Raw genomic sequence first — 461373 nt, 5'->3', positions numbered from 1 at the left:
ATCAAAGCGTATTCAAATGTAATTCTATTACCGGTTTTTTGCTGGTAATAATCAAGCACCTTCCGCAATGAATCGAGTGGATACTTCTTGTTGATTGGCATCAAAGAACTCCGTGTCTCTTCACTTGCGCTATGAAGTGAAACTGAAAGGCGGACGTCCATTCCCGAATCGGCCAGTCTCTTTATGCCTTCGGGAATCCCAGCAGTTGAAATAGTGAAGTGACGAATCCCCAGGTTTCTACCTACGGGATCATGAAGAATCTTTATTGCCTTGTAGACGTTGGCCTCGTTAAGAAAAGGTTCTCCCATTCCCATAAATACAATATTATCGACTGGTCTGCCGATGCTATTCTCCATAAGAATTACCTGAGAAACTATCTCACTCGCAGAAAGGTCTCTTGTGAAGCCACTGGCTCCAGTTGCACAGAAGGAGCAGTTGAGAGCGCATCCAACCTGAGAAGAGATGCAAAAGGTGACGTGGCGGGGATGTTTCAAAACAACCGTCTCAATGTGGTTATCGTCTTCCAACTTAAGCAAGAATTTCTCTGTACCGTCAATCGAAATCTGCCTTTCTACTTCCTTCATCGTGGTAAATCGAAAAAGCGAACCGAGCTTGTTTCTAAGATTCATAGGAAGATCGGTCATCTCAGAAAAGTCAAGGACCCTCTTCGCATAAACCCACTTGAAAATCTGATTTGCCCTGTAGTCCTTTTCTCCGAATGAAATTATTTCCCTTCTCAGCTCGTCCAGATCTAAAGAAAGAATGTCCTTCAATTTGCACTCCTAACTCTTGCCAGATAACATGTGGCCGGTGCCTTCCATGGTTGTAGCCAGTATCCTTTGCCATCAAATCTCGCAGAGATCTTATGCTCAGCGAAGAAGTCCTCCATCATTACCGGTTCAAAACCTTCGAGAACGTCGAGGGCATGCTTGTTTTCCTCTACAGTAAAAGCCTGACTATAATATATGAACTCATTATGCTCTCTCGAGAAGTTGCCGAGCAATTCCACAGCCACTTTTGAGTAGCCGTCAATTTTCTCCGGAGTCAACGTGTGGAGAAGCCATGGTATTGAGTTGATTTTCCCTGTAAGACTTCCCTTATGAGTCAAAACCGGGATAGCTGTTTTTGAAAGCAAATATTCAATTTCGTCGATGATCTGAAGATTCTCTATACTACTACCTTTTTGAAAAACACAAGATAGATCCGAATACTCACTCTTGTCGAATAGAAAGCCGTTTTTGATCAACTCATTCTCTCTTCCGAAGGAAATAACTGTTTGAACAGGAGGAGTCTGATTGTACTCCAGAAGCTCTTCAAAGTCGTCTATCCAGGCAAATTCCCTCCAGTAATTTACAAGCCATTCCGGATGGGAATAGAGGATGTTAAGAGGTTTTCTTTCCGCAGGGCCTTCATTTATTAGCTTCCTGAGTACCGCATTCACAAGACCCTTAAACTCTTTCACCCCAATCATATCTACCGAAGACTTCAGTGCCGCGTATTCCGGGATACTTTTCATATAAAGAATCTGAAATGCGCCGATTCGCAACGCATTCAGCACAGCATGGGGCAATTTGCTTGGTTTTGTGAGAAAACGGGACAGTTCGAAGTCGATGCTAACTCTCTTTCTCAGACATCCGTAGATGATATTCATGCAAAACGAGCGATCTTGGGAAGAAAGCGTGGACAGTGCTATATCCAATTTTCTAAAGGAGATATAACCATTTGCATCGAAAAAAGATAGGGTCTGTAAAGCAATGGAACGAGCTCCCTGCATCAGTCTCTGCCAGCACCCGACAAGAAAAGCATCCTGAATAACTGAAGAATGGCGGTAGCCGCAGATGCAACGTAAGTCATTGCTGCAGCTCCAAGAACTGAACTTACGCCCTCAAGCTCTTTAGAAGGCATGCCCATTGACGAAAGAAGCTTTTTCGCTCTCGAACTTGCGTTGAACTCGACCGGCAGCGTCACTAGCGTGAAGAAGACAAAGGCAGAAAAGACCAGAATCCCTATTCTGATAAGGACAGGCGAAACCATAAGAAGTCCAATAATAAAGATTATCCACGAAAGAGAAGAACCGATCTGCGCAACAGGGACTACGGCGTTGCGAACAATCAAAGGTACATATTTCTCCTTATCTTGAATAGCATGACCGATTTCGTGAGCCACTACACCTAGAGCTGCTATAGAGGAGCTGTTGTGCGTTGTATCTGAAAGCCGAACGATTCTATTCTTCGGATCGTAATGATCTGTTAGATTTCCCCTTATTCGTTCAATTTTAATATCATAAAGTCCTGCATTGTCAAGAAGCTGCCTCGCAAGCTGAGTTCCATTAAGTCCAAAGGTCGATTTCACTTTGGAATAATGCGCAAATCTCGAACTAACAAGAAACTGGGCGTAAGCTGCCAGGATTATAGCAGGAATGAGAATAATAAAAGTTGGATCCCAAAACAACTTAACCACCTCCTAATTTTAATTATATAACCGTTGTGTTCAACAGTCAACGCAACACTAAGACGGGGCGTCCTCCCGGCTTCATTAGGTCCGAATCAATGCGGCAACTTCTCAAAACTTATAAACATTTCGACCAGGAGAATCTCGAAGTGATTTTCTCAGTTCCACACCCACCGGGCTCACTGAAAGAAACTGGATCAAAAATTGACCCACGAATTCTTGCTTCAACTACCTCAGTTCAAACCCTATTGCTTATTCCAGGAGAATAATTCGCAGGCTGTTTTAAGGCCGTGGCCCGTGAATACGGATGCAATCGTTTCGTTAGGATCGGTTTTCGAAATGTACTTCTTTAAACCCGCTATTGTTGCCGCGGAAGTTGGTTCAACGAAGTGACCTCTCTTTGACATTTCCTTCCAGGTTTCAATTATCTCCTGCTCAGAAACCCCCACAAAAGTGCCTCCACTGTCTCTGACCGCTTTCAATATTTGGGCACCTCTTACGGGCTTTTCAATCGCAATCCCTTCTGAAACAGTCGCTTCCGCGTTTACATCAGCGGAATCTTTTTGATTCATTTCGAAAGCACGAAGAAGCGGGGCACAGTTCTCTGCTTGCACGGCAATAATCTTTGGAAGATGATCAACAATTCCGGCTGAATACAATTCCCCAAATCCAATAGATGCTCCCAACAAAAGAGTCCCATTTCCTACTGGAACAACAATAGCTCCAGGACTCTTCCAGCCAAGCTGTTCACAGATCTCGAACGCAAGAGTCTTCGTTCCATGCAAAAAGAGTGGATTATAGACATGACTTGCATAAAAGTTTTCTTTCGTTTGCTCGAGAATCTTTCTTGATACATCTTCTCTCGAGCCTTCAACCAATCGGACTTTCGAACCATAAGCCTCTATCTGTCTGAGCTTCCCAACCGAAGTATGGTCGGGAACGAATATTTCACAGGAAATACCTGCTCGTGCAGAATATGCTGCAATAGAGCATCCTGCATTTCCCGAAGAATCCTCGACTAAAGATGAAACTTGGTGTTCTCTCGCATAGCTTACTAGAAGACTAGCGCCCCTGTCCTTGTAAGAACCAGTCGGAAGAAGGTGATCCATTTTAATAAACACATTCTTCCCACATATTTCCTCTTCAATCAATGGAGTATAACCTTCAGACATAGTTACGATGGACCGATCACTTTCGATCGGCAGTGCTTCGCGATAACGCCACATATTGTGCGGTCGCTGTTCAATATTGGCAATTGGGAAATGAGGCTCGAATTTCAGGTCAAAAAGACCTCCGCATGAGCATTTGAAGGCTTTTGATCCTAAAGGAAATTTCCGCCCGCATTTAGAACAGATGAAGGAAGTCACTTTTAGAAAGTGAAGTTAACGAGAAGATAAGGTCGCGCAAATGGAACCGTACTAGACGGCTCTAGTTGCCAGTACCCATCAAAACCCGCATCCAATTCGATGCTTGAAAAATTGCTTCCGAGACCGATTCTTGTGTAAAGAGGTGTGCCGGCGATTGTTCTCTCTCCTCCAATGAGAGAAGTGATGTGTTTTAAAGACCAGAAGATCTGTCCCTTCACATAAATACTTTTGTGGACTGTGACTTTGGTCTGGATTCCAAGATATGTGTGATCAGGCAAACTGAAGCCCTTGACAACAAGGCTGGACCAGTCGAAAGAAAAAACATACGCATGGATCGTCCCCTGAAGATAAGGGATACCTGCCGAAAACTGAATGAATACCGGTGTAACCAAGGCACCCGAACTCATGTCCAAATTGAACCCTATTCCGGCACTGACTGCCATAGAAAAGCCATACACTGAAAGAATGGTGATTATAGAGATCACTACCAATTTTCTCACTGAGACACCTCCTAAAGGAACCAGTTTTACTTTTCAGTGAAACTTGTAGTGTAGATCATCGGGAGATCAAAATCCCTCTTCGCTATTTTAATGTCCCATATCTGAGTATACGCCTTCTTCCCGAGGACAAGACCCCTTTCCATATCGGACTCTGGCCTTTTAATTCCCTCTTCAAACCTCTCTTCGGGTATCAATCTCAGGGACGAGTAGGCCTTGTTTCTGTACTGCTCAAAGTGCTGTTTCTTGAATTCAAAAGGGGTCTTCATCTTCGTCGTATATATTCCCTCGAAGCCTGCCTTCTTCATCGCAGAAATAATTGAAGAATTTCCAGGATATCTACCCCTATCTATATCAAGAGTCTCAGGGAAATAATTGGTTAAGGTTCTCTCAGAAATGTCCTTACAGGAGTCCGTCACTGTCAATATGCTCCCATCATTTTGCAGGACTCGAAAACTCTCCTTGAACAGATTTTCAAGATCAGAAATATAATGTACGAGGTTAATATTGAAGACGAAGTCAAATTCAGAATTTCCATATGGAAAAGGACCGTTTTTATCTGCAGTAGCGAGTTCAAGTTCAATTCTCTGATTCTTCTTTGAAGCCTCTGAAATCATTGAAGGGCTGGTGTCGAATCCGAAACCATGAGCATAGAGAAGCTCTGAGAGAATACTCAAATAGTCAGCTGTGCCACAACCTACTTCCAGAATTCTGTCGGCATATCTAATTCTATTAATAATGTGCTCCACCAACTTCTCGTTGGGATATCTTTATTTGGAATATACTAAGGCAAACTCATCAAAGTCAAAGCTCTTTTTGGGTTTCATATAACTTCTCCTCTTGAATAGAGTACCAAATGATTTTGACAAACACGCGTAAATATTTGCGGTGTTTTTCACTTCCGAGCTGTTATGTTGCATTTGTTGATGCTGAACCAACAAGCTCGTGTATAATTGAACCAAAAAGTGTTTGTCGGAGGTTGAAGGGTTTAAATGACTGCAAGGGACGTACTTACAATCCTTGGCGCATATGCACGAAGCTTTGGTGAGAGTTTAGTAGATAAACCGACCATAAACAAGTCCATTCTTTCAAACAATATCAAGTTCTACAAAACGCTTAAATGGATCAATATACTTGCCTCGTTTCTCCTGTTTGTGCCAGTTTTTGGATCTATTCGTGACTTTAACCTACCTCACATGGTTGGTTACCTCATTATGGCGTCTTTTGGTTATTCAACCTGGATATTCCAAGGTATTACCGGAGTTCCCATCTACGAGGAGACACGGTTTCTTACGCTGTTACACCTAACTCTCCACAGTTTCTTTGGAATATGGCTTGAATTTTACAACAACTTTCCCCTTTTCGATGGTTTCCTTCATTGTTTTGGTGGATTCTGGGGAGGTTTTTCGCTCTTTCCGTTCATTTTCGGTTCGGCAATCGCTTGGTCGAACCTTCCTCCAAAAGCTGTTGCGTGGAAGGTCTGGCTCTCAGGAATGTCAATTGTAAACATGATAGGCGTCTTTTGGGAAATCGGAGAGTTCATTTCCGACAAAATCTTTGGCGGCTATCCCGGCTACCGCATGGCCCAAGAGAGTCTTGACGACACAATGCTCGATCTCATATTCAACAATTTTGGTGCAACGATCGGAATATTGCTATTTTGGTGGTACCTAAAAAGGTCTAAAGACATTAACACATTTGTGAGGGATATGGGTAACAAGCTGGGTGAGTTCTTCGTAAAAGAGAAAGAACTTCTACGCCGCTAGAACGAGCCCTATTTCGATAGCAAGAACGTCGAATTCATAATTTGCTGTGCTGCGAAAAGACCAATCCGATTCTGTTCAACAATTTATCAATACTCTCACATATTCCTTCCTGATTAACGAATCAATCGCTTCGTCAAAAAAAAAAGATCTAATCAAGAAGTCAGAACTTCAGTCTATCCGCCAAGATTGCGGGAACAGACAATCTTCTTAAGAGATACTCTTTCTCTTATCATCGTTTAGTGTCAGTTCAATTCTCTTGGTAACACTTCTCACGAGCTAGAAAGGCTCTTTAAGCAACCTCATTAAGGTCTTCACAGATTCTTGCCATCGTGCCCAAACTCCTGAATCGTGGACGAGTATGTATTATACTATAGTAAACTGTTCTGATTATTTTCGCTGATTTGTGAGGTGCGCCGGTTTGAGGGAATCTTGGGAATACTATAGTGAAATTGCTAGCAGATATGACTACATGTATGAGGAACCTTACTGGAACTTATATCATCGTATTGTCGAAAGACTGCTGGAAGACCATGTGAAGACAATCGGAAGAACTCTTGACATTGGTACTGGTACGGGAAGATGGGCCCTCTATCTAGCAGAGAAAGCTCACGAGGTTGTGGGAGTCGACCTTTCGCAGGAAATGCTTAGTGTCGCCTCCATGAAAGCTGGCCTGGCCGATCTTAAGATTGATTTCGTTCATTCAAATGCCGAAAGGCTTCCTTTTGAAAAGGAATGCTTCGATTATGTGCTGGCAATGGGGGACCTCCTTTCATACGCAAAGAACACATCGGAAGTCTTGGCTGAGTGCCAAAGGGTTCTCAAAAGGGGTGGGCTACTTCTTGCCACGGTTGATAATGCGTGGGCCTTCTTGCATGATTTCCTTTCGCGGGGAGAGTACTCTATGGCAAAGAGATTGGTTGAAAAGGACAAAATTCCAATAGGAGACAGCTCAGTTAGTAGCATAGTCTTTGCCACAAAGCCCTTTTTTCCGGAGGAAATTGGGCATTTGCTTAACATGAATGGCTTTGACCTCATAGATATTTCATCGGTGGTTGCCTTCTATCCATATGACGAACAAGCGCTGGCAGCAAAAATCGACAGCGCAGTGGATTGGGAACTCAAATACTGCAGGAACCGCGAAACCTTGGCTCGTTCAGAGCATCTCTTCTTATGCGGTAAAAAGAGGTGAAGAATGACAAAGAGAAGAAGAACATCTCCTGCACTTTCAATTGGATTATTTTTGATAATGGCCGCCATAATCGGTTTCGTATTTTCGCTCATCTCCATTAACAGAGTTGGACAGATGAAGGCGGAGCTTTCACAGATGCGCAGGCAGTACGATGAAGATCTTAAAGCAATCGAGGATGATTTTGAAGCTAAACTAGCAAGTGTCGAAAGACTTCTCGGATCGGGCGGAACGCTCGAGCAGTATATCGTTGCGAAGAACTTTCTGTCTAACTATGCTATTGACTTGGAAACAATAATTACAGAAGCACAAAGTTCAAGCGACAGACCGTACTTCAGAATATTCGTGACTGGAACAAAAGAAGTCTGGGTCGGGGTGAAGAAAAACTCTGCAGATACAGCTTACTTCTTTCAGAAAAATCTCAAACCCGGACTTTCTCAAGAAAAGTTCTTCTATTTCAAGAATCCCGAAATTGAAACAAAATACACTGTAATGGTTGGAAGAGATGCATATGTTAGATCTGGAGCACCAGAAAACATATACCTTCTTTTTTTTGGATTTGGTTCCGGCAAGTTAGTTAAGATGCCTTCGGTAGAAATCACAAATATCTCTGAAGCTCTGGATCTCTATATCCCGGGATCCTGATCTTTGACTGAGGAAAGAATAACTGAGAACTTAGTTTCTTTGGTCGGATGGGTTGTCTTTACCAGAGAAGAGACTTCAGAGACAACAGAGCGAAAACCCCACAAAAAACAAGGAGCTGCTCTCTCTATTCAATTCTCAGAGCATCTACTGGGTTCTTTCTGGATGCCATTCTTGAAGGTATCAGGCCCCCCAAAACTGTTAATAGAATACTGGCCACCATTAAAGAGATCACGTAAAAAGGATTTATATAGGCCACGTTAGATAGACCGGTAAGTCTTTCGATAATTGAGTTAAGTGGCACGATCAATATCGAAGCAAACAATATTCCAAGGGCCCCGGAAAACGCTCCTATGATGAAATTCTCCGCGTTGAACACGGTACTGATGTCCTTCTTTCTTGCTCCAAGAGCCCTCAGTATCCCTATTTCTTTTGTTCTCTCAGTCACCGATATAAATGTAATAATTCCAATCATTATTAGCGAAACGACAAGCGAAATAGCAGCGAAAGACAACAACACGAATGTTGAGCCATTTAGTATCCCCGCGAGTAATCCCGTTATCGTTGACGCGAGATCAATGTAAAGAATCCTATTCTCAGCGGCTTTGCCTTCGTTCCAGGAGTCCAGGTATTTCAAGACCTCTTCTTTGGATTTGAAATCTTTGGGATAAAGCACGACGGAAACAGGAGTTTTGTATGCTCCGAGCTTCTGAAGAATATTTCTTTTCGTTATGGGTAGATTTACGCCGCCCACCAATCTTGCAGTAATATCGGGTGGTATCACTGAGAGGACATTGAACAAATCCGAAGCAAACTGTTCTCCGGACAGAACATTTACATAAAGATCCTTCTGGGCGAGGACAATCTCCGAATCTACGGCATTCTCAATGAATTTCTGGGCGAGACGATCGGAGTATGCTATTCCTTCGTCAAGAACTGAGAACTCAATCTGTGCTTTGGGTCTTAAAATGCCGACTATTTTCAGCATTATCCCGAGATCACCATAGTAAAGATCCATGAGGTCTCTTAGAGAAGTCTTCGGCGTAAAACTCATCCCTTTTCTCAAGTAGAAATCGTCATTGTAAATTGCCTTGATTTCTAATCCAATGATTTCTTCAAATCCAATCCTCTCTTTATCATGATCAAGACCCAACGCTTGAAGAATCACATTTGATATTCTGTTTCCTTTTCCAACGATCATTACAAGATCGGTGAATTCCTTAGGAAAGGATCCCGCAACTAAGTCGAAATTGTTCTCGAGATAACCCGGAGACTCCGGGTCGAGATCTTCCGGATACGCCGTGAATTTGATTGAAGTCTGATCAACAGTTTTCGCCATTTCTCCGTACTTTGCAACCAAATTCATGTTTATATGTCGCGTGTATGTGAAGCCCGAAAGAAGTTTGGGATCTATGCTCTCAACATAAGCCAAGTATTCATCAGATAGATCGTTGTTGTGAATTAGAATCTCATCACGGGGATCATATGGATAGACAAATTGCCCCAAGACATCACTATCATCTTCTTCAAACCGCTTTTCAGACTCAGCTTGGTGATACTGCTGCGACTCCAGATCAACTGTTGTCTGACTCACCATTATCGGAAACGTAGAGAGAGTCTGCGACTCGAATTCTGATAGTTGCCTTCCAAAACCGCTAGAAAGTGACAAGACTAGAAAGATTCCGACTATGCCAATGCTAGAAGCCAGTACCGTAAGCGCTGTACGCCATTTCTTTGTTAGGATATTGGTTGCAGAAAGCCTCAAGGCAGCTGGAAAACTCATACTTGTTTTTTTTATAATCAGTTCTGGTTGAGGATCGTCATCATCTGAAGGACGGGAGTCACTTACGATTTTGCCGTCCTTAAGTTTGATTATCCTATCTGCATAGCGATTAGCGATTTCTTCATTGTGAGTTACCATTATTATGAGTTTTCCCCTCGCAACCTCCTTTATCAACTTCACAGTTTCTTCACCTGTCTGAGTATCTAAAGAACCAGTAGGTTCATCAGCCAAGATGATATCGGGATCATTGGCAAGGGCTCTTGCAATAGCAACTCTCTGCATCTGACCATTCGATAGCTGACAGGGCCTCTTATGAGCTTGATCTGCTAAGCCCACTTTTTCTAGCAGCTCTATGGCTCTCTTTTCTTTTTCTGAAGAAGGCACACCGCCAAGTGTCATACCTATTTCAACGTTATCGAGAAGACTAAGATGTGGGATCAAATTGAAGCTCTGAAAAATGAATCCGATGCTCTTGTTTCTGTAAGCATCTAGCTCCCAGTCTTTGAAATCCCTTGTGGATCTGCCATTTATCACTAGATCACCCATGTCGCATCTATCGAGCCCACCAATAAGGTTCAAAAGCGTTGTTTTGCCTGAACCGCTTGGCCCAAGGATTGCAACAAATTCGTCGTTTGAAAAGCAAATGGAAACCTGATCCAGGGCTGTTTGTTCTAGTTCTCCCGTTCTATAGATTTTCGATGCTTCCTTCAGCTGAAGCATTTGTGCATCACCCTCTGAAAAAGAATTAGCAGGTCATAGACTGATTATATTACTCGTATACCTGAATCTAGAAATTCTATGAAAGATCATCTCTTGCTACTCCCCACAGTTGAAATCGCTGCTTCCTTATATTAGTTTGCAGGACGAGTCCTTACAAATCGTAGACTTTTTCTAAGGAGTGTCTGAAAACTAGATTAAGACCAAAATTCGGATAGTTAACTTCGTTTCGGGAGAAATAGAACACGCCTCAGTGATTGAGCAATACACATTACGTGCAGTTTTCACAAGGACTAGTTTAGAATCGAACAATTTTATGTTAAATGGAATTACTCAGAAGAAAAAGTATTGACTCATGAGGCTTTTAATGTGGATTCATTTGAACCACACGCATTTGCAAGAATAGGCGCTGGGAAATTCGTCGTTGTTGGAGCAAAATCGACAGACGAAAACGGAAGGCAGGCCTACTGGATTTTGGTTGATTTCCAAGAAAGTTTCTCGTGTTAGTACAAGAAGCCTTAAAATCCGATCCGATTTCAAGCTTATCAAAGAAAAATGAGGTTCTCTATGCCCTCGAACTAACGAAAACACAAAATTTCGTTATGCCTTTTCTTGAAGGAAAACGACCCAGTCATGTACTTCATTATGACCAAGTACACCAAAACCAAAACAAAAATTGCCTTTAAACTACGATTTTTTACTCACTGAGTGAGATTTTGGTGTGGCTTGAACATGAAACTTTCTTAACAGAGTTTTGGTGAATCTCAGCTATGATGGTTTTATAGGGAGTAAAAGATGAAAGTTTGATTCTGGAAGTGAAATTTCCAACTTCAAAGACAGATGGGTGAGACATGGGATGATTAGAGGGGTATTTTTCGCAATAGCAGCTGGGATTGTAATCGCTATGCAAAGTGTTTTTAGTGCAAGACTGGGGGAGAAAATTGGATTCTTCGGTTCAAACTTCTTCATACACGGAACGGGATTTCTCCTTGCCTCGGTACTTCTCTTTTTCTTCGGTAAGGGCGAAATGACCCTAGAGTCACTTAAAGGACTCAATCCACTCTACTACACCGCTGGATTCATAGGTGTCTTGATAATCCTAAGTATTTCTCAAGGTGTATCTTCTCTAGGTGCGAGCAGAGCGATCGTAATAATTGTAGTAACCCAGATAGTCTTTGCACTTATCATAAGTGTTGCAGGACTCTTTGGCGAGCTGCCTATCGATCTAACTCCCTCCAAAGTCATTGGATTGTTCCTAATGCTTTCGGGCGTTCTGATATATCAGCTGGCAAAATAATCTCAAAATTAGGATTACATCGCATTGTCAATGAATGATAGAACCGCGCTGACGGTCATTTCTTGTTGCTCGAGAAGGGTTATTAATGCATCTCCGTCCCCTCTCTGTGGTCCATAGTATCCGAATTGCGCATGATTCCCCCCACGCAGCGTCAAGTAAGTTGTTCCTTCAGGGAGTAGAGCTTTTCCGCTCTCCAGAGCTTCAATGTCAAGTACTTTATCGTTGCTACCATAAATCGACAGTACATGAATACCTGATTCAGATAGAGAAGTGTCTTTACCGGGATAGGCGGCAAGCAAAATGAGACCGTCGACTCTGCCCTGATTATCGTAAGCAAATTTCGCTGCCATTGAACCCCCAAGAGAATGCCCGGCCAAAATCCATCTCTTAATCTCTGGATTGTCTTTCAAGATATTTTCTGCTCTGTTTGGAGAAAGTACGGCAAGATTAAGGGGCATTTCCACAAGGAAACATGAAACACCGCTTGTGGCGATTCTCTTAAGAAGTGGAGCATATGATACTGGATCAACGAGGCCACCGGGATAGAACACTATTCCAATCTCACTTCCTTTCGCAGGAGTGAAGATGTGAGTTCCATCTTTGAAACAGTAGATAACTTCATCTGAACTCGAAAGAGAGTAATAGGCCTCTTTACTAGGTGGATAAGGTCTGAGAAAATTGAGCACGCTCAGGGTAAGAACTGCAGTCAGTGATATTGTTGCAATCAACAAGATGTAAGTATTACCCCTTTTCATAATTTTCACTCCCCAATTAAAACTTAGACTCTACCCAGAAATTCTCGGCACAGGCAGTATGGTACGACTTTTCTCAATCTATCCTCAGAAAAATGATCTAATCTACAAAAGCATTCAACCGCCAATGAAGATTCAACTTGAAAAATCCACCCATTCGGAATTGAAACGAATCGGGTGTCAAGGGCAAAGTCCTCAGTATTCCCGACAATCAGAAAAACTAAAACAGTAAAAGGACCTTCGAAAGAAGCCAAATAATCGCGAAAACAATCAGCCCAACAAAGGCAAGACCAAAAATTACCCGGAGTCCGAAGAAGGCGAGCTTCACCGCAAGACCCAAAAAAACCAGCCCTCCGAAAATCGCCAGAATAACTATAAATACGTTCATTCTCTACCTCCAACAATCTATAATCTGCCATCAGACCTATCATTCTTGAAACCCGAATCGATTACAGCTAGACAAGCGTCAACTACTTCTTCATCGTAAAGAACACCAGAGTTGCTCTTGATCTCTTGCACAGCTTCGCCCAATCCCCTAGATGCTCTACGGTCTGTGAGAGACCATTGCCTCCACCATATCGGCCACTGCCACGATTCTTGATTCTAAAGATAGTTCTGATACCGTAAGTCCTTCTGGATAACCTGATCCGTTTATCCTATCGTGATGGTTCTTGACAATCTCCGCTATTGGCCCACCAAGTTTTACATCGCGAAGGATTTCGTAGCCGACTATTGGATGGCGCTTGATCAAAGACCACTCAAGATCAGTAAGTCGAACCGGCTTTGAAAGTATCTCAACCGGAATCGAAACCTTGTCGACATCGTGCAGCAAGCCGGCAATTCTGACGGTTGTACTCCTATTATCATCCAGGCCGAGCCGCTCTGCAATGGCAGTAGCTAAACGACTCACGTTCTTCTGATGGCCTGCCGTGCATGGATCTCTCGCCTTTACTACCTTGCTAACAAGGTTTACAGCTCCTTCAAGAGCAGTGTGCAATCTCCCCAAAGCTTCCGAAAGTTTATTTTTTGCGGCAAGGACTTCCGTTATGTCGACAACTATCAGGCTAACCAGATCCATATTTTCAGTGCTAAAAGGAGCAGCAAAAATCTCGACGTCGACTACTTTTTCAGAGGACTTTTTCTGCCTGGAGACTACACTAGAAGATCTTCCAGCAGCTAGGTTACATATCTCAACCAGGGATTCATTATTTGCAGCCAAATCCTCTATGGACAACCCTTTTAGCGTACCGAGATCATATTCGTAGAATTTGCATGCAGCTTCGTTAGAATCTACGATTGAACCCGTTGCCGAATCTATGAGAAGCATTGTCGCACCGTTCATTTTGAAGAAGCTCTTGTAGCGATGCTCACTATTAACAGGCTCATCTTCTTCAAGAGCAAGCGTCAGAACATCACCTACGGACGCGGCAAAGTTCATTTCATCTGAAGACCATTGCCTTGCTGTGTTCATGTCGCAAAATAGTGATCCCACGATGATCCCTCTGATCCTCAAGGGGATATCTAGAATCGCTTCTACTCCAACCTCTTGCAAACTGGCGATGAAGTTGCTTTTTTCTGCCTGGTTCACGTCGGAAATGCTGAAGAATCTCTTTGCTTGAATCAAGTGAAGATATTCGGAAGCGAGATCTCGATCCATAGCTCTCGACTTATCTTCTCTTGCCTCTCCATCAACCAGGTCAAAGCTAATAATCAGATCCATCTCACCAATTCTGTTTAGCATATAGATCCCGGCACGATAAACACAAAGAGAAGAGCCTACTATTCTTACGGCGCTCTTCATAAACTCATCCAGTGAGAAACCACTGCCAGCAGCCATTTTTGTCAGTGTGAGAAGGCCATCGTTCGTTTTCTTTTTGAATTCTTGAATTCTGAGTGATTCAGACACATCGTAGCAGAGGCTGTCAACCTCACCAGAAGGAAGTTTATACACATAATTTGTCCACCAACCTTCTTGATCTCCGCAAACATATTTCTCGGCCTCTACTTTCTCAGGGGTCCCGGTCTTCCACACCTTTCTCACTGCTTCGAAGAGACCACTCTTCTCGACACCGGTAAAAACATCCCTTAACTCCTTGCCAAAGGTCCCGAGTCCAGTTCTATCAAGATTTTCGAGAGGCGCCTTGAATTCCTTCAGAATAAATCGTTCTCCATCTCCACTGTCCAGAATTAACAGGCCTCCATTCGTATTTTCTATCAACTCTTGGAATCGGGCCTCACTTTGTATGATTCTCCCTTCTTTTTTTCTCTCTTCGGTCAGATCTTTGAAGACAAGAATAACACCAGTTGTTTCACCGTCTTCTCTAGATATCGGAGCTGCAGAATCGGCAATTGAGTAGATTTTTCCGTTCTTTGATCTGAGCGCAGTATGATTTGCCAGTCCAACCTTTTTGCCGGTTTCTAGCACATGCTCTACTGGAATAATTGCAGGTTCATCTGAATCTTCACTAAAGATCTCCATAACTTCAGAAACTCTCTTGCCGATGGTGCTGCTTTCGCTAAGACCAATAAGACTGCAGGCAACTTCGTTAACAAAAGTGACTATTCCAAAAGCATCCATCGAAAGAACTGCATCACCAATACTTGAGAGGTTAGCGCGGTACTGCTCTTTGTTTTCAATGAGCATCCTTGACACCTCGATGATTGAATTATTTTCCCGAGTCTCTCTGTTACCGAGAGAACCATTTGAGACTACTCATAGAGGAAGGCGATTTTCCCGTCTCAATAATAATAGACCGTTACGCTCCCGACCTCATTGCCTCTTACTATCATTGGTTACGTATAAAGCGATCACTTCTTGAAGACTCTTCTCGATTCATACACTCTGGCACTGTAGACGATCACGGCACACGCGCTCTCAGGTTCTGAAAAGCATCGGAAAGGATTCTCAGGAGACCCATCAGAATGTCGTCAATAGATTTCTCTGCTTTGTCAACTAATCTTGAGAAATCATATAGAAGTTTAAGTTCTTTATTTCTTTCCCTTAGCTGCGCTTCAAGGCCTAAACGTTCACTTCTTATCTGCCATTCTCTCTTAGCCATAGTTTCGTCCCCCGGTAACTTTGTTGCCCCCGGATCTTTTGGAGACATACAGATTTCTGTCTGCCCTCCTGATCATGTCTTCAAGTTCATCTTCATGTCCTTCAAAATTGGCAATTCCGAAGCTGGCACGAACCTTTATTGGGATTCTCTTATATATTATTCTTGAATCTTCAAGAGAACGACAAATCCTTGTGGCAGCTTCTTCGGTGTTCGTGATATCAGTCATCGGCAATAGTATTATGAATTCATCGCCACCATATCTCGCAAAAATATCTGCGGCTCGTAGAATCTTGGTACATATGTTTGCAACCCTTTTTAAGACAAAGTCTCCGGCTAGATGTCCAAGCATGTCATTCATATTCTTAAAATTATCTATGTCGAACATTATCAATCCCATTTTTGTGTCATATCGTTTTGCCTTCTCGATTTCCCGTTCTCCATGCTCAAACAGACCTCGCCGGTTGTAAGCACCAGTAAGATAGTCCCTCACCGAGAGATCTCTCACCTCCTCATGAAGACGGGCGTTGTTTATGCCAATCGCAGCAATATCTGCAAATGCCTTGAGGGCGTCAAGATGACGATTCTTAAACTTTCCGCCCTCCTCGCTATCGACGGCGATCATTCCAATCGTTTCATCTCCAATAACCAAAGGCACGCCCATCCAAGATTTTATAAATTTGAAGTCTGGCCTGTTGAATTGTTGGTATGCTCTCTGAGCATCTTCTGCTAGAATGATTTTCTTGTTTCTTACTACATCGAAACCGGGACTTCCTTCTTCCATCGTGAATTTGGTCCCGACAAAGGAATTTTTTCCAGGCCAGCTCCCACCGACAATGATTAAATGATCCCCTTCAACTAACTCAACTGCAGCGCTGTAGAACGGTATTACTTGTCTCAGACCCCGAACAATAGATTCTATTACCGTTCTCATATTCAGATCTTTAGTTATCGCTTCGGTTGCCTTTATCAATGACTGTGATGTGATGTGATTTCTCCTCGTTGCAACAAGATTTTTGATTTTTGTGAGAGAAAGAGAGACCGTAGTCCCAACTAGTCTGTACAGATTTATGCTTTCTTCGGAAAGACCAGTCACGCGTTCTGTAAGGGTTTCAAAGTAACCAGCAATCTCGTTGTTCGATTCAAGCGCTATGCATATGTATCTCAGTTCCTTTCCTTCGATGGCTGTATTTTGAACGATTATTCGATTTTCTCTGAGGGTTTCCTGAGCCTTTGAGTCCTTCATGAGATTCAGCGGAAATGCCTCGGTGTCGCCTCTCGAAACCTCAAGATCAAGATATTCATCCTCACTAAATGTGATCTTGCAACCGACCATTCCCTTCTCTTCGTATGCGCGATTCACAATCTTGGAGGCCGCTTCATGAAGATTATCACCGCTCAGAATCAGAACGTAAAGATCGTTCATGAAGACCATCATACTATCTCTGGCTTTCAATTCGGCCTGCAGCTTCATCTCACCGGTGACATCCCGTGACGACATCGTCCAACCCTCGACTTCTTTCCCATTAAACAAAGGACTTACAGCTGTCTCCATCCACAATATTCCGCCGCTCTTAGTTCTTGCTCTATATCTGAAGCAACCGTGTTTCTTTTCTCTCAGAAGAACCTTGGACTCTTCAACAACTCTCTTGCGATCCCTTGAGTCAATGAGATCCAGAGCATTTTTCCCAACCAGGTCTTCAGGCATAAACTCCAATGTGTTGACCACCGAGGGGGAAACATAGGTGAAAACCAGTCCTCCGTCAACTACGGCAAGAATGTCCAAGACGTTGCCTTCGAAATTCTTCAGCAGTTCATCGCTTCTTAGTAGTCTTTCCTGAAGAAGTGACTTTTCGTTATTTCCAGTCTCTTCGCTGAACTCTTCTCCAGTCATGAGCGCCAACAATTGAATCGCACATTTCACAAAGTCCTTTTCCTCCACAGACAGATTTCTCTCATGCAATTCGATCTCTAAGACCAGAACACACTCCGGCAATCCAGGAGGGCTCTTGATTAACAAGACGCCTTTTCCAGCTTCCGAAACTGTATTTGCTCTGCTTTTTCTTATTAAATTCTCAAGTTTTGATTTTCTACTATCTCCACTTCTCGAACTCGAGACGCAAATTACGGAGTCTGATTCTTTTCTCCAATCGCAAACCATCTTGATATAAGAAGAACTATGATGAGCGCTTTCAACTGTGCAAAAAGTAAGACTATTGACAGAAAGAGAATCACCGATAATTGAAAGAGCCTTTTTGATCTTTTGCAAGCTCTTTTCATTGCCAACAAGAACCGAGATTATTCTTCTCACTGAACTGAACAGATTTCTCCTGTCGGATTCCATTCGACCCTCCGGGGAATGATGAGGCGCTGTAATGTCCTCAGTTGATTATAGCATTGCCATTTCGTGCCAAAAATCAAACGCAGAGATAATGTCCTTGTAAACACGGAAGAAGCCGCGGTTTAGCTGTGATCTATTTTCTGTTTGACCTCTAAGATATCTTAGAGTAGTTCTTTTGGTGCGATCTGATTGCTCCTCTGCATCCTTCAGGGACATTAACGTACTCTCTAATCAAAACTGTTTGTATCACCCTGCAAATGACCAAGTGACACCTTCCTGTTAATGACATTTATTACTTAGAGTCACACGCATTCCATTGACCTATCTGTTCTCTGAGACACTGAAGGCTAACTCTCCATCGTCATCGGTTGTGGCGCTCATCAATGCCTGCTGATACTTCAAACCAATGATTCAACTTAGCAATGAGAAGCCTAAAAGAATTTTTTATACCCATCTTCGACCCCGTTACTGAGTAAAGAATCCTCAAATCTCATCTTCCAATTCAGTGCCAATTGAACTATTAATTTTGCCGAGAAACATCTCCGACCAAAATCTCTTTCTCGCCGATGAAGGATACTGACTTTTGAATGCTTATCATCTGTGTGTGCATAGTGTTAAAGTTTAGTCGAGATATGTTTATCCGCCAGCTGGGTTCCCTGCGAGATGGTTCTCGAAAACCATAATCATATGTGGGATTGACTTGACTCATACAGATTGCAAGTTTCTCATCACTTACAGGAAGTGGTACGGATGTCTCGAAAGTTTGCTATGGGGTTTGCTCTGGCTCTTTTCCTAATGACACATGGCCTTGTTTTTTCCTTCCCCGTTGTTTGTGGCGATCTTGGCCGATTCACTTTTACAGATGCCATTTTCTACCTGCGGAAGCTGATCTTCGGTACGATTTCGAGACCTTACGAAGAAAACTATCAGGCAGAGCTTCCTGATTTGGCTTGCGCAATAACTCTAACCGCATTTGGCGATCTAATGTACAGTAAGGGACTTGTAATCGCGGGCGATCCTTACTCAAGTGTGGAGAAGAGTCTTTTTAAAAGTGAAATTGTGTTCGCCAATCTCGAATTCCCAATAGACACTCGGTTCCCCGAATCGGCATTCCCAAAATTCAACGGTTCTTCCGAATACTTTGAGAAAGTAGTGACGCCCTTGGGAATTAATGTTATGAATATCGCAAACAATCACTCTCTTGACAGGGGTAACGAGGGACTGAGATCGACCCGTACTTTTCTTAATGACCGTGGAATCCATTGTGTTGGATTTGGAGAAGAAAGTCGATTCTCAATAATTCCATTCGATAAAGTTAGAATCGCTGTCTCAGGTTTCACGTTCGGCACCAATGGAGCTACCGTTGATAGTGAATCCAGTCTGAATGTTGCCAACCTAAACACATTTGAGGATGCAGAGACTGCGCTGTCTAAGATCATTCCTATCGTTGAATCTATGTCGGAAGAAGCATCCGTTATCGTGCTTAGTCTTCACTGGGGACTTGAGTTTGAGAACAAACCTACTGAAATGCAGGTGGAAGTCGCAAGAAAGCTCTGCGATGAAGGAGTTGACTTGATTATCGGTCATCATCCTCATGTTCTTCAGCCACTGGAGGTGTACTTAAATGCGAGAGGATCAACTTCGCTAATCATCTATTCTCTGGGCAACTGGATTTCTTCTATGAAAGCTAAGGATTGCAGAATCACGGCATCGCTAAAAATCGAGCTTTCCGAAGACGGGAGTGTTTGTGGAATCAAGGTTTTCCCTTATTTCTTTAATCTAAGCAAGATGCAGCTTGTGCCTCTGTCAAATCCTGCCCTTATCCCCGAATCATTTGCATACTATTTGGATAGTAGCCCAAATTGTTCACACTAAGGATTCCAGTACCGACTAGTTATCCTCACCTGACTGATTTATGGTCTTTTCTGATAACAATCTTCCGTCATTGCCTTTCTCAGTCAGTATTTCAGCGAATAAAGGGATTCTAACACAATCCAATAATTGTCAAATTTGTCCTTCCAGATTGTTTGCTGCAGAATATAAGTACCGGTAATTGCAGTGAGTGATTCCCTGCAATTGCAGGGAAAATTCCCTGTTAATGCAAAGAGCCATTGCAACTTCCCCCGGAATTACCTACCCTTGTAGTTACGACACTATAAAGGGGAGGAACAAAGGAGGATGGTTGCAATGGCTAAGATCAATTCTATCAGAAGCAAATATTTTAATGAAGGAAAGCGAATTGTAGAGATTGCAAGAGAAACAAAGACGGATGTGAAGACAGTGAAGAAGTACATTCTGAAGGATGATTTCAATATACAGCCACCACAGACAAAGAAAACAGTTAAGTCGAAGCTCGATCCTTTCAAAGAAGAGATTGACTGTTGGCTTGAGCAAGACAAACTTGAAAGAAGGAAACAGCGACATACGGCTTTAAGAGTATTCAAGAGGCTTCAGGAAAAACACGGTGGTTCCTTTGACTGTTCGTATCGTCTTGTAGCAACATACGTGGCACAGAAGAGGAAAGAACTTTATGGCCAGAACAAAGAGTTTTACTTCGCTTTGGAACACAAACCCGGTGAAGCACAGGTAGACTTTGGAGAAGCTGACTTTCTGGAAAACGGGGTTCGCTGTCACGGATATACTCTGAATGTCTCCTTTCCCTACAGCAACGGGGGATATCTTCAGCTCTTCAAGGGAGAGAACCAACAATGCCTAATGGAAGGGCTCATGAATGTCTTCAACCACATAGGGGGTGTTCCCAACCGAATATGGTTTGACAACGCCTCATCCATGGTCAGCAAAATACTGAAGGAAGTAGACCGGATCCTTTCCGAACACTTTCTCAGATTCAAGAATCACTATGGATTCGAAGCAGTCTTTTGTAATCCCCAGAGCGGGAATGAGAAAGGCAGCGTCGAAAGTAAAGTGGGATACCATAGGAGAAACCTGCTAGTTCCTGTTCCAGAGATAAATGACTTAATGGCCTTCAACAAAGAGCTCCTCGCTCGATGTGATCATGATATGGAAAGACCGCACTATTCGAAGCCAGGCATGATAAGAGAGCGATTTGAAGAAGACAGGACAAAGCTTCTAACACTTGCGCCAAATAAGTACGATGAATCGATCCTCCTGGCCGTTCGCACAGATGCTCACGCGAAGTTCACCCTTGAGAAAGGAAGGCATACATATTCAAGCGCTCCACAATATGCAAAGACCGAGATATGGGCAAGACTGACCGCACATGAAGTTATCGTAATGGACAGGGACTACAAAGAGATAATCACTCACCCCAGACTGTATGGACAGATGAAGAGAGAATCAATGAACTGGATCCCTTATCTCACCCAATTATCCAGGAGACCCGCAGCGCTGAAATACACGGGAATATACGGACTGTTTCCTTCTCCACTACAAGAGTTTCTTGAGCAGAGTGATCGCTCAAGCAAGAAAGAGACTCTCAAGATCCTTGCAGAGCTGAGCGAAGATAAAGGCTTTTTGAGTGCAGTAGAAGCCTTCCTTGCAGCTCTAGAGAGAGGAGCAAAAGACAGCGATAGTGTCCTTGCTATATTCCGGCGTCTCAACACGGAAAGCTTCGAGTTCAGTCCTGTTTTACTCCCAAATGACGTACCAGAACTCCCACCTCTTAAGAACAAAACACTTGACTATGATCTATTCCTGGGAAGGAGTAGCCAATCATGAAAGAGCAGATTGCGTACTGCTGCAAGAAATTACGCCTTGGAAGGAAGATAGTGGATGTATTTGAAGAGGTGGAAGCAGACAACAACCAGGAATACCTTATGAAAATACTACAGATTGCTCTGGATAACCGTGAGACTTCAAGGAAGAACCGCCTGGTAAAACAGGCGGGCTTCTATGCCATGAAGACATTCGAAGATTTCTCATTCGAAGAGATACGACTACCCCAGGACTTAAGTCCAGAAGAACTGAAGAAAGCATCTTTCGTAGACGAGAAGAAGAATTTGATTCTGTACGGAAACGTTGGTACTGGAAAGACTCACCTTGCTCAGGCAATCGGTTTAGAAGCGTGCAAACAGAACAAGGTGGTTCGTTTCTTCAGAACAGCTGCGCTGGTAAATCGCCTTTCTGAAGCACAGAAGAAGTCAGAACTAAACGCCTTCATGAAAACTCTAATGAAGGCCGATCTGATTATCTGTGATGAGTGGGGCTATGTGCCTCTTGATCGTGATGGATCGAAGTTGTTGTTTCAAGTTATCTCAGAATGCTATGAACAAAGGAGCGTGATAATCACAACAAATCTGGAGTTCAGCAAATGGGTCCATATCTTCTACGATGAACAGATGACTTCGGCAATGATTGATCGCCTTGTTCACCACAGTCATTTGTTGTTGTTCGAAGGTCAGAGTTTTAGAATTAGAAATTCGCTAATGAAAACTCATTAACAAAATTTCCCGGGTGGAAAGTTGTTTGGAATTCTTGCAAAAACAGGGAATTTGCTCTTGCAAAAAACACTTCCAGATTTTTTATGTAACATCAAAGGAGATTGAAGTGACTATCAGGAACACTGCTTTAGCCCTCTTGGAAGAGTTTAATTCAGTATGAGACATGACCGATTCTAGATAAAGAACTCTGGAAAGTTCGTCTTTCTCTTTAAAACGAGAAAAGAAATCCTTCCCAGAGATGATTTTCCAGCTTCACAATAATGAGCATACTTTCAGTTCCAAGTGGAAGAGGCAGTTAAGAGCTCATACTTGGTTCAAAACAATAGTCATCAATGAATTACATGATACACTGTCAGTGATAAACTAAGTTATCGGGCATTGGAGGTGGAAGATGCGTTTTCTTGAACAATACCTTGAAAGAGAAGTTAGACCTGCACTTGGGTGTACGGAACCTGGAGCGATCGCGTTTTGTGTTGCTCTTGCAGCAAGCAAACTTGAGGGAAAAACAGAAAAAGTGCATGTAACTACCAGCGTCAACGTATACAAGAACGGAATGTACGTGGGAATTCCAGGTACGAATGAAAAGGGTAATGAGTTTGCTGGCGCTTTGGGCGCTATATGTGGAGATCCGGACCTCCAGCTGGAGGCGCTTAGACCTTGCCGAATCGAATCAGTTGATCTTGCAAGAGAGATGATAGACAAGGGTCTGGTCAGTGTGGTCTGTGATCAAGATCTATCTGGAGTATTTATAGAAGCCACAGTGTCTAATCATAATCATTCTGTTCTTTGCAGGATAATTGGCAGTCACACGAATGTAGTTTCATTAGAGATAGACGGAGAAAAGGTCCGTTCAAGTGAGAGATTCGTCCCTTCCGATGAATTAGACTTTACTCCTGAAGAGATATTTGAGTCAATTCGAGAAATCACTGAACTGGAAATCGAGAAGATCTTCGAAGGAATAGAAATGAATCTCGAGATTGCCAGATTTGGCCTTAAGAAAATGTTGCCTTCAAAAGAGACCTTCAGCTACCACGAAAACGTAAGCCTCGGATACAAGATTCGTAACTATTGTTTCGCGGCTTCGGCCGCCAGGATGTCTGGTGTTCCCCTTCCTGTGATGAGCAGTAGCGGAAGCGGTAACCAGGGAATTGTCGCCACACTTCCAGTGGCTCTAACCGGCGAGTACTTCCAGAAGAGCCGAAAAGACATTGCAAAAGCAGTAGCTTTGAGCCACCTTTTCTCTGGTTACATAAAGAACAAGCTCGGCAGAGTTGCCCCGATCTGTGGATGCGTTACAGCCGCCGGAACGGGAGCCGCTGCAGGAATTACCTATCTTCTTGGAGGAGCAAGGGAGACAATCGAACAGGCAATGCTGACTATACTATCGAGCACGACAGGCATCATGTGCGATGGTGCAAAAGAGAGCTGTTCATTGAAGGCGGGCCTTGGAGGCCAGGAAGCATATAGCTGTGCATTACTAGCAATGGACAATCTTGGAGTCAACTCAGAGCAGGGATTTATCTCCAACACTTTAGACAGGTCAATAGAAAATATCCAGGTCCTTCTTTCAAAAGGCATGTCAAAGATCGACTCCGCAATAGTTGAGGTACTTGAAAACAGAAAAAGGAAAACGAAATCCCCTGAGTGAAAGGGATGGACTATATGTCGATCCTTGAAGAAAACTCTACTTATGCAAGGCCGAAGATCAAGGAACTCTTGACGTTCTAAATGTCAATAAGAGAAATCTCCACATAGTCACACATAAAAAAGGATTACCCTATACATGAAACGTTCTGTTCTTCGCGTTCTATACTTTGATCACTAAAGAGAAAGGGCCTTACTGGATGCAACCAGTGGGTTCCAGTATTTGAGGTGCAGAACACACTATTCTTTATCCTTCTAAAATGCTCTTCAGATCCAAAATGTTCTTTCCAATCGTCCTATGTATTTCAAGAAGCTTGGTAAATGATAAGATGACCTTTAGTCCTGTCCCCGTAACAAGCGCAACAACTGATTCTTCCTTACTTAGTCAACTTTGACAGCAACGAATCTGAAAACAGCTAAACAAGGGAAAAAATGAAAAGAAAGATAGACGTACCACCACAGTGGTCTATTATGTAATCTCTTTGAGTAGATTTGGCGGTCTTATTTTGAGTGCTTTGAAAGCGTCGTAAGCATTGCCCATCGTTTCAGTCCTTGCAAGAAAGCGTTTACCTTCCACCGTTATCTCAACTGCTCTTATCTCTGTCAAGTCTTCGAGTATTTCTGCGTAAGAGAAAGTACTTCCAATCTCTTTCAGCTTTCTGCATAAGGCAGTCTCCATTACAAGTGCAAGGAAACAGATCATTATGTGTCCCTTCACCCTCGTGTCTGTGTAATGGTATATGGGACGAAGATCGAGTCCGCTCTTCAGTTCCCTGAAGGTCCTCTCTACTTTCCACAGTAGCTTGTATGATTGAGCAACCTCTCTATTGGTTAGTTTTGTGTTCGTTCTTAGAACGTATTTGCCATTGTATTTAACTTCTGAGGCCATCTTTTCCTGGTCTATCTTCACATCTGTTTTCTGGATATTTAGATATCTCCTGTATCCTCTGTTTCCTACAAGACTCTTAGGTCCCTCTTTAAGTTTCTTCGAAAGGTTCTTCACTATCTCTTCGCTTTTTATTCTGTCTCTTTCTGCTTGAAATGGATTGAAACAGATTACGTATCTCTCCCCCTCATGCAGAACTTCCTTTACCTTCAGATTCTCTTCCACTTCTTCGTAATCACCGGGCTGATTCAATACCGCTTCAACTCTCTTGCTTCTTCTCATCTTCACCCCGAATATGTATGAAAGCCCGGCCTTATCTATCTCCTCAATGAGTCCGTTGCTTATCATTCCTCTATCGGCTACCACTATAACCCTGTCTATGTTGAATCTCCTTCGTATATCCTCAAGAGCTATCCTGAAGGTATCTATGTCTGCTGTGTTTCCGGGAAAGATTTGGTGAGCAACGGGGAAACCATCCTTCGTCATTAGTACCCCTATCATCACTTGCTTGCAATCAGACCTGTGATCCTTGGAACGACCATACATTGAAAGTTCAGGTCCTTCTCCCTGGAAGTACGTACTCGTTGTATCCCAGAATACTAGATCGAGATTCAAGTTGAAGAGAGTCTTCACATTACTGAATAGCTCTTCCTCCACTTCTTCCTTGAACTTCTCGAGATAATCCAGTCCACGGTAGTAATGCTGAAGACTCAACTGCTCGAACTCAGGTCTGTAAACCTTGCTTACCCACCTGTCTACTCCCCTCTTCGATCTCGGTTCGACAAGTCTGTTAAGTACCATAGCGAATATAGCCTCAACGTAATCGCTAACGACATCCGTATCTCCCAGCAGTCTCTTCAATACTCTTTCGATACCCAGTTCCTTCCATAACTGCTCGAAGATAATTACAGGTCCCCACAGATAGGTTTGATTCACATTAAGGGCTTCTTTCCTAATCCATTCTTTCGTTGAGAAGTTCCTCAGACTTTCAATAAGCCTATCTATCTGGCCACTGTTCTGAAGATCATCTACTCTCCCCAGATTAACCAGAACTTTCTGTCTAGTCTTATTCCCCACTCGTATATTCTCTACGAGCTGCAGGTAACTCCTGGTGGAACCGTCCTTGTTTTTGAAGTGTTTCAGTCTGAGAAACATGGCACCTATATTATATTACTATAACTAAATACAAGTCAAGTACTAACAAAGTGACAAGCAAACACACATGGCACCGCATTTCAAAAACGATTCAAGTATCTACCACGAACTTATGCACCTTTCAGAACTTATTCCTACTATTTATTCTCTTTTGCTGTCAAAGTTGAGACTTACGATTCCCTCTTCAAGGGCTTTCGCCAAACCTGCTATAGAAGCCGCGCCAGTTGGTTCTGCAAAAATACCCTCGTGTCTTGCCGTGACACGGGTAGCGTTAACCATCTCACTGTCTGACACGGAGATAGCCGACCCACCGGAATCCCTTATTGCTCGAAGAGCAAGTTCACCGTCAAGCGGGTAAGGCACGCTAATTGCTTTCGCCAGAGTACTGGGCTTTTCCCATCTCTCGATCTTGGTATCGTGCTCCTTAAAGGCCTTTACCAGAGGCGCACAACCCTCAGCCTGAACAACTAGGAGTCTTGGGAGTTTGGCTATCATACCAGCTTCGCTCAACTCCAAAAAGCCCTTCCAAATAGCAGCTGATAGTCCGGCCCCTCCCTCGGGCATCATAACCCAATCGGGAGTATTCCATCCAAGATCTTCAGCAATCTCGAAAGCTATGGTCTTCGTACCTTCAAAGTGATAAGGATTGACTGATGAGGCAGTTGTAAGGTGAGTCCAGCTAGAAGATTCAGATAGATCCATTATCATGTCTATACAATCACTCACAGTGCTTTTTTCCACAAGAATTAGTTCAGCACCATATAAGATCGTTTGCACATTTCTTTCAACAGGCGTATCGGCGGGCATCTGTACGAAATAATGGAGTCCAGCTTTCGCACAATAAGCGGCTGTTGCAGGTCCAGCGTTTCCATCAGAAGCGATGATTACTTTTCCTGAACCGATTTCCTTAGCCTTACTGACACCCATAGCTGCAGGGCGATCTTTGTAAGTGCCGGTAGGATTCTGAGTTTCGTCCTTCAGCATTATTCTCCCGGTGTTTCCCAACTCAGCCTGAAGTCTAACGCCAGCAGTTAAAGGAGTTGCACCCTCTCCCAGCGTTACACAATGGCGAATATCATCGATTGGTAGTAGTCTATGGTACTTTCACAAGCCGAAACGATATTTGTCCGGAAAATCATCCAGATCCATTCCGCCAATTTGATTGTATCTGTAATTCAGAGTGCTGCCACACTTAGGGCATTTTGGGATACCAACTGAATTGCTGCACTGGAAACCGCATACGTCACAACTTTGCACATAATGGCGGGATGTCACATTCCTACCTCACAACTCTTCCTGAAGCGTTTCCACCAAGTAGCTTTTCGACCTCGTCTCTAGATACGATGTTGAAGTCTCCCTTTATTGTGTGTTTTAGGCATGAGGCTGCGACTCCGAACTCAAGTGACTTCAATGGTTCCCATGAATTGTCCAGTCCAAAAATCAATCCCGCAGCAAATGCATCTCCTCCGCCTACACGATCGATTATGTTTATGTCGTATTTCGTAGATACAATAAATTCTCCTCCAGTGAGCAACGCAGCCGACCATTTATTGAAATTGGCATTTATGCTTTCTCTTAGGGAAATTGCAACTGCCTTCAGATCAAAAGTGTCCCTAAGCTTTGTTGCCACATCTCTGTATCCCTCGACACTTAACCTGCCATCACTCACATTAGTGCCCTCAGCCTTTATTCCAAAGACAGATTCACTATCCTCCTCATTTGCAAAAAGGACATCTATGTTATTCATAAGAGAAGTCATAACCTTTCTCGCCTTTTCTTTGCTCCATAGTCTCGACCTGTAATTTAGATCGCAAGAAACAGTTATTCCTCGCTTCTTGGCCTCTCTTAGAGCTACTTCACATGTTTCAATCAACCCGTCGCTAAGCGCAGGAGTAATACCTGTGAAGTGGAACCAGGTGGCATCTGAGAAAACCTCTTCCCAATCGAAATCTCCGGGCTTTGAATTAGCGAAGACCGAGTTGTCACGGTCATAAATTACCTTTGACGGTCTCTGAGAATAGCCATATTCATAGAAGTATTTACCTAGCCTGCCAATGTCTTTCAAAACATAATTCGTATCCACCCCGTGAACACCAATATTCCCAATTGCCGCGTCTCCAAACTGATCGGCAGATACTTTGGATACGAATCTACTTTTTCCGCCGTACTTCGCAATCGCAACAGCAACATTGGCTTCCGCTCCCCCGTAAACAACTTCGAAATTCTTGGTCTGCTCAAATCTCTCTCCCAAAGGAGATGCGAGACGCATCATTATTTCTCCGAAGGTAACTACTCTAGACATAAAAATCCTCCTCCTACTTCATAAACTGATAGCCAAAATCTATGAACACTCCTGCTGCAACTTCTGGAAAGTAATAGAACTTCCAATTCATAATTACTAGATGATAGCACGGCAGATCAAAACCTCCGGTGAAGTTGAAGATCTGACAAGACTTTTCCCCCAGTCGGGATTCAATTCTACTTTCTTAAACGAAATAATCAAGTTTGTTGTGTCTACTCAATTTCTAATATCAATAATTTAAGGTAGATCTTGATGTTTTGACGTTAAACGTGATAATATTAAACCAGCATATGCAAAAATTGAGGTGGTTCGATGAAAGGGTTGGGAAGAAATTTCTGGCTTTTCACTCTTGGAAGACTAGTGTCACTTATTGGAAGCGGTGTTCAAGCGCTTGCGATACCACTCTACATTTTGGATCTAACTGGCTCCGGGGTGATGATGGGCACATTCTCTGTAGTAACGATGCTGCCCAGAATCCTCTTTGGCCCAATCGCCGGTGTTTTGGGTGATAGATTCAATCGGAAATATATTATGATATATATGGATTTTGCTAGAGGAGCAGCAATTATTCTTATGGCATACCTCTCAGATGTTGGTGTCTTGAATCTAGCGCTTCTCTTTGTCTTCCAGCTAGTTATATCGACTTTCGACATTTCATTCGACCCGGCAACTTCTGCAATGCTACCAGATATCATTGAAGAGCACAAACTTCTGAAGGCAAACTCTATTCTTGGCGCGGTTAACTCCGTTTCCTACATAGTCGGTCCTGCTCTCGGCGGAGTTCTATATGGACTTTTCGGAATTGAAATAGTCTTCATTATAAATGGAACATCGTTTATTCTTTCTGCGATTAGTGAAATCTTCATAGTTTATCAGCAGACTACTAAAAAAACGCGGGTCTCGGTAAAGAGCGTTTTTGTCGATATAGTTGAAGGAATTGGCTATTTAAAGAAGATAGATGGCTTGATGATGGTTCTGATGTTTGCAATGGTTTCCAATTTTTTGTCAACTCCGATTTTCACCGTTGTTTTTCCTTTTTTCGCCCGCACATTGGTTGGTTTCTCTAGCGAACAATACGGTTTTCTCCAGTCGGGTTGGGTATTGGGAGTCCTTTTTGGAAACATTCTAATTGGTACGATTCTCGTGAATAAGAAACAGGGCAAACTGTTTGCGGAGGGATTAGTAACAGAGACAGTCTTAAATTTCCTTCTAGCCGCTCTCTTCTTTCCTTACTTCACAAGTCTTTTCGGTGGACCGTCTTGGTTGTTCTTTGCCGCACTGGGAATACCGATAGTTGTAATGGGTGTGTTCAACGCATTTGTGAATACTCCTCTTCAAACACTTTTTCATCGAGTACTTCCTACCAGCCACAGATCTAGGGTCTTTTCCGTAATTTCGATTCTAGCGCAAATTGCAACACCTCTCGGTTCAGCGGTCTTTGGCTTCGCAGTTGACAGGCTTCCAGTTCACTATCTTGTGTTGATATCGTGTATTGCAAATGCCATTCTCACCATTGTCTTCTTGGCAAAAGGAATGTCGAGACTCTTTGAAGTGAGGCCGGGAAAACACGGAGGAGACTCTTATGGTAATGCGGAGGAAATTGCCTGAGAAAACGACGGGATAGAAGTATCCGCATGGCGCAAAAACTGAAAAGATGAAAGTCTGCCACAATCAAAAAAAGAACCGGGGCAACTTCCCCGGCTCTCCTATTTAAAAAGCCAAGCTCATTCTGTTGCTGCAGGAGTCTCAGCCTCAGCTTCGATTTGCTCCAGTTCGGAGATTATAGATTCTATCTCCGTCTGAGCAGCTTCAGATGGCTCAACTTGTATCAAAGCTTCTAAGTAACCGAGTCTTTGATTGAGCTTCTCCTTCCTCCAGTCGGGACTGTAATCGAGCTCAAGGGAAAGGGAGTTATTTCTTATGAGAATGTATAGAACGTCTGCTCTAAGTCCATCGGAAATCTCTTTTTCAAGAACGCTGGTTAGACCGGATTCAATCTCTCCAATTGTGTTGAATACGTAATCTACAAAGCTCTGTCCATAGCTGCTTAACTGTTGCTGAAGAAGATCCTGGTTCATGAACGTGTTTTCAAGTTCCTCCAGCAATGCATTGTAGTATGCTGCAGCAACCTCGGGGTTTTCACTATCCAGATCATACATCTTCTGCACGATCATACCGCGCTTCTCACCGGCTTCAAAGAGATTTCGTATCGCTGTCTCGTAGTCCGGACTGTCAGTAAATCCAAGCATTTCCGATAGTTCAATAAATGCTGCATATTCCATCAAGGATGCTTCGGACGAGGTTCCATCGCCAAATATGCCCGACGCTATCTCAACGAAGAATTCGTTCGCAGTCTCTTCTGTCGCTTTTGCTTTGGCATATTCATTGTAGAAAAGGAGCTCATTATCCAAGATCTCATAGTCGAACTCGTTTTCTTCTATATAGCTCTCTATCCACCTGTTATAAGTATCGTTTTGATAGCCTGACACGAAATCGTTGTAGCTGGCCGAGTTGACAACATCTTCAAGGCTGTTTATCTCATTTCTCTCTTCTACAATTATCAAATGATAACCAAATTCGCTTTGAACGGGACCATACAACTCGCCGATAGGAGCAGCAAGGATAGCTTCCTCGAATTCAGGTACGGTCTGACCTCTGACTATTGACCCCAGCTCGCCTCCATTCGCAGCCGTTGAAGAGTCTATCGAAAACTGGAGTGCAGCTTCTGCGAAGGTGATTTCGCCGCTGTTGATTCTGTCCATTAATTCAGTTGCTGTAGCCTCTTCTGTAACCAGAATATGTCTAGCTCTTATCGTCTCAAACTGATTCTTTATCTCCGTCTTGAACTCTTCGAAATAAGCCGCCAGAGCGTCATCATTTAAAGGAGCCACCGATTCTTGAACGAGCTCAGCTTTAAGGGCATCGGAAACATAGTTTCTGATTTCCGATCTGAAAGCGTCCATGGAACCATAGATCGCCTCTATCTGCTCAACCATGTCGGGACTCGAGGTGTACATTTCCATCATCGAATCGGTTTCCGCATCAATTTCCTCTTCAGATGGAATCAAATTGCTCTCCCAAGCAAAGTAGTCTATTAGCTTCTCATCAACGATGTATGGTATTATCATGGTTTTCAACCCAAGCTCGCTTGGTGTAAAGTAACTGTCAAAATACGGATCAAGAATGATCCCTTGGCTCGCCGCATTTGCCACTGTCGCGCTAAATGCCTGCTCAATTTCCTCTCTTGTTATCCAGAACTCGTTAGAAACTGCTTCTCCACCTTTTGTTATCCTGACTGCATACTCTGCCCCGATAAGGGTGAGCGAAAAAAACGCTGCCAGGAGTATTAGTAGAAACTTCTTCAAAATCATTCCCCCTCGTGTATTAGGTACATTCATGATAACATTTCATTTGAAAAGGTGTGTCACGAGAGGTGAATATTTTGAAGAAAACTGACCTTGATCTGGAAAGACTTAGCTCGACGTCATGGAAGTGGTTGAACTCTGAGGAGGCCGAGGTGTCTGGTGGTGAGAACTCCAGGCAACCGCAAGCCATGTACTTCTTCACAGACGAAAAGAACAGGTCCTTCTGCCGAAGATACAATAGGGAAGTTAATTTCAAAAGGGATGTTGAGGATATTGGTCTTTGTGATAAATGTGGAATGAGATTCCGAACTTACAGGGCAGCTCAGATATGTGTATTTGCACCTGCTGAAGCTTACTATACAATCGACACACGTGATGAAGCGAAAGAAATCGAGGAGTTTCCTGACAAGGACTTTGCGGAAAGAGGAGTAAGTGACTTCGAGAGCAAGAGTTGGCAATAAAAAGCTTTCTAGTAGGCACATTATGGTTGTCTTCATCCTCAAAGAGTTTAGAGAAGATCACAAATGTATGGTAGCATTGGATCGAATGTCTGGATCAAACCTTTGTTTTTAACTCTCGAAGGATTGGTTCGTCAGACAGTTTAGTTATTCTGTTTTTCGCAACAAAGGTTTTCCATCATTTCTCCCTTTCTTGGAGGAGGACAATGAAGAACTTTTTTAGATTGCTTTTGCTGTTTTCTGCAACTGTAACTGTTATCTTTTCTCTTTCTTCTTGCATTGTAGTTGATAATCCAGTTGTTTTTAGGGTGCCCTTTGAAGAACTTAAGGGCGGTGCTTATTATGGAGGGAGTCTCCTCTTTTCGCCTTCAGATATGTTGATTTCGCATTTGGGAGAGGGAACCCCGATTGCATTCCAGGATCTTAGAATGGAGTGGGCACCTGAAGAAGGTTCTTCTATTGCGGAGAGAAACTATGGTTATCTCTAAATCAAATCCATAGATGGTACTGGTATCGAATATGAATACCTCATTTACGATTCGGAAGGTGCAATTCTCAAGCGCGTTGACTCAGCCTTTCAGCCGGTTTCTGCAGGTTCTCAAGATCTCTCGAGCTCATCCGATGCTGATTTCTTCTCTGGAGTCTCATACCATTCTGCCGCCAGTATGCAGGATCCGTATAAAGGCAATGGGTACCTTCTAACCTTCAGGCACGAGATACCCGATGCAGAGAGTTCCGGCCCGGTTTCCTTTAGAAAAGTCCTTTTCAGAGTTCAGCAACCTCCAATGGTTTCCTCAACCAGATTTCCCAGTGGCGTAATTGCAGTGAGCAATTTTAAACCTAGATCGCTTATGATAAACTCTTCTCTTCTTGTCCAGGAACCCTCTGCAATCGAAAATCAAATCGAATTTTCCAAGACATCTTCTTTGCCTAATTTCTCAACTGGTGATTATATTTTTGACACAATGAAAGACTCTTTGAGAAGAGTTGTTTCCGTGAATAATTCTGACCCTTCAAAAGTTACACTTGAAACGGAAGAAGCATTTGTTGAAGAGGCTCTGGGCACTTTGATTCTTAACAGTGAAGGTGATGTATCAGAAATCATTGAGAGATTCGGAACCGAAAGTGATCGTTCCTTTGCAGAGAGTGTAACAACTAACCTGATTACAAAAGAATGGGAAGTATCTATGGTTGATGAGGATGAGATTAAGGTTGCAATCAAGAACAAACTGGTCCTCGACGCGAATATTAGTCTTGATTTTCATCTTTCGTATGACAAATTCAGCTCAAATGGAACTCCTCGATTTCCGACAAAAGTCTCTTCTATACTCGAAATTGTTGGAAAGGAAGGGTTCGAGACTGAAAAAACGAAGAAGGTAGCTGAACCAGAGGTAAGCATCAGTGTATGCGGAATCCCCGTAAAAGTCAGTATACCGATTGAGATATTCTATGGATTGGAGACGCAAATCGCAGGCATTGATCTTCAATTTGGTCCCGAAATAGAGGTATATCCGAAGTTCCATTATGAAGTCGAAGCGAAGATAGACTTCCACGGGCCCCATGGAAAAAGCTATACAAGGGGTTCTATAGACCACAATTCAACCTTTGTACATAAGGTCGATTTCGACGGATCTCCTGAAATTGAAGGAAAGTTTGGCTTCAAGTTCTATCCGGGAGTAACTATCGCTTGTGTCCTTCGTCCGGAGATGGAAATTCCCGTGGGTTTCTCTGCAAAAGTAAATGAATCGAAGGCTGAGCTTGATTTTGAGACCGAGGGTCATATAATGATTAAGCTAAATCTGTTATTCTATAAGCATACTTTTGCAAAGACAAAGGTCTTCAGCTAGACGAGAAATATATATTCAAAAGAGTTCTAACGGATATTCAGAAAGCTTTATTTGTAGTCATCAAGTTAGTACGACAAAATTCGATGAAACCTTGCAAAAAGAACGGAAAGATATTTTCAAGGAATCGAGGTTTTACAGAAAAGCATAATATGATTTCGGACATCAGAAAATAAACATGGGCATCCCGAAGCATTGACTGCAAAAGGATGCCCTCTATTAAAAGAATATCTTAAATATGAATGCTCATTCCATTTACTCCTTCAAGCGCCCCAAGAACTGTCTCTGATAGTGTTGGATGAGGGTGTATCGAGTTCTCAAGCTCTTCAACCGTTAACCCATTCCTGACTGCTATTACTCCTTCCATTATGAGCTCCGTCGCAGATGGAGAAACTATGCTCATTCCTAGAACCTTTCCGTTTTCCTTATCTGCGATTACCTTCACGAACCCAGTATTTTCTAGTACAGTCCTTGCTCTACCATTGGCACTCAAGGGGAATTTAGCGATAATTACTCTCTCCATATCTTCAACATCGTCTTCTTTTATGCCGGTAGATCCTACCTCCGGATTGGAGAAGATGATTGAAGGAACTGCGGAGTAATCCATTTCCATTACTTCTCCGGCAATGTTGTGAGCCGCTACTATACCCTCATAGCTGGCAACGTGGGCAAGCATCATTCCTGCTCTTATATCGCCTATGGCGTAAATACCTTTAATGTTTGTCTGCATTCGGCTGTTCGTGACGACCCCCCTTTCAATTTCCAGACCAAGCTTTCTCACATCTTCGGTTATATAGGGTCTCCTACCAACTGCAACAAGAACTTTCTCAGCCTGAACTGAGAGCTCCTGTTCACCTTCGGCATTTAGAACGAAGATACATTCATCCTTTTCCACCTCAGTCACCTTCGTTCTTTCAATTATTTCAACCCCCTGTCGAGTCAATGACTTTCGAATGTCATCGGCAACATCTCTATCTTCGTATGGAAGAATGTGGTCCGCAAGCTCAATGATTGTAGTCTTCACTCCGAATGAGCTAAAAAATGTTGCAAATTCAACACCGATAACTCCTCCACCAACGATTACAAGGCTTTCTGGCATCTCTTCCATTTGAAAGACATCGTTGCTGGTCCAAATACCTTCGATTTCACTGAACGGCTTGAATATGGAGGGTTCAGAACCCGCGGCAATGACTATATTTCTGGTCTCTAGGGTTTTACCATGGTTCTTTAGCAGAACGTGTCCTGCATCCTTAATTTCTGCAACGTCGTTGTAGAAATCAACACCATTTTTCTTCAGCAGGTGTTCGATTCCCTTTCTTGACATTGTAATCGTCCTATTCATGTGGGACATTATTCTCTTTAAATCGTAGCCTAGTCCTGATGTATCAATTCCAAGCCTCTTGGATTTCTCGTCTATCTCCGTATACAAATGAGCAGAGGTCAACATGGCCTTCGTTGGAATACAGCCCCAGTTGGTACATGTACCTCCGAGATTCTCTTTTTCTACGAGTGCAACGCTCTTACCAAGTTGAGCTATTCTTATTGCGCATACATAACCGCCTGGTCCACCACCAATCACAACGGCATCAACCATTTTCTCTCCTCCTTATGTAGATCTTTATATCGCCGTAATTATCCGCCACTTTTTTCAAAAACTCATGCCCTTCTTTCTGAACTGATGCAGGAATTCTTTCCCCGGAAAGTGGATAATCCACTATAACAAGCAAGATCTCGCCAGGATTCATTTTTCTTAGTGTCTTCCTAGCTTGAATATCTGGCACTGGGCAGGATTCGCCTCTCATGTCAAGAAGCTGGTCAGGTTCAATTTCATCCAACTCTCCTCCAAGATAATAGCTGCAAATGCCCTCCGAGCAAACAATCGGGCTGAATCCCTTCAGTTCACTCATGAAGGTAATTGCTTCATCCAGCATTCTAAAAATGTGCGGAGAACTGAAGTCAAATCTCTCCACTCCGTGTAGATGAGTCGAAGTTAGAATTCCAAGTTTTTTCATCTGCTGCAGATGTCTGTAAACAGTTGACAGATCTATTTGAAGCAACGTCGCAATTTCCGTAGCAGTAAGGTAATTGTCCATCAACATTGTAAGGATTTCTAATCTCGTTTGATTTGAGAGAGTTCTAAAAAGATCCGGAAGCTTAAGAGGCATCCTTGTATTCCTCCTACAGAAAGAGGTGCACCTCTGTGTGAAGTGCACCTCAAGTATCACACATTCAGAGCTTAACCGATTGACTTATCACACTTTTCGATTATATCTATGAAGCCATCATAACTTATAAGAGGCACAGTAACGTCATCGGCTGTGTAACCTCTTGCCTCCACATCGTCCTTGATGGCAAAGCATTTTGCTTCAGTTTCTATGTCATTCAGTGCCCAGAAAATCCCGTCTTGAATGAGGACAACACTGTCCCCCTCTTTGGATGCACTTATCTTTACTCTTTCAGCAGAATTATTGGGTCCGTTCTTCACAACTATTAAATACATACCAGACACCTCACATAAATACTACGTTGTCAAAATCGTGGAAGAAGTCTCCAAGATCAGCTTCTCCAATCAGCTTTGCATTGAAGCTTTCTTCGATCTCCTTAACTTTGAATCTCTCCACATGTTCTCTGACACCGTATACCGCAGTCTCGTATCTCTTGATAAACCTAAAACACATGGAAATCGAGAGTAGGCCAAGACATTCAGGCTTAGTTTTCTTTGAAAGAGCAACAGTTGCCTCTTCCATTAGGAGAACGGATGGTTCAATATCCTCGCCATACATTCCGAACGCAGTTCTAAATGCTTCGTTCACCCATATAGAGCCTGCTGGCGCCTGATATACAACGAAAAGTATCTTCTTATCCATAAAGCACCTCACGCCATCAGGTTAACAAACCTGTCACTGTTGAAAATCAGTGAAGCCAGTTCGGGAAGACCACTGGGATTCGAACCTTCGATAATCATATCTTTGGTTACACCTCTGTAGTCCATGCATATTCCACAGATCTCAACTTTCAAACCTTTTTCTTTTATCATAGATTCCAATTTTCTGGGGATATCTCTGTCTACTCTTATAGGCTTGACCTTACTGTTTATAGAAAGGATTGAGTCTGCAAATAGAAATATCGTAACTTCATGTCCCTTGTTAAGGCCGGCTTCAGCAATCTTTATTGCTGAATCAAGATCCTCATATGAGTAAGGTGGTGCGAAAACTTGAATTGTTATTCTCAAAAGAGACGCCTCACTTTCTGTATAGTATATAGGCCATTGTCCAGTTGCCAAGTATCAAGAACACACTAGCGATTATAGAAGAGATTGCGAGAGTTGGAAGACCGGCAAGAAAATGACCTATATTACAACCGCCTGCCAGACTGGCTCCAGCTCCCATCATCGTGCCGCCGATCATCACAACAAGATAAGTCTTGGGATTCTTGGGCATTCTCAGTTTGAACTCTTTGGCAAGAAGTGAAGCGATGAGAGCGCCAATAATGATACCGATTATTTCAAATCCGTCCCACCTAAGAGGCTGATTACTGATGTAAGAATCAAATATTGAGACCCAGCCACCGGTGATGCCGAATCCGTAGTTTCTTCCCGCGGCCTCACTTGTTATCCAAGCAATGGGGGAGAGAATAGCCAGAGAAACCGCGGCAACCTTCCAGTTGAACTTAGTTTTTCTTTCTGTTGTCTTTGTCCCTAATGTATACCATAGAAGCACAGCAGCCAGTATCACCGCAGGGATCCATGGATTGATATTGAGAACCGTCGCAAGAGTTGGACCAACCTTGTCAAGGTAGACAGAGGAATTGGCATCGACGGAAACGTTAAATTGAGAGGCCCAGGTTCTTATGGGCGAAAACACTCCGCCCCGCATTGCCATTGCACCAATTCCGTAGAAAACCGCAGCGATCATTGCAGTCGTCATTCCTTCTCCCGATCTGTAGGTTACACCAGATGCACAGCCACCGGCTAGAACCATACCCAGACCAAATACGTAAGCCCCTACAATGTTGCCGAAGAGATTCAGAGTTGGTGGAGCAATCTTTATCCAACCCATTTGTGCCACAAAGAGAACGGTGATCATTTGCAGGCCAACAGCAAGAAAACCTAATTTCCAAAGGTAGTTATCCTTGAATAGCAAAACATCTCTAAAAGCTGAGTTGAAACACACTCTTCCTCTCTGAAGAATGATTCCAAAAGCGAGACCAACTAAGAGACCCGTCCAGGCCATGTCATCTCACCCCTTTTTTCACTTTACCTTGATGTATATCTTCCACTCGCTGTTCCCAACTTCCTCGATTTCGAGAACTTCGTGTCCCATACTTTTAACCGCTTCCGGAATTCTTTCCTTTGACATTGCGTAGTCAATCCAAACCTCCAGGATTTCTCCTGATTTCATCTTCTTTAACGCTCTTTTTGTTTCAACATCAGGAACCGGGCAGACTTCTCCTCTTACATCAACTGATTTTGTTACTTCATACTTTGCCATCTTGGCACCTCCTTAATGTGATTTAGTTCACAATCTTCCTATAAATAAAACCGCTGCTTTTTCGGGATCAGACCTGACAACCGACTGTAAATCGAAGAAGGGTCTTCTCCAAAATGATAAATGTACGAAGTTATCACATAGTTGCGGCCTTATTCCAACTTGGTAACTCTAGCAGGATGAAGAATATTCATATTCTTTCAATGAAGTACAATAGAATACTGAAGCTAAAGGAGGCAGAAATGAACACGGGCTTTGTGCAAATTTACACAGGTAACGGAAAAGGGAAGACTACGGCGGCAATTGGACTTGCAGTAAGAGCTGCTCTTGCAGGTGAGAGAGTCTTCATAGGCCAGTTCATAAAGGGAATGAGATACAGTGAGCTATCCTTGCCTAACTACATTGAAAATATCGTCATCGAGCAGTTCGGAAGGGAATGTTTTATCATTAGAGATCCAGAAACCAAGGATCTTGAGGTTGCAAGAAAAGGTCTTGCCAGATCTAGAGAAGTAATCTCCAGCAGAGAATTCGGGGTCGTTATACTCGATGAGATTTTTATTGCTTTTCATTACAGGTTGGTATCTTCAATGGACATCCGAAGACTCATGCTTTCGAAACCGAAAGAGGTTGAACTAGTATTGACCGGCAGGAATGCCCCAGCCGAGATAATTAGAGAAGCGGATCTTGTTACTGAGATGAGAGAAATCAAGCACTATTATTCTAAAGGAGTTTTGGCAAGGGAGGGAATTGAGTATTGAGAAGATCTGGTCACACTGAAATCGATGCAAGTAAACTGAAAGCTCTGATTCTTGATCTAGACGGGACGTTACTTGACAATTCCAAGAGAATTCCCGCATCAGCCTTGAATGCAATCGAGAGGCTTCAGGAAAAAGGAATAAAGCTAGCGATCTTTACCGGACGTGACTACTTAATGGCTCGTGAATATCTGGACGTTCTAAACATTGAGGGTCCTCACGCTCTTCAGAATGGAGCCTTTCTTGCAAAGGGAAAGGGAGAAATCTTCCTCATGCGATGCATAGAAAGAAAGATAACGGAATACTCAGTTTCTCTTGCATCAATACTGAACTGTCATCTCCTCCTTAGAACGGATTCCTCTGAAATTCCTGACTGGTATCATGTGGGCGACTTTGCTCTTAGTCCTTACTTGCCATTCCTAGAAAGCAACATAAACAGAATAGTGAGACTGGACGATCTTACGGAAGTAGTTAAGAGTGCGAACCTTCTTCAACTCGACATCACTGGCGATCTTGAATCTTTGAAAGAGATCTTAGGCAGGCTAACGTCTAAATACACTGGCGACTTCAACTTCTCGTTCATATCAGCGTCGGATGATGCAGGCTTTTTGGATGTGTATTGGTCGCAAATGGAGGACACAGCTGTTCGTCTAGAAATAGCGTCAAAGGTTGACAGCTGGGGACTTCTTTCTCTTTTTAATGCCTCAGTCTCTAAAGGGCTGTCACTCGATGACTTCCTGAATTATCATGGTCTTGCCAGTCAGCAAGTTGCATTTATCGGCGATCACTATGCCGATATTCCCCTTCTAAAGAGAGTCGGGCTTTCTGTAGCTGTAGAGAATGCTCTTCCAGAAGTGAAGGCCGTCTGCGATTATGTGACTCAATCAAACAATGATGATGGTGTTGCTTTAGCCATAGAAGAGATCTTCTTCTCTGGAAAAAGATGACCAAGAAAGGCCTAAATTTATTTATCGAACGTGCGATGGTTTACTCAAACGAGAAAGTCATTAACAAACAGTTGATTATTCTTTCCAAAAAACGCTGGAATAGTGTTAGAATTAGATGAATACTGGTTATTATTAGAGGCGAGAAGATTTTTTGAACCAACGTTTGTTATTATTTTTCTTTAGAATGAGAGATGAATGAGTTTTGTCTTTGGAGGATTCAGCCCAATTTTGTCTCGATCTTATCGATGAAGCGGTCGTAGTTGTTAACAAGAATGGTAGAGTAGTCTTCCAAAACTCGGTTTCACAAAAGCACTTTGGGGACTTGATCGGCAAACTATACAAAGCCTTCTTCGACTGCGAGGATATTTTCGTTGACGACGAAGGAGTAGTTTGGAGAGTCTCTTCTTCTTCAGACAAATCCGACTCCAATGAAATCAAGATATTCAGAAGGACCAATAGTCTAAGTATTGGTTCATCGTTCACGAAACGAGAGAAAACCTCAGCGTCTTCGTTCTTCCAGGGAATAGATGACCATTCAACGCTTCATTCAATGCATTCGAACACGTCATTCAGTATCCTCTCGGAAATCGATCATTTCAGGGTTTACAAAAAAGCTTTTGAAGAGAATACTTCTGGAATGGCTATTTTCACTGTTGATATGTCTCGCGAAAAGATCATCCCGGCGGCAAAAAACCTCGCATTTGAGATCAATCGTCTGGCGCGACTTCCAGTAATAGAGGGCATACCCCTGGATAGACCAATGAGCAAGGCCGACCACCTATTCTTGAAGGCACTCATAAGAGTAGCCCGAACCGGGAGACAGGAAGCGCTTTTTCTTTCTGAAGAAGGCTTCTATGAAGAGGTGTTGATAAAGCCACTTTCTGATCGAGATTTGATAAGTGTACATAAAGAAGTCTCCGCCGAAATGAATCTTCGAATGGAACTGTTGTCGGCAAGGTACTTGGCAGGCACTATCGATCAAGCGGTGATTTCGGTTGATGAAAACGGAAAAATCGTGTTTGTCAACAAGGCGGCTGAAATTCTGTTAGGAAGAGAAAGAGGCGGCCTGATAGGAAAGAATATCAACTACTTTCTTGAAAACCAGTCTGACTCGAGGAGCGAGAAACCATCCGCGGGTCAAGAAATTGGTGAAAGACACCTCTTCTCTATAAACAAAAGCAATGGACAATCTGTTTTGGTCGAGGCCGCAGTAAAGAGGATCGAAGATTCATCACTAGCAGGAAAGGTGACGGCCACCGTATACTGCCTAAGTGGCCTCAAGTTCGAAGATGTGATTCAGGAATCCGCTCAAAAAACTATTAGAGGTCTTATAGAAACTCTTTCTACAGTTGTTGAAGTAAGAGACCCTTTCACGGCAGGTCATCAAAGAAGGGTGAGCAAACTTGCAACAGCCATTGCTACCGAGATGGGTCTAGGTCCGGAACAAATAGACACGGTGCGAGAAGGCGCTTTGCTTCATGATATTGGAAAGATTTCTGTCCCAACTGAAATTCTTAGTAAGCCGGGCCGGCTCACCGAAAACGAGTGGTTCCTTATTCAGAGCCATAGCGAAGCCGGTTTCAAAATGCTAGAAAGAATTGATCTGCCCTGGCCAATATCAAGCATTGTCAGGAAGCACCATGAGAGATTAGACGGCTCGGGTTATCCCCATGGCTTGAAAGGCAAAGACATTCCCTTTGAAACCAGGATTGTCACCGTTGCCGATGTATTTGAAGCCATCGTTTCTCACAGACCTTACAGACCTGCTCACGAAACATCAACAGCAATTACTGAACTTACAGAGGGAGCCGGAAGGCTGTACGATGGCGATGTTGTAGATTGTTGCCTTTCTCTCGTTGGAAAGGGCTTTTCTCTTGACTGAATGAACGCCGTGCCAGAGATCTTCGCATAACATTGTGAACCAATGGCTCAAAGGCAAAATGAAGTATCTAGTTTTTTGCTTAATCGGAAATGATACAGGTTCTTTGTTAAGATCTAAATTATACTCAAGCTACCTGAAAATATCTTAGATTAATAAATAAGCGCTAGCCCTTGCGCAAGAAGGGTATATCTCTCTTTGAAATCCGTCCCAAGATGATCCAACAAAACCTCTCGTGATAGAAAGCGTTCTCTCCATATCATATAAGCGAACTTTTCTCCCTTTCCGGAAGACCTGCCAATAGTTTGCCCACAAAGATAACTACAAGTGGGGAATCATTTCCTGAACCATCCCTTTCTGCGTATGAACAAGAGCATTATGAAAACCACTACACCCATGACAATAAGAACAACGGGATATCCCCACTTTAAGGAAAGCTCTGGCATGTAAACGAAATTCATCCCATAGATTCCGACGATAAAGGATAGTGGTATGAAGATAGTGGAGATAATTGTCAGCACTTTCATTATTTCATTCAATCTGTTACTTGTGGAAGAGAGGTATAAGTTCATGAGCTCTGACGAGAGCTCTCTGCTGATATCAAGCATATCCAGTGACTGAATTATGTGATCGTAAACATCTCTAAGATAAAGAACAGTCTGATCTTTGAAGTACTCGCTTTCTTCTCTGGAGATTCGCCCTATAACATCTTTGGTAGGCCACACAAGCCTTCTCAATTGGGCTAATTTTTGCTTCATTAGATATAGATCCTTAAGCTTTTCTCTGGAGATGCTCTCAACTAACTCTTCTTCAAGTTTTTCAAGTTCACTGCCGATACTTTGCAAGACTGGAAAGTAGTTATCCACGATTGTGTCCAATATTGCATATGCAGTGTAATCGTTGTCCATACTTCTTATTCTTGAGTTCCTCCGCATTCTGTTTCTAACGGGGTCGAGAACGTCCCCGTACCTCTCCTGGAACGTAAGTACAAAAGTCTCGCCCAAGAAGAGACTCATCTGTTCATAAACAACTGAATCTTCTTCCATTCGCATCATGGGAAGACAAACAAACAAGCAATTGTCATACTCCTCAACCTTTGCAACCTGCGGAACATTTGTGATATCTTCGAGAGCCAGCGGGTGGAGAGAAAAGACTTCACCCAGCTTTCGGATTGTCGCTTCGTCTCCTAATCCCTGCACATCAATCCAGTGGACTCTGTCGGTAGCGGAGATGACCGACGCCAGATTCTCTACGTTTCGAATTATTTCTTCTTTCAAGTAATCTCTGTCAAATTCAATGAGACTGATCTTTGGAAATGGTGATTCTTCATCTATACTAAGAGTCCCAGGAACGGAACCGAGCGGCGGTTTTCTCTTCCTGAAAATTCCCTTTCGATCCATTAAGTGCCTCCCTAAACAAAAATCAAAGTGATTTGACTTTCAATATAGCTCAAATATACTATCACCGGTCGAATTTTAGTAACACTTTCTAAGAGAGTGCGGAGCAAAGAAAAAGAATCAATTTTTCCTTTGGATTTCGAACCTGCGGGAGTATATTAGTATCAAAGTCACAAGAATCAGTCGTGAGCACGGAGAATCGCTCAGAGATCTTTGATTCACTCCCTTTTGTTCCATCGATTTCGCAATTCTCTGTTCAGTCGAATCAAAACAGATTTGAAACATCCGAGATTTGAGAATGCCTTCGATTTATGGTCTTGATTTAGTATTGTTGTGTAGATTTCAAAAACCTGGTTCGGAATCATCTTCAAAAAACGATTATGTTTGGTTTGCCCCTTCTCCCATTAGGAAGAAGCAGTTTGGAAAGACTCACAGCCGACACAGAAATGTAGTCGATCGGTTCGAAGATGCTTTGATTCATCAGCCGAATTTTCGTCTTCTCCACCAATGATGAGCTTGAGATTAGAGACTCACATAGATTATTCCTGAAGATTATTCTATCTGGAATAGTCTCCATTTTTCTTAAGAGAGAAGAGGTGAGGTGCCGTGAAAGTTCTGGGAAAATGTTTTCTTGTTCTTCTTTTAGTTTCTGTGAGTAGTTCAATGGCCTGTACGACTTTGATTGTAACGAAAGGTGCTAGTGCAGATGGATCGATGATTGTCGCTCATTCAGACGATAACGATCTGGCCGATCAGAGAATAGTATATGTACCAGCTCAGGATCATGAACCTGGCTCATTCAGACCTGTGTACTGCTCCGCAGTCGCGATGGGTGAATTTCACCAGTACAACAGCTTCATTTATCCGAGAATCGTGTCTGATAGAGCTCCGGCATATGATACTCCAGGGTATCCCCTTTCAATTCCCATCGGAATGATCCCTCAAGTAGATCATACTTTCGCTTATTTTGATGGGTCTTATGGGATTATGAATGAACATCAGTTGATGTTTGGTGAATGTACCGACGGTGCTAAGATTCAGATCGGTCCAGAACCTGGCAAAAGAATTTTCTACTCATCCGAGCTTTCTCGAGTAGCCCTTGAGAGATGCAAGACAGCTCGTGAAGCTGTTGAGTTGATTGGCTACTTGATTGAGAAATATGGATACTACGGAACGGGAGAGACTCTGCCCGTTGCAGACCCTAATGAAGCTTGGGTTATCGAAATGGCTCCCTCTCCCGAGGGAACCGGAGGTCTTTGGGTCGCAAGGAGAGTACCCGATGGAGAGGTCTTCGTTGCGGCAAATCAGTTTAGAATAAGGGAAATCGATACTGAAAATCCCGATTTTCTTTATGGAGAAACCCTTCATGAAGTCGCTGAGAAATTCGGATGGTGGGATCCGAAAGACGGCCCTCTAGACTGGTTGAGAACCGTTAGCCTGGGTGAGTACAACCATCCATACTACTCGCTTAGAAGAGTGTGGCGCCTTTTTTCGTCCATGGCACCAAGCATGAATCTGTCTCCATGGGTAGAAGACGGGTTCACTCGAGAGTATCCATTTTCGCTGAAGCCTGACAACAAGGTCTCAGCCAGTGATGTGATGAATCTATACAGGGATCACTACGAAGGAACAGAGTTTGATCTCACAAAGGGCGTCGCGGCCGGGCCGTTCGGTTATCCAGATAGATATTACGGTCCTTATGACGGACAGGGCGACGTGGGGGATCCTTCCCGCCAACTTGGAGGTGCATGGGAAAGACCAATTTCGGTTACGTACTGTGGTTATGCTTTTGTCTGTCAAGCGAGAAATTGGCTTCCAGATCCGGTTGGTGGAATCATGTGGCTCGGGCTCGACAAACCGGCCGATACTTGTTTCATTCCTTTCTTCGTAGGAGTAAGCGATCTTCCTGAGTCGATTCAAGTCTGCGACACTTCGGAGTTCAATAAAGACAGCGCCTGGTGGGCATTCAACTTCGTTTCTAATTGGGCGGCATTGAAATATAGCTATATGCACGAGGATATTAAACTTATGCAAGAGAAGTATGAAGCACTATCACTCAGTCGTCTTCCGGAAATCGAAGCCCATATAACAAAAATTCTTCTCACAAAGCCCGAAGAAGCGGGCAGATATCTAGCGAGATTCTGCTCTAGAAACTCCCAGGAAATAGTTGAAGCATGGTGGAAACTGTCCGAGTATCTCATTGTGAGATATAATGATGGGTTCATAAATGAAAAAGGGAACATGGCTCAACCAACCGGTTACCCCAAAGAATGGTTGGACGAAACTGGCTGGGCCGATGGGCCAACATCATACGAAAAGAAGTAGAGCTCAAGACCCCTCCTTCGAAGGATCTAATCCGTGCCTTCTTTTGGAGGGGTGTATTTTATTCCAATATTCCATGCCTTCCCAAGGTGCATACCAATGGACCAATAAGAATTGTCATAAACGGAGAAGGTTACCGGACTTATCTTCTTGATATTTGGAAGTCCATCAACAAGACACGATTCAGAACAATATGTTTGAACAACCTCTCCAACAAATGCAATGTGTGCTCCACCGAACTCAAATTTACTAACCAGCTCACATTCCATATTCAAAGGTGCCTCTTCAATCATAGGCACATTTCCCTTTTCACCTAGAAAGGTTCTAAAGAGTTCTGATTTGTCAGTGGTCTTCCCAGAATGAATTCCCATGTAGTCTACCCCTCTTAACATGTCAAGGGAAGGAACATTCACACTGAAATACCCGGTATCCTCTATATTCTTGCAACTCAGTCTGCTCTTTGCCAGAGAGATCTGAATCATGGGCGGCTGCACCTCCACAACTCCACAAAGCGCGATCGTGGTGTAATTAGGCCTCTCTTCATTCATCGTTCCTATAACCACCACAGGCATTGGGTAGAGGTATATTCCTGGTCCAATTCTGTCCTTCAAACTTCTTCACCAATCTTTCCTGCATCATTGATAATATAGAATATCTTCTTCATCTATCCTACATCAATTAATTCTACTCGATTCTGCCTTTGAAAAGCAAGCTGTACACTCGTTTGACGATTTATAAGAAGCGATCGCGTTTCATGTAAATATCTCAACGGATTCTGCTTCTCTTGATTTACGGAGATTCGATGCTTCAGGAAAACAAAAAAAAAGAAGATGTCTTTCACAGATTGTATAATGTCAGAAGGAGGAGAAAAGGGAGGTAATCTTGTGAACGAAATCTACAAAGATGTAGTTTGGGTCGATTTTGATACTCTGGAAGCTTTCATGAAGGATGTATTTGTTGGAATCGGGGTTCCAGAAGAAGACGCGAAAATCTGCGCAAATGTTCTCATCACCTCAGATAAACGGGGAATTGATTCACATGGTATTGGCAGATTGAAACCTATCTATGTGGATCGAATCCGCGCTGGCATTCAAAATCCCATCACTGAGTTCGAAATCGTCAGAGAAAGTGCTACGACAGCAGTAATTGACGGCCACAATGGAATGGGTCATGTGATAGCGTTCAAATCAATGAAACTTGCTATTGAAAAAGCAAAGAGATATGGAATGGGAATGGTTGCCGTAAGAAATTCAACACATTATGGAATAGCGGGTTACTACCCAATTATGGCAGTTGAAAACGGAATGATAGGCATTACAGGCACTAATGCTCGTCCGTCAATTGCCCCGACATTTGGTGTGGAAAATATGTTGGGAACGAACCCCCTGACTTTTGGAATCCCTACAGATGAGAAGTTTCCTTTTGTTCTCGACTGCGCTACTTCTGTGGCACAAAGAGGAAAGATCGAGGTGTACGCTCGAGCGGGAAAAGAGTTACCAGAGGGATGGGTCATCGGTCTAGATGGGAGACCCAGGACCGACACTCAAAAAATACTGATTGATTTGACAAAGGGTGAAGCCGCTCTAACTCCCCTGGGCGGCATAGGCGAGGAGACAGCCGGGTATAAGGGATACGGCTACGCAACTGTTGTTGAGATTCTGTCGGCCGCGCTGCAAACGGGAAGCTATCTGAAGATGTTAACAGGAATTGCCGATAACAACGAAAAAAAGCCGATTCCAATAGGCCATTTCTTCATCGCGATAGACATAGAACCGTTCACACAACTAGATGACTTTAAGAAGCTTGCGGGAGACATTCTCAGAGAACTCAGGAAATCCAAAAAGGCACCGGGTCAAGAAAGAATCTACACCGCAGGTGAAAAGGAATATGAAGCCTGGCAATTTAGGAAAAACAGAGGTGCCCCTTTAAACGAGGTTTTAAGAAAGCAACTTGTGCAACTACGGGACGAACTGCGGCTTCATAGGTACAAGTTCAGCTGGGAATAATATCTATCCCTGAAGACAAACTTTCTCTTTTAGGAGCAAAACAATGAAAATCGGAGTTGTGGGATTTGGAGCAGCATCGATAGGTTTCATAAGTGAAATTTTAGATGAGGATCATGAAATTCATGTTCTGGAGCGTTCAAAAGATATTTTCAGTTCCAGTATAAGCGGAATACGGTCCGATGGAAAGATCTTCGTGTCGGAAACAATGGGAGGAGACATGGAGATTCCTCTCGCGATCCAGAATGAAGTCGTTGACTTCTACCTGGAAAAACTCAATCCAGATGATAGGCGCGAGGTGAAAAGAGGTGTCTCTTTTGATAGAAGATCGCGTTTCTTCGATCTCTTTTATTCAAAAGGCTTCGAGCCTGTTAATTCTACCTTCTGGCATATAGGTACAGATAAACTAAGTTCGGTGCTTACAAAGATATTTGAGGAATTCTCGACTAGAAATAATCTTAAATTTCACTTTGGTTCTAGAGTGGATGACATAGACATCGAAGACGAGAAAATAATCCTTCGCGGCGAGGGATTCGAGGCTGTATTTGACTATGTCGTGGTAGCTGTTGGAAGGAGCGGCCATTCACTAATAAAGAAAGTGACAGACCGCTATCCTGAAATCGTGGCTTCTAGCAACACAGTCGATATTGGAGTTAGATTTGAAATCCCAGATCATGTGGTGGAAGAAATCAACGAAGAGATGTACGAGTTTAAAGTGAGACTCAAAACCAAGACAGGATATACAGTAAGAACCTTCTGCAATAACCCTTCAGGAAAGGTAGTTCTAGAGAACTACGATGATTTTGTGACAGTGAATGGTCACTCGAACTCGGGTGGGAGTTCTGAAAACACCAATTTTGCGATACTTTGTACTACGCGATTTACTGAGCCCTTTCGTGATCCAATAGGATATGGCTCATATATTAGCAGGCTAAGTAATATTCTGGCTGGTGGCAGGAAAGTGATCCTTCAGACTTACGAGGACTTCATACAAACCAAGAGAACTAAGAGGTTAGGGAGAGTTAAGCCCACGCTACCTGAAGGAGATTATATTCTTGGAGATATTAATCTTGTGCTGCCAAGGAGAATATCCGTTTCCATTACAGAATTTGTTGAGAAACTAAGTGAAGTAATCCCGGGAATCTCTTATCCAGACAATCTCATGTATGCCGTGGAAGTCAAATTTTACTCAAACAAGATCAACAACAGTCGCTATAAGAATCTGAAATTCATTGGCGATTGCAGCGGCCATACGAGATCAATTACCTACGCAACTGGACACGGAAGGCTTACCGGTTATTCTCTGAAATGAAATCCAAAAATGACCGGGTTTAGGATGCGAAACTGTCGTTACCAAGGAGATTGCCTTCGAGAGAGTTTTGATGTTACTAAGAAAAATTTCCATCGAAGTGAAGAGGATTTGCTTCGCTGTTTAACCAAAGAGCTTCTCCATTAGTTAAGCCTTTGGAGGTCGCTTTTGCTAAGAGTGCTTTTGAAATGTTCTTTTTAAAGTTGCTCTAGGGGTCTTTCATGAACATCAATAAGCTTGTGTAACTTACATTTAAATTTGACTAAACTCAAACTACACAATTCTCATGAACTTTAGACACCGTTCAAAGGTCTCAATTCAGAAAAGCCGAGATGAAAGACACATCGACTAAGAAAGAGTTGTAGGACCGGCGCAAAGCACACCAACACCCTTTTAAGTGCGACTTCTCCTCAAGGCACCAAAGTAACGTATGAAAGATCAACCGGAAGGGTCCGATCGCTGATCGGACCTTTACTTTGAAGGGAGGAACAGTTAGTGAATATTGAGAATTCTATCGTCTTCTTCGGAACTGAAGATCTAGGTTTAACAAACTCGTTTTATGTAAGCCTTCTTGGCCTTAAACTATATAAAGATCAGAATAGCTGTCAAATATTCCTAACTCAAGGCGGTGGAATGATAGGCTTCTGCAATCATCTCAATCTTGACTCTCAAAGAAATAACTCTATCATTACCTTGTTGACCAATGAGGTTGATGAATTCTACCGCAAATTGAAAGATGCTGGCGTGACGTGTTCCGAACCAACCGTAAGCCAGGAATTCAAGATCTATCATTTCTTTACAAAGGATCCAAATGGTTATCGGTTGGAGATACAGAAATTTCTATGAGAATTGTTGTTCAGTTCTTTAGTATTCTTGAATGGTAGAATTGATTGAAAACTTCAATCAGGGTGATAAAATTGAAAAAAATAGCTCTACTGGCTAGTTTGCTTTTCTCAGTGGTACTGTTCAGTATAGAGTATTCACCGGACAGCAAGGCATTCAGCGCTACTTCAGTGGCAGTAAGTTTAGACGGAGAGAAACTTGTCGCAGGTTATATTGATAACACAATCAAAGTCTGGAGCCTTTTGGATGGTAAACTACTGAACAACCTTTCTTTCAATAGTTCATGGGTAACCGCCGTCGCTGTTTCGCCCGATGGTAAGAAGGGTATCGCCGGGTACGACGATGGGATGATTATCGTGTGGGATCTTGCCACGGGAAGAAAAATCAAATCGCTTAGCAGTCATACAAGCACGGTAAACGATCTAATTGTGACGAAAGACAGCAAGACGTTGTTTTCCTGTAGCTCAGATGCTACCGTGAAGATCTGGTCGCTCGCTGACCTGGCTTTTATTAGAACGCTTAGAGGCCATTCCGGATCGGTCTTTTCAATTGTGGATTGGCCTGAACAGAGTCGACTGTACTCTGCTTCAGAAGATGGAACCCTTAGAATCTGGGATTCTTCCACGGGTCAGCAGGTAAAGGTAATCAGAGCGGAAATAGGGGCCCTCACAGCAGTCTCCATGGATGAAGGAAGGTCGATCCTAATTCTTGGATCTGAGGCGGGACAACTGAAATCCTACGATGTCAAGACCTGGTCGTCACTTAAGACCACAAGAGCTCACAATGCACAGATAACAAAAATCTTGATTGACAATGAAGTTGTTTATACTGCGTCCAGTGACAGGACAATAAAACTTCTCTCTCTGCCTTCGTTTAGCCTTATAAAAATGATAACTGGGCACACCTGGGACGTTACTGAGATAGCTCTTTCAATGGATGGTCATGTCCTCTATTCTTCCTCGACAGATGGCAAATTGAAGGTATGGGACATTGAAAAGGCTTCAGCAATAGGAACATTGATTGGTTTTGGTGATGGGGAGTATTTTTCATATAATTCCCAGGGAAACTGGGTCTCTTCATCATTGGCAAAGGAGAGAGTAACCTGTGAAAATGGATCTAGCCCTGCTGAGGTCGGTAAGGAATTGAGTTCCATTCTTCTTCAACTTGATAAGTTGCCAAGAATCTACACTACAAGTGAACAAGAAATAAATTTAGAAAAGAGCACCGTAAGTTTCGCGGTTTCCCAGCCCGTAATAAGAGTAACTGTGGATGAAGAAGAGGTAGCGATTGGAGAAGATGGTGGCGTAGTTTTCTCCCCTGATGGTGAAGGAACTTACACACTTAGAGCCTATGACAGCTCCGGTTCCTACGACGAAAGAATCCTCACTGTTCACTTCGAAGAGACGGTCATGTATGTGGTGAAGGAAATCAGCTCATATCAAAGAGGGGATAAAGTATTAGTGGACAATTACCGAAACAATGAATTTCTAGTTAATGGGGAATGGGTTGATGAAACCTTCTTATCGATATCACCTCCAGATCTTGAACCTCCTATCATAATCGGCGAGAGAACTCAAAAAGTCTCCATTGGGAAAGATAAGTACTTGACATTTTCTGTTTCAGATAACGGAACTTTGACAGCTGCAGAAGTAATAGCGCCCGATCTTACCGTTTCGCGTCGCACTCTCAATTCAACATCAACGGAAGTTGTTATTGAAGTTAACGGAACTGGTGTTTACACTGTCAACGCCTACGATTCCGATGGGAATAAGACAGTTGCTACCTTTTATCTAGAGGGAGAAGAGGAACCCTTCTGGGTCTCCAAGGATTATGGCAGCCTGAGGAAAGGTCAGCAAGTTAAGGTTGCTGAAGAAGGCGAGAGCTGCTACTACGTTTCAGATTATGGCTGGGTTGAAAAGGACTGTCTCTCAAGAAGCCCTGTCACAACGGGGGAGCCGATAATTGATGGAATTCCTGTTCAGTATGCGTCTTCTGCAGGCGAAAAGATTTTAAGCTTCAAAGTCAGTGACGACGTAAACGTAAAAGAGGTTGTGGTTTCCGGGAAGGCCTATCCAGTAAATGAAAGGGAAAGGGAAATGCACATTATTGTGAACGAATATGGTGAACACCTTGTTGTTGCAAAAGATGTCGAGGGAAATTCCTCGGAAGCGATTTTTACTCTGTCGGCCCCTGATAAAAATGAAAAGAGCAATAGGAGTCTGTTTTTGTTGCTAATCCCGATTTTGACACTTGCAGTACTGATTTACATTTGGGTTGTGAGATCGTCGAGGAAAAAGAACCGAAAGGTAAGGCTTTGAAAGAACAAATGAGAAAAATCGTTTTCCTCGTTATAATATGTATTGCGTTTGTAGCGGTTTTCTCTGGATTTGGAATGTTGAAAAGACACAATTCAGATTTCGAGTTAACTGAGTCCGAATTAGTAACAATAGAATATGGAGAAATTGTTTCACTACCACTGTCTAATTTTGTCAAGGCAAATGGGGCAACCGTTGAGTTTTCATTGGTTGGGGAAAACGGAAAGATAGATGGTGACTTCCTCGTAATTGATTCGAGTACGCTTAGCTTACCTGAAGAAACAATCGATATCATTGTTAAGTCTGAAAAGTCGGAAGCTGTGCTTCACATTACATTCTCAGTAAAGAACTTGCCACCACCCCCGGTTCTAAGTATTGCAAACCAGAAAGTCTTTGAAGGCGACAGACTAGAGATCGATCTCTCAGAACTCACCTTTTCTGAAATGAACGAGATAAGTTACGAAATTGTCGGTGGGCCGGGGTTAATTGAAGGAGATATCTACCGTTACAGTTCTCCGGTACGCGAGGCGCCTGTCGCCCACAGGGTAACTATAAAAGCTATAGACAGTTTGCGGCAGTGGCACTGTGAAACTTTCAGCATAATTGTTATCGACAAAAATCACTGGCCCGAAGAGCCCCATGGTCCTTATCCCGGTGATGGGATTGAAGACTTCTTTAATGACCTAGTTCTATCTTGGGAGTGTAGTGACCCCGACGGTGATATTTTGTCTTATGACCTCTATTTTGGCACCGAGAACCTTGGTTTACTTGCAAAAGGCATTAACAAGAATACGTACGAGCTGCCACCTCTAGAACACGGAGAAACTTACAGCTGGCAGGTTGTTGCAGATGATGGGAACGGGGGATTGGTAAAGGGTCCCGTCTGGTCTTTTTCGACAGAAGAAATACCTGTTTTGACATGGAAGAGAATTGTCGGTTTTGAAGGAAGAGACTCCTTTAACACAGTAAAGTCTCTGTCCAGTGGTGGATACATCCTTTGCGGTTCCTCAGATCCGGTTTCGGAATCCGAATCATTGAAAGACTCGATTCCAAGGGTTGGATGGATCGTAAAGATCGACAATAACGGTTTCATGGAGTGGGAGAAGAGATTTAATCTTGGTTGGGTAGAGCTTAATGACATCATAGCCACCTCGGATGATGGATTCCTGGTAGTGGGTAAAGCAATCGATAAAACCGCTGTTGGATTCGACGCGGATTCTTCACTGCTTGTAATAAAGCTTGATAAGTTTGCGAATGAAAAGTGGAGATTCAAGAGTGAGGGTATCTTCAATGAGGCGACCTCAGTAATTGAGGTAGAGGATGGATACTTGATTCTAGGAACAAAGACGGAGTCAAAAGAAGATCGTTCGATCCTGTTAGTAAAACTAGGCAAATCAGGTTCCCTAGAATGGCAAAAATCCTATGGAGGAAGCTCTTTTGATCGAGGAGTTGCATTTGATGTCGACGGTGATGGCAACGTTGTGATTGTCGCCGAGACAACTTCGAAAGACGGTGAAGCAAAGGGAAATCCCGGCAACCGCTTTCAGGTAAATGGAATCTACATTGAATTATCTTCTGTTCTTACAATCAAGGTCAATAGAGACGGAGAAGTTATATGGTCGAAAGTGCTTGGAGGAAAGAGCGAGGATTCGCCTTCTTCTGTCAGAATAAATGACGAAGGAGAAATAATTATCACAGGCTCCACAAATTCCAGGGAAGAAACTTTCCAGCGAGATTCTTCCGACTACGACGGATTTGCAGCAAAACTATCTGAAGAAGGTGATTTATTGTGGGCAAGAGTCTATGGGGGATCTGGTAACGATATAATCGAAGACTTCTTCATCACGCAAGCGGGTGGCATTCAAGCGATTGGCTTTTCTGAATCAAATCGATCAATCAACCAGCCCGTAGACGAGGCCATGAAGAGATCTGGTATAACTTACAGTGATTTCTGGGTGCTGCAAACTGATGCTGAAGGAGAGCTCTTATGGCAAAAGTATCTTGGAGGCAGTAAAGACGATGTAGGACTATCAATCGCTTATGTTTGTGATGGATTCGTTGTTGCTGGCTATTCAGCTTCAATTGACGGAGACGTTGGCTCTAACAAGGGTGATTTTGATGCAGCGGTTTTTTATCTTAGATAATCAGTTGTAAAATTCCCACTTCAAGCCTTTTCTCTGAGCTGTAAAAATCGCTGTGAGGCAATTGCTGAGAAGTGATTCAGATCTTTCTCCATCAATGGGGAACTGGCAAATTCCACTCACGACAGAAGGTGATACATCAGTATCTGAAACGGCAACTGGTTTCTCCAAATCTGATGTGAGAACCGACATAGTTCTAGAAACGCAACTTCTATCGCTGCAATCCAGTACAGTTACATACACATCATCCATGATTCTAAACGACTTGCCTTCTTCTATCTGAAGTGTGATTCTCTTTCCAAGCCTTTGCAATACGGTATCTAGTATCCTCTTTCCAAACATTGCAGCTATCTCTTTGGAATTGGACAACATAGTGCAAACAATCGAAAAACAAGCTCCATTTTCCTTCGAGGAGGAGATTTTCTTTGAGAGAAATCTATTTAAAGATCTTTCGTTTCCGAATCCCGATAATGGATCGATGTAAATAATATCTCTTAAAATGTTTCTAAGAACAGTAGATTCACTGTTATCCCTCAAGGAAATGAAGTAACAAAGCCTTTCCGAAATCTCGACACTGTAAATCACTATCGTAAATGGTAAACCCTTTGAATTCTCAAAATCATTAAGAGCGAAAGATACTTGCTTAGTCTTACCAGACAGAAACTCCTTTAGCCTCAGCGCACAAACCTCGTCGAGCATGTCAGAAAATCGTTTCATATCGAATTCTTCACTCAAGAAACTGAGTTCATCGAAGCAAGCTGCGGCAAGCCTTTCCCATGTTGAATTTGCAACTACGATCTTCCCTTCTGAAGAGACAATTGCGCACGCTTCGACGTTTCCTTCGAGAAGAGCTCGAGCAATGTACAAACCTTCGTCAATTCCTCTCTTTGCAGCTCTCATGACGCACCTCGCATATTGTATGTCTGACAATTCATATGCAAATACATGCCAACTATGATTTTGAATAATCGTTTTTTAGAGTATAGAATTTACCCGTGAAGAAGGAAAAGATTGAATACAGACAATCCGAGTCGAGCGACTTGCAATTTGTAGCGCATCTGGTCTTCAATACTGACCCATCCCATTTCAAGCGTGCACTGGGAACAAAAGCTCAGGCAGGCATATCAAGGCTTCTGATTATGGGCAGCGCGATAAATCTCGAATTCATTACTGTTTGCGAAATTGGCAATCGGCCAATCGCAATATATGCATTTTACACGCATGAGGAGATGAACAGACTGTCGCATTTACACGTTGACATGATCAACTTTTCTTTTAGTATCTTTGGGTTTAGACTCTTGCATGAATTTCGAACTCTTCAAAGATCAATGGAGATGGGCATTTTCCCCGAGCAAAAATACCTCGGTCTAATCTCAGTTCACGAAGATTTCAGAAACAAGGGATATGGACGGAGGATCCTTAATCATCTACTCGAAATGGATGCAGAAATCGTTTTGGACGTCTCTCGATGGAACAGAAAGGCACTATCTCTATACTCCGAATGCGGTTTCGAATTTGAAACCAATCTTCCTTCCAACTATCCAACAAAGGACAGCATACGAATGAAATCCACTCGCGATCATCACTGACTGAGGTGTTGCTAAGCTCTCATCACCACCCTTAAGAGTCTGTCAGAGAAGAAAGAGCAACTTCCTAAGAACTTCGTAATAATCTTGATCTCTGAAAGTGAGAACACGATCGTCCTTCTTGGTCACCCCAGGGAAAAAAGATAACTTATGAGCTAAAGTGTGTTCTATGTAGGCAATTTCAACCTCAAATTCAGCCGGAATTGATACCGGTTGAACTCCGATGTTCTTCACAGCATTGTAAACACCTTCCTCGATCAACTTCACTGCCTTAGCGGGATGAATTGAATCTACTGAAGCACCACTGCCAATGTTGGTTGACACGGTTTGTATGCCAGGTACGTTTTGCTTAGCGATTTGTACAATTCCCTCATCCCCGCTGATGAAAACGACCGGTACCCCATGATAAGAGGCCGACATCGCGTTTAGCTCAAATTCGCTAATAAGCTTGTTGTTGATCTTGAGGTAGTATATGTCCCCCGTCATAGTATGAGAAAGAGGATTTCGAGCCTTTCCAGAGGGTGAATGGTATCCTGTGAACACCACGGCTCCAAAACTAGAATCAATTCCTTGCATCATCATGAAAGGATCTCTAGCCCACCCACGGAGAACTCGAACTCCTTCCGGCAGAAGAGAGGGATCGATGTTTCTTGCGCTCCCGTGGGCATCCCTCACAGTTATTTCCGAGGCTCCAGCCTCAAGAGCACCCTGAACAGCTGCCTTTACTTCTGCAGTCATCTGTTTCTTGAAATACTCGTAGTCCTGATTACCCTTTTTTGCTTCATTCCAGTCCGCAATTCCTGCAGTTCCCTCAATGTCTGCACTAATGAAAACTTTCAAAGATATCCCTCCTGTTTAGTTTTCTATAAAATGCAAGAAGTTTTCGGTAAAAGTAGAAAACCCTGAAACACCACTGGCTGGTTTACTGAATGACCAAATATTGGCATTAAGGAAATAAACAATGAAGGATCGAGAGCATTTTTCTATTTATTCCTCCAAGTTGACCAAGTTGCCAGAAAAAATCGATCAGCATTCCATCCTCAAAAGATTCTATCCACAATCTTCAACTGCTTTTTTTGCAAGTTTATCCGCAATCTCGTTGAATGTCTCTCCAATATGTGATCTTGCTTTTACCCATTCAATATCGATCTGGGAGGAGAACTGCTTGAGCCGTTCAACGTACTTTCTCGTTAATTTGTTCTTCGCTTTCCACTCCCCCTCCGCCCAACTTCTTAGTCCCATGTAGTCATAGTGAATAGTAGCTTTTCTATATCCCTTTCGCATACAGTATTCCAGCGCCCTAATCACGCCTTCGATTTCACCTGTAACGTTTTTCATTTCGAGATTCTCTCTTAAACACCCGTTGATTCTTTTCTCAATTTGATTTTCTGTGATTACCAATACTCCATATCCTACCTTATTGTCCATGAAACTACCATCTACGAAGAGGTGAACTCCATCATAATTTCTTCCGTTGAATTCCTCCCATCTAAACAGGAGCCATTCGCTCTTCTCTTCGGAGAGAAATGAAGGCAAAACCATTCTCTTGTTTCCTTTACGGTTCGTATAAAGCCTGAGCACTACACTGTTTGAAAGTTCAACGCAGTACTCACTGATGACAGTGACAGAACAGCAAAGGCCTCTTTTCTTGAGGAATCTCGCGAATTCGTAACCGGTTTCTTTCAAAGCAAGCGTCCAGTCATTCAAAGTCATACTCTATACAGCGCCTCGATAAAATCCAGAAAAAGGATTGTCGTATACCCGCCGACTGCAATGAAAGGGCCGAAAGGAAGCTGAGCTCGTCGATCAAATTTTCTGCCTTTTGCGGCAGCATTTATTGCATAGACAATTAGCGCTGCAAAAGAAGCTACCATGATCGTATATAAAGAACCTATAATGCCAGATGCCAGAGAAAGTGCTGCAAGCAATTCTACGTCGCCAAAACCAAAACTGTCTTTCCTTACAAGGTTTGCTATGAAGAAAAATGCAACCATCGCCCCAGTAACGAGAAGAGCATGAAGTAAATTTGCAGGGAATCGACCCTCAACAGTTGACCAGGCGAAGCCGCCAGCAGCCACAAGAATCACGCCGAAGTCTGGAATCATGTAGTGCTCAAGATCGATAAAAGAAGAGACAATCAATCCCATAGTCAAAACTGACATTGAAATTGCTCCAAACAGAGAAAAGACAACTGAATTCAATGAGAACAACAGTGCAGTAAGTAACTCAACGACGGGATACCTTGCAGCAATGGGTTCCCCACAATATCTACATTTGCCTCCCAGAAAGATGTAGCTTATCAAAGGAATATTGTCCTTCCATGATAGCTGGTGTTTGCATTTTGGACAAATACTTCTTCGAGGTCTGGTCATTGAGTATTCTTTTGAAGGAATACGAAATATCAAAGCATTTGAAAAGCTTCCAAATATCAGCCCAAAAATGAAGAAGAGAGAGACTCTAAGAACTATGTAATCCCACACTGTTTTCTCTCTTCTTCAGTGAGGTATTCATCGAATAGCTCTTTCTTCCCATAGAAGTACCAAACCTGCTCATTTTCGAATTCTTTAAGGAGTCTCTTTGCCTCATCGCACTGCCCTTTCTTCATATGAGAAACGACTAGCAGCATCTTAAGCTCTGGCCTATCGGGGTTTTCCTTGAGAAAATTTGTCGCCACTTCTTCCACAACGTCGTAATTTGAGTGCTTAAACTGGATTTTTGCCCAAGGTTCCACATCATTTATGTAAACCGGTTTTGTTTTAAGCACCTCATCTTCAACAATTCTCCGCATCTCTATGTTTCCCATCTTTTCGTAAAGTTCGGCCATTTCCACCTTTGTAAGAATACTGTCTGGATCTCTTTTCGAAAGGTCTTTGAGAACATTCAGAGCTTCATCCATTCGACCGGCATTAATATAGGCATCAGTTAACATGAAGTAGGTGACAAGGTGATCGGGAGAAGCTGCAATCTCCCTTTGCCAACAATCTGCCGCACTATCAAAATCACCTCTGTTATAGAATGTCTGACCAAGAAATGAATACGCTGTAACAAGTGAAGAATCTATCTTTAGAGCATTTTGAAGCCATTTAATTCCCTCTTCTTCATCACCTGACTCTAGAAAAATAGAGCCTTTCAGCTCACAAACCGTCGCTTTGTCAACATTTGCATCCATGAGCAAATCAAGAAACTTCTGGGCGCTTTCATAGTCACCCCGATCAGCTATAGAGAGTATTTTGTCCTGAAACCCCGAAAATGTACCTCTAGTAAAAGAAGCCACAGAGAGACCTGTCTCTTTCAAGTAATCATTGAATTCCTCGTATTCTATGGGAGCGTAGTTTTCGGGAGTTACAACATTGTCGAAAGTTTCCGCTAAACCACCTATTGTCAGAAGATCCTTCCCAATTTTAGTAGACTTCAAATCATGTATCGCAACGTTTATATCACCATCGTAAACCTCATCGAGGATTGCGATCGCAAATGGTAGTGTGTCCGTGATATCAAAGCTCTTCTTGTCTTTCTTGAGGCGAATAATCTCCATATAGCACCTCTTCTCAGAGTGACTTGTAAAAAATATACCATGTTTGCTCGCCGAAGAAGTAATTTTACCTAAGATTGGTGAATCTTTCTATTCTTGTTTCACCATGAATGAGGTCTGCCGAGATCAGAATGAACAGAGACCATTCCAGGTAGAAAACCAAAATCACTTTACCATGAAGGACTTCAAAATACCGGTGCACTGCGCTTCTTACATAAGGCAACTAATTATTAAGAGCTTGATAGCTTGTCAACGTGATTTCTTATGGCTCCTTGAGTTTTTTCCCTTCGACTTATCGGGAGAGGAGCGCTTACTTCTCCTGGTCGTCTTTCCGTTATCATTGACAATAATGAAATCGATTTCCATGGTTGTCTTGTCTGCTCTTACAACCTTCACCTCAAGCTGATCTCCGATCCTAAATACCCGCTTGCTCCTTCTTCCCACAAGAATATTCTGGTCCTCAATGAAGTCATAATAGTCATCCAGTGTTGAAATGTGGACTAGACCAGAAATCATTTTTTCGGTCAACTCCACAAAGATTCCAAATTTTGTTACACCCGTGATAACACCTTCAAAAGAATCACCCACATGGTTGGAGATGTACTCCACCTTTTTCATGTCCACAAGATCCCACTCCGCTTCGTTTGCAATTCTCTCTCTCTTCGATGCCCACGAGGCAATTTTGGAAAGACTTTCCTCCAGATTCTTTGAATGGTTCTTAAGATCAGCCCCGGCATTCTTGATCAAATCTTTTAACAGCCTGTGAACAACAAGATCCGGGTACCTTCTGATTGGAGAAGTGAAGTGAGTGTATGCTTCAGATGCCAGTCCAAAGTGACCGATATTTCTGTCAGAATAGACAGCTCGCTTCATTCCTCTCACTAGAACTCTTTCTATGGAGGAGTGGAGGGGGTGATCTTTAGACTTCTCAAGTATTTGCTGAAGAGCCTTAGGATGAACGTTTCTCGGAATCTTGACTTTCAATCCAAGTGCTTCCAGATAATTTTTTAGTTGCATCATTGATTCTGGATCTGGTTTATCGTGAATTCTGTACACAAACGGTAACCCCTGATTGTTAAATATCTCAGCAACAGTCTCATTTGCAAGTATCATGAACTCCTCGATTATCCATTCGGATATTCCTCTACTCTGTGGCAGAATATCAGTTACCCTGCCTTTCTCGTCAAAGATGATCTTAACCTCTCTAGATGAAATATCCATAACTGATCCCCGCTTCTTACGGATGTCCCGTATCTTCTGAGCCAATTCGTGCGACAATTTGAGACTCTCAGAAACTGGTCTCAATTTCTCCGAAATATCTGAAGATGCTTCACCATTTAGGAAATCGTTAACCTCTGAATATGTTAGTCTCTTCTTAGAGTTAATAACGGAATTCTTCACTGACGAGGAAACCACACGTCCAACAGGGTCAATCTCCAGCAGCAGCGAAAGAGTAAGTCTGTCCTCTTCAGGTTTAAGAGAACATATATCATTTGAAAGTTCAAATGGCAGCATCGGAATAACCGTATCGAGCAAATAAACAGAAGTCCCTCTAGAATAAGCTTCCAGGTCTAGCTGAGTCCCCTCTCGTACATAATGCGACACATCCGCAATGTGTACACCAAGAATGTAATTTCCTTCTCTGCTCTTTCTTATCGATATTGCATCATCGAAATCTTTTGCATCATCACCGTCTATTGTGAAAACCAATTCATTTCGAAGGTCTTCTCTTTTTCTAACTTCTTGAAGATCAATGCTCTTTGCAACCCTGGCTGCTTGTTTTCTCACCTGCTCAGGAAAGTAACCCGGTTCTGGAAGGTCTTGTCTGTAAATAACTGTCATCAAATCTGCTTCGGGACTGAACACGTCACCAATAACCTTTTCTACGACACCTTCAGGATTCCTCCCCGGGGAAGGATATCTGGTGATCTTGATTAGAACCTTTTCGTCGGGTTTGGCTCCATTGAATCCTTCGGGAGGGATATAGAAGTCAGTCTTTATCCTCATATCATCAGCGACGACAAAAGCCATGATGCCCCTGGTCTTGAATGTACCGACTACTTTCTTTTTATTCCTACTGATTACTTTGATGACCTTCCCCTTTCTAATTTCTCGATATCTTCCCGTTATTTCCACAAGAACAGTATCTCCATGAATGGAAAAACCACTGTCTTCGGGAGCGACAAAAACATCCTCTTCGTCTTCAACGCTTATATAAGCTCCCGTCCCTCTTCTTGCGAATTCAATAGTACCAACTATAGTCTTTTCACCAGGAACAATGTACCTTCCTTTTAAATCCTTTATAATCTCGCCAGAATCGGTCAATTCTTCGAGATACTTCTTGAGCAACGCCCTATCCTCCCGATCAGTTAGGCCGAGCTTCACTATGAGACCTCTCATTGTCGTAGGTGAATAATCCTTGGAGGTCATTTCTTCTTTCAATGCTTTCAAACTTAGCTTCATAAGCCTCTTTCCTCTCTGTCATCAGACAATTTTAGGACTCTTCATGTTATAATTATACAGTGTATGTATTATAACCATTTATGGCTTACAGGAGGTCGGTAATGCGAATTGGAATATTGACGGGCGGCGGGGACTGTCCTGGTTTGAATGCAGTTATTAGAGGCATCGTGAAATCTGCTCCGGAAAACGTGGAAATTATCGGTTTGATGCACGGTTGGAAGGGATTGGTTGTTGGTGAGAGTATGAAACTCACCGATAACGATGTTGAAGGTATTCACATTCTCGGAGGTACAATCCTTGGAACATCTAGAACAAATCCTTTTAAATCGGAAGATATGAGAATAAAAATGGAGGAAAACATCAAGAAACTCGGTCTTGATGTGATTATAGGAATCGGAGGCGACGATACTTTGACCGTGGCTGCAAGACTCTCATCCATGGGATACAAAGCAATTGGAGTCCCAAAGACCATTGACAACGATGTTGCCAACACCGATTATACTTTTGGTTATCAAACTGCGGTAAATGTTGGGGCGGACGCGATTGACAGATTGCACTCTACTGCAAAGTCACATGGACGGATCATTATCGTTGAATTAATGGGGAGAGAAGCTGGTTGGGTGACTTTGGAAGCTGGCATGGCTGCCGGCGCACATCTAATCCTTATTCCTGAATACCCAATGACAATAGATGAAATCCTAACCTATGTCAAGAAGCGAATGGATAGATTCGGATACATGATTATCGCAGTTGCAGAGGGCTTCAAACCAACTGAATTGGAAAATGTTGTTGGCGATGAAAGCAAGATCGACGCCTTTGGTCATATAAAACTGGGAGGGATTGCCCATTATATGGCGAATATTATCTCTGAGAGAACGGGTTATGATACTAGATCCGTTGTTCTGGGGCACCTTCTGAGAGGTGGAACCCCCACGGCATTTGACAGAATTCTGGGCACAAGATACGGAGTTCACGCAATGGAGCTTGTCATGAAAGGCGATTTTGGCAGAATGGTTGCACTTAAAGGCAATGATATCATCTCTATTCCCCTTGAATATGGAATAGCTACAAAGAAGTTAGTTCCCTTTGAGTATTACAAACTGTCCCAGATCTTCTTCGATTGAGGCGTTAAGTTGTATTATTCTGAGCCGGTGAGGATTGCAAGATGCGCTATGGAGGAGTTTATTCGCCATGGTGTTTTAATTGGAACCCCTGACTGGGTTTCTGAAGAGTTCCTGTCTAAGAGAGCAGGTTGTTTCGTTTCTCTCCATACATCAAACGGCTCGCTTAGAGGTTGCATAGGAACGATATACCCTTTGCAGGAAAATGTTGCTCTTGAAATAATCCAGAATGCTATCTCCGCATCTACAAAAGACCCTCGATTCCCTCCTGTAGAGGCGAGCGAACTAGCTGACATAGATGTTTCCGTCGATATTCTTAGCCCTCCAGAAAGAACCACACTTTCTGGACTTGATCCTAAGAAATATGGCGTCATTGTTTCTCTGGGTTACAGAAAAGGAGTCCTGCTTCCCGATCTTGAAGGTGTAGACACGATTCAAAAGCAGCTATCGATAGCCTTACGGAAAGCCGGCATAAGGGAATCGGAAGATTACAGTATTTTCAGGTTTTCAGTTGAAAGGTATCGCTGAAACCGGTAAGAGGTGAATTCATGAAACCGGCCGTTTACTTTGATGAGTATGGCGAGGAAAAGGTACTGCAGTGTCTTCTTTGCCCCTTGCATTGTATAATCAAGCCCGATCAGGTTGGCTTTTGTGGCGTAAGAAAGAATGTTGACGGAATGCTATATTCTCTTAATTACGGTCAGCTCACTTCAATTGCTATAGATCCGATTGAAAAGAAGCCTCTCTATCATCTTTTCCCTGGCGAGAAGATACTTTCAGTTGGTTCATGGGGCTGTAATTTGAGATGCAACTTCTGTCAGAACTGGGAGATTTCGAAGCAACGCCCAAAGACGGTAATGCGTGTTATGCCCCAGCAGCTTATTCAAATTGCTCTGGAGAGAGAATCGCGAGGTATAGCTTTCACTTATAACGAGCCGATTGTCTCTTTCGAATTCATACTTGATACCTCTCGAGCAGCAGCCAAAGAAGGTATATATAGCATACTTGTTACAAACGGAGTGATTGACGAGGAACCCATGGATCTTCTTTCGCAGTCGGTAAGAGGTATGAACATCGATCTTAAGGGTTGGAATGACGAGTTTTACGTGAAAGACATCGGCACAGAAAAACGAGTTGTTCTTCGATCAATAGAGACAGCCAGGAAAGCGGGAACGCACATTGAGTTGACTACGCTCATTATTCCCGGCAAGAACGATTCGCCTGAAGAAATGAGGGAGGAAGCTAAATGGATCTCAGGGCTGTCTAAGGATATCCCACTTCATATTAACAGATACTTTCCTAACTACAAGAGCACAATACCCCCAACTTCGCCTGATTCTCTAATACAACTTGCCGAAGTAGCAAAGGAGTACTTGCGATACGTTTATGTTGGGAATATCGATCTTCCAGGTCTATCGGACACAACATGTCCGTATTGCGGAAACCTCCTGGTCGAGAGAAGAGGTATGCGAAGTTCTGTGGTTGGCATAGATGAAAAAGGAAGGTGCAACAATTGCCAAAAAGAAATCCCAATAGTCTTCTGAGAAACCGAATTTTCCTGTATGGACTCCTCTTTGTTTCCGCAATAATTTTGCTGACAATTGTTTTCTTTCGACAGAAGCCATTGGAGTACTATGACAAAACCGAGTATCATCTGGGAACTTATGTGACAATAAGAGTCTCCTCTTCCACAATGTCCCCAGTTACACTCGCAGAGGCTGCTATGACCGAGATCAAGAGGATAGATGACAAATTTGGGAGCAGAAACAATGGCGTAATCGCTGAGCTGAACAGAACCGGAGAGCTTCATGACATAGATAAGGAAACAAGTTTTCTAATTAGGTCAGCACTGGAAATAGCTCGGAACACGTCCGGTGCATTCGATCCGACCCTCTATTCTCTAACAAGACTGTGGGGATTCGATGATGCATCTTCTAAAAAAAGGATTCCCAGCGATAAGGAGATCGAAGATGCTTTGGGCTCAACGGGTTTTTCAAGAGTTACCTACGATGAAGAGCTGGGATACGTTTCTCTGGTTGATGGAGCGATGATTGATCTTGGAGGGATAGCAAAAGGTTATGCAGTCGATATGGCAATTGCAAAGATCAAATCGCTTGATCCGGAAGCAACAGGTTTCATCGATGCCGGGGGTGACATTGGGGTAATCGGTCCCAAGTATGGGAATAGACCATGGATAGTTGGAGTGAGAAATCCTAGAGGAGAAAGTGTTCAAGATGTTCTTGAATACATCTACCTTTACGACGGTGCTGTAGCTACTTCTGGAGATTATGAGCGATTTTTTATTGAGAACAATGTACGTTACCACCACATTTTTGACCCCGAAACGGGGTTCCCTTCCCGTAGCGGAGTTATAAGTGCAACTGTAATAGGAAAGAGCACCATGCTCGCAGATGCCTATGCAACGGCCGCTTTTGTTATAGGAATGGAACCAGGTGTTACTTTCCTGCCTAGATTTGGAGCCCTTGTATTACTTGTAATGGAAGATATGAGTATCTTTAGGTCTCCAGGTTTTGAAGTGTATCAGGAGAAATGAAATTTACCACGAGAAATGACGTCTTGATTGTAATCGTAGCGTTTGCTCTGGTGATCCTTTTTGCATTTCCGCGTGGAAATGGCTCTTCTTTCGCAGAAGTGTACTGCAATGGAAGACTGGTAAGAACTATAGATCTGAGCTCAGATTCTGAGATTTTTCTTGATGTAGGAATGGTTGTTAAAGTCCAGGGAGGAAAGATTTCCGTGATCGATTCAGACTGTCCAGAGAAGCTTTGTGTTGCCCAAGGAGCAGTAAACATGCCCAATATCCCAATTGTATGTGTACCAAACAGAACTTTGATAAAGATAGTCTCGGATCGGTCTGAAGTTGACGCGATAACTCAATAGGGACTTAGGAAAATCAAGTGAACCACAAACATTCGTCAAGTGAACCACAAACAGCAGGCGAGAAATTTCGTGAAGAATTGGGATCAAAAAAGAAATCGAGTCAATGATTTTGTCTCAAAACTCTGGTTAAACGAGTGACTGTGGAGAAATGATGGAAGCAAAGAGAGTTACTACACTATCGATGTTAATGGCGATAGGGTCTGTTCTTTATCTTCTGGAAAGCCTAATACCGTTTCCACTTCCAATCCCGGGAGGAAGATGGGGCTTTTCCAATCTTGTCTTAATCATAGCGCTGGCCGGCTTGCCTTTCGGCGACATCCTGACTCTTTCAATAGGCAAGAGTATCATCGGAAGTTTGCTGGCAGGCAGACTCGCTACTCCAGGTTTTCTAATGGGAGTTGCAGGCGCAGTTTCGTCCGCAGCAACCATGTGGCTTATGAACAAAACCGGAAAGTTTGGTCTATTTGGAATAAGTGTAGCAGGCGCAGCGATTAGTAATTTCTCACAGCTAATGGTAGCTTCTTCGCTTATTATTAAGAATATAGAGATCATCTTTCTTTACCCCTATATGTTGGTACTTGGATCGATTTCCGCTTCAATTAATGCTTATGTAGCATTTGAAGTCATAAGAAGGATGGGTGATTCACTTTGGCAAGACTAATACTCGGTTCCTCTTCTCCAAGAAGAAGGGAGCTTCTGCATCTACTGAGGGTCTCTTTTGAAGTCATACCTCCAAAGGGAGTAGAGGAGAATCTTTCAGAAAGATTCTGCGAAAAGGAATTGTGCGAACTTTCTCACTTGAAGGCCAAAAATGTCATGCTTAGAAATCCTTTTTCCACTGTAATTGCAGCAGACACGGTAGTCGTTCTTGATGGACTTGTTCTTGGAAAACCATCTTCAGTGGAAGAAGCCTATGAAATGCTGCTTGTCCTCTCGGGTAGGACTCATTCTGTCTTCACCTCAGTTTCCGTAATGTACGAAGAAAGCGAATTCAGCTTTGTGGAGAAAACTGACGTAACATTTAGAGAGGTTCCATCGGAAGTCCTCAAAGAATATGCTGAAAGCGGTCTATCACTTGACAAGGCTGGAGCTTATGGAATTCAGGATTATGGTGCTCTTTTCGTGAAGAGCATAGCAGGTGACTTCTATAATGTGATGGGACTTCCAATAGGAAGATTGTGGCATGAGCTACACGCGCGGGGGGTAATCTGAATTGGAAGGCCAGATAATGCCTAGAGAGAAACTGCTGGATAAGGGCGCTGGCGCGCTGTCGAACAGCGAATTAATCGCGATTCTTCTTAGAACAGGAATCAAAGGAAAAGATGTACTTCAGCTTAGTGAAGAACTTCTTGGCTACTATGGCTCTCTAACGGCTCTTCTTTCTGCAGAAGTTAACGAACTACTGAATACAAAAGGCCTTGGAAAAGCAAAGGCAGTTTGCTTGAAGGCCGCTCTTGAGCTGGGACAGAGGATCTTCAGAGAAATGACTGAGAAAACGAAAGTTCGGCTGGATGAACCTGAAGGTGTCTACCATCTTTGCCACGATATGGCCTTTATGGATAGAGAAACCGTAAGAGTAATTTCCCTAGACAGCAAACTCAACTACAGAGGATTGAATACGGTTAGTGTGGGATTACTGGATTCCTCACTTCTTCATCCGCGAGAGGTCTACAAACCTGCAATAAGCAGGATGGCCGCTGCAATAATCCTGGTTCATAACCACCCTTCCGGTGATCCATCTCCTAGCAAAGAAGATGAAGGTGTTACTTCAAAGATAAGGGAAGCCGGAGAGACGCTAGGAATCAAAATGCTTGATCACGTTATAATAGGAAGCGGTACATTCTATAGTTTTGCAGCAGGAAGAACATTTAAAGCGGAGGTGGCAGAAAAATGATTTCAAGAGATCACGCAATGCAGTTAATAATGAACAACATACAATCTAAGAATCTTATTAAGCACGTGCTGGCCACCGAGGCGGTAATGAGAGCCCTCGCAGAACGACTCGGCGAGAATGAAGATGTTTGGGCAATGGCAGGTCTTCTCCACGATCTTGATTACGAATTCACTAAAGACAACTTCGATCAACATGGTCTTAAGACTGTTTCAATGCTTCAAAACGAAGACTTGCCCGATGAGGTCAACGATGCGATTCTTGCTCACTGTGAAAAGAAAGATCGGGTCAAGCTAATCGAGAAAGCAATATATGCTGCCGATCCGGTTACAGGATTCATAGTGGCCGCAGTTCTCATTAGAAAGGGTAGCAAACTCTCCGACATTGATGTGGATTTTCTAAAAAACAGGTTCAAAGAAAAGTCATTTGCAAGAGGTGCCAGCAGAGAGCAAATGGCCAGTTGTTCGGAATTTGGAATGTCTCTCGAAGATTTCCTTTCTCTTTCTCTGAAAGCAATGCAAGAAATATCTGTTGATTTAGGTCTGTAGTCTAGAGAATATTCTGGTATAGAGAGGTGATGCCATGCTTAAGGCGATAATCGAAAGAGAAGTTAGAAGGTACAAAGAGGAGTATTCTCCTATCAAGAGAGAATTACCGGAGAACCTTAATATTGCCAAATTCATTGATCATACACTCTTGAAAGCAGATGCCACTCCAAAGATGGTGGAGAAATTGTGTGAAGAGGCAATTAGGTTTGAGTTCTGGAGTGTTTGTGTGAACACTGGGTATCTTCCTCTGGTTAACAGGTCTCTCAGCGGTAGTACAATAAGAAAAACTGTGGTTATAGGGTTTCCGTTAGGCCAGATGTCAAGAGAAGTGAAGGGATTTGAGACATCCTGGGCATGTGACAATGGGGCGGACGAATTCGATATGGTAATTAATGTTGGTTTGCTGAAATCTGGAGAGTACGAAAGCGTATTTGATGACATAGCTAAAGTGGTAGAATCGGCTTGTGGAAAGACTGTTAAGGTAATTATTGAAACATCGCTCCTCACAGAAGAAGAAAAGATCGTTGCTTGCGTTATTTCGAGAGAAGCAGGTGCCGCCTTTGTGAAGACCTCGACCGGTTTCTCCGGCGGAGGGGCAACGGTAGATGATGTATCGTTAATGAAATTCGTCGTGGGAGACGCTTGCAAAGTTAAGGCTTCCGGAGGGGTTAAATCGAGAGAGGAAGCTCTCGCAATGATTTCTGCCGGAGCAAGCAGGATTGGTACTAGTTCAGGGATCAATATTGTGTCAGAAGGATCAAAAGAGAATTGGGGGGGTTATTGAGATGGATTTCTGCACATTATCGTTAAAGGACTTCTTGAAGAAAGTCGCTGAAAAATCCGCAACTCCTGGTGGGGGAGCAGTCGGAGCAGTTGTGGCAGCGCTCGCAGCCTCTCTTGGCTCCATGGTTGCAAATCTCACTATTGGAAAAAAGGGTTATGAAGACGTAGAAGGTCACATGGAATCTTGTTTAGAGGTATTCGAATCGGAAAGCAATTATCTGTGTGACTTGATGAACCGAGATATTCAGGCTTTTGATCAGGTGTTATCTGCGTATAAGTTACCAAAGGCTACCGATGATGAAAAGAATGCAAGAGAAATGAAAATTCAGCAAGCCTTAAAGACAGCTATCGAGGTCCCTTTTGACCTTGCCAGGAGATGTAAAAACATTATCGTAAATGTTGAACGTCTCGCGAAATGGGGCAACTCCAGTGTTCTTTCAGATGCGGAGAGTGCTGCCCATCTTCTTCTTGCAGTTCATAGAATCGCCAAGGCAAATGTCATGATTAATATGAAATCCCTAAAGGACCCTGATTACGGTGCATGGATAAACGAAGAGATGAAACAACTTGAAAAACAGATTGATTTCTCATACAACAAGATAATTGAGATAATCGGGAAACGTAATGGTTGAACTGAAACTCAAGGCAAAGAGTACGGAATCAAAAGCTAGAACCGGGGTAATCGTCACGCCTCACGGTGAATTCGAAACTCCGGTTTTTATGCCTGTTGGCACAAACGGAACAGTTAAGGGATTATGGCAAGATCAGTTGGAGGAGCTTGACGCGAGGATCATACTTGGAAACGCGTTTCACCTTTTCTTACGTCCCGGGCTGAATGTTCTCAGGAACTTTGGTGGGCTTCATAAATTTATGTCGTGGAAACATTCGATTCTGACTGACAGCGGTGGATTCCAGGTCTTCTCTCTAAAAGAAAAAAAGATTACCGACGATGGGGTAAAGTTTCGGTCGCCTCTTGATGGTAGAGCACTCTTCTTTACTCCTGAGCTTTCTTCAGAGATTCAGGAGGCGATTGGATCGGATATTGCCATGGCCTTCGATGAGTGTGTTGAACCAAGCGCAAACAAAGACTATGTAAGACAGTCAGTAAAGAGAACTACGGTTTGGGCGGAGAGATTTCTGCTTTCTCACAAAGGGCAAAGTATGCAGTCTCTCTTTGGTATAGTCCAAGGGGGCTTTTTTGGTGACCTGAGGGAAGAAAGTGCCGCTAGAATTACTTCACTTGATTTTGAAGGTTTCGCTCTTGGCGGACTGAGCGTTGGAGAGGATTTCCAAACGACGGAAAGAATTTTGTCGGGATCTGTAAATTTATTACCTGAAGAAAGACCAAGGTATTTGATGGGGATAGGTTCTCCAGAACTCATAATGGCCGCCGTTGAAAACGGCATAGATATGTTCGACTGTGTTCTTCCGACCAGGTTAGGAAGGCATGGAGCGGCTTTGACATCGAATGGAAGAATCAATCTTAAGTCCTCAACAAACAAGGAAGACAAGAGACCCGTTGATCCCGATTGCAGTTGCAAGGTTTGCTCGACATACAGCCGAGCATACATACACCATCTTTTCATAAGGGATGAGATTCTTGGAAAGATCCTGTTAAGCTATCACAATATTAGTTTTCTTATGCAGTTTGTGAAAAGGATCCGACAAGCTATACTTGACGATAGACTGGCCGAATTCAAAGAACATTGTATTGAGACTGGCCTAATTCAAACAGAGAACCTTAAGACTTCTGAAGAACGTATGGGGTGATAAGATGAAGAAGCTCCTGATTCTGATCGTTGTGTTTTTTTGTGTTGTTACTGTGGCAATGAATCCCTTCCAGCTTCAAACGGGTGGAAATGGTATCCTTGCAGTAGAGTATGATTCGGGATTTGGCAGTCCTTCTGATTTGTATGGGATAACTAATTCAGCTTTCTCAACGCACTTCGTTGAACTGACTACGGTTGCCTCTCCCTCTTCAAATCAACGTGCTCTCTACCTGCATCTCTTTGAGGATTCAGATGATGGAATGGCAGGGATGCTTCAATACTACATGGACACTGAAAATGCATCGAATGTTAGATCACTTAGCTACACAATATCGGGTGCGCTTGGCCCCTTTACGGCTTACGGGGCGGATTTTGAATTAAACATGACGACCGCCACGGCAACAACCTACGGTGTCTCAGTCAGGGGAGGTATCACAGGTAAGGCATATGAACTGATTGAATACATAGTTTCCTTCAGCAGCGATTTGTGGAACAGTGGTTCCTCCGTAAGTTCAGTCGATCTGCTCGCTGGGATAAGATTTGTTCCTGACCCTTTTATGATTGGACTTGAATTAGGCACAAGAGAGGGGATGGCAATAAAATATCTGGGTCTTTCGACTCAGTATACATACAACAATCTCTTTTCTGCTCGTGCTGGAGTATCTATGAACGCTGATCTTTTAAGTAACATAGATTTCATTGTTGGCGGAGGCATGGAAGTAAGGGTTGGAGATATGCTGATAACAGCAGGGATTGGCACTAACCTTACCAATAAGATTGAATCTTTTAGCTTCAGCAGGAACTGGAGTGTCGGCCTGCTTGGCCGATGGTGATAATGCCTGCGTCGCCAGACGTGTCGCGTTTGCCTTGAGATTCCTCAAGAGAACTATTCGGCTGATTTTCCTGATCTAGTCGATGGTTCATGGTAAATATGCTGAACCTTTTCTGCTGGAACTACTTTAGGATTTATTTGGCTCTTTTTTGGGAGGCCGTATGGATAGAATAGCTGTTATAGACTACGGATCGCAGTACACACTTCTTCTTGCAAGAAGGATTCGGGAGATGGGCGTCTTTTGTACAGTTGCAAGTCCAGAGGAATTCAAAGTCGAAAGCGAAATTAAGGGAGTAGTTCTTTCAGGGGGACCTCAGAGTGTCTACGAGGAAGGCGCGCTCGGTTTTCCTAAACAACTAGAAGGTTTTCCAGTTCCAATAATGGGCATTTGCTACGGGATGCATCTCCTTGCGAAAAAGCTTGGAGGCGAAGTCCGAAGCGGTGCACTTGGCGAGTACGGACTTACAAATGTGTCTATGGACAACGAACGTTTTCGTGACATACCAGAAGAAATAGTAACGTGGATGAGTCATGGAGACGAGGTTACGTCGCTTCCAGCTGAATGTAAGGTAATAGCTAGAAGCAAGAACGGCATAACTGCAGGTTTCTCCAACGGAAGAGACATCGCTTTTCAGTTTCATCCAGAGGTTAATCACACTCAGTTTGGAACAAATCTAATCGAAGATTTCGTATTTAATGTCTGTAATGCCTCTCGAAACTGGAAACTTAGCGCTTTTGCTGAGCGCAAAGTTGAAGAGATCAAGAGGATCGTTGGCAGCTCGAAAGTAGTTGGAGGCCTTTCTGGCGGCGTCGATTCAACCGTTGCAGCGGTCTTGACCTCTAAGGCAGTGGGTGATGCGTTTACTGGGATTTTTGTAAATCATGGACTTATGAGAAAGAATGAAGATATAGAAGTCTGTGAAGCTCTTAGAAGCCTTGGTATAAAACTGATAAACGTTGATGCTTCGGAAGAGTTTTTTCGAGAGTTAAAGGGAATTGACAATCCCGAAGAAAAGAGAAAGATCATTGGAAAAACATTCATAAAAGTCTTCGAAAGAGAAGCAAACAAACTGAATGCGAGCTTTCTTCTTCAGGGTACAATCTATTCCGACGTAATAGAATCAGGAGCCGCTTCGAAAAACTCCGCAAAGATCAAGAGCCATCACAACGTTGGTGGCCTTCCTGACAAGATGAATCTGAAGCTTCTGGAACCTATAAGAGAGCTTTTCAAAGACGAGGTCAGAAATTTAGGATATTCTCTAGGAATTGAACCGTCTTTACTGACCAGGCAGCCATTCCCCGGTCCAGGTCTAGGCGTGAGAATAATAGGCGAGGTTGATTCTGAGAAAGCGAGAATCCTGAAGGAAGTTGATTCGATATTCATGGATGTTCTCAGGAAATCAGGTGAATCAGAAAAGATCTGGCAATCATTCGCTGTTCTGCTTCCCGTCTTCAGTGTTGGTGTTAAAGGCGACAAGCGGTCATACGGTTATGTTGTAGCACTGAGAGCGGTGAATAGCTCAGAAGGTATGACTGCGTCTTGGCACGAACTGCCTCATGAGATCCTCAGAGAAGCCTCTTCGCGAATAACCTCAGGAGTAAGGGAAGTCGGAAGGGTTGTCTTCGACATAACAGACAAGCCGCCTGCAACAATAGAATGGGAGTAGAATATGCGAAGCTCACTAAAGAGAAAACAGTGGCTGCTCACTCTCAAAATGAAACTGCTCTCAAAAAACGAAAGACAATCGTTATAGAAACTCTGGGCAAGAGTCAAATGTGTTCTCTTGCTTCCTGTAGAGGCAACAAGTGCGCTCAAAAAATAAAGACGCCGTTCGGCGTCTTTCTGGAGCGGAAGACGGGGTTCGAACCCGCGACCCCCTGCTTGGCAAGCAGGTGCTCTACCACTGAGCTACATCCGCAAATGAAAACTAGTCTCTCTGGTGCGAGAGGAGGGACTTGAACCCTCACAGGTCTCCCCACTGGATCCTAAGTCCAGCGCGTCTGCCAATTTCGCCACTCTCGCTGGTGACTCGCGCGGGATTCGAACCCGCGACCCCCTGATTAAAAGTCAGGTGCTCTACCTGCTGAGCTAGCGAGTCGCTCCCACTTTCAGTCTCCAGCCTGCGCTGGCAGAAAGATTATATCATCACATCATCTGCCTATCAAGTGGAGAGAATTATTAAGAAACTGTGAAAGAACAAGCGCTTCTTGAAGCCTCCACAAGTAGCAAGAGTTGAAGACTGATGATACTATCTACTTAGGAGGTCATAACATGGTTTTACTTGCTGACATTGGTAATACAACAACGGTTCTAGGACTTACCGGCGAGAAGAGCATTGAGGAAGTCTGGAGACTCCCCTCATCAAGAATAGAGACTGAAGATGAACTCTTTGTTATCCTTGATGGGCTTCTTAGGATTAAGGGTTACTCTGTCGGAGAAATAGATGGCCTGTGTGTTGCAAGTGTTGTTCCTAGGTTGAACAGAACAATTAACTACTTCACAAGAAAGTATCTTCCGAAACCTGCAGTCTTCTTGAGGCCGGATAGATTTTTCCCTTTAGGGCTGAATACGGATAACCCAGCCGAGATTGGGGCTGACCGACTTGCCGATGTCTTAGGGGCAAAGGAATGCTATGGAAACAATGTGATAGTTGTCGATGCGGGGACAGCAATTACCATAGACATCGTCAAAGACGGTAATTTTGTGGGAGGAGCAATCCTTCCGGGGCCTGGGACAGCAATGTCCGCACTTTTCTCGCATACCGCAAAACTACCGGAAGTGGAGCTCTTCTTCGAAGACCACTACTTTGGAACTAATACAGAAGACAACTTGAGAATCGGTATTGTAAACGGAACATACTTCGCAATTCAAGGGATTATTGACAATATTATCGAGAAATTCGAAGAAAAGCCAACAGTTGTGGGTACAGGCGGGAATATCGATCTCTTCTTAATTGAGGGAGGTTTGATAGAAATCGCTGATCCGAATCTCACACTCAAAGGCTTAAGTTTCTACTATAACAGCGTGAAACCATTTGAAGAAGATACTACTTGTTAACCCGTGGATAGAAGATGTGTCGGCCTATGACTATTGGCTAAAACCATTAGGTCTGCTGTACATTTCTTCACTCCTGAAGCATATCGGGATCCAATCAATTCTAATAGATTGTCTCGATAGATATGATGATGAATTGATCACCTTTTCTCCGAAATTCGGAGAGAAATATTACGGAACGGGGAAATTCCTTGAAAGCGAGATACCAAAACCCCGGTCTATTGCCTCGATACCCAGGAGATTCAAGAGGTTTGGATTTCCCGAGGAAGTATTGAGAAAGAAAATAAGACAGGTAAAGAACGTTGATTGTGTCTTTGTCACTTCAATGATGACTTACTGGCATTATGGAGTACACGATACTATTAGAATTATTAAGGATGAAATGCCCTCGGTTCCAGTGGTACTTGGAGGAGTTTATGCGACACTCCTTCCCGAACATGCCCGGCGGTATTCCGGAGCAGACAAGGTTTGCCCCGGAACTGGAACGGAACCACTCAAAAAGGCTCTTGGTTTCCTGGGAATCAATGAAACACTCGATTTTGACTGGTTCGACGAACTTGATCCAGACTATTCAGTTTATAAATCTGCAAGATATGCCGTGTTGATTTCGAGCCTTGGCTGTCCGTTCAAATGCACATATTGTGCCAGCAGCCTCCTCTGGAACAGCTTCGTGAGAAGAGACCCGGTGAAGACTGCCAGGTTCGTCAAGCATCTTACTGCATCAAAGGGGCTCTCAGATATCGTCTTCTTTGACGATGCAATTCTTGTAGGTAGTGGTTTCAAGAGACTTATGGAGGAGTTCGAGCGTGTTGGAATCAAGGCGAGATTTCATCTGCCAAACGGCGTTCATGCCAGGTTTGTCGATAGAGAAACCGCCGATCTCATGTACATGAACAATTTCAAGACGATAAGAATCGGTTTAGAGACTTCCGATCCGGCTATGCAGAATTCCACAGGCGGAAAAGTCAATCTGGACGATATATTCGTAGCGATTGAGAATCTTTCGGCGGCTGGATTCACTTCTCGAGAGATCAGCGCCTATATTATGGTTAACCTTCCAGGCCAGAGCGAAGAAGACGTTCTGACTTCTCTTAGAATCTGCGAAGAACTAAGAATTAGCCCCAGTCTCAACGAATTCACGCCCATTCCTGGAACGGTGCAGTGGAAAGAACTAACCAGTGGAGGCGTATTCGACGAGGATATCGACCCACTCCTTTTGGACAACTCGATCCTTCCATATTGGTGGAAGGAGGGCTTTTCTCCTGAGGCTGTTCAAAGGCTGAAAGAGAAAGCGTGGTCATTAAGGAGAAGGTTAAATGACTAAGGATCTTTTCTTAGGCTTTGGGAGTAACATGGGAGAAAGACTGAATCTCATAATTAAAGCCTTTTCAATGCTAATAGAAAGGGGAATCACGCTGCAATCAGTATCATCGCTCTACTTGACAGAACCATTAGGCATTATCGAGCAAAATGAATTCTTGAACTGTGTGGGAAAATTCGAATTCAAAGGTGATCCACACTTCTTGCTTGAAGAGATTAAGGCAATCGAGAGGTCTATTGGAAGAGTTGAAAGGTTCAGGTGGGGTCCGCGAGAAATCGACATCGATATTCTGCTCTTTGGAGAGATGATTCTGACAACTGATAAGCTTTCTATACCCCACAAAGATATAATAAGAAGGAAATTCGTTTTGGTCCCTTTACTCGAAATAGACGAAGAACTCAGAGACCCAAGAGACAACAGTCTCTTTTCGGATCATCTTGAAAGCCTTGGTAAAGAGGGATGGCCTGAGCTCTTCTTAGAAGCAGTTCTTTTTGAAAAACTAATAGAATTAGAGGTGAAGAGATGAAAATACGAAAGTTCAGCATAATTGTAATAGTGGTTCTAATTACGACCTTGTTTTCCTCCTGTAGTGCCTCAAAATCAGAACTCGTACCCGGAAAGTTTGCGGGATTCGCGCTAAGCGACTATATGGATATCTCTACTTCGGTTAGTGTTGGCGGCATGATCTTAGGGATAGAACTGAATGAAGATACTCTGCTTCTCCATAAAGAGTTTGCTAAAGGCACAAAGGAATTCAATGTTTACGTAGCAAAATTTGAGAATGCTTCAAGAGCCACGGGTTTCTGGTATGACTTTGTTAGGGAAGTTTCAAATGAAATCAGATCAGTCATAAGCGCGATTCCATGGATCTACGGAGAATTCTCCGGTGAAGTCGGCGAGAGCTTCATGAAGTCGTGGTTTTCCGGTAGATGGCTGTACGTTTTTCTGGGAGACAATAGCGAGGAAGTAGACTCTGCGGTAAGAGCCTTCAAAGAGTTTGAGAAGAGTCTGGTGAGATCAGTTGAGTCATAAACCATACAATGACCTCAAGACTCATTTGAAATCACGGTATGGAGAACCCGTTCAAAGAGTTCCCCTTGATGCAGGCTTCTCATGTCCCCACAAAGTAAATGGAAAAGGTGGCTGCATATACTGTGATTCCTCGGGAAGTGGTTTCACAGTAGATTCGACTCTCTCGTTAAGAGAGCAGCTCGAAAGTAGGATGGAATTCCTTAGAAAGAAAGGTATCAGGAAATTCATGGCATATTTCCAGGCCAACTCAAATACCTTTGCCCCTGTCAAGAAATTACGACAGCTTTACAGAGAGGTTATTGTTGATGACGTTGTCATCCTCGACATTTCTACCAGACCCGATCTTGTCTCTGACGAGGTTCTAGATCTACTTGAAGAATTCACTTCTGACGTTGATGTGATTCTTGAACTCGGTCTTCAGAGTATCAATCCCAACACTATCAAAACCATTAACAGAGGTCACACTCTGTCGCATTTTATCGATTCGGCACTGAGAATTAAGAAAAGAAGAATCGATTTGGTTGTACATATGATATCGAATCTTCCCTGGGATACTGAAGAGGATGTGGCGGAGGCTGCAAGACTGATCTCTGTACTCGGCATAGATGGCGTCAAACTCCATTCTCTATACGTAGTCGAGGGCACTGAACTTGCAAGAATGTATGAAGCAGGTGAAGTTAAGATAGGAAGTGTAGATGAATTTCTGGAAAGAGTAGTGGTATTTCTGGAGCATCTAGACTGGAGAGTCGTTGTACACAGACTTGTCTCAGACCCTCCTAACGAAGGAACAATGTTTGGAAATTGGGGAATGTCAAAAATCAAGCTATTGAATATGTTAGAAAGAAAGATGATAATTGAAGGTAGATACCAGGGAAGCAAGGCTCTATTTTATAGATCGGGAAGCGAAAAGAGTGACCGCGGAAAATCCGAGGAAAGTCCGGACTCCATGGGCAGGGGCGCTGGGTAACACCCAGGGAGAGTGATCTCCGGAAAGGGCCATAGAAAATTAGACCGCCTTCGGGCAAGGATGGAAAGGTGAGGTAAGAGCTCACCGGCTGTCGGGTGACCGGCAGGTCAGGTAACCCCCGTCTGGAGCAAGTCCAAGCAGAAAGGGTCTGAGGATGCCCACCGATTCCCTTTCGGGTAGGATGCTTGAGGGTCATGGTAACATAACTCCGAGATAGATGGTCACGAGAACAGGATCCGGCTTACGTTTTCGCTTCCCGGTTTTTTTGGAGTGCCTAATGAATATTCCGATGACTAGGAGCGATATGGTCGAGAGAGGACGGGAATATCTCGATGTTATTCTAATAACGGGCGATGCATTTGTTGACCATCCTTCTTTTGGAACGGCGATGATTGCAAGAGTGCTGGAATCACACGGCTGGAAAGTAGGTGTCATTTCGCAGCCCGACTGGCGAACAAACGAAGACATCTCAGTGTTGGGTAAACCTGCTCTGTTCTTCGGTGTCACCTCTGGTAACGTTGATTCAATGGTTGCAAATTACACATCGACTGGAAAGAAGAGAAGGAGCGACGATTACACTCCTGGAGGTTTTGGTGGAAAGAGGCCGGATCGGGCAACGATTGTTTACTCAAATTTGATTCGGCAGGTCTTCAAAGAAACTCTTATCATTCTCGGTGGAATAGAGGCCAGTCTTAGAAGGTTTTCTCATTTTGACTGGTGGAGCAACAGAATAAGAAAATCGATCTTGCTTGATTCCAAAGCAGACTTGCTGGTATATGGAATGGGTGAAAAGCCTATCTTGGAAATTGCAGACAAGATCTCGAAAAAGAGAGAAGTCCCAACAGATGTTGAAGGAACGGTTTTTTGGTCCAGCTCTAAACCCGCAGGAATTGAATTGCCATCTCATGAAGAAGTATCTCAGGACAAGAGGAAATACTTTGAAATGACAAAAGTAATGCATGAAGAGACAGACCCGGTAAGGGGACGCCAGTTGTTCCAGCTTCAAGACAACCGATACGTAGTCCAGAACAAACCGCCCAAAGTCGCGTCAGAAGAATTAGATGCTTACTATTCCTTGCCGTTTACCAGAAGAGTTCATCCGGTTTCGCTTTCAAGGGGAAGGGTGAAAGCATTAGAGACTGTACGTTATTCTGTGACAAGTCATAGGGGTTGTTATGGACAATGCAACTTCTGTGCAATCGCTTTTCATCAAGGTAGAACCGTTGTTTCCAGGAGTGAAGATTCAATAATTCAGGAGATATCTGCATTCACCAGAGACGTCGGATTCAGGGGAACTGTTACTGACGTGGGTGGCCCTACTGCGAACATGTACGGTTACGAATGTTCTATAAAGGAAAAAGTCGGTGCATGTGCAAAAAAGAGATGCCTCTTTCCAGAGGTGTGTAGTTCTCTAAAGCTAGATCATTCTAGATATCTTAATTTACTCAAGAGAATAAGAAAGATACCTGGTGTGAAACATGTTTTCGTATCATCTGGAATCAGATATGACCTCATTCTAAAAGATAAAAGATCCGGAAGGGATTTTCTCAGAGAGCTGTTGCAGAAAAACGTTTCCGGTCAGTTGAAAATTGCGCCAGAGCACACAGCGCAGAAAGTCCTTGAATACATGGGCAAACCCTCTAAAGATGTTCTCTTAGATTTTCTCAAAGAGGTTAGGCTTGTTTCTAGCGGGAAGTGCCACATTATAGGCTACTTCATAGCGGCTCACCCGGGATGCACAAAGGAAGACATGATGGAACTGAAGAGGTTTGTCAAGAGAGAAATGCACTATAACCCCGAGCAGGTGCAGTTGTTCACACCGACACCGGGAACCATCTCCACAGCAATGTACTTCACCGAAATGGCTTCAGAGAATGGCGACCCAGTTTTCATTGAACGATCGACAGGCGGAAGAAACAGACAGAAGGAAATTCTGGTACGAAAAGAGATTCTAGATAGAAAACCTGACAAGAATGTAGAGGGTACCGGCAACAAGCGTAATAAGCGTGATAGGCATTGAGAACCTAAGAAAATCGCCATAAGTGAGTCTTTCCTTTGAATGCTTTTCTATTAACCCAACTCCTACCATATTGGCTGCAGAACCAGCTATTGAAAAGCTCCCACCCAGACAGGCCGAAATGGAGATCACCCACCAAATATCTGCAGGAACGCCGAACTTAGTTGTCATTTCCTGAATCACTGGTATCATGAAAGTTACCGCAGGAACTGCTCCTATAAAGCCGCTCATTATAGCCGACAGCCAATAAAGCGTCAAGAACAACACTATTTTGTTGCCAGAAAGGGAGCCTAGCAAATCGGAAATCACAGAGGTGATACCGACCTCCTTGAGTGCAAATGCAAGGACAAACAGGCCCATGAAGAAAAATATCGTATCCCATTCTATATCTTCGGAAAGATGCGAAAAGCTCTTTCCGTTAAGAATCATAGCCGCTGCTGCACCTGCAAGAGCAATAAGAGAGGGCTCCACTCCGATCAAACCGTGGAGAAGAAATCCCACAATTATTGCAAAGAACACAGCTAGTGACTTGTAGAGTGCTGACTTTGAAATTATCGCTTTCTTCGGATCCATATTTGCTATACGCTGAAGCTTTCCGCCCATTTCTCTGTAATCTTTGAAAACGCGTCGATCAAGGTAGATTAGCGCAATTATCAACGCAAATAGTGTAATCGGCCCATCAATTCTCATGAAATCCATGAATCCGAACCCACTTGCCGAGCCAACAAGTATGTTTGGTGGATCACCAATCAAAGTTGCCATCCCACCGATATTTGCCGCGAGAACTCCTGCAAGGATGAAAGTGCGAGGAGAAACCTCCAAAGCATCTGCTACAAGAAAGATTATCGGTGCAAAAAGAAGAATTGTAGTGACATTATCTAGAAAAGCAGAAAAAAGTGCAATTGTAACGACAAAGAATATCAACAAAGCTCTCACATTACCCTTAGAAAACCTTACTACGTGAACAGCCACAAATTCGAAGAAACCAGTCGTCCTCAAAGTGCCAACAACTATCATCATTCCAATTAGAATACTGATAGTATTGAAATCAATAAGATAGCCGAGTTCCTTCATATCGAAGTCAGGTATAACTTTAGACAAAAGTATTAGAATTCCAGCAGCGAATGCAACTGTTGATCTATTAAACTTACCAGAGATTATCAGATAATAAGCGCTTATGAAAACCACTAGAACAAACAACCACTGCAATTAGCTCACCTCTGGAAGACATAACTTTATCAGTATATCACCTTCTCATTTTTTGAACAACGAATTCCTCTGCTCAGTCAAATTCATACCGGAGTAGCCAAAATAATGAAGGAGGTCAGAGTTTATGAGAAAAGTTCTTGCAGTTCTTGTTGTAGTAATTCTGTCAGTGGCTTCTCTGGCCCTGGTCAACGAAGGCTACGAGAGCCCAATAACCAACGTAGTCCAAGCAGCAGGACCAGCAGTTGTCAAAGTCGATGTAGAGGCCACTAGAAAATATTCAATCCCCGATCCTTACGGTTTCGAGGATTTCTTCAGGCGATTTTTCGGAGAGATCCCCGGTCAGAAGGTAACCGGGGTTGGCTCGGGTTTCATCTTCAACAAGGATGGGTATATTTTCACCAATGAGCACGTGGTTTCAGGCGCGGAAAAAATCACGGTTTCTCTACTTGATGGAAACACCTACCCGGCCAAATACATTGGCGGAGACGAGGAGTTGGACATTGCGGTGATCAAGATCGATCCCGATGGGGTTGATCTCCCCACTGTTGAACTTGGTGACTCAGACGCACTGAGAATCGGCGAGTGGGCAATTGCTATAGGGAATCCTCTTGGTCTTAAGCACACAGTTACTCTCGGAGTGATAAGTGCGGTAGGAAGGCAGCTGCCAAAACCAGATGGCAACGGAGTATATTCTAATCTAATTCAGACAGATGCCGCGATTAATCCCGGTAACAGCGGGGGGCCTTTGCTGAATATTCATGGCCAAGTTGTCGGAATAAACACTGCCATAATCGCTCCTGAAGTTGGAACCACCCTTGGATTCGCAATTCCCATAAACGTAGCTCTTAGATTTGTCGATTCAATTATCGAGACCGGATCTGTGCAGAGAGCATATCTTGGGGTCTATATGGATACGGTCACTGAGGAGGTTTCTAGATCCCTTGGACTAAAGGTTGACAGCGGAGCATTAATTACAGATGTGGTTCCCGGTTCAGCGGCAGAGAAGGCCGGAATAAGGCCACAGGACGTTATTATTGGCTTTGAGAGTCTCGAGATCACAAACTCAGCGGAGCTTAGGGCGGCAGTATTGAACTACCCTGCAGGCTCCGAGGTGAAGATTACAATAGACAGATTCGGAGATAGAATCGTACTTACCGCTGTTCTAGGATCGCTTGCTCAAGAAAGCGCGTCTTCAGCAACAGAAGACATCGGAGCAAGACAGGCTTTTGTGAGCTCACTCGGTATATCGGTTTCTGACATAACTCCCGGCGATAGGGAACGTCTAGGAATATCTCAGGAATTTAGAGGCGTGATAGTGAGAGATGTAGATCCAGAAGGAGTAGTCTACAGGTTGGGAATAGGCCCGGACGATATAATTACTCGTCTGAGCATAAATGGCAATCAAGAATCGATCGAGAGCGTCAGCGATTTCGAGAAGTATACTGAAAACATCAAGAAAGGGGACTACGTAGCGTTCTTTGTTTACAGAAACGGTGTAAGATTCGTAGCTTCTTTCCAGCTCTAAAACGAAAATGCCGCCACGCTTTGACTGGTGGCGGCTTACCCCCTTAATCCCCTGTGCAGGATTAACGCCTAGATTATAGCACAGGGGTTTTTTCTTTCCAAAACCACAATACATTATATTGATGAAACAAGCAGAATAGCTTTCGCAGCTAGTTTTCCTTCAGCATATGCAGATGTTTCCAGCTTAGCGACGTTCATCCTACTGTCGATCAATTTGACAGAGTACTCAATTCTGCACGGCGGACGTACTATGGTCTTGAAACGAGCTCTTTCTATTCCTGCAAACAACGGTGTTTCATTTGGTTTCAGCAAAAGAATTCCTGCAGTCTGAGCAAGGCCTTCAAGAATCAGCACACCTGGATAAATCGGATAACCAGGAAAATGACCCTCAAAAACAGGATCGTTTTCTAGCAAATCTCTGAAAGCAAGTATTTCGGAATCGGTCATCGAAATCACGCCATCGACAAGAAGAAAGGGCTCCCTGTGGGGTATTCTTTCCTTTACAAACTCCTTGTCTCTCACAAATCACCTCCGTTTGATTTTCGAACTGTTCACTCTCCAGCAGTCCTAGATTCAGACAAAAATGCTGCAAAAGGTCCTGGTATGTTGTTGCTTTTCTTAAACCAGCATACTTGTGCCAGGAGGATCAACTTTGAATCAGCAAAGACAGTCGCTAACCGAAATGCTTGGAATCAAATACCCCATTCTTCAAGGAGGAATGGCATGGATCTCGGAACATAACTTGGCTGCAGCAGTTTCCAATGCCGGTTGCCTAGGCATAATTGCCGGAGGGAATCTTTCTCCAGAGGATCTACTTTATGAGATTCGCGAGACCAGAAAATTAACTTCAAGGCCCTTCGGAGTCAACGTAATGCTGCTTTCTCCATATGCGCAGGAACAGATAGAGATAATCTGTAGAGAAAGAGTTCCCGTTGTAACTACTGGGGCAGGCAGTCCATCCAGCTTTATTGAAAAGTTGAAGACGGCGGGAACTAAAGTGATTCCCGTGGTCGCCTCTTCCGGGCTCGCTAGAAGGCTAGAGAGACAGGGAGTCGATGCAGTGATTGCCGAAGGAATGGAAGCGGGCGGCCACATCGGAAAGGTTTCAACAATGGTATTGGTTCCAGCAGTTGTTTCAGCAACGAGAATCCCAGTTATTGCAGCAGGCGGAATTGCTGACGGAAGAGGATTAGCAGCATCCCTAGCACTTGGAGCTAGTGGTGTTCAGATGGGAACAAGATTCATCTGCACGACTGAATGTAGGGCACATTCTAGATACAAAGAACGGATTCTGTTATCAAATGAACTAGACACCGTCGTTACGGGCAATTCAAATGGTCATCCTGTAAGAGGATTTAGGAACAGGCTAACAAGACACATTGAAGAACTAGAAAAGCAAGGCTCTGGATTCGAGGAAATTGAAAAAATAGCTGTCGGAGCTCTCAAGAGAGCTGTCGAAAATGGTGACATAAATGATGGTTCCATGATGGCCGGTCAATCCTGCGGGCTTATTGGAGAAATCCTTGATGTTTCACAATTAGTTCAGTCAATAATTGATGAGGCGGAAGAAACAATTCGATTCCTGGGAGGCATAAAGAAATGGTAGCATGGATATTTCCCGGACAGGGAAGCCAATACGTTGGCATGGGTAAGAGTTTTTGCGATGAAAGCCCTTTGTTCAGAGAGTTTCTTGAACTATCCGGACAGTTGCTGGGTTTTGACATGTTAACAATGATGCTCGAGGGGCAGGAAGACGAACTAAAGCTCACGCATAATGCCCAACCGGCTATTCTTTCGCTAAGTATAGCCATTTCCGATGCTCTTATTGAGAGGTGGGGAAAACCCGACATTTGCGCCGGATTATCGCTGGGTGAATTCTCTGCTCTAGTTGTAGCGGGCACACTTAGATATGCCGACGCACTTCGTCTTGTAAGGTTGAGGGGGACAGCTATGCAACAAATGATGTCTTCAGAAGATGGAACGATGGCAGCGATAATTGGTCTTCCAGAAAAAGTAGTCGAAGAGATCTGCCTTGAGATTTCTTCGAGCGAAGAGGTTATTGTAGCCAATTACAACTGCCCAGGTCAAGTTGTAATTTCAGGGTTATCAGAAAAAGTTCGAAGTGCTATGAACAAGGCAATGGAAAAGGGAGCGAAAAAATGTGTGGAGCTTTCAGTGAGTGCTCCTTTCCATAGCCGATACTTGCGTCCAGTTGGAGAAGTTTTGAGAGAGTTCTTGAATGGCATTGATGTCAAGCCTCCGGAAATCCCAGTTATCTCAAATGTTACCGGAGGGCTTTTTCCTAAAGATCCAAACGCGATAAGAGAGTTGCTAATTGAACAGGCTTACAGCCCTGTCAAATGGGAACAATCCATTAGAAAGATGATCGAACTAGGTGCAGATCGGTTCGTTGAAGTGGGGCCTGGAAAAGTGCTTAGTGGGTTTATGAAGAAGATAGACAGGAGTGTCTCTGTAGAAAGCACAGAAAACGAAGGCCTTGGAATACTTAAAGAACTACAGGAAATCAAGAACTGAAAACTAAACTTTGAGAGGTGAGCACAGTGGAAAAAACATCAACAATTCAGGAAAAAGTGATCTCAGTCGTTGCAGATTGTCTGGGAATGGAAGCTGGTGAAATCAGCGGTAATTCGAGATTTATTGAAGACCTCGGTGCAGATTCACTAGACTTGGTAGATCTTGTCATGGAGCTTGAAGACAAATTCGAAGTTCAAATCAGTGATAGCCAGGCGTCTAGCTTCAGGACCATTGATGATGTTGTCAAATTCATAAGCACGCTCGATGAAAAATAGGATGAAAAGAGTCGTAGTTACTGGAATGGGGGTTATTAGCTCGATCGGAACTAATCTGACAGAATTCTGGGAATCGCTTAAATCTGGTACCTCGGGAATAGACTGGATAAGTACATTTGACGTGTCCGAATATGGGGCAAAGGTTGCCGGTCAGGTTAAGAATTTCGATCCAACTAAATACATGGATAGAAAAGACGCAAAGAGAAATGCAAGGTTTGTCCAGATGGCAATCGCGAGCGCAAGTGAAGCGTACGATGATTCCGGACTGGGGAATAGCCGAATAAACTCAGAAAGAGCGGGGGTAATTTATGGCGTGGGACTTGGCGGAATGGATGTGATAGAAGATCAACATTCTGTTCTAATGAACAAAGGTCCGTCAAGAATCAGTCCCTTCCTTATCCCTATGACGATAGCAAACATGGCACCCGGACTTTTGGCGATTCGCTTCAATTTCAGAGGCACGAACTTCACCCTTTCCACAGCATGTGCCTCGGCAACCAATGCAATAGGTGAAGCTACAAGGCTTATTAGAGCCGGAATTCTCGATATTGCCATGACGGGGGGTTCGGAAGCCACAGTAACACCTCTTGCTCTAGCCGGATTTTCGAATATGAACGCTCTTTCACGTGGAACTCCTAAAACTGCTTCCAGACCGTTCGATCGTGATCGTGATGGATTTGTTATGGCTGAAGGATCGGCAACATTGATCATAGAAGAGTATGAACATGCCATGAAACGTGGTGCTATGATCTACGGAGAGGTCGTTGGTTACGGCTCAACCGACGACGCATTTCACATTACTTCACCGGAAGAGTCCGGAGACGGAGCGTACAGAGCGATGAAAATGGCTTTAGAAGAAGCCGGAGTTGATCCCTCAGAAGTTGACTACATCAATGCTCATGGTACTTCGACTCCATTAAACGACCTAATGGAAACCCGAGCAATTAAGCGTCTATTTGGAAATCGACAAGACTTGAACATTAGTTCGACGAAGTCGATGGCCGGTCACGCACTAGGTGCAGCAGGAGCCATAGAAGCTGTCGCAACTCTACTCTCAATGAAAAATTCCTTTATTCCACCCACTATAAACTATTCGAGTCCTGACCCAGAGTGCGATCTGAACTATACTCCGAACTTCGGAGTTGAAAAAGAATTACATTTCGTACAGAAGAATTCCTTTGGATTTGGAGGTCATAACGCTTCCCTTCTCTTCAAGAAGCTGTAGGTTGCCTGTTCCGGGTGGGGTGCTGAAGCGCCCCACTTTTTCATAGCTTGGAAACTGTTTCTTTGTAGAATGAGCTTTCGTTTTCTATTTGACCAATAACAATATAGGCAATAACTGAGAGATCTAATGATTTTGGTCTCCACCAGGATCTTTCTTCGCGATTTTCTCTGACAATACTCTCAGAGCAAACTTTACAGCCTTAGTCCTGAACGGTCTTGCTTGGCTATCCAGTTTGATGAGCCAACGATTCCCTCTCCTTGATAGGTTTACGTAGAATCGCTGGGAGAAGTCCCTATCGACTGTTAGCGTTTCAATCAAGAAGGTATTGCGGTCCATATTTCTGTACAGCCCCATGAATTTCACAAAAATCTCATTTTTCGAAAAACTCTTCCCGTCGACTTTCTGAAGAGATTTCTCGTCAATGTCATCGATCCACAAGTTCGACACACGAACCACGTCCTCTTCACCATTTATTTCGCATTTGATTCTTACGCATTTCATCCTAAAGATCTCTTTACTCATATCCAGCCATTTCTTCTCGTATCTTGTTCCTACTCCGACCGTAGGATTCACTTCAAGGACTGGATCATCGAAACAGTTCGTCTTTCCAACTTCTCCAAACATTTCATGAACAAACTCTTCTGAATCCGAATACAGCTGGAAAAAACCGCCCTTTTTTAGCACTTTGGCAATCTTCTCAATGAAACTAACTGTATTGAGCCTCCGTTCTGAATGTCTCTTTTTTGGCCACGGACAAGGAAAATTCATGTATACTCCCGACATTGAATCTTTAGGAAGTATGTTTCGCAGAGCAAAAGATGCATCTACAAGCAGTGCGCGAACATTTCCAACATGATTCCTTGAGATTGATTTCAAAAGCTTTTTGGCACTTATCATTGATAGCTCAACACCAAGATAATCGGCATTGGGGTTCTCAATTGCCTTCTGAAGTATGAATTCTCCGCTTCCAAAACCAATTTCTAAGAAAGTCTCTCTCTTTCTTCCAAAGATATTCTGGAGATCAAGAGGAAGTTTATATTCCGTACAATCCACATAGTTAAGGAGATAGTGTTCACTCATGCTTTCGCCCCGCCCACAAATCAGACATTTATTTCAACCAAATTTTCTTGCTTGACAAAAAGCATTCTAACGCAACTGTGCATCAATTTCTACATTCAGCTTTTTGCGATTGGATCGCATCATCATCCTCCGATGGTATAATTATCGTGACTCCCGGAGGTGAAGGAAATGCTCTTTGATCCTGCAAGAATCGAAGTCCTTTATTCAGAAGAGGAACTGAAGAAAATCGTCAATGGACTGGCAGAGAAGATTAATGAATACTATTCACCGATTACTGATGAAATTACTGCAGTATGTATCTTGAAGGGGTCGGTTCATTTTTACAGTGACTTACTTAAGCGGCTGAATTTGAAGGTCCGATACAACTTTGTTCATGTTTCCAGTTATTCTGGAGCATCAACTACCGGTAGGATTCGCGTTAAAACCTGGGTAGATGAATCGGTTACCAATCGCTACGTCTTGCTTGTTGAAGACATAGTTGACACAGGAGGAACTCTCAGGTACATTATCAACTATATCTGGAAGCAAAAACCAGCGGATGTAAAACTAGTATCGCTTTTCGAAAAGACCATTCACGATCATGGAGTCAAAATTGATTTTACAGGTGAAAAGATTGGGGATCAGTTCATAGTCGGTTATGGACTTGACTACGAGGAGGTTTGTCGCAATCTTCCTTACGTAGGTTATTTGAAAGGAGAATAATGAAAAAAGGCAATGTTGTTACACTAGTTCTGGCTGTACTGCTTCTAAGCATTTGCACCATAACTTCCCTTTTTGCATTGAACGTTGTCAGTTCCAACAGGAAAAACACCCAGCTGATGCTAGAAGCTTCAATAATGAGAGGAGTAAGAGTCTCAGCAGAAAAGCTTCTTCTGTTCAGTATGGAACATGGAAAAAAGCTGGCTGTTGAGATCAACGGTTATCACTTGGAAACGGATGAGATTAATGGGAGTTGGTGTGTGCGATTAGATAATGGAGATGAAGAAGAAATAATATTCGCCGAAGGCAGGTGAGCGATTTGATAGCAATATCCGTTGATTCCGGTTGTGCACCTAGCAGGGATTTTGTTCGGGAGCATAAGCTATTTTTCATGGGGATGAAGGTGATAATTGACGATAAGGAATACACCGATGACTTTGACTTCATGGAGAATGTGTTTTATAGAATCGTTGAAAACTCAAAGGAATTTCATACGGCGCAGCCACCGTTGGGTCAGGTACTTGAATATTATAACGATATTAGGTCAAGAGGATATACAGAGCTTCTTGATATTCACTTTTCATCAAAGATGTCAGGGGTGTACGAAACTTGCGTAATGGCTTCCAAAATGGTCGAAGGAATAGATGTTCGGGTGGTCGATACCAGAAAAGTGTCTATTGGTGCTAATCTTGTGGCCAGAAAGCTTATCAAGCTCGTTGAAACTGGATGTAGTCTAGACGAGGTTTTTGAAAGCGTACCCCGTGTCATTGATAATACTTTTATGGAGTTTAGTGTTCCCACTTTGAAGTATCTCATTAAGAATGGAAGAATAGGAAAGGCACAGGGGCTCGCAGGAACCTTGCTAAACATAAAACCAATTCTTTCTGTTGATGAAGAAGGATTTATAAGCCCAATAGCAAAACTCAGAGGTATGAAGAAGCTTCAGGAACAGATGGTTCAGAACATCGTGGAATTTCTTCAAAACAGGAGAAAATCAATCACGCTTTACTCGATTTATGGAAGCGAAGAGTATTTGACCGTTATGCATGAGACAACTGAATGGCTTATAGAATCGATCGAGTCGAGACTTGGAATATCTAGAAGTGACATTGAGCTGGTCAGCGGTAGAATATGGCCTACGATAGCTTGTCACAGCGGTCCTGCGGTTTTTGGACTTGCTTGCTACGGGGAGAGAGAAGCAGAATAATGCTCTTGGAGCAATTCCTTGAAGAATGTGAAAGACTTCTCGAAGCTCACCTCAGCGGTAAAAGGGAAGATAATGTATTACCCGAGCTCAAGCGTTTCCTATCTTTGCTCGATAGGTCCGAGTTGTCTCATTTCTCCTCGCTTGGCGAATACTTGTCTAAGTTTATTTCTTACCTCTCCAGAATTGACGAGTTTCCTCATGATCGAAAGGTCAAAAGATTGAAAAACGGCCTCGAAATGATAGCCAAGCTAAGGAATTTTTTTCTACTTCACAATTCAGAAGAAATTGAATCTCTTCTTGGTAGACCGGTTTCACCTTCGACACCCATTAAGTACGCATATTCGGTAGGTGAAGCGAGATCAAAGATACTGAAGAGAATGGATATCGAAACAATTGGCGACCTAATACAATATTTCCCGAGAGATTACGAAGATCGAAGGATAATTATGCCCATTTCCTCGATAGTTCCTGACCGAAAGGTAAGTGTAAAAGGCCGTCTTCTGAACTTCTCTGCAAAGAAGGCATCGGGTTATACAATTATCTCAGCAGTAGTCAGCGATGGTTTTGGTCAGTTGCTTCTTAAGTGGTTTAATCAGGACTATATTATTCAGAAGCTTAGGAGGGACCGAGAGTACTTGATTCACGGTTTGGCAAAGGAAACTCCATTTGGCCCCATGGAGATGAACTCTCCAGAAATAGAGGAGATCCAAGGCGAAGTGCCAAGAGAAATCCTTCCTGTTTATTCGCTAACTTCGGGCATTTCTATGAAGATGATGAGAAAGATCGTCAAACGAAATCTCGGCTTGGTAAGATCGTTGGACGATCTAGTACCTTCCTCAATAACCACTGAAAGGGGATTACTTCCCAGAAAACATGCGTTTACCGCTATTCACTTTCCAAAGAGCCTTTATGAAATTAGGAAGGCTAGAGAATCGCTGGCTTATGAGGAGTTCTTTCTGTTTGAGACTACAATCTTATTCAGAAAACGCCAGATTAGGAAAGAGTATCAGGGTCTCCAAAAGGAAATCAGCGGCGTCTTGTCGAAGAGACTGATCGAATCCTTGCCATTTGAACTAACTAAAGATCAGGTTACTGCTTTCGAAGAAATCAGAGATGACATGAGGGCCGCTTCGCCTATGAATAGACTACTTCAAGGTGATGTTGGCTCCGGGAAGACTCTGGTCGCTGAACTGGCAATGGTCGATAATTACGAAGCTGGCTATCAGAGCGCCTTGATGGTACCTACTTCTGTACTTGCAATGCAGCACTATGAGAAGATCAAGAGAGAACTTTCGCCTATTGGGATTGAAACCGGTCTGTTGACGGGATCATTGAAAAAAAACGAACAGGATTTTGTGAGGATGAGGTTGAAGAAGGGAGAAATAGATGTGGTTGTCGGTACTCACGCACTCATCCAGGATGGTGTTGAATTTAAAAATCTTGGCCTTGTGGTTGTCGATGAACAACATAGATTTGGGGTCAAGCAACGAGAAACATTGACAACAAAAGGCAAGCTTCTCGACAGTCTCGTCATGACCGCCACTCCAATTCCCAGGACTCTTGCTTTAACGGTTTATGGAGACCTCGATATTTCGACAATTCTTACATTGCCAAAAGGAAGATCCCCAGTCAGAACAATTATACTCGCAAGAAAAAGACTTAAAGATCTTTACTCATACATCTCAGATGAACTGAAGATGGGTCATCAGGCATTTTTCATATACCCGCTCATCGAAGAATCAGAACAGGTCGATCTGAAAAATGCTACCGATGAAGCAACGAAACTTAGAGAAGAAGTATTCCCAGGGGTAGGTGTTGAATTGCTTCACGGCAGGTTAAACGATAACGAGAAACAAGAGATAATGCAGAGATTCAGATCAAGGCAAAGCATGATTCTCGTTTCAACAACCGTTGTCGAAGTTGGGATAGATATACCCACCGCCACTGTTATGGTTATTGAACACCCCGAAAGATTCGGAATGGCTCAGCTACATCAACTTAGAGGGCGTGTCGGTAGAAGCAATCTTAAATCTATCTGTGTAATGGTTATGAATAAAGCTATTTCAGATGATGCTCTGTCAAGGCTCAGAGAATTCGCTTCTACTTCGAGCGGATTCGACGTCGCCGAGCTTGATCTAAGACTTCGAGGACCGGGCGAGTTTCTTGGCTTAAGGCAGCATGGTATGCCTCAGTTCCTTATTGGTGACATTGTAAACGATCGAGATCTTCTCTTCAAGGCAAGAGAAGACGCAAAACAACTGATGGAAGAAGACCCCGAACTCCTTGAGCACGGTGCTCTACGAATCGAAATGGAAAGGGTATATTCAGAGAGAGCTAGACTGATTGAGGTAGGATAGCATGTTGACAATAACCGGCGGAAAATTCGCCAGGAGAATGATTAACCCAACAACAGCGAAGAAAACCAGGCACACTCCCCAATTAGCTCGTAAGGCCCTCTTCGACGTTATAGATATAAACTCAAAGTCCCTTTTAGATCTTTTTTCGGGGAGTGGGATAATATCTTTTGAAGCCATTAGCAGGGGTGCAGCCAACGTCTTGGCAGTTGAGATTTCAAGAAGGGCCTGCAATTCAATTCTTGGAAACAAACGGGGAATTGATCCCTCTATGGATCTGGAGATTCTCTGCTCAGATTTTCGTAGGGCAATTCCATCATTCGTAAAAAGCGGAATCGCATTTGACGTCGTATTTGCGGACCCTCCCTTCGATGAGGAATACATCCAGCCTCTTATGGCAGTTCTTGAAAGAAATACTGAGCTTCTAAACCTTGCCGGAATGCTTATAGTCGAATCTTCTGTAAGAGAGAAGGGTTTTGTCTTGCAAGGTGCAGGATCCTTCGATCTTGTTGACCAGAGAAACTATGCAGGAGTAGTGTTCTCTTTTATGGTGAAGAAATGAGATTTTTGGTTGAAGAGCCCTTAACCAAACTAGCGAGGAAGCTCAGACTGATGGGTTTTGACACGGAAATATGCTCTAGAAATGAGATAGGCAAGTCATTTGAGAATCGGGATGTGTTTTTGACTAAGAGTAAGAAAGCGATGGAGATCGCGATTAAATTTGGGATCAGATCTTATTTAATCAAGTCGGAGAACTGGCGCTCGCAGCTCAAATCTGTAATTCAAAGATTCCAGATAGGTTTGGACGATGTTCACTTTCTTAGCAGATGCTCGAAATGCAACGGTCTGCTTGAAGAGGCTTCCCTAAAAGATGTTGCAATGGTTCCAGATTATGTGGTGCTTACGGCAGAAAGGCTTTACAAATGCACCAGGTGTGGTCAGCTTTACTGGAATGGGAGTCATGTTCAACACATGAAATGGATGAACGAAATTGCAGGAAAGAGTGGTGGTAATGCTGAAGAAAACAAATTTTGAGAAATCATCCGATGAAGTAATCCAGAGGATTTTGAAGAAGATTTCTTCTGAACCCTCTTCAAAAGCATCGCTGTTCATACTGGAGAAATATCGAAACGTTTTCAAAGAAGTCAACCCAGATGAAGCCTTCACTCGCACTGGTAGAGAGATAAGGTTAAGCCTAAATCCCTCTCTGAAGGAGCTTTCTGAGGATTTTTCGGGAGAGATGAACGTTGTTGTTTCCTCTCATGGCAAAGAATTCAGAGAAAAAGTATTTCTCGTCAGTCTTTCTTACGATGGAGAACCTCATGGGCTACTGATTATGCCTGCAGGCGCAGAATCGAATAAATCACTCAAGGACTGGATAAAGGAAATTGAGCTTGCTTTGCATTATTCGCTGAAAAGATCAGCCGAAGAGGAAGCTTTCAGACGATTGAAACTGGTTTCAAAGCTTACTTCGGTACTGGAAACCGAAACTCAAGTTGAAGAATTGATACGTAAATCATTGGAGATAGCAAGAGAAATGTTGAGAGTTAGATGGATCTTCTATCTCGAAGGGCAGGGAAAGAGTCTTCACCTGAAGGCGGCTGTGGGAAACGGTAATAACCCTCTCAAGGGAATCGAAATAGAGATTTCTGATGATCAGTTGAGTGAACTGGCAAGTGAGAAGCTTTTCGTTTCTGCGAGAAAATCAGATCTCTCATCTGCAATCTTTAAAGAAGATGTTTCTGTGGGCTCCTTCATGGCTATTCCTCTAGCAGTAGAAGGAACACTAAACGGACTGATCGTCGCTGCAGACAGGGAAGATATTGAAGGAGAATTCAGAGCATATAAACATCTCGACAAAGAAGATCTTAAAATTCTTGATGATATAAGCAGAAGAATGGCCGTTGCTATTAGCAGAATAAGACTTACAAAGAGGTTGGAGCTAGAAGTAAGGAAGCTAAGACAGCTTGGGAAGAAACATGAAGAACTCATAAATGATCAAAAAGATCAGCTTTTCAAGCTTGGAGTTCTCCACAAAATTACCGAGGCCATGAAAAGAAGCATGGACAGAGAGAGAATAGTTAGAATTCTTCTAATAGGCGCGACTGATTCCTCAGGACTGAGATTCGATCGCGCCACATACTTCCGTGTAGATAGCGGTCGTTCCCTTCTCATTTTGGAAACCCAAGTAAATTCTACGAGGGGCAATAGTTTCAAGGATAGATCCGCATACAGTGATCTTACAAGGTATCTTCAAGATGTTTCGCTTGAGGCGGCACAAAGTACCACTAATAATGAGCCTTCGGCATCAATTTCATATCCTGGGAATATCATTCTAGAAAGGGTCATCCTCAGGAAAAAAATGGTTCACGTTTCTCCGGAAATGCTCAGGCTCAGGGGAGAAGAGCTGAGCTTGATGAACAGAATTATCGGCACTGACGAGTATCTCATTGCTCCCGTGTCAGGGGAAGAAGAAGTACAAGGTGTACTGGTGGTTGACAATGCTTATTCCCGGAAGAAAATCAGCAGTGGTGACATAGAGATTCTCGGATTGCTGGCCGACAGTACAGGAGTAGCTCTTGAACTTACGGAGAACTATAAGAGAATCGTACAGATGGCAGAGAGTCTCGAAAAAGAGAGAAATCTTTCCAATTATTATCGAAGATTCGTTTCAAGTATACTTCAGTCTCTAGAATCAGCAATCATAGTTTGTTCTGTTGACGGTGAAATAACGGAAATCAACAGAACTGCTGGATTTCTTTTGAACATTGAAAGAGAAGAATTGATTGGAAAGAAGATTCAATCAATGAAACCACAACTTGGAAGCATTATCGACCTTTTGTCGGATGCGATGAGAATTGGCGAGACTATTACCCTAACGGATCAATACTTTGAAGCCTTTGGAGAAAGATACTTCGACGTTCGCATAACACCGCTGAGAGAAGAGAAAAGGAAAGGTCTAACTGGCGTGATTCTCTCCTTAGATGACATAACTAGGAGGAGAAATCTTGAGCAGGAACTGAAGGGTAGGGAAAAACTTGCGGCTCTGGGGGAAATGTCTGCAAGAGTCGCTCATGAGATTAGAAATCCAATAACAATAATCGGCGGCTTCGTGAAAAGGATTCTGGCTTCCTCAGACAGGAAGAAAACCGAAGAATATGCGAAAATTCTCATGGATGAGCTTCAAAGACTGGACAGAATAGTTGGCGAAGTACTTGAGGTTTCTAGAAGAAAGGCCAAACCATCTAAGGAAGCGTTTGACCTGGTTTCTATGACACGTGAAATACTGGCTGGATTCGAAGAAAAAGCCGCGTCGGAAAATGTTAAACTTGTTCTATATACGAAAGAAGAAAGAATTGAATATTACGGAAATAGAGATAAAATCAAACAGGTAATAATCAATCTTGTTCAGAATGCTATTGAGGCCTCCGAATCTGGAGATGAGGTTCATGTAACTCTTGAGAAAGATAGCGAGGAGATCCGTTTTTCAGCCTGGAACGGTGGGAAAACTATACCAGAAGAGACTTTGAAGCGAATTTTTGAACCATTCTTCACTACAAAGACTCTCGGTACTGGTCTAGGACTTTCTATTTGCAAAAAGATTGTAGAAGAGCATGGAGGAAGCATTCATGCTTCAAGCGGAAGTGAAGGAACCGTCTTTACTTTCAGGTTGCCGACTAAGGAATTTGGGAGGTTTGATCTTGAAAAGAGTACTGATAGTTGAAGATGAAAAGAATCTGAGGCTACTAATCGAAGAAGAACTTACGGAATCTGGCTTTGAAGTCAAGAGTACTGGCACAGCTGAGGAAGCTCTTGAAATTCTCAGCACAAATAACTCGTTTGACCTCATGACCATTGACATTGAAATGAAAGGAATGAACGGGCTCGAGCTTGCCGGTGTTGTGCGAAAGCGGTTTCCTAATATGAAAATTGTGCTTTTAACCGCTTATACTCATTACAAGCACGATCTTTCTTCTTGGGCCGCCGATGCATATGTTGTCAAGTCACCGGATTTCTCAGAACTTAAGAAAGTTATAGAAAGCCTTCTGAGAGAAGACCTTGACTAGTAAAGAAGGAGGAAGGAAGATGCACAAGAAAATCATATCTCTTTCAATAGTGCTTTTGATTACAATGTCACTTCTAGGATATTCAGTAAGACCGGGTGACCTTCTATCGATTTCCGTATATGGGTCCAGCGACCTTTCGAGTGAAACCCTTGTGGGACCGGATGGAACTGTTTCCGTTCCTCCGCTTGGAAGCATTATGCTTCTGGGAAAGACACTAGAGGAGATTCAATCCTTTCTGTCTTCACAATTTCTTAGCAAGGGCATTCTTACATCAGAGCCCCAGGTAACTGTATCTGTGAAGTCGTTTGCTCCATTCATGTTCTACGTTCTGGGAGAAGTTAACAAACCCGGAGCAATTGAGTGGCGCGACGAAACTATTGGGATCTCTCAACTGCTTGCTCTTGCGGGCGGCCTCAAAGACGGGGCAGATCTTTCCTCATCTTTCATAGTGGATAGCGAAGGAACAAGAAATTACATAGATCTATCCTCAATTCTCTCCGGTGGATCCGCTCTAAAAGAGAAAATCTCTGAGGGCTCAACATTATTCGTTCCAACAGGTCCTCGTGCGTGGATAATGACGATGGGCGAGTTCAATTCTCCTTCACTAGTCAAATACAGCCCTGGAATTACTTTGACTCAGGTGATCGCCAAATCTGGAGGACTAAAGGAAACCGCCGATGATAACGAAATCATGATTCTCAGCGAAGCTAAAGAGAATTCTTCGATCGTTAGTCTGAACAGCGTCTTATCCGGCATAAAAAGTGACCCTGTGCTATCTGCTGGAAGCATCGTCATAGCAAACGATGCCTCATCAAAATCAGTCAAACTTCTTGGAGAGTTTGGCAATCCTTCATCAATACCATACCGTGAAAAGCTGACTTTGCTTCAGGCTATTGGAGAGGCCGGAGGAGTAAATCAGGCCGCTTCGGACCAGCTTTACATTCTGAGGAAAGACCTAGATGAACCGGAATCCGTTGAAATCAGCAAACTCCTCAGCGGTCAGATCAAAGATATAGACCTCTACCCAGGTGAAACAGTATTCGTTCCACGCCAGCCTGAAAGATATGTATATATAGCCTCCGCATCGTTTGGAGGAAAAGTTGAATTCAGTATAGATGAAGAAATTACGCTAATCAATGCCTTAGTAAAGGTAGATCTCTTTGATCCAGTAAGCCAGGACCCATTAGTTGTTGTAACCACATCAGGCGAACGTCGTGAGTTTCATCAAGGGGAAGATGCCGTTCTCGATGCAGGATCGATGATAATACTTCCAAGCGGTGAAAAGAGTATCTTCGTCACCGGTGAAGTAAAAAACCCGGGCATCCTTTCCTTCTCGAATCTCGAAGAAATCACTCTTGGAAAAGCAATTGCAAAATCAGGTGGAGTAACGGAGTTTGCTGGCTCTGTAGAACTTCTGGAAAATGGGGAGGCAAAAAAGTTTTCAATCGAAGATGCTGTTAAGAGCACTTTGGTTCTTTCAGCTCAATCTATCGTAAATGTAGCAGAGAAAGAGCATCGTTTTGTATACGTCGTTTCTTCGGCAGAAGGCGGAAGAATCGATTTTGAAGAAAGAGAACCATTCACTCTTAGAAACCTGCTGGCAAAGATGAATTTACTAAACTTCAATTCGAAGAAGGAAATATCGATTATTGACACCGCTGGAATGAGCAAATTTCTTTCTGTTTCTACCCTATCAAAGGAAGACTATCAGCTTGAGACCGGTTCAATCGTGTTAATTCCTGATATAAGTACATGGATATATGTATTTGGGGAAGTGGAAAGACCCGGAAAGATCAAGCTCGATGAAGACGATCTTCTTCTGACGCGTGCTATCAGTGCGAGTGGAGGATTCACTCAAAACGCAGACATTTCGTCCGTTCAGGTGCTTTCTGGATCGGAAATCAGTGAAATAGATCTTGATGAAGTTCTGAAGGGAATATCCAGTGATCGGGAAATTTCTTACGACGATCTCATATATGTCCCAAGAATCGACAGTCGATTCGTCTACGTTGTTTCTGAGGAAAATGGTGGAAGAGTTGATTTCTCTTCTGGCGAAAACATTACCCTCAGAAATGCCCTTGCCAAACTAAATCTTGTGGAGATCGCTTCACAGAAGGAAATTTCGGTGATTTCACCGTCTGGTAAGGAGATAAGAGTTTCAATTAGTTCTCTTGAAAGATCTGACCTCGAACTGGAAAGCGGAAGTGTAATCTTTTATCCTCAGGCGGATAACGTGGCAAATGTTATTGGACAGGTAAGAAATTCCGGTACTGTGAATCTTAAACCCGGTATTCCCTTCAATCTGAGCACCGTAATAGCAGCAGCTGGTGGCATAACCGACCTGGGCGACGAATTCAATATTACAGTAATAGATTCTAAGTCTGCTTCTACAGCTGTTTATAGCCTCGAAGATCTAACAAGAGACCCGATTCCGGTAATTCCAGATGGAGCTACTGTGTTTATTCCCGAACTCGAGGCGAGATTCGTTTATGTTTTGGGGGGCGTACGAGAGCCTGGAATAAAGGAAATAGGCAAAGAAGAGCCAAATCCAACTCTGACAAAACTAATAGCAATTTCTGGTGGATTAAGCGACCCACTTTCGAAGGAAGTTGAGATAATTGAGGATAATCAGAGAAGAAAGCTTGACCTACAGTCAGTAATGATGGGTCGTATTCAAGATCCACAGGTATCGAATCATTCGATAATATATATTTCTGAAACTCCCGATCGATTCGTGTATGTAATCTCTAAAGAGAAGGGCGGAAGAGTCGACTTTGGAAGCAATGAGGAAATCACCCTAAGGACTGCACTGGCAAAACAGAATCAACTTGATTTTGATTCGGATGGCAGGGTTACCATTATCCTTCCAGACGGGACAAAGAGAGAGAGACAGATTTCAGATCTTGGGGAGAGCGATATGAACTTATCCCCTGGATCAATAGTAATTTACCCAGATGTTCTACGTCAGGTGTTTGTGGTGGGTGCAGTTAACAAACCGGGACTCGTGGAATTCGAACCTGGAGAAAAAGTCTCCCTAACAACTGTTCTCGCAAGGGCAGGTGGAATGACCCCGCTTGCGCTGAGTAGCAAGATACAGATAACGGATCCTTTTGGCAGGACCTCAACTGTAAGTGTAGACTCAATACTTCTTGGTAAGGCTCTTGACATGAATCTTGAAGATGGTTCTTTCGTTTACGTACCCATATATGAACCAGTCAGGGTAAATGTAATAGGAGAAGTCAAGTATCCAGGAACGATTGAGTTTTCTAAGACCGAATTGCCATCTCTTCTACTCGCTATTTCTAGAGCCGGTGGTTTGACTGAAAAAGCTGCACAAAACGTGAAGATCACGGGCGAAGAGAAAGGAGTACTGTGGCTAGATCTTGTCGATGGAAAAGATGTGATGTTAGTCTCGGGTCAAACCGTCTACGTTCCGGGTGACGATCGATACATCTACGTTGGCGGTGAAGTAAACTCTCCCGGAAAATTCGAGTTCGCAGCTCAGGAGGAGATTACGGTTCTGAGAGCTCTCGCAAGGGCTGGCGGTGAAAAGGCCACCGCCTCAGACCTGGTCAAGGTATTGCTGCCCTCAGGGGAGATTCTACCAGTGAGTCTTTCGAATATCAGGAACGAAGGCAAGGATGCGGTTATTGAACCTGGAAGCACACTCATAGTACCAAAACAAGTGCTAAGAATAACCGTTCTTGGGGCAGTTAAGAATCCCGGTCTTTTCACTTTCAATCCAGATGAGGATCACTCACTTTCCGATGTTATAGCTAGGGCCGGAGGTCTCATAGATGAAAGTCTTGTTGATGCGATAATTGTTCATGACGACAAACGATACAATGAATATACTCCAGAAGTTTTGCAGAAAAGAGGAAATCAACTGTCTGATAACACTTATATCTATGTGTCCAGTAGATCACCCGTCTCTGTGACTGTCCTGGGTGACGTCGCTAGACCTGGAGAGTATGAAATCAGCGTCAGGAACCCTTCCATTGCAACGGCAATCGCAGTTGCCGGCGGAGTTGAAAAGGCCGTAACAACGCTAAGCCTAATCGGAATAGATGGCAGGGTGCAATTGTTTGATGCCTTGAGGACCGAGGAACTCGCAAGAAGCTATCTAGAAGATGGAGATACCATCGTCGCATTAAGAAACTACGATTCTTTTGTCGCGGTGGTCGGTGATGTGGAATCGCCGGGAGTATTTCCAGTCTCGGACTATGGTGAGCTGACTCTGGCTGAACTCATAAGTCTTGCTGGAGGAATTACAAATTTCGAAAGCGGCGGAAGAGTCTTCATATCTTCAGGCGGCAAGACGGAAGAGATCATTATTTCACCTGACGATTTCATCGCTCTCACCAGAAAAGTAGTTCCCGCTGGATCCACTGTATATGTACCTTACACGGAACCGGCCAGAGTTTATGTTTTCGGTGAGGTTCAGAAACCCGGTATCGTTAGATACTATGACGGCATGACAGCCATTGAAGCACTTGTAGAGGCCGGGGGACCGACAAGCTATGCTGTGCTCGGAAATGCATTGCTCTTCCAGGATCTTGAAGAGGAGCCAATGGTAATCGACCTGGATCAGCAGAAAGGAAAACCTGCGAAGGGGAATATCCCGCTGATACCGGGAAATATAATCTTCGTTCCGCAGTCCCCAATAGTGAATATTAAAGATATTATGTCGATTGTTGCGTCATCGCTAAGCATAGTGAATTCAGCAGTTGGCATATTTAAGTGAGGTTTGAGGAACTTGAATATTGACTCTCATTGCCATTTGCTTCCCGCAGTGGATGATGGTGTGGAGGAAATCGAGGAATCATTAGCAATCCTGGAAGAAATGAAACTTAAGGGGCTGCAAAGGCTTTATTTGACGCCCCATTTGTTCTCTCCCATAAGTCCTTCAGATCCTGCGGAAATAATGAGGCGATGGCATGAATTCAGATTCGAACTGAATAATCATTCGGTCGAAGTTCTGCTTGGTTCGGAAATCTTTCTTAGGCCTGAGGTGTTAGAATCTGATTTGATCACAATGGGTGAGTCCAATTTTCTGCTAGTAGAGCTCTCGACTCAGCAGAAACCACATTACCTTTTTGAAGTCATAGGAAAGCTTCAAAGTACGGGGTTTAGAATCATACTCGCTCATTTGGAAAGATATCATTATCTTTTCAAAAAGGTAGGATTAATCTTTGGGAAGGTAGAACCAACAGACGAAATACACAGGCTAAGAGACATGGGAGTTCTATTTCAGGTTAACTGGAACAGCCTTGATAAGGATTCAAAGGCAAGAGTTCTTGTTGATCGGAGGATTGCGGATATTACTGGAAGCGATAAGCACAAACAAGGCGATAACAGACTGCTTATCGACTTCGATGATGATCGATACAGACTTTTTCTGAACGATTCTTTTCTCTAGATGGAGGTGCTTTAGTGAGCGAGTTCGAGGGTAGTGATTACAGAGAACTGACTCTTGAAGATATTCTTAGAATGTTTAAGAAACGGATGATCCTTTTCGTTTCTATAGTGCTCGCAGTTGTTGTTGTGACGGGAATCTACCTCATTTTCGCTACTCCTATTTACGAAGCCAGCGTTACAATAAAGGTCGACCCCACATCACAATCTTCAGTAAGTGATCTCTTCAGTAGTTCCCTGACCGGTAGTTCGGGATCGAACATCTCCACTGAAGTTGAACTGATTAAGAGCCGGACAAATATTGAAGAGATTATTGAAGTGCTTGATTTGGTGGACAGAATCTATTCAGAAGAGACAAAGAACCGACTTCTTGCGGAAGGATATTCACAGAAAGATCTTGTGACATCACTAACACGCACGATTTCTTCAATGATAACGGTCTCTCCAGTCAAGGATACAAGAATTGTCAGAGTCTCGGTTCAGAACAAGGACCCAATTCTCGCAAGAGATATCGCCAATACACTAGCCGATGTTTATAATACAAAGCTCGCAGAGTTATCCAAAAGAGATTTGACAAGAAAACGAGAATTCATCGAGGCGCAGATTCCTCTACTAGAAAGTGATCTGAATGAGGCTACAGATAGGATAAAGGATTTCAAAGAGGAGACCGGAATTTACGTTCTCGACAAGCATGCCGATCTTCTTTTTCAGATGCTTAGTAGTTATGACAAGCAGTACAACGAACTTATGATATCCGCTGAAGAGAAGAAAGCGGAAATCGAGACCTATCAAAGTATGCTCGATGATTTCGACAGCAATGATTCTAAAAGCATAAAGGCTTTGTGGGTGCAAACCTCCGAGAGCTTCTCTGTTAACCCAGTTCTGACGAGTCTGAGGCAAAGTCTCGCAACTTTGCAGGTGGAGCTTGCTTCTCTAGAGGAACAGTATCCGAAAACCGATCCAAGAGTTAGGTCGAAGATAACAGAGATCTCAAAGACCGAGAGCTTGATCGAGGAACAGATACAGAATGAGTTCATAACCTCCGGTCAAGGTATGACTTTAAATCCAGCTTATCAGCAGATTATGACAGGAGTCATCAGTTCGGAAGCCGGGTTCCAAATACTTCAAGCTTCAATTCAGGCGGTGGGTCTCCTGAGAGATCAATATCAATCTGAACTCAGAAGCCTACCTGCAAAGGAACAGCAGCTACTTGATCTTGAAAGACAGATTGCTGTGAAAGAGAGCCTCTATACACTACTTCTAGAAAGGCTCGAAGAAGCGAAGATCAGTGAAGCTGCCGTAGTTGGAAACGCAGCAATAGTTGATCCTGCAACTGTACCCCAGTCTGCGGTAAAGCCGAACAAAAAACTTTCTCTCGCAATTGGAGGTGTGCTTGGAATCTTTCTCGGAATGCTCATGGTCTTCCTTGCTGAGTACCTCGACAAGACTTTGAAGACGGAAGAAGAGATAGAACGGTTTAGCAGACAGCCTATCATTGGTAGAATTCCGAATATTGAGGGGGCAAGCGAGGAAATGTACGTTGAGAAGAATCCCACCGCTCCTTCCTCAGAATCAATCAAGTTGGCCGCAAGCAACCTTTCCTTCACGATGGGTGAGGGAAAGTCTGTTGCCGTTACTTCCGTTCTGCCTACCGAGGGAAAGAGTTTTGTGATAGCGAACCTGGCCTACTCAATGGCAAACAGCGGTCAGAAAGTCATTCTCTTAGATCTCGATTTGCGTCGTCCGAGGGTAGAGAAGATCCTCAAGGCAGAAAAGATAACTAAGGGCGCAGTAGATGTGATTATGGGAAACACAACAATTGATGAAGTTATACAACACTACGCGGTTAACATGGACTTCATAGCGGTTGGAACTATTCCTCCCAATCCAACAATAGTGCTTTCATCGAAAAACATCGATGCCCTCCTTTCAGAACTCAAGCAGAGATACGATAAAGTTCTTATAGATATGCCTCCGGCTGTGGTTACCTCAGATGTATCTCTCATCGGTAACAAGCTTGATGGGATAGTACTGGTCGTGAGGCCTGGAAGGGCGATTAAGGATGGCTTGAGAATAGTTGTTGAGAATCTAAAAACAGTGGGAATCAAGATCCTTGGAGTAATTGTGAATGGTGTTGATGAGAAGAATTCAAGCTATTACTATCACTACTACTACTATTACAATGAAGAGGGAAAGAGGCAAAAAAGAAGAAAGCGTACAAAGAAATAATCAAAATAGCTAATACCGAAAATTCGAAAAGTTCGCTACTGAATGCTGACGAAACTAATAATGGCAATTCTCTGCGTTTTTAGTCCTGAACTCTTTGCTTTGACGAGGTGGTTTGGATGTCCGTAAAGAAGCACGTTATAGACTTCGAGACAATTGTCTATCTGTTTTTAACGCTGTTCATCCCTTTGTTTGTCACAAAGGGATTCACACATGAGCCTTCAACTGGAAAACATCTTTTCTACGTTATTGGATTCACAATTATCTTTCTTTCTGTGTTAATAAGGAAAAAAGAGATTTCAGTAGAATTTGGAGACGTTCATCTGGTATTTTTCGGAATAGGCATAGCGGCTCTTTTGTCATTGATCGTGGTCTCTATGGACAATCCACAGTACCTGAGATATTCTTTAGAAATCGCTCTCTATGTAGTTTTTCTCTCTTTCACAGCGGTCTATATTTCGAACAAATGGAACACCATCGAGAAGCTAGAAATTGTAATGATCTTTTTTGTAATTGGAGCTGCGGTAGTTGCTTTTGACGCTCTCCTGAACTTCTATCTAGGTGTGGACATCTTTCTTGGTAAGGTCGGCGAGCCGTTTGCAAGAGCTTCTGCAAGATCAACGATTGGGAACCCGAATTTCGTGTCTGATTATATGGGAATGACCATTCCAATGATATTCTACTTCCTTATATCGAGAAAACCGCTAGGCTTTCTTCTCAAAAGACATTTTGGCCAGCTAGTTTTCAAGATTACTTTGCTCATTTTTCTGATACCCATGGTCTCTTCCGTATTCGTGTCACAAACAAGAACGGTGATAACAGCAATATTCGTCGGAAACCTGCTTTTTCTTGTTCTTTATTTCTTTCTGAAAAAGAGAAAGAAGAAGGAAGCCCTAGAAGACTCTGAGAGCAGAAAACTGGGCAGAGTGTCTCTCGTTTTCTTTGTCTTAGCTCTGATAATCATCGCAGTACTCTCTTATCTATACCTCACCCCTTCGCCACTGTCCGGTGATGGAAGAATCAACATAACCGCAAGACTGGAATATGCTATCACTTCTTCGGGTTCCTGGAATGAAAGGTTTTCTGCTTGGTACAATTCGATTTTTCAGTGGCTGGAAAGTGAGAACAAGTTGAGAATTCCATTTGGCTCGGGCATTGGCACTTTTCAACTCTATCATTTGCTGTACAGTCCAGATGTTCTTCAGCATAGTCCTTACTTTATGCCAGTTTGGAATAATTTCAAAAGGACGCACAACGACTACGTACAGGGCCTGGGAGAAATGGGTCTAATTGGATTTCTATTTATCGTTCTTCTCGTTGGATTGCTCGTTTTTAGATATTTGAAGAATCTACTTAAGATCGACAATAGAAGGGACTTACTGCTTTACGGATCGCTGGGGGCAGGAATATTCTCTCTGGCAGTTCACAGTTTCTTTGAGTTCCCCCTACACATGCAACCAAATCTCATGCTGGCAATCTTTTTGGGATCAGTTGTTGTTGGAAAATACTTCAATCCAGATCTAAAAAACAAGAAAATCAGTAGACTCCCGTTTGCAGTAGTCATTATGGTTCTTGCAGGGGTCCTGATATTTCTGAAAACCTCAGCCTTTATAGGGGAAGGCTTTTTTAGGATCGGCCAGACTAATCAGCAGTATTATCTCGCTTACTACAACCAGGCTCAAAGCCTCAATATTAAGGCTCTCGAACAAGCAAAGAATGAAATCAATAGTTACGCTGGCAATTATGCTTATCTTAAAGACGTTACCAGCTACATGAGCGCCAAAGGAAGTGAGATTCGTTCGAAGTATCCTGGAGCGAGCCAAATAGACCTTCTTGAGTTGGCCGAGAAAGATCGGCAGAGTGAGGTGCGCAAATTACTCGACGAAATAGATAATCGAATTAACCAATATAACTTCTACTTGGCGAGATCAGGGGAGTATTATGAAAAGGCCATTGAGAATTTCAAGTTCTCAAACAGAGTTTATCCGGTCTTCGGAAAGCCATTATGGTACATCGCCGGGCTAGGTACAAAAACACAGAGACTTGAAACTGCCAAAGACAACCCGGAACTCATGAAGTCTATTCTCACAGGCAAGGATGAATACTCATCCGATATAATCCCGGAGTTCAAGGGCAACCCCAAAATAATCCCCGTTCACAGGACGACGATTCGGACTCTTCCTTTCCGCGATTTCTTCGAGAAAAACATTTCGGTCTTTGACAATCCCGAATACGTTTCGGGATTGCAGCTGTATTTCATTACTCAGATTCAGATGATTCTGGACGCGGCCGATTATTACGAATCGTCAGTAATACTTTTCAGCGAACGACAAACACCTAGAATTCTTGGGAGGTTGTATACTAGCATAAACAGCGAGTTAAAAAAATACTACAGTTTCATCAGTTCTAGAGAGACCATGATGACCTCCGCCTTTGGAGAGAGCGGTGAATTCAGACAGTTACTCATTGATCTGGTATACGAAAGTGCTGATAGAGCAATATACTGGTTTGATCTGGCAATTTCGCTTCTTCCGGGCACATGGAATAGATACCCAGACTGGGAGGATATTTATATTGAATACATGAACTCGATTCCCTCTGTTCTCGATTCCAATGAAGAGAGAAAGCTAAAGATTCTTGAAGTTGCCGAGAAACATGTTTGGGCCTGCGAGAACATGGGCCCAGAGGCTCCAGTAGAAACGCTGCAGTTTGCAATCCAATGGGGCAAATCCAACCTGTCCAATGGCGAATTGATAGACTTCGAACAATCTTTGAAAAAGATCTATGAAGAGGTCGTTTCTCTAAACACTGACTTGCTGGAGAAGTCACCAAATATTCCTCAGGATACAGCCGAAAGAATAAGGACTCTTATCTCGCTTTACGAAGCGCTTTGAATTGTTTCGTTTGGTATACATTTAGCTAAGTAAATGATATAATATTTCTGGAGGTGTCCTGTGGAGAAGTTCTACGTCACTACGCCAATATACTACATCAACAGCGAACCGCATATAGGGTCCGCGTATTCGACAATAGTTGCAGATGTTATCGCAAGATATAGGAGACTCTCCGGATACGATGTGTTTTTCCTAACTGGAACCGATGAACATGGACAGAAGGTGCTTAACGAAGCCATAGAAAGAAATGTTGAAGCCCAGAAATACTGCGATGAGATGGCTGAAAAATTCAAGGCACTTTGGAAAGAACTTGAGCTTACAAACGACGCTTTTGTAAGAACGACTGATGAATACCACATGAAGACTGTTCAGACGTTCGTCTCCAAGCTAAAGGAAAATGGCGACGTATATAAGGGAAAGTATGAGGGCTGGTATTGCATACCGGACGAAACTTTCTGGAACGAAGAAGATCTTAAGGAAGGAAGAACTTGCCCGGAGTGTGGGCGAGAAGTTAAGTGGGTAAGCGAAGAAAACTACTTCTTCCGCCTTTCAAAGTATAATGATATTCTTCTGAGGTTTTACAAAGAGAATCCCCAGTTCGTTCAACCTGACTTCAGAAGAAACGAGATGCTAAGGATTTTGGAATCCGGATTGAAAGACTTGAGTATTACCAGGACTTCATTTGACTGGGGCGTTCCAATGCCAGATGATCCAGAACATGTCATATATGTTTGGGTTGACGCGCTGATAAACTACTTGAGCGCTATTGGGTACCCTCATAACATTGATCATTTCGAAAGATACTGGCCTGCCGATGTTCATCTGATCGGCAAGGAGATAAATCGTTTTCATTCGATAATTTGGCCCGCCATGCTTCTCTCTGCGGGTCTTCCTCTGCCAAAACAGATCTATGCCCATGGATGGTTGACCGTGAATGGCCAGAAAATTTCAAAGTCACTCGGAAATGCAATCAGTCCTGTGGCCTTCGTTAGAACCTACGGCAACGATGCTTTGAGGTACTACCTCCTAAGGGACATACAGTTTGGGAGAGACGGTGACTTCTCTGAAACCAACTTGATTAGCAGAATCAATGCCGATCTTGCGAATGATCTCGGTAACCTTCTGCATCGAACTGTCGTCATGATTCAGAAATTCAACGATGGTGCTGTTCCTGAAAGGAGCATCACAGAAACGATAGACGAAGACCTTGTGGAGCTTGGGGAGAAGACATTCTCTGCCTACACTGAGTCAATGGATAATATGAGGTTCACCCAGGCTCTTGAATCAGTTTGGGAGCTAATCAGATTCGGAAACAAATATATCGATCTTACTGAGCCCTGGAAAATGGGGAAAAAACCGGAAATGAAGGGCAGACTAGATACGGTTCTGCACAATCTTGTCTGCACTTTGAAAAATGTTTCCATAATGATTGAGCCTGTAATGTTTAGAACAGCGAGAGAGATTCGAAAGAGGTTAGGTTTTGGTGGAACCATGACCCTCGAAAACGTAAGCTGGTCGGATATAGTGGCAGGAAAAAGAGTTAGTCACGGAGAGCCGATTTTTCCTAGAATCGAAATCGAAAAGCACAGGAAGGTGACTGAGATGGAAAACAAGGAGACGGGCCCGGAGATCAAAGACAATCTTTTAATAAGCATTGATGACTTCTCAAAAGTCGAATTGAGGGTCGCATCTGTAACTGAAGCCGAAATCGTCCCAAAATCGAGAAAACTCGTAAAATTACAACTCGACCTAGGTGATCTAGGAAGGCGACAGGTAGTAGCTGGAATTGCTCAGTTCTATAACCCTGAAGAACTTGTCGGTCTTAAAGTTGTCATCGTTGCGAATCTTCAACCGGCAAAACTTATGGGAATTGAATCAAACGGCATGATCCTGGCTGCAAAGATCGGTGATTCTCTTTCACTGCTCACGGTACACAAGGATGTGCAACCAGGCGCAAAAGTTTCTTGACAACCAAGGAGGAAAAAGTCTTTGCCCGAAGAGATAATACACAAGAATATAGATGATGAACTGATTAATTCATATATGCTCTACTCGATGAGCGTCATTGTGGGAAGGGCCATTCCAGATTTGCGTGACGGTCTAAAACCTGTACAACGCAGGATACTATTTGGAATGTCGGAGCTAGGTCTTCATCATAACCAAGGGTTCAAGAAAAGCGCTCGAATAGTTGGTGAGGTCATGGGGAAGTTTCATCCACACGGCGATGCTGCGATATACGACGCGCTTGTCAGAATGGCTCAACCCTTCTCAATGCGCTATCCTCTCGTTGAAGGCCAGGGTAACTTTGGTTCGATAGACAGGGATCCGCCCGCGGCAATGAGGTATACCGAGGCGAGAATGGAAACGCTTGCCGAGGAACTACTACAAGATATCGATAAGAACACTGTTCCCATGATGCCCAATTTCGACGGATCGCTATCGGAACCTGACGTACTCCCTACAAAGATTCCCAACCTCCTTCTCAATGGCACATCCGGGATTGCAGTGGGTATGATGACCAGTATTCCACCCCACAATCTTGTGGAAATTATCGATGCTATCAGTTTGTTGATAAAAGATCCCGAATGTTCTGTATCGGATTTGCTAAGACACATAAAGGGTCCGGACTTCCCCACTGGCGGTATGATTATGGATGCCGCTTCCATTCCCTCAATCTATCAAGAAGGGAAGGGAAGGATAACCGTCAGGGCAATCGCAGAGATTGAGGAATCGGGAGGAAGCTCACAAATAGTTGTCAGTGAAATACCCTACAATACATCGAAGGCGGATATTATAGAACAGATTGTGAATGCAACTCAGAACCATCGTGATCTGCAAATCAGAAATATCAGGGATGAATCGGATCAAAAAGGCCTCAGAGTGGTCATTGAACTTAAACGTGGAGCAGATCCAAATGTAGTTCTGAATCTGCTTTTTAAACACACGCAATTACAAACAACCTTTAGCGTCAATATGCTGGTTATAGACGAAAAAAAGCGACCGAGAGTAATGAACTTAAAACAGATCCTTCAGGGATTTCTTTCCCACAGGTTCAACGTAATCAGATCGAAAACGGAGTACGATTTAGAACAAGCATCGAAGAGAGCACATATCGTTGAGGGATTGACAAAGGCCACGAGATCGATAGATACTGTTGTGGATATAATAAGAAATTCCGCCAATAGCGAAGAGGCTTCCAAAAACCTTATGGAGACGCTGGAAGTCACCCAGGAGCAGAGCTCGGCGATTCTCGATATGAGAATGGGAAAGCTTACAGGAATGGAAATTGAAAAGCTTCTCAACGAGTACAAAGACCTTGTTGCAAAAATAAACGAGTACAGAATGATTCTCGCAAGCGATGAGAAGGTTTATGGGATAATTCTAGATGAATTGAATGAAATAAAAGCGAAGTACGGAGATGCTAGGCGTACAAGGATTGATTTGGGAAATGGAACTGATTTCAATATAGAAGATGTGATACCGGACGAGGATATAGTCCTGATGGTTACGAAGAAGGGCTACATAAAATCGACTCCTCTTGAAAGCTACAGAAAACAGGGTAGAGGCGGCAAGGGCGTGATAGGAGTAAGAACCGGAGACGAAGACTTCGTTGTCAATATACTTACCACCACTAGACTCAGCAAAACGGTCATAATAACATCAAAAGGAAAGGCCTACGTGTTGAGCAATCACATCATCGATCACTCGTCTAGAGATTCTAAGGGAAAGCTTCTTGCAAACTACATCAAGATCGATCCAGATGAAAACGTGCAAGCCGTTCTTTCGACGAGAAAGGAAGAAGTTCAAGGAAAGCAACTTGTCATCACGACAAGATCAGGGAAGATAAAAAAGACTGAGTTCGAAGCATTTTTGAATGTACGAATCTCCGGCATAAAGGCTATTAGCCTCAACGAGGGTGACAGAGTTATCGATGCATCGCTTACATCTAGAGAAGATGACACCATAATCATCTCAACAAAGAACGGAATGGTAATAAGATTCCCGCTGGATCAGGTACGTTCCATGGGAAGAAGCGCAGCAGGAGTTATGGGAATCAGGCTGAAGAAGAACGATGAAGTTGTTGGCGCCAACATCGTTGCTTCCGAAGATACGAGATTCCTACTCACAGCCACCGAAAAAGGTGGTGGGAAAAGGACCTGCTTATCTGAGTACAGGAGTCAGAATCGTGGAGGTTTAGGAGTAAAAAACATTTACGGGCTGGAGAAGATCGGGAAAGTTATTGGAACGCTAGTAGTTAACAGTGACGATGAAGTTATACTTGCTACTAAGTTGGGTATGTCTATCAGAATCCCCGTATCTCAGGTAAGGCCCACTGGCAGAGTAACAAAGGGAGTCAGAATAGTTGATCTGAAGGATAACGATATTGCTGCATCGATGGCGGTTGTTGTTGACTAAAAATCCCAGTCAAACATAGGGGGGTGTCATGAATTGACTCTGACGGAGAAACAAAAGAAGATTCTTGAGTACATCGAGAACTTCATTAAGCTCTATGGTTACCCGCCAAGCATAAGGGATATCTGCAGGGATTTCGAGATATCCTCTCCAAGGGGGGTGGCGAAACATCTCGAGTCTCTTGAAAAAAAGGGTTACATCGAAAGGACCGGCGTTTCTCGAGGAATTCGAGTCTTGAGAAGCCCAGATGGTTCGTCGCTTGAACCCGGTGAAGATGTTGTGATGCTCCCAGTTATTGGCAATGTTGCGGCAGGTGAAGCTATTCAAGCGGTTCAAACTGAAGACGAGAAGATTCCCGTGCCGCTTTGGATGATCAGAAGGGGATTCGAATACTACATGCTCAAGGTAACTGGTAACAGCATGATTGAATCTCACATAGTCAACGGAGATTTCGTTATCATAAGGAAGCAGGAGTGGGCAAACAACGGTGAAATAGTGGTAGCACTGATAGATGATGAATACGCCACTCTGAAGAAGTACGAAAACGAAGGGCCGAAAATCCGGCTCGTTCCCTCAAATCCAGAAATGCTTCCAATTGTCGTTGAAGCTAACAGAGTTAAGATACAAGGCAGACTTTCCGGAGTGCTGCGTTGGTATAAATAGTAGAACGCTTTTTCAAGGAGTTGAAACATGAAGATTGCAATTGGTTCCGATCATGCAGCTTATGAACTCAAATCTTTTCTCGTGCAATATGTCGAGAGTAAGGGCCATTCAGTAATTGATCATGGTCCAGAATCGGGCAGTCTTTCGGTAGACTATCCTGATTTTGCAGACAAGGTTTGTAAATCAGTAACTGACAATGATGCCGATTATGGTATTCTGCTTTGCGGAACTGGAATTGGAATGTCCATAGCGGCCAACAAGCACAGAGGCATTCGTGCTGCTCTCTGCCTTTTCCCCGAGATGGCGGCTCTTTCCAGGAGACATAATCATGCAAACGTTCTAGTGCTTGGAGGACGGCTGATCGGAAGTGAGCTGGCGGGCTGGATAGTCGATGCTTTTCTTAATTCGTCTGAAGAAGGTGGTCGGCACCAAACCAGAGTTGACAAACTTGAAACGGATACTTTCGAGAATCGGGTGAATGAGCCTTGATAGTTTTCTACGACAGAAGGCATCTCTTCCATCTCCCGATGAAGGAGCTTGATAACGGTAACTGGATTGAAAACCCGGACAGACCAGAAAGAATCGAATCTGTCCGTAGCGCTCTAGAATCTGCCGGGTTTCAAATAAAAGAACCAAGAGATTACCACTGTTCCCATCTTTTTCAGGTTCATACGCCAGAATACGTAGAATGGCTCAAGGCGAAAAGTAATTCGGTTTCCAGAGACAGAGAATATTTTCCAGAGGTTTTCGGCTATGATAAGCTCTTCGATACTGGTACACCGGTCACTTCGGGATGCTATGTGAGTGCTCTCGCATCAGTGTCAACAGCGCTGAATGCAGTTGACTCTATTCTTGAAAGTGAACCCGTTTCCTATGCCTTATGCAGACCACCAGGACATCATGCAGGCAAATCGACTGGTGGAGGTTACTGCTACTTCAACAACGCAGCAATAGCAGCCAAGTACTACCAGAAACACACCAGGGGTTATGTAGCAATTCTCGATTTAGACTTTCACCATGGGAACGGTACTCAAGAAATCTTCTACTACGATGATACTGTTTTCTATGTCTCTATACATGGTGATCCTAAGAATTTCTATCCCTGGATTAGCGGGAACTCCTGGGAGATAGGTTCTGACACAGGAGAGGGATTTAACATGAATTTTCCTCTTGCCGGAGGTATAGAAGGCCCAGAGTACATGAGAACTCTGTCGAAGGCTCTACAAGAGATCGAAGACTTTTCTCCTGATCTCATGATCATCTCCCTGGGTACAGACGGTCACAAAGATGATGGCATAGGCCATTTCAATCTCAGCAGCGAGGATTATTCAATGATGGGAAAGTTGATCGGGGAAATAGAAGTTCAGAAGCTTATAGTTCAAGAAGGCGGATATAATCCCAATGCCAATTCTGCCTCCGTTTTGAACTTCCTTACGTCAATCAGATGAAAATCTAAAGAAAGCGCGGCCAGGCCGCGCTTTCTTTATTTCATCAAAATGCTGCTCCAAAGCCAAAGAACGGCGTCCCATAATACGGTTCCCCTGCTCCAGAGTTTTGCTCAGCAAGAAAAGTGTTGTAACCGTAGCCAAGTCGGACCAAACCTATCATCGGTATCGATATGTCTATGCACAGGCCAAAGTCAGCAAGGAAATTCCCTCCTATTAAGTCTCCGCCTGGTGTCTTTCTATAGAAAAGCAAGTCTCCAAATCCCACAATATCTAAGGGTATTGAAGAGGCCTCAGGTGTTAGGGGATACCTTAACTGCGCAGAGCCTACGGTAACTCCGTACGCGTTCTGGCCTATACTTTGCGAACCCCTGACTCGAACAAATGTGTCCGGAGTCAACAAATAACTTCTGAAAACACCGTTTGGCGAAAGCGGGAATAGCTGCTGAGTTCTCACTCTGAAACCAAGTACCGGGTCCCCTATCGACATGAAGTTTCTGTACTCCGCATAACCCGAAATAAATGGCTCGTTATCCTTTCCAAATAAACCTCTGACTGTCAGTCCGGCTAGGTACTCACTTCCCATAGTAGGCCTGTAAAGATCGTCTCGGGTAGACAGCTCATAGCTCAATCCAGTGAAGATACCATCAAAATTTTCTGAGAGACTACCCGTGTCGACTTCCGTAGCAGTTTTAGTTTCCGTTGAGACCTGGCTTTCAGACATTATGTATTCGTAACCGGCGGTAAAACCGACTTTCTGGCCAGGGGAAATATTATAAATGGGAGTCAAAGAGAACAAGAACTCCGTTTCCTGGGAGGATTTCGTGACTATAGTGTCAGTCGAATCATTTGTTGTCGTGAATCCTGAGAATTTAAACTTGAATGCCGTATCGAGATCAAGTTTTGTTCCTCCTACCTTTGGGACAGAATAGCCTATAGTTGCATCAAAGGCTGGCCTTCTTGTCGTAGTCTCTGTAGCTCCGTCAGTCACGATAACTTCCTTATTGTTCGGCATGGGAAGCGTAACACTGAGTGTCGTTGAGATGTTCTGCCCGTAGCCCCAAACATTGAGAAGTCCGAGATCGAGATACAGATTCAACCCATTCTGCCAGCCTCCTCCTCCGCCGATCTTATTATTCTTATCAGTCTCCTGAAGCGTAATGCTTACGTCGAGCGCATCCTCACCAACAGGAACAGGAGCGATATCAACTTTTGAAAAGTAGCCGGTATTGTTCAAGAAAGCGTATGTATTTCTAAGCTCATCAAGCGACAATACATTGCCTTTCTGAATGACTATCTTGTCGACTATCAAATAATCCTGTGTCTTCTTAGGACCGTCAAATTCAACGGTTATGTCTCTTACTAAAGGCTCCGTAATCTTGATACTGAAGAAGCCGATCTTCTCATCAATAACTGGTTCTATCCTGATAAAAGGATACCCTCTCTCAGTATATAAGTCCTGAACTGCTTGAATAGATCTCATCGCTACCTCGTTGTCAACTCTTTGACCTTCCGTGAGTCCCGTCTCTCTTAGGATTTCACCTTTCTGTAGATTGACGTTTCCCTCTATGAAAACGCTTCTGAGATCGAACTCTTCTTTCACATATTCAACCGGCGCAAAAGCAATGCTCATTGATAACGCTCTGCTTTCTTTAACTTCCTCGGGAAGTGTTACCTGTCTTGCGTTTCTCAACGCGTTATTCAACGTAAGAATCATTGCCTGATAAGTCTCGTCATCAAATCCCCATTGACCACTGGAATTCGCATAATATGTGCTGTAGACTGTCTGAACCATCATATTTATGTCGTCTAGCTTGGGCACGTACTTCTTCTTAGAATTTATCCATCTAACCAAAAATGATGTGTCATAGTACTTCTTCAGGCAATCAATCTGCAATTTGCTCGACAGAAATGCCTTGGACTCATCGGATAGGGGTGCTTCAATCGATACTTCCCACAGAAAGGATACTTTGACTGTAAATGTCACTTTTACTCTATCTTTTATGTTGCCAGAAAAAACGTCTTCTCGGCTTTTATCGGTTTCCCACTCTACCTCAACAAAAGGTTCAATGTAGCCGTTTTCTACGAGTTTGCTCATCATAGCTTCCTGAGTGAGGGGAATATCATAGATCAGTGTCGAGGGATCCGCCGGTTTACCGCTCTCTATCACTGAAACCGATTCAAGAACGTCAGGTTCAACGATTTTTGGACCGTCAAAAACAACTTCAACATCGACAACAGGATATTCCACAACCTGAATCTTCAAAAGACCGGAAGATTCATCAAAACTATAGTAAACATCTGAAAAGTAACCGCTGTTTCTAACTCTTTCCAGTGCCTCACTCAGTTCTGAATCGCTAATCTCTTTTCCCCGCTGAATATCGAGTATCTCAAGCACCTCTCCATCCGAGATCACTCTGTTGTCAAGAACGGTAATTCTCGAAGGAACAATAACTGCAAAAACAGATCCTGAGACCAGGACCAACACAAGAATCAAGAACAATCGTCTAACGGACATCTGACAAACCTCCCAGGGATATTTCTGCCTCTTGAAGAATGGTCAAGACCATCTTCATTTTGACTGGTGAAGTGAAGCAGTCGTTCCCGAAAGCTTCTCGAAACTGCGACGACGAAAATGCATACCCCTCGTCATCCAGTAACCTCTCTATAGACCAGTCTACACGGCCACTCAATGTAATAACAACAAATAGAGTCGAAGGGACATCTCCTACAGGCTGACAATCTATACTCGAGAGCAAGAACCTCGCACTCACTTCAGTTCCAGATCCTTCGACCGAACGAATCCTAAATTCCCCACCGGTGGACTCCGCAGCAAACTTAAGTATAGGAAGCCCCAATCCGAATTTCACTTTCTTTCTCTTTTCAGTATAGAAGGGATCTAAAACGGATTCAAGTGATTCACTCGAAATTCCTTTTCCCCTGTCAACAACCGAAAAGTAAAAACTCTCTTCTCTCTTCTCGACGATTCTCAATGTAGCTTCTTCCGTTCCAGAGTCGACTGCGTTCTGAGCGATATCAATAATGTGGTCACATATGGTCCTCAATCCCATATTATTCTCAGCGACCTTCCATTTGAATAGAGAGCGCTTCTAAACTCCTCGAAGCTTCTTGCCTTTGACTCGATCGAAACGGTGGGGGTGATCATACTTAAACTGTGTGCATCACTTGAATGAATGATGTTCTCCACAGGAAGTCCCTTTTCAAGGGTTCTCTTGAACGAAATCTCCATCGGTACTTCCCTGCAGGTCTCAGGTATGAAACCTAGCTGAGTCAAAAGTCCCATCTTTCTTTCAATGTGAGCCATTACAGAGACCCCGCCATACTCCTCTACGGTTGACAGAGTTTGCGAAATGCTCAAGAGAGCTGGTTGACCTAGCCAGATCTCTTCAAATCCAGTGAAGGTATCATCTTCATCAACGATTAACTGATAGCCTGAGATCTCTGGATCGACCGATAATCGCGAAAACTTTTCCCCTTTCAGCCACTCAGAGTAATCCTCAGCTATCTCAACCTCGGGAAAATAAGCGAGTATATGAACATCTTCCAAAGTGTGTACTTCTATGCCAGGTATCACAACAACACCAAACCTGTTTAGTACTTTACTGAAAACCCTGACATTCCTCGCACTATTGTGATCGGTTATTGCAATCCAATCTATTCCCTTTGAAACGCATGTTAAAGCTATTGCATTGGGAGTCATTGTGATATCTGCGCAGGGGGAAAGACAACTGTGAATATGGAAGTCACAAAGAAACGACAAAGCCCTCTAGCCTCTCAGTCCACTCTTGATAAGCTTGAGCGCAGTATCGAAGGTAGTATAATCGCTTTCAAGAAGGACAATACCAGTTTCTTCTGCCTTTCTTACAGTTGATTCCTCGAAGTGAAGGCCATTACATAACACGATCGCTCGCACTCCAACTATGGAGGCCACCGCAAGTATATTTACATGAGACTGAACGGTTAACCAGATTGAATTTGAGGGGGCATTACCCATCACATCGCTAAGTAAATCACCAATATATGCATCGGAAATTTCAATGTCTAAAGGCAGGGTAGTAATTACTCTCATTTCACATTTCTCAATCAGATCGTTCAGTTTCATTTTATTTCCTCCCATTCCGATAGAAATGCATTTCCAAGACGACTCCCTTTCCGGCTTCGGATACAACAACCATTTTGTCGGAATACCTTCTCATGTTTGAAAGACCCATTCCCGCCCCAAATCCCAGTTCCCTGACATGGTCTGAAGCGGTGGAAAACCCCTCCTTCATTGCTTGTTCCACGTTCTCTATGCCTCTTCCATAATCCTCCACTCTCACTCTGGTTACGTTTTCATCGTACCAGGCGAAAATGTAACCTTCACTTCCACTGTGAATAACTACGTTGACTTCAGCTTCGTAACAGGCAATAGAAACTCTTCTTATTAGCCTGTCATCATCCGTTAGAGTTTTAAGAAAACTCTTGAGTTTTGCAGATCCAACTCCCGCAGTATCGATATCTGTGTAATCAATATGATAAACAAAATCGGCACTAGTCTTCTCAACATAATCTCCCGTGATTAGGGACTTGTCAAACCAGTCAACGCTCTGTTCCAAGACCTCTTTTCGTCGTTTATCATGAACATAAATCAATCTAAATTTGTCAAGAATAGCACTAATTATGTCCTTCTTGGAGATAATCCCTACAAGTCTTCCGTCGGAATCAACAACCGGAAATCTGCCATACCGATATCTGTTGAACATTTCTATTACCGACTCAAGTTTCATCTCCGGAGAGAAAGTGACTATATTCCGTGTCATGTGTTTTTCGATCGGATCAGTGATGTAGTTCCCCTCCAGAGCATCAATGATGTCTTCTATACTTACTATCCCTTCGAGCTGATTGTTACCGTCGGTAACGGGAATACCGGATATCTTGCAAATCCTCATCAGCTCTTTCGCCTGCCACATTGTTCTATCCTTGGTCAATGTTACAACACTCTTTATCATTATGTCCTTAGCTGTGATATCTGCGAATAACCCCCTTAGTTTATCTAGAAGGTCGTCAACATTTCTTTCAGTCAAAGTGTTTCCCTTCCTCAAGAGAATCTCCCAAGTTCTCATTGAAGAGAATTCCGCAGGCTCTATACATTGACATTCTCGCGTGAACTAGCGGCATATCCAGCTCTTTTGCCAACTCTATAGTTGTCTCCGGCACATTTCTCTTTCTAATTATGACAACGGCTGTTGCACCGACTACAGAAGCCGTCCTGACACACTGTGGGGAGTTGAGTCCAGTTACTAAAATCATTCCGGGACCTCCGAAAGCCAGCACGTCGCTCATCAAATCGGCAGCACCTACCGACTCTACTTCAGGATCTCCATCACCGCAGTACAGTATTTCACACCCGAGAATCTCGATGATTCGTGATAGAGTCATCATCACTGAGCCTCCCTGTTGAGAAGATCGCCTGTGTAGCTATGCCGAATGAAAGCATCAAATGTTACTGGACAGCCAGTTTTAAAGATCTCGGCTATGGCGATGGCATACTCCTGAATTTCTGCTTGAGCATGTGAATCGGCCCTTTGATTAAGAAAATTCATAACTGATCTGGCGTTTACTGTCCAGTAAGCCTCAGTGTACATTGAGGTCGGCAGAACTATTCTTGCCATCTCCTTGGCTACTCCCATTTCAATTAACCTTTTATATGCTGCATATGCGTTTTCATAGGCTTCACTGATAATCGATATTGCTCTTTCGTTCATTTCCTTGTCTTTGCAGACAATCGATCCTTGTCTGTTGTCTTTGTCAGGTATTCTGATGACGCTAGGTAAATACCACTCTTCGGAAAACTCAGTGTATCTTCCACTGCGTTCATTAATAGACGCAATTCTGTGTCTTACCAGTTGCCTCATTACAAATATGGGAAGCTTCAGGTGAAACTTGAAAATGATGTGTTCAAAGGGAGATTGGTGACCGTTTTTCATCAGATAATCTATAAGCCGATCATCTCTCTCCTTATTTGTCAGACCCTTGCCATAGCTTGTCCTTGCAGCTTGAACTGCAGAATAGTCATCACCCATCTTATCTACCAGCTCTACAAATCCTCTATCCAGAACATCAATCTTCATTGTTTCCTCCGTCTTCTTTCATTGCCTTCCTTTCTTGTGAAGTCTTTCTCTTTTTACTAAAGTATTCTAACAGAAAGAGCCCAACAACAACTATCGCGGCAAGCGGAACTATTGTAACAAGCGCGAGCTCGAAAATCGCTCTTCTTCTTAGCTCCTTCAATGCCGAACTCACTTCATCGTCAAAACTCTCGTATCCGCTCAGCTGCAGATAGAACCTAGCGAGATCATAGTAGTCTCGATCTTTCGTCAGATAGTATGCCATTCCAAGATTCCTGACTGCCATTGAGTTCTCCGGCCAAAATCTCAAAGAATCTTGATAGTTCTTTACCGCCTCTTCAAAATCACCGTTTCCAAGGTAATAATTTCCAACGACCATTGAGGCATTTGAGGCGAACCTAGGTGGGATTCGGTGCAAGTCTATGGAATTTAGGATTTCCAGAGCGTCAAAGGATTCACCCATTTTCATGTAAGCCATAGCCGCATAATACATCGAAACAGGTTCACCTGTACCCAATCGAGAATAATCTTCAAGCACAAGCTCTTCGAGCCCCGAAACGAACTCACTTTCAATTAGATCATCTCCGAGCAAGTCTTGAAGACCTTCGGAAAATATTCTTTCTCTTATCTCCATAAGCCTATCTTTATCAATCGAACTGCCACTTGAGTATACTTCCAGAAGAGCTTTATAGGGGAAATACTGATTAGGTAATAACTCAATCAACTCATACGCAGTTTTTACAATCTCTTCTGATGATCTTGGATCTCTCGTGTCCACCCAGTCATAGAAGAAAGCCCTCAAAGAAATCGCCTTTATTAGATTATCGCTGTTTTGAGTAGAATAGAGCATATTCAAAGCCGACACTGTAGATACGGAAACCAGTTCATTGACAATCTTAATCCCTTCCTCAATCTCGGATGGAAGGGCTTTATCCTTCAGTTCCTCGTAGAGGTTTGAGAACCAGACCTTGTAGTTGGGCTGAATTGTCTCCCTGTATTTCAGACCAACCGCGATTGCTAGAATGGCTTTCGTTTCGACACTTTGAGTCTCCAGCGACTGTAGTTCAATCAGATACTCTTTGGACAGAAGGAGCTCGGCATTGTCAAGCGCAAAAATCAAAGAAACAGACACTAGAAAGATCGCGACGGCAAATGCTGACTTCATGGAATCTCACTCCAAAATTCGCCAAGAGTGATTGCGAGAAATGGTTTAGCTGATTCTATAACGTCGTCAATTACTAGATAAAGACTTGGTTTCTCTTCAATCGTTACGCAAACCCCAGTACCAGAAAAACGACTGGTCTCCCTGACCGAGAAATACTCCCAGTCAAATCTTTTGACACTCTCGTAGTGACCAGGCATCAATGAGGGGTTCACAGCCTTCGAAGCCTTTTCTATATGGAGCTCCCTCCCTCTGTCCCAATCGTAAAGTCTGTAAGTAACATCGCTGTTCTGCTGAATCTCTATTAACTCCGAACCCGGACCTATCGCATGAACAATTCCTGCAGGCAATGTAAGAAGATCTCCACGCTTCAGGAGGATGTGATTAAGATCGTCTTCCCTTACGCTGTCAACGGGTTTGGTTTTATTCTTCATTCCAGCAAGAACCTGCCCTTCGTTTAAGAAATACCAGCATTCACTCTTTCCCCAGGGCTCTCCTTCATAGAGACGGGCAAACTTGTCATCAGGATGAACTTGAACTGAGAGCCATTCGTTGGCGCAGATGTGTTTCACCATGATTGGGAATCTTGGCAAAGATCTTCCCGATAACTTGTCTATAACTTCGTTCGGTGATAGTCTTGTTGATCCCGATTCAAGCCATGTTCTCATTCCTTCAATATCTGAAAGAAGCCATACTTCTCCAATTGGCTCCTCCGAATCAACTCCGTATATTCTATTTAGCTTCCGGTCACCCCAGGGCCTCGGTGAAAAGACAGGGCAACTTCTAAGTATCATCAGATGATCACCTCCAGGAAACGTTGAATTTTTTCCTGAGCAACAACCACTTTTTTTCTATTCTTCTCTCTCCTGTTTTTCATTCTGATTTCCGGCAGTAAACCGAAATTCGCATATACTGGTTTCAGAGGACTCCGACCCGATACCGTAATGTGGTTTATCAATCCTCCTATCATAGTTCCCACTGGAGGAATCACAGTCTGTTTACCTCTAACATATCGATCAGCATTGATCGCGGCGAGTCTTCCAGAGACTATCGCTTCAACATAACCTTCGAGACCACTTATTTGCCCAGCAAAGAACAATCCCTTGTGATTCCTGGATTGCAAATCGGGATTCAGAAGCCTTGGCGAGTCCAAAAAGGTGTTTCGGTGCATTACTCCGTACCTAATTATGTCAACATTTCTCAAAGCAGGTATTAGCGAAAGAATTCTCTTCTGTTCCCGCCATTTGAGTCTTGTCTGAAAGCCAACTATTCCCAACAGCGAACCCGACAAGTTCTCCTTTCTAAGCTGTACAACTGCGTACGGCTCCTTCCCGGTAATCGGGTCAATCAGTCCCACAGGCTTCATCGGTCCGAAGCGAAGGGCATCAATTCCACTACGAGCTATCTCTTCAAAAGGCTGGCACCGTTCAAATAGAAAGCGATCCGAGAAGTTCTCGACCTCTAACACTTCTGCATGCACCAGTTCATTCCAGAAAAGCTCGTACTCCTCCCTGGAAAGCGAGCAGTTCACGTAGTCGCCATTGTCGGAGTATCTATCAGCTATAAATGCTCTTTCAAGATCAACTGAATCTGCAGCTACTATTGGTGCAACTGCATCAAAGAAAAACAGGGCACCTCCGAAGAGTTCACCGAGGAAGGCTTCAAAACAGCCAGAAGTCAACGGACCGGTACACACAACATTCACTGCTCCATCAAAATCAAGTGAGCACACCTCTTCTCTTCTGACATTTATCAGTGGATGCGTCTCCAACTTCATTGAAACCTCTTCAGAAAACGCCTTACGGTCAACGGCAAGGGCTTTACCGGCTGGCACTCTGTTATGATAGGCAATTTCAAGGAGCCTGGATCCTAGTCTCAAACCCTCTTCTTTCAGCAAACCGGAAGCGTTATCCAGCGACTCAGACTTAAAGGAATTGCTGCAAACGAGTTCTGCAAAGTCACCACTTTGATGGACATCGGTTTTCACATTTGGTCTCATCTCAAACAGGTTAACTTCCTGCCCAAAATCGGCGAGACTGAGTGCGGCTTCAGATCCGGCAAGTCCTCCACCAATAATGTTGATAATCAATTCAGAATTCTCCCCAACTTGTGAGTTCTGTAATATCTAAACAGTGCTTCCTGATAGTATCCACCGTAAGGAAAAAAAGAGTTCATTCCAAACTGCATGATCTTCTTTGTCGAGCCTTCAATACCATATATGTCCTTCATGACTCTGCTGATCCAAATATCAACGGGGAATGCGTTAAGTTCGCCGTAAGCAAATAAGACAACGCAACTTCCCACTTTGTAGCCTATACCATCATGCCTTATAAGCTCCTCCAGCTTTTCTTCAACAGTCAGTGGTATGAGCTGCGAAAAATAAGACTCCTGATCAATTCTTGAGAAAAGTTTCATTAGCCATGGCACTCTGAACCCAATTTTGAGATTAGTCAGCAATTCTTCCGAAATAAGCTTTGCTTGACCTAGAGAAGGGAACTTGTAAAACGTCTCTCCACAGAAGTCGACCCTGTTCTCGGGGAACGCGGCAGACAGACTATCGCTCATCCAGCGGATCATCGGGATGCTATTTCTAGTTGAAAGAATGTATTCTACTATCATTTCGAATGGGTCCTGTCTGAGTATGCGAAGACCACTGGCTTCAGATAATGCCCTTTCCGAAATGTCTCTGGCACTCCTGTTGAATCTACTAAGCCTTCTCCTGAGAGTCGAATGAATTTCGTCAAGATCGTCTTCAAGACCAAGATAGTGAATTATACCCGTAGAAATGTCCATTCCAAGAAGAGAACTGGAAGATGACTTTACCGTGATCTCGTTCAGACTTTCCTTCATAAAGAGGACAGTATCTCGGACTACACCCTTCCACCATTCCCCATCTTTAACCCATCTAAATGTTTGGCCACAATCCAGTGTTGAATCCAGATCTATGGGCTTTTCAGGTCTGAAAGAGAATTCAATCATAGTTCTACCTCATAAGACTCTACAATCGTTTTCAAGAGCCTGTAAGAATTGTCCTCAAGAAACTCTCCGACTACTATTAGATAGCACTTTTCTCTGAGATTATCCATGTGCAAAGCAGTAATCTGAACCCCTTCAACCACTGTAGAGCTTCTTGAACCGGTCGCTCTTGATAGTGCAAGAATCAATGAAGGAATTTCAAAGTCAATATCCCCATCATAAGGGATCCCATTTTCGTCTACCAAACGAAAGGTCATTCCACACTCTTCGCCCAGTTCTTTTATTCTTTTAGCTAAGGCAATCATTGATCCTTCTCCTTAAGTATCCTGCAATTGTAGGTACCTGTCTTCAGCCATCTTTTGTTCTTCAGCTCGGCGTCTTCTAAATCGTCAAATAGAGTTGCTGGCTTTATGATTCCAATCAGTTTTTTCAACTCGGAAATATCGTTTACAGGAATTTCGCTTCGAAGAACAACCTCTCCTCTGAATCTCCAAAGGTCGACCAAATCGCCAAAGTCTCGCTCGAGCCTCTCTCTGTCCCTAGCGTCTCTTATCTCTCTCTCTTTCTCTTTCTCGCTCAGACTGGCTTGACAACCGCAGTAGTCTTGTTTGTAAATGCCCCTGATCAAGGTATTCAGTTTCCCTCTGTCCACTCTGAAATTCCCGGAGATGAACTCAATACTTAGATCATTCGCAATCTTATCCCCGATAAGGGTTATGAGCTTAACAGACTTCCTTGGGCTCGCTAAAAGAGTAGTGCTAAAACTCTCAGCGCCAATTGACTTGGCCATTTCCGCAGTTTTCTTAAGCCTCAGCTCGATACATTTAGAGCACCTAATTCCACCTTCCTTCTCATCAACATAAGAATCGAGAATTTTCGAAAAGTCTTCTGGGTGGTAACTTGGCTCGGGACACACAACTGACAAACTCTCACAGACCTCTTTAAAAGCTTTATATCTTCTGAAAAACTCCTCTTCAGGAAATATGTTCGGGTTGTAGAAGAAAAACTTTGAGTCTCTGAGCTCTTCCATCTTAAAAACTGTGCTTACCAGATCCGGCGCACAACAGACATGTAGCACATTCAAAACTCTATCAGCTCCTTCAGGTTCGCGATGGTTTTTTCCCCAATCCCGCTTACTCTCTCCAAATCCTCATATGAACGAAAGGGGCCGAAACTGGCTCGGAATTCGACTATTCTTTTGGCAATAACCGGTCCTACGCCCGGAAGCCCACAAAGAACCTCCTCATCAGCAGTATTAACGTTCACCTTCAAGGAACCTGATTGCTTCTCGCTTCCAACAAGAGGAACAATGCTAGCGAGAATCTCTGAGAGAATTGAGGGGCCGATACCCGGTACTTTCAGAAGGTCGTCCGAGGTCCTGAACGATCCGTTTTTTTCTCTAAACTCGACTATTGCCTTTGCTTTCGCCTCCCCAATACCCGGAATATCTTGCAGTGACAATACGTCTGCCTTGTTTATGTCGATTAGGGTGTTTACATCTGCAAGAGTGGTAGCGGAACCCGCAACAGTCACCATTTTCCTGAAATTGCTTAACGTCTTCTCTCCGATACCCCTAACCTGGAGAATATCTTCGACAGAACCGAACTGACCCACCGAGGTTCTGTAATCGATAATAGCTCTTGCTTTTGCCGGACCAATTCCTGGGAGTAGCTCAAGCTCCCTCTCTGTACACGAATTCAAGTCGATCGGAAAACTAACAGACTCCGTCTGATCGAAATTTTGTTCGGTGCTTTCCGTCCCGGTGTGCCCCATGACTGCCACAAAACCCATCAAGACAAGAATTACAACCGAACCAATTATCTGAAGCTCTTTGACAGTTAACTTCCTCATCTAAGCTGCCTCGGAAATCTGTCCGTGATATTCCATCCCGTTATCCTCTGTAAAGACTGGACATCAACTTCTGAGGAATAATTCCGAGCCGCATTGGCATCCGGAAATACTCCCAGTATAGCTGCGTAGAAGGTTCTTCCATCAGTTGTTATTGATTTGTATACAAAGGCAGGATAACCGGCACTTCTGAGATCCATGACCTGAGGCGCAATGCCGTCAGATACTGTATGAGAAACAAGCTGAATTCCATAAGCGGTTTTTGAGTCATAAAGACCGGTAAGTGGGTTTTCACCAAGAAACATAACACCAAATTGATCACCCACACGGGTGATAAAATACTTACCTAATCCCTTTTCTACACAAAGTTTGAACGCCGTTCCTTCTTCCACAACCACATAGCCGAACTCAGAGCCTTCAGCCAAGAAATCGAAGGAATTTGTTATTAGCCTTCGGTAATCGAAAGTCTCAAGGAAGAAGTTTTGAGTCTCGGGAACTGAGATCGCCTCCCTAATTATCTGTGTACCTGTCGGAATTTCAACGGGATTTTCTGATACTTCTGGTTGATCGGTTGAAGGGGTAAAAACCGAGCTTCGAATCTCTTCTATTACGAGCTTCGCTCTACGGTTTTCCTCTCGAAGCAGAATTGCATAGCCTCCTAAGATAAAAACAATGGCAGATAGTCCGAGAACAACTACAATCAATGTCTTCAAGACATAGTCATGTGATTCTTCGCTCATGCAAAACTCTCCAATCCTCTCCACGTTTTCTCTCTAATGAACCTTTCAAATGATGAATACCCGACAAAATAAGTTCCGTCTAGACTACCGTCGGGCGTACTGATTTTCAGACCACCCTTTTGTTCAATCAGATCGACCAAGGACGATAAATCAATTCTCAAGGGCCAGTTTCTGTTCCACAGCTGCCTCACTAAACCGAAAAAACCTCCGAGCTTTTAACGTCATTGTTACTGAATTCCCTGGCGAGCCGCAGTTCTACCATTGCGCCGAGAATCACTGCTGCCCTATTTCCGGCTCTGAGTCTCGAAGCAGTTTCGATGAGTCCTGCAGTTTCCGCTCCAACAAATGGTTTCTTGAGCTCAATTCCCTTCAAATAGGCTTTTACAGAAGAGAAAACAATATCATCCCATTGCTCTTCAGTAATCTCTTTTCCAGAAGCCACAAGGTTTGAAATGTATTTGAACAATCTCATATCGAAAGAAAGGGCAACTAGTAAAGGAAAGAGTAGATCACTTCTCGATGAATCAAGATATTCTTTATAGCTTATCGAAGAATCAATAAACACTCTGTCGGGAATGCCATTTGCGCAGAGAAGATCCTTGACAAACTCAAAATTCAACTTGAATCCGTTAATAGCGGGCATAATCTGACCAACGGTGGTCGTTGGAAAAAGGAAGAGTTTTTCCACTTCTGTATGGCCTGCACACGCGTATCCTACCAGATCTATAATTGAACCTCCACCAATTGCAGTAACGGCTTTACATCTTGACACTCTAACCAGCTGATAAATCTCGAACACCCTGTCGATAGACTTAATATGCTCTCCGCCAGGCATTAAGTATTCAGACTTCAAATTTCCCGCAAAAGACTTCTTGAACCCTGAGTCAACTACTCTAATTGACTCAGGGAGCTTCTCAATCATATTCTTACCAAAGATGAGCTGACATCTTTCGGTCGATTCGCTCGTAAATGTAATTCTCTTCATTCCACTCCTTCTTCTGCAAGACCCTTAAGAAGACGAACCGCATTCAAGACATCGTCATAGTCGACCATTTCGTGAGGAGAGTGCACATATCTGCATGGAATCGAGACGGTCCCCGATGCTATTCCTCTCCCAGTTGTCTGATAACCTCTTGCATCAGTACCTCCAAAAATCAGTACCTCATACTGAGTTGGAATTTCCTTCTTTTCAGCAACCTCTTTCAGTCTTGAGACAACCCTTGCAGAACTTACGCTTCCTCGATCCTTGATTTTTATCGTTGGACCTCCTCCAAGTTTGAAGCCCATTCTCTTAAAGGATTTGGGAGTGTCAGGGCCAGCTGTAACATCTATCGCAACAGCCATATCGGGCATAATATCGAATGCAGCGACACTGGCACCAACAATTCCGACTTCCTCCTGTACGGCAAAGACAAAATATACGTCATCTTTTGGTTTATCGAGCTCTTTCAATACCTGAATCATTATTGCGCAAGCAATTCTATCATCCATCGATTTGGAGACAATTCTCTTTCCAAGATCGACAAAGGTTGAATCATAGGTTCCGAAAGTACCAATCGGTGCCTTATTCTCTGCGTCCTTCTTGTCAATTGCACCAATATCTACAAAAACATGATCGTAGTCCAGGTTCTTTATAGTCTCTCCTAGTTCCTTTGCCGTCTCGCCTTCAACATCCACTACTCCCGAAGCGCCTGTCTCAAAGATCAATCTCGAACCTAGAAGCATGTACGGAGACAGTCCTCCAACTGAATCGACTCTCAAGAACCCGTTTGAGTCAATGTGAGTGACTACAACCCCAATTTCATCCATGTGTCCGTCAAGCAAAAGCTTTTTCCCACTACTTCCTTTTTTCATTCCAATAAGATTTCCTAAAGGATCTATCTTCATATCGTCAACATAAGGCTTAATCTCTTCGACTATCGCTTCTCTAATAGCGGATTCTCTGCCGCTTGGAGAACTAACAGTGACAACCTTTTCGATCAGTTTCTTCATCTAGACAGCACCTTCCCTTCCTTAACCAGTATAGTTGCAAGTTCTACTACTTTAAGAAAATCGTTGACATTTATTACAGAAGTTGGTGAATGAATGTATCTTGAAGGCGTGGAAATGACTCCAGAAGGCACACCGGCCATTACTTTCGCAAGCCTTGCTGCGTCAGTTCCTCCCGCTATTCTGCTCTTATATTGAAACTCTATCGAATTGTTTTTTGCGGTTTCGACAATCGTGTCAAGGATCTTCTTGTCAAGAACCAAACCGCTATGAGCAAAAGTCAAAACGGGACCTTTTCCTAGACTTGTGGCCCATCTGTACTCGGGCAGCTCTGGGTTATCACCGGCTGTCGTATTCTCAAAGACAAGCGCAACATCGGGCTTGATTTGTTTGGCGGCGACTCCGCTTCCTCTTAAACCCACCTCTTCTTGAACGACCCATGCGAAATAAACATCGAAATCTACCGCTTTTTCGTCAAGGCTTTCAAGAACCCTCATCAATACTTCACAACCGGTTCTGTCGTCGAAAGACTTCGCGACTGCATAGTCCCCTATCTCTTTGTACGGAGTATCGAAAGAAACTGGATCTCCTATTCTGTGTTTTTCTGAAGCCTCTTCCTTCCTTGAATAGCCTAAGTAGATTTTCAGCTTGTTCATGTTAGGGGTTTTCAAAAGAGAAGAAGGGTCTTGAGTATGAATTGCCTCAAATCCTATGACTCCAGGTGTCAAATTCTCACCAACCAACACCTTTTTCCCAATCAGTACTCGAGGATCGACTCCCCCGATGTTAGTAAAAGATAGCGTACCATCTTCATTAATTTTTTTGACCATGAGACCAACTTCATCTGTGTGGGCTAGGAGCATAAGCCGTTTTGAGCTTTTTCCATTACCTTTTCTGACAGCGATCAGATTTCCAACCGTATCTGTCCAGACAGAGTCCACCTTTTCTTTGACAACTTCCATAATATATGAAGAAACCCTCTCCTCGAAACCGGAGATTCCCGGGAGTTCGCACAGTTCTTTCAACCGTTTGAGCTTCATATGTCCTCATCTCCTTTCAGCGAGACGAAGAAACCGGCAAGTAATCTTGCCGTACTTGCAATGTCACTAATCTGAACAACCTCAACTGGGGTATGCATATGCATTTCAGGAAGTGAAAGCAGAAGAGTCGGAATGCCGGTACCGGCTATCTGCACATTGTCAGCATCCGTCCCAGTTCGCCCAGACCCGAACTCATACTGAACCTTTATTTCGTTGTCCTTCGCGTAGTTGTTCAGTAACTCAAAATACTTCTTGTGGATGTTCGGACCTCCAACCGTCAAGGCCGGCCCCTTGCCAAGCTCTACATCATTCTCTTTATTATGATGAGTTACATCCATAGCAACTCCAAGATCTAATTCCAGAGCTTCTGCAGCTCCCTTTGCTCCAATAGCACCTACCTCTTCCCTCGTGGTAAAAACGAAGTAAACCGTGGGCGTTAAACTATACTTTGAAAGTTCTCTAGCAGTCTCTATACTTATAGCGGCACAAGCTCTATCATCCAACGCTTTGCCTGAAACCTTGCCATTCATCTCAAATGCAGAAAAATCTACTACCGCAAGATCTCCGACATCAATCTTCTCAAAATCTGGATTAATCGAAGCATCAATAAACAACTCGTCAAAAGAAGGGACCTCTCCTCTTGTCTCTTTCTTCTGAAGATGTGGAGCTAACATTCCAATTACTCCTGCCCTTTCTTCTCCGTCTCTGCATTTAATCTTGACCTTCTGAGATATAAGAACTTTCGGATCTATTCCCCCCAGTTCTTCAAATCTCGCGAACCCTCTTTCGTCGATCTTTGAAATGACCAAAGACACCTCATCGACATGAGTGAATACTCCAATCCGCTTCTTGTCACCTTTCTTAACTGCGATTAGATTTCCAATCTCGTCAGTGTAGGTCTCATCTACAAAGGGATCTATCGCCTCTTTAATTACTGAATGCACTTCACTTTCGTAGCCGACAGGTCCGAACGCATTGGAGAGATCTACTAACAATCTGGCTAGATTCAATTCGCCTCCCCCTTTACTTCAAACTTTACATTGTCTGCCTCTTCCACTATGATTCTTCCCGTTCTAACATGGGCAACGGCTGGACCATCAAAATGATCATATTCTTGAGTGATGAAGTTGCCTATTTGGATGAGCGACGGTTGTAAATCGATAGCCGCAATTACTCCAGTCTCGCCCTGGGAATAACCGGCTCTCAGAACTCCTTTCGCACTTCCGAATATCACTACGCTCCCTCCAGCTATTATTTCGGCGCCCGGATGAACGTTGCCAATAACAACTACATCAAAATTATGCACAACGATTTGACCAGATCTCAAATTTCGCCTAATAATCTGAGCTCCCCGAACTTCTGTGATCTTCTCTCTTACGAGATCATACTTCTGACCGACTTTGACGTCCTTTTGCTCCATGCTGCCAACCAGGATGTCTTTAACATGAACGCCGAGATCACTGAGCAATGAGACGATTTTTACTATATCGTCGGGCTTACTTGTCTCTTGAGTAAGCATCAAAGAGATCTCATCTCCTTCAGAAAAAAAATCCTTTGCATCGGCGAACTTCTTCATGATGTCTTGCCTGAGTTCGTCAACGCTTCTGTAAGAATCAATTAGAAGTATCAGGCCCTTCTTAGTCATTCTGAAATCAATCGGCACAGTGATCACCCCTTTCTTCAAGATTCTATCACGAAAAAATCCTGTCCAAGGCGCACTGGAATTGAAAAAGTTGGCTGAATGAACTGTCAGAAATGCATATCGACCTCTTGACCGCCGACGGATTATAGTGTAATATAAAATACGTGCTTCGGCCCTCATCGTCTAGTGGCCTAGGACACTGGCCTTTCACGCCGGCGACCGGGGTTCAAATCCCCGTGAGGGCGCCAGTGGTGGAAGCGTAGCTCAGAGGAAGAGCGTCTGCCTTACAAGCAGAAGGCCACAGGTTCGATCCCTGTCGCTTCCACCAGATTGATGGCGAGGTAGCTCAGCAGGTAGAGCAGCGGACTGAAAATCCGTGTGTCGACGGTTCGATTCCGTCCCTTGCCACCAGGTAGTTTTATTCTTACGGATGTTTTTATGCTTGATATGTCCTCCGGGGCATATTTTTTTGAAGGTGTTTACTGTAAAGTAGCTGCTATAATGTAATTGTTTCCGGGGGTGAGAATGATAGAGAAGGTCGAGAGGCACAAATACATTATGAATCTACTTGAAGGTTCTTCTGTCCCTGTTAAGGGACAGTTTCTCGCCGACGAAACTGGTGTCAGCAGACAGATGATCGTGAAGGACATAGACGAACTGAGAAAAAATGGGTCGAGTATTGTCGCGACAACAAGGGGATACCTTCTCAGCAAAAGAAGGACCTTTAGAATGGTTGTATCGGTGAAACATGATGAAGAAGATATCTATGATGAACTCTCAGAAATCATTACCGCCGGCGGGCATGTAATCGATGTAAGCGTTATCCATGCAGTTTACGGGGAGCTAAAGGGCAAACTAGACCTTTCGACGATAGACGACCTTAACAGGTTCATAGCTGCTCTAAAAGCATCAAATGCAGTTCCTCTTCTCAGTCTTTCCAAAGATGGAGTTCATCTCCATACAATCGAGGCTGACTCTCAAGAGTCTTTAGAAAGAATTAGAAGCATTCTAAAAAGAAAGGGTTACTTGCTTACCTGAAGGAGGCTCTGATGAACATTGATGAAGTGATCCAAAAGTATATAACTAAGGGCAGGAGAACGCGCATGCTTCTACTGACTTCGCTGGAGTGGATGTTAGTAGCCGGAGGAGTTATGATTACCTCTTTGACACTTCCTTCAATCGTGGAAGATCTTGCCGGTACTACAGGCAGTCAGAGTATGATGGCAAGTTCGGTATTCGTGGGAATGCTGCTCGGTGCGTTGTTTTCCGGAATGATCTCCGATAGGTTCGGTAGGAAGTGGACAAATCTCATCTTGTTGCTAATTGCAGGTCTTTCAACCGGGTTTACCGGCGCATCGGTTTCAATGAGAACTTTCTCAGTTGGGAGATTTGTGGCTGGAATCGGTTATGGTGGTCTGCTTCCCGTAGTCAACGCATACCTTACTGAATTCTCATCGATAAGGATCCGTGGTTTATATCTCGCTCTTCTTGAATCGAGCTGGGCGGTTGGAAGCATAATCACTGGTGGATTTACCATGTTGACTTTGAACAGCCTTGGATGGCGGTGGTCCTTCTACTTTCTTGCATTATTCAGTGTACCACTCTTGCTAATTTCCTTCTTTCTTCCTGAAAGCCCCAAGTATCAGTTCATGAAAAAGGGCAAAGTCGCACTGGAGAAAATACTGGGAAAAGAAATTGATGAAGAGATAGAGATGCATAAACAGTCTAAGCAACCAATTCTCGGATTGTTCAAAGGTGATCTGGCTAGAAGGACAATAATGATCTGGATCAGCTGGTTTTCCGTAAGTTTTGTCTATTATGGAATCTACACGTGGGCGCCAAAGATCTTCATGTCCAAGGGACTGACGCCCGTTTCTTCCCTGTGGTATACCTTTTTCATGTTGATCATGCAACTGCCTGGCTATCTGACCGCAGTGATCCTCATTGAAAGAATTGGGAGAAAACCATCACTAACATTCTTTTTTGGAGGAATGGCGGTTTCGTCAATCGTCATGGCACTGGTGAATAGTTCAGCTCTTCTTCTCGTTGCGAGCGTTTTGATTTCGCTCTTTGTGCTTGGAGCATGGGGAATGGTATACGCATATACACCCGAATTATATCCAACTGAAATGCGTGCGCTTGGAAACGGTGCATCTGGAGTGATGGCAAGAGCAGCTGGAATTGTCGCTCCCTTCTTCACGAATTTGGTTATGGGAGGTACAGGCAGCGTGTTTGTAGTGATGATATTCATGGCTGCCCTGAGTTTGTTTGCTGCGATAATCGTATCCAAAATGGGCGTTGAAACAAAACAGGCGATCATCGAGTGATGGGCAAGGAGCTAATCGACAGGATCATCATTGTTGGGGAGTGAACCAATAGTTGTCTTCTCGAGAAGAAGAATCTGTCTCAAATAGTCAGGATTACTGCTATTTATGATTTCTGAGCACTCGCGGCAGTTCTCTCTACTCCGAAGCAACCTGCCCATCTTTCGACATCGAAAACTTGTAATGAAGTAAATAAGGATGGACAAGATTCATCCAATTACTGAAATCTGTATCCACTCTAGTTATTGTCGAGTTGAATTTATAGCATCAATAATTGATTTCATCAAACCACTGAGATTGGTCATGTTGGCTTGTCACTTCGTTTACTGCTTTTATTCTTTTCATTATCGCAGTTTATGATCTGTTGGAGGGGTTCCAAATGAAGAAACGACTCGACAAATGTCCAAGCTGCGGTACAGACTTGCAGATAACTGAGTATGCCTATCAGAACTGCAAGGCAAAGATAATCGGATCATTTTCGCAGGGAGAACTTTCATCTTTGCCAGAAGAGCTTCTTGCGTTTTTGAAGGCCTTCATCAAGAACAGAAGGAATCTCTCAGAGTTTCGAAAAGAGTTAAATATTCCGTACTCTACAGCTAGAAGCAAAACTGGAATAACTGGTAACCGGTCCCGGATCCGAAGTTGCCAACCGTCAAGTTCGCAAAGCATCCAAAATAATCAAGAAGCTCGAAGAGTTGAACTAACAATGAAGAGGTCGCTCAGCTTCTGAACAACATGAAAAAGGGAAGATAATAGCAGATGGATTCATGCCAACAGAATTTGTTGTCAAGATACTTCACATAGCACCGGCAGATGATAATTCTTCTCAAATTTTAGACCATAAGAGAGTTTGAAGATCATTATGCGAAAAATGGTATATTATTGTTGCTCGACAACTTCTGTAAAGGGGTGTCGCGAATGAAAATAGTTAGGACGCTCTTTCTGGTTCTGCTTATTGTCATTGCGGTTGCAGTTGTCAACGGAATTTTCAGTGTGACAATGGCGAGGATTTTTTTGAACAGGATTGAAAGAGAAGGTAGGTACTTGAAGGTCGGTGAGGAAGAGCTTTTTCTGAAGGTTCTCGGCGAAGGAAAACCGATGCTTATGATTCACGGATTTCCCGGATCGCATCTTGATTTTTCAGAACTGGCCAAGCTTCTCTCTTCAAATAGAAAAGTCTACCTAGTAGACCTCCCTGGATCAGGCTTATCTGAAGCGTCAAGCAAAGGAGACTACTCAAGAAAAGGATACGCAGAGCTTCTTGTAGATTTGATGAATCTTCTGAACATTGAAAAAGCAGATATAATAGGGCACTCCCTCGGAGGAGAGATCGCGCTCAACATCGGCTACTACTATTCAGAAAGAGTAGAGAATCTCATCCTTATAGATTCTTATGCATTCACCGAACAGAAACTCGTGCCTGATTTCATTTCTAGTAGCAAAGTGTTGACATGGATTGCAATGCGATTCTATTATCAGACCTATCCTGTTCAGAGGTATCTCTATACTAAAAGACTGGGAGACAAAAGTTACTTCGTCCATGAGGAGTTCGGAAAGTATTTTGCTCTCGTAGATCGTATGTCTATACAATTCCTTAGTGAGTTCATTAAGGACAGTGATGGCGGTTCTCTTTCAGGAATGCTTGGAGAAATCGATCTGAATGTATTAATAATCTGGGGAGAAAGGGATGAAATACTTCCTTTAGATTATGCAAAAAAGATTTCTGAAGAGATTCCTGGAAGTACTCTCAAGATAATTGAGGGAAGAGGGCACGCTCCCTTCATCGACAAACCCGAAAGGGTGGCTGAAGAAATTCTCTCTTTCCTCGAATAAAGAGGAGGACACGACTTTGATACACTCTAGACCGCAAGTCGTGGTCAGTAGATGTCTCGGATTCGATACCTGCAGATACAACGGCCAGATGATTCCAAGCAAATTCGTCAAAAGGCTGAAGAAATACGTCCAGTACTTTACCGTGTGTCCCGAATTCGACATCGGACTTGGGGCACCGCGAGCCCCTGTAAGAATGGTAAGAAAGTCAGATGAAATAAGGTTAATTCAACCTTTGACAGGTAACGATGTTACAGAGCGTCTTACAGATTACTCTCACAGGTTTCTCGATGGTTTGAGCGGAGTTGACGGTTTCATTCTCAAATCTGCATCGCCAACCTGTGGCATAAAAGATGTGAAAGTGTATCCCGGGGAAGGTAAGGTAATGTCATCCGGTAGAGACTCTGGTTTTTTTGGAGGAATCGTTATTGAGAGGTTCAACTTCCTCCCAGTTGAAGACGATGGAAGGCTATCAAACTTCATAATAAGAGAACACTTCTTGACCAAACTTTTTACGGTCTCCCGATTCAGAGAACTCTCAAATAATCTTACCAGGAAAGGGCTGGTGGATTTTCAATCTGACAACAAGCTGTTATTCATGTCGTACAATCAAAAAGAAATGAGGATTATGGGTGCAATTGTGGGGAAGATGGATTCCAGAGATATTAGAGAAGTCTATGACGAGTATTCCTCTCATTTCTACAAAACGATGTCAACCCCACCAAGACACACCTCTCATATCAATGTCTTGATGCATGGACTGGGTTACTTTTCAAAGTACATATCGTCTTCGGAAAAGAGATTCTTTCTCGATACACTCGAAAGATATAGGGAGGGAAAGATTCCGCTGAGCGTCCCTCTATATATTTTACGTTCTTACGTCGTTGCATTTGAAAGCGAATATCTCGCGCGGCAGACTTTCTTCGAGCCTTATCCAGAAGACCTCGTCGAAATAACGGATTCTGGAAAGGGCAGATCAGGAAAATGAGAGCAGATAGGGCTCACAAGTTGAATAAGAGCAATGATCGACGCGGGAATTTTGTTTTATACTGGATGCAAGCTTCACAGAGAACTGAAGAGAATCATGCTCTTGAACTTGCTAAACAAGAAGCGAAAGAACTTGATGTTCCACTTGCTGTGCTTTTCGTTCTGAACGCTAATTACCCCTCTGGAAACCTGCGGAGTTTTTCCTTCATGTTCGACGGTTTGAGAGATGTGAAATCGGAGCTCGAAGAACAGGGAATCCGCTTCGTGATTTTTAAGGGAGATCCGGTCGATATAGTCCCCAAAGTATCTAAACGTTGTGCTCTGGTGGTAACAGACGTAGGTTATCTACGACACCAGATAGACTGGAGGAAGAGGATCGCTGAAAAACTAGAATGTCCGTTTCTTTCTGTTGAAAGTAACGTGGTAGTTCCTGTAAGAACGGCAAGCTGTAAAGAAGAATACAGCGCAGCGACTTTCAGGAAGAAGGTTATGAAGCATTTTGCTGAATTCGTAAATGATTTCGAAGCTGTGGAACTAAGATCCAGAGCTTCGCTTGCTGAATTTGAAGGCGCTACGGGTATTGAAGACGTTGATCTTTCCGACCTTGACCAGAGCGTTTCCGTTGTCTCCGATTTCCATGGGGGGCAGAAAGAAGCCAAGAGAAGACTTGAAGTATTTCTCTCGAAGAATTTAGACCGGTTTGAAGAAGAGAGAAATGATCCGAATTCCGGTTGCCTGTCAGAAATGAGCCCCTTTCTTCACTTTGGACACATTTCACCTTCTTACATCGCACGAAGAGTAATTGATTCCTGTTCAAAGGGGAAAAATGCGTATATCGAAGAACTGGTGGTCAGGAGAGAACTGGGCGTTAACTTCGTCTTCTATAATTCCAAATACGATTCCTTTGAAGCACTGCCTCAGTGGGCTCAGAAGACTCTCAATGAACACCGGAAGGACAAGAGAGTTCGATCCTTCTCACTTTCCGAACTTGAAAGCGGTAAGACCGATGATCCTTACTGGAATGCAGCTCAAAAGGAAATGTCTCTTACCGGGAAAATGCATGGTTATATGAGAATGTACTGGGGAAAGAAGCTCCTTGAATGGAGCTCCGATCCCGAAAGCGCTATTTGCTCGGCAATATACCTTAACGACAAGTATGAACTGGACGGACGGGACCCAAACGGATACGCCGGTATCCTTTGGTGCTTTGGAAAACACGACAGAGCGTGGTCTGAACGCGAGATCTATGGTAAGGTCAGATATATGAACTCAAACGGTCTCAAAAGGAAATTCGATATCGATTCCTACGTCAAAAGAATCGATAATCTGTCATTCGACAGAAAGTGACGAACTGAAAACTTCAGTATCAGTTACTCTTTCATCTTTCATTACTTCCAGTTCAACTATTAAGTCATAAGTGCCTGGGACAAGGCCAAGAATCTTGATCGCCTTTCTTGGGTATGTGAAGGCCTGAGTAACAAATTCCCCGCTACCCGGTGAGTGGAGCGTGGCGTATACTTTTATGGTTCTAGTCTCAATAAGGAGAACGCTTGTCACTTCTATCTCATATCCTCCTGTAGGTTTTTCTCCAGCTTGTATTACCAGGACCGGTTCGCCTGATATTACTGAGGTTTCTCTGAACCCTTTTTCTTCCACAACACCAATCAAAATTCCTGCTTCAATGCTCCTCTCTATCTCCACTGCAAGGCATTCATACTCAAGCTTTTTCACCGCATCCTCCAAAACCGATTCATAGTCAAGTACTAATTCCATTACGGACAACGAATACCCTCTTTCAAATGATAACAAAAACGGCTTCATTACAAAATAAAGCCCCTGTCTAGCCAAGGAAACTATCTTCTCATAGCATTCACCATTTACTTTCAGCTGAATTGATGCCTCCCGTTCCTGCTCTTCGCTTTCAGGATCGAAGAGCCAACCTGAAGCAATAATCACAACTTTATTGGAATCGCTTGCAGAAAGAACGGAGAAATCAACGCTCTTTTTTCTACTTCCTGTGCTTTCATCGAGTACGAGCGGCTCGTAACTTGAAAGCTCCGTGTAGTCTACCTGAAAAGCGACCAGAAAAGGGGAAAGAAGAACAATGGCAATGAACACAATAATCAACTTCTTCATATTTCACCTCCTTCTTGTAAGACATGCAATTTCGCAGATTTGTTTGCACAGGTTAATTCTGAGCCGCTATAATTCAAAGAATCGTCTTCAACGCCTCAAATAAGCCATGAGTATCCTTCTGTATTTACCTTCAGAGATGTATCTTTTTAATAGGAGCAATCGCTCCAATTAAATGGGGAGGTGTTTAGATGAACAGGCGTTTAGTTTTTGTTCTTTTAATGGTCCTTCTTTCCCTTTCGATTCTTGTTGCCAACACGATTGAATTGGAGTTCTGGACTCACGAAGACCCAAACAGAACTCCGCTTGAGGAACGTTTCATTGAGGAATTCCAGAAAATGTACCCAAACGTAGTTATCAAAAGGGTTACACAGTCTTCCTCCAAGATACAAGAGCTCATACTGACGGCTTTCGCCGCTAATCAGGGTCCGGATATCTTCAACATGTCAATTGAAGACGAATTTGCATACATTGCTAATGGAAGAGTCGCTCCCGTTGATTATGAAGCCGCAGGTTACAAAGACATGGAGGATTTACTGGCATCATTCCTTCCCGGAACTCTAGATCCTGTGAAGTATGAAGGCGAGATTTATGGGCTTCCTCTCGAAATTACCAACTGGTGCATCTTGCTTAATAAGAAAGTATTCAGAGATGCCGGTCTAGATCCGGAAATCGACTACCCAAAAACATGGGAAGAGATGATGGAAGTATCTGAAAAGCTCACAATAAGAGAGGGTGAGATAATTACCCGTAGGGGCTTTGATTTCAGGTACCCGTACTATCTCGTAGCATTCATGCCATTGGTCGAGCAAATGGGCGGAAAACTCGTAAGTGACGACGGAAAGACCGCGATTATAAATGACGAAGCTTGGCTAAACTTCCTTGACTATATGGCAGAATGGGGACCGAATGGAAGAAATCTCGGTTCTCCAACTTACAAGAATGCCCGCAGTTTGTTCAATATGGACAACAACGACATTGGTATGTGTACAACCGGTCTATATCAACTCGCGAGAATAAAGGCCGACAATCCGGAATTTTATGACAGTGGAGAATTCATGGTCGTTCCCTTCCCTCAGTTCGAAGATGCTGTAAATTACGTGCCAGCCCATTATTATGGACACTACTACATGGTGAACTCCCAGAAACCAAAGGAGAATCAGGAAATGGCCTGGAAGTTCATCTCTTACATGCTGAGTCATGCAGAGGAGTATCTTGAAAAGGTTGCAATCATAATACCGACAAACGAACTACTGGAGTCAGAGACGTTCAAGAATTATCCATATTCAGACGTCTTTATCTCCGATCTTGAAAAATCGACGGTTGTGTATTTCTCTGAAAGCTCAGCAAAGATTCAGTCTCTAATAAAGGAAGCTGTAGAATCTGTTATGCTTAGCGGAACAAGCTCTCGTGATGCACTCGATACACTGAGAAGAAAGGTTCAAGAGGTTTTGGACGATCAGTATTGATTAATTTGCCCGCCACGCGGCGGGCAAATTCCTTTCAGAAAGGAGTGAGCCTTACCTTTGAGACGTGTTTTTAACAGGGGCATAGAACACAAAAAAGCAAGGTGGGGCTGGTTATTTGTGATCCCATCGCTTGCCTTTTTTGCCGTCTTTTCTTTCTATCCAATAATTAATGCTTTTTACACCAGCCTTTTCAGAAAAAGACTCCTAGATCTGCGGCCCCCAAAGTTTATAGGCTTTGCAAACTATGAGTATCTTCTCAAATCGCCCGATTTCTGGAATTCAGTCAAGGCAACCTCTATCTTCACACTGGGAACGTTCATTCCAATTGTGGTATTCAGCCTTCTGCTCGCGGTCTTCATCATGTCAAGGCGAAGGTTCCAAAAGTTCTTCCAGATGGTGTACTACTCACCAGCCGTTCTCTCTTCAGTAGTTGCTGCAGCCATCTGGTTGTTGATATTCGATCCGCGAGGTCTGGCGAATACCACCATGAACACTTTGCTCGGAACCGTCGGCAAAGATTATAAGTGGTTGGCAACGGCGGGAATGGTAAGGTTGTCGACAATCCTGGTATATTTCTGGAAGTACATAGGCTACTTCACGATTATTTATATTACAGGATTGGCATCCATACCTCAGAGCCTACACGAAGCGGCACAAATCGATGGTGCAAACGGCTGGAAGGACTTTTGGCACATCACCCTCCCTTTGCTGAAACCGACAACCGTTCTGGTGTCGATCATGTCTATGCTTCAGTGTCTGAAAACATTCAGCACCCAGTATCTCTTCACGCAATCGGGAGCTCCCACCCAGCCAATAAACGTAATAACCCTTAACATATACAACACGGCGATCAGAGACCATGACATTGGCAGAGCAAGCGCCATGAGTATTATCCTCTTCGGCATAATGCTCTTCTTTACCTGGCTTCAATTCAGAGTAAGCAAATCAGGTGGAGAAGTCGACTATTAGGAGGTGTCTTGTGAAGACAATTCGAAAACAATCCGTGGTTGTTGATGTCTTGATATGGGCCTTCCTTATAGTGACAGCCATCGTGATTCTTGCACCCATAGTCTTTATGTTCACGGCCTCGCTTATGCCCTCGAAAGATATCCTGAAGATGCCGTATTCCTGGATCCCGAAGGATCTCTACATAGATAATTACTGGCAGGCAATAAGGGGGAATGATGGCAGTTTCATCTACCCCAGGAACATACTCAACTCATTCATAGTTGCGGGAGCTGTTTCACTTTCTACCGTATTCCTTTCCGCGTTAACGGGATATGGTCTGGCTAAGTTTCCCTTTAAAGGGAGAAATCTGGTGTTCCTTTTGATCATGGCTACCATGATGATCCCCTTCGAAGCCATTATGATTCCTCTGTATCTCGTTGCAACATCACTCAAGATCCAGGACTCATATGTCGGACTGATACTCCCCTTTATGGTTAATGCTTTTGGAATATTCCTGATGAGGCAGTATTTGATAACGTTTCCCGATGAAATAATTGATGCCGCCAGAATAGATGGTTCAGGCGAGTTTAGCATCTTCTGGAAGATAATACTGCCAAATAGTGCTCCGGCAGTTGCTACACTTGCTATCCTTACATTTCGAAGTCAGTGGGACAACCTGCTTTGGCCTCTCTTGATTTCACAGAGTGAAGAAATGAAGACAATCCCACTGTACATTGTGAAGTTTGCCATGGAGAAACACACTAACGAGGGAGCGATGATGGCGGCTGCAGCAATAGCGAGCATTCCCATGCTGATTCTCTTTCTTGCGCTCTCTAAGTATTTCGTCAGTGGAGCGTCTCTTCATTCATCGAGAAAGGGGTGACCTAGGAAGTACCTAGCCTCAACAAGTCCAAAAAAGCTGCCTTTAAGGGAAAAAATCTCCTGAGAGGTGTTTCTGTCAATTACGGCGACCGAATCATCAAGCCGACATACGAGGAGCTTATTGTGGTTTTGCCAGTCAACTATCGGCACTGCCTCTCTTAATTTGCCGTTTACGACGTGTCTTTCTTTAAGAGATAAGTCGTCTGTGTCAAAAACCAGTATTTCATCAACCCTCGAGTCGACCACAAACAAATCCCCATCACTAACTGAAACATCCATTGCGTAGCCAACCTTAATTTCGGCTTTCTTGACGAACGCAGAGTCACCAATTTCAAAAGTTATTACTCCTCTTTCTCCTGCTGCAACATAAAACGAGTCTTCCCAGGCTGCAATGGCGTTTACTATTACTCCCTCTTCCAGATCACTCACATACCTGGGATAAATGTGATCGATTAGCTCGAATCCATTCTCCCCTCTCCGAATCACGAAAAGCCCATCAAGCTCGCTTCCAACCAACAAGTAGTCATCCAGGTACGCTAGGGAGTTTACCCAGCCTTTCAATGGCATTGTCTGAATGTGTTTATAAAAGGACGATCCATAGAACTTAAAGACTTCTACCCCGTGTGTCCCGTCGGCTACAAAGACTTCCAGTCTCTCAATATTAACTTCGATTGCTTCGCAATGAAAAGTATCAACCACCCTATAACCCTCCGGTTGAAGAGCGGGAATCACCGCAAAGCCTTTGTCTCTAAGGACATTGAAGATCAGTTTACCGGCAACTATTCCTCCACTCGATAACGAGGTGACAGGTATGACTCTCATATTCCACTCCTGATTCCCGGCAATGACTTCGACTAGACCGTTAAATCCAGATCCAATGTAGAACCCACTAGCGAGTGAAATAGAAGAGAAAAAGGAAACGATCCCTAAGAGAATCACTCTTCTCATTTTTCCACCCCCAAGACTATTCTAATACACCATCAAATAAACAAGGCTCCTGTCTAACGACACAAGACTGACTTTTTGGTGGTTTCAAGATTGGAAATTAGATTTTTCCCCAGAAGAAACAAGTAATATAATTGAATAGAGAGGTGATCTTATGAGTAAGAAGGAGTTCCTTAAAAGGATTCTTTCAGAAGGGCGAAGTGCAGACGAGATAGCCGATCTCTTTGGAATTACCGCAGAAAGGTTAGAGAATTATCTCGAAGACCCTTCACGGTCGAAGCTTGCCGTCGCAGAGATCAAGACTGAGCTAAGAAGGCTGGAAAGCTTGCCTCTGGAAACAAAGGAAGACATTCTTCTCTTCTCTTTCAGAGTTATACTGGAATCGATAAACTTTCTGTTCTCCGATATTGAAAGAGCTGCTTCAGATAAAAGAGAAGAGAGACTGCCGTGCCTGATAAGGAAGCTCATCGATGGAGCATACCTCCTTCTCGCGATTTCCAGACTCGAGAAGGTCGGTAAGAACCTCTCATCGATGAAATTCGACGAGAGATTCTTGCGAGCATGCCAGAATAAGGCACTAGTAGTCGATAGACTAATGGATCTTGCCGAGCTGATAGATCGGGAAATTGAGCGTTAGCCTTTCCTTTTGCGATCCTCCAATCGGTTTCAACAAGTGTAGTATAATCTTCTTGGAAGTCACTTTAAGTGAGGGATATGTTTTGTCTGATTCTCGTCAACGGGAATTCATTTCATTTTTATCGGCCGAAGATGTTATCGAAAAAGCCAATGAGAGTCTTGAGGGTAAGAACTGGAAACCGCTAGCTGAGACCTCAAATGCTGCATTGATTTCTTTGAAGACTCCACTGGTCGCAAGTTTCTTCAAGAAGTTCTTTGAAACCAAGTACGCTTTCATTTACAGAAGTGTAGAGGATGAATTGATCTCCTCGAGTTCAGAGAAGCTCTCTGATCTTGTCGACACTCTGTTTCAAGCGGCAACTGAGCGACAGACTCTAGATGATAGTTTCTTCGTTTTTTTGGACTACTTCAAGGAGGCTCCTCAAATTCTAGAAAAGATCGTACTTCACTATTCCTCTTTGATCGCGGATAAATCCGACTCTCTCTTAACGAGTCTAAGAGAACTCAAGAATTTGCACGAAAGGGTGCGGAGAAGGGCCGATCAATTTGGACTGAATCTCGCTTTGAATGAAATTGTTTCGAGGTTGTTTAGCCTCGAATGCCCATTACTCCCTATGCTTGAATCAGATCTTGTTGATTTCCTTTCAAAATTCCCTCCCGATGAAGAGGGGGCTTCTAAATTCCTGGACAATCAGATTGGGCTTGCTGTAGGTGAATACGATGAAAGTAGTGTGGAGGTTCAGCTTTCGAGATTGGAGACTATAATCAAAGAAATAAAGAGATATTCTTTAACCTTCATGAAATGGCTTACCGTTCCCGATAACCTCTTCGTTTCATATCTCGAAAAGGGTTTTAGAAGATACGGGACAATTGCAACATGGCTTGAAGGTATAAAGGAAGCGAGGACCGAGTATGGACTTGGTCAGAGTCATTGGGAACAAGCAAGAAGGTGGTATTTCGAAAAGATATCTAGCAGAATTCTACCCTCTTTTCAGAAGGCAATGGCCGGCTGGGCTTGCTGGACGATTATTGAAGAACGACAGATAAAGGACCCTTTAGCCCATGCGGGCGAAACTATGCGTTACTCTGCTAGAAGGAGCGAGTTTAGGATTATTAAATGTGAAGAAAGCAGCGGCGTTTTTGATCTATGTTCTGTCGACGAATTGATGATAACTTCGTCGGGTCTCAAGAAGGGTGAAAGAAGCTTTCCGTTCAACTCTATAAGAACTCAGCTAGAGGAGTTGAGGCTCTCTCGCGAAGCCTTTTTGGACAGCAAAGATGCGATTTTTGTCGGATATACTTGGAAGTACTTACTTCCCGGTGGGGGGCCAGACAAGGAGGCCAAAAACAACGAGCGAATAGAGTGCTTCAACTATTACTGTGTAACAGTTTCGGCAACGGGTTTCGGTGTCCCTTTGATAAAGCTGTTTTTTGCAAGAGAGGAAAGCGCAAGAACTTTCATTGAGTTCTTGAAAGAAGCGCGGATAATGTCTTCGTGGAAAGAGTATCCGCAGAATGGGCTCCCCGCTCCGCTAAAAGCAAAAACAAAGAATCGATCTGAGTCTGAAGACCAGATTAATCCTGGAGAGGCTAACCATAAAACAGTCGGGGAACTCATAATACGAAATATGGTCGAAGAGAGTGACGAATCGGAAATCGAAGAGACAAAAGAGGTTTCAGCGGTCCCTATATCTGCAGAATTGCTTGAAAAGATCAACTCTCTTCATTACGAACTTGAATGGTCAACCAAAAGGATGAATGAGGTAGAGTGGACATATTTCTTTCCGGAGAGGGAAAAAAAGGAAGAAGAAATAAAAACTGAAAATCCTGTACAAGAAGAGATTACTGGATTCAGAGAGCTTGAAGTAAAAATAGAAGCCCTGTCGGGGAAAACAAAAAGAACTGTCTGTAAAATCCTTTCATGTGAACCCGAAAGAGAGTATTCGCTTCAAGAACTTGGGCTAACATTCTGGAGTGTCTTTGTAGTGGCACCCAAAGTGACAAGTGGCGGTAAACCCCTTATAGAAGTTATTAGTGGTGATGTACCCAGGCTTGTCTGGGGAAACAATTTCGATGAAGAAACTAGGGAACTGCTGAAAGCGAGGTTCGCATCAGATGATTGACACAAAGCTGAAAGGAGTTTTCCGTGGATTACCATCCGATGTTTGAGGCCATAAGAGCCGGAACTGCCGTCCCGGTTGATTTCGTCACCGAGATACTCACAGGCCGAGAAAAATACGTTCAAGAGATTGAGAACGATATCAACTACATTCTGACTGGGAGAAGCAAGGTGAGAGTCTTTCTGGGAGAATACGGACTGGGAAAGACAACTCTTGCCAGATACGCGGAATACGTGTCCAGGGAAAAAGGAATGATGATATCCTGCCTTTCCGAAAAGGATTACGACACACTACACAAACAGGACGAATTCTTTAGATCAATAATGAAGAACATGACAATGGTGGGAATAAACGGGAATCCTTTGAAGATATTCCTCAGGGCCTGGGCCGAAAAGACGCTCGGCGAGCTTGAGGAACTGAGAATTCCGTCTGACGATGTGAACTCAGTGAGAGAATACCTATCAACGAGAGACAATTATGACCCCGATGGCATGTTTTCTCATTTCTGCGCCGCATATGTGGCAAGCGCTGGACAGGGAGCCCCGGGTGAAGAGTTTTATGCGTATCTCGTTGGAGATAGTGTTGACAAAAGAACGATGAAAAAACACGGCATATACCATTTTCTCCAGGATGATGGTTGGAACTTCCTGAAGTCTTTCACTTCTTTGATGGATACTTTACAGGTCCCAGGGCTGGTAATAATAATGGATGAGCTCGAATCCACAATGAACAGAAGAAGAGATGTAAGGGATAGGACCTTCAATCAACTAAGGGAAATCATCGACAAGATGTCTGCGGGGTTCCTCCAAAAGACTTACTTTTTGTGGCTTGGAACAGATGTTTGGTTCGAAAACAAACACAGAGGAATCGCATCCTACCATGCGCTTTACGACAGGATGAAAAACATCTCCGGGGATAATAGTGGAAAGACCATTATCCTGAATCTAGAACCGTTGGGAAAAGAAGATTTGAGACAGCTGATCAGGCGGTTAAAGACGCTTTACGCCAGCTGCTATTCATACACTGCAGACTCGTCCTTCGAAGAGACCACACTGCAGTCCCTGGTTAAGCAGTACACAGGAATTGATGGAAAACTCAGACCCTCCGTTAGAGAAGTTGCCAAGCTCACCGTAGAGTTCCTCGATTCTCTCAGGCAAGGCAAAGGACAAGAAGGAAATGGAGACGCAGATTCAGTTAAAGCTGCTGATCAACTTTGGTGATTGATCCCAGACTAAATCAGAAGCTTGTGGATCTCTTCTCTTATAGATATCGCTGGCAGAGCTTGAGAGAGATTCAGAGCAAAACTATTCCCCCTGTGCTGGATGGAAAGAACTTGTTGCTGATTGCGGGTACGGCTTCAGGAAAAACGGAAGCAGTAATGATACCCGTAGTTAATAGACTACTTGAGCTTTCGGCTGGTCTGAAATGCATTTACTTCGCTCCACTGAAATCTTTGATCAACGACGTGGCTTCTCGACTTGAACTCATTCTGAGACCTTTTGGTATGGTAGTGGGGAAGTGGCACGGTGATCTCACAAAATCAGAGAAGTTCTCTACTGCGAAGGAGGCCTCCATACTCGTAACGACACCTGAATCAGTTGAAGGTATCTTTTTGAGTGAGAATATAGATTTGCTTTCAAAGATAGAATTCGTGATAATAGATGAGGTGCATGCTTTCATCGATTCTCCAAGAGGCGCTCAGCTTGCTTCTTTAATGGAGAGAATTAAGATTCTCTCTGGTATTGATCAACAGAGAATTGCAATGTCCGCAACTGTTGGAAACCCCGAACTCCTTATGGAATGGCTTAGTGGGAGCTCAAACAGAGAATCCGAAATAGTAACTGACGACAGCAAGAGCAAGAGAACCATTGAGGTTCTCACGGAAGGAGAGATCTCTCCAGCCGAATACCTCGCAAGGCTCCTTGAGGAGACTGACGACAAGATTCTACTCTTTTCTTACTCGCGAGCGAAAGCCGAGGATTTTGCAGCTTCTGCAAAAGCGTTAGGACTGGCTATTCCGGTTCACCACAGTTCCGTATCAAAGAGCTTAAGGGTAGAGATTGAGGAGGAGTTTAAGAGGGACAAGAAACTGAGGGCTATTGTAGCCACTTCGACGCTGGAAATGGGCATAGACATAGGCGATATAGATAGGGTGATCTTTCTTGAGATACCTCCATCAGCGGCTTCATTCCTTCAAAGAGCTGGCCGTGCCGGAAGAAAGAAGAACAAATCCACAATATCCGTTTTCATAGAGGATCCTCAAAGTCTCTATAATCTTCTGGGAATACTCGATATGCTAGAAGAAGGATCCGTTGAGCTACTCAAGCCTAGCAGTTTTCATCTTCCTTTGCTGGGCCATCAGTTGATCGGCCTAACCAAGACTGCCGGTTCTTTGTGCAAGGAAGATCTTACAGTGCTCAAGAGAGCCTTCCCTTTCCGACAAATCGGCAGCGCGGATTTCGAAATCGTTTTGGATCACCTCGTTAAGGAATCCTTCCTGGCAAGAAGAGGAAATGCGATAACTTCGGGGGCTGCTACCGCCGAGATGATCGGAAGCGGAAAGGAAAAGATGGACTTTGTTGTCCTCTTTCCCGGGGGATTTGATTACTCCGTTATTTTCAACGGACACGAAATTGGAAAGATTCACCCTGCAGTTCTTAGCACTTCCTCTGACGATGAAGTCAGTTTTCTTCTGGGGGGAAGATCATTCCTTGTAAAAGAAGTCAGTCCTGCCAGGAAGACAGTTCATGTTGTTTTAGGTGACAGCGGCAAACCGCCTTCTTGGTTTGGAAGCAGTTCGTTGATGACAAAGGAGTTCGCAAGGGCCATAAAGTCTTCTCTGGCAGAGATAAAGATTCCTGATGGAGTAGTTCTCTCACAGGACGCTTCACAAACGCTTCTTGACTTCATCGATAATCACAGGGCATCATCTATTTCAATTTCCCTTCGAAACTCAAGAAAAAGTGTAATAATCGAAACCTTCGCGGGCGATATGTCAAACATCTTTCTCTCTCTGTGCATAAAGGCAGTTTCCGGTATCAAGAAGATTAGCTCTAGCTGGCACAGCGTAATAGTAAAGGACGGAATCGATATCGATGAGCTACACGAAATGTTGCTCGCGATTTCAAGAATGGAAGAAAATGAAATCAAAGGGATTCTCTCAACCTATCTCAGAGAAAACCCGAATGAGCTAAAGAAACTGTACGAACTCTTAGGCGAAAAACTCGATAGATTCGTTCCTCAACAACTCCTTGTAAAGTATGTAATACACAGATTCTTCGACTCCCTCTTACTGAAGGAACTGTCTGAAGCCGTAATGGTAACAGATGCTGACTCCTAAACCCCCTACGAGCAAAACACCCATTATGTAAAAGAGAAAAGGGGGCAATTGAACCCCCCAAAAATGAATCTAATTCAGTCCTCCTCGAAATCCTCTTCCATCTCCACAACTGAATCGTTGAGCCTTTCAAGATCACCTTTCAGTTCGAGGATCGATGCTTGAAGCTCGGGTAGACGTGCAATGATCTCGTCAAGTCCATCAACCCAGTCTTCAATGCTTGATCTTAATTCCGTCACTTCATCCTGTTCCATATCCGGCAGAGCCTCGGTAAGCTCCTGGACATCAACATTCTCAAGTTCATCGAAAAGCTCTTCAACTAGATCGATGATCTTCTCTATGTTCTGCACCTTTGCCACTCCTTTCGGGTTTGACTTCTATACTGACAGATGTTATCACAACTTAGTGGAGTTTTGTATAGTGAAAGGAGCATGCTTTCGATCCTGAAGACTCTAGAATTACGCCTTCGTGATCAACCGATTTTTCCGTCGCTTCAGTCTTGCTCAAAAGCAACGAAAGAAATACTGATGATTTGGGAGATCTGAAACACAAAAAAAAGAAGCGGCCGAAACGGCCGCCTCTGAACTCAGAGAAATACAACTATCTCTCTGGGAAGCCATAACCGATTGCTTCGTTCCACCAATCGGGATATGGTGAGGATTTGAAATTGACATATCCGAGTGCGTAGTTTCCAAGAAGCCTGTCACCAAGAAGTTTCCATTCTTCGTGCCATGCAACCGCGTTCATGAAAGCATAGTTGGAGACGAAATCTATGGCAGCTTCTGGATCCGTCTCATACATATCAGTAGCTATCTTCTGAACTTCCGGTGTAACCTTGTAGAGAACTTCCAGTTTAGGATCCCTGTAGTTCCTGATATCCTGGATAGCGAGGTTATAGTGAAGTTCGGCCATCTGCTGCACATAAGAGTTGACCCACCAACCAGAGTCTCTTCTGAACTCTTCGTATCTGCTACCGGTCTCGTAGAACTTGGGAAGCTCTCTCATTATCGGCCACAATGGAACTATGTAGCTTGTATCAGGCGCGCCGTAACCAAACCAGCTGATTCCCTTGAACGGTTCTGCATAGGCAGAGTTTGTCTCGCCTATGTGGACATAGCAGGTTCTGTGCATATTGATACTTCTCTCCCAAGAACCCGTCTTACCAGTATTGGCATATCTTAGAGGATCTCCCCAGGGGCCCGCAGCCAGTCCAACTGTCAGGTCGTAATCCGTTCCCTGATAGTAATCACCCTTGATCGCAAAGATATCATGTACGGTGAGAAGTCTGTCGGGCTTAACAGAAAGCGGGAATCTCAAGTCGTGTGGGCTGAGTCCCAGAGAAGGAGCTACGAGGTCGAATGCTCTCCACTCTCTTCTTGTTGCGTAAAGGCTGTCGTTCGGAGCGTAAATCTCGGCTATGTTGAATGGCTTGCCTGAACTGGGATCATACCATCCCTGTTCCACGGCAAAGGACACTATGTTCGGGGAAGCCATAACGTTTTCTGTATCCTCGAGATCAACTTCCATGATTCTTGCTCTATTTGCTGCAACTGTGAAGTGGTCACTTGGAATCCTTACACCAGCCCAAATATCTCTTCCGTAGAACTCAACGATCCAGGTCTCTTCGCCGTCGGCAACGGTCATTGTCTCTCCGCCGCCACCAACCGTGCTCCATCCATACTGCTCGACGAGATCACCCATGATCCTTACAGCTTCTCTCGCGGTCGCGGCTCTCTCGAGAGCAATATCCTGTGCCGTCCAGCAGTCAATGATTCCCTTAGAGTCCGTCCAGAGAACCTTTCTTACTTCCTTGCCATAATCGGTACTGGTGTCGATACCAAATGTTGATTCGCTTACGGCAACTCCTTTCTCGTTCATGAAGGAGTATCTTGAGTGGAAGTACTGATAGGTGTGAGGAACCTGAGGAATCTGTCCTATGAGAGTCCCCTTCGAACCAATGTTCACTTCGGGATAGTTGCCGTAATCGATGTAGTTGTGAGAATCGAGCACGATATCTCTCATTGAACCTTCCGGCCAATCCATCGCAGGGATAATCCACAGACGGAAATCCGCACTGGTTGAATCATCGTTGTGCGTAATGATAGTTGAACCATTAACCATTGCATCCTTGCCGACTCCAAGGATAGTACATGCAACGGCTGCACTTGCGAAACTTATCAATGCCACAATCAGAATTATTAAAACTTTCTTCATAAGAGTACATCACCCCATCTAGATTAGATTTGTTGTTGCTTTTGAAACATTACTACTACGTTGTCTGACTGATCCCACCTCCCGTATAGATTCACTGAACAAGAAAGGGTTTTTGGATTCTAGTTGTTCAAAGAGTCCAGAAGTTCGCCCCATTCTTTAGGCAGACCTGTTCCAAAGTTAATCCTGTCTGCACAGTATTTGCCCACCAAGTAATCTCCAAACTTTAGCCAGTCGGCCTGCCATGCAACCGCCGTATTGTAAGCATAATCACTTATGATAGCAAGCGCGGCATCCTTATCGGTCTCGTATAGTTCTGTGGCAAGTTCTTGAATCTTTGGCACCGTCTGATACACTGCCTGCATCTTTGGATCCCTGAAGTTTCTTAGATCAACAATGGCATCTTTGAATCTCAGTCTAGTCATTTCCTGTACATATGTACTTGTCCACCATCCAGAATCTCTTCTGAAGTCTTCATATCTCGAGCCAACCTGATAGAACTCTGGCAGCTCAGACATTGCCGGCCAAAGAGGAGTATGGTACTGTGTGCCGCCTCCACCATATCCAAACCATACTACTGATCCAATTACAGGCGGCAACCAGTTCTTGATCTGACTGATCTGAACATAACAACTCAAGTAGATACCTATGGGTCTCTGCCTTCCTCCGACTCTGTAGCTTGCAAATGGATCGCCAAAAGGCCCGGCACCAATTCCTTTAGTCAGGTCGAATTCCGTTCCTTCGTACCAATCTCCAGAAATTGTGAAAATGTCCCAAACGGAAAGTTTCTTATCGGGTTTTATCCAGAGAGGGTAGTGGACATCTAGGTACTCGTACCCCATGGATGGAGCCATCAAGCTGAATGCTCTCCATTCGCGAATGTTTCCGCTGCTCCTCGGGGCATACACATCTGCCGGTCTGAAGGGTTCTCCGGAATTTGGATCGTACCATCCCTGTTCAACCGCATAAGAAATAAGATTCGGGGAGTACATCACATTTTCAGTGTCTTCAAAATCGACATCTCGAATTCTCATCGTGTTTGCACCGACGAAAACACAGTCGTCCGGCATCCTCACTGCAACCCAGAGATCACGTCCGTAGAATTCGGCTATCCAGACCTCATCTCCATCAGTTACGTTCATTATCTCGCCTGAACCGTACCAACCGTACTGCTCGACAAGATCCCCCATGATTCTGACCGCTTCTCTTGCCGTGGAGGCCCTCTCGAGAGCGATATCCTGAGCCGTCCAGCAGTCGATCCAACCTCTGGCCTCTCTCAGTTCCCTTCTAACTCCGGCAGTGGACTCACCCATTGCAACTCCCATTTCTTTGATAAACGAGTATCTGGAGTGGAAATACTGGTAGGTGTGCTCCACCTGAGGAATCTGTCCCACAACTACTCCCTTGTCACCAACATCAACGAAGGGAAAGTCACCGTAATCAATGTAGTTGTGAGAATCGATCACGATATCTCTCATCGAACCTTCCGGCCAGTCTATAGCCGGGATTATCCACAGCCTGAAGTCGGCCGAACTGGAATCGTCGTTGTGGGTAACAATTGTCGAACCATCCACCGATGCATCCTTGCCAACGGCAAGTATGGTACAGGTAAGCGCGGTACTACTCAAGAAGACCAGCAAAATCACAAGTACCAGGAACGCTTTCAGCTTCAATTTCACGTTTTGCCCCCTAGAAAAAGGATTGTGGTGCCTTCCTGTATCAGTTGATCTTCAGACTTTCAGTTCTGGAAGACTCTGGATGGGTCGGCTTTGCTTGGATCATGTAGATAGTACCCCGACCCATTACTCATAACATCGACGTAGTTCGGAAAAGTCACGCTAATTGCCTTGTCAGGGAAGAACTGATTCATCCAGTTCAAGGCCTCTAGCGTTCCTGATAGGTGCCTACCGACTCTGTAATCCATCGGTGTACCAATAATCATGTTTCCAAGAGCATCCGGAAAACCTTCGTATATGTCGTAATCGCAGTAAACTAGACCCTTTTCTGCAGCTGTCTGAAGGAATTCATCTTTACCCTCTAGCATAAGTTCCTCTGACATGCGCCCAACGACTCTGTCGATAAAGGCTTCGGGCGTCTCCATCAATATTGCCAACGTATTGCTGAAGTCGCCCACTTCTCTATGTGTCAGACCTCTCAAGTTTTTTGGCGAGGCCTCGCACTTCATCGGGAACTGAGTGGCGCTTAGCATCATTGCGGCCATCATGGCAATATCCATTGACCTGTCGTGTGCCACGTAAGTACTTACCACCGGGTACATCAGTGATGCCTCGTGAAAATCGAAGAAAATGTCAATGTCCTCATTCCGAATCAACTCCATAATCGCATAGGATATTCTCTCCGTAAGCGTTCCATCCGGTCTTCCAGGAAAAGTCCTGTTCAAATTCCTGATGTCCTGGTAAGCCAAATTCTGGGTTGATGGGTAGTGAACGTAGGTGAAAGGGTCTGGCCACTGATCTAGTGGATTAGTTCCTCGGTCACCGACTCTATACTTCTTCTGACCCCATGGAGTCTCTATATGGTAGTACTTTATGTATGCGTTGCCAAGCATTCCCAATGTAGAGGCACTCATATTTGCATGAGGAATTATATAGACTTTCCCCGATGTCACGTCGATGTTTTCCATCATAACGTAGGTCGCGAGTGTCGTCGCCGGCTCATATGGATGGGTTCCACCGAGAACAAGCATCGAGCCTCCCGGTACTCCGGAGTCATAGATATAAATAGGTGTATCTCCCCAAGTATTCTTGAGACTTGGAAGATACTGGCTAAGCATAATCTTTTCAGAGAAGTCTTCTGAAACGACGACCGTTTCTTTGTAATGCCGGAGTTCCCAGAACTCTATTCCAGCTAAAAGGCCGAGTACGCCCGAAAGAACCAGGAATAGGATTTTTAGATACAGTGGATTCTTCATCTCACACCTCACTTAATCCCGATTACTCTTAGTATGAAGACCATGATAACGTAGGAATAGACTATGTCATAGACAAGGCCTTTTCGCCTTTCTCTTTTGAAAAGATTCTTTAGCAGAAGGATTGCAAAGAACCCAGTCATTACGAAGTAAAAATAGTGAATAATCGTATCCATTAAGACCAACATGTCCTCACCTCCATCAATAGACTACAAGGAAATCTAACTGGTTGGGGAAAATAAGCATCAGCAGCCCGATAGCACCCATGAAAAGCCACGGTATAGCTATCGCTTTGAGGAAAGACATGTAGCTGCCTTCATATCCTACCGTCTCAACAGTAAGCCTTCCCACTATTCTCGATGGAGGCAGACAGTCGCCCAATGGGAAAAGGAGACTGAGGGCAGCAGCAGTAACTGTGACATTCAGTCCAACCGAATTGAATAGGAAGATTATTGGCGTACCGAGGATAATTGCACTTCCGTAGCTGAGCGCTCCTTGGGCGAAAGGTGCAAAAAGCAGCGCGGTAATGTAGATGAAAACCATCGGTAGAGTAATGAAAGTGATAGCAAGCAAGCCTCTGACACCAGTTGCCGTCATGATATTTACAAGGGCACCTACGCTTATAACCGTTGCTAGTAGCGGAAACACCTGATCCATAGTCTTTACCATCACATCGAACCATTTGCGAACATCCCACCTCTTCCTGTCCATCATGGCAGAGGCAAAAGCACATATCACAAATGTAAGCGGAAGGCCAAGAACGGGAATAGAAAATGCCGCGAATTTAGATAGTAGAATCAACACAAGCAGAACAGCAAAAGGAGTTATGATCTTGAACCAATTCATCCCTTCAGGTGGAAGTGGAAGTTCGGAAAGGATGTGTTCTTTGCTCTTTCTCTCCGGCGTCTTGCTAGTGCCAGTATAGACTATTGTAAACAAGGCAATAATTACTATTGGTACAAGCAGTACCACATTGAAACCAACATATGGCATGTTAGCCTGAGCTGCCATCAACATTGCCCATAGGTTTATAGGAGGTGAAACGGCAGCAAGCATTGCAAACAAGTATATGAAGGCCGCCACACGCCTCTTCGAAAACCCCATGTAGCTCATGACTGAAGCTACTAGGCCTCCTACGACAAATATCGATACGCTCCCCGCTCCAGTCAAAGCACCAGGAATGATCATCAATATTCCCAGTAGCACTAACATTAGCCACTTTCTGTCGTAAAACTGCTTCACAATCCATCGAACCAGGGCATTCATAGCCCCTGTCTCAGAGTAAATATTGATAAAAATCGATGCGGTTAGAAAAATCATTCCAACATCAAAATATGTAAACATACCCTCCACTAGAAGCCTCGAGGGAAATCCAAACCCACCCACTAACGCACCAACAATGGCGGTAATTACCATGGATATCTCCGGCGATTTCAACTTCCAGCTTGCAAGAGCAAAAGTAGCAACCATAATTATTGCGATAATCGTTGTCTGAAGATACATTTTTACTCCTCCAAAGAAGCGGCGATCTGGCTAGAACGCCATCATTCGGCCGGGAACATCAATTTAATTACCTGCATGAAATCAATCGTGTTGTCGATGAGAGTGAGGGGGATATCTTTCTCTTCAGCTATCCTAGTGAATTTACCATCTAAGTTTCCCTCTTTCATCACAATTAGGTAGTCTGCATATGGTGCAATCGCATCAATTGACCGTTCGTCTGCACTTCCGGGATTTCCCCTTCTTGCCTTTCCTTCAATGTGAGCGGCAATAATAAACATGTTGAGTCTCTTGGCTTCTTCTATCATCTTGTTGAGTCTCACTATCTCTTCATCAATAGTTATACCCGATGCGCCAAGGCCCTTTGCAGAAGAACCGATGATAACGAAAAGCATCTTGTATTCTCTCGCAGTAAGATCGTTCGGATTTTCTTTAAGTGGTTCTGCATTGTAATCGAAATCCGTGTCTTCAATTGCTCCGCTCTGCCATATTAGAAGCCTTGCCATTTTGCCGCCGGGACCCTGCCCCGCGTTGGTGAGAAGAAACGGTAGTTGACCCTCAACTACTGGGTCTCCAGATACAACCGCAAATAGACCAGTTGTGAATAGAACCATGCTTAGTAAGACCACAATCAATACCTTTCTCATGATTTTGCCTCCCGAATTATGAAAGTGAAGATCAAATACAATGAAAAGAAAATCACCTTCCAAAAGTGCCTTACGGTGAATATACATTCTAGGAGAATATACCACACTAACATCTCTTTAACGCTGCTTTCTGTAGCCGAATAGGAACCAAAGATAGGCAATTAATCTCGAAAATCGCTGCGAGACTCAGACTTTCGTGCGAAATCTACTTCGCAATACGAACAAACTAAAAGCGACAATGAACCGTAATCTTAGGAACTGTACTGCATTTCCTTCTGAGCGAACCGGGACCTTTTTAAGAAGACGCACCTACAGATTTGCTCTACTCTCTGCAGTACAGCCAGTGAATCGGTTGTTACTATTTCCTTCAAGCTCCACGAAATTCTTCATAGAAAAATCATTCGAACAAAACATCACTGTAGATCTAAGACAACGAATAGTAATGATACATCATTTCATCTTCAGAGAATGGACATTTCTGGCCGCTCGAGACTCCAAAATTACCTCTAGATCATGTCCTTAAGATCCTCAGCGACAAATAGCCGAGCCTCTGTTAGAGACTGTACCTCGTCAACTGTCACCTCACTTGCCTTCTCTTTCAACAGAAGTCCTCCGGCAAAGGGTTCGATTACCGCTAACTCTGTAACAATAAGGTCTACTCGTCTGTTTGAAGTTATGGGAAGAGTGCATTGTTTCACGATTTTCGGATTTCCCCTAGATGTATGTGTCATGGCGACAATAACACGTTTAGCTCCAGTCACTAGGTCCATTGCACCGCCCATACCTGGCACCATCTTGCCAGGGACCATCCAGTTAGCCAGAATCCCACGCTCATCGACCTGAAGACCTCCTAGGACAGTGACGTCGAGATGTCCACCTCTGATTATTGAAAAAGACATGGCACTGTCGAAAACTGCCGAACCCGGTAGAGCCGTTACATATTGACCCCCGGCATTTGTAAGATCTCTATTCTCCATTCCTTCTTCCGGTAATGGTCCCATGCCGATGATGCCATTTTCTGATTGAAAAAACACCCTTATACCCGCTGGTATATAGTTTGAGACCAGGGTGGGAATTCCAATCCCCAGATTTACCAGATCTCCGTCACCCAGTTCCCGTCCAATTCTTCTTGCTATTCTCTCTTTTGGGTCCATCATTGCACTCTACCTCCGACAACAATGTAATGAACGAAAACTCCAGGAATATGAATTTCATCCGGCGACAGGGAACCAATTGGAACGATTTCTTCAACCTCTACAAGCACCGTATCACATGCTAGGACCATCAGAGGGTTGAAATTCCTTGCAGTCAAAGAGAATACCAGATTTCCGAAGTAATCGGCTTTCTTGGCCTTCACCAAAGCAAAATCGGCTCTTAGAGGAAGTTCCATCAGGTAATCTCTGCCATCCACTGTTAAAACCTTTTTTCCATCCTGAACCACAGTCCCGACACCTGTTGGCGTCAGAACGCCTCCTAAGCCTACACCACCGGCTCTAATTCTCTCGGCCAGAGTACCCTGCGGAACAAGCTCTACCTCCAGCTCTCCGTCAATCATCTGACGTTGTGTCTCAGGATTTGTTCCTATATGAGAGACAACAATCTTGGAAGCACACTTGTTGACAATGAGTTTTCCTATCCCCGTTTCTGGAAAGGCAGTATCGTTTGCTACAAGAGTCAAACCAGAGATTTCGTTCTTAACGATCTCATCGATAATTGAGTCTGGAGAACCACAACCTAGAAACCCTCCTATCATCACAGATGAACCTTTTTCAATCAGTGAGACGATCTTTTTCATTCCCACGACTTTCAAAGAAATACCTCCTTCGGAGTATTAGTAAGTCTTTCGAATTATGCCTGATAAAGGCATATGATTATCTTACCAAAAGCTCCAATTAGGAACAAAGATATCGCCACTTCTGATAAAAAGAACCTTTGAGATTGTAAGCCCGTGCATATAGATTTTTTACGAATAACTTTCTTTTGTACAAGAGATCTCAGCCGGAACGCGCCTGTATTGAATCGGCCGTGCTTTCCCATTTCCCAGAGTAGAACCTGATAAACTTCAGTGTTGTCCTGAAGGCCATATCGGCCATAATTCCTATCCAAGCACCAAATAGACCGAGACCGAAATATCTTACAAGCACGTAGCCAATGGGAAGTCTCAAGAACCACATTGCCACAAGCGAGGTCTTCATTGGAAAAGAAGTGTCACCCATGCCTCTCAAAGCCCCGGTGACCACGTAATCGGTCCCCATCACTACCTGAAAGAGCCCGATAATTCTCACTGGCAGTCGTCCCTCTTCTATGAGCGACGGCTCATTTGTGAAAAGAGAGATGAAAAGGTCCGGAAACAACGTAATGGTTAATCCAATCGCAGAGGAGATTGCGAGGGCAATGAACCAACCCTGTCTAACTACACCAATCGACATTCTTCTTTGCCTGCCACCATTGTAGATTCCGACTAAGGCGGTTATAGCAACTCCCATACCCCAAGCAGGCATGAAGGAGAGAGATTCTACCTGAATACCGATTCTGTGGGCAGCATACGCCTGTGGACCGGAAATAAAGAGGATATTTGCGAAGACAAGAACTCCAAGAGAGAATCTAAAGTTTTCGATGGAAGCTGGAAGACCTAGAACAAAGATCTCTTTGAAGAGCCACTTAGAGAATCTCCGGGGCTTCCTTGACATCGAAATTCTTCGATTTCGAAACAGCAAAACAATAATTATCACTGAACCTACGACTCTCGACAAGACTGTTGCAAGTGCGGCCCCAAAGGCACCCATCTCGGGGAACCCAAACTTTCCAAAGATCATTGAGTAATCAAGAAAGACATTCAGTACATTTGCAACAGCGGCTACTATCAGCGGCGATTTCGTGTCTCCCGCTCCTCTCAAAGCCGCACCAAGAACAATCATTATGCTCATTGCAGGGAAACCTGCCATGATGATTTGGAGATATTTGCTTCCGTTCATCTGCATCAACGAGTCGCTAGAAGGAAAGAGAACTGACAACAAGCTATCAGAGAAAAAAGACCCAAAAGAAAGAATCAAACCAGCAGCAATGCTAAGATAGATCGCATGCCATGCAATCAAATCTACTCTTCTGTGATTGTTTGCACCATAACTGTTAGAAAGCAACACCATCGAACCTGTTGAAATCGCTACTAGGACTGCCTGAAATATGAAGACAACCTGATTTGCGGTACCGACAGCGGTCATAATTCTCCAGTCATAATGGCCGAGGAAAGCGGTATCTGAAATTCCAAGCAGCATCTGGAGTACGTTTTCTGCCATAGCAGGAATGGCCATCACAAGAAGGGAACCTCGAATCTCCTTTGCTTCTTCATCGTTTAGATAAGACTTGAATAGGCTGTAAGACATCAACGCCTCCACAGTAAGGAATCCGTACTATATAGTCTACCATGCAGTTCAATAGTTTAAAAGACCTGGCGAACAATAAGAACCAACTCTCTTTGAAAACCCGGGAAGCAAAGTAAAATTATACTTGTGAAATAACTCAATTACATATTGATTTTATTTGATTTCCATGCTATATTATTCAATGTTTATTTTGTAATTTGTGATTAAGAATGATATATAATTAATTTGAATCGCTGTTATTCAAGTAGATAAACCCTTTGTTTAGAGATGTGGACGTTTAGTGGCGCAAAGCGCCACATTTTTTTGCTTATATTTCATTTTATGTTTGTTTTCTGGACGTGGTATAATTTCTCGAAACCCGATGCTATCAGTTCAATATTGTTGGAGGACACTTATGAAACCTGAAGATATCGAGAGTTTTCTGAATTCGGTTCTACATCCGGAAGAATTCGACGATTATTGCTTCAATGGAATTCAAATAGAAGGAAGCAAGGAGATAAACAAGGTGGTTACTGGTGTCTCTTTCAGCGATGCTTTGGTTGAAAAAGCGGTCACAGCCGGAGCGGACGCTATTCTTGTTCACCACGGAATCTTCGGAAAGGAATTCTTCAGACTTTCAGGGTATCTAAAGAAAAGGGTTGAGAGAGTATTGAGTTTGGGCATCACACTGTTCGGATATCACCTGCCGCTCGACGCCAATGAGCCATATGGCAACAACTATTCAATTGCTGAAGAGATAGGACTCGTCAACCTCGAGAGATATGATGTAGGCTTTATAGGAACTCATCCGGAAAACATTCTCGTGTCTGAGTTGAGGAATTCCTTATGTAGGATTTTCCCACGTCAAGAGGTTGGCCTATTCAAGAACTCCGATTTCGCTGGAAGAGTATGCATAATATCCGGCGGTTCTTCATCAAATCTGAGGGAGCTTGAAGGCACAGCAGACACCTTCATTTCAGGGGAAGTTGGTGAACCGACTCGGGAGATTGCAAGAGAGACAGGTATCAACTTCTTCTGGGTAGGGCACTACGCAAGCGAAAGATTCGGTGTGATTAATCTCGGAGAGCTGCTTAGAGAGAGATTCTCGCTTGAAGTGGAATTCGTCGAGATTTACAACGAAGTTTGATCGTTTCTTCCAAACTCGTCCTTCAAAATACCCATAATGATCTCGTCATGGAATGATCCATCCCGGAAAATTTCCTGTCTCAAGGTTCCTTCGATTCTGAATCCACATTTTTGATATGACCTGATCGCTCTCCTGTTGAATGAATAGACATTTAATTTTGCTCTATTGATGTTCATCTGTTCAAAGACGAATCTTAGAAGGATTCTCATTGCATCGGTTCCATAACCTTCGTTCCAGAACTTCTTTGCGATGAATATTCCAAGCGTTACTACACTATTCTTCCAGTCGACTTCGTTGATGCCGCACCCTCCGATATATTCATTGTCTTCTATCTTTGCAATGGCAAAGCTATAAGTGTCTTTAGAAGAGCTTTGGGAATCGTACCACTTTTCCTCCTCTTCCAGTCTCAACGGAAAAGGAATCCCTGGCACCAGCATTCTTTTGACTTCATAGTCGTTTATATATTCATGAGCCAGTACAATGTCCTCCTTCCGGTATTCTCTAAGATAGACCTTTCGCCCCTTCAACACTTTCATCACCCCCATTTGGGATAGTATAACAAAAAGGGCGGCGCCTAGTAGCAGGCACCCCCCCTGCAAATTGCCGCTCTTTTTATTCCTCAGGAGCCTTTGTCATTACGAAAATGCCGTTAAGAAGTAGTCCGACTAGAGCAGCCAGACCTATGCCTTCGAACCTTACAGGGCCTATTCCAATGGCCGCGCCTCCAATTCCCACAACTAGCATCACAGAGACAATTATTAGATTCTTGCCATCTACCTTAACTCTGTTCTCAATAAGCGTTTTCATTCCTATTGCAGCAATCATACCGAACAAGAGTATTTCGATTCCACCCATTACTGCCGTAGGAATCGACTGTATAAGAGCGCCGACTTTGGGAACAAATGACAGAATGATTGCGAATACAGCAGCAATCCTCATCACTATGGGATTGAAAACTTTGGTGATAGCAAGGACTCCCGTGTTTTCACTATAGGTTGTATTCGCCGGACCTCCGAAAAAACCCGCGACTGCCGTCGCAATTCCATCCCCGGCAAGTGTTCTGTGAATGCCTGGATCTTCATAGTACTTCTTCCCGACAACAGCTGATACTGCGAAAATATCCCCGAAGTGCTCAATCGTGGGTGCTAGAGCAACAGGGACAAGCACTGTCAAAGAGTAGAATGAGAACTTCGGAAGAACAAACTGAGGCAGGCCGACCCAGCTCGCCTGACTGACTGCATCGAGTGTTACATTGCCTGTTATTGCAGCCACGACGTACCCCACAACAATGCCACACATAACAGGGATTAATCTCGTAAAACCCTTTGCGTAAAGCCTGACAAGAACAGCCGTTCCCAGAGATACGATTGCAATCCACCAGTTCGAACTTGCCATGCTTATCGCAGTCGGAGCGAGATTTAGACCGATGACTGCAATGATCGTTCCCGCAACGGCAGGTGGAAAGATCTTTTCAAACATGCTAACTCCAAGTCTCTTGATGAGCATCGCAATTGCTACCTGAACAAGGCCAGCAATCAGTATTCCACCTGTGGCATACGCTATCATGTCCGGAGTTATGGAGAATCCGGCTGCAATAGCTTCAGGAACAGATTCATAGATTTCCGGTGCATTTGCATGATAGAGAATTACTGCATTGATTGGCGCAATGTAGGCAAAGCTTGAACCTAGAAAGACCGGCACCTTCCACTTCGTAAGCAGATGGAAAAGAAGTGTGCCTATACCTGCCGTGAATAAGGCAACATTCACAGGAACGCCTGTCAGATAAGGAACAAGAACAGTTGCTCCGAACATTGTGAATGCGTGTTGCAGGCCGAGTACTAAAAGTCCTCCTCTACCCAGATTCTTGCTTCTGTCTTCCTGTTCCCTTACCTCCTGGTAAGCTGAATTCTCACTACTCACAAAATCCCTCCTCAAGATATAAATTTGTCCACATAGCAAAAAAAAACCTCACGATATCTCGTGAGGTGTAACTGCAGAATCTATGTCTTTTGTGATTTTGATCATCACCCTTTGAACTGTACGGAAAGAAGACAAAGGGCTTTTACGGGGGGAAAAAAGAGCTCTGTGTCGATTAAAAAGAGAGATCTTCCACTCTTCATACAAAGCCAGGCACATATAGCTCACTCTCCCAAGAATTTATCCAAAGATCATTTTATCACAAAGAACACAGATTTCTCCTCAGATGCCCAATTGTTTCATTCAGTAAATCTTTTCGTATAGATTACTCAGCAAATCGCTGAGCGGAAAAACGGAGAAAAAACATAGCACGACTTTAAATCAACGGAAATCCCCCTTATGAAGGACAGATAATCGAAATTAAGCAATATTCCTGACGACCACCCGAATCTTGAAACATCCCATTAGTTATATAGAACCATACAACTTCACTAGATCATGAAGATGTCTTCGTTCCTCCTCGATAATATCCTTCAGTTCCTTGCAGTCAGGTATGAAAGAAGAAAGATCTGAATAGAATATTATACTGTCTTTTTCTACTTCCACTGCACTGCTAATTGCTTTGTTAATGTTGTCTGGAACATCAATCGATTCAGTTCGTGGAAATATAGATATCTCTGCATAGGACTTCAAATAACCAACATTATCTTCCCAATCTTTAGCTATTAGAGAGTTGTCGGCGTCTTTCAACATCTTCCTGAATACTGCTGCATGCTCTCTTTCCTGCGTGGCAAGTTTTACAAACAACGATTTCACTTCGCCCGAAGTTTTCTCGCTGAGTTTCTGATAATAACTATAACCGACACTCTCAATTCTCAGAGCTATGTCTAACATGTCACCTACTGTGATCACATGCAACCTCCTTGTCAAAGCTGATTTCGATTATTCGAGACTCTCAAAATGAAAAAGGAAGAGATCAATGACCTCCCCCCACTTTCAGAGATTACCGAACCCCAATTATTTGATTTCGTCTTTCTCCGAAACGATCTTAATGGTAATTCCCGTTCTCATCTCTTCTCCAATCTGAATCTCCACAAATCCAGGGACCATGTACACTTTCGTACCCTGTTCTCTGAGGAATCTAGAAGCGATGGCAACTGCTTTCACAGCCTGATTCACAGCACCAGCGCCAATGGCCTGAAGCTCTACTTGCTCGTTCTTTGAGATAACTCCGGCTATGGCACCTGCTACCTTGTTCGGATTCGATTTCGAACTGACCTTCAGGATTTCCATTGAGATTTCCTCCTTTTGCAGGTAATTTCGCTGTAATTCTACCACAGAGGCCGCTTAATTAGCAAAAGTTTTAACACATCGTTTGCAAAAAGAAGGAAGGATCGTTACTGATTGAGGTTCTACAGATCCATTATTTCAGACTTGACTTTTGATATTGCATCAAGAACTTCTTGTGGAGTAATCAACTCGCCACTGACCTTGCTCACATGCTCGATCTTTGCGCCTCGTTTGTTCAGTCTAGAAACTTCATAGAGAATTTGCCCAAGATTCATCTCAGCAACAATCACGGCGCTCACCTTTTTTAGCAGCTGTCTTAGCCTCGTACTGGGAAACGGCCAAATTGTAACCGGCTTGAAAAGACCCACATTGATCTTATCCTCTCTTGCCATTTTCACAGCCTTAATGGCGCTCCTGGCAACGGAACCATATGCGAGGACCAGTATCTCTGCATCTTCAGTCATATATTCATCATATATTACTATCTCGTCGCTGTGCAATCTTATCTTGTTGTCAAGTCTTCTCAAAAGCCTTTCCGAATCGGAAGGAGAACCAACCGGGAAACCCGATTCATCGTGGACCAGACCCGAGACATGAAACCTCGACTTACCCATCCTAACAAGTGGAGTTGCCATCATCTGATCGTCACCTTCAAATGGATGGAAGATATCTTCTTCTGCAATTTCGGCCTCACCGACTCTTTGTACTTCCATTATCTCCGAATCGTACGGGAGGTAAACACTCTCGCGCATATGGCCAAGGATCTCGTCCATTAGAAATATCACTGGTGTTCTATACAGTTCAGCATAATTGAACGCAGTTATAATGTACTTATAGACTTCTTCAACATTTGAGGGGTAGATTGCGATGATCTGGTGATCTCCATGGGTTCCCCATCTTGCCTGCATAATATCCCCCTGCGCCGGTTTTGTGGGCATACCGGTGGAGGGGCCTCCTCGTTGAACATTCACTATTACTGTTGGAGCCTCAGTCATCGCCGCATAGCCAATCGCTTCCTGCATTAGCGAAAAACCAGGTCCACTCGTTGCAGTCATCGATTTTTCGCCTGCAAGAGAGGCACCGATTATTGCAGCAGCACTTCCAATCTCATCCTCCATCTGAATAAAGGTTCCACCAACTTTTGGGAGCTCCCTCGCCATGGTTTCGGCAATCTCAGTAGCCGGAGTAATTGGATAACCTGCGAAGAACCTGCACCCGGCCTTGATTGCTCCAAGCGCACATGCCTCGTCACCCTGAAGAAGAACGAACTCACGCATCCTCTTTCACCGCCTCCACTTCCCGCACATCAATCGCAAAGTCAGGGCATGCGTTCTCGCACATCAGACAACCTATGCATGTCTTGTGATCAACCACTTTTGGCCTGCCAAGCTCCCCTTTAGTAATCGTTTTCGTCGGGCAGATCCAGTAGCATATTCCACAACTCTTGCACAGAGCCAAATTGATATTTACTTTGTACTGCTTTCTTACAGCCATTACACCCTCCCGTTCCAGGCTATCATATTATTGAAAGGAATACTCCGGCCGCAACTGCAGAACCAATTACACCTGCTATGTTCGGTCCCATTGCATGCATTAAGACAAAATTAGTCGGATCTTCCTCCGAGGCAATTTTCTGGGCAACTCTTGCGGCAGTAGGGACCGCCGAAACCCCGGCCGCACCTATTAACGGATTTACTTTGTTTGCGGAGAACAGATTCATCAACTTTGCAAATAGAATTCCCGAAGCTGTTGCAACAACAAAGGCGGCGCAGCCCAATGCCAAAACCATTATACTCTCAATCGTGAGAAATATCTTACCGTCCGCTTTTGCGCCAACGGAGACGCAGAGCAAAATAATCACGGTGTCCGAAATGTATTTTCCAGAAGCCTCGACGAGCCGCTTTGTCTTCCCATTCTCTCTCAAAAGATTGCCCAACATGAGCATTCCCACTAGTGGGAGCGCTTGAGGAACTATCAACGAGATCGCAATCGTCGCAACTACTGGAAAAACAATCCTTTCGAGCTTCGAGACTCTTCTCAGCTTCTTGCCCATTGTTATTGCTCTCTCCTTGTGAGTAGTTAGAAGCTTCATAATGGGAGGTTGAAGAACCGGAATCAGAGCAATATAGGAGTAAGAAGCTATAGCAATGATCGGTAGAAACTGAGACTTGAGAATACTTGCAACGTATATTGAAGTCGGTCCATCTGCTCCGCCAATTATCGATATGGCGGCTGCATCTGAAAGGGAGAAACCCATCAAATTAGCTGCGAGGAATGTTATAAAAATGCCAATTTGAGCAGCTGCCCCCAAAAAAAGCGTCTTGGGATTTGCAAGAACAAAAGAAAAATCCGTCACCGCTCCTATCCCCAGAAATATTAGAGGTGGATAAATTCCCAACATCAATCCCTGTTGTAAGATCCACATTATACCCGTACCAGGAGTGAAGACACCCGTAGCCTCGGGCGGAATATTGGCGATAACCATACCAAACGCTATGGGTACAAGAAGAAGTGGTTCAGCATCTTTTGCAACCGCTAGATAAACCAGGAGACCTGCAATTGCAAACATAACCCAGTTTTCCCAGCTTACCGTGGCTAATCCTGTCTGTGCCATATATCCCGAGATCAACGTTGACATGAAAGGCTTACCTCCAAAAGAATAAAGGCCGCACCAACAGGCGCGGCCCAAAATGAAGACTATCTATTCTTTACTACTGCTTGAGCTGCGGACAATCTCGCTACTGGAACCCTGTAGGGCGAACAACTGACATAGTTCAGACCCACGATGTGACAAAACTCAACTGACGAAGGTTCGCCGCCGTGTTCACCACATATTCCTACCTTCAGATCTGGCCTGCTGGAGCGGCCCTTTTCAGTTCCCATCTTCACGAGCTGGCCAACACCCACTCTATCAAGCTTCTGGAATGGATCGTTTTCCAGAATACCTTTTTCCATATAGTGTCCAACGAACTTTCCATAGTCATCTCTACTGAAACCGTAAGTCATCTGCGTAAGATCATTCGTTCCAAAGCTGAAGAATTCAGCTTCTTTTGCAATTTCATCGGCAGTAAGGGCAGCTCTTGGAACTTCTATCATCGTACCTACTTTGTAATCCAGCTTCAATCCAGATTTTGAAATGAGTTCGTCTGCCGCTTTTACTATCACCGATTTTACAAACTTAAGCTCTTCCAGCTCAACGATTAGCGGAATCATGATCTCTGGAACCACTGACTTTCCTTCCTCAACCAACTTTAGAGCAGCTCCAATTATCGCTTTCGTTTGCATCTCGGCAATTTCGGGGTATACAACTGCAAGTCTGCAACCCCTGAACCCCATCATGGGATTGAACTCATGAAGATCTTCAACTGTTGTCTTCAATTCCTCATAGGTCATTCCCATCTCCTCAGCCAGTTCTTTGACATCTTCGTCTTCTTTGGGAAGGAATTCATGAAGTGGAGGATCCAGGAGCCTAATGGTGACGGGCAGACCTTCCATAGCTTTGAATATTCCGTAGAAATCCTCTTCTTGCATTGGAAGAAGCTTATTGAGAGCTTTTTCTCTCTGCTCTCTGGTACTGGAAGTAATCATCTGACGAACCGCAAAAATCCTGTCTTCCTGGAAGAACATATGTTCCGTTCTGGTGAGACCAATTCCTTCAGCCCCGAACTCCCTGGCAATCTTGGCATCTCTAGGAGTATCGGCATTCGTTCTTATACCGAGCTTCCTGATTTCATCGGCCCAGCCAAGCAGTTTCGCAAGCGGTCCTTCGAGACCCTGAGGCTTAACTGAATCGAGTTTACCCATGAATACTTCGCCTGAAGTACCGTCAATGCTAATCCATTCGCCCTCATTTATGGTCTTTCCATTTACTCTCATTGTCCTTGTCTTCTGATCTACCTCTACGGCTTCGCAACCTACTATACAGGTTTTGCCCATACCTCTCGCAACCACCGCCGCATGTGAGGTCTTACCTCCCGTAGAAGTCAGAATTCCCTGAGCGGCTGCCATTCCGGCAATATCCTCAGGCGAAGTCTCAGGTCTGACAAGGATAACCGCCTTACCTTCTTCTCTAGCCATCTTTTCAGCCGTTTCTGGGTCAAAAGCAACTGCACCTGAAGCGGCTCCGGGAGAAGCAGCAATTCCCTTAGCTAGAAGCTCTGCACTCTCCATAGTCTCTTTGGTGAAATAGGGGTGAAGAAGAGTCTCAATATGTTCGGGAGTGACTCTCATAACTGCTTCTTCTTTGGAAATTCTCTTTTCATCAGCGAGATCAACCGCGATCTTGACGCTTGCGTAAGGAGTCCGCTTTCCATTACGAGTCTGAAGCAAATACAGAACCCCGTGTTCAACAGTAAATTCAATGTCCTGCATGTCTCGATAATGATTCTCCAGTTTGCTGAAGATATCTAGCAACTGATCGTAAACTGCCGGATTAATATCCTGGAGTTTTGTTAGAGGGAATGGTGTACGCGTTCCGGCAACAACGTCCTCTCCCTGAGCGTTAGGCAAATACTCTCCATAAAATTGCTTCTCGCCGGTATTAGGATCTCTCGTGAATGCAACTCCCGTTCCACTATCTTCTCCCGTGTTGCCAAAAACCATTGCCACAACGTTAACCGCAGTTCCCAGGAGTTCTCCCTCTCTTATTCCATTGAGGGCACGATACTTTATCGCCCTTTCATTCATCCAACTTCCAAATACTGCGTCGGTAGCCATCCACAATTGTTTCCAAGGATCCTGTGGGAACTCTTTTCCAGCCTTGCTATAGACCTCAAGATATCTCTTCACCACTTCCTTCATATCATCTGCATCGAGTTCAGTATCAAGTTTGACGCCCTTCTCTTTCTTTATACTAGAAAGCGCACCTTCAAATTCTGAATGCTCGATCTTGAGAACGACATCCCCAAACATCTGAAGAAATCTTCTGTAGGCATCGTAACAGAACCTAGGATTACCTGATTCTTTGATCATTCCATCTACCGTCTCGTCATTGAGACCAAGATTTAGAATAGTATCCATCATGCCAGGCATCGAAATTGCTGCTCCTGACCTCACAGAAACGAGCAATGGTCTCTCATTAGAACCAAATCCCTTTCCGGTTTCTTCTTCCAAAAGTCTTACAGCCTCTTTCACTTCATTCTCAAGGCTTTCCGGATATTTATTACCATGCTCATAGTAGTACTTGCAGACTTCAGCAGAGATAGTGAACCCTGGGGGGACGGGAATTCCTATTTTAACCATTTCAGCTAGATTGGCTCCCTTTCCACCGAGAAGGTTTTTCATCTTCGCATCGCCTTCGGCCTTTTTCTTTCCAAAATAGTACACAAATTTCTCTGACACTTTCTTTCCTCCCTTCCTGAAAGCATATTCGACTGATTATATCATAGCTAAACATACGGGGTGTTTAGCTGTCTCTCTAATGGTGAACGTCTCTTGAACCATACCTTTCTCTTTCCATAGGGCAGAAAATCATGGATTTGATTCTTTCAGTACCCTCCTAAAGAACAGAGCCGCCTTTTGGCGGCTCTTAATTCTTAACGAAAAACAACTCAATCTATAAGGCCCAATCCTTTTAGGAATCCTTCAGCAACTTCATCAGGCTCATAACCTGCAGCGTCAACCAGATAATTAAGCCTTGTCATTATTGGTTCAGTAAGATAGACAGAGATTGGCCTCAAGATCTCCTCAATTTCGGGATTGTTTTCTAATATTTCCTTCCGTACTGTAACAGCTAGGTTGTATGATGGGAAGAAACTCTTAGTATCTTCAAGCACTAGAAGATTGTACTTCTCCAATTTTCCATCAGTAGAAAAGACCATTGCAACATCGATTTGGTTCTTGTCTAGTGCCTCATATGTCAGTCCGATTTCCATTGTCTTGACTTGTCTCTTCTCCACGGCAAAACCATATGCCTCACTCATAGGCCAAAATCCATCGTCTCTTTCAAGGAACTCGTATACAATTCCAAAGAGAAGATCCGGATCTTCATGAGTCAGCTCAGCCAGATCTTCGAGTGTTGTGAGCCCATGCTCAGCAGCGAAATCTCTTCTAACGGCAAGGGCATAAGTGTTGTTGAAATTTGCCATGTCGAGCCATACAATACCATTTTCGAGATCTTCGGCCTTTACTGCCTCGTAAAGTTCATGAGGATCTCTAATCATCTTTTCGTGGCCCAAATATGTTGGCCAGGCCGTACCTGTGTAGTCAGCATAAAGGTCAATCTGCCCGGTTTCGAGTGCACTTCTTGCAACAAATGAGCTCATCCCAAAATTCTCGGTCACTCTGAACCCGGCATCTTCCAGAAGCTGCGAAATCATGCTACTGACAATGTACTGCTCTGTAAAGTTCTTTGCTCCAACATTCAGTCTTGTCTGACCGAATGACATAACCGTTGCCATCAATACTACCAACGTAATAAGAAATAGTCTTTTCAAAACTAAACACCTCCATGTTTCCTAAATTTTGAGGCCTTTCGAAGTCAGAGCCTTCTCCGAAAAACCTAGGATTATGTCTACTGCTATCGCCAAAATCGTTACAGGAATGGCTCCTGCAATTATCATTGGACCCCTTGTCATACGAAGGCCAGTAAAGATGATCTCTCCCAGACCACCCGCTCCAATTGATGCGGCAATCGCAGCAGTACCAATATTTATCGTCGCCGAACTCCTAATTCCAGATAACATTGTCGGAACCGTTACAGGCATTTCTACCTTCCACAATATCTGCCTGTTAGTCATTCCCATTCCCTTAGCCGCCTCTTTCATCATCATCGAGACATTCATCAAGCCGGATGCAGTATTGAAGACTACCGGTACTAGACTATAAAGGAAGAGAGCAACTACGGCTGGAGCGGCTCCAATTCCCATGAACAGGAAAACAAGAGCGATCACTGCGATACTGGGAACGGCCTGAGTTGCTCCGGTGATCGACAGAACCAGTTTGCCCGCTTTTCTGTGCCCTGGCCTGGTAACAAAAATCGCAATTGCAACCCCTGCCACTACTGCCATGCTCCAGGAAGTAAGGAAGATGAAAATGTGCTCAAGAAGCCTTTCCATAATGTAGCCAGAATTCTCGAACATATATTCTAAGACTTCCATGATCTCACTCCTCATCAGACGACTCATAAGAGCCTACGAGGTTTACAAGATCCTTGAACCTCAAGATTCCAAGTAGCCTCTCCTTATCGTCGACGACCGGCAGCGAGGAAAGCCCGGTATTCATGATCAATGACATCGCCTCCATCAAATTCGAAAGAGGTTGTATGGTCTCGATAGATCTCAAGTACTTCTTTAGGGGCTCTTCATCAGACGCCTTGCTTAGCTGTTTCAACATAACATACCCCTTGAGTCTTTTGCTTCCATCAACAACGTAGGCGAATTTTCTTCCCTCGTTAACGAGAAAATCCTTTGCCTTTTTTACCTTGCAATCACCTGTGTCTTCGATCCACTTTCCGCCAGGAACGTAAGTCTCCCTTACTCGCACGAGTTCAAGACCCTTCAACGCTCTATCTGCGCCAAGAAGATCTTCAACAAACTCATTAGCCGGTTCCTGAACCACCGTCATTGTATCGGCATATTGCACCAGTTTTCCGTCGTCTAGAATCGCTATCTTGTCACCCAGCTTGATTGCTTCCCTGATATCGTGAGTTACGAAGATAATTGTCTTCTCTATCTTCGACTGAATTTCGAGAAACCCGTCCTGAAGCTTTTCACGGTTAATCGGATCTATTGCTCCGAAAGGTTCGTCCATAAGAACTATTTTTGGATCGGAAGCTAGACCTCTTGCTACTCCTACTCTTTGACGTTGTCCTCCCGAAAGTTGGGCTGGGTATTTCTCTGCATAGTCGGAAGGTTCGAGGTTTACAAGGTCCAGCAATTCAAAAACATGTTTCTTGATTCTTGATTCATCCCACTTCATCAGTCTTGGAGTGACAGCAATATTATCGAAAACTGTCATGTGAGGAAAAAGACCAATCTCTTGGATTACGTATCCGATGCTTCTTCTCAGTCTAATCGGATCGATTTCATCAAGCGATGTCCCGTCAACGACAATTTCTCCATCGGTTTTCTCAATTAACCTATTTATCATCTTCAAAGTGGTTGTCTTCCCACAGCCGGAGGGACCTATTAGTATTGTCAACTTCTTGTCCTCAAAGGTAATACTGAGGTTGTCGACTGCTTTGAATCCTTCTTCGTATTCTTTAACGACATTTTTGAATTCTATAGACATCTATGTTCCACCTCACTTTTCCCTCTCGATTTTCAGTCCTCTGGGAGTGATGATCTCTTCTAGAGCGAGCAAACCATAGTTTGTTCCTATTCCCAGTATGGAAACTATCAGAGCTCCCAGAAGAACCATATTGAAATTTGACCTGCCTAGCCCTGAGAAGATGAAGTACCCAAGTCCTCTTGCGCCGATAAGGTACGCGATAGTGGCTACACTTACACCCATAACAGCAGCGTTTCTTACGCCTGCCATTATAATCGGTATAGTGAGCGGAAGTCTTACCCTGAAGAGGATCTGCCAGTTGGTCATCCCCATTCCTCTGGCTGCTTCAATCATTCTGGGATCCACTGAATTCACAGCAACAACCGTGTTCCTTATTACGGGAAGAAATGAGTAAATTACTAAAGCAATCACAGCTGGCGTAACACCTATTCCAGCCTTAAGTGGCGCTAAGAGGACTACCATATAACCGAACAGCGCAAGACTGGGAATTGTCATAAGAATTCCGGCTCCATATAGGGCAATAGAAGAAGCCCTTTTGCTCCTCGAAACCACAATCCCGATGGGAACACCAATCCCAATCGCGATCGGGATAGCTATAGCAATTATCTTTATGTGATTGAGTAACTCAATAAGAACCAAATCGTAATTCCGTCCCAGATACTCAAAGAAACCCATAAATCTCTCCTTCCATAATCGGCCAAAAAAATGGAGTACGGTTAAGACCCTTTCTTATGAACGAGTATTAAGTTTCTGACTAAAGATTTTTCTTTGCTCAAGTAGATAGAGATGGTTGTGTCAAGATCCTAACCAGAATTATTCAAACACAAGACTACCATAACTAGTATACTATACCACATACTGGAAAGCTATTTCTCACAACGCAAGGTTGGTTCGTGAAGATTGACTTAACTTAAGAACTTGATTTGAAGACAATTATAATTTGCGACAACCACTTATTGAAGTTCACTGCCGCTTAACATTATTCTTAAACAAGAAGGTCATTTGACTGATAATAATTACCGTTATCAAACCTATCGACATTAGACCTACGCTCTTCAAAGAGGGCCATAACTGGAGAAAATACCCTCCCAATAGCGGTCCGACACCGAAAATAATACCTACCATAGACTCGTGAATGCCTCCCTGCTTACCATGATCGTCTTCCTTCGAGGTAAGGCCGTAGAAGATTGCAAATATGTAGGGAACCGCATAGGTTGCACCTGAAAACAGAGTGGCAAGGAAGAACGTGACTGGACTCTCTGGAAGGAAAAATGTGGCAACGGCCGCTCCAAAGACAGTTATCATGGTAATGAAGGATAATTCAGGACTACCAACCCAAAAACGAAAGAGGCTCAGGAAGACAAAAGAAAGGAAGACCCCGACGTTTGCACCTACTGTCAAGAAACCCACATTCTGGAGCTGTATGCCTGTTGAAGATATTAGCTTAGGGAAAAGTGCCATTCCACTTGTATAGATTATACCTGCGAGCAAGAAAGTAAATCTGTAAACTTTTCTGTACTCCTCTAGCCTTGGGAGATCAATCTCACTGAATGACGAACTGAATGTTTCGGCAAAAGAACCGGGAAGGGATTCGCCGTGTCTTTTGAGATGTGATCTCACATGTATGCTACCGAGTCCACAGAGAGCAATTCCGTAAGAAAAGATAGCTGCCGGGAACCTCTGGATAAGAAATGGCCCAAAAGCCATTCCAACAATGTTACCTGCACTCCACGAGAGGACAAAACGAACAACGGTCGAAGCCGAATCAATTCCAATACTCTTTTCCGACTTCGAAAGCAACCCTTCTAGTGACGGGAAAAAGAATCCAAAAAAGAGATTCACCCCAATGGCTGCTATCACTATATCTACAGGTCGGCTCCAGAAGAAACCAAGAAAAAGAGCGATTGTCATGATAAACATGCCAATTGACAAACTTCGCTTAAAACCGGTTCTGTCCCCCATTCTTCCGAATACCAGGGCAGAGATTACGTAAAAAACACAGCCAATGAAGTTGATCAAACCAATTACCATATATGACAGACCCCATTCGGCCGCTTTAGTGTTGATCGATGAATTTAGTAAGTAAAGTAGTATTGAGAACGAAAACGCGTAGAAGTTGAATACATGAAAGTACTTTTTCATTTACTCCCGCCTCTCAAAGATGGTACCCCGGAAATTGAAAACATTCGAGACAATTCTACCTTAAGAGGGTAGAACTCCACATACAGCCGATGAAAATAATCTCCGAACCGAAATGAAATTCTGTCTGTTCTTGTTCATGAGTTCAAGAACTGATTATTCCAAACTAGATCCTGAACCTCTGCTTTCATTCTTCTGAATTCAACAAAAAAGGGAGGCCATAGGCCTCCCTACTCAATGCTTTGTTTATTGTTGCTCAGCAACTTTCAAGAGAATTTCCTGCTCTGCCCATGCCAGCCCTTCTTCCACGGTTCTCTTCTGGTTGATTACATCTCCTACCATTGTTCCAAGAATGTTTCTTACGTCATCCCAAAGAGCAACATTAGGATCAACCGAACCGTAAGGGATCTGACTAATAGGAACCATTACAGTCGGGTTCTGTTCCTCGTAGGCCTTCCATTGAGGGGTTGTCAAAGCAATTTCGGTAACAGGCATATATCCTGTCTTAACCGACCAATAAGCCTGTATTTCCGGGCTTATGAGATACTTCATGAATTTCCAAGCAGCAGCCTTCTGTTCAGGAGAAATCCCTTTGAACATCACTACATCTGTTCCGGCAAAAGGAGGAGCCTGGACTTTCCACATTGGAACGGGAGCCCATGCCCAGCCGTGCTTTCCTCTGGAACCTGAATCAACGTAAGAAGCCGACGCAATAGTCTCTACAAACATTGCTATCTGGCCGTCCCCGAATGGTGCGTCCAGGTAACCACCCTGGAAAAGGGCGACGTTGTAGGTATGAGCCATATCGTACATCAACTGAAGAGCCTCTTTTGCTTCAGGAGAATTGATAGTTACTTCAACCGAGCCATCGGGCTTTATATCGATTGCTTCTCCACCATTGGCTCTCAGGAATATCATGAAATGATCGATCGTGGTTCTGAAACCAAAGCCATATTGATCAATCTGACCGTCGTTGTTCTTGTCCTCAGTAAGCATCATCGCTGCAAACAGAAGATCGTCCATTGTCTTAGGAACCTCAAGCCCATATTGCTCAAAGAGGTCAGTGTTGTAATAAAGGACGTAAGTACTTTTGTTGAAAGGAAGGGCATATACTGTATCACCCCAGGTGACCATTTTCTTGAAAGGATTCCAAATGGCATCCCATTCCTCATCCGTCAAGCCAACTTCGGGATCGGAAATCAAGGAATTCAGTTCTTGAACAGCATCTCGAGGTATAAGTCTGGCAGTCCAGTTCCCGTAAGCCTGAGAAAGAGCAGGTAATGTCTTGCTTTCCGCACTTACCAGGAGTTTCTGCTGCAAAGCACTGTAGTTACCAACATAGATTGCCTTCACCAAGATATCAGGGTTGGCCTCGTTGAAGGATGCTACAATTTCATTGACTGTTGTTCCCTGCGCGCCGCCCATCGCGTGCCAGAATTCGATCTCCGTCACAGCAAAGGTAAAAACAGCAAAAGATACAATCAACAAAGCGAGAATCAGTCTCTTGCGCATTTCCCTACCTCCTTATAAAGGATTTCTAAGTAACCCAATTATACCACTATGCCCCACTCAAAAAGAATCGATCTCAGTTTCTCGAAAGTCTCTTCACTACTGCCTAATGTAGTAACTACAGCATCTACAGACTCTTTTATCGAATCGAGGTATTGCTGTGAGGCCAGAATCGATTCTGCACGTGATTTGCTCATTCCTCTCTTCATAAGTCTCTCGATCGCTATCTCGTTCGGGCATTCAAACCATATGATTTTGTCGCAATACTCAGCGAGTCCAATTTCATGGATAAGGGCTCCGTCAAAGATATAGTGATCTGAAAAATCCTTACCGACGATCTCCAGGGCTTTTCGCTTTATCACAGGATGGACTATCTTATTCAGCTTTGTAAGAAGATCGGAGTTTTCGAAGACTATTCTGGACAGCTTCTTTCTATCAACGTTACCGCACGTCAAAATGCCTCTCCCAAAGGAGTTGACCAGGCTTTCTTGTTCTTCTCTCAGCGCGTCGTGTCCGAGCTTATCGAGGGAGATTAACTCCATTTTTGATTTGGCCAGACGCTCTGCAGCCGTTGACTTGCCACTCCCCGCTTTTCCCACAAGACCAACAATCATTACAGAAGCTTTTCTCCCGACTCGATAACATTCAGCACGACTCTTGACAACTCACTGCTTGCATTCTTCAGCTCTTTCTTCTCTTCAGGGCTTATCACTATGATGTCTGCCTCGATTTCCTCCATTTCTCCAATCTTCTTCAAAAGATCCTCAGATTCCATCGAAACTATCACAAAGGTAGGTATTGGTTCTCCCGAAGTGTAGAAGACTTCCTCAACTGAAAAACCCTCAAGAACTCTTAATAGCTCTGACTTCATAGTTCAAACCTCCATGAGGTTTTCTCCTCATATCTATCCCTTATTTCCTCGTAACCCTTTCTTCCCATAAGAGCGTATGTAAGTTTCTTTCCCAGTTCCACTCCTGGCTGGTCATATGGATTTACTTTCAGCAAAAACCCCATGATAGCCGTCTGTATCTCATAAGATATAATAAACTCGCCTACATGAACTTCGTCTATCTGAGGGAAGATAATCGTCATGTTCGGCACACCGTTTGCAACGAGAGCAATAGAAGTTGCCCTGAGTTCTGCATTTAAAAGCTCCCCAACCCCGATTCCATTAAGATACGATAGAGCTTCGATATCGGAATGGATGAAAGGTATTGTAAGTTGATTCACGAAGTCTTCAACCTTCACCAGTGTAACAACCTTATCTTTTGGCCCCTCATTATAAAGCTGAACTTGAGAGTGCTGGTCGATCGCGCCCAAAGATTTCACAGGGGTTTGACCAGTATGGACAATTCTTCCGGAAAGATCGAATTTCTTTCCCAAAGATTCTGCCCACAATTGCCTGTACCAATCAGCGAGAGTGTATAACCTATTTGAATAAGGCATCATTACTGAGATATTGTGCCCCTTTTTCAAGTACGCGTAATGAATAAGAGCACAAACAGCGGCTGGGTTTGATTTCAAATCATCCCTCAGATACCTTTCCTTGCCAAACCTTGCACCCTCGTAGATTTGCTCAATATCTATTCCCTCAGCGACTGCAGAAAGCAATCCAACGGGGGTAAGAACGCTGAAACGCCCACCTACATCATCTGGAATCGTCAGAGATCTTACCCCTTCATTGTCTGCGATTTGTCTTAAAACACCATTATCCTTGTCGGTCGTAAATATGAAATGCTCTTTGACAGGAAGGTCTAGTTTTTCGAGTAAACCCCTGACAACCAGATAGTTGGCCATACTTTCGGCAGTTGTTCCCGACTTTGATATTACGTTGAACACCGTGTGAGCAAGATCAAGTTCTCCAAGAACAGAGGCTATCAGGTCTGGATCTACGTTGTCCAGAAGGAAAATCCGAGCCTTTCCTCCCCTCTTTTCATTACTAAGAGAGTTCCAGTTGATTGGTTTGAGCGAGGAATGAAGGGCTTGATTTCCCAAGGCCGATCCTCCTATTCCTATGACGACAAAGTTCTCGAACCTCTGAAGCCAAGACTTGAGAGCCCCAACTTCTTCAAGGATCTCGTCATCGTCAAGAATCCTAAGAAAACCAGGAAGTGGCTGAAAAACCTTTTCAAAGTTGGCAGATAAAGCTTTCCCAATATCAAATATCTCATCAAAGGACAACCCGCTCTCAAGAGTTTCCTTAAACGCAAATGAGAAGTCATATTTAAGCATTCTTCAAACCTCCACTAGTAAGTAATAAGAGTCTCCACACTGTACCTGGATAGCCTCTTTCTAGGTTCAAGAAATCCAAGTTCTGCCAGGCAAAGAATTTCAACGACTTCTCCTCCGCTTTCCTCGATCATTTCAGCAATCGCCTGCATGGTTCCACCTGTGGCCAGGATATCGTCTACAATAAGAACTCTGTCTCCTCTGTTGATTGCATCTACGTGCATTTGAAGAGTGGCTCTACCATACTCTAATTCATACTCGATTTCCTTTGTTTTATATGGAAGCTTCCCCGGTTTTCTAACCGGTACAAGGGCCTTTCCTATCTCAAAAGCAAGAGGAGCCGCAAAAATGAAACCTCTTGCTTCCGGAGCCACCATTATATTGAAATCAACTTTCATCGCTTTTTCCGACAACCTCAATATACACTCTCTAAAAGCCAACGGATCCTTTAACAATGGAGTGACGTCTTTGAAAACTACACCTTCCTTAGGAAAGTTTGGAACATCACGGACAAAGGATTCTAGATCCATCTAATCTCCTCCTCATAAGGCTCCTTGAACATGGGTTATTTTAACACAGGAATCAGCCCATTTCTCTAGGTGCATGTTATAATGCATGTGTGAAATAAATAACATTCTTTCCTCAAAGGAGGTGCATGGTTTGTCTCTTGTTAATTGCCCGGAATGCCAGCAGCTCTATAAAGAGCTTGACGAGTACATAGACTCGGTGAAAGGCAACACGGGGGTATTAATTAATGTACTCCACAAAGCACAGGAGATCTTCGGGTACTTGTCCGAAGAACTCCAGCAACACGTGTCAGAGAAACTAGATATTCCTTTGAGTCAGGTATATGGAGTCGTTACTTTTTATAACTTCTTCAGCATGAAACCAAAGGGGAAAAATCAAATAAAAGTCTGCCTGGGAACTGCCTGCTATGTTAAGGGTGCAGATAAAATTCTCGAAAGACTTCAAGACGAACTGAATGTTGAAATGAACGAACCAACCTCCGATGGGCTTTTTTCGATTCATGCTGTCAGATGTCTGGGTGCTTGCAGTATGGCCCCGGTTGTCTTGATTGGCGAAGATGATTACTACGGAAGAGTCAGCCCAGACGAGGTTTCCAAGATTCTGGACAAATACAGGAGGGCCGAGTAATGGCGAAGATTAAGAGCCTTGAGGAACTTATGAAAATCAAAGAGAACGCAATGAAGGGCCTTAAGATGCGTAACTCAGGCAAAAGAGGAAAAGTGATAGTGGCAATGGGTACGTGTGGAATTGCTGCGGGTGCAAAGGATACGCTTAGGGCAATAGTTGATTCACTTGAAGAAAAGGGAATCGACGATGTCTCCGTCGTTCAGTCAGGTTGTTTTGGTCTCTGCGATGCTGAACCAACAATAGAGGTTCATCTTGAAGGATCCGATCCAATAATATATGGACATGTTACCCCGGCTCAGGCAAAAAGAGTGGTCGAACAACACATAGTCGGGGGAAAAGTTGTCGGAGATCTTATAGTGAAAAGAGGAGAACTATAACGAAGAGGTGATTACGGGTGCCCGCAGTTGAAAACACGGTGCTGATCTGTGCTGGAGGGGCCTGCATTTCGGCAGGCGAGAAGAGTGTCAAAGGCATTTTTGAGGAAACCCTGAGAAAGTATTCGCTAGATAACGTTGTCAGAGTTGTAGAAACTGGATGCATGGGCGCTTGCGACCTCGGCCCAATGCTTGTGATTTACCCTGAAGGTGTCTTCTATCAGAAGATCACTCCAGAAAACGCGTCTCGAATTGTAGAAGAGCATATTCTAAAGGGTAGAGTAGTTGAAGATCTACTTTACAGAGGAGATGCGGGGGATCTAAGAGAGAGACCTCAGGAGGAACTGCCCTTTTTCACAGAGCAGGTGAGAATTGCGACCAGAAACCTGGGAGTAATCGATCCTCTTTCCATAGATGAGTACATTGCTAGAGATGGATACTTCGCGCTGCATAAAGTCCTTTTTGAAATTGGTATTGACGATGTAATCGAAATACTCAGGAAGAGTGAACTTAAGGGCAGGGGCGGAGCAGGATTTCCAACCTGGATGAAGTGGGACTTCACTAAAAAGGCGGAAGGTGACACAAAATACGTTATTTGTAACGCGGATGAAGGTGACCCTGGCGCATTCATGGATAGAGCGGTCCTTGAGGGTGACCCCCACTCGATAGTTGAAGCCATGACTATTGCTGCACGAGTTGTTGGTGCTCAGAAGGGTTTCGTGTATGTACGAGCTGAATATCCGCTGGCAATCGAAAGGCTTACTCACGCTATGAAAATGGCTAGAGAATATGGTTTCCTGGGCGAAAACATTCTTGGTACTGACTTTTCATTCGACCTCGAGATCAGAATCGGAGCAGGCGCATTTGTTTGCGGCGAGGAAACTGCACTGATCAATTCGATTGAAGGGAAGAGGGGAATACCAAGAGTTAAACCTCCCTTTCCCGCAAATAAAGGACTCTGGCAAAAACCTACCCTTCTGAACAACGTAGAGACTTTTGCCAATATACCACCCATAATCAATAATGGCGGCGAATGGTTCAGCCAGTTTGGGGTAGAAGGGTCGAGAGGAACCAAGGTCTTCGCCCTTGCCGGGAATGTTAAAAACACGGGCCTGGTCGAAGTACCTATGGGAATCACTTTGAGAAAGCTGATATTCGAAATAGGCGGGGGCGTGCCCGGTGGGAAGAAACTGAAAGCAATCCAGACCGGAGGACCAAGCGGAGGATGCATTCCTTTAGAACTGATCGATACCCCAATAACATACGACAACATGAAGAAACTGGGAACTATAATCGGTTCCGGTGGAATGATTGTAATGGATGAAGACAGCTGTATGGTCGATGTTGCAAAATACTTCCTTGAGTTCACGGTCGAAGAGTCATGCGGTCAGTGTACGCCTTGTCGAGATGGAACGAGAAGGATGCTTGAAATCCTTGAAAGAATTACTAGTGGGGAAGGTACTATGGAAGATCTCCAACTTCTGAAAGATCTTGGCGAGAACATCATGGCAACTTCTCTTTGTGGACTTGGCCAGACGGCTCCACAGCCGGTAATATCGACGATGCGTTATTTCTGGAACGAATACGAAGCACATGTGAAGGACGGAAGATGCCCCGCCAAGAAGTGCAAATCTCTGACACGTGTAGTGATAGACAAAGAAAAATGCGTGGGTTGTACCGCTTGCTCAAGAGTTTGCCCTGTGGAAGCGATAAGCGGTTCGGTAAGAAAACCCCATGAAATAGATCCGGAAATCTGCACTAGATGCGGTAGTTGTCTTGCAGTCTGCAGATTTGGAGCGATCAGCAAAGTATCTCCGTGAACTTTTTGGAACCCCCTTCATCGGGGGTTTCTTTGCTACTTCGAAGAGGATTGAAGGGAGGAACTTATATGTCTGCTGAAGATGTCCGTTTGACTGTAACAAGAATCTATGAAGATATAAGTGGTCAGAGCCTTGAGAAGGGAGACGTACTAATAAATACTCTTCACGCAATTCAAGATCATTACGGCAACTTTATTCCAATCGAAGCGGCAGAAGTGTTGAAGGAATTGACTGGGACACCTCTTTCCAGGATTTATGAGGTTCTTACATTTTACACGATGTTCTCAACTCACAAGAGAGGCAAGTACGTCGTCAGGGTTTGCAAGAGCCTTCCTTGCCATGTAACAGGTGGGCAGGCGGTGATAGATTCTTTGAAAAATACGCTTGAGATAGGCTTCGGTGAGACTACTGAAGATGGCTTGTTTACGCTGGAAGAAACTAGTTGTCTCGGTCTCTGCGGAGTCTCCCCCGTTATGATGATAAATGATGAGGCATATGGAAACCTTACCCCAAAAAGAGTCTCCGAAATAATACGCGAGATCGTCTCAAGGGAAAGGAGTGAGTAATCATGAGCAAACCAATCACGGTTCTCGTATCTATAGATTCGAACAGCTTGCTCCTAGGTGCCAGGCACTTAAAGAACTATCTCAATACTCTGGTCGAGAATTACAACCTGAGTTCCATGGTAGAGATTCTTGAAACTGGCTCTTTCGGTGAGTATGGAAGAGGGGTTCTCTTTCTTGTACTCCCCGATGATGTAATGTATTCTGCAAAGTCCGAAGTAGACATTGAGAAAATTGTCCTGGAACACCTTCTAAAGGGTCGAAAAGTAAGAGATCTGGTCGTTGCGGATTTCGATTCTGGAGGAAGTGTTGAAGCTACCAAATCAACGAGTGAAGTGAGAATCGTCCTGAGAAACGCCGGTTCTATCGATCCGCGAAATCTTGAAGAGTACATTGCGCTAGATGGATATCAGGGCCTCGCAAAGGCATTGAGAATGACTCCTGAGGAAGTCATAGAAGAGCTGAAGAAGAGCAACCTCAGAGGAAGAGGAGGGGCCGGCTTTCCAACGGGACTGAAATGGGAGTTTACTCAGAAAGTCAGATCCGATGAGAAGTTCGTGATCTGTAACGCTGACGAAGGCGAACCGGGGACATTTAAGGATCGGTTAATCATGGAGGGTGATCCCCATTCAGTTATAGAAGGCATGGTTATTGCTGGATACGCTGTAGGTGCAAGTAAGGGATACATTTATATCAGGGGAGAATACTTCGAATCTGTATCTAGTCTAAGGGACGCGATAAGCAAGGCGTATGAATACGGGCTTTTGGGACAGTCAGTTCTCGGAACGGAGTTTTCATTCGATCTTTCTGTCAGACTGGGTGCAGGAGCATACGTTTGTGGCGAAGAGACTGCTCTTATAGAGTCTATAGAAGGCAAGTCGGGAAGACCTAGGCTGAAACCCCCTTATCCTCCAGTTAGCGGTCTATACGGCAAGCCAACAGTAGTCAATAATGTCGAGACTTTTGCCTGTGTTCCACCAATAATAGATAAGGGAGCAGGTTGGTTCCGGTCGATAGGGACACAATCATCACCGGGAACAAAGGTATTTTCTTTGTGCGGGGATCTTGTTAAGAGAGGAATAGTTGAAGTGCCCATGGGAACTTCCGTGAGAGATCTTGTTCACAAATTTGGGGGAGGCATCCCCAAGGGCAGAACCCTAAAAATGGTACAAACAGGCGGCGCTGCGGGAACCTTCATTAAACCAGAAGAGATGGATGCTGAGCTGGATTTTGATTCCTTCAAGAAATCTGGTGCATCCCTGGGATCCGGAGTAATCCTCGCGATCGATGAAACTCATTGCGCAGTTGATATCGCAAAGAATCTCATGGAGTTCTTCGCTCACGAATCCTGCGGAAAGTGTTCTCCTTGCAGGGAAGGAACCCGTGTAATCGTGTACATTCTTGATGAGTTCTCAAAGGGAAGAGGAACTGTGGAGATGTTCAACCAGTTATATGACATATCTGAGACAATGGAAGAATCATCTTTCTGCGGCCTCGGCCAGTCTGTCCCAATTCCATTGCGATCTATACTCGACAGGTTTAAGGACGAGTTTCTCTCTCATCTAAACTCTCCGGGATGTCCGGTTGGTGTTTGTGAGTTCGATAAACCCGAGAAGAAAAAGAGGTAGAGTCAATAATCAAGAGGCCGGGGCAACCCGGCTTTTTCTCTGCTATAATTGCCGCGAGGTGGAATATGGACAAGGGTAAGAAAATTGACATGATCGTGCTTTCGATTCTCCTTGCATCGATCATCATTTTTTCATTGATACTTACTTCCCTTAGCGCAAAGAACAGACTTGACAGAGTTGCAGCTCTCTCCGTGCTTTATAATGCAGGCCTTGGAGCCGATTATAAGTCCATTCTTGAAAGCCCATCTTACCAGTACGATGACCGTGTGGTTGAAGCATACAGATATTTCACTGACAAGAGCGGCTCACTGAATTATAGATTGAGCAGTTCAGTAAAGATGCACAATGTTTCGGAGAACGATCTTTTCGTTTGCAACCAAACAATATCAGATCTTTCACAGCAAAATGCAAAGAGGAAATGTCCCTACTTAGAAACTAAGATAGCTTCGTTAATTGAGTCCAGCAGTTTACTTTCTGACAGATCCGCAATCTTTAAGAATCGCCTATCAGAGGAGATTTACAATGCCTTAATGGAATTTGCAAATGTGAAAGTTGATATTATAGTTGGAGGCGAAATTAAGACTCTAGATTTGTCTAGACTGGACCCGGAAGTTGTACTATCAATCATGGTAGTTGAATCCTCTTTGAATCCCTTTGCTTTGATGGAAGAAAGAAGTATTGATGAATCATTTTCTGACTATGTGCATTCAAGGGGGCTGATGCAAATCTACGAGATGACGCTTTGGACTTTGAATTCTTGGTTGAAGCAATCCAGGATAAATATTAAACCCCAAGAGCTCTGGTCCATCAGAAACAACATTTTCCTTGGAATGGTCTATCTTGCTTATGCCAATGAATTCCTGGAGGAGAAAAGATGAAAGACTGGCAAAGAGATTCTATCGTCTATCAGATATTCCCAGATAGATTCAAGATTGGCTATGGAAAGAACGTATTTCAAAAACGCGAACAAGGTCATTATCAGCTTCCAAAGCAAGACGTTAGAGATTGGGGAGAAAAACCCGTTGCTTCCGTAGACGGTAGTCATCAATATGATTTCTGGGGAGGTGATCTTGCGGGAATAACCGAAGAGCTAGATTACATAAGAGACCTTGGCGCGAACACTCTTTATTTGAATCCAATATTCTGGGGACACACGAATCATAAGTATGACACTGTTGATTATTTTAAGATAGATCCTGACTTTGGTACGGAAGAAGAATTCCTTCTACTTGTCGAGACTGCTCATTCGAAGGGGCTCAGTATAATACTGGACGGAGTTTTCAATCACGTTGGAGCTTCGGGAAAATGGGCCAACTCTCTTGAGCTATTCGAGGAACCAGGTGCCCTCCAGGGAAATGAGGAATTCAGAAAGTACTTCTTCGAAGGAAAAAAGGGTTTAAGAGGCTGGATGGACTCATGTAATCTTCTTGAACTCAATCTTGAGAATCCGATCCTTTCAAACATGGTTTTTAGAGGCACTGACTCAGTTGTAGCTCACTGGCTTAAGAAGGGCATAGATGGCTGGAGGTTAGATGTTGCCTATGATCTTGGACCACGAATCTTGAAAGAAATAGTTGCGACCACCAAATCGGTCAGAAGTGACGCGGTTGTTATCGGGGAAATCTGGAACTATCCCGGTGGTTGGCCCGAGCAATCGCATCTGGACGGGCTGATGAATTACTACTTTCGACTGGTAATCTGGGAGACTCTCAACGGTTATCTTTCCGGACATGACGCACTGAAAATCATCGATGAGGCTATTAAAGAGGCCGGCTTGACTTTCATTTCTAATTCCTGGACTATTCTCTCTTCACACGACGTACCCAGGCTTAAGAACGAGCTCGGATCCTTCCAGAGGGTAAAAGCAGCGCTTGTTCTTCAGTATTGTCTTCCCGGGATTCCCTTGATCTATTATGGCGAGGAAATAGAAATGGATGGAGGCAATGATCCTGAGAACAGGGCTCCGATGGATTGGCAAAGTGTTTCGAAGGAAACAGAGACGCGGATCCTTTTTAAGAAGCTGAACGCAATTCGAGAAACAAAAGCATCACTTCGAGCGGGTAATTTCAAACCCTTGATTTCTTCCGATAGTTCACTCATATCCTTCAAGAGAACTGGCGAAATTGTGGAAGATATGGTTCTTTGCGTAGTCAACCCTACTGCAAACAACATAAAATCGAGAGTTTTTTTGCAGGAGGGTTTCCTTATGAACGGGACAGAAATGAAGGATCTGTTGACTGGAAGAGCATTTAAAGTGTCGTTCGGAACGGTATCTGTTGATCTCGGACCGTTTGAGGCGCTGATTATGGAGCCTTTGATTATCAGATCAGATCTTCATTATTCACCGTATAAAAGATTATGAAAGAGACTGATAGAAGATCCCTAGGTCTTGTTATTCTGGCAACAACGGCAGTGATTTGGGGTGGATCATATATTTTTACCAAGGTGGCCGTCAGTTCACTTCCTCCAATGCTGCTAGCTTTTCTTCGTTTTGCAATTGCAGTCGTTATTCTGTTTCCCATATCCTTAAATAAGAGGGGTTCTTTCAATACCGTAGATCACAAGAATGCGGCTTTAGCAGGTCTCTCAGGAATCACATTTTATTTTTTCTTTGAAAATTATGGTTTGACAATGACGAATGCCGCTGACGCTTCTTTGATTGTATCCACGGCTCCCATACTCACAATACTTCTTTATGACCTAATAAGAAAAAAGTACGATCTCTTCGAATACTTGGGGGGTCTCGTAGCTTTCTCGGGACTCTCAGTGATTATTTATTCGGGAAGATTTGCCGATGGCTCTAGCGTAACAGGAAATCTCTTCTCTTTCGGTGCAGCAGTCTCCTGGACGGCATACACTTACTTTTATGAGAAGATTCACAACAGCTCGATATGGACAACTCTAGAAATAATGCTCTGGGGACTTCTCTTTTCCGCGCCCTTTGCTCTTTCAGAAATCCTTCTTTTCAAAAGACCCGTCGTCTTTTCTTTCGGTGCGGTCTCAGGCATTTTGTTCTTAGGGATTTTTGCATCGGCTCTGGGATACATAATGTGGAACAAGGGAATAGATCTTTGGGGAGGAAAGGCGGCTACTCTATGGGTCTACACAATCCCCGTTTTCACCGTAATCGCCGACATTGTTTTTCTCGGGAATTCACCTTCCATGTTGTTTTTTACAGGCTCTGCACTGGTCGGAGCAGGAATGTTATTGGTTATAGGAAGGGAATACAGGCGGCTAGTTTCACACGACAACACTAACCGATAACTGTCTCAACCGACTGCAGTTCGACAGGGATTACTCTTGAAAGACCGTCTGTCATTGTCACTCCATGAAGAACATTTGCAACCTCCATAACAAGTTTGTTATGGGTAACAACAAGAAACTGCGTGTCGGCGGCATGTTTCCTAAGCAACACTCTGAACCTTTCGGCATTGAAATCATCCAGTGGAGCGTCAACTTCATCTAAAACGTAAAAAGGACTGGGTTTTATACTCAGTAACGAGAAAACAAGGGCTATTCCAACAAGTGCCTTTTCCCCACCGGATAGGAGTTGAAGCTTCTGAATCTTTCTTCCAGGTCTCCTGACTGTGATCTCCAAACCGGTCTCAAGTAAGTCTTCACCAGGGATTATCTTTATCTCGCCTTCTCCTCCGTCGAAAATCTCCTCAATGTACCGATTGAAGTTCTCGTTCACACTGTTGAAGGTTTCCATGAAGATATTCTTCGCCTTAGCATCTGTCTTATCAATCAGTTCGATAAGTTTTACTTTAGCTTCTTCTAGATCCTTCCTCTGCTCATCGAGTTCTTGATACTCCCTATCTACAACACCATACTCATCAATAGCCTCAAGATCAACGCTTCCAAGAAACTTTAGTTTGTTCTCGTAATCGTCAAGTTCCACCTTGATGTCTTGAAGTTTCTCTTCGGAAAGAATCTCGACCTCTTCTTCGACTTCATCTAATTCTTCTCTCACTCTTGACAGTTTCATCTCGCTCTCTTGAATGTGCATCTCAAGTTTGTGAGATTTGTCCCGAAGTTTTTCTCTCTCCGCTTTCATTTCATTTATCTCTTCTTCGGCCTCTTGAAGGGCAGAAAACCTTTGCTCTTTCCCTTCCCTTTGATTTCTTATGCTCGAAAAGAGGTTTTCCGTTTCTTTCTTGACTGAGGTTAGCTCTCTTTCCTGATCCGCCACCTGTCTTCTCAGCCGTTCCGTCTCCGATTCGACTTCTGAGACTTCTCGAGAAAGAAGATCGATGTTCTCCTGATCAGCTTTGCTCTTTTGAATTAAGGAACTGTGTTCCTTTGTGTACTGTTCCTGCTTCTCGTATAGAGTGGATAGCCTAAGCCTGGTATCGACAATCTTTTCTTGAAGCTGTTCAAGGGCTTTCTTCTGTTTCTTAAGCTCTTCAGATTCCTCTTCAACTTTGCGTTGTAGTTCAGAGCGCTCTTCTTTGAGAGCAGATTGTTCTCCAACAAGAACTTCCTTCTTTCTAAAATTTTCTTCCATCCTTCTAGTATATTCGTTTTCAAGTTTCTGGAGCTCAGCTATCTCTTCCTCGACTTCCTGAGCAGATTTCAGCAATTCCGCTATCATTCTGTTTATTGCCGCCCCCTTTGAAGCCAATTCATTGAGCTCTTCTTGCAGCGCCTTCAGATATCCACGGACCTCTGTCATCTCGTCCCTAAGTCTTTCAATCTGCTTATTACCGAGCTGTATTTGCTTCTCCAGTTCGTCTTCTCTTTCAACAAGTTCTTGGATCCGTCTCTTCCTGGAGAGTAGATCGGTTCGAGTTTCTTCTCCAATAAACCCTCCGGTAATGGATCCACCGCTACTCAACAACTGGCCATCGACGGATACAATTCTACCAATGAAACCTTCTGATCTCCTCATTTCAATCGCATCATCAAGGGTTCTTGCTACAATTGAGTTTCCGAAAAGGTAAACCGGTAGTTTCTCGAAACCATCCGGGATTTCTACAAGCCTGGCAGCGTAGTTGATGAAGCCTGGATGCGACTCAACCCTTGAGAAATTTCTGAAACTGCCTTCAATCATGTCAATGGGAAGCAAGGTTACCCGACCTATCTTATACGATTTGAGGAATTCGATTATTCTCTTTGCGGTTATTGAGTCGTCAACCACTATATCCTGCATACGGTATCCTAGAAGAACTGTTATAGCGGTTTCAAAGGATTCTGGTACCTGTATGATGTTTGCAACAACATCTCTGAGTCCCGCAAAGCTCTCCTTTCTCGAGAAGACTTCTCTGACTGCTTTGGAGAATCCCTGATATTCTTCTTGCTGCCTTTGGAGTAAGCCCCTTTCCATTTGAGATCTTCTAAACTCGCTTTCATTGCTTGAAAGACGATCCCTAGCTTTCTCTAATTCTGCATCCAGCTCAACGAGTCTTTCTTTCGAGGCGCTTACTTCCGCTTCAACTTTTCGTTGTTTATCTGAACTTTCCTTGCCCTGTTTTGCTAGAGACTCGGTTTCTTCCTTGAGGGTTTCGAACCTATCTCTTTTCGTTTCCAGTTGGTTTTCGATTAGGCGCAATCTCTTACTTGTGTCTTCCCTGCTATTTTCAAGTCTCTCGAGCTCATTCTCAATCTTTGAAAGCCTCTTCGAAATAGACTCAAAGGTCTCTTGATGCTTGAGCCATTCTCGTTCTCTCGCGCTGTAATTTTTTAAAAGGGAGTCCCGTTCCTCTTCAGACAAAGAGAGGGCAGTTTCTTCATCTGAAACCTGTTGCTCGAGGCTCTCGATAATTAACTTAATCTCATCCTTTCTCTTATCGAGATCCTCGATTTCCGATCTGAAATTGTCAATCCGGGTTGAGATTTCTATCAATCTATTCTCTTTTTCGTTCAGTCTTCTTGAGTACATCTCTTTGAGCTCCAACAAGTCGTTTTGCCGTTTCTTATACTCTTCGAGAAGTTTCGTGAACCCTTCGATTTCTTTGTCAACTTCTGAGAACTCTGCCCTTAAAGCTGACCATTTAGACTCGCCTTCAATTAACTTCTTCTGAAGATCTTTTAACTCGTTACGAACCTCTCCTAGATCTCCATTAAGAGTCCCAAGTTTCTCCTCTTCGAGTCTTGCGATATTGCCGAAGAAGAGATTCTTCAGCTCCTTCTGTTTCGCAGAATACTCAACGAACTTCTCAGCCCTTTTTGCTTTTAGATAAAGAGACTTACGTTGTTTGCCAAGCTCAAAAATTATGTCTTCAAGTCTGCTTAGATTTTCTTCCGTTGCCGCCAACTTTCCCAGCGCTTCTTTCTTCCTCTCTTTGTACACCGCAGTACCGGCAGCCTCTTCAATGAGAGCCCTCAGCTCGTATGGCGAGGCCGTCACTACCTTATCGACCTGTCCCTGCCCAACTATAGAGTATATATCCATTCCAACACCGGTTCCCTGGAATAGCTCCTTTATATCCTTCAGTCTGGACTGTTTGTCATTGACTTTGTAAGACGACTGTCCATCTCTAGATATCTCCCGCGCAATTGAAAAGATTCCTTCCTCTGATTCGAATACAAGTTTGACTTCAGCGGAGTTTGAAGGTGGAAATCTCTCTGAACCGTTGAAGATGACATCTTCCCTGCTGTCGGCCCTGATGTTTTTCATAGACTGCTCGCCAAATATCCATCTTATCGCGTCAACAACATTCGATTTTCCACTGCCATTGGGTCCGACTACCGCAGTCATGCCCGATGAGACCTCGAATCTAGTTGGCATGGCGAAGCTCTTGAATCCTTTTATGTAAACTGAATTAAGCCTCAGCATAAACTCCCTCCAGAACCCTTTCTTTGATCCGTCTCATATAAAGAGAAACATCGATTTCCTCACCATCGTGAGCGAAGTCTATAAGAATCCCCTCCTTACGGGCTTCCTCGACAATTCCCTTCTTATGACCTGTGAAAAATGGTTTGAATTTATTATGAAGTCTTAGCTCGTTTCTCTTCATTTCCCCGGAAAATGCCCTGACGATTTCAAGGAAAAGTCTATCACGCACGAGTTCTCCAATCGCAGGGTGAAATGGACCGGCCACCACGTTGTCTATCTGCTTTCCATACAGACAGATACCAATCCTGTTTATCTTCACATTCGATGTCGAGAGCAGAAGGTACATTTTCCAGAGAATCTCAATAGACTCCTGGAGGTCAAGAGGCGAAAATCTACGAAGTTTGTATTCATTCTCAAGAAGAGAACCCTTCAAAATCACCAGAGGATGAAGCCTAACGGAAGAGGCACCTACTCTGATAGCCTCTCTGGTCGAGTGAATGTCCTTACTCTCTGAGTCTTCGGGTAGCCCGGTCATCAAGTGAATGCCAAATTTGATTCCGTTGCTATTCAACAAGTGAGTTGCTTTATAAACATCGCTGGTGTTGTGGTCTCTGTTAGATTTCTCCAGAACAGTATCATCAAAAGACTGGACTCCAAGCTCGATAAAGTTTACCGGATAAGGTTTCAAATACTCTACTAACCTCTCGGATATGAGCCCCGGAGAGGTGGAGAATCTGATCCCCTTTATCTGACCTGCTTTGAAGAACTCAGTTGCAACCTCCAGGTACTTCTGCTGATTACCAAACCCGGTAAATGTGCCACCATAAAATGCAAGCTCCACATCCTCTGGATGTCTAAAGAATGAAAGATACTTCTCTACAGTGGAAACGATCTCTTTCTCATCGGGAACTCCAGTGACTCCAGTGGCGGAGTATTCATTACAGAATATGCATCGCGTTCTGCAACCCTCATGTGGAACGAAAATTGGAATAATATTCATACTAGTATTATAAACCGATTGAGCACTATTTAACAAAGATACTTCAACAAATCTTAAACGAAATGCTTTCTGTGTTACTTTGCAGATGGTAGAATGAATCATTCAGGAGGAAGGAATATGGAAAGATTGATTTTAGTTTCATACAGTATAGCACTTTCTAATAATAACTGGCCGGGATCGGTCAGTTAATCTTTGCGTTTCAACAAAAAAGATTAGAAGGCCGATGGTTATCCATCGGCCTTAATTTTTGAAGGGGTGAGAAAATGGAAAGCATCGGGAGACTCAGTTCTAGAGTGTTGGAGCACCTTAGTGATCCGGTTGTGAAGTCGGCAGTTAAAGTAAAATCTGCAATTCTGGGAGAAGCAAGCAGTTTTCTTAGGGGAAAGAACTTTGTCGAGCTACTTCCTACTATTGTATCTCCGATCACCGATCCACTTAATCACGAAGTTCACACCACAAGGTTCACTTACTACGATCAGGAGTATCGCCTTACGCAGTCAATGATATTTCACAAGCAACTAGCGTGTAAATCATTCGAAAGGATCTTCATTGTTTCTCCGAATGTAAGACTTGAAACATCGGAAAAGGCACTTTCAGGAAGACATCTCTTTGAGTTCAGTCAAATTGATCTTGAAATCCGGAACGCAAAGAGAGAGCAAATAATGTCTCTCATCGAAGACCTCATAATTACAGTAATGCTTTCAGTAAAGAGAAATTGCAGCGAAGAAATGGATTTTCTTTCCTCGGATCCTTCGATTCCTTCAAAACCCTTTGCTACGGTGAAATTCATGGACGCTTATGAACAGTATGGAAAAGACTTTGAAACGATACTATCCGCCAGTTTTAGCGAGCCGTTTTGGTTAATTGATTTCCCAATATGGGAGAGGGAATTCTATGACTTGTTGTCGGAAGATAAGAGAACACTCAAGGATATGGATCTAATACTTCCTCATGGATTTGGTGAAACTCTGTCCGGAGGAGAACGAGAATGGGAGCATCAGAGAATCCTTGAAAGAATGGGTTTCAAAGGCAACGACCCTGAAGAACTCTCATGGTACATGGATATCGCAGAAGGAGGAGAGCTTGTTCCGACTGCAGGTTGTGGAATTGGTGTCGAAAGACTGACAAGATATGTCTGTTCTCTAGACAACGTTTCAAGAACAAGACTCTTTCCCAAGGTCCCAGGACAGAGCTGGATATAAAAAACTCCCCCAACAGGGGGAGTTCTGGCTCCAGCGGAGGGACTCGAACCCCCAACCGTCCGGTTAACAGCCGGATGCTCTGCCATTGAGCCACGCTGGAACACAATGATTATTTTAACCCGAATCAAACGTTATTTCAAGTAGTAGGATTAAGGAAGAAAAGTTTGAATTCTCTTCACAGGACGCGTGGCAATGAGCGCAGTCCCCTGGCCATCGATATCATCCATAAGGACGTCTCCAATCTGTACAGGAGCTTCAACTGAAATTTTTCTGACCAAATCCATTTTCTCCTTTATAATCGACCTGTCAATTGCGCCAGATGTCTTCACGGAAACTAGGGGAATCTCCCCGTTGATGACTTTTACGCTTGTTGTAAGTATTCTCTTCGGCATGATTAATTCATTTAAAGCATATTCTTTTCCTCTGGGACATCTGTTACCCCTTATCTCATACTCGCTTCCGCTTTTTCTAACTGAAATTTTGCAACTAACCGGGCAAATTACACAAGTTATGTGTCTCTCCATTAGTGCACCTCCACCGTTAACCGTTTTGCGTCAATAAGAGGCATCAGCTTCTCTTTTTTAATAACCATCTGGATCATCTCACTGGGAACCCCATAAGAGAAACTCTTCTCGAGCCCTAGTTCCTTTAGAACTAGAGTGCCCTTGTCCATAGGGTTTTTCAATCTTACATACAGGCGTACGTGCTCATCCATATCCACTATGCCAGGCACAACAACTCCCACATTATCTCCCCTAACAACGGGAACCCTGTCCCCAGAAGTATTCTTGCCGAGCGCATAGAGAGCAGCATGACGGCCGGCTATCCAGCCCTCGGCGGCTACATAATCCACGAGATCGAATACCGCAACATTGTTTCCCGCCGCAAAAACACCCTCTACGGAGCTTTCACCTGTGTTTGAAACAACAAAACCTCTATTGATAGGATCGATAGTCAAATCATCATCGAAATCCTCAACCTGTGGAAGCAACCCGGCAGAAAGTATTAAAGTGTCAACTTTCAGCCGGCTGGAAGTGCCCGGTATCGGAACGAATCTCTCATCGACCTTAGTTATTTCAACTTCTTCAAGCCTTCCCTTTCCGAAGACTTTGGTCACAGTTGTCGAAAGGAGAAGGGGAATATCATAATCTTCAAGGCACTGAACAATGTTTCTTGTAAGACCTCCGGGATATGGCATCCGTTCTATTACAGCGACTACTTCCACACCTTCAAGTGTCAGTCTTCTTGCCATTATCAACCCGATATCCCCTGATCCTAGTACAACCGCTCTTTTTCCTGGTAGATAATTCTCTAGATTCACATATCTTTGAGCCAAACCTGCCGGCAATATTCCTGACGGTCTATAACCCTGTATCAACAGCGAGCCGAACGGTCTTTCTCTGGCTCCGCTCGATATGACAAGGGCCTTCGCAGAAATTTCAAATGCTCCCTTAGGAGAAAGCACAACTGCTTTTTTCTCCCTCACGTCTATGTGCCGGACATAAGATTCACCAATCATGCTCACCCCTTCTTCACTCATCTCACGTTGAAGGCGAGAGGCAAATTCCGGACCTGTCAATTCCTCATGGTAGAACTGAAGGCCGAACCCATTATGAATACACTGATTTAGGACACCTCCTGCAATCGGTTCTCTTTCTAGGAGAGTAACGTCAGCTCCAGTTTTTGCAGCACTGAGAGCTGATGACATACCTGCTGCTCCGCCACCTATGATAAGAACGTCTGTGGTGAGTCTGTTCATTGTCTCACCTTCCCATCAACTATCCAGCTTCCCTCGCTGTTCTGTCTAACTTCGGATAGATCCTTCTTGAGCTCTCTAGCCAGAATCTTCGCAATGTTCCAGCTGCAGAACCCGCCCTGACATCTTCCAAAACCCGCTCTAGTTCTAAATTTAATACCGTCAATTGTTCTTGCTCCATCGCGAATGGCCTGGACTATCTCGGCTTCAGAAACCTCATTGCATTGACAGACGATTCGCCCATACGCAGGGTTTTCATCAATCATCTCAGAGACTTTCCCAGCTGGAAGTTCCTTTATCTTTACTCTCTCTTCAAGACACGGAACAAAATCGTCTCTTCTAACCAGATCGATTCCAGTTTCTGGAACGATCATACTAACTACGAATTCCGCAATTGCGGGGGCTGCAGTCAAACCTGGAGATCTCATAGCCCCCACTGTGATGAAGTTTGCAAGTTCTTCGGCTCTCTTTATGTAGAAATCCTTTTGGACGGTTTCAGGTCTCAGCCCGGCAAATGACTTTATGAACCACTTTGCATTGTCTATTCCCGGGATAAGATATTCTCCAGATTCTCTAACTGAAGTCAGCCCAGAATCAGTAGTGCTAACATCTTCCGGCGAAAACTCGGGTAGTTCAACTGAAGTCGGCCCTAGAAGAACTCCTCCATCAACCGTTGGGACAACTAATTTTCCCTTTCCTGCAGCGGTTGGAAGCGGAAATATTATCATATTTACTAATTCACTTGCCTTTTTATCCAAAAGGATATACTCACCCTTTCTCAAATGAACCGGGGGCACATTCACGTTAAAGGCTGAAGCAACCTTTTCGTAGAAGAGACCGGCTGCGTTTATTACCAAGTCGGCTTCAATCTTCCTGCCAGAACTTAGAAATACTTCGGTGACCCTTCCTTCATTGATCTTCCCGCCTATGACTTCTTCACCTGTGACAACCTCGCCCCCGTTTGCGGCAACATTCATAGCCGAAGCAATCGCCACCATCCAGGGCTCAGTGATTCCAGCAGTACCACAAAATAGGGCATAATTAAATTCATCTGAAATGTGAGGTTCCAGCTCTCTAAGCTCATTTTTGCCAACGATTCTGAGATCTTTTACTCCATTGTTGATACCATTTTGAAGTAGCTCCTCAAGTTTTGGAAGCTCGTTTCTGTCCTTTGCTACGACAATCGATCCGGTCCTTTTTACAGGGAATTTCAATTCTTCAGCGAGCTTATCAAACATTAGATTTCCGGGAGCGCAGAACCTAGCTCTTAATGTTCCTGGCGGATCGTCATAGCCACCGTGAAGAATAGCAGAGTTTGCTTTAGTAACTCCCTGTCCTATATCCTCTAATTTCTCAACGAGAACAACCTTAATTCTAAATCTGCTGAGTTCTCGAGCGATTAGACACCCGACAACTCCACCTCCAATGACTACCGCTTGCATCCAGCACCTCCAAAAAGAAAACCACGCCATACAAAAATGGCGTGGTTCTCTCATAAACTCTACCACGTGTAAAGAATTATATCATATTCCATACACTCAGCCGGAAAAAAAGTGACCCTTCAGAGAACAGGAGGGTTCCTTCTTTCGAAATCAGCGCTTAGTGTATTATTCTACTTAGGAGGGGTTTTATGCTAAAAGGAATTATTGCGGCTTTATGGAACAGAAAAGAGAGACCAGAATCAGTTGTTCCGGAAACGGTTTTCTTCCTAAATGGTGGGCTCTTTGAAATACAGGAGAGGATCGATCGATTCAAAGCTGCTGGAAAGAAGGTCTTCGTGGATATTGATTTTGTTTCTGGGCTTTCTGGCGACGAGGATAGCGTTCTTTATCTTAAGAAGAGCGGAGTCGATGGAATAATCACTGCTAAGCTTAGAATATTCAAACAAGCAGTAAATGCCGGGATGCATCAGAGCCTTTTGAGGTTTTTCGTACTTGACTCGAGGGCCGTTGAAAAGGGAATTCAAACGATCGTATCCAATGGAGTGAGAAACATTGAGATACTGCCCGGAATAGTCGCAGCGAAGGTAGCCCCAAAAATCAGAGTTCATGCACCTGAGACTACCATAGTTGCTGCAGGTCTTATAGACAGCGTTGAGGAAATCGAAATGTTGAAGAACCATGTTGATGGGGTTTCCACTAGTTCCACGGCCTTGTGGACCTATAGATGGTGATTATCTGTTTATTCTAGGATCGAGCACATCTCTCAGCCCATCCCCCAGGATGTTGAGACTCAAAACGATTATAGCTATCATCATTCCAGGAAACAGGACTATCCATGGTGCGCTCAACAAATAGGAGGTTCCCTGGCCAACCATTCCTCCTAGAGTAGGCTCTGGAGGAGGAACTCCTAGACCGAGAAAACCAAGGGAAGCCTCGGTTAGAAGCGCTGTTGAAACATTTGTGGTGAAGGTTACAATCAGGATCGAAGAGATGTTTGGAAGAATGTCTTTAAGCATTATAGAGATATTCTTTTTTCCAAGCGCCTTAGAAGCCTTCACAAAAAGAGTATCCTTTAGAGAAAGCGTTGCTCCCCTTACGGTCCTTGCAAATATCGGCACATAGACAAGGCCGATTGCAAAGATTAGGTTGGACATGCTTGAACCGAAAAGAGCAATTATGAATAGTGCCAAAATAAGCGATGGGAAAGCGAAGAAACTATCCATAATCCTCATGATTATCAGGTCGGTCAGTCCGCCAATATAGCCCGACAACAGCCCCAACATAGTACCGATTATCGCCGAAATAGCAATCGCACTGGAAGCGATTATTACGCTTTTCTGTATTCCATACATCGACCTTGAGAATACGTCTCTTCCGAACTGGTCTCCACCAAACAAATGATCTATAGAAGGCCTGCTCATAAAGGCATCCATATTCATCTTGTACGGGTCATATGGTGCAAATAAACCAGGGAATAGTGTGATCAGAACAATGACAAAGATCATGATCATGCTAATCGTGTAGATCGGATTACTCACAAGTCTCCGCATTACTCTAAGCATAGTCGCTCACCCTAACGTAGCTCGACACGAGGATCAATTAGTGTATATATAACGTCAACCAAGATATTCAACATTACTATTATTATCCCGATAAAAAGAACAATTCCCTGAACAACGGGATAATCTCTTTCATTGACAACCTGAAGAAGAAGTCTTCCCATTCCGGGAAGGGCAAACATATTCTCTATTACTATGGTTCCACCAAGCAGATAGCCTAGCTGAATACCCGAGAGCGTTACAACAGGAATTAGAGCATTTCTCAAAGAATGCTTGAGAATTACATTTCGGGCACTCACTCCTTTTGCTCTGGCAGTTCTAACGTAATCTTGATTTAGTACATCCAGCATCGATGTTCTGGTAATTCTCAAAATCTGCGCTGCTACCATCAAGCCCATTGTAAGTGAAGGAAGAAACATCACCTGTAGATTAGAAAACGGATCGACTACCGGACTCACATATCCAAATAGGTTGAAATTATCGAAGGCACCAGAAACCAGCACAATTAAGATCGCCCCCACCCAGAAGGATGGGGACGAAAGACCAATTAGACCGATCACTCTCACAAAGTTATCGAGAAAACCATTTCTCTTTATTGCAGAGATTATTCCCATGGGGATTCCAAATAAAAGTGCAAATCCTAATGAGAAAGCGGCCAGTTCAAGAGTAACCGGGAATCTTTCCTTTATCAGTTCGGTTACGGGTCGGCCCGTTCTTAGTGAAGTGCCCAGGTTGAATGAAAGCAGATTCTTAACCCATATTCCATACTGAACAATCAGGGGCTTGTCAAGCCCATATTCGGAATACAGATCCTCTATCTGACTTTCAGTCAGATAATTCTGGGTTCCCAGCATTATATCTATCACATCGCCAGGAACTATGTGAATCGCAATGAACACCATGAACGTGACTAAAAGAACTGTGGGAACTGCAGATAGCAGCCTCCTGATTACGTAACCGAACTCCATATTCTACTCTGAAACTAATCTTTGCTTGTTTCTCTCAAAAACACAAGGCTTTCATTCGCCAATGATCTAAATCCCTTAACGGAATTATTAGAGGCAAATAACGTGTTTGGCGAATAGAGAAAAAGTATTGGTGATTCTTCCACGAGTTTTCTCTGGACTTCTTCATAGATCAGTTTTCTGGCGTTCATATCGGACTCGCTTCTACCCCTATCAAGTAGATCATCGACCTCAGGGTTACTATAGAGAAAGACATTAGTCGATCCTCCAGTTCGGAAAGTCCTGTTGAACTGGATGTCTGGATCTATCGATCCGCTATTCATAGAAATGAAAGAATCGAAATCACTCTCTCTCCACTTGCTGATGAAAATTCCCCACTCAACCAAGTTTATCTTTGCAATGACACCGATTTCTGCCAGCTGAGCCTGGATTACTTGTGCAACCTTATCGAAATTGTATCTCTGCGCAGCAACTATCTCAAATTCGAAGCCATTTGGATAACCGGCTTCTGCAAGTAGCTGCTTCGCCTTTGAAGGATTGTAACTATACTCCTCGAACTGATTGGGTTGCAAAGCCCAGAAATCCAGCTCGGGGTTCAACGGACCCGTAACTGTTGCCTCGTCAAAGGCCACAGCCTTCACTATCATTTCCCTGCTAACGGCGTAACTGAGGGCGTTTCTAACTTCCGGTTTGCTTAGAGGTCCTCTTGTCGTGTTGAAACCGAGCAAATAATAGCTTAGCACTGGCGTCCTGTAAATTACGAACTTGTCTGAGGCTAACTGGTTAAGACTTAGTGGCTCGCTGATCTTTGCAATATCGACGTCCCCATTTCTTAAAGCGGAAACTCTTGTTACCTCTTCGGGCATTATCATCATTTTTATTTCATCGAGATAAGGAAGCCCGGCAACAAAATAGTCTGCATTCTTTCTCAGCCTTATGTAGTTGCCTGCGACAAACTCAGCAATGTAGAAAGGCCCCGTACCATTTGTCTCTAGCTGAAGATTTGCGCCTGACTCGACAAAACTCTTGGAAAGTATAGCGCTGTTAACTCCCGCAAAATTGGGAAGAAGCGAAGAAGCCATCGGGATTTTCAGCTTGAACTCAACCTTGTTTCCGTCTAAAGATCTTATTGTTTCTACCTCGCCGTAATAACTGGCTGCTGGAGCCTTTACTTCGGGATCCCTTATTCTTTCAAAAGTAAAGAGAACATCCTCAACAGTCAAAGTCTCGCCATTGTGGAATTTTACGCCTTCTCGTATTTTGAACACTATTGTGTAGGGATCCACCACTTCGAAATCTTCGGCTAGATTAGGAACGAGATTCATATTTTCATCATACTTCAGAAGACCATCGTAAACGTTCTCAAGAACTCTGTGAGATGCAAATGCGGTAACCAGCGTCGGATCGAATCCTACCGGCTCAGTTTCAATTGCCATAACCAGTACGCTGTCACTTACGCCAAACACTGCTACTGAAAGAAATGTAACTAATACTGCCAAGAGTAATTTCTTCACGCTAACACCTCCAAAATGGAATTCTATTCCTTTCTGCTCTCGAGCAAGACTGGATCATTAGGTTTCTCTACATCATAAACTAACATGCTGTTTCCCGATCTAACTATCAAAAGGCTCCCCTCAACTGAAATCTCATCGACCTGGGTGAGCTCCAAATCCCGAAGAATTACAGGAGAATCTGGAGTACTAATGTCTACAATCGACACTCCCTTATCGGTAGACGCGTAAAGAACACTGCCCGACACCTCTATTTCAAGAACAATGTAGTACCTTCCTACATTAGCCTTTCTCGATCTTGCTATATCAATGACCTTCAAACCACCGTCTATTCCTGCCTCTCCAGAATAAACAACACCGTTACTTTCAGCAACTGCTCTGGAATAACCATCCAAGGGAACTTCAAAACTTGAAGAACGATCGTTGTAAGTTTCCCCTCCTCTCTCGAGGATTTTTATTCCCGACAAAGCATCTGCCAGATAAATTCTCGAGAGATCTTGCGTGACGAATAAATCAACCGGTGTCGTCCAGTCCCTGTAAACAGTTTCCATTCTTTCGGGAATGCCACTTTCGCTGAGAACTACTCTAATGACCATTCCTGCACTCTTGGTGTCTAGAATCCAGAGATATCCGCCCTCCATAATCAACTTCTCTGGAACCGTGTTAGTAACTAGAGTGTCGATAACTTCGGCCTCACCGGTCCGGTAGTTGATTGTGGACAGTTTTCCACTTTTGTCTATCACATAAAGTAGATCACCGTTTAGAATTGCGGAGTTCTTTCCATCATACTGATAAGGGATCTCAACGATTTCCAGGCCAGCGCTGCTCAGTGAAACTATATTCAAAACGTCGTTGAAGTAGAAAGCTAACATATCGGCACTCTCAGAAGCAGTAGGTTTATCGGACGACATTGTCTTGAATCTATTTGGACCGGTTGAGGATATCATCTTTCCTTCCTGCCAGAGCTCAACTGACCAATAGTAGGTCTTGCCGTTATCCAATCGATTCTGCAATCGCATAGAAGTGGCATCAGTTATACCGATCAGTGACATTTCCGACTCTGACTCACCAATAAACACTCTGAACTCCCCACTTCCCACTTCAGAAGATTGCCAGGAGAAAACGGGGGTAAGATCTACTTCCGAATCCACTACCGGGGACAGGATGTCAATCTTGAATTCTGATGCAGTAACATTGAATGTTCTCGTTTCGGATTTAACAACATTTTGACCGTCTGAAGCTGTAATGTACCAGCTATATGTCTTGTTCATCAAAAGGCCGGATATTCTAATCTGATTTGACTGCATGGAATCTCTGTAAAGCTCTAGATCCTCGTCGGTTCCAAAATACACCGAGTATCTCAGATGATCTCCGTCAGGATCATAGCCTGACCATGTTAAATCAACATACGTTTCACCAACCGCCCTTCCATTAACGGGACTGATTAAAGAAAGTTCTGGAGGCCTGTTTTCAACCGAGAATCGGAAGGTCTCGCTTCTTATTGTGGCTCCACTATTGTCTGTCAACTGAACGAACCATTCATATGTTCGTCCCGCAAGAAGCCTTCCTGTCTGATAACTGTTGCTCGAAACAGTGTAACGTGAAAGGCTACCCAGTTCTCCAAAATAGACTTCCTTCTGCCTTATCGCTTCTGTATCACCGTCTAAAACCCATTTCAATGTTACTCCCGAAGCCGGCACCTTTTCTCCGTTCCTAGGCGCTTCAAGCAACACTCCAAACGACTGTCCAGAAATGAAACTGACCGGTTCACCTGCATACTCTACATTGTCCCTCAAAACAGATACAGCCCAGAAGTACTGCCTACCGTCCTCAAAAGATAGTTCGGGTCTGTATGTGTTGTCCTGAATAACTCTTCTGACAATGGGGTTATGATCTGAATCATAAAGTCGGAAGACGTATCCAGAATTCTGTTGTGAATAAGACCAAGAGAACTCTCTGCCGTTCTCGAATACTCCACCGGAAGGATAGATGTAGTCTAGTCCCGAAACATGGCTTTTTATAGGTATTTCGAGAGTCCCTATTTCACCTCCGGGGTCCTCTGCCACGATTGTCAACAAGTAATCTCTGCCGGAAATGAGGTTGGTTATGACATATCTCTCAAGGTTATCTCCGATAGCTACTGGCCGCCCTAACGACTCTTCGGCAAGGTTAACATATACTCCCACCTCAAGGTCTTCTCCTTCAGGATCGTCCAGCTCCCATTCAACAACAAGAGGAGTCGTTGCCCCCTCCAGGAACATTCTAGGAGGATGAGTTAAAGTTATAACCGGCCTTTGGTTTCCAGTAACAAAGGATGCGTATTTGCTGACAGAACTTTTTCCCCCGTCATCGGTAACCTTTACGGCCCATTCGTAACGGTGACCGGGATCAAGCTCTTCGATAGTCAGTGAATTCCCGAGAGCTTCGTACTCCTCTTCATTTCCAGCAGAATCTCGCAGATGTACCTTTGTCGACACAATTTCTCCATCGGGATCACTGGAAACCCAACTTAGAGTCAAATCATTGGTCGATACTTCCGAAGCTCCATCCACAGGGAATCTGAGCTCTGGTAACGCCGGAGGTAGATTTTCGCTGGTGAAGCTCCAGACTTCTCCCTCAGTTTCAGAACCGTTCTTGATAACATCGACTCTCCAAAAGTACTTCCTGTTACTAAATAGGTCCAAGGTCAATTCAATCGAAGTTTCCTTCGTTTCGTTTTCAAAGATTATGTCATTCAACCTGTCGTCATTTCCAAGAACGAATCTATAAGAAAGATCTTCGCTCTCATCATCGATTTCCCAGCTAAAAGTAGTGTCAGATAAGCTTACTTCAACTTCACCAGGCTGAGGCGTCAACGGGACAGCTACTTCCAGAGCCTTCTGCCCTGTAGTGAAAACAGCGTCTTCACTTCTAGCGAAGGCACCTCTAGAGTCTTCTACCGTAATAAACCAGCTGTAATTCTCGTTTTCTTCCAGGTCTCTCACAATATATTCTTGAGATTCGATTGGACCTAGGATTCTTGAGTCATTCTTCGATTTCAAATGGAGCATGTAGTTAAGAGAATCACCATCGGGGTCTTCTCCAAACCAGTTGAATGATACAACCGAGGGTTCGACAAACTCCGTCGACACCGGCCGAGAAAGATAGATCGAGGGAGGCCTATTACCCGGGGTAATAGAAATATCTCTTATGGTTTCTCCTCCTTGACCATCGCTAGCTCTTATAGAGAGTGTGTAGTTCGTTTCTTCATCAAGTGCTGAGAGAAAAATCGATGTCATTCTACCTGAAGCGATTCTGGCAGGCTCATCACCATCCGGTCCAAAGAATACTTCGCTTGTAACACTATCTCCATCGGGGTCTACTACTTCCCATTTTACCGGCACAGAATCCTGCCCTGGAGAAATATTCGGATACTCCATCTCGATTATGGGTGCTCTGTTAGAAGTCCGGAAGATCCACTCTTCGCTCTTCTTTTCTTTTCCAGATGCATCTCTAACAACGACATACCAACTATAAGTTGTATGGCCTTTGAGAGAAGGAACAGCAATCTCGGTTGAATTTGTTGTTCCAATTAGTGAATATCTTGACTGCCCCTCGGAAAGGTAGACATCAAAATCTAGCTCGTCAAGATAGTATTCGAGAGGCAAAGAAGTCTTCCACGAAAGAAATCCTCTTCCCGCATCAAAATCGCTAGCTCCGCTTCTTGGATTTTCCGGCGTAACTGCAGGAAGATCAACCCTCATCTGAGTTGTGAAGCTCTCAGTATAAGAAGTAGATTCGCCTCCATACGAGTCCTTCGCAACGACTTTCCAGTAGTACTTCGTCGAGTAATCAAGTCTCTTAAGTAACGAAACGTCAACCATTGTTTCGTTCGTTCCTCTAATGAGAATGTCCTTCTCATCTAATCTTGGCTCTCTACCAAAATACACGTCGTATACTAACTCATCTCCATCAGGATCATTGGAACTCCAGTTAAGTGTCAGATCTTTTAGAGGGACGTTTCCCAGGTTGCTGCCTGGTGGAACTACCTCTGGCCTTCTAGGATAAGTATTCATGAGTACGAATGTCCAGATTTCACTTTCTGCGGATTTTCCACCTTCTGTGTAAACCCTTACTTTCCACCAGTACTGAGAGTGAGGATCAACCTCAAACTCGTGAGAAAAGGAAAATATTCCTTCGGTAGGGGAGGTCAGATCACCCTGAAGGTCAAGTGCCAATCTGGTCAAACTGTTTCGGTCCTTGCCAGCAAAGACTTCTGCTAAGAGGCCGTGCCTGGGACGTTCATATACAGCTTCCCACCTTAATTCTACCTTTTCAGCATACTGGATTCTCTCTGCATTTTTCGGAATTGGTGAGACATTCGAGATAAGTATTTTCGGTTCTGGAACGGGCCAGAGGAAAAAGGCCGCTACTACGGCCGCAACAATTACTAAGAGCAAGGTGATTATTATCGGCACTATCGAAGAACCTCTATAATAGTGCAATTTACATCCCTCCTCAGACTCGCATTCCAATCTCGCGCACAGAATTCCACTCGGTTTTCTTATCCAGTGTATCTTCAGAAAACCGAAGGCCACTAAGCTTCTTTATATGCTTTGACTCAACTAGAAACTCGTTAGAAACAATCTCTATAGTAATATACCCCAGTTCCACTCTTCTGGCAAAACCGTTCCTTGGATCGTCATCAATCATTTCGACAACCGGTTTCCATGTCCCAGTATTGGCATAAAATTTCTCTTCTCCGTTGCTCGAAATCATTCTAAGGACATGACGGTGATTATGACCCATTATCACGCCCTTCAGCTCACCGGGAACAATTGCGGGAGCTTTATCTCCGTACATCAGAAAGAATTCGTTGTTCATAGCTTTACGAAAGCCCTTCTTACCTTCGGCTCCAAGCAATCTTCTGCCCTGTTTGTAAAGGTTATCGGTCTTCTTCAGCTTTCTAAATGCCATAACCATTCTAACCATAAGACTACCGAGTTTCATTCCACCGTGTTTGTTGATGAATAGTCCTTCAATAACCTTCAACATTGGCCAACTGGCGTCTATCCAACGCTGTGCCGCATCACTTTTCAGCATCAGAAGGAACTGTCTGGCCCATTCATCCTGAAGATCTGAATCAACATCATATACTCTTCTAATAAAATCGAACCACTGAAAGACGTCGAGAGTAGGATGAATGTTCTGATAATCCCTAACTGCCTGTTCAGGAAGCTCTTTTCTCAAGAGGCATTTATCAAAATTTTTCATCATGAAGCGCGCCATGTAGTCACCGAATGGCTGCATTAACTCGCCGCTTCTCCTGTCCTTGAAAAACCTGTTCACAATGTCATACTGGTTTCCGTGCAAAGCAAGAGTCTTGAACTCTCTGTCGAGATAGTATGGTTGTATCTGTACACTTTCACTGTCACCCAGGAATTCAGTGAGCCTCTTTCTAAGACCTTCATTGAAAAGAAGAAATGAGTCGTGGTTTCCAACAACATATATCAGTCTACCACTCTTGGTGAACTCCCGAAATGCTCTGAATACCTCCCTGTGTCTGTTCTCAATAACATCTATTAACGACACATCCAGTTGATCGATGAGTTGATCGAACGGCAAGAGTCCTCTTTTCTTAACAAACTCTGAAGTCAAAAGCTCGAGTCCATCGCCAACAATGATTATTTCTCTGAATGCTTTTTCCTTTGAGCTCAATATCAGCTCTACAAGATCGGAATCGAATTTGAAGTCATCCTTTAACGTCCCGTCGCCAATATGAAGATCACTAAGGTATAGTTTTTTCAATCCCTTCCTCCCAAGTTCCATGATACCCCAAAAACAGAGTCAATACTCTGCACCGTGAGAAATTGCCAGTTCAAATATCTACACAAAGATGAGAGAATATAATGATGAACAGCCTTTTCTATTTGATTGACCTATTACTGGCTTTGCCGCTCTTAATGAACGGTCTTGGTGCATTCATTGCAGCCTGTTGTACGAGTGTTCTGATCAGTTTTTCAATGCGCGGTTACGAGGGAATCACGATCTCTGATAAAGAAAAGCAAATGGCTTCTACCCTTGGATCTGCTGTCATGTCTTGCTTTGTTTTTCCAGTCTTCCTTCCTGTATCACCGTTTGTTGCCCTTCCTGCGCTAGGAGCAACGGTCGTCAGAAATTTCATACTCTACAAACGTGTGAAATCGCAATTCAAGGAAGAAAGCTTTATGCTGACCTCTAATGACCCGATTGAACCAAAGGTGGTATATGATAGCTTCAAAAGACTCTTGGATGTTGGTATTGGAGTAATAATGTTAGTTCTGTTCAGCCCGATTATCGTTATAGTTTCTCTAATTTCTCTGCTCATGGAAGGTAGACCCATCTTCATCTGCCAAACAAGGATCGGCAAGGACTGTAAGCAATTCGGAATGTACAAGTTCAGGACTTTCGACACGAAGGGAAACAAGGAAACGATAACAAAGCTTGGCAAATTCTTGAGACCACTCAGACTGGATGAACTTCCGCAAATCATAAACATTATCAAAGGAGATATGAGTCTTGTAGGACCAAGACCCGAGCTTCCATCATTTCACAAGCTTGGAATGGACAACATCGTAGACTATTCGTCTAGACTTCTCGTAAAACCGGGTCTAACGGGCTGGGCTCAGATAAACTACAAATACACTACAACGCTGGAAGAATACCGGATTAAAACCGCCTTTGACCTCTATTACGTGAAGAATAGATCATTTATTCTCGATATCAAGTGCCTCTTCAAGACACCATTTGCCGTATTTCTCACTTTGCTAAAGAAGGAGGACTGAGCCAAAAACGAAAGGAGCCATAAGGCCCCTTCAAAACTCATACAGCTTTGAGAACCTACCCTTTGGCTATTTCCTCAAGTTCTTTCTTTCTCTCGATCACACTCTTTTTGTTGTCTTTGTAATGGGTATGGAGTAGTTCGTGAGAGAGATGTCCTAAAGGCTTTCCGAGATACTCTTCATAAAGCTTAGCAATCGCCGGGTTTTCGTGAGATTTTCTGATTACCGAAGATTTGTCAATATTATAGATAGCTTCCATCCTCTTCTGAAGATAACCGGGCTGACTCGATTTGGGTTGGCCACCGCCTCCGATACATCCGCCCGGACAAGCCATGACTTCGACAAAATGGTAGAATGCTTCTCCTGAACGAATTTTGTCCATCAACTTGACAACGTTGCTTCCCCCGTGAACTACGGCTACTCTTACCTTGGTACCCTTCATATCGATTTCAGCTTCCTTCACCCCGTCAAATCCGCGGGCAAAATCGAAATCAAGTCTTGGGAGCTCTTCTCCTGTATGAAGCTCGTACGCAGTTCTCAAAGCGGCTTCCATAACACCGCCTGTCGCACCAAAGATTACCGCAGCGCCGGTAGAGATTCCGAGTGGACTGTCAAATTCTTCCTCTTCAAGCGACTCGAAAGGAATCTTGTGCATCTTAATCAGCTTCCCAAGTTCTCTTGTTACAAGCACCGCATCGGTAGATCTTGTCCCCCTGACTGTCAAAGTATCTCTGCCCTTTTCGTCCTTCTTAGCTGTACACGGCATTATCGACACAAGATAAATGTCTTCCGGCCTCTTCCCTATCTTTTCTGCAAAGTACGTTTTGACCAGGGCGCTCATCATCTCCTGGGGAGATTTCGCCGTTGAAAGGTTCTCGGTGAATTCCGGGTACAACTTCTCCATCATGTTTACCCAGCCCGGGCAACATGAAGTGAACATCGGAAACTTTCCGCCTTCCTTTACCCTTTCAAGAAGCTCAGACCCTTCTTCCATAATTGTGAGGTCGGCAGTGAAATTCGTATCAAATACATAGTCGAATCCAAGCTTTCTAAGCGCGGCAACCATCTTACCGGTGCTGACCGTGCCGGGAAGCTCTCCAAACTCTTCAGAAAGGGCCACCCTAACTGATGGAGCGGTTTGTGCTATCAAAACCTTATCATGTTTTCTCAGCTCGGCGACTACCTCCCTGAATTCCATTCTCTCAGTAATTGCCCCAACAGGACAGACAGCCGAGCACTGACCACAGTTTATGCAATCGGTGGCCGCGATGGGCGCACCTAAAGCTGGCAGAGGAAGAACATGATACCCTCTGTTCACCGAAGAGAGTATCGAAAGACCCTGTAGCTCATCGCAGGCTCTCACACATCTCCCACAATCAATACACTTGTTCATGTCTCTAAAAAGCGATGGACTGGAGGTATCATATGGAACATTTCTCAGCGTCTTTGGGAACATATCTTCAACGTCGTACTGATATATTAGATCTTGAAACTCGCATCTACCATTTACATCACAGGTCATACAATCATTAGGATGATTGGAAAGGAGAAGACCTAGGTTAAACCTTATTGCTCTAGTAACCCTTTCAGAATTTGTCTTGATTCTCATCCCATCAGCAACTTGAGTTGCACACGCTGGCGAGAGGTTACGAGCTCCCTCTACTTCTACAACACAAACCCTGCATGAACCTACCACCGAAAGCGCAGGGTGATAACAAAGAGTCGGAATAGTTATTCCTACTTCACGGCAGGCTTCCAGTATACTCTGGTTTTCATCAACAGTAAAATCCTTGCCGTTCACGGTAATTGTCACGGGCACCTGACAGCACCTCCATTCAAAATCTACATTAAATGAGCTGAAGAAACTAGATTGTGATTTTTCTATCAAATAGATTCTAGCATATTGATTGCCCCTTATGCCAGATATTAGGTTAAAAATTCACCCACGTAGAAACAAAGTATAATCTAATTTGTTTAGCGACAATAAAGAACTGATTTAGCCGACTATTCGGATACTCGAGTTTATTTTCCCGCAAATGAATTCGTTTGGCCATGGAACAGGAATAAACTATAATGGAACTGATAATTATTATGTTTTTCATGGAGGTTATGCGGTATGAGAAAATGGTTCTTCTGGGCTTTGTTGATGGTCGTTGTGGTTGTTGTTTTTGCAATACGACTCCTGCCTGACATGCTTAACAAACCCCCAATAATAAGCATCCCCGATATGATTATCGATGAGGGCAGTACGCTTTCGATAGATCTTCACGACTATTCAAGCGATGAGAAGATGACATCTCTGAGTTACACGAAAATTTCGGGTCCCGGAGAGGTCAAAGAGAACTTCTACATTTTTTCACCGAGTTTCCAACAGTCGGGAAGTCACTCTGTAACAATTTCAGTAGTAGATTCGAAGGAACAAATGGCGGAGTCTTCATTCGAAATCGCTGTGAGAGAGGTCAACCGTCCACCCGAGCTTTCTATCCCAGACCAGGTGGTTGCCGAAGGGGAGACGATTTCAATAAACCTTGACGAGTATGCAAATGATCCTGACCTTGACGCCTTGAATTATTCATTAACCGAGGGCAATGGGCAAATAATTGGAAGCAACTATACTTATGAACCTGATTTCACAAGTGCAAATTATGAGAGGGTGACTATTTCCGTTTCAGATGGAAGAGGAGAGAAGGCAGCTTCAACGTTCATGATATCTAATAAAGCCTTTGCTACATCCTCAACAGAGCTGACCGCAGACTCCACATCTTCTGTGCCATCGGAAACTGCCGCTACGAGTCTAGACAGTCCAGTCACATCTTCGGAAACAGAAGTGGCCGATGCACAGAATCTCCCACCTACTGCTGATGTCCCGGATCAGGCACTCGAGCAAGGAAACACTTTGGTTCTGGACCTGAGAGGTTTTGTGAACGATCCAGAGGATGAACCACTTTCAATTAACTTAAAATCGGGACCGGGTGAGGTTCAAAGAACTCTTTACTCCTATGTGAGCCCTCCCGGGGATGCCGGTTCCAAGACAGTAGTCTTGGAAATATCGGATGGAAAGAACGTCGTCGAAGAAAGCTTTCAGATAAACATTGAGTCCGCGAACAAAGCTCCGGTAGCTTCAAGTATTCCGGAAGGCGTCGTTTTTCAGAGTGAACAATACAGATTGAACCTCGAGAATTATTTTACTGATCCTGACGGGGATTCGCTTTCATTCCAACTTCTCAGTGGCCCGGGAAGAATCGAAGGGTCGACGTACATATTCCAATCGGACGAACCAGGAAGATACTCGGCAACTATTCGAGCTTCCGATGGAAAGGGAGAATTCATTGAAAGAACGGCGAATCTCACTGTAGTTCGGACGAACAATCCGCCGACAATTTCAATTCTACCTAGAAGAATCGCGGAGGGTGATGTACTAACGATTGACCTTTCAGAATACGCTTCAGATCCTGATAACGATTTACTCAGCTTCTCACTGGTCTCCGGCCCTGGAACTATCCAGGGAGAAACCTACACCTTCGACGCAGACTATGGCACCGCAGGAACTTATGAAGCAATTGTCTCTGTAGGAGATGGAAAAGGCGGGTCTGCAAGGGCGACTCTCAGAATTGATGTTAGGGAGAGCAACAGGCCACCAGAATTAAATATACCTGGATTTACAATAGCAGAAGGTTCCAGACTTGTTGTTGATCTCAGTGAATACTCATCTGATCCAAACAATGACAATCTATCATTTGAGATCGTTCAGGGAATGGGAACGATCGAAGGAAGCAGGCTGATAATTGAACCAGGTTTCGAAGATTACGGTTTTTATACAATTGTAGTAAGCGCTTCTGATGGAAGGGGAGGCCAGACCAGTGCCACCTTCGATCTGCTGATTACCGACACCAATCGCCCACCCGAGTTTAATGTGCCTGATCAAACAACCATTGCGACTAGAACCTTGCGGCTTGACCTCAGACAGTTTAGCATCGACCCAGACGGAGACTATCTAAGGTATGAGCTGGTCTATGGACCTGGAGTTCTTACGGGAAGCATTTACTCCTTCATTCCAGAAGAGCTGGGATCGAACACAGTTATGCTAACCGCTAATGATCTAAAAGGCGGGGAGGCATCGACTACTTTTACGATCACTGTGAGATGATAGACTCCTTGTTAGCCAAATTACGCTGGTTTATACGACGTGATTGTAAAGACAGGCATTTAATATCAATTATGAACCATTATCTCCTTATTACTCTCTCTTTCTATTGTTTAGGGCTGAACTACTATGCTATAATCTAAGTACAAACAGCGGGGGAAGAAGAAGAAAATGAATACAGGAGGTATGGATATGATTGAGAAAGAACTCAAGAAAGTCGAATCAGACAAGCAGAATGTGCTTGAACTTGAGACAGATAGAACCCTTAATCTGCTTGAGGTGACTTTCGAGGACAGAGGAAATTGAGTCACGTGCTATTTCCCTGGAAGTAAGCTTCTTTACTACTATCGTGAAGGCTGCGCACGCAGCCTTTTTTTGTCGGACTATGAGACCAGCACATCAACTTAACACCTTAAAATGGCCTAACTCTGCCCTTCATACCAACAAATAGTTATTGTATAATAACAATGAAAAGTTATCATTTTAGGAGGTAAAACATGAAAATATCGCAACGCGGGATTTTTATGCCATCTTCTCCAATACGGAAATTAGTGCCTTTTGCACAGAAGGCTAAGGATAGAGGTGTGAAGGTATATCATCTCAATATTGGACAGCCTGATATTCAAACTCCAAAAGTATTCTTTGATTATGTAAACAAGCTTTCCGATTCCGTGGTCTCTTACTCGCCATCAGATGGAATAAAAGAGCTTAAGGAGGCTTTTTCAAAGTATTTTAGATCTTGGGAAATCGATGTTTCCGCGGATGAGCTTCTTGTAACTTCGGGCGGCAGCGAGGCAATTCTCTTCGCTCTAGCGGCTGTAGCTGATCCTGGCGATGAGATTATGTTGATCGAACCTTTCTACGCCAATTACATAGGCTTCGCCAACATGCTGGGACTCAAAGTTAGGGCCGCTACCTCGAGAATATCAAACGGTTATAGATTACCCGATGACGAAGAATTATCCAAAGCTTTGACCGCAAGAACTAAAGCAATTCTCTTTTCAAATCCTTCTAATCCCACAGGAGTAGTTTACACAGAGGACGAGTTACGGAGACTCATAGAGTTCGCAAGAAGAAATGATCTATACGTTATCTGTGATGAAGTGTATCGAGAAATGGTTTTTGACGGCATAAAACCTTCCTCAATCATGACGATAGATTCAGGACAAGACATAATTATCGTTGACAGCATTTCAAAGAGATTCAGTAGCTGTGGCGCAAGAATTGGGTGTGTGGCAACAAAGAACAACGAGGTTTACAGAACGATGATGAAATTTGCCCAGGCGAGGCTATCTCCTCCGACTATTGCTCAGCTCGGAACCATTGGTCTCCTTACATTGGGCAAGGAATACACAGATTCAGTGAGAAGGGAGTATGAGCTCAGAAGAGATGTAGTCTTTGAAGAGCTTAGCAAAATCGATGGAATAGAAATGCAGAAACCCTCCGGTGCTTTCTATATCTCGGTTAAGCTTCCCGTTGAAAACGCCGAAGAATTCGTAACATGGATGCTTACAGACTTTTCCTACGATGGGAGCACAGTAATGGTTGCTCCACTAGAGGGATTTTACTCAAGTGAAGGTGTAGGTAGGAAGGAAGTTCGAATCGCCTATGTTCTTTCTTCAGAAAAGATGAAGATTGCTATTGAAGTACTGGCTCTTGGTCTCAAGGAATTTAACCGCTCATTTGCCACAGTCTAATAGAACACCTCAAATCCAAATTTAATGGTCTCTTCCGAAGATACAAAGAGGCAGGGTGAGTTGTGGAACGCTTCTCCTTGAGGTTTATTACTGACCCAAGACAATTGTTCATTGCTGATTGCGAAAATCATCATTGAGGTAGACATCGGAAGTGAAGTTTCCCGTTCTAAACATCTGATACAAGAACTCGGCACGGTCTCTTCTATCGGAACCTTCAAGCTGAGATTGCTGCTAGAGAGTCAGTTCCTTCACTCAGATTTCACTGTCTGATATCATTTATGTAAGTGAGGGAGGTGAACCACTATAATGAAGAATGCTGTTTACGCTCAATCCGGGGGCGTTACATCTGTAATCAACGCATCTGCTTATGGAACACTGGTTGCGGCTCTTGAAAGCAAAGAAATCGATAGAGTCTTCGCCGGAATAAATGGAGTAAAGGGGATTCTAAATGAGGATCTTTACGACTTAACTGAAGAAGCAAGAAGTGAGATAGACAGAATTCCTTACACTCCAGGTGCAGTCTTCGGTTCTTGTAGAACGAAGATTGACAGTGATGAAGATTTCGAGAAGCTATTTAAAGTCTTCGATGCGCACTCGATCCGATACTTCTTCTATAACGGTGGCAATGACTCAATGGATACTGCTCACAAAATAAGCAAAAAGGCTAAAGAGATCGGTTATGAACTGCAAGTCGTTGGAATTCCAAAAACAGTGGACAACGATCTTCTTGAAACTGACCACTGCCCCGGTTATGGATCGGCCGCAAGATTCACCGCAATATCGATAATGGAGGCGACCAGAGACCTGAAATCAATGTACAGTGATTCAACAAAGGTCTTTATTATGGAATCCATGGGACGTAATTCGGGATGGCTTGCCGCATCTGGTTCACTTGCAAGCACAGACAGGTTTCACGGTCCTCAAATCATCCTCCTTCCTGAGGTTCCCTTTATGGAGGACTCTTTTATCGCAAAAGTCGAAGAAGTTGTGAAGAAGGAAGGATACTGCTCAATAGTTGCCTCAGAGGCTCTCAAAAGGCCTGATGGTTCATTCATATCAACTGCTGGCTACTACGATTCATTTGGAAATGTCCAGTTAGGAAAGATAGGTCAGTACCTTGAGAAGATAATTAGAGACGCTTTGAAGTGCAAAGTTCACGTGGCTTTACCTGATTACCTTCAGAGATCATCGAGGCACGTTGCAAGCTTGATCGATTGGCAAGAAGCAGTTGAAGTAGGAGCACTTGCCGTTAGAGAGGCCATAAGAGGGGAAAGCGAGGTCATGATTTCCATAAATAGATTGAGAAGCAAACCCTATCTTAAAGAATACACTACGGTCGCTCTTGAGCTCATTGCAAATGGTACAAAAGATCTCCCGGTCGAATTCATCTCCGAAGACGGATTTTATGTTACTGACGAGTTCAGGTCTTATGCACTTCCACTGATACAGGGTGAGGCACCTAATCTCTACCTGAACGGTCTTCCAATGTATGAAAACCTCCAGAAAATAAGAGCTAGAAAACTCTTATAGAAATCGGAAACCCCGTCCCTTAACACAAGGACGGGAATTCCTCTATCTCGTCAAATCGCGGAAAAGCTCGAGATACTGTAGTAGGTGCCTGGTACAGAGAAAATGTTTCTTAACTATTTCATATCCATTTCTACCCAGCTCTTTAGCTAGATCAGGATTCTCAAGAATCCTTTCTGTGTATTCAACGGTTTCGTCCACACTCTCAACAAGATATCCATTTACACCGTGATGGACCTGAAGGGGTATTCCGCCCACATTCCCACCAATCACCGGTGTCTTTTTCCACATTGCTTCACTCATAGTCAAAGCAAAACCCTCTCGAAGTGATTTCTGAAGAACTACCTTACTAATCCTTTGAGCAGCATTTACTTCAATATCGCCAATGCCATGAAAGTTTGAAAGAACCTTTACGTCATAGTCCATTCCAATGTATCTCAGGAGATCCTCGTAAATCTTCCATCCCTCAGGGTCATCTGAAGCCATAGATCCAATTAAGAGAAGCTGAAGATCCGGGAATTTCCTCTTCAGCTGTCTATAGGCATCGACAACTCCCATTGGGTCCTTCCATGGATCGAATCTCGAGACTTGAGCTATAACCGGCCTACCAGAAACAAGGCCGAGCTTCGTCATAGCTTTCTTCATTTCCTCTTCAGATAGCATTCTGTTCTTGTTGCTCAAAGGATCGATTGATGGTGGAATGTCATAAATTTTTTCGATGGCAATTCCATCTTTGGCATAACTTTTTAAAGTGAAGATCCCCGCATCGTAGTAAGACAAAAATGTATTCAAGTAATTCCAAAAAACCTCGTTGGGTGAAGAAGTATCTATGTGACATCTCCAAACAAGCTTGCAATTTCCAAAGTTTGCAAAAGCAGGAAGCCCAACCGGTTGAGGATCATGCAACACCGCAACATCGTATTCATCGATCCCGATGTAAGCCGCATTGTCTTTCGCTACCTTTTCAAAGAGTCTTTTATCTTCTTCTGACAAGAAATCTTCCTTTCCTTGAAGAGCGTTATGCATTCTTTTCGTAAGGTCGAAGAACTGTGGGGGAGCATCGATCACTTTCCAGTCAACCTCCAGTCCGCAATCCTTCATTAACGGAACCAGTGTATGAAGGATTTCCGCAACTCCGCCACCGAAGGAAGTGGCGTTTACATGCAGAACCCTGAGACCCTTGAGCTCTCTTGAAAGCTCGATGATACTTTCAATGACTTCTTCCTCAACGAAGGGCTGATAATCCTTCAGTAGCTTCTTATTTACCTGTGTACTCCTCATCTCTCCACCTTCTTCCGCTTAGAACTGAAGATATGCTGGCTCCATATGGAGCCAGCGAATAATCGTAACTTGGTTTTAGAATCCCCAAACAACCTCAAATCCTGTCATATCTTCGAGATCGAGAGCAAGCTCTTCAAGAGCATTCCTGGCGTCAGCAGTACCAGAGAGAATACTGTGAACTGCCTTGAAGAACAGGGTAGATACTTCATTATACCGCGGAGCGGTTGCCGTTGATGGTCTTGCTACAGCATTTACAAACACGTCATACAGAGATCCGAAGAACGGATTTGCCTTTAGTACTTCGTAATCAGCGTAAAGAGCCTGGATAGTTGGATTGAATGAACCTTCTACAGCTCTCATCTTCTGCACTTCGTAACCGGCCATGAAGAGTGCAAAATCAGCTGCGACTTCCGGATTTTTGCTATACTTGCTAACCGAAAGTTGCCATCCACCGAGTGTAGCCGCTCCATTACCGCTCTTGCCTGCCGGAAGAGGCGAAACGTCAAACTTTCCCGCAACGGCACTGTCTTCACCTTTGCTAAGGCTGTAAGCGTATGGCCAATTTCTCATAAATGCAGCGTTTCCTGCCTGCCACACTGCTCTGGCATCCTCCTCAGCAAATGTAAGAACCCCACTCGGAGAGATAGTCCCAACCCAGCCTGCTACCTTCTCGAGGATCTCGACTGCATTTGAGTTGGCAATTGTGATTTTTTTGTCGGAACTGATGATTGTTCCTGCATCATTTGAAGCCAACCACTCAAGTGCATCACATGTTAAACCTTCGTACGCATTACCCTGCCAGACAAATCCCCAGAAGTCCGGGTTCGTCTTTCTTTCACCCTCCTGAATTATCCTGGCCGCTTCTTCAAGTTCGTCCCACGTGGCCGGTGGATTAAGCCCGTACTTCTCGAGAAGATCTGTCCTGTAATAGAGAAGCCCTGCATCTGTAAACCACGGAATAGCTACCAATTTTCCGTCAACGGTGTTATTTTCGATAATCGCCGGGAAGTGCATAGATACTACTTTATCTGCATTGTGCTCATATAGATCCACGAAATGCTGTGCAAGATCGCCCGGCCAGATTACATCCACCTGGTATACATCGATTTCCGGGCTTTTCGCCTCAAGAAACTGCAAGTACAGTCCCAGTCTATCCTGGACCATATCAGGTGTGTCAAGCACCTTAACCGTGACATCCGGATGAATCTCCATGTACATCTCCGCTGCCTTCTTGGTCAATTCAAGCTCTTGACCAACAGCGCCCGCGGCGACTGTAATAACTGTTTCGGAAACAGCTACCAACGCAAACAACGCTACCATAAGTGTCAATAGAACTTTCTTCATAAAAAACCCTCCTTCTGTAATGATCTCGTAGAAAACGACTCTTCATAGAACCTTTCAGTTAAAAGACCTTTTGGATCACCTCCCACTTTTTCAGACCACGTTCTCCTAGAATTCGGAAACTCGTCAGCCTTTAACTGCTCCCGCAGTCAATCCTTGAACTATCCTTCGCTGGAAAATGAAGACAAGAACCACTACAGGAATCGTTACAATCACTGCGCCAGCCATGATCTCCCCAAACGGGACTTGCCTCGAAACGGATCCAGTGAACAAGGAAATCGCTACCGGAATGGTTCTTGCCTCCGGAGCGATAGTCGTGAAAGTCAGGGCGAATATATACTCGTTCCAGGCAGCAATGAAGGCAAGAAGACCGGCTGTGACAAGAGCAGGGGCTGTAAGAGGCAACAAAATCTTATAGAAAGTCTGGAAAGGCGTTGCACCGTCTACCCATGCAGACTGCATTATCTCAGTGGGGAGTTCCTTGAAAAATGCAGTCAGGACCCAGGTTGTGAATGGCAAGGTAAATATCATATAAGAAAGAATCAGACTTACTCTTGCTCCCAGATTGAGGGTATTAATAACGGCATACAAACCTGAAAGGACAGTTATTTGAGGAAACATCGTGAGAGAAAGAATGAGATAAAGAGTGAGCTTCTTGCCTTTGAAACGAAGTTTACCCATCGCATAGGCTGCAAAGGAACCGACTCCCAAAGCAAGAAGCGTTGTCAAACCAGCTACTATTGTACTATTCCACAACGCTCTAACAAACGTACCGTCGTTGAAAACGGCAACATAGTTCTGAAGCGTCGGAGCAAATCTTCCATCACTATCGACTGGAATAAAGGTCGCTGGAGTCATTTGAAGTTGAGCTTCGGATTTTAGCGACGAGTTAACCGCCCAGTAAAATGGGAAAAGCATATAGAAGAATATGAATATCACCAGTATCCAGAAAGCGATCTTCCCGGTGAGCCAGATCAGTTTGTTTTTCCTCATTCTTTATCAACTCCCATAAGCCTCATGTAGATAACCGCAAAGATTCCTATGAGAAAGAAGATGATGACACCGATAGCCGAGGCAAGACCCATGTTCCTGTTTCCAATAAGCTGATAATAGTTGTAGGAGGCCATAGAGTACATCCGGTTTCCCATAAGAACCTGAAAAACGTCAAAGACTCTTAAAGCATCGAGAGTTCTAAAAATCAGTGCTACAGCCAGCGTGGGTTTCAATAAAGGCAAAGTGACAGATAAGAACTGCTTCAACCTTCCAGCCCCATCTACTCTTGCTGCCTCGTAAAGCTCTCTAGGAATGAGCTGGAGACCTGCAAGAATCAAGAGCGCCATGAATGGTGTCGTCTTCCATACGTCAACAGCAATGAGAGTAGGCATCTGCAGAGCCGGCATACTTAGAAATGAAAGGTCTCCGTCTCCCCAGCCCAACTTACTCAGTACAGCGTTGAAGAGACCGGCTCTGGTCGGCTGGAGCATCCATTCCCAAATCCTTGCAGATACAACAGTGATTACCGCCCATGGAACAAGCATTGTTGCTCTCATTATACCTTTACCTTTGAAGTTGCTATTGACAACAAGCGCAACCCCTAGACCAAGAACTGTCTCGAGAAAGACCGAGATTACTGCAAAGACAAGAGTGTTCGAGATTGCCTTCATAAACTCCGGATCTCTCGCGCCCACTACATAACGACGCCCAAAAAGAGAGAACTGAAACCATTCTCTGTACCTTACTGGACTTCTAGGCAAGACTCTAATTGCCCTTTCGTAAACTGGTTTCCCAGTCTCCTCATCAATTGAAGCTTCGCCCGTTGTTTCATCAACGACTTTCGGCAGCTCCATAACAGTCAAGCCCAGTAGGCTCTTGTAGTTTTCAAATCCGATTAATTTTGGTGCTTCATCTGTTCCAGACGCAAAAACCTTATCTGTGAAGCTCGTATAGAAGACCTGAAACAACGGGTAGAACGCCACCAATGCTAAGATCAGCAAAGCGGGAATGAGCAATTTGTAAGCGGTTCTCTGTTCCTTCTGCGCTAATGATAGCTTATCTTTCCTGGCCATAACTCCTCCTCGAAAATAGATTCAGGTCAAGCCGTCTTCCTTCGTTTCAAACTCGGTAAAAACTTTACTGGTTGAACATACTGACCCGGATTCTCAATCTTCTGAATAATCAGCTCAGCCGTTTTTCTACCCATATCTTCCATTGGCTGCTCGATTGTAGTCAACCCAGCCCTTTCAGTCCAGCTCTGATTGTCATAACCTACAAGAAAGAAGTCCTTTCCCGGAATTTTCTTCATTGCAGATGCCATCTGCAAAACTTCAAGGGCAAAATTATCTGCTAATGCAAAGATCCCCGGTCTATCGTACTCAGAAAGAATCGAGGCGATTCTCTCATGCGCAGTCTCAAAAAAGAAGGATGTGTAGACAAGTTTCTCCTCATTGAACTCATAACCTTTTTCTTTTAGATAACTCGTAAACCCCAGTATTCTCTTTTCGAAATTTTCAGTTGCCAAAATGGTGTTTTCCTCATCGAAAGAGATGACGAACAAATCCGTGGAACCACATTCAATAAGTAACTCAGCGGCCATTCTTCCACCCAAAACATTATCTAGATAGACGCAGTCAAACTCATCGGATTGTGATTCAAATAGAACAACATTGGTTCCGAAATCTATATACTTTCTAGATAAAAACTCAATATTCATCGTACAAATAACAGCACCATCTATATTCTGAATAAGGGACGGATCGCTTCTAAGTTTCTTCAGCCTTTTATCGGAAAAAACAGGGTAAATCACCATCTCATAATTCATCTTGTCCAGATACTCATCAAACGACTTCATGACTCTCCAGTGAAATTCCGTCCTGATCTCGGGCATGAGAAAGAGAATCCTTTTGGTCTTACCCCCTGCAAGTGTTCTCGCCACCTGATTTGGCTGGTACCCAAGCTTATCGATCGCTTTCATTACTTTAATTCTTGTCGTTTCTTTAACGGAACCGCCATTAAGCACTCTTGAAACGGTACCGGTTCCAACGCCCGAAAGAGATGCTACATCTTTTATTGTGGGCTTTTTCAAGAGAATACACCCTCCAGTTATCAACGATTTGGAATCGTTTCCATTATAACAAAATCGTTAATGACACCGAAGTCTATGTACACTGAGTCTGATTCTTTGAGAAGTGATTATTGAAGATTATTACTGATGAAGACGCTGTTGCTCCTGATTCATGCTTTTACGTTCTGTTTACTCGGTATTACTTGTCATAAATCAACTGTTCCAGTTCTGGCTATTATTTACCTATCTTGTTCTAACAGGCCTCTCGAAACGACCGTTGTGTTGGAACGCTTTTCAAGCAATCAGCGCACCAACGCCTATGATCCCTCTACCACCATGGACCAGTATTGCCGAAGACAGCTCTCCGGTAAGAAGTGTTTCAGATAGAGAAATGATTTTTCTCTTAGCCCATTCAACGAGCGCGAGAGTATCGCTATCGTTTCCAGAATGATAAAGAGCTAGGCATAGAACTCTTTTCCCTTTAACAGCAACAATCAAGCGATCCACCATCTTTTCCACTGCTTTTTTCATGCCTCGTGCCCTACCTGAAAGAATAAAAATCCCACCACTGTTAATTGTCCCTATCGGCTTTACATCGAGAATTTCCCCAACCGATCCTTGAAGTTTACCAATTCTACCGCTTTGTTTCAGATACTTCAGTGTCGGTAAAACGAAATAGACGATGTTTTTTATTCCAGCTCTGCTTCTAAGGTCTGAGGCAATCACCCTAAGTGAATCCCCTCTTTCCTTCATTCTTATCGCCTTGTGAACCAGCATCGCAATGCCACCTGAAAGGGAGAGAGAATCAATTGACTCAACTTTAACCGAGTGATGTTCGCTGACAAACTGTTCACCAATCGTCTTGAAAAGGTTATAAGTACCACTCAGACCGCTGGAGAGGTTCACCACAAGCAGCTCATCATAACCTTTTGAATACATTGTTTCGAAGGCTTCCGTTACGTCTGCCGGGCTTGGCAGTGAAGTCCTGGCAAAGTTGTAGTCCAGATAATCGGCGATTTCCGATTTGCTTATCTCGACACCTTCACGGTAGGATTTTTCACCGAGGACTACCATAATAGGGACGACGTAAACATCATCTCTTTCAGCCAATTCCACAGGAAGATCTACTACTGAGTCACAGATAATTCCTATCATGATCATTTCCCTCCTCATAAACAACTCTGTTTCTTTGAACACCGAGGTCTATCCTGCCATCTGAAGAGAATATCCTGGATTCTATTACGTCTCCATTTGCCAGGTATCTTCCACTTTTCTCCTGTTCTCTGATGAAAATCTCCCATCTTTTTGATTCGCCAAGTAATCTTCTGAGCCAAGTACGCAAGCCTTTTTTTTGACTAAGAGCCGTTCCCTTTGGTGTACCCGTAAGTATAACGTCTCCGGCCTCGAGATCGGAAAATTCGCTCAGTTCCGACAGTGTTTCCCATGGTTTGTAGATCATGTTCGAAGTTGAAGCTCTCTGTTTTGTCACTCCATTTACTTTAAGCTCAACCGTTAAACTCTCCAGATACTTCATTTCATCTCTGCCAATTAGAAAGATAAAGGGTCCAAGCGGGCAGAATGATCGATAGCTTTTGCCCTTGAAGAACTGAGATTGAGGTAACTGAATGTCTCTCGCCGAAATATCGTTGCCTATTACAATTCCTCCGATGTACTCATGCATATGAGAAAACTCAACATTGATAGGCCGATCTATAGACGCCTTCATAACCAAACCGAGCTCAACTTCATAGTCGAGGAGGCGGACTCCCTTTGGCCTCACAATTGGTGAGTTTGGACCGGTAACAGAAGCCGATGATTTGTTGAAGAACATATTGTACTTCTTATCCTCTTTTCTTATTCCTGTATCAAGGAGATGGTCGAGATAATTCTTTCCTTGACAAATGATTCTACAAGGGCTAGTAATCGGAGAGAGAACCTATAAGTCAGAGAGATTTATCCGCTCAGTCAAGCCAAAGCTTTGTATAACATTCGGAATCCCTTCTAAAGTTTGGAAAAAGTCTCCCGTGGATTCCGCTTTGATATCGAGAGGGGTCACAAGATCCCTTTCCACAACTCCCCAGAATACTCTCATGCTGACGTCTCTAAATCTTCCAATATGCATTATCTTATCTGCCCTCCCCCTTAATTATAACCTGTTGTAGCAACCGTTGCCTCCCCAATTCCCATCCCTATGATTTCGTTGTCAGTGTCGATCTCAATGCTAATTCGTCTTTTGGGGAAAAAGACTTGCCTGCCGATTATTGGCTTAGCGTTGATAACGCTATGCTAAAATTGTGTTGAGGTGATTGAATGAGTGAAGCAGGACACAAACGTTCGATTCTCCTTTATTGTGATAGGTCAGCTTTTGAAAGACTCCTAGACTTATTCGCCGACGTCTCGTTAATCGACTGCAAGGGGCAAGAAAACGAGATAATCGGAGAGATACTGGAAAATGGGGAAGGGGTTCGGAAAGAGAAGACAGGCAACGGAGAAGATGGCTTATGCTATGCAGTATTTGATGGCTTTAGCGATGAGTCTTTGGGAAACGCGATCGATACAATCCGTCATTATACTGGAAGAGAGTGGGTCTTTGCCACCACAACTGAATCAAATCTCAGTTGGAGAATGAATGAACTCCTCATTGAACTGACTGAAGAACATAATTACTTTAGGAAAGCGAGGCAGAAGAAAGTTGAATAACAACTCTTTCCAAAGAATCCAGGAGCTTTCAAGGGTCGATGTCGTCAATATTCTGAACTTAGTCTTTTCCGACTACGTGCTCAGGATGCACTGGACTCTTGAAAGCTTTGAAAGAGACGTTAGGGAGAATAACATTTCTCTTTCGGAATCATTTGTCATGAACGTAGAGGGCATCCATACAGGAATTGTCTTGCTCAGTTTCAGAGAAAAAAGAGCCAGGATAGATCTTATGGGCGTCATTCCCGGTTTTAGAAGAGAAGGCGTAGGGTTCAAAATGGTTGACGAGGCAATTAGAATTGCTAAATGGAAAGGCTGTGATCGAATTGTCCTGGAAGTTCCCGAAAAAGACAAAAGAGCGATCGCTTTCTATGAGAAGTTTGGATTCAGACATAGACGTGAACTTATCACTTTCTTCATAAGAAGGCCGGGAATTGGCGATTTTTCGACTAAAGAATCTGATTCAGGAAAGGTAGTTGAATGCGCACTGTATGTAATGGACAAATACAAGCGAAATCCAGAATGGGAAAGAGAGCCCGCATCGTTTCATCACCTTGAGAGATACAACTTCGATACAGTAATAGATGAGCAGGGTCGAGAAATTGCTTATTGCGTATGGCAGGAGAGGGATTCAGTTTTTTATGTTAAGGACTGTGGCCCAACAAGAGCCGCTTCCTTCAAAGAGGCAATAGGCGCAATCTGCAGTATTGCGAAAAGCAAGAACCTCACACCGCTATTTCCAACAGTACCCGATAACGACCCTCTATTCGCCGAAGCGCAGGAATTCGAACCGGAGATTCTCCTTAAGCAGAGCGAGATGATTTTTAAAATCCATTGAGAAGCCTTAAGTAACACTCGTTTGTCTAATGTATCCAAGAAGGTACTCAACCATCCTAAATCCGTCTTGGGGAGACTTGTGTATCAAATACTGAACAAGTTTGTCTCTATCGATTAGGATGTATTCCGAATTACTCTTGATTTTCAATGTAGTATCCCATTTGCTTCTTGAAAGAACCTGGATCTCGCCAATGGAGCTTGGCGATTTGATCGTAAACAGTACCGAGTTCTTGTCTCCTCTCTTTTTCAGAAGGGCTATCTCACCCTTGAGAAGAAAGAGCACGCTTCCAGCCTTTCTACCTTCTTCAAAGACGATTCTGTCTGAGTCAGCCTTTCTTATCCTACGATAATCCGCTTTTAGAATCCGGAAAAGATCCGAGCTATATCTCGGACCTTTATAAAGAAACTTGAAGCCGGATTCAAATAGACCCATGTGGCAAACGAAAAATCTCGCGATCCTTGAGATTTCATCTTCTGCGGATTCCAAAATATCCATTATTGAAGCTAGGGCATCTTCCAAAAAATCGTTAAGAAAGCAACTAAAAGCATAGAACAGCTTAACAGGTCTTGACAAAGGGGAATTCTGATACTGATCAAGGTAGCTTCTCAGAACCTCTTGAGCAGAGGGATACTCTTTTCGCTCAATCAGTCTGATACCCTTTCGGTAGAGCGATTTCTCTCCGAAAAGCAAAGGAGGATACTCTTCTAGCCAACACTGCTTTTTGGCGACAAGAGATGCAGTAAACTCATCGAGATCAAAAGGCCCTTTTCCACTGCACAAACTCAGGTCTTTTTCAACATCAACAAACAGCTTCTCCAGCCTTTCCGGTCTGGAGACCAGATACTCTTTCAACTCGTCCCTGTCACCAACAAGAATTGCAGAATCACCAACGCAAAGAAGATCTCCGCTGTGCTCCCCACCAACTACCGATAGTGGGTCAGCAAGATCTCCTTCCAGATAGACCTTGTCTTCAGAATCGAATCCTTTGAGGATGAGCCCGCCCGACGATACCACATAGTAGTAATCTGCTTTCTCACCCCGCCCGGCAAGTTTGGTATCACCCTCCAGAACGATTTCCTTAATGTCTCGTCATCACCTTTCACTCTTCCCACAGTTTCAATTCCTTCAAACCATTCTTAACTATCCTACTGGTATCTCTAGAGATAACAAGTTCCTCATTAGTTGGGATAACGAAGACTTTTACCTTCGAATCAGTTGTGGAAATCATGGTCTCTTTTCCTCTGATTTTATTTTTCTCTACATCAATCGATATGCCAAGATAGCCGAGGTACTTGTCGATCACATTGGCTCTCAAGTAGGGACTATTCTCTCCTACGCCTGCGGTGAACACTATCGCATCGACTCCGTTCATTGCCGCCGCATAAGCGCCAATATATTTCGCCAGTCTGTATTCATATATATCATGTGCCCTTTTGCAAGTCGGCTCGTTTTTCATTGCACGTTCCTCTATATCCCTCATATCACTGAACCGCCCTTCAGTAAGCCCATACATACCGCTTTCTTTGTTCAGCAGGTCGTTTACTTCCCCAGCCGATAATCCTTCTTGCTCCTGCAAGAAAGGAACGATAGCCGGATCAATGTCGCCGGATCGCGTCCCCATGACGAGCCCCTCAAGCGGTGTGAATCCCATTGAGGTATCAACAGACCTCCCGTTCTTGACTGCCGCAACAGATGCACCGTTCCCAATATGAGCAGTTATAATTTTCAGTTCTTTGAGAGGTCTTTCCATCATGACAGCTGCTCTCTCCGCAACATATCTATGGCTAGTGCCGTGAAAACCATATTTTCTTATCTTATATTTTCTGTATAGGTCGTAAGGTATGGCGTAGAGATAAGATGATTCTGGCATCGATTGGTGGAATGCCGTATCGAAAACCCCGATGTGAGGAACAGATGGAAGAATCTTCTTCGCTGCAACAATACCCTCAATGTTGGCCGGATTGTGAAGAGGTGCAAGGAAATTGTTCGCTTCTATCTCACTTACAACTTCATCGTCTATTAAAACGGAAGATGCGAATCTCTCTCCACCGTGAACCACTCTGTGACCGACGGCCTCAATTTCGTTGATGTTTTTCACAACTCCAGTCTCTTCTGACTGAAGAACCTCAATTATTAGTTCAAGGCCTTCAGTGTGATCAGCAATGTCCTTTTCGAACTCGTATTTCTTCTCGCCTTTCCTATGAGAGAGTTTTGATCCGGAAATACCTATCCTTTCAAGCAACCCTTTTGCCAACACGTTTTCACTTGCGGCATCAAGAAGCTGGTACTTAATTGAAGACGAGCCGCAATTAATTACAAGGATCTTCATTCGACACCTCCGTCTATGCTTTATTAGAACAACCTAGAAGTCTCAGCCTTTCTCTGATTACATTCTTAACCAATTCCTTGGGTGTCTTGAAGTATTTCCTCGGATCGAACTCCCCGGGATTCTTCGAAAGGAACTCTCTCAACGAAGCAATAAAAGCCATTCTTAGATCAGTATCGGTATTCACTTTGTTTATTCCAAACTTCACCGATTCAGCAAGGATTTCCCCAGGAACTCCTTTAGCTCCCTTGAAATCGGCTCCATAGGTTTCGGCAAGCTTTTTAATGTCCTCCGGAACACTTGAAGCTCCATGCAAAACGAGCGGTAGGCCTGTCAGATCCTTAACCTTCTTGAGTCTTGCAAAATCCAGTCTCGCTTCTCCCTTGAATTTGAAGGCCCCATGGCTAGTTCCAATTGCAGGCGCCAGAAAATCTACTCCCGTCTCTTCTGCAAACAGCTTTGCCTCATCCGGGTCAACCAGTGCCGCTTCATGAGATTCGACAGCAACGTTATCCTCTATTCCAACGAGTCTACCCAACTCGGCTTCGACTGATACGCCAAGACTATGGGCTATCTCCACAATTTTTTTCGTCTCTGCAACGTTTTTTTCAAACGGGAATTCGGACGCATCAATCATTACTGATGAATAGCCAGCCTGAATTGCCGCCATGATTATCTTGAAGTTTTTTCCGTGGTCAACATGCAATGAAACGGGAATATCGACATTCCTCGCATAGCTTTCGACCATCGATACGAAAAGCTTTGCTCCCAGTTTAATGTCACCATTTCCTGCATACTTAATCGCACCTTCGGAAGTTTCGATAATTACCGGAGAGTGTTCTTCCACTCCAGCATCGATGATTGCCTGCAGAAATTCAAGATTGTTGATATTCAGTGCCGGTACTGCATAGAACTCTTTATTTGCTCTTTCGAGTATTTCTTTCGTGTTTACGTAAGGCATTTTTCTCCCTCCATTCTAATTCCTACTTCTACATTTCATCAAGATTATACCAGCTCAAATACACTAAGTTCTATTCCATCGCCCGTTTTCTTCGAAGATGTAGCCTCCCAGCTGCAGATTTGTGAGTTCAACGATCAGATCTTTGCTGGAAAAGTCCGTCATCAATAGTAGTTCTCCAAAAGTGAGGGGACCATTGCCTAGAAGATCAAGGACTCTTGACTGCAAGTTCCCAGACTGAGGTTCCTCGAATGAGATTTCAGGAAACTCATCGATAATGTCTATGCACTCGGAAATCAGTTTTGCCCCATTCTTAATTAACCAATTCGTGCCTTCAGAGTTTCTTCTGTTGATGTCTCCAGGCACAGCAAAAACATCTCTTCCGTTTTCAAGCGCGAGTCTTGCAGTAATTAGCGAGCCGCTTCTCATAGTAGCCTGCACTACAAAGACTGCCCTGGCCAAGCCTGAAATTATTCTGTTCCTCTTCGGGAAATTCTGCTTTAGGGGCGGCGTTCCGGGGAGAAATTCAGAAATCACACACCCCTTTTGCTTAACCGACTTTATGAGCGTTCTGTTGCTCGCTGGATAGGCTACATCGATACCCGTCCCCAGTACTCCTATTGTAGAGCCTCTACCCTCAAGAGCCCCAATATGAGCCTGAGCATCAATACCGACCGCAAGACCGCTTACGATGGTTATCCCTTTCTCAGAGAGCGACTTCGCATATTCTTTGGCAATCGATGCTCCATATCCATCCGCTTTCCTCGAACCCACTATGGCGAGAATGTTTCTTGAATTTAGAAGTCCAGGGTCACCCTCAAAAAATATTACTGAAGGCGGTTCAAAGGTATTCCTGAGAGCTTCGGGATATTGAACATCCTTGAATGTTATGAATTTCGTAAACCTGGAGAGAATCTTCGCCACATCGGGAAAACTCTTTTGAAACCTCTTCAGTTTAACTTTGTTTAGATCGGTCCGACATCTGAAAAGATGAGTGTCTGAAATTCCCGAATTTTCGATCTCTTCCATCTCTGATGGAGAAAAATCTCCAGAAAGTGCTATTGCGGCGTACTCTGCTCTTTCCATTACAAGATAAATGCACTCAGGTCTTCATCGGCGGCAATTTCGCCGATCCTCTCATTAACATAGTTGACGTCAACTACAATTTCTTGAGGAACTTCAGGAGCATTGAATGAAACTTCTTCGAGTACTTTCTCAACAACTGTGTAGAGTCTTCTAGCTCCAATGTTCTCGATTTTCTCGTTCAGGCTGTGTGAAACCCGCGCGATTTCTCTTAAACCGTCTTCAGTGAACGTAACTTTTACTCCTTCAGTCTCCAGCAAAGCCATGTATTGCTTTGTTATTGCATTCTTCGGCTCGACAAGGATTCTCAGAAACTCCTTTTGAGAAAGCGCATCAAGCTCGACCCTGATCGGAAACCTTCCCTGGAACTCCGGAATCAAATCTGAAGGCTTGGCAGTGTGAAAGGCCCCCGCGGCAACGAAGAGAATGTAATCGGTCCTTATCTGACCGTACTTTGTCGTTACGGTGGTCCCTTCGATGATCGGTAGAAGATCTCTTTGAACTCCCTCTCTTGAAACATCGGGGCCATGGGAACCACTTCTGAAAGTAATCTTATCAATCTCATCAATAAAGACCATACCGCGGTTCTGCACCCTTTCGATCGCTTCGGCTACAACTTTGTCCATATCCAAAAGCTTTTCAGCCTCAATCGGTAGAAGCGTCTTACGAGCATCAGCAATTCTCATTTTTCTTCTCTTGGTCTTCTTCGGTACCATTCCGCCCAGAACGCCTGACATATCGATTCCCATATCTTCCATTCCCGGAATCATTATCATCTGCTGACTGTGATCTTCAACTTCGACCTCGATATCGAGATCCTCAAGATCGCCGCTTCTCAATCTATCTCTGTAGTCTTCCCTGCGATTCCTTATTCTTTCGGCCTCTTCTTGACTCGGCTTCGGTTGTTGCTGGCCTTGAAACAACTCAATGATATTCCTGGGACCCGCTGCTTTCGTCTGAGGTCCGGGGACGAGAGCCTCCAGAATTCTCTCTTCAACCTGATAGGATGCCTTCCCCTCTACTTCGCCCATCTTTTCCTGCTTGACCATGTTGACGCCTACGTCTACCAGCTCTCGGATTATTGATTCGACATTCTTCCCGACATACCCCACTTCGGTGAACCTGGTGGCCTCAACCTTTGTGAAGGGTGAACCCGTGAGCTCGGCCAATCTTCTAGCGATCTCCGTCTTTCCAACTCCAGTAGGCCCCATCATCAAAATGTTCTTTGGTATTACGTCTCTTCTTATCTCTTCAGGGAGTTTTTGTCTTCTGATCCTGTTTCTCATCGCAACAGCGACTGCCCTCTTAGCTTTATCCTGTCCTACTATATATTTGTCAAGCTCCTCCACTATTCTCTTTGGAGTCAACTCGTCAAGTTCTTCTCTATTCATTGTTTCTCTCCTCCGAGTGTTTCCATGGTGAAATTTGTGTTTGTGTATATGCAAATTTCGCTAGCTATCTCCATAGACTTAACCGCAATTTCCTCGGCTTCCAGTTGGCTATTTCTCAAAAGAGCCCTCGCAGCGGCCAATGCATAGGAACCTCCAGAACCGATAGCCAGAACCTCTTCATCGGGTTCTATAACTTCACCGTTCCCAGATATCAGTAGGATACTCTCTCTGTCCGCTACCAGGAGAAGTGCCTGAAGATTCTTAAGGATCTTGTTTGTCCTCCAATCCTTGGCCAAATTCACGGCAGCCCTCTTCAAATTAGAGTTGGATTCATGCAGTTTTTCTTCAAACTTCTCAAAAAGAGTCATCGCATCAGCTACAGAGCCCGCAAAGCCTGCAAGAACTGAACCATCGCCAAGTTTCCTAACCTTTCTCGCCGTACCTTTCATTACGGTGTCTCCAATAGTTATCTGACCATCTCCGACTATAACCGTCTTTCCCTTCTTTCTGAGAACGAGTATTGTAGTACCATGAAAAGTCTTCATGATTCCCTCCTGTTTCTTTTATCGGCCGCCTCAATTATATCTAGAACGACATCATCAAAGGTCATCCCGGCCGCTCTCGCCGACATCGGTAGGTCGCTCAGGTCAGTCATACCCGGAATGGTATTTACCTCAAGAAAGTAAAACACTCCTCCCTTTAGTATCCCATCCACCCTCGCAAAATCCCTGCAGCCAAGAAGCTTGTAAACCGCGACCGACTTTTCGATTATCGATTCAAGTGTACTTCTTTCTATCGGGGCGGGAACGACAAATTCAGTTAAGCCAGGAGTATATTTGGCTTCGTAATCATAAAAACGTCTTTTTGGTTTTATTTCAAGCACCGGTAGAACTTTAATGCCTTCCCTTGAATCAATGATCGAAACGGTTATCTCTCTTCCATCGATATACTCTTCAAGCAAAAGGGAGTCGTACACGTCTAGCAGTAACCTGGTTCTATTGATGAGAGTTGAAGCATCGTCACAAATAAACACTCCAATGCTCGATCCTTCTCTAGTGGGCTTTATTACACACGGAAATATCTTCCAGCCCTCGAGATCCTTCTCGCTAATCACTTTCTTCCATAGAGGCAGATCGACTTCCGCTTTCACAAGCCTGTATGTAATCTCTTTGTCGAAGCAAACCGCGCTTGTCCTGGAATCAGAAGAAGTGTAGGGTAATCCCGCAAGTTCCATCAACCCCTGCACTGTCCCATCTTCGCCAAATTTGCCGTGGAGGGCTAGAAAGAAGAGATCGGCCTTTAGACTGAGTAGACTCGCGATTCTATCCCTTTTGAGATCAAAACCGATCACTTCGGCGCCGAGCCTCTCGAGAGATTTCGAAATGTTACTTCCACTCTTAACAGAGACGTCTCTCTCGCTGGAAAACCCTCCATAAACAACGGCAATCCTTCTAGACATTAATCTCCTCCAATTTCAAATTCCTTCTTGCATTTCTCACAGTACAGAACCTTCTTTCCTCCTCGCTTAACCTTGAGAAAGAGATAAGAGCCGCAGATTTCGCACTTTTCATTTGTCGGTTCATTCCAGAAGAGTTCTCCACAACTTGAGCATTTGAAGTAATTCTTTCCTTTCTTGCTTCGGAGTTTTTCAACCACCCCTCCGCACTTAGGGCAGGGAGCGTCGATCCTAACATTCCTAGTGTACTTGCATTTCGGATAGGCCGAACAGGCAATGAACTCTCCGTATCTTCCCTTCCTTATGACGAGTGGAGAACCACATTCGGGACACTTTTCTTCTATCTCTATCTCTATTTTTTGATTCGCAGCAACATCTTTCAGCATTACCTTCCCATCGATTACACAAGTGAAGGATGTCATATCGACTGATTCATTCTTGCCGCAAGATTCACATTTCAAGTACCCGCCATATCTTCCAAAGACGACTTTGAAGTACCCACCGCATGAACACTCCTTATCTGTCGGGAACTCAATTCTCAACTCTCCCTTTTTGATTCTCTTATCTATCTCATCAAGATCAGTTTTGAACCCGCTATAAAAGCCCATCACTACGTCTCGCCACTTCTTTGCACCGTTTTCAACATCGTCAAGCTCTTCTTCCATATTTGCCGTGAAATTCATATCAACAACATCGGGAAAATATTCATTCAGAAACTCGTTAACGATCGCACCAAGAAGTGTTGGTCTAAGTTCTCTCGATTGTCGAAGTACATACTTCCTGTCGAGAAGAGTGGTGATTATAGTTGCATAAGTTGAGGGGCGGCCGATTCCTTTCTTTTCAAGCTCTTTTACAAGAGAGGCTTCGCTGAACCTCGAGGGTGGTTTAGTTGTATCTTCCTCCCATTCGATCATGGAAGGCTTTATCTTTTCGCCTATCTTATAGTCCCGATCTATCTCACTCTTAGATGATCTCGAGACAATTTTCTCATAACCGTCAAAGAGTCTTCTCTCCCCGGTCAAGCTAAGAATGTACTTGTCGTTTTCATCCTCTAATTCAACTTCGGTCACAGAGTATTCCGCACTAGCCATTTGAGAAGCTATGAATCTATTCCAGATAAGAGCATATAGCCTTAGATTGTCTCCTGATAAAAGTTGCCTCGCCTTCTCTGGATCGTTCTCAGGATAAGTTGGTCTTATAGCTTCGTGAGCATCTTGAATCTTCTTACCCTTTTTGCCCGGTCTGATGGGACCAACGTACTCCTTTCCAAATTTACTTTCGATTATTTCGACGGCCTTGTCTCTTGCCTGGTTGGATATTCTCGTCGAATCGGTTCTCATGTATGTAATGAAAGCAATCTGACCTTGATCGGTTTCAATTCCTTCGTAGAGCTGCTGAGCGATCTTCATCGTTTTACTCGCACTCCAGCCCAACTCACTTATTGCACTTTGCTGAAGTGTTGAAGTAATGAATGGCATCGGCGCGTTTCTCTTGGAGGTGCGTTCCTTTACGTTTTTGACGTGAAAAATTGTATTGGAAAGCTCGCTTATTATTTCATCTCTCTTCTCTTCAGTGATTACAGACTTGTTTGTGAACTTTTTCCCTTCGATTCGAGAAAGAGAGAATCGATCCTCGCCAACCTTCGCAAAGATCTTGAAGAAACGGTGCGGTTCAAATACTACTATCTTCTTCTCAAGTTCTACCATGAACTTTAGAGCTACGGACTGGACCCTTCCGGCACTGAGCCCTCTCTTCATAGTTCTCCACAAAATTGGACTGATTTTGTAGCCCACAATTCTATCGAGAACCCTTCTAGCTACTTGAGCCTCGACTTTAGACATGTCTATCTCTCTTGGATGAAGTATTGCTTCCTTTATTGCCGATTCCGTTATCTCATTGAAGACTATTCTATTCTTTTCATTTTGTGGAAGACCCAAAAGTTCGGAAATGTGCCATGCAATGGCTTCTCCCTCACGATCCAGGTCTGAAGCGAGAAGCACCTGTTTTCCCTTTGACTTCTTGGAAAGCTCTTGTACGACCTTTTCCTTCCCCTTAAGAATCTCATAAGTCGGTTCCAAAGTTTCAGGATGAAGTCCGATGTTAGATTCTGGGAGATCTCTAACATGCCCTTTGGAAGCGGTGACTTCATAGTTCTTCCCTAAATATCTACTGATCGTTTTCGCCTTTGCCGGCGATTCAACGATTACAAGCTTGTCTGGCAAAGTATCACTCCTAACTATTTGAGTCGCCGGATCTTCTGTTTTTCATGAACACTCTTCTGTTAAGAAAACGATCGTAATTGCTCCAGGAAGCAGTTGAGCCATTGAATTCCCTTTCTTCAATCTCTCTGAACTGAGCAACCTTCGAATCCAAATCGTCGGCCATATGAAGAACAATTGCTTCCGTCGTCTTTGGAATTACGGGTGAGCCCCATTCCATTTCCCCGTGATGAGACAAGAGGAGATGTTTTATCTCAGTCTGAAGATAGCGGGGGAAGCCCTGAATTTTAGATATAGCCTTGCTGACCATCTCTATGCCCATAGCGATGTGTCCCACTAATTCGCCGTCATTTGTTCTCTCAATTCCATTCGGAGTAATCGTGTACTCATACACTTTACCGATATCATGTAACAAGGCCCCCGCAACTAGAAGATCTCCATCAACGGAGTCTCCGTACTTCGTCGCGAAGAATTCGCATAGCTCGGCGACAGACATTGTGTGCTCCAGAAGGCCACCCTTATAAGCGTGGTGAACCTTAGAAGCGGCCGGAGAAACAATGAACTTCTCGATGAACTTCTTGTCGTTCTCGAAAATATCTTTGAGCAGAGCTCTAATATAGTCATCCCTCATTCTTCCAACGAGACTAAGAAGATCATCGTACATCCGAGGAATATCTTTCGTTGTGACAGCCATAAATCTCTCATAATCGTACTGTCCAACCTGAAGGATCTGAATCCCTTCCGAATCAAGATTAAGCTGGATTCTATCTTCATAGACAGCTACTCGACCGGAGATTCTTACTACCATACCCTGTTCCAGAGTGGAATCATTGCGTTCTGCATTAAACCAATCGATTGCTCGTATAGCTCCTGTCTTATCGGAAAGTGTTAATAGAAGAAACTTCTTTCCGTCTCGGGCCTCTTGAATTCTCTTAGAATGGACCTTGAAAACAGATAGCACAGTACTTCCCGGGCGTAGATCGGAAACAAAAGGAAAACCATCCCTGTTTGTCTTATCCTGATCGGCATTTATTTGACTCAATATCTCATTTCCAATGATGTCGCGGAGTTTCATCAGTTTACTCCTTTCTTATAGACCCGTGGAACTCTGGAAGAGATAGAACAAACTACTTCATAGTTAATGGTACCGCACAGATCAGCTATCTCCTCGGCGCTTATCGACTCTCCTTCTTGAGTACCAACTATCACAACTTCATCACCAATCGAGACAGGCTTCTCAATGTGAGATATGTCGACAACGAATTGATCCATACAAACCCTGCCCAGCACTTTGCATCTCTTGCCCGAAATGATAACATATCCTCTATTAGAGAGCAGTCTATTGTATCCATCGGCATAGCCTACGGGAATTGTAGCTACAAGCATGTCACGATCGGCAACAAAAGTCCTGCCATAACTAACCGAATAGCCGGTACGTATCCTCTTTACAAAGGATACACAGCTAACCCACGACAAAACCGGTTTCAGGTTTTCATCAGTTTCCTTCGAAGGTTGTAGGCCATATGTGGCAATTCCCGCTCTAACATAACTGAAATCAGAATTGTCGAAATAGATGGTGCCTGCACTATTAGATATATGAGTTTCGAAATGTCTGTTTCGTCTTTGTCCCAAGCCATGAAGAAATCTTCCAAAAGCTTCTCTCTGCTCAAGAACGAAGCCACTGCCTTTCTCATCTGCTGTAGCGAAGTGCGTATAAGCACCTGTTATATTGATTCCCTTTCTGACAGCCGAATTATACAACTCAATCGACTCTTCCCATTCCAATCCCAGACGCCTCATTCCAGTATCTACAACCAACTGGAAATCAGGTAACTGCTTATTTAAGCCAATAATGTTTTCAAGTTGAGCAAATGAAGAAAGAGATAGCGTTAAAGAAAACTCCTTTGCAGTGGGGATCTCCTTTTTCTCCACATAGTTAAGCACAAGAATCGGCAAAGAGATTCCGCTTTGGCGGATCTTAATTCCCTCTTCGAGAAAAGCAACTGCTAAACGATCGACTCCCGATTCCTGAGCAACTTTCGAAAGCTCCACGGCACCATGACCGTACGCATCTGCTTTGACAACAACCATCAGTTTCGCCGGAGACGCCTTTCCGGACAGATAAACAAGATTTTGTCTATATGCAGATAGATCGATCAAAGCGAAGGTTTTTCTGCTATTCATTTCATACCTTCTCAGTAAGAAAGCGCGAATAGCGCGTTATGGCTAGATGGCTCTTGTAACTTTTCCAGCTTTGAGACACTTCGCACAAACTCTGATTCTCTTTACCTCGCCATCAACGACTGCGCGGACTTTATGAACATTGGGCTTCCACCAGCGCTTGGCCTTTTTATTTGAGTGCGAGACCATATTCCCTGTAGTAGGTGACTTACCGCATATTTCACAAACCTTGGACATGAATTGTGTCCTCCTCTCGATTTACAATACACTTCATTATAGTAAAGAAATAGAAGCTTTTCAACTCAAGACTCAAAGGGATTTGCGGTGCGCGTCATTGACATTAGTGCGCATGGCTAGCATAATTCTTATTGATGAGAAGATTGATAATGGCTCTTGCTGCAGCAATTTACATGGTTTTCACCGTCTACTTCTACCTGAAACCGGTAGTTCCGGCAATCGAAGTGGGAAGCGACAAGTTTCTTCATTTTGTGGGTTTCTTTGCAGGAGGGTTCCTTTTTGTTATTCTTTCAAGAGAAGAATTCAGCAAGGCGTTTAGGAAAACCTTCTTTTCATTTCTCATTGTAGGACCTGTCATTCTCGAATTTCTTCAGGTTCTATCTCCCAACAGGCAGTTCGATATTCTAGATATGGTTTTCAATTATTTGGGTTGGACGGTTCCCGTTGTTATCTTCACCTTTATAGTCAGGCTTAGAACGCTTTCTAAAGGTTGAGTTCCTCCAGCAAAACCAAACGATTTGAACGGCATACAGCATTTGCTCAAACCATAGAGTATTGAAAGTCGGGTGATAATGTTATACTTTTTTTGAGTTCCGCCTGGAGGTGTGCTACTTGGAAGAAAACAAGCCTTTGAGGTCTCTGTATCTCTCAATGGTAATAGTCTTCATAGCTCTCCCGCACTCTGAAATCACATTTGCTAACTCCCAGATTATGGAAGAATTTTATTATGTCACGCCCGAAGCATCGGTTTCAGGGTTTACCGGAATAATCGTGGGGACAGAAAACAATTATGATCTCTTGATCATTGCCAATGGCCATCTCAAAAGATATTCGCTGTCAGGAGCAGAGATTCCTCAATATGAGTCTACAGACTCTAACAGCAAGAAGTGCTTGAATCTAATAAGAAACACCATAGGACTTGAAGCGATTGTTCATGAAGTGACCACATCTGAGGAAGCTTCAGCTTACGTCTGGATCCTTCTGGATGGTGAGGTTTATCTTATTCAATCTATAATCGTATCTAGCGGTCTATCTAAAGCAGTTGACGGAGGAGAAATCGAACTTGTTCCGGCCGAAGAATATGCCCGCGAAAGAAGTCTTGGAATCTGGGCTGAAGAGTCGGAAGTTCTTGAATCGGCAGTAGAAGGAATACCTGAAACAGAAGAGGTACAGGAAGTTGTAGAGGAAGATTCAAGAGGTGCAGCAAGACTAACGATTTCTAAGATTGATATTTTCGATAACGGTGAGCACGCTCTTCTGACTCTTGCTGCCGATAAGGGCGGATATCTTGAAGGTTCAGAGGTTTCAATCTTATCTCGAGCTGATCGAACTACCGACGAAGATGTTTTTTCGTTGGATTCTCAAGAACCTATTGAAACTGCTGAAGAGCTTAGAATACTTATCACACTGGATAGATCAAGAACCACTTCGTTTGAATATGATTTTTTTGGGAAAGTTATTTGGATCCCAGAGGCGGTTATCTGAAGATTAAGGATGAAAATGGAAGTGAGAGGTTATTCGAATATGAATATGACAGGAGAATTAGTGGCTTCACTGTAACCCCACTTGATTGAGGGAGGCTTTATAATGAAAAGAGTGTTGTTCTTCCTTTTGCTAATCTTCGGAACAACGATTTTTGCTTTTACGGGAGAAAGTATGGGAAAAAGTGCAGAAGATTATGACGCAGCGACCGTAATTATAATCCATTATCACAGGTACGATGACAACTACGATGGCTGGAACCTATGGGTCTGGCCTGACAAACCGAAAAGTATGGATGGTAAGTCTTACTCTTTTGATAGGAGAGACGAATTCGGAGTAGTTACAACTGTAAAGTTCTCTGAAAAACATTCTAGACTGGGATTCATAGTAAGGCTAAGAGAATGGGAAAAGAAGGATATTACAGCAGATAGGTTCGTAGATATTCCCGATTCTGGAGTCGCTGAAATATGGGTGATCGAAGGGGAAGAGGATTTTTTGACGAGCCCGGACAGAATTGATCTAACTCCCAGAGTTAAGATGGCCTTTCTTGATTCTTTGAGTGAGATCTACGCTTCACTTTCAGCACCGGTTGATACTAAGACAGTCTTACCTGAAGTCCTTCTAGACGGTTCGCCGGTTAAGGTTCAGAGCTTCGAAAAGGCAGATCCCACTGATGTATCGGTAACTAACTACGTTAAGATAACACTGACCGAACCACTTGCGCCCAAGTCAGTTAGCAAAAGGCTATCTCTGGAGATCGAAGGTTTTCTTCCAGGCAACATAATTGTCAGAAAAGCGCTAGATAATTCTGAATTCTTCTACCAGGGCGAACTTGGTTCGATTTACTCGGAGAAGGAGACAGTCTTCAGAGTCTGGTCTCCCGTATCCTCTTCAGCAACGCTAATTCTCTTTGACGATCTCTACTCTGACAGCTTTATTGAAGTCCCCATGAAAAGAATAGAAGCAGGTGTTTGGGAAGCAATCGTTCAAGGCAATCTTCATCTGCGGGCTTACAAATACAGATTCGTCTCTTATGGCAAGGAAAGAGAAACAGTTGACATCTATTCCCGTGCGGTTACAAAAAACAGTGAGAGATCAGTTGTCGTTGATCCCGCTAAAACCATTATTGAAGGCTGGGCCCAACAAAAAGTGCCGATATTTAACAAACCGGAGGACGCAATAATATACGAAATCCACATTGGAGACATGACTTCCGACCCAAATACCAATGTTGAGAATAAGGGTAAGTACTTAGGTCTAACCGAGACCGGAAGAACGGGACCTGATGGAGTTACGGTCGGAATTGACCACATTGTTGAGCTCGGTGTAACACACGTTCACATAATGCCTTTCAACGATATTCACTACCTAAATGAAGGTGAGGAAGGCGAATACGGCTGGGGCTATGACCCTTATCTGTACATGGTTCCGGAAGGACATTACAGCACTGACCCTTACAGTCCTCTCAGTAGAATTCTCGAATCTAAGGCAATGGTCATGGCATTTCATGAAATAGGAATAAGGGTAATTCTCGACACTGTGTACAATCATACGGCTACAACAGGTTCTTCTTCTCCCTTCGATCAGACAGTCCCATATTATTACTATAGAACAGACGCCACAGGTGCATATTTGAACGGAACTGGAGTCGGTAATGAGATAGCTTCAGAAAGGCCAATGATGAGAAAGCATATTCTTGATTCTCTTAAGATGTGGGTCAACGAATACGGAATTGATGGCTTCAGATTCGATTTGATGGGTCTTATAGACAAAGAAACCGTTCTGGCCATCGACCGAGAACTTCATGCAATAGACAAGACGATTCTGCTTTATGGCGAGCCGTGGGGAGGTTGGGGGGCAACCGTTACATTTGGGAAAGGCGATCAACGCGGAACCGGTGTAGCTGTTTTTAACGACAATCTCAGAGATGCAATAAGAGGAAGCGTTTTCGATGAGAAAGTGAAGGGCTTTTCTCTTGGGAGCAGGGCCAAAGAAAGAAGGATTATGCGTGGTATTGTGGGAAGTATCGAATACAGCAGTGACATTAAGGACTTTGCGGATGACCCTTCTGAGACTATAAACTATGTTTCTGCTCACGATAATCAGACTCTGTGGGACAAGAATAGCGCAGCAATGCCAGATGCTTCAAGAGAGTTGTTGACAAGCGCTCAGAAGCTATCAAATGCCATAGTGATTCTTTCTCAGGGAATTCCATTTCTTCATGGTGGAGTTGACTTTGCTCGAACGAAGTTCGGCAATGATAACAGCTACAATGCCGGTGTAGATTTGAACAAGATGGACTATTCAAGGAAGGCAGAATTCATTGACCTCTTCACCTATTATAAGGGACTGATAGAACTTAGAAAGAACCATCCATCATTCAGGATGAGTACGGCCGAAGAGATAAGAAAGAATCTAAAATTTCTTGATGCTCCCAGAAATATCGTTGCTTACGTGATAGACGGCAAGTCAGCTGGTGACTCATGGGAAGAAATACTTGTGATATTCAATGGGAACCTTGAACCAGCCGAGATAACTCTACCTGATGAAAGCTGGAACCTCGTCGTGGATAGAGATAGAATCTCTGAGAAGCCCCTCGAAAGACTCTCAGGTAAGGTCAAGCTCGAACCAATTTCTACTTATGTCTTCTTCAAGTAGTTCGGAGGTGTTCAGTGTACAGCTGCAAAATAATAAGGGTTCTTGAATCTGGTTTTTTTGATGAGATAGCGCAATCCATAGAGATTTCTAAGAAGATCCTCGAGAGTCATGGCATCACGTATACTGGATCCACAGACGTTGACCCTGTAATGAGCGACCTGAAAGAGGCTATATACTCAGATTCATGCTCAAACGACATCGTTCTTGTTCTTGGAGGAACGGGGCTATACAAAGAGGACATAGGTCCGGAGGTCGTTTTATCTCTCGTGGACAAAAGAGCAACGGGAATTGAAACTGCGATGCTTAGAAACGCAATAGTCGCCGATCCCTCGTTGTGTCTTTACAGAGTTGGAGCCGGAACAATCGGTGATTCGATAGTACTCTCTGTTCCGGGTTACCATGAAACTGTACATTACTATCTTGAACCCGTCATCGATTATCTTAAGCCCTTTTTCGATGGGCTTAGGTCATCTTAGGAATAACTGAGTCATGGAATGTCAACTGTTTTTCCAATGGTCTTCCTTTTGAAAAGGCATCGCGGACATGTTAATCAGGTGGTCGAGAGTATTGGTCATGTTTTGAGAAACGGGGGAAGAAACTCTTATGATGTTTTCTAAAGCAAGCGGGAAGTATATTTCCGTAGAGGGTGTAATTGGAGTAGGTAAGACGACTCTGGTGAAATTGTTGTCTCAAAAGTATACAATGCCGGTAGTGCTCGAAGTTGTTGAAGAAAACCCATTTCTTGCTCACTTCTATGAAGACATCGAAAGGTGGGCTTTTCAAACTCAGCTTTTCTTTTTGATAAGCCGGTTCGATCAGCAATCGAATGTTAAAAAAGCCGCTTCGCAGGGACAGGGGGTTATCTCAGACTATGCATTCATGAAAGATCATCTTTTTGCGTCTCTAACTTTGAAAGGAGAACAGTTGAAACTATACGAGAAGATCTTTTCCGTTCTCAAAGATCAGGTGCTTTATCCAGATCTGATAATCTATCTTTACGCGGATATCGACACCCTGATGAAAAGAATAGCTCTCAGAGATAGACCGTTTGAGAGGAGAATGGATAGAACGTATATTGCTATGCTAAGCGACACATATGAGAAATACATGGCAGCGTTTTCCGAGAGCAGAGTCCTGAGGATAGATACTTCAAGCATAGACTTTGTGCGAAACGTTGATGATCTCAACATGGTTTTCAGCAGAATCGAGGCGAACTTATGATTTTGGGAATATGCGGAAACATTGGAGCAGGAAAATCATCTCTGACTTCATTGCTTGAGGAAACACTGGGCTTTAGAGGTGTCTACGAGGCCGTGGATGAAAATCCATTTTTGGAGGATTTCTATTCAAATATGGAGCGGTGGGCCTTTCACTCGCAGTTGTTCTTTCTAATAAAGCGTTTTGACTTTCTGAAGAGAGTCGTAACTGAAGGTGCTGTCATACTTCAGGACAGGACTATTTACGAGGACGTGGAGATATTTGCCCGCAATCTCAAACTGATGGGCTACATAGATGAACGCGACTGGAGACTTTATCTGGACACTTATGAAACGCTCTCAGAACACTTAACAGCGCCCGATGGCATTGTCTACATAAAATGCACTAAGAACGTCTTGTTGAAAAGGATAAAAAAGAGGGGCCGGGGTTTTGAAAGTGGCGTAAGCGAGGATTATATCGAAAGACTCAACGGACTATACGAAGAATGGATCGGCAGAGTCACGTTTTGTCGGAAGTTGATAATCGATGGTGATAAATATGATTTCGTTGAAAATGCCCAGGACAGAGAAGATGTTCTGCGTTTGATCTCGAGATTTACGGCTGAACTTATGGCGGGAGTGCAGTCTAAGTTGTTCTCCAGATAGATTGAATCGAACTCACATCGACATATTCAATCCCCGCAGACGTGCAAGCACCATCCATTTTGTAATCGTTCCCGATCATTACGCAGTACTTTGCATCGAGTGAGTTATTCTCCAGAATTTCCAGGTAATATTCTGTACTAGGCTTTACATAATGAGAGTTCTCCATAGTGGTCACGTAGTTGGTTAGCTTTTCATCCACTCCCACCCATTGAAGTCTTTTTCTTATTGCCTTGTGTGGAAAGATTGGGTTCGTTGCAATAATTATCTTTCTACCCGAGCCGTAAAGCTTTTTCAGGGCCTCCACCACATTCTCTCTAGGGCTCACAATTTTCTCAAGTTCTTCATACTCGTTCTCGTAAAACTCATCGAAGAAATCCTCGTACCATTTTACCGTGTGATCTCCCACAAAATGGACAAAGCTTTCCATAAAGAGTTCGTAATTGCTCTTTATGCCGTCTCTTCTATCAAATAGCACTTCGAGTGCGCTTTTCAAAGAGACCATCAGTTTTTCAAAGTCTACTTTTCCATTGGCAAAGAGCGAGATGAGCTGAAAATACCGCCGTGCAAAATCTTCATCGGAAACAGAGCTAAGCGTTCCATCAAGATCAAATAAATAAGTGATGTCATTACTCATGAGATACTCCAATCATTCGCGACTAATCTTTGCTGAACCCTCAACAACCAGAACGAAAAAGGGCAAAAGACAATGCGCCAAACTATATATTAGCATATCACGCATCTGAGGATACTTTTAGATCCCAACCATTGAGCACACAAAATTCAGATCTCTTGAAGAAAAGGCGAAATGTCATGATCAAACGCAAACGCCTCAACAACCAGCCTTCCCAAGCTGATAGACGTCTCCGTTTTAATTAGGAACACTGCACGGCAGATGATTTTTGGTCAGAGCCGAAGAATTGTGTAACAAATGTTACCGCTTAAAGCCGGTAATCTTGGTAGAGTATTGATGTATTTAAGGAGGTATCGAAATGGGCAGGAAAATAACCGATAGCGTAACATGGGTAGGAAAGGTTGACTGGGAACTGAAGAAATTTCATGGAGAAGACTATTCAACCCACAGAGGATCCAGCTACAACGCATATTTGATTAGAGATGAAAAGACAGCTTTGATCGATACTGTCTGGGCACCTTTTGCAGAGGAATTCGTGGAGAACCTGAAAAAAGAAATTGATCTATCCGAGATCGACTACGTAATCGCCAACCACGGGGAGATTGATCACAGCGGTGGACTGGTTGCGTTGATGAAAGAGATTCCCGGCACGCCGATCTATTGTACTGCAAACGCAGTCAAGTCCCTCAAAGGGCAGTTCCACAAGGACTGGAATTTCGTCACAGTAAGAACCGGCGACACTCTAAATCTCGGCAGTAAGGCGCTCACCTTTATTGAAGCACCTATGCTGCACTGGCCCGACTCGATGTTTTCATATCTCGATGGTGACGCAATTCTCTTCAGCAACGATGCGTTTGGTCAGCATTATGCAACTGAACTTCTCTACAACGACCTCGTAGATCAGGCGGAACTATTTCAAGAAGCAGTGAAGTACTACGCAAATATCCTCACTCCATTTAGCAGACTGGTCATAAAGAAGATCAAGGAGGTCTTGTCATTCAATCTTCCATTGAATATGATTTGCCCCAGTCATGGAGTCATCTGGCGGGAGGATCCCGCACAGATTGTCAAGAAGTATCTTGAGTGGGCAGACAACTACCAGGAAGATCAGGTGACAATTGTGTATGACACGATGTGGGAGGGGACTAGAAAAATGGCCGAAGCCATCGCAGAAGGCATTGCCAGCGCTAGTGGTAGTACCGCAGTCAAACTCTTCAATGCGGGAAAAATAGACAAGAACGATATTGTGACGGAGTTGTTTAAGGCCAAGGCAGCTCTCTTTGGTTCTCCTACAGTGAACAAAGGAATCTTGGCACCGCTTTCCGGTATGCTTCATGAAGTAAAAGGTCTGTCCTTCAAGAGTAAAAAGGCAGCCGTATTTGGTACTTATGGATGGAGTGGAGAGTCTGTGGATGTTCTGACAAAAATGGTAGAAGATGCCGGCTTCGAAATCGTTCAGCCAGGATTAAAAAAGCTTTGGTCACCAGACGAAGACAGCCTTGATGACTGCAGAGAATTCGGCTCAGGTTTCGCAGCAAAGATTTGATAGGCTACGCTTTGAGAAGTTGACCCAGCTTAATAAACGTTTCATCTTCCAGGAGGTAGTAGGACTTTTTCAGAGCTACCTCCTGATAGGATTTAAGGAATCCAACGGTGTCTCCGACAGTTTCGATGAGTCTGTCCTTCCCTAACTCATTTTCGATCTCCAAAGCCATTCTCATTCCCACGGGGGCAAGGCTCCCGACACTAAACCAGCTTCTTTCCATAATCGACCTTGCTTCGTCGTCGGAGATGTTCTTAAAGGAGAGATTCAGGAACACTTCTTGAAGCAGTTCGAGATGCTTTTCGAACTCTCCCATCATTTTCGTTCGCTGCAGCGCAATTCTCTTCATTGATGGTATTCTCGACGCATCGCTAACCATATTTGCGATTCCTTCACATTCTATGCCCACAAATCTGTAGACCAACTGATCAAGTGGAGAATCACCGAACTCAAGTCTTTCTTTTGTTATCGAATTCCTTGCTACATGATGTGCCTCATGAGCCATTACTTCTTCAATAGCTTCAAGACCCATATCAAGAGCAAAAAGCGGATCGAAATACACACCTCTATGATCGGCATTTGCATTATAAGGCATAGGAATGAAAAAGACCTTCAGGCCATCAAAAGTTACTCCCTTAGGAAGATACTCTTGTGCTTTGGATATTGCCTTAGATCTAATTCCTGCTTCATTCTCAATAATCAAATCGAAGAAAGCTCTCAGTTCAAGCTTTCTTTCCCTGATTTTATCCATGTACGCCATGAGCTCCGTGCAGTCCTTTGAAAGACCGGAAAGATCTTCTCTACGCGAAAAGGCCGCCACTAGGCATTCCCTTGCCTCTGAATCGCGTATATGGAATTGTTTAAACATACTGGCGAGAGGAGTGGCTAAAACTCTCTTGAATCTCTCTTCATATGAATCGTTACTGGAATCAATCAAATCTATGAGGGCGAAAATCTCTTCTGTATTAAGCCAGCTCATAAAAACCCCCCATTAATCTCCTACAAGTTAAGAGTTATTATATCATCAATTCTTCAGTGTATCCTGGAACACTCAATTGCATCGGAGAACTTCAGAATATCTGAAGCAACCCACCAGATGATCGTTCACTATACCTGTTGCCTCCATCAGTGCATATACTATCTTTGGCCCAACAAAAGTGAATCCCTTCTCTCTAAGGGATCGCGAGATTTCAACAGACTTCTCAGTAACAGAGGGAATCTCGGAAAGGCTCTTCCATGTGTTTATGATCGGCTTATTGTTGACGAAGCTCCACACATAGCTGTCAAACGTTCCGTACTCCTCTTGAATCTGGATAAATCTCTTTGCGTTGTTAATTGCCGAATGAATCTTCTTTCTATTTCTGATTATTCCCGGATTTTCGACTAGCTTAGTTATTTCATTCTCTCCATATTTTGAAACGACTCGAGGATCAAACCCAGAGAAGGCTTTTCTATATTCTTCTCTCTTCTTCAGGACAGTATGCCAACTGAGGCCGGCCTGTGCTCCTTCTAGAATCAGAAACTCGAACCATATGTTGTCATCGTGCAGGGGAACACCCCATTCAGTATCGTGGTACTCAATATACAATTTGTCAACTTCAGCCCAGGGACAACGGAAGACCTCATTCAATTCGACCACCCCGTCAGCTTAGCAACCATCGAATCTGGAAGCCTCGGTACATTCCTACGCCTTTACCTTGTGAGAACAAACAGAAGAGATTAATTTAACTTCGATTTACCCATGAAGTATCGGTTCTTTGAACCTATTCACTTAGCCCTTCCGTCTCAAAGATTTCCCTTACCACTGCTTTCGCCTGCTCATATGACTTTGTCCTTGGATCCTTCAAAAGAATTTCAACAATTAGATCGGAATCCCTTTCAATGAACGCTTCGAGAGCCCACTCCATTCTTAGTACCCTTGGCTTCAAATACCATTTAACGATTCTTTCGGGGAGAGGGGGATCTATGGCTTCTGTATGGATTCCCTCTCTGTCAACCAAAGCGGGCACTTCGACGGCAACGTTATCTTCGATCCCGGGAATTGCTCCCTCGTTTAGCGTGTTTAAGACAAATCTCGCTGAACTGTCGTTTATTATTGCGTCTATAAAGGGTATGTGTTGCTCACCGCTGAGAGAATTCTTGTTGTAAAGCTGAGCCGCTTGTCTGGCGAAGTCTCCTGAAAGACCTCTTGAACCTTCGACTATCAATTTTTCGAGACTTGCCTCGGGGAACTGCTCGATTGCCTTGGCAAGTGCCACAGTAGCACCTGTCACCTGTCCAAGCTGTTCTTTGTACCATTGCCAGCCAGGTTCGGAATCAGGACTGCCCCATGGAGCCCCATACCATTTTACGAGAGTCTCTTGATTGTAGTGGTGTTTCCAGCCGCTGTTACGAACCGTATCTCCTATTGGAACCAGTCCATAGAATCTGTACATGTCAATTGTCGCCGGAGACATCTGAACATTGAAAGGGTTGATAGGTTTGAATCTCCTTGGATCATAGTTAGCTGCATACTTTTGAATCAAAGCGTAGAGATCCTCACCGTTTCTTTTGAATCTGTTAAGCCAGATTCCATGGTTCACACCGGCAACCTGCCAGTCTACTTCCTCTATTGGTATGCCTAAGGTTTCTGCTACTTCACGGACATCATAATGTCCGTGACAAAAGCCAACCATCTTAATACTAGAATATCTTCTGATTAGCGTAGTTCCTTCGAAGACAGGATTTGCAGCCTGAAGCAACCAGGCGTCAGGTGCATGTCTTTCCATAAGCTTCGCGATTTTCAGGAAAAACGAGAGTTGATTCCAGTTTGTAAGAGTATAGTAATCGGATACCATGTTGAATTCCTGTGAATCTATGCCTCTGAAATAACCGTGCTTTTCGCCGATCGCTCTAACTCTATCCAGAAAATCATGTCCTCCAATCAAAGCGCTGTTTACAACGAAGTCTCTCCCTTTGATTGCTTCTTCCAGCACAGTAGTCTTTGAAAACTCGAGATTGGCATTCATCTCTTCTGCAAACCTCGATGCAAGAATGTAAACGGCATCAAGTCTATCTTGGTTTATATCCATCAATGTGACCTTACTGCCATAAAGACCCTCCGTTTTACAAAGATCGCTCACCAATCTGAGAGAAAACACAGCACTTCCTGCACCGATAATGGAAATATTCACTGATGACAAAGTAATCCCTCCTCGTCTCTATTCACTAAATAATACCATTATAAGTGTTGGCTGAGAAAACCTCCGATTCAAAAATTCTGTTCCAGGTTCCAAAATGTGATCAATCTTCGTTGTGTTGAACTCAGTCAGATGTTCGAGCAATTATTTAGGAGGAACAGTTCAATCTGTAATCTTTACTCCCCTTTTTTCAAGTTGCTTATTATATTGTTAACGGTAGTATAATCTCAAGTAGAGGCTAGTTTGGTCTGAAGGGCGAAGAAGATAACCGTACGGCTGTATGCCGAATAACAGGGGGTGTTTAAATGAGAAAAAGTTTGCTGGCAGTTCTTCTTTTGTCCGTGAGTCTGCTCTTTGCTTCAGGAAGTGTGGAGATCTTTAGCTGGTGGACGGGTGGAGGCGAAGAAGAAGGACTCGCTGCCATTTATGAGGTCTTCAAAGCAAAGTACCCCGACGTGGAGATAATCAACGCAACGGTCGCAGGAGGCGCAGGCACAAACGCAAAAGCAGTTTTGAAGACACGAATGCTTGGCGGCAATCCTCCTGACTCATTCCAGGTCCACGGAGGAATGGAACTAATCGACACCTACGTAATTACGGGAATGATGGAGCCACTGACTGACATCTTAGAGAGCTGGGGAATACTTGATAAATTCCCGAAGGATATTATGACTATCTGCAGTTACGAAGGTGAAGTTTACTCAATTCCCGTGAATGTGCACAGGGGAAATGTTGTCTTTATTAACAACGAGATTCTTGAGAAGGTCGGAATCGATGAGGTTCCAAGCGACGGACCGGGTTTTCTCGAAGTTTGTGCAAAAATCAAGGAGGCAGGCTTCATACCACTTTCTTTAGGCGATAAAGACAAGTGGGAGGCCGGTCATCTTTTTGAGACCGTGTTGCTTTCGGCTCTGGGACCAGATAAGTACAATGGCTTATGGGATGGAACAACAAGTTTCGAAGATCCAGGAATTGAAAGGGCCATAGTAATTTTCGAAGAACTGATTAAGTATGTAAACGAAGACCATGCTGCTCTCACCTGGCAGGATGCAACAAGGATGGTCTTCGATGGAAAGGCTGCCTTCAACGTCATGGGAGACTGGGCCGAAGGATATTTGAAGACTCTAGGATGGACTCCGGGCGTGGAGTTCAGCTGGATGGCAGTTCCAGGAACCGAAGGCTCCTTTATGGTGGTAACGGATACATTTGGCTTGCCAAAGGGCGCACCAAACAGAGAAAACGCTCTTAAATGGCTCGAAATAGTTGCCTCAGTCGAAGGTCAAGATGCCTTCAACCCGATAAAGGGTTCGATTCCTGCAAGACTGGATGCAGACAAATCACTCTACGATCCTTACCTGACGTGGTCTATGGAGGACTTTTCTACAAACGCTCTTTGTCCTTCTATAGCACATGGATCTGCTGCGCCTGAAGGCTTTATAACGGAGCTGAACGATGCAGTAAACATCTTCATTACTACAAAAGACAGAGCAGCTTTCCTGAGTGCCATAGAAAGCGCTGCTGAAGATTACATCTATTAATCCTTGCAAAGTGGGGCCTGCATCTGCAGGCCCCATTCTTGGGGGTGTTCCATATCAAAAGGAAGACAAAACGAGGGATCATTTCCTTTCTCATTCTCTCTCCGACCTTTGCGGCAATAGGAGTTTTCGTTTATTTCTTCATTGGTTGGACCGGTAGAACTTCTGTTTCCAACTGGAATAGCTTTGCTAGGCTTCTTAAAGGCGAATTCGAATTTGTTGGATTGAGGAATTATTTCAGACTTTTCGAAGATCCGAGGTTTCAGACCGATTTGTGGAACACTCTGTATTTCACCCTTTTTTTTATTCTCGGTTGTCTTCTGCTTGGGATTGTTTTGGCGGTACTGATTGATCGTAACCTCAAGGGATCAGGCATTTTTAGAAATATATACCTGTTTCCCATGGCGCTTTCATTTGTTGTGACAGGCGCAGTCTGGAGATGGATCTTCGCTCCGGGAATCTTACCAAGCAATCCTCAGGGTATGAACCTTCTATTCAGTCTGGTGGGGCTGGATTTTCTTCAATGGAGGTGGTTCACCAGCACTGAGAGTTTCCTCAATTTCAACTTTGCACTGATTCCGGTGATAATCGCAGCCGTATGGCAGATGTCAGGTTACACAATGGCCATGTACCTTGCGGGGCTTCGTGGAATATCCCAGGATCTGGTAGAGGCTGCCGAAGTTGATGGCGCGACCGGCTGGCAGATCTTCTGGAAGATCAAGTTTCCGATTCTGAGACCGATAACTTTAAGCGCAATGATTATTCTAGGCCACATCTCACTGAAGATCTTTGATCTTGTTTACGCTATGACCGGCAGTGGTCCAAACAACGTGACCGACGTGCCTGCCATCTACATGTTCGAAACCACTTTCAGAGCGAACAAATATGCTACTGGCTCAGCAATAGCGATAATCATGCTTCTGATGGTTGCTGTGGTCATAATTCCTTACCTTGCTTCTGCCTTCAGAAAGGAGAAGAGAATATGATCAAGAGGATTCTAATCTATGCCCTTCTGACGGTTTTTGCGTTATTCTTTCTGATGCCGATCTATGTGTTATTGGCAACAAGTCTCAAACCCCTGAAAGAAGTGGGTCTTGAGCGAATGTGGTTTCCTCCGAACGACCTTTCCTTCGATGGTTTTGCCAAGGCCTTCAGTCGCCTTGCACCCAACTTAAGAAACTCGTTTCTGCTGGTCATCCCTGCGACGCTTCTTTCGGCAATCGTTGGATCGATAAACGGATATGTTTTGTCTAAACTGAAGTTCAGGGGCTCAGATCTTCTCTTTGCACTCGTTCTTTTCGGAATGTTTATTCCTTATCAGAGTGTTCTTTTTCCTCTGATTCGCTTCCTCCAGGATATTGGACTTTACGGTTCAATTTGGGGATTGGTATTGGTTCACGTGGTCTACGGTCTGCCGATAACCACTTTGATTTTCAGGAACTATTACAGCGAAGTGCCTACGGAATTAATCGAAGCGGCCAACATAGATGGAGCAGGCATATTCAAGACATATCTGAAGGTTCTCTTTCCTATATCCCTCCCTGGTTTTGTAGTAGTAGTCATTTGGCAATTCACGAATATCTGGAATGAGTTTCTTTTCGCTGTGACCGTTACCAGCGACCCCACAAAACAGCCGATTACCGTTGCCCTTGTGAATCTAGCGGGGAGTCAGGTTGTCGAGTGGAATGTCCAGATGGCCGGCGCGCTGCTGGCCGCTCTCCCAACATTGATAGTCTACATATTACTCGGAAAGTACTTTCTGAGAGGGCTTCTTGCTGGTTCTGTCAAAGGTTGATCTGATTTCCGATACGATCTTCTGCCTTAAGCCATAATACAACCCCAGGTAATCACAAAGTCTTTCGTGTTAGACTGCCGAGGATCTCGATAGGCCGATTCTCAAGTACAAATCCGCTCTGATTTCTTGAGACTATGACTCAACGAAGGAAACCCAATCGGCTCTAGACCCGGCCAAGAGTGACTTAGAATGTAAGAGAAAAGGAAATAGGGAGGTACTTAGTTTCTTAGTAGTCTCTCGAGCTCACAAAAACGCAGTCTCTTGCTTCGGACAAAGTCCCCAAGTATAGGGAGGTGTCTTTCATGTTTTTTCACTTTGCACTAACTCAGAAGACACACGGGCAGGGCAATGAACCGAATTCGCTTGTCACTCTCAACTTTCCTGTCCGCCTTTACAAAGAATGCAGTTCCTCTTTCTGAGGTGCACAATCGTATCGATGAAGGTTAAAGGGAAATTATACGAGAGATGACTATGAATTCTCAATTGTGCCTGCCTCACATCCATGTAATGTCCTTCCAAATTAGTGATTCATAACCTTTGAACTTCACGATTTAGACAAGAAATTCGGATCATAGCCAAGAGTTCATTTGCATAGAACTGTCGTTAATCATCTCTTGTTTGCGTAATGCTTAATATAGAGACATCGATGTGTAGGAGCGACCGACGTAGATATATTAGAATCAAGAGTAATACCGACCAACGGATTCATTCAAGCCATTTCTGCTGGGAGTCAAATCTCAAGAACCGAGCTGTCCGCAAAATAAAGGAAGACATCCCTTACTCTTTCGAAAGGTTTGAATCCATTGTACAAGAAAGGCTCCAAATCGAGGTCCTCCCTCACCATTGTATGGACCCGTTCAAACCCTTTCGACTGTGCATAGCACTTCAGCCCATGCACGAAGGACCTGGCTTTCCGTTCTTCCACTATTGAGATGTAATTGATGTCCACGCAGCTTTCAGATTTCGAATTTTTGGAAAGAACTGCCCAGTTATCCCCATCGTGAATCCTAGTTGGCTGAATTAGGAATCTCGCTTTGTCTGGAATTTCCTTAGGGAGAAAAGCCCAGTCTTCACTTACATGATCGAGAATTTCAGGAATCTCTGAATCCACATTAAAAGCGAAGGAAGAATCTGAGATATCTCCTACCTCACTTTCAAGGTTTGTGAAAACACCTATGCGGTTGAAACCGAAGGCTTCATTCATTCTGATCGAGGCAGTATTGTCGAAATAGGTCGCAAAGTAAAGCCTTTCGAGCCCGATTCTCTTCGCAATGGCCAGGGTTTGTTTTCCGAGTTCCTTGCCAAACCCTTTGCCCTGAAGAGCAGGATCTATTCTCATTCCTTCCATCCAGCCCACTTTATCGCTTAAGAGTCTGAGATTATCTATTCCTACTAATGTCCCGTCTTTCCAGAGTCCCATGAAGTGGCATGAAGGGTCTTCAACCCATTTTTCGAAGACATGAGGAATGTAGTCATCACCCTCCCAGATCGTCTTTACGATCTCTCTTACTCTTTCTCCATCACACTTTTGAAGGCGCCTTATCATTCGTAAACCTTCCTTATATACGGTGAGGTCATCACTCTTAGCAGCGCACCGTACGACATTCTGAAGCCAATCGAATCCCCTACAGAAAAAGACTTTTCGGACTCGGTCACGTCGACTATCAGGTGATCACTCGAAGCGTGTAGCACTTCACATCCCCCGACAAGTGGCGTCAATCCTGAGGGAAGAACATCCTGTTCTCCAAGATCCAGTATCGCCTTTATTCTCTTCCCCTTGTCTTCAAAATGGGGGATTCTTCCAAAAGCATCACGACCTATTTCGCCTATCGGTACGGATGGCTTTTCCGCTATTTCGATTACTTCCCCATACAGTGTAAACGTATCCTGCAGTGTTCCAGGAACCTCTCTGTTGTTCGTAACATCGGTCCCACAAAGAATCGACTCTCCCAATCTGAAATGGTTTATACCTTTCGGAACTATCCCTTTTTCGAGAAGAGGCAGTGACGCAGTATTCCCGGCAGAGTATCTTCTCAATGAATAGCCAGTCTTTTTTCTAAGGAACTCACCTAAAGAAAGAAGAATCTCGAATTTCTTTGGAGTTGCAATTACGCCCCCAAAGCATCCAAGATTGGTTCCAATTCCTTCAAGGTTTTCACCGGCAATTTCGAATGCTTTCTCCAAAACCGATTCCGCCTCGTAATACATAACTCCCTCTCTAAGGTCTCCCGTATCGATCATGTATATGAAATTCACTTCTTGCCCTGTTTCAGATGAGAGTTCATAAAGCTTGCTCAATGAATCAAGATCTCCAATGAGCACGGTGTCTACATTATCCAACACTTCTCTGAATTTTGATCTCTCGGGAAGTCTTAACAAAAGAAAATCAGAATCAATTCCAGCATTCGTAATTCTGGAAATGTTTTCCAACCTGGATTCGCCGATTTCCTTTACTCCACTATTCAACAGTATAGATGCTATCGTCGGGTCTCCACACACAACTTTCGTAACCGCTGCGATTTCTACCCCATTAACTTCGGCCAGTTCTCTAACTCTTTTCGCATTGGCCCCTATGCTCACGGTATTAACCACAACTTTTGCCAAGGAAATCACCTCAACAAATTATACATTGTACACCTTTTCATTTCAGAGCAAATGGTTCTTGGCAGGTTTGCTGTCGTATAATATCTACATTATGGATTACAATAAGGGTGATTACATTGTCTTGCTTTTTCTCAGAGAAGCGGCAGAGGTATCTTCGAGCAAAAAAAAGTGGCATCTTGAATCGGGATACTACTTATATGTTGGATCGGCAATGAACTCACTGACGGAAAGGGTTAAGAGGCACCTCTTAGAAGAAAAGAAGAAGCACTGGCATATAGATTTCCTTAGAGAGAAGGCTGAAGTTCTTGCGGTTCTGCTTCTTCCGGCAAAGACAAGTAACGAAGAGGAACTTTCAAATCTGATCTCAAACTACTGTATTGCTGTTCCTGGCTTCGGTGCTTCTGACTGTAAAACAGATTCGAATCTATACAGGGTCGGATTCGGTTGTATCGAAAAAGTGTTTTCTTCAATTGTTGGCAAATGGAGGGATTAGAATGATTGCTTTTCTTACTGACTGGGGATCAAACAGCTACTATGTCGGCGTGACTAAAGTCGTGATGAGAGAAATAAATAGAATGGTGGAAATAATAGATATATGTCATGATATTAGACCTTACAGCATAAGACACGGTGCTTATGTCTTGCAAAGGGCAATAAAGGATCTTCCGGCAGATGCAGTCTTTCTAGCAGTCGTTGATCCTGGGGTAGGGACATCAAGAAAGCCAATAATGATGGTTTTGAAAGATGGAAGACGCCTTGTTGGACCGGACAATGGTTTGTTCACACTTGCTGCCGAAGAGTACGGAATCCACGAAATACGAGAGCTGGAAAATAGAGAGTACCACAGGGGAAATTCCCGGAGCTTCCATGGAAGAGACATTTTCGCGCCCGTTGCAGCCCATGTCGATGCAGGCGTAGAACCGGCTAAACTCGGTTCTAGACTAATGAGCTTCGAATATCTTAAATACAAGAAACCTGCCAGAGAAGGAAATGTACTCTCTGGGGAGGTTGCCTTCTACGATAATTTCGGTAACCTGGAAACGAATGTTCCAGAGGCTCTCGCTAATGATTTTGAAGAAGGAGAAATTCTTGAAATTGGAAAGGGCAGAAAACCTTTCAAAGCTACATTCGGAAATACTTATTACGATGTGAATCCCGGAAATTTGCTTGCCCATTTCGATTCAAGCGGCTTCCTAGAAATCACCGTGAACAAGGGAAGTGCCCGGGAGCTCCTCGCCATTGAGGAAGGGGAACCCATAACAATTGTCAAAACTTGACGGAGGCCTTTTCAAACCCGGCTACCATTACATTGTTGGTGGTGTGGTGCTGGGAACTGGGCTTATCTATTCTTTCATTGAAGGGTTCAGTCTTGATCGAGTGGTTTTGATTGCTCTTCTTTCTCTTGCGGCGTTAGCATCCGTCTATTTTGCTCTGGTAAGACAGTTGGAGAGGCTAGTTAGGCTTGTACAAACAGGCGAGAGAAAATCAATCGGTGAACTTGAAGGGCAGTTCAATCAGATTTACGGCTTCTACAGAAGTCTTTCATTTCAAATTGAAGAGGAAAGAAATTATTACGAAAGACTGTACAGGGATTATTCAGAGCTTCTGAACACCCTGGAGATTTCCGTTGCTTCAGTGGACGAGAACGGAAATTTTGATCTCGTCAACGACGCGTTCACAAAGAGCTTCTCTTACGGTAGTCAGCAAGGAAGATATCTCCGGATAGATAGATTTGCAAGAAGGACAGGTTTGATTTTTCCGCTTCAAGAAGGTCAGTATGAAGTCTATAGCAAGAAACTCGGCAAGCGATACCTTGTGTCGGTTGTCCATAAGCAGAAAAGCGGTTATCTGCTAACCCTTACCGATATGACCAGTCAGTGGAAGACAAAACAGCTTCTGGAAAAAACGAGAAGATATGCTGTCGATGCGCAAACAGTAGCCGATCTCGCGCATGGTCTCAAGCAACCGCTGGCAAATGTTAGGCTTGCGCTTGATCTTTACAGGAGAACGGGAAAACCAGAGTACATTGATACACTTGAAAAGGAGCTAAATGCCTTTCAAGGTAGGGTAGGTGGAATCCTACAGATTTTCAGGTATGGAGAGGAATTCGACGTGGTCGATCTTTCTGAGCAGGTTATGAAAGTCGCGACCTTCATGTCCTCGATCTTTCAGGAAAGAAAGATAGATTTTAGAATAATCTCGCTCGAAAAAGGGCTGGTCTTGGCGCAGCGCGGAAGGCTTGAGAATGTTATCAAGAACCTCTTCATGAATGCCGTCGAAGCCGGTCTGCCTTCAGAAACCTCCATTATCGCAAAAGTTAGAGCCTCAAAAGAATACTTGACACTGATCGTTGCCGATACGGGAAAGGGAATCGACCCGACCAATTTGCAGAAAGTATTCAAGCCCTTCTTTTCAACTAAGACCGAGGGATCGGGACTTGGACTGTACCTAGTCCACAATTTCTGCGAGGAAAACGATGTAAGATTGAAAATGAGAAGTGTAAAAGGGAAAGGAACAGTATTTGTATTAACCTTCAGGAGGCAATTAGATGAAGCGCAAAGTCCTTGTGGTTGATGATGATCTGGCCTTTAACGGTCTCCTGGGCGCTGCGCTAGAAGAAGAGGGATACGAAGTAGTTCAGGTCTACAATCTCGAGCAGACGCTGAAGCAGATCTCTGAAGAGGTCTTCGATTGTTTGATACTGGACGTCAGACTTCCCGATGGATCGGGGTTAGACATAATTTCCGAAGCCGCACTCAGTTCGCCGGTGATAGTTGTCTCCGCTCATGGAGACATAAACACTGCAATAGATGCAGTCAAAAAAGGCGCTTTCAATTTTCTAGAGAAGCCCTTTGATCTAAACCATGCGCTTCTCGAAGTTAAGAGGGCAATTGAGTTCTCGGAGGTTTCAAGGGAAAGGGATAGTCTGGCCGACTTGGTGACTACTGAACCCTCCGTAGAGATAATCGGAAAGAGCAAAAATATTCTCGAGCTGAAGCAAATGATCGCAGCAATCGCACCAAAGAAAGTCACGGTGCTTCTTGAGGGAGAAAGCGGCACTGGAAAGGAAGTGGTTGCGAGATCTATACACCAGAAAAGTGGACGAGGAAAGTTTGTCCCCATAAACTGTGGTGCAATACCGGAAAATCTTTTTGAGAGTGAGCTTTTCGGCTACGAAAAGGGCTCCTTCACGGGTGCCATGAATTCAAAACCGGGTTTGATAGAAGAGTCCCACCGCGGAACACTTTTCCTTGACGAAATATCCGAGATGCCCCTTCCAATGCAGGTGAAACTTCTGAGGGTCCTCGAGACATCCTCCAGCCAGAGGCTTGGGGGCACCACATCCCGAAAGCTTGACCTAAGAGTAATCGCAGCCACAAATAGAGATCTTGAGGTAGAAGTTTCGAAAGGAAACTTCAGGAGTGATCTCTACTACAGATTGAACGTCGTGAAGATTAAGATAGATCCGCTAAGAGAAAAACGTGAGGATATCCCGATTCTGATCCATCACTTTTTGCCGAGGCTCTGTGAGGAGCTTGGAATGAAGAAACCACCGACGATTCCAGAGGATTTCATGAATAAGATGAAAGCATATGACTGGCCCGGAAACATTCGAGAGCTTCGAAACAGACTTTTATCAATTCTCGCAGTCAACGGAAGCTTTGAAGGTGTTTCCAGCTTTGCCTTTCCTGAAGTGGAGCAAGCAGATGACCAGGATTTCAGATTCAGAGAGGTCTCCCTAGATGAGCTGGAAAGACGCTACATCAGTTGGTTGATAGACCGACAGAACGGAAACAAAACAAAGGCGGCTTCGATACTCCAGATAAGTAAGAGTACGCTTTACGAGAAACTGAAGAGGTGGAGCAATCTTGAAGGTAATAACGACACATCGTAATCCCGATTTCGATGCATTTGCATCCGCTGTTGCTGCGCAGAAGATATATCCCGACCACATGATTGTGTTTGGGGGACAGCTGGTTCCCGCATTGAAACGTTTTCTGTCATCTAAAAGCCTGTTGCTTTCATTTTATTACGTAAATGAGATACGGATTTCCAATCTCTCCTCTTTGATAATCGTTGATACATCTGATCTAAAAAGAATTCCCGCTTCTCTACAACAGTCTATTCAAAGAAATACCGACGTGAAGTTTTACGACCATCACAGGACAAGCTTGAGTGAAACACAAAAAGGAATTTTCAAGGATCTTGGAGCTTGTACCACTCTCATGTGCAATCAACTGAGGAAAAAGAAGAAGGAAATATCCAGAAATGAGGCAACCCTATTTGCGACAGCAATCTACAGGGAAACCGGAAATTTCACTCATGCCTCTACCAGAGCACAAGATCTGAGTACTGCCGCATGGCTTATCGATCTAGGCGCACGGCCGGACGATCTTGGAATCTACTCGGGCTACAAGCTGAGCGCTTCACAACAGAGGCTCATAGAATCACTGATACTGGGTTTGAGAAGGACATCGATCAGAGGGGTAGAGATCAACATCGCATCTGCAAGAAGAGACTTTCTGCCGGGAGGGCTTAGCCTCGTGGTAGAAAAACTCTGGTCCTTTCTTGGCGTAGAGAATCTAGTTGTCCTTCTCGAAACCAACAATCGAGTATATTACACTCTAAGATCGAAATACATGAATCTCGACACTGCCGAGCTCGATGGTGTGCAAAGAAACAGCGGCGGATCATACACACTTGGTTACTTTGAAAACTGCACGTCAGCAGAAGCCGAAGAAAAAATCATAAAAAACTTCGAAAACAACATTGAACGCCTCATTAAAGTAAGAGATATTATGTCTTCACCGGTCAGAACCGCTCTTGCAGAGATGAAGGTTGAAGATGTCTTCAAAATCATGCAGAGAACGGGTCATCACACTCTGCCGGTAGTTGATCAGGAAAAGCTTGTAGGTATAGCCAAATACAGGAATACCGAAAAAGCCATTAGACACGGACTGGCAGCGAGAAGAATAATTGAAGTGATGGACCGTTTCTTTGTGACGGCATCGGTAGACGATTCGGTTCAGGCGGTAACCGATAAGATGATAGAAAACGATACAACTGCAATTCTAATCCTCGACGGTGGTATCCTGAGTGGAATAGTGACACGGACTGATCTCCTGAAGAGCACTTTTGGAAGAAGAAGGATAATCGATCCCGGAGAAAAGATAGGTGATCAGAACTATGCCAAATTCCCCGTAGAAGATTTGATAGAGGAACGCGTCGAAAAACGCATAGTAACCATGCTAAGATTTCTCGGTGCAGTTGGGAGCGAGCTCAACATGCCGACTTACATAGTTGGAGGTTTTGTGAGGGATCTTCTCTTGAACAAAAAAAATCTCGATCTAGACATAGTGGTCGAAGGCAATGCCAATCTCTTTGCAGAGACCTTCAAAAAGTACTTTAACATTAAGATTGTCGAGCACAGGGAATTTCTCGCCAGTTCCATGTTCTTCAACGATGGTCTGAGAATTGACGTTGCAACGGCGAGAACTGAATACTACAAGAAACCAGCGATTCTTCCTGAGGTCGAAATGAGCACGATAAAGAAAGATCTTTACAGGAGAGATTTCTCCATAAATGCCATGGCTATAAAACTGAACCAGGAGGATTTTGGAATTCTGATCGATTTCTTTGGATCGAGAAAGGACCTTTCAAAAGGGATTATAAGAGCACTCCACCCTCTAAGCTTCATCGAGGACCCGACAAGAATCCTCAGAGCCGTAAGATTTGAACAGCGCTTTGGGTTCGAGATAGAAGTGAGAACCGCCGAGCTGCTCAAGCAATGTGCAGCTGAAGGATATCTCGATAGGGTAACAGGGCAGAGACTGAGAGACGAATTGAGCAAGGCAATTGAAGAGCCGCTTCCACTCAAGGCCTTGAGAAGACTTGCCAGCCTTGGTGTTATGGAGAAGCTCTTCCCCGAAACAGAATTTGATAGAGAGACAGACATCAGACTCCAGCGCTATTTCCTTCGAAGAGAGAGAAACGCTTTGTTAATTGGAGAAGATAGGATGTTCTACACACTCTTAATGATAATCCTAAGAAAGAGTGACTCGAAATCCGTTGAATGGTGCATAGCACGTTATGGATTGCCGAAAAACTATCTTGAAAGGCTTAATGATGCGATAGCCACTGCAGGTATAATAGTTAATGAGAAGCCAGAGACTCCTTCTCAATTCTACAGATCTCTGAAGACGAACAAGCCCGAAATACTTAACTTCGTCAACAGTTATCTGGATGAACAGGAGGATTTGTTATTCCTTGCCTATCTGAAGAAACTGAATGACACGAAATTATCAATCAATGGAAATGTACTTAAGACCAGATACGGCATGAGGGAAGGCCCCGAGATAAGAGATGTTCTAGACGAGCTGTTCTGTGCAAGGCTGGACGGTCTTACAAAAGATAAGGAAGATGAGTTTGTCAGGGAATACCTGAAAGGGAGGGGATGGAAATGAAAAGAGCAAAGTTGTTTGTGATGCTGGGTCTGTTCGTAATGCTTATTTTAACATTTTCTTCGTGCATTCCTAAGCTTCCGATACCCGTTTTGTTTATTCAAGAAAGTAACAGAGAACCTGGAAAACCAATCCTCATTAAGGTCGAAAATATTGGTACTGTAGACGTGACCAGCTACGATTGGAAACTAGAGAATAAGGACGGGGATATCATTACCACTGATAATCTCAAAAAGAAAAGCTTCGACACTGCAGTAGTATATCTTCCAAGTGCCCCCGAAAACAGCGAAGTAAAAGTCACTGTATATGCGAATTTCAGTGGTGGTTACGTATCAAGAAGCGAGAATATCGCCTACAATGTAAAGGAATCCGTTCTGGTTGAGGTTTTTGAAAAGATCGGAGCTTCATTTAATGAACCCTCCAGTTGGTTTAGTGGAATGAGCTTTCCATCAGTAAGAGTTCCAACTTTCGTAAGGTACAGAGAGGATTATCTAGAATCCGCTGTAGGATTTGATCCATTCGCCCAGAGGCTGTTGTTGGGAATACTACCAATGTCTGCGAGCGACATATTCAGTCAAGGGGAGGTCTTCTTTCAGAACTGGCAAAGTCTCACGAAAAGTGCATACTCATCAAGCCAGATGACAACACTCTTCAACAGCGCACCAGTCTCCGATAATTGGAGTATTCGAATCAAACCAGTCACGTTTAGTGGTTGGAGACCAACCGGTTGGAAGATTTCTGTTGAGAACATCGATCGTACTAAGGATGAGTTGTGGCTCTTCAGGGCCAGGAAGATTGATAATCTGGCCACCCATTTAGTCAAGATTAACAGTTATTACACCCAAGTTCTGGTGAATTCGAAGAGGCAGTCGCAATATACACAGACTTCACCATTTACGAATCTGTTCTAATGCCCGAAAGATCTCTTTGGGACGACGAACACTATTTTGGGGTTATAGCAGTAGAGAAGACCTTGCCTTCAAGCGACTTCAATGAAGAAGCAATTGCGTTTAGCGTTCTGAGAGGCTCTTCTATGGTGCTGTTCCCGGATCATAGCTGGTAGTAAAGGAGAAAGTTTTGGAAGAAAGAGTTCTCGTAGTCGATGTCGACTGTCTGGGAGAGCTGGCAACCCGCAACGGGTTGCTGGCTCTTCCTTTAGATGAGATAAAGAAAAAAGTTGAGAGATTCGGAAGATTTGTACGTCGCTCTGAAGCAGAAAACGATGAATCGATGAGGCAGATCATACCGTACGCGGTTTTCAGGAATCGCGACGAGTATCTTCTCATGAAGAGGACAAAAAAGCAGGGCGAAGCTCGCCTTCATGAACTATATTCGATTGGAGTGGGTGGACACATAAATCCAGAGGATGGAAGGCTTCCATGGGAGGCCTTTGAGAACGGGTTCCAGCGCGAAATCCGCGAAGAAGTATCTGTGAAAATCCACAGCATGGGTTATTTGGGAATCCTAAATGATCTACAGACTGAGGTCAGCAGAGTCCACATTGGTGTAGTTTATATAGCTGAAGTGGATTTCGGCGGCTTCAACGAAAAGGAAAAATTCACTGGTGCAATGGCTGAAATTAAAGTTCTTTCAGAATACAGGGAGAGTATGGAAACATGGTCTCAAATAGTTCTAGATTATCTTCTGTTAAACTGAGATGCCCGGCAAAAATAAACCTTTACCTTGCGGTAGGTAAGAGCAGAAGCGACGGATTCCACGAGATTAGCACTGTCTTCCAGACAATCGATTTCTACGACGATTTGTTCGTAAAGCATGATACAAGGAAGTTATACTTCAAATGCAATACATCTCTCCGCTGGGACAAGGAGAACACTCTTTATAAAGTCATTGAGCAAATAGAGAGTGAGATAGACCGGAGAATAGAAATAGGTCTGGAATTGAAGAAGAGAATCCCCTCGGGCGCAGGACTGGGTGGGGGAAGTTCAGATGCCGCAGCACTCCTGAAGTATTTAGCGGGGCTTTTCAAGATTGATGAAGAGCGAGTCTTGAGAATCGCCTCAAATGTTGGCAGCGACGTACCTTTCTTTCTCAAAGGAGGAACGGCGATAGCTTCAGGAAGGGGAGAGATCTTGAGTTTTCCCGGTGATGTCTCTGGATATTCAGTCGAACTTTCCTTCCCCGGCATTGAGGTCTCAACTCCCCTTGCTTACGAGTTCATAGATGAAGATAACCCCGAACTGCATCTCGATTGTGAAATGGCTGAGAAATACTACCTTGCCCTTAAAAGTCATGACATTGAAGCTGTAAGGCGTATGTCTTACAATACGTTCGAAAAGTCCATCTTTGATCGCTTTCCCATGATAAGAGATTGCCACTCAATGCTCTCTAATAAGAATGGCGGTGCCATTAAGACAATGATGACTGGTTCGGGCTCAGCGATCTTTTCCCTTTTTGAGGGTTGCAAGGGAAGATACAGTTTTGTTACTTCAGAGGAGCTGAATGAGAAATGGTGTTCGATGGTCTGATTCTCCAGAGAGTCCTGGCTGAAATATCTGATGTCTCTGGTCAGCAACTGAGACAGGTATACCAAATAGGAAGAAGCGAGTTCTTCTTCAAATTCTCGAAAAGGGGAATTGAAATCTCTCTCAATCCATCATCGCCTTATATAATTGAGAGCAACAGAAATCAGAATTCTCCATCGATCGAGACCCCTTTCAGTCTCTTTTTGAGAAGACACATCAACGGCTTCTTTCTGACAAAAATCGCTCAGTTAGACATGGATAGAATAACAAGAATGGATTTTGAAGGTAGAGATGCCTTTGGAGAAAGAAACAAATACTCGGTAATCGCAGAATTCATTGGGCCAGGGTCTAACATCATGGTACTTGACGAGGAGGAAAGAATACTACAGGTATTTAGAGAGATGATCAGCTCAAAGAGAACTCTCGCCAGAAATGTGAAGTATTATCCGCCAGATAGTCCAGGAAAATCTCTTAGAAACCTGTCTAAAGAAAATATTACTCTAACGCTCCTTCACTCAGGAGATACCCTTTCAAGAGCAATAATGAAGTCGTTTACAGGCTTTTCGAGAGCAACCGCAGAGAATATCGTGGGCTTCTTGCAGATTGAAGATGTTGTTCCATCCAGTCTTCGGGAAGAACGTCTTGATGAAGTTGCAGAATTCCTAATGAGCCTTTCTCTGGACACCAACGGAAGATCGCTTTTTGTGATTGACGGGACAAAGGGAGCTGAAATCTCACCCATACCTCTCGATCATAAAGGCCGTTGCGAAAAGGTTGGGGCGTCGGAAGCTATTAGACGCGCAATAAAATCTTCAGGAGCAGAAACAGAGGTTGACAGGAGAAAGCAGTCAATAATAAGGAAGATTGACAAATCGTTCAAACGTCTTTTCAAGTTGATCGATAAGTTAGAAACGGAACTGTCAGAAGTTGAGAATTACAGGGATTTCAAAAAATACGGAGAACTTATTACCGCAAATCTATATAGGCTAAGAGAAAGAAGGGAAACGGTGGAGCTTGAAGACTGGGAGACAGGTGAAACAGTCGAAATCTCTCTGGACAGTAGGCTAACGCCATCGGAAAACGCGCAGCTTTTTTTCAAATATTACAGCAAATCTCTGCGCAAGGAGATTCAACTAAAGAAAAGGTTAAGAGTTTTGCGTGACGAAGTAAACTACCTTGATCAGCTAAAGGAAATGGTCTCACAGGCAGAATCGCTGGAAGACGTTCGGGAGTTCTCTTCTGAACTGGAAGAAGCTGGCATAAAAAGAAAAGAAAAGATAGATAAAAAGAGAAAGAAGAGGTCACAGAAGTCTGGCCCGAGAGTCTTCGAAAGAAACGGGTTTAAATTTCTCGTTGGAAGGAACAACATTGAGAATGATGAAATAACGAAGAACGCCTCAAGGGACGATATCTGGTTCCATGCAAGAGGCATTCCCGGAGCACATGTTATACTTAAAAAAGCTGGAAAAGAGATCACTCCAGAGGCGATTCTTTATGGTTCTCTTCTAGCAGCAAAGTATTCCAGGGGAAGGCAGTCTGGAAAGGTAGAGGTAGCACATACTGAAGTGAAAAACGTAAAAAAGCCAAAAGGAGCTAAACCGGGAATGGTCACATACAGAAAGTTCGAATCGATTACAGTTGATCTTACGAAAGAGATGGTGGGAAGGAATTGATCAGACTTTCACCTTATATTTTCTTTGTGGGCGGCTTCTTAACTTACGCCTCGATTTTTTTCTCAAGCGCCACGGTATCAATGACAATGTCGGTAATCGGAATGACGATAAGTCTTTACATATGGTACATTCTTGCGTGGAACCGCGATCGTCATCTTGCCACCATGAAGAAAAAAGGTTACGTCAAACCGCAGAATTGTGCGGAGCAGAAGATCGCGGGCAATTCTAGAATATGGGTAATTCTTTACTCGGCTTCATACTTAACAATGAATTTTGCCGGTTTATACATCATTAGGGCAATTATTGAAAACATTGATATGAGTCTTGATACTATGAGCATGGAAGAGCTGATCACCTTGCTGGGTAGTGGATATGTTCTTTCAAGCTGGCTGTTCTTCATAACCGGCATAGCTTCGATTTTTCTTTATGGGAAGCTGATAACAATGCTGTACAACGATGAGATGAAGATTCAGTCACTCGAGAGTAAACAGAGAAATATACCAGTCTTGATACTTAAGCCACTTTCTGTAGTAATTATGGTGATCTTCACTCTGATCACTTATGGTCTATTCAGCTGGTTCATGAGATACAGGTTGGCCGCGATACAGAGGTTCCATAATCAGATCGAGAAGAAGCTGGATGAGCTCGAAGAGTCATTCAAAGACAAAGCGAAGAACATTAAGAAGGAAAAGGAAGAACAACCATCGAAATCCATAAGTGAAGAGATTCTTGAGAAGTATTCAAGAAGTCTGGCTTCTTCTGAAGAAAGCGATGATAGAAAGCTGATTATCGCTTCTCTCTTCAAGGATCTTGGCAACTTAAAATCCGATCAGGCGAGATCACTTCTCAATGATCTTCTCTCAAAGCAATTACTGACGGAAAATGAATTCAACAGACTAACAAGACTCTTAGTTTAGCGGGAGGAAGAAAATTGATTCGATTTAGAAGTGCAACAATAACCCTGATAATCATAAACGTAATCGTGTATCTTCTTGTCGCGTTTATGGGACTATTCAGAGGTCCGCAAGGAATAAGCTACCGTGATCTTATAACAGTCTATGGAGGCGTAAGCAGATTTGCTCTTTCAAACGGTTTGATATATACTCCTCTAACTGCTCTCTTTCTTCACGGCAATTTAATGCACATTCTTTTCAATATGTGGGCACTTTTCCAGCTCGGTCATGTAGTCGAAGGAGTCTATGGATCAAAGTGGTATCTTCTCTTCTATTTCGTTACTGGAATAAGCGGAAGTCTTAGCGCAGCAGCCTTTTCTACTGCATTCACAATTGGCTCGAGTAGCGCGATTTTTGGCCTGGTTGGAATCCTGTTCACTCTTGGACTGAAAAAAGACACTCCGGTAGTTCTGCGTTCTATCACTGGATACTCTCTGCTACCGATTATCCTGATTAACCTCTTTCTTGGTTTCAGCATTCCCGGAATCAGTAACGCTGCCCACATAGGAGGTCTTGTTGTCGGAGCTATAATAGGCTGGTTTGCCAAGCCGGCATATGCAAGGTCTGCTAGATCTAGAAGAGTCTACACAAGGGTAAAGGAAAAGACTCCAGAAGAAGCCTCGCGAGATATCTTAGTCAAGTATATACCAGTCCTTAACGGCATGAAAGACAATAGATCTGAGGAGAGGACTATTAGAATTGCTCAGCTCAGGAGCGAACTGAGTAGTCTCAAGGACCAGGAGATAGGATCCAAAGTTCTCTGGGAGCTGTATAAAAGGGATCTTCTCTCTCAAGAGGAGTTCGAAAGACTTAGAAGGTTCCTGTGAATTAAAAAGAGCCCCTATTCGGGGCTCTTTTTATTCCATGAAGTCTCGTTCTATAGGCATTTCAGCATCTATGAAGTCTTCCACGAACAGAACTCTCGGAGCATCAATACCATTGAAATTCGTAGCATACTCAGTTGTGTAGGCACCTGCATTAATGAAGTACAATATGTCTCCGTAGCCTATGTTTTTCGGTAGGTCTATCTCGTGGTAAATAGTATCTACCGAATCACATGTGGGTCCTGCTAGATGAAAGGAAATCTTAGTATCGTCAACTTTTCCTTCGGTCAGAACTTCATACCTGAAACCTTCTATTGTCTCTGTTAGACCGTGAAAGACACCGGCGTCGATATATACCCAGTCTTCACTGCCCTTCTTGCTGCGAAGAATCACCTGACTGACGAGAATTGCCGAATTTCCAACCATGGACCTGCCTGGTTCAATGAAGAGCTCAAGATCAGGAACAAAAGACATGTATTTGTCCAGTGCTCTGTTTATTATGTCGCCATAAGACTTTACAGACTTGATCTCTCTTACATGCTTTACGGGCATTCCTCCGCCAAGATTTAACATGCGCAGGTTAATATTCTTGGCACGAAGAGTCTTGAAAACCTCCGAAGCATCCCTTATTGCATCGTCCCAGCTATTTACGTTGTAGTTTTGAGAACCAACATGGAAGCTAACACCGTAAGCGTCGAGGCCAAGCTGATCGGCATATTCCATGATAGAGATCACATGACCGACATCCGTTCCAAACTTTCTCGAAAGCGGCCAATCACAATCTCCACCGCTGGTTGCGATTCTCCCGTAGACTTTACTTCCGGGGGCGTGAGCCGCTATTTTTTCTACTTCCATTTCCGAGTCGACAGCATAATAGTCTATTCCTACGGAATAAGCGTATGCGATGTCTTCGACTTTCTTGATGGTGTTTCCAAAACTCATTCTTTCGGGGCTTATACCCAATGCCAGAAGCTTCTCAATCTCACCGCGTGAAGCTACATCGAAATTGCTGCCGAGATCCCGAAGAGTCTCGATAATCCTGGGGTGTGAATTCGCTTTAACCGCGTAAAACACCTGGACATTTCTAACATGGCTTACAATGTCGAAATAATTGTTTCTAACGTAATCCATATCCATTATCAAGAACGGTGTCTTTATTTCTCTTGCGGCCTTCCTAACCTCAGGGGTAATGTGCACTACGGCATCCCTCCTATAAAATAATCAAGTTATTGTAGCATCGAAACTATGAAGGAATGCCAAAGATACAATGTCATTTATAGTTTAATAAAGTTACAATACTATGCACCCCAATATTAGCCATTTTCAGCTTGCAATCAGGAGTCCACATACTTTTTCGAGAAATTCCTCATCTAGGCGGTCGAAACTATTCTGAAAATGACTGTCAATATCCAGTTCACCTATTACCTTTCCGTCAACTATTAAAGGTAGCACGATCTCGGCTTTCGTCTTTGAACTGCAAGAGAGATAGTTGTTCTCCTTTGATACATCCGGCACCAGGAAAACCTTCTTAGTTTCTGCGGCTTGTCCGCAAATTCCACTTCCAAAGGCGATTTTCACATGTTCCGTGGGTTCTCCGACGTAAGGCCCTAAAACAAGGGATCTCTCTTCATTGACGAGATAAAAGCCAGTCCAGTTGTAGTAATCAACATACTTGTCCAGGAGCTTAGAGATCATTGCCATCTTTTCTTTGAAAGAACGGCCTTTGATTTCTCTCTCAATCACATCAAGTATCAAGTCAAATCTTTCGGATCGTTTCCCGCTGTCCATAGTATGACGCACGTTTACCCTTGAATACTCAAGGAAATCCTTCAGGGCCGCCAATATGACGCTTGAGAAGTCTTTGATGCTCCCTTCTTTCCAGCAAAACAGGAGATCTATCATCACTACATTTCCTCTGGATGTTGGGACTATGAGATGTTGCTGTCTTCCAAGGGCACCCAGTATGTGGATCACAAAATCCTCTCTTTCAAGATGAAGCTGGGGAGACATCTTGCCGAGCTCTTTCAGAACTCTCGATTTCTCAATAGGTCCCTGAATCTCCCAGTAGTGAGACAGCCTGTCAATCTCTCTCCTTTCGAGTTTGTCTAGTGACAGAGAGAGTTCTTCTTCGTCAAGGTTGTTCTTGAACATGTACTCCTCTAGAACTCTAGGATGCTTCTCTCTATAACTTGTCCAGAAATCGAACCATCTCTCCTTTGGATAGCTCAAAATGCCGAAGTAATCATAAGTGAAATCCCTGAAAATGCTCCTCATCTACTACCTTCCCCCTACTCCAAGCAACACATAAGCATCATACTTAGCTGGATAGAATCTATTCTTTGACAGGGAATCTATCAACGCATAATAATAATCAAGCCCTCCGAAGCTGGAAGTCAACATAACAAAGGGTCTGTGATAGACGTGCGCCTTTGAGAAGAGCTCTCTAATTTCTGAGTCTTTCGAATTTATGAACAGATATGTATCGCGCTTTTCAATGCCTGAAATATTCGGTACAAAACCCGTGGCATCTACTTTCACTCCTGCCTGAGCAAGCCACTGACTTTTTATTGTTTCCGCGAAATCTCCAAATCTTTCCTCATAGTCGGGAATATTGTTTATCACCAGAATCTTCGGCGATTTGCTTTCGATTTCGACTGCTTTCGGTTCATCGCTGCCGGGACCGGTTGGAACTATCTGACCCTCATCATCGATGTAGTAATCTATCTGTGTGAAACTTACAGACCTCTTGCCTGTGAAGAAAGCAACGGCGAAGTCAGTGAGAGTCTTCTTGTCTATGCTGATATCTGTCTTTTCAAGCACGAAATCTATCATTTCTATCATCTTCGACGGCCCGGCACTTACAAGATTTCGGATGAGCTGTTCCAACACTCTCTTCTGTCTATCGATCCGACCAAGATCACCCGAATCAGAGCTTCTGTAGCGAAGGAACTTCAGCAGGTCCTCACCTTCGAGAAAATAAATGCCAGGTTCGAAATGGATGTGAAGTCCCTGCTGGAAATCGTCATGATGCATCGGCGTCGTAACTTCAACACGAATAGGACCGGTAAAGGTCGTTATTTCGGTCACAGTATTGAAATCAACAACAACGGAGCCCGTTATCGTTCTCCCGGTAAGCTTTTCCACTTCCTCGATAAGCGCCTCTATCCCAAAGGAGTTGTACAGGGAGTTGATCTTTCTCTTTTCAGATCTGTAAGTAACTACAGTATCTCTGGGGATGCTCTTTAACACGAGACCTCCGGAATTCCGAAAATACACAATAGAGATATAATCTGTTCTTCCACCAACTGCGTCACTTGAGTTTCCACCGGAATCTACTCCTACGACCAGGAAGCTCTCTGCCGCAAGATCTTTTGCCGAGAAAGAGTAAAAAGCATCCCTGAAAATGAGAAAAATCAGAAAGAAAAAGAGAAAAACTTGCAGCACCGTCAACGCCACAAGAAATTGATGAACAGATTTCATTAGTCTGCTAATGCCTTTTTTACTGTCTCCAGTGAATCGGGTTTAAGATACATTCGTGAAACCGTTTCGCCTCCAACTCCTACTGATATCTTCATCGGAAACTCAGTTAAGGTTTCGAGCTTATAGGTCATCCTCGATGAATTTCCCAGGCGACGAAGTAGAACAGCGATCCCTTCAGAAGTCAATATGGAAGCGACGTCGTACTCCTTAACGGTTTGAACGAAATCATTTATCTTCCAGTAATCAAATAACTTAAACCCTCGCAGAGCCATGGCATCGATGAGTTCGACAGGATTCGAAGCATTGACCCCGAGTTTTGAAGAAAGAGCATCTATCAAGTCGGGGGTGAAATTGACGAAATAAGAGAAATCACCTGAAGTACCAAGCCAACTCTGAACTGCTTCAACGGCATCTGCTCCTAGTTGCGGATCAAGAACCTCTTTGGAGTTCTGAATAGTGGCGAAAATTGGGAAGATTACAAGCGATGTTCTGCCCACCGTCGTAGTCCTTACATAGTAATAGAGAGGATTATCCGCAGACTGCCAGTAGAAGAGATAATCTACATACTCTGCCTTCATCTCATCGCTGCTGTTGACCCCATTTACTATGAAATACACATAGCCTGCACCTGCTACAACGACAAGTACAATCACCAAAATCAACCACAATAGTTTTGGACCACGTCGTCTCTTGGGCTTAATTAAAGACATGACTGGCACCTCCATGTAATTCATTCCACGTCCACACGGTCTCGGGAAGCAAGAGACTGTCCGACTCAACGGCCCATGTTATTTTCAATCTTATCACGTCAACAAATGTTTTTTCCAGATCTACTTCTGCAGTTTCACGAATATGAAGGGCTTCGGAAAAGTCTCTTCCTTCTTCAGCAATATCCGAAATCATCAAAATCTTTCCCGTAGTACTCATGCCCGGAATCCCGCTTACATGCCAGTAGACAGCCTGAAAGACATCACCGTCAACTCCGTATTCCTCTTTGAGATAAAGGGCGGCAACTTTTCCGTGAAGAAGAACAGGTGCAACCCTCTCCATTTCAGTCATATCAATCCCGAAGGAAATAGCTAGTCTCATTAGTTCGTCTTCCGCCTGGTCTCTAAACATATCATGTGAAACGGCAGCGAGACCAACTCCTGAGGAATCGATACCATGAATGCTGCTTAATCTCTTTGCGAGTCTTTCCACTCTCAAAATATGCTCGAATCTTTCCGGAGAGCACATCGACTTTGCCTTGGCGCGAACTTCTCTAGTTACCGTATCGTACTCTGTAATCAACTTTAACCTCTGCAATTTGATCGGGTTCAACCGTTATAACTGCCGACCATTTTCCTTCAGCTTTTACGTATTCGAATTTTTCGTTATTTTCCATATTGATTTGGTCTACATTTTGTCCAAGATAGTCCTCGATCACTACCGCTGACGTTTCTTCAGACAGATTTCTCACGTAATATGTATTTCTAATGTATCTGTACGTACTATCAGTCTTCATTGTCTCCGAAATCTTCTTTCCGGCAATTTCAATAGATTTTGCAACGCTTTCCAGTGAAATGTTCTCTCCTTCAGCTATGTTCCCAATTCCCGCCGAGCCCAAGTAAACCGAATCGCTCCAGATATCTATAATACCAGATGGAAGATCTAGCGGGACCTCTTTGAGGCGAACATCAATATCGACACCCGTATAGTTGCTCGCTCCCCAGTTGGCCCTGAACACTAGCCTCTTTTCTCCTTCAACAAACCTCGATAGAAATGATATGTAATTGATCCCACGGCTCAGCGGGACAGAAATCTCGTAAAGCCTTGTTTCAGCGCCAGAAGTAGTTGGGGATATTGAGTAGGATGCATTAGCCATTTTGCTTGAACTCTCTCTAGCAGAGTAGCCAAATTCAGGATTCGAAGATACAAGTGTAATTGTTGACGGTGGCTCAACGCCTAAGTCAACAATCATCAGACCAGTCATTGAAAAATCGTCCACCGATAGGGAGTACCTTGCTGTCCAGTTGTTATTCGTCGTTTGGTAGGCAAACCTCGCGTGCCCGTTGTAGTTTTCTTGAGTCTCTAGCAAGAATTGTCCTGCTGGAGTGTACTCACCAGTGAAAACAGGTGAGCCCTTTGGATTGACAAGTATTTCTCCATATGAATTTCTGAATACGGGAAAGTCAGAAATAACTTCTAGCATTTCCGATCTTCCATCGTCAAAGAGGAATTTGATCCATCTCCCTATTTGTTTCTCATATAGGGACTTTAGGCTATCGGCAGGAAGATATCTTATATGTGTTCTCTCAGGAGCACCGAACACTGAAAGGCTTTCGGGTACGATATCAGCTCCATACGGCAATTCTATGATTGCGGTCCCATTCTCGAATACGACTTCTCCGGAATAGATAGAAAACCCGCTGAAGATATACAACTGCTGAGAAATAGAAATAGATGCTAAAAACACCAGCATTAACGAGACTAGAATTTTCTTCATTCTTCACCTCCATTTATTACCAGATCTCTCCGTCCTCTCCTGAGACTTCGAGACCGTTCCAGATTATTCGCTGCCAAACCGATTGAAAGAGCGAATCGAGTTCGCCCCTTTCGTTTGCCACCATGCAGACAGTGATTTCGCTCTCTTGTTTTGAATCATGTTTCCCCGTCTCAACGACTGAAGCATTGAATTTCCTTCGAAGGTCATTTAGGACAGGCTTGATTACGGCTCGTTTCTCCTTTAAGGAACTTATTCCATACAATCTCAAAAGATAAGTCATATAGCCCACGTGCATTTTTTCTCGGCTCCTCCTAACTCTCAATCCTATGACATCCACTGGTCAACTAACGTTCAAAGAAAAGCGGGGGATTTCCCCCGCTCAAGTATCGTTTATAATCTCACTTCTGCTGCTCTTCCAGTTCTCTCTGCCTTTCAAGAATGATCTTCTGCTGGACATCGGGCGGAGTCTCCTGATAACCACTGAATTTCATGGTAAAGTATCCACGACCACTCGTAATTGAGCTGAGCTTATTCGCAAAGTCTAGCATCTCTGCGAGAGGAACTTGGGCGACTACCTTTGAAGTACCCTTGCCCTGAGGTTCCATTCCCATTGGTCTACCTCTTCTAGAAGTTATTTCACCCATTATGTCTCCCGTGGACTCCTCAGGAACAAAGACCTCGACGTCCATCAAAGGTTCAAGAATGACAGGGTTTGCTTCTGCCATCCCGTTTTTAAAAGCCTGTCTTGCAGCTATTTGAAATGACATATCTGAAGAGTCAACGTCGTGGTATGATCCATAGAAAAGGGTTACTTTTGCGTCGACAACGGGATATGAAGCGAGAACACCTTTCTTCATAGCTTCCACAATGCCCTTCTCGACAGCTGGGATATAGTTCTTTGGAACAACACCTCCAACGATTTTGTCTATAAACTCAAAACCTGCGCCGCGTTCATTGGGCTCAATCTTTATCTGAACGTGCCCATACTGGCCATGCCCACCAGTTTGTTTTTTGTGCTTGTACTCGGCCTCAACAGTCTTCCTTACTGTTTCTCTGTAAGCGATCTTCGGCTTTCCAACTTCTACATCAACAGAGAATAGCTTCTTAAGCCTCTCGATCATAATGTCCAGATGGACTGAACCAAGACCGCTGATAACTGTCTCGTTGGTCTCAGGATCATTTTCCCACTTGAATGTGGGATCGGATTCTGCCAGTCTGGCAAGACCTCCACTTATCTTATCTATGTCTCCCTTTGACTTCGGCTGGATAGACTTTGATATCATTGGTTCGGGCATAACCGGTAGGTCCAGCTTCAGCTGCCTATCCTTGTGTGCAACAGTGTTACCGGCAGCGCTCTTCTTAAGTTTGCTAAGCTTCACTATGTCTCCGACCGTCGCCTCATCTACTTCAATTTCCTTTGTACCCTCCGGAAGCATAACGTGACCTACCTTTTCGGAGGAATCCTGATCAACAACATAGAAAGAGTCTCCCTGCTTCAAAGTTCCTGAAAGCAGTTTCATAAAAGTGAGCTTACCAACAAAGGGATCGACAACAGATTTGAAAATGTAGGCAACAAGTGGTTCTTCCTCAGCAGGAACTACATCAATCTTTTCTCCGGAGAGGAGCGTTGCCGCTTTCGGAGAAGCTTCTGAAGGCCCCTTGCCAACTGCACTCACAAAGTCCAGGAGCTGTGAAATTCCAATGTTCTTTCCAGCTGATCCAAGAAGGACCGGAATTACTTCGTTCGCAAGGTAGGCTTTCCTGAGGGCAGTGATCAGTTCCTCTGTCGAGAGTTCTTCTCCTTCCAGATACTTCATCATCAGTTCCTCGTCGTTCTGAACAATATCCTCGATCATTTTCGTTCTAGACTCTTCGGCCGCTGACTTTAGATCAGCAGGAATATCCTCTTCCTTGAAAGCGCCTTCGTTCTCGTAAATATAGGCTTTCATCTTCACCAAATCTACAATTCCCCGGAAGTCCGCTTCTCTCCCGATTGGAAGCTGTACAAGGACCGGGGTTCTCTCAAATGTATCCGCCAGATCCGAGAGGGTTTCTTCGTAACCGGCTCTCTCCTTATCAAGCATATTGAAGAACGCAATAATCCCCTTCTTGAGCTCCTTGGCAATCGAACCGAACCTTTCTGTCTGTATCTCAAGCCCGGCAGTTGAATTTATTACCGCAACAACATTCTCCGATGCAAAAATACCATTTGCTGTCTCGGCATAAAAATCCGACATACCGGGAGTATCGATCACATAGATTCTCTTATCATTGTGGGGTAAGCTGGTGACTCCCATTGAGAAACTTGCTTTCTTCTCTTTTTCGACTTCTTCTGAATCAGTCGCCAGGATGCCTATTCGATCAATAAGCTTTGCGTTGAAAAGCATCGCATCAACAATTTGAGTTTTACCTGACCCGTGGTGCCCAATGAGTACAATATCTCTTTTGGCATCGACCGGAATCTTGTCCATATCTGACCACCTCCAAATCTATTTCTATCTATTTACGCGACCCGGTTATTATTACGGGAAGAGAGGGAACTCCCGAGGATGGAGAATTGATTATTTCGCCATTCACAGACATCACCGATGATTTGCCGCCATCAAGACACATTAGAGATTCAAATCCCTTGTCTTTAAAGAATTCTATCATCTCTTTGAAAGTTAAGCCATAGCTACTGTGCTGGTATCCATCGATAACAATGAATACTACTTCTCCGGTTTCTTTGATGCCAACAAGCGTTCTCGGTGCTCTGACATCCAGAAGAGATGCCGAGTAGTAGTTCTGCTCATAATTAGTGACCGGTCTCCCATTATGAATTATCATGGGTCCACCCTCAACTGCTCCGGTGATCTTCACGCCAAATGAATTCATTAGTTCAAAGGAAACCGATCTGCCTACAAAAGCAGTATCTCCAATTTTCTGCAAAGACGATGGTGAAAGAACCAGCAAATCAGTATCCCTCTCCACCTTTGATGAAAATCCTTCCTTTACTATCCTTCCATCCTTTACCGACAGATAAGTGAAGTCATCGAACTCTGGAATACTGTTACGGTATTCATCGGTGTACAGCACTGCTTCGCCTCTGTACGGAGAATTAACACCCGTAATCTGAACGAACCGATCATCGAATTTTGCGAGGTACAATATGTCCATCCTTGTAACATATGTTTTTCCATCTTCAGTGAAATATATCGCCGGTCTTCCCAGGCTTGGGAGACCTAAGACTTTTCCGTTTTGAACAAGAAGACCAATGGGGAGGTTTTGATTCTGGTCGAAGTAGCCGCCGTTTATCATAATCTCTGAACCACTCTCTCTCAGAATATCAGTTGCCTTTTCGAGGCCACCAATCCCATTGTTCGCAAGTTGAACGCCAAAAGAGAAGCTGGAGCCGTTCATTTCAAGGTAAGACATAGTAAATTTCTGGCCACCTGAATAAGATTCAAAAATATTCAAGCTGAAATCCGTACTCGTTTCCTGCTCTATCGTTCTCCCTATGCCGCTTTTTCCCATGAGAGTGAGGGTTCTCCCTTTAATCTCATATTCTACGTCTGGCCAGGGTTTCTCCACGGATATCTTTACAAACCCCCTTCCAGTGGCCACTGTCACTCCTTCTGCATCCAGAAAAGGATCGATTTTCGCCGGCTTCAAGGTTAAGGCTAGAGAACCGCTTCCAGTCCACCAGACAGTGAAAAAATCCGGGAGAACGTCTCTATCCAGAGTAATTGAAACAGATTCAGGCCTGTTCACAATGCTTTTTATCGTTACAGGCTGCGCATAGAGTATCAGTGCCTCAGTCTCGCTGAAGAAAGACTTGTCGGTAATTGCGGCAAGTAGCTCGGCATTAATGTAGACCATGCCATCCTTAAAGATCATCGAGTTGTCAAATTCACTTCCAAATTCCACGGTTGCCCTTTTTGTCTCGTGAGATAGAGAAACAATTATTCCCGAAGGGAGAATCATTATTGTCTCTTCCTGTCGAAGTGATTGAGAGACAACTACTCCTCTTATCAGCTCACCGATAATATCAAGTTTTACAAAGTCCATAGATCGGTCAGTTACAACGGAGTTGGTAAAGACCCTCGTCTGCCCTCTTTCATCAAGGTATATCAGATTCTTTGCTGATGAGACCAATGAAATGAGAAGAAAACAAATAAAGATAATGCGTTTCATATAATGCACTCCTTAGATCACTTCGTAAACTATTGGAGGAGGGGATGTTTTCTGCTCTGAAATGACAAAGCTATCAACAAGCTTCTTAGCCTCATTATCGGCATTTCTTTTGTCGTTTGCATAAATAACTGCGATAACTTCATCTTTCTCGACCCTATCACCAATTCTCTTCAAGATTCTTATTCCAACCGATGGGTCAATAACGTCTTCCTTACGTTCTCTTCCAGCACCCAGCCTCATGCAGATTAGTCCAATAGACTCCGCATCAACTGATTGTACGTACCCGCTTACACTTGTCCTGACTTCCTCAACAATTTCGGCCTCTTTGAAATGAACTGCATAACTTGCGGAAAATCCTTCTGGACCTCCTTGAGCGTAGACAAATTCATCGAATTTCCTCAGTGCCTCGCCGGAGAGTATCAGTCTATCGACAGTCCTCAATGCGTCTGCCTCGCTTTTCATCCCGCCCGCTACGAGCATCTGACCCGCAATTATTCTACACAGAGAGCTAAAATCCTGTGGACCGCGTCCTTTAAGGGTATCGATGGCTTCAACAACCTCAAGGGAATTTCCCACTGAAACGCCCAGCGGCTGGTTCATATCGCTAATTACAGCCTTCGTGGCTCTTCCGTTCTTTCTTCCTAAATCAATCATAGCTCTTGCAAGCGTTTTGGCACCATCCAGATCTTTCATGAAGGCTCCTGTACCAATCTTGACATCAAGGAGAATTCCATCCGAGTCTACTGCGAGTTTCTTGCTCATTATGCTTGACGCAATTAGCGAGATCTCATCAACAGTTGCTGTAAGATCTCGAAGAGCATAAAGTTTCTTGTCCGCAACTGCAACTTGCGCTGTCTGACCTGCGAGGGCTATACCAATGCGCTCGGCTTGCCTTTTGAATTGTTCTATGTCCAGTGAAGTCACAAAACCCGGAATCGATTCAAGTTTGTCGATTGTCCCACCAGTATGACCAAGCCCTCTTCCAGACAATTTAGCAAAAACTAGGCCGGCGGCTGCTACAATAGGTCCAACAACAAGAGTAACCTTGTCGCCAACCCCACCGGTAGAGTGTTTATCGATTTTTCGACCTTTGATAGACGAAAGATCAATCCGATCACCAGACTCTATCATAATTTCAGTGAGATGGAACCTCTCTTCTGCATTAAGGTGATTGAAGTAAACAGCCATTAACCATGCCGCCATTTGATAATCAGGCACAATTCCTTCAACGAAACCCATTATCAGTGAATCCAGCTCTTCTCTGGTGTTGGGAAAACCATTTCTCTTCTTCATTATTATGTCGTATATTCTCATTCAAACACCTTCTTAAGCGGTAGCTTGACTTTCAAGATCGTTCCTGTACCGTACTCGCTCTCAAGGGAAATCGTGCCTCCGTGCTTCTCAACAATAAACCTTGTAATCGCCAGTCCGAGGCCGGTCCCACCCATTTTTCTCGATCGAGCTTTGTCTACTCTATAGAAGCGCTCAAAAATGTGTTTCAAAGAGTCTTCCGGTATTCCAACTCCAGTATCTTCTACTTCTATCATTGCGGAGTTATTCTGGGCATAGGCTCTGAGCCAGATTTCTTTTGGCCCGTGTTCCTTGGCAAAGGTGTATTTCACGGCGTTGTCTACAAGGTTCAATAGAAGCTGTACAAGTCTGTCAAAATCACCCTCCACAAAAATCCCTTCATCTACGTCGACATTTATGGAGACATTCTTCTCACTCGCGAGAGGCTCAACAATTCTCATTACGTAGTTGACCACCTCTCCTAACTCCACATCCTCTTTGCTGAATGATGCTTCACCGGATTCAAGTTTTTCCAGATCGAGCAAGTCGTTAATTAATCTCGTCATTCTGGCAGATTCGTTTTCAATTATAGAAAGGAATCTGTAGACAGTCTCTTTATCCTCAAGATCGTCCTCGGCAAGTGTTTCAGCGTATCCGTGGATTGATGTTAGCGGTGTCCTAAGCTCGTGGGAGACATTTGCGACGAAATCTCTTCTCATTGCCTCAACTTCCTTCTCCTTCGTGATATCGCGGAGAAGGATGAGATATCTAACTTCACTTTTAAGAGTGACTCTCATTATCTTGCAATTTCTTACCGATCTTCTGGGATAGTATATAGTTATCTCGGACTCTTGACTCTCCTGAGTTCTAACCGAATCTTCAAAGAGATCGCCAATGTAGTAACTGTCTATCCCTTCACTGATTCTTAGACCTACGAGCTGCTTGCTAGAAAGTTCTTGCGCAGCTTTGTTGGCGTATTCGATCTTTCCGTCCTCCGACGCTATCAAGAAGGCATCGCTTAAGTTGTCGAAGATCATGACAAGGTTTTCGATCCTGGTATCTAGAAGAGCAATCTCTTCTTTCATACTTGAGATCAGCTGTTGAACCTTCTTATATATAAAGATAAACTCGGCGCTTCTCGGAACTTCGACGAGATCCGCAAAGCGCCTTTTAGCGGCTTCTAATCTCTTATTCTTTTGATTCTCATGTCTAAACAGAATCATGAAGAGAAAAGCTATCACCGCAACAGCAGCGAGGACAGCATAAAGCAATTAATCAATCTTCCTTTCCGGGATCTCTGAACTTATAGCCTTTTCCTCTGACTGTGATTATATACTTCGGAGTAGAAGCGTCTTCTTCGATTTTCGTTCTAAGTCTTCTGATATGAACATCAACAGTTCTTGTGTCACCATAGTAATCGTATCCCCAGAGTTTATCAAGAAGCACATCCCTGCTGAAAACCTTTCCTTCGTTCTCTGCAAGGAATCTTAGTAGTTCAAACTCAAGAGGGGTAAGGTTAACCATTCTGTTCCTCACTCTTACCTCGTACTTTTCTGTATCGATTTCGAGATCTCTTGCGAGTATCTTCTTTGGCCTTTCCTCTTTTGCCTGCGCACTCTGCTGAATTCTTCTAAATACCGCTCTTATTCTAGCCAGCACTTCTCGAACACTGAACGGTTTGGTGATGTAGTCGTCTGCACCAAGCTCTAACCCCAACACCTTGTCAAATTCTTCACTCTTCGCACTCAGGAAAATTACGGGTGTCTGTCTAAACTTCTCTGTCGCTCTAAGGTTTCTTACAAGTTCGAATCCATCCATTCCTGGAAGCATAATGTCGACGATAAACATGTCTGTTTCGTTGTCTTCGGCAATCTTCAACGCTTCTTCTGCATCATAAGCTTTCAGGACTTCGTAGCCCTCCTTTTTTAAATTGAAAGTAAGGAGCTCCACGATCGAAGGTTCATCATCAACGACCAGAATACTCTTCTTTGCCATGCTCTTTCCACTCCTTCCGTTCCGAATTCACATCCTCTGCGTATTTGTTCAGAATAGGTGTTGGATCAATTCCACGCTCGACAAGTTCAAGTAATTCTCTTCCTTTTTCTCTATCGATGCTGGCAAGGGCAAACTGCAACCGCGATTCTTTAAGGCTCTCAAAATCGAGTTTGACTCCCTCCATCATCAGTTCCGATCTTATTTCCCTCTCTAACTTTCTGAGAACGCCGACCGACTCCATTGGCATATTCTCAAACGGCGTGCCGGGTTTCGGAATCAGCGGGTTCAGACTAAGTACTACACTTGAATAACCCATCTTTAGAGCTTGATGCACTGTTTTCGATATTTCTGTCCTGTCATCCTGGGTCTCAAAAACAGCTCCATATATGTAATACATCTTCACCCTGTGAAAATCATTATTCCTTCCTAACTCCAGTGCCTCAGTGATATCTTCCTCGCTTATCCCCTTTGCAAAGGCATTCCTTATCTTCTGGCTTCCCCCCTCCGGAGCAATTGTGAAAAAGCTTTGTCCGGAAAGCTTCAGAGACCTCATCAATGTATCCGATAGAGAATCAAGTCTGAGAGACGAAACTGACAGCTCATAACCCTTTTCAATACAGTGTTCTGCTATCTCATCAATATCTGGATAATCTGTAACCGTCGCAGCAATCAGTCCAAATCTCTTTGTGAATCCCGCGACTGAATCCATGAGATCAATCGTGTCTTTCAATTCTCTGAACCTTGGCCTTCCAAATTTGTATCCCGCGACACAGAACTTACATTTTCGAAAGCATCCTCTACCAATCTCTATGAGATACCTGTCTCCGAAGACCGAATCCGGACTGATAAAAGCGCTTTCACCCAGGCAATTAGAAAAAATCGTTTCCTGGTGTTCTGTCTCGAGAGTAGAAACCATCTCCTCTTTACTCATGCGATGATCAATGGCAGAGAGTTGCTCGAGGAATTTCTCACCAAGATCTCCCCTATAAACCACATCTGCAATTTCAGATACAAGAGAGTCATTGAAGTAGGTTAAGGCTCCACCAATAAGGATCAACGGATGAAACCTGTTCCTTTTTTCCTTCCTAAGGGGTATCGAGAACTTATTCAATATTTCAAAGACGTTGAGCAGATCGAGTTCAAAATGCACAGAAAAAGACCAAATCACAAATTCATCTAGCGGCGTTAATGAATCAAAAGAATAATACTTCGAAAAACCCTCATGAAAAAAGAATCTCTCCGCCCTTATACTACCCAGCTCGTTGAACTTAGTCATCAAAACATGAGTCGATAGACTTGCGCTTCCCACTTTATATGAGTTCGGGTAGATAATTGCTACCTTCACATCTCCAAAACCACGTATTTCTTTAACAAATCGCTCTCTTGATCTGAGTCTGGAAACTATCTCATACTCGCTCCAGCTTTTTCTGTCTCTCGGTTTACGCACCAAATGCTCTCCTAAAGAAGTCAACAGAGATGAACTTCCTGGAGAATTCAAAAGCACCCGCTTCGGTTCCTAGCTGTACAACCGACCCGGAAAAGTGCACTTCCGCACTATCTGAAACGGATACTATCCTGATGTTTATAACGAGCTCCTCTTCCATCAATATGGGAGAGTAGTGTTTTACAGATGTTTCAGAAACCACAGAAACCAGTAAATCCGATTCGAAGTCAGATATCAGATTGTGGCCACAACTGTGGACAATCTTCATCAGTCCACTGGTAGACAGGAGATTTAGCAGTTCAACATCGTACCGTTCCGACCATCTCAAAGAAACGTCGGTAGGAATAACAGTTTGGGTAAATTCACTGTTTTCCAGCGATCTTAACCGCTCTAAATCCAGCATTTTTCGCCACCTTTAATCCTTTGCAATATCTGGCTCTTCTGCAGATGCTCCTGGAGCAATGTCTATGGTCTCAAGATCATCCTTGTAATAGTTACCGCCTTCGAGTCCAAGAATATCGGCCAGTTCCTTCCCCGAAATAGTCTCTTTCTGAAGAAGGTACTCTGCCGCATCATCAAGCTTTTTTCTATGGTCAGAAAGGACTCTCTTAGCTTTTTCATAACAAGTGAGAACAATAGTCTTGACTTCGGAGTCAATTTCGCTAGCGATCTCCTCCGAGTAATTCTTCATCCGTGTGAGTTCTCTGCCCAGGAATACTTCTTCTTCCTCTTTGCCCCAGGCAATGGGTCCCAGTCTTTCACTCATTCCAAACTGTGTTACCATACTTCTCGCCATCGCGCTGGCTCTTTCCAGATCACTAGCAGCTCCTGTGGTTATTTCTCCAAAGACAAGATCCTCGGCTGCCCTTCCTCCAAGCGCCTGCGCCATATTATCCAGAAGCTCAGACTTGGTTATGAGATACCTATCCTCCAGCGGTAGACTCTCCGTAAAACCCAGGGTAGAAGTCCCACGAGGAATTATTGTTACTTTGTGAACCGGGAACGCCTTTGGAAGAATTAAGCCGACAACCGCATGGCCCAGTTCGTGATAGGCAAGTATTTTTTTCTCTCTATCGTTTATGATTCTCGATCTCTTTGCAGGACCGGCCAGGACCCTATCAATGGCTTCCTCAAGTTCTGCCATTCCAATCATCTTTTTCTTTTTTCTGGCTGAGAGAATTGCCGCCTCATTGATCAGGTTCTCAAGATCTGCACCGACAAATCCAGGTGTCCTCCTTGCCAAGAGCTGAACATCGACTTCGGGATCTATCGGTTTTCCGCGCATATGTATCTTGAGAATCTCTGATCTCCCTTTCAAATCAGGAGGATCAACAGATATTTTCTTGTCGAATCTCCCAGGTCTTAGCAAAGCTTTATCGAGAATGTCTGGACGGTTTGTTGCGGCTATTACTATGACACCTGTTTTAGCATCAAATCCATCCATCTCTACTAGAATCTGGTTTAGAGTCTGTTCCCGCTCGTCATGCCCTCCGCCAAGCCCTGCTCCTCTATGTCTTCCAACCGCATCGATTTCATCGATGAAAAGAATCGAAGGCGCTGAAGACTTCGCCTGAGTGAACAGATCTCTCACTCTTGCCGCACCGACTCCCACGAAGAGCTCGACGAAGTCCGACCCGCTAATGAAGAAAAACGGAACTCCTGCTTCACCAGCTACGGCTCTTGCAAGCAATGTCTTTCCCGTTCCGGGAGGCCCCACAAGCAGAAGACCCTTTGGCATTCTTGCGCCAGTGTCTGCAAATATCGACGGATCCTTGAGATAGCTGACAATGTCTGCAAGTTCTTGCTGCGCCTCATCAACTCCTGCCACATCTTTGAAAGTCACCCTCTTATCAGTGTTAACGTACTTCTTTGCGGGGCTCTTCGTAAAAGTGAAGGCTTGAGAATTCCTACCGGACATTGATCTCATTAGGAAGAACCATATGAATATGATTATCCCCAGAGGGATCAAAGTACCGAGGAGATTCACCCAGAAAAGAGAATCGCTTCCTCGCTCGAACGTTATGTTTGCGCCTCTTTCAGCAAGCAAGTCAATGTGATTCTGGAAGGTTTGTGTTACAAGCGTCTGAGATGGAACATAAGTCTCAAGAGACCTTCTTGGGTTGTCTCCCGTTATGTAGACAACTTTTCCGCTGTCGTAAACAACTATATCGATTATGTTATTGAAGTCATCCAGAAATTTTGTGTAAGGAACTACAATGCTTGTCTCAGTTGGATACAGGCCCCTGAGAGCAATCAGCAGGAATAAACCTAAAACAACGTAAAATACAATCATTCCAATCCTGGGCTTTTGATCCACAGAACTACCTCCTTTCAAGGCTAAAAACTACATTGTTACGACTGGAGGGGCCAACTCTACACAACTCGCTCGTGACAACACCTGGAATCCAGAGGATCTCTCCAAAAGCGTTTTCAAGAACCATTATCATACTCGAGAAGCCCTTAAGACCTTTGTCTGACAAAATATCTACCACTTTCTTCTCTCTCTTCATTCCAAAGGGTATAATCTTATCCTTGTTGTTCATCCCTCTAATACTCAACGGAAAGATAATTCGGGAATCTGAACATATACTTTTGAAAGCACCATCAAATTCACCGTAATTCTCACTTGAAATTCCCGCCTTGGATTCGACTTTAATTTGCCAGCCTTCAGCCTCACAGACAAAAGGAATGGACTCTATAAAACTTTTTTCATGCCCATGAAACTCAAGGGTTCCTCTGTAAAAAAACACATATTTGCCAATCCTGGAAGCTTTCAAATTCTCTTTGAACTCGACTGTCCACCGACCTTCGTCTTTAGAGAAGAGATCAAAAAAGGCTAACGCACGCTGCCGAGAAGGAGGGTAGTTGTCAAAACTCATCATAGACACTATCTTTCTAACCAGCTCAAGAATGAGAGGTTTCTCTATCTCTCTCAGTTCAGAGAGCTTAGCGAAATATATCCCATCTGCCTTCCCAAATCTAGACATTAGCGTTTCAACCCTCGAATCAATTAACGAGTATCCATCATAGATATTTTCAAAGAACCTCCAAATTGCTTTGTTAAGCGCCGGGTTTATCTTTCTTAGTTCTGGTATGACCCGCAAACGCAGGAAATTGCGCTCAAAACCATCCTCAGCGTTGGTTTCATCCTCCATAAATGTAACCTTGTTAATTGTAACATAATCTATAATACGTTGCATATCGCTGAACAGCAGTGGCCTTATCAAATCGCCGTTCGATGGGCGCAACCCAATTACGCCTTTCATGCCTGTCCCCTTCACCAATCTCAATAAGGTATTCTCCACAAGATCATCTCGATTGTGGCCAAGAGCAATGCGGTCGGCTCCTATCATAGACTTCACGTCTCTCAAAAAACCGTATCTTACTTCCCTTGCAGCCGATTCAATTGATTCTCCCTTCTTCGTTCTCATGTATTCCCTCACATCGCGCTTTTCATGGAAAAAATCTATAAAGCGATCTTCACAGAACTGCTCAATCATTCTTGCCTCTTCTTGGGGTCCCTCTTCGCGAAGGCCATGGTTTAGGTTAGCCGCGAAGAGCTCTATCTTCAGTGTTGATTTCAAGTTGTTTAGAACATTTAAGAGAGCCATTGAATCCTTTCCACCGGAAACGGCAACAAGAATTCTCTGCCCTTCGCGTACGAGATCCCATTCTTTTACAAATCGAAGAACCTCTAACTCGAAGTTATCCATTTTTCCCACCACCAATAGTAATGCGCCCGTAAAGGGCGCATCTGGAGCCAACGAAGGGACTTGAACCCCCAACCTGCTCATTACGAATGAGCCGCTCTACCGGTTGAGCTACGTTGGCACCTGGTTTCAATTTTATATCACTGCTTTTCCTATGTCAATCTTTCAGGAAGCATAAGAGACGCTTCTTCGCTCTCTTATTACAGTAACCTTTATAACACCGGGATATTCCAGTTCTTCTTCAATCTTCTTTGCTATATCAATGGCCATCTTTTCAGCAAGAAGATCGTCAACCTTTTCAGGTTCAACGATGACTCGAATTTCCCTCCCGGCTTGAATAGCGTAAGCCTTCTCTATGTGTTTGAACCCGGTGGCAATATTTTCGAGATTCTCCAGCCTCTTTATGTACATATCTAGCGACTCTCTTCTTGCTCCGGGCCTGGATGCCGAGACTGCGTCTGCCGCGGCTACCAGAACTGCCTCAGGAGTTAAAGCTTCGGTCTCACCATGGTGATACTGAATCATATTCACCACGTGACTCTTTTCGCCGTATCTCTTTGCGATTTCTCCGCCGATTATTGCGTGGGATCCCTCAACTTCGTGATCAATCGCCTTCCCGATATCATGAAGAATTGCACCTCTCTTCACCTTATCGACGTTCAGTCCAAGTTCCGAGGCCATCAACGCCGCCAAATGCGCTACCTCGATCGAATGCTGTAAGACGTTCTGCCCGTAACTGGTCCTGAACTTCAGTCTACCGAGAAGTTTGACAAGCTCCGGATGCATAGAAGGAATTCCCACTTTCATTAACGCTTCCTGACCGGCTTCCTTTATTTCATTGTAAATCTCTTTCTTGGATTTCTCGTACATTTCCTCGATTCTTGCCGGGTGAATTCTGCCATCTTCCACAAGTCTATCTAGAGTCATCTTGGCTATTGCTCTTCTCAGAGGATTGAAACAAGATACGACTACGACTTCAGGTGTGTCATCGATTACAAGATCTGAACCTGTTAGCTTTTCGAAGGCCCTGATATTTCTACCCTCTCTTCCAATAATCCTACCTTTCATTTCATCTGAAGGGAGGCTAACAGCGCTTACCGTCACATCTCCTGTGTAGTCTGCAGCGTAACGCTGCACAGAATTCACGATTACCCATTTTGCGTAACGGTTTCCCTCTTCATCGTAGTGATCTTTCAATTCCTTCAGCTTTTGGGCAAGATCATGTTCATATATCTCTTCAGCTCTCTTCAGAACCATATTCCTGGCTTCCTCCATCGAAAGCTCGGCCAAACTGAAGAGCTTCTTTTCAGCTTCTTCTTTCATTTCTTCAACCCGAGCGCGCTCTAAATCTAGTTGCATTCTCGTCTTTTCAATAGCTTCTTCCTTTTTGTCGATGTTGTCTTCTCTTCTCGAAATCCTGTCTTCCCATTGCTTCAGTTCCTCTCGATCTCTCTTGAAGTCCTTCTCCTGCTCTTCCCTAAGTCGATGGAGTTCTTCGCGCCCTTCAATGAGAGCCTTTTTCTTCAGATGATCTGCCTCTTCCTGAGCCCTTTTTATGATCGATTCTGAATCTTGCTTCGCCGATTTCAGCTGGAGTTGCAGCTCCTCCTTCGCCTTCTTCACGGCAGAGGGGGTGAATATAAAATAAGCCAGCGCTATCCCTGCTGCGAGGCCGGCTATTATACCAATCAAAAACATCATAGTTTCTCAACGCTGGTCCTTTCAATTTCAGTCGAGGAAACCAGCTCCCTCCCTTCATGATTTCTCATCAATTTCGTCAATTACTTCGTCTATTAACGAAGACGAAAATCCTTTTCTATAAAGTTTTCTTCGTATTTTATCAGCATCTGTCCTTTCTGCACTACCAATCGCAATTTTCGCAATCTCTTTCAAGTCGCAGTTTTCCAATTCCTTCTCAATTGAATCAGAGATAATCTCTTCCAAGATGCCCAGTTTGAAAAGCTCCTGTCTGATTCTGAATGGGCCCTTATGATGAACGTTCAGTCCATCGCTTACATAGAGTCTGGCAAAGACTCTGTCGTCTACTAGCTTTTGCTCTTCAAGTTTTTCAATGACCTCATCGACTTCTTCCTGAGAATAACCCTTTTTCAGTAGTTGGTCTTCTATCTCCTTTCTGGATCTCATCCTATACCTTATGTATCTAACTGCATCCTTCATTGGATCGGAAAGCACTATCCTTCCTCTTCCTTCTCCTCTTTTTTAGCTTCTAAGAGTGGCAAATTGTATTTTGCTCTAAGCCTGTTTTCTATTTCAAGAATCAATTCGGGATTCTCTTTCATGAATTCCACACCGTTTGACTTTCCCTGACCAAGACTTACCTCATTATTATCTTCCGAGATGTAGGTATACCAGGCGCCTTTCCTCTCTATCATGTTTTCTGAGAGCGCAAGATTGAAGAGCTCGTTTGCATGTTCAATACCCTGTCCATAGATTATGTCAACCTTCGCTTCTCGGAATGGAGGCGCAACTTTGTTCTTCACGACTTTTATCGTTGTCTCGTTTCCAAGGACCGTATTTCCTTCTCTTATCGCGCTCCCTCTTTTTATCTCAAGCCTTACTGAAGAGTAAAACTTAAGAGCTACTCCTCCAGTGGTGGTTTCAGGGTTCCCGTAAACTACCCCAATTTTCATTCTCGTCTGGTTAATGAAAATGACTATGCATTTGGACTTACTAACATTTCCGGAAATCTTTCTCAATGCCTGAGACATAAGACGGGCTTGGAGTCCGACTTGAAGTTCACCCATAGCCCCCTCAATCTCAGTTCTAGGGACCAGGGCAGCGACAGAATCTACTACAATTAGATCAACGGCATTTGATCTTATAAGACCATCGACGATATCGAGGGCCTGTTCCCCGTAGTCTGGCTGAGAAATAAGAAGATTGTCAACATCTACGCCGAGGTTCTGGGCATAGTGAATATCCAGCGCATGTTCGGCGTCGATAAAAGCAGCTATTCCACCGCGCTTCTGAACTTCTGCAATAGCATGCAAGGCAATGGTCGTCTTGCCACTTGACTCCGCACCATAGATCTCAACAACTCTACCTCTCGGGTATCCTCCAACCGTCAAAGCGATATCAACTGCAAGCGATCCAGTAGGGATAACTTCTATGCTTTTGTGTTCTTCCTTATCACCCATCAACATTACTGAACCCTTACCAAACTGTTTTTCAATGTCCTTTATTGCCCTTTCAAGTGCGTTCTTCTTATCCTTAGACAGCATGTTCAATCAGTCCTCCTTCAAAACTGCATGTGAAGACCTTCCTGTATGTTGCACCTTCCCTCGAAAGGATAGATTCGAATATTGTAACTTCTCCAACGGGGAAGATTATGCGCTCATTTTCAAGAGTGCTTAGAAACTTGCGCCACATGGGTGGACTAAACTTCATTCTTCCAACTGTTAGATGGGGTCTGAAATTCTCGTCGACAGGAAGACTTAACGCCTCAAGCACTACTCTTGTTTCTCTCTGGAGATTGACAAGATTTTGGTTCCGCTCGATTGCAACCCAGATTACTTTCGGCAGATCCTTGTGCTTGAAATAACCTATTCTACCCGTCTCCAAAGTAAAAGAAGGAAAGCCTCTTAATCTGCGAGAAAGCATCGACGCGAGCAAAGCAAGTTTCTCCAACTCAATGTTGTCAAGAAATGCGAGCGTGACATGAGCGTTTGCTCCAGGCACCCAGGATGCTTTGAATCCCATTCTTCTAAGCTTTTCCGATATACCGTCTATCATGGCCGGGACTCTCTCGCCGGTGTCAACTGCAATAAAAGAGCGCAATTTACTTTCCTCCCTTAAAGATATCAAGATTCTTAAGTAGGTAATTGCCCCCACTTAACGCCGTTATGATAGCAACAAGGATCTCGAACCAAACCATCACACTCGGAGCGGGAAATCCCCAGAGCAAATTAGAGTAAAGAAGTATCAAGAGCGTAATTTGCGCCACGGTCTTGGCTTTGCCAAATATGTCCGCGGCAATCACTTTTCCCTTACTTGAAGCAACCATTCGAATCCCTGACACAAGTGTATCCCTGAATATGAGGATAAAGAGGAACCACAGACTGATCCTGGACAGTCCCATAAACCCTAAGAAAACTGAAGTAACCAGTATCTTATCGGAGATCTGGTCAAGGAATTTTCCTAAATCCGTAACCAGTCCACGTTTTCGCGCTATTCTGCCATCGAAGAAATCTGTCAAAGCAGCGACAACGAAAACAATAAACGAAAAATAGTGACCCACAACACTCCCGCTCATTAGCATCAGCAATGCAGGTATAGTAAGCAACATTCTGGATAAAGTTAAAATATTAGGCAAGTTCATCCAAGATAACACCTTCCATGTCATGTTCATAAGAATCAGTAATTCTCGCTTTAACAAAAACCCCATCCTCATTATGACCTTTAAGTACCACCACTCCGTCAACGTCTGGCGCACTGTTATAGGCTCTTCCAAGTGAATAACTTGAACCGCTTTCTTCAACAAGAACAGTCATTATCTGTCCTTTGAACTGGGAAAGCCTTCCGGCTGAAATCGTGTCCTGTTCTTCAAGCAACGAATTGAGCATTTCCTTAGCCGCCTTTCTGCCGATCGTCCTCTTCTGGCCGAATGCCTGAGTCCCTTCTTCGTTGGAATAAACGAAGCCTCCAAGTCTATCGAATTTTACACTTCTCACAAAATCAAGGGTTTCATTGAATGTTGCTTCACTTTCACCGGGAAAACCAATCAACAAGGTTGTTCTCAGAATAGCGTGAGGAGCCTTTTGCCTTATTCCAAACAGCAGCTCGCGCAACCGATCTGAATCCTTTATCCTCCCCATCTTCTTCAAGATTCTTGTAGAACCGCTTTGAACTGGAATATCAAAATAATCTACGACTTTTGACAGTGAGAGAATCGAATCGACAAGCTCGTTGTCAACGTGATCAGGATGAAGATAAAGAACTCTTATCCAGAAATCCCCATCAATATTGTTGAGCCTCTCAAGAAGGCTCTTGAGATCCGTTTTCTCATTCAAGTCTTTTCCATATTGTGTACAATCCTGAGAAACGAGATCGATCTCCTTTACTCCTTTTCTTATGAGAGAAAGTGTCTCTTTAACTATACTATCTGGATTTCGACTCACCGACTTCCCCTTGAAATTAGGAATAGAACAAAAGGCGCAGTTTCTGTTACAGCCATCTCCTATCTTCACATAAGCAGAATACTTACTGCTGACCACTCTACTGGAAAAGTCGTATACTCCATCTGGCTCCTTCAAATAGAAGAACTCCCCATTTTCAATTAGATCTGCAAGAGTAAATGGACTTGTAACTCCTATAAGTCCATCTATCTCAGAAATTTCCGATTTTAGTTCATCAAAATATCGCTGCACAAGACACCCTACAGCTACTACCTTCAATCCAGGATTCTCTTGCTTAAGAGAAATGAATTTGAAGATTTCCTCCACACTCTCCTTTTTTGCATCGTCAATAAAGCCGCAGGTATCTATAATTATCAAATCCGCAACTGAAGCATCTTCAACTATCTCGTGTCCTCTATTAGCCATTATCCCCATGAAGTTGTCCATGTCAGCGATATTCTTTGAGCATCCCAGAGAAAGAACTCCGAGCTTCATAGCCTTTCCTTTCTCTTGAGAAGATACAACTCCCTGATTTTCATAAGCTCTTCTATGTATTCACGATCTTTGTAATTGGGATAAGTGTATGGAAGAGGTTTCAAAGAGCCATCGATGTACATAAGCGTAATTTCTGCATAAATGCCGTCTCCAACATAAACACGATTTGCCCAGTGCTTCGTAGAGGCCAGCACGAACTGCGCATGATGAATGTAACCCGGATCCAGATTTACCTTTCGATTGCCTTCCAACGTGAAATGATCTTCTATCGCATTCGTCAATCTTTTTATCAGAGAAATCTGTTGTGGGTGAATAAGCCTTTTGAAGGAGATCAATTTTCCCCTCAAGCCATATCCCATTTCATCATTGTAATAAGATGTGTACCTATCAAAATCCAGAGCCTTTGAAATGTAGTCTGCTGGCCCAAATCTTTTCTCAAGAACAGGTTGAATCTCCTGCAATCTGTAATCTATATATGAACCGAAAACAAAGATTACGAGATTGACCATCTCCGTCTTTCGATAATTCCCCATCACTTTACACTCACTTTCACACGCGGAATACTCACATTGACTATCTTTCCGCCACCTCTTACTGTGTATCTTCCGGCTACTTCTTGCTCGACAATTACTTCGTCATTTCGCCCAATACTTAGCATCAAACTCTCCCCAGGCTGAAGAACGTATCCTTCATCATCCAGGAGAATCCTGATCGGTGTAGTATTATCATAAAAAATTACCTCAAATTCAGCCGACCGCGATTCCTTCACATATCTGATAATGTACAAAGTTTCAACAAAAAGGAAAAGAGATATGATCAGCATTAGTACTAATACAAATTGGCTTTTCAAAACAACTCTCTTTTCCATAGAATGTGCTCCAGTCTACATTATGAACATTCTAAAGGTAATTATAGCACGTAGCTGTCTCACATTTTTGAGTGGCTCAATCAAAGATGAACCGACGGTAACCATGATATAATTTTCGCAAAGGAACTCCTGGAGGAAGATAAATAATGGACAGTAGGAAGATTCCCAAGCCCACGATCAAGAGACTTGCAATTTTTCACAGATGCCTAGAAAATCTGGTGATCTCTGGGGTGTCAAGCATATCTTCAAAAGACTTTGCCGACAGGCTAGGCATCAAAGCCAGTCAAGTCAGAAAAGACCTTTCATATTTTGGCGAGTTTGGCAAAAGGGGTGTAGGTTACAACACCGAGCTTCTTCTTGACAGCATAAGCGAGATACTGGGAATCAGAAAGAGGTGGAATACCTGTATAGTTGGAATGGGAAATCTGGGGATGGCGCTGGCCAACTATCCAGGCCTTTCCAAATCGGGATTCGTTGCAAAGGCACTGTTCGACAACAATCCTAACAAGATAGGAATGCCCATGCCAAATAACCTCATGATTGAGTCCACGGCCAAATTGAAAGAAATAGTCAAAAGTAGGAATGTTGAAATCGGTGTGATTACTGTTCCGGCAAGCGCGGCGCAGAGCACCGCCGATTTGCTAACGGAGGCAGGTATAAAGGGCATAGTGAATTTTGCGCCAATAAGACTTTCTTTACCTCAGGAGATCATAAACGAAGAGATAGATATTTCGGCTTCTTTCCGGTCACTTGCTTTTAGCATGACTTATGGATCTTCAAAGAAAGGAAGAAAGCATTAATGGTCCTCGTTTCAATAACTGGTGGCAGCGGGGCAGGAAAGACGTCGGTGACAAATATGATCTTCAACCACTTCATGGAACGAGCTGCGGTCCTTTCTATGGATGACTATTATAAGAATCTCGATCCAGGCACCGATCCAAGACAATTCAACTTTGACTCCCCTAAGGCCTTTGATTTTGAGCTTTTCGAAGAGCATCTCAGATCCGTTAAAGAGAACAAAAGCATTATGGTTCCTGTCTATAGTATGGTGACCTATAGGCGTGAGTCTGGAATATGTAGAAAGTTCATACCTAAACCGTTGATTATTGTCGAAGGACTTTTGGTAATGTTCAAGAAAGAAATGAGGGATCTCTTCGATTTTTCGATCTACATAGATGCACCGGCTGATGAAAGGCTAATTAGAAGAATTGAACGGGATACAAAGGAACGAGGGAGATCAATAGAGAGCATAATCGAACAATACAGAAAATTTGTCGCCCCCTCTTTCGAAAGTTTCATAGAACCGCAAAAATACTTTTGTGATATAGTTTTACCTGACGGGGCCGCAAATACTACCGGTCTCAATGTGATAATCAATGCTATTGAGAATATGTTAAACAAGTGATCGGGCTGGAGGTGTGAAGTGCCAAAGAGATTACTCTCGGTCATTGTGTTTCTGGCGATCGTCATTCTTTCCTTTTCTTTTAGCCAGAAAGTTATTATCGAAGATTTCAAGGCCTACGTAGAAGACTACAATAAGGAAGAGCCAAGTCTTCCAAAAGTTCTGAAGCTGATTGAAGATCTCGATTATTTGTCTGTCTACAGACTTTACAAACTTCAAATGGTTGGTAGCATAGAAAAGAAGGAAAGTTCGACAACTATTGCCGGACTTCTTACCAGGCATATTGAAGCATTCGATGAAAGTGAGTTTCGTGACATCGACGACAGAATCGCCTACAGTGCCTTTCTCGCCTGGGTCCTTACTGATATTTCTGGAAAGCCTTTTGAAATACATACCCTCAATGAAATGCCGGCTTACCTTGAGGTCTTCAATACATATTCCTCAAGAGTACGTGAAATGGCCGGAGAAGTCTACAAAGAATGGATCGCCTATTCTCTAGGCCTAATAGAAACCAAGCCCGGTTTATTTCCTGACGAACTTCTGGTAACGGATTCCTTTTCTTCCTACAGTATTGAAGCTGATGCGCCATATGATTCAGAAAAAGAAATACTAAGCCTTTCAAACAGAAGTGTAATTGATGCGCTTAATTCAGCAATTTCGACCATAAGCAACAGAGAATATAGTGTTAGCTCGCTCGTCGATGAGGAAGTCAACAGATTAGCTGTTCAAACTGCGATGGATCTTTCACAGGTAGGCAATGCAGAAATTATGTCTTCGGGAAGAGAGCTTTTCAGACTTTGGCTTCTTAGATCAATTGGATTGATTGATAAAGCCCCATTTTATCCTGAATCCGTTGAGGTAAGAGTTAAGGACATCCCGGGATTTGAGATTGATTCCATACCTGAAGACTCCTACTTTCAGGATTTGATGGACATTCTTGAGGAGAATCAAGAATTAAGATCTCAAATAGTAGAGAAGATCCAGATGGGAGCCCAGCTTTTATCTCTAAAACAGTTTACTCCTACAAGTCTAATAGAAAGCGACATCGAAAGCGAAGTAAGGAAGATCGTTCCGATTCAGGCAAACATAATGGGAGGAATAAGGAACGAGCTTTCCAAGAGCCTAGTTTCAAGTATTGATAAACGTATCGATCTCTGGTGGTTAAGAGTATTGGCCTATGCACTGATTGCCATTTTGGGATTCACAGTTGTTCCTGCTATGAGAAAATATGTTATTGGAATAATAATAATTCTGGAAACGCTTTATATCTTCTTCATCGGAGAGATAACCACGGGCATATTTGATTTGTCGCTTCATTCAGTTGTTGCTCTGCCAGCGTTTGCTTTCGTGTTCATACTTGCTGTTGCAGCCGCATTCAACAGAAGAAAAAGGAGCAGGATACTTATTCTGAAACTCCTTCTCCTTTTCTTGATAGCATTACTGCCATTCATGAACCTTCTCAACGAACAGCCTGAACTCCTGATGGACAACTTTGAAGGATTCTATGATTCCGTTTATTATTCAACTTTGAAAAATGATGTCTTTCTTGCGCCGGAATCGATGATCAGCCTTCAAACAAGAGACTTGAACTCACTTGTTTCAAGTGAATTGAATAGCTTCAAGAGAGTCTTGAGAGTCATTATCCCGAACAAGATGAACTCTTTCTCAACGGCTGCTGAAATGAGTTTTAGTGTCGACTCAAACGGAAGGCTAAGAGTGGCTGCACCGGCATTCAGTGAATACATGTCAATTGAAAATCAGAATACTTATGTCTCTGAATTAGAAGGCCTTACAAAAGATATAGAAGGTTTCATTCGCGACAGCGAAAGAAATCGTAAAGGTTACGAAGCTGCCTTATCAACCCTAATAGATACTTCAGAAAGAATTGTTAGTTTTGCAGGTAGTAGAATGAGAGAAGATTTTTCTAATTCACTGGAAACGGAGCTTCAGTCGAAGCCGGAACTTGAAGTCGCCCTTGATGATTACCGTGAAAAGATGGCCCCTCTTCTGAATGACGCCCCTTCTTCAGTTCCAGTTAAGGTTTACAGAGTTCCCGAATTTGCATCGCTTGTCGTGGCTCTGCTCTTGCTCTCAATAACATTGTTCGTTGTGCGAAAACCGGTTATCTCCTTCATCAATCTTGCAGTGATCACAGCTTATTTTTTAATCGTTCTGCCGGGTATCGATACGCTAAATCTCTTTGTTCAAGGCGGATCTCCGATGCTAAGAATATCTATTGAACCCTCAGTAAACGCTTTGTTTTTGATAGTTTTTGCGGGTATAATTGCATTATCAGTTCTTTGGATCTTACTATCTCATAAGAAAGGGAGTGTTGTTGAATGAAACTAAAACTTTTGTTGGTGTTCTCACTTATTCTAATGTTTGCTCTCCCGGTACTGGCTATGAAGGTAATCATGGTTACAGACGTCGGAGGACTTGGTGACAAGTCTTTTAACGACGGCACGTGGGAAGGAATAGTAAAGGCCTCTGATTTTCTCGGACTGGAGAGAGAAGTAGTCCAGTCGAAAGAGCAGGCCGACTACATTCCGAATCTGTCTAATGCCGCCAAGGAAGCAGACATCGTTTTTGGAGTAGGCTTCATGATGGCTGACGCACTTTACAAGGTTGCCCCTCAGTTCCCGGATACTTACTTCATTGGGATCGACATCGATCCGATCGAGAACATGCCCAACAACGTGGCAACTTATCTTTTCAAAGAACAGGAAGGAGCTTTCCTAGTTGGTTACGTTGTTGCAGCTATGACGAAAACAAACATGGTAGGTTTTGTCGGTGGTCTCCCAATTCCTCCGGTCGAAAGGTTCCGCTATGGCTATGAAGCTGGAATCAGAGTTTACGAAGAACTCCATGGAAAGACCATAAGCATACTTCAGGGATATACGATGGACTTCAACGATCCGAAGAAGGGAAAGGACCTTGCCATCGCTCAGTTCGCAGAAGGCGCGGATATAGTCTTCCATGCCGCAGGGGCCTGTGGAAATGGAGTCATCGAGGCCGCAGCTGAGAAGGGTGAGGGCTTCTTCGCAGTTGGTGTCGATGTCGATCAGGATTACATGGCTCCTGGAAGAGTTCTTACAAGCTCAGTTAAGAGAGTCGACATGGCTTCTTATCAGGCCGTCATGAGTATTGCTCTGGGAACATTCGAACCTGGAGCAAAGACACTGGGTATAAAGGATGAAGGCGTGGGAATAAGCCCTATGACCTATACCAAGGATATAGTAGGACCGACTATCCTTTCTCAAGTCGAGTTCCTGAAGGGCCTAATAAAAGCCGGAACGCTAGTTGTTCCTGATACTCAGGAAAAACTTGACGCTTTCGTTGTCCCAGAAATAACCCTTCCTTAATGGAAGCTCTTCACACAACCGTGTGATATCAAAGATCGGGAGAGTAAGCTCTCCCGATCTTTCGTATCATGTACGATGGAGGTGGGCGTGTGGACCTGAATTACGTTGAAAACCTCGATCTCTCTGGTATTGCAGTAGCCATGAAAGGCATAGTGAAGCAATTCCCTTCTGTTTTGGCCAATGATCATGTGAATTTTGAAGTCAGGAAGGGCGAAATTCACGCACTTGTCGGTGAAAACGGTGCCGGGAAAACCACCCTGATGAACCAGCTTTATGGACTTTATACCCCTGATGAAGGGGAGGTTTTTATTAACGGTAGAAAGACAATAATCAACGGGCCGAAAGATGCCATAGATATGGGAATAGGAATGGTTCACCAGCATTTCATGCTTGTAGACAATCAAACGGTAGCCGAAAATGTCGTCTTAGGATCTGAACCTAGGCGAGGACCCTTGAAGCTATTCATGGACTCCGGCAGGGCAAGAAAGATAGTAATAGAGCTCTCAAAAAAATACGGCTTGGCCGTTGATGTCGATGCATATATCGAAGACATTCCAGTTGGCATGCAACAAAGAGTTGAGATCCTTAAGATCCTTTATAGGGGCGCAGAGATCTTGATTTTCGATGAACCAACTGCGGTTCTTACCCCTCAAGAAACAGAGGAACTTTTCAAAATACTCCTTGTTCTTAAGGAAAACGGCAAGACAATAGTCTTCATTACTCACAAATTGAATGAGGTAATGGCTATTACTGACAGAGTTACGGTCATGAGATTGGGAAAGGTAACCGGTCAAGTCAATACTAAAGACACTAATCCAAGACAACTCGCCAATATGATGGTCGGCAGGGAGGTCCTCCTCAGAGTCGAAAAAGAAGAGAAAAAGGCAGGGGAGACCGTTTTGGAGATAAAAGATCTCCACGTAAAGGATAACAGAAATCTCGACACCGTAAATGGCGTATCCTTCGTAGTTCGTCGGGGCGAGATAGTTGGTATCGCCGGCGTCGCGGGAAATGGCCAGACGGAACTAGTTGAAGCAATTACTGGACTTAGAAAGGTTGAAAAGGGAAGAATCTTCCTCAATGGAGAAGATCTGACAAATCATACAGCTCTTGAGATTAGAGAGGCCGGAATGACACACATCCCAGAAGATCGACACAAAAGGGGCATGATAATGCAATATCCCGTCTATTATAACCTCATACTGGGGAAGCAGGATGAAGAACCATTTTCCCAAGAGGGGTTCATAAATTTGAAAGCTGTCAAGACCTTCGCAAGTGATGTTGTTGAGACTTTTGACATAAGGCCAAAGAATATAAACATGATTGCTGGAAATCTCTCCGGAGGGAATCAACAGAAGGTTGTAGTGGGCCGCGAGATCAGCATAGTACCCATTGAACCCAAAGTGGTTGTAGTCTCTCAGCCAACAAGAGGGCTTGATATTGGTGCGATAGAGTTCATTCATAAGACGCTGATATCTATGCGGGATAAGGGAATCGCATTGCTGCTGATTTCGATGGAACTCGATGAGATCTTTTCTCTTTCAGACAGAATACTTGTCTTCTACGAAGGTCAGATAATGGGAGAAGTGGCTCCGCATGAAGTTAATAGAGAGGAGATTGGCCTTATGATGGCGGGCCACAAGAAGACCGAAGTCGTCAGGGAACGGAGTGATGAATCATGAACACGGGCAAAATATATGCTTTACTAGTTCCTATCGTCTCCGTTTTGATAGCTCTCCTAATCGCCTCCATAATTATCATCATGATCGGAAAGAATCCAGTGACAGCTTACGCGATAATGCTTGATGGAGCCTTTGGCAGCCAGGAAGCTATCGCAGACACAATAATGAAGATGACGCCTCTGATCCTTACCGGTCTCGCCGTAGGTTTTGGATTCAGAGCAGGTGTCTTTAACATAGGTGCTGAAGGTCAGATGACAATGGGTGCTCTTATAGGCGCAGTGGTCGCTATGAACATCGGTGGAATTCCGTCAGTTATAGCGATCCCTCTTTCTATTCTCGCGGGAATGCTTGCAGGAGCTTTTTGGGCTTCAATTGCCGGATTTCTCAAAGCCTTCACTGGTGCCCACGAAGTAATCTCAACGATTATGCTGAACTGGATTGCTTCTAACTTGGCATCTTATATGGTAACTGGGCCTCTCGCCGTGGGCTCCGGAACTCCAAAGAGTCCTGAGATTGCGGAGGCGTCGAAACTTCCTGTGATCTTGAAGGTTCAAGCGACTGAACTCAGCATCGGAATTTTCATTGCTGTTGCTGTTGCAATAATCATGTATATCTTGATTGAAAAGACTACAACAGGCTATAAGCTGAAGGCAGTCGGATTCAACCCTCATGCTGCAGAGTATGGAGGTATAAGCATCAGGAAGAGCATAATTCTTACTATGGCGATAAGTGGCGCTCTGGCTGGAATGGCAGGAATTGTCGACCTTATTGGTGTTCCACCTCATCGATTCGTTGGAGAACTCACTGGGGGAAGAGGCTTTGATGGAATAACGATTGCGCTTATAGGAAGAAACAACCCGATTGGAATAATCTTCGCTGCTCTTCTTATAGCTGCCCTAAGAACCGGTTCAAATGCGATGCAAATTCGAGCTCAGATTCCAAACGACATTGTTTCGATAATTCAAGGCATAGTGATATTCCTCGTGGCAGCCGAAAGAATAGTATCAACGCTGATTTCCTGGAAGCGAAAGAAAGGAGTGACTGCAATATGAGCTGGATCGAAGCGATCTTTGCAATTCTGGTCAACCCCTTGTTCTATAAACTAACGCTGCTCTCTGCGACTCCTTTAATCTTTGCTGCTCTCGGAGGAACTTATAGTGAAATCACGGGAGTTACAAACATTGCGCTCGAAGGCATCATGCTAATGGGAGCCTTTACTTCGATAGTTTTCACTCTAATAACCGGAAATGCCTGGCTCGGGGTTCTGATGGCAGTAATTATCGGTACTGGCTTTACTTGGTTTCATGCGTGGGCAAGTATAAGGTGGTCTGCAAACCAGATTGTAAGTGCTACCGCTCTTGTAATAATTGCACAAGGCACAACTTCATTCTTGATGATTCCTATCTTTGGTAACGAGGGTCAAACAGACTTCATTGGCCGCGTGCCATATCTTGATGCTGGCTGGCTAAGTGAGATTCCCTTTATCGGAGATATTTTTGGTTCTATGAGTCCCTTTACTTACCTAGCCATTATCGCTGTAATCGCCAGCTGGTTCTTGATGTACAAGACTCCCCTTGGGCTTAGAATGAGAGCTGTCGGAGAAAACCCCGAAGCTGCCGATACTCTTGGAATAAATGTTTTCAAGATCAGATATTTCGGTGTTCTTATGAGTGGCGTTTTTGCAAGCCTAGCCGGAGCTTTTCTTTCAGTCGGAGAGCTTGGAAGATTCGTCGAAAATATGATTCACGGAAGAGGGTTTATTGCGCTTGCCGCGATGATACTGGGTAACTGGAATCCCGTTGGAGCCATGTGGGCCGCAATTCTCTTTGGCGCTGCGGAAGCAATGAATCTTCAGCTACAGAGCAGCTCTATAGTCTCTGTTTCGTCCAGCGTAAAACCTCTTTTCAATATGCTTCCGTTTGTGGTTACGCTGATAGTAGTCGGAGGATTCATTGGGAAGACACGGTCTCCTGCAGCTTCCGGTACACCTTATGAAAAGGATTCATGACAAATAAAAAGAGGCCTTGATTGGCCTCTTTGTCTATATAGAGTTGATTGCTCGCTGGAGCCTGTTGAGAGTCTTGTTCCTTCCCAGGAGAAAAATAATATCTACTAATTCGGGCCCCTCTTCGACAGATGTGAGTATTTTTCTCAGGGTCATATAGAAAGCCTTTCTGTCCGGTTTCAGATCTTTGAGAATGCCTCTTATTGTACCAATTATTTCATCGTTGTTCCATGAATCAAGATACTCGACTCGTTCTTTGAAAGCTTCCAAAGCTTTATAAACACCCTTTTCAACATCGTTGGAAGGAGTGAAAAAAGTCACCTGAGGATCTTCGAAATATAGCCTCATCTTATCCGGTATTTCGGAGAGTGTTTCCACACCCTTTCGAACGGAATCAACTGCTCTTTTCAGCCATTTTCTATTGGCAACGGCATCTTCTGCAGTCATCAATTTCGATTGAATGATAAAGGGGACTGCCAAATCGGTTATTCTTTCAAGATCAGATTCGCGAATGTAAACCCCGTTCATCCACTTGGCTTTCGCCTCATCAAATATTGCAGCGCTTGTGTTGACCCTTTCAATGGAGAAACTCTCTACAATCTCTTCGTGATTCAGAATCTCTTTACCGTCCGGGTGTGACCAGCCAAGCAGTGTAAGGAAATTGAAGAAGGCCTCAGGCAAAAAGCCCCTTTCTCTGAACTGCTCAACCGAAGTGTCGCCATGTCTTTTACTTAGTTTCTTTCCATCAGGTCCAAGGATCATCGAAACATGGGCAAAGGAGGGTATTGGAGCTCCAAAGGCTTCATAGAGTGCAAGTTGCCTTAGAGTATTGGAAAGGTGGTCGTCTCCCCGTATCACGTGCGAGATCTCCATTGTGATGTCGTCCGCCACTACAGCGAAGTTATAGATAGGTTGACCGTTGGAGCGCATAATCACAAAATCTCCAATTGCTCCCTCCTTAAAGACTACTTCACCCTTTATCAAATCTGGAAGTCTGTACTCTTTCCGAGGCATCTTGAAAAAAACGACAGGTCTCAACCCTTTGGATTCGAACTCAGAGATTCTTTCATCAGTGTTGAAGGCCTCAAGCATCTCTTGATCATAGTGTGGCGCCTTCCCTTCTGATAGCAATTTGTCATGCAGTTCCTCTATCTCTTCAGGATAGGCATGGACTTCATAAGCCTGTCCCCTTTGGAGCAGATCCCCGATCATTTCCCTGTAAATAGGGCCTCTCTCACTTTGTCTGTATGGGCCAAAAGCGCCACCGACATCTGGACCCTCATCCCATGTTATACCAAGCCACAGAAGCGACTCCATTAGCTGATCCTCATATTCCTTGGTGGATCTGGAAATATCGGTGTCCTCTACACGGAGAACAAGCTTTCCACCGTAGTGCCTTGCAAACAAGTAGTTGAACAGCGCAGTTCTAGCTCCTCCAACATGGAGGTATCCGGTTGGGCTTGGAGCAAATCTAACTCTAATCATACTTATCACTTTCCCTTCCAGCAAAAGCGAGCAAAATACCAGAAACCGTCTTGCTATCGGTAATTTGACCACCAATTATCATCTTTACAACCTCTTTAGAATCAACCAGAACCGGCTCAACAAATTCCCCCTCATCGGGACACGGCTCCTGAGACTTCTCTACTTCACCAACATATATGTGAATTATCTCATCGGAAAAGCCCGGAGAGGTTTCTATTGTAATCAATTTGTGCAGAAATCTTGGTACGTAGCCAGTTTCCTCAAGCAACTCTCTTCTAGCACAATCTTCAGGTCTCTCGCCCGCATCAAGCTTTCCAGCCGGTATTTCAAGCATGTACTTCTGAACCGGAAATCGGAACTGCCTTACAAGAAGCAACTGCTCACTGACAAATGCGACAATCGCGACGGCCCCGGGATGCCTAACCACCTCTCTGAGAGCTAGACTTCCATCCTGCAAAATTACTGTATGTCTTTCAAGCCCCAGAATTCTTCCTGAAAAAATCCTCTCTTCTCCAACTGAACGCTCCATTTCACTTCTCCATCTCAAAATGCATCGGCAGCAACTCAAATGTAGTTGTTCTCTTAATATTCTCTTCTCCTACTAATATCACTTCAAAGTTCCCAAATTCCACCATAAACTGCCTGCAGGCTCCACAAGGAGAAGTCGGCTCCTTCCTGTCACTTACTATGGCTATACTTCTGAACTTCCTGTACCCATTTGAAACAGCCGAGACGATGGCCGACCTCTCTGCGCACATAGATAGTCCGTACGAACTATTTTCAACATTGGTTCCTACGAAAACTCGGCCTTCTTCGGTAAGTAGAGCCGCACCAACGGGAAATTTCGAGTAAGGGGAGTATGATCGCTCCTTAGCCTCAATAGCTTTCTGTATTAGTGCCTTCTCCTCCAATCTGTCTATCATCAACGCTCCTCCTGTCTACAATTAGCCTGATTTTCTCAACTTTGTTCTTTCCCGCAGCAAGAACTTCGAAAGTGAATCCGTCTACGATAATCTTTTCTCCCACTTCCGGAAATCTCTCAAGAACTTCTAGCAGGTAACCGCCAATTGTCTCGAACTCCGTTTCAGGAAATGGCTGTTCCAGTTCTCTCTCAATATCGTTTATCGGAGTCATTCCATCAACTATGTATTCTCTCTCTCCCAATCTCTCTATCATTATCTCTTCTGACTCTTCATCATATTCGTCCAGTATTTCACCCGTAAGCTCTTCGATGACATCTTCCATGGTAATGATACCGGCAGTTCCTCCATACTCATCTATAACAACTGCGAGATGATTCTTCTTCTCTTTGAACTCCCTAAGAAGATCGTCAACCTTCTTCGTCTCAGGAACAAAATATGGATACCTCATAATCTCTTCGACACGGATCGTCTGGAGGACATCGTTGTCCTTTCTGTCGAGAATGAAGTTCAGAAGATCTTTAGCATAGCAAACACCCACAATCCTATCGATATTCTCCCTGTAAATCGGATATCTAGAGTATCCTTCGGATTGCACGAGTTCCATCAGATCTATCAGCGGTTGTTCTTCCTCAAGAGCAACGATTTCGACTCTGGGCGTCATGATCTCCTTCACCGATATATCTTTCAGCTCCAGAGTTCTCTTCATAATCATTCTCTCTTCCGACTGAAGAACCCCTTCCTTATGCCCCGCATCTACTGCAGATTTTATTTCGTCTTCAGTTATGAAAGGTGCGAATTCGGCCTTTTTCCCACCGATAATTACTATAAAGAAACTCGAAATCCGCAATAATAACCACAATATTGGTTTCAAGACAATCGTGATTGCCGATATAAAGGTGATTGTTCTTCTGAATAAACGCTCGGAATTCTCACGCGCATAGATTTTGGGTGTAATTTCTCCAAAGATGAGAATGAGAAAGGTCATAATGCCCGTCACTAAAGCTGCGGCAACTCCGGCCGAGTTATCTGGAAGAACCTGCAATGCAAGCAAGGTTGCAAGTGACGAAGACAGTATGTTGACAACATTGTTCATCACGAGAATTGCTGTGAGAACTGAATTCGGGTTTTGAACAAAAAACTTCACCGACTTGCTGAATCGCTTTTCTTTGCTATCGACAAGGTCACGGAGTTTTAATTTACCCATTGACATAAGAGCAGTTTCTGTTCCAGAGAAGACACCCGAAAGATAAAGAAGAAAGCCAAGCAATAACAGATTCAATAAAATCGATACAGGATCCCCGCTACTAGTAGGGTCTTCCACTTCTGATTTGCACCTCCAGATCAATAATGATACGGTCTGTTGCCCAGGATCGCAAATGCCCGAAAAAGCTGCTCCAATAGGATAAGAACAGCCATTTCGTGAGTAAAGGTCATCCTTGACAAAGACAGTTTCTGCCAGCCCTTAGAAAGGACCTCATTACTAAATCCTAAAGGTCCTCCTACAAAGAAAGACAGATTGCTTACACCTATATTTTGCCATTTTTCAAGCATTCGTGCAAACTCCTGCGAGGAGTACTGTTCCCCTTGGGCATCAAGAAGCAGAATCTTGTCCTGCGAATCTGCAGCTTTCAAGTATCTTCTGCCCTCTCTCTCCTTCACTTGCTCTCTTTCTCTGGCGGTCGTCCCACCAAGCGGGAAATATTCTAGATCAACTCTTCCAAAAGCACCAAGCCACTTTCTGTATTGTTCTACACCTTCAACAATGAAATTTGACTTTGGTTTTCCTGTACCAACAATCCTAATATTCATCTTACCCTTTTTCCGCTCTTTATTACTCCGCTTACAATGTTCCTGGAAAAGTTGTATACTATTTCGCTGTAATCACCGGCCTTTATCAGAACAAGGTCGGCATCGAATCCTGCCTCGATCCTCCCTTTTCTATCCTCAAGGCACAAGGCTTTAGCGCCGTTCACAGTATACGCGATTATTGCCTCTTCTACAGACAAACCGCAACGGGAAACAGCTAGAAAGATTATGAAAAAGGGATCATAAATATTGCATGAACCTGGATTGAAGTCCGATGCCAGTGCAACTATGGCGCCACGGTCAACGAGCTCCCTCCCCTTTGCAAAGGCCTCGTTAAGAAAGAAGGAAGTTCCCGGCAGGATCGTTGCAACCGTATTGCTATTCGATAAGAGCTCCAAGGTCCCATCGTCGGCAGAAATCAAATGGTCTGCCGAAAGCGCCCCCAACTCAACTGCCAGTCTTCCGCCTCCAGACGCAGAAAGCTCATCGGCGTGAAGCTTCAACTTGAATCCCTTTTCCTTTGCTCGCTTTAAATACCACCTAGACTGATTCTCACTAAAGACACCATTTTCACAGAAGATGTCGACTGTATCGGTATACTCTGACACGTCATCGAGCATTTCTGCCATCGAGTAGAGAAAACTGTCCGACGATTCATACTCCTCGGCTACAGCATGCGCACCAAGAAAAGTCGGGACAAGATCAACTGGATGAATAGAATCAAGTGTTTTCAAAACCTTCAGCTGCTTCAATTCATTTTCTTTGTCGAGACCGTAGCCGCTTTTTCCTTCGATAGTAGTGACTCCGAGGGAAAGCATGCGATCGAGATGTCTAAGTGACTCTGCAACCAATTCAGAAGCCGAAGCCTTCCTCACCTCTTTAACTGTTGATCTTATACCCCCGCCGGTCTTCATTATTTCCATGTAGCTCTTACCGGACAGTCGCATCAAAAACTCTTTGCTTCTGCTACCTACGAAGGGAATATGAGTGTGACTATCTACAAATCCAGGAATGGCCACGAGTCCAGTTCCATCTATGTACTCACGCGCCTCCACGTTTTCCCTACCAACATAGGATATCTTCCCTCCCTCGATTGCGATATGCATATTGTGTCGTGTTTCAAGAGAGGACATCTCCTTGCCTCTTATTGGGCCGGCCTTTTTCGGAGAAGCTATCTGCCCAATATTCAAGATTGCAAGGTCAGCTTTTACCATTACCTTTCCTTGTCCGCAATGAAGTCCAGGACTTTTTTCTCGAGGATCGAAGAGCTTGTGAACTTTTCTAATCTCAAATAATGATCTGCAACATCCACAAGCGCCTGAAGTGGCGTTAATCCAACTATCTCCGATCCGACTATGGGAACTCCATGTCTTTCAGCCTCTGATTTTATCACCTCAAAGACCCTGAAAAGTGGAGTCTTTCTATAGTTAGTCATATTCATTGAAATCTGCACTATATCCCTATCCTCCAGCTTGAAGCCGAGAGCCTTCACATAGCGAAATCCTCCGCTTATATGCCTTACAGACTTCGCAATCTTGTTTGCAATTTCTATCTTATTCGTGCCAAGATTCACGTTGAAGGCAATCAAGTATTCCCTACAACCAACAGCCGTTACTCCAGCAGACGGGTGAATCTCTGAGGGGCCGAAATCTGGCTTCCATTGGTCGGAAGCAATCTTTGAAGCGAAGTTCTCGAATTCTCCCTTCCTTATGTTTGAAAGGCTAATTCGTTCGGGCGTTGATGCAGAATCCTCATACAGGTAGACAGGAATTCGAAGTTCCTCTCCTATTCTTTTCCCAAGTTTCTTTGAAAGCGCAATGCATTCTTCTTTTGTAACATTCATTACAGGAACAAGAGGAATAACATCAGTGGCGCCCATTCTTGGATGTTCACCTGAGTGATTATTAAGATCAATCAGTTCTTTTGCTTTAAGAGTCATGTTAAACAAAGCAGCTTCTACAGCTTCCGGTTCACCGGTAATAGTGATTACAGAACGATTGTGATCTGGATCGCTTGAGTAATCAAGAATCCAGACGCCTTCAATCTTCTTGGCCTCTTCTACAATCCGTTCAACAACGTCAAGTCTTCTTCCTTCACTGAAATTTGGGACTGATTCAATAAGTCTCATTTGTACCCCCTCGCAATAAACTACTCTCTCTGCTCTTTATCATATTCGATCTCTTTCACAGAATAACTATGTACAATCCCTAACTGAAGCGCAAATAACATAGACGACGACCCGCCATAACTAACAAATGGCAAAGGGATTCCAGTAACAGGCAGGAGTCCAAGATTCATTCCAACATTTTCAACGACGTGAAATGCAAAAACTGCAAATATCCCGCTAAGAACTATTCTACCAAACTCACTGCCAGTTTTTCTTGTGATGGACCAAACCCTCCATAAAAGGAGCAGGTACAGAACAAGCAGAGACACAGCTCCGATGAAACCCAACTCCTCACCAAGAACCGAAAAGATGAAATCCGTGTGATCTGCGGGAACATATCCCAGTCTGTTCATTGTACCCTGAAGATATCCTGTCCCTTTAAGGCCGCCCGAACCTATTGCTCTTATTGCCTGAATCGTATTGTATGCAGCTCCTGAAGCGTATTCTTCAGGATGAAGGAAGCTTAACAACCTGTCTCTTTGGTAGGGTTTTAGACCATACATGAAAACAATAGGAGCCAAAAAGGCAATTAGAACAGTTATTGCGATCATAAGCCTGTCATATCTCTTGCTAATCAACGTCATGAAATACCATATGATCAATACAATGATTGTCGTGCCCAGATCGGGTTCTAGATATATAAGACCCACAAAAACAAGAGTGAAAAATATACCCAGCGAAAACAATCCAAACCTGTGCTTAGCGTCTCTTGAATAAACATTCCCAAGGAAAATTATCAAAGAGAATTTCGCTAGCTCTGACGGTTGAAAACTTGCAATTCCTAGGTCTATCCACCTTCTTGAAGCTTCACCAGAATCTAGATAGAGAACTGCCGCGAGTGAAACTGTCGAAAGGATGATAAATGGAAAAGATAAGCTTTTCCATAGCTCTTTCTTTACAACATACGCGGTAAAGACGAACACTGCGCAAGAAAGCAGGACCCAGACCAATTGTCTTCCAAACAGGTACGCCTCACTTTCGCCGAAAGTAGCGCTGTACAGAACGACAAGTCCAAATATCATCAAAGAAACCATGATTATCGGAAGTAAGAACTCAACTCTTCGCTTCATTACACTCTCCTCAGAGGAATAATCAATTATATAACTTTTCTTTATTCTCGGGCTTGAGGTCTTTGATTATCGATCTAAGAGAACCCGTCTCTTCCCCACATGGACTTTCTTGGCGATGGACTAAAATGTATAATCTAAATGAAGATACTAACTTGCCCCATTGATTCTTTGAAGAAGGTGCAAAGTCCTGGTAGCATCATTTCTAAAGGAGATGTGAGATTAGAATGAATGTGAGAGAAATCGTCCAAATGAAGGGTCAAAGTAAACTGTCTGTGATCTCTGCTTACAGCTATTTTGAAGCGAAGTTTGCTGAAGAGGCAGGACTGGACATGATCATAGTAGGGGATTCTCTCGGAACGCTTGTGATGGGGAAAAGGGATACTCTCTCGGTAACAATGGACGAAATGATATGGTCCTTAAAGTCAGTCAGAAGGGGAGCGGAAAATAGTTTTATAGTTGCCGATATGCCCTTTGGCTCTTATCAATGTTCCAGGGAAAAAGCCGTTGAAAACGTGGTCTCCTTTTTGAGACATGGAGCCAGCGCTGTCAAAATCGAAGGCGGTTTCGAGACTGCAAACCTTATAAAACATTTGGTTGATAGTGGTTTTCCTGTAATGGGTCATATCGGGATAACTCCACATCACGCCAGTTTGGTCGGAGAATATCCTGTACAGGGAAGAGACGAAAAAAGCATAAAGAGACTAATTGAGTCTGTCAACGAATTAGAGGAGGCGGGCGTCTTTGCAATACTTCTTGAAATGGTTGTCGAAGATGTAGCGAAAAGGCTTACGGAAGATAGTTCTGTCCCCACAATTGGTCTGGGTTCTGGTCGATATTGTGACGGGCAGTTTCTTCGATGGCATGATCTACTTGGCATCAACGACGAATCTAGTCCAAGATACATTAAGAGATTTGCCGATCTTAAATCCAATATCATATCAGCACTTCGAAGATTTGATGAAGAGGTGAAGTCTGGCGTCTTTCCCGAGGAGAAAAATGCTTTTGAAGGGACAGAGGAGATTTGACGTTTTTCGCCAGATTCACTCGGATTTTGAGGATGAAATCCCGACCATGATGGTAGGCGAAAACATTGTATCATTCTCCGAAATAGACTCAACAAATGTGTACGCCAAGAATAACCTGGACAAACTTCCCTCCGGAACCGTCGTCTGGGCTCTCTCGCAAACTTCGGGTTATGGAAGGCACAATAGTTTCTGGTACTCCAATAAGGGCGGATTGTGGTTCTCTATAGTCTTCAAACCGTCGTTGATAAGGGAACCCAATGAGTACACAAAAGTAGTTTCGGTAGCTGTCGCAGAAACGATGATCAAGATGGGTATTAATTCAGTTGGCATAAAGTGGCCAAACGACGTGCTCATTGGAAAAAGGAAAGTGGCAGGTATTTTGACCGAAGCGATCTTCTCGGGGATATCGGTAAACGCTATTGTGGTAGGCGTCGGGATAAATGTAAACAACGAACTCCCTGAAGAGATTAGGCAGATCGCCATAAGTCTGGGAATGGTTATTAACAAACACATATCACTGGAAATGCTTCTCGATAAAGTTCTTAAGAGAGTAGAGTTCCTTCGAAAAAACTATCTAATTCGAGGGAAAAACAGATATCTAACACGCAGATGGAAAAAATATCTAGCTTTTGCGGAAAAAGATGAAATAACTGTATCCCTACCCAATGGTGAAAAAATCACTGGTATAATTAATAGCATCACTCCCTCATCTTTATGCCTTGAAAGAGAAGACGGAGTGATCCTCGAGATCAACTCCGGGGAGATTCTACTCTAGTTTCCTCCACGATCTCTGACTCGAATCCCTCTTTTACTCTTACTACAAGTACTCTGTTGAAAAATCTTACTGAAACAAGATCTCCGGGCTCAACTTCCGAAGAAGGCTTTGCTCTGATCTTGTTTCTGAATACGTAGCCCTTTTCAATTGCCTGCTTGGCTACTACTCTTCGTTTGATAATTCCGTTCATTTTCAAGAATTTGTCGATGCGCAAAACTGATCTCCCATGAGTATACACTTGACTAACGATAAGAAAATAGGTATAATTATGTTATCGAGATGTTCTTGCCCCCGTCACTCCGCTTGGCGCAGGGGCTTCTTTTTTTACTTGATCACAATTGTGCTTCTAATACCACCTATCTCTCTTACATACTGGCTGTTCACTAGAACACCACTCTCTATTTCCACTCCCATTAATCCAGTAAGTATGTAACCGGAATCCAAAAAAAGCCTGGCAAAACCTTCAGAACCAGAGAACTTCAACAGCTCATTATAAACTTCTAGATCAGATACTATCGCGCCTTCCTGAAGTTCTTTCGTGATCTTCACCTGGTTACTTGAAGAAACGTAAAGCCACCCGTCGCTAACCCAAATATACTGATCTTCTATAGATAAACCATTCTCAATGACGAGAATCTTGAGATCCGGATCGGCTTTTTCAAGGCGAAATTTAAGATCATCTAAGGTTCCACTGTAGCCTGCTCTCAGGACATAGGAATATCCTACCGAGTCTGTTGCTCCTGAAGTAGTTCCCTCAGAGCCCATGAGACTTGCGAATATATCGTCAACTGAGATGTTGGCATCTACCATGATTTCTCCCGTCATCTCTTCGGAAAACTCTGTGATATCCTGAGTGCCTATTTTGAGTTCTCCCAACTCTAAAGGAAGAAGTCCGAGCTGTTCGATATTTAGGTCTGAGAGAAAAGAAAGATCATTTATCTTTGCAAAGCCGGAGACGAGCGGAAGGTGGTAACCGGCTTCCAGTTCAACCACCGAAGCACCTTCAAGTGCGGAAGAGAACCTCTCTCTGGTCTCTTCAGAAAGGGGGACCGAAAGAGCCTCAGCAATCAGAATCCCCTCCTCATTCCACAACGAACCCTTCTGAACAACATCTCCCACCGAAGAGTAGAAGTAAGCAAACCCAGGCGTTAGACCTTCAGTGACCAGAGAAAGATTAAATCCCTTTTCTGTAACTGCATACTGCTCAATATCACCAATGAAGAGGTACTCCTGATCAACGGCGATATTTAGTTCAATCTCTGAGGGTAGAAGCTGCGGAAGTATCTTTTCGATAGCCGCCTTCAACGCCTTTGGATTCTCAGTTGGTCCAAGTACAATTACAAGACGATCCGTACCTTCTGAATCTACCCAGACAGCAAGTCCGAGATCTCCATCAAAAGCCTTATATATGTCTTTCGGATCTAGGCCATTATTGTAAGCCAACATTTCGACGTACTGCGCTATCAGTTGCTCTATGGCAAGCTGATTCAATACCATATCCATGAGAACGGCTTTTTTGGAAACGTTGTAATTGTTTTCTAGATCTTCAACTATTAGTACCGTATGCGATTGAGCTGGAAGACGTCCCGACATAGTGCCGACGCTTGCAACTGATAAAGCTCCAATAACCAGGAGTGCAAGTACCATAAATCTCCTCATTTATTCACCTCCAAGATCGTACTCTGAAATTTGACGAAAAAACCAAAGGAACAGTTCTTATTGCGATTCTACCATCTGACCGCTTAAACAAGCACAACAACGATAACGGTTCTTTCTCAAGAAGAGCAACAGCCGCAGATCCTACTTGAAGACGGCGTTGACATTTTGTATTTATTGATAGAGTATAATAAAAAAAGGCTCTATAGATAATCACAGAAAGTCAATAGTGAAGAGAGGGACGTTACTTGAGATTCCTTAGACTTGTTAAGAACGATCTTCTTCTAATAGTTAAATCGAGGGCTTTTCTTTTTGTGCTTATCCTTTTGCCAGTTATTTTGGCGGCCATATCTTCTATAACCTCCGAAACGGGAGGTTATTCCGACCTAAGAATAGGAATAATAAATGAAGACAAGACTTTCATAGGTCTCTTTTTTGTGCAGTACGCGACCTCTATGCTGAAAGGAGAGAACATACTTCAGCTATCGAACAGAGAGGAGATAGACTCGGTGATCGACAAACTCGACGGGGTCTTCATAATTCCCAGAGGATTTGCGAACAAGCTTCTCTTTCAGGAACCCTCTGAACTGGTTTTCATTCCAAACCCAGGATCAATGCAAACTGCAGTTGCCGTCTATCAGGTTTTGAGCAATGTTCTGAGAGAGTTCAAAGCCCTTCCGGTTGTAGCAGATCCCGAATTCATGAAGACCGTGGAGATCGACCCGAACTACGTAGCGCCCTCTCTCACAGTTGAAGGTATCTCCGAGTCTAAGCTAAGCTTCTCTTCACTTCTCTTTCCTATAGTTCTGGTTACAACGATTATGTTCATAACATCAATAGGAGCTGCTACGGGTATCTATGAAGACAGAAGGAACGGTGTGATAGATCTTCTCCGACTATCAGATGTGGGATCAGTGAAATATATAATTGCCAAGACGGTCAGTTTTTTGATTTTTTCAACTGCGCAGGTTTTGATCTTCATTACGGCCGGAAGATTGTTTGGGCTTGAAATTGCGTCGAATCTGATTCTTTATGTGGTGGTGTTAGAAGTCTACATTCTCCTGTTTACATCTATAGGACTTCTCATAGGGACAATACTGAATTCTTCAAGGAGTGCTCAATTAACGTCAATAACGCTTGTCACAGCGGTATTGATTCTGAGCGGAATTCTGATACCTCATTCAATGTTCCCCGATTGGCTCGAATCGTTCAGTCGAAGTCTCCCAACCACCTCCCTCCTTGTCGTACTCCAGGGAATATCAATGCTTGACTTCACTTTTCCCATGGTCGTTTTGCCCACTGCAATTAATCTTCTGATAGCAATCGCAATAATAATCCTAACCGGGTTTGTCGCATCTAGGGAGGACATCTCGCTAGCAGACTAAATCACGGTTAACGTTGACTGACCGAGTCAAAAGAGTTATAATGATTGTAGTTGAAATACTCCCAAAGGGAGAGGGCTTGTTTTGCCCTCTATTTTTTATTATGGTGGTGTTGTTTGTGGAGGACCTGAAGAAAGAGCTTTTCGAGCTGGCAAATGAAGTCGCAAGCAACCTGGGCTATTCGATCTATGATCTCGGGCTAGGAAGAAGAGGTAAGAAAAGACTTGTTAAGATCACGATCGATAAGCTCGATGGATATGTTTCTATAAGCGACTGTGAATCATTCTCGGCCGATTTTGGTAGAGCGCTTGATTCAGCGGACCTCGTCCCATTTTCTTACGATCTTGTTGTAGAGTCTCCCGGACTGGAACGCGCTCTAAGGGATTTGAAGGATTACGTAAGATTCACAGGTGAGAAGGCAAAGGTGATTCTCAAGGAACCCATTGAAGGGGTTTCGGTTTTGATTGGGAAGATCATCTCATGCGAAAACGACGTTGTCACTGTTGAGAGTTCCGAGAACGGTAAAGAGATAGCATTCCACTTTTCAAATGTTAAGCGCGCAAACTTAAAACTATAATTTGGACGGTGAGGTGTTCACATGAATCTCAATCTCTTGGAAGCCCTTGATCAACTGCAAGATGAGAAGAATATAGAAAAGGAAGAGGTTATAGACATACTGGAAAAAGCTCTCCAGAGTGCTTATAAGAAAAACTTCGCGTCCGAGAGCGATGTCGATGTCAGGATCGACAGGCTTACAGGCGACATAGAAGTCTTTGAAAAACTACTGGTGGTCGAGGCTGTGGAAAACCCCTCTTTAGAAGTCAAGCTGGAAGAAGCTTTAAAACTCGATTCTTCGGCGGAGATTGGCTCAACAGTTGAGAGAAAACTCAACATTAAGAAATTCAAGAGGATCGCCGCTCAAACGGCTCGACAGGTTCTTATTCAAAAGATACGTGAAAAAGAAAAAGAGAACCTCTTTGATAAGTACGTCGATATGAAGGGAACGGTGACAACTTCTGAGGTTCTTAGAGTCACTGACGAGTGGATCGATTTGAGGATAGGGAAACTCGAAACGAGGATCCCAACTAAGGAACTCATTCCCGGGGAACAGCCAAGACTGAATTCACTTATGAAAGTCTACGTTGTCGATGTCACAAAATCTGTTAGAGGACCTCGCTTACTCGTTACAAGACGAACCCCGGACTTCGTTATAGAACTCTTGAAACTTCAGGTTCCAGAAATAGCAAGTGGTGACGTAACCGTAAAGGCCATAGCCAGAGAAGAGGGTATTCGTACTAAGGTAGCCGTATTCAGTCAGAACACAAAAGTCGATCCTGTAGGGGCTTGCATTGGAGAAAGCGGGACAAGAATAGCCGAAGTCCTCAGGGAGATAAAACCCGAAAAAGTTGATATATTAAGGTGGAGCGACAATCCTGCGGAGTTTGTTGGAAACTCAATCGCACCTGCTTCAGCTCTTGAAGTGAAGGTTGCAAATATCGAAAACCACGAGGCCACCGTCTTTGTCTCGCCAACTCAACTTTCCCTAGCAATAGGAAAAGGTGGCCAAAATGCAAGACTTGCCGCAAAGTTGACTGGCTGGAAGATAGACATTAAGCCGATTATGTAACGTAGTTCGGCTTTTTGGAGGCTGTCATGAGAAATGATCAGCTCAAGGCAGAACTGAAAAAAAGAAATCAAAGAATGACGGCTCAAAGGGAATTAATTCTAAGACTTTTCCTTGAAGCTGGCACAGAGCACTTGAGTGCGGATGAGATCTACCATAAGGTTCAGGGGAAGAACTTCAGAATAAGCAAGGCAACCGTTTACAGGACGATTGAGCTACTCGCCGATATAAGGCTTCTCAGAAAGATCGTTTTTGAAGATGGAGTAGTGAGGTATGAACTCGTTGAAAAGGGTGAGCACCACCATCATCACGTAATTTGCAGCAATTGTGGTGCCGTCGTCGAATTTCATCTTGATAACCTCGAAGAACTTGAAGAGCTTGTGAAGTCGAGGACCGGTTACACCATAGAGGACCATCAACTGAAATTTTACGGCTTGTGCCCTAAATGCCAGAATGCAATGAAAGACAAGAAAAGTACAAGCAACGAAATAAAATAAGCCGGGAAGGCTTCGAATCGCATTGCCGGAATCGCTTCTCCGATAGATGCTGTAACCTTTCCCATTATGTTCGACATTGTTCTGAGGCTTCCCGAAATAAAGGAACTTACCACTTCGATTCCCAGAAAATCTGATACCAATATGGCTATCATCCCTATGTAAGACGGCATTACGAACATCGGAACCATTAGAATAGTCAAAGGAATTCCGACAAGAGACAACGTACCAAATGCGGTCAAAGAAAGAGGAACAATTGCCGCCTGGGCAATTGCACCAACTAGAAAAGCTTGGTATATAAGGCTCTTCTTTTCGATTCCTGGCAGGAATATCAGCAGCGCAGCCGTAGCAAAGAAGCTCAGCTGAAATGAGATCGATGCAACAATTGATGGTTGAACCATTACAATTATCATTCCAGAAAGTCCAAGGATATTCAGTGGATGCTGACGATAATCGATAATCCTGAATATCGAATAGCATAAAAGCATGAGAAATGTTCTCAAGGCGGAGATAGCAGGTCCTGTAGACAATGTGTATAAGAAAAGCAGAGAAATCGAAGCTATTATTCTGGAATTCCTTCCGACCATTAGGAAAGAAAGTGCGCTGTGAACTAGAAGATACATCAGTCCTACATGCAAGCCTGAAACAGCGAACAAATGGGCGATTCCAAGATCAGATATCGTTCTCCTCAATTCATATTCTATGTGCTTTCTGTCACCAGTAAAGACTGCAGCGGCAATGGTATTGTCAAGTTCGTATTTTGAAAGCAGACCAGCAATATGTTTCCCGGGAAGAGAGATTATCTCAAACCTATCAATGCAGCCTTCTACTTCCGATTCGATTGTCAACAAAGGATACGTGTCGCTCCTCTTAAGCCTGCCAGCAGACCACACGATCTGCCCGGGAAAGGCAACGGCTTTTCTGTCTGACAAATCGATATTTACGGCCGAGGGAAGATAAATCCATTCGCCATCCCGGAGAAGTCTACCATTACTTGCTTCGATCCTTCCCGTTCCACCTTTCGAAACATAGCCGACATACTCAACTTTTCCAGGATCGAGCATTTTCAAAGTGAAGGTTTGTACAAGGCAGCCCATCACAAAGAACAAGACCCAGGCAAACGGGCTGACTTGTTTCGAAGAGATAAGCATTACGGAAAGCGCGAGAAGGGCTAAAGAAAGCCAACCGCTATCCATCCAGATTGAAGAAAATATGATTAGCTCTCCCAGCATGGTCGCCAGAAGATAGAACAAAAAAGGAAAAGGTGTACTTCTTCGCCGGAGCGCATCGTGCATAACTAGATTCTACATCCCTTGCAGTGCTTTGTGAACAACGTGTTCGATGATTCACATGTGTTAGAATATTAGCGTTGAATGTTCCTGGAGGTTTTGAGGTGAGACAGTTTTCTTTTGGCGGGCTGACGCTGGTGGGTTACTATGGATATGATAACCTTGGCGACGATCTTCTGTTGCTTTCATCACTATCCCTGATCGAAGAGATAGAATTTGAAGGACCGATTTATCTGCCCGCCTCACCGAGCATAAACCACATAGCCCACAGATTTCCGTCAAAACTGGATGTAAGGATAATTAAGCGCTTCAGCATAAGAGAGCTCCAAACCTCCATCAAGAACTCGATTCTAACCGTATTTGGAGGGGGAAATCTCCTTCAGGATCAGACAAGCTGGAGGAGTTTTTTGTACTATTACGAGATTGCAAAGTACACTCTCAAGAAAGACAAACCCCTGCTCTTTCTTTCCCAAGGGTTTGGCCCATTAAGTAAAACCGCAAACAGGAAGGCACTGAACAAGTTGCTCAGTGATCCGCTTACTTACGGAGTCATGAGAGACGCCGTAAGTTACAAACATTTTGCATCAATATCGAATAAAGCAATCCTCGGAACAGACTATGGACCGTACTACCTTCGAAAAAAAAGGATAATACCCGAGAAGCGTGAAACGATTGCTGGCTTAGCGGTAATAGTTCTGAAAAACGGAACCAGTGTAGACGATGTACTCCATTCTCTCAGATTGAATAATCTATCACAAGTTTGCGCCGTAGGGTTTCATAATCACCACGATGAGCAAAAGAGAAGCGAACTTGAATCCAAGGCGCGTTCAAACGGATTCAAAGTAAGAAAACCTCCAGAGAATCTTGAGGGAATGATTGAGGTTTTTAACAATGCAGAGTTAATAATCACAGAGCGTCTTCATGGAGTGATTCTGGCGATCTCATTGGGCGTTCCTTTCGTGTGGAAGAAGAATACTAAGCTTGATAGATTTGTGAGGTCTCTGGACAAAAACTGCAATCTCTATTTTGAAGAAAGTTGCGAGAGCTTGAGCCTATCAATCAACAGTTCTTTGAATAAGCCGGTGAATCTTAAGGAAGACTACTGGTCTCGTCTTGAAAACACGGTGAATGAATCAAAAGAGTTGCTCAAGAAACTCCTAGCAAGAAGGTGATTGAATGTGGAAATATTTCTTGCCGACAAGGGTCTTTGCAGGTAGACAAGTAATCGGCCAAAACGGTGAGTTGCTTAAGGAATTCGGCACAAAAGCGTTCATAGTTACTGGAAAATCCTCAGCAAAGAAAAGCGGAGCACTCGACGAAGTACTAAGGATGCTAGAAGCTTTAGATATTCCGAGTTCAATATTCGATGAGGTAGAAGAGAATCCTTCATTCTTTACAGTCGAAAAAGGAGGAAGGCTTCTTTCAGAAAATGAATGTGATTTTGTAATCGCAATTGGCGGAGGAAGCCCTCTCGATGCAGGTAAAGCGATCTCTGCAGTCGGAATGAACGGATGCAGTTGCGAGGACCTATACAGAGGAAAGAACCTTCCGTCTCACCCAATAGTCGCCATACCTACTACCTCGGGTACGGGTAGTGAAGTTACTCAGTACTCGGTTCTTACAAATGCCGATGGACAGAAAAAAGGCTTTGGGATGCCATCGATCTTTCCAGCGATATCCTTTCTCGATCCGAGATACACTGTGACAATGCCTTTAGATGTAACCATTGCTACCGCACTTGACGCATTATCCCATTCTTTGGAAGGCGAAGTAGTTAACAAGGGACAAAATCCCCTGCTAAAAACTCTTTCAAGAGAAGCAAACAGGCTCATTAAAGATTCGCTCGACAGAATACTGCTGGATGAGGATGATATTGATTTGCGTGAAAGGATGCAGTTTGCCGCAACACTCGCCGGAATAGTAATCGCTCATACGGGAACAACTGCAGTTCATGCAGCTGGTTATCCACTCTCTTCATTCAAGAATGTAAAACACGGTATGGCAAATGCTCTAATTCTGGTCGAGATCTTCAAGAAGATTGCGGAGGCCGACAAAGATAGAATAAGTGCTGCAATCGATCCTTTTGAGAGTCTCGATGAACTCCAGATTTTTATACAGAGGTTTATCTCTGGACGAATCTCCTTGAGAATCTCAGATGAAGAAATAAACGAATGGTCAGATTACACTTCAAAAGCATCGCACCTGAAGAAGACTCCAGGTAATTTCGACAAAGAGTTCTTCATGGATCTATACAGGAGGATCAATAACATTTGAGTGCAAGAGTTGTCTTGAAGCGGTCGATAAAAAGGAGGATCGCATTTGGCCATCCATGGATCTATGACAATGAAATCGAAAAAGCCGACTCTGTTGAAGGTGGTTGCATAGTAGATGTATTGACCAATTCCGGACAGTTTCTGGGAAGAGGATACTATAATCCGGACTCTTCCATCAGAGTGAGACTCCTAACAAGAAGAAACTGCAGTATCGATACTGATTTCTTCGCCCAAAAGCTAAAAAGATCATTGGCGATGAAATCTTCTTTGCTTAGATATGGCAATGCCTTGAGAGTTACGTTCGGCGAAGCCGATGGACTACCGGGATTGATAGTGGATAAATTTTCTGACTGGCTTGTCGTTCAGTTTAACACTCTAGGAATTGGAGTTCTCAAAAACGAGATCATTGAAGCTTTGATAGCCACACTGAAGCCAAAGGGGATATTTGAAAAGAGCGAGGGAATCTCCCTTACAAAAGAAGGGTTAGAATCAAAAGAAGGATGGCTTTTTGGTAACGGGCCAGAGTTGCTGCCCTTTTCATTGAATGGGGTTACTTTCTTTGCAGACACAAAAGGGCAAAAGACCGGTTTCTTCCTAGATCAAAGGGACAACGCAGAGAAACTGTCAAAATATGCGAACGGAAGAAATGTGCTTGATGTTTTCTCATATACCGGCAACTTCTCATTTCATTGTTTGAGCCAAGGGGCCAGTAGGGCGACGTTGGTTGACTCTTCGGAACGCGCACTTTCAGTTGCAAGAGAGACGGCTGAAATAAATGGATTCATCAGTAGATGCGAGTTTGTCAGGGCAAATGCATTCGACTATTTGAGAGAAGAATCACTCGCCGGTCACAGTCTTGTGATAGTTGACCCTCCAGCAATGGCAAAATCACCGTCTTCGAAAAAAAGTGCTTTGAGAGGGTACAAGGAACTCAACCTTAGAGTGATAAAAAAGGCTGTAAGCGGATCTCTTCTGGCATCTTCCTCATGTACACAAATCATTTCTGAAGATGACTGGATGAGAACTATCAACGATGCCTTTCACGACAGCAAAAAGGTCGGAATAGTCTCATTTAGAGGGGGCCAACCGCTTGACCATCCGGAGGTTAGCTCTATATTCGAGACAAGATATCTTAAGTTCTGCTTATTTCGTGTCTTTGAACTGTGTGATTTCTAAATGCAGCGCCAGATACTGTTGAAGTACCATTGTAATGCTATAATTCAGAAAAGTCTAACGGCTGGAGGTAGATAGATATGGCCAAAGTATACGTTGTGACTTCCGGAAAAGGGGGGGTCGGCAAGACTACAATTACAGCCAACATAGGTTGTGCTCTTGCAAATAAAGGGGCTAAGGTCTGTCTTATCGATGCAGACATTGGTCTCAAAAACCTAGATATTACACTTGGCCTCGAGAATAGGGTTGTGCACACGATTCTAGATGTCGCCAATGGCAAGGTAACGGCTTCAGAGGCGCTTGTTAGGCACAAGCAGATTAAAGGGCTCTATCTACTTGCGGCCTCGCAGATAGCAACAAAGGAAATGCTGTCACCCGAGGACATGAAAAAGATGGTTGCAGAACTGTATCCCAAGTTTGACTATATCATCGTCGACTCACCTGCAGGAATAGAGAGAGGGTTTAGAAATGCAATAGCTGCAGCTGAAAAGGCGCTGATAGTGACTACTCCTGAACTGCCGGCTATCACAGATGCCGACAGAGTTATTGGACTTCTCGAAAACTCGGGAATGCAGGAGACAAATATAAGGCTCCTGATAAACCGCTTCAAAATCCAGATGGTCAAACGTGGTGACATGCTCACCAGAGAGGATATCCAGGGTAATCTCGCTATTGATCTAATAGGAATCATACCGGACAGTGACGAGGTTATCATTGCAACAAATAAGGGTGTACCGGTTATTCTAAACGGAAATGGTGAAGGAATCGGAAAGGTCTTCGAGAACATTGCTTTGAGGATGCAGGGAGAACCAATTCCTGTTGAGCATGACATTCTTGAGCACGGATCAAAAGGATTCCTTGAATTCCTGAAGCGCATCTTCAGAAGAAATTAAGAGGGAGTTGAAGCGTATGTTCTTTGGACTTTTCAGGAAGAAGAAAAAAACTGAGGGAAGTAGAAAGGAAGCAAAAGATAGACTTGATTCAATTACCGGAGGAAGGAGATACTCTGTTCCTGTAAGGGAGGTTATTCCCCAGGATATTCTCCAGAATAGCGGAAAAGATATGGTACACCAGATAAAAACCTATGTCGCCGACAAGTACAAAGTCAAAGAAGAAAACGTTAAGGTTCAGCTTGAGGAACACAACGGATATGTGGTAATAATCACAAACGTTGTCTTTCACTGATGCACCATGCGATACAGCGTAAAAACGGAACGCAAAAGTCAGTTCATAGACATTACGAAGCTTGTTATCCAGTCTGTAAAGGAATCCACGGCTTCTTACGGGCTTGTGAATGTATTCGTACCGCATACGACTGCTGCAGTAACGATCAATGAAAACTCCGATCCAGATGTCGTGCGTGACATTCTCTTTTGGATGGACGAGAGCATACCCGAGAACAGAGAATTCAAGCACATGGAAGGGAATTCCGATGCGCATATAAAGGCGTCTCTAGTGGGTTCTTCAGTTACTGTTCCCTTCAGAGACAATTCATTGATGCTAGGAATCTGGCAGTGCGTCTATTTCTGTGAATTTGACGGACCTAGAAACCGGGAGGTAATAGTTACTGTGGTTGGGTGATGCTTCTTTTGCCATTGTTAATAGTAAATCCAGGCATTCATTAGGGGGACGGTGGGAGGCACTATGTGTAAGGGAAGATACTTCTTTTATACCATCTTTGTTCTTGGATCTTCGCTGTTCGCTATTAAAGGTTTTACGTGGGACATGGGCCTACCAAAGTTCTATTTCGCATCGGTCGCCATATCTGTTTTTATCGTCTTTGTTTCTCTAAGGGCGGTTAGGGGATCCTACAAGCTGAGTATTTCATTTCCTCAGGTTCTTGCTTTGTTGTTTGGCATTTACGCATGTTTGACGACTTTCCAGCTGCTGGATACTCTACCCAATGTCTTTCTGACATCTCTCGGTTTTGCGATGAATTTGCTGTTGTTCCTCCTCTTCTCGTTACTGATATCTGGAGAAAAACCCGATAGACTGATGTTCATCCTTCAAGTTTTCGTTCTTGCGGGGCTTGTCATAGCAGTCGATGCACTTTTCTCCTTTTATACTGGCCACGGTCTGCTGTGGGGAACGGAGAACAACCCATTTACAAGAGGAAACCTATCTTCAGTCATCGGCAATGTGAATTTCACAACGGACCTCATGGCAATGTTGCTATTCCCCACTGCCTTTCTTACTATCTCAAGTAGAGTTCTGTGGAAGCGTGAAAAGCTCAGACACATTTTTTACCTGGGTGTTTTCTCCATTTTCCTGATAGTGATCTTGATAGGTCAAACTAGAGCCGTATATTACTCGGTAATAGGATCATTTACCTTTCTAGCGGTTTTCTTGATAATCTCACTTCTGAAGTTTAGGTTGAGGCCCTTTGCCACAGTTTTCAATAAATTGTTCCTAATCTTGCTAATATTCGCGGCCATAATTATAATGATTGTATATTCTGGAGACAATTTTCTGACGGGTGGGCGGTTCAGTTTCTCTGAGAGACTAACCTATACAACTGAAGACAACGTCTCAGTGGACGTAAGAGTTCTTCAGTGGAAGGCAGCAATTAAACAGTGGAAAGGCTCGACTATCTTCGGTACTGGTTTTGGTTCTTACAAGTACCTTTCTACAGAGAACATGGGAAGGGTTCTTCTGGAAGAACCTGATTACATGTATGTTGCTGGCCTGAACAGTATCCGAACTCATAATGAATACCTTCAGCAACTGGGTGAAACGGGAATGGTAGGAATGGCTATTGTTGCCTGGTTTATTCTCTCAATGTTTCTGTACACAATCAGGGTTGTAAGGCGAACCCCCTCAATCGATAAGATTGTCCAGTACATTTTTCTCACGGCCGGTCTCCTTGTAATTTTCGCGCATTCAATACTCTCTTTCCCGGGTCATCTGATGCCCAATGCTTTATTTGCAGTCTTTCTCTTTGGTTTCCTCATGAGCCCCGATTTTAATGAAGAAAAAAGAATTACTTTCAATGTTGGAAAACTTGTCCCGCTTATTTTGGTGATCTTCGCTTTGACCACCACTGTCTTGATGAGCCGCACTTTCTTTTCAGAAGGTTTTTTCACCAAGGGCTACATAGATTATAGAAGGATTGAGGCCATAAATCCTCAAGTGCCACAGCTGATAAGCTCCATAGAAAGCATCAAAAAAGAAATCGAGGCTCTGGAGAACGTTGAAGATAAGTATGCGAATCTTCAAGAAGGACAGTATATCTCTGAAAGGCTAAAAACTCTTCAGGAGATGTATCCAAGCGCACCGACCGAACTGCTCGAATCAATAGCTTCCGAGGACCGTGAAGAAGCATATGAATCTACCCTGTCGGGGCTGAATTCTAAACTGAGATCTGCTTCTTCGGCTCTTCTTAATGCGAGGAGGGATTCAACAGACAGTTTTTACTCGGCCTTGAGAAATCTATCAACTGCAAGAGAGATTTCCGGTAGTCAGTATCTTGCAGAAGCATACCTGGGGTACGTGTACTTGACACCTCAGAGAAAGGAAGACTTTCGACTTAAGCTCAACATGTCAGGCAACAATATTGGCAATGCCTTCGGAGAGATATTTTCGAGAAAAGACATCTTCTCTTCCTGGCTTACCAACGACGTATTACCTTGCGGAATGCTGCCTGGACTGGAAATCGACCACGCTTATCTCAAAGAACTGCAAAGTCTGCTAAAGCCGGATCTTGCTGCGACAGATGTTTCCGACCTTTTGAAAGAAGTCAACACAGAACTATTGATCGATTATCAAGTAACTCTTGATGCTATTGATGCGCTTTTGCGATCTATAAAGACATCACCCGATCTGCAGGTTGTAAGAAATGCAGCAAGTCTGCTCTTTCGAGTAATTGTCTCATCAGAGAGAATTTCCGTTGAACTCGAGAAGCTCGAACCTTACGTAACTGATACCGTTGGTTTGAATAATCTTGTGCATAAGATACAAGAGATCCCTGTTTCAGAGAAAGACAATCTGAATCTGCTTTATGACGTAGCAATAGCCTATAATCCTGGAGGATGGTTAAAAGGGAATGACAGCATATATGGAGAGTACGCAAGAAATCTTCTTCTAGCTTACGGTCTAAATGCTCTTGACAAGATACTGGAGCTGGCAGAAAAGGAAGTTTTCGCCTGGAACGTGATGAGAACTACTGACCAGGTTGTTCCTCTTGGAGCGATCGGTGAGCTAACTCCGCTAAAAGAGTACGTTCCCAGAGAGTGGTTCAATAACCTGTACGATGGGGTGTATGAATGGTGTCTGGATAAGTCCTCGGAGATTTCAAGGAATATTGAAGAAGAAAGGTTTGCCGGAGAAAACCTGAAGAAGGCAGAAACAGTTTTGAATGAAATGGAGAGATTCAAAGAACTCTATTCAACCTGGTAAGGACCAAAAGTCACATGGGTGTTACACAGGTAATATTCAAGGCATTGCGGACTTTATTAATCGGACTTATGATAGTGGTAATCGTAATGGAGGTATGTGGATGCTAGAAGTTAAAGGAATAAAGTTGGTTCGAGATGAGCGAGAGATTCTAAACACCCTTACGGCCACCTTTGAATCGGGGCGTGTCTACGCGATACTCGGCAATAATGGTGTTGGAAAATCAACATTATCATATGTTCTAATGGGTCTTGAATCTCACAGAGACTACGAAGGAAATGTTGTCTTTGATGGAGAAGAGATAGATCTTCTTTCTGTATCTGAGAGAGCAAGGAAGGGTATTACTCTTGGCTGGCAGGAACCGGTTAGATTTCAAGGATTAACAGTAAAGGAGTATCTGACTTTGGGTGGAAAACTCAAGCTTTCAAAGGAAGAACTCAATGAGACCCTGTCAGTTGTAGGACTAAATAATGAATATCTGGATAGATTCGTCGATGAATCCCTTAGCGGCGGGGAGAGGAAGAGAGTAGAATTAGCCTCGATAATTCTCATTAGTCCAAAGGTAACAATTCTTGACGAACCGGATTCCGGTATAGATATTATGTCAATGGAAATGATAGAAAGAGTGCTGGAAAGACTCAGTGACAAAGGCTCAATAGTGATAATCATTACTCACAGAGAAGAAATCGCAAGGATGGCCGATGAGGCCTTCCTTCTTTGTGGAGGAAGAATTCTGGCTTCCGGAGAGCCTGAGGAAATAGTGAATTTCTACAGAAAGCTATGTGATAACTGTCAACACATAAATGAACCTATAACAGAAGGCGGACAGATAGATGATTAACTCAAACTTCGAAAGAGAATTCACCGCCATTGCCAAAGAGTACGAGAGAGCCGGTGGAAATGTTTCAGATTTCTTGAGAAAGGACATTGTGTCTATAATTGTAAGCGGTAATAAGGTTATTGGCAGAAACACGGTTGACGGAGTCCACGTAAGAGCAAAGGAACTAACCAACGGAGTGGAAATCTGGCTTGAAATTGATGGTGGAACGGTTATTGAAAACCCCATTCATCTCTGTACAGGTTATCTCAAACCAGAAGGTACCCAAGAGGTTCTTATTCATAACCGTCTTGGAGACCACACCAAGGCAAAATTCATATCGCACTGTGTTTTCCCCAGCGGTGTGAATTTTACTCATTCCATGATTGCAGATACCGATGTGGGGAATTACTCCGAAATGCTTTACGAAGACACTCACATGCACAGCAAAGACGGTGGAGTAACCGTGAAGGCAACCTACAATACGGTAGTTAGAGAAGGCGGGAGATTCCAGAATCTCTTTTATCTAACTAAGACCAGGGTAGGCAAGCTCTTCGTAAAGATGAATGTTGATCTTGAAAAAGACGCGTCGGCCCACATAGAATCCAAGGTTTACGAGAGAGATGACGATTATCTCGAAATAGACGAGCAGCTGTATCTTAACGGTGAAGGCTCTTCGGGAATAGCAAAGACCACGGTTTTTGCAACAGACAGGAGTAGGGCGAAGATCATCAATAAAGCTTATGGAAATGCGGCCTATTCAAAGGGACACATAGAATGCAACGAGATAATTAAAGGCGACTCTGTTGAGGTTGGAACAGTTCCCGAATTGTACGTGAGAAATGAAAAGGCCGAGCTTACCCACGAAGCCTCGATAGGGAGAGTAAATGTCAAGCAGATGGAGACCCTTATGTCCAAGGGACTGACTGAAGAAGAGGCAACCGATATGATTGTTAGAGGAATGCTCAGATAAAATCGGAGGGAGTCTTTGTGAACTACAGTGAATTGTATATAGTGAAAGAGCTTGTCGATCTTGTTAATATTCCCAGTCCATCTGGATTTACAGATTCAATCATCGGTTATCTCGACTCCGAGTTAAAAAGGCTTGGATTCAGTCCTCGAAGAACCAGAAAGGGAGCTCTTGTAGTTGAAATAGGTGGAAGGGGAAACCCAATAGTACTTGCCGCTCATGTCGATACGCTTGGAGCGATGGTGAAGTCTTTGAAGCCTAACGGACGCCTGGAAATAACGAACGTCGGTGGTTTCACAATGAACAGCATAGAAAATGAAAACTGCATCATACACTCAAAGACGGGAAAGACTTTCAGCGGGACTATTCAATCGATCTCACCTTCAGTTCATGTCTTCGAAAATGCCAGATCTCTTGAAAGAAAAATCGCAAACATGGAGATACGTGTCGACGAAGAACTCAAGAACGCCGAAGATCTACAGAAGCTGGGAATCGAGGCAGGTGATTTTGTCTCTTTCGATCCTAGAGCAACTGTGACAAAGAATGGCTTCGTGAAGTCAAGACACCTCGACGATAAAGCCAGTGTTGCCGTTCTGCTTGATTTTGCAAGAAGAGTTTCGGAAGGCAAGGTAACCTGTTCCAGGAAGACTTACCTATTCTTCTCAAATTACGAAGAAGTGGGTCACGGCGCATCGGCCGCAATGCCGGATGACAGCGAAGAAATCATCTCAGTCGATATGGGTGCCGTTGGCGATACTCTTAGAACCGACGAGTATGTCGTTTCAATATGTGCCAAAGATTCGGGAGGTCCTTATGATAGCACAGTTGTCAGAAGCCTTATTGAATCGGCAAAAAGAGTTGGCGCCGACTATTCTGTTGACATTTATCCATTCTACGGTTCAGACGTAGAAGCTTCTTTGAGAGCGGGATACGATGTTAGGTTCGGTCTTATTGGACCAGGAGTAGAAGCGTCTCACGGATATGAAAGGACACATTACAAAGCACTTGAAAACACTTTGAAGCTTATTGAGGGATATGTAGGAAACTGAGGCGCTATGCGCCTCAGTTCATCTTCTAAAACAGGAGCTTTCCCTTTTTTTGACCCTTTTCCTGGCCAAGCTGATTCACAAAACCCGCAGGAGCGACATCGATTACTCTGTTCTTTTCGGCTTCCATAGCTTCTTGTAGTTTTTTTCTGTAGGCATCCATTTTTTCTCTCAGTTCAGCTACATCACCCTGCAGCCATTCAAAGATGCTGTCTGTCAATCTTGAAGAAATCTCCTCAATCTCATCGCTTTCTTCCATCATACCGGCGTTCTTTGTGATTTCAAGCTCTTCACTAACTGCCTTCTCAACATCGTCTCTAGTAAGTTCCGGAACGACCGACTTAACCAAACGCATGGCGATATTTGTTCTCAGTCTTAAATCGTCTATAGTTGCCTCCAGATTATCTACTCTCGACATGATTGCTCCCAAAAACTGATCAAGTGATACTTGCATTTGTTTTTCAACTCCCTTCAATGATTTCGCTTAGATTGTACTACGCATTGAGTTTTCTATAGTTAAGGCTTTGTTTGGGATCGTAATCTACGTATTCTTGTCTAATCTATGCCTCATTCTAAAAAGCCATATAGACAATACTGATACCATTAGGAAGCCGACGAGATCGCCTTCCGATATTTTGAAGATCCAAAAGGATGGAAGGAACTTACCGCTGAAGAATGGAGCGGAGAGAAAATCGGAAAATAGCCATCCCGAGATAATTGAAGCAACGGTAATGAAAATGGCCAGGACATTCTCTCTTATCCTTCTGAGTTCTTTGAAGATAAGAAAGGAGACCGATGCAAGAGAAGTAACTAAACAAATGGAAGAAATGATCGCAAGAATCGAGTAAGCACCTGGATTACGCAATACTATTATCGCAACTATTAGAACCATTGTTAATGGTCTCTTCAGTACTCCCCTGACCATTTCCAGTAAACTGTCCTTCGAAACGATTTTATTCTCCAGCTCCGGTCTGTAAACAAGCAATCCAAGTACAATCGCAATTAGCAAAACAGCACTTGAGAGAGAGGCGCTCCAAAAAAACATCGACACAGCCAGCATTCCTATTAGAGACTCCTGAACAAGAAGAAGTCGCATCTTCAAGCTTCCCCTTCGAAACCTTCAATAGATAGTTTGGTTTCTCCGTCGCCTGTTATATCAAGAAAGAGTTCCTCTAGACTTGATTCAGCTCTTCCAAAACTCTCTTTCAAATCTGAAAGAGTACCTTCAGCGATCAGCCTTCCGCTATCGATTATCCCGATTCGATCACACATCTTTTCGGCCACTTCAAGAACGTGAGTAGTCATAAACACAGTTGTTCCATTATCGGCCATATTTCTGAGCAAGATTCTCAGCTTTCCCGCGCTCGAGGCGTCTAGACCAACTGTAGGTTCGTCAAGAAAGACCACTGATGGTTCTCTCATCAGAGCAATTGCAACCATCAGCTTCTGTTTCATTCCATGCGAATAATCACCTATGTATTTCCCAAGATAATCGATCTTGAAGGCTTCAGCCAGATTATTGAGCTTTTTAAGAGTTTCCTTCACTGGGAGACGATAGACGTCAATAATGAATTTGACGAATTCCAGCCCCTTTAGATTCTCGTACATCTTTGGTTCATCAGGGACAACTGAAATCAACCTCTTGATCTCCATTAGGTCCTTTTGCATGTCAAGACCGTCGATAAATATCTCTCCCAGACTAGGAGAGATAATTCCTGTGAGCATCTTTATGGTAGTTGTCTTTCCCGCTCCGTTTGGTCCAAGAAAGCCATATATTTCACCGGAAGCAATGTTAAGATTCAATCTATCTACAGCTACGAGAGTCCCAAACTTTCTCGTAAGGTTTCGGGCTTCAATCATTTTTCAGCCTCAAAGGCTTTATCATAGAAAGTTGCGGTCTTTGGATGGAACACTAGTTCTACAGTACCGACTGGACCATTTCTCTGTTTCCCGATGATGACTTTTGTTACTTGTGGTGAATCACTGACCTCACTCTTGTCTTTGTAGTAGTCCTCTCTGTAAAGAAACATAACGGTATCGGCATCCTGTTCTATGGCTCCCGATTCACGAAGATCACTTAGACGCGGCATTTTATCTTCTCTTTGCTCCACTGCCCTTGAAAGCTGCGAAAGAGCAACAACAGTGATGTTCAATTCCCTTGCGAGGAGCTTCATAGATCTCGAAATCTCCGAGATTTCCTGCTGCCTGTTGTCCGATCTGCTTTTAGTATGCATTAGTTGAAGGTAATCGACAAATAGAACCTGAATGTTGTGTTCCATCTTTATCCGTCTTGCCTTGGCTCTCAAGGTTCTAGGATCAAGTGATGGCTCATCGTCAATGATTATTGGCGCGGTCTGGAGAGTACTGGCTCCATTTGTTAGCCTTTTCCACTCCTCGCTTCCGATATCTCCGGCGCGAAGCCGAGACAGCTCAAAATTCGTCACATTACACAACAACCGCTGTGCAAGCTGTTCTTTGGACATTTCTAGGCAAAAAACAGCTACCGGTAGCTGAAACTTCAGCGCCATGTTGCTTGCCAGGCTCAAAGCAAAGGCAGTTTTACCCATAGAAGGTCGAGATGCAACAATGACGAGATCGGATGGTCGAAATCCTGTAGTGACTTGGTCGAGTCTTCTGTACCCAGATGCTATTCCGGTAATTCTTCCTGTAAGGGCGTTTTCTTTCAACCTTTCCAGATTGTGAAACAGTTCATGCATTATCTTTCCAATGTGCTGATAGGTTTTGGATATCTGGGCTTCGGTGATTTGAAAAATAGCTTTCTCAGCGTTGTCCAGGATCTCGTCCGTGTCTTCTCCTTCGTATGCGTTTTCGACAATCGAACTTGCCGCCGCTATGAGCGATCGAAGTAATGACTTCTCCTTTACTGTCTTACCATAATAAAAGAAATTCGCAGAGGTTGGAACGACATCGGCTAGCTTTGCCAGCTCGACTTCACCCCCAACTTCCTCAAGGACTCCGCCGGTCCTCAGTCTTTCCGTCACCGAAACTATGTCTACAGGGCTTCCTTCATCGAAAAGCTTCTCCATCGTGGAAAAAATCAGCTGATTCTTTCGTGAGTAAAAATCCCTGCCTGTGAGGAGTTCCATGACATCCGGAACAACATCTGGATCTATCAAGATACTTCCAATTACCGCCTCTTCCGATTCAATGCTGTTTGGGGGTACTCTTGTCTTCAAATCGCTCACCAACTTCTTCTAGATAATCAATAGCTATTCTCAATCAGCTCCTTTATTGAGGCAAACTCACCGTCGAAAACAAATTGGCCTCTCTCTTTGCCGGATCCCCCCTTGACGTCGAACTCCTTTTTTATCCTGGTGAGAACCTCTCGGCAATCGTATCCTTTACAGAAAAGAAGGATTCTATCATCAGACTTTCCAATGATAAGATACTCCTCAAGTGTGACAAATCTTGGAATCGAAGCGAGTATACTCTCTTCATCCTCAAGAAAGATAACTCGTGACTTTGATCCGTTTATCTCTCTTGCAACATAACCCGCCAGTCTTTCAGAAAAGCTCCTGATTTTCGAATTGTCTTGTCTGATTTCATCAATTAGAGACGCAATTCTATCCGTCAGATCCAAATAACTGCACGTTAGTAAGAGGGAGGAATTTGTGATCAATTTATGTTTAGTGAAATAATCATTCAAAGCCCTTTTCCCTGCAACAAAATAGACTCTGGTGAGCGACCCTTTCACTTTCTCGTGTTTCAAAATCTTCAATAAACCAATCTGGCCAGTACGTTCCACATGAAGACCCGAGCAGGCACTTAGGTCTATCCCGTCTATTTCGACAAGTCTTATCTCTCTTTCGCTTTCAGTGATCTCTCTCTTGATCTCTTTTCTAAGATGGTATTTTTGGATTTCAGACCTATCGACAACAAATTTCCTTACCGCACGATCCTCACCGATAAAATTGTTGCAAAGCCTCTCTACATAATCGATCATATCATCCTTAAGAATTCCAAGTGAGAGATCAATAGTTGTGTACTCCTCGCCCATCTGAAATCCTACGGTTTCGGCATCCATTTCGCTTAGAAAGACAGCAGAAAGAAGGTGTTGAGCTGTGTGTTGCTGTGAGATATCTATTCTTCTTTCCTCATCGATCCTAATATCTACCATTTCGCCCTTATTCTTTTCAATCTTTCCATCGATTTCTAAGACAACCTCGTCTCCAATTTTCTTCACAGATTTTATTTTGAAAGAATCTACCTCTCCACGGTCTCCAAGTTGTCCCGCTTCACCATCAACAAAAACATTTCCGTAACATATTTTGATGTAGGTAGTACCTTCTACAAACCATATTTCCCTTACTGCTTCTAACATACACCGCCCCCGGCCACTTGATATTATGTGCAAATATATGTAATAATTATACAGTAGCATTCATTAACTCCGTGGGTGATAACGCGAAAAATGAATATGAGGTGATTTGGTTGCAGGAAAGGCCAATCCTTTCGGTGAAGAATCTCTCTACACACTTCAATATGGCCGAGGGAGTTGTTAAGGCCGTTCAAGATGTGTCTTTCGATCTTCATAGGGACGATGTCTTGGGAATAGTTGGGGAGACTGGCTCGGGGAAAAGTGTTACAGTCAAGTCCGTAGCTGGAATGACTGACAGTCCCGGTTTTATAGCCGGGGGTGAAATTCTATTTTTCACGGATGAGTTCAGTAAGACTGGAGAAAAGGAGTATATTGATCTGGTCAAGCTCCCTAAAGAAAGCTTTTCCAAGGTAAGGGGAAAACACATCGGAATGATTTTTCAAGATCCCATGACTTCTCTTGACCCGATGTACACAATTGGGAACCAGATGATAGAAACGATTGTCCATCACAAAAAGGTTACCGAAGAAGAAGCTAGGGAACGCTCAATAAGATTGCTTGAGCAAGTAGGAATTCCCAAACCTTCGGAGAGGATTAATGACTACCCCTTTCAGTTGTCCGGAGGCCAGCGTCAAAGAGTAGTGATAGCAATAGCGCTTTCGTGCGATCCAGAGATTCTGGTAGCGGACGAACCCTCTACTGCTCTGGATGTTACGGTTCAGGCTCAGATTCTTGAACTGATGAAGGACCTTCAAGAGCAGTTCAATAGTAGCATGATTTTTATCACGCACGATTTGGCTGTGATCGCCGAAATAGCTACTAAGATCAGTGTCATGTATGGAAGCTATCAAATGGAAATGGCAGATTCAATGGAGATTTTCGAAAATCCAATGAACCCCTACACCTTTGCTCTTCTTGAATGCATTCCTAGACTTGATATAAAGCAAGATCAGCTTCTTCCGATTCCTGGCCAGCCGCCAATAATGCTTAATCCTCCAAACCTTTGTCCCTTCCTTCCAAGGTGTTCAAGGGCAACTGATCGGTGTTATAAGGAATTACCAAGGCTTGAACAACTTAAGGATAATCATTTTGTCAGGTGCTGGAACCCAATCACCAATAGAGTGTTGCTGGTCAAGGAGGCTCAAGAATGAAGCTTCTTGAAGTTAGAAATCTGAAGAAGTACTTTCCAATAAAACAAGGTTTCCTGGTTGAAAGAGTGGTTGGTTTCGTAAAGGCAGTTGATGACGTATCGTTTTCCGTCGATCGTGGCAAGACCATTGGTATCGTTGGAGAATCCGGCTGTGGCAAGACGACAATAGGGAAATCGATAGTCCGCCTGCTTGAAGTAACCGACGGAGAAATGCTCATTGACGAAGAAGACACAACTTTTTATTTCATGAAGAAGCGTCGTGCAAAGCAATACCTTAAGGCGAAATACTTTGATACTTCGAGATTCAACAATGGTGATAATTCAGAATTTGAACCATACGAGAAGAAGATGTACGACGTTTACAATAGAGCGAACAGAGATGCATCGAAGGCCATTGATTATCTCTTTGAAAAGGCGGATCAAAAGAAGAGACTTCTTAGAAGAAAGGCGCAGATAGTCTTTCAGGATCCAATGTCCTCTTTGAATCCAAGAATGACGGTAGGACAGATGCTCACCGAACCGCTTCTCTTTCACGAACTTGTAAAGAATCTCGATGAAGCCATCGAAAAGGTAAAGGAATTGCTCGTTCAGGTGGGCCTGAAACCATATCACGTTGATAGATATCCTCATCAGTTCAGTGGTGGCCAACGCCAAAGAATTGCCGTAGCAAGGGCGATAAGCGTCAACCCCGATCTAATTGTCCTCGATGAGCCGACTTCCGCATTAGACGTATCCGTTCAGGCACAGATTGTAAATCTGTTCCAGAAACTTCAGGAACAGCTTAACGCAGGTTATGTTTTCATTTCTCACAACCTTTCTTTAGTGAGGTTCATATCTCAAGAAGTATCTGTCATGTATCTAGGAAGGATCGTAGAGCAGGGTAATAGTGAGTCGATCTTTAAGAATCCGTTGCATCCCTATACCAAGGCTCTTCTTGCCGCCGCTCCTATACCAGATCCGAAGAAGAAACGAAATCGTAAAGACCTTGTCGGCGGACAGGTACCGAGTCCGATAAACAGACCTACGGGTTGTTTCTTCAATCCAAGATGCAAATACAGGATGGATATTTGTACTAAGGAGTATCCACCCATGGTCAGGGTGGATGAGAATCATTTTGTTGCGTGCCATCTTTATTCCACATCTCAAGAACAAGGAGGGGAAAGTAAATGAAGAAACTTTCAGTGCTTCTAGTGGTTCTCATTGCAGCAGGATTTCTTTTTGCCGCTACTGAGTACCACGTAGAAGAGACATGGAACGGCAAGCCCGGAGGCACTTTCTATTATTGGGGCTTGGGAGATCCAAAGACATTTAACTATGACTGGGCACAGGAAACCAGTTCAACCGATCCTCTTGGATTCATACTGGCAACTCTAATCGAATCCGATGAGGGCGGCATGCCTACACTTCCTGGCTTGGCCAAAAAATGGTGGTTCTCTGAAGACGGACTGACATTCTTCGTTCAGATCAGAGAAGGTCTCCAGTGGTCTGACGGTGAGCCTTTTACTATCGATGACGTCTACTGGACATTTGTCGATGTGTCTTTCATTCCCGAGAACACGGCAAATGGGAACGGCTCTTATCTGGACTCGAACGATCAGCTGCCAGTGGTCGAGATCGTCGATGACACAACGATTTCTTTCACATGGACTGTCCCTATGGTTACCGCATTGAGGCAGATCGGCTTCCGCCCGATAATGCCAAAGCACGTTCTCGAGGAAGTCGTTGCCAACGGGACTTACCCAGAATTCTGGACAATTGCAGACTTTGACAAACTTGTTGGAATGGGACCATTCGTAATAACAGACTATATCGAAGGTGTAAGAATAGTCTTCGAAAGAAACCCATATTACTGGAAAGTCGATGGCAACGGAGTTAAGCTGCCCTACTTCGACAAGCTAAATTATGAGCTCCTTGCAGACCAGAATACTTCTCTTCTTAGATTCGAAGCAGGCGAACTTGACCTTTACGGACCAACTGCTGAGCAGTTCCCAAGGCTAGCAGAAATGGCCGCAGAAAAGGGTTGGATAACGGGTGTTGGTGGCCCTGCACTTGGATCCCAATTCGTGACTTTTAATTTCAACGCCACAGATCCGGTCAAGAGAGAATGGTTCAGAAACGACGGATTCAGAAGGGCCTTTGTATATGCAATGGATAGAGATGCCATCATTGAATCCCTATACAACGGACTCGGTTCTCCACTGTACGGACCCGTATCACCGTCCAGCGGCTTCTACAATCCCGAAATCGAGAAGTTCGCTTACAAGTATTCAATCACAAGGGCTAGACTTGAATTAAAGAGAGGCGGCTTCGACTGGCTCGCAGACGGAACCTGTGTCGACGCAAATGGAAACCCAGTTGAATTTGAACTTCTTACGAACGCTGGAAACGTTGTTAGAGAAGCGATTAGCAACATCATAGTAGATGGTGCTGCGAAGCTCGGAATCAAGGTCAATTTTAGACCCATTGACTTCAATACCGTTGTTTCAAGACTGACTGATGCAACCTATGAAGCTGTAGTAATTGGTTTAACCGGCAGTGTAGACCCCGGAACAGGTTGGAACGTTTACAGGCTCGATGGCGGTTTGCACTTCTGGAACTACCCTCCAGACTACAATCCTGATGACCACATAACGGAAGACATGTACATTCTTCCCGACTGGGAGAAGAGAGTAGACGAAATCTACAGACTCCAGACGTCCGCAGTTGACGATCAGGACAGATATGATTTGTTTGCGGAGTTCCAGATGATTTTTGCAGAGTATCAGCCAGTGGTCTTTACAATGGCTCAGAATTTCCTTTATGTTTACAAGAACAACATAAAGATGCCGGTGGAAAAGCTTACACCTGCCACTGGTCTTCTTTACCAGCTTGAAGGTTGGTGGAAAGAGTAATTTAGCGCGTTTCCTTAAGCGGGAGGGCTTTCCTCCCGCTTTTACTAATATTGGTCGAAATCATTCGCAAAACAGCTAAAGTGTTGAGGAGGGAATGAGGTGCTGAAATATATAGTTAGAAGGCTGATTCTTGCAATTCCCGTCTTGCTTGGGGTCTCGATACTGGCCTTCATGATTATATCCGCTGCCCCTGGAGATTTTTTGGATGCATACAGATTGAACCCTTCAATTTCGAGGGAGCAAATCGCCGTTCTCGAAAGTCAGTTTGGGCTTGATCAGAATGTATTTGTACAATATTTCAAATGGTTGGGTAATGTTCTTACAGGTAATTTCGGGTACTCTTTCAGCTATAGAATTCCAGTTTTCGAACTGGTATGGAGAAGACTAGGGGCAACTCTTTTGTTGAGCATCAGCACTTTGATTTTCACGTGGGGAATCGGTATTCCTCTGGGTATCTATTCTGCGCTTCATCAGTATTCTCCCAGCGATCAGGCCTTTTCTTTTCTTGCGTTTATTGGCATCTCAATTCCAAACTTCTTCTTTGCACTGCTGTGGCTTTTTATGGCGGCCAAAACCGGTTGGTTCCCAATAGGTGGGATAATATCTCAGAACTTCGGCGACCTGAGTTTCTTTGGAAAGATTGGAGACTACCTTTGGCATGTTGCCGGTCCGATGGTCACTCTTGGCACATCCGGGTTGGCCGGTCTGATGAGACAGATGAGAGGTCAGCTTCTAGATCAACTCAGGCAGGATTATGTTCTCTTCGCAAGAGCAAAGGGAATGCCCGAGAAGAATGTCATATATAAACACGCATTGAGAAATGCAATAAATCCTATCGTTACTATGTTTGGATATGCACTTTCCGGCTTGCTTGGGGGGGCTGTCCTGACGGAGACGGTTTTTGGTTGGCCTGGAATGGGAAGACTTGTTATAGAGGCCTTAAACGCTCAGGATTTGTTTCTTGTTATGGCAACATTACTCCTTTCTGCTGTACTTCTGGTAATCGGCAATTTGCTTGCTGATCTTTTGCTCGCCTGGGTCGATCCCAGAATACGTTATAGGCTGAGCTGAGGGGTGTGAAATGAAGAAGAAAGATATTGTCGATAATAATACATTGCAGAGCACGGAGATCAGCAAAGAGGATCTCTTTGAAGTAAAATACATGAGCCGCTGGCAGCTCGTTTGGAGAGCCTTGAGAAAGCACAAGTTGGGTTTGCTTTCCCTCTGGATACTGATTATAATGTACCTAATTGCGTTATTCGCAGAGTTCCTTGCGCCAAACAGCCCTTACGAGCAGACTCAGGGTCTATCGTTTGCCCCGCCATCTAAAGTTCACTGGACAGATGAAGAAGGGAAGCTCACCGCTCCTTACATTTATGCCTGGGTCATGGAACGGGATCCAGAAACATACAGGACGACTTTTGCTGAAGGTGTTTCCGTAGGAGCGCTGACAGCAATCGACAAGTCCACAGGCGAGGAAATCACATTTAGGAAGGGTGAGAACGGAGTAAAAGATATCTTTCTCACAATAAAGACCGAAAGATACGCTTTAGACGCAGATGGAAATCGAGCTAACATTGGGCAACCAGATTATTCCATTATCCAGAACATCAAACTGAATGAACTGGAGCTTTTCGAGAGGACACAGGTTAGCGAAACCACGAACAAAACCACAATAGACTCTTTGAGCCCTAGCAGGTTTAGAGAGCTTCAAAAAATTGGACCGCCTGTGAAGGTGGTGACTGAAAGGACACTTCACAGAGTCTTCGCTCAGAAAGAGGATGAAATTGACGATGTTGTTCTTGAAGCCATAAGTCTTTACAACGAAATAATCGATCTTGACGGAGGAGATGTGGAGCTTGCTCAAGAGTTTCTTGCCGAGCTTGAAATCTCTCCAACTCTTCTTGGGGTAATCGTTGAACCTGAAGTCAAGACTTACGAAACCGTGAAGTACCCTGTTAAATTCTTCGTGAAGTCTTGGGAATACAAGCTCTTCTGGTTGATCCCAACAAACATTCATCTTTTCGGTACCGACCAGCCTTCGAAGCTGCTTTTATTCGGAGCAGACAGATACGGAAGAGATGTCTATTCAAGAATTCTGGCAGGGTCAAGAATCTCCATGAGTATTGGTTTACTTGCTATAATGATAACTTTTTCTCTTGGCCTATCAATTGGAGGTGCTGCTGGTTACTTTGGTGGAATTACTGACGAGATACTAATGAGAGTAACAGAAGTTTTGATGTCTATCCCGAGTTTCTACTTGCTAATCTCATTGCGGGCAATACTGCCCACCAGCATTCCATCACATTTGACCTATCTGCTAATAGTGGTAATACTTAGCTTCATCGGCTGGCCTGGAATGGCAAGGGTCATTCGTGGTATGGTTCTCGGTCTAAAGGAGACGGAATTCGTCCAGGCTGCTGTTGCTATGGGCTATCCTTCTTCTCGAGTGATACTAAGGCATATTATTCCAAACACGGCAACCTACATTATTGTAGCCGCTACTCTGTCTATACCAGGCTATATACTGGGCGAGGCCGGGTTAAGCTTCCTGGGCCTCGGAATCACAGAACCTTCTGCAAGCTGGGGGTTGATGCTTTCACAGGCGCAAAGCATTAAAGCAATGACTGAAGCTCCATGGCTTCTTATACCGGGTATCTTCATATTCATTGTGGTCATGGGATTCAACCTTCTAGGCGACGCCTTGAGAGATGCTCTTGACCCAAGATCCCTAGGGTACTAAACCTAAGAACCTAATAGATTGATTGTATAGAGCGGGTCGGATGACCCGCTTTCTTTGTTTGGCTCAACTTTGACAGCAAGAAATCTGAAAACAGCTAAACATGGGGAAAAATGAAAAGAAAAACAGACGTACCACCACAGTGGTCTATTATGCAATCTCTTTGAGTAGATCCGGCGGTCTTATTTTGAGAGCTTTGAAAGCGTCGTAAGCATTGCCCATCGTTTCAGTCCTTGCAAGAAAGCGTTTCTTTCTACCGTTAGCTCAACTGCCCTTATCTCTGTCAAGTCTTCGAGTATTTCTGCGTAAGAGAAAGTACTTCCAATCTCTTTCAGCTTTCTGCATAAGGCAGTCTCCATTACTAGTGCAAGGAAACAGATCATTATGTGTCCATTCACCCTTGTTTGCTGCAGAATATAAGTACCCTCGTGTCTGTGTAATGGTATATGGGGCGAAGATCGAGTCCGCTCTTCAGTTCCCTGAAGGCCCTCTCTACTTTCCACAGTAGCTTGTGTGATTGAGCAACCTCTCTATTGGTCAGTTTTGTGTTCGTTCTTAAAACGTATTTGCCATCGTATTTGATTTCCGAGGCCATCTTTTCCTGGTCTATCTTTACATCTGTTTTCTGGATATTAACATATCGCTTTCTTTTTCTTCCGAAAAACACCAGAAGAGTCAGCATTTTGAGAGTAGACCTGAACCTATGGAGCAGAACAACTGTTTTTCAACTAGGAAACATTTGCCTGAAACACACAATCTCGTCTAGATTCTGAATGAAAGGAGGTGCGTTCAACATCAACATAATGAAAATTTCTTCAGGGAACATTCGCGACTCTTTCGGAGAAATCTCGCACAATCGGACAGGTTATCTTAATCCGGAAAGCGCACCAACGTCTAGCAGATTGCTTGCTCTCTCTTACCGTTAATCTCTTACAAAGAGTAGACGACACGCAATTTGAATGATCAGTTTGAAGTGAAAATTGTAAACTGATCTTTTGGCAAAGTTCAATCAGAACTGATCTGTGTTAGACTCTTCCCGAAAAACTGTATATACTGGTTTGTTCAGTTCGACCCTTCAGTGAGGTTCCGTCTAGCAGATTGGGAATAAATAATCACTAATGGAAGGGCTGAAGAGAGTATCTCAACCAGAAACAACTAAGGCTGGATGACCTGTGGTAAAGTTCCTGAAGATACAGAAGATATTTTCAGATTGACTATAATGAAGACTTCCTGTGTAATCTCTTTTTCCTCCCCTAGTCTAACACTCTTGAGATGTCTTGCTAAAGACGTTCTTTAGTATAGATTCCTCTGTCCTTTCTTCCATAATCCCCTTTGTACGCCACTTTTCGAATGTCTTTCAGCAAATCTATTTTGCGGAGCTTCTTGTACTTCAAACGCTCTTTAACTATTCTTCTCCGTCTGTTGACTGATCATTTCACACTTAGCGCTGTAGAAAAGGAATTCAAGCGGTTTTCTGTTTTTTGCTGAAGATTTGAACTTCGAAATGAGGCCGCCTACATACCTAAAAAAGAGCTATCATAAGACCGACTGACGCTTCCTTCCCCCTTATGCAGTATCTCTAAAACTCTTTGCTTCAAGACTCTAAAATCCAGCGTAACGTACCCTCAGGGGAAAACTTTCGGTTAAGTTGACTAGTCTTTCCCAAAACCGAACTTTTCGGGGATTCCTATGCAGAGGGAAGCAAGCTGGCCAAAACTTTTGTATCTCTGAGCAGTGAAGTAGTTTCGATCGTACTATATATATTTGCTGGGATAGCTCCTAGCAACCAAAGATTGGGACCACGAAAGGTCTGACAAGGTCCATGATGCGCTAAACCTTCTTACTTGTTTCTCCTAACTAACTACAGCGAACAGCTGATCTCGTGAAAGCAGTCTATTTCTCTTCCTTTTCACCGGAGATCATTATCATTAATACTATCAGTGCAGCCATAGTGAACACGACTATTCCCGGCAACAAATAACCTATGATGGTAAACAACAAAGAAGAAGGTATGTAGTCTCTCAACGGAAGAAGCCACCAGGTAAACCCTCCCGCAAGGCTCTCCCTTATATAGAGTACTAGAGTAGCGGCAAGAAGAAGCTCTTCTAAAACCGGCAGTGCTATTCTCTTGGCTAGAGAGCAATACTGAAGGAAAAAACCCGTCACGAAAAGTGTAATCGGAAACAAAAAGTCCATGATGCCAATATCAATGCTCTTCCCTTCGAGCACAGAGTTTACGATCTGACCACCACCAAAGAGAAGAGCAATAACAACTGCAACAAACATAAGAAGATTACCGAGAAATATGTAAATGCCCCTCATATGATCACCTCAAAAAAAACCGGCCCGTGTTGGGCCGGCATTTACTCTAATTAAATCAGAAGTACTTATCGAAATACAGTCCGAGTGACCAGTCAACTGCTGGAAGAATGTCAACACTGGCACTGAAAGTAACTAGATCAAGAACAGGGAAGCTAACGTTTACATTAAGAGCAGATGCAGAGTCCTTGATGTAGTATCCGCCACTTGCACCGATTGTCGGCTTGAAACTCCCCATTTCAAGCGAAAGAGCACTCTTTACATAAGCGGAAATATTTGTCCAGTCGGCAAGGACGTCTGTAAGAATTTCATAACCAAAACCCACTAAGTCAACATCATCCCTGGTTCTGAAATCGCCGGAACCTACGAAAACGTCGAGACTAACAGGACCCGCTGTCCATCCGAGAGACTTAACCAGGAAGCCAAGCTCCATGGTCTGTGCCGGAGTTACGAAGTCGTAATTATACACAAACTTGACTCCCGCATAGCCGATTCCATCCTTGGAAATAACCGGCTGTATCCATGCACCGAGGGCATTGGCTGCAATGTCATACTGCACGTTTGCATCGATTGTTAGAACACCAATACCGTATCCAACATTCAGTCCTACCCACTGGCCAAGTGCATCAGAATACCTTGCATAAGGATTGAGGGTCAGTAGACCTACTTCAAGAACATAGCCAACATCTACAACATAATTGAACACAGGTGTTCCAGTAAGGTCACTTGCATCCACGCCACCCGTAACGGTAAGACCCTTGAAAGGAGTCAAGCTTGCTTCAAGAATAACATCGCCGCTCCACTTGAGATCCTTTAGGCCTGTCTGGGCAGAGAACGAAAAGATGTCCCATGCTCCTCTCAGAGCTATCCTGTCGCTTGCTCCAAGCAGATCAGGTTCCTGAGTAGCGGCCTGAAGGCCAAGTTCCTTAAGATTTAAAACGAACGTGGTTCCCTTTGTGGTGCCGTAATACGAGAACCAGCTGAGACCGTATCCGTCGTCATAACCAAATGACTTTGCAGCGTACCAGCTGGCAGATGCCTTCTCGTTTTCCACTGTGAAAGAGTCGAGCGTTACACTAGGCGCAACGAGATCAATAGCAAGGCTGAACGTGAGCCCGTCAACATCGGCCGCGGCTCCAAAACCGATTGAATAAACATCGAAACCTAGGTCTGTAGTCAATCCTGTCTTGTCTAACTCAACTTTACCCCAAAGATTACCTTCCAAGTAGGGATTCAGAGTCACTGCTGTAACCGAGAAAGCAACCGAGATGGCCAGAAGTACCACTAAGATTCCAACAAGCTTCTTCATGCACACTTACCCCCTTTATAAGAGTGTTTTTGGTTTTTGGTGATGCGCATAACGCAAATATACCACATTTCATGTAACAAAAGCAAACCCACTTGTTGCTAACTTGCACAGAAAGATCATTTCAGGATTAACCCTACCGCTCCAAAAGCAAGTGCTACAAAAGAAAGGATAATCGCTGCATTTGTATTGATTACATTCTGCTTCTGAGTCTCTTCGAGAGCAGAAATCTTACCTTCGATAACCACATCGTTTTCTTCGAGGGCGGCTATTCTAGTTTCGGCTGCCTCAAGCGCAGACTTGTCTGCCTTGTTCCTGTCGAGCTTGAACATCTGAATTGCCATTGTGTTAGTGATGCTCTCCAGGCTGTCTACTGCTCCTTCCAAAACTCCAACCTTACCCTCAAGAGTGCCTGTTCTATCTTCGAGGGAAGCAATCGAATCGGCATGATCATCAAGAACTGCGATGTTAGCATCGATTTGGTCAAAAGCAACTTCAAGCATTTCGTAGTTATCTGTCACTTCATCTCTCAGGAGATCGAGCTCCCCGTTGAGATTGCCAAGCTCTGCTTTCAGATTCTCTTCTGCGAGGCCTAGCTTCCTGTAGAGGAAATTCATCTTTGCCGTTAGCTGCTCGGGCGTCACGTAGTCGAGCTCCGAAATCCTCTTGTTAGCAGCAATAACCGCATTACTAAGCATCTTCGTTGTGACTTCGAGATCCGTGACCCTTCCCTCTACTGCTTCCACATCGCTGGCTGAAGCCTTTGTGGAAAGCTCGGATTTGAGTTCCGCCAGTTTTCCGTCCAGATCGTCAAGTCTGGAAATGTTTAGGTCGACCTGATCAAAAAGGACTTCAAGGGTTTCATCAGCATTCTCCATTGCTGCATGAATCTCTTCGATTTCGGCATCGTAGTACTTAACTTCGGGCATCTTGGCAATGCTGTCCTGAATCTTGAGGATCCTCGTGTACATGAGCGAAAGCTTGTCATTTAAGTCCTCATTGGTTACATAAGGCTCGAGATCTGGCATTTCGCCTGCTAGTTTCGACTCGAGAGTCGAAAGATCGTCCTTCGTAGCCATACTTCTCCTCATGGCAAAAAGATCTGACGTCACACTGTTAAGAACGTTTTCAGTAGCCTCAAATCTGGAAGTTAAATCAGCAACCGCCTCTGCCTGCTCGCTATTGTCGTTCTTCAAATTGGCAATAGCTTGACCGAGAAGCTTAACTGTAACTTCGAGATCAGTTGCTCTGTTCTTAAGAGCCTCAACATCCGAAGGAACGCTACTCATCGAATCAAGTCTTTCGCTGATTAGCACGATTCCTTCATTTGCAGTGACTGCTTCCATGGAGAGTCTGTCGATCTCATCGTAAAGGAAAGCGACCGTATCGTCAAAGGTTTTCAACGACACAAAGTCTCCAGTCATTCCACTTTGTTTCAACGATGCGACCGTTGCCTCAAGTGCCCTCAGTTCCGCTGTTAAATCGACCAAATTCTTCTTGTTGTCAGAGATCTCCAGGGAAAGCCCCGCGACTTTCTTCGTAAGAGAGAAAACCACTTCCTGGAGTTTAGCATCCCCGGCATCAGAATAGTCCATAAACCTGGCAAGAGTCATTGCCAGCTGGTAACGCGTAGCAAACTCACTACCTCTGAATGTGCCATCAGGGAAACCAATGAACAATCCACCGGCTGTCGTCTTAATAACGCTGTCGTAGGCCCAGTGATTTTCTGACAAATCGCTGTACTCGACACCCAAAGATAAGGATGCAAAAGCAACAACGATCAGTGTCAGTATAGAAAGCTTCTTCATGGATCCTACCCCCTTTCAAAATGTTGTCATTTTCTACAGCAAACTACGAACTAATTATACAGTAAAGATACGTCCATATTCAAGAGTAATTAGCACTTGACAAGGCGATAGAAACGCTTTTTTCCGATTCTCAGAACATCTCCATCGGAAATTTCGATAACGGAATGAATATCATTCAAGACTTCATCGTTGACTTTCACTCCGCCCTGGTCTATAAGTCTTCTCGCTTCGCTTCTTGATGAAATATTAGCATGAGAAACCAGAAGATCAACAACTGAAACACTCTCTGTCGAGATTTTTATTTCCGGTATCTCTCCGGGCAGCTCTTTGTTTCTGAAGATTTTTATGAACTCGTCTCTTGCATTGAGCGCCGTCTCTTCCCCATAGAACTGAGATGTTATCTCCACCCCAAGCTCGAGCTTTAAATCCCGTGGGTTTACCGACTTGCTCTTGATCTTTGTCTCGATTTCGGAAAGTTCTACTTCGCTCTTGTCGGTCAGCAATCTGAAATATTTCAGTGTGAGGGTGTCGGGAATTGACATGAGCTTTCCGAACATGTCCCTTGGGGTATCGTCAAAAGCTATGTAATTATCGTAGCTCTTTGACATCTTGAGCTTTCCGTCCGTCCCTTCAATAAGAGGAACAGTGAGAATCGCCTGGGCCTCAAGGCCATGCTCCTCCTGAATCTTTCTTCCGACGACGAGGTTGAAGAACTGATCATCTCCGCCAATCTCGACATCGGCTTTCACAACAACAGAATCGTAGGCCTGAGCGAGAGGATAAAGAAACTCGGAAATTCCAATTGGTTCGTTCTCCTCGTATCTCCTGGCGAAGTCATGTCTTTCCATCATTCTGGCAACCGTGTATTTTGAGGAAAGCCGAATAACATCTTCGAAACTCATCGCATCCAGCCATTCGGAATTGAATCTGATTTCTGTAAGCTCTCTGTCGAGTATCTTGAAGGCCTGAGTGCTGTAAGATTCAGCATTGATCTTCGCTTCCTCTCTGGAAAGCATTGGTCTCGTCTTTGACCTTCCGGAAGGGTCACCGATCCTAGCCGTAAAATCTCCAATGATCAATACAACTTGATGACCGAACTTCTGAAAGTGACGCAGCTTTCTCAAGACCACAGCATGACCCAGGTGAAGATCCGGTCTGGACGGATCTACACCAAGCTTAACCCTCAACGACCGTTTACTTTTAAGCTTTCTAAGAAGCTCCTCCTCTGAGATCAACGATACGTGATTCCTGGATAGCTCCTTAAGTTGTTCCTCAGGGGTCAACAACTCTACCACCTTATGCGCCAAATGCTCTCGAAATTACAAATGCAATCAAAATACTGTTCACCATGAATCCGATAGCAAGGCCAAGCGTGATTTTACCCATAGTGTCCAGCCCCTTCTTTCTGCCAAACATGGTATGAGACGCACCGCCTCCAAAAGCCCCGCCCAGCTCCGCGGACTTGGACATTTGCATCATTACGGCAATTCCTAATCCCACACTTATCGCAATGTGCAGGGAAATCAGTACATATGCAAGAACAACCATCAAAGAATACCTCCTGTATCTTCTAACGCTCTTCTGGTATTATACAATATGTGCGGATTTGTAGCAAACGAGAAGCCTGAGTTGGCGGGTGGTATTTTGAATGACAAAACGGTAATTGTTTACCTTCCTTTGAAGCCAGAAATGGCTAAGGCCAATAATCTCCCGATAAAGCTCCCGATCCTCGTCCAGGACATGGGGAATGTTCTTGACCTGGACAGAATAGACCTTGACATAATCATAAGGGGTCTTGAGGCTCAATGCCTTTTGGAGAGCGACGATTATTATGAGTCATACCTAATTTATTACTACTATGAAGCCTTCAAAAGATCGTTGAATTCCGGCAATTTCGATGAATCGAAGAAGTTCCTGGAAAGGGCAGGAAAAATCAAAAAGGACTATAGGTATCATTTCTATCTTGGATTGTTGCTTAGGGAGGAAGGAAAGATTGAGTTGTCGGAAATTGAGCTGAGACAAGCGATAGAAATGAATCGGGAATTTTACATTGGTTATTATGAGCTTGGCAGATTGTTTCAGCTTCAAGAGGAATACGACGAAGCGGTCTCTTCATATGTGAAGTCCGTTGAGAAGTCTGGAGGACAGTTTCCTCTACCTTTTGTCGCCACGATTGACTGTTTCATTTCAAAGGGAGATTACAGTGCCGCAATGGAAGTTATTGACAACGTGAATGAACAGTTTCCTCTTTATTCGGAAATCCTTCTCAGGAAGGGGGTTATCTTGAACGAAACCCAAAAGTATTCCTTAGCCGAGGCGACTTTTTCCGAAAATATTGGACTCGGGGAAGACTGGAAGAGTTTCTACAACCGCTCCTTTTCAAGGGCTAGACAGGGGAAGTTGTTTGAGGCTTATGATGATTTGAAGACTGCATTCAAGATCAGTGGAAATTCCGAAGTGCTTTACGAACTAGCCATCTCAGAGAAGAATATGGGAATGCTTGAGGACTCTCTTTCTCACTGTGAGAGATACTATAATGAGACCCTAGACGAAAAGGCTCTGGTCCTGAAAGCACGAATACTTGATATGATGGGTGATTATGATAGCGCGATCGAGGCAACAGAGGAAAGATATGTGGAGCTCAAGAATGTGCTTCTGATTCACAAATATCTTGCCGAAGGTAAGATAAAGAGAGATCTTCCCTTTGAAGAACCACTGAACGAGTTTTACTATAGATCATTGCAGAACAAAATTGCTAGAGATGGATTCTCTGATTGCAGATTGATCGAATCCGGAAGGATAAATATCGAGAGGCTTACAGAGCTTCTTACTGAACTGGGGATCGATGATTTGACTGAGAGAATCTCTCTGCTATCTGAAGGGCTTCTTCCAGGCAAAACGAGAGAGGTCACTTTACCCGAAGTTGGACTGTTCACCACACTTATTTTTGAGATGCAGTTTTTCCCTTCACAGCAGGAGTATCTTTCGTATCTGATGTCTTTCCTCGTTTCCGGCAAGGGTAAGACGACTGCGATTTTCAAGACTCTGTTGTATCTTGAAAGATGGTCTCTCTCCGGTCTGCCTTTCACAATCGAAGCGTTCGTGGACGAGTATATAGAAGAAATCAAGGATCTCAGCTTTGACTTTGGGCTGAACATTGCCAGGATAATTGAATACGGAGGATCGGATATCGACACTTTTGAAGAGGAACAGGATGTAGATCCTGAAGAGGCGGTGCTTACTATCATATATTCACTTGAAAAGGGAACAATAAGCGAGTTGAGGACTCCCGATTACTCGCTAAACAACTATATTTCCAGGCTTTCTGGGGCAGGAGGATAAATTATGAATAACGTTGACGAGTTACTCGAAAGATTCTTCAACGCACTTGAGAATGATACGAGCGACCTAACCGATGAAGACAAAATCTCCAGTATTCTGAGTTCGGAGTTTAATCAGAAGGAGAGAGAAACGCTTACAGGTGTCCTTGATTCTCTCTTCGGCGAAGTCACAAAAATGGTTGAAAACCCAAAAGAATACTTTTTTAGCAACGAGCAGGAGAAGCTGGACGAATATTTGAAAGAAAAGAACAAAAAAGTTGATAATCCTGACTGAAAAGGTGTATAATCATTTCGTAGGGTTACTTCAGCGCAAAGTATTACCGGTGTTATGCACCGGTCTTTTTTTGTTGTTTGGAAACCAAAACCTTTGCAGCTGTTTTCCAGGGAAGGATTACGCACTTCGCTCTCATAGGATGTTCCTTCAACCCCTCAAAAAAAGCGGCATCACCTATTTTTGACCCATCATAATCCTCACCACGTATCATTTTCTCAAAATTCACAATTGTCGCAGCTGCTTCATCAAGTGACTTACCTTCAAGAATCTCTGTCATGACTGCAGCTGACGCCTGACTTATCGCACAGCCTTCACCCTCAAATCCAATAGTATCTACAACTCCTCTTCCAATAATCAGATAAAGAGTGATCGAATCTCCACAAGAAGTGTTCGAACCTTCGACTGTGTAAGTGCAATCCTCTATCCGTCCTCGGTGGCTATTGTTCTTGAAGTGATACATTATGAAGTCGGAATATAATTGCTCGAAGTTCATAAGAACCACCTCTCTGCCTTACTAATCCCTTCGATAAGTCTTTCCACATCTTCAACCGTATTGTAAAAGTAGAATGATGCTCGACAAGCAGAAGTAATGCCAAGAGCCTCCATCTGAAGTTGGGCACAGTGATGACCGCTCCTGATCGCAACTTCCTGAGTTCTTCCAAGGAATTCGGCCAGATCGTGAGAGTGTATATTCTTGTGAGAAAAGAGCAAGATCGCATGACTATCTGGCGGACTGTAAACAGTAACATTAGAGATCTGTTTTAGCATCTCTCTAGCGGTTTCTGTAAGATATGAAACGTGCTTATGTATCGCGGACATACCGATCTTGTTCAGGTATCTGCAGGCCGATGCAAGTGAAACGGCACCGGAAATGTTCTGTGTTCCGCCTTCCAGTCTGGAAGTTCTCTCCTTTGCGTAGCTCGAAGTCTCAATACTTACCCGATCTACCATACCGCCTCCGAATACAAATGGTGTGAGATCATCCAGGAGTTCTGCCCTACCAACAAGACAGCCAATTCCAGTTTCTGCAAGCATTTTGTGACCGGAGAAGACCAGAAAGTCCGAGTTGACCTTCTTGAAATCAAAGATCTCATGCGGAACCAGTTGAGCTCCGTCGATTACTATCAAACCGCCAAAAGAGTGGACAAGCTCAGTCAAATCTTCAAAAGGAGTTCTGTAGCCTGTGGCATTAATCAGTCCCCCAATAGAAAAGACAAACGGCGCCTCTACCCCAGTTAGGTTCTCTTCAACCTCTGTCATAGTCAACTCCGCCCCCATGATGGGCAAAGCCACGAACTTAATTTCATTCTTCAGGCTGTGATACTGCCACGGAAGGAAGTTACTGTGATGCTCGAACGTTGGGACTACAAAAGTTTTGTACCGACCGGAAGTAGCCAGTGCATTTGCAATGATGTTCAGACTCTCTGTGGAGCCCTTTGTGAATATTAATTCGTCTCTTTCTGCTCCGATGAACCTGGCAACTTCGCTTCGACTTGATTCATAAAGAGCTGTCGATTTCTCCGCAAGTGGGTAGACAGCTCTGTGCACATTTGCATTTTCACGCTCGTAAAACCCCTTGACCGCATCAATTACACTTTGCGGCTTTTGAGCGGTCGCCGCGCTATCCAAATAGGCTAGTGACGGATAGTGTCGAAAGACAGGGAAATCCCTTCTGACTTCCTTGATGCTAATATCGGATGTCTCTTTCAAACTCATCTCTTACCACCCCCGAGTGGTCTGGGAAGATCTCATCGATTTCTCTTAAAGTCGGCTCAAACTTACCTTGAACGATGATGCTCATAGACTGGTCCCTTGTAAGTCCTCTCGACATAAGATAGAAGAGCTTCTGCGCGTCAATGGATCCCACAGTTGCTGCATGAAAAGCGTCGACTTGATTCTCTCCCACAAGAAGTGAAGGTATTGTATCAGCCCTTGCAGACTCGGATAGCATTAAGATGTTGCTGTATTCGCTTCCCTTAACTCCTTTTGCTCCTCTCTTAATGTCTATTGTCCCTCTGAAAACACTCCTGCTGTTGTCAAGTAGTACACCCGACCCTGAAATTCTTCCCTCTGACCAATTTGCTCTGTGTCTAACAACATATTGCATATCAAGAACAGTATCACCTCTCGCCACAAAAAGAGGCATAAAAGATGCAAGAGCCCTCTCTCCTTCTAAAAGAGCCAAGTGAAAAGCCGCAGTTGACGCGTTGCCACAATTCACCTCAAATACCCTAAGCTTAGCGTTTTTCTCAAGAAGATACAGGTTATTGATGAAAACATGTCCCCTTTCAGTCACTCTATTTAGGACTAAAAGCTCTAAAGATGAGCCTTCCTTTATCAAGAACCTGTTGTTCTGAAGCAGCCAGTTTCCAAAACGTCCGCTATCGATTACTACTTTAAGACTCGAATTTTCTCCTAAGACAAACATATTGCTCGAAATCCTTGAATCACGGTTAAATGCAACTGAGTAAGACTTTTCCGCTGATTTGTTCGGAGGTATAGAAATCATTGATCCTTCGCTGAAGAAGATATCTCCTAGCAGAAGGATCTTTCTGTCAAGACCTTCAAAATCCAGTTTATCGAGAAGCTCTACCTCGTCGCTCTTCATCGAAATAAGCGGTCTGACAAAAGGATCTGAGTAAGACAAACTACGCCTTGGAGAGATTTCCGGCAATTTCATCCCGGTAAGCTTCAATCTTTTCCATGAGGGGAAGGCCAGCGTTCTATACTCTGAATACCTGTTACTCATGAAAGCCAACATCGCAGGCGAAGATGCCTCAGCCGAAATCAGAAAATCTCGGTTGTCGTAGTCCTTAATTGACAGTTCCTCTCTTCTTGTTGGTTTAACCATTTCGAAGTTTTTGTGAACCAATTCCGTAGTCATTTCCATTGTTTCCACCTCATCCTATGCTGCTTTCCATTTCCGTGTCTATCAGTCTGTTCAGCTCAACTGCATATTCAACAGGTAGCTGATGTGAAACAGGTTCCATGAAACCTCTTACTATGATCGCTTTGGCTTCCGATTCACTTAAGCCACGACTCATAAGGTAGAAAATCTCTTCTTCTCCTAATCTTCCAATTCTGGCCTCATGACCGACTTCTGCAGCATTATTCATCACTTGGATTATTGGAACAGTATCGGCCCTTGATTCATTATCGATCATTAGAGCAGTACACTTAACCGACGACCTTGAGTTCATTGCACTTCGAGAAATGTCCAAAAAACCTCGATAAAAGGCCCAGCCTCCACCCACGCTGATGCTTCTGGCATCAACCAGTGAACTTGTGTCTGGAGCCAGGTGAATCACCTTCGATCCTGTATCCATATGCTGACCGGGACCGGCATAGGTAATTCCAAGATGCTCAGCTCTGGCACCCCTGCCTCTTAGAACAGATGATGGATAGAGCATGGTCTTCATGCTTCCCAGTGAACCAGATATCCATTCCATCGTTCCGCCTTCTTCGACAATTGCCCTCTTGGTATTCAAGTTGTACGTGTTCTTGGACCAGTTCTGAATCGTAGAGTACCTGACCTTAGCATCCTTTAGAACAAAGATTTCTACCATGCCAACATGAAGATTGAGATCGTTGAATCTCGGAGCTGAACAGCCTTCTATGAACTGGAGATCGGAACCTTCATCTGCAATGATCAACGTGTGCTCAAACTGGCCACTGCTTTCCACGTTCATTCTAAAATATGCCTGAAGAGGAAGTGGGACTTTGACTCCTTTGGGTACATAAACGAATGAACCGCCACTCCAGACAGCTCCATGCAGTGCCGCAAATCTGTGATCTGTCGGAGGAACAGCCTTCATGAAAAATCTCCTTACCAGTTCAGGATACTTTTTGACAGCCGTCTCCATGTCGAGGAAGACAATACCAAGCTCTTCGAGCTCCTTCCTTATGTTCTGATACACAATTTCCGAGTCAAACTGAGCACCGACTCCAGCAAGAGATTCTCTCTCCGCCTCGGGAATGCCAAGCTTCTCAAAGGTCTCCCTAATTTCTTGTGGAACATCGTCCCAGGATCTATGCTTGTCGGAATCCGGACCGAGATAGGAGATTATTCTGCTCAGATCAAGACTCTCAGTGCTTACTCCGAATCCTGGTTTGCTCGAGAGACTGAAAGCCTTGAAAGACTGAAGCCGCTTCTTAAGCATCCATTCGGGCTCATTCTTCCTTTTCGATATATCGATTACTTGGCTCTCTCCGAATCCCCTTTCGCTCATAAAACGGTACTTTGTATTTGAAAGAAAATCAAACCTTGAACTGTCTAGGAAGACCTTTTCTCGCATGATCAGACCCCCTTGAGTGAGTCAAAGATCGCTTCATATCCATTCTCTTCGACTTCTCTGACAAGTTCTTTTCCTCCACTCATTGCTATCAATCCATCGATCAAGATGTGGACACGGTCGGGTTCAACATACTCAAGAAGTCTCTGATAGTGTGTGATTAGTAAAACTGAGTTTTCTGGATTTCTGAACCTGTTTATTGACAACGCTATGCTTTTCATAGCGTCAACATCCAACCCGGAATCTATTTCGTCAAGAATCGAAAACCTTGGCTTCATGAAGTTCATCTGAACTATCTCGGCTTTTTTCTTTTCTCCTCCGGAAAAACCTACGTTCAAATATCTGTCTATTAATTCACTTTCTAGACCAAGTTCAAGAGATAGTTCGTCGATTTCCTTGCTCATTTTCAGCAATGGCACCCTGCTGCCCGTACTTTGAGAGACTGACATAAGAAAGCTCCTGAGTCTGATCCCTGGAATTTCCTGAGGATGCTGAAAGGTCATGAACATTCCCATTCGAGCTCTTTCATCTACGGTTAATCTAGATATATTCTTATTCATGAATTTCACAGTACCACCAGTAACTCTGTATTTGGGGTTCCCCATCAGCACATTCGCAAGCGTTGATTTACCGCTACCATTGGGTCCCATAATAACGTGTAGCTCCCCGTTTCCTATTGTGAGACTCAACCCTTTCAATATCTTTACGTCATCTTCCGCCAATACTACGTGCAAGTTCTTAGCTTCTAAAAGAGTCATTCCATTCCCTCCAAACCCGGTAATTATTATCTGGATTATAACATAATGCCGACAATTATTGCCGATAATCAACACCAATAAGTACGATACCGTTTCAAGGATATATAATTGGAGAAATTAAGGTATGGAGGTGCTTGATGCTCTATGTAGTCTTTATAGGTGTCCTCATGGGTCTTGCCAATCTTATTCCAGGAGTGAGCGGAGGCACTATTGCACTCCTTGGAGGCTTATATGAACGTTTCGTGGGCTCGATTTCCTCAGTGTCCGCTTTTAAGATTCGCAAAGAAGATGTCGTTTTCCTCATCGAAATTGTTGCGGGGATTGTTATAGGAATCCTCGGCTTTTCAACCCTAATAGATGTTTCTCTTTCGAGAGTTCCTTCTTTGATGTACGGCATCTTTTCGGGACTTGTCATAGGAGGAACTCCCGTTGTATTCAAGAGAATCGAGAAATTCGATTCCAGCTCATTTTCTTTCCTTGTAATAGGGGGTTTGCTCGTCTATCTTGTTTCCATTCTTGCTTCAGGGCCGGGAAAAGAAGCTGTTCTAAATCACAATACAGCGAGCCTTTTGTATGATGTTTTTGCTGGATTCTTCGGTGCAGCTGCGATGGTTCTGCCAGGTCTCAGCGGTGCCTTCATTTTGTTGATTATGGGTGAATACACTAGGGCTATAGCTGCATTAAGACACTTCGATTTCATAATCATAGTGTTCATAGGAGTTGGAGTTATCCTTGGAATTGTATTCGTGAGCAGATTAATGAAATTTCTGATGAAGAGATTCCGGAGTCAGACATTCGCTTTTCTCCTAGGTCTAATGATAGGTTCACTTCCTGATTTATTTACGAGACCCGGAAGCAATTCAAATGTTCTTCAGATTATTATCGGATTGGTTTCTGGACTGGCGATTTCGTATCTTTTAAGCATGTTCGAAAAAAAGACAGAATAGAACCCTGACTACTTACTGTGATTGATCGCGACTCTATGAAGGCGCTTGTCACAATCGAGCAACTCACCTATACCTTTTACGACACAGGTTCTCGGATCCTCTGCAACAACTGTCTTTATTCCAGTCTCTTGAATAATCAAGTCTGGAAGTCCCCTAATTAGGGAACCACCACCTGTAAGAACCACACCGGTATCCATTATGTCCGCAGCGATCTCAGGAGGCGTATCTTCCAAAATCTGGCGCAGATTCAATACGATCTCCTGAAGAATCTGAGAAATGGCTTCGTGAACATCATCGGAAGTGATTCTTATGTTCCCGGGAAGGCCATTCAGTGCGTCTCTTCCACGTACTTCTAGTTCAAAACTCTCCAGCGTTGGAAAGGCCTTTCCTATTTTGGTTTTTACGTCCTCTGCGGTTGAGCTGCCTATGAGAAACTTGTACTTGCGTTTTACGAATTTGATTATTGCATCGTCCATAGCATCTCCAGCAGTTCTTAGGGAGCGCGAAACAACTATCCCGCCAAGGCTGATCACCGCGATATCGGAGGTCCCCCCTCCAATATCGACAACCATGTTTCCTACCGAATCAAAAATGTGAAGACCGGCTCCGATGGCAGCAGCGATGGGTTCAAGAACGAGGTAAACCTTACTTGCACCTGCGGCGGTGGTGGCTTCAATAACGGCTCTTCTCTCAACACTAGTTACCTTCGCCGGAACCCCGACAACAACGGCCGGCCTCGAGAAAGAGAACTTCGTACGGGTCCTCTTAACAAGATCTTTCAGGGCCTGTTCTATTATCTGATAATCGGCGATCACTCCGTCTCGAATTGGCCTTACCGCCTTGATATCCTTTGGCGTCTTCCCGATCATTTCCTTAGCATCGGATCCTATCGCTATAATTTTTCCGGTCTTGGCTTCAACAGCTATAACAGACGGTTCGTCTATGACGATGCCCTTGCCCTTCTGGAAGACCAAGAGAGAAGCGGTACCCAAATCGATTCCTAAATCGCCTTTTTTCATACAAGACCTCCCGCGTTGCCTATATGGCGTGCTCGGTGGGATTTGAACCCACAATCTCTGGATCCGGAGTCCAGCGCTCTATCCGTTGAGCCACGAGCACTCAATAACCTGCGGACCTTCCGAGTTCAGATCGACCATCCCATCGAGCTCTTCTCCACAAGCGATTACTATTATATCGTAAGATGAAAAGTCAATATCGTCAACAATATTGACGGGTTTCATCCCTCTTCTTACGAAAGAAAGGAAGACTTGAGGATCCTCGACAAGGACACCCGGCTCAGTTTCAAGACAATCAAGACCTTCAATCATTGCAGATCGCGGCCTATAAAACAACACTCTACTTTCTGAAGCCAGCCTGGGTAGGTCTCTGCAAACGCCTCTTTCTTCTTTTACCTCCCATTTTTTCGACATTCCGGACGAATAGTTCCGCAGGATCTGGATAGCACTGAAAACATCCCTCGCTTTAGAGAAGTCTTGTCCGGCCTCACTCGAAAGACGCCTGGCAGTTTCGGTTGTAAGGGTCTCATCGACCAGGAATACTCGTCCAGGGAAGATACTCTTGACTTTCTCTGCAAATGAAACGGCCTTCAGAGTGGACTCACTGAATCTACCGGACATTGATATGGGGAGGCCGATTACAATCTCCTCAATTCCCTTCTCCTCAATAATCCTCAGAAGATTTTTTTTGTAGCCGGTGTGATCTATTGCGAATAGAGGAATTTCGATGTTCTCAACCTGTAATGCCAGTCCTATTCTGGATGTTCCGAAATCAATCCCCAGTCTAATCATAGAATGACTTCACGGGATTCTCATCGCACAAAGCGGAATACATAACTTCTACGTTATGTTGCTTGAGAAGCACCAGAACTGAATCGACAACATTTGAAGAAACTGCGATGGAAAGCGAACATCCGGGGAATAGACCGGGTGGTGTGGGGAAAACCTTTGTCTGGAAACCATGATTCCTCAGTAATGATAGAACTTTGATTATATCTCCTTGGGAGACTACTATCAGAGCATCCAGCTTACGGGTATCAACCAACCTTCAGCACCTCTTCGGCATTGGTTAGACTCCTTAATAGCCCCCTTGTAGTCATAGTAGATAACTTTGTAGCGAACCATCTCGTCATTCTCTTCTCTGCCACACCTTCTCTGTATCTCAGGGTCTTCTTCACCTGTGTCGTGTCGAGGGCTGCTTCCGAGTTACTGTACCAGACACCGTTGTCCGCACTCAACAACTCCATTTCCTCAAGCATTGAGAGGAAGACCTTAGAGATACCGTCTTCAAAGCTCAGAGCCTTCTTTATGTCTCTCTCCGACGCAGGGAGTACCTCTTTCAAGTCCTGATAAACGGCTTCCAACTCCTCAACAGTGGGAAACAAACGGTCCATTTCGCTTGTGTTTGAAACGAGGTCCGCCTTGTTGAAGGAGAGATTCAAGAAAAGTTCGGAATCTTCACCGGGCCTTGTAGCAACGGCATCGATTACTTCCAGGAAGTTTCTCGGAGCACTGTAAAAGACAATATTTGAATTGCCCAGTGTAACCCCGAGACCATCACTTGAAGGAGTCGTTATAAGGACCCGAATCTTCTGTCTTTCGACAAGAGAGTAGATAACCGATCTCTGGAAATCCTTGAGAAGATAGTTGTAGAAAATCAGTTCACCGTTTTGCAGAGCGTGAGACAACCTTGAACCCATAGATTTTGCAAGAGAAACCGTCTTGTGAGGAGAGTCAACAATTACTGCCACATTTTCCCCGTGGCCTACTATTGACATCACCTGCTCCACTTTCTTTCTCGAGCCGCGGTTGTCTATAATGCCAACTCTCTTTATTGGACTTGGTTTATACACGTGCGAGATTCTCTTGTCCAGGAAGAACTCTTTGAGGTCATCACAGAAAATGCTTCCAGAAAAACCGGAAATGCCGAGAACTTTATCGATGTTATTGAAGAAACCTTCAAGGTCTGGATGATCCTTAAATATGCCGGAAAGAATATAAGACGGTTCGTCAAAGATTATCTCGCCGGCTGAATCCGAAATTTCGTTGAATCTTTCAACGAAGAAGGGTAATGTAACGAAGACAACTGGCTCGTCCAGTTTGCCTCTGTAAAGTGAATTGGCAAAGATTGGCTTTATCGAATCCAGATAATGCTGCAAAGAATAATATGTGTGGGCAAGTGTGCCATTGATGGCAGAAACAATGAAAGTTCTCTTGCCCTTCTGATAATTCTTCAGAATCTTGAGCGCAAGGAACGGATTCTTCAGCCTTATGTTACCGAAGATTCCCCAGGGATTCTTCGCACTTACGTCCATGAATTCCGGACACTTATGTGACACCTTCTTCTCCAGTTCAGCTATTAGCGCCGAGACGTCCGACTTAATCTGCAAGCCCGGTTGTTGGTTCTTCCAGTCTCTTATGAACTCAAAGACAAAGTTCTTGTCTCTAACTTCCTCTTCGAATACGGGATCAATGTACAACCTCGCGTCAGACAAGGAAAGTTTTACACTCTGCAGTCCATAAAGATTATCATTCTTTATAGAGGCAATGGCGTCTACCTTGAGAAGGTTTGGCTTGACATACTTGAAATCATCGAACATGGTGCCCATGTTGTAACCTATTGCAAGAGTCTTTCGGTCTCCAGAGCGCAGTATGAGTTTCACATGGTCGCTTCCGCTACCAAACATCTTTGCCTTTTCAATGTTCAAGCCTTTGATCAAGAATTTCGGCTCGGGATTGGAATGCCCAAAAGGTCTCAACAATTCAAGCTTATCGAGTATCGAGGGGGTAATAGAATCAAGAGTAAGAACATCGTCAACGTCAATCTTGAAAACCGGCTGCTTCAAACCGTATAGCTTTATGTAAGCATCGTTAATTGCAGACCTGAATTCCGATATTTTTTCTTTGTCAATACTGAAACCGGCCGCCATCTCATGCCCGCCGAACTCCCTCAACAGACCCGAGACCTCGTTAAGCAGGCTTATTATGCTTACACCGGCAGGGCTTCTTGCGGAACCCTTTCCATCGGAGCCGTTTGTAGCTATCAAGAACACCGGCTTGTTGTGAATCGACACGAGTCTTGACGCGACAATCCCAAGCACTCCCAGATGCCAGTTGTCGCCATCTATAACCAGCGCGAAATCGTCTTTGAAACTCGCAGTATTCTCAAGATCCCTTTCCGTTTGTTCAAAGATTTTCGCCTCGATAGTCTGTCTGTTCTGATTGTGCTTCAATAGACGGCTAGCAGTGTTCATTGCCGAATCCATATCTTCGCTAATCAATAGTTCAAGTGCCACAATTGCTGAATCCATTCTTCCCGCAGCGTTGAGTTTTGGGGCAATCTTGAATGCAATGTCCTGTGCAGTAAGGTTTTCCGAAGGAATTCTCAGGTAAGAAAGAAGCGCTTTTAATCCGAGTAGCGGACTGCTCTGAATCTTTGCCGTTCCTTCTTTAACAATGTAGCGATTCTCATCTCTTAGAGGTACTATATCCGCAATCGTACCGAGCGCCACAATATCCAGGTACTCCTCGGGATCTATAGGACAGTGAAGGGTTTCGTTCAAAGCGACAAGCAACTTGAAGGCCACACCAACCCCGGCCAATCCTTTGAAAGGATAATCGTCGTCGGGCCTCTTTGGGTTGACAACTGCGTCGGCAGGCGGGAGGAGATCTTTCACTTCGTGATGGTCCGTAACAACAACGTTGAATCCGATCTCCTTTGCGAACTTGATTTCGTCAAAGGAAGTGACTCCGCAATCTACGGTTATGAGGAGGCTGTGCCCCTGATCCCTCAAATCTTTGATTGCGTCCTTGCTCAATCCGTAACCTTCTTCGAGTCTCAGAGGAATGTAATAGCTAACATTGAATCCCATCCTCTTCATTGCGAGGTATAGGAGTGCGGTGCTCGTCACACCGTCGACATCGTAATCGCCAAAGACGACTATGCTTTCGTTTCTATCGCGGGTCTCGATGATCGTACGAACCGCCAAAGGCATGTCTTCAAGAAGGAAAGGATCGTGGAGAATCGTCTTGTCGGGATTCAGGAACTTCATCGCTTCAACTTCGTTATCTATTCCACGCGTTACCAGTAATCTCGCCAAAAAAGCGTCAATGCCCATGAATTCGACCAATCTGTTTACGGCCTCATCATCGGGCTTTAGGAGAAGCCACTCCTTTCTCATAAAGATCCACCCTCTCTTTTTTTCTTTTGAGAAGATTATACCATTCTGACCAATAGCCCGGAGAAGTTGACGACTTGTATCCCAAGAAATGGTGTTGTACAATCTATGTATGAGACTAGACGCCTTTGTGTCGAGATTTGGGCGCTTCAGCCGAAGTGAAAGCAGGAGAATAATTAGAAGCAATGGAGTGAGTCTAAACGGAGTCCTCACGAACAATCCTTCTGAAGTAGTTGATGAAACAGACACTGTCATTGTTGACGGAAGACCTCTAGAGGCTTTTTGGAATGTTTATATTGCCCTTAACAAGCCTGAAGGTTACGTTTGCTCAAGAGAAAGAAGCGAAGGCAGAAGCGTATTCGAACTCATCGACGCGAACTTCTCGGCAGATCTGTCAACTGGAGGAAGGTTGGACAAGGACGCAACGGGACTTTTGATACTCTCTAACGACGGCAAGTTCATTCACGAAGTGATTTCGCCCAGAAAGCTTGTTGAAAAGGAATACCTTGTGGAAACAGCCAAAGAGATAACCAAGAAAGAGATTTCCATGATTTCACAAGGGCTCTTCATTGGAAACAATGAGTTTTCGAAGCCGACTCATGTCGAGCAAATCGATCACTTTCATATGAGGATCGTTCTAACGGAAGGCCGATACCATGAGGTAAAGCGACTTGTTTCTGCATCAGGAAACAAAGTAATCCAGCTGCATAGAAGGCGGATTGGATCTTACTGTCTATCTGAGGAGCTACGACCAGGAGACTGGCAGCTTCTCTCAGAGAACGACAGGAAAAAGATAACCGGGACTTGAGTCCCGGTTATCTTCGAAGCAACGAACGAATGTCAGTCTATCCTTGAAAGATTGAACGAGAGATTGTGATCTCCCTTTCCAAAGTAACGGTATGTCACCGACACGCGATACCCGTCTAGCACCAGGACTACCTCGTAGTATCCGGGATCTAGTTCTACAACTCTGTTGGTTCTGCCATAGTCTCTCCCGTTTATGAATATTCTTGCGTTAGAAGGATCTGAAGAAATGGTGATTCTTGCGACTGGCCTTTCCTCAACAAGTATTATCTTCGTTGAAGAACTCGTTCCAGCGGCAAGATTTACTTCCTTACTATCGGTGATATAACCTGATTTCTCTACTCTTATAGTATGTCTTCCGGCATCCACATCGATTGAGAGCGGTGATCTGCCGACATAAACGTTGTCAACAAAGACGGACGCATTGGTTGGCTCTGTCTCAACGGTTAACCTTGCCTTCTTTGCGTACAGGGTAGCGCTGACCTGCCTATCTCTATCAAGCGAAACGCTTGTGGAGAAGTCATCATATCCATTCGCAGTAACTCTAACCGTGTAGGTTCCTTCTCTCAAGTTAAGGTTCAGCGGTGTTCTCCCCTGATAGCTACCATTGATGTACACCAGAGCGTTCGAAGGCGAACTTGTAACGCTCAATCTGTACTCTCTCACTAGAGGCGACAGAGTAATCGACTTGGATATCGAACGGTCGAGCATAAAGCTTTCGGAATAAGTCTCATAACCAGACCTCTCTATTCTGAGGTTCTTCGTTCCAGCTTCGAGAGTTACGTTCAAAGGAGTGCGACCAATATAGGCATTGTTTACATAGACATCTGCCCCGGAGGGACTAGTAATTACTGAGAGCTGATAGTTCTGGACGATCGGGGTCAATGTAATTGATTTGGATATGTTCCGGTTTAGAACCAGTGTTTCCGTGTAAGTCACATAACCGGACTTCGAAACACTGAGATTCTTGGTCCCTTCTTCCAGAGTTACATTCAAAGGTGTCCGACCTATCAGACTTCCATCGATATAGACAACAGCATCACTCGGGTTCGTGACGATCGAGAGCTGATATTCGCTGACGAACTTCTTAAGGTCTAGCTGAACATCAACGGTTCTCCCGCTTATCACTGAGAACTGTCTGGTTTCGCTCCTGAAACCACTCTTATAAGCCGTAACAATGTGGTTTCCATCATCTAGATCCATGCTGAGCGGGCTTGTGCCAACCATCTTGCCGTCAATATATATCGTTGCGCCTGACGGGGTCGTAGTTATTCTTGCGCGTCCCGTGCTCGGCATTATGTCCAGGTAGAACCAGGTTGTGGAGACTGCATACTCCTGTTTGTCGATTACGGGTATTACTTTTGACACGACAAAGTCCTCGGCCTTAGAACTTGCTTTTGGAAAAATGTCTCCCGCTTCGGCCTTGGCCATCAGGGCATCCAGAAATCCAAGAGGCATCGTAGATGCCACTATTTGGAATATCTCCTTACCGCCACCGGTTTCGCTTGTCAACTGAAGCCTGTATCTCGTATTGGCGTTTTCCGTTGGAAGCGTGTACGTTACTCCAGCTTTCAGGAAATTGTTGCGGTCAAAACCATTTGGAAATATCAGCTGAATCTCGCCGTTGGGAGTGATATCGTAAATTGCCACATAGGCATCCTTATTGACTTTGAAATAAGTCTTTACCTCCTCGCCGGAGTAATATAGAGAGCCTATGTCTCTGTCCAGCCAAATTGAAACTTCAAGACCTCCTTGTGGTTCTTCAGGCACGATAATGACCTTCTGAAGATCGTAAGAAACTATACCAAACAAAGATATCGCCAGAAACAAACTGAGAAAAACAAGAATTATCTTCTTCACAATCCATCCCTCCTATCATCAGATATTAATTAGACTCGTCTTCGTCACTCTCGTTCAACAGTACTTCAACATCCTTACAGCTTCTACTATACTTCTTGACAAATGTAATCAATATCATTGAAACAACTGTCCCGAATAATAGACCGTACAAGCTTCTCAGCAGTCCCGTCCAAAGTGGGACGGTGGCATGACAGAAGGTATTGACGATCGACACTATCACAAGAGATCCTCCCGATGCAATGACTGGAGCGAGTTTTCCCTTGATGTTGAAAGAGAAGTGAATCAGGATGGCTAGCAAAGGATATGCAAGTAGCTCTTTGAAACGTGGACGAACCAGCAGGAGATTGTCTAGATAGTCCCTTACCATTCTTTCGGAGTCAAGAACAAAGGAAAAGTTTCCACTTCTAAGAATGTAGTAACCGGCCGCTATTCCGGCAAACACAAATACCAACAGGTCGCCCTTAGATATTTTTCTGGAGACACTCTTCATAAAACCGGTTACGAATAACCAACCGGGGAGGGCAACAAGAGATACTTTCACACCCCTGAAGAGCTCTAGACCATTCTGGAATTCGACTCCGACCATGGATGCATTGATAGAGATTCCCAGAAAAACAGAAAGCGAAAAGAATAGTAGTAACCCTCTGAAAACCCCGGTATCTAGAGAAGACAACCTTCTGTAAATCGCAAACTCCCCTGCAATTGCTGCCAGAGGCAGACCGATAGTCGGGAAAAGTAGAAACACAACTGTGATTCCAACGGCGCCAAGCGGACTAACTGATAGGATCAACACAAATATGAACAACGCTGAAAGCAATTTGAATCTTGATGAGCCAGTCCTCGGAGATGTTATTTCGTCAGAGATTAAGTCCTGTTCGTTTAGTTCCTCGTAGGATTTGTGAACTAGCTCATCATAGTCGAAATCAACCGGAGGAGTTAAGAAAAGCAATGCGTCGACACTTCGCTCCCTAACTGATCTAATGTACCTCGTTACAGCTCTATCGATATCGTAATTTGGGTACTCTTTCTTCTTCAGATTGTGGACGCGGAAAACCAGAGACTTGTTATCTCGGGCCTTTAAGACGTCAAGAACGTACTGCCCTCTTTCGTCAAACTCCATGTAGCCAGTATAAGCGCAATGACTATCCAGAATAGAAGCTAGTTCCGAAACAGGGTACGGAGAAACCCCCGTAAGTATCACAGGAACCTGCAAATCTAGAATTTCCTCCAGTCTATTCCAGTCATCTCTGAGATCCATAAAGACAACCGCAGAGCCGAGTTCTGAAATTTCCGTCAGATTATCTACGTAAATCAGCTGCTTTGATGGAACGCCGTCAACCTTCTTCTCGGTAACAAGAGCTGCACGGTTGTAATTAGAATCCAGGGAGACTCTCCAAGGAATATATAGAAGAGACATAAGCAGACCCACAACAAAAACAACGATAACTATGCCGTTCCCAAGACTGATTACATTCTTCTGTTTTTCGTTTCTTCGTCTTCTTCGAGGCTTCTTAGGTCTAACGGGAACTTCCGCCAATACTTATCTCTCCTCCCGATCAGAAGATAAAGAAATAATACTACACCGACAACAAACGGGGAATATGGAAGCAAAAAAACAATCCTCCATTTTAAAAGCATTGAACGAACAGTGGATCCAAACACATTCAAAAAAGCGGTGTCTATTTCTCTTTCAGTAGAGAACTCATTGACAACTTCTAGTAGTTTGTTGTACGAATTCCTCTTGAGAATGTAATCGGCAAAGCTTGCCACTGCCCCGTAGAAGACACTTTGATCATCCTTAACCGGGTATTTCTCCTCGTATTCTGTGAAGTCAAAAAACGCTACTCTTAAAGCCGACCTCCTAGTCCCAGTGTGAAGGTTCTGAAATCCCTCGGCAATCACCTCATGATACCACAGCGGAATTTCGTCAGGATTAATATCCCTGATTCTCAGGTACTCAAAGAAATAAACATGGGCGAGTTCATGCCTCGCAACTCCCGGTTTATATGAAGAGGTGTAAAGAAAGATTTGATATATTCCATTATTGTCTATTGCCGCAGGCTGCTCGTGACCTTCACCCTTTAAAATCGTAAGACTGTATTTTACCGAGAAACCATAGATTTCTGAAAGCTCTGCATTCGCTTCCTCAATCTCACTTCTGATCTCCGCCTGACCTGCCACCGCGAGTGAAGAGAAAACAACCACAATAATGAGAAATACAAATCTTATTCGAGGCAACCCAGCACCCTCTTAAGGTCGCCGGGGAGTTCAGAGATGATCTCTATTTCTTTTCCGTCATTTCTAGCGAAGGAAAGCCTTGAACAGTGAAGAAAATATCGCCTGAGCCCCGTTTCTTTCTTGAAGTCTCTATTGAACAGTCTGTCTCCATACACATCGTCTCCGACAACTGGATAACCCGCTTCACTTAACTGTCGACGGATCTGGTGCTTCTTTCCAGTAAATAGATCGATCCACAACAAAGACGTCGTAGCATAGCTCTTCTCAACTGTGAAAGCCAGGGATTCGACGAATTTCTCTCTCTGCGAAACAAGTTTTCCTCTCTTTTCAGGAAATCCCTTCACAAGAGTGAAGTAACCTTTTTCGACTCCCCGTTCTCTGAATAGCTTTGAAAGCTCTCTAGCAGCCTCCGGGGATTTCGCGAAGAGGATTACGCCAGAAGTGTGTTTATCAAGCCTGTGAACGGGGCGAGGAACAAAACCTTTCGAATTCCCGTACGCCATCAATCCTTCAACCAGGGTGATTATCTGGATTCCCTTACCAGGATGAACGGAGATTCCTGAAGGTTTGTCAACTGCAACAATAAGATCATCTTCGAACAAAATGTCGAGTGGAATGTGCTTAGGCGTCAGTTCGCGCGATTCTTCAAGACGCTTCAGTTTCGAAGGATCTCCCGAGAAGACTACCTGAACCTTATCGCCTATTTCCATTTTCCATGAGCCGTCTCTGATTTTATTCCCATTGACCCTAACATTGCCCCTTCTCAGCAATTTGTATATTGAGGAGAGCTTCAAATCGGAAAGCTCTTTCCTCAAAACCCGGTCCAATCTCTCGTAAAAATTTTCTTTTGTTACTTTGAACTCCTTTTCGATCGAAATCACTCCACTCAAATTAAAGGGGGCATTAAGCCCCCTTAGAAAATTCAATCCTCAACGCCTAGACCTTTGCCGATACTCTCCACAATATCCCCAACTGTGGAGATGTTCTCGATCTGCTCGTCTTCAACCTTGAAATCAAATTCGTCCTCAAGTGCCATTACCAGGTCGACCAAATCGAGTGAATCTGCTCCGAGATCCTCGGTCAAATCTGAATCCATGGCGATTTCATCTTCCTCGACTCCAAGCTTCTCAGAAATTATTGTTTTTACTCTGTCGAATACTTCATCAACTGTCAAAGGACATCCTCCCTTCGAGATCTTTCTCAAATTGCAATAATTATAGTGATACCAGGCTCCAAAGTCAAATTCTGGATTCCTAGAAGCTTTCATTATTATATAATAATTTGAAGGTCTTTACTTCTGGAGGTTTGCTATGAGACTCTATACAGAGATGAAAGAAACAGTTGTCAGGCGCCTAACGACTTTTCCGAAAGTTGCGATGATACTTGGGTCGGGACTGGGTTACCTTACTGAGCAATTTGAAGAACCCTTGGCAATAGATTACAGAGAAATTCCGGGATTTCCCACAGCTACCGTTGAAGGTCATTCGGGCAGGCTAGTCTTCGGGACATTCCAAGGACTCCCGGTGGTGGCAATGGAAGGACGTTTTCACTTCTACGAAGGTCATAGAATTGAAGACGTTTCCTCACCAATATATCTCTTTAAAGAACTTGGCGTAAGCAACTTGCTCATTACAAATGCTTCTGGCGGAATAAACAGAAGCTTCTCTCCCGGAGATATAGTTGCAGTGACAGATATCATAAACTTTGGATTTCGCAACCCTCTGAGGGGAGAAAATGACCGCCGTTACGGCCCGAGATTTCCCGACATGTCGGAGATAATTGATTTTGCCTGGCTAAAAGTTTTGAAATCAAGGCTCGAGAAAGCAAAGATAGATTTGAAGGAAGGAACCTACTGCTGGACTCTGGGACCGAGTTATGAAACGCCTGCAGAGATAAGGGCTTTTGAATTCTTCGGGGCAGATCTCGTGGGGATGTCGACGGTCCCCGAAGTAATCGCCGCAAGACATTGTGGCATAAAGCTTCTGGTTTTATCGTGCGTGACAAATATGGCATCTGGGATCCTCAAGGAGAAGCTCACTCATGCCGATGTGGTGAAAACGGCAAACAGAATAAGACCCAAATTCACTGCAGTTGTCCAGCACGCGGTTGAGTCGATTAAGGAGACTGAACAATGATAAGGAAGATCACCAGCATTGTATCATGCATACAGAAGGCCAACGACATTCTCGTTGTGGGTCATATAATGCCAGATGGTGATTGTATCTCGTCAGTGGTGTCACTTTCGATGGGACTCGAGAAGTTTGGCAAGAAGGTTACACCGGCAATTGACTGGAAGATTCCGGCGAATTTTACAGTCTTTCCCTGGATAGATAGAATTAAGGATTTCAGTAATGATGTTGTGGAGCCCAATCTAATAATCATTGTAGACGCTTCATCTCCAGATAGAATCGGTAGATTTGAACAGCTTTTGCGAAAAGGAATCCCTTCAGTGGTTATTGATCACCACGCAACCAACACCTATTTTGCAGACGACTGTTGGGTAGATCCATCATATTCTTCGGCTGCTCAAATGGTTCTTGACCTTCTAAAACTCATGGATGTTGAATATGACGCCGATCTCGCACTGATGAACTACATAGGCATTGCAACAGATACTGGTTTCTTCAGATATTCGAATGTAGATAGCTCGGTTTTCGAGGCCGCTGCGGAGCTTGTGAGATTAGGAGCAGATCCCACCTTCGTGGCAACGTCAATCCTTGAAACAAGAAAGATCGAAGAACTTTTCCTTGAGAGGGATGCGATCGACAATATAAAGATGCTATCAAACGGCAGGTTTGCATATTCCTACCTTGAGTTGGAGGATTTTGAAAAGTACTCACTCACAGAAGATGATTTTGTGGGTTTCGTCGGCGATCTGAGATCGATAAAGAGCGTTGAAGTTGCTCTGTTTGCCTCAGAAGCGAGTAAAGGAGAAGCTCATGTCTCGCTGAGATCGAAGAGCTACTTCGACGTTAGCAAAATCGCCGTTGCGTTTGGAGGGGGAGGACATCAAAAGGCTTCCGGTTTCACTCTGAGATACGACGGCAATCTAGAGGATGCTCTTGCCGAAACGATTGAAATGATAGATTCTCAACTTCAACAAAAAGAAAAACATTAGGCTATTAATCTAGCCAGAAGCTGTATGAACTGGGTTATAGGCCACATAATAAGCTGGATTATCCCCATGAGTGACAGCACGAGAAGTGTCAGTATTCCATATAGTTCATATTTGACAAGCCAGTTCACTTGGCTCTCCGGAACAAGCATTGTAACAATGTTTGCCCCGTCAAGAGGGGGTATAGGGATCAAGTTGAAAAGCGCAGTGTTAAGATTTATCACCATTGTCCAGTAAACAACGTCTGCTAAATAACTTGCGGGAAAAGAGCTGACCGTTTCTGGCATGAAGGTGGAGAACCTGTGAAGACCGGAGAGATAGAAGATCAGACCTGTGATAACTCCAAGCGAGAAGTTCGCAATAGATCCGGAAAGTGCCGTCAGTATTGCCTTGAAATACTTGGCTTTTCTGAGCTTCCAGTAGTTGACGGGAAACGGTCTCGACCAGCCGAACTTGAAGAAATAGAACATTAATAAACCGACAGGGTCAATTCTTCTGATGAAGCCGGGTCCTCCCCATTCCGGCTTGGTGGCTTCGAAACGTCTCGCGGTTATAAAGCGAGCATACTCATGGGAGAGTATTGCCGCAGCAATGGCGGGAGTTAGACAAAAGAAATTCCTCATCATCTCAAACATCTTCCTCATCCCTTCCTGATAGAACGACCGTTATCTCTCCCTTCACTTCGGAAAACGCGAACTTCTGGATAGCGTCAGAAACGCATCCGAAAAAAGACTCCTGGAAGAGCTTGGTCAGCTCTCTTCCGATGAATATCTCTCTGTCGCCAATAATTTCAAGGATTTCGCGCAATGTCTCCATTAGTCTGAATGGTGACTCGAAGAATACAATGAGGCTTTCGCCGTAACTACCCCGAGAAATCTTTCTCAACAGTCTTCTCCGATTCTTGCCTCTAGGCAGAAAGCCGAGAAATGTGAAATGACTTCCTGGAAAACCGCTGATAGCAATTGCCGATGTAACGGCACTTGGACCTGGCGAAACGTCAACTTCAAAACCTCTATCGCGGCAAACCCTGATGATTTTGGCCCCTGGATCAGAGATGACGGGCATTCCTGCGTCACTGGAAAGTGCGATCTCTGCTCCTTCGTCAAGCTTTCGAATTATGAAAGACAGTCTTTCTTCCTGGTTATGCATATTGAGGGATACCACATCTTTGTTTTCTATCCCTAGAGAGGAGAGAAGTGACCTCATTCTCCTCGTATCTTCTGCAAGGATCAAATCGGCTTCCTCAAACACTCTCTTCCCTCTAATCGTCATGTCATCGAGATTTCCAATGGGAGTGCCTACGATCCAGAGTTTCCCCTTTTTCTCAGTCACTTTCGACCTCCAAGAGGAAGCTTCGACGCAACTCCTGATCTTCTTGGAAACTCACTCGGAGTAGCTCTTTCCTTCTCGTAAACTACCATAAACCTCTTCGAACCGTCAGAAAGTCTGTACTCTTTTTCACACGAGAGCCGTAATCCAAGAACTCTTTCTGCTGCATCAGAAAACACCTTCTCATCAAGCCACCCGGGACCCTTGTAAAGGTAGATGTATCCCCCAACCTTAACAAGAGGAGCCGCGAGTTCCAGCGAAATATCGCATCTGCCAACTGCCCTCAAGAAGGCTGAGTCGAAAGTCTCTCCTGCTTCTTTTGCGAATTCTTCTGCTCTTGCTGTCTTTACGGCAACATTTGTCAGGTCTAAATCCCGGGCAAATCTTTCGATCTCCCTGGTTTTCTTTGCGATTGATTCAAGAAGTGTCCAGTTTGACTTAGGAAAAGAAATCGCCAAAACAAGACCTGGGATCCCGCCTCCACTTCCAATGTCTATGCAGCGGCCCGATAGAGAAGAACCTTCAAACGGAATAATGGTGTCTTCGATGTGAACTGTCATTGCTCTTTCAAATTCCTTAATTGAGCTTAGATTGTGGGGAGAAGAGAGCATGAGCTCTATAAGTTTTTCATATTTCGCGAAAAACGACGGCTCAAGAAATTCACTCGAGAAAACCATTTTTCATTCCTTTTCTATACATGCGTATGCTTCGTGATTGTGAATTGACTCCTGACTGATCGCTTCGACTCTGTACCAGTTGATCCGACTATCATCTTGAAGAAGTAAGACGACTTCTCGCGAAAGATCTTCCACAAATCTGGGGTTGTCGAAAGAGTGCTCGGTGATGAACTTCTCGTCTTCTCTTTTGAGCAAAGAAAAGATTGGAGCACTTGCGGATTTCTCGACATACTCGATGATCTCTTCAATCCAAACAAGCGAATTCATTCTTACGGAAACAAAAACCTCTGCCCTTTGATTGTGAGCACCTCTGTCACTAATCTCTTTTGAGCAAGGACAGACGGTCATGACCGGAACCTTGACTCCAAGAACAAAATCAAACGTCCCATCCTTCATTGCAATGAAGGAACACTTGAATGAGCTGAAACTCTCACTCCCGCTTATTGGAGCTTTCTTTCTTATAAAGTAAGGAAACTCAACCTTGATATGAGCCACATCGGCTTTTAAAGAGTCTCTCATGTCATTCAAGATTGACTCCATGCTTCTGGGAGTGATTTTCTTGTGGTGTCTCTCAAGGACCTCTACGAATCTTGACATGTGAGTACCACGAAAATCCTTAGGAAGATCCACAAACAGATCGAATTTCCCCACAGTATTCTGTGTTCCGAATTTTCTGTCTAGTACTACTATGGGATACTCAATTGACTTTATCCCGACCATGTTGATTTTGATGTTTCTCTTGTCCTTCTCATTCTGAACGTCTCTCAAGATCAAACACCCCTTGAATCTGTGGTCTCAAAGAGGTATAATCAGCTAAGTGGAGGCGTATCCTAACTGGCTAAGGAGCCGGTCTTGAAAATCGGTGGGGTTGACGCCCCTTGTGGGTTCGAGTCCCACCGCCTCCGCCAAAACCGGGGGTTTCCCCGGTTATTTCTTTAGCGGGCCGAAATCGGAAAAAGGCCATATAGTCAACATCGGACTACCGATTATTGCCTCCTCTGGAACGAATCCAAAATACCTGCTATCGAAGCTATTTGCTGAGTTATCGCCCATCATAAACTGGAACCCTTCCGGCACGGTAACTCTTACCACTCCCGTTGACGGATCCTGAGTGATGTACTTCTCCAGACCGAGGGGCTCCAACTCTGTTTCGAAGAACTCAGTATATTCGATCAGCCCCTTATAGGCCTGATAAAGCCTGTAATAAGGGGAGAATCTCACCGAAGGATCGTCGGGGTGAGCCAAGCCTAAATAGAAGCTGGGATCGTAAAACACTCCCTCTCTAACATAACGCCTTTCTTCAAGTGCAGGTGGAATCTCTCCATTTACGTAGAGCTGGTATACGGGATTCGCCGCAGTATAATCAGGCGCTCTTCTGAGTTCAAGAACGTCTCCAGCCTTTCCCACCAATCGCTTTACATATTTGACATGACCCCTGTACTTGGCTGGAGAAAAAAGATCCATGAATTTATCAAACCCTCTGAGATACTTCTGAGACTCAATATCCACATAAGGCGTCCAGAACACCACTATGTCCCCGTAATCAGGCTCTCTGTATTCGTAAGTGATCTTCTCCACAAACAATCTGGCGGGAGGATTTATGGTTGGTATCATTGAACCTGTCGGAACCAGCATTGTCTCAAAAACAAACAAACGAATAATCGTACCAAATACGACAGCATAAAGAATCGCCTTTCCCCACTCCTTAACTTCGTGGAGAAAGCGCGATTCCTTCTTGTCAGAACCCTTTTTCGACTTTTTGGCAGACACTTAGCCTCAGTCCCTTTTCTCTTTTATCTTTACCTTACCCTTCACGTCTCTAATGTAGTAGATCTTCGCTCTTCTGACCTTTCCCCTTCTAAGAACTTCAATCTTCTCGAGAGAAGGGCTTGTGAACGGGAATATCCTTTCTACACCAACACCCGCGGCTCCTACTCTTCTAACTGTAAAGGACTTACCCGTCCCGCTCCCTCTTATTCCCATTACAATTCCCTCAAAGGCCTGAATTCTTTCTTTGTTGCCCTCTTTGATTCTAACGCTTACTCTGACGGTATCGCCCGGGCCCATCTTTGGCAGGTCGTCCCTCAAATGCTCATTTTCCAGAGATCTTATGTACTGATCCATCTTTATCCCTCCTAACTTCTACTGTATCTTCATGAATTAATCTATCTAAAACTATTGCAACTGCTGCTCTCACAGAGAGGTGGTTAAAATCCGAATTCGCTCTAAGCGGTTCAAGAGCATAGTCGCAAATCTTCTCAATTTCACCGGGTAAGCCCCAGCTTGTTCCAAAGAGGAGAAGATGGGGTTTTTCACTTTTGACGATTATCCTTCGCATGGCATCGAAAGTGATTCTGTCTTTCCCCCTCTTTGCCGAAGTAAAAACGAGGTCGGGCCTCTGTCCTTCGATTTCTTCTATTTGCTCTAGAACATCTTCCATGTATGATGCCCTCTCAACTACTTTAAGCGCTTCACTTCTGCTGGGGTTGTATTCCCTTCCAAACTCCTCAAGCCAGTAATTTAGAACGTTATCTACTATCTCTCTCTGAGCCGGGAGATTACTTACCACGAAGTAACCCTTGACATTGTATGTTCTGCATGTTCGGGAAATATCGTGAACATCCAGATTCGTGACTGCGCTGGAAACGATATTTCCGTGTCTGCCCAAAACAGGGTAATGAATCAAAGCGAGATATATGTTATTCAGCATCCTTTTTCAGCTCCTTGAAGAGCAACAACAGTGCTTTCTTGTCAGTCAGGTCAAAATCATGCTTGAGAAAGATATCCGGCCTTCTTTCGATAGTTCTGAGCAAACTCTCCATTCTTCTGTGAATCTCTATCATTTCATGGTTCCCACTGAGCAATACTTCGGGTACTTCCATGCCGTTTACTTCTCTGGGCCTCGTATAATGAGCATAATCAAGAAGATCGGAAAAGAAAGAATCGTTAATTACCGACTCCATATCACCGACAACTCCTGGAACAAACCTTGAAATGACCTCTATCATCAACAGTGCCGGGATTTCTCCACCGCTGAGCACGAAATCACCGATCGAAATCTCCTCGTCAATGGAACTCATTGCCCTTTCATCTATTCCCTCATAACGCCCGCAAACAAAAACAATGTGGCTAAGCTTACTCAGTTCAAGAGCTTTCTTGTTGTCAAAGAGCTTGCCCTGCGGAGACGGATAGACAACGTGGGGCTTGCTGTCATCCGAAAAGCGACTTGCAACTGCTTTGATTATTGGCTCGGCCTTCATTACGAGGCCGCTCCCCCCTCCGAATGGGTAGTCATCGGTTGTTCTGTGACGATCATCGGTGAAATCTCTTATATCGACCGATTCAAAAGCAATTATGCCGTTTTTAATAGCCCTTGATATTACCCCCCAGTTGAAGACCGTTTCAAACAGCTGAGGAAAGATCGTCAATACCTCTATCTTCATTCGGGCTTGACCTCTTCGAATTCCATAGATCTGGCAACAATCGTCTTATCTTCAAAATTGAGCTCGAGAATGTAGTCTCTAATTATTGGAATAAGCTCTTCACGAACAGTCAAGTCCTCTTCACGAACGACCACCATAACATCATTTGCTCCAGTTTCGATGATGTCATTTACAGTTCCTATGAAACGCCGGTTCTCATCGAATACACTACTCCCAAGAATCTGAAAGTAATAATACTCTCCCTGTTTCAACTCAGGCAAGACACGTTCTTCAACGTATATATGGAAGCCTACAAGCCTTTCTGCTTGACCCATAGAGTCTATTCCCTCGAAATGCAAGATCCAACCTTTGGTGGCTCTCCTGGCTCCATCGATTGAAGTTACAAACCGCGAACGGGTCTTTTCATCATAAAGCAGAACCTCCTGGATCTCTTTGAAAGCTGTTTCATCTTCAAGAGCGACTTTTACCTTCATCTCGCCACGAAGTCCGTGAGGCTTCACTATTCTCCCGATTGGAACCATTTCCTCCAAAGACTTGTCTTTCAGTTCGCTCATCTTACCACCTTTAGGATAAAACTCTCCTTTGATGATCCGGCGAGTGCGTTGAGGAGAACATTGATTGACTTGATAGTTCTACCGTCTTTTCCAATTATTTGGCCGACATCTTCCTCTGCAGCGCTGATTTCAAAGACCATGTTTCCGTTTTCGTCTACTGCTTCAGTAACAGTTATCCGATCGGGCTCCCTCACTATTCCCTTCAGAATATGTTCTAGCACTTCCTTCATTACTCTGCTTTCTCTCCCGATTCCTTGACATACTTCAGCTCGTGGACCTTCTTCATAACTCCGAACCTTGCAAGAATCGATCTTGCGGTCTCAGTCGGCTGAGCACCTTTCATTATCCAGCTTACTGCCTTGTCTACATCGACACTCATAATGCCGGGATCTCTTATCGGATCATAGAATCCCAGAGAGTCAATATAGGCCCCGTCTCTACGCTTTTGTGAATCCACTACGACAAGCCTGAAAAACGGCCTGTTCCTCCTACCCATCCTTGTAAGCCTAATCTTTACCATTCTTTTCGTGCACCTCCTGATTCTCTACTATCTAAAATGAAAATCCTTTCATACCTTTAAGTAGTTTCCCTTTTCTTCCGAACTGCTTCATCATACTCCTCATCTGATCGTACGACTTAAGGAGTTTGTTGACATCCTGAATAGTTGTTCCGCTACCTCTCGCTACTCTTTGCTTTCTAGAATAGTTCAGAAGCTTTGGATTCCTTCTCTCTTTAGATGTCATGGAGTGGATGATCGCCTCTGTTCTCTTCATGCTCTTTTCGCTTCCTGCAAGATCAACGTCTTTAGGGGCGCCAGGTATCATCTCCATGATGTCTGCAATCGACCCCAGCTTTTTTACTTCTTTCAGTTGATCAAGGAAGTCCTCAAGATCAAATTTGTTCTTGAGAAATTTCTCTTCCATTTCTTTGGCCTTTTCTTCGTCAATGTTATACTGTAGCTTATCGATGAGCGACAAAACATCGCCCATTCCCAGTATTCTTCCTGCAACTCTGTCTGGATGAAAGGCCTCAATACCGTCGGGCTTTTCCGAGATTCCAATGAACTTGACGGGTTTTCCCGTTACATGCCTTATTGAAAGAATTACTCCGCCTCTCGCGTCGCCATCGAGTTTTGTGACAACAAACCCGGAAAGCTCGAGCGCTTCGTTAAATGCCTTCGCTGAGTTCACGGCGTCCTGTCCAGTCATGGCATCAACAACCATTAGTATCTCATCGGGCTTAACAGCGGAAACGATTTCCTTCAACTCTCTCATCATCGCATCGTCTATGTGAAGTCTACCCGCGGTGTCTAGAATCACCACATCATTTATGTTCCTAACCGCCTGCTGCATTGCTTCCTGAACTATCTTTACGGGATTCTTTCTGTCGCCCGTGAAAACAGGCATATCAATCTGTTTTCCAAGTTGCATCAGCTGATCAATTGCCGCTGGTCTGTACACGTCCGCAGCTACGAGAAGAGGTTTTCGGCCTTCCTTTCTCAACAATGTACCCAGCTTGGCCGTAGTAGTCGTTTTCCCACTTCCCTGAAGACCCACCATCATTATCTTCGAAGGCTGGCTAGAAAGCTTCAACGGAACCGACTTCTCGCCAAGCATCTTGATCAGTTCGTCTCTGACAATCTTTATAAACTGCTGATCAGGCGTGAACGATTTCAGTACCTCTTCTCCAAGCGCCTTCTCAGTGATGCCGCCTATAAACTCCTTGACAACCTTATAGTTGACGTCCGCCTCCAGAAGCGACAACTTGACCTGCTTTACAGCATCTTCTATATTCTTCTCAGAGATTCTTCCCTTTCCACTTAGCAGCTTGAAAGCTCTGCCCAGCTTTTCCTGGAGATTCTCAAACATCTGAACACCTCCGCAGCTTGAAAAGTATACAACGGGCCAGCGTTTGTATGTTGAACTTATCTGAACAACAACAGCGATTATCAAGCAAGTATATTAATTTTTAGTTACCGTGAAGGTATCAATATACTTAATTAATCTATGAATCTTCGAAGAAAGTGTTTCTAAGGATTAATGTCAGTCATCCATCCTGGCATCGGAGAATTCTATAAAAAAGACCAAAAGAGGAAAATAGCTTCTTAGCCCCAGTCTTTCGCATTCAGTTTTTTGTAACAATCTCTACAAACCGCGATGTATTTTTCCATACCACCTATATCTATTTCACTGTCAGTTGGACCTGAAATTCTGTGAGTAACGGTGGCATTGTACTCACCGCATATGTGACAGACAGCCTTCTTCTTTATCACCTCGTCTGCCGCAGCCATCAGATTCGCGGTTACGGCAAAAGGCCTGTGCTTGTAACTTAAATCGAGACCAACACAGAATACATCTACACCACTGAAGATTATCTCTTCTACAATGCGAAGGAGGTTTTCGTCAAAAAAGTTGATTTCATCAATAAAAATCGCGTCGAGTTTCCCCTTTTCCTTGGACACGATTTCCTTGATTTCGGAGGAATCGTAAACATTTATCGCTTCCGCCATCTGACCGGAGTGACTTACAACATGATCAGAAGAGTATCTGTCGTCTATTACTGGTTTAAAAACCTTTATTCGCTTCTTTCCAAGTGTGTAAATTTCAATCATGGAAAGAAGCGTCGAGGTCTTTCCCGAATACATTGGTCCCACTACGACCGTGAGCTTACCGGACATATCCTCAACCCCTTATCACGTAATTAAGACTGCTCCTTATCCCAAGCATAAACTGCTCGACCGACCTGGTCTGTGAGCAAAACTCTCCGCTTACCTTTACTGCTTCTCCAATAGCTTCTTCTGGAGATGCTCCATTCATGAGAAGCAGCGAAAAAACCGATCCAAATATATCCCCGCTTCCGAAACGATTCTTCCCAACCACGGGTGGCAAAAAATCCTTACCAGCAAAGTAAACGCCCTTTTCTGAAGCCTTTATAATCAGGCGCCTGTCGCTTTTTTCAAATGACATGTACTCATTTGCCAGAATAAAATCATACTTCCCCAGTCCATCGAGACCTTTGAACTCATGAAAGGGAGATGGATCAACAACTTTGATCCTCGACTTCACCGAACTAATAACTGATGCAGCTTGCTGACCAATTTCCAGAGTACTGTAGAGCAGATCATACTCTTCATCGATCAGAATTCCTACCAGCTCTTGATTTACGTCGACAGGCTGAGGTTTCTGCACGGCAATGACATCAGAACCGCTGAAGAGAAAAATACCGTGTGCACAATCAGGCATAACGGGGATTGATCTGAAAGACCACCGATCAGAATCGCAAACACCAAAACAACTCAAAAATAGGACTTCAGCACCGAGTAACGAAAGACAGGTTGCCACATTGAATGCCGATCCTCCATCTGTCTTGACTATACTGGCTTTGTGACCGCTGCCCGATACTTCAACATCCTCTAGGTAACCTCCAAGAACCAGGGCCCTAAACTTACTTCGTTCTGTAAAGTCTGTCACCGGCATCTCCTAGACCCGGAATTATATAGGCATGGTCGTTGAGTCTTTCGTCGAGAGCCGCCGTAAAGATCTTCACGTCGGGATGATTCTTCTCAATGAATCTTACACCCTCCGGAGCAGCGATGAGACACATTAGCGAGATTTGTTTCGCCCCGGCTTTCTTCACTACTTTCAGAGCCCACGATGAGGACACTCCCGTTGCCAGCATAGGGTCTAGAACGAATAGCTGAGTATTTTCATCAACACTCGGAAGCTTTGAATAGTACTCCACCGGCTGTATTGTGTCGGGATCTCTATATATTCCGATGTATCCGACCGAAGCGTTGGGCATCAATGAAAGAACTCCTTCCACCATTCCCAGGCCGGCCCTGAGGATGGGAACGACCGTCACTTTCTTATCCTCTATACACTGGCCTACCATCTTCACCAGCGGTGTCTTGATTTCCTTATCGTACGTCGGTATATGTCTCGTCGCCTCGTAAGTAAGGAGTAATGTGATTTCTTTTAAGAGCTCCCTGAATTCCTTCGGACCGGTCTGATCATCTCTCATTATTCCAAGCTTATGTTGAATAAGCGGATGGTTGACTACCGTAAGCTGGTCAAACACCTGCATCACTCCTGTGAATCAGATCTGAATAGAGTGGGAATTTGCTTGTTAGCGTCTTGACTTCCTCACTGATCTCTCTCACTTTTGTCTGTGAGATCTCTCCCTTTTCTCCCTCTATGTTCTCTAGAACTCGAATAATTAAATCGGCAATCAAGGGCATTTCTTTCTCAGTCATGCCCCTTGTAGTAATCGCAGGAGTTCCGATCCTTATTCCACTGGTGACAAAAGGTGACCTGGTTTCTTTTGGGATAGTATTTTTGTTGACCGTAATGTCCGCTTTTTCCAGGGCCTTTTCCGCAGCTTTTCCAGTAACATTCATAGGATTCAGATCAACGAGGAACAGATGTGTGTCTGTACCCCCAGATACTATCCTAAGACCTTTTTCCTCAAGCGACTTCGCCAGTCTGCGAGTGTTGTAGATGATGTTCTGCTGATAAGCCTTGAATTCGTCTCTTAGAGCCTCGCCAAACGAAACTGCTTTTGATGCGATCACATGCATGAGCGGGCCACCTTGAGTACCCGGAAACACCATCTTGTCAACCGACTTTGCGATCTCCTCGTTATTTGTGAGAATCATTCCCCCTCGTGGCCCTCTCAGGGTCTTGTGCGTCGTAGTCGTCACAACATGTGCAAAATCTAGGGGGTTAGGGTAAAGTCCTGCGGCTACAAGGCCGGCAAAGTGGGCCATATCTACCATCAGAACGGCGTGTACCTCGTCGGCAATATCTCTGAATTTTTTGAAATCGATTATTCGGGAATAAGCGCTTCCGCCGGCAACAATTACAGAAGGTTTAGCATCAAGAGCAACTTTCCTCACTTCATCATAGTCGATTACCTCGGTTTCCTCATTGACTCCATAAGAGACTGCATTGAAGAGTTTCCCGGAGAAATTGACCGGAGATCCATGAGTTAGATGGCCCCCGTGGCTCAAAGACATACCCATAATCGTATCACCTGGCTTGGCAACTGCCAGATAAGCAGCCATGTTTGCCTGAGAACCCGAATGGGGCTGGACGTTGACAAACCCTGCATCAAAAAGTTTCTTGGCTCTCTCACGCGCCAGATCTTCAACTTCGTCAACGAAGACACATCCTCCGTAATACCTTCTGGAAGGATAACCCTCTGCGTATTTGTTCGTCATGACCGATCCCATTGCTTCCATTACAGCCCTGGAAACAAAATTCTCTGAAGCGATCAACTCAAGCCCGTTTCTCTGTCTTTCAAGCTCTTTGAACATTATGTCGAAGACTTGTTTATCAGTTTTCTCTAGAGATTCCCACATCCAAATAACCTCCTCCAGATTCTATTCAAACATTCCTCTCAGCGATACGTCATATGGCGGCCTCGCAATTCCCTTTTCCGTGATTATTCCTGTTATCAAACTCGATGGGGTTACATCAAATGCTGGATTCAAACACCTCACGCCTTCCGGCGCAATTTGTTGATTGCCTATGTGAGTTATCTCTCTATGGCTCCTCTCTTCTATCGGTATTTCTTCTCCAGAAGCGGTTGTGAGATCCACAGTGCTCAGTGGGGCAGCTATGTAGAAAGGAATCCCATGCCTCTGGGCAAGTATTGCAACGGAATACGTCCCAATTTTATTCGCGGCATCGCCATTAGCTGCAATTCTATCTGCTCCGACTAGAACCAGGTCAATGAATCCCTTCTTCATTACCCATCCTGCCATGTTGTCACATATTAGTGTCACGTCGATCCCTGATTTAATGAGTTCCCAGGCCGTCAACCGCGCTCCCTGAAGATAAGGGCGAGTTTCATCGGCGAAGATTTTGATTCTCTTACCCTGTTCCACAGCAGCTCGCATTACTCCGAGAGCCGTGCCGTAATCGACTGTTGCAAGAGCTCCGGCATTACAGTGAGTTAGAATTCCATCTCCATCTCTCACAACCGTTGCTCCATTTCTTCCTAACGATTTATTGATTTCTATATCCTCTTTTGCAATACTCAGGGCCGCTCGCTCGAGCGACTCGATGAGTTTCTTCCTTTCCAAACCCCAGTTAGAATTAAGAGCGTTTTCCATTCTGTCCAGGGCCCAAAAGAGGTTCACGGCAGTGGGCCTACTCTCGGAAAGCCTTTTCTTAACAGTTGTCATGTGATCCAACAAGACTTCATCGGAAGCATCCAGTACTTCCTTTGCACCTAGCAGATAACCGAAGGCTGCAGTGGCGCCTATTGCTGGAGCACCTCTGACTATCATTTCTCTTATCGCAACATATACTTCTTCATGGTTCCTGCATTCTACATACTCTTCTGCCGTAGGAAGCTTCCTCTGATCAATCATTTTCAGGCGGTCTTCGCTCCACTCAAGTGTCAAACTTTTGAAATGACTCACTGAACTTTCACCCTTTTCACTATCTCCCTCACTGTTTCGCGGTAAGCGGTTTCCAGCTCAGATCCTCTCATGTTAGTCACAATGCTTTTCCCGGTGTCTGAAAAACCTACGAGTGCGGGATCAAATGGAAGAGAACCGATTAGCGGAATGTTGAAGAGATTTTCAAGTTCCTTTCCTCCGCCCTCGCCAAAGAGTCTTATCACTTCTCCGCAGTGTGGGCACCTCAAATAAGACATATTCTCGACAATTCCAAGAATATCTCTGTGCATGGTCTTGACAAGATTAATCGCCCTCTTCACGTCCTGAACGGCAACTGCCTGGGGAGTAGTGACTACAACGGCCACAAGATCGGTTAGAGTCTGCAGAACGGTGAGCGGCTCGTCTCCCGTCCCTGGAGGAGAATCGATTACGAGAAAGTCTAGTTCACCCCACATAACATCCCCGAGAAACTGGTAGATCGCTGTCGTCTTCATCGGCCCACGCCAAATCACCGGAGCATCCTCTTCAACGAAACTTGAGATGCTAATAACCTTCAAGTTAGGCAGAGCCTCGGGAGGGAAAATCTGTCCTTCTACAACTTCGGGCTGCTTTTTCAGACCGACCATCCTCGCTACGTTGGGTCCATGGAGATCTATATCCATCAGACCGGTCTTGAAGCCTTCATCTGCCAAAGCTAGCGCTAGATTGACCGCGACCGTCGTCTTGCCAACTCCCCCCTTTCCAGACATAACGAGTATCTTATTCTTTATTGACTTAACGTTGTCTCTTATGGTTTCCATTCTCTCTGCCATTTCTTTTGGATTCACTTTTCTTCACCTTCATATTCAATTCTCATTGACATATCAGCCGTTTTGCCAAGCATAGCCGAGACAGAACAGTATCTTTCCTGAGAGAGGGTAACCGCCTTTTCTATCTTATCCTTCGGTAGATTCTTACCCGAGAAGTGATATACGAGTTCGATGCTCGTGAATACTTTCGGATGTTCCTTTGCATGCTCATAATTTGCAGAAATCCAGTACTCGTAGTCCGTAACCTTCATCTTGGAGAGAATCGAAACTACATCCATTGAAGTGCAACCCATCAGCGCGGCCATTACCATCTCCATTGGAGCTGGCGCCGATCCATCGCCTCCAGAACTTTCATTTGCATCCATATGTATATCATGGCCAGAAGGAGTCTTTGCATAGAAGGCCATCTTTCCTATTCTCCTTGCAGAGTATTCCATCGTCCTTCATCTCCCTTCAAAAAAAAAGGGCCTGAGCCCCTTTTAATTTCCATTCAACGCCGATTTGGCGATTTCACAATACTCCTTGAACGTTCCAAAATCGTTGACTGCAAGATCGGCAAGCATTTTTCTGTTTATGTTTACTCCTGCAATCTTCAAACCATGAATCAGATCGTTGTACTTAGTTCCTGCGATTCTTGCGCCAGCATTTATTCTAGTAATCCAGAGCTTCCTGAAATCTCTCTTTCTTACTTTCCTTCCTGCGTACGCGTACACTCCGGATCTTATGTAGTACTGCTTTGCAAGTCTGTACCTTCTACTGAGAGCACCTCTGTATCCTTTAGCGGCCTTCAAATATCTCAGCTTTTTCTTCTTAGTGTTTACTCCACCTTTTACACGCATCTAAATCTCACCTCACAACAGGGTCAAATGCCCAGGCTTTTCTTAACTTTCTTCTCATATCCGCCCTCGACCAGTTTCCACTTTCTGGCCTCACGACGGCTGCTTTCGCTCTTCTTACCGGTATTATGGCCAGTTCCAGACTGATTTCTCATGATCTTTCCACTACCGGTCACCTTATACCTTTTGGCACTTGCCTTATGAGTCTTCATTTTTACTTTGTTGCCCATTATCTTTACCTCCTTGAGGAGTTGTTTTTGGCTTAAGGATCATCCACATATCTCTCCCCTCCAGCTTTGGAGGCCGATCGATATCGGAAATCTGCTGAAGCTGATCTGCAACTCGTTCGAGAATCTCTCTCCCTTTATCTGAAAAGACAATTTCCCTTCCTCTGAACATGATTACTACTCTTACTTTGCTTCCCTTTTCAAGAAACTCTTTGATCCTGTTCGTCTTGGTCTGGAAATCGTGTTCATCGATTCTAATCCTGAACTTCATCTCTTTAAGCTGGGACTGCTTAGTTTTCTTCTTCGCTTCCTTCTTGCGCTTGTCTTTTTCGTACTTGTACTTCCCGTAATCCATGATCCTTGCAACTGGCGGATTCGCCGCAGGTGCTACAAGAACAAGATCCAGTCCCTTTTCTCTGGCAATTCTCAAAGCTTCTGACGTCTGGACTACCCCAAGCTGTTCGCCGTTCATGTCAACAAGTCTAACCGTCTTCGTCATTATTTCGTTGTTCTTCGGAGTTGAGTCACCTCTTGCGATACTACATCACCTCTCAAAAAAAATGGCGGAAAATCCCGCCATGTCAATAACCCTTCTTTCAGGTATTGACCCCTCAACCTTAGGGCGGGGGTGGGAGAACTTCTCCACTTAATCTTCTCACTCTGGTGAGCCGTGCAGGGATCGAACCTGCAACCTATTGATTAAGAATCAATCGCTCTGCCTGCTGAGCTAACGGCCCACTAACGGTATTTATTCTATCTCATGCGAATGAACCTGTCAACCGGGTTTCAACGGTAAAGATCGTCTCTAAAGTTGGAGAAATAACCGTGTGAATCACGGCTCTCTCCGAATCGATACTTCTTGACCAGCCTAATGTCGATCTCGGCAGAAGCAAAACCTTCGGCTCCTCCGCAATCTACAATAATCTCGCCTGAAGGTGAGATTATTCTGCTTCCTCCAACAAAGTTCATTGTCTTATTTGTACCGCACTGGCTAGAGGCGACCAGGAAGCATCCATTCTCTATTGAGCGGGCTCTGGTTGCTGTCTCAAAGATCAATTTCCTTTCCCTTCCAAAGGCAAATGGAACCAGGAGAACCTCTGCCCCCTGTTTACATAGCTTTCTTGAGATCTCTGGAAACCCTATTTCGTAACACATAAGCACTCCGAACTGGATTCCAGAGAACTCGAAAGTCTTGAATTCACTACCGGGAGTGAAGACTTTCTTTTCATCGCGGAAAAGGTGGGTTTTGTTGTAGTAAATCGGTTCTAGATAAGGCAACATTATGACAGTAGAGTTGAAAAAACCTCCGTTCGTTTTGTTTACGATTCCACCTACAACTGCAATATCATTGTAGTCTGCAAGAGCAGAGAGAACCTCCACGGTCTCTTCTTGCATTTCAGAGGCATTGCTTATAGTCGCCTCATCTGTGCCGTACCCGCTGTTGAACATCTCGGGGAGAAGAACAAGATCTACATTTTCTTCAACGAGACTCTCTATGTAACTGGTAATCTTCTCCAGATTCTCCCCAGGGGCATCATTATCGGCTCTGAATTGAACAATCCCAATTTTGATCTTTCCCGTGTTACCCATTTCAGCTTTCACCATCCTGTTCAAAGGGACTTCTAACTAATGGCTTGTAGATTCTCCTGATGTCTTGAAACGCAACAAGAGCGATCAATGCAATACCAAGGATCAAACCGCCGCTTCCAAGTCGCATCCATGCAATTCTGCTTAAGGCAGTCCCAACCAGAATCCAGTATCCCAGGGAAAGGACGACCGATAGAGATCTTCTGTGGTGAAAAAGCCCATAGAACCCCGAGACTCCCTGTGCTACTGCAAGGATTACAACTTCGCTTCTGTAAACCATGCCTGCCGTGTCTTGAAAATAGCCAAATAGAATTACAACATAGAACAAAGTAAGCGTCAAATTCTGAATCCTGGCAACCCGCTCAGTTTTGCTACCGAGGATCACTCCGATCAGGACCAGGGAAACCACAATCGCCGAGAGCATAATAGAATAGTTCAGGAATGGCATGATAAAGAGTAGAAACAGAGAAAAAATTATCCTGTATATCATCAGTAACCGTTATCTTCCAGCCACTTCTGAGCGTTTTCTTTTGCTTCCTGACCTTGAACGATAAAATCGGGCTGGAGTTCGAGTTCAAGTACCTTTCTGTAATACTGGGCCGCCAGATCCTTCTTCTTCCAAACCTGATAAAGCACCGCCAACTCATAATAGCTGTTGAGATATCCCGGATCGTTTTCGATAGCCTTCATGAACCGCTCTTCCGACTTCCCGTAATTTCTGTACGGCCAGGGTGTATCACGATCCCTCATGCCCTTAGCAATGAATGGGAATGGGCTATCAGGCATCAGTTCCATTGCTTTGTCAATACTCTTGTCGAAATCCGATATGAGAAACATGGACTGAATTATTCCTGCCATCTGAGCGAGTTGTCCTATTGCCGCTCCCTTAACATAGTAGGCCATTCCATATGAGTCATCCATTTTTATTGCCTGTTCTGCAAGCTCTCTTGCCTTGTTATAATGAGTCTCTCTTGTCTTCTTATCCTCTATCCAGTTCGCGTATTCCCGGTGACAATCCGCGAGAAGAGTGAGGATTTCTATATCTTCCAGGTCCTCAGACTCAAGTTTTTCAATGAACTCGGCCATCATTTCGGTGTCTTCCATGGCCCTTATTTGAACAAACTCGGAAAGCAACGCTTCGTATTCAGAAGCAAAGAAAACCGATGAAAAGACAATCAAAAAAATGATCACAAGCATTTTCTTCATAAAACAGCACACCTCCAAACGAAGATTGTATGATAGGAATATTATATAACTACATGAGGGAAAGATTGACGGAGGTAGGTTAATGAATAGATTTGTTGTGGTCAGGTATGGAGAAATCGCTCTGAAGAAAGGGAACAGAAAGCTTTTCGAGAAAGTCCTCGTAAACAACATAAAGAGGCAACTGGGAAGATCGACAGTCGAAAGAATCAGAGGACGGATAATCGTCTCTGTTCCCTCAGAGAGACTAAGATCGTCGATAGAAATAATGTCCAGAACGTTTGGCATACAGAACTTCAGTGTCGGAACATGGACTTCCTATGATCTGGAAGATATTTACCTGACCTCGGTCGATCTTGCAAAGGATGAAATGAAGAGAGGAAGAAAGACTTTCAAGGTTGAAACCCGGAGACTGGACAAGAGATTTCCTCTAAAAAGCGTTGAGCTGAATCCCCTCGTTGGGGAGAGAATTCTCGAAGAACTCCCTGAAACGAGTGTAGATATTCACAATCCTGAATTCAAGATAGAGATTGAGATAAGGGATGAAGGAGTGCTGATCTCGAGTGGGAAGACAACAGCAAGCGGAGGTCTTCCCGTTGGAGTTAGCGGTAGGGCTTTGTTGCTGCTTTCGGGCGGAATAGATAGCCCTGTAGCAGGGTGGCTGGCTCAAAAGAGGGGGTTGGATCTCGATGCAATACACTTCTCCAGTCCTCCTTACACCGGAGAAAGATCATTTGACAAAGTTCTGTCACTAGCGAAAACTCTCTCAATCTATAACGGTGGAAGAGAGTTCAGGCTATATTCCATGCATTTTACCGACGCTCAGATTGCAGTCCATAAACACGTTGAAGAAAGATATAGCCTGGTCTGCCAGAGAAGACTGATGATGAAAATCGCAAGTAAGATAGCAGAAGCTCAAAGAATAATCGCAATCGTTACGGGAGAGAACCTGGGCCAGGTTGCAAGTCAGACCCTTGAAAACTTGAGAGTTATCGAAGAACAGACTGAGCTAATAGTGCTCAGGCCGCTACTATCTTACGATAAAATCGAGACAATAGAGCTCGCGAAACAAATAGGCACGTTTGAAACGTCGATTTTGCCATACGAAGATTGTTGTACTGTTTTTGTTCCGTCGAATCCAGTAACAAAGGCGAGGCTTTTCGACATAAATCGGGTCGAAGCGGGACTAGACCTGGAATGTCTCGCAAAAGATATAATTGAAAAGTCCAAGATGTACCGGATAAAGAATGGCGATATACTGGAGGTAAAGAGCATTGAGATTCCTGAAGAAGCTTCTTAGCTTACTCGTAACTGTCTGGATTGCCGTGCTCGGAGTTCTCTACATCTGTGTTTATGGCGGTATAGTCATTCTAATTGGAAATGTGATCGGGAAATTCAAAGGGAAGAAAGAGAGAAAGACCTTCATTTCAAGAGAGGTCTCTAGATTCGGCAGGGCAGCTTTCGTGCTTTCGGGGTCAAGAGTAAGGTTGTCTGGTAAGGAAAACGTTCCAGAGACTGGCCCCATGGTTATCGTCGCAAATCATCAAAGCGCATTCGATATACCTCTTATACCCGGCTACGTCTACCCAGAGATAGCTTTCATTGCAAAAAAAGAGCTCTCAAAGATTCCTGGCATAAGCTGGTTCATAAGCGCGCTGGACGGAGTATACATTGAAAGAGGAAACAGATTACAAACGGCCGGCGCAATGAGAAAAATATTCAGAATTCTGAAAGAGGACGGAACGATTCTTCTTTTTCCAGAAGGGACACGAAGCGAGGCCGGTGAAATTGGGAAATTCAAAGAAGGGAGTCTATCAATTCCCTATAAACTTGGTGTGAAGGTCCTCCCCGTGGCACTTGACGGAACACGCAATCTTCTCAGGAAGAACAGCTTTCTGATCACACCTTCGAGAATCTCTCTTTCTATTTGCAAACCTATCCTTCCCCAAGATTTCAGTTCCGAGGAAGACTTCAGCGGAGAAGTCTATAATATAATTAAGGCAGCTCTGGAATCAATGAGAAATTGAGGTGGGTTCTATGTTACAGGTAAGACTGAGGGGCCTTGCTCTTGACCAGAGTAATTCCCCGGTGGTAATACTTGAAGTTGAAAAGACTAACAAAGGTTTCGGAATATGGATCGGACCGTTCGAGGCCGAAGCTCTTGCCCTCGCGATTAGCGGAAAGGACTTCCCAAGGCCCTTAACATATGACCTATTTGTAAATACGGTTACTCAACTTGGCGGGGTATTTGAAAAGGCGGTGATCGGACAGGTTAAAGACAATGTTTATTACGCTTCTCTGCATTTGCAGGATAGAACCGGACAGCTTTACGTTGTCGATGCACGTCCTTCCGATTGTCTTGTGCTTGCCGTCAAAAAGGGCTTCCCAATTTTTGTAGAAGATTCGGTGTTTAAAGAGAGTTCGATCGACCTAAGCAATCTACAGACCGACGCTCTTCAGCACGGCCAGGAAGAAGATACCGAGGGTTTCAAGAAGTTTGTCGAGAATCTCGATATCGAAGAGCTGAAAAAACATTTTAGGAGCAAGGAAGACGATAGTGAAACTAGCTGAATTCTCTCCCTTTTTCAATTGCAAACTCAAGAACTTTCTGGACGAACTCCACATATCCAAGCCTTTCAAAGATGTCGTCAGCTATACTCCGCTGGCTGGAGGCAAGAGGCTCAGGGCATATCTAATCTGGGAACTTTCCAGGTACACGGGGTTTGGAGAGGAAAACGCTTTGAAGGCTGGAATTGCCGTTGAGCTGTTTCACAGCGGGAGCCTGATTCACGATGATCTACCTGCTATAGATAACGACACTATTCGGCGAGGCCTGCCATCAAGTCATATCAAATTCGGTGAATCCAAGGCAATACTTGCGGGAGATTTTCTTATGCTTTTTCCAGGCAGGGTCTTTTCCTCCCTTGATCTTGAAACCAGATACATTCATCCCATTCTAGAGCTGTGGCAAGAGACATCACTTAAAGTTGTGGAGGGTGAATTCGATGACGTCTTTCCAGAAGACGAATCCAGAGAACAGATGGAAAGGATCCACGCTGCAAAGACAGGAGCTCTTTTTGGCTTCTGCTTCGCTGCCCCCTTCATAAGAGAGAAAAGAGAAAAGATAGACGAGATGTACAAACTCGGTGTGAGATTCGGAAAACTCTACCAAATGATGGACGACATAAAGGACGTCATTTCTACCGAAAGTGAACTTGGAAAGACACCCGGGAAAGATGGGAAACAGAATAAACTGACTATTCTATCCTTCGAGTCTCTTGAAGAGGCCCAGATAGAGGTCAAGGAGTCGTTTCATTCAATTCTCGGAGAAATAGACTCTTTTACCGACCTCAAGAAAGAGATGAGAGATATATACTATCTGATTGCCAGAAGATAAATCAAAATCCAAATAGCCTCGGCCTCAACGCTTTTCTGAAGTGATCGGCGTCTGTGTACCTCTTGTCTGCAACTAGAGACATTGACTTTTCCAGAATTCTTCGTGCCTTCCTGGGGAATAGATCTAAGACAAGTGGAATTCCCTTGATCCTCTCTGTCGAAGGAATAGGATCCTCTCCACTCAGGAGAAAGAAAAGGATACCTCCTACGGAATAGACGTCCCATGAATAGCTTGGAGTTGAAGAAGATAAGAATTTCTCGGGACAGGTGTAACTCAAAGAAACAACCTTAGAAAGTGAATTCATCAAGTAAACATCTTTCAAACAGGCTGCGCCGAAATCCATGACCTTTATTTTTCCTTCATCTGTAAGCATGACGTTGGTCGGCTTTAAGTCACCATGAATATAACCTCTTTCATGGATCGAGGACACACCCTTAAGGATTTCATCGATGATTTCTAGAGCTTTAGACTCATCAACAACTCCATCGGACTTCACCGAGTCTCTTAATGTTCTTCCGCTTATAAATTCCATAACATAGTAAGCTGTGTTGTTCTCCGTAAAAAGATCAAGTACCTTCACGACCCTATCATCGTCGATTTTAGACATGATTGTGAATTCTTCTGAAAAAGAAGAAAGCCTTTCGAAATAGGCTTCCTTCAGATCGCTGCTTATGGGTTTAACGAAATTACCTTCCCTTTCTGCACCTCTTGGAAAGAACTCCTTAACAGCCACGCTATTTCCGGTATGGAAGTCTGAGCATAAATAGGTCATGCCAAAACCGCCCCTTCCAAGGGGCTCGATAATTCTGTAACGTTTCTTCAAGATTGTTCCTTCGTTGAGGTAGTATTGTATTGTGATCACCTCTAGTAGAATAATATCATCATTGATGTAAAAGGTGGTAGCTGAATGTTTGTAGACTTTCACTGTCATTCTGATCATTCCGACGGCACGGACTCGGTTGCGGCAATAGTGCAAAAGGCTGCGAACAAAGGAATCTCCATTCTCTCTGTTACCGACCACGATACACTGGCTGGCCAGAATGAAGCCAGGGAACTGTGCTTGAGAGCTGGAATAAAGTACATAAGGGGAGTAGAGATAAGCTGTGACTTTCATGAGACCCTCGATGTTCTTGGTTACGGTATGGTTTTCGAAGCTTCGTCTATGGAAGAAGAGCTTAGACAGTTGAGGCTTAAGAGAGATCTTAGGAACACAAGGATTCTCTCAAGGCTGCGATCTCTCGGTGTTCAGATTACCGATGAAGAGCTGGAAAGTTCATTTCCCGGTGAAAGCCTGGGAAGACCACACATAGCCAATCTAATTGTGAGAAAGGGTTATTCTGACTCAACAGAAAATGCCTTCAAAGAGTTTCTAGGAAAAGATGGAAAAGCGTACGTTGAGAAAGAGAAGCTATCCATAAAGAGTGCAATTGAACTCATTCTCTCCGCTGGGGGTGTTCCCGTCCTAGCCCATCCTCTTTCGATGATGCTAGATCGAAAAGAAACGATAGAGATTATTAGGGCAATGATACGTTACGGATTAAAAGGCATGGAAGTGTTTTACAAGACCTATGAAGAAACAACTCGAGAAGAGCTTTTCGAAATCTCAGGAAACCTCGGATTGATAGCCACGGGCGGCAGTGATTATCACGGGAAGCACAAGAAACATCTCGAGCTGGGGATTGATATTCCAGACTCTGCAGTTTCCAGATTTCTTGAATCCTTACCCGCCGACAACGGCCTTAACTATTAGGGCTTCCGAGTTGTCTCCAGAAACGTATTAAGATTTGCGATCTTACCGTTCTCAGTCACAATATACTGATCATAATCGAGCGAGAGAGGACTGAGAAGCTCGCTAAATCATGTTTCCTTCGGTATTTATAGTCTCATCTCTAAAATTGCCCTTCATGAGCTCTTGCCGATCGAATAACTGGCCAGGGCGATAGATGCCAGTTTAGAAGCAGCCGAATCGGCTCTGGATACAATAACGATTGGGGCAGTTGCACCCAAAATAAGACCGGCGATCGTTCCACCGGCAAGATAGACGGCCGACTTGCCCACAAAATTACCACTTGCAATATCCGGTACGACTAGGAGATCGGCCTGCCCTGCTACCGGCCCGGAAATCTTCTTGATTTGTGCCGCTGCAAGCGAAAGCGCATTGTCCATACCTAGAGGCCCATCGATTACACAATCGCTGATCTGCCCTCTTTGGCTCATCTTGGAAATAACGGCCGCATCGATAGTCTCTTGCATATCTTCGTTCACAACCTCAACAGCAGCAATAAGCGCGACTTTTGGTTTTTCATAGCCTATTGACTTCAGAAAGGCAACGGCGTTCTCGATTATCGACACTTTTGTCTGTAGATCCGGGCGGATTATCATTCCTCCGTCGGTTACGAAAACAACCCTGTCGACTACCGGAACATCCATAGCCGCTATGTGGCTCAAAACCCTTCCCGATCTTAAGCCCCATTCTTTGTTCAGAACCGCTTTCAGGAGAATCGATGTCTTCAACAGTCCCTTCATCACAACATCGGCTTTGCCGGAACTAACTAACTTTATCCCCTTCTCGCAAGCTTCTTCGGGGGAGGAGGCGGGTATCAACTCTCCCTCAAGTCCTTCTTCTTTCAAGATTTCGAGAGTCTCTACTTCTCTGCCAACAAAAACCGGCGTCGCGATCCCTTCGTCAAATGCGTGTTTGAGAGCCCTTATCCCCTCTCTATCTTCTGATCCTATAAGAACAACTCTTCGAGTACCGCCTGCCTTGGCAAGCGAAACAAGTTCAGAAAAGTCTTTCAACAAAAACCCTCCTTGACACCGATTTGCACTTCTTCCCAAAGAAAAGTATAACCCATACGGAAGTCAAGGAGGAAGCTATCTCTCTTGAGTAGATTTAATTATGATGCATTACGGCAAAATTTGTAGGCAATTAAACCATCTCCTTAGTACAGAGGCCGGCGCATCTTCTGGCAACCTTAAAAAAATAGATCTTTCCTCCGAGATAGCCTTGCCTTTGAATCAGTTTGCCGCATCTTGGGCAAGGGTTCCAGCAGGTCACTTTTTCCATCGACGTTCTATGCCCTTTGGGATTACCAAAGAAGTCCCTTTCGGAATCCCTGCCTCCATGCGGAGCCATCTCCTTTAGAATGCTCCTTATTGAAGAAAACATTGTGCCTTTCTCCTCATCGCAAAGACTCTCCATCTTGATTCTCGGGTGAAGAACTGACGTCGACGATATACTGAAGCGTTTCATTTCCCAAACCGGTGATTCGCTGCTCTTTTGCAAGAGAAGACTTCAAGCTGTGTTTGCCGGCTCCTTAACAGCCGAGCATATCAAGAAAAAAGTAAGCCTCGTTGAACTGATCGCCAAGCGGTGAAGGCTTTCCCTGAGCCGCAAGATAGTACTTGTTGTTGAATTCTCCTTCACTGAAGCGCCAAATGCCACCGTAAAGCTGGATTTTCTCAACAAAAAATGTTCCGTCACTGAATATTATTCTCAGCTGCGATTGGGTTCCGGCGTTTCGACTTTATCGTGAAAGGCATTTGCCGCTCCATCAGACAAGAGTGATCCTCTGCTTTCAAAGCATATCTCTACGATTCCACCCAGTTCTCGTGAAGAAGTAAAAAGTAACCACACAATTCACCGGATTCCCGTATTGCAAAGATCGCGAAATGGAAGGAGTATTTTCTAGACTTTATCGGTACTTCAACCGTCTTTGCCTTTTTGTCCGAAAGAGTTTCGTCGATCTGATTTGCAAGAACCAATGCCCCCGGTATCTCGATCATTCTTAGCCCCCACTAATAACTACTGTCAAGTGTCGCAGAGGGTCCTTCCAAATCGAGAAGTACCAAATTCTTCCTGTCGTTCACTTGCTTCTTCCGAAGACTCGAACTGTCACAAAAAGAGAAAGGCCGAAGAGAATCACTATGGTACAGCAGGAATGTGCTGCATCAATCTTCGACCCCACTTACAAGTTATCCGCCAATTTCAGTATAATGACGTACATGAACCGTCTTCGAATAGAATCTTCTTGAGATACTGTTCCTCTCAAGAAAGCAGAGACAAAACTGTCTAAAGAGTTTCTAGATCCCCAGCTCCTTCTTCATCTGTTCAAGCTCCTCATCGACTGCAAAGGAGCTCTTCGCCGCATACTTCTCTTCGAGAGCCTTTGCTTTGTCAATCGGCTCAGTATTGAGTTCGGCCATGGCATTTGCTTCATCAAGCATCTTCTGTGCCTTTTCTTCCAGTCTCCCAACCGCATCTATTGCTCCCTGCGTCTTACCTGCCGAAGAACTGACTTCATTAATCTTCTTCTGCGTTTTTGCGACGGCCACCTTAGCTTTGATCATTGCGCGTCTGTTTTTGAGAGATTCAATATCCGAAACTAGCTTGTCGTGCATCTGGCGCATTTTAACAGCGTTTTCGTGGGCTGCCGCGTAAGCCGTCATTAGCCCTGCGCCCACGTTTTCGAGCTCCTGCTTCTTTGCGATAAAGACTTTTGCGTCTCCGTCGTTTTTTGCAAGCAATGCCCGCTTTGCGAAGTCAGCGTACTTTGCCACCTCTGCCGCGTTTTCATCGACCAGTCTCTTAGTTCTCGTCTCCTCTGCAATTACACCTGCAGTTCCTCGCTTCACTTCGGCAAGATCCTCGCTAAGTTCACGAAGGTGCTGGTCGATCATCTTCGAAGGATCTTCCATCTTGTCGAGCAAAGAATTTACATTTGACTTGATAATGTCATTGAACCTGTCAAGAATACCCATCTTTTCCTCCCAGAATCAAGCCTCTAAGGCTCGTGTGATAGCTTCAACTTTCTTTTGACTCATTTCCTTCATCTTTCTTCTCATATTTTTTGGTTAATTCCTCAACTTCCTGATCTCCGAACTTTTCAAGAGGGGTGTTCAAGATCTCTTGCGTCTGCTTCGCCTCGATATTCTCCTGTCTCTTCACATTGCTCCACCAGAAAAGCAAGAGCACAATCACTGCTATGATTCCTATTACAATGAATACCGGAATCCAGGGAGATCTGGTTACAGCCATGATCCTGTCTGCCGCGTCGCTGAATGCCTTGGCGAAGAACTCTTCATCGGCAAAGTTATCGTAATAATAATACTTGTCTATATAATCGAGAAGGATATCGGCAGCCTCGTCGTCGATAACTGTCTTCGCCTGATTACCGCACACATATCTATCCATATAACCGTCGCCGTATTCGAAAAAGACTATGAGGCAATGGGCTTCGTCTGTGAAAAGTTTGTCGTAAAGTCCACTAGCAAAATCTGCAAGGTCATCGGCAGTGGGTGAGTGAGAACCGTTTACCGTATCTGTTATATATAGATAAGGTTGAACGCCCGTCTCCTGATAGAAGTGTTTCAAGCCGTTGATAAGAACGGAATCTTTGTTGATCCACCCGAGCTCATCCATATAATACCCGGTTTCGTTGACCGATCCTTTTGGCAGCGGTTCTCTCGCGATCGTCGATTTCGTGATCTCGACATTTCCAGGATTACTCCCACAAGAGGAGAAAGTACCCGAGGCTACTAGCACAATCAGTAATATAGCGATGACGATTACACCAAATACAAAGAGACTGCAGCCGCCGCATCCTGCACACCCGGCAGTGTTCACTCCTGATCCCCCCGCAGTTGGTCTCCTGGAACCTCCGACAGGAATTCTGAAGGTTGACGTGCCAACCTTTTTGCGGGAAGAACTACCAAATATACCCGAAGGAAATGAGCTTCCAGGCCTAGAAGTGCTTCCCCTGGAGCTGCTTGAGCTGCTGCTTGAGGATCGGCTGCTTCGACTGCTGCTGAACGATCCTCCGCTTCTTCCGCCACTGCTTCTGTTGCTGGATGACGACCCGCCGCTACTCCTTCTAGCCAATGCTTATCTCCTTTCAGGCAAGCAACCCTTTTCAGCTAATTATAGGCCATACAATCTGGAATTGCATAAGAATTAATGAGTGTTAAAAGTAGTTGAAGCCACCCATGCTTATCTTTACTAATGGCTCGTTGCCGCACAACGCAGTTTTCATTCGTGGCCAGCGAGTTCTTGTTTTTTAGCGTACAGCGATTCATGGGATCGCGATGATGAAATAAGTTCAGATAACGAGATGTAGCGTTTTTTCGGAGTAACCATTCGATGTCATCTTGGGATCCGGGATCTGGTTCCAAGAACGAACAACGAAGAACCGGTCTTCTCGGCGGAGAATGTCAAACTATTCCAGGAGGCTTTCAGTCCTCCGCAAATTCCTGACAGGTTACCTGCCGCTTCATTTCTTGACTCTCAGTTCCTTGCTTTCGGAGATGCAGATTTCCAAGCTATGTGAAGCAAACTCCACTCGGTCGACTTTATCGCTTTTTGACAAGACACACAACTGTTTCCACGTGCCATGTCTGGGGAAACATATCGAAAGCCTTTACCGAAGAGATTTTGTAGCCTGACTCTCTGAGCTTTGCGGTATCTCTCGCCAGGGTAGTAGGGTCACAGGACACATAAAACACCATGGAAGCGCCAAACTTATCGAGAAGCCCAATCTCCGAACCGACTCCGGATCTGGGCGGATCGAGAATTATCGTAGAGTAGTGACGCTGATCAGACTTGAGAAATTCAATAACATCGCTCGACACGATTTCGATCCCAAACATTCCGTTAAGATTCGAATTTGCCTTGAGAGCCTTAACAGATACGGGATTCGATTCTACCGCGGTGACACGGCCCATCTTCTTCCCAACGGTGATAGAGAATGTTCCTATGCCACTGTAAAGATCAAGAAGAGAGTCGCCAGCCGTATCCTTCATCTCATTAAATATATGACTGACAATCGACTCCGTAACTTCGAGATTGTTTTGAAAGAAGGCTACGGGCGGAATCTCAAACTTTCTTCCGGAAAGCTCCTGGTCGATTACCCCTTCCCCGAAAAGCGTTCTCGAAACGCCTCTCATAACTACCCTGTCGTTCGCATTCATAAGATGAACGAGCGTCGAGACATAGGGAAGCTTCTTCCTAACCTCCAAGACAATACGGTTTTCATCGGGAAGACATTCTCCTTTTGTAACAAGTATTGCCATGATTTCTCTTCCGTTGCCTCTTAGAATTACATGCTTGAGTTCGCCTCTTCCAGTAACCCTGTTATATGGAACGATTGCCGTTTTCCTCAGTATCTCCTCGAAACCCGATCTGGCCTTTTCGAAGTCTTTCAGGCCCAACACACAACCCTGGCAACTAACGGGAGAGTTGCTATTCCTCCTATAAAGACCGAGAGAAAGCCCATCTTTCCCCCCGTGACACACATACTCCATCTTAAGTCTGTAATTCGTCTCTCTTGGTGAAGGAACAATCTCAAAGTCCTCCAGTTCAATCTTTCCTACTCTTTTGAACTGCTCACTAATTACCTCTCTCTTCCAGAAAAGCTGTTCTGAATAGTCAAGTGTCTGCCAGTCGCATCCGCCGCATACCGGAAAGTTCCTGCAAAGCCTTTCTCTCCGGCTATTTGAAGGGACAAGCACTCTCTCAACCTTCATCGTATGGAAGTCGCTTCTTCCCTTTTTCTTGCTAGCTTCAACAACTTCGCCTGGATAACCCGCATCGAGCAAAGCTACTTTCCCGTCAGCTGTTCTGGCGAGAGAGAAACCTCCTGCGATTAGCTTCTCAATACGAAGTTCTTCCATTACATACTATCGGGAGCCTCAACGCCAAGAAGCTCTAATCCGCTCCTTAAAATGTTCTGAATCGCTTCGCACAAAGCTAACCTTGCACCTGAAAGTGCCGGGTTCTCCGGGTCTACAATGATATTCTTGTTGTAGTAACCGTGAAATGCCCTGGACAGATCCTCCAGATAAGACGTTAGACGGTTTGTTCTGTAATCTGCGACTACCGAATCCAAAATCTCAGGGAAAATCGTCAGCAGCTTGATGATCCTCCTGTCTTCCTGAGAATCGAGAAGCTCAAGCGAATCTCTCGATCTTTTCACGTTCTTCTCCTTAGCAGTTCTGAATACATTGCTTATTCTTGCGTTGGCATACTGGACGTAAAAGACAGGATTGTCATTCGATCTCTGCCTTGCCAGATCTATGTCAAAAAGCATGTGAGTGTCAGGATCGAACATCGCGAAGAAGTATCTCGTCGAATCCACTCCAACAGCTTCAACTAGCTCATCCAAGGTTGTGAATTCCCCTCTTCTGGTCGACATCTTTACCACTTCACCCTCTCTTTTGAGATTTACGTACTGATGGACAATCACATTCAGAAATCCATCTTCTATTCCCAGGGCCTTCATAGCAGCATTCATCCTAGGAATGTGGCCCATGTGATCCGCACCCCAGATATCAAATACCTTTTTGAAACCCCTATCGTGCTTATTGTAATGATAAGCAATGTCGGTCATGAAGTAAGTATAGCTTCCGTTCGATCTCACGAGGACCTTATCATCATCCTCCACAAAGTTTGAGACTTTAAGCCACCTCGCCCCTTCCGATTCATATATCAACTCTTTTCTTTCAAGCATGCCAATTACGGAGTCAACAGTTCCATCGTCTATCAGAGAGCTCTCAAAGAAGACGTTATCAAACTCCACTCTCAGCCTCTTGAGTGTTCCCATAATATCTTCCAGCATCTTGTCGAGAGCATATTTCTTGAAAAAAGCTTCGGCCTCTGAGTTCCAAACCGCCTTGAAACGCTCTCCGATCTCACCGGCAAGTCCCCTGGCAATATCGATCAAATACTCACCCTGATAGCCATCCTCAGGTAGCTCCTCTTCTACACCGAGGTATTGATTGTATCTAACCCACAAAGAGCGGCCCAGGAGTCCAATCTGCCTTCCCGCGTCATTTATGTACATCTCTCTGTGAACGCCGTACCCTCTACATGAAAAGACTCGACACAGAACATCTCCAAATACTGCCTGGCGCCCATGACCGACTGTAAAGGGACCCGTTGGGTTGGCGCTTGCAAATTCAAACTGAATTCTCGTATCGCCCTTTCTCTTCCAGAAATCCGGCGCATCGATCAACTCCGCCAGTACAGAGGATAGATATGTAATGGAGAAATCAACGTTTATGAATCCTGGTCCGGCAACCTCCACTCTGCTATAGTCGGCTTCGTTGCCGAGTCTGTCGCAGATTATATTAGCGATTTCTCTCGGGCTCTTCTTCAGGATCCTCGAAAGAATAAACGCGGCATTTGTAGAAAGATCACCAAACCCCTCAGGAGGTATCTCAACCTTAAAATCGATTTTGTCATCATAAATGTCAAATTCCTCCAGCACTTTCTTTATTGAGTTCTCCAGCTTCTCCTTAAACACAATCCACCTCCTAATCTGGCCAATATACCTTAGCATACAAAAGCATAACACCGCATTGTTGTGATATGGTTTAATCTGCGTTTCCTCGTACGAATAAACGCAATTGAAAGCATAGTCTTATATATGTATTATATTAGAGATAACTAAAACAAGGAGGGTTAAGATGGGCGTAAACCTTAAAGGAAAGAGCTTTTTGACACTGCTTGATTTCACGACAGACGAGATTCGCTATCTACTGGATATTGCAAGACAGGTGAAGGTCGAAAAGAGGGCCGGTACACCGACGAGTAGATTTGCAGGGAGAACGCTTGCCATTGTATTTGAGAAGCGCTCAACAAGGACAAGAACTGCTTTCGAAACTTCCTTCGGTGAAGAGGGCGGCCATGCGGTCTTTCTCTCAAAGGACGATATTCATCTTGGAGTGAAAGAGGATTTGAAAGACACGGCAAGAGTACTAGGAAGAATGTTCGATGCGATAGCGTTCAGGGGCTTCAAGCAAGAGACTGTTGAAGTTCTGGCGCAGTGGTCTGGCGTTCCTGTCTATAACGGGCTTACCGACCTATACCATCCAACCCAAATTCTTGCGGATTTCATGACTATCGAAGAAAGCCTCGGCAGCCTGAAAGGACGAAAGCTGGTCTTTGTGGGGGATTCCAGAAACAACATGGCCAACTCCCTCATGATAGGGTCCGCGAAGATGGGGTTGCATTTCGTAGCGTGCGGTCCGGAGAGACTTCACACCGATCCGGCTATTGTCAGCAAGTGCAAAGAGATCGCAAAACAATCCGGAGCTACGGTCGAGGTCACTGAAGATGTCGACTCTGCACTAAAGGACGCCGATGCAGTCTATACAGACGTCTGGGCATCGATGGGTGAAGAGGACAAGCTTCAAGAAAGGATTGCTCTGCTTAAACCTTATCAGGTTAACGCTGAGATGATGAAAAAGACCGGAAAGGCAGAGACTATCTTCCTTCACTGTCTGCCTGCCGTGAAGGGAAATGAAGTAACCGAAGATGTCTTCGAAAGTCCTGCCTCTAGAGTCTTCGAGGAAGCCGAGAACAGAAAACATACAATAAAAGCAGTAATGATAGCCACACTGCTATAGGGGGAAGTATGAAGAGAATCGTAGTTGCAATAGGCGGCAACGCGCTCAACAAACCAAACGAAAAACCCACAGCAGAAGTTATGGAGAAGAACCTGCTCTCGACGACTGCCTATCTTGCAGATCTGGTAGAGGAAGGTTACGAGCTTGTAATTACTCATGGCAATGGACCGCAGGTTGGAAATCTCCTTGTTCAGCAGGATATAGCGAAGGACGTTTTCCCTCCCTTTCCGATCGACGTAAACGATGCAATGACACAGGGTTCAATTGGTTACTTGATAACCCAGACTTTGAACAATGAACTTGTCAAGAGAAACACAAGAAAGAATATCGCGTGCGTTCTGACTCAGATAGTTGTGGACAAGAACGACAAGGGTTTCGAGAATCCTTCCAAACCCGTCGGACCGTTTTATGATAGTGAGACGGCCAAAGAACTCGAGAGAACCAAAGGCTGGACCGTCAAAGAAGATGCCGGAAGAGGTTATCGACGTGTAGTGCCTTCACCTATGCCCCTTGACGTTCTTGAAATCGAACCTATTAGGGAGATGATAAAGGACGGCACCATCGTCGTGGCGGCTGGCGGCGGTGGAATACCGGTGGTCAGAGACGAATCGGGACAAATTAAAGGCGTCGAAGCCGTCATTGACAAAGACAGAGCTTCTGCCCTGCTGGCGAAGTTAATTGAAGCGGACGCACTTGTTATCCTTACAGGAGTAGACTACGCGTACATAAACTTTGGAAAAGACAACCAGAGGGAACTGAAGGAATTGACTGTAAAAGAAGGAAGAGAGTTGATGGAAGCCGGTCACTTTGCTAAGGGAAGCATGTTGCCAAAGATAGAATCCGCAATCGAATTTGTCTCTCTAACCGGAAAGGAAGCGATCATTACTTCTCTGGAAAATGTAGATCTCGCGCTCAAAGGAGAGTCGGGTACAAGAATCGTTGCATAGACAGAAGTCGGAGAGATTCTCCGGCTTTTTTTGTTTTTCCTGTAACGATGTGATATAATCTGTGTTATACGAATGATTGAAAGGAGTGACGACAGTGCGCGGTCAAGAAACAAGAGAGAGAATAATGGAGGCTGCTATACAGGTCATCGCTGAAGAAACGATCGAAGGCCTGAGCACACGTAAGGTTTCAGGGATAGCAGAAGTGAACCTTGCGGCTATTCACTATCACCACCGTTCGAAAGAGGGAATGCTAATCGATCTATCAAGGCATATTCTCAACAACTACGTCCTGCCGAGAATCGAACCACTCATCGACCAAGGCAAACAGCCTGTAGAGATTACAAGAGATCTTTACGCAGAACTGTTGAAGCTCTATTCTGAAAGGCCAGATATAATGGTTTCTCTTGTATATCTCTGGCTTCACGGAATGAAGAACAAAAGAGTGAGGGAGATCCTTATCAATGCGAGGGCCGACTTCTACGATAGATTAGAGAGAGCGCTAGGATCTTCAATGTCAATGAGACGTGCTTCCAAAGTGTCTCATCGTCTTCTATCTTACATAGCAGGCAAAATCATGGAAATGGCAGTTGATGGTGAGATGCCTGACGAAAAGGAAGTAGACGAAATAGCCAAACTTCTTTCATAGTTTGATTTCTGCGGAAAACCTATCAGGAAAGGCAACGTAAAATCCCTTCCGATGATTATCGGAAGGGTTTCTATTGGTTTATAAATCCCAGATTAAACTGGATTCCTACAAAACTGTACGCAGGAAAGGGGCTGAAGGAAGAGAGGTCATCTTCTATCTCCCATTTTAATGTACCAACAAGCTCGACACTTTCGAGGTTGATAAAGTAAAATTGCTTTCCAATTTCCAGCCTTCGCCTGGCGGAGAAACCAACAGAGGTATAACTTTGCTTCTGCGTCTCGCCAGCAACCTTCTGAAATCTGCCAAGGGTAGCGTTGACAATGCTCAAATCATTATCGAAAAACACTTCCGCCTTCAGTTGTCCGCCAAGAAACGAGGCATCGGGAGCGGCGTATTCATAAAGCCCTCCTACCTCTAGATAAACAACGTTGAAATCATATCCTAACTCCGCGATTACTCTCGCTTCTTGAAGTGAAGAGAAGGAAACGCGGGAAGCAAAATGAAAGTTTTCATCGTAGCCCACGGTGAAGTAAGGACCTTCATCAGTGAACCAACCGGCTTCAAGAAAGGAAAGAATTCCAATTCTCAGTCCAACGTCTTTGAAACCAGCCATTGCTCTGACAGATCCAGGAGCCATCATCCTTGATGAATGCATCGAGCCAAATGAAACAAATGCAATAAGAAAAAAGACTGTCAGGATAATATATACTCTTTTCATAAAGGCACCTCAAAAGATATTATACATATTGAGTATACAACAGATTTGTCACTATTCTCCGGTGGAGGGCTATTATGAAGAAAACAAAGTTCTGGGTTCTTGGATATTTCATAGCAGTGTTCATGACACTCTTTCTCTTTCCTACGACCTCAAGGGTTCTCGGACTGGCCTTTATATTTTCGCTAATTATCAACACACCGGCTCAATTTGTCAGTAGAAAGATCCCTAGGGGAGCCCTAAGCATAGTAACCGGCATAGCTCTTCTATCGTTTATGTTCTTCCTTATCTACAGAGTAGTCCCAATAACCATCAGTGGTGTGAAAGGCCTTTCGTTGGAGCTGGATTCTCTTTTCAATGGCGGTACATTCGACAAGTGGCTGGAGAAGCTTCCCCCATTCATTTCTGAAGCGATAGTCGACATAGTCGAGAGCGCATCCCAGTGGTTGAGTGATGCAGCAATCATGATTGGGCAATACGTTGCCTCAAACATCACTTCATGGATTACAGGTGTTGTCTTGCTGATTATTGCGGGTTTTGTGGTCGCAAGAAAGACCAATATGATCCAGAAAAGCGTGCCCGTGCTCTTTCCCGGTTGTGATCAGGACAAGGTGAGCAGCTTTTTTCATTCATTGTACAAGGATTTTCAGACCTACATTGGCGGCCAGCTGATAATTGCTCTTGTTGTTGGAACAATAATCGCTATCGGATCGGCCATTCTCGGTATCCCGAATGCGATATTCCTCGGTTTGCTGGCGGGAATCACTAATTTTGTCCCGTATCTTGGCGTGGTTGTTACATCGATTCCGATGATCGTGCTTTCTTTCGTAAGCAAAGGGCTTTGGGGGGTTGTTGGAGCCATCGTCTTGCTGGTCATCGCCAACCAGATGGAGATCTGGTTCCTGTCGCCAAAAATTCTCTCGAACAGAGTTAAGATTAACTGGTTCATCGTGCTGGTATCGATAATAGGGTTTGGCGAACTGCTGGGCGTCTTTGGCGTTGTTTTTGCAGTTCCAATCCTGATATTCATAAAGAGGTACTGGATGGATTTCATTCTCAGTGAAAGGAGTGGTAGTAATTGGGAATCTACGATAGAGACTGGTATAAAGAAAGCCAAAATCAGGAAAGAACACCACCCCGAGGAACCGACAGGTTCTCAAGAGGATTGATTGTAGGACTGATAATCGGATTCCTAATAGGATTCCTTGTATTTGGCTTCATATAGTCCTGTTAGAAAAAAGGGACGGGTCATTTCCCGTCCCTTTTTATGAAGACATTTACAGGAGTAAAGCACTTTCTAGAAGACGTAGGACATATAAGGCCTGATCTCGAAAATCGGTCTTTCATACCCTCCGTTCTTCTTGAAATAATCTCCAAAGTATAGAGAGAAGTCGCTTCCGAACGTAAAGTCCCTGTAAGGGATCATTGCATTGAGCTTCAAGATGTTCGCATTAACAGTTTCACCAACTGGCCCACCCCAATCTTCAGGAGCCGTAAACTCACCGGGGTCGTCTTCCGGCTCTTCCATGTTCAAGTAAGGGGTTTTCAGAGTAACTTCTCCCTGTTTGAAGTATTCATATACAAAGGAGATTGAAAGCCCATTGGTCATTATTGCATTAGCCATAATCGAGAACCCATTGAGATCAGGTCCGTACTTAAATCCCAGAGGATAATCTGTGAAATCCCTGCTTCCTGGAAGCTCGGACTTAGTGTAGATTCTGTTTGTGAATGTGAGAAACGGCTGCCAGCGATTGTACATCCACGTGTCAGTGTGATAGAACTCTACAGAGGCAAGAAGCAACGTTCCCTTAATATCCACCGCGTATCTAAAACCACCACCATAAGCCAGGGCAGTTGGTTTGCCCCGCGCCCCGGCCTCAGTAGAACCGAAAGAGACGTCATCTATGGCGATTTCTCCGTACAGCTCAATACCCTTGAAAGGAACCAGAGAAAGGTCAAGCGAGGCCATCACGTTGGAGAAATCTTCCCCGTAGGTATTGTGGAAGATTATGAATGGATTGGCATCGTTCAGATCGGGGTGTTTCCCTCCAACGACGTTAAGCTCTCCTACACCGAACCTCCCCCATGTAGAAAACTGAACATCGAAGCGGTGCCCAATGATCGTCTTCGCTCCTTCGGTGTAAGGCCTTCTTTGGTTCAGATCCCACACTTTCCCCTGTTTTACCCACTCTTCATCGTTCAGGAGTGAAGTCGGGGTTATAACCAGAAAAGAATAGGTAAAGTGGCCGCTCTTCCAGAGAGGCGTAGTATATGAAGAAGAGACATTGTCGTAATAAGACGATGCATCACTTATAGTCAATCCATTTCTCATAGGTCCCCAGGCCACCTTGTATCTACCCAGCGAAGCATAGAAGTTATCACTAGAGTAGGACACGTAACCGAGTGTTGGCCAGCTCATGTCAAGCGCCTCCAGTTTCCCTTCAAAGAGCTCCACTGGAAAGTTCATATACGGCTTCGAATCAAAGTTATCGCCGTGACTGATGTAGCTCCTGTAGTCTTTCGGAATGTCAAGATTTATGAAGCCCGTTATATTGTCTGACACTTCGCTCTCAAAACCCAGCACAAGCCAGGGCTTCAAAGTATCATACCGATACCTCAAATAAAGAGGAACAACAGACTGCAACCACCCCTTTTGTTTGAAGGGTTCGAAGTTATGTATCATGAACTGCGGAGTAACTCGGAGAAAAACGTCGGTTCCAGCCGCGGTCTTTACCGTAGGCTGCTCAGACTGGACTGAAGCAAATCCCTCTGGAATTGCAGTATTTGCAGTAAAGAGAGTTCTCCCATCAACCAGGTTTCTGCCCAAAAACAAGTTGTATTGATCTGTGCCCTTGAACATCAGGGTTCCCTGACTACCAAACACTGTCGCTAACAGTGTAAAGAACAGAAGCAAGGTAAACTTCTTCATCTGCGATACCTCCCTATAGTAGTGAAAACATTCTAATAAAACCGACATTTATCCCGAAATCAACCTTTCTGGAAAAGGTCAGCTTACCGGCAACGAAGAGAGTTGTATTTTGATTTGCTGCATAAAAACCTTCTCCAGTCAGAATGAAAGAAGTGGTTATCGGCTTCTTCGGTCCATACCACTCAGGATCGAAGGGTGGAGAATACGGAGAATCTATGGTGACTGAACCGGCTCGCAATAGTTCTGCAGCGATTTTCAACGAAACGTTCTGGCTCTCGTATTCTATGCCTATCAGCGTTAGTGTCGAATCCGGGCCATAAGGGAATCCGTAGAATCCCGTGATGACGGGCCAAGAGTCTAGATGTAATACATTGAATCTATATGGATAAGTGAACTTTCCTATATTTGTTCCCCTGTTGTAGAGATACGTGGTGGAATGGTAGTGCTCCATCCTGACTCTGAGGCCACCGTCTTGCAGAAGAGTCTTATCTCTAATTTCATGCTCCGATTCATCTAGTTTAGGCCCAGTATATGGCCTGCCATCGGAAATTCTCCAGAGAAAACCTGCAACCCAGCCAAATGCCGTTGGATTGGAATTCGAGCTTTCTGATGTAAGTCTGAAGTCATCAAGTGTGAACTCTCCGTAAGCCATTGCATCGCTTAGTTTAACCTCTGCTGCAAGTGTGGCAGTGACATTTGAGTTGCTTTGATAGGTATGGTGGTAAATCAAGAACGGTCCGAGGTCCTGCAGATCGGGATAGACACCATAAACAAGATTCTCCTCACCAAACGTAACTTTCAAGTTTTCGTTCATGTAACCAAAGCGATGACCCAAAAGCGTCTTTGGCCCGCCGCTTATCGTTCTGTCGGCAGATACTGCGAAGAAATCATAAAGATACTCACCAGATTTTGCCTGCCCGTTCAACTCTATCCACAGGTGGTCGAAATACGGAAGAAAATTTGAGATAACAAAGCTGTAAGTTGAAACTCCGAGACCGAGCTTCCTTCTTCCCAACGATATGAATGAATTTGAATCTCTCCGTTCGAAGTAACCCAGTCTGGGAAAGTTCACGTCAATGGCAGGAAGAAAGGAAGTCGTGGAAAGCGGCAGATTGCTTAACCAGTCTCCCATCAGGTAATCCGAAAACTCCTGTCTCAAGTCCATATTCACGTACAACTTCGAATTACCGATCGCTATCTCCATACCCCCCGAAAAGATCGCCGGAATCCGCATATACCTGTCTAAATCTTCTAAATCGGGAACGTAGTTGCTCGCGACAGAGGGGATATTATCGAGAGATAATGAAGGTGAAAGAGTCACGTGCAGACCGGTGCTTCCCAGAATCATTAGTGGTATGATAAGCATCAATAGAGATAAACAACATTTCGACAATGGATTCACCCCCATAAGAATTTTACACCAGGAGGAGTGATAATTGGTGCCGCTTTTTCTTTCTGGAGCCTCTTCCAGCGCTCGTGAGACAGCTACAGAAATCTTTATCTACTCAAATCTAGGCGTTATGGCTCTTTTCAGTCAGTTTTTCCAGAGCAAAGGCTTCTCTTCAGTCGAAATCGGAATTCTAATGGCGGTTACTCCTATACTTTCAGTAATTGCCAATCCCTTCTGGTTCAAGAGGTCAAGAAGAAGAGGCGGCGCTTTGGTAATGGGGACGCTTTCGATCGTCTCCGCGATCACGGTATGGGGTATCTTTCTGACTCCAACCTTTGAAACCTCATTGATTGCGATGTCCCTTTTTGCATTCTTTGCGGTCAGCATCGTCCCAATCTCAGAATCCGTAGTAGTACCGTCTTTGAGGAGCAAGGGAAAGCGCTTCAACATGGCAAGGGCATTCGGTACTGTAGGTTATTCGGCAACTGCCCTAATCTCTGGAATCGCATTGAGGGCAGGCTTCGTAATGATCTTCATAATTGCCAGCGTATCGCTGCTGACAGCTGCCGCAGTGAGCAGAGCTTATCCGTCAAAGCGGATGCTTGGAAGGAGTGAAAGCGAAAGGAATTCAACGCCATTGCCAGTCGAATTCTACTTGCTTGTACTGGCAGGAGTTGCATCGATAACAGTCGGTGCGTTTGGATCAACCTTTCTCCCTCTTTTGACCAGTGATATGGGGTACGACCTTTCATCGGTAGGTTTCTCCTTTTCGTTGATGGCACTCTCAGAGGTGCCTTTTCTTCTTTTCGCCGAAAAGATCATAGATAGAATAGGCAATACCAGACTGCTTCTTGTGGGAATCTTTGCTACGGGGCTAAGATGGTTCCTGACTTCAATTGCTCCATCTTTTCCAGTCTTTCTACTATTTCAAGCTTTGCACGGAATCAACTACATTGTGGTCTATTATTCCGTTACAAACTTCATCCACAAAAATTTCGAAGAAAACAAAGCAATGAGGGCGCTCACAATCTACTGGATGTCAACTATGGGACTGAGTTATCTCCTGGGTTCAGTCTTGGGAGGCGTTTTGATACGTGCATTCGGTATTAGGAGAATGTACACCATTGTCGGGATTTCGGGAATGGTAATGGCCGCCTTTTCTTCATTGCTCTTTGCGGCCCTTCGTAAGAGAGGGAGATTTACCAACCGGTAACTCTAATCCCGATTCATTTAGTATACTTTCTCTATGAGGCAAAAAAAGAGAGGGTGGTTAGATGAAGGCATTCGAAAATATAAGACAGACTGGAATCGACATTTCAGATGATCTAAAGGCTTATCTAGAAAAAGATCCGACAGTTTCCAGAAAGTGGCATGTCTTTCTCTTTTCTGCCGGGTTCCATGGTTTACTGCTGTACAGGATCTCCAACCTTCTATGGAATGGAGGCCTCGGTCTTTTCGCGAGAATTCTACATTATTTCTCAAGAGTTGCTTATTCTATGGACATTCACCCCGCCGCAAGAATTGAAGGAGGAGTCGTCATTGACCACGGCTCAGGAGTAGTAATTGGTTCCACAGCATCGGTAGGCAAAGGAACACTGATTTATCACGGCGTAACCCTTGGTTCAAAAAACGTCATGACGGGAAAGCGTCATCCGGACGTTGGACGAAACGTAGTGCTAGGTGCGGGAGCCAAGATTCTTGGTCCTATATATGTATGCGATAATGCAAGAGTGGGGGCAAATAGCGTCGTGCTCGAACACGTGCCTCACGGCTCTCTTGCAGCGGGTATCCCCGCAAGAATTCATGTACCAACCGTAGAAAGGAGGAGAAATCAGGATGAACCTGTTTGATGCGATAGGCAATACACCGCTTCTGGAACTAAGTTCTTTTGGCCATTCTGCAAAGATCTTCCTGAAGATTGAAAAGAATAACCCCGGCGGCAGCATCAAGGACAGGACCGTTCTTGGAATGATTCTTGATGCTGAAAGAAAAGGAATCCTGAAAAAGGGAATGACCATTGTGGAGCCGACAAGTGGAAATACCGGCATCGCAATTGCAATGCTTGCGGCCCCAAGAGGCTACGGAGCGGTCCTCTTCATGCCGGAATCTGCAAGTATCGAACGTGTAAAGATAATGGAAGCGCTTGGTGCTGAAGTAGTGAAAACTCCCTCCGAAAAGGGGATATCGGGTTCCTATGACGGGGCAAAGACCTATCTGAAAAACAACACGGACTCCTTCATGCTCGATCAGTTCAACAACCAGTCGAATCCAGGATACCATTACGCTTCGACAGGTCCTGAGATATACTCTCAAGTTGGGGAAGATACCGACGCTTTCATATGTGGAATGGGTACCGGGGGAACCGTTTCCGGTGTCGGAAGGTTCCTCAAAGAGAAGAAGCCGGACGTGTACATCGCGGGAATAGAACCCGAAGGATCTCCCTTCATTTCAAAGGGAAGAAGCGGAAGTCATAAGATACAGGGAATCGGTCCCGGTTTCAAACCGCAAACGCTTGATCTTTCATTGCTGGACGAAGTGATGACGATTGAAGACGAAGAGGCGCTTTCAGTTATGAAATGGCTGCACAAAAAAGAAGGACTGCTCGTAGGGATTTCGTCCGGAGCCAACGTCGCCGGAGCTTTACAGCTATCAAAAAAAGGATTCAAGCGAATTGCAACAATCGCCCCGGACACCTACGAAAGATATTTAAGCGTAGATCTCAACTAGATTTAAGTAACAGCAATGCTCCCGTGTTCTTTCCGGTTTGCCAGTCTTCTTGAAGCAGCACAGCAATTTCTGTACCGTTGAAAACGAGATCGACCGGATAGCCATCTAACTCTACGTATTCTATCGTATTCCCTCGACTATCAAGAACCTCGAGTGTTCCAGTAACGGTCTCCAGAACGTAAATTTTATCTTCACTGTGAACGACTTTTATCGGACCGCGACCCATTAAATCATATTTCTTGGTACTGTAGGTGGACAGGTCTACCGTCATTATCTGGTCTTCGCCGGTCAATGCGATCCAGATCTTCCCGTCGTGAATCACAGGAAAATTTGGATATCTACCCAGCTGAACCGTGGTGATCTCTGCTAGATCTCTCTTAGAAAGAACCTTGAGATTCTCATCCACATATGAAACCAGGAAGATTCTTTCTCCCTCTAAAAGAATATAAGATGGCCGTTTACCGACATTTGCTTCGTTTACCAGATTACCCCATTCATCAAATACGAGAAGCCCTTTTTCGGTCTCGTGGGAATGTGTAAGAAGATTATAGTTATGGAAAAGCGATACGAAAAAGAAATTAGAATCTTCCGCTATAGATAGAGCTATGACCGGGAGCTTCTGCCTCTTTATTATCTCCCTCTTGGATATGTCCAGCAGCAGGAACTCGAACTCATTAGTCAATATTCCAACCTTTCCATCTATGAACGACCCGGTGATTAGCCTGCTGGATGTTGGAATCTCGTCGATTTTTTTCCATTTACTGGGATGAACGGAAGCGTCCACAACAATCAACCTGCCACTGTAGAATCCGAAGCAGTAGAGTTTCCCGTCCCTGTAGATGATATCGTTGATTCCATCATTGCGCATCGAGTCGAAGATCGTCACAGGTCTGAAATTTGCATCGAAGACTATTAACTCGGAGTCACCCTTAACGAGAGTTATGTAATAAGTACCACTGCTGTTCTTAATTTTCAGCAGTCCGGATGGCATTATGCCCAAGGGATACCTCTGGCCGAGCGTAATCGCTCCCATTCCCGAAACAGCTATAATACAGGCAAATAAGAGAATAACAGTTACTATTCTACTCAAGGCTTCTTCACCACGTACACAAGAAGATCCTCTTTGAAATTCGATGCCGTATCGAAGTCATGGGTATATACATCGATCTTATTTCCTTTGATCGAGCTCCCGGTATCCTCCACAACAAAGAAACCCTTGTTTGGAGAAGATGAGAAGAACGGAATATAGACAATTGAACCAAGAGGAATTACAACTGGATCTGCTGCTACCGTTCTATATCCCTTAACGAAATCGCCGCTCGCAGTCATCTTGAATGATGGCGACGTAGGATTCTTTGCATCATCCCATTCGGTGTACATAGTCACTTCGAAAGTCCCGACATTCTCGAATATTATATCGGCTGGATTGACAGGCACATCGGCTTTCCAGAACTCGAAATGAAGATTTCCTTTGGCGTCCGAGGCCGATCCGATAGTATCCCCAACCCTGACAAAATCACCCTTCATAACCATGCGGCTGCCCAGACGCGCGTATACGGTCTTCATGTTGTTTCCGTGGTCCACCACAACCATCTCGCCATACAAATCATTTACTCTTTCCGAAAGTATGACCTTTCCCGGAAGAAAAGCCGTGATTCTTGAGCCTGGAGGCACGGTAAGGTCCATACCGGGATTTGCATAACCATAGTCATAGCTTCCGAAATTAGATTCTATCGAATCCACAAGAAAATCCACGCCAAGATTCAGTCCAAAATGAGTGGCAATGGAAGCCTTGGCCATGAGATTGTCCAGAGAAAGCGGGATCTTTATCTCATCGCCACGATAGATCAGATCCCAGTTCTTGATTTCAGGATTCATCGCCTTAAGCTGTTCCACCGTTACCCCATACGCTTGAGCAATGCTCCACAGGTTATCGCCCGATTTAACAATGTAAGATACATGGGAAGTCGGTTCAATTGTCTCGTATGCGGCTGCACCGAGCCTGCTTCTTATATCGGAAATCTCTCCCAGGAAAGTGGCCATCGTCACAAAGTTCTTCTCTTCAGGCTCCTCCTGCCGCTCAATGCTCTGGAGATTATCGGCGAGTTCGCGCGTTCTGGAATCCATTTCGTCAATTCTAGAAACGAGTTCGTTGAAGACCTCAGAATCTATCACAGATGAACCTACGGTCTGCTCCAGCTCGGCAAGTCTTTTTGCCAAGGAATCATACTTAGCGCTGTCAAGAACGGAGATATCGGTTCTGGCGGCGAGCTCCTCAACCTTGTTAACGAGTTCTTCGTACCTGCGATCATCTTCATCGGATTCCTGCTGTACAACGACAACTTCTGCGCTCTTTATCTCCTCGATCCTCTGGAGCAGCTCTTCATACTTCGCCTCGTCAATGGAACTATCGTAAGTGCCAATCTCGGAGATTCTCTGAACCAACTCCGAGTACCTCGAAGAGTTTAGTGATTCAAGCGCCTGTACCTTTCTGTTCAGGTCATCGATTTCCCGAGTAATTATGTTGTTTTCCACAGTACTGGTTAGAACTCCGTCGATCTTGTCGTAGAGTGTCTTAACGATCGCTGCGGAAGATGCGGAATCTATAACCGACTCGGCAAGCATGTTCTTGATTATCTGAAGCTCCGCCCTAACAGCCTCAAGTTCTTCATAACCGGCATATGTAGGTTCAATTGCCTGAACGAAATTTATCCTGAAAGCAAGCTCCTCGACGGCATCCTCTAGCTGGGCAAGCTTCTTCTGGCCAGCTGCCAGAGAATCGATTTTTTGTTCGAGCGCATCCATTCTTTGGGTAAAATCATCCCTCGTAATAAACGGGAAGTCACACCCCGTGAAGAAAACCATGATAAGTACCAGAAGAAATAGAAGGGCACTTTTTCTCAACTGAATCAACCCCCTCCCGCGGGAATAGTGATAAATTCAAGAGGCAGAAAAGTCATGTCAATCTCCCTGCCTGCAAAAAACTCCTTCATGAGACCCAGACCGGAAACAAGATAATCATACTCGCCCAAAACCTCTATCACAATGGGCGAAATTTGAGTCGGTTCATCATTAATTATAACAGTTGCACCTACACAGCGTACATATGTGTATGGCATTATCCTCTTACCGTTGAGCGAGATCTCCGTGGCCCTCAGAGCATATAACTCGTTCAAGATCATCAGGATATCGCTGTCATGAAGAATGCTGCTCCCCTTGAAGCCCGATTCTATTCTTATGCGAACGCCTTTTCCGACTTCCTCTTTATAAGACTGATCAGCCTGACTTGAAAACGCGTTAACATTCATGACCGATTTCTTCAGATCAGCTGTGCTAGATTCGAGCAGCTTCTTCAGCTCTTCAACCTGCCACTCGAGAGATACGATCTTTCCCCGTACCCCTTCAATTTGAGTCGAATAGTCTACGCTTTCTCCACTGTCCAGTGAGTCGATGGATCTCTTTATCAGCTTCAAATCTGAAGAAAGCTGTGCGATGGAATCAAGCACGGGATTACTGCTCAAGGAGTTCGAGACATAGTTAATATCTGCGATTATTCTTTCGAAGTCCGTAATGATTCTCGAAAGATCCTCCCTCACTTCAACAGAGGAAAGAGAATCTAAATTCGTGTTAAGGAGGGAGACTCTTTCAGACATCAGCTGAAGTTTGCTCTCGATCTCTCTCGTGCTTAGGCTAGAAATCATTTCATCGCCGAACTGCTTCAGAAAATAGATATTAAAGAAAGAACCCAAGGCCACAACAATGATCAAGACAATAAGAAAAAACCATAATCCTTTCAAATCCTTCACTCCAAAACAAAAGCGGCGGCAACTCCGGCCGCCGCAGAGTCCACGACACTATTTTACCTTTTCCTTCAGTTCCTTTCCAGGTACAAATTTCGGAACTTTTCCGCCCGGTATAGTGATGGGCTTCTTGGTTCTCGGATTGACACCCTTTCTGGCCTTCCTTGACGCCACCATAAATGTGCCAAAGCCAACAAGTCTTACGACATCACCCTTTGAAAGAGTCTTCTCGATGATGTCGATCACCGTGTCAAGGGTCTTTCCAGCATCCTTCTTAGTAACACCTGTTTTCTCAGCGATTTCAGCGATGAGTTCTTTTTTGTTCATTCTGTTCCCCCCTTCGCATGAGATGTCGCTATTATTCTACCACTCAGAGCTCAAATTACCAAACTCCTCATAGAGGGCGATCTTGGCCTTTGCGGGAGAAAAAAGCACGCTGAGATCGCAAATTCGGCTCCGGGCTCTCAATTTGGCCTTCATAGCTGATAAGCCGTCGTCGGAGACGCTAATTCAGTGTATAATTGGGTATGGAGGTGGTTCTTAATGAGGAAATTCGTTGCAGTGTCAGCTCTGCTTTTCATCACTCTCTTTTCTTTTGGGGTGAATTACATCAATCCAGTGGGCCCAACGTTGATTCCGATAGCCGAGCTGCTCTCCTCTAATTTATCAGAAGAGATTCCCGGTCTCGAGATCAATCTCTGGAGAAGCGTAGATGAGGCTATTTCGATGATGGTTACCGAAAAGGCACAAATTGCCCTTCTTCCCGTCACTGTAGGGGTTAAACTCGCATCGTCCGGTGTAGACATAAAGCTAGCAGCCGTCAGCATGTGGAACGGTTTCTATTTCATATCTACAGAAAAGACGATAGAAGACATTGAGGACCTGGTCGATACAGAAGTATATACTCTTCAGGCACCGGGGCAGACTGCAGATACTATCCTTCGCGGTGCTCTCGAGTCGAAGGGATACGAAGTCGGAAGAGACCTGGATATTGTCTATGTCGGTGGGGCAGAGGCAGTTCAGTTGCTCGCCGGGGGCAAGGCTAAGGTAATTCTCGTGCCCGAGCCCTTCGCATCGCTTGCCGAAACACGTGTGCAAGGTTCGATAAGATCGATGCCAATAGAAGATCTTTGGGAGAGTTTCAACGAACAGAGGATTAACATCCCTACATCGGGAATATTCGTCAGCGGCACTCTCGACAGAGGCGTTGCGGAGTCGTTCCTGCTTCTGTATCAGCAGTCTATGAATCTCTCTCTTACAAACAGGGAAAAAACCGCTGCAACCGTATCGGAAAAGATGGGCGGATTCCCTGCACCGGTACTGCAAAAGGCAATGGATACGGCAGGTTTCCTCTTTTTGACGGCCGAAGATGCGAGAGAGGACATTGCGATCTACCTTAATAGACTCAAGGAACTTGATCCAGAGCTAACGGGTGATTTCGATATCGATGCTCTCTTCTTCTAGAAAGAGGACGTTGGCCCCAATCGTCTCGGTAGGCTTTCTGCTGCTGGGGTGGTTCATCGCATCTGCAATAGTCTCGAGCGACCTGTTGTTGCCCGGCCCGTTAGAGACAATGGAAGAATTTCTAAGAATCATCTCGAGCAGGAAGGGTTGGTCGGACATCGCGGAAACTTGCGCAAAGGCATTCCTCGGATTGTTCATTGCGCTGGGTCTTGGCCTTGCTGTTGGTTTCGTTATGGGACTAATCGATGTATTATATGAGCTGATTAAGCCGATAGTAGTTATCCTGCAATCTATACCAATAGTGTCGTGGCTGGCCCTGGCAATATTCTGGTGGGGAGTTGGCTTCTCCTCCCCTGTATATATAGTATTCCTTACCTTGTTTCCGATCTTCACAATAAACATAGCAGAGGGCGTAAGAAACGTGGATAAGAAGCTTGTCGAAATGGCCAAGATTTACAAGATTCCCAGGAATACAGTCTTCGGAAAGATCTATCTCGCTTCTGCATTTCCTTTTATCGTATCTTCCATGAGAGCGGGAATAGGAATAATGTGGAAATCAGTTGCGGTAGCCGAGTTTATGGTGGGAGCATCAGGGATAGGAAGAGCAATGTCAGACGCAAAATACTCCATAAACATAGAAAGGGTCTTCGCGTATACACTTGTTCTTGTTGTTCTGGGTATTTTAACGGAAAGGCTTCTCGATATGATCATCAAAAGGGGTAGTCGGTATGCACTTAAGAATTAGCAGTCTCAGCAAGGCTTTCGACGGAGAAACAATAGTAGACAAATTCTCCTATTCTGTTGAAGGCGATTTCTTTCTCACAATTCTTGGAAGCTCGGGGTGCGGAAAAACGACTCTTTTGAGAATGATAAGCGGTATACTGAAACCGGATGCAGGTAGGGTCGAGCTCCAAAGCGAGAGGCTGGGATTTGTTTTCCAGGACGACAGATTGATTCCATGGCTGAACGCCTTCCAGAACATCTCGATAGTGTCTCCAAAATCCAGTCCTGTGGAGTACCTCTCGTTTGTGGGCCTAAAAGGTCATGAGAATAAGTTTCCTTCACAACTGAGCGGTGGAATGAGGAGGAGACTGAATATCGCAAGAGCACTCGCATTCAACCCCGATCTGATTCTCATGGACGAGCCTTTCAACTCTCTTGATGTCGTGATAAAGGATCGGCTCATCGAAGATATTCAGAAATTATGGACTGGCAGGAAAATCAGCATCATCATGGTTACTCACGATCCTTCAGAGGCAGCCAGGCTTTCAACGGATATAATACTTGTACAAGATAGGTTCTCTAAGGTGGACGAAATCAAACTGGGAGATCCCCTGGAAAGGAGTCCCGACGATATCGACTTGATCTCTAGAGATCTGCTATCCAGAATGAAGAAATTTTCTTCTTATCTTCATTGAAACGAGAGTGTTTTGCAATACCCTTGCTGTAGTATTTGCTGGCACAGAGGTGATTTGTATGGCTAAGATTCATGAGTTGATTGTTGATCTCAACAGTTTCGAATTCAAGAAGACTATAGATTTAGTTCTGGATCCGGGTTTCACTGATGAGATCAAGCTCTTGAGCAACGTAGATGTGCACATCGAGCTTTACAAAGATAAAGATTCGATTATCGTTACCGGTTCCGTAAAAACCGTCGTAGAAGACAGATGCGCCCGCTGTCTGAAAGTAGTATCCATTCCAGTTGAAGGAACAGTTGAGGCAACATATGTGCAAAGGGATTCTCTTCCACTAGTAAGAGAAGGCGCAGGCGATGATTTGGAGAATCTCTTGCCACTTGAAGGCGATCTCCTGGACTTGTCAGATCGAGTAATTGAGGCTATAATTGTTGAGGTTCCTCAGAAGGTTCTCTGTAAAAAGGATTGTGCAGGTCTTTGTCCGTTTTGCGGAGCGGATCTTAACGAGGAGCCAAATCATTCTTGCCAGAAGAAGGAAGAAATGCCTGATGGCTGGCACAAAGCGATAGCTGAGCTTAAGGGAAAATTGAAGAGTTAGATATTGGAGGGATTAGCGTGGCCGTTCCAAAGCAAAAAAGAAGCAGAAGCAGGACTCACTTGAAGCGAGCAAAAATGTATAGCTCAATAAAGGTCGCTGTTTCTACGTGCCCAAACTGCGGTGAACCAAAACAGCCACACAGGGTTTGTCTACATTGTGGCTACTATGGAGGAAGACAGATTCTTGAGATCGGTGAGTAATAAATGCAAAGCATAAGAATTGCCCTCGATGCCTTTGGTGGAGATAATGCTCCTCAGGTCAACGTAGACGGTGCCTTTCTTGCTTTGAAGGAGTTTCAGGATCTCGAAATATTACTGGTAGGCAGAGAAGAGGATCTCAAACCTCTGATAAAAGAATCTCCTGAGACCTCAAGAATTTCAATAGTAGATGCCAGAGAGGTTTTTCCAATGTCGGAGAAACCTTCTCTTTTGCTCAGAAAAAAAGAGACTTCTCTATACAAGGCAGCTATTCAAGTAAAAGATGCGAATGCCGATGCTCTGGTATCTGCAGGTAACACCGGTGGAGTGCTTGCGGCGGCGCTCTTTGTCGTGGGCAGGATCAAGGGCGTCGATCGTGGAGCAATTGCGGTTCTTGTTCCTTCCAAGAATGGCTTCACCATACTGATCGATGCGGGAGCAAATGCCGAGGCGAGGGCAGAACACTTGAGGGATTTCGGCACTATGGGTTATGAGTACGCGAAACTCCTAGGGAGAGAAAAACCGAAGGTAGGGCTGCTCAATGTCGGAGAAGAGCAGGAGAAGGGAACGGAACTCACGAAACTTGCCTTTGATTATCTCAAGAATGATCTGGGCGACTCCTTTGCGGGAAACGTCGAAGGCCGCGACATAAATTATGGAGACGTTGATGTCGTAGTTTGCAGCGGGTTTGACGGCAATATCGCGATGAAGACTATGGAAGGAACGGGCAAGTTGATTTCCGCCACGCTTAAGAAAGAGATCAAGAAAAGTGGTCTTTTTGGAATTATAGGTGCTCTCTTTCTCAAACGTGCGCTCGGAAGACTGAAAAAAACGATGGATCCCAGCGAATACGGCGGGGCATTCATTCTCGGAGTCAAGGGAGCGGTTGTCAAGGCTCATGGAAATTCAAACGCCCTTGCAATAAAGAATGCAATCAGAGTCGCTTACCAGGGAGTGAAAGGCGACTTGATAAAAAAGCTAGAAGAGAAACTCGGGGGAAAGTGATTTGTGCGGAATAGTCGGGATGGTAGGGAAAGACCTTACTATAAGGAAGCTTGTCGATGCTTTGAAAAAGCTCGAATACAGGGGTTATGATTCTGCCGGCGTCGCAGTTAACAGTCGTGACGGTCTCAGGGTAATGAAGGCCGTTGGGATGATTTCATCCCTCGAGAAGCTTCTTGGGGACGATCTTGACTCGAATGTAATTCAGGGTATTGCCCATACCAGATGGGCTACTCACGGAGGCCCCTCCGATTTCAATGCGCACCCTCATACGGATTGCACCGGAAAGATTGCAGTTGTGCACAACGGGATTATTGAGAACTACGATGTTCTTCGTCTCGATCTCGAGAAAAAGGGGCATATTTTTAAATCTGTTACTGATACAGAGACTATCGCCCATCTCATCGAAGAACACTATTCGGGAGATATAATTTCCGCAGTCAGACATGCTCTGCTGGATCTTGAAGGCGCCTACGCTATCGGCGTAGTTCATCAGGATCATCCCGACGTAATTGTCGCAGCAAGAAAAGGCAGTCCTCTCGTTGTAGGATCTACCGGGGAGAGCGGGTTTCTCGCCTCAGATGTCACACCTTTATTGAAGTATATAAGAGACGTATACTTCGTCGATGATGGAGAGTTCGTGGTTATTCGCCCGGAAGGCATAAGCATATCCAGAATGGACGGAACGAGCGTCAGAAAACCCTCCACCAAGATAACCTGGAGTGAAGACTCTGCGGAAAAGAGCGGTTACGAGCACTTCATGCTCAAGGAGATATTCGAAGAGCCCCAGACTTTGAGGAATGCCCTGATGGGCAGGATACGGGGTGGCGTGCCGAACTTCAATGAGATCGAGCATCTAAGAGAGGAAATAGAGAAGGCCAGATCGCTCACTATTCTTGCATGTGGTACGAGTTTTCACGCCGGGTTGGTCTTTCAAAGATTCCTCCAGGACTATACAGAAATAAGAGCAGAGGTTGAAGTCGCTTCAGAATTTCGATACAGAAGATTGCAGGAAGGGTTTAGCGATCTCGTGGTCGCGATTTCACAATCCGGAGAGACGGCAGACACTCTTGAGGGCATTAGGAAAGCAAAGAAGCTTGGAACAAAGATCATTTCCCTTACAAATGTCGTTGGGTCAACTATCTCAAGAGAAAGCGATGCGGTAATCTACATAAATGCCGGTCCCGAGATAGGTGTTGCTGCGACCAAGACTTATGTTGCCCAGCTGGCGGTCTTGCTTCTCCTGGGAGCGGCCATTGCCGACATTGCCGGTAGAAGCGGGTTCGACATCCCGAAGATCGTAAACGAGCTGGAAGGAATGCCCACCGTATTCGAAAATACTCTCCCAACAGCAGACGAGCAGTGTAAGAGATTGGCGGCCGAACACTCGGATTATAAGCATTTCATGTACATAGGTAGAGGATATAGCTACGCATCCGCTCTTGAAGGAGCTTTGAAGCTCAAAGAGATAAGCTATATTCACGCCAGCGGTTATCAGGCCGGAGAACTGAAACATGGGCCGATTGCGTTGCTTGACAAAGACTTCCCGGTCTTTGCAATTGTCCCCGAAGACGAACTGAAATCGAAGATGATTTCAAATATCATGGAGACACGGGCCAGAGACGCCAAGGTACTGGCTCTGTGCTCCGAGAATGACAAGGAAGTAGCAAAGTCGGTAAACAGCCGAATAGAGGTACCGCGAGTTCTGGATCCAATTTATCCGCTCGTTATGTCACCCTATCTACAGCTCTTTGCATACTATATCGCCGTCAAGAAGGGACTTGATCCCGACAAACCTAGAAATCTAGCAAAGAGCGTCACAGTTGAATAGAGTTAAATCTGACGATTAGTGTAACATGATAGATGAAACAGGGATTGTATGAAACATATGAGTTGAAGCTACTACTCTGGAATGAAAGCGAAAGAAATCTACTGAGTCCTGCTTGAACCGGGGAGTGTGATCTTCAGAGAGTACCTCCTCGATGAGTCCTGTGTCCATCAAAGGGACCTTCAGGAGTAGTAAGAAAGTTCGGCTATTCGTTCGTGGGCAAGTGTCTATTCATGATCAGTGAAATGGGCTTGAGAATTTTGTGAATTAGGCGGACGGTCGACGGAGAACTGAGAACGTGTCTATAATGGGGGAATCAATCTTGGATAAAGTAGTTAAGGAAATTGCTGAGATAATTGACGAAAAACTTGGAGAAGACATAGTAATACTTGATGTCTCGAAGGTGTCAAACCTTGCAGATTATTTCGTGGTGACTACGGCAAATTCCGACCCTCATATGGACTCGCTCCGGGAGGCGATACTGCAATACATTGAAAGGGAAGCCGTAGAGATTATCTACTACGATAAAGGCAAGGGTTACAACTGGATGGTGATTGACGGTGGTTATTTCATCGTCCACATTTTCAGTAAGAAGGGAAGAGAGTTCTATTCTCTCGAGGACCTATGGTTGAACGCAACAAGGTACACATACAGAGATCTCGTCAAAGACGAGGATAACACACGGCAATAATCGCATTCGGTCCCGGTGCCCTCATTGCGGGGGTCGATCGATGGCGAAGCCGGAGGAAAACCAAAACGGAGGTGTATTTGTGTCGGTAGTATCAATGAAGCAGCTTCTCGAGGCCGGAGTTCACTTCGGACATAGGACGAGAAGATGGAACCCCAAGATGAAACCCTACATTTACGGTGAAAGAAAGGGTATCTACATCGTAGACTTACAGAAGACCTTGAAGCTCATCGAAGAGGCCTACGACTTCGTCAGAAACTCCGCTCAGGAAGGGGCTACCTTCTTGTTCGTAGGTACGAAAAGACAGGCTCAGCAGATCGTCGAGGAAGAAGCCAAGAGATGCGACTCTTTCTACGTAAACAACCGCTGGCTCGGTGGTCTTTTAACGAACTTCACCACGATAAAGAAAAGAATCGAAGCTCTGAAGAACTTCGAAGAAATGGAAGAGTCTGGAAAGCTTTCTGCCCTGCCTAAGAAAGAGCAGAGCATGATAAACAAGAGACTCGACAAACTGAGAAAAAACCTCAGCGGTGTCAAGGAAATGCAGAAGCTTCCCGACGTTATCTTCATCGTTGATCCGAAACAGGAAGAGATTGCCGTCGCCGAAGCAAACAAACTGGGAATAAAAGTAATCGGAATCGCTGATACTAATTGCGACCCTGACGTAATCGACTTCATCATCCCGGGAAACGACGATGCCATAAGAGCGATCCAGCTAATAGTACATACGATGGCAGACGCAATCCTCGAGGGTCGCGAGGGCCTCGAAGCGGCTGCAATCGAATCGAAGAAAGTGACTACCGAAGAAGAAGCCGTTAAAGTTTCCAGCGAGGAAGACGATACTTCTTTAGAGGACCTTGAAGATGTCTCTGACGACGAAGAGGACGACGAATAATACAGTCGGTAGGTTTCTGCTGAGAAATCGATCATGATCATTTTGAACAAGGGGCAAAATGCCCCTTGTTTTTTCATAGTTGAATCTTCGCAAGAAGTGTAGACAATCTGTTCTGCTTAGAAAAAGATCTAATGCTCACCAACGTTTGAGATCAGAATCTCTTCAATCTATACGGGATCCGTATGGTTATCTAGATCATATCAGACTAAACGTCTTCAGGGTGATATTTAGCATTATTACGAAGAAAACTGTGAACAGAGCTCCCATTAGCAGTTTTATCTTCGCTGCGGCCTGCGTGGACGTCATGAACTCCTGAATCCTCTTCGTCGACGAGCTGAAGTAAGCTATCAGCGTGATTGCAATTATCGGAACTGTGAAGCCTAGATTGTAAGCAACAAGGAATCCCAGCGCCCTTCCAGTTACGCCGGAGCTGTTTATGATATAGACGATCGTGGGAAGGTAAACCTGACCGGTGCACATGAACTCTACAAAAGAAACGAGAATTCCAGTTACGAGCGATGCGATCCATATGGTCTTCGCCCTCGCGTTCTTTCTAATAATCTCGTGTGTCTTCTTTTTCAAACCAGGAGTAAGCTCAAGGATCGCCTTCTTGTTCCTGTATCTCATCCTGTAGAAATCAACGACCGAAAGTACGGCGAGTAGCCCTGTGAAGATAGCCATAGCGGGATAGAAGATTAGCTGGAACACCTTGGAAATGCTCTCGACGTATCCCACAGCTCCCAGAAGACCGGTTCCCATGGCGAGATAGGCCGCAAAGATCCCCACGGCAAAGAATATTCCCGCAATTAGAATCTCGTTTCTCCCTCTTCCAACGTAATAAAGATACGAGACAAGGAAAATGAGAACAACAAACGCACACGGATTTATTCCGTCAATCAGACCGGCCCCGAGAACGACGAAGAGGCTGAACTGCTCGTATCTATCGTTCAGCCTGTGGGTGACATCATCACCTAGGGCCTCTATCTCCCGAAGTTTTGTTTCTCGCTCTTCCTGAGAGTAGTTGATCATACTTTCCAGCACACTGTCAGGAGTGGTATTTAACGGGGTAAAGGCATCTTTTCCAATGAATATCATTGGGTAAAGATCGAGTTCACTTTCAGATACCCCGTACACCTTCGCGTACTTCAGCTTGAGCTCCTGATTCTCTGCCTCGCTAAGCATGAACTTGTTGAGAACAACCTCATCCTCTACTTCATACTTAAGGCTCTCGATCATCATCTCGGCTTCAAAACATTCCTGACATGTCGCAACCCCGAAAAAGTCTATCTCGATCGCTCCCACACAGTTGGCTGAGAGAAACGTCAAGACTGCAAGGATTGCTAGCCATCTGCCAAACGCGATCTTAGACAATTCAATCCGACCCCTGATTCATCTCTGTTGCAGACCTTCCTAGAAGCTCATCAACCACGTAGAAATTCTCAGGCCACGTATGGCTCTGCGGGCAGATTCCTTCCGTGCTATCAAAAATATTTCCCCCACCAGTTACAGTGCCCTTGAAAACCTTCCCACCACAACCACAGTCCGTGCACATACTCAAATATAGGTCGAGTCCGTGAATAACATTTTTATAGAACATATTGTTACTCACTTCAGTGACTCCAACTGAACTAATAAGCAGACCATTTTCAACATTCCCTGTGAACTTATTATTGGAAATATGCCCGTTAGTATTGCCAGCAACAGAAACAGCTATTCTGTTCTCCCTGAAGACACTTTCGACAATCTCGTATTTGACGTCATTTGTAATATATATACCCGTACCCGATCTGATAAAATCACACCCTTCAATTCTTACGCTCCCGCTGCCGTATGCATAAAGACCAGTCAATCGAGAGTTTATTTCCCCTTCAGCATCAGGCAGAGAGGAGAATGAGCAATTCTTTACTATTAGAGTAGAACTGTCAATACTGCTATATGAAACAGCAAAGCGACCGCCCACAACATGACAGTCAACTATTGTCCCGGTGATTCTTGAAACCTGAATCGTTGTTAAGTTGCTTTCAACAGTCATTCCAGAAATCATGAACCCATTCCCCGTCCTGACCATTATTACAGGAGCATTCTGATTTTGACCTCTCAGTAAGACACTGTCTCGGGATGATCCTCTAAGCTCTATTGCCTTGTCAAGGATCAGGTTTTCACAGTATTCACCGGGCATTACAAGCACGACATCGCCGTCCCTTGACTGATCAATCGCAGCCTGAATCGAAGTGTACAGGGCTTCCTCGCCCCCAACGATGAGCGTCCTCCTCTCAGATGAGTCTGCAGGCATTACATGCACTCTGAATGATCCGCGACCAAGACCTCCCCTGTCATCCTCTACCTCTACTGTTACTGTATGCGTTCCGCTCGATCCGTAAGGGGCGGTCAGTATGTATATACCTTCGTCGCTAACCGTTCCCGGCCCGCCGAGGACCTCATATTTCACGATCTCACCATCGGGATCCCTTGCAAACTGGGAAAGATCAACCCTCACAGAGTCCCCCTCGACAACAGACTGATCACCTATACTGAGAGTTGGGGAAAGATTTCTTCTTCTAACAAAATAGGGTACTTTGAATTCGACTGAATCCTCACCATCAGATGCCCTTATTAGCAAAGCATCCTCACCGACAGCGTCGTCTGACGGCTTAAGAGTAAGTACTCCGTCCTCTACAAACGCATTCAGAGAAGCATTAGCTTCAATAATCTCAAACTCCAGATCATCAGACGCCAATCTAAATCCAGGGAGGCCCAATCTAATAACATCCCCCACTTCAGCATACTGTTGAGGAACAACGAAATCCAGTCTTGCTTTTGAATTGTCAGGAAGCTGCCCTTCAAAAATGTTCACGAAGAAAGCCGAGCTGAAGTCATTACCTTTATTGTCTCTTATCAGAAGTGAAACCCGAGCACGACCAGACAGATCTGATTCGGGCACAAGCTCATAGACTGATCCCACAATTCTTCCCGGACCTTCCTGCAGAGAAAATAGGAGGTCGCTCTCGCTGTCTGAAACAAAGCTTGAAAGATCAACTTGAAGCAATTGATACTGTCTCACGCTCTGATCAGGAATGACAATCTCAGGCGGTTTCGAGCCGCTGCACGAAGAAAACGCTATCAAAATCAGGACAAAGAAGACTAGGCAAACACTTTTAAGGGACTTGCGGTCAAGCATGAGCATCACTCCTTGAGGGACTTTAAAAGATTATATCATGTTTGTGATTATACTCACAATGACCTTCGGATTTGTACGGAATAGGATTTGCGAAGATTGTATCTGTCTGCTAAATGTACTGAATCATTCTTCTAAGCTGTCAGGTTCTGTGTAGAATCACGCTCAAGTAATCGCCCAAAAAACCAGCAATCTTAAAACCCGGAACAAAGCCCTGTGATCTAGACTGATACAACCAGACTATTACCTGGAAAACTTATTTTTTCTCAGGTTCCAAATAATCTCAGCGAGAGGCATCGCTAGTTCCTAAAGTATTCAGGAATGAGCCAAGACACTCAGAAATCTTCAAAGAGAAACTTTTCGAATTTCTACTCGGTGCCGTCAAAAGTGTCGTCATATCCCACGATAGTATTTGCGTGATTTGTGTTTGGGTTCGTATAGTTTTTCGTGTTCCACACATCGTTTGCCGTCAGATAAGCATACTTGCTGGCATCTATTGAAATCGAGATCAAATAGCCCGAGCTAATGTATAACTTGAGGGCATTGATATCCTCATCATCCTCGACAGAAACCACTCCCACAGTCTCATTGCGGCTTCTATACCTTGGTGCCTCCCTCCAAGCATTCTCTAATGGCCATGAGGTGTGATCGCTTACACTGTATGGCATCCTTCTCCAGCTACATATTCCAAGTCTAGCGATGAGATTTATCGCATCAACATATGAACAGCCCGTGTCTCTACCTCCATTTATCTGGTGATAGACAAAATCAGGGCTGAATATTCTGTCTTGATATGAGTCTGAAGGAGCCCCATAGAAGCCCCCCTCCCAGGCAGCCCCAGAGAGATTCCAGTTTCTGTCACGGGCCTCATAGAATGTCGATGTATAGTAACCCAGAGAGAAGGCGACACAAGAACCTTCGCTTCCTTGATTTCCTATAGGTGGAAAGTACACCGAGCTTGAATGGTCAACTAAATAAGGCAGTCCGTCTTGAGGTGAAAAGCCCTCAATTTCATGCCAAGAACTCTCGATCGCTCGCCATTCTTCTTCCGATGGAGGCCTCAAACCTGTTCCATGTCCTTCGATTATCTCGTTGTAGTCGACACCTTCTTCATAGGTCCCAAGCGTCTCCTTCATTTTCAAAAGAAGAGAAGTCGGGAGTCCTGGAGATGCAAAGGAACAGCCAATACTCGTAGATGAGACCGAGACATCGTTTATGCTTACGCTAACATACGAACCGTTCATAGTATCCTTTGGAGTCTCGACAGCAGAGAATACCTGAACAGGAGATCCAGAAGGATAGTTGTCATATACCTCGACGGAGAAATGACCTATAACTCCGGTAGACATTGAACCTCCATCAAAGACTTTGAGAAAAACTATGTTCTCATCGAATGGCAACAACTCGGTGATATCAAGGACCATCTTGTTGGCTGGATACGGCCAACCACCACCACGATAATAGAAATCATCGAAGCTCTTGAGTTTTAACGGATTAGCTGGATCACCTACCCCTACCCAGATCTTGCATTCTTCTCTCAGTGGATGAGAGATTTCGAAGACAGCAATCGCCCTGGGCTCATAGTTGTCTCTGGGATCCAAAACAAAACAAAGAACTTCATTCTGCTTCATAGCTTCATACGTAATGAATATGAACCCATCAGGAATGCTTTCCCACCCGCCAGTTCCCCATGAGTTTGCTACTTTGAATGCCCCTTGTTCAGTATAAGCAGGAACGTAAACGAAACTCCAGCCTACCGTCTCGGAATAAGCGCCTTGATTGTCCCGGGCTCTTACTTCAAAGGTGTGCGGCCCCTCCGAGTACCCGCTCCAGTTGAAATAAGTCTTGGTGCCAATGTCTATCCAGTCTCCTCCATCTTCTCTGTACTCATATCTTTCAATAAACCCATCGGGGTCAGTTCCATTCCACACAAACCCTACCTTGCTTTTCTCAACCTTTCCTTCGGGACCATTGAGCTTTTCGACGACAGGAACGGCATTATCCACCTCAAAATGCGCAGTAAGCTCGAAATTGCGCAATACTATTATATTTATCTTGTTTTCTCTAGAGAACGTTGCACCATTTTCGCTCCACTCCTTGAACCGATATCCGGAATTTGGAACCGCCACAATCTCAACTTCGCTTCCACTAAAATAACAACCACCACCTTCGACTACTCCCCCGGCAGGTGGGTCCGCAGTAACCTCGACCAGATACTCCCTTTTGACGAAAACAGCTGTCACGTGTTTCTCCGAGTCCATGATAATTTTTCCCGGATTATCTAATCCGTCTAGATCTCCTTGCCACATCTCAAATTCCCATCCTGCGGATGGTATAGACATAATCTCTACAAGCGTCTCATACTCATATACACAACCGGAAGAGGCAGGTGAACAGGAGACGCTACCATTTCCACTTATCGAGATGTTTAGAGCAAACTCTTCTCGTTCAAATGATGCACATACTGATTTGTCACCGTCCACTACTACTACGATCGATTCATCGGTAAAGCGATTACCATCAACCACCCATTCCGAAAACTTCCAGCCATAAGAGGGATGGGCTGTCAATACAATCTTCTCTCCAAAAGAGTATGTCTCTTTATCGGGAGATATTTCAATGCTCCCATTTCCATTTACTTCTCTAATGACGTGATATTTCTCCTCAAAGAAGCAAGCCACTAATGTCGCGTCTCTTTCTACAAAGAAGGTGAACGTAGTCGTCGAAGCCAAACAGTCGTTTCCCTCATACCATCCCGTGAAACTATATCCTTGACTTGGAGTTGCTTGAACCGTATCCATGTCTCCGTATTGAAAGATCCCTCCTCCAGATATAACTCCGCCTTCAAGGGGTGAAGCGTTCAAAGTGATATCGCAATAAATGGGGTCAACCATGATCTCGAAAACGCAACTCGATTCTCTATCTTTGCTGTCATTCACGGATATCTGAACCTCGTACAGCCCGCTCTCATCCAAAGCGGGGAGATAACTGTAAACATCTTCGCAGATAATGCCGACTCCAGAGACAATTCGGAAAACAAGATCGTCGCTCTCTTTGCAATCGACAAACTGCTTGAGGTTCAAGTGCAAAGCTTCCCCTGCAAGTATCCTTTGATCAGGAATCTCGAGATTCAGCGGTGCCAAAAAACCCCCAAAGCATCCTGACAACACTACTGAAACAACACACAATACCATTAGACAAAATGATTTTGAATTCAAGTCCGGAATCCCCCTATCTTAAGGATTAGAGACAATCAATTATACAATACTTCTGAATACAGGTAGGCTCTCTTGTCGCCTACGAACTCTTGATTATATTCAAGCGAAAACTAGAAAAACTTCTTTTTTGAAATACCGTATCTTCCTAGTCGGCACATTGTCAAAGCTCCGCTCCATTCCAATACCATACAAAATGGAGACCCTCGCTAAAGAGGGTCTCCATTTGTCTAGAGCAAAATCCTATTAATCAAAACTCAGGAGCTGTAATTCGTCCAGTACCTGTTCGCACAAGCGGATCGATGTATATTCCCTCACAAGCCCCAGCTACAGACTTAATCGAGTAAAGCTCCAGCTTGTAAAGTCCATCAAGAACTATGGGATAACCGATAGTGCCATCAACGTTTACTAACTGTGCTCTCTTCAAGTCTACATTATCGTCACCAGTGATGCCTTTATCCCATATCCATGGATTTCCATCAACATACGTCTCAAGCATCCATGTTTCGCTCAGGTCGTCCCATCTCCAGATGTTGGCGGTTGCTTCTGAAGTGTCAATTGGGACGTTGAAGTCAACCCAAATGGTACCAAGAACTGGAGGAGCGAGTGGCGGATCGTAAGGAACTTGGAAGCGGAGCGCAACAAACTGCGGTCCAACATTGCTCACGTAAGCGCTTACGGTCGCAGGATCGCTTTCCAGGCACCCGTTTTCCTGCTGTGCTGTAATCGTTGCCAGCAATGTATCACCTGCAACTTCGCCAAACTCCCACTTAACTGTTCCAGTCGCTGCGGGGGACTCAAATACATCTACTGTTCCATCGCCATGCTCCATGAGGATCTCTACACCTGCATAGCAGCCAGTAGAGTCTCCTGTAATGTCGTCCGCATCCCAGTAAAGGTAAACGAAGTCAGTGCCACACGCTGTCAACGAAGCATGAGTAGTCTCATCTACATCCATTGTCCATCCATCACCGGAAACATCTGACAACTCATCACTAGAGTTAGCTTCGGATGCGAAGTAGAAATCATTCACATTGGGTTTTACGTTGTCGATGTCGATCTCAAGTCTCTGAACAGACAGATTCGGATCTACACCATCGCAGCAAATATCACCAACAGTTAGCGTTGCTACTATTGTTGCGCAGTTAATCTGATCATATGTGTTCCAGTAAGTACCTGTTGCAATACCAGTCACTGGGTCAATTGTCAGAAGAACTGTCTCTCCGCCGAATGGGACCACCTCTCCGTCTTCATATACCATTTCACCTTCGATGTAAGCATCCACAGAACTCTTGCCAATGAATGAACCGTCGTATGCCTCTATTGTTACGGTTGCTTCCGTAGCGCAAGCAGTCGGAACGGTCAACCAATCGAACGTGAGAATCTCTGGCGCCTTTCTGTCGATAAGAGCATTATCGTCATCAACAGAAGTGTAGGTCTCTGGTTCATCGATGTCAGGCTTACATGTCTGCACTGCTGTGATAGTTGCTACGAAGTCTTCGCAGTCGAGATTGGACGGAAGGCAGACTTTTATGGATCCCCAGTAGTATTTAGCTGGATAATAGTAACCAAAGCCATTATCGCCATCCAGTCCTTCAGCAGCTTGTATCGTAGCTGCTGTTTCATTTTCATCACCACAAGAATACCATCTCCAACCACTTCCAGTTGGTGCATTCATCTCAGGCCACGCAAAAAGCAAATACTCGTCTTCCAGATATTCTCCAGTTCCGCCAGTTTCACATACGGACGGGTAGTTAGACCAGATCTCTATCGACTCCAAGCAGTCCTCGAAAACTATCCAGTTCACCCAGAGGCAAGTCGCGTCACAATCCGGAGAACCAATATTCGTTTCGTTTTCGTAAGCCTCCCATGCGTATTTTGCCTGACTTTCTCCAAGGAATAGATGAGCCTCTGGAGGAAGGAAATCAAGCGCGACGTCTGTTGTCAAACTCGCTTCTGTGGAGTTCTCACATCTGAAATCTACAGCCTCTGCGAAAATCGTAAGTTCTGTACAATCAAAGAAACAGTTCTCCCAGCTCCACTGAATTATTCCACTCTTTGTGGTCGTTCCATCAGGTGTATAAGGATACAACACTTCCTTGCCATTCTCCATGACCACATAGTCAAGCTCTCCAATCGGAATCCACGTATCGAAATAAACAGTAGGAGTGCAAGGATCGTCCATCGTCCAGCTAAATCTTGCAAACGTCGCGTCACACGTTTCAGGTTCGACGCACCATTCGAGATCGAGCTCTGGAGGAACGTTGTCAACGTCGAACTTAATTGTCTTAGAACTCTCGTTCTCACAGTCATCTACTGCTTTGATTGTGGCAGTTATCTCTCTGCAATCTGCAAACGGGAATTCCCAGAGTACCGTTCCGTCCTTAGATTCGGTTATAAATGTGTTGCCACACTGACCATCAGAACAGAGATTTCCGTAGTTTACACTTATCTCTGCATAGTCAAAGTTGACATCTCTTATGTGCCAAACAAGAGTTGTCTGTGTTGCTTCACACAGATCGCAATCAGTTCCAACGCAATCAAGGCCAAAGTACGTTATAGTTGGAGCCACGAAGTCTATCGCACAGGTTTCCATTGCCACATCGCTTATGTTGCATGATGTGTCTTCTGCATCTGCATAGACAGTGTAGCTGCCGCCGAGCGTCGGGCTTACGATCTTGGCAGGATCAAGTTCAATGGTCGCAATAACATCGTATATCATGCCAGTCGCGGGAAACTCCCATCCTGAAGTGAAACCAGAAGTGAATGTGGTCGTAGATTCACCCGTCGGTGTTGCATCAAACGTGACTTTCTTGATTAATCCAGAAACCGATTCACCAAACCAAACGTTGGCTTCCTTCAGACCGGCTTCATCCGTGAACAGGATCGGAACTACAGTAGTAGTTGCATCACAGTCACATTCAAGAAGGATATCAACTTCAGGTGGTATGAAGTCAAAGTCCTCGTCACACTCTACTACAACACTTTGACCTGTTACCGTGGTTACAGTCCATATTAGAAGAGCATCACCAGCAAGCTCTGGGAAGTCTTCCTCGCGAATAATTGCTCTTATTACCAGATCATCTCCGTCTTCAACCGGAGCTTCAATAAGGGTTGCAGGAATAGTCTCCCCGTTTATTGTAGCAGAGACATCAAAGAAATCGCTGTCTTTGAACAACAGATTCATTATTCTCACACCGGGGTTAAACTCGCCGTTCCAGCACGGAGTACAAGGTGCACAAGTACAGGGTTCACAGTCCAGCGTGACTGTTTTGTCGAAAACTAGATCGATGTCTTTTTCATCATCTGGACAGTAGTTACATGGCATCGTCCCGCAAATTTCGTTGTAGACAATAATCCTTAGCTTATCGTAATTAACGCCCGACTTGAGCTTAGTGAGATCAAGCTCAAACGTCTCTTTCTCAGTTGACGAAGCTTCTCTAGTTAAGAATCCATCGTAAAGAAGTGCGTTATCCACACATTCACAATCCCATTCGCCTTCATAAGCGTAGATTCTAACTCTTACCTTAGAGTCTAGAGTTATTGTTGCTTCAAGAGTAGCCTCATCACCAGTCAAAATAGCTGTTCCTTCGAACAAGACTATCTCACCGGCGAAATCGACCCCGTCAATTGCCGCTTCATCAGTGTGGACATAGAAATCGATTTTCTCAGTCTTAGAGATTCCACCGGTCTTCGTTGCAGTCATCGTCAGCGAATAGATTCCACCAACTGGATCCGCACCAAGCATTGCTGCAGTAATAGCGCCAGTCCAGGAATTGTAGAATCTTGAAGAAGGAATTGCTATCGGCCCGTAAACGACTTCCTCACCTTTTACTATGCTCCAGGACGCTTCCGTCAAAGAGCTGTCTGAGTCGCCTACCAGATACTGAAAGCCGAGACCGTCTTCAGGTGCAGCACAAGGTGCTCCAAGAACCATGAGATCTCCCAATGTCCACTCAAGAATGATCTCAGGCAAAACATCGGGTTTGGGATCGAAGTGAGCGGTTGCGAGAATGTCTTTTGTCATCGTTGCGATGACTGTAGCATCTTCAAACTCGACACCATCAACAACCCATTTGTCAAAGACGCTGTTCTCGTCGGCTTCAGCAATTAGCGTCACTACTTTCCCTTCGTCATACTCGTGGGGTCCCACTGGCGGAGTAACGGTACCATCGCCATCTCCAGCTTTAGCAACCGTAAGGGTAAATTGCACGCCAGTTACTTCCTCAAAGACCGCTTCAACAGTTTTGTCGGCGTCCATCTTGACTACTAAAGGATTTCCTGTTTCCTCTGTTTCACCGATTATCCACTTGACAAATTGCGATCCTGCATCGGCTTCAGCGGTCAGTGTTACATCTGTTCCCGCTGTGTACTTGCCGCTTGTATTGGGTTCAGGATCGGCATTAACGGTTCCATCGCCAGAGCCAGTCTTCTCAATCGTCAACGTGTATTCCACTGGTGGTTTGGGACAACCAGTCAGCATGAACACGAGGAGAAGAATAGCCAGCAATGTGGTTAATTTCAAGAGTTTCTTTGCCACTGCACACACCCCCTATAAGGCGTTTGGTTGTGAAAAGTATTTGCTAAAGAACATATAGAGACTCATATATACCTAAAAAACGCTTTGAACGATCCCGAACAGACGAACAGGTAACAATGGGTTTCGCGAACAAACAAAAGACCTCAAATATTATATACCACATTCAAACCGCTAGAAACAAGATGAATCGAGAATATTGTACCATTTCTAATAACCAGATGTCAAACTATTTCAAGGAGCAAACCGCTTCTTCAAGCGAGTCAAAGCCTCATTTGAATTACGAGATCTACTGTGAACCACTTCTTCTAAGAGCAAATCATCGCTTCGAATAACCTTCATGAGAATTATTATACACCAAGGAGAGCTTGATTTGGCCTTTAACTAATGACAGTCTTCAACTCGTCAATCGCAATCTTCTGCGCTGGCCGGCTCATGAATCGTTTCATTATGGTTTCACCAAGTCTTACAAATATTATTAAAGGGTTCAACTGAAGTCCCTTCAATTTGGAATTCAGGATCTACGCTAAAGGAAAATTCACATTAGAACCACGACAGGATTAGCTTAATACGCATCTTAATTACTTGCCATACCAAGTCCTTCGTGATTCACACTCTTTCTTTTACGGTGATCGGGATAACCTCATCTAATAATGTATAATTATCCTATGTGTAGTGAGTCATTTGCGAGCAAATACTTAAAGAAATTCAATAATGTTTTTCGCCTTTTCGTCCTCTTAACTGCGCTTTTGCTGCTGACCTCCGGCTGCTGGTTTGTAAAGAAGCCGTCGGAAGAAGTTGAATTAGCTTTTGAGAGATCGATTATCACAGTCCAAGAAGGTTCAAGTTCTTCAACCAGACTAATTGCAAAGAATTTTGAAAAGGTCTATGTTTTCGAAATAGTGCTAGAAGCCTCTGGAGGAGTCGAGATAACGGACGTAGAATCAAATCTGGATTGCTTGACCTTGATTGCTGGAAGCCATATCCAGTCAATGGTAATTATTCACGGGGCTTTCCCTTACGATGAGCAAGAAGAAGTCAGAAAGGATTTTTTTATTGAAATTATATTTAGCGCCAGTGAGAACGGCAGTTTGAGTATCATTTCGAATTACGCTCTGGATAATGATCTATCGACTGTGAATATTGAGACACTTTCACCAACTCTTGAGGTGGCCGTCAGATGATCGGCAGATTCACCCTTCTATGCATGATCGCCACTGTTCTTTTTTCGGCGGTTCTCATTGGAGCGCCCAGTTTCGGTGGAGTGATTACAGCTTATCAACCTGACGGCACTCGAATCGAATTCAGACAGTATGGCGATGAGTATCGAAACTTTATCCTGGATCTATACGGAAGACCTCTTAAGCAAGATCCTCAAAGCCGTTTCTGGCATTATGGAGTCGTTGTCGGTGGTGAGATACAGAGATCAGATCTCCTGAAAGGGATAGACCAGCCTATTGGCATTCCCTCGTTTGGACCCCGGCAGCTTCTCGAATCACTGAAGTTTAGTACACAGAGTGGTCCTGAATTTCGAGACGCCGCGGTGTCTACAGAAGGGACTATCAAAATACCGGTGATACTGATTGACTACCCCGATTACCCCCATACTTATCATGTAAAAGACTTTGAAGAGATAATCTTCTCATCATACCCTGAGCTCGCTCCTTTTGGTTCTATGAGAGACTATTATAGTGAAGTGTCTAACGGTTCAGTTGATCTGTCAGGAGAAGTATACGGCTGGTACACTGCCGATAAATCAAAGGCCTATTATTCACAAAATGAATTCGAACTCGTGAGGGAAGCTATTTCAAAAGCCGACAAGGATATCGACTTCTCCCTTTATGACAATAATGATGATGGGGTTGTCGATATGATAATCGTTATTCACGAGGGAATGGGGAGAGAACTCTCTGTAGATCAGCTAGATATCTGGTCTTTTCAGTCGAGATTGTTCGATTACGAGACGAATGATGGAGTAACCGCAGATCTCTTCACAATTCAGCCGGAGAGGGTTGACTGGCCGAGGGAGAATGGGGGAGATCCCGTTAAAGGAATTGCGACAATTGGGGTAATGGCACATGAGACAGGTCATCTTTTTGGCCTGCCAGACCTCTATGACTATTCCGAGGCAACGTGGGGAATCGGATACTGGGGAATGATGGCTTACGGTTGCTGGAACTATGTTGATAGACCGGGGGATATGCCCGCCCACTTCTCGGCTTGGTCCAAGGCGAAACTGGGCTGGTTTGAACCGCTAGAGATTTCTAGACTTTCTGGAGATTTCTTTCTCGAAGATGTGAAGATCGGTGGCAGGCTTCTTAAGTTCTCTAATATTGGCAGACCGGAGGAATACTTCCTCATCGAAAATAGAACGAAATTCGGTTTTGACTACGCCCTCCCGGGAGAAGGTCTCCTCATATATCATATCGACGATGCCGTTTACGGGAATAGCGGAGAGCGCAAGCAGGTCTATCTGGTTCAAGCCGACGGAAGGGATGACCTGATGGATCCCTCATCGCGCGAGAACAGGGGAGACGACGGCGACCCTTATCCTGGTTCATCAAATAACTTATCATTCGGCTCAGAAACAACCCCTAACTCAAACTGGTATGATGAATCTCTAAGTGGACTAGAGCTTTTATCGATTTCCCATCGCGACAATGAGATCCATTTTGATTTGGGCTCAAGGAAGACGGAATTCGTGTTGTTCGATACGGTTATTAGTGGAAACGGAAATGGAATTTTGGCTCTCAAGCTTATCGAAACTGAAACACCAATCGCTTCTGTCCTGCTGTCATTAGAATTGGACGGTGTCCAGATTGATGAAATCATAGTCAGTGAAAGGTTTGATGAAACTCGAAGAGAAATAGCTAGCTCTGCCGACGGCGTTCAGATAAAGCTTTCACTGATTTCTGTTAAATCGGATGAATTCTTTCCAGGAGCAGTTGTTACCATTTTGTCTAGTGGGAACTCAAAGGCATCGATTCTTGAGAGCGCGTTTCTAACCGTTGAGTATTCTGACGGTAGTCTTATGGAGAGTTTCATCGACAGTAAAACCAATCCTGCAGATATCAACAATGATGGACTATTCGATGGGTCTGATCATCAAATCTTCTTCGAGAAGTACTTCACAAAATATGGTGACGAAACCTGGGATATGCTTTCAACTCTTTGCGACTTCGATAATGACGATTCAGTTGGATCTGGTTTGATTGATATTGCCCTTTTCGGTATTTATTCCGCTCGATGAAAGCTTCTCTAGAATCTCACTATTATTCATTGAGAATTAGCTAAGATACTTGCCTTTTTCATTCGCTGAATAACGTGAAATAACACACTAAGACTGACAAAAACGATACCAACATTCTGCAGTTCGATAACGGGAAATCGCTATAATGTTCTCCATCATTAAGTCAACAATCTTCTATACTGAGCTGCTGAAATCAGCTTATGCAATCTATCACAAAGTCATATGTTCATATTGTAGTATTAGATTATGTCCATCGATTGTTTATTACATGCTGACGATGTGTGCGATTAACCGTTATTCTTTTCTCACCGATCATCTCATTGAGGACTACTCGCAAATTGCATAGATGGCACTGTGTGGCGCTAAAAGTAACCATTACCTCATTTTACCGAGAAAAGGACGTGTTTTTCAAATCAAAATGATCTTAATGTCCCATTCATCTTTGAGTAACTGTAAAATTACCTATTAAAGTGTATCGTTCGTATGATTTTCTTCCCCCAATGATATAGAATGAGACTAGATAACTTTGATCGACCGATTAGCTTGTCATTTTTGGGGTGGGTTTTCGTTTCTTAGGGAGGTGTTGTAATGAAAAGGCTTTTTTTGTTCTCAACGGCAATTTTACTTTTGGCGGTGTTCTTGAGCAGTTGTTTTCAGCCTCAGAAGAAAGTAGAGGTTATAGATCTTGGAATTGTGGAATACACGCAAGAAATCATTTTCTTGACTCAGGAAGATTCTGGAGAATATGTTTTCTTCATTCGATCTCCAGATTCGTTTGTAGAAGTTGACGGTGAATTCATTGGTAAGATGACTTACTGGGTTGACTATGATACAAAAGAGTTAGTTGTAAATCACACTTTCGAGAGTGATTGGATGTTAACGGAACTGTGGCTTGGTTATTCACTGAGCGTGCAAGGACTGGACAAAAACGGTGATGGTGAACTTGAAAAGGATGATCTTGATGATCACGTAATTGTCAATCCCAAGTCGGCTAACTTTACTTACAGAAAAAGTTTAGAGTCTTTCATTCAAGAAGATACAACGGTTTTTTACTTTGGCGTTCATCTTTTTCTGGAAAAGGAAGTGGAGGAAAACGTCTTCAGTTCCAAACTTTTCAAATATGAACATGGAGTATGCAAGTTCCACGTTACCTATTTCAACGAGAATGGGCAGAAAGATCCCTGGCTGAATGGATTCATCGATGGAGATGCTAAAGGAAGCAAATCAGGAGAATATGACTGGATACTGACGAAAACGGCAAGTCCAACAGTAGTTCCCAATTTCCCCTCGAGCAGTGGAACTGAGAAGCAGATTGAATACATTCTTGAGGCAAAGAGGCTGCCTCTCAAGGAAGGCACAACTTTTTCAATCTCTGGTTCAGCCGGCGTTCTTAATTCAGGCGATGCAACTGCCAAGAACGTTCAGGTGGAACTGCAGCTACAGAAGTCGGTTGGGGCGACATGGCAGGATATCGGCAGCCCGAAAATGAGAAGCCTCGGGGACATTGATCCTGGATACAAAAGTGTTCCCTTTTCTTTTTCATTCAGTGGTAATGAAGGAGATTATTTTAGGGTATCGATGAAGATAACTTCGGATAATTTCCCTACAACATTTGTGTATGAGACTTTCTTGATGCCCAAACCCGCTGAAATGCAACCTTTGGATGCTAATGCCACAGTTGAAGATCAACCGTTCCCTCCTACGGGTTTTGAAGTTTTGAATCATTCTAGTGCGGGTTGGCCATGGAATATTGCCGACACCTCACTGGCTACGAAGACATATTTCGTAACTATTAGAAGCATTGAGCAGCTTCAGGCAGGAGAATACTGGTTGACAAACATGGCAACTCTTACCGAGTCAGACACAAAAGATAAGAGAGTCGACGACGCCATAGTGCAGATTATCGTGATTGGGGGAAGTGAGGATTCAGGAACCCTTCAAGCCACCACAACGCACGAAATTGTGTGGAACAGGGAAATTGAGTATGATTGGGAGCTCGAAAAGCGTGTTCTTCCTGATAGCGTGACGCTTACTCAAGGAGCTTCTCAGACATTTGTCTATACACTTTCTGCAACAAGGCTTGAGACTCCCGTCGCTTCAGGCTCTGATGTTCATAGCCTAACCGGAGAGGTGGAAGTCTTGTTTACCAGCACGGGAATTACTACGGCTGATAACCTGAAAATCCATGTGCAGCTTGAATCAAGTATTAATGGTAGCGATTGGAGTACAGAAGGAGCTACAGTCTCGGTTGACACTTCTTCCAAGAACTCCTTCTCTAGTGGTGAAGAACATACATATCCTTTCTCAATACCTGGTTTTACACCTATAGAAGGCAAGTTCTACAGGGTCACCGCTTATGTCAAAGCAGATGGTTCTTTGCCCACGCAGGACACAAGTAATCATTCGGGACCTCATTATCCAAACATCACAAAGAAGTACGATGAAGAAGCGAGTGTAGATGATCTATTGGACAATATCGAAGATGAAATCGGAAATTTGGTAACCGGTTTTAGCATAACTGATATTGTGAATCACCCCTCCTGGCCCACAGATATAAGTACCAACACTAAATACGTTTACAGCATTAGGATAGAAAATATCGAAGCGGCTCAAGGCACTTATTTCTTGACAAACAATGCTACACTCACTGAGAAAGACACAAAGGAGAAAAAAGACGACTCACAAACTGTAGTAATAATTGTTCCGGATCCAAGTGTAGAAACCGGTTCGATAGACGCATCAGTAACTCATGAAGTTCTTTGGACAAACGAGATTCCATATGAATGGGATCTGGAAAAATCAGTTGAGCCGGAACATGCAACTCTTGCAGATGGCCAAACTGCCAGTTTCGATTATTCGTTAATTGTTTCCCGTATAGAAGGTCAAACAACAGGAACCGCCACTTACAGTATCACTGGCATTGCTACTGCTACAAATGTTGGTGATTTGCCTCTTACTGAAGTGCTTCTGGAGGTTGAATTTGACGGGGAAACAAAGACATTGATTTCAGCCTCAGATTCAGTCAGTCTAAACCCGGGCGAATCAGTTGATAGGACATTCACCTTTGTTAGATCCTCTTTGAGCAGTCCAGTATCAGTAACTGTAATCGCTACCGGAACAGCTGTGACTGATTATTCAGACACAGACAGCAGTACATCTGATATTCCCGAAAGCCCAACTTCCACAGATTATCTTAATGAAAGTGCATATCTTGTGGATGAGTTCACTAATCTAAACGAATTCAAGCTGCACGGGTTTACTGTTGTGAGCACGCCTCTTACCTGGAGAGTACATATCGATAGCAGCAATTTAGATGGTAATGGCGAAGCAGCTTTTCACTATCCAGTCGATATAACTAATGACTCAGCAAACTTCCAAAATTCACCGTATTCTCTTCACAATATTGCGACGCTATACAAAGAAGACACGGGAGACGCTTATTACGCAACCGATGATGCTACAGTGACAATTTACACACCCACCGAAGGAGGTTTCAGGACACAAACTCAAGGTGGGTGGGGTTCATCCGCTTCAGGAAATAATCCTGGAACCTATAGGGATGCGAATTTCGCTTCCACATTCCCCAGTGGATTGGTCATTGGTGATGCAACTGGTTACAAAGCTATTTTCACAACTTCAGCATCAATCGAGAACTTCTTGCCTGCGGGTGGAACATCAGGGTCGCTCGATCAGAATTATACAGACCCAACAGCAACTAGTGCAGGAACTCTTGCAGGTCAGGCAGTTGCTTTGACTCTCAGTGTTGGATTTGATTTGTACGACCCGAATTTCTGTACCAGCTCCTATAATCTTAAGGATTTGGTTATCGTGACTGGAATATTCAAAGACTGGACAGTTGCTGAGGTCCTTGCCGAGGCTAACAGGTATTTGGCCGGTTTGGGAAGTTCATTTACCGCCTCAGAACTGAATGATGTTCTTGACGCAATTAATCAGAACTATGTTGACGGGACACATGATAATGGGTTCTTGAGGCTGCCGTAGGGTATCTGCAAAAGCAAAAAGAGGGCTAGAACTAGCCCTCTTTTTTTTTGCTAGTCATAATAATCAATCTAAACTCTATTTCGTTATCCCTACATATGCAATAGAATCGCCTGAATTCTCCGGATCGGTAAAACTCGGGTTGATTGACTTGTAAACAGCACTTCCCCCTCGTAATTCCTTTGATCCTCCAGAATAGAACTGAACCGCTATTGAGTTGAAATCACCGTCGCCTCGGAATCCATAGGGTCCTGAGCCGTTTTTGAGAACCAGAGCAATCCTGAAATCAGTAAGAATTTCGCCTAAGGATTTCGTAACACCATACTTAGTTAACGCAGAAACGATGACATTTGATGAATTGTCATTGCTAAGAAGAATATCTCTGAATATTGCATCATTGCCTGCCTGAGCTCTTATGTATTGAAGGAAGATATATGATAAAGCATAGCTGGATAGAGTATCTCCATTGTCACCCCAATACAGAACTGAGTGTCCGTCTCGGATCCTAGGAGAACTATTGAAGTACGAGATCCTTCTGGAAAGAACACCAGAGTAAAGATGTTCAGCAGCCAAAGATAACCCTTCGTTTAGCCATGTTGGCATTGTGGAACCCTTTTCAACAAGAACATTTCTGTTGTAGTTCACCATGTGTTGAAACTCATGTGCAATTGTGGAGAAAGCCCTGGAAACATCAATTGGGTTTGTCTTAGGATAGTGCATTGATGGATAAGTATCAATATAGAAAAGTTCACCCATGTTAGATGTTGAATGATTGAACAGGTCACCCGAGCTAAAGTAACCGGCATAATACGAGCCAGTTGTCTCAAAACTATCTTGTATATCGAAGCAAAGGATCTTCACTTTACCGTTTACGTCAAGATCTGAAGGAGTGTAGAAGTAATTAGCAATAAGTGGATATATACTATCGTCAAACTCGCTACCAAGCTGCTGGGCTTGTTGCTGACCTATCTCTTCTGTATTCTCAACCCAAATCTCAGACTTAGATCCTGAATATTGAAGGGTTGCAGTTAGTTTCTCGGTGGTATTAGTCTTGAAGTTATAGACCCAGAATTCCGATGTGCTTCCAACTGCTGCAACCTCAAAATTGTCCCCGAGTTTTACAAGCTTATCAAGTGTCAAACCCTCTGGCTCCGGAAGGATTGGATTCATAGCATAAGCTTCCAGAGGAAGGTCGTCCGGTAAAGAAGCTGTTTGAACGAAATCCTCAGACAGGGAACCCGTATTTTCGTAAGAATAGCAATCTGGGTTTTCGTTACTTATTAGCAATAAATCGCCCATGTAAACGGGCCCTACCTTGTCGACCCCGTCAGCCGGAAGGGAATTCTTCGTCGAGAAGCTCCATACAGAGCTTTCGGAAGTAGCTCCGTTACTGTCCTTTGCAACGATCTTCCAGTAGTATGTGACCCCTTCACTGAGGTTCGTAGACTGCCAGTTATTGGCTAGGATATCTGATGCCACTTTTTCCGGACTTGAAGAAGAACCGAAATAAATGTCAAAGACAAGAGCATCGCCGTCTGAATCTGAACAAGTCCAGGAAAGCTCTATGGATAACTCTTGATCGACCGAACCACTTGCGGGCGATGGTGAACCCGGAACGGCTGGCGGGTTGTTCTGCTCTGTCACAGTTATCGTAAATCCATCCGCTGCATACCCACCTCTGCCATCGTAAACCTCTATTGTGATCTCGTGAAGTCCCGCATTCAGTTCACTAGTGTCAACTGAATAGATTCCGCCTGAAATACTTCCAGGACCAGATAAAAGCGAGTAAGAGAGCGTATCACCATCCACATCTGCCGAATGTTCGCTTAGCAGCAACTCCAATACTTCGCCCTCGGAAACCTCTCGATCTTCAAGGGAAATCGTTGGAAGTGAATTGTAAACTGCTTTTGCAGCAGTCGGCTCATCAATAATGAACTCCAGAGTTGAGCTCTCTCCTGCCTTCACTCCGTTTACCGACCAGTGAAGGAAGTTGTAGCCTTCCACCGCTGCAGCATTCAATACAACTTTCTCGCCATCGTGATACCATCCTGTGCCACCAATCTGAACTATACCGGAGGGTTGGGTCGCTGTCTCGAGTTTGAATTCTTCGCCGAAAGCTGCAACGAAAGAAAGGTTGGAGTTCAGTTCTATAGTTCTTGTATTTAGGGTACTTCCGTCATTCCAAGCGGAGAATACATATCTGACATCGTTGCCAGCGATCTGTGTTGAAATGTCCTTCTCTTGAGGAGTAATCGTGGATATCGAGTGTGAGGATTCTTCTGCAGCAGTGATCTGGCATGGGGAAACCATTTGGTTGCCATCAATCTTGACAAGCAGTCCTTCAGGGGTAGTTGAAACAGTCAGAGTCTTGTTGCTGACAACTGCTTCTTCGTAGACTGCAACAATCTTCTTCGGAGAATCAACGGTTACAGATAAGGGATTTCTGACTGCTTTTGCTCCATCAACACTCCAGGAAACAAATTTGTACCCTGAAACCTCTGGCGCGTTTATATTAAGAGAGTAGCCCTTCCTATACCAACCAGTTCCTCCGATTTGAGCGGTTTCCGATGACACCTCCACTAGATACTCTGTATTTGCAATTGCTTCAAGTCTGATATCTTCGGTTAATTCAACGGTTCTGGTATTTTCAGCCAATCCATCTGCCCATTTTGAGAAAAGGAATCTTGTATCATTTCCCAATACCTGTTCACTATTGTCTTTCTCCTGTGAAGCTGGGAAGGAAACCTCGATGGAGGTTCCGCTTTCGAAGACAAAACTCTTCGGAGCGGAATAGACTTCGTTGTTAAGGCTAAACACGAGACCTTCGGGATTGGACGTTATCTCAAGAGTCGATTCTTCCTTGTTTCTGTAGACAGCTAGGATCTTCGTTGGTCTCTCAACCACCAGATCAAGAATCTCTCCGTCTACACGTTCTCCGTTAACTTCCCAGTGCGAAAAAGTGTATCCGATTAAATCATTTGACTCGTAAGAAATAAAAGAGCCTTTGGCTTTCCATCCTGCGCCTGGGATTTCTGAAAGTCCTTCAGGCATTGTACCCGTTTCAACGAGGTATTCGATTTCCATTGTCGCCGTGTATGACTTGTCTGAGTCGAGCTTTATCGTTCTCTTGTTAGTCTCTATTGAATCGTTCCATCTGCCAAATGTGTAGCGCGCGTCTATTCCTGTAACGAACTCCGATTCATCTCTTGTTTGAGGTTCGGGTATTTCGACAGTAAAAAGGTCACCATAACTGCCAGACAGAGAAGCGGGCGCAGTAAAAGTCTTATCGTTTATCAGAATTTCCAGCCCCGACGGGTCGGTATCTAAAGAAAGCACATGCCCTACAAGACTGTAGTTAGCAACAATACTCTTCGGTGAATCAACTATCAAAGAAAGCTCTTTAGTCAGCACATCTTCGCCATCCACTTCCCAGTGTGAAAAGATGTAGCCCGGGACTTCGGGAGCAACGTAAGAGACTGAAGAACCAGCCGTCTTCCAGGCTGCACTAGAAAACTCACTTATTCCTTCTGGAACGGTTGAAGTCACAGTAAGATATTCAATTCCAGTAATTGCATTCAAAGATAGATCGCTATTCAGCAATACCGTACGGGGATTACTTGTACCACCATCGCTCCAGGATTTGAAGGAGTATCTAGTGTCTGTACCGTTAACGAGATTACTAAGATCCCTTTCCTGAGGAAGAAAGGCAACTGTGTGTGATTCCCCTTCTTCAGACTTGATAGAGTAGGGGGTGAGAATTTCCTGGCCATCCACACTCATATTCAGTCCGGTGGGTTGTGAATCAATCTCGAGAGTTCTTAGAGGTCTGTTCTCATAGACAGCTTCAATCTTCGTTGGTCCATCGAGTTTCAAAGAGAGCTCCTGACTGTATTCTCTACTTCCATCAATATTCCAATAAGCGAAGTGATAATCTCCAACTTCAGCAGGTGCGCTCAAGTCAAGCTCCGTATCAACTGGATAAAAACCGCTTCCAACGACTTCGACAAGATTTCTGGGGCTCGTTGATATAGAGACCCTAACATTCTTCACTGTCTTGATTTCCACTTTCTTATTCGAATCGGCCGTAATTGCTCTTGGATTCGCCTTAGATCCGTCGGCCCAGCCATCGAAAACATGTATAACCTCAGTTTCTTCAAGTGGTTCTTCTTCTATAACTTTGACGACTACAGTCTCCTGGGGTTTAAGGTTAAGAACTAGCGGGGTTTTCTGGACATCTGAAGCTTCATAATTCGCCTGTTCGATGTCTTTTAGAAGGGCAACCGAAATTGCATCCGGCTCCGAAACAACCTCCACAGTGAATAGGTTCACTCTGGGAACGCAACTGCTGAAGATCAAGGCTATGAAAAGTAAAACGCTTATTAGAATTGTATTCCTGTATCTCCTCATAAGATCTCCTCCGGACGGTTAGTGAAAAACCAGGTGTACAGAAATATTATATACGATTCATTCATGAGTATTACTAAATTTGATCTATTCTTTCGATATAATCATATGATTAGTTTTTGAGAATACGAAATTCGACATTATTCAATCAATTCTCATGAATGCATACATCATTGTGGGGATTATAGGAATCATTAATCCGTGGAAGAACGTACGAATGATTTTCTGGGAAGATTCAAATCTAGTAAATATAGAATTATTTACTCTAAGTTTACATACTTATAATATCCACTATTTAACTCCTGAGAATTCTAGATTGTCATCAAAAACAAGGAAGTATGATGAATTTGCTATATGGAGTAGAGGCAATTTTATATAGCATTCTTTTGATTTCACACCAAGAATGCACACATGGGATCTGCGAAATTCTTTGAAAGGAAATAACTAGATACGCTTGTACTCAGGAAAGTTTGATTCCCTGTTGATTGCTTACACCCCAAAATGAATGGAATTAGAGGAATGAATTTTCGAAACAGACATCGACTGCTTCGCTTTTATAGACAGCTAGCCTTTGAACACCTTTTGCCATCTCCAATACTTGCAATAATGCGATCAAATCTGATCGTTCTTTGTCAAAAATGGAAGTTAGGAAAGCCTAGCATTAAAATTACAGATTTAATTGCCGTATCCTATGTATGTTCTGGATTGAAGGCTCAGATACTATTGGCCGGGTGGTGGCGTCCACTCGCCAGTCCATGTACCTATTTTCTTCGTAAGGTCATCAAGAAAGATCTCTCCATCTTCTACTGACACTCCATCGTCAGCCTCCAGGACATGCCCTGTGAAAAGGACAGTTCTTTCATTCCCTCCATAGTTAACAGTTGCATGCATAACTAGGTAATTTTCCGGCCTTTCAGATACCGTTCCCTCCACAGGAGCGCTCAGAAGAAAGTACCAACCCGTTCCACTGAAATCGCTTCCCTCCTGCCTGGTGATATAAAGGGTTCCAGTGCCAGAGACATCTGTGCTACCGTAAACGACTCTTCCGGCTAATGCCCAAGTACCTGCAATCTCAACAAACCCGGCAGGGTTAGACTTGAAAACACATCCAGATAGCAAAACTAAAGTGATAATTAGTATTGTGAAAATTAGTCGCTTCAAAACCTCCACCTTCTTTGATGAAGTTTATTGTTTGCTTCCAGACCAGGTTCCGATTCTTCTTTCGGGATTCAGAAGATAGATATCCCCAGAAGGGACTTGGGCATAAACCGCATCCCCAACAGTTTTTAGCGCACCTCTCAACCGCACGTCGTACGTATTGCCCGAACCTGTGAAATCATCAACCGTCGCGTCAATGGCCATTACAAGATTATCGAAATCAAAACTGACATTGTTGATCGTTGTTGTCATCTCTGAATGAAGTGGATTTCCGCTTTCGTCTTCGTAATCCGCCTCGAATGACATCGTTACGTTGCCTGTAAAGTTGTAGTTCAGTGATTCAATGGTGGCAGTACCGTTTCCAGTTGCATCCACCTGGCCAAAGGAAGAGCTATTATAGTCAATTGTTCCAGTGAACGTCCACGTTCCGAGATATGGATTGGCATAACCGTAATTGTTGGCGAAGACAATAAAGTCTGGCCCGTCGATCTTTCCGTCAGACACTCCTTCCTGAGAAAATATCTTTCCCCAAATTCCTGAAAATGCTTTGCTTGCAGGATTCTCGAGTGAACTCATGTCGTAAATTGCTTCATACCCTGGAGCGCCGAGCGCATTTCCGTAGCTCTGAGCAAAAGGTATGAAATCGAATCCCTCGACCTGACCATCACCTGTGAAATCCCCAAGCAATTTTGGGTCAGTTCCGTTTGATTCATAGTAAATGTCGTCTATATCCCATATCTTAATCAAAGTAATCAGGTTTTCTTCTTCTAATCCTTCAATCCTCAGTATTTCTTCACCGCGATTTATCTCTGACCCCTTTGCAAGAGCAATTAGAGTTTTTTCATTGACATATTTGACAATCTTTAGATAGCCATCAGGTACAACTACTGTTGAGAAATCTATTTTCTCGTCAATTAACAATTCAATAGCATCAGCTTTGGACCTAAGTATGAAAACTATATCGTCGTCGGCAAACTTCGTCTCTACACCGTTCTCTTCATAAGGCTTAATGTAACAGCCAGAAAGTAAGATCGCCATGAGAACAACAAAAGCAAAATATCTGAACATTTTCATGGTCACACGCCCCCATCAGTCAATTCCTCAGAATCAGTTTTCATTTACTGTTATTACACCTTTCTTAAGCCCCAGTTCTGGATAAGTCTTTTTCAACCCTCCGGCGGTGATATAGTTTGTCTCAAAAAACACGCCACCCTCACTCTCGTAGGTGGTGAACTTGACATCACTTATGCCTGCTTTCTTGGGCAAAAGATACACACGAATTAACTCTTTCTCTTCGTTTATCTCGGTTGACGCACCTGATATGGCTATGTGAGCTATTCCGGGCGAGGGATTCTTTTCAATTGTTATCCAGCCAGCGATTCTGCAACTACTACCTTCCCAGCTGAGGACATTAGGGTCATACTCAATTACAACTTCAATCAGATTCACTGCTCCAAGCCCAACTCCGTTTATTTTTACGTGGCTCTCTTCATCAACAACAAAATAGGCGTCTGCAATCGATATCTCGCCTGCATCAGCAACAAAAACCGCTTCCAGACTGACATTACCCGCAATTCTAAAAGAGTATGGGTTCTGGTCTGTAAGGAAAGCACCGTCGCTTTTCCAATGCAGGAAACGATAACCTTCGGAGTTAATCGCGTTCAATGTAACCATCTCACCTTTCTTATAACTTCCGCCCCCTGTTACGTTGCCTCCGCCAGCCGGCGTTATCTGTACCACAACCTGGAATGTTGGTTTTATGCATCCGGTCAACGAGATGATTGAAATGATAAATACTGAAATCAGGCAGATCTTAATTACTCGCTTCACAATTATCGCCTCTCAGAAGTTAGTTTGTGATGGTTATTGTACCTTCATCAAGTATCAGATCTGAACCGCTTAGTCTTGTCCCTTCAGCGGTGATAATATTCGTCTCGAAAGGAACATTACCCACAGAGGTATAACTAGTGAAAGTAATATGGCTGGTTCCTATCTTCTTCGCAGTCAATTCTATTGACACGATACTCGTTAAATCATCTATAACTTGCGTTTTACCGCCAGTAATGGCAAGAGCAAGATGTATGATTCCGTTTCCAGGATCGCTTGGAATAACCTGCCAATCAATAGGTAACTTTCTTCTAAAATCCCACGAATCTCCAAAGTACTCAGTATCAAACTGAAGCACTATTTCAATGAAATCAACTTCTCCAAGATTCTGAGCCCTAACTAATATTTCAAGAGGCTCGCTCACTGAGAAAGCGCTGTCTACCACTTCAATCATAGGCTTTTTCTCCAGAACAACATTTACAGTTCTACTAGAATCAACAACGATACTCCCCGAGATATCGCCATAGCCATCTTTGCTTACTGTGTATTGCTTTTCACCAACTGTGATACCCGTGAATAGGGCTTCCCCTTGATTATCTGTCGTCTTTGTCTCACTATTAAAAGTCACATTTGCTCCCTGAACAGGTCCTTCCGAATCGCTCACGCTGAAGGTTATACTATATGTTATCTCGCTGAAATTAGCAGTTATTGACTTATTCCCATCCATTGTTATGTTTACGGGATTAGTCGATCCAGTAAGGTCACCGCTCCAAGAATCGAAGTTCCAACCAGAGTCCGGATTAGCAGTAAGTTGAACAACTTCACCATGTGTGTAGGTTGCCTTGTCGGGATTCTTCGTTACCGTTCCCTGGCCAACCGAACTCACTGTGAGAGTGTAAGTCTTCTTCACCAGGGTGATATCGACACCCTTGTCACTATCTATGTTGACTGTTCCAGTTGCACTGTTATAGCCTTCTTTGCTGACAGTATATGCTTTGCTGCCAGTGACAACGCCGGTGAAAACGGCCTTGCCCTGAACATCCGTAACCTTAGTTTCTCCGTTAAAGGATACCTCTGCCCCTTGCAAAACTCCCTCAGAGTCGACAACGCTGAATGTAACTGAGTAGACCCTGACGAAATTGGCAACCAGATTTCTGTTGGCAGTGATGTTGAAAGTGTAGGTAGAGTTATCGCTCACGACCACTCCACCTTCAGTCCAGTTGACAAATCTGTATCCTTCATTTGCGGTCGCCTGACAACTTACCTGAGCACCATGATTATATGTTCCGCCTCCATTTACACTGCCCCCTTCCACGGGGTTTGAAGAGACGCTTACCGTGTAGGTCTTTATCTTAAAGGTTGCAGCAATTGTATGATCACTTGTCACGTTGCTAAATGTATATGAACCAATAGCTCCCTCAGTAGCTCCGTCGACTTTTACGTCTTGTATATCATAGCCTGTATTGGCACTTATGCTGAAGCTCTGATTCGATCCATGATTGACCTTCACTTGTCCCGAAGGGCTTATGGTACCTCCTGCTCCTGCAGAAGCGGTAATCGTGTACTGTACTATTGAGAAGTTCGCAGTCACCGTTTTGTCAGAATTCATTGTGATGCTCTCCGGATTGGTCGAGCCGGCAAGATCTCCACTCCAACCCGTGAAATTCCAATTATCTGCAGGATTGGCCGTGAGCTGCACGACTTCTCCGTGGGTGTATGCCGCCTTGTCGGGATTCTTCGTTACCGTTCCCTGGCCTACAATATTCACTGCAAGGGTGTATGTTTTTTTGGTAAGTGTTACGTCCACGCTCTCATCACCATCAACGTCCACATTTCCCGTTGAGTTGTTGTATCCTTCTTTGCTGACGGTGTACGCCCTGCTTCCAACAAGTACACCGGTAAAAACGGCCTTCCCCTGAGCGTCTGTGGCCTTACTATCACCATTGAAAGTGACGTTCGCTCCTTGGAGGGTTCCAGATGAATCGCTCACATTGAATGTTACTGTGAACGTCTCGGGTGGCAATGTCGTGAAACTAACAGAAATTGTATGACTTGAAGTTATGTTTGTTGAAAGTGTAAGTATCTCTTGGGCCGACGGATTCACCATCCACAATAACATCCTCCACACTGTAACCCTCTGAAGGGCTGATAGTAAATGTCTTGCTCGATCCGTGCTCGACGATGACTTCACCGGAAGGATCGATGCTTCCACCCGTCCCTGCGCTGGCCGTTATTGTATAGGTCTTCTTAGTAAGTGTGACATTAACACTTTTGTCACTATCTACGTTGACTGTTCCAGTTTCATTGTTGTAGCCTTCTTTACTGATAGTATATGCTTTGCTGCCTGAAAGGACATTGACAAAAACGGCCTTCCCCTGAACATCCGTGTTCTTCGACTCGCCGTTGAAGGATACCTCTGCCCCCTGCAAAGTTCCTTCTGAGTCTGTGACATTGAAGGTTACTGTGTACGTCTCGGGCGGCAATGTCGTGAAGCTAACAGATATTGTGTGGTTTGAAGTTACATTGCTGAAAGTGTAAGTATCTCTTGGCCCGACGGATTCGCCATCCACAAGAACATCCTCCACACTGTAACCCTCTGAAGGACTCATAGTGAATGTCTTACTTGATCCATGTTCGACGATCACTTCACCTGAAGGATCGATGCTTCCGCCGGTCCCCGCACTTGCCGTTATTGTATAAGACTTCTTAATTAAAGTGACATCGACACTCTCGTCGCTATCTACCTTGACTGTCCCGGTTGCATCCTCATATCCGTCTTTGCTAATAGAGTAGTCCTTGCTTCCAGGCAGCACATCTGTGAAAACTGCCTTCCCTTCAGAGTCGGTCGTTTTCGCGTCACTATTGAAGGACACTTCCGCACCCTGAATGACTCCACCAGAGTCGCTGACTGTGAACGTTACGGAATAATAATCCTCGCCAACGACTTGAACGCTTACCTTCTTTACGGCAGTCTTGTACTTGTCCTTTGTTCCTTCAATAGTTATCTCTGCCTTTCCCGCAGATATACCAATTACAACGCCTGTCGATGAGACTGAAGCAACCGACTCATCGCTCGAAGAGAATTTTACCGTCGCATCTTCTGGCTTCACTTTGAACTCTATCTGTATTGATTCGCCAACGCCGATCGTGAGTGATTCGCTCTCCAGTGAAATAGTTACATTTCTAAAAAGAAAGCAACCTTGAGTGGCAAAAAGCATAAGAACAAGCAAAATAGCCAGTGCAAATGATGAAATCCTTTTCACAGAAATCTACTCCTTGAAGGAAATATTTAATTTAAGAATATCTGCTATTACGATATTCTACCATGTTGCCGTCTGATTCAAAAAGCAAAGTGAGATTAACTCTTGTTTGTTTCTACAATCATTCAGTTCTGCCAGACGAGCCAAGGGCATCTCTTATCCTTTCCGCATGAACTCCCCAACCGGCATTCAAGAACTGGTTTTCTTCGATTTCTCGACCGTCTCTTCTCACCTTCGGACTGAAACCGAGTGGCAGATGCACCGTTCTGCTTTGGACGCCCCACACTCTTCCTTTCGTATCTAATATGGGACCTCCACTTTGACCGAGAAGGCCGGGAGAAGAAGTCTCGATGAACTTCGTCATATTCTTAGCCCCTTTGAAAGCCGGTGCTTCAACTGTTCTGGTGTAAATTCCATCGATTGGGTAAAGTGAGGGCAGACTCTTACCATCCATGATGAATCTAGAGTTCTTTTCATCAAAGGAAGCACGAATTCTGGAAAAGGGGTATCCCACCCTGCAAAGACTTGTCCCAATCTTCATTTCATCTTGTGTCACAAAAGCAGGGTACTCAACTATCTCATCCGGATCAAATGGTTCAAGTCTTCCGATTACCAGGTCATCCTCAGGAAATGGTCTGATATCCTTGAGGACCTTTCCATCTCCACCCCACCAGAATGAATGATTCTCGATTCTTTTCGCAGGCTCTATGTTATTCTGGTTGTGCTGTTGCTTGAACATAAAATAAGAATGCCATAGGTGGGCCATTGTCACTATCCATCCTTCTCTGTTCAACACAATGAATGATCCGCAATTTGCGACGACCTCTCCCGCTCCATTCCGCGTAAGTACCACTACCGGTCTTGTAAACTGGCTTGCAATTCTAAAAGCTTCTGAAAACATGTTGCACCTCCAATAGCATTCGCCGAATTTCTCATCTCTTCTAACTCTTGGACAGCATTTATGATCCATGCTGACAGTGAATTCTTCCCATTAGAATGGTAACACAACGTGGTTACTCGCCCCCGACTAATGAGGTACAATTTAGCTGAGCAATGATATCGGAATAGGAGTGATCTTTTGAAAGTAGCCTTTAGAACCTTTGGATGTCAGATGAATATCAACGATACAGAGGCAATGATGGGCGTTCTATCGAAAGCCGGTCACGAAATTGCTGTCAGTGAGGAAGAGGCTGACGCCGTCATCGTAAATACTTGCGCAGTTAGGGCAAAGTCCGAAGACAAGTTATACGGCAAACTCGGGCAGTTGAAAGCAGTGAAGAAGCGGAAAGGAAGACTTCTCGTAGGTGTCTGTGGATGTGTAGCGGAAAAGAATGCGCTAGAGTTACTCACTCACAAAGAGGTTGACTTTGTATTTGGGACTCGTGCAATCACTAGAGTAGATGAACTGCTCGGCAGAGCGGAGTCAGGTGAGAGATTCATTGAGATGGGTGATTTTATCGACGAACTCGATTCAACCACTCCTAGAATCAGGACAAGCGCGCATCACGCATGGATAACCATAATATTTGGATGCAACAAGTTCTGCTCATACTGCATAGTACCCTACACCAGAGGCAGGGAAAAGAGCAGAAATATGGATGATATACTTTCGGAAGCGAGAGAACTTGCCGTAAATGGTTACAGAGAAATCACCTATCTCGGACAAAATGTGGACTCGTATGGAAAGGATCTTGAAGATGGTTCTTCCCTTGCAAAACTGATTAGAGAGACTATTGAGATAAACGGGATTGAGAGAATCTGGTTCTTGACATCTTATCCCAGGGATTTCAGTGACGAACTAATAGATGTGATAGCATCCTCGGAAAAAGTGTCTCGTGCGATTCATTTACCGGTTCAATCTGGAAGCAACAGAATTTTGAAAGACATGAACAGAGGTTACACTAGGGAATACTATCTAGACCTACTAGGCAGGGTTAAGAATAGGATTCAAGGAGCTACTCTCAGTACTGATTTGATTATCGGGTTTCCCGGAGAGACTGAAAAAGAGTACGAAGAGACAGTGTCGCTAGTAAAGGAAGTTAGGTTTGAGCGCGTCAATCTCGCTATGTATTCGCCAAGAGAAGGCACCCTCTCTGCAAAGAAGATGAAAGATGATGTGCCTCAAGAAGTTAAGACGAGAAGATTAAACGATCTCCTTGCAATTCAGAAACACATTAATAGGGAAGAGAACGAAAAGTATCTTAATGAAACAATCGATGTCATTGGAGAAGGCAAGGTAAAAGGGAATGGCAAAATCTACGGAAGAACAATGAACAACAAGATAGTAATTTACGAGGCCGAAGCTGATCTGATCGGTCAACCTGTTAAGATCAGAATAGTACGGGTATCGGCTGGACCTTTGTACGGAGTGATAGTCAAATAGACTTGTGAAGGCAGCGGAGGGGAACGAGGTTAGAGGTCGGTGGTCAGAGGTTAGAAAAAGCAAAGGATCAGTTGCAAGATGCAAGTTCCAAGATGCAAGTTGTAAGAAGAAGACCTTTTTCTAAATGGCGATGAAGTAAGCTCGTTACTGACATCAACAAGAGAGCGAGATTCTGAATCAAGTTCAGAATGACGCGATGTGATGTTTTCGTAAGGCCCGCCGGGATGCTGAAACAAGTTCAGCATGACAGGATGTGATGTTATCGCAATCGCCTAACACTGTCATCCCGAACTTGATCCGGGATCTGGGTTCTTGAAGACCGTGGTCCGTGGTAGCAGGTAGGGGGTTCGAAAGAACAAGAGAAATTCGAAAAACAAGAGAAACTGGTTGATCGTTAAGCGTTTCTCCGTCCTCAGAAAAGAACGGTTGCAAGTTCCAAGATGTAAGTTGTAAGAAGAAGACCTTTTTCTAAATGGCGATGAAGTAAGCTCGTTACTGACATCAACAAGAGAGCATCGAGATTCTGAATCAAGTTCAGAATGGCGCGGTGTGATGTTTTCGTAAGGCCCGCCGGGATGCTGAAACAAGTTCAGCATGACGGAATCCTCGACAAAGAACCGAAAACTTGGACGTGCAGCGACTAGCGGGTTTTTGTTCTTAAGCGTGCAGCGGCTATTTCGAAGGACGGGTTCATGGTTTGGGACGAAGGACTAAGGACGGCTTCTGATTCAGCATGATGGAATCTGACTTTCTCGCAATCGCCTAACGCTGTCATCCCGGACTCGATCCGGGATCTGGGTTTTTGAGAAACCGTGGTTGTGGGTCACACGTTGCTGGTAGGAAGAACAGGAAAATCGCTGTTCGTTGAAAAGTTCTCCGTTCTCCGAAAAGAGAGAACAAGATGCTGAAACAAGTTCAGCATGACGTATTTAGACGTTTTCGGAATAAGCATTCGTAGTCATTGCGCGGAGCCTGCCCCAAAATGCTCCTGTTTGGGACCTCTGTTCAGGGTCATCCCGGACTTGATCCGGGATCTGGGTTCTTGAAGGCGTGGTCCGTGGTAGCAGGTAGGGGGTTCGAAAGAACAAGAGAAATTCGAAAGAACAAGAGAAACTGGTTGATCGTTAAGCGTTTCTCCGTCCTCAGAAAAGAACGGTTGCAAGTTCCAAGATGCAAGTTGTAAGAAGAAGACCTTTTTCTAAATGGCGATGAAGTAAGCTCGTTACTGACATCAACAAGAGAGCGAGATTCTGAATCAAGTTCAGAATGACGCGATGTGATGTTTTCGTAAGCCCCGCCGGGATGCTGAAACAAGTTCAGCATGACGGAATCCTCGACAAAGAACCGAAAACTTGGACGTGCAGCGACTAGCGGGTTTTTGTTCTTAAGCGTGAAGCGGCTCTTTCGAAGGACGGGTTCATGATCCTGGACGAAGGACCAAGGACGGCTTCTGATTCAGCATGACGGAATGTGACTTTCTCGCAATCGTCTAACACTGTCATCCCGGACTTGATCCGGGATCTGGGCTTTGCTCGAAGGACGGGTAAGAACTTTTGGAGTTCATATTCTTGATGGAGTCGGTAGTCCTTCTTGAAGCTTGCACCTTGCAGAACATGTAGTTGAATAGAATCGCTGCCGGCGAGCGCTGTATATGGGAGGTTCATATATGAAAGTACTCGGTCTCGTAGTTGAATACAACCCCTTTCACTATGGACATCTCTACCACCTCGAGAAGTCAAAAGACCTTGTGAAGCCCGATGTGACCGTTGCGGTGATGAGCGGAAACTTCGTCCAGCGAGGCGAACCGGCCATCGTCGAGAAGTTTGCAAGAGCGAAAGCGGCCCTAAAGCAGGGTATCGATCTCGTTGTTGAGCTTCCTGTGGTCTATTCTTTGCAGGATGCTGGTGGATTTGCCACGGGAGCTATCTGGACTCTTGACCACATTGGAGTGACGGACATAGTTTTCGGCAGCGAAACAGATGATACGGAACTGCTGAAAAAAGTTTCGAAAATCCTAATCGAAGAACCGGAATACTATAGAGATCTACTTAAAAAGCATTTGAAGAAGGGCCACTCGTTCCCCAACGCAAGGAAGTACGCCCTCAGGGATTTCATACATATTGAAGATAAAAATCTTTCTCACAGAATAGAAGAGATTGGTTCGTCCAACAATATCCTTGGCGTCGAATATCTAAGGGCAATTAACAAGATTGGCAGCAAGATCGCACCTCTCTCGATCAAGAGAGTGGGCTCTTCTTATACGGATGAAGAACACAGAGGCAAGTTCTCATCGGCAACGGCAATAAGAAAACTCATTCAGAAAGGCGACATTGAAAGCGCTTCTCAAGCTATCCCCAAAGAGCCGTTTGACATAATCTTGCAGGAAATCAGAAGCGGAAGAGGTCCTGTATTCAAGGAGGACGTAGAATCGTTTTTCATCTCATTTTACAGACTTTTGTCAAGGGACGACTATAATAGGTATTACGGATTCGTTGAAGGCCTGGATGCGAGATTTCAAGAGTGTTCCCTTTCAGGAAGCCTTGAAGAGTTTCTCCACTGCGTCAAGTCGAAGCGGTTTACTCTGTCCAGAATAAGAAGACTTATGTATTATCCCGTCTTCAGATTCACCGATAATCTTATAAGAAAAAGCAACGAATTCGGCCCCCAATACATTCGAGTACTGGGCTTCAATGAAAAGGGAAGAAATCATCTTTCGAACATCAAGCACTCAATGAAGATTCCAATAATAACTACGGTTTCTCTATGGAGAAAGGTCGTAGATGGAGCATTGAAGAAGGAAATGAAAATAGATGCAGATCTTTTAGAGGCTCAGCTAGAAAGGGATTTTGCAGCCGTTAGATTCTACGCAAGCCTTTTCAAATATCCCGAAAGCAGATCGAGATGCTCCGACCTATTATCGAGAGTCATATACAACGAGGAGGACTCTTAACCAGTGCTTATCCAGGTTGCGATATCGAATTCCCCACTATATGACACATATACTTATATGACTGATTCTCCAGTCGAACCTGGAGAAAGGGTTGAAGTGAACTTTTCGGGACGCAACACTGTGGGTTATGTTGTATCGCTGGAAGGTAAGACTGGGAGATACAGGATAAAGAGTATAAACAAGAGATTGGACGGTAGGCCATTTCTCTCATCTAAGGATCTCGAACTGGCGGAGTTCGTCATGAAAGAATATATCGCGCCTCCTGGAAAGGTCTTCGATCTCTTCTTCCCGCCTGGAAAACTCCTATCTGTAGATGACTTTGTCGTGCCGCTTTCCGACGAGCTGGGATTCTCTCCAACCAAGAAAGATAAGTTTATTAAGCAATATGGAGAGGAAAAACTTACAGAGCTTCTTTCATTGCGTGACGTCAAGATCATGCATAGCTTCGAAAGGAGAACTCCGAAAAAACGCAAAATTAGACGCATATCACTCTCTTTGAAAACAGACCTTTTGAAGCAGAACCTTACTCCACTCTGGCAAACGATAGTCGACTATCTTCTTTCCGTTGAATCTGCCGAAGTTTCCGAACTTGAAAAAAAGCTGCAGCTCAAAAGCAGAAGTCCGATTGAAACCTTGATTTCTAAGGGAATTCTAACTGAAGAGGAGACGGAAGAAGACGATTCTCACTGGGTGATTCCCGCAGTGACGGAACTTAACGGTAAGCAGAAAGAGGTCTACAAGAGCATAATGGAGAGCGGATCGAAAGCCTTTCTGCTCCATGGACTTACCGGGACGGGAAAAACTGAAGTCTATTTTAAAGTTATGGAGTACTTGTTGAATAAGGGCAGACAAGTCCTATATCTCGTCCCTGAAGTCTCTCTAACACCACAGCTTCTCGCGAGAATAAGAGGTGCTTTTCCAGGCAGAGATGTAAGACAATACCACAGCTATATGGCTAAAGGCTTGAGACAGCAAATATGGCTAGACGCAGTTGAAGGAAATGTTGACATCCTTGTCGGTACTAGAAGTTCACTTTGGGTACCGATGAAGAACACCGGTCTAATAGTCGTTGACGAAGAGCATGACACAAGTTTCTATCAGCAGAGCGTGCCTTACTATGATGGAGTCGAAGCCGCTATGAAGAAGGCCGAGCTGTTGAATGTTCCCATAATTCTTGGCTCGGCAACTCCAAGAGTGAGTCACTATCACTTGACGGAATCTGGAAAACTGATTCTTCTCAGCCTTACCGAAAGACCCGTCGGTTCCTTCCCAATAATTGAGCTTATCGATATGAAGGAAGAAAAGAATCCCATAATCAGCAAGAGGGCTCTTGAAGAGATCAAGAAAACTATTTCGGCAGGGAAGCAGGTCTTCGTCTTCGTTCATAGAAAGGGCTATTCAAATTACGTTGTTTGCTTTACGTGCGGAAATACGATTACCTGTCCACACTGTTCGGTTTCAATGACCTACCATAAGGCCGACAATTCACTGAAGTGTCACTACTGCGGTTATAAGGAGCCTATTCCAAAAACCTGTCCCAGCTGCGGATCAATGACGCTTTCTGCAAGGGGCTTTGGAACAGAGAGAGTCGAACACGATCTTCAAAAATACTTTCCTTCAGCGAAGATTATGCGGATGGACAGGGAGACTATCGATAACCCAGTGGCTTATGAAAAAGCCCTTCTTGAGATCTCAAAGAAGGAGTCTCAGATAATCGTTGGAACCAAGATGATCACCAAAGGTCTTGACTTCCCAGATGTTGAAATGGTTCTCGTGGTCGATGCAGACAGGCTGATGAGTTTCCCGAGTTACGACAGTCCCGAAACTGCATTCCAGCACATATCTCAAGTCAGCGGACGTTCCGGCAGAGCCGGCATAGGGAAAGCCTTCATTCAGAGTTTCAACCCGAAGAACAGGATAATCAAAGCGGCATTCGAGAGAGACTACGAAGCCTTCTACAAAGATGAGATAGCTCTCAGGAAGGAGCTAAACAATCCTCCATTCGCTAAGATCGCAGAAATCATATGCTACGGTGATACAGAAGACAAGAGCGGTGAGCTGGCAGAGAGAATTCTAAGTGAAGTCAAAGCAGAAAGACTCGATACAATAGAGGTCTTTGGCCCTCTCACACCACTGCTTTCGAAGCTTAAAAACTCCTACAGAATGAAGATAACGATAAAACTTCCTTCAGATAGTGATTGCGGATTCCTCGAAAAGATCCAAAAGAGACATCCCGCCGATGTCCAGATAATAATAAACGGAATCGGCGGAATTATATAGTCTTAAAACCCTCTTTTCAGTTCTCCTGGGAAGAAGCAGGAAACGTAATGACCTCCGCCAATATCTTGCAGCTTAGGCTCTTCTTTGGAGCAGATATCCTTTGCAATTGGACATCTCGGATGGAATCTGCAACCGGTTGGCGGGTTTATGGGACTTGGCACATCCCCTTCAAGAAGAATTCTCTGCTTCTTTTTCTCGGGGTTGGCCTCTGGAATTGCCGACATTAGAGAGACAGTATAAGGATGAAGTGGGTTATCGAAAAGCTTCTTTTTGTCTGCAAGTTCGGCTATTTTCCCAAGATACATGACGGCCACTCGTTTGCTTACGTGCTTCACGACACCGAGGTCGTGGGCAATGAAGAGATACGTGAGGCCAAAATCCTTTTGCAGATCGCTGAGGAGATTAAGAATCTGAGCCTGAATCGATACGTCGAGAGCCGAGACGGCTTCGTCACAGACAATGAGCCTGGGATTCAAAATGAGAGCTCTGGCAACGCCTATACGTTGCCTCTGACCACCGCTGAACTCGTGGGGGAATCTAGACATGTGATCCTTTGAAAGACCTACTTTTGTCATTATGTCGGCCACTTTGTCCATAACATCTCTGCCGGTAGCGAGTCCGTGAATTCTCGCACCCTCGCCAATAATATTCTTGACTCTCATCCTGGGATTTAATGAAGAGAAGGGATCCTGGAAAATTATCTGAGCATCTCTTCTGAATGCTTTTCTCTTTTCCTCTCTGTTTCCCAGAAGACTCTTTACGAATTCCCCGGCGTCCTCGTTGAATTCTTTGAAGTACTTCTCTGCCATTTTTTTGTCAAAGCCGTCTTCGATGGAGCTGATAGCACCTTCGACCGATCCCGACTTCTCTTTAAGGTCAGAAAACTTCTCGATGTAAGTTTGCTTAATATACTTTCTGGCTTTGAGAGAAGGCATAAAGAAATGGGTAGTGTCTTCGTCGCCCACAATTATTCTTCCCGAAGTCGGCTCGTAAAGCCTGAGAACAGTCATACCGGCTGTGGTCTTTCCGCAGCCGGATTCACCGACCAGTCCAAGAGTCTCCTTTTCGTAAACACTGAAGCTTACGTCATCGACAGCTTTGACCTGAGCAACGACTCTTCTAAAAACACCTGCCTTCACCGGAAAGTACTTCACTAAATTATCCGTTCTGAGGAGAAGTTTGCTTTTGTTATCGTTGCTCATGCGCTCTCACCTGCCCTTGCCACTTTGATCGTTTCGATAAGTTTATCTATGTGCCAGCAGGCAGCTGTATGATCATTTTCTATCTCAACCAACGGTGGTTCTTCCTTTCGACATTTTTCCGTTGCGAGAGGACATCTTGTGTTGAATCTGCATCCATCGGGAAAATCTAGAGGATCGGGGACTACACCGGGAATATTATAGAGAACCTCTTTGTCCTCATCCAGCCTGGGGATCGCGTTCATAAGCCCCCATGTGTAAGGATGCCTTGGATTTTTGAACAAAGTGTGTACATCGGCGTATTCAACGACCTTTCCCGCATACATAACCACCACTCTCTGAGCCATCTCGGCTATTACCCCGAGATCGTGAGTAATCATCACGAGTGCCATGCCATATTGATCTTGTAAAGACTTCATCAGCTCGAGAATCTGAGCCTGAATTGTCACATCCAGAGCCGTGGTAGGTTCGTCGGCAAAGAGCAGTTTAGGATTGCAGGACAAAGCCATTGCAATCATCGCTCTCTGGCGCATTCCTCCGGAAAGCTCATGAGGGTATTCATCTATCCTTTTCTCCGGTTCAGGAATCCCGACTTTCTTGAGCATATCTATGGCCATTTGCCGGGCCTTCTTTTCATCTACATCCTGATGAAGCAGAATCGCCTCCATGATCTGGAATCCTATTGTAAAGACTGGATTGAGAGCAGTCATGGGTTCCTGAAAGATCATGGCCATTTCGTTTCCCCTGATCTTCATCATCTTCGATTCAGGAATTGCCATGACGTCTTCGCCGTCGAAGATGATCTTGCCACCTGCTATCTCACCCTTTTCGTCAAGAAGTCTCATAATAGAGAGCGATGTCACGCTCTTTCCGCAACCCGATTCTCCGACTATTCCGAGAGTCTCACCCGGAAAGACGTCGAATGTGACTCCATCGACGGCTTTCACGATTCCATCTTCTGTATGGAAATAAGTTCTTAAATCCTCAACCTGCAACAGTGCTTTCCTTTCATTCATGACTCAAACCTCCTCAGCTTCTCATTCTCGGGTCAAAGATGTCCCTAAGGGCATCTCCAACAAGATTCCACGCAAGAACGAAGAGCACCATGGCAGTACCAGGGAAAACAATGGCAAACCACGACTGGTCGAGCATAGTCATCCAGTTCCTTGAATAAGAAAGTATTGTTCCCCAGTCGGCATAACCCGGTTCTGCACCAACTCCTAGAAAGCTCAGTCCTGCTGCAGTTATGACATAAGATCCAATTCTCATTGACATCTGAACAACGACTGGAAAAATCGTGTTGGGAAGGATATGTTTAATAATGATCTTCCAATCTTTCTGTCCCAGAGCCTTGGCAGCGAGAACATATTGTTCTTCTCTAGCTTGAAGAATGTTTCCCCTAATGAGACGTGCAGTGCTCATCCAGCCGAAGATTATCAGCGCGATTATGACTTTATCTAGCCCCTTTCCCAAAACCGTAGTCATTACCATAGCTGCAACGAGGAAGGGGATTGACAAGAATATGTCCGTTATCCTCATTAGGATTTCGTCAACCCATCCTCCGAAATACGCGGATATCGAGCCAACAATCACCCCAATAAGGGCAGCCATACTGGTAATTATCAAACCAAGTCTAAAAGCCGTTCTAGTCCCCCAGATTACGCCGTAGAAGACATCCCTCCCACCGATTACTCCGAAGGGATGTTCTGCAGAAGGCGCTATTGGTTTTGATGACCAGGAAGCTCTTGGAATCTGGTAGTTATCACCCATCTCATTGACGCCTGCTATCTGAGGGGCAAATATTGCAATGATTATGAAGAAGATCAACAGACAAGTACCAAGAACCGCGGTTCCGTTTGTCCAGTATTTCTTCATGATCTTTCTAAATTCACTCTTTCTCTTTGCCGGCATCTGCATTTTCCCCCTCATTCAAGCCTTATTCTGGGATCAACCAGAGCGTAAGAAACGTCTACGATCAGGTTTCCAACAACCATTATGAAGGAGAAGAACAATGCTCCACCTATAATCGACCAGTAATCCAGAAGACTTGCTGCATCGGCAAGGAATCTTCCCATTCCGACGCGGGAGAAGATCGTCTCTACAAAGACTGTTCCTCCCAATAACCCCATAACCGATCCTCCAGCAACCGTAATGACTGGAATCATAGCGTTTCTCTTGGCATGCTTTTTGATAACCGTTCTTTCGGGCACGCCTTTTGCTCTTGCCGTCCGTATATAGTCCTTCCTCAGCACTTCAAGCATGCTCGAACGCGTAATCCTTAGTAGATAAGCCCACCAAAGGTACGCAAGGGTGAGGACAGGAAGTATAATGTGTCTCAATGCATCGATGAATATGTCAAGTCTCCCATTCAGTAGTGCATCAAATGTTGGCATACTTGTTATTGTTCTCCATTCATCTGATCTCATGACCAGATCAAACTCCGTGCTTACCATACCCGGGGGAAACCAACCAAGAATTGAGTAGAAGACAAGAAGGAGCAAAAGCCCAAAAACAAAATCAGGAAGAGACCAACCCACAAGGGCAAAGACCCTTATGAATTGATCTGTAAATTTGTTCTGGTTAACGGCAGAAATCACTCCCAACCATATTGCAACAAGAATTACAGGAACAATTGCATAGATTGTCAACTCCAGTGTATACGGGAATCGCTCAAGCATAGACGGGAGTACTCCCTTTTTCCCAACCATGGAGTATCCAAAATCACCTTGCAGGATATTTCCAAGCCATTTCAAGTATTGAACAGGCATTGGTTCATCAAGACCGTATTTCTTGATCAGTCTCTCTGCCGCATCTGGAGTCTTCAAAGCTTCAGGACTCTTTACGTAAGAGGCAAGAAGCCTATCGGGGCCAAGGGCCCAGATCATAGAGAAAATAATCAGAGTAACACCTATCATTATCAATGGCAGTAGAAGAAGTCTCCTGATTATATAAGCAGTCACCCGAAAATCACCACTCTTTCTTCAAAACAAAGGCAATAGTTTATTATAATCTATATCTCTAGTCAAAAAAAGAGCCGGGCAAGAAAAACCCGGCTCTCTACGGGATATTTCAATTACTGATTCTTGGAAAGCTGGTAATAGTAGAATCCAGACCTTACAAGATGAGGATACCAGCCCTCAACCCAAGGTGCTCTAACGTTGAGACCTGTTGGCATATACAGAGGAATACCGATTGCAGCATCAATTACCTTTTCCTGAATGCTTCTATAAAGCTTTATACGCTCTTCGTTATCAACAGATACTGCAGCGGCGCTTATTTCGGCATCAACATTTGCGGCTGCCCATTCCTGGAAAGGAACTCCCTGTCTGGAAGCGTATGCACCGTAACTTGCATAGTAAGTAGCTATGAAGTTATGGGGATCGGGATAGTCTGCAAGCCATCCTATGGTAAATATAGGTAAGAATCCATTCCTTTGTGCAGCTAGATATGTAGGCCACTGTACACCAAGGGTCTCAACCTTGAACTTCGGATTGATCGAGTTCACAAAGTAAGCAAGCATCTCCGCAATTGTTTGTCTTTCATCATTTCCGGTGTTGTAGAGAAGTTGAATCTTAAAGCCCTTTTCCCAGACTTCTCCACCCCAGGCCTTCTTGAACTCTTCAGCAGCCTTTGCGAGATTGAATTCCGGCAGAGGAAGCGTTTCGTCATATCCTAGGAAGCCTTTGGGAAGATCTGTTGGAACAAGTACGCCATTACCATTTAGAACTTCATCTACGAATGTAGTGCCGTCGTAGCAGTAAGCGAATCCTCTTCTAACATGGATATCAGAGAAGAAATCTCTTGGCACTCCGTTCCCGTCTAGTTTTCCACTTCCAAGATATTCACTGCCCTCTGCAACGAGCCAGTTAAAGTGAAGGGAAGTAATACTTGCTGTCGGATAACCCTTCGTGACAACTGCTTTCCCCTCTGCAGCAAGAGCCTCGGCCTGATCCAAATATGAGGATCCAAAGTATGCAATATCGGCATCTCCTGCTTCAAATATAGCTTTTCTGGTCGAGAATTCGTCAATTCCCCAGATCATGACGTTCTTGATCGTTGCAGGGCCTGCCCAGTAGTCGTCAAACCTCTCTAGAATTACTTTCTGTTCAGCAGAATCCCATTCTACAAGCTTGAATGGTCCTGAACCAGCTTCCGCATTATGGTACGGGCTTTCCTGAGGCTCGAGATCATGCCACTTCCACCAGCCGTCTGCTTTGCCGTCCCATGCTCCATTTTCGATTCCCCACTTGGAGTCAGTTATAGCTGCCCAAGACCCAAAATGAGCTATCGTGTTCATGAAAGGTCCCCAAGGAGCATCAAGAGTGAATACAACACTGTTTCCCTCTATCTTGACCTTCGGGCTTACAACTTCCTCATAGAAGGAAATCAGTTTCTGCCTTGCTTCTTCAGAAACGACGTTCTTGTCGGCATCAACTGCTTCTGAATATGGCATACCTGAGTAAGCTTCGAACCAGCTTTCAACGCTTGCGTGAGCGCCACCGGTTAGAGCTTCGATGATCATCCACTGAGGTCCACCAGACGGGTCACCAAGAATGTACCTATGGAACGAATACTTGACGTCCTCAGGAGTAAGAACGTTTCCAGTGTGGAACTTGACCCCTTCCCTTATCGGGAATGTGTATACGGTTCCCTCTGGATTGATCAGGCCGTTCTCCACAGAAGGTACTTCCGTAGAAATCATCGGCAGGTAGTCAGTAACAGACTCACCGTCGTACTGAATCAAGTTGTCATACAGATTCAATATTACCTCACCACTGGCCGTATCATAAGAGTGAAGCGGATCGAGAGTTTCCGGTTCACCAATAGTGAGATTCACAAACGTTTCTGGGTCACTAGCAAACGCAACTAACGAAAAGAAAAGTACAGTAAGTGTTACCAGTAAAATCTTTCTCACTAATGTTGCCCCCTTTCAAAATAGAGATGAGTGTGATACTACAATTATAATCTATGGAGCCTCCAATTTCAAAATACCGTTAACCTGTACGTATTATTTCGGAAGCCAAAGCATTTTCACTTGTTCTTGACAACGCTCTTAAGACGATGGTAGAATCAATCTTGTTCGGGTGCGTAGCTCAGTGGAAGAGCGCTTCCTTGACGAGGAAGAGGCCGTAGGTTCAATCCCTACCGCACCCACCAAAGGGGAGAGTGTAGCTCTCCCTATATTTTTTCTAGAGTCTTAAGTATCAATTTGCTTATATCGTTGCCAGCTTTTTTTGCCATTTCCAGAACTTCTTCGGCAGTTAGCGGCTTCAGATCCTCGGCTACTGCCCTGTCGGAAATCGCCGATAGTCCCAATACTCTAATACCTGCATGCCGGGCAACGATGACCTCCGGAACTGTCGACATACCCACGGCATCCGCACCGAACCGTCGCAGCATTCTCAGCTCTGCTGGAGTCTCGAAGTTTGGCCCGGCCACTCCAACATATACACCTTCATACACTCCGATTCCAAGTTCTTTCGCAGAAAGAAGAGCCTTGCTCAAGAGGTCTCTGTCGACTGGCTCGCTCATATCGGGGAAACGCGGGCCCCATTCGTCAACATTCTGACCTATTAGAGGGTTGTCGCCCATGAAATTGATAATATCCCTTATAAGCATGACTCTACCTACTTCAAAGTCCGGATTCAGGCCACCGGAAGCGTTTGTAATCAGGAGAACCTCCACACCCAGTTCCTGCATTATTCTTATGGGAAAGGTGACGGTTCTCATTGAGTAACCTTCATAAAAGTGGAAGCGACCATTCATAAGCATTACACTATGATGGAGGGCATTTCCGAAAATCAGTTCGCCCTTATGACCCGGAGCGGTAGACAACGGGAAGCCGGGGATCTCATCGTAAGGAATTGAAACGGCATTTTCAAGGCTCTTCGACACGTCTCCAAGACCGCTGCCAAGAATTACCGCAACTTTAGGCTGCAAATCGACTTCCTTTTCTATGAAGCGAGCGGCTCTTTTGACATTTTCTACATAGTCCCTAAGCTCTTCCTGAAGCAAGGAAATACTCATGCTCGTCCTCCTTATAAGACATATACTTCATTATATCAAAACGTCAAACAGCTTGCTGGAACTATGCTATAATCTCACTGAATTAGTCCTGATTAGCTTATTTTCGAGAGGAGAGATCTAATGAGGTTTTCACAGCTTTACGCCCCAACATTGAAAGAAGCTCCCGCCGACGCCGACTTGATAAGTATCAAACTACTCGTTCGTGGTGGATTTGTGAGAAAAGTAGCGGCAGGCATCTATTCCTTTCTTCCGCTCGGTTTTCGTGTTCTGAAGAAGATTGAGGATATCGTCCGTCAGGAGATGAACGCTATTGGTTCTCAAGAAATTCTTATGCCGATCATTCAGCCGGCTGAGTTATGGCACGAGACTGGCAGATGGGACGACTATGGACCGGAAATGATGAGAATGCAGGATAGGCATGAGCGGTTCTTCACGCTAGGGCCTACCCATGAAGAGATCATTACCCATCTTCTAAGAAACGAGCTTAATTCATACAAGCAGCTTCCCGTTTCGCTTTATCAGATAGCTATGAAATACAGAGACGAGATTCGCCCCAGATTCGGACTCATGAGATCGAGAGAATTTCTTATGAAGGACGCATACAGTTTTCATGGTTCTTGGTCCTCATTAGATGAGACCTACAAGCAGTTCTACGGTGCATACAGTAAGATTCTCCAAAGGATTGGACTGGAATTTCTCGTTGTGGAAGCTGATTCCGGGGCCATTGGCGGTAATGAGTCTCACGAATTCAACGTTCTAGCCGATTACGGTGAATCCACTCTGCTCTATTGCGACTGTGGCTACGCGGCCTCCGATGAAAAAGCAGAGTATCTGTTGCAAGAAGAATCTCAAGAAGGGGCTGTTGCTGACTTAAAGATAGTTCCTACGCCGAATTCCAGGACGGTAGATGAGGTTTCGGCTTTCCTTGAAGTGACCTCGAGGGATATTGTGAAGTCCCTAATATATAAAGGTAGAAAGGGCTACTATATGGCTCTGATTCGCGGAAACGAAGAGTTGAACGAATCAAAACTGAAGGCCGCTCTAGAGGACCAGACTCTCGTTATGGCAACCCCTCAGGAGGTTCTGGATTTACTGGGAGTTCCGATCGGTTTTGTCGGTCCAATTGGCCTTCCAAAAGAAGTCACAATCATTGCAGATCATACAATAAAAGGTTTGAAAAACGCGGTTTGTGGTGCACTGAAAGAGGGGTATCATTATTCCGGTGTTCTTCCCGGACGCGACTTCAAAATTGATTCCTGGCACGATCTCAAAATGGTTACTGAAGGAGATCCCTGTCCTAAATGCGGGGCACCTATGAAATCGGCAAAGGGCATCGAAGTAGGACATATTTTCAAACTCGGGACGAAATATTCGGAAAAGATGAACGGATACGTGACCGACGAAAAAGGTAATAGTATTCATTATATTATGGGCTGTTACGGCTGGGGTGTGTCTAGAACTATTAGCGCCATAGTTGAGCAGCTTCATGATGAAAATGGTATCATCTGGCCGCTAGCTGTAGCTCCGTTCGACATCATCGTAACTGCGGTCAACATAAAGGATCCTATCGTCTCAGAGAAATCCATACAACTATACGATATTTTGAGTGAGGCGGGCTTCGAGGTTCTCCTCGACGATAGAGAGATATCTCCCGGAATGAAGTTCAAAGACGCAGACCTTATAGGGATTCCCGTAAGAATAACGCTCGGCAAGAAGCTTGCCCAAGGTATAGTCGAAGTGAAACCAAGAACGGAGAAGAAACCACTTGAAGTTAGTATTGTAGATGGATTCGATACCCTTTTGGAAGAGATCAAGAAAGAGCTCTCTAATTACAGACCTGTTAGCAAGATGGAGGCCGAATAATGGGAGTTTTTTCTAGACTTAACGATGGTTTGAAGAGGACCAGAGAAGGCTTCTTCAAGAGGGTAAGAAAACTTCTCTCTTTTGAATCGCTTGATTCTGACTCACTTGAAGAAATCGAGGAGCTCCTGATATTGTCCGATATGGGTTCCGAAACGGCTGAGGAAGTCAT

Annotated in this window: 413 protein-coding genes, 12 tRNA genes, 1 other RNA gene and 3 pseudogenes (2 of these 429 only partly in view); 185 read left to right on the top strand and 244 right to left on the bottom strand. The window is 44.1% G+C overall.

Annotated elements, in window-relative coordinates:
- From rlmN to THEBA_RS03275, 6 genes are all read right to left on the bottom strand, one after another.
- Positions 1-773 carry the 5' portion of a 23S rRNA (adenine(2503)-C(2))-methyltransferase RlmN gene (gene rlmN / locus THEBA_RS03300; RefSeq protein ID WP_014730432.1) on the bottom strand. Its footprint begins 247 nt before the window's first position, so the window shows 773 of its 1020 coding nt (coding positions 1-773); it begins with the start codon at positions 771-773; its stop codon lies off the left edge, out of view.
- Positions 770-1774: a transcription antitermination factor NusB gene (locus tag THEBA_RS03295; RefSeq protein ID WP_014730431.1), complete on the bottom strand. Its 1005-nt coding sequence runs from the start codon at positions 1772-1774 to the stop codon at positions 770-772. Before THEBA_RS03295 ends, rlmN begins: the two co-directional genes overlap by 4 nt.
- Positions 1774-2451 carry a zinc metallopeptidase gene (locus THEBA_RS03290; RefSeq protein WP_014730430.1) on the bottom strand — a complete coding sequence of 226 codons (678 nt, stop codon included), beginning with the start codon at positions 2449-2451 and terminating at the stop codon, positions 1774-1776. Before THEBA_RS03290 ends, THEBA_RS03295 begins: the two co-directional genes overlap by 1 nt.
- Positions 2452-2696: 245 nt before the next feature.
- Positions 2697-3677, bottom strand: a complete 981-nt coding sequence (gene thrC / locus THEBA_RS03285) for a threonine synthase (protein WP_148269978.1) — start codon at positions 3675-3677, stop codon at positions 2697-2699.
- A gap of 143 nt (positions 3678-3820) precedes the next feature.
- Positions 3821-4318 (bottom strand): hypothetical protein, encoded by a 498-nt coding sequence (locus tag THEBA_RS03280; RefSeq protein WP_014730428.1) that lies wholly within the window; start codon positions 4316-4318, stop codon positions 3821-3823.
- 26 nt (positions 4319-4344) lie between these two features.
- Positions 4345-5064, bottom strand: coding sequence for a class I SAM-dependent methyltransferase (locus THEBA_RS03275; RefSeq protein ID WP_014730427.1), 720 nt, complete (start codon positions 5062-5064; stop codon positions 4345-4347).
- A 243-nt stretch (positions 5065-5307) separates the two neighbouring features.
- Between THEBA_RS03275 and THEBA_RS03270 the strand changes: the two genes are divergently transcribed.
- The 3 genes from THEBA_RS03270 to THEBA_RS03260 all read left to right on the top strand — a co-directional run bounded on the left by THEBA_RS03270 (position 5308) and on the right by THEBA_RS03260 (position 7912).
- A complete protein-coding gene (locus THEBA_RS03270) occupies positions 5308-6081 on the top strand; it encodes a hypothetical protein (RefSeq protein ID WP_014730426.1) in 774 nt (257 codons plus the stop codon).
- A 418-nt stretch (positions 6082-6499) separates the two neighbouring features.
- The gene (locus tag THEBA_RS03265; protein WP_006492279.1) at positions 6500-7270 is read left to right on the top strand and encodes a class I SAM-dependent methyltransferase; all 771 of its coding nucleotides are present in this window, start codon (positions 6500-6502) and stop codon (positions 7268-7270) included.
- A gap of 3 nt (positions 7271-7273) precedes the next feature.
- Complete coding sequence (locus THEBA_RS03260) at positions 7274-7912, top strand: hypothetical protein (RefSeq protein WP_014730425.1); 639 nt, start codon at positions 7274-7276, stop codon at positions 7910-7912.
- Positions 7913-8036: 124 nt separating this feature from the next.
- On the opposite strand, the gene THEBA_RS03255 is transcribed toward THEBA_RS03260, so the two are convergent.
- Positions 8037-10412 carry an ABC transporter ATP-binding protein/permease gene (locus tag THEBA_RS03255; protein WP_014730424.1) on the bottom strand — a complete coding sequence of 792 codons (2376 nt, stop codon included), beginning with the start codon at positions 10410-10412 and terminating at the stop codon, positions 8037-8039.
- Between the two features lie 366 nt (positions 10413-10778).
- Here THEBA_RS03255 and THEBA_RS14375 point away from each other — a divergent pair, with 366 nt between their 5' ends.
- The gene (locus THEBA_RS14375; protein ID WP_014730423.1) at positions 10779-10916 is read left to right on the top strand and encodes a hypothetical protein; all 138 of its coding nucleotides are present in this window, start codon (positions 10779-10781) and stop codon (positions 10914-10916) included.
- Positions 10917-11265: 349 nt separating this feature from the next.
- Complete coding sequence (locus tag THEBA_RS03250; protein WP_014730422.1) at positions 11266-11706, top strand: DMT family transporter; 441 nt, start codon at positions 11266-11268, stop codon at positions 11704-11706.
- 14 nt (positions 11707-11720) lie between these two features.
- On the opposite strand, the gene THEBA_RS03245 is transcribed toward THEBA_RS03250, so the two are convergent.
- The 5 genes from THEBA_RS03245 to THEBA_RS03230 form a co-directional block, all read right to left on the bottom strand.
- On the bottom strand, positions 11721-12461 hold the full coding sequence (locus tag THEBA_RS03245) for an alpha/beta hydrolase (protein ID WP_014730421.1): 741 nt from the start codon (positions 12459-12461) through the stop codon (positions 11721-11723).
- A 217-nt stretch (positions 12462-12678) separates the two neighbouring features.
- Complete coding sequence (locus tag THEBA_RS14490) at positions 12679-12846, bottom strand: hypothetical protein (RefSeq protein ID WP_014730420.1); 168 nt, start codon at positions 12844-12846, stop codon at positions 12679-12681.
- 156 nt (positions 12847-13002) lie between these two features.
- On the bottom strand, positions 13003-15102 hold the full coding sequence (locus tag THEBA_RS13730) for an HD domain-containing phosphohydrolase (protein WP_014730419.1): 2100 nt from the start codon (positions 15100-15102) through the stop codon (positions 13003-13005).
- A gap of 214 nt (positions 15103-15316) precedes the next feature.
- Entirely contained in the window at positions 15317-15517 is a 201-nt protein-coding gene (locus tag THEBA_RS03235) for a hypothetical protein (RefSeq protein ID WP_014730418.1), read from the bottom strand.
- The gene (locus THEBA_RS03230; RefSeq protein ID WP_014730417.1) at positions 15510-17858 is read right to left on the bottom strand and encodes a sensor domain-containing diguanylate cyclase; all 2349 of its coding nucleotides are present in this window, start codon (positions 17856-17858) and stop codon (positions 15510-15512) included. Before THEBA_RS03230 ends, THEBA_RS03235 begins: the two co-directional genes overlap by 8 nt.
- 747 nt (positions 17859-18605) lie before the next feature.
- Here THEBA_RS03230 and THEBA_RS03225 point away from each other — a divergent pair.
- The 4 genes from THEBA_RS03225 to THEBA_RS03210 all read left to right on the top strand — a co-directional run bounded on the left by THEBA_RS03225 (position 18606) and on the right by THEBA_RS03210 (position 23924).
- Positions 18606-19730 carry a CapA family protein gene (locus THEBA_RS03225; RefSeq protein WP_014730416.1) on the top strand — a complete coding sequence of 375 codons (1125 nt, stop codon included), beginning with the start codon at positions 18606-18608 and terminating at the stop codon, positions 19728-19730.
- A 312-nt stretch (positions 19731-20042) separates the two neighbouring features.
- Positions 20043-21554, top strand: a complete 1512-nt coding sequence (gene istA / locus THEBA_RS03220; RefSeq protein WP_014730415.1) for an IS21 family transposase — start codon at positions 20043-20045, stop codon at positions 21552-21554.
- Positions 21551-22276: an IS21-like element helper ATPase IstB gene (istB, locus tag THEBA_RS03215; protein ID WP_014730414.1), complete on the top strand. Its 726-nt coding sequence runs from the start codon at positions 21551-21553 to the stop codon at positions 22274-22276. Before istA ends, istB begins: the two co-directional genes overlap by 4 nt.
- 391 nt (positions 22277-22667) lie before the next feature.
- Positions 22668-23924 (top strand): L-cysteine desulfidase family protein, encoded by a 1257-nt coding sequence (locus tag THEBA_RS03210; RefSeq protein WP_014730413.1) that lies wholly within the window; start codon positions 22668-22670, stop codon positions 23922-23924.
- A 465-nt stretch (positions 23925-24389) separates the two neighbouring features.
- Here the strand turns inward: THEBA_RS03210 and THEBA_RS03205 are convergent, their stop codons facing one another.
- The 3 genes and pseudogenes from THEBA_RS03205 to THEBA_RS03195 all read right to left on the bottom strand — a co-directional run bounded on the left by THEBA_RS03205 (position 24390) and on the right by THEBA_RS03195 (position 28263).
- Complete coding sequence (locus THEBA_RS03205) at positions 24390-25961, bottom strand: IS1634 family transposase (protein WP_014730412.1); 1572 nt, start codon at positions 25959-25961, stop codon at positions 24390-24392.
- Positions 25962-26102: 141 nt separating this feature from the next.
- Positions 26103-27053: pseudogene (gene thrC / locus THEBA_RS03200) on the bottom strand (threonine synthase); the annotation flags it as partial.
- Between the two features lie 187 nt (positions 27054-27240).
- Positions 27241-28263, bottom strand: a complete 1023-nt coding sequence (locus THEBA_RS03195; protein WP_014730411.1) for a sugar kinase — start codon at positions 28261-28263, stop codon at positions 27241-27243.
- A gap of 312 nt (positions 28264-28575) precedes the next feature.
- Here THEBA_RS03195 and THEBA_RS03190 point away from each other — a divergent pair, with 312 nt between their 5' ends.
- A complete protein-coding gene (locus THEBA_RS03190; RefSeq protein ID WP_014730410.1) occupies positions 28576-29871 on the top strand; it encodes an MFS transporter in 1296 nt (431 codons plus the stop codon).
- A gap of 116 nt (positions 29872-29987) precedes the next feature.
- Here the strand turns inward: THEBA_RS03190 and THEBA_RS03185 are convergent, their stop codons facing one another.
- A complete protein-coding gene (locus tag THEBA_RS03185; protein ID WP_236609199.1) occupies positions 29988-31634 on the bottom strand; it encodes a peptidylprolyl isomerase in 1647 nt (548 codons plus the stop codon).
- Between the two features lie 71 nt (positions 31635-31705).
- Here THEBA_RS03185 and THEBA_RS03180 point away from each other — a divergent pair, with 71 nt between their 5' ends.
- The 3 genes from THEBA_RS03180 (at position 31706) to THEBA_RS03170 (ending at position 33933) form a co-directional block, all read left to right on the top strand.
- Positions 31706-32089, top strand: coding sequence for a hypothetical protein (locus THEBA_RS03180; protein WP_014730408.1), 384 nt, complete (start codon positions 31706-31708; stop codon positions 32087-32089).
- Between the two features lie 203 nt (positions 32090-32292).
- Positions 32293-32574, top strand: coding sequence for a hypothetical protein (locus tag THEBA_RS03175; RefSeq protein ID WP_014730407.1), 282 nt, complete (start codon positions 32293-32295; stop codon positions 32572-32574).
- A 336-nt stretch (positions 32575-32910) separates the two neighbouring features.
- Positions 32911-33933, top strand: a complete 1023-nt coding sequence (locus THEBA_RS03170) for a hypothetical protein (protein WP_158309297.1) — start codon at positions 32911-32913, stop codon at positions 33931-33933.
- Between the two features lie 229 nt (positions 33934-34162).
- Here the strand turns inward: THEBA_RS03170 and lpdA are convergent, their stop codons facing one another.
- The 7 genes from lpdA to THEBA_RS03135 form a co-directional block, all read right to left on the bottom strand.
- A complete protein-coding gene (gene lpdA, locus THEBA_RS03165) occupies positions 34163-35524 on the bottom strand; it encodes a dihydrolipoyl dehydrogenase (protein WP_014730405.1) in 1362 nt (453 codons plus the stop codon).
- Positions 35517-36095 (bottom strand): sulfurtransferase TusA family protein, encoded by a 579-nt coding sequence (locus THEBA_RS03160; RefSeq protein ID WP_014730404.1) that lies wholly within the window; start codon positions 36093-36095, stop codon positions 35517-35519. The genes lpdA and THEBA_RS03160 overlap by 8 nt, the downstream gene beginning before the upstream one ends.
- Positions 36096-36166: 71 nt before the next feature.
- Positions 36167-36430, bottom strand: coding sequence for a sulfurtransferase complex subunit TusB (gene tusB, locus THEBA_RS03155; protein ID WP_014730403.1), 264 nt, complete (start codon positions 36428-36430; stop codon positions 36167-36169).
- 10 nt (positions 36431-36440) lie between these two features.
- Positions 36441-36797, bottom strand: coding sequence for a hypothetical protein (locus tag THEBA_RS03150; protein WP_006492249.1), 357 nt, complete (start codon positions 36795-36797; stop codon positions 36441-36443).
- Between the two features lie 8 nt (positions 36798-36805).
- Positions 36806-37162 carry a DsrE/DsrF/TusD sulfur relay family protein gene (locus THEBA_RS03145; RefSeq protein ID WP_006492248.1) on the bottom strand — a complete coding sequence of 119 codons (357 nt, stop codon included), beginning with the start codon at positions 37160-37162 and terminating at the stop codon, positions 36806-36808.
- A gap of 10 nt (positions 37163-37172) precedes the next feature.
- Positions 37173-38162: a YeeE/YedE family protein gene (locus THEBA_RS03140; RefSeq protein ID WP_014730402.1), complete on the bottom strand. Its 990-nt coding sequence runs from the start codon at positions 38160-38162 to the stop codon at positions 37173-37175.
- A gap of 18 nt (positions 38163-38180) precedes the next feature.
- Positions 38181-38420 carry a sulfurtransferase TusA family protein gene (locus tag THEBA_RS03135; RefSeq protein ID WP_006492246.1) on the bottom strand — a complete coding sequence of 80 codons (240 nt, stop codon included), beginning with the start codon at positions 38418-38420 and terminating at the stop codon, positions 38181-38183.
- A 113-nt stretch (positions 38421-38533) separates the two neighbouring features.
- Between THEBA_RS03135 and THEBA_RS03130 the strand changes: the two genes are divergently transcribed.
- The 3 genes from THEBA_RS03130 to THEBA_RS03120 all read left to right on the top strand — a co-directional run bounded on the left by THEBA_RS03130 (position 38534) and on the right by THEBA_RS03120 (position 42001).
- Positions 38534-39175 carry a cob(I)yrinic acid a,c-diamide adenosyltransferase gene (locus THEBA_RS03130; protein WP_006492245.1) on the top strand — a complete coding sequence of 214 codons (642 nt, stop codon included), beginning with the start codon at positions 38534-38536 and terminating at the stop codon, positions 39173-39175.
- On the top strand, positions 39172-40119 hold the full coding sequence (locus THEBA_RS03125; protein ID WP_006492243.1) for an HAD family hydrolase: 948 nt from the start codon (positions 39172-39174) through the stop codon (positions 40117-40119). The genes THEBA_RS03130 and THEBA_RS03125 overlap by 4 nt, the downstream gene beginning before the upstream one ends.
- Before the next feature lie 208 nt (positions 40120-40327).
- Positions 40328-42001 (top strand): HD domain-containing phosphohydrolase, encoded by a 1674-nt coding sequence (locus tag THEBA_RS03120; protein WP_014730401.1) that lies wholly within the window; start codon positions 40328-40330, stop codon positions 41999-42001.
- Between the two features lie 332 nt (positions 42002-42333).
- Here the strand turns inward: THEBA_RS03120 and corA are convergent, their stop codons facing one another.
- Positions 42334-43398, bottom strand: a complete 1065-nt coding sequence (corA, locus tag THEBA_RS03115; RefSeq protein WP_006492238.1) for a magnesium/cobalt transporter CorA — start codon at positions 43396-43398, stop codon at positions 42334-42336.
- Positions 43399-44001: 603 nt separating this feature from the next.
- Here corA and THEBA_RS03110 point away from each other — a divergent pair.
- Positions 44002-45720, top strand: a complete 1719-nt coding sequence (locus THEBA_RS03110) for a dipeptidase (RefSeq protein WP_014730400.1) — start codon at positions 44002-44004, stop codon at positions 45718-45720.
- A gap of 26 nt (positions 45721-45746) precedes the next feature.
- Here the strand turns inward: THEBA_RS03110 and THEBA_RS03105 are convergent, their stop codons facing one another.
- Positions 45747-46328 (bottom strand): flavin reductase family protein, encoded by a 582-nt coding sequence (locus THEBA_RS03105; RefSeq protein ID WP_148269976.1) that lies wholly within the window; start codon positions 46326-46328, stop codon positions 45747-45749.
- A gap of 273 nt (positions 46329-46601) precedes the next feature.
- On the opposite strand from THEBA_RS03105, the gene THEBA_RS03100 reads away from it, so the two are divergent.
- The 5 genes from THEBA_RS03100 (at position 46602) to THEBA_RS03080 (ending at position 54331) form a co-directional block, all read left to right on the top strand.
- Positions 46602-47723 (top strand): Ldh family oxidoreductase, encoded by a 1122-nt coding sequence (locus THEBA_RS03100; RefSeq protein ID WP_006492233.1) that lies wholly within the window; start codon positions 46602-46604, stop codon positions 47721-47723.
- A 43-nt stretch (positions 47724-47766) separates the two neighbouring features.
- Positions 47767-49032: an NAD(P)/FAD-dependent oxidoreductase gene (locus tag THEBA_RS03095; protein ID WP_006492231.1), complete on the top strand. Its 1266-nt coding sequence runs from the start codon at positions 47767-47769 to the stop codon at positions 49030-49032.
- Positions 49033-49524: 492 nt separating this feature from the next.
- On the top strand, positions 49525-49875 hold the full coding sequence (locus THEBA_RS03090; protein ID WP_014730398.1) for a VOC family protein: 351 nt from the start codon (positions 49525-49527) through the stop codon (positions 49873-49875).
- A gap of 71 nt (positions 49876-49946) precedes the next feature.
- Entirely contained in the window at positions 49947-52190 is a 2244-nt protein-coding gene (locus tag THEBA_RS03085) for a WD40 repeat domain-containing protein (RefSeq protein ID WP_014730397.1), read from the top strand.
- The gene (locus tag THEBA_RS03080; protein ID WP_006492227.1) at positions 52187-54331 is read left to right on the top strand and encodes a hypothetical protein; all 2145 of its coding nucleotides are present in this window, start codon (positions 52187-52189) and stop codon (positions 54329-54331) included. Before THEBA_RS03085 ends, THEBA_RS03080 begins: the two co-directional genes overlap by 4 nt.
- Here the strand turns inward: THEBA_RS03080 and THEBA_RS03075 are convergent, their stop codons facing one another.
- Complete coding sequence (locus tag THEBA_RS03075; protein ID WP_014730396.1) at positions 54332-55228, bottom strand: GGDEF domain-containing protein; 897 nt, start codon at positions 55226-55228, stop codon at positions 54332-54334.
- 95 nt (positions 55229-55323) lie between these two features.
- On the opposite strand from THEBA_RS03075, the gene THEBA_RS03070 reads away from it, so the two are divergent.
- Positions 55324-55917, top strand: a complete 594-nt coding sequence (locus tag THEBA_RS03070; RefSeq protein WP_014730395.1) for a GNAT family N-acetyltransferase — start codon at positions 55324-55326, stop codon at positions 55915-55917.
- Positions 55918-55959: 42 nt separating this feature from the next.
- On the opposite strand, the gene THEBA_RS03065 is transcribed toward THEBA_RS03070, so the two are convergent.
- The 5 genes from THEBA_RS03065 to rnr form a co-directional block, all read right to left on the bottom strand.
- Entirely contained in the window at positions 55960-56754 is a 795-nt protein-coding gene (locus THEBA_RS03065) for a M55 family metallopeptidase (RefSeq protein ID WP_014730394.1), read from the bottom strand.
- 210 nt (positions 56755-56964) lie between these two features.
- Positions 56965-57627, bottom strand: coding sequence for an RNase H family protein (locus THEBA_RS03060; RefSeq protein WP_006492223.1), 663 nt, complete (start codon positions 57625-57627; stop codon positions 56965-56967).
- Positions 57624-58394 carry a prepilin peptidase gene (locus THEBA_RS03055; protein ID WP_014730393.1) on the bottom strand — a complete coding sequence of 257 codons (771 nt, stop codon included), beginning with the start codon at positions 58392-58394 and terminating at the stop codon, positions 57624-57626. The genes THEBA_RS03060 and THEBA_RS03055 overlap by 4 nt, the downstream gene beginning before the upstream one ends.
- Positions 58379-59449, bottom strand: a complete 1071-nt coding sequence (locus THEBA_RS03050; RefSeq protein WP_014730392.1) for a tetratricopeptide repeat protein — start codon at positions 59447-59449, stop codon at positions 58379-58381. Before THEBA_RS03050 ends, THEBA_RS03055 begins: the two co-directional genes overlap by 16 nt.
- Positions 59450-59695: 246 nt before the next feature.
- Positions 59696-61909, bottom strand: a complete 2214-nt coding sequence (rnr, locus tag THEBA_RS03045) for a ribonuclease R (RefSeq protein ID WP_014730391.1) — start codon at positions 61907-61909, stop codon at positions 59696-59698.
- Positions 61910-62010: 101 nt separating this feature from the next.
- Between rnr and THEBA_RS03040 the strand changes: the two genes are divergently transcribed.
- The 14 genes from THEBA_RS03040 (at position 62011) to guaA (ending at position 73421) form a co-directional block, all read left to right on the top strand.
- Positions 62011-63033 (top strand): 6-phosphofructokinase, encoded by a 1023-nt coding sequence (locus THEBA_RS03040; protein WP_014730390.1) that lies wholly within the window; start codon positions 62011-62013, stop codon positions 63031-63033.
- A 9-nt stretch (positions 63034-63042) separates the two neighbouring features.
- Positions 63043-63558: an AmmeMemoRadiSam system protein A gene (gene amrA / locus THEBA_RS03035; protein WP_014730389.1), complete on the top strand. Its 516-nt coding sequence runs from the start codon at positions 63043-63045 to the stop codon at positions 63556-63558.
- 20 nt (positions 63559-63578) lie between these two features.
- Positions 63579-64574, top strand: a complete 996-nt coding sequence (gene amrS, locus THEBA_RS03030; RefSeq protein WP_006492214.1) for an AmmeMemoRadiSam system radical SAM enzyme — start codon at positions 63579-63581, stop codon at positions 64572-64574.
- Positions 64544-65584, top strand: a complete 1041-nt coding sequence (locus THEBA_RS03025; protein WP_006492213.1) for an FAD:protein FMN transferase — start codon at positions 64544-64546, stop codon at positions 65582-65584. Before amrS ends, THEBA_RS03025 begins: the two co-directional genes overlap by 31 nt.
- Positions 65581-65931, top strand: a complete 351-nt coding sequence (locus THEBA_RS03020; RefSeq protein WP_006492212.1) for a NusG domain II-containing protein — start codon at positions 65581-65583, stop codon at positions 65929-65931. Before THEBA_RS03025 ends, THEBA_RS03020 begins: the two co-directional genes overlap by 4 nt.
- 151 nt (positions 65932-66082) lie before the next feature.
- Positions 66083-66592 (top strand): Gx transporter family protein, encoded by a 510-nt coding sequence (locus THEBA_RS03015; protein ID WP_006492210.1) that lies wholly within the window; start codon positions 66083-66085, stop codon positions 66590-66592.
- Positions 66580-67143, top strand: coding sequence for a Maf family nucleotide pyrophosphatase (locus THEBA_RS03010; protein WP_014730388.1), 564 nt, complete (start codon positions 66580-66582; stop codon positions 67141-67143). Before THEBA_RS03015 ends, THEBA_RS03010 begins: the two co-directional genes overlap by 13 nt.
- A 16-nt stretch (positions 67144-67159) precedes the next feature.
- Positions 67160-67825 (top strand): RadC family protein, encoded by a 666-nt coding sequence (gene radC / locus THEBA_RS03005; RefSeq protein ID WP_039882959.1) that lies wholly within the window; start codon positions 67160-67162, stop codon positions 67823-67825.
- Complete coding sequence (locus tag THEBA_RS03000; protein WP_006492206.1) at positions 67822-68370, top strand: HDIG domain-containing metalloprotein; 549 nt, start codon at positions 67822-67824, stop codon at positions 68368-68370. Before radC ends, THEBA_RS03000 begins: the two co-directional genes overlap by 4 nt.
- 34 nt (positions 68371-68404) lie before the next feature.
- Positions 68405-69154, top strand: coding sequence for a deoxyribose-phosphate aldolase (gene deoC, locus THEBA_RS02995; protein WP_006492205.1), 750 nt, complete (start codon positions 68405-68407; stop codon positions 69152-69154).
- A gap of 1 nt (position 69155) precedes the next feature.
- On the top strand, positions 69156-69785 hold the full coding sequence (locus THEBA_RS02990; protein WP_014730386.1) for a cyclodeaminase/cyclohydrolase family protein: 630 nt from the start codon (positions 69156-69158) through the stop codon (positions 69783-69785).
- The gene (gene tgt / locus THEBA_RS02985; protein ID WP_014730385.1) at positions 69778-70923 is read left to right on the top strand and encodes a tRNA guanosine(34) transglycosylase Tgt; all 1146 of its coding nucleotides are present in this window, start codon (positions 69778-69780) and stop codon (positions 70921-70923) included. Before THEBA_RS02990 ends, tgt begins: the two co-directional genes overlap by 8 nt.
- Before the next feature lie 4 nt (positions 70924-70927).
- Entirely contained in the window at positions 70928-71755 is an 828-nt protein-coding gene (locus THEBA_RS02980) for a hypothetical protein (RefSeq protein ID WP_006492202.1), read from the top strand.
- Positions 71756-71915: 160 nt separating this feature from the next.
- The gene (guaA, locus tag THEBA_RS02975) at positions 71916-73421 is read left to right on the top strand and encodes a glutamine-hydrolyzing GMP synthase (protein ID WP_006492201.1); all 1506 of its coding nucleotides are present in this window, start codon (positions 71916-71918) and stop codon (positions 73419-73421) included.
- A 177-nt stretch (positions 73422-73598) separates the two neighbouring features.
- On the opposite strand, the gene THEBA_RS02970 is transcribed toward guaA, so the two are convergent.
- From THEBA_RS02970 to THEBA_RS02960, 3 genes are all read right to left on the bottom strand, one after another.
- A tRNA-Gly gene (locus tag THEBA_RS02970) sits at positions 73599-73673 on the bottom strand.
- Between the two features lie 19 nt (positions 73674-73692).
- Positions 73693-73777: transfer RNA gene (locus THEBA_RS02965), tRNA-Leu, on the bottom strand.
- Positions 73778-73853 (bottom strand) — tRNA-Lys (locus THEBA_RS02960).
- 173 nt (positions 73854-74026) lie between these two features.
- Here THEBA_RS02960 and THEBA_RS02955 point away from each other — a divergent pair.
- From THEBA_RS02955 to THEBA_RS02930, 7 genes and pseudogenes are all read left to right on the top strand, one after another.
- Positions 74027-74812: a type III pantothenate kinase gene (locus THEBA_RS02955; protein ID WP_014730384.1), complete on the top strand. Its 786-nt coding sequence runs from the start codon at positions 74027-74029 to the stop codon at positions 74810-74812.
- Complete coding sequence (locus THEBA_RS02950) at positions 74790-76133, top strand: B12-binding domain-containing radical SAM protein (RefSeq protein ID WP_041928067.1); 1344 nt, start codon at positions 74790-74792, stop codon at positions 76131-76133. Before THEBA_RS02955 ends, THEBA_RS02950 begins: the two co-directional genes overlap by 23 nt.
- Positions 76126-76656: a 2-amino-4-hydroxy-6-hydroxymethyldihydropteridine diphosphokinase gene (gene folK, locus THEBA_RS02945; RefSeq protein WP_014730382.1), complete on the top strand. Its 531-nt coding sequence runs from the start codon at positions 76126-76128 to the stop codon at positions 76654-76656. The genes THEBA_RS02950 and folK overlap by 8 nt, the downstream gene beginning before the upstream one ends.
- A complete protein-coding gene (locus THEBA_RS02940; protein WP_014730381.1) occupies positions 76653-77162 on the top strand; it encodes a hypothetical protein in 510 nt (169 codons plus the stop codon). Before folK ends, THEBA_RS02940 begins: the two co-directional genes overlap by 4 nt.
- Positions 77152-78030 (top strand): annotated as a pseudogene (locus THEBA_RS02935) (TIGR01212 family radical SAM protein); the annotation flags it as partial. The gene THEBA_RS02940 and the pseudogene THEBA_RS02935, both read left to right, overlap by 11 nt.
- A 31-nt stretch (positions 78031-78061) precedes the next feature.
- Positions 78062-78389, top strand: an RNA gene (gene rnpB, locus THEBA_RS13935) — RNase P RNA component class A.
- Between the two features lie 17 nt (positions 78390-78406).
- Positions 78407-80149 (top strand): YgiQ family radical SAM protein, encoded by a 1743-nt coding sequence (locus THEBA_RS02930; RefSeq protein ID WP_014730379.1) that lies wholly within the window; start codon positions 78407-78409, stop codon positions 80147-80149.
- Here the strand turns inward: THEBA_RS02930 and THEBA_RS02925 are convergent.
- Positions 80081-81355 carry an ArsB/NhaD family transporter gene (locus tag THEBA_RS02925; RefSeq protein ID WP_014730378.1) on the bottom strand — a complete coding sequence of 425 codons (1275 nt, stop codon included), beginning with the start codon at positions 81353-81355 and terminating at the stop codon, positions 80081-80083. The genes THEBA_RS02930 and THEBA_RS02925 overlap by 69 nt on opposite strands.
- A 124-nt stretch (positions 81356-81479) precedes the next feature.
- On the opposite strand from THEBA_RS02925, the gene THEBA_RS02920 reads away from it, so the two are divergent.
- Positions 81480-82880 carry a Do family serine endopeptidase gene (locus THEBA_RS02920; protein WP_014730377.1) on the top strand — a complete coding sequence of 467 codons (1401 nt, stop codon included), beginning with the start codon at positions 81480-81482 and terminating at the stop codon, positions 82878-82880.
- A 113-nt stretch (positions 82881-82993) separates the two neighbouring features.
- Here THEBA_RS02920 and fabZ read toward each other — a convergent pair whose 3' ends face one another.
- Positions 82994-83401: a 3-hydroxyacyl-ACP dehydratase FabZ gene (gene fabZ, locus THEBA_RS02915; protein WP_014730376.1), complete on the bottom strand. Its 408-nt coding sequence runs from the start codon at positions 83399-83401 to the stop codon at positions 82994-82996.
- 130 nt (positions 83402-83531) lie between these two features.
- Between fabZ and THEBA_RS02910 the strand changes: the two genes are divergently transcribed.
- The 4 genes from THEBA_RS02910 to fabF are packed head-to-tail and all read left to right on the top strand — an operon-like array spanning position 83532 to position 86914.
- Positions 83532-84485 (top strand): nitronate monooxygenase, encoded by a 954-nt coding sequence (locus THEBA_RS02910; protein ID WP_014730375.1) that lies wholly within the window; start codon positions 83532-83534, stop codon positions 84483-84485.
- Positions 84479-85414 (top strand): ACP S-malonyltransferase, encoded by a 936-nt coding sequence (gene fabD, locus THEBA_RS02905; protein WP_014730374.1) that lies wholly within the window; start codon positions 84479-84481, stop codon positions 85412-85414. The genes THEBA_RS02910 and fabD overlap by 7 nt, the downstream gene beginning before the upstream one ends.
- Before the next feature lie 26 nt (positions 85415-85440).
- Positions 85441-85689 (top strand): acyl carrier protein, encoded by a 249-nt coding sequence (acpP, locus tag THEBA_RS02900; RefSeq protein WP_014730373.1) that lies wholly within the window; start codon positions 85441-85443, stop codon positions 85687-85689.
- 1 nt (position 85690) lies between these two features.
- Positions 85691-86914 carry a beta-ketoacyl-ACP synthase II gene (fabF, locus tag THEBA_RS02895; protein ID WP_014730372.1) on the top strand — a complete coding sequence of 408 codons (1224 nt, stop codon included), beginning with the start codon at positions 85691-85693 and terminating at the stop codon, positions 86912-86914.
- A 123-nt stretch (positions 86915-87037) separates the two neighbouring features.
- Here the strand turns inward: fabF and trmB are convergent, their stop codons facing one another.
- Positions 87038-87994, bottom strand: coding sequence for a tRNA (guanosine(46)-N7)-methyltransferase TrmB (gene trmB / locus THEBA_RS02890; RefSeq protein ID WP_014730371.1), 957 nt, complete (start codon positions 87992-87994; stop codon positions 87038-87040).
- Positions 87995-88162: 168 nt separating this feature from the next.
- Between trmB and hpt the strand changes: the two genes are divergently transcribed.
- From hpt to THEBA_RS02805, 17 genes are all read left to right on the top strand, one after another.
- Positions 88163-88696: a hypoxanthine phosphoribosyltransferase gene (gene hpt, locus THEBA_RS02885; RefSeq protein WP_006492182.1), complete on the top strand. Its 534-nt coding sequence runs from the start codon at positions 88163-88165 to the stop codon at positions 88694-88696.
- Positions 88696-89007 carry a hypothetical protein gene (locus THEBA_RS02880; protein ID WP_014730370.1) on the top strand — a complete coding sequence of 104 codons (312 nt, stop codon included), beginning with the start codon at positions 88696-88698 and terminating at the stop codon, positions 89005-89007. Before hpt ends, THEBA_RS02880 begins: the two co-directional genes overlap by 1 nt.
- Complete coding sequence (locus tag THEBA_RS02875; protein ID WP_006492178.1) at positions 89004-89900, top strand: DegV family protein; 897 nt, start codon at positions 89004-89006, stop codon at positions 89898-89900. Before THEBA_RS02880 ends, THEBA_RS02875 begins: the two co-directional genes overlap by 4 nt.
- On the top strand, positions 89900-92257 hold the full coding sequence (recG, locus tag THEBA_RS02870) for an ATP-dependent DNA helicase RecG (protein ID WP_014730369.1): 2358 nt from the start codon (positions 89900-89902) through the stop codon (positions 92255-92257). Before THEBA_RS02875 ends, recG begins: the two co-directional genes overlap by 1 nt.
- A gap of 1 nt (position 92258) precedes the next feature.
- Positions 92259-92816 (top strand): RsmD family RNA methyltransferase, encoded by a 558-nt coding sequence (locus THEBA_RS02865; protein ID WP_006492175.1) that lies wholly within the window; start codon positions 92259-92261, stop codon positions 92814-92816.
- Positions 92813-93289: a Mut7-C RNAse domain-containing protein gene (locus tag THEBA_RS02860; protein WP_006492174.1), complete on the top strand. Its 477-nt coding sequence runs from the start codon at positions 92813-92815 to the stop codon at positions 93287-93289. Before THEBA_RS02865 ends, THEBA_RS02860 begins: the two co-directional genes overlap by 4 nt.
- On the top strand, positions 93267-95978 hold the full coding sequence (locus tag THEBA_RS02855; RefSeq protein WP_006492173.1) for an ATP-binding protein: 2712 nt from the start codon (positions 93267-93269) through the stop codon (positions 95976-95978). Before THEBA_RS02860 ends, THEBA_RS02855 begins: the two co-directional genes overlap by 23 nt.
- Entirely contained in the window at positions 95956-96321 is a 366-nt protein-coding gene (locus THEBA_RS02850; RefSeq protein WP_006492172.1) for a response regulator, read from the top strand. Before THEBA_RS02855 ends, THEBA_RS02850 begins: the two co-directional genes overlap by 23 nt.
- A gap of 19 nt (positions 96322-96340) precedes the next feature.
- Positions 96341-101065 carry an SLBB domain-containing protein gene (locus THEBA_RS02845; protein ID WP_014730368.1) on the top strand — a complete coding sequence of 1575 codons (4725 nt, stop codon included), beginning with the start codon at positions 96341-96343 and terminating at the stop codon, positions 101063-101065.
- Positions 101066-101077: 12 nt separating this feature from the next.
- Complete coding sequence (locus THEBA_RS02840) at positions 101078-101740, top strand: CpsB/CapC family capsule biosynthesis tyrosine phosphatase (RefSeq protein ID WP_014730367.1); 663 nt, start codon at positions 101078-101080, stop codon at positions 101738-101740.
- Between the two features lie 14 nt (positions 101741-101754).
- A complete protein-coding gene (locus THEBA_RS02835) occupies positions 101755-103965 on the top strand; it encodes a GumC family protein (RefSeq protein ID WP_014730366.1) in 2211 nt (736 codons plus the stop codon).
- A gap of 116 nt (positions 103966-104081) precedes the next feature.
- Complete coding sequence (locus tag THEBA_RS02830; RefSeq protein ID WP_006492168.1) at positions 104082-106856, top strand: O-antigen ligase family protein; 2775 nt, start codon at positions 104082-104084, stop codon at positions 106854-106856.
- Between the two features lie 60 nt (positions 106857-106916).
- Complete coding sequence (gene metG / locus THEBA_RS02825) at positions 106917-108824, top strand: methionine--tRNA ligase (protein WP_006492167.1); 1908 nt, start codon at positions 106917-106919, stop codon at positions 108822-108824.
- A gap of 21 nt (positions 108825-108845) precedes the next feature.
- Complete coding sequence (gene gyrA / locus THEBA_RS02820; protein WP_014730365.1) at positions 108846-111272, top strand: DNA gyrase subunit A; 2427 nt, start codon at positions 108846-108848, stop codon at positions 111270-111272.
- A 33-nt stretch (positions 111273-111305) separates the two neighbouring features.
- Positions 111306-111932: a transcriptional repressor LexA gene (gene lexA / locus THEBA_RS02815; protein WP_006492163.1), complete on the top strand. Its 627-nt coding sequence runs from the start codon at positions 111306-111308 to the stop codon at positions 111930-111932.
- 27 nt (positions 111933-111959) lie between these two features.
- Entirely contained in the window at positions 111960-112421 is a 462-nt protein-coding gene (gene rpiB / locus THEBA_RS02810) for a ribose 5-phosphate isomerase B (RefSeq protein ID WP_006492162.1), read from the top strand.
- Complete coding sequence (locus THEBA_RS02805) at positions 112418-113380, top strand: histone deacetylase family protein (protein ID WP_014730364.1); 963 nt, start codon at positions 112418-112420, stop codon at positions 113378-113380. The genes rpiB and THEBA_RS02805 overlap by 4 nt, the downstream gene beginning before the upstream one ends.
- Before the next feature lie 43 nt (positions 113381-113423).
- Here THEBA_RS02805 and THEBA_RS02800 read toward each other — a convergent pair whose 3' ends face one another.
- Genes THEBA_RS02800 through minC form a run of 21 tightly spaced genes read right to left on the bottom strand, consistent with a single transcriptional unit; the run spans position 113424 to position 130923 of the window.
- A complete protein-coding gene (locus THEBA_RS02800) occupies positions 113424-115895 on the bottom strand; it encodes a POTRA domain-containing protein (RefSeq protein ID WP_014730363.1) in 2472 nt (823 codons plus the stop codon).
- Positions 115885-116448 carry an ATP-binding protein gene (locus THEBA_RS02795; RefSeq protein WP_014730362.1) on the bottom strand — a complete coding sequence of 188 codons (564 nt, stop codon included), beginning with the start codon at positions 116446-116448 and terminating at the stop codon, positions 115885-115887. Before THEBA_RS02795 ends, THEBA_RS02800 begins: the two co-directional genes overlap by 11 nt.
- Positions 116439-117158 carry a PHP domain-containing protein gene (locus THEBA_RS02790; RefSeq protein ID WP_014730361.1) on the bottom strand — a complete coding sequence of 240 codons (720 nt, stop codon included), beginning with the start codon at positions 117156-117158 and terminating at the stop codon, positions 116439-116441. The genes THEBA_RS02795 and THEBA_RS02790 overlap by 10 nt, the downstream gene beginning before the upstream one ends.
- 6 nt (positions 117159-117164) lie before the next feature.
- Entirely contained in the window at positions 117165-117500 is a 336-nt protein-coding gene (locus THEBA_RS02785; RefSeq protein ID WP_014730360.1) for a hypothetical protein, read from the bottom strand.
- A gap of 1 nt (position 117501) precedes the next feature.
- On the bottom strand, positions 117502-118479 hold the full coding sequence (locus THEBA_RS02780) for a CBS domain-containing protein (protein ID WP_014730359.1): 978 nt from the start codon (positions 118477-118479) through the stop codon (positions 117502-117504).
- Positions 118454-118819 (bottom strand): hypothetical protein, encoded by a 366-nt coding sequence (locus THEBA_RS02775; protein ID WP_014730358.1) that lies wholly within the window; start codon positions 118817-118819, stop codon positions 118454-118456. Before THEBA_RS02775 ends, THEBA_RS02780 begins: the two co-directional genes overlap by 26 nt.
- The gene (thyX, locus tag THEBA_RS02770; RefSeq protein ID WP_014730357.1) at positions 118819-119508 is read right to left on the bottom strand and encodes an FAD-dependent thymidylate synthase; all 690 of its coding nucleotides are present in this window, start codon (positions 119506-119508) and stop codon (positions 118819-118821) included. The genes THEBA_RS02775 and thyX overlap by 1 nt, the downstream gene beginning before the upstream one ends.
- Positions 119498-120670: a tetratricopeptide repeat protein gene (locus tag THEBA_RS02765; RefSeq protein WP_014730356.1), complete on the bottom strand. Its 1173-nt coding sequence runs from the start codon at positions 120668-120670 to the stop codon at positions 119498-119500. The genes thyX and THEBA_RS02765 overlap by 11 nt, the downstream gene beginning before the upstream one ends.
- Positions 120667-121461 (bottom strand): type I phosphomannose isomerase catalytic subunit, encoded by a 795-nt coding sequence (locus tag THEBA_RS02760; RefSeq protein WP_014730355.1) that lies wholly within the window; start codon positions 121459-121461, stop codon positions 120667-120669. The genes THEBA_RS02765 and THEBA_RS02760 overlap by 4 nt, the downstream gene beginning before the upstream one ends.
- Positions 121461-122756 (bottom strand): methylenetetrahydrofolate--tRNA-(uracil(54)-C(5))-methyltransferase (FADH(2)-oxidizing) TrmFO, encoded by a 1296-nt coding sequence (gene trmFO, locus THEBA_RS02755; RefSeq protein ID WP_014730354.1) that lies wholly within the window; start codon positions 122754-122756, stop codon positions 121461-121463. The genes THEBA_RS02760 and trmFO overlap by 1 nt, the downstream gene beginning before the upstream one ends.
- Positions 122753-123646: a DNA-3-methyladenine glycosylase family protein gene (locus tag THEBA_RS02750; protein WP_014730353.1), complete on the bottom strand. Its 894-nt coding sequence runs from the start codon at positions 123644-123646 to the stop codon at positions 122753-122755. Before THEBA_RS02750 ends, trmFO begins: the two co-directional genes overlap by 4 nt.
- Positions 123643-123948: a hypothetical protein gene (locus tag THEBA_RS02745; protein WP_014730352.1), complete on the bottom strand. Its 306-nt coding sequence runs from the start codon at positions 123946-123948 to the stop codon at positions 123643-123645. Before THEBA_RS02745 ends, THEBA_RS02750 begins: the two co-directional genes overlap by 4 nt.
- Positions 123945-124721 carry an epoxyqueuosine reductase QueH gene (locus THEBA_RS02740; RefSeq protein ID WP_269078272.1) on the bottom strand — a complete coding sequence of 259 codons (777 nt, stop codon included), beginning with the start codon at positions 124719-124721 and terminating at the stop codon, positions 123945-123947. Before THEBA_RS02740 ends, THEBA_RS02745 begins: the two co-directional genes overlap by 4 nt.
- A 2-nt stretch (positions 124722-124723) precedes the next feature.
- A complete protein-coding gene (locus THEBA_RS02735; RefSeq protein ID WP_014730350.1) occupies positions 124724-125494 on the bottom strand; it encodes a ComEA family DNA-binding protein in 771 nt (256 codons plus the stop codon).
- Positions 125491-126231, bottom strand: coding sequence for an SPOR domain-containing protein (locus THEBA_RS02730; RefSeq protein ID WP_014730349.1), 741 nt, complete (start codon positions 126229-126231; stop codon positions 125491-125493). The genes THEBA_RS02735 and THEBA_RS02730 overlap by 4 nt, the downstream gene beginning before the upstream one ends.
- Positions 126228-126422, bottom strand: coding sequence for a hypothetical protein (locus tag THEBA_RS02725; protein ID WP_014730348.1), 195 nt, complete (start codon positions 126420-126422; stop codon positions 126228-126230). The genes THEBA_RS02730 and THEBA_RS02725 overlap by 4 nt, the downstream gene beginning before the upstream one ends.
- Entirely contained in the window at positions 126422-127216 is a 795-nt protein-coding gene (locus THEBA_RS02720) for a dehydroquinate synthase/iron-containing alcohol dehydrogenase family protein (protein ID WP_014730347.1), read from the bottom strand. The genes THEBA_RS02725 and THEBA_RS02720 overlap by 1 nt, the downstream gene beginning before the upstream one ends.
- Positions 127213-128223 (bottom strand): M42 family metallopeptidase, encoded by a 1011-nt coding sequence (locus tag THEBA_RS02715; protein ID WP_014730346.1) that lies wholly within the window; start codon positions 128221-128223, stop codon positions 127213-127215. Before THEBA_RS02715 ends, THEBA_RS02720 begins: the two co-directional genes overlap by 4 nt.
- On the bottom strand, positions 128220-129260 hold the full coding sequence (locus THEBA_RS02710; RefSeq protein WP_014730345.1) for a M42 family metallopeptidase: 1041 nt from the start codon (positions 129258-129260) through the stop codon (positions 128220-128222). The genes THEBA_RS02715 and THEBA_RS02710 overlap by 4 nt, the downstream gene beginning before the upstream one ends.
- Complete coding sequence (locus THEBA_RS02705; protein ID WP_014730344.1) at positions 129257-130270, bottom strand: M20/M25/M40 family metallo-hydrolase; 1014 nt, start codon at positions 130268-130270, stop codon at positions 129257-129259. Before THEBA_RS02705 ends, THEBA_RS02710 begins: the two co-directional genes overlap by 4 nt.
- Positions 130267-130923 carry a septum site-determining protein MinC gene (minC, locus tag THEBA_RS02700; protein WP_014730343.1) on the bottom strand — a complete coding sequence of 219 codons (657 nt, stop codon included), beginning with the start codon at positions 130921-130923 and terminating at the stop codon, positions 130267-130269. Before minC ends, THEBA_RS02705 begins: the two co-directional genes overlap by 4 nt.
- A 151-nt stretch (positions 130924-131074) precedes the next feature.
- On the opposite strand from minC, the gene THEBA_RS02695 reads away from it, so the two are divergent.
- The 8 genes from THEBA_RS02695 (at position 131075) to THEBA_RS02655 (ending at position 137390) form a co-directional block, all read left to right on the top strand.
- A tRNA-Glu gene (locus THEBA_RS02695) sits at positions 131075-131150 on the top strand.
- 5 nt (positions 131151-131155) lie between these two features.
- A tRNA-Val gene (locus THEBA_RS02690) sits at positions 131156-131230 on the top strand.
- A gap of 7 nt (positions 131231-131237) precedes the next feature.
- Positions 131238-131313: transfer RNA gene (locus tag THEBA_RS02685), tRNA-Phe, on the top strand.
- Between the two features lie 114 nt (positions 131314-131427).
- The gene (locus tag THEBA_RS02680; protein WP_014730342.1) at positions 131428-131940 is read left to right on the top strand and encodes a transcription repressor NadR; all 513 of its coding nucleotides are present in this window, start codon (positions 131428-131430) and stop codon (positions 131938-131940) included.
- Between the two features lie 11 nt (positions 131941-131951).
- A complete protein-coding gene (locus THEBA_RS02675; RefSeq protein WP_014730341.1) occupies positions 131952-133229 on the top strand; it encodes an MFS transporter in 1278 nt (425 codons plus the stop codon).
- Positions 133230-134144: 915 nt separating this feature from the next.
- Positions 134145-135059, top strand: coding sequence for an alpha/beta fold hydrolase (locus THEBA_RS02665; protein WP_014730339.1), 915 nt, complete (start codon positions 134145-134147; stop codon positions 135057-135059).
- Between the two features lie 16 nt (positions 135060-135075).
- On the top strand, positions 135076-136044 hold the full coding sequence (locus THEBA_RS02660) for a YbgA family protein (protein ID WP_014730338.1): 969 nt from the start codon (positions 135076-135078) through the stop codon (positions 136042-136044).
- On the top strand, positions 136041-137390 hold the full coding sequence (locus tag THEBA_RS02655) for a deoxyribodipyrimidine photo-lyase (RefSeq protein ID WP_014730337.1): 1350 nt from the start codon (positions 136041-136043) through the stop codon (positions 137388-137390). The genes THEBA_RS02660 and THEBA_RS02655 overlap by 4 nt, the downstream gene beginning before the upstream one ends.
- Here THEBA_RS02655 and THEBA_RS02650 read toward each other — a convergent pair.
- Complete coding sequence (locus tag THEBA_RS02650) at positions 137373-138179, bottom strand: protease complex subunit PrcB family protein (RefSeq protein ID WP_014730336.1); 807 nt, start codon at positions 138177-138179, stop codon at positions 137373-137375. The two genes, THEBA_RS02655 and THEBA_RS02650, sit on opposite strands and share 18 nt — an antisense overlap.
- Before the next feature lie 188 nt (positions 138180-138367).
- Here THEBA_RS02650 and THEBA_RS02645 point away from each other — a divergent pair, with 188 nt between their 5' ends.
- The 3 genes from THEBA_RS02645 to THEBA_RS02635 are packed head-to-tail and all read left to right on the top strand — an operon-like array spanning position 138368 to position 141476.
- Positions 138368-139645 carry an extracellular solute-binding protein gene (locus THEBA_RS02645; RefSeq protein ID WP_014730335.1) on the top strand — a complete coding sequence of 426 codons (1278 nt, stop codon included), beginning with the start codon at positions 138368-138370 and terminating at the stop codon, positions 139643-139645.
- A gap of 57 nt (positions 139646-139702) precedes the next feature.
- The gene (locus THEBA_RS02640) at positions 139703-140614 is read left to right on the top strand and encodes a carbohydrate ABC transporter permease (protein ID WP_014730334.1); all 912 of its coding nucleotides are present in this window, start codon (positions 139703-139705) and stop codon (positions 140612-140614) included.
- 10 nt (positions 140615-140624) lie between these two features.
- Positions 140625-141476, top strand: coding sequence for a carbohydrate ABC transporter permease (locus THEBA_RS02635; RefSeq protein ID WP_014730333.1), 852 nt, complete (start codon positions 140625-140627; stop codon positions 141474-141476).
- On the opposite strand, the gene THEBA_RS02630 is transcribed toward THEBA_RS02635, so the two are convergent.
- The gene (locus tag THEBA_RS02630) at positions 141455-142423 is read right to left on the bottom strand and encodes an LVIVD repeat-containing protein (RefSeq protein WP_014730332.1); all 969 of its coding nucleotides are present in this window, start codon (positions 142421-142423) and stop codon (positions 141455-141457) included. The genes THEBA_RS02635 and THEBA_RS02630 overlap by 22 nt on opposite strands.
- A 151-nt stretch (positions 142424-142574) precedes the next feature.
- Between THEBA_RS02630 and THEBA_RS02625 the strand changes: the two genes are divergently transcribed.
- The 4 genes from THEBA_RS02625 (at position 142575) to THEBA_RS02610 (ending at position 148516) form a co-directional block, all read left to right on the top strand.
- Complete coding sequence (locus THEBA_RS02625; RefSeq protein WP_014730331.1) at positions 142575-143057, top strand: hypothetical protein; 483 nt, start codon at positions 142575-142577, stop codon at positions 143055-143057.
- A gap of 82 nt (positions 143058-143139) precedes the next feature.
- Positions 143140-145179, top strand: a complete 2040-nt coding sequence (locus tag THEBA_RS02620; protein ID WP_014730330.1) for a hypothetical protein — start codon at positions 143140-143142, stop codon at positions 145177-145179.
- Between the two features lie 23 nt (positions 145180-145202).
- Positions 145203-146396, top strand: a complete 1194-nt coding sequence (locus tag THEBA_RS02615; RefSeq protein ID WP_014730329.1) for a BREX system ATP-binding domain-containing protein — start codon at positions 145203-145205, stop codon at positions 146394-146396.
- The gene (locus THEBA_RS02610) at positions 146393-148516 is read left to right on the top strand and encodes a DEAD/DEAH box helicase (protein ID WP_014730328.1); all 2124 of its coding nucleotides are present in this window, start codon (positions 146393-146395) and stop codon (positions 148514-148516) included. The genes THEBA_RS02615 and THEBA_RS02610 overlap by 4 nt, the downstream gene beginning before the upstream one ends.
- Positions 148517-148590: 74 nt before the next feature.
- On the opposite strand, the gene THEBA_RS02605 is transcribed toward THEBA_RS02610, so the two are convergent.
- The 10 genes from THEBA_RS02605 to THEBA_RS02560 all read right to left on the bottom strand — a co-directional run bounded on the left by THEBA_RS02605 (position 148591) and on the right by THEBA_RS02560 (position 159183).
- Entirely contained in the window at positions 148591-148863 is a 273-nt protein-coding gene (locus THEBA_RS02605; protein ID WP_014730327.1) for a hypothetical protein, read from the bottom strand.
- Positions 148864-149113: 250 nt separating this feature from the next.
- Positions 149114-150727, bottom strand: a complete 1614-nt coding sequence (locus THEBA_RS02595; protein ID WP_006492117.1) for a dipeptidase — start codon at positions 150725-150727, stop codon at positions 149114-149116.
- A gap of 119 nt (positions 150728-150846) precedes the next feature.
- Positions 150847-152403 carry a dipeptidase gene (locus tag THEBA_RS02590; RefSeq protein ID WP_014730326.1) on the bottom strand — a complete coding sequence of 519 codons (1557 nt, stop codon included), beginning with the start codon at positions 152401-152403 and terminating at the stop codon, positions 150847-150849.
- Positions 152404-152462: 59 nt separating this feature from the next.
- Positions 152463-153656, bottom strand: coding sequence for a M14 family metallopeptidase (locus THEBA_RS02585; RefSeq protein ID WP_014730325.1), 1194 nt, complete (start codon positions 153654-153656; stop codon positions 152463-152465).
- Positions 153657-153664: 8 nt separating this feature from the next.
- Positions 153665-153841, bottom strand: coding sequence for a hypothetical protein (locus tag THEBA_RS14485; RefSeq protein WP_006492111.1), 177 nt, complete (start codon positions 153839-153841; stop codon positions 153665-153667).
- Between the two features lie 13 nt (positions 153842-153854).
- On the bottom strand, positions 153855-155156 hold the full coding sequence (locus tag THEBA_RS02580) for a transporter permease (RefSeq protein WP_006492109.1): 1302 nt from the start codon (positions 155154-155156) through the stop codon (positions 153855-153857).
- Positions 155157-155197: 41 nt separating this feature from the next.
- Positions 155198-155800 (bottom strand): DUF6305 family protein, encoded by a 603-nt coding sequence (locus THEBA_RS02575; protein WP_006492107.1) that lies wholly within the window; start codon positions 155798-155800, stop codon positions 155198-155200.
- A 506-nt stretch (positions 155801-156306) separates the two neighbouring features.
- The gene (locus THEBA_RS02570; RefSeq protein WP_014730324.1) at positions 156307-156957 is read right to left on the bottom strand and encodes a 3-oxoacid CoA-transferase subunit B; all 651 of its coding nucleotides are present in this window, start codon (positions 156955-156957) and stop codon (positions 156307-156309) included.
- A complete protein-coding gene (locus tag THEBA_RS02565) occupies positions 156954-157610 on the bottom strand; it encodes a CoA transferase subunit A (RefSeq protein ID WP_006492104.1) in 657 nt (218 codons plus the stop codon). The genes THEBA_RS02570 and THEBA_RS02565 overlap by 4 nt, the downstream gene beginning before the upstream one ends.
- Before the next feature lie 184 nt (positions 157611-157794).
- Positions 157795-159183 (bottom strand): MATE family efflux transporter, encoded by a 1389-nt coding sequence (locus THEBA_RS02560; protein ID WP_014730323.1) that lies wholly within the window; start codon positions 159181-159183, stop codon positions 157795-157797.
- Positions 159184-159577: 394 nt separating this feature from the next.
- Here THEBA_RS02560 and THEBA_RS02555 point away from each other — a divergent pair, with 394 nt between their 5' ends.
- Positions 159578-160309 carry a Nif3-like dinuclear metal center hexameric protein gene (locus THEBA_RS02555; protein WP_014730322.1) on the top strand — a complete coding sequence of 244 codons (732 nt, stop codon included), beginning with the start codon at positions 159578-159580 and terminating at the stop codon, positions 160307-160309.
- On the opposite strand, the gene THEBA_RS02550 is transcribed toward THEBA_RS02555, so the two are convergent.
- The 18 genes from THEBA_RS02550 to THEBA_RS02465 all read right to left on the bottom strand — a co-directional run bounded on the left by THEBA_RS02550 (position 160294) and on the right by THEBA_RS02465 (position 178152).
- Complete coding sequence (locus THEBA_RS02550) at positions 160294-160839, bottom strand: GNAT family N-acetyltransferase (RefSeq protein ID WP_014730321.1); 546 nt, start codon at positions 160837-160839, stop codon at positions 160294-160296. The two genes, THEBA_RS02555 and THEBA_RS02550, sit on opposite strands and share 16 nt — an antisense overlap.
- An 82-nt stretch (positions 160840-160921) precedes the next feature.
- Positions 160922-162229 carry a uracil-xanthine permease family protein gene (locus THEBA_RS02545; protein ID WP_014730320.1) on the bottom strand — a complete coding sequence of 436 codons (1308 nt, stop codon included), beginning with the start codon at positions 162227-162229 and terminating at the stop codon, positions 160922-160924.
- Between the two features lie 465 nt (positions 162230-162694).
- Positions 162695-163138, bottom strand: a complete 444-nt coding sequence (locus THEBA_RS02540; RefSeq protein WP_014730319.1) for a ferritin-like domain-containing protein — start codon at positions 163136-163138, stop codon at positions 162695-162697.
- 105 nt (positions 163139-163243) lie between these two features.
- A complete protein-coding gene (locus THEBA_RS02535) occupies positions 163244-163519 on the bottom strand; it encodes a stage V sporulation protein S (RefSeq protein ID WP_006492095.1) in 276 nt (91 codons plus the stop codon).
- Positions 163520-163638: 119 nt separating this feature from the next.
- Entirely contained in the window at positions 163639-164793 is a 1155-nt protein-coding gene (locus tag THEBA_RS02530; RefSeq protein WP_014730318.1) for a 2-oxoacid:acceptor oxidoreductase subunit alpha, read from the bottom strand.
- Entirely contained in the window at positions 164786-165010 is a 225-nt protein-coding gene (locus THEBA_RS02525; RefSeq protein ID WP_014730317.1) for a 4Fe-4S dicluster domain-containing protein, read from the bottom strand. Before THEBA_RS02525 ends, THEBA_RS02530 begins: the two co-directional genes overlap by 8 nt.
- 22 nt (positions 165011-165032) lie before the next feature.
- Positions 165033-166154, bottom strand: coding sequence for a sodium ion-translocating decarboxylase subunit beta (locus THEBA_RS02520; RefSeq protein ID WP_014730316.1), 1122 nt, complete (start codon positions 166152-166154; stop codon positions 165033-165035).
- A gap of 59 nt (positions 166155-166213) precedes the next feature.
- The gene (ppdK, locus tag THEBA_RS02515; protein ID WP_014730315.1) at positions 166214-168856 is read right to left on the bottom strand and encodes a pyruvate, phosphate dikinase; all 2643 of its coding nucleotides are present in this window, start codon (positions 168854-168856) and stop codon (positions 166214-166216) included.
- A 209-nt stretch (positions 168857-169065) separates the two neighbouring features.
- Positions 169066-169950, bottom strand: a complete 885-nt coding sequence (locus THEBA_RS02510) for an ABC transporter substrate-binding protein (RefSeq protein ID WP_014730314.1) — start codon at positions 169948-169950, stop codon at positions 169066-169068.
- 21 nt (positions 169951-169971) lie between these two features.
- Entirely contained in the window at positions 169972-170613 is a 642-nt protein-coding gene (locus tag THEBA_RS02505; protein ID WP_014730313.1) for an ABC transporter permease, read from the bottom strand.
- A gap of 4 nt (positions 170614-170617) precedes the next feature.
- Positions 170618-171745 (bottom strand): betaine/proline/choline family ABC transporter ATP-binding protein, encoded by a 1128-nt coding sequence (locus THEBA_RS02500; protein WP_014730312.1) that lies wholly within the window; start codon positions 171743-171745, stop codon positions 170618-170620.
- A gap of 12 nt (positions 171746-171757) precedes the next feature.
- Positions 171758-172420, bottom strand: a complete 663-nt coding sequence (locus tag THEBA_RS02495) for an ABC transporter permease (protein WP_014730311.1) — start codon at positions 172418-172420, stop codon at positions 171758-171760.
- Between the two features lie 288 nt (positions 172421-172708).
- On the bottom strand, positions 172709-173887 hold the full coding sequence (locus THEBA_RS02490; RefSeq protein WP_014730310.1) for an MFS transporter: 1179 nt from the start codon (positions 173885-173887) through the stop codon (positions 172709-172711).
- 243 nt (positions 173888-174130) lie between these two features.
- Entirely contained in the window at positions 174131-175396 is a 1266-nt protein-coding gene (locus THEBA_RS02485; protein ID WP_014730309.1) for an ABC transporter substrate-binding protein, read from the bottom strand.
- Between the two features lie 38 nt (positions 175397-175434).
- Positions 175435-176007, bottom strand: a complete 573-nt coding sequence (gene coaE / locus THEBA_RS02480) for a dephospho-CoA kinase (protein ID WP_014730308.1) — start codon at positions 176005-176007, stop codon at positions 175435-175437.
- Entirely contained in the window at positions 176007-176264 is a 258-nt protein-coding gene (locus tag THEBA_RS02475) for a hypothetical protein (RefSeq protein ID WP_006492079.1), read from the bottom strand. The genes coaE and THEBA_RS02475 overlap by 1 nt, the downstream gene beginning before the upstream one ends.
- Positions 176261-177625 (bottom strand): glucose-6-phosphate isomerase, encoded by a 1365-nt coding sequence (locus THEBA_RS02470; RefSeq protein WP_014730307.1) that lies wholly within the window; start codon positions 177623-177625, stop codon positions 176261-176263. The genes THEBA_RS02475 and THEBA_RS02470 overlap by 4 nt, the downstream gene beginning before the upstream one ends.
- A 14-nt stretch (positions 177626-177639) precedes the next feature.
- On the bottom strand, positions 177640-178152 hold the full coding sequence (locus THEBA_RS02465) for an adenine phosphoribosyltransferase (protein WP_014730306.1): 513 nt from the start codon (positions 178150-178152) through the stop codon (positions 177640-177642).
- A gap of 130 nt (positions 178153-178282) precedes the next feature.
- On the opposite strand from THEBA_RS02465, the gene THEBA_RS02460 reads away from it, so the two are divergent.
- The 8 genes from THEBA_RS02460 to THEBA_RS02425 all read left to right on the top strand — a co-directional run bounded on the left by THEBA_RS02460 (position 178283) and on the right by THEBA_RS02425 (position 186426).
- On the top strand, positions 178283-178777 hold the full coding sequence (locus tag THEBA_RS02460) for an NADH-quinone oxidoreductase subunit NuoE family protein (protein ID WP_014730305.1): 495 nt from the start codon (positions 178283-178285) through the stop codon (positions 178775-178777).
- Complete coding sequence (locus tag THEBA_RS02455) at positions 178777-179154, top strand: (2Fe-2S) ferredoxin domain-containing protein (protein WP_014730304.1); 378 nt, start codon at positions 178777-178779, stop codon at positions 179152-179154. The genes THEBA_RS02460 and THEBA_RS02455 overlap by 1 nt, the downstream gene beginning before the upstream one ends.
- A gap of 17 nt (positions 179155-179171) precedes the next feature.
- A complete protein-coding gene (gene nuoF / locus THEBA_RS02450) occupies positions 179172-180971 on the top strand; it encodes an NADH-quinone oxidoreductase subunit NuoF (protein WP_014730303.1) in 1800 nt (599 codons plus the stop codon).
- Between the two features lie 68 nt (positions 180972-181039).
- A complete protein-coding gene (locus tag THEBA_RS02445) occupies positions 181040-181537 on the top strand; it encodes an NADH-quinone oxidoreductase subunit NuoE family protein (RefSeq protein ID WP_014730302.1) in 498 nt (165 codons plus the stop codon).
- 2 nt (positions 181538-181539) lie between these two features.
- Positions 181540-183162 (top strand): NADH-quinone oxidoreductase subunit NuoF, encoded by a 1623-nt coding sequence (gene nuoF / locus THEBA_RS02440; protein WP_014730301.1) that lies wholly within the window; start codon positions 181540-181542, stop codon positions 183160-183162.
- 65 nt (positions 183163-183227) lie between these two features.
- Positions 183228-184040, top strand: a complete 813-nt coding sequence (locus THEBA_RS02435) for a transglycosylase SLT domain-containing protein (RefSeq protein WP_014730300.1) — start codon at positions 183228-183230, stop codon at positions 184038-184040.
- A complete protein-coding gene (gene aglB / locus THEBA_RS02430; protein WP_014730299.1) occupies positions 184037-185524 on the top strand; it encodes a cyclomaltodextrinase in 1488 nt (495 codons plus the stop codon). Before THEBA_RS02435 ends, aglB begins: the two co-directional genes overlap by 4 nt.
- Positions 185521-186426, top strand: a complete 906-nt coding sequence (locus THEBA_RS02425) for a DMT family transporter (RefSeq protein ID WP_014730298.1) — start codon at positions 185521-185523, stop codon at positions 186424-186426. Before aglB ends, THEBA_RS02425 begins: the two co-directional genes overlap by 4 nt.
- On the opposite strand, the gene smc is transcribed toward THEBA_RS02425, so the two are convergent.
- Complete coding sequence (gene smc / locus THEBA_RS02420; RefSeq protein ID WP_014730297.1) at positions 186416-189940, bottom strand: chromosome segregation protein SMC; 3525 nt, start codon at positions 189938-189940, stop codon at positions 186416-186418. The two genes, THEBA_RS02425 and smc, sit on opposite strands and share 11 nt — an antisense overlap.
- A complete protein-coding gene (locus THEBA_RS02415) occupies positions 189927-190940 on the bottom strand; it encodes an elongator complex protein 3 (RefSeq protein ID WP_236609195.1) in 1014 nt (337 codons plus the stop codon). Before THEBA_RS02415 ends, smc begins: the two co-directional genes overlap by 14 nt.
- A gap of 263 nt (positions 190941-191203) precedes the next feature.
- Between THEBA_RS02415 and THEBA_RS02410 the strand changes: the two genes are divergently transcribed.
- On the top strand, positions 191204-192142 hold the full coding sequence (locus tag THEBA_RS02410; protein ID WP_014730295.1) for an asparagine synthetase A: 939 nt from the start codon (positions 191204-191206) through the stop codon (positions 192140-192142).
- Between the two features lie 25 nt (positions 192143-192167).
- On the opposite strand, the gene THEBA_RS02405 is transcribed toward THEBA_RS02410, so the two are convergent.
- The 4 genes from THEBA_RS02405 to THEBA_RS02390 form a co-directional block, all read right to left on the bottom strand.
- Positions 192168-192242: transfer RNA gene (locus THEBA_RS02405), tRNA-Asn, on the bottom strand.
- A 49-nt stretch (positions 192243-192291) separates the two neighbouring features.
- Positions 192292-192666 (bottom strand): DUF1667 domain-containing protein, encoded by a 375-nt coding sequence (locus THEBA_RS02400; RefSeq protein ID WP_014730294.1) that lies wholly within the window; start codon positions 192664-192666, stop codon positions 192292-192294.
- On the bottom strand, positions 192666-193901 hold the full coding sequence (locus THEBA_RS02395) for an NAD(P)/FAD-dependent oxidoreductase (protein ID WP_014730293.1): 1236 nt from the start codon (positions 193899-193901) through the stop codon (positions 192666-192668). The genes THEBA_RS02400 and THEBA_RS02395 overlap by 1 nt, the downstream gene beginning before the upstream one ends.
- A complete protein-coding gene (locus tag THEBA_RS02390) occupies positions 193898-195340 on the bottom strand; it encodes an NAD(P)/FAD-dependent oxidoreductase (RefSeq protein WP_014730292.1) in 1443 nt (480 codons plus the stop codon). Before THEBA_RS02390 ends, THEBA_RS02395 begins: the two co-directional genes overlap by 4 nt.
- A 188-nt stretch (positions 195341-195528) precedes the next feature.
- On the opposite strand from THEBA_RS02390, the gene THEBA_RS02385 reads away from it, so the two are divergent.
- Complete coding sequence (locus tag THEBA_RS02385) at positions 195529-196071, top strand: glycerol-3-phosphate responsive antiterminator (protein ID WP_014730291.1); 543 nt, start codon at positions 195529-195531, stop codon at positions 196069-196071.
- Here THEBA_RS02385 and THEBA_RS02380 read toward each other — a convergent pair whose 3' ends face one another.
- From THEBA_RS02380 to THEBA_RS02360, 5 genes are read right to left on the bottom strand one after another with little or no spacing between them, the layout of a single operon-like run.
- Positions 196072-196902, bottom strand: a complete 831-nt coding sequence (locus THEBA_RS02380) for an ABC transporter permease (RefSeq protein ID WP_006492056.1) — start codon at positions 196900-196902, stop codon at positions 196072-196074.
- Positions 196903-196913: 11 nt separating this feature from the next.
- Positions 196914-197867, bottom strand: coding sequence for an ABC transporter permease (locus THEBA_RS02375; RefSeq protein WP_014730290.1), 954 nt, complete (start codon positions 197865-197867; stop codon positions 196914-196916).
- Between the two features lie 14 nt (positions 197868-197881).
- A complete protein-coding gene (locus THEBA_RS02370) occupies positions 197882-199378 on the bottom strand; it encodes an ABC transporter substrate-binding protein (protein WP_014730289.1) in 1497 nt (498 codons plus the stop codon).
- Positions 199379-199401: 23 nt separating this feature from the next.
- Positions 199402-203859, bottom strand: coding sequence for a fibronectin type III domain-containing protein (locus THEBA_RS02365; RefSeq protein WP_014730288.1), 4458 nt, complete (start codon positions 203857-203859; stop codon positions 199402-199404).
- A 13-nt stretch (positions 203860-203872) separates the two neighbouring features.
- Positions 203873-205162 carry a metallophosphoesterase family protein gene (locus THEBA_RS02360; RefSeq protein WP_014730287.1) on the bottom strand — a complete coding sequence of 430 codons (1290 nt, stop codon included), beginning with the start codon at positions 205160-205162 and terminating at the stop codon, positions 203873-203875.
- 101 nt (positions 205163-205263) lie between these two features.
- Here THEBA_RS02360 and THEBA_RS02355 point away from each other — a divergent pair, with 101 nt between their 5' ends.
- On the top strand, positions 205264-206178 hold the full coding sequence (locus tag THEBA_RS02355) for a sugar transferase (RefSeq protein WP_014730286.1): 915 nt from the start codon (positions 205264-205266) through the stop codon (positions 206176-206178).
- A gap of 55 nt (positions 206179-206233) precedes the next feature.
- Here the strand turns inward: THEBA_RS02355 and THEBA_RS02350 are convergent, their stop codons facing one another.
- Positions 206234-207994, bottom strand: coding sequence for an NADH-dependent [FeFe] hydrogenase, group A6 (locus tag THEBA_RS02350; RefSeq protein WP_014730285.1), 1761 nt, complete (start codon positions 207992-207994; stop codon positions 206234-206236).
- 297 nt (positions 207995-208291) lie between these two features.
- Here THEBA_RS02350 and THEBA_RS02345 point away from each other — a divergent pair, with 297 nt between their 5' ends.
- The 3 genes from THEBA_RS02345 (at position 208292) to THEBA_RS02335 (ending at position 213546) form a co-directional block, all read left to right on the top strand.
- Entirely contained in the window at positions 208292-210322 is a 2031-nt protein-coding gene (locus tag THEBA_RS02345) for an Ig-like domain-containing protein (protein WP_014730284.1), read from the top strand.
- 494 nt (positions 210323-210816) lie between these two features.
- Positions 210817-212016, top strand: a complete 1200-nt coding sequence (locus tag THEBA_RS02340; protein WP_014730282.1) for a pyridoxal phosphate-dependent aminotransferase — start codon at positions 210817-210819, stop codon at positions 212014-212016.
- A gap of 306 nt (positions 212017-212322) precedes the next feature.
- Positions 212323-213546, top strand: a complete 1224-nt coding sequence (locus tag THEBA_RS02335) for a 6-phosphofructokinase (RefSeq protein ID WP_014730281.1) — start codon at positions 212323-212325, stop codon at positions 213544-213546.
- Positions 213547-213588: 42 nt separating this feature from the next.
- Here THEBA_RS02335 and THEBA_RS02330 read toward each other — a convergent pair whose 3' ends face one another.
- The 7 genes from THEBA_RS02330 to THEBA_RS02300 form a co-directional block, all read right to left on the bottom strand.
- A complete protein-coding gene (locus THEBA_RS02330) occupies positions 213589-214824 on the bottom strand; it encodes a glycosyltransferase (protein WP_014730280.1) in 1236 nt (411 codons plus the stop codon).
- Positions 214825-214899: 75 nt separating this feature from the next.
- The gene (locus THEBA_RS02325) at positions 214900-216168 is read right to left on the bottom strand and encodes an ABC transporter substrate-binding protein (protein ID WP_014730279.1); all 1269 of its coding nucleotides are present in this window, start codon (positions 216166-216168) and stop codon (positions 214900-214902) included.
- 123 nt (positions 216169-216291) lie between these two features.
- Positions 216292-217158, bottom strand: a complete 867-nt coding sequence (locus tag THEBA_RS02320) for a carbohydrate ABC transporter permease (protein WP_014730278.1) — start codon at positions 217156-217158, stop codon at positions 216292-216294.
- Positions 217155-218231, bottom strand: coding sequence for a carbohydrate ABC transporter permease (locus THEBA_RS02315; protein ID WP_014730277.1), 1077 nt, complete (start codon positions 218229-218231; stop codon positions 217155-217157). Before THEBA_RS02315 ends, THEBA_RS02320 begins: the two co-directional genes overlap by 4 nt.
- 26 nt (positions 218232-218257) lie before the next feature.
- A complete protein-coding gene (locus THEBA_RS02310) occupies positions 218258-219247 on the bottom strand; it encodes a LacI family DNA-binding transcriptional regulator (RefSeq protein WP_014730276.1) in 990 nt (329 codons plus the stop codon).
- A gap of 273 nt (positions 219248-219520) precedes the next feature.
- Positions 219521-220381 carry a DegV family protein gene (locus THEBA_RS02305; RefSeq protein ID WP_014730275.1) on the bottom strand — a complete coding sequence of 287 codons (861 nt, stop codon included), beginning with the start codon at positions 220379-220381 and terminating at the stop codon, positions 219521-219523.
- The gene (locus THEBA_RS02300) at positions 220362-221129 is read right to left on the bottom strand and encodes a fumarylacetoacetate hydrolase family protein (RefSeq protein WP_269078291.1); all 768 of its coding nucleotides are present in this window, start codon (positions 221127-221129) and stop codon (positions 220362-220364) included. The genes THEBA_RS02305 and THEBA_RS02300 overlap by 20 nt, the downstream gene beginning before the upstream one ends.
- Before the next feature lie 407 nt (positions 221130-221536).
- Here THEBA_RS02300 and THEBA_RS02295 point away from each other — a divergent pair, with 407 nt between their 5' ends.
- Positions 221537-221926 (top strand): DUF3783 domain-containing protein, encoded by a 390-nt coding sequence (locus THEBA_RS02295; protein ID WP_014730274.1) that lies wholly within the window; start codon positions 221537-221539, stop codon positions 221924-221926.
- Positions 221919-222761 (top strand): GNAT family N-acetyltransferase, encoded by an 843-nt coding sequence (locus THEBA_RS02290; protein ID WP_014730273.1) that lies wholly within the window; start codon positions 221919-221921, stop codon positions 222759-222761. Before THEBA_RS02295 ends, THEBA_RS02290 begins: the two co-directional genes overlap by 8 nt.
- A 6-nt stretch (positions 222762-222767) precedes the next feature.
- On the opposite strand, the gene THEBA_RS02285 is transcribed toward THEBA_RS02290, so the two are convergent.
- From THEBA_RS02285 to rpmB, 11 genes are all read right to left on the bottom strand, one after another.
- Complete coding sequence (locus THEBA_RS02285) at positions 222768-223775, bottom strand: cyclic nucleotide-binding domain-containing protein (RefSeq protein ID WP_014730272.1); 1008 nt, start codon at positions 223773-223775, stop codon at positions 222768-222770.
- A gap of 85 nt (positions 223776-223860) precedes the next feature.
- The gene (locus THEBA_RS02280; protein WP_014730271.1) at positions 223861-225090 is read right to left on the bottom strand and encodes an acetate kinase; all 1230 of its coding nucleotides are present in this window, start codon (positions 225088-225090) and stop codon (positions 223861-223863) included.
- 13 nt (positions 225091-225103) lie between these two features.
- The gene (fba, locus tag THEBA_RS02275) at positions 225104-226048 is read right to left on the bottom strand and encodes a class II fructose-1,6-bisphosphate aldolase (protein WP_014730270.1); all 945 of its coding nucleotides are present in this window, start codon (positions 226046-226048) and stop codon (positions 225104-225106) included.
- Positions 226049-226111: 63 nt separating this feature from the next.
- Positions 226112-227131: a DNA-processing protein DprA gene (gene dprA / locus THEBA_RS02270; protein ID WP_014730269.1), complete on the bottom strand. Its 1020-nt coding sequence runs from the start codon at positions 227129-227131 to the stop codon at positions 226112-226114.
- Entirely contained in the window at positions 227131-228519 is a 1389-nt protein-coding gene (hslU, locus tag THEBA_RS02265; protein WP_014730268.1) for an ATP-dependent protease ATPase subunit HslU, read from the bottom strand. The genes dprA and hslU overlap by 1 nt, the downstream gene beginning before the upstream one ends.
- On the bottom strand, positions 228516-229064 hold the full coding sequence (gene hslV, locus THEBA_RS02260) for an ATP-dependent protease subunit HslV (protein ID WP_014730267.1): 549 nt from the start codon (positions 229062-229064) through the stop codon (positions 228516-228518). The genes hslU and hslV overlap by 4 nt, the downstream gene beginning before the upstream one ends.
- Positions 229061-229978, bottom strand: coding sequence for a D-alanine--D-alanine ligase family protein (locus THEBA_RS02255; RefSeq protein WP_014730266.1), 918 nt, complete (start codon positions 229976-229978; stop codon positions 229061-229063). Before THEBA_RS02255 ends, hslV begins: the two co-directional genes overlap by 4 nt.
- Positions 229978-232197, bottom strand: a complete 2220-nt coding sequence (topA, locus tag THEBA_RS02250; RefSeq protein WP_014730265.1) for a type I DNA topoisomerase — start codon at positions 232195-232197, stop codon at positions 229978-229980. Before topA ends, THEBA_RS02255 begins: the two co-directional genes overlap by 1 nt.
- Positions 232198-232207: 10 nt before the next feature.
- Positions 232208-233269 carry a 3'-5' exoribonuclease YhaM family protein gene (locus THEBA_RS02245; RefSeq protein ID WP_014730264.1) on the bottom strand — a complete coding sequence of 354 codons (1062 nt, stop codon included), beginning with the start codon at positions 233267-233269 and terminating at the stop codon, positions 232208-232210.
- Positions 233269-234378 (bottom strand): alanine racemase, encoded by a 1110-nt coding sequence (gene alr, locus THEBA_RS02240; protein WP_014730263.1) that lies wholly within the window; start codon positions 234376-234378, stop codon positions 233269-233271. The genes THEBA_RS02245 and alr overlap by 1 nt, the downstream gene beginning before the upstream one ends.
- Positions 234379-234420: 42 nt before the next feature.
- On the bottom strand, positions 234421-234612 hold the full coding sequence (gene rpmB, locus THEBA_RS02235; RefSeq protein WP_014730262.1) for a 50S ribosomal protein L28: 192 nt from the start codon (positions 234610-234612) through the stop codon (positions 234421-234423).
- A 149-nt stretch (positions 234613-234761) separates the two neighbouring features.
- Here rpmB and THEBA_RS02230 point away from each other — a divergent pair, with 149 nt between their 5' ends.
- From THEBA_RS02230 to THEBA_RS02205, 6 genes are all read left to right on the top strand, one after another.
- The gene (locus THEBA_RS02230) at positions 234762-235106 is read left to right on the top strand and encodes a VanZ family protein (protein WP_014730261.1); all 345 of its coding nucleotides are present in this window, start codon (positions 234762-234764) and stop codon (positions 235104-235106) included.
- 118 nt (positions 235107-235224) lie between these two features.
- Complete coding sequence (locus tag THEBA_RS02225) at positions 235225-236097, top strand: hypothetical protein (RefSeq protein ID WP_014730260.1); 873 nt, start codon at positions 235225-235227, stop codon at positions 236095-236097.
- A 171-nt stretch (positions 236098-236268) separates the two neighbouring features.
- Positions 236269-238752 carry a type I pullulanase gene (gene pulA, locus THEBA_RS02220; RefSeq protein WP_041928398.1) on the top strand — a complete coding sequence of 828 codons (2484 nt, stop codon included), beginning with the start codon at positions 236269-236271 and terminating at the stop codon, positions 238750-238752.
- Between the two features lie 14 nt (positions 238753-238766).
- Positions 238767-239228 (top strand): molybdopterin-binding protein, encoded by a 462-nt coding sequence (locus tag THEBA_RS02215; RefSeq protein WP_014730258.1) that lies wholly within the window; start codon positions 238767-238769, stop codon positions 239226-239228.
- A gap of 127 nt (positions 239229-239355) precedes the next feature.
- Positions 239356-239973 (top strand): deoxynucleoside kinase, encoded by a 618-nt coding sequence (locus THEBA_RS02210; RefSeq protein ID WP_006492014.1) that lies wholly within the window; start codon positions 239356-239358, stop codon positions 239971-239973.
- Positions 239970-240614 (top strand): deoxynucleoside kinase, encoded by a 645-nt coding sequence (locus tag THEBA_RS02205; RefSeq protein WP_014730257.1) that lies wholly within the window; start codon positions 239970-239972, stop codon positions 240612-240614. Before THEBA_RS02210 ends, THEBA_RS02205 begins: the two co-directional genes overlap by 4 nt.
- On the opposite strand, the gene THEBA_RS02200 is transcribed toward THEBA_RS02205, so the two are convergent.
- Positions 240595-241248, bottom strand: a complete 654-nt coding sequence (locus THEBA_RS02200) for an HAD family hydrolase (protein WP_014730256.1) — start codon at positions 241246-241248, stop codon at positions 240595-240597. The genes THEBA_RS02205 and THEBA_RS02200 overlap by 20 nt on opposite strands.
- A 355-nt stretch (positions 241249-241603) precedes the next feature.
- Between THEBA_RS02200 and THEBA_RS02195 the strand changes: the two genes are divergently transcribed.
- The gene (locus THEBA_RS02195) at positions 241604-242791 is read left to right on the top strand and encodes an anaerobic nitric oxide reductase flavorubredoxin (RefSeq protein WP_014730255.1); all 1188 of its coding nucleotides are present in this window, start codon (positions 241604-241606) and stop codon (positions 242789-242791) included.
- Positions 242792-242795: 4 nt separating this feature from the next.
- Here THEBA_RS02195 and THEBA_RS02190 read toward each other — a convergent pair whose 3' ends face one another.
- The 3 genes from THEBA_RS02190 to aglA all read right to left on the bottom strand — a co-directional run bounded on the left by THEBA_RS02190 (position 242796) and on the right by aglA (position 245970).
- A complete protein-coding gene (locus THEBA_RS02190) occupies positions 242796-243767 on the bottom strand; it encodes a DUF5700 domain-containing putative Zn-dependent protease (RefSeq protein ID WP_014730254.1) in 972 nt (323 codons plus the stop codon).
- A gap of 72 nt (positions 243768-243839) precedes the next feature.
- Positions 243840-244418 (bottom strand): DNA-3-methyladenine glycosylase I, encoded by a 579-nt coding sequence (locus THEBA_RS02185; RefSeq protein ID WP_014730253.1) that lies wholly within the window; start codon positions 244416-244418, stop codon positions 243840-243842.
- A 133-nt stretch (positions 244419-244551) separates the two neighbouring features.
- The gene (gene aglA / locus THEBA_RS02180; RefSeq protein ID WP_014730252.1) at positions 244552-245970 is read right to left on the bottom strand and encodes an alpha-glucosidase AglA; all 1419 of its coding nucleotides are present in this window, start codon (positions 245968-245970) and stop codon (positions 244552-244554) included.
- A 302-nt stretch (positions 245971-246272) separates the two neighbouring features.
- Here aglA and THEBA_RS02175 point away from each other — a divergent pair, with 302 nt between their 5' ends.
- The 3 genes from THEBA_RS02175 to THEBA_RS02165 are packed head-to-tail and all read left to right on the top strand — an operon-like array spanning position 246273 to position 249297.
- Complete coding sequence (locus THEBA_RS02175; protein WP_014730251.1) at positions 246273-247505, top strand: ABC transporter substrate-binding protein; 1233 nt, start codon at positions 246273-246275, stop codon at positions 247503-247505.
- A 38-nt stretch (positions 247506-247543) separates the two neighbouring features.
- On the top strand, positions 247544-248488 hold the full coding sequence (locus THEBA_RS02170) for a carbohydrate ABC transporter permease (RefSeq protein ID WP_006492003.1): 945 nt from the start codon (positions 247544-247546) through the stop codon (positions 248486-248488).
- Positions 248485-249297 (top strand): carbohydrate ABC transporter permease, encoded by an 813-nt coding sequence (locus THEBA_RS02165; RefSeq protein WP_006492001.1) that lies wholly within the window; start codon positions 248485-248487, stop codon positions 249295-249297. The genes THEBA_RS02170 and THEBA_RS02165 overlap by 4 nt, the downstream gene beginning before the upstream one ends.
- A gap of 730 nt (positions 249298-250027) precedes the next feature.
- Here THEBA_RS02165 and THEBA_RS02160 read toward each other — a convergent pair.
- Positions 250028-250843 (bottom strand): GNAT family N-acetyltransferase, encoded by an 816-nt coding sequence (locus THEBA_RS02160; RefSeq protein WP_014730250.1) that lies wholly within the window; start codon positions 250841-250843, stop codon positions 250028-250030.
- On the bottom strand, positions 250840-251910 hold the full coding sequence (locus tag THEBA_RS02155; protein WP_236609193.1) for an alanine racemase: 1071 nt from the start codon (positions 251908-251910) through the stop codon (positions 250840-250842). The genes THEBA_RS02160 and THEBA_RS02155 overlap by 4 nt, the downstream gene beginning before the upstream one ends.
- A gap of 58 nt (positions 251911-251968) precedes the next feature.
- Between THEBA_RS02155 and THEBA_RS02150 the strand changes: the two genes are divergently transcribed.
- From THEBA_RS02150 to THEBA_RS02100, 11 genes are all read left to right on the top strand, one after another.
- On the top strand, positions 251969-252394 hold the full coding sequence (locus tag THEBA_RS02150) for a GIY-YIG nuclease family protein (protein ID WP_236609192.1): 426 nt from the start codon (positions 251969-251971) through the stop codon (positions 252392-252394).
- A gap of 1 nt (position 252395) precedes the next feature.
- The gene (locus THEBA_RS02145) at positions 252396-253178 is read left to right on the top strand and encodes an SAM hydrolase/SAM-dependent halogenase family protein (protein ID WP_014730248.1); all 783 of its coding nucleotides are present in this window, start codon (positions 252396-252398) and stop codon (positions 253176-253178) included.
- Positions 253165-254475, top strand: a complete 1311-nt coding sequence (locus tag THEBA_RS02140; protein ID WP_014730247.1) for a sensor histidine kinase — start codon at positions 253165-253167, stop codon at positions 254473-254475. The genes THEBA_RS02145 and THEBA_RS02140 overlap by 14 nt, the downstream gene beginning before the upstream one ends.
- Positions 254450-255796 carry a sigma-54-dependent transcriptional regulator gene (locus tag THEBA_RS02135; protein ID WP_014730246.1) on the top strand — a complete coding sequence of 449 codons (1347 nt, stop codon included), beginning with the start codon at positions 254450-254452 and terminating at the stop codon, positions 255794-255796. The genes THEBA_RS02140 and THEBA_RS02135 overlap by 26 nt, the downstream gene beginning before the upstream one ends.
- Entirely contained in the window at positions 255771-258365 is a 2595-nt protein-coding gene (locus tag THEBA_RS02130) for a CBS domain-containing protein (RefSeq protein WP_014730245.1), read from the top strand. Before THEBA_RS02135 ends, THEBA_RS02130 begins: the two co-directional genes overlap by 26 nt.
- Positions 258362-259273, top strand: a complete 912-nt coding sequence (locus THEBA_RS02125; RefSeq protein WP_014730244.1) for a hypothetical protein — start codon at positions 258362-258364, stop codon at positions 259271-259273. The genes THEBA_RS02130 and THEBA_RS02125 overlap by 4 nt, the downstream gene beginning before the upstream one ends.
- Positions 259274-259439: 166 nt before the next feature.
- A complete protein-coding gene (locus tag THEBA_RS02120) occupies positions 259440-260018 on the top strand; it encodes an NUDIX domain-containing protein (protein WP_014730242.1) in 579 nt (192 codons plus the stop codon).
- On the top strand, positions 259979-260848 hold the full coding sequence (ispE, locus tag THEBA_RS02115; RefSeq protein WP_014730241.1) for a 4-(cytidine 5'-diphospho)-2-C-methyl-D-erythritol kinase: 870 nt from the start codon (positions 259979-259981) through the stop codon (positions 260846-260848). Before THEBA_RS02120 ends, ispE begins: the two co-directional genes overlap by 40 nt.
- Complete coding sequence (locus tag THEBA_RS02110) at positions 260830-262518, top strand: Rqc2 family fibronectin-binding protein (RefSeq protein WP_014730240.1); 1689 nt, start codon at positions 260830-260832, stop codon at positions 262516-262518. Before ispE ends, THEBA_RS02110 begins: the two co-directional genes overlap by 19 nt.
- On the top strand, positions 262515-263435 hold the full coding sequence (locus THEBA_RS02105) for a hypothetical protein (protein WP_014730239.1): 921 nt from the start codon (positions 262515-262517) through the stop codon (positions 263433-263435). Before THEBA_RS02110 ends, THEBA_RS02105 begins: the two co-directional genes overlap by 4 nt.
- A gap of 14 nt (positions 263436-263449) precedes the next feature.
- The gene (locus tag THEBA_RS02100) at positions 263450-264298 is read left to right on the top strand and encodes a rhomboid family intramembrane serine protease (RefSeq protein WP_014730238.1); all 849 of its coding nucleotides are present in this window, start codon (positions 263450-263452) and stop codon (positions 264296-264298) included.
- 30 nt (positions 264299-264328) lie between these two features.
- Here THEBA_RS02100 and THEBA_RS02095 read toward each other — a convergent pair whose 3' ends face one another.
- The 25 genes from THEBA_RS02095 to THEBA_RS01975 all read right to left on the bottom strand — a co-directional run bounded on the left by THEBA_RS02095 (position 264329) and on the right by THEBA_RS01975 (position 289370).
- Positions 264329-265492, bottom strand: a complete 1164-nt coding sequence (locus tag THEBA_RS02095; RefSeq protein ID WP_006491983.1) for a type III PLP-dependent enzyme — start codon at positions 265490-265492, stop codon at positions 264329-264331.
- Between the two features lie 126 nt (positions 265493-265618).
- Positions 265619-266569, bottom strand: coding sequence for a GAF domain-containing protein (locus THEBA_RS02090; protein WP_014730237.1), 951 nt, complete (start codon positions 266567-266569; stop codon positions 265619-265621).
- A gap of 3 nt (positions 266570-266572) precedes the next feature.
- Positions 266573-267739 (bottom strand): LCP family protein, encoded by a 1167-nt coding sequence (locus tag THEBA_RS02085; RefSeq protein WP_236609191.1) that lies wholly within the window; start codon positions 267737-267739, stop codon positions 266573-266575.
- A gap of 35 nt (positions 267740-267774) precedes the next feature.
- Positions 267775-268485, bottom strand: coding sequence for a hypothetical protein (locus THEBA_RS02080; RefSeq protein ID WP_014730235.1), 711 nt, complete (start codon positions 268483-268485; stop codon positions 267775-267777).
- Positions 268472-269065: a bis(5'-nucleosyl)-tetraphosphatase (symmetrical) YqeK gene (gene yqeK / locus THEBA_RS02075; protein WP_006491976.1), complete on the bottom strand. Its 594-nt coding sequence runs from the start codon at positions 269063-269065 to the stop codon at positions 268472-268474. The genes THEBA_RS02080 and yqeK overlap by 14 nt, the downstream gene beginning before the upstream one ends.
- Complete coding sequence (locus THEBA_RS02070; RefSeq protein WP_014730234.1) at positions 269037-270260, bottom strand: hypothetical protein; 1224 nt, start codon at positions 270258-270260, stop codon at positions 269037-269039. Before THEBA_RS02070 ends, yqeK begins: the two co-directional genes overlap by 29 nt.
- 16 nt (positions 270261-270276) lie before the next feature.
- On the bottom strand, positions 270277-270555 hold the full coding sequence (locus THEBA_RS02065; RefSeq protein WP_006491973.1) for a DUF503 domain-containing protein: 279 nt from the start codon (positions 270553-270555) through the stop codon (positions 270277-270279).
- A gap of 103 nt (positions 270556-270658) precedes the next feature.
- A complete protein-coding gene (gene fusA, locus THEBA_RS02060; protein ID WP_006491972.1) occupies positions 270659-272731 on the bottom strand; it encodes an elongation factor G in 2073 nt (690 codons plus the stop codon).
- A gap of 28 nt (positions 272732-272759) precedes the next feature.
- Complete coding sequence (locus tag THEBA_RS02055; protein WP_014730233.1) at positions 272760-274433, bottom strand: phosphodiester glycosidase family protein; 1674 nt, start codon at positions 274431-274433, stop codon at positions 272760-272762.
- Positions 274434-274445: 12 nt separating this feature from the next.
- The gene (locus THEBA_RS02050) at positions 274446-275747 is read right to left on the bottom strand and encodes a thymidine phosphorylase (RefSeq protein WP_014730232.1); all 1302 of its coding nucleotides are present in this window, start codon (positions 275745-275747) and stop codon (positions 274446-274448) included.
- Positions 275744-276994: a sensor histidine kinase gene (locus THEBA_RS02045; protein ID WP_006491969.1), complete on the bottom strand. Its 1251-nt coding sequence runs from the start codon at positions 276992-276994 to the stop codon at positions 275744-275746. Before THEBA_RS02045 ends, THEBA_RS02050 begins: the two co-directional genes overlap by 4 nt.
- 4 nt (positions 276995-276998) lie before the next feature.
- Positions 276999-277718 carry a response regulator transcription factor gene (locus tag THEBA_RS02040; RefSeq protein ID WP_006491968.1) on the bottom strand — a complete coding sequence of 240 codons (720 nt, stop codon included), beginning with the start codon at positions 277716-277718 and terminating at the stop codon, positions 276999-277001.
- The gene (locus THEBA_RS02035; protein WP_014730231.1) at positions 277690-279165 is read right to left on the bottom strand and encodes a B12-binding domain-containing radical SAM protein; all 1476 of its coding nucleotides are present in this window, start codon (positions 279163-279165) and stop codon (positions 277690-277692) included. Before THEBA_RS02035 ends, THEBA_RS02040 begins: the two co-directional genes overlap by 29 nt.
- Positions 279158-279565, bottom strand: a complete 408-nt coding sequence (locus THEBA_RS02030; RefSeq protein WP_006491964.1) for a thioesterase family protein — start codon at positions 279563-279565, stop codon at positions 279158-279160. The genes THEBA_RS02035 and THEBA_RS02030 overlap by 8 nt, the downstream gene beginning before the upstream one ends.
- A 12-nt stretch (positions 279566-279577) precedes the next feature.
- On the bottom strand, positions 279578-281479 hold the full coding sequence (gene ftsH, locus THEBA_RS02025; protein WP_014730230.1) for an ATP-dependent zinc metalloprotease FtsH: 1902 nt from the start codon (positions 281477-281479) through the stop codon (positions 279578-279580).
- A gap of 4 nt (positions 281480-281483) precedes the next feature.
- Positions 281484-282875 (bottom strand): tRNA lysidine(34) synthetase TilS, encoded by a 1392-nt coding sequence (gene tilS, locus THEBA_RS02020; protein ID WP_014730229.1) that lies wholly within the window; start codon positions 282873-282875, stop codon positions 281484-281486.
- 42 nt (positions 282876-282917) lie between these two features.
- Positions 282918-282993 (bottom strand) — tRNA-Thr (locus tag THEBA_RS02015).
- Between the two features lie 44 nt (positions 282994-283037).
- A complete protein-coding gene (gene rny, locus THEBA_RS02010; RefSeq protein WP_006491959.1) occupies positions 283038-284573 on the bottom strand; it encodes a ribonuclease Y in 1536 nt (511 codons plus the stop codon).
- A 54-nt stretch (positions 284574-284627) separates the two neighbouring features.
- Positions 284628-285065: a regulatory protein RecX gene (locus THEBA_RS02005; protein WP_014730228.1), complete on the bottom strand. Its 438-nt coding sequence runs from the start codon at positions 285063-285065 to the stop codon at positions 284628-284630.
- The gene (recA, locus tag THEBA_RS02000) at positions 285065-286114 is read right to left on the bottom strand and encodes a recombinase RecA (RefSeq protein ID WP_014730227.1); all 1050 of its coding nucleotides are present in this window, start codon (positions 286112-286114) and stop codon (positions 285065-285067) included. Before recA ends, THEBA_RS02005 begins: the two co-directional genes overlap by 1 nt.
- A complete protein-coding gene (gene thpR / locus THEBA_RS01995) occupies positions 286104-286670 on the bottom strand; it encodes an RNA 2',3'-cyclic phosphodiesterase (RefSeq protein ID WP_014730226.1) in 567 nt (188 codons plus the stop codon). Before thpR ends, recA begins: the two co-directional genes overlap by 11 nt.
- A gap of 1 nt (position 286671) precedes the next feature.
- Complete coding sequence (pgsA, locus tag THEBA_RS01990; protein ID WP_014730225.1) at positions 286672-287211, bottom strand: CDP-diacylglycerol--glycerol-3-phosphate 3-phosphatidyltransferase; 540 nt, start codon at positions 287209-287211, stop codon at positions 286672-286674.
- Positions 287198-288502 carry a 30S ribosomal protein S12 methylthiotransferase RimO gene (rimO, locus tag THEBA_RS01985; RefSeq protein WP_014730224.1) on the bottom strand — a complete coding sequence of 435 codons (1305 nt, stop codon included), beginning with the start codon at positions 288500-288502 and terminating at the stop codon, positions 287198-287200. Before rimO ends, pgsA begins: the two co-directional genes overlap by 14 nt.
- Entirely contained in the window at positions 288499-289035 is a 537-nt protein-coding gene (locus THEBA_RS01980) for a DUF4416 family protein (RefSeq protein ID WP_006491952.1), read from the bottom strand. The genes rimO and THEBA_RS01980 overlap by 4 nt, the downstream gene beginning before the upstream one ends.
- Entirely contained in the window at positions 289035-289370 is a 336-nt protein-coding gene (locus tag THEBA_RS01975; RefSeq protein ID WP_006491950.1) for a hypothetical protein, read from the bottom strand. The genes THEBA_RS01980 and THEBA_RS01975 overlap by 1 nt, the downstream gene beginning before the upstream one ends.
- A 146-nt stretch (positions 289371-289516) precedes the next feature.
- Here THEBA_RS01975 and THEBA_RS01970 point away from each other — a divergent pair, with 146 nt between their 5' ends.
- The 7 genes from THEBA_RS01970 (at position 289517) to THEBA_RS01940 (ending at position 297824) form a co-directional block, all read left to right on the top strand.
- The gene (locus THEBA_RS01970; protein WP_014730223.1) at positions 289517-290170 is read left to right on the top strand and encodes a redox-sensing transcriptional repressor Rex; all 654 of its coding nucleotides are present in this window, start codon (positions 289517-289519) and stop codon (positions 290168-290170) included.
- Positions 290170-290775, top strand: coding sequence for a uridine kinase (udk, locus tag THEBA_RS01965; protein WP_014730222.1), 606 nt, complete (start codon positions 290170-290172; stop codon positions 290773-290775). Before THEBA_RS01970 ends, udk begins: the two co-directional genes overlap by 1 nt.
- Before the next feature lie 18 nt (positions 290776-290793).
- A complete protein-coding gene (locus tag THEBA_RS01960; protein WP_014730221.1) occupies positions 290794-293115 on the top strand; it encodes a hypothetical protein in 2322 nt (773 codons plus the stop codon).
- A complete protein-coding gene (locus THEBA_RS01955; RefSeq protein ID WP_006491942.1) occupies positions 293112-294134 on the top strand; it encodes a BMP family lipoprotein in 1023 nt (340 codons plus the stop codon). The genes THEBA_RS01960 and THEBA_RS01955 overlap by 4 nt, the downstream gene beginning before the upstream one ends.
- 140 nt (positions 294135-294274) lie before the next feature.
- Positions 294275-295816, top strand: a complete 1542-nt coding sequence (locus THEBA_RS01950; protein ID WP_041928396.1) for an ABC transporter ATP-binding protein — start codon at positions 294275-294277, stop codon at positions 295814-295816.
- Positions 295813-296868, top strand: coding sequence for an ABC transporter permease (locus THEBA_RS01945; protein ID WP_006491940.1), 1056 nt, complete (start codon positions 295813-295815; stop codon positions 296866-296868). Before THEBA_RS01950 ends, THEBA_RS01945 begins: the two co-directional genes overlap by 4 nt.
- Positions 296865-297824, top strand: coding sequence for an ABC transporter permease (locus THEBA_RS01940; RefSeq protein WP_006491939.1), 960 nt, complete (start codon positions 296865-296867; stop codon positions 297822-297824). Before THEBA_RS01945 ends, THEBA_RS01940 begins: the two co-directional genes overlap by 4 nt.
- Before the next feature lie 33 nt (positions 297825-297857).
- Here THEBA_RS01940 and gltX read toward each other — a convergent pair whose 3' ends face one another.
- From gltX to THEBA_RS01900, 8 genes are read right to left on the bottom strand one after another with little or no spacing between them, the layout of a single operon-like run.
- Positions 297858-299306: a glutamate--tRNA ligase gene (gene gltX, locus THEBA_RS01935; protein WP_014730219.1), complete on the bottom strand. Its 1449-nt coding sequence runs from the start codon at positions 299304-299306 to the stop codon at positions 297858-297860.
- Positions 299299-299835, bottom strand: coding sequence for an NUDIX hydrolase (locus THEBA_RS01930; RefSeq protein WP_006491936.1), 537 nt, complete (start codon positions 299833-299835; stop codon positions 299299-299301). Before THEBA_RS01930 ends, gltX begins: the two co-directional genes overlap by 8 nt.
- 1 nt (position 299836) lies before the next feature.
- A complete protein-coding gene (locus tag THEBA_RS01925; RefSeq protein ID WP_006491935.1) occupies positions 299837-300229 on the bottom strand; it encodes a cytidine deaminase in 393 nt (130 codons plus the stop codon).
- On the bottom strand, positions 300183-301550 hold the full coding sequence (locus THEBA_RS01920) for a hemolysin family protein (protein ID WP_014730218.1): 1368 nt from the start codon (positions 301548-301550) through the stop codon (positions 300183-300185). The genes THEBA_RS01925 and THEBA_RS01920 overlap by 47 nt, the downstream gene beginning before the upstream one ends.
- Positions 301551-301570: 20 nt before the next feature.
- Positions 301571-302038 (bottom strand): 23S rRNA (pseudouridine(1915)-N(3))-methyltransferase RlmH, encoded by a 468-nt coding sequence (locus THEBA_RS01915; protein WP_006491932.1) that lies wholly within the window; start codon positions 302036-302038, stop codon positions 301571-301573.
- Complete coding sequence (gene hutI / locus THEBA_RS01910; protein ID WP_014730217.1) at positions 302035-303249, bottom strand: imidazolonepropionase; 1215 nt, start codon at positions 303247-303249, stop codon at positions 302035-302037. Before hutI ends, THEBA_RS01915 begins: the two co-directional genes overlap by 4 nt.
- A complete protein-coding gene (gene ftcD / locus THEBA_RS01905; protein ID WP_014730216.1) occupies positions 303249-304163 on the bottom strand; it encodes a glutamate formimidoyltransferase in 915 nt (304 codons plus the stop codon). The genes hutI and ftcD overlap by 1 nt, the downstream gene beginning before the upstream one ends.
- Before the next feature lie 20 nt (positions 304164-304183).
- Positions 304184-305272: an FtsW/RodA/SpoVE family cell cycle protein gene (locus THEBA_RS01900; RefSeq protein ID WP_014730215.1), complete on the bottom strand. Its 1089-nt coding sequence runs from the start codon at positions 305270-305272 to the stop codon at positions 304184-304186.
- Positions 305273-305496: 224 nt separating this feature from the next.
- On the opposite strand from THEBA_RS01900, the gene panB reads away from it, so the two are divergent.
- Positions 305497-306297 (top strand): 3-methyl-2-oxobutanoate hydroxymethyltransferase, encoded by an 801-nt coding sequence (gene panB, locus THEBA_RS01895; RefSeq protein ID WP_014730214.1) that lies wholly within the window; start codon positions 305497-305499, stop codon positions 306295-306297.
- A complete protein-coding gene (locus tag THEBA_RS01890; RefSeq protein ID WP_014730213.1) occupies positions 306269-307072 on the top strand; it encodes a biotin--[acetyl-CoA-carboxylase] ligase in 804 nt (267 codons plus the stop codon). The genes panB and THEBA_RS01890 overlap by 29 nt, the downstream gene beginning before the upstream one ends.
- Here the strand turns inward: THEBA_RS01890 and THEBA_RS01885 are convergent.
- The gene (locus tag THEBA_RS01885; RefSeq protein WP_006491924.1) at positions 307047-307286 is read right to left on the bottom strand and encodes a S4 domain-containing protein; all 240 of its coding nucleotides are present in this window, start codon (positions 307284-307286) and stop codon (positions 307047-307049) included. The two genes, THEBA_RS01890 and THEBA_RS01885, sit on opposite strands and share 26 nt — an antisense overlap.
- A 110-nt stretch (positions 307287-307396) precedes the next feature.
- Positions 307397-308731, bottom strand: coding sequence for a hypothetical protein (locus THEBA_RS01880; RefSeq protein WP_014730212.1), 1335 nt, complete (start codon positions 308729-308731; stop codon positions 307397-307399).
- Positions 308732-308976: 245 nt separating this feature from the next.
- Here THEBA_RS01880 and THEBA_RS01875 point away from each other — a divergent pair, with 245 nt between their 5' ends.
- From THEBA_RS01875 to THEBA_RS01860, 4 genes are all read left to right on the top strand, one after another.
- Positions 308977-310113: an ABC transporter permease gene (locus THEBA_RS01875; protein WP_006491922.1), complete on the top strand. Its 1137-nt coding sequence runs from the start codon at positions 308977-308979 to the stop codon at positions 310111-310113.
- A gap of 115 nt (positions 310114-310228) precedes the next feature.
- Positions 310229-310687 carry a ribosome maturation factor RimP gene (locus THEBA_RS01870; protein WP_236609190.1) on the top strand — a complete coding sequence of 153 codons (459 nt, stop codon included), beginning with the start codon at positions 310229-310231 and terminating at the stop codon, positions 310685-310687.
- Positions 310688-310708: 21 nt separating this feature from the next.
- The gene (nusA, locus tag THEBA_RS01865; protein ID WP_006491918.1) at positions 310709-311737 is read left to right on the top strand and encodes a transcription termination factor NusA; all 1029 of its coding nucleotides are present in this window, start codon (positions 310709-310711) and stop codon (positions 311735-311737) included.
- Positions 311738-311763: 26 nt separating this feature from the next.
- Positions 311764-312231 carry a Fur family transcriptional regulator gene (locus tag THEBA_RS01860; protein WP_014730211.1) on the top strand — a complete coding sequence of 156 codons (468 nt, stop codon included), beginning with the start codon at positions 311764-311766 and terminating at the stop codon, positions 312229-312231.
- On the opposite strand, the gene THEBA_RS01855 is transcribed toward THEBA_RS01860, so the two are convergent.
- Positions 312162-313523, bottom strand: a complete 1362-nt coding sequence (locus THEBA_RS01855; RefSeq protein ID WP_014730210.1) for a ComEC/Rec2 family competence protein — start codon at positions 313521-313523, stop codon at positions 312162-312164. The genes THEBA_RS01860 and THEBA_RS01855 overlap by 70 nt on opposite strands.
- Before the next feature lie 98 nt (positions 313524-313621).
- Between THEBA_RS01855 and THEBA_RS01850 the strand changes: the two genes are divergently transcribed.
- The 10 genes from THEBA_RS01850 (at position 313622) to THEBA_RS01805 (ending at position 324191) form a co-directional block, all read left to right on the top strand.
- Positions 313622-314689 carry a polysaccharide pyruvyl transferase family protein gene (locus tag THEBA_RS01850; RefSeq protein WP_014730209.1) on the top strand — a complete coding sequence of 356 codons (1068 nt, stop codon included), beginning with the start codon at positions 313622-313624 and terminating at the stop codon, positions 314687-314689.
- A 4-nt stretch (positions 314690-314693) separates the two neighbouring features.
- The gene (locus tag THEBA_RS01845) at positions 314694-315791 is read left to right on the top strand and encodes an iron-containing alcohol dehydrogenase family protein (protein ID WP_014730208.1); all 1098 of its coding nucleotides are present in this window, start codon (positions 314694-314696) and stop codon (positions 315789-315791) included.
- A complete protein-coding gene (locus tag THEBA_RS01840) occupies positions 315788-316966 on the top strand; it encodes a class I SAM-dependent rRNA methyltransferase (protein ID WP_014730207.1) in 1179 nt (392 codons plus the stop codon). Before THEBA_RS01845 ends, THEBA_RS01840 begins: the two co-directional genes overlap by 4 nt.
- A gap of 77 nt (positions 316967-317043) precedes the next feature.
- Positions 317044-317856: a septum site-determining protein MinD gene (gene minD, locus THEBA_RS01835; RefSeq protein ID WP_006491912.1), complete on the top strand. Its 813-nt coding sequence runs from the start codon at positions 317044-317046 to the stop codon at positions 317854-317856.
- 16 nt (positions 317857-317872) lie between these two features.
- A complete protein-coding gene (locus THEBA_RS01830; RefSeq protein ID WP_006491911.1) occupies positions 317873-318148 on the top strand; it encodes a cell division topological specificity factor MinE in 276 nt (91 codons plus the stop codon).
- A 6-nt stretch (positions 318149-318154) separates the two neighbouring features.
- Positions 318155-318544 (top strand): secondary thiamine-phosphate synthase enzyme YjbQ, encoded by a 390-nt coding sequence (locus tag THEBA_RS01825; protein WP_014730206.1) that lies wholly within the window; start codon positions 318155-318157, stop codon positions 318542-318544.
- Between the two features lie 63 nt (positions 318545-318607).
- On the top strand, positions 318608-321358 hold the full coding sequence (locus THEBA_RS01820; RefSeq protein ID WP_014730205.1) for an O-antigen ligase family protein: 2751 nt from the start codon (positions 318608-318610) through the stop codon (positions 321356-321358).
- A gap of 100 nt (positions 321359-321458) precedes the next feature.
- Positions 321459-322196, top strand: coding sequence for an ATP-binding cassette domain-containing protein (locus THEBA_RS01815; protein WP_014730204.1), 738 nt, complete (start codon positions 321459-321461; stop codon positions 322194-322196).
- Complete coding sequence (locus tag THEBA_RS01810) at positions 322189-323145, top strand: SufB/SufD family protein (protein WP_014730203.1); 957 nt, start codon at positions 322189-322191, stop codon at positions 323143-323145. Before THEBA_RS01815 ends, THEBA_RS01810 begins: the two co-directional genes overlap by 8 nt.
- Before the next feature lie 17 nt (positions 323146-323162).
- Positions 323163-324191: a M42 family metallopeptidase gene (locus THEBA_RS01805; protein WP_014730202.1), complete on the top strand. Its 1029-nt coding sequence runs from the start codon at positions 323163-323165 to the stop codon at positions 324189-324191.
- A 25-nt stretch (positions 324192-324216) separates the two neighbouring features.
- Here the strand turns inward: THEBA_RS01805 and THEBA_RS01800 are convergent, their stop codons facing one another.
- From THEBA_RS01800 to THEBA_RS01780, 5 genes are all read right to left on the bottom strand, one after another.
- On the bottom strand, positions 324217-324642 hold the full coding sequence (locus THEBA_RS01800) for a hypothetical protein (RefSeq protein WP_014730201.1): 426 nt from the start codon (positions 324640-324642) through the stop codon (positions 324217-324219).
- Positions 324643-324729: 87 nt separating this feature from the next.
- Complete coding sequence (locus THEBA_RS01795) at positions 324730-325284, bottom strand: hypothetical protein (RefSeq protein WP_014730200.1); 555 nt, start codon at positions 325282-325284, stop codon at positions 324730-324732.
- A gap of 2 nt (positions 325285-325286) precedes the next feature.
- Positions 325287-326048 carry an ABC transporter ATP-binding protein gene (locus tag THEBA_RS01790; protein WP_006491897.1) on the bottom strand — a complete coding sequence of 254 codons (762 nt, stop codon included), beginning with the start codon at positions 326046-326048 and terminating at the stop codon, positions 325287-325289.
- Positions 326045-327394 carry a replicative DNA helicase gene (gene dnaB, locus THEBA_RS01785; protein ID WP_014730199.1) on the bottom strand — a complete coding sequence of 450 codons (1350 nt, stop codon included), beginning with the start codon at positions 327392-327394 and terminating at the stop codon, positions 326045-326047. Before dnaB ends, THEBA_RS01790 begins: the two co-directional genes overlap by 4 nt.
- Positions 327395-327411: 17 nt before the next feature.
- Complete coding sequence (locus THEBA_RS01780) at positions 327412-328530, bottom strand: alanyl-tRNA editing protein (protein ID WP_014730198.1); 1119 nt, start codon at positions 328528-328530, stop codon at positions 327412-327414.
- Between the two features lie 110 nt (positions 328531-328640).
- Here THEBA_RS01780 and THEBA_RS01775 point away from each other — a divergent pair, with 110 nt between their 5' ends.
- The 5 genes from THEBA_RS01775 (at position 328641) to THEBA_RS01755 (ending at position 335311) form a co-directional block, all read left to right on the top strand.
- Positions 328641-329678 (top strand): ABC transporter ATP-binding protein, encoded by a 1038-nt coding sequence (locus THEBA_RS01775; protein ID WP_014730197.1) that lies wholly within the window; start codon positions 328641-328643, stop codon positions 329676-329678.
- Positions 329675-330847 (top strand): ABC transporter ATP-binding protein, encoded by a 1173-nt coding sequence (locus THEBA_RS01770; protein WP_014730196.1) that lies wholly within the window; start codon positions 329675-329677, stop codon positions 330845-330847. The genes THEBA_RS01775 and THEBA_RS01770 overlap by 4 nt, the downstream gene beginning before the upstream one ends.
- Positions 330844-332568, top strand: a complete 1725-nt coding sequence (locus THEBA_RS01765; RefSeq protein WP_014730195.1) for an ABC transporter substrate-binding protein — start codon at positions 330844-330846, stop codon at positions 332566-332568. The genes THEBA_RS01770 and THEBA_RS01765 overlap by 4 nt, the downstream gene beginning before the upstream one ends.
- Positions 332569-332667: 99 nt before the next feature.
- Positions 332668-333639, top strand: coding sequence for an ABC transporter permease (locus THEBA_RS01760; protein WP_014730194.1), 972 nt, complete (start codon positions 332668-332670; stop codon positions 333637-333639).
- Positions 333640-333649: 10 nt separating this feature from the next.
- Positions 333650-335311, top strand: a complete 1662-nt coding sequence (locus THEBA_RS01755) for an ABC transporter permease (protein ID WP_014730193.1) — start codon at positions 333650-333652, stop codon at positions 335309-335311.
- Between the two features lie 147 nt (positions 335312-335458).
- On the opposite strand, the pseudogene THEBA_RS15040 reads toward THEBA_RS01755, so the two are convergent.
- From THEBA_RS15040 to secG, 6 genes and pseudogenes are all read right to left on the bottom strand, one after another.
- Positions 335459-335951, bottom strand: a pseudogene (locus THEBA_RS15040) (IS1634 family transposase); the annotation flags it as partial.
- Positions 335952-337201: 1250 nt separating this feature from the next.
- Positions 337202-337630, bottom strand: coding sequence for a hypothetical protein (locus tag THEBA_RS01740; RefSeq protein ID WP_014730192.1), 429 nt, complete (start codon positions 337628-337630; stop codon positions 337202-337204).
- 55 nt (positions 337631-337685) lie between these two features.
- A complete protein-coding gene (locus THEBA_RS01735) occupies positions 337686-338936 on the bottom strand; it encodes a hypothetical protein (RefSeq protein WP_014730191.1) in 1251 nt (416 codons plus the stop codon).
- Between the two features lie 116 nt (positions 338937-339052).
- On the bottom strand, positions 339053-340741 hold the full coding sequence (locus THEBA_RS01730) for an S-layer homology domain-containing protein (RefSeq protein ID WP_014730190.1): 1689 nt from the start codon (positions 340739-340741) through the stop codon (positions 339053-339055).
- An 89-nt stretch (positions 340742-340830) separates the two neighbouring features.
- Positions 340831-342024 (bottom strand): tyrosine--tRNA ligase, encoded by a 1194-nt coding sequence (tyrS, locus tag THEBA_RS01725; protein WP_014730189.1) that lies wholly within the window; start codon positions 342022-342024, stop codon positions 340831-340833.
- Positions 342025-342037: 13 nt separating this feature from the next.
- A complete protein-coding gene (gene secG / locus THEBA_RS01720) occupies positions 342038-342289 on the bottom strand; it encodes a preprotein translocase subunit SecG (RefSeq protein WP_006491783.1) in 252 nt (83 codons plus the stop codon).
- A gap of 96 nt (positions 342290-342385) precedes the next feature.
- On the opposite strand from secG, the gene THEBA_RS01715 reads away from it, so the two are divergent.
- Together THEBA_RS01715 and THEBA_RS01710 are read left to right on the top strand one after the other, a co-directional pair.
- Positions 342386-344083, top strand: coding sequence for a tetratricopeptide repeat protein (locus tag THEBA_RS01715; RefSeq protein WP_014730188.1), 1698 nt, complete (start codon positions 342386-342388; stop codon positions 344081-344083).
- A gap of 3 nt (positions 344084-344086) precedes the next feature.
- Complete coding sequence (locus tag THEBA_RS01710) at positions 344087-344356, top strand: hypothetical protein (RefSeq protein ID WP_014730187.1); 270 nt, start codon at positions 344087-344089, stop codon at positions 344354-344356.
- Between the two features lie 52 nt (positions 344357-344408).
- Here the strand turns inward: THEBA_RS01710 and sufU are convergent, their stop codons facing one another.
- From sufU to sufC, 5 genes are read right to left on the bottom strand one after another with little or no spacing between them, the layout of a single operon-like run.
- The gene (gene sufU / locus THEBA_RS01705; protein ID WP_014730186.1) at positions 344409-344849 is read right to left on the bottom strand and encodes a Fe-S cluster assembly sulfur transfer protein SufU; all 441 of its coding nucleotides are present in this window, start codon (positions 344847-344849) and stop codon (positions 344409-344411) included.
- Positions 344846-346072 carry an aminotransferase class V-fold PLP-dependent enzyme gene (locus THEBA_RS01700; RefSeq protein ID WP_014730185.1) on the bottom strand — a complete coding sequence of 409 codons (1227 nt, stop codon included), beginning with the start codon at positions 346070-346072 and terminating at the stop codon, positions 344846-344848. The genes sufU and THEBA_RS01700 overlap by 4 nt, the downstream gene beginning before the upstream one ends.
- Positions 346044-347246: a SufB/SufD family protein gene (locus tag THEBA_RS01695; protein ID WP_014730184.1), complete on the bottom strand. Its 1203-nt coding sequence runs from the start codon at positions 347244-347246 to the stop codon at positions 346044-346046. The genes THEBA_RS01700 and THEBA_RS01695 overlap by 29 nt, the downstream gene beginning before the upstream one ends.
- A 10-nt stretch (positions 347247-347256) precedes the next feature.
- Entirely contained in the window at positions 347257-348651 is a 1395-nt protein-coding gene (gene sufB, locus THEBA_RS01690; protein WP_014730183.1) for a Fe-S cluster assembly protein SufB, read from the bottom strand.
- A 2-nt stretch (positions 348652-348653) separates the two neighbouring features.
- Positions 348654-349406: a Fe-S cluster assembly ATPase SufC gene (sufC, locus tag THEBA_RS01685; RefSeq protein ID WP_014730182.1), complete on the bottom strand. Its 753-nt coding sequence runs from the start codon at positions 349404-349406 to the stop codon at positions 348654-348656.
- Positions 349407-349543: 137 nt separating this feature from the next.
- On the opposite strand from sufC, the gene THEBA_RS01680 reads away from it, so the two are divergent.
- Positions 349544-350353, top strand: a complete 810-nt coding sequence (locus tag THEBA_RS01680) for a DUF368 domain-containing protein (RefSeq protein ID WP_014730181.1) — start codon at positions 349544-349546, stop codon at positions 350351-350353.
- 8 nt (positions 350354-350361) lie between these two features.
- Here the strand turns inward: THEBA_RS01680 and mreB are convergent, their stop codons facing one another.
- The 5 genes from mreB to recJ all read right to left on the bottom strand — a co-directional run bounded on the left by mreB (position 350362) and on the right by recJ (position 355550).
- On the bottom strand, positions 350362-351372 hold the full coding sequence (mreB, locus tag THEBA_RS01675; protein WP_014730180.1) for a rod shape-determining protein: 1011 nt from the start codon (positions 351370-351372) through the stop codon (positions 350362-350364).
- A gap of 24 nt (positions 351373-351396) precedes the next feature.
- Positions 351397-351472, bottom strand: a tRNA-Arg gene (locus THEBA_RS01670).
- Complete coding sequence (gene ruvX / locus THEBA_RS13960; protein ID WP_081484590.1) at positions 351451-352161, bottom strand: Holliday junction resolvase RuvX; 711 nt, start codon at positions 352159-352161, stop codon at positions 351451-351453. Before ruvX ends, THEBA_RS01670 begins: the two co-directional genes overlap by 22 nt.
- Positions 352154-352414 (bottom strand): DUF3343 domain-containing protein, encoded by a 261-nt coding sequence (locus THEBA_RS01665; RefSeq protein ID WP_014730179.1) that lies wholly within the window; start codon positions 352412-352414, stop codon positions 352154-352156. The genes ruvX and THEBA_RS01665 overlap by 8 nt, the downstream gene beginning before the upstream one ends.
- Positions 352407-355550: a single-stranded-DNA-specific exonuclease RecJ gene (gene recJ, locus THEBA_RS01660; protein ID WP_014730178.1), complete on the bottom strand. Its 3144-nt coding sequence runs from the start codon at positions 355548-355550 to the stop codon at positions 352407-352409. Before recJ ends, THEBA_RS01665 begins: the two co-directional genes overlap by 8 nt.
- Before the next feature lie 109 nt (positions 355551-355659).
- Between recJ and THEBA_RS01655 the strand changes: the two genes are divergently transcribed.
- A complete protein-coding gene (locus tag THEBA_RS01655) occupies positions 355660-356355 on the top strand; it encodes a pseudouridine synthase (RefSeq protein ID WP_014730177.1) in 696 nt (231 codons plus the stop codon).
- A gap of 32 nt (positions 356356-356387) precedes the next feature.
- On the opposite strand, the gene THEBA_RS01650 is transcribed toward THEBA_RS01655, so the two are convergent.
- The 5 genes from THEBA_RS01650 to acpP (THEBA_RS01630) are packed head-to-tail and all read right to left on the bottom strand — an operon-like array spanning position 356388 to position 361623.
- Positions 356388-358211, bottom strand: a complete 1824-nt coding sequence (locus THEBA_RS01650) for a PEGA domain-containing protein (protein WP_006491774.1) — start codon at positions 358209-358211, stop codon at positions 356388-356390.
- A gap of 25 nt (positions 358212-358236) precedes the next feature.
- On the bottom strand, positions 358237-359748 hold the full coding sequence (locus THEBA_RS01645; protein ID WP_148269969.1) for a DUF5693 family protein: 1512 nt from the start codon (positions 359746-359748) through the stop codon (positions 358237-358239).
- Positions 359679-360449, bottom strand: coding sequence for a hypothetical protein (locus tag THEBA_RS01640; protein ID WP_006491771.1), 771 nt, complete (start codon positions 360447-360449; stop codon positions 359679-359681). Before THEBA_RS01640 ends, THEBA_RS01645 begins: the two co-directional genes overlap by 70 nt.
- Positions 360437-361375, bottom strand: a complete 939-nt coding sequence (locus THEBA_RS01635) for an RluA family pseudouridine synthase (RefSeq protein WP_006491770.1) — start codon at positions 361373-361375, stop codon at positions 360437-360439. Before THEBA_RS01635 ends, THEBA_RS01640 begins: the two co-directional genes overlap by 13 nt.
- Entirely contained in the window at positions 361372-361623 is a 252-nt protein-coding gene (gene acpP / locus THEBA_RS01630) for an acyl carrier protein (RefSeq protein WP_006491769.1), read from the bottom strand. The genes THEBA_RS01635 and acpP (THEBA_RS01630) overlap by 4 nt, the downstream gene beginning before the upstream one ends.
- A 136-nt stretch (positions 361624-361759) precedes the next feature.
- On the opposite strand from acpP (THEBA_RS01630), the gene THEBA_RS01625 reads away from it, so the two are divergent.
- Both THEBA_RS01625 and THEBA_RS01620 read left to right on the top strand, forming a co-directional pair.
- Positions 361760-362584 (top strand): purine-nucleoside phosphorylase, encoded by an 825-nt coding sequence (locus THEBA_RS01625; protein WP_006491768.1) that lies wholly within the window; start codon positions 361760-361762, stop codon positions 362582-362584.
- Positions 362581-363567, top strand: a complete 987-nt coding sequence (locus THEBA_RS01620) for a DHH family phosphoesterase (protein ID WP_006491767.1) — start codon at positions 362581-362583, stop codon at positions 363565-363567. Before THEBA_RS01625 ends, THEBA_RS01620 begins: the two co-directional genes overlap by 4 nt.
- Here THEBA_RS01620 and THEBA_RS01615 read toward each other — a convergent pair.
- The 4 genes from THEBA_RS01615 to folE2 are packed head-to-tail and all read right to left on the bottom strand — an operon-like array spanning position 363564 to position 366344.
- A complete protein-coding gene (locus tag THEBA_RS01615) occupies positions 363564-364199 on the bottom strand; it encodes a site-2 protease family protein (protein WP_006491766.1) in 636 nt (211 codons plus the stop codon). The genes THEBA_RS01620 and THEBA_RS01615 overlap by 4 nt on opposite strands.
- The gene (gene rsmI / locus THEBA_RS01610) at positions 364192-364896 is read right to left on the bottom strand and encodes a 16S rRNA (cytidine(1402)-2'-O)-methyltransferase (RefSeq protein ID WP_006491765.1); all 705 of its coding nucleotides are present in this window, start codon (positions 364894-364896) and stop codon (positions 364192-364194) included. Before rsmI ends, THEBA_RS01615 begins: the two co-directional genes overlap by 8 nt.
- Positions 364893-365570: a 16S rRNA (guanine(527)-N(7))-methyltransferase RsmG gene (gene rsmG, locus THEBA_RS01605; RefSeq protein WP_014730175.1), complete on the bottom strand. Its 678-nt coding sequence runs from the start codon at positions 365568-365570 to the stop codon at positions 364893-364895. The genes rsmI and rsmG overlap by 4 nt, the downstream gene beginning before the upstream one ends.
- Positions 365571-365573: 3 nt before the next feature.
- The gene (gene folE2, locus THEBA_RS01600; protein ID WP_006491763.1) at positions 365574-366344 is read right to left on the bottom strand and encodes a GTP cyclohydrolase FolE2; all 771 of its coding nucleotides are present in this window, start codon (positions 366342-366344) and stop codon (positions 365574-365576) included.
- Positions 366345-366389: 45 nt separating this feature from the next.
- Between folE2 and THEBA_RS01595 the strand changes: the two genes are divergently transcribed.
- Positions 366390-366478: transfer RNA gene (locus tag THEBA_RS01595), tRNA-Ser, on the top strand.
- A 19-nt stretch (positions 366479-366497) separates the two neighbouring features.
- Here the strand turns inward: THEBA_RS01595 and lepB are convergent.
- The 22 genes from lepB to THEBA_RS01485 form a co-directional block, all read right to left on the bottom strand.
- Positions 366498-367340, bottom strand: a complete 843-nt coding sequence (gene lepB, locus THEBA_RS01590; RefSeq protein WP_014730174.1) for a signal peptidase I — start codon at positions 367338-367340, stop codon at positions 366498-366500.
- A 6-nt stretch (positions 367341-367346) separates the two neighbouring features.
- A complete protein-coding gene (rplS, locus tag THEBA_RS01585) occupies positions 367347-367694 on the bottom strand; it encodes a 50S ribosomal protein L19 (protein ID WP_006491761.1) in 348 nt (115 codons plus the stop codon).
- Positions 367663-368280 (bottom strand): RNA methyltransferase, encoded by a 618-nt coding sequence (locus tag THEBA_RS01580; protein WP_014730173.1) that lies wholly within the window; start codon positions 368278-368280, stop codon positions 367663-367665. The genes rplS and THEBA_RS01580 overlap by 32 nt, the downstream gene beginning before the upstream one ends.
- Entirely contained in the window at positions 368270-369013 is a 744-nt protein-coding gene (gene trmD / locus THEBA_RS01575) for a tRNA (guanosine(37)-N1)-methyltransferase TrmD (RefSeq protein WP_014730172.1), read from the bottom strand. The genes THEBA_RS01580 and trmD overlap by 11 nt, the downstream gene beginning before the upstream one ends.
- Positions 369010-369567: a ribosome maturation factor RimM gene (gene rimM, locus THEBA_RS01570; protein ID WP_014730171.1), complete on the bottom strand. Its 558-nt coding sequence runs from the start codon at positions 369565-369567 to the stop codon at positions 369010-369012. The genes trmD and rimM overlap by 4 nt, the downstream gene beginning before the upstream one ends.
- A complete protein-coding gene (locus tag THEBA_RS01565) occupies positions 369564-369797 on the bottom strand; it encodes a KH domain-containing protein (RefSeq protein WP_006491753.1) in 234 nt (77 codons plus the stop codon). The genes rimM and THEBA_RS01565 overlap by 4 nt, the downstream gene beginning before the upstream one ends.
- A complete protein-coding gene (gene rpsP, locus THEBA_RS01560) occupies positions 369797-370087 on the bottom strand; it encodes a 30S ribosomal protein S16 (protein ID WP_006491752.1) in 291 nt (96 codons plus the stop codon). The genes THEBA_RS01565 and rpsP overlap by 1 nt, the downstream gene beginning before the upstream one ends.
- 31 nt (positions 370088-370118) lie before the next feature.
- Positions 370119-371435: a signal recognition particle protein gene (gene ffh, locus THEBA_RS01555; RefSeq protein WP_014730170.1), complete on the bottom strand. Its 1317-nt coding sequence runs from the start codon at positions 371433-371435 to the stop codon at positions 370119-370121.
- Positions 371436-371671: 236 nt separating this feature from the next.
- Complete coding sequence (locus tag THEBA_RS01550; protein ID WP_014730169.1) at positions 371672-372244, bottom strand: thymidine kinase; 573 nt, start codon at positions 372242-372244, stop codon at positions 371672-371674.
- A 4-nt stretch (positions 372245-372248) separates the two neighbouring features.
- On the bottom strand, positions 372249-373043 hold the full coding sequence (locus THEBA_RS01545) for a carbohydrate kinase family protein (protein ID WP_041928062.1): 795 nt from the start codon (positions 373041-373043) through the stop codon (positions 372249-372251).
- Positions 373012-373650 carry a uracil phosphoribosyltransferase gene (upp, locus tag THEBA_RS01540; RefSeq protein ID WP_041928061.1) on the bottom strand — a complete coding sequence of 213 codons (639 nt, stop codon included), beginning with the start codon at positions 373648-373650 and terminating at the stop codon, positions 373012-373014. Before upp ends, THEBA_RS01545 begins: the two co-directional genes overlap by 32 nt.
- Positions 373637-374926 carry a serine hydroxymethyltransferase gene (gene glyA, locus THEBA_RS01535; protein WP_014730167.1) on the bottom strand — a complete coding sequence of 430 codons (1290 nt, stop codon included), beginning with the start codon at positions 374924-374926 and terminating at the stop codon, positions 373637-373639. The genes upp and glyA overlap by 14 nt, the downstream gene beginning before the upstream one ends.
- 21 nt (positions 374927-374947) lie before the next feature.
- Entirely contained in the window at positions 374948-375994 is a 1047-nt protein-coding gene (gene mtnA, locus THEBA_RS01530) for an S-methyl-5-thioribose-1-phosphate isomerase (RefSeq protein WP_014730166.1), read from the bottom strand.
- A complete protein-coding gene (locus THEBA_RS01525; protein ID WP_014730165.1) occupies positions 375991-376800 on the bottom strand; it encodes an Mrp/NBP35 family ATP-binding protein in 810 nt (269 codons plus the stop codon). Before THEBA_RS01525 ends, mtnA begins: the two co-directional genes overlap by 4 nt.
- A complete protein-coding gene (locus tag THEBA_RS01520) occupies positions 376797-377219 on the bottom strand; it encodes an OsmC family protein (protein WP_014730164.1) in 423 nt (140 codons plus the stop codon). The genes THEBA_RS01525 and THEBA_RS01520 overlap by 4 nt, the downstream gene beginning before the upstream one ends.
- 42 nt (positions 377220-377261) lie before the next feature.
- Positions 377262-377621 (bottom strand): 50S ribosomal protein L20, encoded by a 360-nt coding sequence (gene rplT, locus THEBA_RS01515; RefSeq protein ID WP_014730163.1) that lies wholly within the window; start codon positions 377619-377621, stop codon positions 377262-377264.
- A 23-nt stretch (positions 377622-377644) separates the two neighbouring features.
- Entirely contained in the window at positions 377645-377848 is a 204-nt protein-coding gene (gene rpmI / locus THEBA_RS01510; RefSeq protein ID WP_006491740.1) for a 50S ribosomal protein L35, read from the bottom strand.
- Positions 377817-378383: a translation initiation factor IF-3 gene (gene infC / locus THEBA_RS01505; protein ID WP_257212000.1), complete on the bottom strand. Its 567-nt coding sequence runs from the start codon at positions 378381-378383 to the stop codon at positions 377817-377819. The genes rpmI and infC overlap by 32 nt, the downstream gene beginning before the upstream one ends.
- Before the next feature lie 123 nt (positions 378384-378506).
- Positions 378507-378582 (bottom strand) — tRNA-Lys (locus tag THEBA_RS01500).
- 49 nt (positions 378583-378631) lie between these two features.
- Positions 378632-379435, bottom strand: a complete 804-nt coding sequence (locus THEBA_RS01495) for a carbon-nitrogen hydrolase family protein (protein WP_014730162.1) — start codon at positions 379433-379435, stop codon at positions 378632-378634.
- Position 379436: 1 nt separating this feature from the next.
- Positions 379437-379922, bottom strand: coding sequence for a hypothetical protein (locus THEBA_RS01490; protein ID WP_014730161.1), 486 nt, complete (start codon positions 379920-379922; stop codon positions 379437-379439).
- On the bottom strand, positions 379922-380638 hold the full coding sequence (locus THEBA_RS01485; RefSeq protein ID WP_014730160.1) for a tetratricopeptide repeat protein: 717 nt from the start codon (positions 380636-380638) through the stop codon (positions 379922-379924). Before THEBA_RS01485 ends, THEBA_RS01490 begins: the two co-directional genes overlap by 1 nt.
- Before the next feature lie 82 nt (positions 380639-380720).
- Here THEBA_RS01485 and thiI point away from each other — a divergent pair, with 82 nt between their 5' ends.
- The 4 genes from thiI to THEBA_RS01465 are packed head-to-tail and all read left to right on the top strand — an operon-like array spanning position 380721 to position 384032.
- Positions 380721-381935, top strand: coding sequence for a tRNA uracil 4-sulfurtransferase ThiI (gene thiI, locus THEBA_RS01480; protein WP_014730159.1), 1215 nt, complete (start codon positions 380721-380723; stop codon positions 381933-381935).
- Positions 381910-382662 carry a lysophospholipid acyltransferase family protein gene (locus THEBA_RS01475; RefSeq protein ID WP_014730158.1) on the top strand — a complete coding sequence of 251 codons (753 nt, stop codon included), beginning with the start codon at positions 381910-381912 and terminating at the stop codon, positions 382660-382662. The genes thiI and THEBA_RS01475 overlap by 26 nt, the downstream gene beginning before the upstream one ends.
- A gap of 10 nt (positions 382663-382672) precedes the next feature.
- Positions 382673-383206 carry a bifunctional nuclease family protein gene (locus THEBA_RS01470; RefSeq protein WP_014730157.1) on the top strand — a complete coding sequence of 178 codons (534 nt, stop codon included), beginning with the start codon at positions 382673-382675 and terminating at the stop codon, positions 383204-383206.
- Positions 383193-384032, top strand: coding sequence for a polyprenyl synthetase family protein (locus tag THEBA_RS01465; RefSeq protein ID WP_014730156.1), 840 nt, complete (start codon positions 383193-383195; stop codon positions 384030-384032). The genes THEBA_RS01470 and THEBA_RS01465 overlap by 14 nt, the downstream gene beginning before the upstream one ends.
- A 1-nt stretch (position 384033) precedes the next feature.
- On the opposite strand, the gene THEBA_RS01460 is transcribed toward THEBA_RS01465, so the two are convergent.
- Complete coding sequence (locus THEBA_RS01460) at positions 384034-384855, bottom strand: serine/threonine protein kinase (RefSeq protein WP_236609187.1); 822 nt, start codon at positions 384853-384855, stop codon at positions 384034-384036.
- Positions 384856-384939: 84 nt separating this feature from the next.
- Between THEBA_RS01460 and THEBA_RS01455 the strand changes: the two genes are divergently transcribed.
- Positions 384940-385782 (top strand): PHP domain-containing protein, encoded by an 843-nt coding sequence (locus THEBA_RS01455; RefSeq protein ID WP_014730154.1) that lies wholly within the window; start codon positions 384940-384942, stop codon positions 385780-385782.
- A 152-nt stretch (positions 385783-385934) separates the two neighbouring features.
- Here THEBA_RS01455 and THEBA_RS01450 read toward each other — a convergent pair whose 3' ends face one another.
- The 5 genes from THEBA_RS01450 to THEBA_RS01430 all read right to left on the bottom strand — a co-directional run bounded on the left by THEBA_RS01450 (position 385935) and on the right by THEBA_RS01430 (position 389658).
- Positions 385935-386831: a bifunctional enoyl-CoA hydratase/phosphate acetyltransferase gene (locus THEBA_RS01450; RefSeq protein WP_014730153.1), complete on the bottom strand. Its 897-nt coding sequence runs from the start codon at positions 386829-386831 to the stop codon at positions 385935-385937.
- 130 nt (positions 386832-386961) lie between these two features.
- Positions 386962-387318, bottom strand: a complete 357-nt coding sequence (locus THEBA_RS13720; protein ID WP_158309296.1) for an Fpg/Nei family DNA glycosylase — start codon at positions 387316-387318, stop codon at positions 386962-386964.
- A 305-nt stretch (positions 387319-387623) separates the two neighbouring features.
- Positions 387624-387818 carry a hypothetical protein gene (locus THEBA_RS01440; RefSeq protein WP_041928060.1) on the bottom strand — a complete coding sequence of 65 codons (195 nt, stop codon included), beginning with the start codon at positions 387816-387818 and terminating at the stop codon, positions 387624-387626.
- Positions 387819-388115: 297 nt separating this feature from the next.
- Positions 388116-388793, bottom strand: a complete 678-nt coding sequence (locus THEBA_RS01435; protein WP_014730152.1) for a PspA/IM30 family protein — start codon at positions 388791-388793, stop codon at positions 388116-388118.
- A gap of 43 nt (positions 388794-388836) precedes the next feature.
- Positions 388837-389658: a hypothetical protein gene (locus THEBA_RS01430; protein ID WP_236609186.1), complete on the bottom strand. Its 822-nt coding sequence runs from the start codon at positions 389656-389658 to the stop codon at positions 388837-388839.
- 58 nt (positions 389659-389716) lie between these two features.
- On the opposite strand from THEBA_RS01430, the gene THEBA_RS14610 reads away from it, so the two are divergent.
- The gene (locus tag THEBA_RS14610) at positions 389717-389989 is read left to right on the top strand and encodes a hypothetical protein (RefSeq protein ID WP_236609185.1); all 273 of its coding nucleotides are present in this window, start codon (positions 389717-389719) and stop codon (positions 389987-389989) included.
- 391 nt (positions 389990-390380) lie between these two features.
- On the opposite strand, the gene rlmD is transcribed toward THEBA_RS14610, so the two are convergent.
- Positions 390381-391700, bottom strand: a complete 1320-nt coding sequence (gene rlmD, locus THEBA_RS01425) for a 23S rRNA (uracil(1939)-C(5))-methyltransferase RlmD (RefSeq protein ID WP_014730150.1) — start codon at positions 391698-391700, stop codon at positions 390381-390383.
- Positions 391700-393331, bottom strand: a complete 1632-nt coding sequence (argS, locus tag THEBA_RS01420; RefSeq protein WP_014730149.1) for an arginine--tRNA ligase — start codon at positions 393329-393331, stop codon at positions 391700-391702. The genes rlmD and argS overlap by 1 nt, the downstream gene beginning before the upstream one ends.
- 163 nt (positions 393332-393494) lie before the next feature.
- Here argS and argF point away from each other — a divergent pair, with 163 nt between their 5' ends.
- The 3 genes from argF (at position 393495) to THEBA_RS01405 (ending at position 396029) form a co-directional block, all read left to right on the top strand.
- A complete protein-coding gene (argF, locus tag THEBA_RS01415; RefSeq protein ID WP_006491716.1) occupies positions 393495-394436 on the top strand; it encodes an ornithine carbamoyltransferase in 942 nt (313 codons plus the stop codon).
- 8 nt (positions 394437-394444) lie between these two features.
- Positions 394445-395383, top strand: coding sequence for a carbamate kinase (gene arcC, locus THEBA_RS01410; protein WP_014730148.1), 939 nt, complete (start codon positions 394445-394447; stop codon positions 395381-395383).
- A 94-nt stretch (positions 395384-395477) separates the two neighbouring features.
- Positions 395478-396029 (top strand): TetR/AcrR family transcriptional regulator, encoded by a 552-nt coding sequence (locus THEBA_RS01405; RefSeq protein WP_006491714.1) that lies wholly within the window; start codon positions 395478-395480, stop codon positions 396027-396029.
- A 70-nt stretch (positions 396030-396099) separates the two neighbouring features.
- Here the strand turns inward: THEBA_RS01405 and THEBA_RS01400 are convergent, their stop codons facing one another.
- Positions 396100-396747 carry a hypothetical protein gene (locus THEBA_RS01400; RefSeq protein ID WP_014730147.1) on the bottom strand — a complete coding sequence of 216 codons (648 nt, stop codon included), beginning with the start codon at positions 396745-396747 and terminating at the stop codon, positions 396100-396102.
- 74 nt (positions 396748-396821) lie between these two features.
- On the opposite strand from THEBA_RS01400, the gene THEBA_RS01395 reads away from it, so the two are divergent.
- Complete coding sequence (locus tag THEBA_RS01395; RefSeq protein WP_014730146.1) at positions 396822-397913, top strand: AI-2E family transporter; 1092 nt, start codon at positions 396822-396824, stop codon at positions 397911-397913.
- A 128-nt stretch (positions 397914-398041) separates the two neighbouring features.
- On the opposite strand, the gene THEBA_RS01390 is transcribed toward THEBA_RS01395, so the two are convergent.
- Both THEBA_RS01390 and THEBA_RS01385 read right to left on the bottom strand, forming a co-directional pair.
- Positions 398042-399673 (bottom strand): capsule assembly Wzi family protein, encoded by a 1632-nt coding sequence (locus tag THEBA_RS01390; protein WP_014730145.1) that lies wholly within the window; start codon positions 399671-399673, stop codon positions 398042-398044.
- Positions 399674-399686: 13 nt separating this feature from the next.
- Positions 399687-401075 (bottom strand): hypothetical protein, encoded by a 1389-nt coding sequence (locus THEBA_RS01385; RefSeq protein ID WP_236609231.1) that lies wholly within the window; start codon positions 401073-401075, stop codon positions 399687-399689.
- 37 nt (positions 401076-401112) lie between these two features.
- Here THEBA_RS01385 and THEBA_RS01380 point away from each other — a divergent pair, with 37 nt between their 5' ends.
- The 3 genes from THEBA_RS01380 (at position 401113) to cysK (ending at position 403790) form a co-directional block, all read left to right on the top strand.
- A complete protein-coding gene (locus THEBA_RS01380) occupies positions 401113-402276 on the top strand; it encodes an MFS transporter (protein WP_148270052.1) in 1164 nt (387 codons plus the stop codon).
- Positions 402277-402337: 61 nt separating this feature from the next.
- Positions 402338-402913, top strand: a complete 576-nt coding sequence (gene epsC / locus THEBA_RS01375; RefSeq protein ID WP_014730142.1) for a serine O-acetyltransferase EpsC — start codon at positions 402338-402340, stop codon at positions 402911-402913.
- Complete coding sequence (gene cysK, locus THEBA_RS01370) at positions 402900-403790, top strand: cysteine synthase A (protein ID WP_014730141.1); 891 nt, start codon at positions 402900-402902, stop codon at positions 403788-403790. Before epsC ends, cysK begins: the two co-directional genes overlap by 14 nt.
- Here cysK and THEBA_RS01365 read toward each other — a convergent pair.
- From THEBA_RS01365 to THEBA_RS01350, 4 genes are read right to left on the bottom strand one after another with little or no spacing between them, the layout of a single operon-like run.
- Positions 403783-404880, bottom strand: coding sequence for a YncE family protein (locus THEBA_RS01365; RefSeq protein ID WP_014730140.1), 1098 nt, complete (start codon positions 404878-404880; stop codon positions 403783-403785). The two genes, cysK and THEBA_RS01365, sit on opposite strands and share 8 nt — an antisense overlap.
- Positions 404877-406694 (bottom strand): peptidoglycan DD-metalloendopeptidase family protein, encoded by a 1818-nt coding sequence (locus THEBA_RS01360; protein ID WP_014730139.1) that lies wholly within the window; start codon positions 406692-406694, stop codon positions 404877-404879. The genes THEBA_RS01365 and THEBA_RS01360 overlap by 4 nt, the downstream gene beginning before the upstream one ends.
- A gap of 5 nt (positions 406695-406699) precedes the next feature.
- Positions 406700-407596, bottom strand: coding sequence for a DUF881 domain-containing protein (locus THEBA_RS01355; protein WP_041928058.1), 897 nt, complete (start codon positions 407594-407596; stop codon positions 406700-406702).
- Between the two features lie 48 nt (positions 407597-407644).
- Positions 407645-407917 (bottom strand): HU family DNA-binding protein, encoded by a 273-nt coding sequence (locus THEBA_RS01350; protein ID WP_006491697.1) that lies wholly within the window; start codon positions 407915-407917, stop codon positions 407645-407647.
- A 216-nt stretch (positions 407918-408133) separates the two neighbouring features.
- Here THEBA_RS01350 and THEBA_RS01345 point away from each other — a divergent pair, with 216 nt between their 5' ends.
- From THEBA_RS01345 to rpsB, 9 genes are all read left to right on the top strand, one after another.
- Positions 408134-409054, top strand: a complete 921-nt coding sequence (locus THEBA_RS01345; protein WP_014730137.1) for an ABC transporter substrate-binding protein — start codon at positions 408134-408136, stop codon at positions 409052-409054.
- A complete protein-coding gene (locus THEBA_RS01340) occupies positions 409023-409799 on the top strand; it encodes an ABC transporter permease (RefSeq protein WP_014730136.1) in 777 nt (258 codons plus the stop codon). The genes THEBA_RS01345 and THEBA_RS01340 overlap by 32 nt, the downstream gene beginning before the upstream one ends.
- Positions 409783-410472, top strand: a complete 690-nt coding sequence (locus tag THEBA_RS01335; RefSeq protein ID WP_006491693.1) for an ABC transporter ATP-binding protein — start codon at positions 409783-409785, stop codon at positions 410470-410472. Before THEBA_RS01340 ends, THEBA_RS01335 begins: the two co-directional genes overlap by 17 nt.
- A gap of 58 nt (positions 410473-410530) precedes the next feature.
- On the top strand, positions 410531-411067 hold the full coding sequence (locus THEBA_RS01330) for a YceD family protein (protein WP_014730135.1): 537 nt from the start codon (positions 410531-410533) through the stop codon (positions 411065-411067).
- A 17-nt stretch (positions 411068-411084) separates the two neighbouring features.
- Positions 411085-411267 (top strand): 50S ribosomal protein L32, encoded by a 183-nt coding sequence (gene rpmF / locus THEBA_RS01325; RefSeq protein WP_014730134.1) that lies wholly within the window; start codon positions 411085-411087, stop codon positions 411265-411267.
- A gap of 12 nt (positions 411268-411279) precedes the next feature.
- Positions 411280-412269, top strand: a complete 990-nt coding sequence (plsX, locus tag THEBA_RS01320) for a phosphate acyltransferase PlsX (protein ID WP_173362779.1) — start codon at positions 411280-411282, stop codon at positions 412267-412269.
- 1 nt (position 412270) lies between these two features.
- Entirely contained in the window at positions 412271-414097 is a 1827-nt protein-coding gene (gene glmS / locus THEBA_RS01315) for a glutamine--fructose-6-phosphate transaminase (isomerizing) (RefSeq protein ID WP_014730132.1), read from the top strand.
- Between the two features lie 319 nt (positions 414098-414416).
- Positions 414417-414785, top strand: coding sequence for a ribosome silencing factor (gene rsfS, locus THEBA_RS01310; RefSeq protein ID WP_236609184.1), 369 nt, complete (start codon positions 414417-414419; stop codon positions 414783-414785).
- A gap of 79 nt (positions 414786-414864) precedes the next feature.
- A complete protein-coding gene (rpsB, locus tag THEBA_RS01305; protein WP_041928385.1) occupies positions 414865-415677 on the top strand; it encodes a 30S ribosomal protein S2 in 813 nt (270 codons plus the stop codon).
- Between the two features lie 195 nt (positions 415678-415872).
- On the opposite strand, the gene THEBA_RS01300 is transcribed toward rpsB, so the two are convergent.
- The 4 genes from THEBA_RS01300 to THEBA_RS01285 all read right to left on the bottom strand — a co-directional run bounded on the left by THEBA_RS01300 (position 415873) and on the right by THEBA_RS01285 (position 426607).
- Complete coding sequence (locus tag THEBA_RS01300; RefSeq protein ID WP_014730129.1) at positions 415873-417048, bottom strand: cytochrome c biogenesis CcdA family protein; 1176 nt, start codon at positions 417046-417048, stop codon at positions 415873-415875.
- A 1-nt stretch (position 417049) separates the two neighbouring features.
- The gene (locus tag THEBA_RS13715; RefSeq protein ID WP_014730128.1) at positions 417050-418855 is read right to left on the bottom strand and encodes a right-handed parallel beta-helix repeat-containing protein; all 1806 of its coding nucleotides are present in this window, start codon (positions 418853-418855) and stop codon (positions 417050-417052) included.
- Between the two features lie 365 nt (positions 418856-419220).
- A complete protein-coding gene (locus tag THEBA_RS13710) occupies positions 419221-421995 on the bottom strand; it encodes an InlB B-repeat-containing protein (RefSeq protein WP_049794029.1) in 2775 nt (924 codons plus the stop codon).
- Between the two features lie 322 nt (positions 421996-422317).
- Positions 422318-426607: an InlB B-repeat-containing protein gene (locus THEBA_RS01285; RefSeq protein WP_014730126.1), complete on the bottom strand. Its 4290-nt coding sequence runs from the start codon at positions 426605-426607 to the stop codon at positions 422318-422320.
- Positions 426608-427257: 650 nt separating this feature from the next.
- Here THEBA_RS01285 and THEBA_RS01280 point away from each other — a divergent pair.
- The 3 genes from THEBA_RS01280 (at position 427258) to THEBA_RS01270 (ending at position 433856) form a co-directional block, all read left to right on the top strand.
- A complete protein-coding gene (locus THEBA_RS01280; protein WP_014730125.1) occupies positions 427258-427788 on the top strand; it encodes a hypothetical protein in 531 nt (176 codons plus the stop codon).
- Positions 427785-429854 (top strand): M6 family metalloprotease domain-containing protein, encoded by a 2070-nt coding sequence (locus THEBA_RS01275; RefSeq protein WP_014730124.1) that lies wholly within the window; start codon positions 427785-427787, stop codon positions 429852-429854. The genes THEBA_RS01280 and THEBA_RS01275 overlap by 4 nt, the downstream gene beginning before the upstream one ends.
- A 588-nt stretch (positions 429855-430442) precedes the next feature.
- On the top strand, positions 430443-433856 hold the full coding sequence (locus tag THEBA_RS01270; protein ID WP_014730123.1) for a hypothetical protein: 3414 nt from the start codon (positions 430443-430445) through the stop codon (positions 433854-433856).
- Positions 433857-433931: 75 nt separating this feature from the next.
- Here THEBA_RS01270 and THEBA_RS13705 read toward each other — a convergent pair whose 3' ends face one another.
- The 7 genes from THEBA_RS13705 to THEBA_RS01235 all read right to left on the bottom strand — a co-directional run bounded on the left by THEBA_RS13705 (position 433932) and on the right by THEBA_RS01235 (position 445403).
- Positions 433932-438260 (bottom strand): InlB B-repeat-containing protein, encoded by a 4329-nt coding sequence (locus THEBA_RS13705; protein ID WP_014730122.1) that lies wholly within the window; start codon positions 438258-438260, stop codon positions 433932-433934.
- A gap of 717 nt (positions 438261-438977) precedes the next feature.
- Positions 438978-439418 carry a hypothetical protein gene (locus THEBA_RS01260; RefSeq protein WP_014730121.1) on the bottom strand — a complete coding sequence of 147 codons (441 nt, stop codon included), beginning with the start codon at positions 439416-439418 and terminating at the stop codon, positions 438978-438980.
- A gap of 24 nt (positions 439419-439442) precedes the next feature.
- Positions 439443-440489, bottom strand: coding sequence for a hypothetical protein (locus tag THEBA_RS01255; protein ID WP_014730120.1), 1047 nt, complete (start codon positions 440487-440489; stop codon positions 439443-439445).
- Positions 440490-440522: 33 nt separating this feature from the next.
- Complete coding sequence (locus THEBA_RS01250) at positions 440523-441245, bottom strand: InlB B-repeat-containing protein (protein ID WP_014730119.1); 723 nt, start codon at positions 441243-441245, stop codon at positions 440523-440525.
- Between the two features lie 19 nt (positions 441246-441264).
- The gene (locus THEBA_RS01245) at positions 441265-443349 is read right to left on the bottom strand and encodes an InlB B-repeat-containing protein (RefSeq protein WP_041928056.1); all 2085 of its coding nucleotides are present in this window, start codon (positions 443347-443349) and stop codon (positions 441265-441267) included.
- Complete coding sequence (locus THEBA_RS01240) at positions 443276-444505, bottom strand: Ig-like domain-containing protein (RefSeq protein ID WP_014730117.1); 1230 nt, start codon at positions 444503-444505, stop codon at positions 443276-443278. The genes THEBA_RS01245 and THEBA_RS01240 overlap by 74 nt, the downstream gene beginning before the upstream one ends.
- Positions 444506-444623: 118 nt before the next feature.
- Positions 444624-445403, bottom strand: a complete 780-nt coding sequence (locus THEBA_RS01235) for a S1 family peptidase (RefSeq protein WP_014730116.1) — start codon at positions 445401-445403, stop codon at positions 444624-444626.
- Between the two features lie 177 nt (positions 445404-445580).
- Here THEBA_RS01235 and miaB point away from each other — a divergent pair, with 177 nt between their 5' ends.
- The 3 genes from miaB to priA all read left to right on the top strand — a co-directional run bounded on the left by miaB (position 445581) and on the right by priA (position 452115).
- Positions 445581-446885, top strand: a complete 1305-nt coding sequence (miaB, locus tag THEBA_RS01230) for a tRNA (N6-isopentenyl adenosine(37)-C2)-methylthiotransferase MiaB (RefSeq protein ID WP_014730115.1) — start codon at positions 445581-445583, stop codon at positions 446883-446885.
- Between the two features lie 1666 nt (positions 446886-448551).
- Positions 448552-449835, top strand: a complete 1284-nt coding sequence (locus THEBA_RS01210) for a nucleotidyltransferase (RefSeq protein WP_014730114.1) — start codon at positions 448552-448554, stop codon at positions 449833-449835.
- Positions 449836-449838: 3 nt separating this feature from the next.
- A complete protein-coding gene (priA, locus tag THEBA_RS01205; RefSeq protein WP_014730113.1) occupies positions 449839-452115 on the top strand; it encodes a replication restart helicase PriA in 2277 nt (758 codons plus the stop codon).
- A 2-nt stretch (positions 452116-452117) separates the two neighbouring features.
- On the opposite strand, the gene THEBA_RS01200 is transcribed toward priA, so the two are convergent.
- The 5 genes from THEBA_RS01200 to THEBA_RS01180 all read right to left on the bottom strand — a co-directional run bounded on the left by THEBA_RS01200 (position 452118) and on the right by THEBA_RS01180 (position 458229).
- Positions 452118-453317 carry an ABC transporter ATP-binding protein gene (locus THEBA_RS01200; protein ID WP_014730112.1) on the bottom strand — a complete coding sequence of 400 codons (1200 nt, stop codon included), beginning with the start codon at positions 453315-453317 and terminating at the stop codon, positions 452118-452120.
- Positions 453314-454330 (bottom strand): ABC transporter ATP-binding protein, encoded by a 1017-nt coding sequence (locus tag THEBA_RS01195; RefSeq protein WP_014730111.1) that lies wholly within the window; start codon positions 454328-454330, stop codon positions 453314-453316. Before THEBA_RS01195 ends, THEBA_RS01200 begins: the two co-directional genes overlap by 4 nt.
- A gap of 13 nt (positions 454331-454343) precedes the next feature.
- On the bottom strand, positions 454344-455225 hold the full coding sequence (locus tag THEBA_RS01190) for an ABC transporter permease (RefSeq protein WP_014730110.1): 882 nt from the start codon (positions 455223-455225) through the stop codon (positions 454344-454346).
- A gap of 14 nt (positions 455226-455239) precedes the next feature.
- Positions 455240-456274, bottom strand: a complete 1035-nt coding sequence (locus tag THEBA_RS01185) for an ABC transporter permease (RefSeq protein WP_006491453.1) — start codon at positions 456272-456274, stop codon at positions 455240-455242.
- Between the two features lie 113 nt (positions 456275-456387).
- Entirely contained in the window at positions 456388-458229 is a 1842-nt protein-coding gene (locus THEBA_RS01180; protein WP_014730109.1) for an ABC transporter substrate-binding protein, read from the bottom strand.
- Positions 458230-458396: 167 nt separating this feature from the next.
- On the opposite strand from THEBA_RS01180, the gene THEBA_RS01175 reads away from it, so the two are divergent.
- Positions 458397-458471: transfer RNA gene (locus THEBA_RS01175), tRNA-Val, on the top strand.
- Between the two features lie 21 nt (positions 458472-458492).
- Here THEBA_RS01175 and THEBA_RS01170 read toward each other — a convergent pair.
- Complete coding sequence (locus THEBA_RS01170; protein WP_014730108.1) at positions 458493-459341, bottom strand: purine-nucleoside phosphorylase; 849 nt, start codon at positions 459339-459341, stop codon at positions 458493-458495.
- A gap of 120 nt (positions 459342-459461) precedes the next feature.
- On the opposite strand from THEBA_RS01170, the gene THEBA_RS01165 reads away from it, so the two are divergent.
- Positions 459462-461204 (top strand): proline--tRNA ligase, encoded by a 1743-nt coding sequence (locus THEBA_RS01165; RefSeq protein ID WP_014730107.1) that lies wholly within the window; start codon positions 459462-459464, stop codon positions 461202-461204.
- A protein-coding gene (ftsY, locus tag THEBA_RS01160; protein ID WP_014730106.1) for a signal recognition particle-docking protein FtsY crosses the window boundary here: on the top strand, positions 461204-461373 show its 5' portion. It continues 742 nt past the right edge of the window; 170 of the gene's 912 nt are visible here — the first part of the coding sequence; the start codon lies at positions 461204-461206; its stop codon lies beyond the right edge, outside the window. Before THEBA_RS01165 ends, ftsY begins: the two co-directional genes overlap by 1 nt.

The organism is Mesotoga prima MesG1.Ag.4.2, from assembly GCF_000147715.2.
Taxonomy (GTDB): Bacteria; Thermotogota; Thermotogae; order Petrotogales; family Kosmotogaceae; genus Mesotoga; species Mesotoga prima.
The sequence above is the reverse complement of the archived record's forward strand: the minus strand, read 5'-3'. Positions and strand labels throughout refer to the sequence as shown.

Bases quoted from the DNA above. Each gene is read 5' to 3' on its own strand.
- THEBA_RS02205 (WP_014730257.1), top strand. From the start codon at position 239,970: ATGATTTTGGGAATATGCGGAAACATTGGAGCAGGAAAATCATCTCTG.
- THEBA_RS02535 (WP_006492095.1), bottom strand. From the start codon at position 163,519: ATGGAAATCCTGAAGGTCAGTTCGAAATCGAATCCGAACAAGGTAGCA.
- THEBA_RS02675 (WP_014730341.1), top strand. From the start codon at position 131,952: ATGAACATTGATGAAGTGATCCAAAAGTATATAACTAAGGGCAGGAGA.
- THEBA_RS01855 (WP_014730210.1), bottom strand. From the start codon at position 313,523: ATGCACGATGCGCTCCGGCGAAGAAGTACACCTTTTCCTTTTTTGTTC.
- THEBA_RS02485 (WP_014730309.1), bottom strand. From the start codon at position 175,396: ATGCGCAAGAGACTGATTCTCGCTTTGTTGATTGTATCTTTTGCTGTT.
- THEBA_RS02930 (WP_014730379.1), top strand. From the start codon at position 78,407: ATGAATATTCCGATGACTAGGAGCGATATGGTCGAGAGAGGACGGGAA.
- THEBA_RS03185 (WP_236609199.1), bottom strand. From the start codon at position 31,634: ATGATTTTGAAGAAGTTTCTACTAATACTCCTGGCAGCGTTTTTTTCG.
- THEBA_RS01335 (WP_006491693.1), top strand. From the start codon at position 409,783: ATGCACTTAAGAATTAGCAGTCTCAGCAAGGCTTTCGACGGAGAAACA.
- THEBA_RS01765 (WP_014730195.1), top strand. From the start codon at position 330,844: ATGAAGAAACTTTCAGTGCTTCTAGTGGTTCTCATTGCAGCAGGATTT.
- THEBA_RS01390 (WP_014730145.1), bottom strand. From the start codon at position 399,673: ATGAAGAAGTTTACCTTGCTTCTGTTCTTTACACTGTTAGCGACAGTG.
- THEBA_RS02575 (WP_006492107.1), bottom strand. From the start codon at position 155,800: ATGAGAAAGGTATTGATTGTGGTCTTACTAAGCATGGTTCTATTCACA.
- THEBA_RS02855 (WP_006492173.1), top strand. From the start codon at position 93,267: ATGCTGAAGAAAACAAATTTTGAGAAATCATCCGATGAAGTAATCCAG.
- THEBA_RS13730 (WP_014730419.1), bottom strand. From the start codon at position 15,102: ATGCTCATTGAAAACAAAGAGCAGTACCGCGCTAACCTCTCAAGTATT.
- THEBA_RS02500 (WP_014730312.1), bottom strand. From the start codon at position 171,745: ATGTCTATAGAATTCAAAAATGTCGTTAAAGAATACGAAGAAGGATTC.
- THEBA_RS01495 (WP_014730162.1), bottom strand. From the start codon at position 379,435: ATGGGTAACACGGGAAAGATCAAAATTGGGATTGTTCAATTCAGAGCC.
- THEBA_RS03225 (WP_014730416.1), top strand. From the start codon at position 18,606: ATGTCTCGAAAGTTTGCTATGGGGTTTGCTCTGGCTCTTTTCCTAATG.
- arcC (WP_014730148.1), top strand. From the start codon at position 394,445: ATGAAGAGAATCGTAGTTGCAATAGGCGGCAACGCGCTCAACAAACCA.
- pulA (WP_041928398.1), top strand. From the start codon at position 236,269: ATGGGAAAAAGTGCAGAAGATTATGACGCAGCGACCGTAATTATAATC.
- THEBA_RS02040 (WP_006491968.1), bottom strand. From the start codon at position 277,718: ATGGCAAAGAAGAGTATTCTGGTCGTTGATGATGAACCTTCGATCGTG.
- THEBA_RS01700 (WP_014730185.1), bottom strand. From the start codon at position 346,072: ATGAGTTTGAAAGAGACATCCGATATTAGCATCAAGGAAGTCAGAAGG.
- THEBA_RS01490 (WP_014730161.1), bottom strand. From the start codon at position 379,922: ATGATATACAGGATAATTTTTTCTCTGTTTCTACTCTTTATCATGCCA.
- THEBA_RS03235 (WP_014730418.1), bottom strand. From the start codon at position 15,517: ATGGCTAAGAGAGAATGGCAGATAAGAAGTGAACGTTTAGGCCTTGAA.
- THEBA_RS01950 (WP_041928396.1), top strand. From the start codon at position 294,275: ATGAAAGGCATAGTGAAGCAATTCCCTTCTGTTTTGGCCAATGATCAT.
- THEBA_RS01755 (WP_014730193.1), top strand. From the start codon at position 333,650: ATGAAGAAGAAAGATATTGTCGATAATAATACATTGCAGAGCACGGAG.
- THEBA_RS02860 (WP_006492174.1), top strand. From the start codon at position 92,813: ATGAGATTTTTGGTTGAAGAGCCCTTAACCAAACTAGCGAGGAAGCTC.
- THEBA_RS02645 (WP_014730335.1), top strand. From the start codon at position 138,368: ATGAACAGGCGTTTAGTTTTTGTTCTTTTAATGGTCCTTCTTTCCCTT.
- THEBA_RS03015 (WP_006492210.1), top strand. From the start codon at position 66,083: ATGGAAGCAAAGAGAGTTACTACACTATCGATGTTAATGGCGATAGGG.
- THEBA_RS02800 (WP_014730363.1), bottom strand. From the start codon at position 115,895: ATGTCCGTTAGACGATTGTTCTTGATTCTTGTGTTGGTCCTGGTCTCA.
- THEBA_RS02775 (WP_014730358.1), bottom strand. From the start codon at position 118,819: ATGATGACTCTATCACGAATCATCGAGATTCTCGGGTGTGAAATACTG.
- THEBA_RS01395 (WP_014730146.1), top strand. From the start codon at position 396,822: ATGAAGAAAACAAAGTTCTGGGTTCTTGGATATTTCATAGCAGTGTTC.
- THEBA_RS02030 (WP_006491964.1), bottom strand. From the start codon at position 279,565: ATGCTGGATTTAGAGCGGTTAAGATCGCTGGAAAACAGTGAATTTACC.
- THEBA_RS02165 (WP_006492001.1), top strand. From the start codon at position 248,485: ATGATCAAGAGGATTCTAATCTATGCCCTTCTGACGGTTTTTGCGTTA.
- THEBA_RS02175 (WP_014730251.1), top strand. From the start codon at position 246,273: ATGAGAAAAAGTTTGCTGGCAGTTCTTCTTTTGTCCGTGAGTCTGCTC.
- THEBA_RS02760 (WP_014730355.1), bottom strand. From the start codon at position 121,461: ATGATACTTAGAAGTTGCCCTGTCTTTTCACCGAGGCCCTGGGGTGAC.
- THEBA_RS01580 (WP_014730173.1), bottom strand. From the start codon at position 368,280: ATGCTGAATAACATATATCTCGCTTTGATTCATTACCCTGTTTTGGGC.
- THEBA_RS01210 (WP_014730114.1), top strand. From the start codon at position 448,552: ATGAAAGTACTCGGTCTCGTAGTTGAATACAACCCCTTTCACTATGGA.
- fusA (WP_006491972.1), bottom strand. From the start codon at position 272,731: ATGGACAAGATTCCGGTCGATGCCAAAAGAGATATTGTACTCATTGGG.
- THEBA_RS01970 (WP_014730223.1), top strand. From the start codon at position 289,517: ATGGACAGTAGGAAGATTCCCAAGCCCACGATCAAGAGACTTGCAATT.
- THEBA_RS03020 (WP_006492212.1), top strand. From the start codon at position 65,581: ATGAAATTTACCACGAGAAATGACGTCTTGATTGTAATCGTAGCGTTT.
- THEBA_RS02200 (WP_014730256.1), bottom strand. From the start codon at position 241,248: ATGAGTAATGACATCACTTATTTATTTGATCTTGATGGAACGCTTAGC.
- THEBA_RS01830 (WP_006491911.1), top strand. From the start codon at position 317,873: ATGTTCTTTGGACTTTTCAGGAAGAAGAAAAAAACTGAGGGAAGTAGA.
- THEBA_RS02585 (WP_014730325.1), bottom strand. From the start codon at position 153,656: ATGAAGAATCCACTGTATCTAAAAATCCTATTCCTGGTTCTTTCGGGC.
- THEBA_RS01955 (WP_006491942.1), top strand. From the start codon at position 293,112: ATGAAACTAAAACTTTTGTTGGTGTTCTCACTTATTCTAATGTTTGCT.
- trmB (WP_014730371.1), bottom strand. From the start codon at position 87,994: ATGAGTGAACACTATCTCCTTAACTATGTGGATTGTACGGAATATAAA.
- THEBA_RS02390 (WP_014730292.1), bottom strand. From the start codon at position 195,340: ATGCAAGCGGTAGTCATTGGAGGTGGAGTTGTCGGGTGTCTAATCGCT.
- THEBA_RS02650 (WP_014730336.1), bottom strand. From the start codon at position 138,179: ATGAAGAAGTTGATTATTGTGTTCATTGCCATTGTTCTTCTTTCCCCT.
- THEBA_RS01975 (WP_006491950.1), bottom strand. From the start codon at position 289,370: ATGGAAAAGAGAGTTGTTTTGAAAAGCCAATTTGTATTAGTACTAATG.
- THEBA_RS03000 (WP_006492206.1), top strand. From the start codon at position 67,822: ATGATTTCAAGAGATCACGCAATGCAGTTAATAATGAACAACATACAA.
- THEBA_RS01900 (WP_014730215.1), bottom strand. From the start codon at position 305,272: ATGAAGCGAAGAGTTGAGTTCTTACTTCCGATAATCATGGTTTCTTTG.
- thyX (WP_014730357.1), bottom strand. From the start codon at position 119,508: ATGAAGATTGATGTTCTGGATAGAGGATTTGTAGAGCTGGTAGATAAG.
- THEBA_RS01680 (WP_014730181.1), top strand. From the start codon at position 349,544: ATGCTCTATGTAGTCTTTATAGGTGTCCTCATGGGTCTTGCCAATCTT.
- THEBA_RS13705 (WP_014730122.1), bottom strand. From the start codon at position 438,260: ATGAGGAGATACAGGAATACAATTCTAATAAGCGTTTTACTTTTCATA.
- coaE (WP_014730308.1), bottom strand. From the start codon at position 176,007: ATGATTGTTGGTCTTGTGGGAAAAGCGGGGAGTGGCAAGTCAACGGCT.
- THEBA_RS01800 (WP_014730201.1), bottom strand. From the start codon at position 324,642: ATGCAAGTATCACTTGATCAGTTTTTGGGAGCAATCATGTCGAGAGTA.
- THEBA_RS02415 (WP_236609195.1), bottom strand. From the start codon at position 190,940: ATGAATATTATTCCAATTTTCGTTCCACATGAGGGTTGCAGAACGCGA.
- minD (WP_006491912.1), top strand. From the start codon at position 317,044: ATGGCCAAAGTATACGTTGTGACTTCCGGAAAAGGGGGGGTCGGCAAG.
- THEBA_RS02555 (WP_014730322.1), top strand. From the start codon at position 159,578: ATGAAACCTGAAGATATCGAGAGTTTTCTGAATTCGGTTCTACATCCG.
- THEBA_RS03205 (WP_014730412.1), bottom strand. From the start codon at position 25,961: ATGTTTCTCAGACTGAAACACTTCAAAAACAAGGACGGTTCCACCAGG.
- THEBA_RS01790 (WP_006491897.1), bottom strand. From the start codon at position 326,048: ATGATTGAAGCCCGAAACCTTACGAGAAAGTTTGGGACTCTCGTAGCT.
- THEBA_RS03255 (WP_014730424.1), bottom strand. From the start codon at position 10,412: ATGCTTCAGCTGAAGGAAGCATCGAAAATCTATAGAACGGGAGAACTA.
- THEBA_RS02295 (WP_014730274.1), top strand. From the start codon at position 221,537: ATGAGTGAAGCAGGACACAAACGTTCGATTCTCCTTTATTGTGATAGG.
- thiI (WP_014730159.1), top strand. From the start codon at position 380,721: ATGAATAGATTTGTTGTGGTCAGGTATGGAGAAATCGCTCTGAAGAAA.
- rimO (WP_014730224.1), bottom strand. From the start codon at position 288,502: ATGAAGCTCGGAGTTCTTTCTCTGGGATGCTCAAAGAATATCGCTGAC.
- THEBA_RS02595 (WP_006492117.1), bottom strand. From the start codon at position 150,727: ATGAAGAAAGTTTTAATAATTCTGATTGTGGCATTGATAAGTTTCGCA.
- THEBA_RS14490 (WP_014730420.1), bottom strand. From the start codon at position 12,846: ATGAACGTATTTATAGTTATTCTGGCGATTTTCGGAGGGCTGGTTTTT.
- THEBA_RS01200 (WP_014730112.1), bottom strand. From the start codon at position 453,317: ATGAGCAACGATAACAAAAGCAAACTTCTCCTCAGAACGGATAATTTA.
- rpmI (WP_006491740.1), bottom strand. From the start codon at position 377,848: ATGGGCAACAAAGTAAAAATGAAGACTCATAAGGCAAGTGCCAAAAGG.
- rny (WP_006491959.1), bottom strand. From the start codon at position 284,573: ATGATGTTTTTGATTGGTATAATAGCCGGCCTCGCAGCAGGGATAGCG.
- THEBA_RS01470 (WP_014730157.1), top strand. From the start codon at position 382,673: ATGTTACAGGTAAGACTGAGGGGCCTTGCTCTTGACCAGAGTAATTCC.
- THEBA_RS03135 (WP_006492246.1), bottom strand. From the start codon at position 38,420: ATGGCAAAGTATGAAGTAACAAAATCAGTTGATGTAAGAGGAGAAGTC.
- THEBA_RS03190 (WP_014730410.1), top strand. From the start codon at position 28,576: ATGAAAGGGTTGGGAAGAAATTTCTGGCTTTTCACTCTTGGAAGACTA.
- THEBA_RS02435 (WP_014730300.1), top strand. From the start codon at position 183,228: ATGGACAAGGGTAAGAAAATTGACATGATCGTGCTTTCGATTCTCCTT.
- THEBA_RS01695 (WP_014730184.1), bottom strand. From the start codon at position 347,246: ATGGAAATGACTACGGAATTGGTTCACAAAAACTTCGAAATGGTTAAA.
- sufC (WP_014730182.1), bottom strand. From the start codon at position 349,406: ATGACTCTTTTAGAAGCTAAGAACTTGCACGTAGTATTGGCGGAAGAT.
- THEBA_RS02125 (WP_014730244.1), top strand. From the start codon at position 258,362: ATGAAAAGAGCAAAGTTGTTTGTGATGCTGGGTCTGTTCGTAATGCTT.
- THEBA_RS01795 (WP_014730200.1), bottom strand. From the start codon at position 325,284: ATGCGACTTCTTCTTGTTCAGGAGTCTCTAATAGGAATGCTGGCTGTG.
- thrC (WP_148269978.1), bottom strand. From the start codon at position 3,677: ATGTGGCGTTATCGCGAAGCACTGCCGATCGAAAGTGATCGGTCCATC.
- THEBA_RS01350 (WP_006491697.1), bottom strand. From the start codon at position 407,917: ATGAACAAAAAAGAACTCATCGCTGAAATCGCTGAGAAAACAGGTGTT.
- deoC (WP_006492205.1), top strand. From the start codon at position 68,405: ATGCTTAAGGCGATAATCGAAAGAGAAGTTAGAAGGTACAAAGAGGAG.
- THEBA_RS01275 (WP_014730124.1), top strand. From the start codon at position 427,785: ATGATCGGCAGATTCACCCTTCTATGCATGATCGCCACTGTTCTTTTT.
- alr (WP_014730263.1), bottom strand. From the start codon at position 234,378: ATGAATAGCAGAAAAACCTTCGCTTTGATCGATCTATCTGCATATAGA.
- tusB (WP_014730403.1), bottom strand. From the start codon at position 36,430: ATGTATTTAATAGTTGTGAAGAACGGACCCAATAATTCTGCTGAAAGA.
- THEBA_RS02765 (WP_014730356.1), bottom strand. From the start codon at position 120,670: ATGAAGTCAGCATTTGCCGTCGCGATCTTTCTAGTGTCTGTTTCTTTG.
- upp (WP_041928061.1), bottom strand. From the start codon at position 373,650: ATGCAGGTGTTTGACCAGCTTACGGTAGTCAACCATCCGCTTATTCAA.
- THEBA_RS03140 (WP_014730402.1), bottom strand. From the start codon at position 38,162: ATGGCCTGGACGGGTCTCTTAGTTGGTCTCGCTTTTGGAATCATTCTT.
- THEBA_RS02195 (WP_014730255.1), top strand. From the start codon at position 241,604: ATGGGCAGGAAAATAACCGATAGCGTAACATGGGTAGGAAAGGTTGAC.
- amrS (WP_006492214.1), top strand. From the start codon at position 63,579: ATGAAACCGGCCGTTTACTTTGATGAGTATGGCGAGGAAAAGGTACTG.
- THEBA_RS02475 (WP_006492079.1), bottom strand. From the start codon at position 176,264: ATGAAGTCAGAGCTATTAAGAGTTCTTGAGGGTTTTTCAGTTGAGGAA.
- THEBA_RS02530 (WP_014730318.1), bottom strand. From the start codon at position 164,793: ATGCGTGAGTTCGTTCTTCTTCAGGGTGACGAGGCATGTGCGCTTGGA.
- THEBA_RS02570 (WP_014730324.1), bottom strand. From the start codon at position 156,957: ATGATGGACCCAAAAGAGAGAATAGCAAGAAGAATTGGACGGGAACTG.
- THEBA_RS02525 (WP_014730317.1), bottom strand. From the start codon at position 165,010: ATGGCTGTAAGAAAGCAGTACAAAGTAAATATCAATTTGGCTCTGTGC.
- rpmB (WP_014730262.1), bottom strand. From the start codon at position 234,612: ATGTCCAAGGTTTGTGAAATATGCGGTAAGTCACCTACTACAGGGAAT.
- hslU (WP_014730268.1), bottom strand. From the start codon at position 228,519: ATGAATAGAGAAGAACTTGACGAGTTGACTCCAAAGAGAATAGTGGAG.
- THEBA_RS01810 (WP_014730203.1), top strand. From the start codon at position 322,189: ATGATTAACTCAAACTTCGAAAGAGAATTCACCGCCATTGCCAAAGAG.
- THEBA_RS01980 (WP_006491952.1), bottom strand. From the start codon at position 289,035: ATGGGGAATTATCGAAAGACGGAGATGGTCAATCTCGTAATCTTTGTT.
- THEBA_RS01615 (WP_006491766.1), bottom strand. From the start codon at position 364,199: ATGTTTGAGATGATGAGGAATTTCTTTTGTCTAACTCCCGCCATTGCT.
- THEBA_RS01815 (WP_014730204.1), top strand. From the start codon at position 321,459: ATGCTAGAAGTTAAAGGAATAAAGTTGGTTCGAGATGAGCGAGAGATT.
- rnr (WP_014730391.1), bottom strand. From the start codon at position 61,909: ATGAAGCTAAGTTTGAAAGCATTGAAAGAAGAAATGACCTCCAAGGAT.
- istA (WP_014730415.1), top strand. From the start codon at position 20,043: ATGGCTAAGATCAATTCTATCAGAAGCAAATATTTTAATGAAGGAAAG.
- THEBA_RS02110 (WP_014730240.1), top strand. From the start codon at position 260,830: ATGGTGTTCGATGGTCTGATTCTCCAGAGAGTCCTGGCTGAAATATCT.
- THEBA_RS01655 (WP_014730177.1), top strand. From the start codon at position 355,660: ATGAGACTAGACGCCTTTGTGTCGAGATTTGGGCGCTTCAGCCGAAGT.
- THEBA_RS02230 (WP_014730261.1), top strand. From the start codon at position 234,762: ATGGCTCTTGCTGCAGCAATTTACATGGTTTTCACCGTCTACTTCTAC.
- THEBA_RS02070 (WP_014730234.1), bottom strand. From the start codon at position 270,260: ATGAAGAAAATTCTAGTCTCGTTAATGCTGGTGTTTTTAGCATCTATT.
- pgsA (WP_014730225.1), bottom strand. From the start codon at position 287,211: ATGAACTTGCCTAATATTTTAACTTTATCCAGAATGTTGCTTACTATA.
- THEBA_RS02375 (WP_014730290.1), bottom strand. From the start codon at position 197,867: ATGGAGTTCGGTTACGTAATCAGGAGGCTGCTATCTGCAGTTCCCACA.
- THEBA_RS02255 (WP_014730266.1), bottom strand. From the start codon at position 229,978: ATGTCTAGAAGGATTGCCGTTGTTTATGGAGGGTTTTCCAGCGAGAGA.
- THEBA_RS01740 (WP_014730192.1), bottom strand. From the start codon at position 337,630: ATGAGGGGCATTTACATATTTCTCGGTAATCTTCTTATGTTTGTTGCA.
- THEBA_RS01710 (WP_014730187.1), top strand. From the start codon at position 344,087: ATGAATAACGTTGACGAGTTACTCGAAAGATTCTTCAACGCACTTGAG.
- THEBA_RS02720 (WP_014730347.1), bottom strand. From the start codon at position 127,216: ATGAAGAGAATTACATTTACGAGCGAATCGACCGAAAGATGTCAGCTC.
- hpt (WP_006492182.1), top strand. From the start codon at position 88,163: ATGCTCTTTGATCCTGCAAGAATCGAAGTCCTTTATTCAGAAGAGGAA.
- THEBA_RS02055 (WP_014730233.1), bottom strand. From the start codon at position 274,433: ATGAAACGCATTATCTTTATTTGTTTTCTTCTCATTTCATTGGTCTCA.
- THEBA_RS02465 (WP_014730306.1), bottom strand. From the start codon at position 178,152: ATGGATCTAGAATCCTTTGTCCGTGATGTTCCAAACTTTCCTAAGGAA.
- THEBA_RS02080 (WP_014730235.1), bottom strand. From the start codon at position 268,485: ATGTCTTTAATTAAGCCCAAGAGACGACGTGGTCCAAAACTATTGTGG.
- THEBA_RS02920 (WP_014730377.1), top strand. From the start codon at position 81,480: ATGAGAAAAGTTCTTGCAGTTCTTGTTGTAGTAATTCTGTCAGTGGCT.
- THEBA_RS03230 (WP_014730417.1), bottom strand. From the start codon at position 17,858: ATGGAATCCGACAGGAGAAATCTGTTCAGTTCAGTGAGAAGAATAATC.
- THEBA_RS02710 (WP_014730345.1), bottom strand. From the start codon at position 129,260: ATGAAGCTCAAACGGTTGAAAGAACTGTGCGAACTCCCGGGAATCTCC.
- ispE (WP_014730241.1), top strand. From the start codon at position 259,979: ATGGTCTCAAATAGTTCTAGATTATCTTCTGTTAAACTGAGATGCCCG.
- THEBA_RS01770 (WP_014730196.1), top strand. From the start codon at position 329,675: ATGAAGCTTCTTGAAGTTAGAAATCTGAAGAAGTACTTTCCAATAAAA.
- istB (WP_014730414.1), top strand. From the start codon at position 21,551: ATGAAAGAGCAGATTGCGTACTGCTGCAAGAAATTACGCCTTGGAAGG.
- argF (WP_006491716.1), top strand. From the start codon at position 393,495: ATGGGCGTAAACCTTAAAGGAAAGAGCTTTTTGACACTGCTTGATTTC.
- THEBA_RS02400 (WP_014730294.1), bottom strand. From the start codon at position 192,666: ATGGAGAGACACATAACTTGTGTAATTTGCCCGGTTAGTTGCAAAATT.
- THEBA_RS01930 (WP_006491936.1), bottom strand. From the start codon at position 299,835: ATGGAGCGTTCAGTTGGAGAAGAGAGGATTTTTTCAGGAAGAATTCTG.
- THEBA_RS01735 (WP_014730191.1), bottom strand. From the start codon at position 338,936: ATGAAGAAGCTTGTTGGAATCTTAGTGGTACTTCTGGCCATCTCGGTT.
- rpiB (WP_006492162.1), top strand. From the start codon at position 111,960: ATGAAGATTGCAATTGGTTCCGATCATGCAGCTTATGAACTCAAATCT.
- THEBA_RS02625 (WP_014730331.1), top strand. From the start codon at position 142,575: ATGAGTAAGAAGGAGTTCCTTAAAAGGATTCTTTCAGAAGGGCGAAGT.
- fabF (WP_014730372.1), top strand. From the start codon at position 85,691: ATGAAAAGAGTCGTAGTTACTGGAATGGGGGTTATTAGCTCGATCGGA.
- folK (WP_014730382.1), top strand. From the start codon at position 76,126: ATGACTAAGGATCTTTTCTTAGGCTTTGGGAGTAACATGGGAGAAAGA.
- dprA (WP_014730269.1), bottom strand. From the start codon at position 227,131: ATGGAAAGAGCAGAGTACGCCGCAATAGCACTTTCTGGAGATTTTTCT.
- hslV (WP_014730267.1), bottom strand. From the start codon at position 229,064: ATGAAGACTTTTCATGGTACTACAATACTCGTTCTCAGAAAGAAGGGA.
- THEBA_RS02580 (WP_006492109.1), bottom strand. From the start codon at position 155,156: ATGTATCTTCAGACAACGATTATCGCAATAATTATGGTTGCTACTTTT.
- THEBA_RS01925 (WP_006491935.1), bottom strand. From the start codon at position 300,229: ATGATAGACAGATTGGAGGAGAAGGCACTAATACAGAAAGCTATTGAG.
- recJ (WP_014730178.1), bottom strand. From the start codon at position 355,550: ATGAGAAAGGAGTGGCTTCTCCTAAAGCCCGATGATGAGGCCGTAAAC.
- THEBA_RS01255 (WP_014730120.1), bottom strand. From the start codon at position 440,489: ATGAAAATGTTCAGATATTTTGCTTTTGTTGTTCTCATGGCGATCTTA.
- radC (WP_039882959.1), top strand. From the start codon at position 67,160: ATGCCTAGAGAGAAACTGCTGGATAAGGGCGCTGGCGCGCTGTCGAAC.
- THEBA_RS02990 (WP_014730386.1), top strand. From the start codon at position 69,156: ATGGATTTCTGCACATTATCGTTAAAGGACTTCTTGAAGAAAGTCGCT.
- THEBA_RS02655 (WP_014730337.1), top strand. From the start codon at position 136,041: ATGAGAGCAGATAGGGCTCACAAGTTGAATAAGAGCAATGATCGACGC.
- THEBA_RS02330 (WP_014730280.1), bottom strand. From the start codon at position 214,824: ATGAGGAGTACACAGGTAAATAAGAAGCTACTGAAGGATTATCAGCCC.
- recA (WP_014730227.1), bottom strand. From the start codon at position 286,114: ATGCTGTCTAAGGATAAGAAGAACGCACTTGAAAGGGCAATAAAGGAC.
- THEBA_RS01940 (WP_006491939.1), top strand. From the start codon at position 296,865: ATGAGCTGGATCGAAGCGATCTTTGCAATTCTGGTCAACCCCTTGTTC.
- THEBA_RS02745 (WP_014730352.1), bottom strand. From the start codon at position 123,948: ATGATTGCCTTAGCTAAAAGAATAAAAGAACTGGGCGAAGAGTGTGGA.
- THEBA_RS01435 (WP_014730152.1), bottom strand. From the start codon at position 388,793: ATGGGTATTCTTGACAGGTTCAATGACATTATCAAGTCAAATGTAAAT.
- THEBA_RS01440 (WP_041928060.1), bottom strand. From the start codon at position 387,818: ATGATCGAGATACCGGGGGCATTGGTTCTTGCAAATCAGATCGACGAA.
- THEBA_RS02380 (WP_006492056.1), bottom strand. From the start codon at position 196,902: ATGCTTAGAGTAATGCGGAGACTTGTGAGTAATCCGATCTACACGATT.
- gltX (WP_014730219.1), bottom strand. From the start codon at position 299,306: ATGATTAGAGTTAGATTTGCTCCAAGCCCAACCGGATACCTCCATGTT.
- THEBA_RS02315 (WP_014730277.1), bottom strand. From the start codon at position 218,231: ATGGCCAGGAAAGATAAGCTATCATTAGCGCAGAAGGAACAGAGAACC.
- THEBA_RS02520 (WP_014730316.1), bottom strand. From the start codon at position 166,154: ATGTCAACGTTGATCTCGGGATATATGGCACAGACAGGATTAGCCACG.
- THEBA_RS02505 (WP_014730313.1), bottom strand. From the start codon at position 170,613: ATGGAAGTCTTAGAATATATGTTCGAGAATTCTGGCTACATTATGGAA.
- THEBA_RS02750 (WP_014730353.1), bottom strand. From the start codon at position 123,646: ATGATTGAATTCTCTTTCAGACCTGAAAAGCCCATAGATCTGGATTCA.
- THEBA_RS02795 (WP_014730362.1), bottom strand. From the start codon at position 116,448: ATGGGATTGAGGACCATATGTGACCACATTATTGATATCGCTCAGAAC.
- udk (WP_014730222.1), top strand. From the start codon at position 290,170: ATGGTCCTCGTTTCAATAACTGGTGGCAGCGGGGCAGGAAAGACGTCG.
- THEBA_RS02145 (WP_014730248.1), top strand. From the start codon at position 252,396: ATGATTGCTTTTCTTACTGACTGGGGATCAAACAGCTACTATGTCGGC.
- THEBA_RS01330 (WP_014730135.1), top strand. From the start codon at position 410,531: ATGGCTAAGATTCATGAGTTGATTGTTGATCTCAACAGTTTCGAATTC.
- THEBA_RS02955 (WP_014730384.1), top strand. From the start codon at position 74,027: ATGGTTTTACTTGCTGACATTGGTAATACAACAACGGTTCTAGGACTT.
- THEBA_RS02335 (WP_014730281.1), top strand. From the start codon at position 212,323: ATGAAGAATGCTGTTTACGCTCAATCCGGGGGCGTTACATCTGTAATC.
- THEBA_RS02385 (WP_014730291.1), top strand. From the start codon at position 195,529: ATGCTAAAAGGAATTATTGCGGCTTTATGGAACAGAAAAGAGAGACCA.
- THEBA_RS01170 (WP_014730108.1), bottom strand. From the start codon at position 459,341: ATGAGTATTTCCTTGCTTCAGGAAGAGCTTAGGGACTATGTAGAAAAT.
- THEBA_RS02715 (WP_014730346.1), bottom strand. From the start codon at position 128,223: ATGAAGAAACTGATCGAAAAGGTTGTCACTGTTAGTTCTCCAAGCGGC.
- THEBA_RS01270 (WP_014730123.1), top strand. From the start codon at position 430,443: ATGAAAAGGCTTTTTTTGTTCTCAACGGCAATTTTACTTTTGGCGGTG.
- THEBA_RS02980 (WP_006492202.1), top strand. From the start codon at position 70,928: ATGAAGAAGCTCCTGATTCTGATCGTTGTGTTTTTTTGTGTTGTTACT.
- THEBA_RS03160 (WP_014730404.1), bottom strand. From the start codon at position 36,095: ATGCCTCTTAAGCTTCCGGATCTTTTTAGAACTCTCTCAAATCAAACG.
- recG (WP_014730369.1), top strand. From the start codon at position 89,900: ATGCTCTTGGAGCAATTCCTTGAAGAATGTGAAAGACTTCTCGAAGCT.
- ffh (WP_014730170.1), bottom strand. From the start codon at position 371,435: ATGTTTGAGAATCTCCAGGAAAAGCTGGGCAGAGCTTTCAAGCTGCTA.
- THEBA_RS01860 (WP_014730211.1), top strand. From the start codon at position 311,764: ATGAGAAATGATCAGCTCAAGGCAGAACTGAAAAAAAGAAATCAAAGA.
- THEBA_RS01620 (WP_006491767.1), top strand. From the start codon at position 362,581: ATGATAAGGAAGATCACCAGCATTGTATCATGCATACAGAAGGCCAAC.
- corA (WP_006492238.1), bottom strand. From the start codon at position 43,398: ATGGATCGAAAGGGAATTTTCAGGAAGAGAAAACCGCCGCTCGGTTCC.
- THEBA_RS03195 (WP_014730411.1), bottom strand. From the start codon at position 28,263: ATGTCTAGAGTAGTTACCTTCGGAGAAATAATGATGCGTCTCGCATCT.
- THEBA_RS02345 (WP_014730284.1), top strand. From the start codon at position 208,292: ATGAGAAAATGGTTCTTCTGGGCTTTGTTGATGGTCGTTGTGGTTGTT.
- THEBA_RS01780 (WP_014730198.1), bottom strand. From the start codon at position 328,530: ATGTTAGAAGCAGTAAGGGAAATATGGTTTGTAGAAGGTACTACCTAC.
- THEBA_RS02355 (WP_014730286.1), top strand. From the start codon at position 205,264: ATGATGAACAGCCTTTTCTATTTGATTGACCTATTACTGGCTTTGCCG.
- THEBA_RS03075 (WP_014730396.1), bottom strand. From the start codon at position 55,228: ATGAGAGCTGCAAAGAGAGGAATTGACGAAGGTTTGTACATTGCTCGA.
- THEBA_RS02090 (WP_014730237.1), bottom strand. From the start codon at position 266,569: ATGAGGAGCATTTTCAGGGATTTCACTTATGATTACTTCGGCATTTTG.
- nuoF (WP_014730301.1), top strand. From the start codon at position 181,540: ATGAGCAAACCAATCACGGTTCTCGTATCTATAGATTCGAACAGCTTG.
- smc (WP_014730297.1), bottom strand. From the start codon at position 189,940: ATGCTGAGGCTTAATTCAGTTTACATAAAAGGATTCAAGAGCTTCGCC.
- THEBA_RS02410 (WP_014730295.1), top strand. From the start codon at position 191,204: ATGGAAAGCATCGGGAGACTCAGTTCTAGAGTGTTGGAGCACCTTAGT.
- THEBA_RS02065 (WP_006491973.1), bottom strand. From the start codon at position 270,555: ATGCACGTGGGCTATATGACTTATCTTTTGAGATTGTATGGAATAAGT.
- THEBA_RS03095 (WP_006492231.1), top strand. From the start codon at position 47,767: ATGAAAATCGGAGTTGTGGGATTTGGAGCAGCATCGATAGGTTTCATA.
- secG (WP_006491783.1), bottom strand. From the start codon at position 342,289: ATGGTTGTTCTTGCATATGTACTGATTTCCCTGCACATTGCGATAAGT.
- ruvX (WP_081484590.1), bottom strand. From the start codon at position 352,161: ATGATTAGACTGGGGATTGATTTCGGAACATCCAGAATAGGACTGGCA.
- rplT (WP_014730163.1), bottom strand. From the start codon at position 377,621: ATGCGTGTAAAAGGTGGAGTAAACACTAAGAAGAAAAAGCTGAGATAT.
- guaA (WP_006492201.1), top strand. From the start codon at position 71,916: ATGGATAGAATAGCTGTTATAGACTACGGATCGCAGTACACACTTCTT.
- THEBA_RS02210 (WP_006492014.1), top strand. From the start codon at position 239,356: ATGATGTTTTCTAAAGCAAGCGGGAAGTATATTTCCGTAGAGGGTGTA.
- THEBA_RS01280 (WP_014730125.1), top strand. From the start codon at position 427,258: ATGTATAATTATCCTATGTGTAGTGAGTCATTTGCGAGCAAATACTTA.
- THEBA_RS02050 (WP_014730232.1), bottom strand. From the start codon at position 275,747: ATGAGAATATACGACATAATAATGAAGAAGAGAAATGGTTTTCCCAAC.
- THEBA_RS03175 (WP_014730407.1), top strand. From the start codon at position 32,293: ATGAAGAACTTTTTTAGATTGCTTTTGCTGTTTTCTGCAACTGTAACT.
- THEBA_RS01890 (WP_014730213.1), top strand. From the start codon at position 306,269: ATGCTTTTGAAGGGACAGAGGAGATTTGACGTTTTTCGCCAGATTCAC.
- THEBA_RS01550 (WP_014730169.1), bottom strand. From the start codon at position 372,244: ATGTCCGGTAAGCTCACGGTCGTAGTGGGACCAATGTATTCGGGAAAG.
- THEBA_RS01455 (WP_014730154.1), top strand. From the start codon at position 384,940: ATGTTTGTAGACTTTCACTGTCATTCTGATCATTCCGACGGCACGGAC.
- THEBA_RS02560 (WP_014730323.1), bottom strand. From the start codon at position 159,183: ATGTCTTACAGCCTATTCAAGTCTTATCTAAACGATGAAGAAGCAAAG.
- THEBA_RS03040 (WP_014730390.1), top strand. From the start codon at position 62,011: ATGCGAATTGGAATATTGACGGGCGGCGGGGACTGTCCTGGTTTGAAT.
- THEBA_RS02495 (WP_014730311.1), bottom strand. From the start codon at position 172,420: ATGGGTTTCTTTGAGTATCTGGGACGGAATTACGATTTGGTTCTTATT.
- THEBA_RS02135 (WP_014730246.1), top strand. From the start codon at position 254,450: ATGAAGCGCAAAGTCCTTGTGGTTGATGATGATCTGGCCTTTAACGGT.
- sufB (WP_014730183.1), bottom strand. From the start codon at position 348,651: ATGCGAGAAAAGGTCTTCCTAGACAGTTCAAGGTTTGATTTTCTTTCA.
- THEBA_RS02785 (WP_014730360.1), bottom strand. From the start codon at position 117,500: ATGAAACTGAACGATCTGATTGAGAAATGTGAAATGAGAGTAATTACT.
- THEBA_RS02730 (WP_014730349.1), bottom strand. From the start codon at position 126,231: ATGAGCGAAGAATCACATGACTATGTCTTGAAGACATTGATTGTAGTT.
- mreB (WP_014730180.1), bottom strand. From the start codon at position 351,372: ATGAAAAAAGGCGATTTAGGAATCGATTTGGGTACCGCTTCTCTCTTG.
- THEBA_RS01345 (WP_014730137.1), top strand. From the start codon at position 408,134: ATGAGGAAATTCGTTGCAGTGTCAGCTCTGCTTTTCATCACTCTCTTT.
- nusA (WP_006491918.1), top strand. From the start codon at position 310,709: ATGAATCTCAATCTCTTGGAAGCCCTTGATCAACTGCAAGATGAGAAG.
- THEBA_RS02395 (WP_014730293.1), bottom strand. From the start codon at position 193,901: ATGAACAGACTCACCACAGACGTTCTTATCATAGGTGGCGGAGCAGCA.
- THEBA_RS02470 (WP_014730307.1), bottom strand. From the start codon at position 177,625: ATGCTTAAATATGACTTCTCATTTGCGTTTAAGGAAACTCTTGAGAGC.
- THEBA_RS03150 (WP_006492249.1), bottom strand. From the start codon at position 36,797: ATGGATAAGAAGATACTTTTCGTTGTATATCAGGCGCCAGCAGGCTCT.
- THEBA_RS03210 (WP_014730413.1), top strand. From the start codon at position 22,668: ATGCGTTTTCTTGAACAATACCTTGAAAGAGAAGTTAGACCTGCACTT.
- THEBA_RS03270 (WP_014730426.1), top strand. From the start codon at position 5,308: ATGACTGCAAGGGACGTACTTACAATCCTTGGCGCATATGCACGAAGC.
- THEBA_RS01545 (WP_041928062.1), bottom strand. From the start codon at position 373,043: ATGCCGGTGACAGACTTTACAGAACGAAGTAAGTTTAGGGCCCTGGTT.
- THEBA_RS01825 (WP_014730206.1), top strand. From the start codon at position 318,155: ATGCGATACAGCGTAAAAACGGAACGCAAAAGTCAGTTCATAGACATT.
- THEBA_RS02630 (WP_014730332.1), bottom strand. From the start codon at position 142,423: ATGAGAAGAGTGATTCTCTTAGGGATCGTTTCCTTTTTCTCTTCTATT.
- rpsP (WP_006491752.1), bottom strand. From the start codon at position 370,087: ATGGTAAAGATTAGGCTTACAAGGATGGGTAGGAGGAACAGGCCGTTT.
- THEBA_RS03245 (WP_014730421.1), bottom strand. From the start codon at position 12,461: ATGAAAAGGGGTAATACTTACATCTTGTTGATTGCAACAATATCACTG.
- epsC (WP_014730142.1), top strand. From the start codon at position 402,338: ATGAAGGCATTCGAAAATATAAGACAGACTGGAATCGACATTTCAGAT.
- THEBA_RS01165 (WP_014730107.1), top strand. From the start codon at position 459,462: ATGAGGTTTTCACAGCTTTACGCCCCAACATTGAAAGAAGCTCCCGCC.
- THEBA_RS02445 (WP_014730302.1), top strand. From the start codon at position 181,040: ATGTCTGCTGAAGATGTCCGTTTGACTGTAACAAGAATCTATGAAGAT.
- THEBA_RS02320 (WP_014730278.1), bottom strand. From the start codon at position 217,158: ATGAGGAAAAACAAACTGATCTGGCTCACCGGGAAGATCGCTTTCTGG.
- fabD (WP_014730374.1), top strand. From the start codon at position 84,479: ATGGTAGCATGGATATTTCCCGGACAGGGAAGCCAATACGTTGGCATG.
- THEBA_RS02845 (WP_014730368.1), top strand. From the start codon at position 96,341: ATGCACAAGAAAATCATATCTCTTTCAATAGTGCTTTTGATTACAATG.
- THEBA_RS03130 (WP_006492245.1), top strand. From the start codon at position 38,534: ATGATAAATGTACGAAGTTATCACATAGTTGCGGCCTTATTCCAACTT.
- THEBA_RS01190 (WP_014730110.1), bottom strand. From the start codon at position 455,225: ATGCCGGCAAAGAGAAAGAGTGAATTTAGAAAGATCATGAAGAAATAC.
- THEBA_RS02735 (WP_014730350.1), bottom strand. From the start codon at position 125,494: ATGAGGAAGTTAACTGTCAAAGAGCTTCAGATAATTGGTTCGGTTGTA.
- THEBA_RS02425 (WP_014730298.1), top strand. From the start codon at position 185,521: ATGAAAGAGACTGATAGAAGATCCCTAGGTCTTGTTATTCTGGCAACA.
- THEBA_RS01245 (WP_041928056.1), bottom strand. From the start codon at position 443,349: ATGGTGAATCCGTCGGCCCAAGAGATACTTACACTTTCAACAAACATA.
- rlmD (WP_014730150.1), bottom strand. From the start codon at position 391,700: ATGGAAGAACTTCGTATTGAGAAGCTAATCGCAGGAGGTTTCTCTCTC.
- glyA (WP_014730167.1), bottom strand. From the start codon at position 374,926: ATGTGGGAATCTCTAGAGAAAACTGATAAACAAGTCTTCGACATAATG.
- THEBA_RS02940 (WP_014730381.1), top strand. From the start codon at position 76,653: ATGAAAATACGAAAGTTCAGCATAATTGTAATAGTGGTTCTAATTACG.
- THEBA_RS02830 (WP_006492168.1), top strand. From the start codon at position 104,082: ATGTCCGTAAAGAAGCACGTTATAGACTTCGAGACAATTGTCTATCTG.
- THEBA_RS01625 (WP_006491768.1), top strand. From the start codon at position 361,760: ATGAGACTCTATACAGAGATGAAAGAAACAGTTGTCAGGCGCCTAACG.
- cysK (WP_014730141.1), top strand. From the start codon at position 402,900: ATGAACCTGTTTGATGCGATAGGCAATACACCGCTTCTGGAACTAAGT.
- THEBA_RS02880 (WP_014730370.1), top strand. From the start codon at position 88,696: ATGAAAAAAGGCAATGTTGTTACACTAGTTCTGGCTGTACTGCTTCTA.
- ftcD (WP_014730216.1), bottom strand. From the start codon at position 304,163: ATGAGACTTATTGAATCAGTCCCAAATTTCAGTGAAGGAAGAAGACTT.
- aglB (WP_014730299.1), top strand. From the start codon at position 184,037: ATGAAAGACTGGCAAAGAGATTCTATCGTCTATCAGATATTCCCAGAT.
- THEBA_RS02865 (WP_006492175.1), top strand. From the start codon at position 92,259: ATGTTGACAATAACCGGCGGAAAATTCGCCAGGAGAATGATTAACCCA.
- THEBA_RS01565 (WP_006491753.1), bottom strand. From the start codon at position 369,797: ATGAAGGAAGTGCTAGAACATATTCTGAAGGGAATAGTGAGGGAGCCC.
- THEBA_RS03050 (WP_014730392.1), bottom strand. From the start codon at position 59,449: ATGGAGATTATTCGCCTCAAGAAAGACAAGAAGAGCTTTGATATCACG.
- THEBA_RS02305 (WP_014730275.1), bottom strand. From the start codon at position 220,381: ATGATAGGAATTATCTGTGACTCAGTAGTAGATCTTCCTGTGGAATTG.
- THEBA_RS02280 (WP_014730271.1), bottom strand. From the start codon at position 225,090: ATGAAGATCCTTGTAATTAATTGCGGCTCGTCTTCAATTAAGTACCAG.
- sufU (WP_014730186.1), bottom strand. From the start codon at position 344,849: ATGAACTTCGAGCAATTATATTCCGACTTCATAATGTATCACTTCAAG.
- hutI (WP_014730217.1), bottom strand. From the start codon at position 303,249: ATGGTAAAAGCTGACCTTGCAATCTTGAATATTGGGCAGATAGCTTCT.
- THEBA_RS13715 (WP_014730128.1), bottom strand. From the start codon at position 418,855: ATGCTTGACCGCAAGTCCCTTAAAAGTGTTTGCCTAGTCTTCTTTGTC.
- THEBA_RS01400 (WP_014730147.1), bottom strand. From the start codon at position 396,747: ATGAAAAGAGTATATATTATCCTGACAGTCTTTTTTCTTATTGCATTT.
- fba (WP_014730270.1), bottom strand. From the start codon at position 226,048: ATGCCTTACGTAAACACGAAAGAAATACTCGAAAGAGCAAATAAAGAG.
- THEBA_RS02325 (WP_014730279.1), bottom strand. From the start codon at position 216,168: ATGAAGAAAGTTCTATTGACACTTATGGTAGCGTTGTTTGCGTTGGTA.
- THEBA_RS14485 (WP_006492111.1), bottom strand. From the start codon at position 153,841: ATGTTGGTCTTAATGGATACGATTATTCACTATTTTTACTTCGTAATG.
- rplS (WP_006491761.1), bottom strand. From the start codon at position 367,694: ATGGATCAGTACATAAGATCTCTGGAAAATGAGCATTTGAGGGACGAC.
- THEBA_RS01520 (WP_014730164.1), bottom strand. From the start codon at position 377,219: ATGGAATACTCTGCAAGGAGAATAGGAAAGATGGCCTTCTATGCAAAG.
- tgt (WP_014730385.1), top strand. From the start codon at position 69,778: ATGGTTGAACTGAAACTCAAGGCAAAGAGTACGGAATCAAAAGCTAGA.
- tilS (WP_014730229.1), bottom strand. From the start codon at position 282,875: ATGGATAACTTCGAGTTAGAGGTTCTTCGATTTGTAAAAGAATGGGAT.
- THEBA_RS02340 (WP_014730282.1), top strand. From the start codon at position 210,817: ATGAAAATATCGCAACGCGGGATTTTTATGCCATCTTCTCCAATACGG.
- THEBA_RS01820 (WP_014730205.1), top strand. From the start codon at position 318,608: ATGTGTAAGGGAAGATACTTCTTTTATACCATCTTTGTTCTTGGATCT.
- THEBA_RS03295 (WP_014730431.1), bottom strand. From the start codon at position 1,774: ATGCAGGGAGCTCGTTCCATTGCTTTACAGACCCTATCTTTTTTCGAT.
- THEBA_RS03260 (WP_014730425.1), top strand. From the start codon at position 7,274: ATGACAAAGAGAAGAAGAACATCTCCTGCACTTTCAATTGGATTATTT.
- THEBA_RS01845 (WP_014730208.1), top strand. From the start codon at position 314,694: ATGTGGAAATATTTCTTGCCGACAAGGGTCTTTGCAGGTAGACAAGTA.
- THEBA_RS02680 (WP_014730342.1), top strand. From the start codon at position 131,428: ATGATAGAGAAGGTCGAGAGGCACAAATACATTATGAATCTACTTGAA.
- panB (WP_014730214.1), top strand. From the start codon at position 305,497: ATGAATGTGAGAGAAATCGTCCAAATGAAGGGTCAAAGTAAACTGTCT.
- THEBA_RS03250 (WP_014730422.1), top strand. From the start codon at position 11,266: ATGATTAGAGGGGTATTTTTCGCAATAGCAGCTGGGATTGTAATCGCT.
- THEBA_RS02490 (WP_014730310.1), bottom strand. From the start codon at position 173,887: ATGAAAAAGTACTTTCATGTATTCAACTTCTACGCGTTTTCGTTCTCA.
- THEBA_RS02190 (WP_014730254.1), bottom strand. From the start codon at position 243,767: ATGAGCTGGCTTAATACAGAAGAGATTTTCGCCCTCATAGATTTGATT.
- THEBA_RS01195 (WP_014730111.1), bottom strand. From the start codon at position 454,330: ATGAATGAAAGGAAAGCACTGTTGCAGGTTGAGGATTTAAGAACTTAT.
- THEBA_RS01730 (WP_014730190.1), bottom strand. From the start codon at position 340,741: ATGAAGAAGCTTTCTATACTGACACTGATCGTTGTTGCTTTTGCATCC.
- THEBA_RS01915 (WP_006491932.1), bottom strand. From the start codon at position 302,038: ATGAATATTAGGATTGTTGGTACAGGAAAACCAAAGTCAAATTTCATT.
- THEBA_RS02455 (WP_014730304.1), top strand. From the start codon at position 178,777: ATGGCGAAGATTAAGAGCCTTGAGGAACTTATGAAAATCAAAGAGAAC.
- THEBA_RS02665 (WP_014730339.1), top strand. From the start codon at position 134,145: ATGAAAATAGTTAGGACGCTCTTTCTGGTTCTGCTTATTGTCATTGCG.
- THEBA_RS01485 (WP_014730160.1), bottom strand. From the start codon at position 380,638: ATGAAGAAAATGCTTGTGATCATTTTTTTGATTGTCTTTTCATCGGTT.
- lpdA (WP_014730405.1), bottom strand. From the start codon at position 35,524: ATGGTTGATGCCGTTGTGATTGGTGGTGGACCAGGCGGTTATGTATGC.
- THEBA_RS03060 (WP_006492223.1), bottom strand. From the start codon at position 57,627: ATGACTTTGAATGACTGGACGCTTGCTTTGAAAGAAACCGGTTACGAA.
- THEBA_RS02160 (WP_014730250.1), bottom strand. From the start codon at position 250,843: ATGATAAGGCGCCTTCAAAAGTGTGATGGAGAAAGAGTAAGAGAGATC.
- rsmG (WP_014730175.1), bottom strand. From the start codon at position 365,570: ATGGTTTTCTCGAGTGAATTTCTTGAGCCGTCGTTTTTCGCGAAATAT.
- rimM (WP_014730171.1), bottom strand. From the start codon at position 369,567: ATGAGCGAACTGAAAGACAAGTCTTTGGAGGAAATGGTTCCAATCGGG.
- THEBA_RS02245 (WP_014730264.1), bottom strand. From the start codon at position 233,269: ATGAAACTCCGCGACATCATTGGAAATGAGATATTGAGTCAAATAAAT.
- THEBA_RS01235 (WP_014730116.1), bottom strand. From the start codon at position 445,403: ATGTTTTCAGAAGCTTTTAGAATTGCAAGCCAGTTTACAAGACCGGTA.
- THEBA_RS01880 (WP_014730212.1), bottom strand. From the start codon at position 308,731: ATGAGGAGATTTATGGTACTTGCACTCCTGGTTATTGGAGCTTTATCA.
- trmD (WP_014730172.1), bottom strand. From the start codon at position 369,013: ATGAAGATAGAGGTATTGACGATCTTTCCTCAGCTGTTTGAAACGGTC.
- THEBA_RS01945 (WP_006491940.1), top strand. From the start codon at position 295,813: ATGAACACGGGCAAAATATATGCTTTACTAGTTCCTATCGTCTCCGTT.